General features: G+C 42.2%; 428 protein-coding genes, 18 tRNA genes, 1 other RNA gene, 34 pseudogenes and 2 riboswitches (2 of these 483 cut by a window edge). Of the genes and pseudogenes, 379 read left to right on the top strand and 102 right to left on the bottom strand.

The window, feature by feature from the left end:
• The 9 genes from B9L23_RS18890 to B9L23_RS18850 all read left to right on the top strand — a co-directional run.
• A protein-coding gene (locus B9L23_RS18890; protein ID WP_089098245.1) for a flagellar hook-basal body protein crosses the window boundary here: on the top strand, positions 1–345 show its 3' end. The gene continues 492 nt to the left of window position 1, outside the view; 345 of the gene's 837 nt are visible here — the last part of the coding sequence; the start codon falls outside the window, past its left edge; the stop codon is at positions 343–345.
• Between the two features lie 19 nt (positions 346–364).
• On the top strand, positions 365–1,216 hold the full coding sequence (locus B9L23_RS18885) for a flagellar hook-basal body protein (RefSeq protein WP_169712584.1): 852 nt from the start codon (positions 365–367) through the stop codon (positions 1,214–1,216).
• Between the two features lie 12 nt (positions 1,217–1,228).
• Positions 1,229–1,477: a DNA-directed RNA polymerase subunit beta gene (locus B9L23_RS18880; protein WP_089098244.1), complete on the top strand. Its 249-nt coding sequence runs from the start codon at positions 1,229–1,231 to the stop codon at positions 1,475–1,477.
• 28 nt (positions 1,478–1,505) lie between these two features.
• Positions 1,506–1,943, top strand: coding sequence for a 3-hydroxyacyl-ACP dehydratase FabZ (fabZ, locus tag B9L23_RS18875; protein ID WP_015865286.1), 438 nt, complete (start codon positions 1,506–1,508; stop codon positions 1,941–1,943).
• A gap of 102 nt (positions 1,944–2,045) precedes the next feature.
• The gene (locus tag B9L23_RS18870) at positions 2,046–2,783 is read left to right on the top strand and encodes a hypothetical protein (protein ID WP_089098243.1); all 738 of its coding nucleotides are present in this window, start codon (positions 2,046–2,048) and stop codon (positions 2,781–2,783) included.
• 88 nt (positions 2,784–2,871) lie between these two features.
• Positions 2,872–3,237, top strand: coding sequence for a hypothetical protein (locus B9L23_RS18865; protein ID WP_089098242.1), 366 nt, complete (start codon positions 2,872–2,874; stop codon positions 3,235–3,237).
• 221 nt (positions 3,238–3,458) lie between these two features.
• Positions 3,459–4,202 carry a YveK family protein gene (locus B9L23_RS18860; RefSeq protein ID WP_089098241.1) on the top strand — a complete coding sequence of 248 codons (744 nt, stop codon included), beginning with the start codon at positions 3,459–3,461 and terminating at the stop codon, positions 4,200–4,202.
• Positions 4,192–4,890 (top strand): CpsD/CapB family tyrosine-protein kinase, encoded by a 699-nt coding sequence (locus B9L23_RS18855; RefSeq protein ID WP_089098240.1) that lies wholly within the window; start codon positions 4,192–4,194, stop codon positions 4,888–4,890. The genes B9L23_RS18860 and B9L23_RS18855 overlap by 11 nt, the downstream gene beginning before the upstream one ends.
• Positions 4,891–4,952: 62 nt before the next feature.
• Positions 4,953–5,729 (top strand): SGNH/GDSL hydrolase family protein, encoded by a 777-nt coding sequence (locus B9L23_RS18850; RefSeq protein ID WP_245842471.1) that lies wholly within the window; start codon positions 4,953–4,955, stop codon positions 5,727–5,729.
• Between the two features lie 38 nt (positions 5,730–5,767).
• Here B9L23_RS18850 and tagU read toward each other — a convergent pair whose 3' ends face one another.
• Positions 5,768–6,700, bottom strand: a complete 933-nt coding sequence (gene tagU, locus B9L23_RS18845; protein WP_089098238.1) for a polyisoprenyl-teichoic acid--peptidoglycan teichoic acid transferase TagU — start codon at positions 6,698–6,700, stop codon at positions 5,768–5,770.
• 229 nt (positions 6,701–6,929) lie between these two features.
• Here tagU and B9L23_RS18840 point away from each other — a divergent pair, with 229 nt between their 5' ends.
• From B9L23_RS18840 to B9L23_RS18760, 19 genes and pseudogenes are all read left to right on the top strand, one after another.
• On the top strand, positions 6,930–7,694 hold the full coding sequence (locus B9L23_RS18840) for a tyrosine-protein phosphatase (protein ID WP_089098237.1): 765 nt from the start codon (positions 6,930–6,932) through the stop codon (positions 7,692–7,694).
• 418 nt (positions 7,695–8,112) lie between these two features.
• Entirely contained in the window at positions 8,113–8,709 is a 597-nt protein-coding gene (locus B9L23_RS18835; RefSeq protein WP_089098236.1) for a hypothetical protein, read from the top strand.
• Between the two features lie 113 nt (positions 8,710–8,822).
• Positions 8,823–9,707 (top strand): UTP--glucose-1-phosphate uridylyltransferase GalU, encoded by an 885-nt coding sequence (galU, locus tag B9L23_RS18830; RefSeq protein WP_089098235.1) that lies wholly within the window; start codon positions 8,823–8,825, stop codon positions 9,705–9,707.
• Positions 9,708–9,721: 14 nt separating this feature from the next.
• On the top strand, positions 9,722–10,396 hold the full coding sequence (locus B9L23_RS18825; RefSeq protein WP_089098234.1) for a sugar transferase: 675 nt from the start codon (positions 9,722–9,724) through the stop codon (positions 10,394–10,396).
• Between the two features lie 181 nt (positions 10,397–10,577).
• Complete coding sequence (locus B9L23_RS18820; RefSeq protein ID WP_089098233.1) at positions 10,578–11,906, top strand: nucleotide sugar dehydrogenase; 1,329 nt, start codon at positions 10,578–10,580, stop codon at positions 11,904–11,906.
• Between the two features lie 197 nt (positions 11,907–12,103).
• A pseudogene (locus B9L23_RS21585) lies at positions 12,104–12,994 on the top strand (transposase).
• Between the two features lie 370 nt (positions 12,995–13,364).
• Positions 13,365–14,852: a lipopolysaccharide biosynthesis protein gene (locus B9L23_RS18810; RefSeq protein WP_089098232.1), complete on the top strand. Its 1,488-nt coding sequence runs from the start codon at positions 13,365–13,367 to the stop codon at positions 14,850–14,852.
• 120 nt (positions 14,853–14,972) lie between these two features.
• A complete protein-coding gene (locus tag B9L23_RS20675) occupies positions 14,973–15,134 on the top strand; it encodes a hypothetical protein (protein ID WP_169712552.1) in 162 nt (53 codons plus the stop codon).
• Positions 15,135–15,188: 54 nt separating this feature from the next.
• Positions 15,189–16,720: pseudogene (gene istA, locus B9L23_RS18805) on the top strand (IS21 family transposase).
• Positions 16,692–17,424 (top strand): annotated as a pseudogene (gene istB, locus B9L23_RS18800) (IS21-like element helper ATPase IstB). Before istA (B9L23_RS18805) ends, istB (B9L23_RS18800) begins: the two co-directional pseudogenes overlap by 29 nt.
• Before the next feature lie 506 nt (positions 17,425–17,930).
• A complete protein-coding gene (locus tag B9L23_RS21485) occupies positions 17,931–18,056 on the top strand; it encodes a hypothetical protein (RefSeq protein WP_281255501.1) in 126 nt (41 codons plus the stop codon).
• Between the two features lie 103 nt (positions 18,057–18,159).
• Positions 18,160–18,657, top strand: a pseudogene (locus tag B9L23_RS18795) (sugar transferase); the annotation flags it as partial.
• 7 nt (positions 18,658–18,664) lie between these two features.
• Entirely contained in the window at positions 18,665–19,777 is a 1,113-nt protein-coding gene (locus B9L23_RS18790) for a glycosyltransferase (protein ID WP_089098231.1), read from the top strand.
• Between the two features lie 3 nt (positions 19,778–19,780).
• A complete protein-coding gene (locus B9L23_RS18785) occupies positions 19,781–20,980 on the top strand; it encodes a glycosyltransferase (RefSeq protein ID WP_089098230.1) in 1,200 nt (399 codons plus the stop codon).
• Positions 20,981–21,085: 105 nt separating this feature from the next.
• Positions 21,086–22,243 (top strand): beta 1-4 rhamnosyltransferase Cps2T, encoded by a 1,158-nt coding sequence (cps2T, locus tag B9L23_RS18780; protein ID WP_089098229.1) that lies wholly within the window; start codon positions 21,086–21,088, stop codon positions 22,241–22,243.
• Between the two features lie 17 nt (positions 22,244–22,260).
• Positions 22,261–22,872, top strand: a pseudogene (gene rmlA / locus B9L23_RS18775) (glucose-1-phosphate thymidyltransferase RmlA); the annotation flags it as partial.
• A gap of 259 nt (positions 22,873–23,131) precedes the next feature.
• Positions 23,132–23,878 (top strand): hypothetical protein, encoded by a 747-nt coding sequence (locus tag B9L23_RS18770; protein WP_089098228.1) that lies wholly within the window; start codon positions 23,132–23,134, stop codon positions 23,876–23,878.
• Positions 23,879–24,040: 162 nt separating this feature from the next.
• Positions 24,041–25,228, top strand: a complete 1,188-nt coding sequence (locus B9L23_RS18765) for an ADP-ribosylglycohydrolase family protein (protein ID WP_342745111.1) — start codon at positions 24,041–24,043, stop codon at positions 25,226–25,228.
• A 124-nt stretch (positions 25,229–25,352) separates the two neighbouring features.
• Positions 25,353–26,144 carry a uracil-DNA glycosylase family protein gene (locus B9L23_RS18760; protein WP_089098227.1) on the top strand — a complete coding sequence of 264 codons (792 nt, stop codon included), beginning with the start codon at positions 25,353–25,355 and terminating at the stop codon, positions 26,142–26,144.
• 259 nt (positions 26,145–26,403) lie between these two features.
• Here B9L23_RS18760 and B9L23_RS18750 read toward each other — a convergent pair whose 3' ends face one another.
• A complete protein-coding gene (locus B9L23_RS18750) occupies positions 26,404–26,688 on the bottom strand; it encodes a transposase (RefSeq protein ID WP_245842486.1) in 285 nt (94 codons plus the stop codon).
• A 30-nt stretch (positions 26,689–26,718) separates the two neighbouring features.
• Positions 26,719–26,853: a winged helix-turn-helix domain-containing protein gene (locus B9L23_RS18745; RefSeq protein ID WP_245842469.1), complete on the bottom strand. Its 135-nt coding sequence runs from the start codon at positions 26,851–26,853 to the stop codon at positions 26,719–26,721.
• A gap of 69 nt (positions 26,854–26,922) precedes the next feature.
• Between B9L23_RS18745 and B9L23_RS18740 the strand changes: the two genes are divergently transcribed.
• Both B9L23_RS18740 and B9L23_RS21280 read left to right on the top strand, forming a co-directional pair.
• A complete protein-coding gene (locus B9L23_RS18740) occupies positions 26,923–27,180 on the top strand; it encodes a DUF2283 domain-containing protein (RefSeq protein ID WP_089098225.1) in 258 nt (85 codons plus the stop codon).
• Between the two features lie 272 nt (positions 27,181–27,452).
• Positions 27,453–27,665, top strand: a pseudogene (locus B9L23_RS21280) (UDP-glucose 4-epimerase GalE); the annotation flags it as partial.
• A 39-nt stretch (positions 27,666–27,704) separates the two neighbouring features.
• On the opposite strand, the gene B9L23_RS18730 reads toward B9L23_RS21280, so the two are convergent.
• The 3 genes and pseudogenes from B9L23_RS18730 to B9L23_RS18720 form a co-directional block, all read right to left on the bottom strand.
• A complete protein-coding gene (locus B9L23_RS18730) occupies positions 27,705–28,274 on the bottom strand; it encodes an alkaline phosphatase family protein (protein WP_245842468.1) in 570 nt (189 codons plus the stop codon).
• A gap of 60 nt (positions 28,275–28,334) precedes the next feature.
• Positions 28,335–28,809 (bottom strand): annotated as a pseudogene (locus B9L23_RS18725) (ATP-binding protein); the annotation flags it as partial.
• A gap of 3 nt (positions 28,810–28,812) precedes the next feature.
• Positions 28,813–29,267, bottom strand: a pseudogene (locus tag B9L23_RS18720) (IS21-like element IS5376 family transposase); the annotation flags it as partial.
• An 831-nt stretch (positions 29,268–30,098) separates the two neighbouring features.
• Between B9L23_RS18720 and B9L23_RS18715 the strand changes: the two are divergent.
• From B9L23_RS18715 to B9L23_RS18690, 6 genes and pseudogenes are all read left to right on the top strand, one after another.
• The gene (locus B9L23_RS18715; protein WP_169712583.1) at positions 30,099–32,129 is read left to right on the top strand and encodes an McrB family protein; all 2,031 of its coding nucleotides are present in this window, start codon (positions 30,099–30,101) and stop codon (positions 32,127–32,129) included.
• Positions 32,130–32,528: 399 nt separating this feature from the next.
• Positions 32,529–34,076 (top strand): hypothetical protein, encoded by a 1,548-nt coding sequence (locus tag B9L23_RS18710; RefSeq protein ID WP_169712582.1) that lies wholly within the window; start codon positions 32,529–32,531, stop codon positions 34,074–34,076.
• Between the two features lie 308 nt (positions 34,077–34,384).
• Positions 34,385–34,552 (top strand): annotated as a pseudogene (locus B9L23_RS21275) (UDP-glucose 4-epimerase GalE); the annotation flags it as partial.
• A gap of 1,120 nt (positions 34,553–35,672) precedes the next feature.
• The gene (locus tag B9L23_RS18695; RefSeq protein WP_089098220.1) at positions 35,673–36,692 is read left to right on the top strand and encodes a hypothetical protein; all 1,020 of its coding nucleotides are present in this window, start codon (positions 35,673–35,675) and stop codon (positions 36,690–36,692) included.
• A 9-nt stretch (positions 36,693–36,701) separates the two neighbouring features.
• Positions 36,702–37,202, top strand: coding sequence for a hypothetical protein (locus B9L23_RS21270; RefSeq protein WP_245842467.1), 501 nt, complete (start codon positions 36,702–36,704; stop codon positions 37,200–37,202).
• Positions 37,112–38,068 (top strand): hypothetical protein, encoded by a 957-nt coding sequence (locus B9L23_RS18690; RefSeq protein WP_245842466.1) that lies wholly within the window; start codon positions 37,112–37,114, stop codon positions 38,066–38,068. Before B9L23_RS21270 ends, B9L23_RS18690 begins: the two co-directional genes overlap by 91 nt.
• A 535-nt stretch (positions 38,069–38,603) precedes the next feature.
• On the opposite strand, the gene B9L23_RS18680 is transcribed toward B9L23_RS18690, so the two are convergent.
• Positions 38,604–39,035, bottom strand: coding sequence for a hypothetical protein (locus B9L23_RS18680; RefSeq protein ID WP_075039170.1), 432 nt, complete (start codon positions 39,033–39,035; stop codon positions 38,604–38,606).
• Between the two features lie 2 nt (positions 39,036–39,037).
• Complete coding sequence (locus tag B9L23_RS18675) at positions 39,038–40,357, bottom strand: AAA family ATPase (protein ID WP_089098219.1); 1,320 nt, start codon at positions 40,355–40,357, stop codon at positions 39,038–39,040.
• A gap of 472 nt (positions 40,358–40,829) precedes the next feature.
• Here B9L23_RS18675 and B9L23_RS18670 point away from each other — a divergent pair.
• From B9L23_RS18670 to B9L23_RS18605, 14 genes and pseudogenes are all read left to right on the top strand, one after another.
• Positions 40,830–41,162, top strand: a pseudogene (locus tag B9L23_RS18670) (IS110 family transposase); the annotation flags it as partial.
• Positions 41,163–41,314: 152 nt separating this feature from the next.
• Entirely contained in the window at positions 41,315–41,683 is a 369-nt protein-coding gene (locus B9L23_RS18665) for a DUF4209 domain-containing protein (protein ID WP_089098218.1), read from the top strand.
• Positions 41,684–42,081: 398 nt separating this feature from the next.
• Positions 42,082–42,924: an Rpn family recombination-promoting nuclease/putative transposase gene (locus B9L23_RS18660; protein ID WP_089098217.1), complete on the top strand. Its 843-nt coding sequence runs from the start codon at positions 42,082–42,084 to the stop codon at positions 42,922–42,924.
• A gap of 179 nt (positions 42,925–43,103) precedes the next feature.
• Positions 43,104–44,207, top strand: a complete 1,104-nt coding sequence (locus B9L23_RS18655; protein ID WP_089098216.1) for a hypothetical protein — start codon at positions 43,104–43,106, stop codon at positions 44,205–44,207.
• A 165-nt stretch (positions 44,208–44,372) separates the two neighbouring features.
• Positions 44,373–44,822: pseudogene (locus B9L23_RS18650) on the top strand (phospho-sugar mutase); the annotation flags it as partial.
• 134 nt (positions 44,823–44,956) lie between these two features.
• Positions 44,957–46,135, top strand: a complete 1,179-nt coding sequence (locus tag B9L23_RS18645) for an RNA-guided endonuclease InsQ/TnpB family protein (RefSeq protein WP_089098215.1) — start codon at positions 44,957–44,959, stop codon at positions 46,133–46,135.
• 183 nt (positions 46,136–46,318) lie between these two features.
• Positions 46,319–47,599: pseudogene (locus tag B9L23_RS18640) on the top strand (phospho-sugar mutase); the annotation flags it as partial.
• Positions 47,600–47,613: 14 nt separating this feature from the next.
• Positions 47,614–48,585: pseudogene (galE, locus tag B9L23_RS18635) on the top strand (UDP-glucose 4-epimerase GalE).
• A 160-nt stretch (positions 48,586–48,745) separates the two neighbouring features.
• A complete protein-coding gene (locus B9L23_RS21850) occupies positions 48,746–48,820 on the top strand; it encodes a hypothetical protein (RefSeq protein ID WP_483874400.1) in 75 nt (24 codons plus the stop codon).
• Between the two features lie 15 nt (positions 48,821–48,835).
• A complete protein-coding gene (locus B9L23_RS18630) occupies positions 48,836–49,006 on the top strand; it encodes a LytR family transcriptional regulator (RefSeq protein ID WP_089098214.1) in 171 nt (56 codons plus the stop codon).
• Positions 48,981–49,439, top strand: coding sequence for a VanZ family protein (locus tag B9L23_RS18625; RefSeq protein WP_089098213.1), 459 nt, complete (start codon positions 48,981–48,983; stop codon positions 49,437–49,439). The genes B9L23_RS18630 and B9L23_RS18625 overlap by 26 nt, the downstream gene beginning before the upstream one ends.
• A gap of 368 nt (positions 49,440–49,807) precedes the next feature.
• Positions 49,808–51,190 carry a DUF7380 domain-containing protein gene (locus B9L23_RS18620; RefSeq protein ID WP_089098212.1) on the top strand — a complete coding sequence of 461 codons (1,383 nt, stop codon included), beginning with the start codon at positions 49,808–49,810 and terminating at the stop codon, positions 51,188–51,190.
• Positions 51,191–51,615: 425 nt separating this feature from the next.
• Complete coding sequence (locus tag B9L23_RS18610) at positions 51,616–53,142, top strand: YifB family Mg chelatase-like AAA ATPase (protein ID WP_089098211.1); 1,527 nt, start codon at positions 51,616–51,618, stop codon at positions 53,140–53,142.
• Positions 53,143–53,147: 5 nt separating this feature from the next.
• Complete coding sequence (locus tag B9L23_RS18605) at positions 53,148–53,690, top strand: transposase (RefSeq protein WP_089098210.1); 543 nt, start codon at positions 53,148–53,150, stop codon at positions 53,688–53,690.
• A gap of 740 nt (positions 53,691–54,430) precedes the next feature.
• On the opposite strand, the gene B9L23_RS18600 is transcribed toward B9L23_RS18605, so the two are convergent.
• The gene (locus tag B9L23_RS18600; protein ID WP_089098209.1) at positions 54,431–54,883 is read right to left on the bottom strand and encodes an N-acetyltransferase; all 453 of its coding nucleotides are present in this window, start codon (positions 54,881–54,883) and stop codon (positions 54,431–54,433) included.
• Between the two features lie 253 nt (positions 54,884–55,136).
• On the opposite strand from B9L23_RS18600, the gene B9L23_RS18595 reads away from it, so the two are divergent.
• The 3 genes from B9L23_RS18595 (at position 55,137) to B9L23_RS21260 (ending at position 57,588) form a co-directional block, all read left to right on the top strand.
• Entirely contained in the window at positions 55,137–56,903 is a 1,767-nt protein-coding gene (locus B9L23_RS18595; RefSeq protein ID WP_089098208.1) for a GmrSD restriction endonuclease domain-containing protein, read from the top strand.
• 72 nt (positions 56,904–56,975) lie between these two features.
• On the top strand, positions 56,976–57,257 hold the full coding sequence (locus B9L23_RS21265; protein ID WP_245842465.1) for a hypothetical protein: 282 nt from the start codon (positions 56,976–56,978) through the stop codon (positions 57,255–57,257).
• A complete protein-coding gene (locus B9L23_RS21260) occupies positions 57,208–57,588 on the top strand; it encodes a hypothetical protein (protein ID WP_225995682.1) in 381 nt (126 codons plus the stop codon). Before B9L23_RS21265 ends, B9L23_RS21260 begins: the two co-directional genes overlap by 50 nt.
• 143 nt (positions 57,589–57,731) lie before the next feature.
• On the opposite strand, the gene B9L23_RS18585 is transcribed toward B9L23_RS21260, so the two are convergent.
• On the bottom strand, positions 57,732–58,703 hold the full coding sequence (locus B9L23_RS18585) for an RpnC/YadD family protein (protein ID WP_089098207.1): 972 nt from the start codon (positions 58,701–58,703) through the stop codon (positions 57,732–57,734).
• A 170-nt stretch (positions 58,704–58,873) separates the two neighbouring features.
• A complete protein-coding gene (locus tag B9L23_RS18580; RefSeq protein WP_089098206.1) occupies positions 58,874–59,371 on the bottom strand; it encodes a L,D-transpeptidase family protein in 498 nt (165 codons plus the stop codon).
• Positions 59,372–59,604: 233 nt separating this feature from the next.
• Between B9L23_RS18580 and B9L23_RS18575 the strand changes: the two genes are divergently transcribed.
• Positions 59,605–59,805 (top strand): hypothetical protein, encoded by a 201-nt coding sequence (locus B9L23_RS18575; RefSeq protein WP_011232749.1) that lies wholly within the window; start codon positions 59,605–59,607, stop codon positions 59,803–59,805.
• A 43-nt stretch (positions 59,806–59,848) separates the two neighbouring features.
• On the opposite strand, the gene B9L23_RS18570 is transcribed toward B9L23_RS18575, so the two are convergent.
• Entirely contained in the window at positions 59,849–60,322 is a 474-nt protein-coding gene (locus B9L23_RS18570) for a hypothetical protein (RefSeq protein ID WP_089098205.1), read from the bottom strand.
• Positions 60,323–60,635: 313 nt separating this feature from the next.
• Between B9L23_RS18570 and B9L23_RS21255 the strand changes: the two are divergent.
• From B9L23_RS21255 to B9L23_RS21480, 4 genes and pseudogenes are all read left to right on the top strand, one after another.
• Positions 60,636–60,989: pseudogene (locus B9L23_RS21255) on the top strand (RNA-guided endonuclease TnpB family protein); the annotation flags it as partial.
• A 196-nt stretch (positions 60,990–61,185) separates the two neighbouring features.
• The gene (locus tag B9L23_RS18555; RefSeq protein WP_020755180.1) at positions 61,186–61,674 is read left to right on the top strand and encodes a macro domain-containing protein; all 489 of its coding nucleotides are present in this window, start codon (positions 61,186–61,188) and stop codon (positions 61,672–61,674) included.
• A gap of 275 nt (positions 61,675–61,949) precedes the next feature.
• Entirely contained in the window at positions 61,950–62,921 is a 972-nt protein-coding gene (locus B9L23_RS18550) for an MTP-1 family protein (protein ID WP_089098203.1), read from the top strand.
• A 126-nt stretch (positions 62,922–63,047) separates the two neighbouring features.
• The gene (locus tag B9L23_RS21480; protein ID WP_257722313.1) at positions 63,048–63,173 is read left to right on the top strand and encodes a hypothetical protein; all 126 of its coding nucleotides are present in this window, start codon (positions 63,048–63,050) and stop codon (positions 63,171–63,173) included.
• Between the two features lie 436 nt (positions 63,174–63,609).
• On the opposite strand, the gene B9L23_RS18540 is transcribed toward B9L23_RS21480, so the two are convergent.
• Both B9L23_RS18540 and B9L23_RS18535 read right to left on the bottom strand, forming a co-directional pair.
• Entirely contained in the window at positions 63,610–66,393 is a 2,784-nt protein-coding gene (locus B9L23_RS18540; RefSeq protein ID WP_089098202.1) for a DEAD/DEAH box helicase, read from the bottom strand.
• Positions 66,390–67,997 (bottom strand): SWIM zinc finger family protein, encoded by a 1,608-nt coding sequence (locus tag B9L23_RS18535; protein WP_015865242.1) that lies wholly within the window; start codon positions 67,995–67,997, stop codon positions 66,390–66,392. Before B9L23_RS18535 ends, B9L23_RS18540 begins: the two co-directional genes overlap by 4 nt.
• A 208-nt stretch (positions 67,998–68,205) precedes the next feature.
• Here B9L23_RS18535 and B9L23_RS18530 point away from each other — a divergent pair, with 208 nt between their 5' ends.
• From B9L23_RS18530 to B9L23_RS18515, 3 genes are all read left to right on the top strand, one after another.
• On the top strand, positions 68,206–69,492 hold the full coding sequence (locus tag B9L23_RS18530; protein ID WP_089098201.1) for an SEC-C domain-containing protein: 1,287 nt from the start codon (positions 68,206–68,208) through the stop codon (positions 69,490–69,492).
• Positions 69,493–69,789: 297 nt separating this feature from the next.
• Complete coding sequence (locus B9L23_RS18525; protein WP_089098200.1) at positions 69,790–71,985, top strand: YecA family protein; 2,196 nt, start codon at positions 69,790–69,792, stop codon at positions 71,983–71,985.
• Positions 71,986–72,519: 534 nt separating this feature from the next.
• Positions 72,520–73,854, top strand: a complete 1,335-nt coding sequence (locus B9L23_RS18515) for an SEC-C domain-containing protein (protein ID WP_015865238.1) — start codon at positions 72,520–72,522, stop codon at positions 73,852–73,854.
• Positions 73,855–73,940: 86 nt separating this feature from the next.
• On the opposite strand, the gene B9L23_RS18510 is transcribed toward B9L23_RS18515, so the two are convergent.
• A complete protein-coding gene (locus B9L23_RS18510; RefSeq protein WP_015865237.1) occupies positions 73,941–74,651 on the bottom strand; it encodes a plasmid pRiA4b ORF-3 family protein in 711 nt (236 codons plus the stop codon).
• Positions 74,652–74,771: 120 nt separating this feature from the next.
• Between B9L23_RS18510 and B9L23_RS18505 the strand changes: the two genes are divergently transcribed.
• Complete coding sequence (locus B9L23_RS18505; protein ID WP_089098199.1) at positions 74,772–74,981, top strand: SEC-C metal-binding domain-containing protein; 210 nt, start codon at positions 74,772–74,774, stop codon at positions 74,979–74,981.
• Here the strand turns inward: B9L23_RS18505 and B9L23_RS18500 are convergent.
• Positions 74,951–76,084, bottom strand: coding sequence for an IS4 family transposase (locus tag B9L23_RS18500; protein ID WP_089098360.1), 1,134 nt, complete (start codon positions 76,082–76,084; stop codon positions 74,951–74,953). The genes B9L23_RS18505 and B9L23_RS18500 overlap by 31 nt on opposite strands.
• 307 nt (positions 76,085–76,391) lie before the next feature.
• On the opposite strand from B9L23_RS18500, the gene B9L23_RS18495 reads away from it, so the two are divergent.
• From B9L23_RS18495 to B9L23_RS18470, 6 genes and pseudogenes are all read left to right on the top strand, one after another.
• Positions 76,392–76,973, top strand: a complete 582-nt coding sequence (locus tag B9L23_RS18495; RefSeq protein WP_089098198.1) for a nucleotidyltransferase family protein — start codon at positions 76,392–76,394, stop codon at positions 76,971–76,973.
• A gap of 325 nt (positions 76,974–77,298) precedes the next feature.
• Entirely contained in the window at positions 77,299–77,853 is a 555-nt protein-coding gene (locus B9L23_RS18490; protein ID WP_023633400.1) for a GNAT family N-acetyltransferase, read from the top strand.
• A gap of 168 nt (positions 77,854–78,021) precedes the next feature.
• Positions 78,022–78,561 carry a GNAT family N-acetyltransferase gene (locus tag B9L23_RS18485; protein ID WP_042382828.1) on the top strand — a complete coding sequence of 180 codons (540 nt, stop codon included), beginning with the start codon at positions 78,022–78,024 and terminating at the stop codon, positions 78,559–78,561.
• 142 nt (positions 78,562–78,703) lie between these two features.
• Positions 78,704–79,303, top strand: a complete 600-nt coding sequence (locus tag B9L23_RS18480; protein WP_089098197.1) for a GNAT family N-acetyltransferase — start codon at positions 78,704–78,706, stop codon at positions 79,301–79,303.
• Positions 79,304–79,474: 171 nt separating this feature from the next.
• Complete coding sequence (locus tag B9L23_RS18475; protein WP_023633403.1) at positions 79,475–79,906, top strand: GNAT family N-acetyltransferase; 432 nt, start codon at positions 79,475–79,477, stop codon at positions 79,904–79,906.
• Between the two features lie 378 nt (positions 79,907–80,284).
• Positions 80,285–80,650: pseudogene (locus B9L23_RS18470) on the top strand (IS701 family transposase); the annotation flags it as partial.
• 123 nt (positions 80,651–80,773) lie between these two features.
• Here the strand turns inward: B9L23_RS18470 and B9L23_RS18465 are convergent.
• Positions 80,774–81,314: pseudogene (locus B9L23_RS18465) on the bottom strand (transposase); the annotation flags it as partial.
• 76 nt (positions 81,315–81,390) lie between these two features.
• Positions 81,391–81,585 (bottom strand): annotated as a pseudogene (locus tag B9L23_RS21250) (RNA-guided endonuclease TnpB family protein); the annotation flags it as partial.
• Between the two features lie 572 nt (positions 81,586–82,157).
• Here B9L23_RS21250 and B9L23_RS18455 point away from each other — a divergent pair.
• The 3 genes and pseudogenes from B9L23_RS18455 to B9L23_RS18445 form a co-directional block, all read left to right on the top strand.
• Positions 82,158–82,415, top strand: a pseudogene (locus tag B9L23_RS18455) (GDP-mannose 4,6-dehydratase); the annotation flags it as partial.
• A gap of 339 nt (positions 82,416–82,754) precedes the next feature.
• Positions 82,755–82,910, top strand: a pseudogene (locus B9L23_RS21825) (DUF4351 domain-containing protein); the annotation flags it as partial.
• Between the two features lie 770 nt (positions 82,911–83,680).
• Positions 83,681–84,634: a DMT family transporter gene (locus B9L23_RS18445; RefSeq protein ID WP_089098196.1), complete on the top strand. Its 954-nt coding sequence runs from the start codon at positions 83,681–83,683 to the stop codon at positions 84,632–84,634.
• A gap of 119 nt (positions 84,635–84,753) precedes the next feature.
• Here the strand turns inward: B9L23_RS18445 and B9L23_RS18440 are convergent, their stop codons facing one another.
• Entirely contained in the window at positions 84,754–85,359 is a 606-nt protein-coding gene (locus tag B9L23_RS18440) for a DUF4411 family protein (protein WP_015865234.1), read from the bottom strand.
• Between the two features lie 11 nt (positions 85,360–85,370).
• The gene (locus B9L23_RS18435) at positions 85,371–85,844 is read right to left on the bottom strand and encodes a helix-turn-helix domain-containing protein (protein ID WP_015865233.1); all 474 of its coding nucleotides are present in this window, start codon (positions 85,842–85,844) and stop codon (positions 85,371–85,373) included.
• Between the two features lie 564 nt (positions 85,845–86,408).
• Here B9L23_RS18435 and B9L23_RS18430 point away from each other — a divergent pair.
• From B9L23_RS18430 to B9L23_RS18405, 5 genes and pseudogenes are all read left to right on the top strand, one after another.
• Positions 86,409–87,743, top strand: coding sequence for an MFS transporter (locus tag B9L23_RS18430; protein WP_089098195.1), 1,335 nt, complete (start codon positions 86,409–86,411; stop codon positions 87,741–87,743).
• A 160-nt stretch (positions 87,744–87,903) separates the two neighbouring features.
• Positions 87,904–88,332 (top strand): DUF488 domain-containing protein, encoded by a 429-nt coding sequence (locus B9L23_RS18425; protein ID WP_062677127.1) that lies wholly within the window; start codon positions 87,904–87,906, stop codon positions 88,330–88,332.
• A gap of 66 nt (positions 88,333–88,398) precedes the next feature.
• Positions 88,399–89,574: an RNA-guided endonuclease InsQ/TnpB family protein gene (locus B9L23_RS18420; RefSeq protein WP_062677106.1), complete on the top strand. Its 1,176-nt coding sequence runs from the start codon at positions 88,399–88,401 to the stop codon at positions 89,572–89,574.
• Positions 89,575–89,819: 245 nt separating this feature from the next.
• Positions 89,820–90,895, top strand: a pseudogene (locus tag B9L23_RS21820) (Rpn family recombination-promoting nuclease/putative transposase).
• Positions 90,896–91,116: 221 nt separating this feature from the next.
• Positions 91,117–91,614 carry a macro domain-containing protein gene (locus B9L23_RS18405; RefSeq protein ID WP_089098194.1) on the top strand — a complete coding sequence of 166 codons (498 nt, stop codon included), beginning with the start codon at positions 91,117–91,119 and terminating at the stop codon, positions 91,612–91,614.
• 66 nt (positions 91,615–91,680) lie between these two features.
• Here B9L23_RS18405 and B9L23_RS18400 read toward each other — a convergent pair whose 3' ends face one another.
• Positions 91,681–91,935, bottom strand: coding sequence for a hypothetical protein (locus tag B9L23_RS18400; protein WP_141103877.1), 255 nt, complete (start codon positions 91,933–91,935; stop codon positions 91,681–91,683).
• Positions 91,932–92,279 (bottom strand): ArsR/SmtB family transcription factor, encoded by a 348-nt coding sequence (locus B9L23_RS18395; RefSeq protein ID WP_015865225.1) that lies wholly within the window; start codon positions 92,277–92,279, stop codon positions 91,932–91,934. The genes B9L23_RS18400 and B9L23_RS18395 overlap by 4 nt, the downstream gene beginning before the upstream one ends.
• Before the next feature lie 292 nt (positions 92,280–92,571).
• Between B9L23_RS18395 and B9L23_RS20665 the strand changes: the two genes are divergently transcribed.
• The 4 genes from B9L23_RS20665 (at position 92,572) to B9L23_RS18375 (ending at position 97,397) form a co-directional block, all read left to right on the top strand.
• Positions 92,572–92,730 carry a hypothetical protein gene (locus B9L23_RS20665; protein ID WP_156482450.1) on the top strand — a complete coding sequence of 53 codons (159 nt, stop codon included), beginning with the start codon at positions 92,572–92,574 and terminating at the stop codon, positions 92,728–92,730.
• A gap of 202 nt (positions 92,731–92,932) precedes the next feature.
• A complete protein-coding gene (gene brnQ, locus B9L23_RS18390; protein ID WP_089098192.1) occupies positions 92,933–94,243 on the top strand; it encodes a branched-chain amino acid transport system II carrier protein in 1,311 nt (436 codons plus the stop codon).
• A 271-nt stretch (positions 94,244–94,514) separates the two neighbouring features.
• The gene (locus B9L23_RS18380; protein ID WP_425439796.1) at positions 94,515–95,939 is read left to right on the top strand and encodes an N-acetylmuramoyl-L-alanine amidase family protein; all 1,425 of its coding nucleotides are present in this window, start codon (positions 94,515–94,517) and stop codon (positions 95,937–95,939) included.
• A gap of 651 nt (positions 95,940–96,590) precedes the next feature.
• The gene (locus B9L23_RS18375) at positions 96,591–97,397 is read left to right on the top strand and encodes a DUF3800 domain-containing protein (RefSeq protein WP_089098190.1); all 807 of its coding nucleotides are present in this window, start codon (positions 96,591–96,593) and stop codon (positions 97,395–97,397) included.
• A 122-nt stretch (positions 97,398–97,519) separates the two neighbouring features.
• On the opposite strand, the gene B9L23_RS18370 is transcribed toward B9L23_RS18375, so the two are convergent.
• From B9L23_RS18370 to B9L23_RS18360, 3 genes are all read right to left on the bottom strand, one after another.
• Positions 97,520–97,834 carry a hypothetical protein gene (locus B9L23_RS18370; protein WP_089098189.1) on the bottom strand — a complete coding sequence of 105 codons (315 nt, stop codon included), beginning with the start codon at positions 97,832–97,834 and terminating at the stop codon, positions 97,520–97,522.
• A gap of 307 nt (positions 97,835–98,141) precedes the next feature.
• On the bottom strand, positions 98,142–98,732 hold the full coding sequence (locus B9L23_RS18365; protein WP_015865219.1) for a PIN domain-containing protein: 591 nt from the start codon (positions 98,730–98,732) through the stop codon (positions 98,142–98,144).
• A complete protein-coding gene (locus B9L23_RS18360; RefSeq protein ID WP_015865218.1) occupies positions 98,716–99,378 on the bottom strand; it encodes a helix-turn-helix domain-containing protein in 663 nt (220 codons plus the stop codon). The genes B9L23_RS18365 and B9L23_RS18360 overlap by 17 nt, the downstream gene beginning before the upstream one ends.
• A gap of 340 nt (positions 99,379–99,718) precedes the next feature.
• Between B9L23_RS18360 and B9L23_RS18355 the strand changes: the two genes are divergently transcribed.
• From B9L23_RS18355 to B9L23_RS21245, 10 genes are all read left to right on the top strand, one after another.
• Positions 99,719–101,068, top strand: a complete 1,350-nt coding sequence (locus B9L23_RS18355) for a UDP-glucose dehydrogenase family protein (protein WP_089098188.1) — start codon at positions 99,719–99,721, stop codon at positions 101,066–101,068.
• Positions 101,069–101,235: 167 nt separating this feature from the next.
• Positions 101,236–104,307 carry an efflux RND transporter permease subunit gene (locus tag B9L23_RS18350; protein ID WP_089098187.1) on the top strand — a complete coding sequence of 1,024 codons (3,072 nt, stop codon included), beginning with the start codon at positions 101,236–101,238 and terminating at the stop codon, positions 104,305–104,307.
• A gap of 344 nt (positions 104,308–104,651) precedes the next feature.
• Positions 104,652–105,593, top strand: coding sequence for an MTP-1 family protein (locus B9L23_RS18345; RefSeq protein WP_089098186.1), 942 nt, complete (start codon positions 104,652–104,654; stop codon positions 105,591–105,593).
• A gap of 163 nt (positions 105,594–105,756) precedes the next feature.
• On the top strand, positions 105,757–107,025 hold the full coding sequence (locus B9L23_RS18340) for a helix-turn-helix domain-containing protein (protein WP_081188962.1): 1,269 nt from the start codon (positions 105,757–105,759) through the stop codon (positions 107,023–107,025).
• Between the two features lie 264 nt (positions 107,026–107,289).
• Complete coding sequence (locus tag B9L23_RS18335) at positions 107,290–108,519, top strand: Zn-dependent hydrolase (RefSeq protein ID WP_089098185.1); 1,230 nt, start codon at positions 107,290–107,292, stop codon at positions 108,517–108,519.
• A gap of 19 nt (positions 108,520–108,538) precedes the next feature.
• Positions 108,539–109,720 (top strand): M20 family metallopeptidase, encoded by a 1,182-nt coding sequence (locus tag B9L23_RS18330; protein ID WP_089098184.1) that lies wholly within the window; start codon positions 108,539–108,541, stop codon positions 109,718–109,720.
• 109 nt (positions 109,721–109,829) lie between these two features.
• On the top strand, positions 109,830–110,813 hold the full coding sequence (locus B9L23_RS18325) for a LacI family DNA-binding transcriptional regulator (protein WP_089098183.1): 984 nt from the start codon (positions 109,830–109,832) through the stop codon (positions 110,811–110,813).
• Between the two features lie 2 nt (positions 110,814–110,815).
• On the top strand, positions 110,816–111,703 hold the full coding sequence (rbsK, locus tag B9L23_RS18320) for a ribokinase (protein WP_089098182.1): 888 nt from the start codon (positions 110,816–110,818) through the stop codon (positions 111,701–111,703).
• Positions 111,704–111,773: 70 nt separating this feature from the next.
• Positions 111,774–112,217 carry a VanZ family protein gene (locus tag B9L23_RS18315; protein WP_089098181.1) on the top strand — a complete coding sequence of 148 codons (444 nt, stop codon included), beginning with the start codon at positions 111,774–111,776 and terminating at the stop codon, positions 112,215–112,217.
• Positions 112,218–112,697: 480 nt separating this feature from the next.
• On the top strand, positions 112,698–112,814 hold the full coding sequence (locus B9L23_RS21245) for a DUF3789 domain-containing protein (RefSeq protein ID WP_015865203.1): 117 nt from the start codon (positions 112,698–112,700) through the stop codon (positions 112,812–112,814).
• A 33-nt stretch (positions 112,815–112,847) separates the two neighbouring features.
• Here B9L23_RS21245 and B9L23_RS18310 read toward each other — a convergent pair whose 3' ends face one another.
• Entirely contained in the window at positions 112,848–113,831 is a 984-nt protein-coding gene (locus B9L23_RS18310) for a Gfo/Idh/MocA family protein (RefSeq protein WP_089098180.1), read from the bottom strand.
• A 35-nt stretch (positions 113,832–113,866) separates the two neighbouring features.
• Entirely contained in the window at positions 113,867–114,253 is a 387-nt protein-coding gene (gene gloA2 / locus B9L23_RS18305; RefSeq protein ID WP_062677123.1) for an SMU1112c/YaeR family gloxylase I-like metalloprotein, read from the bottom strand.
• A gap of 343 nt (positions 114,254–114,596) precedes the next feature.
• Between gloA2 and B9L23_RS18300 the strand changes: the two genes are divergently transcribed.
• The 5 genes from B9L23_RS18300 to B9L23_RS18280 all read left to right on the top strand — a co-directional run bounded on the left by B9L23_RS18300 (position 114,597) and on the right by B9L23_RS18280 (position 120,901).
• The gene (locus B9L23_RS18300) at positions 114,597–115,793 is read left to right on the top strand and encodes a dihydrolipoamide acetyltransferase family protein (protein WP_089098179.1); all 1,197 of its coding nucleotides are present in this window, start codon (positions 114,597–114,599) and stop codon (positions 115,791–115,793) included.
• 18 nt (positions 115,794–115,811) lie between these two features.
• On the top strand, positions 115,812–116,894 hold the full coding sequence (gene pdhA, locus B9L23_RS18295) for a pyruvate dehydrogenase (acetyl-transferring) E1 component subunit alpha (RefSeq protein WP_081188954.1): 1,083 nt from the start codon (positions 115,812–115,814) through the stop codon (positions 116,892–116,894).
• Between the two features lies 1 nt (position 116,895).
• Positions 116,896–117,873 carry an alpha-ketoacid dehydrogenase subunit beta gene (locus B9L23_RS18290; RefSeq protein ID WP_089098178.1) on the top strand — a complete coding sequence of 326 codons (978 nt, stop codon included), beginning with the start codon at positions 116,896–116,898 and terminating at the stop codon, positions 117,871–117,873.
• A gap of 21 nt (positions 117,874–117,894) precedes the next feature.
• Entirely contained in the window at positions 117,895–119,259 is a 1,365-nt protein-coding gene (locus tag B9L23_RS18285; RefSeq protein ID WP_089098177.1) for an FAD-binding oxidoreductase, read from the top strand.
• Between the two features lie 205 nt (positions 119,260–119,464).
• Entirely contained in the window at positions 119,465–120,901 is a 1,437-nt protein-coding gene (locus B9L23_RS18280) for a glycoside hydrolase family 1 protein (protein WP_089098359.1), read from the top strand.
• 14 nt (positions 120,902–120,915) lie between these two features.
• Here B9L23_RS18280 and B9L23_RS18275 read toward each other — a convergent pair whose 3' ends face one another.
• Positions 120,916–121,641: a MurR/RpiR family transcriptional regulator gene (locus B9L23_RS18275; RefSeq protein ID WP_089098176.1), complete on the bottom strand. Its 726-nt coding sequence runs from the start codon at positions 121,639–121,641 to the stop codon at positions 120,916–120,918.
• Between the two features lie 251 nt (positions 121,642–121,892).
• Here B9L23_RS18275 and B9L23_RS18270 point away from each other — a divergent pair, with 251 nt between their 5' ends.
• The 7 genes from B9L23_RS18270 (at position 121,893) to B9L23_RS18240 (ending at position 130,318) form a co-directional block, all read left to right on the top strand.
• The gene (locus B9L23_RS18270; protein ID WP_089098175.1) at positions 121,893–122,906 is read left to right on the top strand and encodes a sugar-binding protein; all 1,014 of its coding nucleotides are present in this window, start codon (positions 121,893–121,895) and stop codon (positions 122,904–122,906) included.
• Positions 122,899–124,356 (top strand): sensor histidine kinase, encoded by a 1,458-nt coding sequence (locus B9L23_RS18265; RefSeq protein WP_089098174.1) that lies wholly within the window; start codon positions 122,899–122,901, stop codon positions 124,354–124,356. The genes B9L23_RS18270 and B9L23_RS18265 overlap by 8 nt, the downstream gene beginning before the upstream one ends.
• Positions 124,353–125,900, top strand: a complete 1,548-nt coding sequence (locus B9L23_RS18260) for a response regulator transcription factor (protein WP_089098173.1) — start codon at positions 124,353–124,355, stop codon at positions 125,898–125,900. The genes B9L23_RS18265 and B9L23_RS18260 overlap by 4 nt, the downstream gene beginning before the upstream one ends.
• 144 nt (positions 125,901–126,044) lie before the next feature.
• Entirely contained in the window at positions 126,045–127,349 is a 1,305-nt protein-coding gene (locus tag B9L23_RS18255) for an ABC transporter substrate-binding protein (RefSeq protein ID WP_015865194.1), read from the top strand.
• Positions 127,350–127,412: 63 nt separating this feature from the next.
• Positions 127,413–128,384: a carbohydrate ABC transporter permease gene (locus B9L23_RS18250; RefSeq protein WP_089098172.1), complete on the top strand. Its 972-nt coding sequence runs from the start codon at positions 127,413–127,415 to the stop codon at positions 128,382–128,384.
• Entirely contained in the window at positions 128,384–129,205 is an 822-nt protein-coding gene (locus B9L23_RS18245) for a carbohydrate ABC transporter permease (RefSeq protein WP_062755566.1), read from the top strand. The genes B9L23_RS18250 and B9L23_RS18245 overlap by 1 nt, the downstream gene beginning before the upstream one ends.
• Before the next feature lie 237 nt (positions 129,206–129,442).
• Positions 129,443–130,318 carry an ROK family protein gene (locus B9L23_RS18240; protein WP_089098358.1) on the top strand — a complete coding sequence of 292 codons (876 nt, stop codon included), beginning with the start codon at positions 129,443–129,445 and terminating at the stop codon, positions 130,316–130,318.
• A 75-nt stretch (positions 130,319–130,393) separates the two neighbouring features.
• Here B9L23_RS18240 and B9L23_RS18235 read toward each other — a convergent pair whose 3' ends face one another.
• Together B9L23_RS18235 and B9L23_RS18230 are read right to left on the bottom strand one after the other, a co-directional pair.
• Complete coding sequence (locus B9L23_RS18235; RefSeq protein WP_015865190.1) at positions 130,394–130,642, bottom strand: hypothetical protein; 249 nt, start codon at positions 130,640–130,642, stop codon at positions 130,394–130,396.
• On the bottom strand, positions 130,633–131,187 hold the full coding sequence (locus B9L23_RS18230; RefSeq protein WP_089098171.1) for a DUF3990 domain-containing protein: 555 nt from the start codon (positions 131,185–131,187) through the stop codon (positions 130,633–130,635). Before B9L23_RS18230 ends, B9L23_RS18235 begins: the two co-directional genes overlap by 10 nt.
• Positions 131,188–131,438: 251 nt before the next feature.
• Here B9L23_RS18230 and B9L23_RS20660 point away from each other — a divergent pair, with 251 nt between their 5' ends.
• From B9L23_RS20660 to B9L23_RS18220, 3 genes are read left to right on the top strand one after another with little or no spacing between them, the layout of a single operon-like run.
• On the top strand, positions 131,439–131,582 hold the full coding sequence (locus B9L23_RS20660) for a hypothetical protein (RefSeq protein WP_015865188.1): 144 nt from the start codon (positions 131,439–131,441) through the stop codon (positions 131,580–131,582).
• A gap of 12 nt (positions 131,583–131,594) precedes the next feature.
• Positions 131,595–132,536 (top strand): TetR/AcrR family transcriptional regulator, encoded by a 942-nt coding sequence (locus B9L23_RS18225; protein WP_062755562.1) that lies wholly within the window; start codon positions 131,595–131,597, stop codon positions 132,534–132,536.
• Positions 132,515–134,140, top strand: a complete 1,626-nt coding sequence (locus tag B9L23_RS18220) for an MDR family MFS transporter (RefSeq protein WP_089098170.1) — start codon at positions 132,515–132,517, stop codon at positions 134,138–134,140. Before B9L23_RS18225 ends, B9L23_RS18220 begins: the two co-directional genes overlap by 22 nt.
• 130 nt (positions 134,141–134,270) lie before the next feature.
• Here B9L23_RS18220 and B9L23_RS18215 read toward each other — a convergent pair whose 3' ends face one another.
• The 3 genes from B9L23_RS18215 to B9L23_RS18205 form a co-directional block, all read right to left on the bottom strand.
• The gene (locus tag B9L23_RS18215; RefSeq protein WP_033008378.1) at positions 134,271–134,609 is read right to left on the bottom strand and encodes a DUF779 domain-containing protein; all 339 of its coding nucleotides are present in this window, start codon (positions 134,607–134,609) and stop codon (positions 134,271–134,273) included.
• Positions 134,610–134,680: 71 nt separating this feature from the next.
• Complete coding sequence (gene adh / locus B9L23_RS18210; protein WP_062677833.1) at positions 134,681–136,201, bottom strand: aldehyde dehydrogenase; 1,521 nt, start codon at positions 136,199–136,201, stop codon at positions 134,681–134,683.
• 163 nt (positions 136,202–136,364) lie between these two features.
• On the bottom strand, positions 136,365–136,934 hold the full coding sequence (locus B9L23_RS18205; RefSeq protein WP_089098357.1) for a hypothetical protein: 570 nt from the start codon (positions 136,932–136,934) through the stop codon (positions 136,365–136,367).
• Positions 136,935–137,080: 146 nt separating this feature from the next.
• On the opposite strand from B9L23_RS18205, the gene B9L23_RS18200 reads away from it, so the two are divergent.
• The 4 genes from B9L23_RS18200 to B9L23_RS18185 all read left to right on the top strand — a co-directional run bounded on the left by B9L23_RS18200 (position 137,081) and on the right by B9L23_RS18185 (position 140,735).
• Positions 137,081–137,572 carry a DUF1284 domain-containing protein gene (locus B9L23_RS18200; RefSeq protein WP_089098169.1) on the top strand — a complete coding sequence of 164 codons (492 nt, stop codon included), beginning with the start codon at positions 137,081–137,083 and terminating at the stop codon, positions 137,570–137,572.
• Positions 137,573–137,652: 80 nt separating this feature from the next.
• Positions 137,653–139,029: an aspartate kinase gene (locus B9L23_RS18195; RefSeq protein ID WP_089098168.1), complete on the top strand. Its 1,377-nt coding sequence runs from the start codon at positions 137,653–137,655 to the stop codon at positions 139,027–139,029.
• Positions 139,030–139,161: 132 nt separating this feature from the next.
• Positions 139,162–140,127 (top strand): processed acidic surface protein, encoded by a 966-nt coding sequence (locus B9L23_RS18190; RefSeq protein ID WP_015865179.1) that lies wholly within the window; start codon positions 139,162–139,164, stop codon positions 140,125–140,127.
• A 5-nt stretch (positions 140,128–140,132) separates the two neighbouring features.
• A complete protein-coding gene (locus tag B9L23_RS18185; RefSeq protein WP_089098167.1) occupies positions 140,133–140,735 on the top strand; it encodes a class D sortase in 603 nt (200 codons plus the stop codon).
• A gap of 10 nt (positions 140,736–140,745) precedes the next feature.
• On the opposite strand, the gene B9L23_RS18180 is transcribed toward B9L23_RS18185, so the two are convergent.
• On the bottom strand, positions 140,746–141,192 hold the full coding sequence (locus tag B9L23_RS18180) for a YwpF-like family protein (protein WP_015865177.1): 447 nt from the start codon (positions 141,190–141,192) through the stop codon (positions 140,746–140,748).
• Between the two features lie 334 nt (positions 141,193–141,526).
• On the opposite strand from B9L23_RS18180, the gene ssb reads away from it, so the two are divergent.
• On the top strand, positions 141,527–141,871 hold the full coding sequence (ssb, locus tag B9L23_RS18175) for a single-stranded DNA-binding protein (protein ID WP_015865176.1): 345 nt from the start codon (positions 141,527–141,529) through the stop codon (positions 141,869–141,871).
• 173 nt (positions 141,872–142,044) lie between these two features.
• On the opposite strand, the gene B9L23_RS18165 is transcribed toward ssb, so the two are convergent.
• On the bottom strand, positions 142,045–142,458 hold the full coding sequence (locus tag B9L23_RS18165; RefSeq protein WP_015865174.1) for a helix-turn-helix domain-containing protein: 414 nt from the start codon (positions 142,456–142,458) through the stop codon (positions 142,045–142,047).
• 211 nt (positions 142,459–142,669) lie between these two features.
• On the opposite strand from B9L23_RS18165, the gene B9L23_RS18160 reads away from it, so the two are divergent.
• The 8 genes from B9L23_RS18160 to B9L23_RS18125 all read left to right on the top strand — a co-directional run bounded on the left by B9L23_RS18160 (position 142,670) and on the right by B9L23_RS18125 (position 152,296).
• Complete coding sequence (locus tag B9L23_RS18160) at positions 142,670–143,170, top strand: hypothetical protein (protein WP_089098165.1); 501 nt, start codon at positions 142,670–142,672, stop codon at positions 143,168–143,170.
• 522 nt (positions 143,171–143,692) lie between these two features.
• The gene (locus B9L23_RS18155; protein WP_211278823.1) at positions 143,693–145,060 is read left to right on the top strand and encodes a C40 family peptidase; all 1,368 of its coding nucleotides are present in this window, start codon (positions 143,693–143,695) and stop codon (positions 145,058–145,060) included.
• 426 nt (positions 145,061–145,486) lie between these two features.
• Complete coding sequence (gene wecB / locus B9L23_RS18150; protein ID WP_089098164.1) at positions 145,487–146,632, top strand: non-hydrolyzing UDP-N-acetylglucosamine 2-epimerase; 1,146 nt, start codon at positions 145,487–145,489, stop codon at positions 146,630–146,632.
• A gap of 170 nt (positions 146,633–146,802) precedes the next feature.
• Positions 146,803–147,207: a hypothetical protein gene (locus B9L23_RS18145; protein WP_089098163.1), complete on the top strand. Its 405-nt coding sequence runs from the start codon at positions 146,803–146,805 to the stop codon at positions 147,205–147,207.
• Positions 147,208–147,456: 249 nt separating this feature from the next.
• The gene (locus B9L23_RS18140) at positions 147,457–148,740 is read left to right on the top strand and encodes a nucleotide sugar dehydrogenase (RefSeq protein WP_089098162.1); all 1,284 of its coding nucleotides are present in this window, start codon (positions 147,457–147,459) and stop codon (positions 148,738–148,740) included.
• Positions 148,741–148,771: 31 nt separating this feature from the next.
• Positions 148,772–149,479, top strand: coding sequence for a WecB/TagA/CpsF family glycosyltransferase (locus B9L23_RS18135; RefSeq protein ID WP_089098161.1), 708 nt, complete (start codon positions 148,772–148,774; stop codon positions 149,477–149,479).
• Between the two features lie 10 nt (positions 149,480–149,489).
• Positions 149,490–151,007 carry a murein biosynthesis integral membrane protein MurJ gene (gene murJ / locus B9L23_RS18130; protein ID WP_089098160.1) on the top strand — a complete coding sequence of 506 codons (1,518 nt, stop codon included), beginning with the start codon at positions 149,490–149,492 and terminating at the stop codon, positions 151,005–151,007.
• Between the two features lie 17 nt (positions 151,008–151,024).
• A complete protein-coding gene (locus B9L23_RS18125) occupies positions 151,025–152,296 on the top strand; it encodes an oligosaccharide repeat unit polymerase (protein WP_089098159.1) in 1,272 nt (423 codons plus the stop codon).
• Positions 152,297–152,497: 201 nt separating this feature from the next.
• Here B9L23_RS18125 and B9L23_RS18120 read toward each other — a convergent pair whose 3' ends face one another.
• Together B9L23_RS18120 and secA2 are read right to left on the bottom strand one after the other, a co-directional pair.
• Positions 152,498–153,406 carry an accessory Sec system S-layer assembly protein gene (locus tag B9L23_RS18120; RefSeq protein WP_062677824.1) on the bottom strand — a complete coding sequence of 303 codons (909 nt, stop codon included), beginning with the start codon at positions 153,404–153,406 and terminating at the stop codon, positions 152,498–152,500.
• A 42-nt stretch (positions 153,407–153,448) separates the two neighbouring features.
• The gene (gene secA2 / locus B9L23_RS18115) at positions 153,449–155,803 is read right to left on the bottom strand and encodes an accessory Sec system translocase SecA2 (RefSeq protein ID WP_089098158.1); all 2,355 of its coding nucleotides are present in this window, start codon (positions 155,801–155,803) and stop codon (positions 153,449–153,451) included.
• Positions 155,804–155,910: 107 nt separating this feature from the next.
• Between secA2 and B9L23_RS18110 the strand changes: the two genes are divergently transcribed.
• The 3 genes from B9L23_RS18110 to B9L23_RS18100 all read left to right on the top strand — a co-directional run bounded on the left by B9L23_RS18110 (position 155,911) and on the right by B9L23_RS18100 (position 161,400).
• The gene (locus B9L23_RS18110) at positions 155,911–156,111 is read left to right on the top strand and encodes a hypothetical protein (RefSeq protein ID WP_089098157.1); all 201 of its coding nucleotides are present in this window, start codon (positions 155,911–155,913) and stop codon (positions 156,109–156,111) included.
• 79 nt (positions 156,112–156,190) lie between these two features.
• On the top strand, positions 156,191–159,670 hold the full coding sequence (locus B9L23_RS18105) for a S8 family serine peptidase (RefSeq protein WP_089098156.1): 3,480 nt from the start codon (positions 156,191–156,193) through the stop codon (positions 159,668–159,670).
• 122 nt (positions 159,671–159,792) lie between these two features.
• Complete coding sequence (locus B9L23_RS18100; protein WP_089098155.1) at positions 159,793–161,400, top strand: S-layer homology domain-containing protein; 1,608 nt, start codon at positions 159,793–159,795, stop codon at positions 161,398–161,400.
• Between the two features lie 32 nt (positions 161,401–161,432).
• Here B9L23_RS18100 and B9L23_RS18095 read toward each other — a convergent pair whose 3' ends face one another.
• Positions 161,433–162,419 (bottom strand): C40 family peptidase, encoded by a 987-nt coding sequence (locus B9L23_RS18095; protein ID WP_089098154.1) that lies wholly within the window; start codon positions 162,417–162,419, stop codon positions 161,433–161,435.
• A 439-nt stretch (positions 162,420–162,858) separates the two neighbouring features.
• Here B9L23_RS18095 and B9L23_RS21240 point away from each other — a divergent pair, with 439 nt between their 5' ends.
• Positions 162,859–166,431 (top strand): S-layer homology domain-containing protein, encoded by a 3,573-nt coding sequence (locus B9L23_RS21240; RefSeq protein ID WP_245842456.1) that lies wholly within the window; start codon positions 162,859–162,861, stop codon positions 166,429–166,431.
• Between the two features lie 243 nt (positions 166,432–166,674).
• Here the strand turns inward: B9L23_RS21240 and B9L23_RS18085 are convergent, their stop codons facing one another.
• Entirely contained in the window at positions 166,675–167,046 is a 372-nt protein-coding gene (locus B9L23_RS18085; RefSeq protein ID WP_089098153.1) for a hypothetical protein, read from the bottom strand.
• Between the two features lie 206 nt (positions 167,047–167,252).
• Between B9L23_RS18085 and istA (B9L23_RS18080) the strand changes: the two genes are divergently transcribed.
• From istA (B9L23_RS18080) to B9L23_RS18060, 5 genes are all read left to right on the top strand, one after another.
• Complete coding sequence (gene istA / locus B9L23_RS18080; RefSeq protein ID WP_089098152.1) at positions 167,253–168,770, top strand: IS21 family transposase; 1,518 nt, start codon at positions 167,253–167,255, stop codon at positions 168,768–168,770.
• Positions 168,758–169,477, top strand: coding sequence for an IS21-like element helper ATPase IstB (gene istB, locus B9L23_RS18075; protein WP_013399917.1), 720 nt, complete (start codon positions 168,758–168,760; stop codon positions 169,475–169,477). The genes istA (B9L23_RS18080) and istB (B9L23_RS18075) overlap by 13 nt, the downstream gene beginning before the upstream one ends.
• Positions 169,478–169,720: 243 nt before the next feature.
• Entirely contained in the window at positions 169,721–170,626 is a 906-nt protein-coding gene (locus B9L23_RS18070; protein ID WP_013876178.1) for a tyrosine-type recombinase/integrase, read from the top strand.
• A 168-nt stretch (positions 170,627–170,794) separates the two neighbouring features.
• On the top strand, positions 170,795–171,184 hold the full coding sequence (locus tag B9L23_RS18065; RefSeq protein ID WP_013399919.1) for a hypothetical protein: 390 nt from the start codon (positions 170,795–170,797) through the stop codon (positions 171,182–171,184).
• Position 171,185: 1 nt separating this feature from the next.
• Complete coding sequence (locus B9L23_RS18060) at positions 171,186–171,557, top strand: type II toxin-antitoxin system RelE family toxin (RefSeq protein WP_013399920.1); 372 nt, start codon at positions 171,186–171,188, stop codon at positions 171,555–171,557.
• A 251-nt stretch (positions 171,558–171,808) separates the two neighbouring features.
• Here B9L23_RS18060 and B9L23_RS18055 read toward each other — a convergent pair whose 3' ends face one another.
• A complete protein-coding gene (locus B9L23_RS18055; RefSeq protein WP_089098151.1) occupies positions 171,809–173,008 on the bottom strand; it encodes a DUF2726 domain-containing protein in 1,200 nt (399 codons plus the stop codon).
• 117 nt (positions 173,009–173,125) lie between these two features.
• On the opposite strand from B9L23_RS18055, the pseudogene B9L23_RS18050 reads away from it, so the two are divergent.
• Positions 173,126–173,968 (top strand): annotated as a pseudogene (locus B9L23_RS18050) (IS256 family transposase); the annotation flags it as partial.
• 287 nt (positions 173,969–174,255) lie between these two features.
• On the opposite strand, the gene B9L23_RS18045 reads toward B9L23_RS18050, so the two are convergent.
• On the bottom strand, positions 174,256–175,224 hold the full coding sequence (locus B9L23_RS18045) for a hypothetical protein (protein WP_015865136.1): 969 nt from the start codon (positions 175,222–175,224) through the stop codon (positions 174,256–174,258).
• 872 nt (positions 175,225–176,096) lie between these two features.
• Here B9L23_RS18045 and B9L23_RS18040 point away from each other — a divergent pair.
• From B9L23_RS18040 to B9L23_RS18025, 3 genes are all read left to right on the top strand, one after another.
• Positions 176,097–176,879: a hypothetical protein gene (locus B9L23_RS18040; RefSeq protein WP_089098150.1), complete on the top strand. Its 783-nt coding sequence runs from the start codon at positions 176,097–176,099 to the stop codon at positions 176,877–176,879.
• Positions 176,880–177,089: 210 nt separating this feature from the next.
• Complete coding sequence (locus tag B9L23_RS18030; protein WP_089098149.1) at positions 177,090–178,922, top strand: Ig-like domain-containing domain; 1,833 nt, start codon at positions 177,090–177,092, stop codon at positions 178,920–178,922.
• A 259-nt stretch (positions 178,923–179,181) separates the two neighbouring features.
• A complete protein-coding gene (locus B9L23_RS18025) occupies positions 179,182–179,565 on the top strand; it encodes a hypothetical protein (protein WP_089098148.1) in 384 nt (127 codons plus the stop codon).
• Between the two features lie 492 nt (positions 179,566–180,057).
• On the opposite strand, the gene B9L23_RS18020 is transcribed toward B9L23_RS18025, so the two are convergent.
• Entirely contained in the window at positions 180,058–181,494 is a 1,437-nt protein-coding gene (locus B9L23_RS18020) for a nuclease-related domain-containing protein (RefSeq protein WP_015865131.1), read from the bottom strand.
• Positions 181,495–182,204: 710 nt separating this feature from the next.
• On the opposite strand from B9L23_RS18020, the gene B9L23_RS18015 reads away from it, so the two are divergent.
• Together B9L23_RS18015 and B9L23_RS18010 are read left to right on the top strand one after the other, a co-directional pair.
• Positions 182,205–182,582 carry a hypothetical protein gene (locus tag B9L23_RS18015; protein WP_089098147.1) on the top strand — a complete coding sequence of 126 codons (378 nt, stop codon included), beginning with the start codon at positions 182,205–182,207 and terminating at the stop codon, positions 182,580–182,582.
• A gap of 679 nt (positions 182,583–183,261) precedes the next feature.
• Positions 183,262–184,353, top strand: coding sequence for a DUF4309 domain-containing protein (locus B9L23_RS18010; RefSeq protein WP_089098146.1), 1,092 nt, complete (start codon positions 183,262–183,264; stop codon positions 184,351–184,353).
• Positions 184,354–184,832: 479 nt separating this feature from the next.
• On the opposite strand, the gene B9L23_RS18005 is transcribed toward B9L23_RS18010, so the two are convergent.
• The 3 genes and pseudogenes from B9L23_RS18005 to B9L23_RS17995 all read right to left on the bottom strand — a co-directional run bounded on the left by B9L23_RS18005 (position 184,833) and on the right by B9L23_RS17995 (position 187,568).
• Positions 184,833–185,129, bottom strand: a complete 297-nt coding sequence (locus B9L23_RS18005; protein WP_081188921.1) for a hypothetical protein — start codon at positions 185,127–185,129, stop codon at positions 184,833–184,835.
• A 148-nt stretch (positions 185,130–185,277) separates the two neighbouring features.
• Complete coding sequence (locus B9L23_RS18000; RefSeq protein ID WP_081188920.1) at positions 185,278–186,000, bottom strand: PDDEXK family nuclease; 723 nt, start codon at positions 185,998–186,000, stop codon at positions 185,278–185,280.
• A gap of 377 nt (positions 186,001–186,377) precedes the next feature.
• A pseudogene (locus tag B9L23_RS17995) lies at positions 186,378–187,568 on the bottom strand (ISL3 family transposase).
• A 454-nt stretch (positions 187,569–188,022) separates the two neighbouring features.
• Between B9L23_RS17995 and B9L23_RS17990 the strand changes: the two are divergent.
• From B9L23_RS17990 to B9L23_RS17935, 12 genes are all read left to right on the top strand, one after another.
• A complete protein-coding gene (locus B9L23_RS17990; protein WP_062755473.1) occupies positions 188,023–188,436 on the top strand; it encodes a hypothetical protein in 414 nt (137 codons plus the stop codon).
• Complete coding sequence (locus B9L23_RS17985; RefSeq protein ID WP_050367864.1) at positions 188,420–189,214, top strand: ImmA/IrrE family metallo-endopeptidase; 795 nt, start codon at positions 188,420–188,422, stop codon at positions 189,212–189,214. The genes B9L23_RS17990 and B9L23_RS17985 overlap by 17 nt, the downstream gene beginning before the upstream one ends.
• Entirely contained in the window at positions 189,211–190,107 is an 897-nt protein-coding gene (locus B9L23_RS17980; protein ID WP_089098145.1) for a hypothetical protein, read from the top strand. The genes B9L23_RS17985 and B9L23_RS17980 overlap by 4 nt, the downstream gene beginning before the upstream one ends.
• Before the next feature lie 334 nt (positions 190,108–190,441).
• Entirely contained in the window at positions 190,442–190,726 is a 285-nt protein-coding gene (locus tag B9L23_RS17975) for a helix-turn-helix transcriptional regulator (protein ID WP_089098144.1), read from the top strand.
• A 330-nt stretch (positions 190,727–191,056) separates the two neighbouring features.
• On the top strand, positions 191,057–192,262 hold the full coding sequence (locus tag B9L23_RS17970; RefSeq protein ID WP_089098143.1) for an AAA family ATPase: 1,206 nt from the start codon (positions 191,057–191,059) through the stop codon (positions 192,260–192,262).
• Positions 192,263–192,283: 21 nt separating this feature from the next.
• On the top strand, positions 192,284–193,123 hold the full coding sequence (locus B9L23_RS17965) for a PD-(D/E)XK nuclease domain-containing protein (protein ID WP_089098142.1): 840 nt from the start codon (positions 192,284–192,286) through the stop codon (positions 193,121–193,123).
• A gap of 632 nt (positions 193,124–193,755) precedes the next feature.
• Positions 193,756–194,064: an AbrB/MazE/SpoVT family DNA-binding domain-containing protein gene (locus B9L23_RS17960; RefSeq protein WP_033020681.1), complete on the top strand. Its 309-nt coding sequence runs from the start codon at positions 193,756–193,758 to the stop codon at positions 194,062–194,064.
• Complete coding sequence (locus B9L23_RS17955) at positions 194,064–194,450, top strand: type II toxin-antitoxin system PemK/MazF family toxin (protein WP_089098141.1); 387 nt, start codon at positions 194,064–194,066, stop codon at positions 194,448–194,450. The genes B9L23_RS17960 and B9L23_RS17955 overlap by 1 nt, the downstream gene beginning before the upstream one ends.
• Positions 194,451–195,318: 868 nt before the next feature.
• Positions 195,319–196,518, top strand: a complete 1,200-nt coding sequence (locus B9L23_RS17950; RefSeq protein ID WP_141103876.1) for a polysaccharide deacetylase family protein — start codon at positions 195,319–195,321, stop codon at positions 196,516–196,518.
• An 838-nt stretch (positions 196,519–197,356) separates the two neighbouring features.
• On the top strand, positions 197,357–198,688 hold the full coding sequence (locus B9L23_RS17945; RefSeq protein WP_089098140.1) for a trypsin-like peptidase domain-containing protein: 1,332 nt from the start codon (positions 197,357–197,359) through the stop codon (positions 198,686–198,688).
• A gap of 588 nt (positions 198,689–199,276) precedes the next feature.
• The gene (locus tag B9L23_RS17940) at positions 199,277–200,347 is read left to right on the top strand and encodes an S-layer homology domain-containing protein (RefSeq protein ID WP_245842454.1); all 1,071 of its coding nucleotides are present in this window, start codon (positions 199,277–199,279) and stop codon (positions 200,345–200,347) included.
• A gap of 185 nt (positions 200,348–200,532) precedes the next feature.
• Entirely contained in the window at positions 200,533–206,679 is a 6,147-nt protein-coding gene (locus tag B9L23_RS17935) for an S-layer homology domain-containing protein (protein ID WP_089098138.1), read from the top strand.
• A gap of 139 nt (positions 206,680–206,818) precedes the next feature.
• On the opposite strand, the gene B9L23_RS17930 is transcribed toward B9L23_RS17935, so the two are convergent.
• Positions 206,819–208,549 (bottom strand): DUF6020 family protein, encoded by a 1,731-nt coding sequence (locus B9L23_RS17930; protein WP_089098137.1) that lies wholly within the window; start codon positions 208,547–208,549, stop codon positions 206,819–206,821.
• Between the two features lie 246 nt (positions 208,550–208,795).
• Positions 208,796–210,007, bottom strand: a complete 1,212-nt coding sequence (locus tag B9L23_RS17925; RefSeq protein WP_062679023.1) for a polysaccharide deacetylase family protein — start codon at positions 210,005–210,007, stop codon at positions 208,796–208,798.
• A gap of 319 nt (positions 210,008–210,326) precedes the next feature.
• Here B9L23_RS17925 and B9L23_RS17920 point away from each other — a divergent pair, with 319 nt between their 5' ends.
• Entirely contained in the window at positions 210,327–212,606 is a 2,280-nt protein-coding gene (locus B9L23_RS17920; RefSeq protein ID WP_089098136.1) for an S-layer homology domain-containing protein, read from the top strand.
• A gap of 271 nt (positions 212,607–212,877) precedes the next feature.
• Here B9L23_RS17920 and B9L23_RS17915 read toward each other — a convergent pair whose 3' ends face one another.
• The gene (locus tag B9L23_RS17915; protein ID WP_089098135.1) at positions 212,878–215,814 is read right to left on the bottom strand and encodes an SH3 domain-containing protein; all 2,937 of its coding nucleotides are present in this window, start codon (positions 215,812–215,814) and stop codon (positions 212,878–212,880) included.
• A 215-nt stretch (positions 215,815–216,029) separates the two neighbouring features.
• Here B9L23_RS17915 and galU (B9L23_RS17910) point away from each other — a divergent pair, with 215 nt between their 5' ends.
• Positions 216,030–216,905, top strand: a complete 876-nt coding sequence (gene galU, locus B9L23_RS17910) for a UTP--glucose-1-phosphate uridylyltransferase GalU (protein ID WP_089098134.1) — start codon at positions 216,030–216,032, stop codon at positions 216,903–216,905.
• A 100-nt stretch (positions 216,906–217,005) separates the two neighbouring features.
• Here the strand turns inward: galU (B9L23_RS17910) and B9L23_RS17905 are convergent, their stop codons facing one another.
• From B9L23_RS17905 to B9L23_RS17885, 5 genes are all read right to left on the bottom strand, one after another.
• Entirely contained in the window at positions 217,006–217,323 is a 318-nt protein-coding gene (locus B9L23_RS17905; protein WP_245842452.1) for an EamA family transporter, read from the bottom strand.
• 4 nt (positions 217,324–217,327) lie between these two features.
• On the bottom strand, positions 217,328–217,675 hold the full coding sequence (locus B9L23_RS17900) for an EamA family transporter (RefSeq protein WP_089098132.1): 348 nt from the start codon (positions 217,673–217,675) through the stop codon (positions 217,328–217,330).
• 150 nt (positions 217,676–217,825) lie between these two features.
• On the bottom strand, positions 217,826–218,776 hold the full coding sequence (locus B9L23_RS17895; protein WP_089098131.1) for a DPM/DPG synthase family glycosyltransferase: 951 nt from the start codon (positions 218,774–218,776) through the stop codon (positions 217,826–217,828).
• A 70-nt stretch (positions 218,777–218,846) separates the two neighbouring features.
• Positions 218,847–220,052, bottom strand: a complete 1,206-nt coding sequence (locus B9L23_RS17890; RefSeq protein WP_089098130.1) for an efflux RND transporter periplasmic adaptor subunit — start codon at positions 220,050–220,052, stop codon at positions 218,847–218,849.
• A 62-nt stretch (positions 220,053–220,114) separates the two neighbouring features.
• Positions 220,115–220,765, bottom strand: coding sequence for a YIP1 family protein (locus B9L23_RS17885; protein ID WP_089098129.1), 651 nt, complete (start codon positions 220,763–220,765; stop codon positions 220,115–220,117).
• A 261-nt stretch (positions 220,766–221,026) separates the two neighbouring features.
• On the opposite strand from B9L23_RS17885, the gene B9L23_RS17880 reads away from it, so the two are divergent.
• From B9L23_RS17880 to B9L23_RS17855, 6 genes are all read left to right on the top strand, one after another.
• Positions 221,027–223,321: a S8 family peptidase gene (locus B9L23_RS17880; RefSeq protein WP_089098128.1), complete on the top strand. Its 2,295-nt coding sequence runs from the start codon at positions 221,027–221,029 to the stop codon at positions 223,319–223,321.
• A gap of 157 nt (positions 223,322–223,478) precedes the next feature.
• Entirely contained in the window at positions 223,479–224,993 is a 1,515-nt protein-coding gene (locus B9L23_RS17875) for an N-acetylmuramoyl-L-alanine amidase (RefSeq protein ID WP_089098355.1), read from the top strand.
• 166 nt (positions 224,994–225,159) lie between these two features.
• Positions 225,160–226,314, top strand: a complete 1,155-nt coding sequence (locus tag B9L23_RS17870; protein WP_089098127.1) for a polysaccharide pyruvyl transferase family protein — start codon at positions 225,160–225,162, stop codon at positions 226,312–226,314.
• A complete protein-coding gene (locus tag B9L23_RS17865; RefSeq protein WP_245842451.1) occupies positions 226,304–227,401 on the top strand; it encodes a glycosyltransferase in 1,098 nt (365 codons plus the stop codon). Before B9L23_RS17870 ends, B9L23_RS17865 begins: the two co-directional genes overlap by 11 nt.
• Before the next feature lie 82 nt (positions 227,402–227,483).
• Positions 227,484–228,989 (top strand): murein biosynthesis integral membrane protein MurJ, encoded by a 1,506-nt coding sequence (gene murJ / locus B9L23_RS17860; RefSeq protein WP_089098126.1) that lies wholly within the window; start codon positions 227,484–227,486, stop codon positions 228,987–228,989.
• 271 nt (positions 228,990–229,260) lie between these two features.
• Positions 229,261–230,328, top strand: a complete 1,068-nt coding sequence (locus tag B9L23_RS17855; RefSeq protein WP_089098125.1) for a glycosyltransferase family 4 protein — start codon at positions 229,261–229,263, stop codon at positions 230,326–230,328.
• Positions 230,329–230,381: 53 nt separating this feature from the next.
• Here the strand turns inward: B9L23_RS17855 and B9L23_RS17850 are convergent, their stop codons facing one another.
• Positions 230,382–231,386 (bottom strand): LCP family protein, encoded by a 1,005-nt coding sequence (locus B9L23_RS17850; RefSeq protein ID WP_089098124.1) that lies wholly within the window; start codon positions 231,384–231,386, stop codon positions 230,382–230,384.
• Positions 231,387–231,426: 40 nt separating this feature from the next.
• A complete protein-coding gene (locus tag B9L23_RS17845; RefSeq protein ID WP_062679038.1) occupies positions 231,427–232,062 on the bottom strand; it encodes a YigZ family protein in 636 nt (211 codons plus the stop codon).
• Between the two features lie 222 nt (positions 232,063–232,284).
• Here B9L23_RS17845 and B9L23_RS17840 point away from each other — a divergent pair, with 222 nt between their 5' ends.
• From B9L23_RS17840 to B9L23_RS17730, 23 genes are all read left to right on the top strand, one after another.
• Positions 232,285–233,430, top strand: a complete 1,146-nt coding sequence (locus B9L23_RS17840) for a sensor histidine kinase (RefSeq protein WP_089098123.1) — start codon at positions 232,285–232,287, stop codon at positions 233,428–233,430.
• Between the two features lie 31 nt (positions 233,431–233,461).
• Positions 233,462–234,139, top strand: a complete 678-nt coding sequence (locus B9L23_RS17835) for a response regulator (protein WP_015865096.1) — start codon at positions 233,462–233,464, stop codon at positions 234,137–234,139.
• 108 nt (positions 234,140–234,247) lie between these two features.
• On the top strand, positions 234,248–235,093 hold the full coding sequence (locus B9L23_RS17830) for a DegV family protein (RefSeq protein ID WP_089098122.1): 846 nt from the start codon (positions 234,248–234,250) through the stop codon (positions 235,091–235,093).
• A gap of 69 nt (positions 235,094–235,162) precedes the next feature.
• A complete protein-coding gene (locus B9L23_RS17825; protein WP_089098121.1) occupies positions 235,163–236,662 on the top strand; it encodes an ATP-dependent helicase ComFA in 1,500 nt (499 codons plus the stop codon).
• Positions 236,659–237,366: a ComF family protein gene (locus tag B9L23_RS17820; protein ID WP_089098120.1), complete on the top strand. Its 708-nt coding sequence runs from the start codon at positions 236,659–236,661 to the stop codon at positions 237,364–237,366. Before B9L23_RS17825 ends, B9L23_RS17820 begins: the two co-directional genes overlap by 4 nt.
• A gap of 72 nt (positions 237,367–237,438) precedes the next feature.
• Positions 237,439–245,007: a hypothetical protein gene (locus B9L23_RS17815; protein ID WP_089098119.1), complete on the top strand. Its 7,569-nt coding sequence runs from the start codon at positions 237,439–237,441 to the stop codon at positions 245,005–245,007.
• Entirely contained in the window at positions 245,004–245,300 is a 297-nt protein-coding gene (locus tag B9L23_RS17810; protein ID WP_015865091.1) for an EscU/YscU/HrcU family type III secretion system export apparatus switch protein, read from the top strand. The genes B9L23_RS17815 and B9L23_RS17810 overlap by 4 nt, the downstream gene beginning before the upstream one ends.
• A 55-nt stretch (positions 245,301–245,355) precedes the next feature.
• A complete protein-coding gene (fliS, locus tag B9L23_RS17805) occupies positions 245,356–245,784 on the top strand; it encodes a flagellar export chaperone FliS (protein ID WP_062679044.1) in 429 nt (142 codons plus the stop codon).
• 19 nt (positions 245,785–245,803) lie between these two features.
• Complete coding sequence (locus B9L23_RS21235; protein ID WP_245842449.1) at positions 245,804–247,804, top strand: flagellin N-terminal helical domain-containing protein; 2,001 nt, start codon at positions 245,804–245,806, stop codon at positions 247,802–247,804.
• 88 nt (positions 247,805–247,892) lie between these two features.
• Positions 247,893–248,330: a YaaR family protein gene (locus tag B9L23_RS17795; RefSeq protein ID WP_062756132.1), complete on the top strand. Its 438-nt coding sequence runs from the start codon at positions 247,893–247,895 to the stop codon at positions 248,328–248,330.
• Between the two features lie 23 nt (positions 248,331–248,353).
• Positions 248,354–248,761, top strand: coding sequence for a TIGR03826 family flagellar region protein (locus B9L23_RS17790; protein ID WP_089098118.1), 408 nt, complete (start codon positions 248,354–248,356; stop codon positions 248,759–248,761).
• Between the two features lie 71 nt (positions 248,762–248,832).
• Entirely contained in the window at positions 248,833–249,096 is a 264-nt protein-coding gene (gene flgM / locus B9L23_RS17785) for a flagellar biosynthesis anti-sigma factor FlgM (RefSeq protein WP_062756135.1), read from the top strand.
• Positions 249,097–249,110: 14 nt separating this feature from the next.
• Positions 249,111–249,590 (top strand): flagellar protein FlgN, encoded by a 480-nt coding sequence (locus tag B9L23_RS17780; protein WP_245842447.1) that lies wholly within the window; start codon positions 249,111–249,113, stop codon positions 249,588–249,590.
• Positions 249,591–249,836: 246 nt separating this feature from the next.
• Entirely contained in the window at positions 249,837–251,459 is a 1,623-nt protein-coding gene (gene flgK, locus B9L23_RS17775) for a flagellar hook-associated protein FlgK (protein ID WP_089098116.1), read from the top strand.
• Between the two features lie 10 nt (positions 251,460–251,469).
• A complete protein-coding gene (flgL, locus tag B9L23_RS17770) occupies positions 251,470–252,375 on the top strand; it encodes a flagellar hook-associated protein FlgL (RefSeq protein ID WP_089098115.1) in 906 nt (301 codons plus the stop codon).
• 83 nt (positions 252,376–252,458) lie between these two features.
• Positions 252,459–253,013, top strand: coding sequence for a DUF6470 family protein (locus B9L23_RS17765; RefSeq protein WP_089098114.1), 555 nt, complete (start codon positions 252,459–252,461; stop codon positions 253,011–253,013).
• Positions 253,014–253,035: 22 nt separating this feature from the next.
• Positions 253,036–253,470 (top strand): flagellar assembly protein FliW, encoded by a 435-nt coding sequence (gene fliW, locus B9L23_RS17760; RefSeq protein WP_089098113.1) that lies wholly within the window; start codon positions 253,036–253,038, stop codon positions 253,468–253,470.
• Between the two features lie 14 nt (positions 253,471–253,484).
• Complete coding sequence (gene csrA / locus B9L23_RS17755; protein ID WP_089098112.1) at positions 253,485–253,733, top strand: carbon storage regulator CsrA; 249 nt, start codon at positions 253,485–253,487, stop codon at positions 253,731–253,733.
• Positions 253,730–253,915, top strand: coding sequence for a hypothetical protein (locus B9L23_RS17750; protein WP_015865079.1), 186 nt, complete (start codon positions 253,730–253,732; stop codon positions 253,913–253,915). Before csrA ends, B9L23_RS17750 begins: the two co-directional genes overlap by 4 nt.
• A gap of 154 nt (positions 253,916–254,069) precedes the next feature.
• The gene (locus tag B9L23_RS17745) at positions 254,070–255,458 is read left to right on the top strand and encodes a flagellin N-terminal helical domain-containing protein (protein ID WP_089098111.1); all 1,389 of its coding nucleotides are present in this window, start codon (positions 254,070–254,072) and stop codon (positions 255,456–255,458) included.
• Positions 255,459–255,807: 349 nt separating this feature from the next.
• Positions 255,808–255,921, top strand: a complete 114-nt coding sequence (locus B9L23_RS17740; RefSeq protein WP_080729561.1) for a flagellin — start codon at positions 255,808–255,810, stop codon at positions 255,919–255,921.
• 471 nt (positions 255,922–256,392) lie between these two features.
• The gene (locus B9L23_RS17735; RefSeq protein ID WP_089098110.1) at positions 256,393–257,043 is read left to right on the top strand and encodes a hypothetical protein; all 651 of its coding nucleotides are present in this window, start codon (positions 256,393–256,395) and stop codon (positions 257,041–257,043) included.
• A complete protein-coding gene (locus B9L23_RS17730; protein ID WP_089098109.1) occupies positions 257,036–257,377 on the top strand; it encodes a hypothetical protein in 342 nt (113 codons plus the stop codon). Before B9L23_RS17735 ends, B9L23_RS17730 begins: the two co-directional genes overlap by 8 nt.
• Positions 257,378–257,415: 38 nt before the next feature.
• Here the strand turns inward: B9L23_RS17730 and B9L23_RS17725 are convergent, their stop codons facing one another.
• The gene (locus B9L23_RS17725) at positions 257,416–258,372 is read right to left on the bottom strand and encodes an endonuclease (protein WP_233253073.1); all 957 of its coding nucleotides are present in this window, start codon (positions 258,370–258,372) and stop codon (positions 257,416–257,418) included.
• Positions 258,373–258,649: 277 nt separating this feature from the next.
• Here B9L23_RS17725 and B9L23_RS17720 point away from each other — a divergent pair, with 277 nt between their 5' ends.
• The 23 genes and pseudogenes from B9L23_RS17720 to B9L23_RS17610 all read left to right on the top strand — a co-directional run bounded on the left by B9L23_RS17720 (position 258,650) and on the right by B9L23_RS17610 (position 279,053).
• Complete coding sequence (locus B9L23_RS17720; protein ID WP_089098108.1) at positions 258,650–260,257, top strand: DUF4046 domain-containing protein; 1,608 nt, start codon at positions 258,650–258,652, stop codon at positions 260,255–260,257.
• Between the two features lie 122 nt (positions 260,258–260,379).
• Entirely contained in the window at positions 260,380–260,640 is a 261-nt protein-coding gene (locus tag B9L23_RS17715; RefSeq protein ID WP_033026284.1) for a hypothetical protein, read from the top strand.
• Positions 260,637–260,816, top strand: coding sequence for a hypothetical protein (locus tag B9L23_RS17710; protein ID WP_089098107.1), 180 nt, complete (start codon positions 260,637–260,639; stop codon positions 260,814–260,816). Before B9L23_RS17715 ends, B9L23_RS17710 begins: the two co-directional genes overlap by 4 nt.
• A 338-nt stretch (positions 260,817–261,154) precedes the next feature.
• Positions 261,155–261,787: a type II toxin-antitoxin system toxin DNA ADP-ribosyl transferase DarT gene (darT, locus tag B9L23_RS17705; RefSeq protein ID WP_089098106.1), complete on the top strand. Its 633-nt coding sequence runs from the start codon at positions 261,155–261,157 to the stop codon at positions 261,785–261,787.
• A gap of 13 nt (positions 261,788–261,800) precedes the next feature.
• The gene (darG, locus tag B9L23_RS17700; RefSeq protein ID WP_033026278.1) at positions 261,801–262,835 is read left to right on the top strand and encodes a type II toxin-antitoxin system antitoxin DNA ADP-ribosyl glycohydrolase DarG; all 1,035 of its coding nucleotides are present in this window, start codon (positions 261,801–261,803) and stop codon (positions 262,833–262,835) included.
• 273 nt (positions 262,836–263,108) lie between these two features.
• On the top strand, positions 263,109–263,468 hold the full coding sequence (gene flaG, locus B9L23_RS17695) for a flagellar protein FlaG (protein WP_089098105.1): 360 nt from the start codon (positions 263,109–263,111) through the stop codon (positions 263,466–263,468).
• 15 nt (positions 263,469–263,483) lie between these two features.
• Positions 263,484–265,013 (top strand): flagellar hook-associated protein 2, encoded by a 1,530-nt coding sequence (locus B9L23_RS17690; RefSeq protein WP_089098104.1) that lies wholly within the window; start codon positions 263,484–263,486, stop codon positions 265,011–265,013.
• Positions 265,014–265,033: 20 nt separating this feature from the next.
• Positions 265,034–265,435: a flagellar export chaperone FliS gene (gene fliS, locus B9L23_RS17685; RefSeq protein WP_015865070.1), complete on the top strand. Its 402-nt coding sequence runs from the start codon at positions 265,034–265,036 to the stop codon at positions 265,433–265,435.
• Positions 265,435–265,788, top strand: a complete 354-nt coding sequence (gene fliT, locus B9L23_RS17680; RefSeq protein WP_089098103.1) for a flagellar protein FliT — start codon at positions 265,435–265,437, stop codon at positions 265,786–265,788. Before fliS (B9L23_RS17685) ends, fliT begins: the two co-directional genes overlap by 1 nt.
• Positions 265,789–265,800: 12 nt before the next feature.
• Complete coding sequence (locus tag B9L23_RS17675) at positions 265,801–266,187, top strand: DUF8042 domain-containing protein (protein WP_089098102.1); 387 nt, start codon at positions 265,801–265,803, stop codon at positions 266,185–266,187.
• 15 nt (positions 266,188–266,202) lie between these two features.
• Complete coding sequence (locus B9L23_RS20780; protein ID WP_211278822.1) at positions 266,203–266,370, top strand: hypothetical protein; 168 nt, start codon at positions 266,203–266,205, stop codon at positions 266,368–266,370.
• Positions 266,371–266,606: 236 nt separating this feature from the next.
• Entirely contained in the window at positions 266,607–267,155 is a 549-nt protein-coding gene (gene hpf, locus B9L23_RS17665; protein ID WP_015865067.1) for a ribosome hibernation-promoting factor, HPF/YfiA family, read from the top strand.
• 63 nt (positions 267,156–267,218) lie between these two features.
• Positions 267,219–267,629, top strand: a complete 411-nt coding sequence (locus tag B9L23_RS17660) for a hypothetical protein (RefSeq protein ID WP_089098101.1) — start codon at positions 267,219–267,221, stop codon at positions 267,627–267,629.
• Between the two features lie 123 nt (positions 267,630–267,752).
• Positions 267,753–270,266 (top strand): preprotein translocase subunit SecA, encoded by a 2,514-nt coding sequence (gene secA, locus B9L23_RS17655; RefSeq protein WP_015865065.1) that lies wholly within the window; start codon positions 267,753–267,755, stop codon positions 270,264–270,266.
• Positions 270,267–270,367: 101 nt separating this feature from the next.
• Positions 270,368–271,472: pseudogene (gene prfB / locus B9L23_RS17650) on the top strand (peptide chain release factor 2).
• Positions 271,473–271,610: 138 nt separating this feature from the next.
• A complete protein-coding gene (locus B9L23_RS17645) occupies positions 271,611–272,471 on the top strand; it encodes a YitT family protein (RefSeq protein ID WP_062679069.1) in 861 nt (286 codons plus the stop codon).
• Positions 272,472–272,532: 61 nt separating this feature from the next.
• Entirely contained in the window at positions 272,533–272,865 is a 333-nt protein-coding gene (cccB, locus tag B9L23_RS17640) for a cytochrome c551 (protein WP_015865062.1), read from the top strand.
• A 187-nt stretch (positions 272,866–273,052) separates the two neighbouring features.
• On the top strand, positions 273,053–273,739 hold the full coding sequence (gene ftsE / locus B9L23_RS17635) for a cell division ATP-binding protein FtsE (RefSeq protein ID WP_015865061.1): 687 nt from the start codon (positions 273,053–273,055) through the stop codon (positions 273,737–273,739).
• Positions 273,729–274,622, top strand: coding sequence for a permease-like cell division protein FtsX (ftsX, locus tag B9L23_RS17630; protein WP_015865060.1), 894 nt, complete (start codon positions 273,729–273,731; stop codon positions 274,620–274,622). Before ftsE ends, ftsX begins: the two co-directional genes overlap by 11 nt.
• Before the next feature lie 41 nt (positions 274,623–274,663).
• The gene (locus B9L23_RS17625) at positions 274,664–276,010 is read left to right on the top strand and encodes a murein hydrolase activator EnvC family protein (RefSeq protein WP_089098100.1); all 1,347 of its coding nucleotides are present in this window, start codon (positions 274,664–274,666) and stop codon (positions 276,008–276,010) included.
• A gap of 256 nt (positions 276,011–276,266) precedes the next feature.
• The gene (locus B9L23_RS17620) at positions 276,267–276,668 is read left to right on the top strand and encodes a DoxX family protein (protein ID WP_062755755.1); all 402 of its coding nucleotides are present in this window, start codon (positions 276,267–276,269) and stop codon (positions 276,666–276,668) included.
• Between the two features lie 25 nt (positions 276,669–276,693).
• Positions 276,694–277,398 (top strand): pirin family protein, encoded by a 705-nt coding sequence (locus B9L23_RS17615; protein ID WP_062755661.1) that lies wholly within the window; start codon positions 276,694–276,696, stop codon positions 277,396–277,398.
• Positions 277,399–277,610: 212 nt separating this feature from the next.
• Complete coding sequence (locus tag B9L23_RS17610) at positions 277,611–279,053, top strand: S41 family peptidase (protein WP_089098099.1); 1,443 nt, start codon at positions 277,611–277,613, stop codon at positions 279,051–279,053.
• Positions 279,054–279,092: 39 nt separating this feature from the next.
• On the opposite strand, the pseudogene B9L23_RS17605 reads toward B9L23_RS17610, so the two are convergent.
• A pseudogene (locus tag B9L23_RS17605) lies at positions 279,093–279,665 on the bottom strand (glycosyltransferase); the annotation flags it as partial.
• Positions 279,666–279,851: 186 nt separating this feature from the next.
• Between B9L23_RS17605 and B9L23_RS20645 the strand changes: the two are divergent.
• Positions 279,852–279,992 carry a hypothetical protein gene (locus B9L23_RS20645; protein WP_169712581.1) on the top strand — a complete coding sequence of 47 codons (141 nt, stop codon included), beginning with the start codon at positions 279,852–279,854 and terminating at the stop codon, positions 279,990–279,992.
• Positions 279,993–280,334: 342 nt separating this feature from the next.
• Here B9L23_RS20645 and B9L23_RS17595 read toward each other — a convergent pair whose 3' ends face one another.
• On the bottom strand, positions 280,335–280,841 hold the full coding sequence (locus tag B9L23_RS17595; RefSeq protein ID WP_089098098.1) for a MerR family transcriptional regulator: 507 nt from the start codon (positions 280,839–280,841) through the stop codon (positions 280,335–280,337).
• 233 nt (positions 280,842–281,074) lie between these two features.
• Here B9L23_RS17595 and B9L23_RS17590 point away from each other — a divergent pair, with 233 nt between their 5' ends.
• From B9L23_RS17590 to B9L23_RS17455, 28 genes are all read left to right on the top strand, one after another.
• Positions 281,075–282,262, top strand: a complete 1,188-nt coding sequence (locus B9L23_RS17590; protein ID WP_062679076.1) for a PDZ domain-containing protein — start codon at positions 281,075–281,077, stop codon at positions 282,260–282,262.
• Positions 282,263–282,278: 16 nt separating this feature from the next.
• Positions 282,279–282,500 carry a CsbA family protein gene (locus B9L23_RS17585; protein ID WP_015865054.1) on the top strand — a complete coding sequence of 74 codons (222 nt, stop codon included), beginning with the start codon at positions 282,279–282,281 and terminating at the stop codon, positions 282,498–282,500.
• 153 nt (positions 282,501–282,653) lie between these two features.
• On the top strand, positions 282,654–284,633 hold the full coding sequence (gene uvrB / locus B9L23_RS17580) for an excinuclease ABC subunit UvrB (protein WP_015865053.1): 1,980 nt from the start codon (positions 282,654–282,656) through the stop codon (positions 284,631–284,633).
• A gap of 9 nt (positions 284,634–284,642) precedes the next feature.
• The gene (uvrA, locus tag B9L23_RS17575; RefSeq protein WP_081189290.1) at positions 284,643–287,507 is read left to right on the top strand and encodes an excinuclease ABC subunit UvrA; all 2,865 of its coding nucleotides are present in this window, start codon (positions 284,643–284,645) and stop codon (positions 287,505–287,507) included.
• Between the two features lie 89 nt (positions 287,508–287,596).
• On the top strand, positions 287,597–287,923 hold the full coding sequence (locus B9L23_RS17570) for a magnetosome magnetite crystal formation protein family (protein ID WP_062755670.1): 327 nt from the start codon (positions 287,597–287,599) through the stop codon (positions 287,921–287,923).
• Positions 287,924–287,945: 22 nt separating this feature from the next.
• Complete coding sequence (locus tag B9L23_RS17565; protein WP_089098097.1) at positions 287,946–289,025, top strand: DUF4097 family beta strand repeat-containing protein; 1,080 nt, start codon at positions 287,946–287,948, stop codon at positions 289,023–289,025.
• 33 nt (positions 289,026–289,058) lie between these two features.
• Complete coding sequence (locus B9L23_RS17560; RefSeq protein WP_015865049.1) at positions 289,059–289,418, top strand: phage holin family protein; 360 nt, start codon at positions 289,059–289,061, stop codon at positions 289,416–289,418.
• A gap of 100 nt (positions 289,419–289,518) precedes the next feature.
• Positions 289,519–290,454 (top strand): HPr(Ser) kinase/phosphatase, encoded by a 936-nt coding sequence (gene hprK / locus B9L23_RS17555; RefSeq protein ID WP_015865048.1) that lies wholly within the window; start codon positions 289,519–289,521, stop codon positions 290,452–290,454.
• Positions 290,455–290,472: 18 nt separating this feature from the next.
• Complete coding sequence (gene lgt / locus B9L23_RS17550; protein ID WP_081189292.1) at positions 290,473–291,282, top strand: prolipoprotein diacylglyceryl transferase; 810 nt, start codon at positions 290,473–290,475, stop codon at positions 291,280–291,282.
• Positions 291,283–291,298: 16 nt separating this feature from the next.
• The gene (locus B9L23_RS17545; RefSeq protein ID WP_062679082.1) at positions 291,299–292,237 is read left to right on the top strand and encodes a nucleoside recognition domain-containing protein; all 939 of its coding nucleotides are present in this window, start codon (positions 291,299–291,301) and stop codon (positions 292,235–292,237) included.
• Positions 292,234–292,881 (top strand): pyrophosphatase PpaX, encoded by a 648-nt coding sequence (ppaX, locus tag B9L23_RS17540; RefSeq protein WP_081189293.1) that lies wholly within the window; start codon positions 292,234–292,236, stop codon positions 292,879–292,881. The genes B9L23_RS17545 and ppaX overlap by 4 nt, the downstream gene beginning before the upstream one ends.
• The gene (locus B9L23_RS17535) at positions 292,878–293,390 is read left to right on the top strand and encodes an acyltransferase (RefSeq protein WP_081189294.1); all 513 of its coding nucleotides are present in this window, start codon (positions 292,878–292,880) and stop codon (positions 293,388–293,390) included. Before ppaX ends, B9L23_RS17535 begins: the two co-directional genes overlap by 4 nt.
• A 129-nt stretch (positions 293,391–293,519) precedes the next feature.
• Positions 293,520–293,780, top strand: coding sequence for a hypothetical protein (locus B9L23_RS17530; RefSeq protein ID WP_089098096.1), 261 nt, complete (start codon positions 293,520–293,522; stop codon positions 293,778–293,780).
• A gap of 153 nt (positions 293,781–293,933) precedes the next feature.
• Positions 293,934–295,112, top strand: coding sequence for an ATP phosphoribosyltransferase regulatory subunit (locus tag B9L23_RS17525; RefSeq protein ID WP_089098095.1), 1,179 nt, complete (start codon positions 293,934–293,936; stop codon positions 295,110–295,112).
• 276 nt (positions 295,113–295,388) lie between these two features.
• On the top strand, positions 295,389–296,009 hold the full coding sequence (gene hisG, locus B9L23_RS17520) for an ATP phosphoribosyltransferase (protein WP_089098094.1): 621 nt from the start codon (positions 295,389–295,391) through the stop codon (positions 296,007–296,009).
• Between the two features lie 14 nt (positions 296,010–296,023).
• The gene (hisD, locus tag B9L23_RS17515; RefSeq protein ID WP_081189297.1) at positions 296,024–297,292 is read left to right on the top strand and encodes a histidinol dehydrogenase; all 1,269 of its coding nucleotides are present in this window, start codon (positions 296,024–296,026) and stop codon (positions 297,290–297,292) included.
• A gap of 14 nt (positions 297,293–297,306) precedes the next feature.
• Positions 297,307–297,894 carry an imidazoleglycerol-phosphate dehydratase HisB gene (hisB, locus tag B9L23_RS17510; protein ID WP_089098093.1) on the top strand — a complete coding sequence of 196 codons (588 nt, stop codon included), beginning with the start codon at positions 297,307–297,309 and terminating at the stop codon, positions 297,892–297,894.
• 2 nt (positions 297,895–297,896) lie between these two features.
• On the top strand, positions 297,897–298,532 hold the full coding sequence (hisH, locus tag B9L23_RS17505) for an imidazole glycerol phosphate synthase subunit HisH (protein WP_089098092.1): 636 nt from the start codon (positions 297,897–297,899) through the stop codon (positions 298,530–298,532).
• Positions 298,532–299,269 (top strand): 1-(5-phosphoribosyl)-5-[(5-phosphoribosylamino)methylideneamino]imidazole-4-carboxamide isomerase, encoded by a 738-nt coding sequence (gene hisA, locus B9L23_RS17500; protein WP_062677263.1) that lies wholly within the window; start codon positions 298,532–298,534, stop codon positions 299,267–299,269. The genes hisH and hisA overlap by 1 nt, the downstream gene beginning before the upstream one ends.
• Positions 299,266–300,024 carry an imidazole glycerol phosphate synthase subunit HisF gene (hisF, locus tag B9L23_RS17495; RefSeq protein WP_062755693.1) on the top strand — a complete coding sequence of 253 codons (759 nt, stop codon included), beginning with the start codon at positions 299,266–299,268 and terminating at the stop codon, positions 300,022–300,024. The genes hisA and hisF overlap by 4 nt, the downstream gene beginning before the upstream one ends.
• Positions 300,021–300,653 carry a bifunctional phosphoribosyl-AMP cyclohydrolase/phosphoribosyl-ATP diphosphatase HisIE gene (gene hisIE / locus B9L23_RS17490; RefSeq protein ID WP_062755695.1) on the top strand — a complete coding sequence of 211 codons (633 nt, stop codon included), beginning with the start codon at positions 300,021–300,023 and terminating at the stop codon, positions 300,651–300,653. The genes hisF and hisIE overlap by 4 nt, the downstream gene beginning before the upstream one ends.
• A 105-nt stretch (positions 300,654–300,758) precedes the next feature.
• Positions 300,759–302,240 carry a tetratricopeptide repeat protein gene (locus B9L23_RS17485; protein WP_089098091.1) on the top strand — a complete coding sequence of 494 codons (1,482 nt, stop codon included), beginning with the start codon at positions 300,759–300,761 and terminating at the stop codon, positions 302,238–302,240.
• 76 nt (positions 302,241–302,316) lie between these two features.
• Positions 302,317–303,264 carry a thioredoxin-disulfide reductase gene (gene trxB / locus B9L23_RS17480; RefSeq protein WP_015865033.1) on the top strand — a complete coding sequence of 316 codons (948 nt, stop codon included), beginning with the start codon at positions 302,317–302,319 and terminating at the stop codon, positions 303,262–303,264.
• A 396-nt stretch (positions 303,265–303,660) separates the two neighbouring features.
• Positions 303,661–304,119, top strand: coding sequence for an 8-oxo-dGTP diphosphatase (locus B9L23_RS17475; protein WP_089098090.1), 459 nt, complete (start codon positions 303,661–303,663; stop codon positions 304,117–304,119).
• A gap of 18 nt (positions 304,120–304,137) precedes the next feature.
• Positions 304,138–305,031: an RNase adapter RapZ gene (gene rapZ, locus B9L23_RS17470; protein WP_089098089.1), complete on the top strand. Its 894-nt coding sequence runs from the start codon at positions 304,138–304,140 to the stop codon at positions 305,029–305,031.
• A complete protein-coding gene (locus B9L23_RS17465) occupies positions 305,028–305,999 on the top strand; it encodes a gluconeogenesis factor YvcK family protein (RefSeq protein WP_015865030.1) in 972 nt (323 codons plus the stop codon). Before rapZ ends, B9L23_RS17465 begins: the two co-directional genes overlap by 4 nt.
• Positions 306,000–306,032: 33 nt before the next feature.
• Positions 306,033–306,995 (top strand): DNA-binding protein WhiA, encoded by a 963-nt coding sequence (whiA, locus tag B9L23_RS17460; protein ID WP_015865029.1) that lies wholly within the window; start codon positions 306,033–306,035, stop codon positions 306,993–306,995.
• Positions 306,996–307,012: 17 nt separating this feature from the next.
• Positions 307,013–307,270, top strand: a complete 258-nt coding sequence (locus tag B9L23_RS17455; RefSeq protein WP_015865028.1) for an HPr family phosphocarrier protein — start codon at positions 307,013–307,015, stop codon at positions 307,268–307,270.
• 48 nt (positions 307,271–307,318) lie between these two features.
• Here B9L23_RS17455 and clpP read toward each other — a convergent pair whose 3' ends face one another.
• A complete protein-coding gene (clpP, locus tag B9L23_RS17450) occupies positions 307,319–307,909 on the bottom strand; it encodes an ATP-dependent Clp endopeptidase proteolytic subunit ClpP (protein ID WP_015865027.1) in 591 nt (196 codons plus the stop codon).
• Positions 307,910–308,145: 236 nt separating this feature from the next.
• Between clpP and B9L23_RS17445 the strand changes: the two genes are divergently transcribed.
• From B9L23_RS17445 to B9L23_RS17340, 23 genes are all read left to right on the top strand, one after another.
• Positions 308,146–308,217, top strand: a tRNA-Arg gene (locus B9L23_RS17445).
• 226 nt (positions 308,218–308,443) lie between these two features.
• On the top strand, positions 308,444–309,757 hold the full coding sequence (gene rpoN, locus B9L23_RS17440) for an RNA polymerase factor sigma-54 (protein ID WP_089098088.1): 1,314 nt from the start codon (positions 308,444–308,446) through the stop codon (positions 309,755–309,757).
• Between the two features lie 6 nt (positions 309,758–309,763).
• Positions 309,764–310,009 (top strand): glutaredoxin family protein, encoded by a 246-nt coding sequence (locus B9L23_RS17435; RefSeq protein WP_062755704.1) that lies wholly within the window; start codon positions 309,764–309,766, stop codon positions 310,007–310,009.
• Positions 310,010–310,131: 122 nt separating this feature from the next.
• The gene (locus B9L23_RS17430; RefSeq protein ID WP_089098087.1) at positions 310,132–311,151 is read left to right on the top strand and encodes a sugar-binding transcriptional regulator; all 1,020 of its coding nucleotides are present in this window, start codon (positions 310,132–310,134) and stop codon (positions 311,149–311,151) included.
• Between the two features lie 45 nt (positions 311,152–311,196).
• Positions 311,197–312,204: a type I glyceraldehyde-3-phosphate dehydrogenase gene (gene gap / locus B9L23_RS17425; RefSeq protein ID WP_062755707.1), complete on the top strand. Its 1,008-nt coding sequence runs from the start codon at positions 311,197–311,199 to the stop codon at positions 312,202–312,204.
• Positions 312,205–312,326: 122 nt separating this feature from the next.
• Complete coding sequence (locus tag B9L23_RS17420; RefSeq protein WP_062755709.1) at positions 312,327–313,511, top strand: phosphoglycerate kinase; 1,185 nt, start codon at positions 312,327–312,329, stop codon at positions 313,509–313,511.
• Between the two features lie 37 nt (positions 313,512–313,548).
• The gene (tpiA, locus tag B9L23_RS17415) at positions 313,549–314,310 is read left to right on the top strand and encodes a triose-phosphate isomerase (protein WP_089098086.1); all 762 of its coding nucleotides are present in this window, start codon (positions 313,549–313,551) and stop codon (positions 314,308–314,310) included.
• Complete coding sequence (gene gpmI, locus B9L23_RS17410; protein WP_081189306.1) at positions 314,303–315,841, top strand: 2,3-bisphosphoglycerate-independent phosphoglycerate mutase; 1,539 nt, start codon at positions 314,303–314,305, stop codon at positions 315,839–315,841. The genes tpiA and gpmI overlap by 8 nt, the downstream gene beginning before the upstream one ends.
• A 19-nt stretch (positions 315,842–315,860) precedes the next feature.
• Complete coding sequence (gene eno / locus B9L23_RS17405; RefSeq protein WP_089098085.1) at positions 315,861–317,153, top strand: phosphopyruvate hydratase; 1,293 nt, start codon at positions 315,861–315,863, stop codon at positions 317,151–317,153.
• A gap of 73 nt (positions 317,154–317,226) precedes the next feature.
• Entirely contained in the window at positions 317,227–317,460 is a 234-nt protein-coding gene (locus tag B9L23_RS17400) for a carboxylesterase family protein (protein ID WP_081189307.1), read from the top strand.
• Between the two features lie 291 nt (positions 317,461–317,751).
• The gene (locus B9L23_RS21230) at positions 317,752–318,318 is read left to right on the top strand and encodes a DUF4135 domain-containing protein (RefSeq protein ID WP_245842446.1); all 567 of its coding nucleotides are present in this window, start codon (positions 317,752–317,754) and stop codon (positions 318,316–318,318) included.
• Entirely contained in the window at positions 318,278–319,564 is a 1,287-nt protein-coding gene (locus tag B9L23_RS17395) for a type 2 lanthipeptide synthetase LanM family protein (RefSeq protein WP_245842445.1), read from the top strand. The genes B9L23_RS21230 and B9L23_RS17395 overlap by 41 nt, the downstream gene beginning before the upstream one ends.
• Positions 319,565–319,674: 110 nt before the next feature.
• Positions 319,675–319,875, top strand: a complete 201-nt coding sequence (locus B9L23_RS17390) for a helix-turn-helix transcriptional regulator (protein WP_062755718.1) — start codon at positions 319,675–319,677, stop codon at positions 319,873–319,875.
• 2 nt (positions 319,876–319,877) lie between these two features.
• Entirely contained in the window at positions 319,878–320,162 is a 285-nt protein-coding gene (locus B9L23_RS17385; protein ID WP_062755720.1) for a hypothetical protein, read from the top strand.
• A gap of 79 nt (positions 320,163–320,241) precedes the next feature.
• Positions 320,242–321,126, top strand: coding sequence for an ABC transporter ATP-binding protein (locus B9L23_RS17380; RefSeq protein WP_089098084.1), 885 nt, complete (start codon positions 320,242–320,244; stop codon positions 321,124–321,126).
• A gap of 3 nt (positions 321,127–321,129) precedes the next feature.
• Entirely contained in the window at positions 321,130–322,353 is a 1,224-nt protein-coding gene (locus tag B9L23_RS17375; protein ID WP_062755724.1) for an ABC transporter permease, read from the top strand.
• Between the two features lie 681 nt (positions 322,354–323,034).
• Positions 323,035–323,268: a preprotein translocase subunit SecG gene (gene secG / locus B9L23_RS17370; RefSeq protein WP_015865018.1), complete on the top strand. Its 234-nt coding sequence runs from the start codon at positions 323,035–323,037 to the stop codon at positions 323,266–323,268.
• Positions 323,269–323,350: 82 nt separating this feature from the next.
• Complete coding sequence (locus B9L23_RS17365; protein ID WP_141103875.1) at positions 323,351–324,091, top strand: alpha/beta hydrolase; 741 nt, start codon at positions 323,351–323,353, stop codon at positions 324,089–324,091.
• A 23-nt stretch (positions 324,092–324,114) separates the two neighbouring features.
• Positions 324,115–326,403, top strand: a complete 2,289-nt coding sequence (rnr, locus tag B9L23_RS17360; protein WP_089098083.1) for a ribonuclease R — start codon at positions 324,115–324,117, stop codon at positions 326,401–326,403.
• 87 nt (positions 326,404–326,490) lie between these two features.
• Positions 326,491–326,958: an SsrA-binding protein SmpB gene (gene smpB / locus B9L23_RS17355; protein WP_062678964.1), complete on the top strand. Its 468-nt coding sequence runs from the start codon at positions 326,491–326,493 to the stop codon at positions 326,956–326,958.
• A 174-nt stretch (positions 326,959–327,132) separates the two neighbouring features.
• Positions 327,133–327,487: a transfer-messenger RNA gene (ssrA, locus tag B9L23_RS17350) on the top strand.
• 544 nt (positions 327,488–328,031) lie between these two features.
• Positions 328,032–329,321 (top strand): EAL domain-containing protein, encoded by a 1,290-nt coding sequence (locus tag B9L23_RS17345; protein ID WP_089098082.1) that lies wholly within the window; start codon positions 328,032–328,034, stop codon positions 329,319–329,321.
• A 391-nt stretch (positions 329,322–329,712) separates the two neighbouring features.
• Positions 329,713–330,276, top strand: a complete 564-nt coding sequence (locus B9L23_RS17340; RefSeq protein WP_089098081.1) for a 3D domain-containing protein — start codon at positions 329,713–329,715, stop codon at positions 330,274–330,276.
• Between the two features lie 369 nt (positions 330,277–330,645).
• On the opposite strand, the pseudogene B9L23_RS17335 reads toward B9L23_RS17340, so the two are convergent.
• Positions 330,646–330,762: pseudogene (locus B9L23_RS17335) on the bottom strand (DUF6431 domain-containing protein); the annotation flags it as partial.
• Positions 330,763–330,980: 218 nt separating this feature from the next.
• On the opposite strand from B9L23_RS17335, the gene B9L23_RS17330 reads away from it, so the two are divergent.
• Both B9L23_RS17330 and B9L23_RS17325 read left to right on the top strand, forming a co-directional pair.
• Complete coding sequence (locus B9L23_RS17330; protein ID WP_081189945.1) at positions 330,981–331,223, top strand: YuzF family protein; 243 nt, start codon at positions 330,981–330,983, stop codon at positions 331,221–331,223.
• 61 nt (positions 331,224–331,284) lie between these two features.
• Positions 331,285–332,181 carry a manganese catalase family protein gene (locus tag B9L23_RS17325; protein WP_089098350.1) on the top strand — a complete coding sequence of 299 codons (897 nt, stop codon included), beginning with the start codon at positions 331,285–331,287 and terminating at the stop codon, positions 332,179–332,181.
• A gap of 206 nt (positions 332,182–332,387) precedes the next feature.
• Here B9L23_RS17325 and katA read toward each other — a convergent pair whose 3' ends face one another.
• On the bottom strand, positions 332,388–333,854 hold the full coding sequence (gene katA, locus B9L23_RS17320) for a catalase KatA (RefSeq protein WP_089098080.1): 1,467 nt from the start codon (positions 333,852–333,854) through the stop codon (positions 332,388–332,390).
• Positions 333,855–334,368: 514 nt separating this feature from the next.
• Between katA and B9L23_RS17315 the strand changes: the two are divergent.
• Positions 334,369–334,602, top strand: a pseudogene (locus B9L23_RS17315) (alcohol dehydrogenase); the annotation flags it as partial.
• Positions 334,603–334,964: 362 nt separating this feature from the next.
• On the opposite strand, the gene B9L23_RS17310 reads toward B9L23_RS17315, so the two are convergent.
• Entirely contained in the window at positions 334,965–335,531 is a 567-nt protein-coding gene (locus B9L23_RS17310) for an FAD-dependent oxidoreductase (RefSeq protein WP_081189150.1), read from the bottom strand.
• A 456-nt stretch (positions 335,532–335,987) separates the two neighbouring features.
• On the opposite strand from B9L23_RS17310, the gene B9L23_RS17305 reads away from it, so the two are divergent.
• The 10 genes from B9L23_RS17305 to B9L23_RS21475 all read left to right on the top strand — a co-directional run bounded on the left by B9L23_RS17305 (position 335,988) and on the right by B9L23_RS21475 (position 343,399).
• Complete coding sequence (locus B9L23_RS17305) at positions 335,988–336,935, top strand: ABC transporter permease (RefSeq protein WP_003248209.1); 948 nt, start codon at positions 335,988–335,990, stop codon at positions 336,933–336,935.
• A complete protein-coding gene (locus B9L23_RS17300; RefSeq protein ID WP_062678356.1) occupies positions 336,928–337,878 on the top strand; it encodes an iron chelate uptake ABC transporter family permease subunit in 951 nt (316 codons plus the stop codon). Before B9L23_RS17305 ends, B9L23_RS17300 begins: the two co-directional genes overlap by 8 nt.
• On the top strand, positions 337,872–338,630 hold the full coding sequence (locus tag B9L23_RS17295) for an iron ABC transporter ATP-binding protein (protein WP_089098079.1): 759 nt from the start codon (positions 337,872–337,874) through the stop codon (positions 338,628–338,630). The genes B9L23_RS17300 and B9L23_RS17295 overlap by 7 nt, the downstream gene beginning before the upstream one ends.
• A 122-nt stretch (positions 338,631–338,752) precedes the next feature.
• A complete protein-coding gene (locus tag B9L23_RS17290; protein WP_062755781.1) occupies positions 338,753–339,709 on the top strand; it encodes a siderophore ABC transporter substrate-binding protein in 957 nt (318 codons plus the stop codon).
• Between the two features lie 243 nt (positions 339,710–339,952).
• A complete protein-coding gene (locus B9L23_RS17280; RefSeq protein ID WP_089098077.1) occupies positions 339,953–340,516 on the top strand; it encodes a biotin transporter BioY in 564 nt (187 codons plus the stop codon).
• A complete protein-coding gene (bioD, locus tag B9L23_RS17275) occupies positions 340,516–341,235 on the top strand; it encodes a dethiobiotin synthase (RefSeq protein WP_089098076.1) in 720 nt (239 codons plus the stop codon). Before B9L23_RS17280 ends, bioD begins: the two co-directional genes overlap by 1 nt.
• Positions 341,225–342,592 carry an adenosylmethionine--8-amino-7-oxononanoate transaminase gene (bioA, locus tag B9L23_RS17270; RefSeq protein WP_089098075.1) on the top strand — a complete coding sequence of 456 codons (1,368 nt, stop codon included), beginning with the start codon at positions 341,225–341,227 and terminating at the stop codon, positions 342,590–342,592. Before bioD ends, bioA begins: the two co-directional genes overlap by 11 nt.
• A gap of 129 nt (positions 342,593–342,721) precedes the next feature.
• On the top strand, positions 342,722–342,946 hold the full coding sequence (locus B9L23_RS17265; RefSeq protein WP_089098074.1) for a hypothetical protein: 225 nt from the start codon (positions 342,722–342,724) through the stop codon (positions 342,944–342,946).
• Between the two features lie 165 nt (positions 342,947–343,111).
• Positions 343,112–343,264 (top strand): hypothetical protein, encoded by a 153-nt coding sequence (locus tag B9L23_RS20640; RefSeq protein WP_167317816.1) that lies wholly within the window; start codon positions 343,112–343,114, stop codon positions 343,262–343,264.
• Positions 343,265–343,309: 45 nt separating this feature from the next.
• Positions 343,310–343,399 carry a DUF2573 family protein gene (locus B9L23_RS21475; protein WP_121910069.1) on the top strand — a complete coding sequence of 30 codons (90 nt, stop codon included), beginning with the start codon at positions 343,310–343,312 and terminating at the stop codon, positions 343,397–343,399.
• Between the two features lie 78 nt (positions 343,400–343,477).
• Here B9L23_RS21475 and B9L23_RS17255 read toward each other — a convergent pair whose 3' ends face one another.
• A complete protein-coding gene (locus B9L23_RS17255; protein WP_015865008.1) occupies positions 343,478–343,810 on the bottom strand; it encodes a spore coat protein in 333 nt (110 codons plus the stop codon).
• 18 nt (positions 343,811–343,828) lie between these two features.
• Complete coding sequence (locus B9L23_RS17250) at positions 343,829–344,092, bottom strand: hypothetical protein (RefSeq protein WP_015865007.1); 264 nt, start codon at positions 344,090–344,092, stop codon at positions 343,829–343,831.
• A 161-nt stretch (positions 344,093–344,253) separates the two neighbouring features.
• Here B9L23_RS17250 and B9L23_RS17245 point away from each other — a divergent pair, with 161 nt between their 5' ends.
• Positions 344,254–345,171, top strand: coding sequence for a proline dehydrogenase family protein (locus B9L23_RS17245; RefSeq protein WP_089098073.1), 918 nt, complete (start codon positions 344,254–344,256; stop codon positions 345,169–345,171).
• Between the two features lie 349 nt (positions 345,172–345,520).
• On the opposite strand, the gene B9L23_RS17240 is transcribed toward B9L23_RS17245, so the two are convergent.
• The gene (locus tag B9L23_RS17240) at positions 345,521–345,670 is read right to left on the bottom strand and encodes a YuzL family protein (RefSeq protein WP_015865005.1); all 150 of its coding nucleotides are present in this window, start codon (positions 345,668–345,670) and stop codon (positions 345,521–345,523) included.
• Between the two features lie 185 nt (positions 345,671–345,855).
• On the opposite strand from B9L23_RS17240, the gene B9L23_RS17235 reads away from it, so the two are divergent.
• The 25 genes and pseudogenes from B9L23_RS17235 (at position 345,856) to B9L23_RS17120 (ending at position 370,169) form a co-directional block, all read left to right on the top strand.
• Positions 345,856–348,240, top strand: coding sequence for a 3-hydroxyacyl-CoA dehydrogenase/enoyl-CoA hydratase family protein (locus tag B9L23_RS17235; RefSeq protein WP_062755791.1), 2,385 nt, complete (start codon positions 345,856–345,858; stop codon positions 348,238–348,240).
• A gap of 28 nt (positions 348,241–348,268) precedes the next feature.
• A complete protein-coding gene (locus tag B9L23_RS17230) occupies positions 348,269–349,441 on the top strand; it encodes an acetyl-CoA C-acetyltransferase (protein WP_089098072.1) in 1,173 nt (390 codons plus the stop codon).
• Positions 349,442–349,495: 54 nt separating this feature from the next.
• Positions 349,496–351,280: an acyl-CoA dehydrogenase family protein gene (locus B9L23_RS17225; protein WP_089098071.1), complete on the top strand. Its 1,785-nt coding sequence runs from the start codon at positions 349,496–349,498 to the stop codon at positions 351,278–351,280.
• A 56-nt stretch (positions 351,281–351,336) separates the two neighbouring features.
• Positions 351,337–351,699, top strand: coding sequence for an arsenate reductase family protein (locus B9L23_RS17220; protein WP_062678345.1), 363 nt, complete (start codon positions 351,337–351,339; stop codon positions 351,697–351,699).
• 73 nt (positions 351,700–351,772) lie between these two features.
• The gene (gcvH, locus tag B9L23_RS17215) at positions 351,773–352,156 is read left to right on the top strand and encodes a glycine cleavage system protein GcvH (RefSeq protein WP_015865000.1); all 384 of its coding nucleotides are present in this window, start codon (positions 351,773–351,775) and stop codon (positions 352,154–352,156) included.
• Positions 352,157–352,314: 158 nt separating this feature from the next.
• Positions 352,315–352,515, top strand: a pseudogene (locus tag B9L23_RS20185) (hypothetical protein); the annotation flags it as partial.
• A gap of 26 nt (positions 352,516–352,541) precedes the next feature.
• On the top strand, positions 352,542–352,892 hold the full coding sequence (locus B9L23_RS17210) for a toprim domain-containing protein (protein WP_062678344.1): 351 nt from the start codon (positions 352,542–352,544) through the stop codon (positions 352,890–352,892).
• 8 nt (positions 352,893–352,900) lie between these two features.
• Entirely contained in the window at positions 352,901–353,218 is a 318-nt protein-coding gene (locus B9L23_RS17205; RefSeq protein ID WP_081189142.1) for a thioredoxin family protein, read from the top strand.
• 216 nt (positions 353,219–353,434) lie between these two features.
• On the top strand, positions 353,435–353,782 hold the full coding sequence (locus B9L23_RS17200; RefSeq protein WP_171698814.1) for an SCP2 sterol-binding domain-containing protein: 348 nt from the start codon (positions 353,435–353,437) through the stop codon (positions 353,780–353,782).
• A gap of 92 nt (positions 353,783–353,874) precedes the next feature.
• A riboswitch (SAM riboswitch) is annotated at positions 353,875–353,978 on the top strand.
• Positions 353,979–354,048: 70 nt separating this feature from the next.
• Complete coding sequence (locus B9L23_RS17195) at positions 354,049–355,359, top strand: O-acetylhomoserine aminocarboxypropyltransferase/cysteine synthase family protein (RefSeq protein ID WP_089098070.1); 1,311 nt, start codon at positions 354,049–354,051, stop codon at positions 355,357–355,359.
• A gap of 130 nt (positions 355,360–355,489) precedes the next feature.
• A riboswitch (SAM riboswitch) is annotated at positions 355,490–355,598 on the top strand.
• A gap of 95 nt (positions 355,599–355,693) precedes the next feature.
• Positions 355,694–356,722 (top strand): methionine ABC transporter ATP-binding protein, encoded by a 1,029-nt coding sequence (locus B9L23_RS17190; protein ID WP_015864996.1) that lies wholly within the window; start codon positions 355,694–355,696, stop codon positions 356,720–356,722.
• Positions 356,712–357,380, top strand: coding sequence for a methionine ABC transporter permease (locus tag B9L23_RS17185; protein WP_015864995.1), 669 nt, complete (start codon positions 356,712–356,714; stop codon positions 357,378–357,380). The genes B9L23_RS17190 and B9L23_RS17185 overlap by 11 nt, the downstream gene beginning before the upstream one ends.
• 16 nt (positions 357,381–357,396) lie before the next feature.
• Positions 357,397–358,236: a MetQ/NlpA family ABC transporter substrate-binding protein gene (locus B9L23_RS17180; RefSeq protein WP_089098069.1), complete on the top strand. Its 840-nt coding sequence runs from the start codon at positions 357,397–357,399 to the stop codon at positions 358,234–358,236.
• Positions 358,237–358,440: 204 nt separating this feature from the next.
• A complete protein-coding gene (gene sufC / locus B9L23_RS17175; protein ID WP_062755801.1) occupies positions 358,441–359,220 on the top strand; it encodes a Fe-S cluster assembly ATPase SufC in 780 nt (259 codons plus the stop codon).
• Positions 359,221–359,242: 22 nt separating this feature from the next.
• On the top strand, positions 359,243–360,556 hold the full coding sequence (gene sufD / locus B9L23_RS17170) for a Fe-S cluster assembly protein SufD (RefSeq protein ID WP_081189141.1): 1,314 nt from the start codon (positions 359,243–359,245) through the stop codon (positions 360,554–360,556).
• Positions 360,553–361,773 carry a cysteine desulfurase gene (locus B9L23_RS17165; protein ID WP_062755805.1) on the top strand — a complete coding sequence of 407 codons (1,221 nt, stop codon included), beginning with the start codon at positions 360,553–360,555 and terminating at the stop codon, positions 361,771–361,773. The genes sufD and B9L23_RS17165 overlap by 4 nt, the downstream gene beginning before the upstream one ends.
• Positions 361,763–362,200, top strand: coding sequence for a Fe-S cluster assembly sulfur transfer protein SufU (gene sufU / locus B9L23_RS17160; protein ID WP_015864990.1), 438 nt, complete (start codon positions 361,763–361,765; stop codon positions 362,198–362,200). Before B9L23_RS17165 ends, sufU begins: the two co-directional genes overlap by 11 nt.
• A gap of 31 nt (positions 362,201–362,231) precedes the next feature.
• Positions 362,232–363,629 carry a Fe-S cluster assembly protein SufB gene (gene sufB / locus B9L23_RS17155; protein WP_015864989.1) on the top strand — a complete coding sequence of 466 codons (1,398 nt, stop codon included), beginning with the start codon at positions 362,232–362,234 and terminating at the stop codon, positions 363,627–363,629.
• A gap of 342 nt (positions 363,630–363,971) precedes the next feature.
• Positions 363,972–364,820 carry a DUF72 domain-containing protein gene (locus B9L23_RS17150; protein ID WP_089098068.1) on the top strand — a complete coding sequence of 283 codons (849 nt, stop codon included), beginning with the start codon at positions 363,972–363,974 and terminating at the stop codon, positions 364,818–364,820.
• 17 nt (positions 364,821–364,837) lie between these two features.
• Entirely contained in the window at positions 364,838–365,656 is an 819-nt protein-coding gene (locus tag B9L23_RS17145) for a sulfite exporter TauE/SafE family protein (RefSeq protein WP_089098067.1), read from the top strand.
• A 13-nt stretch (positions 365,657–365,669) separates the two neighbouring features.
• Positions 365,670–367,061 carry a bifunctional metallophosphatase/5'-nucleotidase gene (locus B9L23_RS17140; RefSeq protein ID WP_089098348.1) on the top strand — a complete coding sequence of 464 codons (1,392 nt, stop codon included), beginning with the start codon at positions 365,670–365,672 and terminating at the stop codon, positions 367,059–367,061.
• 56 nt (positions 367,062–367,117) lie between these two features.
• Positions 367,118–367,420, top strand: coding sequence for a YunC family protein (locus tag B9L23_RS17135; protein WP_015864982.1), 303 nt, complete (start codon positions 367,118–367,120; stop codon positions 367,418–367,420).
• Between the two features lie 73 nt (positions 367,421–367,493).
• A complete protein-coding gene (yunB, locus tag B9L23_RS17130; protein ID WP_081189138.1) occupies positions 367,494–368,243 on the top strand; it encodes a sporulation protein YunB in 750 nt (249 codons plus the stop codon).
• Positions 368,244–368,541: 298 nt separating this feature from the next.
• Positions 368,542–370,056: a sodium-dependent transporter gene (locus B9L23_RS17125; protein WP_081189137.1), complete on the top strand. Its 1,515-nt coding sequence runs from the start codon at positions 368,542–368,544 to the stop codon at positions 370,054–370,056.
• A 5-nt stretch (positions 370,057–370,061) separates the two neighbouring features.
• Positions 370,062–370,169, top strand: a complete 108-nt coding sequence (locus tag B9L23_RS17120) for a methionine/alanine import family NSS transporter small subunit (protein WP_015864979.1) — start codon at positions 370,062–370,064, stop codon at positions 370,167–370,169.
• 44 nt (positions 370,170–370,213) lie between these two features.
• Here the strand turns inward: B9L23_RS17120 and B9L23_RS17115 are convergent, their stop codons facing one another.
• The gene (locus B9L23_RS17115) at positions 370,214–371,176 is read right to left on the bottom strand and encodes a M23 family metallopeptidase (protein WP_223812248.1); all 963 of its coding nucleotides are present in this window, start codon (positions 371,174–371,176) and stop codon (positions 370,214–370,216) included.
• 193 nt (positions 371,177–371,369) lie between these two features.
• Between B9L23_RS17115 and lipA the strand changes: the two genes are divergently transcribed.
• A complete protein-coding gene (lipA, locus tag B9L23_RS17110) occupies positions 371,370–372,266 on the top strand; it encodes a lipoyl synthase (protein ID WP_015864977.1) in 897 nt (298 codons plus the stop codon).
• A gap of 64 nt (positions 372,267–372,330) precedes the next feature.
• On the opposite strand, the gene B9L23_RS17105 is transcribed toward lipA, so the two are convergent.
• The gene (locus B9L23_RS17105) at positions 372,331–373,017 is read right to left on the bottom strand and encodes a YhcN/YlaJ family sporulation lipoprotein (protein ID WP_081189136.1); all 687 of its coding nucleotides are present in this window, start codon (positions 373,015–373,017) and stop codon (positions 372,331–372,333) included.
• A 112-nt stretch (positions 373,018–373,129) separates the two neighbouring features.
• On the opposite strand from B9L23_RS17105, the gene B9L23_RS17100 reads away from it, so the two are divergent.
• Complete coding sequence (locus B9L23_RS17100) at positions 373,130–373,405, top strand: YutD family protein (RefSeq protein WP_015864975.1); 276 nt, start codon at positions 373,130–373,132, stop codon at positions 373,403–373,405.
• Positions 373,406–373,447: 42 nt separating this feature from the next.
• Here the strand turns inward: B9L23_RS17100 and B9L23_RS17095 are convergent, their stop codons facing one another.
• Positions 373,448–373,729, bottom strand: coding sequence for a cytosolic protein (locus B9L23_RS17095; RefSeq protein ID WP_081189135.1), 282 nt, complete (start codon positions 373,727–373,729; stop codon positions 373,448–373,450).
• Positions 373,730–373,786: 57 nt separating this feature from the next.
• Positions 373,787–374,056 carry a DUF3055 domain-containing protein gene (locus B9L23_RS17090; RefSeq protein ID WP_015864974.1) on the bottom strand — a complete coding sequence of 90 codons (270 nt, stop codon included), beginning with the start codon at positions 374,054–374,056 and terminating at the stop codon, positions 373,787–373,789.
• A 118-nt stretch (positions 374,057–374,174) separates the two neighbouring features.
• On the opposite strand from B9L23_RS17090, the gene hepT reads away from it, so the two are divergent.
• A complete protein-coding gene (hepT, locus tag B9L23_RS17085) occupies positions 374,175–374,612 on the top strand; it encodes a type VII toxin-antitoxin system HepT family RNase toxin (RefSeq protein WP_015864973.1) in 438 nt (145 codons plus the stop codon).
• Between the two features lie 229 nt (positions 374,613–374,841).
• Positions 374,842–375,612 (top strand): TIGR01457 family HAD-type hydrolase, encoded by a 771-nt coding sequence (locus B9L23_RS17080; protein ID WP_041269973.1) that lies wholly within the window; start codon positions 374,842–374,844, stop codon positions 375,610–375,612.
• Positions 375,613–375,664: 52 nt separating this feature from the next.
• Here B9L23_RS17080 and B9L23_RS17075 read toward each other — a convergent pair whose 3' ends face one another.
• Positions 375,665–376,162, bottom strand: coding sequence for a phosphatidylglycerophosphatase A family protein (locus B9L23_RS17075; protein WP_015864971.1), 498 nt, complete (start codon positions 376,160–376,162; stop codon positions 375,665–375,667).
• A gap of 160 nt (positions 376,163–376,322) precedes the next feature.
• Here B9L23_RS17075 and yutH point away from each other — a divergent pair, with 160 nt between their 5' ends.
• The 5 genes from yutH to thrB all read left to right on the top strand — a co-directional run bounded on the left by yutH (position 376,323) and on the right by thrB (position 381,868).
• Positions 376,323–377,333 carry a spore coat putative kinase YutH gene (yutH, locus tag B9L23_RS17070; protein WP_089098066.1) on the top strand — a complete coding sequence of 337 codons (1,011 nt, stop codon included), beginning with the start codon at positions 376,323–376,325 and terminating at the stop codon, positions 377,331–377,333.
• A gap of 91 nt (positions 377,334–377,424) precedes the next feature.
• Positions 377,425–378,408, top strand: coding sequence for a 2-hydroxyacid dehydrogenase (locus tag B9L23_RS17065; protein ID WP_081189134.1), 984 nt, complete (start codon positions 377,425–377,427; stop codon positions 378,406–378,408).
• 189 nt (positions 378,409–378,597) lie between these two features.
• Positions 378,598–379,896 (top strand): homoserine dehydrogenase, encoded by a 1,299-nt coding sequence (locus tag B9L23_RS17060; RefSeq protein WP_062678091.1) that lies wholly within the window; start codon positions 378,598–378,600, stop codon positions 379,894–379,896.
• The gene (thrC, locus tag B9L23_RS17055) at positions 379,896–380,957 is read left to right on the top strand and encodes a threonine synthase (protein WP_062678092.1); all 1,062 of its coding nucleotides are present in this window, start codon (positions 379,896–379,898) and stop codon (positions 380,955–380,957) included. Before B9L23_RS17060 ends, thrC begins: the two co-directional genes overlap by 1 nt.
• Positions 380,954–381,868 (top strand): homoserine kinase, encoded by a 915-nt coding sequence (gene thrB, locus B9L23_RS17050; protein ID WP_089098065.1) that lies wholly within the window; start codon positions 380,954–380,956, stop codon positions 381,866–381,868. The genes thrC and thrB overlap by 4 nt, the downstream gene beginning before the upstream one ends.
• A 50-nt stretch (positions 381,869–381,918) precedes the next feature.
• On the opposite strand, the pseudogene B9L23_RS17045 reads toward thrB, so the two are convergent.
• Positions 381,919–382,220, bottom strand: a pseudogene (locus tag B9L23_RS17045) (NifU family protein); the annotation flags it as partial.
• A 30-nt stretch (positions 382,221–382,250) separates the two neighbouring features.
• On the opposite strand from B9L23_RS17045, the gene B9L23_RS17040 reads away from it, so the two are divergent.
• Positions 382,251–382,574, top strand: coding sequence for a YuzD family protein (locus tag B9L23_RS17040; protein ID WP_015864964.1), 324 nt, complete (start codon positions 382,251–382,253; stop codon positions 382,572–382,574).
• Between the two features lie 40 nt (positions 382,575–382,614).
• Here B9L23_RS17040 and B9L23_RS17035 read toward each other — a convergent pair whose 3' ends face one another.
• Positions 382,615–383,685: an NAD(P)/FAD-dependent oxidoreductase gene (locus B9L23_RS17035; RefSeq protein WP_015864963.1), complete on the bottom strand. Its 1,071-nt coding sequence runs from the start codon at positions 383,683–383,685 to the stop codon at positions 382,615–382,617.
• A gap of 193 nt (positions 383,686–383,878) precedes the next feature.
• Here B9L23_RS17035 and B9L23_RS17030 point away from each other — a divergent pair, with 193 nt between their 5' ends.
• The 3 genes from B9L23_RS17030 to B9L23_RS17020 all read left to right on the top strand — a co-directional run bounded on the left by B9L23_RS17030 (position 383,879) and on the right by B9L23_RS17020 (position 385,633).
• Positions 383,879–384,118, top strand: a complete 240-nt coding sequence (locus tag B9L23_RS17030; protein ID WP_015864962.1) for a YuzB family protein — start codon at positions 383,879–383,881, stop codon at positions 384,116–384,118.
• 243 nt (positions 384,119–384,361) lie between these two features.
• Positions 384,362–385,216: a diaminopimelate epimerase gene (dapF, locus tag B9L23_RS17025; RefSeq protein ID WP_015864961.1), complete on the top strand. Its 855-nt coding sequence runs from the start codon at positions 384,362–384,364 to the stop codon at positions 385,214–385,216.
• Positions 385,217–385,270: 54 nt separating this feature from the next.
• Complete coding sequence (locus B9L23_RS17020) at positions 385,271–385,633, top strand: HesB/IscA family protein (RefSeq protein ID WP_062755831.1); 363 nt, start codon at positions 385,271–385,273, stop codon at positions 385,631–385,633.
• Positions 385,634–386,017: 384 nt separating this feature from the next.
• Here the strand turns inward: B9L23_RS17020 and B9L23_RS17015 are convergent, their stop codons facing one another.
• Positions 386,018–386,773, bottom strand: coding sequence for a CAP domain-containing protein (locus tag B9L23_RS17015; protein ID WP_245842442.1), 756 nt, complete (start codon positions 386,771–386,773; stop codon positions 386,018–386,020).
• Positions 386,774–386,920: 147 nt separating this feature from the next.
• Positions 386,921–387,913, bottom strand: coding sequence for an NAD(P)/FAD-dependent oxidoreductase (locus B9L23_RS17010; protein WP_062755834.1), 993 nt, complete (start codon positions 387,911–387,913; stop codon positions 386,921–386,923).
• Positions 387,914–388,212: 299 nt separating this feature from the next.
• On the opposite strand from B9L23_RS17010, the gene B9L23_RS17005 reads away from it, so the two are divergent.
• The 6 genes and pseudogenes from B9L23_RS17005 to B9L23_RS16985 all read left to right on the top strand — a co-directional run bounded on the left by B9L23_RS17005 (position 388,213) and on the right by B9L23_RS16985 (position 391,674).
• Positions 388,213–389,427, top strand: coding sequence for an NAD(P)/FAD-dependent oxidoreductase (locus B9L23_RS17005; RefSeq protein WP_089098064.1), 1,215 nt, complete (start codon positions 388,213–388,215; stop codon positions 389,425–389,427).
• Between the two features lie 248 nt (positions 389,428–389,675).
• Positions 389,676–389,828 (top strand): annotated as a pseudogene (locus B9L23_RS20180) (RNA-guided endonuclease TnpB family protein); the annotation flags it as partial.
• Between the two features lie 169 nt (positions 389,829–389,997).
• Positions 389,998–390,201 (top strand): annotated as a pseudogene (locus B9L23_RS21220) (NUDIX hydrolase); the annotation flags it as partial.
• 137 nt (positions 390,202–390,338) lie between these two features.
• Positions 390,339–390,461 carry a YuiA family protein gene (locus B9L23_RS20635; protein WP_158082864.1) on the top strand — a complete coding sequence of 41 codons (123 nt, stop codon included), beginning with the start codon at positions 390,339–390,341 and terminating at the stop codon, positions 390,459–390,461.
• 72 nt (positions 390,462–390,533) lie between these two features.
• Positions 390,534–390,857, top strand: coding sequence for a YuiB family protein (locus B9L23_RS16990; RefSeq protein WP_081189128.1), 324 nt, complete (start codon positions 390,534–390,536; stop codon positions 390,855–390,857).
• Positions 390,858–390,963: 106 nt separating this feature from the next.
• Positions 390,964–391,674, top strand: coding sequence for a 3D domain-containing protein (locus tag B9L23_RS16985; RefSeq protein ID WP_089098062.1), 711 nt, complete (start codon positions 390,964–390,966; stop codon positions 391,672–391,674).
• Between the two features lie 20 nt (positions 391,675–391,694).
• Here B9L23_RS16985 and B9L23_RS16980 read toward each other — a convergent pair whose 3' ends face one another.
• Positions 391,695–392,507, bottom strand: a complete 813-nt coding sequence (locus B9L23_RS16980) for a cobalamin-binding protein (RefSeq protein WP_089098061.1) — start codon at positions 392,505–392,507, stop codon at positions 391,695–391,697.
• A 216-nt stretch (positions 392,508–392,723) separates the two neighbouring features.
• Between B9L23_RS16980 and B9L23_RS16975 the strand changes: the two genes are divergently transcribed.
• The 3 genes from B9L23_RS16975 (at position 392,724) to B9L23_RS16965 (ending at position 396,047) form a co-directional block, all read left to right on the top strand.
• Positions 392,724–394,217: a leucyl aminopeptidase gene (locus B9L23_RS16975; protein ID WP_089098060.1), complete on the top strand. Its 1,494-nt coding sequence runs from the start codon at positions 392,724–392,726 to the stop codon at positions 394,215–394,217.
• Positions 394,218–394,410: 193 nt separating this feature from the next.
• Positions 394,411–395,031, top strand: coding sequence for a DUF47 domain-containing protein (locus tag B9L23_RS16970; protein WP_062755846.1), 621 nt, complete (start codon positions 394,411–394,413; stop codon positions 395,029–395,031).
• A 17-nt stretch (positions 395,032–395,048) separates the two neighbouring features.
• Positions 395,049–396,047, top strand: coding sequence for an inorganic phosphate transporter (locus B9L23_RS16965; RefSeq protein ID WP_089098059.1), 999 nt, complete (start codon positions 395,049–395,051; stop codon positions 396,045–396,047).
• A gap of 60 nt (positions 396,048–396,107) precedes the next feature.
• Here B9L23_RS16965 and B9L23_RS16960 read toward each other — a convergent pair whose 3' ends face one another.
• Positions 396,108–396,716 carry a biotin transporter BioY gene (locus tag B9L23_RS16960; RefSeq protein ID WP_089098058.1) on the bottom strand — a complete coding sequence of 203 codons (609 nt, stop codon included), beginning with the start codon at positions 396,714–396,716 and terminating at the stop codon, positions 396,108–396,110.
• 727 nt (positions 396,717–397,443) lie between these two features.
• Here B9L23_RS16960 and B9L23_RS16955 point away from each other — a divergent pair.
• The 10 genes from B9L23_RS16955 to B9L23_RS16910 all read left to right on the top strand — a co-directional run bounded on the left by B9L23_RS16955 (position 397,444) and on the right by B9L23_RS16910 (position 405,110).
• Positions 397,444–399,843: a Na+/H+ antiporter subunit A gene (locus B9L23_RS16955; RefSeq protein WP_015864949.1), complete on the top strand. Its 2,400-nt coding sequence runs from the start codon at positions 397,444–397,446 to the stop codon at positions 399,841–399,843.
• Positions 399,843–400,265 (top strand): Na(+)/H(+) antiporter subunit B, encoded by a 423-nt coding sequence (locus B9L23_RS16950; RefSeq protein WP_062755851.1) that lies wholly within the window; start codon positions 399,843–399,845, stop codon positions 400,263–400,265. The genes B9L23_RS16955 and B9L23_RS16950 overlap by 1 nt, the downstream gene beginning before the upstream one ends.
• Positions 400,265–400,606 carry a Na(+)/H(+) antiporter subunit C gene (locus B9L23_RS16945; RefSeq protein ID WP_015864947.1) on the top strand — a complete coding sequence of 114 codons (342 nt, stop codon included), beginning with the start codon at positions 400,265–400,267 and terminating at the stop codon, positions 400,604–400,606. Before B9L23_RS16950 ends, B9L23_RS16945 begins: the two co-directional genes overlap by 1 nt.
• A complete protein-coding gene (locus tag B9L23_RS16940) occupies positions 400,599–402,071 on the top strand; it encodes a Na+/H+ antiporter subunit D (RefSeq protein ID WP_062755853.1) in 1,473 nt (490 codons plus the stop codon). The genes B9L23_RS16945 and B9L23_RS16940 overlap by 8 nt, the downstream gene beginning before the upstream one ends.
• 6 nt (positions 402,072–402,077) lie before the next feature.
• Positions 402,078–402,554 carry a Na+/H+ antiporter subunit E gene (locus B9L23_RS16935; RefSeq protein ID WP_081189121.1) on the top strand — a complete coding sequence of 159 codons (477 nt, stop codon included), beginning with the start codon at positions 402,078–402,080 and terminating at the stop codon, positions 402,552–402,554.
• Positions 402,551–402,832 (top strand): Na(+)/H(+) antiporter subunit F1, encoded by a 282-nt coding sequence (locus B9L23_RS16930; RefSeq protein WP_062755857.1) that lies wholly within the window; start codon positions 402,551–402,553, stop codon positions 402,830–402,832. The genes B9L23_RS16935 and B9L23_RS16930 overlap by 4 nt, the downstream gene beginning before the upstream one ends.
• Entirely contained in the window at positions 402,816–403,157 is a 342-nt protein-coding gene (gene mnhG / locus B9L23_RS16925) for a monovalent cation/H(+) antiporter subunit G (RefSeq protein ID WP_062678372.1), read from the top strand. Before B9L23_RS16930 ends, mnhG begins: the two co-directional genes overlap by 17 nt.
• A 449-nt stretch (positions 403,158–403,606) precedes the next feature.
• Entirely contained in the window at positions 403,607–404,230 is a 624-nt protein-coding gene (gene kapD, locus B9L23_RS16920; protein WP_062755860.1) for a 3'-5' exonuclease KapD, read from the top strand.
• Positions 404,231–404,316: 86 nt separating this feature from the next.
• Positions 404,317–404,529, top strand: coding sequence for a hypothetical protein (locus tag B9L23_RS16915; RefSeq protein ID WP_015864941.1), 213 nt, complete (start codon positions 404,317–404,319; stop codon positions 404,527–404,529).
• Positions 404,530–404,591: 62 nt separating this feature from the next.
• On the top strand, positions 404,592–405,110 hold the full coding sequence (locus B9L23_RS16910; protein ID WP_015864940.1) for a superoxide dismutase family protein: 519 nt from the start codon (positions 404,592–404,594) through the stop codon (positions 405,108–405,110).
• Between the two features lie 79 nt (positions 405,111–405,189).
• Here B9L23_RS16910 and B9L23_RS16905 read toward each other — a convergent pair whose 3' ends face one another.
• Together B9L23_RS16905 and B9L23_RS20630 are read right to left on the bottom strand one after the other, a co-directional pair.
• Positions 405,190–406,350, bottom strand: a complete 1,161-nt coding sequence (locus B9L23_RS16905; RefSeq protein WP_062755863.1) for a MalY/PatB family protein — start codon at positions 406,348–406,350, stop codon at positions 405,190–405,192.
• 39 nt (positions 406,351–406,389) lie between these two features.
• Positions 406,390–406,548 carry a hypothetical protein gene (locus tag B9L23_RS20630; RefSeq protein WP_015864938.1) on the bottom strand — a complete coding sequence of 53 codons (159 nt, stop codon included), beginning with the start codon at positions 406,546–406,548 and terminating at the stop codon, positions 406,390–406,392.
• Between the two features lie 105 nt (positions 406,549–406,653).
• Between B9L23_RS20630 and B9L23_RS16900 the strand changes: the two genes are divergently transcribed.
• The 3 genes from B9L23_RS16900 (at position 406,654) to yugI (ending at position 408,805) form a co-directional block, all read left to right on the top strand.
• Complete coding sequence (locus B9L23_RS16900) at positions 406,654–407,154, top strand: Lrp/AsnC family transcriptional regulator (RefSeq protein WP_015864937.1); 501 nt, start codon at positions 406,654–406,656, stop codon at positions 407,152–407,154.
• Positions 407,154–408,323 carry an aminotransferase gene (locus B9L23_RS16895; RefSeq protein WP_374720353.1) on the top strand — a complete coding sequence of 390 codons (1,170 nt, stop codon included), beginning with the start codon at positions 407,154–407,156 and terminating at the stop codon, positions 408,321–408,323. The genes B9L23_RS16900 and B9L23_RS16895 overlap by 1 nt, the downstream gene beginning before the upstream one ends.
• 116 nt (positions 408,324–408,439) lie before the next feature.
• Positions 408,440–408,805 carry a S1 domain-containing post-transcriptional regulator GSP13 gene (yugI, locus tag B9L23_RS16890; RefSeq protein WP_089098057.1) on the top strand — a complete coding sequence of 122 codons (366 nt, stop codon included), beginning with the start codon at positions 408,440–408,442 and terminating at the stop codon, positions 408,803–408,805.
• Between the two features lie 37 nt (positions 408,806–408,842).
• Here the strand turns inward: yugI and B9L23_RS16885 are convergent, their stop codons facing one another.
• Positions 408,843–409,076 carry a DUF378 domain-containing protein gene (locus B9L23_RS16885; RefSeq protein WP_015864934.1) on the bottom strand — a complete coding sequence of 78 codons (234 nt, stop codon included), beginning with the start codon at positions 409,074–409,076 and terminating at the stop codon, positions 408,843–408,845.
• A gap of 149 nt (positions 409,077–409,225) precedes the next feature.
• Here B9L23_RS16885 and B9L23_RS16880 point away from each other — a divergent pair, with 149 nt between their 5' ends.
• The 4 genes from B9L23_RS16880 (at position 409,226) to B9L23_RS16865 (ending at position 413,183) form a co-directional block, all read left to right on the top strand.
• On the top strand, positions 409,226–410,389 hold the full coding sequence (locus B9L23_RS16880) for an iron-containing alcohol dehydrogenase (protein WP_089098056.1): 1,164 nt from the start codon (positions 409,226–409,228) through the stop codon (positions 410,387–410,389).
• 159 nt (positions 410,390–410,548) lie between these two features.
• Positions 410,549–411,898 (top strand): glucose-6-phosphate isomerase, encoded by a 1,350-nt coding sequence (locus B9L23_RS16875; protein WP_081189117.1) that lies wholly within the window; start codon positions 410,549–410,551, stop codon positions 411,896–411,898.
• Between the two features lie 294 nt (positions 411,899–412,192).
• On the top strand, positions 412,193–412,471 hold the full coding sequence (locus B9L23_RS16870; RefSeq protein ID WP_223812214.1) for a hypothetical protein: 279 nt from the start codon (positions 412,193–412,195) through the stop codon (positions 412,469–412,471).
• Positions 412,472–412,778: 307 nt separating this feature from the next.
• Positions 412,779–413,183, top strand: a complete 405-nt coding sequence (locus tag B9L23_RS16865; protein ID WP_062677756.1) for a YugN-like family protein — start codon at positions 412,779–412,781, stop codon at positions 413,181–413,183.
• Here the strand turns inward: B9L23_RS16865 and B9L23_RS16860 are convergent.
• Entirely contained in the window at positions 413,180–414,175 is a 996-nt protein-coding gene (locus B9L23_RS16860; protein ID WP_089098055.1) for a potassium channel family protein, read from the bottom strand. The two genes, B9L23_RS16865 and B9L23_RS16860, sit on opposite strands and share 4 nt — an antisense overlap.
• A 186-nt stretch (positions 414,176–414,361) precedes the next feature.
• Between B9L23_RS16860 and B9L23_RS16855 the strand changes: the two genes are divergently transcribed.
• Complete coding sequence (locus B9L23_RS16855; protein WP_089098054.1) at positions 414,362–414,850, top strand: GNAT family N-acetyltransferase; 489 nt, start codon at positions 414,362–414,364, stop codon at positions 414,848–414,850.
• Positions 414,851–414,908: 58 nt separating this feature from the next.
• The gene (locus B9L23_RS16850) at positions 414,909–415,169 is read left to right on the top strand and encodes a hypothetical protein (protein ID WP_015864926.1); all 261 of its coding nucleotides are present in this window, start codon (positions 414,909–414,911) and stop codon (positions 415,167–415,169) included.
• Between the two features lie 94 nt (positions 415,170–415,263).
• Here the strand turns inward: B9L23_RS16850 and B9L23_RS16845 are convergent, their stop codons facing one another.
• From B9L23_RS16845 to B9L23_RS20625, 7 genes are all read right to left on the bottom strand, one after another.
• A complete protein-coding gene (locus tag B9L23_RS16845) occupies positions 415,264–416,199 on the bottom strand; it encodes a thermonuclease family protein (RefSeq protein WP_089098053.1) in 936 nt (311 codons plus the stop codon).
• A 423-nt stretch (positions 416,200–416,622) separates the two neighbouring features.
• On the bottom strand, positions 416,623–417,147 hold the full coding sequence (locus B9L23_RS21215; protein ID WP_245842480.1) for a site-specific integrase: 525 nt from the start codon (positions 417,145–417,147) through the stop codon (positions 416,623–416,625).
• Positions 417,148–417,176: 29 nt separating this feature from the next.
• A complete protein-coding gene (locus B9L23_RS21210; protein WP_245842440.1) occupies positions 417,177–417,821 on the bottom strand; it encodes a site-specific integrase in 645 nt (214 codons plus the stop codon).
• 30 nt (positions 417,822–417,851) lie between these two features.
• Positions 417,852–418,001, bottom strand: a complete 150-nt coding sequence (locus B9L23_RS16835) for an Arm DNA-binding domain-containing protein (RefSeq protein WP_013400102.1) — start codon at positions 417,999–418,001, stop codon at positions 417,852–417,854.
• 233 nt (positions 418,002–418,234) lie between these two features.
• Positions 418,235–418,327, bottom strand: a complete 93-nt coding sequence (locus B9L23_RS21580) for a hypothetical protein (protein ID WP_342745118.1) — start codon at positions 418,325–418,327, stop codon at positions 418,235–418,237.
• Between the two features lie 590 nt (positions 418,328–418,917).
• Entirely contained in the window at positions 418,918–420,366 is a 1,449-nt protein-coding gene (locus tag B9L23_RS16825) for an IS66-like element ISBst12 family transposase (RefSeq protein ID WP_055357786.1), read from the bottom strand.
• Between the two features lie 58 nt (positions 420,367–420,424).
• Positions 420,425–420,577 carry a hypothetical protein gene (locus B9L23_RS20625; RefSeq protein WP_169712550.1) on the bottom strand — a complete coding sequence of 51 codons (153 nt, stop codon included), beginning with the start codon at positions 420,575–420,577 and terminating at the stop codon, positions 420,425–420,427.
• A gap of 86 nt (positions 420,578–420,663) precedes the next feature.
• Here B9L23_RS20625 and B9L23_RS20175 point away from each other — a divergent pair.
• Positions 420,664–420,798 (top strand): annotated as a pseudogene (locus B9L23_RS20175) (IS481 family transposase); the annotation flags it as partial.
• Between the two features lie 505 nt (positions 420,799–421,303).
• Here the strand turns inward: B9L23_RS20175 and B9L23_RS16815 are convergent.
• On the bottom strand, positions 421,304–422,287 hold the full coding sequence (locus B9L23_RS16815) for a trypsin-like serine peptidase (protein ID WP_089098052.1): 984 nt from the start codon (positions 422,285–422,287) through the stop codon (positions 421,304–421,306).
• A gap of 90 nt (positions 422,288–422,377) precedes the next feature.
• Positions 422,378–422,734, bottom strand: a complete 357-nt coding sequence (locus B9L23_RS16810) for a DUF3221 domain-containing protein (RefSeq protein ID WP_089098051.1) — start codon at positions 422,732–422,734, stop codon at positions 422,378–422,380.
• 733 nt (positions 422,735–423,467) lie between these two features.
• On the opposite strand from B9L23_RS16810, the pseudogene B9L23_RS21570 reads away from it, so the two are divergent.
• Both B9L23_RS21570 and B9L23_RS16795 read left to right on the top strand, forming a co-directional pair.
• Positions 423,468–423,896, top strand: a pseudogene (locus B9L23_RS21570) (glycoside hydrolase family 73 protein); the annotation flags it as partial.
• 74 nt (positions 423,897–423,970) lie between these two features.
• Positions 423,971–424,111 (top strand): annotated as a pseudogene (locus tag B9L23_RS16795) (LysM peptidoglycan-binding domain-containing protein); the annotation flags it as partial.
• A gap of 129 nt (positions 424,112–424,240) precedes the next feature.
• Here the strand turns inward: B9L23_RS16795 and B9L23_RS16790 are convergent.
• Positions 424,241–424,313 (bottom strand) — tRNA-Ala (locus B9L23_RS16790).
• An 89-nt stretch (positions 424,314–424,402) separates the two neighbouring features.
• On the bottom strand, positions 424,403–425,080 hold the full coding sequence (locus B9L23_RS16785) for an MgtC/SapB family protein (RefSeq protein ID WP_015864924.1): 678 nt from the start codon (positions 425,078–425,080) through the stop codon (positions 424,403–424,405).
• A gap of 66 nt (positions 425,081–425,146) precedes the next feature.
• Here B9L23_RS16785 and B9L23_RS16780 point away from each other — a divergent pair, with 66 nt between their 5' ends.
• A complete protein-coding gene (locus B9L23_RS16780) occupies positions 425,147–426,049 on the top strand; it encodes a DMT family transporter (protein WP_015864923.1) in 903 nt (300 codons plus the stop codon).
• On the opposite strand, the gene B9L23_RS16775 is transcribed toward B9L23_RS16780, so the two are convergent.
• The gene (locus B9L23_RS16775) at positions 426,026–426,847 is read right to left on the bottom strand and encodes a protein-glutamine gamma-glutamyltransferase (RefSeq protein ID WP_081189112.1); all 822 of its coding nucleotides are present in this window, start codon (positions 426,845–426,847) and stop codon (positions 426,026–426,028) included. The two genes, B9L23_RS16780 and B9L23_RS16775, sit on opposite strands and share 24 nt — an antisense overlap.
• 977 nt (positions 426,848–427,824) lie before the next feature.
• On the opposite strand from B9L23_RS16775, the gene B9L23_RS20615 reads away from it, so the two are divergent.
• The 19 genes from B9L23_RS20615 (at position 427,825) to B9L23_RS16685 (ending at position 430,747) form a co-directional block, all read left to right on the top strand.
• Positions 427,825–427,971 carry a hypothetical protein gene (locus tag B9L23_RS20615; protein WP_169712580.1) on the top strand — a complete coding sequence of 49 codons (147 nt, stop codon included), beginning with the start codon at positions 427,825–427,827 and terminating at the stop codon, positions 427,969–427,971.
• Between the two features lie 101 nt (positions 427,972–428,072).
• A tRNA-Asn gene (locus B9L23_RS16770) sits at positions 428,073–428,147 on the top strand.
• Positions 428,148–428,151: 4 nt separating this feature from the next.
• Positions 428,152–428,242: transfer RNA gene (locus B9L23_RS16765), tRNA-Ser, on the top strand.
• A gap of 16 nt (positions 428,243–428,258) precedes the next feature.
• Positions 428,259–428,330, top strand: a tRNA-Glu gene (locus tag B9L23_RS16760).
• 12 nt (positions 428,331–428,342) lie between these two features.
• Positions 428,343–428,418, top strand: a tRNA-Val gene (locus B9L23_RS16755).
• A gap of 7 nt (positions 428,419–428,425) precedes the next feature.
• Positions 428,426–428,502, top strand: a tRNA-Met gene (locus B9L23_RS16750).
• Positions 428,503–428,507: 5 nt separating this feature from the next.
• Positions 428,508–428,583, top strand: a tRNA-Asp gene (locus tag B9L23_RS16745).
• 155 nt (positions 428,584–428,738) lie between these two features.
• Positions 428,739–428,814 (top strand) — tRNA-Phe (locus B9L23_RS16740).
• A 178-nt stretch (positions 428,815–428,992) separates the two neighbouring features.
• A tRNA-Thr gene (locus tag B9L23_RS16735) sits at positions 428,993–429,068 on the top strand.
• Between the two features lie 7 nt (positions 429,069–429,075).
• Positions 429,076–429,157 (top strand) — tRNA-Tyr (locus B9L23_RS16730).
• Positions 429,158–429,166: 9 nt separating this feature from the next.
• Positions 429,167–429,240, top strand: a tRNA-Trp gene (locus B9L23_RS16725).
• A 17-nt stretch (positions 429,241–429,257) separates the two neighbouring features.
• Positions 429,258–429,330, top strand: a tRNA-His gene (locus tag B9L23_RS16720).
• 16 nt (positions 429,331–429,346) lie between these two features.
• Positions 429,347–429,421 (top strand) — tRNA-Gln (locus tag B9L23_RS16715).
• Between the two features lie 10 nt (positions 429,422–429,431).
• Positions 429,432–429,503: transfer RNA gene (locus B9L23_RS16710), tRNA-Gly, on the top strand.
• A 7-nt stretch (positions 429,504–429,510) separates the two neighbouring features.
• Positions 429,511–429,584 (top strand) — tRNA-Cys (locus B9L23_RS16705).
• An 11-nt stretch (positions 429,585–429,595) separates the two neighbouring features.
• Positions 429,596–429,681, top strand: a tRNA-Leu gene (locus B9L23_RS16700).
• Positions 429,682–429,737: 56 nt separating this feature from the next.
• Positions 429,738–429,820 (top strand) — tRNA-Leu (locus B9L23_RS16695).
• A 133-nt stretch (positions 429,821–429,953) separates the two neighbouring features.
• A complete protein-coding gene (locus B9L23_RS16690) occupies positions 429,954–430,376 on the top strand; it encodes a site-specific integrase (protein ID WP_081189982.1) in 423 nt (140 codons plus the stop codon).
• Positions 430,370–430,747, top strand: coding sequence for a tyrosine-type recombinase/integrase (locus B9L23_RS16685; protein WP_089098048.1), 378 nt, complete (start codon positions 430,370–430,372; stop codon positions 430,745–430,747). Before B9L23_RS16690 ends, B9L23_RS16685 begins: the two co-directional genes overlap by 7 nt.
• 59 nt (positions 430,748–430,806) lie before the next feature.
• On the opposite strand, the gene B9L23_RS21470 is transcribed toward B9L23_RS16685, so the two are convergent.
• Positions 430,807–430,929 (bottom strand): hypothetical protein, encoded by a 123-nt coding sequence (locus tag B9L23_RS21470; RefSeq protein WP_255265204.1) that lies wholly within the window; start codon positions 430,927–430,929, stop codon positions 430,807–430,809.
• A 195-nt stretch (positions 430,930–431,124) separates the two neighbouring features.
• On the opposite strand from B9L23_RS21470, the pseudogene B9L23_RS20170 reads away from it, so the two are divergent.
• The 10 genes and pseudogenes from B9L23_RS20170 to B9L23_RS21205 all read left to right on the top strand — a co-directional run.
• Positions 431,125–431,247: pseudogene (locus B9L23_RS20170) on the top strand (IS256 family transposase); the annotation flags it as partial.
• Between the two features lie 393 nt (positions 431,248–431,640).
• Positions 431,641–432,051, top strand: coding sequence for an RrF2 family transcriptional regulator (locus B9L23_RS16680; protein ID WP_015374305.1), 411 nt, complete (start codon positions 431,641–431,643; stop codon positions 432,049–432,051).
• Positions 432,052–432,167: 116 nt separating this feature from the next.
• On the top strand, positions 432,168–433,280 hold the full coding sequence (gene mnmA / locus B9L23_RS16675) for a tRNA 2-thiouridine(34) synthase MnmA (protein WP_089098047.1): 1,113 nt from the start codon (positions 432,168–432,170) through the stop codon (positions 433,278–433,280).
• A gap of 224 nt (positions 433,281–433,504) precedes the next feature.
• Entirely contained in the window at positions 433,505–434,449 is a 945-nt protein-coding gene (locus B9L23_RS16670; RefSeq protein ID WP_020961348.1) for an LLM class oxidoreductase, read from the top strand.
• Between the two features lie 62 nt (positions 434,450–434,511).
• Positions 434,512–435,156, top strand: a complete 645-nt coding sequence (locus B9L23_RS16665; protein WP_015864901.1) for an SDR family oxidoreductase — start codon at positions 434,512–434,514, stop codon at positions 435,154–435,156.
• Between the two features lie 33 nt (positions 435,157–435,189).
• Positions 435,190–436,038, top strand: coding sequence for a sugar phosphate isomerase/epimerase family protein (locus B9L23_RS16660; RefSeq protein ID WP_062755099.1), 849 nt, complete (start codon positions 435,190–435,192; stop codon positions 436,036–436,038).
• Between the two features lie 497 nt (positions 436,039–436,535).
• The gene (locus B9L23_RS16655; RefSeq protein ID WP_047818056.1) at positions 436,536–436,994 is read left to right on the top strand and encodes a LytTR family DNA-binding domain-containing protein; all 459 of its coding nucleotides are present in this window, start codon (positions 436,536–436,538) and stop codon (positions 436,992–436,994) included.
• Positions 436,991–437,401 carry a DUF3021 domain-containing protein gene (locus B9L23_RS16650; protein ID WP_015864898.1) on the top strand — a complete coding sequence of 137 codons (411 nt, stop codon included), beginning with the start codon at positions 436,991–436,993 and terminating at the stop codon, positions 437,399–437,401. The genes B9L23_RS16655 and B9L23_RS16650 overlap by 4 nt, the downstream gene beginning before the upstream one ends.
• Before the next feature lie 114 nt (positions 437,402–437,515).
• Positions 437,516–437,680, top strand: a complete 165-nt coding sequence (locus B9L23_RS20610) for a hypothetical protein (protein ID WP_015864897.1) — start codon at positions 437,516–437,518, stop codon at positions 437,678–437,680.
• Positions 437,681–437,834: 154 nt separating this feature from the next.
• Positions 437,835–438,320 carry a processed acidic surface protein gene (locus B9L23_RS21205; protein WP_089098046.1) on the top strand — a complete coding sequence of 162 codons (486 nt, stop codon included), beginning with the start codon at positions 437,835–437,837 and terminating at the stop codon, positions 438,318–438,320.
• Positions 438,321–438,438: 118 nt separating this feature from the next.
• Here B9L23_RS21205 and B9L23_RS16640 read toward each other — a convergent pair whose 3' ends face one another.
• The gene (locus B9L23_RS16640) at positions 438,439–439,392 is read right to left on the bottom strand and encodes a cation diffusion facilitator family transporter (RefSeq protein WP_089098045.1); all 954 of its coding nucleotides are present in this window, start codon (positions 439,390–439,392) and stop codon (positions 438,439–438,441) included.
• 198 nt (positions 439,393–439,590) lie between these two features.
• On the opposite strand from B9L23_RS16640, the gene glgB reads away from it, so the two are divergent.
• From glgB to B9L23_RS16615, 5 genes are read left to right on the top strand one after another with little or no spacing between them, the layout of a single operon-like run.
• Positions 439,591–441,522, top strand: a complete 1,932-nt coding sequence (gene glgB / locus B9L23_RS16635) for a 1,4-alpha-glucan branching enzyme (protein WP_089098044.1) — start codon at positions 439,591–439,593, stop codon at positions 441,520–441,522.
• A complete protein-coding gene (locus B9L23_RS16630) occupies positions 441,473–442,624 on the top strand; it encodes a glucose-1-phosphate adenylyltransferase (RefSeq protein ID WP_089098043.1) in 1,152 nt (383 codons plus the stop codon). Before glgB ends, B9L23_RS16630 begins: the two co-directional genes overlap by 50 nt.
• 6 nt (positions 442,625–442,630) lie before the next feature.
• Positions 442,631–443,662 carry a glucose-1-phosphate adenylyltransferase subunit GlgD gene (gene glgD / locus B9L23_RS16625; protein WP_089098042.1) on the top strand — a complete coding sequence of 344 codons (1,032 nt, stop codon included), beginning with the start codon at positions 442,631–442,633 and terminating at the stop codon, positions 443,660–443,662.
• On the top strand, positions 443,659–445,113 hold the full coding sequence (gene glgA / locus B9L23_RS16620; protein ID WP_089098041.1) for a glycogen synthase GlgA: 1,455 nt from the start codon (positions 443,659–443,661) through the stop codon (positions 445,111–445,113). Before glgD ends, glgA begins: the two co-directional genes overlap by 4 nt.
• The gene (locus B9L23_RS16615; protein ID WP_081188765.1) at positions 445,100–447,502 is read left to right on the top strand and encodes a glycogen/starch/alpha-glucan phosphorylase; all 2,403 of its coding nucleotides are present in this window, start codon (positions 445,100–445,102) and stop codon (positions 447,500–447,502) included. Before glgA ends, B9L23_RS16615 begins: the two co-directional genes overlap by 14 nt.
• Before the next feature lie 26 nt (positions 447,503–447,528).
• Here B9L23_RS16615 and B9L23_RS16610 read toward each other — a convergent pair whose 3' ends face one another.
• The 3 genes from B9L23_RS16610 to B9L23_RS16600 all read right to left on the bottom strand — a co-directional run bounded on the left by B9L23_RS16610 (position 447,529) and on the right by B9L23_RS16600 (position 450,196).
• Positions 447,529–448,323 carry a TIGR00266 family protein gene (locus tag B9L23_RS16610; RefSeq protein WP_089098040.1) on the bottom strand — a complete coding sequence of 265 codons (795 nt, stop codon included), beginning with the start codon at positions 448,321–448,323 and terminating at the stop codon, positions 447,529–447,531.
• Between the two features lie 87 nt (positions 448,324–448,410).
• A complete protein-coding gene (locus tag B9L23_RS16605) occupies positions 448,411–449,172 on the bottom strand; it encodes a yteA family sporulation protein (protein ID WP_089098039.1) in 762 nt (253 codons plus the stop codon).
• Positions 449,173–449,257: 85 nt separating this feature from the next.
• Entirely contained in the window at positions 449,258–450,196 is a 939-nt protein-coding gene (locus B9L23_RS16600) for a 1,4-dihydroxy-2-naphthoate polyprenyltransferase (protein ID WP_081188762.1), read from the bottom strand.
• Positions 450,197–450,367: 171 nt separating this feature from the next.
• Here B9L23_RS16600 and B9L23_RS16595 point away from each other — a divergent pair, with 171 nt between their 5' ends.
• From B9L23_RS16595 to B9L23_RS16575, 5 genes are all read left to right on the top strand, one after another.
• Positions 450,368–451,750: an isochorismate synthase gene (locus B9L23_RS16595; protein WP_089098038.1), complete on the top strand. Its 1,383-nt coding sequence runs from the start codon at positions 450,368–450,370 to the stop codon at positions 451,748–451,750.
• A complete protein-coding gene (menD, locus tag B9L23_RS16590) occupies positions 451,743–453,497 on the top strand; it encodes a 2-succinyl-5-enolpyruvyl-6-hydroxy-3-cyclohexene-1-carboxylic-acid synthase (RefSeq protein ID WP_089098037.1) in 1,755 nt (584 codons plus the stop codon). Before B9L23_RS16595 ends, menD begins: the two co-directional genes overlap by 8 nt.
• A complete protein-coding gene (gene menH, locus B9L23_RS16585) occupies positions 453,494–454,306 on the top strand; it encodes a 2-succinyl-6-hydroxy-2,4-cyclohexadiene-1-carboxylate synthase (protein WP_089098036.1) in 813 nt (270 codons plus the stop codon). The genes menD and menH overlap by 4 nt, the downstream gene beginning before the upstream one ends.
• Entirely contained in the window at positions 454,306–455,124 is an 819-nt protein-coding gene (menB, locus tag B9L23_RS16580) for a 1,4-dihydroxy-2-naphthoyl-CoA synthase (RefSeq protein WP_015864889.1), read from the top strand. Before menH ends, menB begins: the two co-directional genes overlap by 1 nt.
• Before the next feature lie 84 nt (positions 455,125–455,208).
• Positions 455,209–456,687, top strand: a complete 1,479-nt coding sequence (locus B9L23_RS16575; protein ID WP_081188758.1) for an o-succinylbenzoate--CoA ligase — start codon at positions 455,209–455,211, stop codon at positions 456,685–456,687.
• Positions 456,688–456,701: 14 nt separating this feature from the next.
• On the opposite strand, the gene B9L23_RS16570 is transcribed toward B9L23_RS16575, so the two are convergent.
• Both B9L23_RS16570 and B9L23_RS16565 read right to left on the bottom strand, forming a co-directional pair.
• Positions 456,702–456,902, bottom strand: coding sequence for a hypothetical protein (locus B9L23_RS16570; RefSeq protein WP_062755073.1), 201 nt, complete (start codon positions 456,900–456,902; stop codon positions 456,702–456,704).
• Between the two features lie 86 nt (positions 456,903–456,988).
• Entirely contained in the window at positions 456,989–457,150 is a 162-nt protein-coding gene (locus tag B9L23_RS16565; RefSeq protein WP_015864886.1) for a DUF1540 domain-containing protein, read from the bottom strand.
• A gap of 170 nt (positions 457,151–457,320) precedes the next feature.
• Here B9L23_RS16565 and B9L23_RS16560 point away from each other — a divergent pair, with 170 nt between their 5' ends.
• The gene (locus B9L23_RS16560) at positions 457,321–457,611 is read left to right on the top strand and encodes a DUF2325 domain-containing protein (protein WP_062755071.1); all 291 of its coding nucleotides are present in this window, start codon (positions 457,321–457,323) and stop codon (positions 457,609–457,611) included.
• Between the two features lie 15 nt (positions 457,612–457,626).
• On the top strand, positions 457,627–458,175 hold the full coding sequence (locus B9L23_RS16555) for a hypothetical protein (RefSeq protein WP_015864884.1): 549 nt from the start codon (positions 457,627–457,629) through the stop codon (positions 458,173–458,175).
• A 131-nt stretch (positions 458,176–458,306) separates the two neighbouring features.
• Here the strand turns inward: B9L23_RS16555 and B9L23_RS16550 are convergent, their stop codons facing one another.
• A complete protein-coding gene (locus tag B9L23_RS16550) occupies positions 458,307–459,251 on the bottom strand; it encodes a metal ABC transporter substrate-binding protein (RefSeq protein ID WP_081188757.1) in 945 nt (314 codons plus the stop codon).
• A gap of 313 nt (positions 459,252–459,564) precedes the next feature.
• Positions 459,565–459,801, bottom strand: coding sequence for a membrane protein insertion efficiency factor YidD (yidD, locus tag B9L23_RS16540; protein WP_041269731.1), 237 nt, complete (start codon positions 459,799–459,801; stop codon positions 459,565–459,567).
• Positions 459,802–459,959: 158 nt separating this feature from the next.
• On the opposite strand from yidD, the gene B9L23_RS16535 reads away from it, so the two are divergent.
• Positions 459,960–460,433 carry an S-ribosylhomocysteine lyase gene (locus B9L23_RS16535; RefSeq protein ID WP_062755068.1) on the top strand — a complete coding sequence of 158 codons (474 nt, stop codon included), beginning with the start codon at positions 459,960–459,962 and terminating at the stop codon, positions 460,431–460,433.
• Positions 460,434–460,466: 33 nt separating this feature from the next.
• Here B9L23_RS16535 and ytzI read toward each other — a convergent pair whose 3' ends face one another.
• On the bottom strand, positions 460,467–460,604 hold the full coding sequence (gene ytzI / locus B9L23_RS16530) for a YtzI protein (protein ID WP_073967992.1): 138 nt from the start codon (positions 460,602–460,604) through the stop codon (positions 460,467–460,469).
• A gap of 209 nt (positions 460,605–460,813) precedes the next feature.
• Between ytzI and B9L23_RS16525 the strand changes: the two genes are divergently transcribed.
• Complete coding sequence (locus tag B9L23_RS16525; protein WP_062755066.1) at positions 460,814–461,254, top strand: Dps family protein; 441 nt, start codon at positions 460,814–460,816, stop codon at positions 461,252–461,254.
• 111 nt (positions 461,255–461,365) lie between these two features.
• On the top strand, positions 461,366–461,373 hold the start of the coding sequence (locus tag B9L23_RS16520) for a phage holin family protein (RefSeq protein WP_089098035.1). It continues 388 nt past the right edge of the window; only the first 8 of its 396 coding nucleotides appear in the window; it begins with the start codon at positions 461,366–461,368; the stop codon falls past the right edge of the window.

Below are 461,373 nucleotides of genomic sequence, written 5' to 3'. Positions count from 1 at the left end.
CTTCCAAGCACGAATTTTGCCGTGAACGCCGACGGAACGATTGTCGCAAACAATAACCGCATCGCAAGAATAAACATCGCTTTTGCGGCGAATCCAAATACGCTTGTCAAAGAAGGAAACGGCTTATTCCGCAGCGAAAACGGCGTCTTGCCGAGCGCACTTGGCAACCCGAACATTACATACACGCTGAAACAAGGCTTTTTAGAACGGGCAAACGTAGACCTCAACCGCGCGATGACGGAAATGCTTTCTGCATACCGCGCTTTTGAAGCAAACCAAAAAATCGTACAAGCTTATGATCGAAGCATGGATAAAGCCGTGAACGAAATCGGGCGGCTCAAATAACGAGTAGGGGGATCAATACGTGTTACGTTCGATGATTACCGCTGCCAATACGATGGCGCAGCTCGGGCAGCAGCTCGACGTCATTAGCAACAACATCGCCAACAGCAACACAACCGGATTTAAACGGCGCGAAACGAACTTCGGCGAACTGCTTGCCCAACAATTTACGAATTTACCAAATGACAAGGCCACTCGCCTTACCCCAAACGGCGTACGGTACGGCGTCGGCGCGCGCCTTGCCGAAACAAACCTCGTGCTTGCACAAGGGGCGCTGACGAAAACGGACCGCGCCTTAGACGTTGCCCTTGCAAAAGAAGGACAATTTTTCCGCGTCCTCGTCCAAGGAGAAAATGGCGCGCAAAAAATCGGCTATACAAGATCTGGCGCATTTTATTTAACTCCGTCCGCTGAAAATCCAAATGAGCTGATGCTGGTCACAAGCGATGGCCATCCAGTGCTTGACGAAAACAATGCGCCGATTTTGCTTCCGGAAGGCTTTAAAAACATTGCAATTTCCAATAATGGCACCATTACCGCTGTCGCTTCCGACGGCCGTGTGATGAGAAGAGCCAATATCGGCATTACAACGATATTGCGGCCGCAGCTGTTGCAATCGGTCGGCGATAATATATTTACCCTCCCGGATTTAAACGCGCTGAACGTCAATGAAACCGATGTCGCAGTGAACATGATCGGCAATTTGCGCAATCAAATCAGCATGACGCAGGGCGCTCTCGAACAATCGAACGTCGACCTTGGCACGGAATTAACCGATATGATGATCACGGAGCGCTCGTACCAATTGAATGCCCGCGCGATTTCCCTTTCCGACCAAATGCTTGGTTTAATTAACGGAATCCGTTCATCATAAGGGGACATTTATATGAATGAACAACACCAAGAAGGAAAACAAGAGCATAAAGAAGAAGCGAAGACAGAGCACCGCCGCAAATTTCAGCGCACCCGCCTCATTCCGATTTGGCTTCGCCTCGTGATCGTTTTTGTCCTGATGACGGTGAGTCTTGCCGCTGGCGCGATGATCGGCTATGGCGTGATCGGCGACGGCAGCCCGTTTGATGTCTTTAAACGCTCGACATGGCAGCACATCATCGATTTTGTCGAGAAGCAATAACAAGGCGAACATAGAAAGGAGACTATGTATGCTTGACATCCAACAAATTCAAGCGATCATTCCGCACCGCTATCCGTTTTTATTAGTGGACCGCATCTTGGAAATCGAAGAAGGAAAACGCGCCGTCGGCATCAAAAACGTCAGCGCCAACGAATCATTTTTCGTCGGCCATTTTCCGGAATATCCGGTCATGCCTGGCGTCTTAATCGTTGAGGCATTGGCGCAAGTCGGCGCGGTCGCGATGCTGAAAAAAGAAGAAAACCGCGGACGCCTCGCCTTTTTCACCGGCATCGACAACTGCCGCTTTAAAAAGCAAGTAAAACCAGGCGACCAGCTTCGCCTTGAAGTCGAAATCATCCGCGCCAAAGGCCCGATCGGAAAAGGAAAAGGTGTCGCAACAGTTGATGGTGAACTTGTTTGCGAAACGGAAATTATGTTCGCCCTTGGCGACAAGAAAAACGACTGATGCCTCGCTCTCCTTTCGGCAGCGAAAGGAGAGCCTATTTTGTTTGTCCGGGAAAGCTGATTTTTGTGGTAAAATGGACGTCAAGAAGGAGGTGAGGAGACGGTGGAGCGGCTGATGGAACAAATTCTTTTTGAGTTGAAAGAAATGCGTGTGGATCTAAACGAAGTGAAGCAAGGCCAAAAGCAATTAGAATCGGACATTCGCGAGCTGTGCGCAGGCCAAGAGCAATTAGAATCGGACATTCGCGAGCTGCGCGCAGGCCAAAAGCAATTAGAATCGGACATTCGCGAGCTGCGCGCAGGCCAAAAGCAATTAGAATCGGACATTCGCGAGCTACGCGCAGGCCAAGAGCAATTAGAATCGGACATTCGCGAGCTGCGCGCAGGCCAAGAGCAATTAGAATCGGACATTCGCGAGCTGCGCGCAGGCCAAGAGCAATTAGAATCGGACATTCGCGAGCTGCGCGCAGGCCAAAAGCAATTAGAATCGGACATTCACGAGCTTCGCGCAGGCCAAGAGCAGCTGGAATCGGATGTACGTGAACTTCACTTAGGCCAACAACAGCTAAAGTCCGATGTTCGCACGTTGCAGAAGGCGGTTGCTGAACTCCAGGAGGGGCAAGTGCGGGTCGAACAAACCATCGACAAACTTTCTCAAAGTATCATTGACAACTTAGCTCCTTATTTTGACACAATTACCCACCATATCGATGAACGATATGAAGAAATAAACGAGAAATTACAGCGCCACGACCGGATGATCGAAACCCTCTCCTATCGTTCCCTCGCGCAAGAAACCGAACTCAAAGACTTCAAACGAATGATACAAAATTCCTCATAAAATGCATGAATTTCTCCTTTCTGGGAAACATAAGCAAGGACCGGTCTTTACATAAGGTCAACAACATTCCCAGAAAGGAGAAGAACCGATGAAGAAAAAGTGGCTTTTATTCAAACTGTTCAGCGCTTTCGTCGCCCTATTCATTGCGGCTGGCTGCAATGGTGACAATGACAACGACAATCCGCCGCCGCCAAACAACAACGTGGATCAAAATGACAATAACAACATCAACGATCGGGACATGAACCCAGCGGACGACATCAATCAAGACGATGACGCGAACAACAATATGAACAATAACGGCGATCTCAATGACAATAAAAATGATCAATTGCCGCCAGGCGACGATACGAACAACACACCAGGCGATGATGAAAACGATAACGTTCCGGACCGTGAAGACCCAATCGAAGACCCGCAAGATACACACGATAAAGACAATAAAGACGAATAATGAAACAAGGTTGCCCTACAAGCAAGGGGCAACCTTATTTTATTTATGCGAAGTCGCGATTTTGTCAGCGGACGACCAAGCTATAACCATATTGTGAACGCTTTCTTAGTTACAGAGGAAAAATGTTGCCTAGATATATCTATCCTTATCGTTTATAATGGTTACGGTATGATATTTGTTAGACGACAAGGGATTTATTTCTAGGAGGTATAATCATCATTATGGAAGAAACCATCAGCCTGCGCGAACTGTTCGAAACATTGCGGAAACGTTTAATGCTTATCGTACTCATTACTGCCTTAGCGACAATTATAAGCGGCGTAGTCAGCTACTTTTTTTTAACGCCGATTTATCAAGCATCGACACAAATTTTAGTCAACCAGGCAAAATCGGAACAACAGTTATACAATTATAACGAAATTCAAACGAACTTGCAGTTGATTAATACGTATAGCGTCATTATAAAAAGCCCGACAATTCTCGAAAAAGTAAAAGAAGAATTAAACTTGGACCGCACGGTGGATGAGCTCAACGAACAAATCCAAGTTTCAAGTGAAAAAGATTCGCAAGTATTCTCGGTGACCGTTCAAGACCCGGATCCTGCCATGGCCGCCAAAATCGCCAACAAAACGGCAGACGTCTTTAAAAACGAAATCGTCAAAATTATGAATATCGACAACGTAAGCATACTCTCTAAAGCAGAGGTAAAAGAAAATCAAGAACCTGTTAAACCGAAACCATTATTAAATATGGCGATTGCCTTTGTTGTTGGATTGATGACAGGCGTTGGACTTGCCTTTCTACTAGAATACTTAGATAACACGATTAAAACCGAAACAGATGTCGAAAAACATCTTGGACTGCCAGTGCTCGGTGCAGTAAGCGTCATTTCGACGGAAGAATCGAGAAAAGCGAAAAAACAAGTAAGCATGGTGAAAACAAGAGGTGAAACCATTGGCTCGTAGAGATCGGAAAAAAATACAAAAAATAGAGCGAAGTTTAATTACGATGGAAGACCCGAAATCGCCAATTTCGGAACAATACCGGACGATTCGGACGAACGTGCAATTCTCGTTTGTCGACAAAACGATGCGTTCCCTAATGGTCACTTCGGCAGGTCCTGGGGAAGGAAAATCAACGACGACGGCAAACTTAGCGATCGTCTTCGCTCAACAAGGAAAAAAAGTGTTATTAATTGACGCCGATTTACGCAAGCCGACGGTGCATTACACGTTTCGCTTAAACAACTATACGGGGTTAACCAACGTACTAACCAACTCCGCGCCGTTATTGCCGTCATGTCAAGAAACGAGTGTAGAAAATTTATATGTTCTTACATCCGGTCCCATTCCGCCAAACCCAGCGGAGCTTCTGAGCTCCAAGACGATGGAACAATGCATACAACAACTGTATAACGAATTTGACTTGCTCATTTTTGATACGCCACCGGTGTTGGCGGTGACGGACTCGCAAATTTTAGCGAATCAATGCGATGGGACAATATTGGTCATCGAAAGCGGCGGAACGGAAATCGAGGCTGCCGTAAAAGCGAAGGAACTATTGGAAGCGGCCAACGCGAAACTGCTTGGCGTTGTGCTGAACAAACGGAAACACCGCGAAGGAGGCTACTACTATTACTATCGATATAAATAAGGAAGGGAGGCTTCCCGATGATGGGAAGCCTTCGATATGGTGCATAGAGGGTGAGAGTGATCGTGAAAAATTTTCTCTTAACGGTGTTGCTTTTGGTAAGCTGCGTGTCATTTATTATAGCGGGGCAGCTGTATTGGCAGAAAAAAATTGATGACACGGTGAAGCAGGCGATGGCCGAAGCACCCAAGCAAGAAGCAATCGAAAATGAAAGCAAGCTGATGAAATATGCAGCTCAGCTGCCTTCCGAAGTGCAAAACAAGATCAAAAATGCGATCCATACAAACCACCCGGTGCGGCTTGTCATTGTCGGTTCACAAGCAATTTCTTCTTCCGAGAAAAGCTGGCCGGCTTTGTTTAAAAACGAATTGGAATCTACATACGGTCAACAAGTATTCGAAGTGGTCGTCAAAGAATATGGAGATATGACAACGAAAGAAGCATTAGAGGCGAATGTAGACAAAGAAATCATCGATGCGAAGCCAGATATTTTGTTATGGGAGTCGTTTTTATTAAACAATAACGGTGTCATCGAAATCGAAGATACGCTGCAACAGATTGACACCATCATCCAAAACATCCAATCCGCATTGCCGGATGTGACGGTGATGCTGCAGCCGCCGCATCCGATTTATAACGCTACATATTACCCAATCCAAGTGGAAGAGCTTAAAACGTTCGCGAAAGAAAAAGGATACACTTACTTAGACCATTGGAAAGCGTGGCCGGATTACAAAAGCGAAGAGCTCAACGATGTTGTCAATGAAAACACAGACTTGCCAAATGAACGAGGCCACCAGCTATGGGCGGACTTTTTGATCGACTATTTTATCGCCAAATAAGAAAGCGCACCACACTTTCATGCGGTGCGCTTTCCTTATTACGATGCTGTTTTCAATTCCAAATGCTCTTTCAATTTGTTGGAAACCGCCAGTCTCTCTTCTTCCGGGACAATCAAGTAATAAGTACCGTTAATTGTCGTCCCTTTTCCAGTAATATGAAGCTGCTCAATATGGTGGCGGGCCTCTTTGTAGTTCGCTTGAATCTCCTGCATTTCATCAAACGTTAAGTTTGTTTTCATGTTTTTCCCGATTGCCGTTAACACCTCATCATAATTTGTAAGGGAAGAAAAGCTTGCCCCTTTTTGAATAATTGCTTCGATAATTTGCTTTTGCCGGTCTTGGCGGCCAAAATCGCCGCGCGGGTCGCTTTTGCGCATGCGCGAATATTTCAACGCTTTCTCCCCGTTTAACGTAATTTCTCCTTTCGGGAACGTCACCCCTTCATACGTAAACGCAAACGGGTTGTTTACCGTCACACCGCCGACCGCATCGACAATATCGCGAAAGCTTTCCATGTTGACTTTAATATAATAGTCAATCGGAATATCTAAGAAATGTTCGACGGTCGCCATTGTCATCTCTACGCCGCCAAACGCATACGAGTGATTGATTTTATCTTTTTTGCCTTTTCCGATGATTTCCGTGCGTGTATCGCGCGGAATACTGACCATTTTTATTGATTTTTTATTCGGATTGACCGTCATCACAATTAACGAATCAGCGCGGCCTCGATCTCCTTTTCGCTCATCGACGCCAATTAACAAAATGGAAATTGGTGTTTTCTCCTTAAATGATACTTCGTCATCCCGCTTATCGGATTTCCAGTCTACATTTTCATACATTTGATTTGCTGTTTGTTTCACATGGTGATAGATCGAATAAGCGTATGCTCCAATACCGATGAGAAGGACAGCGACAATCCCGCCAACCCAGCGCAGCCATTTTTTCTTTTTTCGACGTTTTGCTCTCATGTATAACCTTCCTTTAGTTATATAATTTTTTCATTTAACTAACTATTACGATTATAGAGCGTTTTTCCATGTAGTACAACAGAAAGAAGAAGGGTACTAGGAATTATTCACCACAATATCCATATATTTCGACAAAATCCCACAAAAAATACCGATTGATAGCCCTATTTTCCTATGTTACCATAATAAATAGTTGCTTAGTAACTCGAAAAATAAGGAGGGGTTAGCGATGATCGATATACATAGTCATATTTTGCCTGGCGTTGATGATGGAGCGCAAACGATCGATGACGCCATCGCAATGGCGCGCGCCGCAGTAAAAGAGGGAATTACGACCATCATCGCGACTCCTCATCATAAAAACGGAAAATATGACAATCCGAAACACTCCATCATCACATTAGCCGCACAATTGAACGATATCATGAAGCAGCACGATATTCCGCTTACAGTATTGCCAGGACAGGAAGTACGCATTCATGGAGATTTATTAAAAAACCTAGCAGAAAACGAAATCATGACCCTAGCAGATACCTTGTATTTATTCATTGAATTTCCTTTCGATCACGTACCTCGTTATGCTGAACAGCTGTTGTTTGATTTACAGCTAAAAGGCTTTATTCCAATTATCGTTCATCCAGAGCGGAATGCAGAAATCATGGAACGTCCAGAGCGTCTCTACCAATTGGTGAAACGAGGCTCGCTGGCACAGCTGACGGCCTCAAGTGTATCAGGACATTTCGGAAAAAAAATAAAAAAATTTTCCTTACAGCTGATTGAGGCGAACTTAGCGCATTTCATCGCTTCCGATGCGCACAACACAACAAACCGCCCATTCCGTATGCGGGAAGCATACGATGTCATCAACAAGGAATTTGGCATGAACGCCGTGTATTTCTTCCAAGAAAACGCCGAGCTTCTCATCCGCGGGCAAGCGGTATATCGCGAAGAGCCGGAACGAATAAAAAAGAAAAAATTTTTAGGCTTGTTCTAATATGTTTTATGGTAACATCGTTGTCATAAAACATATTTTTCTTTTCTCCTGTTTTTGTCGAATCGTCGTAGATTTCTAAGAACGATGGCAAAAATGGGGGCGAAAGATGGATGAAAAAATGACGAAATGATGGTAATGTATGTGAAATAGAAGAGAGATTACGGGACTAGGCAGTCGCCTGAGCTTTTCGCTTTCGGTGATGTCTAGCCTCGGCGCCTCGGCTTTTCGGTGATGTCTCCTTACCGTTATCAATGGAGGCACTCGGCCACGCCGTGGGTGGGGACGATGACGGTCCTGCCACCTTAGACGCTAGTCGTCGAGGGTGTGGTGTGAGGGCGGGTTAGATGCCCGGTTTTTATCTATACTTTTGTTTATGCCTCTGTTGGACATGTTATAATGGGGGAAAGGAGGGGTGAAGATGAGTCAAGAATTGAGAGATTTGTTGCGTTCGGTTTTGAAGGAAGAATTAGAACCGATTCGAGATAGGCTAGACCGTGTTGAGCAAACACAGCAAAAATTAAGCAGCGATGTCGAACAAATTCAGAAGGATGTGGCCGGGATGCAGCAAGGCCAGCAAGAACTGCGCAATGATGTAGCTCAACTGCAAAATAATGTATCTCAACTCCAAAATGATGTCTCCCAACTTCAAAACGATGTTGCCCAGCTTCAACAAGGTCAACGGGCACTCCAGCAAGACGTTGCGCAACTTCAAGAAGGACAGCGTGCGTTACAGCGTGATGTGGCACAACTGCAAACCGGCCAACAGAAATTAGAACACGAGATGGCCGCCATGAAGCAAACGCTCGGAAATGTGGAGCGGACGCAAGAAAAGATCCTTGAGGAGCTTCGCATTTCGAAAAACAATCAAGGGCATATTTTGAATGATCTTACAAGCATGAAACAGTCCGTCGATTTAACTGTTGCGTATTTACAAAGACGGACAGATGTCATGTTTGATAAAATGATCGAACACGAAAGAGAGATTCTAAACTTAAAATCCCATTTGCAAAACTAAGTCCCAACAAAGGGGCTATTTTTATTTGATGCGCATCGACGTATGTTCTATTCATCCAATAGCCCATACGTCGGCGCGTATCGCAAATACATAAAGAAAAGAGGGGTTTTTCATTGAAAAAAGTACGCAAAGCGATTATTCCCGCAGCGGGGCTCGGAACAAGATTTTTGCCAGCGACGAAAGCGATGCCGAAAGAAATGCTTCCGATCGTTGACAAGCCAACGATTCAATACATCGTCGAAGAAGCGATCGCATCCGGCATTGAAGATATCATCATTGTCACGGGGAAAGGGAAACGCGCGATCGAAGACCATTTCGACAACGCCTATGAACTGGAACATATACTAATGAAACAAGGGAAACTAGACTTGCTTGAAAAAGTAAAAGAACCATCGAAAGTCGATATTCACTACATACGCCAAAAAGAACCGAAAGGACTTGGCCACGCCGTTTGGTGTGCGCGCAACTTTATCGGTGACGAACCGTTCGCCGTCCTTTTGGGCGATGACATTGTTCAAGCGGAAACGCCGTGCTTAAAACAGCTCATCGACCAATACGAACAAACATTTAGCTCGGTCATCGGCGTCAAACGAGTTCCTGATGAGGAAACACACCGCTACGGCATTATCGACCCACTTGAACAACACGGACGCCGCTACCAAGTCCGCCAATTCGTCGAAAAACCAGCACCAGGCACCGCGCCATCGAACTTAGCCATTATGGGACGATACATACTCACGCCGGAAATTTTCTTATTCCTTGAAAAACAAGAAGTCGGCGCCGGCGGCGAAATCCAGCTCACCGACGCGATTCAAAAATTGAACGAAATCCAGCGTGTCTTCGCCTACGAATTCGAAGGAAAGCGCTACGACGTCGGTGAAAAGATCGGGTTTATTAAGACGACGATTGAGTTTGCGTTGCAACATGAGGAGTTAAGAGAAGATCTTATTCAATTTATGGAGAAAATACTAAACGATGTAAAAGTAGAAGAGAAATAAAGGAGGACGGGGAATTGGCGAAACCAGGCAGTACCGCGACTGTCGAAATCAAACGTCACCATCGAGTAGTCGTAAATGATAAAAAAGGATATTTAATCGCCAAGCGAATCATGGATATATGCGGAGCGCTAATAGGACTTATTTGTTTATCATGGCTATTTCTTATTGTCGCGCTCCTTATTAAACTAGAAGATCCAAAAGGACCCGTATTTTTTAAACAAGTCCGTGTTGGCAAAGACGGAAAAGAATTTTATATGTATAAATTCCGCTCGATGGTGGCCAACGCGGAAGAATTGCTAGAATCATTGCTTCATTTAAATGAAGTAAGCGGCGCGATGTTCAAAATGAAAGATGACCCTCGCGTTACGAAAATAGGGAAGTTTATTCGCAAAACGAGCATCGACGAACTTCCTCAATTATGGAATGTATTAAAAGGGGATATGAGCTTGGTCGGACCACGACCACCATTGCCAAGGGAAGTAGCGCAGTATACGGAATACGACAAACAGCGATTGCTTGTAACACCAGGGTGTACGGGGTTGTGGCAAATAAGTGGCCGCAGCAATGTCGGTTTTAAAGAAATGGTCGAATTAGATTTACAATATATTCGGAACCGATCGATTCTGTTAGATGTTAAAATTATTTTTAAAACGGTATTTGTTTTATTTGGTTCAAAAGATGCTTTTTAAAACAGAAAGTAAGTAAGAATGTCTATAATAAGCTATTAAATCGAAGTTTAGTATAAAATTTTTGGGATTAATGAATAAGTTTAGTATATAGTAATTTCTTCAAAGAAGCATGGAAATTCAATTTGATAGTCCTTTGCCGTTGACAGAAAGAAGATTTATTACATAAAAAAGGAGATTGATTATGTCTAAGAAAATCCATGAAAAAACTTCATTAATAGATAAACTTATAAATAAAACAGCTGTCATAGGTATTGTAGGGTTAGGGTATGTAGGTCTTCCTTTAGCAGTAGAAGCTGCTAAAAAGGGATATGAAGTTATTGGTTTAGATATTAACGAGAATAAAATAGAAAGTTTAAACCAAGGTATAAATTATGTAGAAGATGTTAGAAATTCAGAATTACAACAAATAGTTGAGCAAAAGAGATTCCATGCATCATCAAACTTTTCTAATATTGAGAAAACCGATGTTGTTATTATTTGTGTTCCAACTCCCTTAGATAAACATCAACAGCCGGATATTTCATACATTCAATCTGCCGCGAAAGAAATTGCGACATATATGCATCAAAATATGCTGGTAGTATTAGAAAGTACTACTTATCCCAAAACAACTGAGGAGATACTTTTACCTATTCTTTCTGAGAGTGGTTACAGAGTAGGGGAAGACTTTTTCTTAGCTTTTTCTCCAGAAAGAGTAGACCCGGGGAACAAGAGCTTTAAGACTAATAACATTCCAAAGGTAGTAGGTGGAGTAACTAAAAAATGTACCGAAATAGCTGCTACATTATACAGAAACATCCTTGAAGGTGATGTTCATGAGGTATCGAGTCCAGCTGTAGCAGAGATGGCTAAGATTTTGGAGAATACTTTTAGAAATATTAATATAGGTCTAGTAAATGAAATGGCCATTATATGTCATAAGATGGGAATTGATGTTTGGGAAGTAATAGATGCTGCTGCTACAAAACCTTTTGGTTTTATGCCTTTCTATCCAGGACCAGGTTTAGGAGGGCATTGTATACCAATTGATCCATTTTATTTATCTTGGAAAGCTAAAGAATATAAGTATCATGTTAGATTAATTGAAACTTCCAGCCAAATTAATAACTATATGCCTGAATTTGTTGTGAATAGAGTTATGGAAATTTTAAATGATGCTAAAAAAACATTAAATGGAAGTAGAGTTTTATTATTAGGTGTCTCCTATAAAAAGGATATAAGTGACATTAGGGAGTCACCTGCGCTCGAAGTAATAAAAAATTTAGAAAAATATGGTCCTGAAATTGAAGTTTGTGATCCATATGTAGCCTCTTTTAATTACAATGGAAAAACATATAAATCGAAACCATTAAATAAGACAACTTTAGAACAAGCTGATATATGTATAATAATTACAGATCATTCTATTTTTGATTATGAGTTAATTGCACAGTATTCAAATATTATTTTTGATACACGTAATGCATTGAAAAATGTTAAAGATATTAAAGCCAAATACTATAAGTTATAGTTGTAGTTTAGACACACGATAAGGTACACGATAAGGTTGTCTTTTATTATCGTAGTGACCAAATAAGGAGTTTTGGCTTTAGGAAAATGAACGCGTTGCAAAACGCATAATGGATGCATAAATGCATATAAAAAATCCACCACCTTGGAAATCATATACGGTGACCAAAAAACCAAAACCAAGGGGTGGACACTATCATGATTTCCAATTTAAACAACGACCATGCATGGCCTTATGAAATTGATCCACTTTTAGCATCCTTATTTCGATATATCGACTCGCTGTCGTTGCCAGAAACACTGTATGTAACAGGAAGGCCATCAGTATCGAAAAAATCGTTGTTGAAATGTTTCTTTTTGAAAACGTATTTTGCTATCGATTCCTTACGAAAATTAGTGCGCATTCTACAACGTTTTCGCTGTTTTCAACAAGCTTGCGGACTCCGGGAAGTCCCTCATCTTTCTACGTTTTCCCGCGCAGAGAAGTGGTTTAGGGAACAGGGATTTTCTGTTTTCCATGCACAGTTGCTCAAAGATCTAGAAGTACGATATTCCAAAATCGTGTTGATCGAAAGCACGGCACTTCGAAGCAGTCTTTACGATTCGCAAACAAAATGGGGAGTGTCCACCCGATACCACTTGGTTGAAAGGATATAAACTCCACTCTGCACCACTGCCGAGGAAATCATTTTATCTCATGTGTTGACCACAGCGAATCGGAATGATGCGGCAGTGGCGCCAGAGTTGCTTGTTTCTTTAAAGCGGTGGGATATCAAATTGGTATTTGGTGGATGCCGCGTATGACAGCGAAAAGGTTCGTCAAACAGCAGAATAGTTAGGAATAATATTGATTTCCCGCATCAACCGCCGCAATAGCGAGGAACGGAAAGATGTCTATGGCCGTGTTCTTCCTGTCTTTTTGAAAACGAGGTTTGGCCAATGGCTGTTTGGGCTTCGCAGCGAGATTGAATGGGTATTTAATGAGTTAAAAAGTGACGGGTGGAACAGCTGCGATGGTATGGATTTCATCGATATTTACTATATGTGTTATGCTGTATCCTTATGCATAACTTCGAGTTTTTACTCTAGTTTTGCAACACCATCTAAGTTATTTTATAAGCCAGTTTGATGTTGGCTTAAGGATATTTGGTGATACAGGTAAAGCTATGAGAGTTGCTCCTAATAAATTGTATCAATTGACAGCTTGTGCAAAACCGGTAATTAGCAGAGAAACGCTAGGAATAAAAGAGGTTTTTACTGATATGCACGATATAATATTTTAGTGTCTAATAAAGGAGATTTATCAAAAGAACTAGCTGACAAAATTAGATTTTTAAAAGAACATTCAAATTTGAGGAAGATAATTTGGTGATAATGCGTATAAATTAATGAAGGAAAATTATAGTATGAAATCGATATAATTTAATTGGTAACTTAAGGAATAAATAGGTGTTTTGCTATGTCTAGTGTGAAAAATTTCGGTAGAGACACTATTATATATGGAATAGCGGTTATTATTTCAGCTTTTTTAGGAGCTTTTTCAGTTTCTATATATACAAGAATATTTGCCGCAAAAGATTATGGTGAATACAATCTCGTGTTAAGTACTTCTTTATTTATAACTACTCTCTTTTCTCAATGGATTCAACAATCTATTCAACGATATCGTCCTGAATATAAAAAAAGTGGTAAAATAAATGAGTTTAATACAAATCTTTATATACTAACTATTGTAACTGTATTTATTATAATCGTGCTTAGTTTCCTAGCAAGCTTTTTTAAAGATAAATTGGGAGCTTACAATAATTATTACTGGTCTTCTGTTTGTTTAATATTAGCTCAATTTATTTTCCTAATTTTAGGATCTTTGCTACAATCTGATTTTAAGTCGAAAAGCTATAAAAACTTTATTTTAATAAATTCTATTTTTAAGTTTGTTTTATCAGTTTTATTAATATTTTTATTTTATAAACATCCAATTAGTGTTATTTATGGAACTGTATTAGCTCAATTAGTTTTAATTATTCCTATGATAAGAAGTACAGAGATATTAAGTAATGTAACAAGTAATTTTTGTTTTGACGATTTTTGGTTTTTTGTTAAGAAATTCATTTTATATGGTTTTCCAATGATAGGATGGTTCTTGGGGAACTCTATTTTAAATTTAACGGATCGTTATATGTTAGCAATACTTCGTTCGAGTAAAGAGGTAGGGATTTATTCAGCTAATTTTTCTATTGTTTCAGCTTCTTTAGGGTTATTAACGACTCCACTATTATCAGCTGCACATCCTATAATTATGAACGGAGCTTATGATAGAAACAATAAAATTGATGTTCCTAAAGTAAAACATTTAATTTCATCGTTTTCAAAAATTTATTTATTAATAACATTACCTTTATTTATTTTTGTTTTTCTATTTCATAAAGAAATAGCAACAATATTTTTAGGTGAGGAATATAGAAAGGGTTCTATAATTATTCCCATTCTATTTTTTGGCATACTGGTTTGGAATGTATCTATGTTTGGACATAAAGGGTTTGAAGTATATGAGAAAACTAAAGTTATGCTACTTTTTATATTATTTTCAGCTGTAATTAATATTGCGTTAAATTATTTACTAATACCTATTTATGGATATAATGGAGCTTCTATAGCTACGATGTTTAGTATGATTAGTTATTCACTGCTTGTTTATATTTTTTCTTATAAATTTATAAAATGGGAATTAGATTTCAAATCATTAATCAAAATAATTTTTTCAGGGCTGGTAGCAGGTTTTTTTGTCTATTTACTAAAAGATTTTGTTAAAGGTTATATTGTCCAGTTAATTTCAGGAGCAATTTTGGGGTTATTAATATATACCTTAATTCTTCTATTAATCAAAGAAATAGATTATAAAACAGTAAAAAAATGGATTATTAACAGGTTAAAAAACAATTACTAAGTGTAAAGGAGTAAATTCGATAACATAATTTACAATTCAAACCAAAAAGGAGACATGAACCTAATTCCTTGGTTAGAATAGATGTGCCAATAAACCATTCTACAAGGAGGTTCATGTCTCATGAATAGACTGCCACATCACCAAGGAATCGACAAGTTTTTATCGATGTTGGATCTGGCACTTTACTTCTCCAAATCTGTTTATTGCAGAATAAAAAATACAGAGTTCTCCAAGGAAAACATGCAGAGCTTGATGGGAAAAAAAGGGCTTGCTAGCTCCTAAAATTCCCTCTACTGTTAAGGTTGTGAAGAATAAAACAGTGGAGGTAAAGAAAGGATGCTAGCAATGCCTGAAGTTCATTATATCAAACATTTAAGGGAAAACAAAGATCTGTCGATCTCGGAGATTGGGAGAAAGACAGAGCTGAATTGGAGAACCGTCAAGAAATATGCCGATGGAAATATTGGTGGACAAAAAATCAAGAAAAAGAAACATGGGATGATGTACGAGCTAAGATATGGGGAGATCCTCGATGACTGGCTGGAGGAGGACGCGAAGCTGCCACGAAAGGAGCGAAGAACCAATCGAACCATGTTTGAACAAATGCAAAAAGAGCATGGTTTTCCCGGTTCTTACCGAACCGTATGTGCCTACATTCAGGAAAGGAAACCGTAGCTCAAGGCAGAAAAGGAAAAACGATACGAACGGCTGGAGCATCCTCCGGGGGAAGCCCAAGTCGATTTTAACACGATGCAAGTAGTGTTAAGGATGGGGCTCTTGAGGACAAAAAAGCTCTTGATTTTGAGCTTCCCCCATGGCAATGTCGGATTTGTTCACCCTCTCCTGTCAGAAAATAGGGAATTCTTCTTGGAAGGGTTGAAACAGTTATTTCATCAAGCAGGGGGAGTGTCAAGGCGTTTAAGGATGGACAATTTGTCCGCTGCCGTAGTGACCATCGGGAAAGGAGATAACCGTTAGTATACTGAAGCGTTTCTGCGTTTCCAAGCCCACTACGGGTTTGAAGTACAGCCGTGCAACCCCGCCAGCGGGCATGAAAAAGGGGATGTGGAGAGGAAAGTATACTACGTACGCCATCGTTGTTTTGTCCCGGCCCCTGTGGTGGAGAGAGACGAACAGCTGGCCGAATGGCTGCGGGTCAAAATGATCGAAGATTGGTCTCACCTTCACTATGAAAAAGGGGTGTCGATCGAAGAGTTGTGAAAAGAAGATCAAAAAGAGCTGAAAGCATTGCCTGTAGACGATATTCCGATCTTCTCTTTGGATACGGTGAAAGTAAACAAATACGGAGAGATTACGGTGGATGTGGAAAAGTGGGTGATCCATTAAGCCCGGGTGAACCAGTTTCTCGTGGTGTAAAAAGAGTGGGATCGCTTTATCTACCTATCCCATCAAGGAGAAGTCGTTTTTGAAGCTCCGCGGCCGTGTATGAACCAGAAACAGGAAATCCCCTGGGAAGAGATTTTCAACGATTGGGAGAAGAAGCCTCGATCCATGAGTTATTTGCGTTTTTTTAGTACTTGCTAGAGAAGGTGCAAACACACTTGACCTTCCGCAAGGGAGAGGTCAAACAGCACGTTCGAGGAGTTTGGGAACTCTTAAAAAGCCATACATTGAAAGCACTGGATGAATGGCTGAACAAAGAGCAACGGTTAGACTTGGCCCCTCATGAGTTAAAGGTGTTGTTGAGGGTGAAACAACAGTCTTATCCGGAAAAGTGAGAAGAAACTTACAGCCCTTCGGTGTTTGTCGATTATGAGACGGATTTACACCTTTATGACCAACGGCTATGCCCGTCGTGGGAAAGAGGGGCAAACCGGGATGACTGGGGACATCAAAGAGATTTGTAAAGCGTTGCATTTGGAGTATATTGCCGATCGTTTTGAGGAGGTGTCATACGAAACAAAAGAGCAATTTTTGCGGGATGTACTGGCTTTGGAAGTCTCATCGCGCCAAGAAGCAAAACGGTCGAAGCTGATCGAGAGGGCTAAATTTCGGGAGTTAAAGTGGCTGGAGGACTATGAGTGGGCCGATCACATTCATTGGCTCTCGAGAACGACCAAAGAGGAGCTTTGTGACCTTGTATTTTTGGAGCGAGAACGTATTGCTTCTGGGATTGCCTGGAACCAGGAGAACCTATTTAGCCAAGGCTTTAGGGTTGAAGGCATGCGAGAAAGGCCATGAGGTGTGATTTTTCCGAGTGGCTGATCTCGTCGCCCAACTGGAGGAGGCCTTAAAAGACGGGACGTTGCCCCGTCTGAAACGGCAAATCGAGGCGTGCGAACTATTGATTCTAGATGAACTGGGATATGTGCTGTTTCAAAAACAAGGGTCAGAACTGCTTTTTCACATCATTGCGGACTGTTACAAACGAAAAAGTGTCATTGTGACCTCTAATTTAGAGGTCGGGCAGTGGAACCGGGTATTTGGGGATAACCGTTTCACCGCTGCGTTAGTGGACCGTCTGGTCCATCACGCCCATATCATTGCCTTTACAGGAGAAAGTTATCGTCTAAGACACACGCTTTTTTCTGTAAAGAAGACATCCAATTAGCAGTTAATTGGAAAAATCGAGCTGCAAGCCTATGTATTTTTTACTGCAATTCTCTGCATTTTTTGGGTTCTTACGCATATTTGGTGAAACATTGAATTACAGTTAAAATTATTGAATTATCGTTCGTCTCTTCTTATTATCCGAAACTAAATCGTTGGAAACGCTATTAGTTATTTACTCTATTACGCACATTTTTTGAGCTATCACCAAAAGAACGTAAGAACCATTTTTTGCTTGCAAAAACAAGCGATGCCGTACAGGACGCTAGGGCGAGCGTTATTCAAGCGTCAGCTGTTTAATCATAAGGATAAACCTGTGATACGAGCTGATAATGGACCAAAATTCATCTCACATGCCTTTGAAGCTGCTTGTGAAAGATCGAGCATGAACTAATTCCACCGCGGACGCCCAATATGAATGCACATATTGAAGCGCTTCATCGTTTACTGGAGGAGGAATGTCTAAGGAGAATGGTGTTTGACAGTTATGAAGAGGCTTATTAAGCTGTGATGGAGTATATGTGGTTTTATAACGAACGAAGAATTCATTCCAGTATTCTTGATCTTTCGTCGTATGAATTTTTCAAAAGAGCGAAAACAGAAGTATTGATGATTAAAGAAGTTCGAGTATAAGGCAAGAGGGATTTGATCTTTTTTGCCAAGAAAAAACGAGAAATTTTAAGAATAACTTAAAAGTAAGATAGGATGTGTCCAAAATTAGAGGGTCAATCCGCTGGTCATTTTTAAACAAGTCCGCGTTGGCAAAGACGAAAAAGAATTTTATATGTACAAATTTCGCTCGATGGTAACAAATGCGGAAGAATTACTAGATTCATTGCTTCATTTAAATGAGACAACAGGTGCTTCGATGTTTAAGATGAAAAACGCTCCGTGTGTTACTAAAATAGGAAAATTTATTAGAAAAACAAGCATTGATAAGTTTTCACAACTTTGGAATGTATTAAAAGGGGGAAATGAGTTTGATAGGCCCGAAACCACTGCTATCAAAAGAGGTTGCGCAATATACAGAATATAATAACAGCTGTTGTTTGTTACGCTGAGGTGTACTGGTTTATAGCAAATAAGTGGTCGAAGCAATGTCGTCTTCGATAAAATGATTGAGTGAGATTTGCAATATATAAGAGACAGGAGAGTCATTAAAATTATTTTAAAAACTATCCTGGTGATTTTTGATTCAAAAAAACGCATTTTAAAATTAAAGATTAGGTGGTGATCGTTAGATGAAAGTTTTATTTTTTACGTATGCACCTAAGACAAACGCAAGCAGTAGGTACCGTGTATATAAGTATATACCATATTTTGATAGAGATGGTATTTATGTAAAGGTTTGTCCACCGGTCAATGAACAGATCTATAATCTCTTTTATAAATTTTTAATGCAAAAGAATGGTGTTTTCATTAAGCTTTTTTATTATTTTTTTCTTGTTCTTCCAAATAGAATATTTCAGCTTTTTCAGGTGAGGAAATTTGATGTAATAGTAATACAAAGAGAGTTATTCCCGTATGGAAATGCTTGGTTAGAAAGAATCATTGCACTATTTAATAAGAAAATTATTTACGATTTTGATGATGCTATATTTACTAAACCTACTCATTATCAAACAAATAAATCTATTAAAGACAAGATTAAAAATTTTTTAAATGGGGAGGATCCGGTCAAAACTAGAATACTTTTAAGTAAATTGGTGATTGTAGGTAACGAATATTTGTATAATTACGCAAAAAATTATCATCAAAATGTAGTCATTATACCTACATCGATAGATTTAAATGAATACAAGGTAGAATACAAAGAAACCGAAAAACAGGAGATTACTATTGGTTGGATAGGAAATCCAGGGAATTTATACTATTTGAATTTAGTTGATAGAGTATTGGCAGAGTTAAGAAAAAAGTATAATTTTAAGTTCAAAGTAGTTTCAAGTCAGGAATTTAACTCAAGCCATATAAAAGTTGAAAATAAAAAGTGGAGAGAAGAAGATGAATTGGCGGATATCAGTAGTTTTGATATAGGGATTATGCCGCTGGAAGACAATGAGTACACTAGGGGAAAAGGTGGCTTTAAACTAATTCAATATATGGGGTTAGGGATACCCTCTATTGCATCTCCTGTGGGAATAAATTCAGAAATAATACAAGATGGAGTTAATGGTTTTTTAGCAAAAGATCAAACAGAATGGTATGTAAAACTAGAAAAGCTAATTATAAACCCCGAATTAAGGAAATGTATAGGTTTGAAAGGAAGGAGGTCTATCGAGGATAGATTTTCTATTTCAAATAACTATGTTGTATTAAGAAACAATATTAAGAAAATTATGGATAGCGAGGTGTAATTTATGTCTATCGATTTAGTGATCTTTCCTTTTCATGACTATAAAAAATATGAAAAGGAAGGATTTAGAACGCGAGATGGCCATCTACTTCAATCTTTCCAAAGAATCAAAGAAGTTAATAAGATTTTAGTAATTAATAGACCTGTTTCGATATCTGAAATGATAATAAAGAAAAGGGATAAAGTAATAAAAAGTGGGAAGGTGATTTATCGGCAAGGAGATTTTACAATAAGTCAAGTTGATGAAAAGACATTTGTGTTGGATATATTTGTGAAAGAATTTTTTAAGCCTATTATTTTAAAAATGCGTTGGTGGAATTATATTTTTAAACAAGAGAAAATTAAGGAATCAATCAATCAAACTTTAAGATATCTAGGATTTCATAAACCTGTTTTATTCTTTCAAAATCCATTATCTGTAGAAATTTCGAAGTATATTCCATCAAAACTTATTGTTTTTGATGCCATTGACAATTGGACTATTCACCCTCAAATGAAGGAAGTACATGAGATAGCAAAAAAAGGTTACGAATATATTAAAACAAATTTTGACTTAATATTTACAAATTCGAAGAAACTAAAAAGTTTTCTCCAGAATGACAGGTCTGTTCCATACGTAATTCCTAATGGTGTAGATCCAGAAAAATTTAGAAGAAATTATGAAGTTCCTGAAGATTTAAAAAACATAAGAGGCCCTATCATCGGATATGCAGGTAAAATTCAACAAAGACTAGATGTAGAATTGTTACAAAAGTTGGCCATTAATTTCCCGGATTATAATATTGTGATAATAGGTCAACTTTTGGATAAAAAATGGTTTAAACCTTTAAAAAATATTAAAAATATGCACTATTTAGGTGACAAGCATTATAGACTTGTTCCGCAATATGTGACTAATTTTGATATTTGTATTATTCCTCATAATGTGGGAAAAGGTGAAGTTGATGGAGATGCAATAAAGTTGTATGAATATCTAGCGGCTAACAAGCCTATTGTAACTACTAATATTGGTGGGGTAGATGTTTTTAAAGATTATATAAAAATAGCTTACGATCATGATATGTTTTTAAAGCAAATAAAAGAAGTGTTAGATGAAGGTTTATTGCCCCCTAACTATGAATTACCACCAGAGCATACCTGGGATTATAAAGCTAAACTAATTATCAATAAAATATTGGAAAAATTAAAGAGTGTGGAATCCTGAATGTTTATATAGTTTAAAAGTGAAAAAGATAATGCTAGATACAAGAAAAAGTTCTGTGTATGAGTAGATTAGTTATCCGATTTGAAAACAAAGACGGTGAGGATATTGATTAATGTTTTTATCATTGGCTCAAAAGGTATTCCTGCCAAATACGGCGGTTTTGAAACGTTTGTAGAATATTTGACGAAAAGAAAGGTAAGTGAAAATATCACTTACCATGTTTCATGTTTAGGGAAAAATAACGATGAATTTTATTATAACAATGCTAGATGTTTTAATGTAAAGGTTCCTGATGTGGGAAGTGCGAAAGCGGTTCTTTATGATTTAATGAGTTTACAGGAATGTATTCGATATATTAAAGAAAACAATCTAACTAACAGCATTGTTTATATTTTAGCTTGTCGAATTGGTCCGTTTTTTGCTTTTTATAAGAAACAGCTAGAAAAAATGGGAGTAAAGGTGTTTGTAAATCCCGACGGCCATGAATGGAAGAGAAGTAAATGGAATTATTGGATTAAACGTTATTGGAAGTTTTCTGAGCGTTTAATGGTGAAACATGCGGATTTATTAGTATGCGATTCACGTGGAATTGAGTCATACATTCAAGATGAATATAGACACTATCGCCCTAAAACTACATTTATTGCTTATGGAGCGGATGTGAAGGAATCTTCACTTGCGGATGATGATCCGAAGCTAGTTGACTGGTATCGTCAACATCAAGTAAAACCGTTTGAATATTATCTAATTGTGGGACGTTTTGTTCCTGAAAACAATTATGAACTAATGATTCGCGAGTTTATGGCATCTAACACTAAAAAGGATTTAGTGATTATTTCCAATTTCGAACAAAATGCTTTTTATCAACAGTTGCTCGAGAAAACTAAATTTGATCGCGATCCTCGTATTAAGTTTGTTGGGACTGTGTACGATCAGGAACTTTTAAAGAAAATTCGTGAGCAAGCTTACGGATATTTACATGGTCATGAAGTCGGAGGGACAAACCCTTCTCTTCTCGAAGCATTGGCATCAACGAAAATTAATTTATTACTGGATGTAGTTTTTAATAAAGAAGTTGGTGCAGACGGGGCGTTATATTTTACAAAAGAACAAGAATCATTAAGTCAATTGATTAATATGGCGGATCAATATACTCAAGAGCAAATAGAATTACTAGGAGCGAAAGCAAAAAATCGTATTATTAGCGAGTATTCATGGGAGAAAATTGTTAGTGACTATGAACAATTATTTCTAAATAGCTAGTTAAGGAGTTGTTAATAGTGAAAGGTATTGTTTTAGCCGGTGGCAGTGGTACACGCCTTTATCCTTTAACAAAGGCAGTATCTAAGCAATTATTACCTATTTACGATAAACCGATGATTTATTATCCATTATCTGTTTTAATGTTAGCGGGTATCCGCGATATTTTGATTATTTCTACTCCTAGTGACACACCGCGTTTTAAAGAATTACTAGGAGATGGCTCAGATTTAGGAATCTCATTATCCTATGCCGTGCAACCCTCTCCAGATGGTCTTGCACAGGCATTTATTATTGGTAAAGAATTTATTGGTAATGATAATGTCGCACTTATCCTAGGAGACAATCTTTTTTACGGTCACGGTTTGACACAGTTGTTGCAGAGAGCGGTTGAGCGCAAAACTGGGGCAACGATTTTCGGCTATTATGTTAAGGATCCTGAACGTTTTGGTGTTGTGGAATTTGATGAACATGGTAAAGTTATTTCTATCGAAGAAAAGCCGGAGAATCCTAAGTCGAATTATGCGGTAACAGGGTTATATTTTTATGATAATCGTGTTGTTGAAATTGCCAAAAGCATTAAACCTTCTGCACGTGGAGAACTAGAAATTACGGATGTTAATAAAATATACTGTAGATGAGCAAATTCACTGACATAAATTGACAACTAAACAAAAAAGGAGACATGAACCCGATTCCTTGGTTAGAATAGATGTACCACCAACTATCCACAAGGAGGTTCATGTCTCATGAATAGCGCACCCATGGACTGTTAGATATCGACAAAAATTCAAAAGTATGTGATGAGTTTTGTCGAAAAATATTTTTTTGGCACCCCTAAGATGCCAAGAAACCTTGATATATCAACATTTATAGAGGGAGGAGATCAAATTGAGTTTTTTTCGGGAACTAGGCAGATTGGCAGGGAAAGCAACGGGAGCGGTGATAGGTGGCGCGGTGAATGTTGTCGGTGAAATAACAGGCAGCCAATGGATCAAAGAGGTAGGCGATGGCGTGAAAAAAGCGTCCGAGTTTGCCGGCGATACGTTTGGCCAAGCGGTAGACGGTGTATGGAATACGGCGTCTGGCATCATTCAAAAAGATGAAGCGAAGATCGAAAAGGGCCTTGGAAACATCGGTGAATCGATTTCGCGCACGGCCAAAGGAGTATACCAGACAGCCAAACATACATACCAAAACGGAAAAGGGGTCTATGAAGGGCTGCGCGATGACGATGGGAAAAAGATCAAAAATGGATTGACCAACATTGCCAAAACGGTAGCTGTAGGAACGTTGGCGGTCGGAATCGTGGATGTGATCGATGGCGCTGACCATAGCGATTGGGCAGAAAGCGATCAAGGTCTGGGCAACATAGGTAATGGGGCAGATGCCAATGGTCATTCTATGGGTTCCTATACCGGCTATTCCGAGGTGGCAGCTAGTATAGAATCGGAAGAAAATCCGGGGACACATCATGTCCGTCCTCACTGGGTGGAAGGACATTGGCGCGATGGGCAATGGATTGAAGGATACTGGCGTGATGGGGATGGAAATACCGATGTGAACTTGACAGAGCAACAAGGCGGCGGCTATGAGCGGACGAATCCGGACGGGAATCCGGGTAATAACCTGGCATAAATTAGATGACCTTCTTTTGTTTCAAGTGGGGAATAAACTTTTGATAATAGCCAAGACGACGAGGGAGGGAAACGGGTGAAAGAAGAAATATTGCTTGTAAAAATACATAATTCCTTAGCGGAAGGCAAAAGTGATTATGAAGCTACTCGGGGAAATTGGAGGATGAGTAAACATAGATTTCCGTATATTCAATATGTTGCAGGGGTACATCATGGAAAAGTCGTTTGTGTCTTTCAGCCTGAAGAGTGGGAGATTATCGAAGAAGGACCTGATAAGGGGAGAAAACGTTTTACGGGTACCAAAGCTTCTAGTGAAGTATTGAAAAAGCTGCAAATGGTAGAGGACAAAGTTATGAGGAAATTCGGAAGCGGGAATGCTATTGCTTATCTTTCATTGGATGAATTGGATCAGTTAGTGAGCAACTACCAAACTATAAAATATGCAAAGCATCATACGGCTAAATCAAACGATGTGGGGGAAAACGTGCTTGACCGAATCAAAGGAGGGCTGTTCGGCGTCGCGATCGGTGATGCGCTCGGGGCGACGATGGAGTTTATGAGTGCCGAGGAAATTCGCGGCACGTACGGAAAAGTGACGGACATCATCGGCGGCGGTTGGCTTGATTTACCGCCTGGCGAAGTGACGGACGATACGGCAATGACGATTGCGGTGGCGAAAGGAATCATTCGAAATAAGGAAAACCCGATTGCTGAAATCGGAGAGGAGTTTTTGAAGTGGTATAAGACCAATCCCCCGGATGTCGGCAACATCATCCGCACCGTGTTTTCATTGTATGCTGGCGATTGGTTTGATGCTGCTTATCGGGCTTGCCGGAAGCTCGGCGGCAAATGTGCGGGGAACGGGTCGTTAATGCGCTGTTTGCCGATTGCGCTGGCGTATGCGGATCAGGAAAAGATGGAGGAAGTCACGGTCCTTCATTCGAATATGACACATCATGATAGTCAAGCGGCGGAAGCGTGCCTTATTTATAACCGCATTGCTTCTCGGTTGTTGCATGGAGAAAAGCTGTCAGCAGCGATTAGGCAAGAAGTTGTTCATACGCGATACGAACCGCTTTTAACGGTTGAACCGGCCTGCCCGCCTGATGGCTATGTCGTGCATACGATGAGCTGGGTTCTTCATTGGCTGTTGCGCTGCGAGTCGTTTGAAGACGTCGTCATTTCAGCGGTGAATATGGGTGGCGATAGCGATACGATTGCGGCGATTGCCGGGGGATTGAAAGGATTAGAAGTCGGATATCACCAACTGCCAAGCCGTTTTACTGAAAAGATCGTCTGTGCCGATGAGTTGGAAGAGCTGGCGGTGCAATTGGTAAATATTCGGGGCTAGTCGGGTGGAGTTTGCCGCGGCCTTCCTATTGGTTGATCGGTTTGAGATAGGATTTATAGGTTTTCAATAATTTCCATCGATGTTTCTTTGTTCGAAATTTTTGTGAATGATGGGGGGATGTATGATGCTAGCTCATCGATTGGCTGAAATACATTCGAACTTTGGCATTTATAGTGAATCACAAATCAATGGGAACGTTGACTTTCATATCGTATCGGATTTGAAACAAGTTCCGGAGTTGAATTATTTAGTGGATTTTTATGAAGCGTATTTCCAGCATTATAAAAAAGCAATGGATCCATCTCGGAATTATTGGTCTTTTAAGAGGGACAATATTGCCCGAAGTGTGGATTTGCCGTTTATTGGGCGTAAGGTTGTTGAGCGAGGTAAGGCAGAGTATATCTTTGTGTTTAAGGGTTCCTTGCAGAAGGAAGAGAAGCTGAGTATGACCGTCCTTTCTTGTTTTTGGATTTTTGAAGACGTACAACCTTATCAGTCATTTTTTGATCGCTATTGGCCCAATACCAAAAATTATGATCCGCTTGTTCGAAATTTAGGGATCACCAGGGATATTGCAGAGAGATCATATGTGACGGATTTTGCTAGGGTAGCTAATCATAGAGGGATCCGGGATATGAAAAAGTGCAAGGAACTGTTAATGGACGAAATACATTTATTAAATCCCCAACTGGTCATATTGGTCGGTTCAGAGCCAAGAGATGCATTTAGCCACGAACTTCGGCTGCATCCGGAAAAGTACATGAGTGTTCCGTTTTCGTTAAAAGGGGTTCCGAAAAAGACACAAATAGAGGGTCCACTTCTTTATAAGCAACTGCGTGAACGCCTTTATTTGTTGAATAAGGAAAAGGCCCAGTTCCTGTCACACCACGCGGATGACCGAGATGATAGAAATTAAATAATGATAAGAAAAACGTACAATGAAAAAGAACGAGTGCGGTACACACTCGGTCAGCGCAACTATATAAATGCACCTTGAAAGGTTAACCTTTGCATCACGCAGCACACCCCAAGCGTCGAAGCACCTTTTCCGGTTGTTGATCAATATATTCCATAAACCGGGTAATGGCTCGATCAATATCTATTTGATCTTTATGAAACACATTCGCAATGACTGTCTCTTTGAACCATTTCCACAAGCGTTCGATCGGATTGAGTTACGGGGAATACGGGGGTAGAAAGATCAAGTGAAACGATTCCCCTTCTTGACGCAAGAACTCTTTGACCATTTTGGCATGGTGGATGCGGGCATTGTCGAGCACGAGCACAATCAATTTGTCAGGATAATGGCTTTTGAGGATTCTCAAGAAATCCAATTGAGCACATTCACGGCTCCAAAAAGCGAAATGTGGGCATGGTGGCCATAGGTGGCACTTACTTTTGTTGGCCCACTTCCGACCAAGTGGTTCGCAGGATTTGATACGACCGGATGCGCGTTTCATCGACATACAAAAGAATCATATCGGGAGTGATTAGTTTTTTATCAGTTCCATTTGTTTTTCAAACGCCTGCTGTTGTTCGGCGTCACCTTTGGCTAAGGTATAGGTGAGGCGGGTCCAAGACAGTCTCATTCGATGCAAGAGTTTCCGAATTCCTTCCCGGGACATGGCCACCCCGTAATGTTCACGGATATAGGACTGAAAGTAGGTTAAATCAGGAAACAGGAGGTGCGATTTATGTTCGTCCAAAATCTACAGGAAAACGTTAAATACTCCTATGACTATGATCACGATGTCCTTTATATTTATTTGGGCGAACCAAAAGTATCGTACGATGATGAAGTAGCTCCTGGCCTGTTTATTAGATTTTCGGAAGAGGACGATGTCATTACTGGCATCGTCATTATGGACTACAAGAAAAGGGATATTGATCTTATAAGGAAATATATACCGATAAATATCAACTTTCATATGATCAATCAACAAATTCACTAGTTTTAAATGAATTTTGCGCTGTTTAATGTGTGTTGGCCTGTAAAGCGAGCCTTTCTTTCAATTAGGAACGGCTCGTTTATTCTTTATTTAGGACAGGATGGCGGGTGTCATGGGATCAGTGCCTGTGCATGTGATCTGAAAAGTAGACAGTATAAATCTGTTAAGAGGGAGGAATCAGGACTAAACAGCTCTGATTCCTTTACTTTTCTCGTCTTTTTTCTAAGTTTCTTAGGATCGACCGCAAGAGCTATGAGTGCCTATCATTTGTCGAAGGCTATTCCGTCAACGAAGTCATTGAAACAGATGAAAGAGCAATCGGCCACAAATCCTTCATCGAATACACCGACCGCCGCTCGGACGCCCCAGCGCGCCTTGTTGCCTCCTTGGAGAAGATTTATAAGGAACTCGGCTGGAAAGCGGAATATTCGTTGGAACAAATCATCGAAAGCGCATGGAAATGGCATAAATACAGAGCCTCCTGCTGAAGGAGTGTTATCAGCGGGAGGCTGAATTGCCCATCTACGTCAATCAATCAGGGTTAAAATCCAATCTTTTAAGTCAATAATACGTAAATGTTTTGGGGACGAATCTGTACCAGTTACAATCATCGGCACTAGTGAATCTTGTTTATGAAGTCCCCCATGGCTTGCTCCTCCAACATGAGTTGGAGAGCCTTCACCGATAAATTCAAATCCTGGTTTAGCACTTACTACAAGATAATTTCCTCCATGAGAAGTTAGCGAGCTGTACAATCGGGCCAGCGCATCCGGATATTCATCATAAAAAATCTTATTGTTCTTTACCGTCAGATTCAAAACTCCTGCATCTCCTGCTATATCCCACGATTGTTCGTACTCATCGACCAATGTTCCATTCGGTTTAAAAATGAGTCTTCCCTGTCGAACTCCGGATATGACGTGCACGGATTCGTTTTCCATCCAAGCAATGACATCCACTCTGTCGTCCTTTTGCAGCGTTTTCGCGATATCCGGAAGCGGCGCGCGTTCAGGATTTAATGTATAAATAAAGGCCATTCGTTCATTAACCGCAAGCACCACCTCATCACTATCTTTAATCCCGCCTTTTAATGTCAAGGCCGATTATTTTTCCCCCAAATCGCCGGTTTAAAATTCCCCAGAAGGACCTCATTGACCTCATTGATCCTTCTGTTTTTCTTGTTGGAGCCTCTTTTCCCGTAATCGATAGCTTTCCCCCTTTAGGTTGAAAATGATGGAATGATGCAGTAATCGATCTAACATCGCCGTCGACAACACTGAGTCTCCCACGATTTCTCACCATTCCCAAAAGCTTTTGTTGGAAGTGAGAATAATTGGGGCATGCTCGTATCACCGGGCGATCACTTGAAATAAATAATGAGCACTGTTCGGGTCCAGTTTTAAGTATCCTATTTCATCAATAATCAGAATCGTTGGCTTCACAAGGACATGAAGCTTTTTCTCCAACTTTCCTTCCTGGTCGGCTCTTCTTAACTGATTGACCAAATCGTGTGCAGTAATATAAAATACGTTTTATATCCTCTTGCGATCGCCTCCATTCCATCGAAATAGCCAGGTGTGTCTTTCCAATCCCCGGCGGACCAAGAAAAAGAATATTCTCCTTTCGATCAATAATCATTCGCGAATAGCCTAATGTAGCCACAAATAGCGATAACTTGACTTTTCTCCCTTCGATCACGACCTCGCCAACTTCTTTCCAATCGACTTGCATTTGTTCGCCAGGAAGCGTTTCATAGCGAACAGTGTATTTCTTTTTCGCCGTCTCTCGGAAAGGTTTCATATAGTCTTTTAAAATCGTCTTTTCTCCCGTGTAGCCCTGTTGTCGAATTTCAAAAAACAACTTTTCGCTATTAAACACCCCATCCTCTAACATTCGTTTTTGAAGATACGACTTAAATGGATCTAACTTGCTTTTTCTTGGATTTCGCTTGGATTTAGAAGGGGGATTAGGGGATTAATATATTTTCGGACGGTTTTCCGATCGATCCCCAATTCCCTCGCAATATCGGAAATACTCATCGCCCTTTCATACATTTCTTTGATCATAAAAAATTCCCCTCTCGTAACCATGAACCATAGCTCCTCTCATTGACACTATGGTTCTATTGTAAGTGGGGAATTTTATTCCGGCTATATTGGGGATTTTATCATCGGCTTTAACACTTATTCATTGTTTTTGGAAAAGCTGATTACATACAACACCTTGTGAGGATAGTTGCAAGAAACATTTTTGATTTCATAGAGAAAAAAGAAGAGGGGAGAGATTCTTATGGCTAAAAAGTAGAAACACGAGAAGAATGAATTAATATTATTTAACGAGTTTGTTAATGAAATATGGAGAGAGGGAAGGGTATGAGGAGGAATATCCAGATGGCTCTACGGAATGTTTTATGTTATTACTTAATGAAAATAAGAAAATAATTGGTACATTCGAACTAAAAAAGTAGAAGCTTATTCCCCCATTAATGATTATTTTTCATTTTTCGGAAATGAAGATATTGCAAAACATAGGGGGCATGTCATGGAAATCGATAAGCTCACTATTGATCGGCATTATCGAGGAAGAAAACTATTGACAACAATCAATGAACTTTTTTGCCCATTATGCCTTTCAAAATGAAGTAAATATTATATTGCATTGATTTTACCAAAGCTATATTATGCTATTCATTTTTTTTATAAAATTGCCGATAAAAAAATGGGGAAATCTTTTATTTATAAGGGTGAAAAAGTACATCCGGTGTGTCTAGATATTGAAGAGGCAAAACAAAATAAAATATGGAAAAATACAGTTGGTTGAAGACTTTTTTCAATATTCCATTGTAATTGGGCTCAATGTCTGTCACCACCCGGAATTAAAGGGAAGGAGTTGCATCGGATATGGAAAGCAGCGGAAGAAAATTGCAAGAACATTTAAATTCCCTTTTGGACGAGTTAGGATCGCCGATAAACTGGACCCAAGAAGAAGCCCATCAATTTTATGTGAGGTTTTGTGCCCCGCAGCTTCTTGGCAGCCGTTTAATTTTAGAAGTAAGATATGTTAAGGAGCTGCAGAATGACAACTTATTATTAATAGCAGAAGTGTTAAATCCTGATACGTTTACGCCGTTTATTCTTCCTTTTAATGGGGATAAATGGACGGTGGCCTTTATTGTTTCAAAGGATGGACCTGAGTATAAGAAAGGGGATATTTTAACTGCTGTTGCCGAAGAATTAATTTTAGGTGAACTTTCGAATGAGAAGGATAAGCGGGAAAATAGAAAATTAGGAATGATATTTATTAACGCAAATTCTATCCGACGTGCTTCTTTTGAAACAAGTTTGCTGGCGCGCTTCGGCGAGGGGGTTGTGAAAAAGATTGCGGAGCTGCTTGGACCTTTGGAGAAGATTGCGCCGCTCATTGTTTCGCAACTTGAATTACAAATGGAGGACAAGATCCTTGAGTTAGAAGCGGAATTGAATAAAAAAGAAAATGAGTTATGGGCCAACTTTCGGGAGCAGGAGATAAAACTGCAAGAAGAATATCGTCAGAAGGAAGAGCAGTTCAATAAAGAAAAAAGTAAAATTGATCGGCAATTAAAAAAGCTCGAAGGACAGAAAAAATTAATCAGCGATGAAGAGTCTTTGCTAGATAAGAGAAAGAGAGAAATCGAAGAGCAAAAAGAAGTTTTGAACAAAGAAGCTCAAAGGTTAGAAGAATATAAAAAAAGCCTAAAATCTCAATTCGAACAGTTCCGCCTTGTACATCCATTGTTAGGGAATGAAGATGATGAAGATAATGCTACTTCAAATGACCAAATCATTCATTGGAGCGACCAAGAAGACATTATAGCAACCATTCAAGGTGCTTTGCACGAACAATGCGACCTTCAGTATGAACGTGATGTTATTGAATGTTTTGTAGGCGCTTTAAAGACGGATCAGCTTATTATTTTGCATGGTCCGAGCGGAACAGGCAAATCCAGCCTGGCAAGAAATTTTTCTAAAATCATTAAGGGGGCAAAGACATACACAATAAGGGTTCAGTCTAGCTGGACGGATAAGCAAGATATACTCGGTTTCTTTAATCCGATTGACTATCAATATGTCTCCACTGAATTTTTGGATGCGTTAGTAGAAGCAAAAAAAAATCCGCAATCTTTGTACTTGATTTGTTTAGACGAGATGAATCTGTCCCATGTAGAGTATTATTTTGCGGAATTTTTGAGTGCCAGGGAAGAAGAAAATCCTAAGATTACCCTTTACTCTAAACATTTTCAGGAGTTGGCTTATAAAATGATTAAACCTTATATCACTGTGGATGAAAACGGACTTGAGTTTCTTGATGAAGAGAAATGTAAACAAATACAGAGCGATTCCGAAAGATGGAAAGTGCAAAATTGTTTTGATTTGTACTATCGATATCCCGCAGAATTTGAAATTCCACGTAATGTAAGATTTATTGGTACGATGAACATGGATCATACCGTAAAAGGACTAAGTCCAAAAATCATTGATCGGAGTTTTGTGATTGACTTGCGTTATCCAGAGGATGAGGAAGGATTAATAGAAGAGCTGGGAAAAATGAAAGTATCTGAGCTGATTTCTGTTGATTTGGAGAAAGATCTAACGGTCACTGTGATGGATGAAGAATGTAGACAAAAGGCTAAAGAACTTAATTCGCTGTTGGATCAATTAGGAGCTAGATTGAACCGCAGAGCTTTAGACCAAATTGGCTATTACGGAAGCGCGGTAAACTCTCATTTGAAGTTTGATCAAATCATTCGCGGAAAAATATTGCCGAGAATCCAAGTTTCGCGAAGTGATGAAACGGTTAGAGCATTGGAGCAGCTATTACAAAAGCTCAAGGATCAATCGGATATTTCATTATTGACTCAACAGAAAATAAAAGAAATGTTAAGACAAGGGCGGACAATTACATATTGGAGATGATGCGGAGTGGAACTATGGATCGCTGAGATTAAGTCTACAAGTGAACGCCCTATACAAAAATTAATCAGTCCGCTGATTTTTAACGAAGAAAGCAATTGTTATATTGCTTCTGAATATGAAGGGACAATTGTTGTAAAAACATCGAATAGTAAAGTTCAAAAAGTATTCTTGTCCCATTACGGTGTAACGTCTAATGAGCAGAGAATCCCATTAATTTATGATGAACAATGGGATGTTTGGTATGATAAAGGTAATGAACTTGAGGAGCGAAGTCCAATCGGTATTAATCAATGCGGCACTTTTTTCTTTGAGGCGGAAGATGGAGAGGGGTATATAATAGACAGGTCCAGCGACGTTTATATCACAAGCAGTTTATTGACAGAGGAAGAGTTTCAGCGGATGAAAGACGAAATCGTCAATATGCTTGAAGATTTATTGACGGCTAACGAGGGGCCTGCTACGCCAATGAAATTGTGGAGAGGGAATGTTGAAGCGGCTCGACATGCATTAGATCAGATGAAAAAACTTCATGAGGTGTTATTGGAATTGGAAGACGAGCCTCATGAGCAATTAATACGTGAATATCAATTGGTCCCTTCTTCCAAAATAAAACAGTTTGATGTCAAATTTTTGATCAGCCATAGGATTTTTCCTTTTAAAGATAAGTTTTCGATTCCTGTAAACGTGCGTTCCATAGATATTCCAGAACATAGAATGATACGCTGGGGACTAGAGAGATTAATAGATTATGCAGACCGTTATTTAAGGCAGGCGCGAAACAGAAAAAGAGATTTGTGTCGAAGAGCAAGTTCCTTAATCAGTGCATTATCGAATCAACACGATAAGCATCTAAATCCTTTTGAAAAGGAAAGAATCGTGAATTCAATAAAGAAGGACTTACATTATGTAATCGAATCCTTTCAGTTAGTTAGTGAGAGTGAGCGTCATTGGACAAAGTTCATAGAGTTAACAGATACTTGTTTAAGTTTGCATTACTTGAGTGTGGATGAAGAGGAGCTGGAGCAGACGCACTTGTTTACATTTTCGCCTCTTTACAGTGAAGTGTATCAATATTTAGACGATTTGTTGAATTTAAAGCCGCTGAAGCAGTTGTCAAATACATATGTTCCTTTGCAAAAGTCTCCAAAATTATACGAAATATGGTGCTTACTTTCCATTATTCATTCATTAATTTATGAATGCGGTTTTATTCCGACTCAAAATCCGTATATTCAAATTCAGCGATATCTTCAAAGAAAAGGGGGATTGGAAGGAATATCTTTTACTTTTAACCGTCCCGTTTATCGTTATAAAGAATATCGGGAGCCACAAAAAACAAATTTAACACTTGAAGTTCATTATGAACGACCTTTTCTAGATACGGAAAAATCTTATAGGCCTGATTTTACCTTTACTTTCCGGGATGGTTTTCAGGCAGAAACGGCTTTTTTGGATGCTAAGTATAAGCCGTTGCCTAATTGGGAGCATTGGATTGAAATCATTCGCGATGTATCCTTTGAAAAATATTATGAACCGCTGCCGAAGAAGCCGATCGCGTCCTTTTTAATTCATCCAAATAAATTGAATGATGTTTCTGTCCATACATGGAATGCGACAATGAATCATAGGAAACAAGAAGAGCTTAGGCATCGTTTAGGTAGCTTTGAATATAAGCCTAGCAATAAAAAAGAGTTTGTAAAATGGATGAATATGCTATTGCATTATCATTTAGGGTACAATGGAGTTTGTATGCATTGCGGTACACACCTTCCTGCCAATTCTAATTCCGAAGGCGGATGGAAAAAGTATTTTACATGTAGCAATCGAGCCTGTGAAGCGTTTTGGGTAGAGTCTGTTTGTTTTAATAGAAAAAGAGCGCGTCGGGCACAAAAAGATGCTCATGATCCATCCACTGCCACGCTGTTTAAGTATACCAAAACATTCTGAAATGAATTATCATAAGGAAACCGCAGACGAATGGGATGTGTTTTGTCCAGTTTGTAACAAAAGGGCTCAGGATAGATTTAGAAACGATGCCTGATATATGGTGGCACTGTCACACCCAGAAGCTTATCGAGAGGATTAGTAGAATAATTGTCGTAAATTTAGCATGTTCTTGTATCTGCCATAAGCAAAGTAAAAACCGTCCACCTTGGCTTTATTTCTGTTTCCAAAAAGGTGTTGATACTCATGCGCGAAAAAACTTCCAATCAAAACAAACGTAGCTTATACATATTTAGTGAAGGGAAAGTGATGTTACCGACTGCAAAGCTCTCATTGAATACACCGACCGCCGCCGGGGCACCCCGGCGCGCCTTGTTGCATCTTCGCAAAAAATTTACGAAGAACTTAGCTGGAAAGCGGAATATTCATTGGAACAAATCATCGAAAGCGCGTGGAAATGGCATCAGCGGAAAGGTTAAGAAAGACAGGCCACCCTTGTTGCAAAGAATGGCTGATTTATTTACGGGTATAAATGACTGAATATTCCATGTATATTTGATTGACGATACTGTGCGTGGCGGCGACGGTTTGGCTCTTACTTGACGGTTGGTGGCAAGAAATTGAGGAAGTAGTACATACATCGTAGGTATATTTTCACAAAAATGTTATGGAAGGAAAAGGATTGGGGTGAATGGGTGTAGAAATAAAAGGATTGATGTCAATATGGCAAATATGGAGGATAGAAAAGTGAATCAGCAGCTATTTGCGGAACAAATGTGGAAAGCTCTGTTAGGGAAGCTCTATGAAGGGAAAATCGTATCTACATTTATTTAAGGAAGAGAAACTTTTCAAGTCTTGTCGTTTTCTGACGAAGGAATTCTTGTGAGTCCGACATCGTATGGAAGAGGACTTCTCGGATATCATGAAAGAAACGGGTCATATTATTGGTTTTGTCTATGCAGAGATAAGCAAGTGGTAGCATTATATACGGTGTAAGTAAAATATTTTTGCAGGAAGCCTTGTTGTATTTTGTTGTGGGAGTATAAAAAAGAGCGAAAAGCAAGTATGTGATGTAAAAGTTTTCTTCCTATGAATTACAAATGTCGTTAAAACACAAGGAGAATTAAAATGCAAAACAACGTTTGTAATATATAGGAGTGAGGATATTATGTGGGATAGAATCATAGGGAAAGCGGTTGGGACGGTAGCTAAAGGTTTAGTTATTCATTTTGTGAAAGAATACCATGAGAGAAAGAAGTAAAAGGAAATTGAACAAAAAACAAGCTTTGTCAACAGAGGATTATTAATGACTATATTAATTTATTTGCTAGGTTTTCTCTTTTCTTATTGGCTTTTATCTTTCGGAACATGGGGAATTATTTTAGTTATTCTTGGATTTTTCGGACACTTAAGCAATTTAAACGAGACAAAAAAATATGGTGCGAATATAACAAGAGAATTGATTTTGTCGATTATTTCAATGACGGGATTAACTATTTCATTTTTTATATAAACATTCACTTTTGACGACGAAAATGTAGATAACCGCCAATTAAAGATACGGTAAAACAAAAATATGAATGATGGGAGGCATTCATAATGGTATTACCACTTATTCCTCTTATTGTAGCAGCAGCAACCGCTGCATCAGCTACTGTAGCTGCCAAAAAGGGTTATGATTCTTATCAAAATGTGAAAGAGGCAAAAGAGATTGCAGAGGCAACAGAGCGAAAATATAAACGATCTTTTCATAAATTCGAGCAGGCTCGGCAACAGACTAATGCAGCGTTTGAATCGTATGGTGAAACAAAGCTAATGATCTTAAATGGGACCATGAAGAGTTTCGTAAAAAACTTTAGGAAGCTGAAAAACGTTCATTTTTCAAATAAAACGGTGATTGACAGCATTGACAGTGTATCCAATGTTGACCATTTTATGAGAGAAGTAGAGAAGCAGACCATTCATGCTTCACAAATTGTCGTTAGTGGGATTTCTGCTTTGGCTGGCGGTGGGTTAGCGGCAATGGGTGCGTTAGGAGCGACGACGACGTTTGCCGCGGCTTCGACTGGAACGGCTATAGCCAGTTTAAGCGGGGCAGCCGCTACGAATGCGACGTTGGCATTTTTAGGTGGAGGTTCGCTAGCCGCAGGGGGGTTAGGGATTGCTGGCGGAATGGCAGTATTAGGTGGAATTGCTTTAGCACCTGCTTTGGCAATTGGAAGTTTGATTTTTGCTTCTTCTACGGAAAAAAAGTTAGAGGAAATCAAAAAGCAACGTTCTGAAATTGAAGTTGAGATCAAAAAATTAGATGCGGCGAGAAATGTTTTAGATGAGATTCAAGGCTATACGTTAAAAATGAAACAATTGGCACAATGTTGTGACCAATTGTTTGCCAAGTACATTGATAAAATGAAAAAAATTATATCCTCTTCTGGGTCGGACTATATGAAGTTTCGATACGAAGAACAGCAGGTAATACAACGTGCGTATCAATTAGCTGTTATTATGAAGCATTTGCTAGATACGCCAATCATTAATGAAGATGGTGCGGTATCTCCATTATTAAAAGAAGTAATGGCGAAAACAGAGAAACACTTATCACAATCTGATTGGGAGTAGATAGGGAATATGAAGCAAAGTACCATTGATATTATTTCTAGTCAAATTGTCGCACAACAAGTGGAACGTTTAGGAAATGCAACGGCGGAATGTTTTGCTGGGATGGATTTATTAAAGAATGTAGCAAAGCAGTATATAAAGTGCGATCCTGAGATTACACAAGGAAGATTGTTTGAAATTATCGAAAGTACAAAGTTTAATATTAACGCTGCAAAGGCAGGGGAAATGTTTAGAGCTTTCACTACACATTCACTAGGTGATCCGCAAGCAGCAGCTGATATTGTGATTAAGGATTCCTTTCATATTTTGAAATTTATCCAAGCGAAATCTGGGAAAAGTGCAAGTAGTTTAGCACGTATGGTAGCTGATCCAAAATATAGAGATATGGACAGGCTCGTTAATTCGGAAAAGCAAGCCGTGTGGCTGAGTTGGTTAAAAATCGAGCACAATCTAGTAGTATTTATGCGCAAGATTATCAACAAGCCTATCCTCATATCACTGGCGAATTAAAATATGGAGGAGTTAGTAGCGGAGGAACTAGTTATGACGAAGCGTTAAGGGCAGCTATCCATTCTGATCGTTATGCGTTGGAGCAAAAAATACGTCATTTTTTGTCTAATACGTACTGCGCTATGGTAAATGGAGCTTTAGCAGGTGCTTTTGTGGGAATGGCTACAGGGGCGCTGCAAGGAGGCAGTCAATTTGTTCGTGGCGAAAAAGATATTCGTTCTGTAGCAAAAGACGTTGGAAAATCAACCGTTTACTCTGCTGCGCGAACAGCGGTGATTTCTGGTGTTGCGCATGGAATAAAATTTATTGGGAAAGGCTCTGTTTTGGTACGTGGGAACGTTGCTTCGGCTTTGGCTTCTTCTGCAGTAGCTTTAACAGAGCTTACTTATCAATTTGTAAAAGGAAAAATTACGGTGGAAGAATATATAGAGAATGTTGGAAGTAATGCTGTATCAACTTTCTCCAGTATTGTGTTAACTGCGGCAGGAGGAGCATTATTTGGACCGATAGGAGCTGGGATAGCGGCTACAGTTGGCATGATCGGGATGAAACAATTGTATCAAGCATTTTCATCTGCCCGTCAGGATCTCCGGCTAGCGATAGAAGAGCGAAAACGCGCTGAAGATATAAGCTGTTTGTTAGTTGGAAAGATAGCGGAGGAAGAGAGACAAATCATTGCGTTTTATCATGAAGCGGGGGAAGTCGTAGCGAATCTTTCGGGATTAGTAGAAATAGCTATAAATGATGACATACAAGTTGATCAAGCTATTTCGCAAATCGTTTCAAAATTAGGTGTTTTTATAAAGTACGGGACAAAGCAAGAATTTGATGAGTTTATGGCTACAGATGAAGATTTATGGTTATAGTGAATCGGGAGTTTTTTTCCATATAAGTGAACCCCGAGTTCGACACTTACTAGGTAAACAAATCGTTCATCAGCCCTTATGGATCAAGGGTTGATGAACGATCGTGCATACTTCATACGAGTATCTATGAGTTTGGCTGAATGTCTAGGATTCTTGGTGGAGGCCTCCATCCCTACAGCTACAAAGATTCAGCATGTTTTTGAATGCGCTCGTTGCATGACGTCAGTCTGTTTTTGTAAGTAAAAAATATGTATATGGGTGCCTGTCCCTTGCCGAAGGCTATTCCATCAACGGAGTCATTGAAACATATGAAAAAGTCACTGGCAGCAAAGCCATCATTGAATGCATTGACCGCCGCTCGGGTGATCCGATGCCCCTTGTCACCTCATCGCAAAAAATTTATGAAGAACTTGGCCGGAAAGCGGAATATTCGCTCGAACAAATCATCGAAAGCGCGTGGAAGTGGCATCGTTAAAAAGTAAGATAAACACAAAGGCCTCCTGCAGAATGAGTATCAGCGGGAGGCTGTTCATTTTTATATAGTTACCTCATCAGATTTCGCTTTGATATTTAATGTTCCGCCTGTTTTTCGCAATATTTTTTGTAATCTAATGATATACGTAGATTTTAGAGCAGGTGTTCTAACTCTTGTAGTAATGATTCTTCCTTCCAACACATATTCTCGAAGATATGGTTGTAATTGTTCAATTGTTTTTGAAATTTGCTGTACAGCTTTTTCTAAATCAGACCCTTTCAGTTCTATAAAGAATGCTCTTTTATCTTCATTAATTAAAAAAAGGAAGTCACATTTTATACCTTCTGTAAGAATACAGCCATCTACCCGATATAGTGCGACTTTTTTTCTTTTGTTGTTTATAAATTTTATCCCCCGACCGTTTTCTTCAACTGTTACCAAACTTCGGTTATCGTTGTATTCTAGGCATCTTTCCCATGCTTGAATCGGCATCTTTAATCCTCCAGTTCCTCCACTTCCATTAGTCGATCTAATAAATCATTGATTGCGTTTGATGCTTCGTCTATTTCCTCCGGTCTAATTAATCCTAGCTCTTCATCGACGATGCTTTTGTAACTGAATGTATCTTCCGTGCGTTCAACCATATAAGCTCTGAGCTTTGAAGGGGAAACTCGCAGTTTTTTATCGACGATAGGATGATTGCCTTTGTCTAGTTTTTCACTAATCTGAGCAGCGTACAAGTATATATTAAATGCTGATAAAATATAAGGACTATGAGTTGTAATAACTAGGGTATTGTTCGATGAATTCAATAAGAGAGAGAAAAGAGCCACCATTTCTTTTTGAGCGGTTGGATATAAATGTGCTTCAGGCTCCTCAATAACCATAAATACATTTAATCGTTCTAAAATAACTGTGAAAATTAATAGTAAGATCCATACTACTTCCTGTTGACCAGAGGAAGAAAATTTCAATTTTGTGTATTCTTTGTCGTTAAAAAAGATTTTTTCGCCGTTATCTGAAAATACATATTTACCTTTCATAATTTGTTGAATAATGTTGATTGCTAAATTGATGGACTCGAAATCGATTTTTTCAACAGAGAATTTTTTTCTATCTTGAATAATCTCCTCAAATGATTGAGAGAAGTTTTTCTTTAATAAATTAATACGATCGATAAATCCTTCTGTTAATAAATCAAGTTGTCTAGGATTAATATCCTGTAGCTGATCGGATAAGGTTGCAACTAAGCTTCGACCTGCGGGAATAAATATCGCTGTTTTAGAATCTTCAAAAGCGGAATAGATGGCACTTCTTGTTTTTTCTAACAAGCTTTTTTGATTGGCTTTCCAGTACGATACATCCCAAGAATCGATAAACGATTTTTCTTGATTTTGTATTTCTTTTTTTAGATTTATCACTTTTTGGAAAATATCAAAAATCTCCTTTTTTAAGTTTTCGCTAAAATTGATTTGTACGTATCCATTTTCTAGGTATAACCTAATCGATTTGTCAGTACTGTATTCATATTTAATATTAAACGGTTTCATATGTTTCGTGGTTCCAAAATAACCTACAAATTTGTATCTTAGCTCCTTATTAAATTCAAAAAAAGGGTTATTTTTGCTTTTATCCATTTTTTCATTCGAAAGTAAATATTTAATCAATTCATCAGGGATGGAACGAAAGAAAAAAATTAATTTGCTTATTGTACTTTTTCCGCTTGCTTGTGGTCCGATTAGAATGGTTAAATCAGCAATTTTCTCATCAAATGAGGTGATAGGACCGAAATTTTCAATCGTAATTCTATGCATTGTTTATTCAACTCCTAAAGTAATCTCACTTATATTTATAAATTATAGCCAATAAGTTAATTTTAGAAAACAATGAACCAAATGTGGTGTAAGCGTTCATAGGATGAGGACGAATAAGCATATTTTATCTTTTCAATGAATTAACCAAGTGCCTGTCTCTAGGCGTTTTGGGGCTTAATCAAAAATGTGAAGTTGACTCATTGAAAGTTACTGTTATCGGTCTGGTAAGTCAAGAAAGACGCTTCATGATATTAGGATATGTGCGTTGTTATTCATAGTCGGAGAAAAGTGTTATTTATACCCTTGGCAATAGTGCTATAGATGCATTTAAATAATTGCCTAAGTAAGTAAAAAGGAGCATTCCTGTTAGAAGTTTTTTCGGGGACTTGAATAAAAAAAGCCCTCTTGGTATGATTCGGGGGTGTCAATCGCACGAATTGACCCCTAATTTGGATACCAAGGAGGACTATACATGAATTCTATCTCAAACAAGAAGATTAATCAAGTCACCGATCAAACGCTGGTGGTTGGCATGGATATCGCGAAAAAGAAGCATTACGCCTGCTTTGTGGATGAGCGAGGGAGGGTGTTAAAAAAGCCGTTTCCCGTTCTGCAATCGAGAGAAGGATTGGAATGGTTGTACCAGTGCATCGTGGAAGCCATGAAGGAATTTGAAAAAACCGAGGTGATCGTTGGCATCGAGCCAACGGGACATTATTGGCTCAATCTCGCTTACTTTCTTGACGAGAAGGGCATTCCTCTCGTCATGACAAACCCGATGCACGTGAAGCGATCCAAAGAGCTATTCATGAGACATGAACCTCCTTGTGGATAGTTGGTGGTACATCTATTCTAACCAAGGAATCGGGTTCATGTCTCCTTTTTTGTTTAGTTGTCAATTTATGTCAGTGAATTTGCTCATCTACAGTAATAGATAAAATTTTTGCATGGTCATTAATGAGCGCGAAGAATAAACCATTTGTAGAACTGGGAATAAAAAAATTTTTTGATGGCGACTACGTTAGTTCCATTCACATATTAGTCCCTCAATTCGAATCCACCCTTAGACGAATGTTTGCAGCCGCAGGATATGCGACTACGTCGATCAAAAAGTCTACCGCACAACATGAGGAAACTTTTAATGAATTTTTGAACAGAGATGATATAAAAGAAGCTTTAGGGGAACGCATTCATAAATTGATACAAATGGTAATGGTAGATCAGATGGGAATAAATTTACGTAATAAGGTGGCTCATGGATTAATTGCGTTTGAACAGTGCACGAAGGGTCTTAACTTGTTAGTAATCTACTTATTTTTATCTTAATTAGGCGAGAAGACTCCCACTTCAACGAAGCGAAGCGGAGTAAGTGGGAGATGAATCGCCTTAATTATATTTTGCTGAAAATAGGATAGATTCAGTAAAATATAGTATCATATAGTTAGATGGGAGGTGAAAAAATGTATTTTTGTATCAAACAACAGCTAAATGGTTTGACCAAAGAAGAATACTTGACTCTTCGAGAACTGTGCCATATTGCCAAGAACATGTACAACGTCGGACATGTGCAGCGTGCCTGTCACGCCCCGATATATGTCGAGATTTGTAGAAACAGAGGGTCATAGATTGGCTCTCTGCTTTTGTTTAAAAAATTCATTCCCAAGCAGGAATTTGGTTCGTTTTGTCGAAAAAGTATGTAAAATTTTTGGAGGTGAGGTAAATGTATGGCCGTCGATCACGACCGCTTGTTTAAAGAGCTCATCACAACGTTTTTTGAAGAGTTTATTCTTCTCTTTTTCCCGCAAGTGCACGAGCATATTGATTTTCACCATTTATCATTTTTATCTGAAGAACTGTTCACGGACGTGACCGCTGGGGAAAAATATCGCGTTGATTTGTTAGTGGAAACGAAGCTAAAAGGGGAAGACGGTTTAATTATCGTCCATATCGAAAACCAAAGCTACGTTCAACCATCGTTTCCAGAGCGTATGTTTATTTACTTCAGCCGCTTGTTTGAAAAATACCGCACAAACATCGTTCCGATTGCCGTCTTCAGCTACGATACCATCCGCGACGAACCATCCTCATTTACGCTTCGACTTCCATTTGGGAACATACTCCACTTCCGTTTTTTCACCGTCGAGCTGCGCAAACAAAACTGGCGTCATTATATTCGCAACGACAACCCGATCGCCGCTGCGCTGTTAAGCAAAATGGGGTATACTGAAAGTGAACGAATTGAATTGAAAAAACAATTTTTACGCATGCTTGTGCGCATGGAATTAGACGAAGCAAAGCAACGATTGTTAATCGGCTTTTTCGAAACATATGTGCAACTGTCGGATGAAGAAGAACAACAATTACGAAACGAGGTGAACAAGATGGAAACGAAAGAAAAAGAACAAGTGCTCGAATTGTTAATTTCGTATGAGCAAAAAGGATTAAAAGAGGGTGTAAAAAAAGGATTACAACAAGAAAAGCGACAAATTGCGAAAAAGATGTTGGTAAAAGGGTACGACATCCAAACGATTCACGAATTAACCGAACTGCCTGGGTTATGGATATAAATGCCAAATAACCCTCTTCTTGAGGGGTATTTGGCATGCCCAGCATTTGGTTTTCTCTTCATCCTTTGATTGATTTTTCGAACATGCGTATCATCCTAAAAAATTTTATACAGCTAACTTGACGGGTATGGGATGGTTCCCCGCTTCTTTTTTTATTTCAATAGAAAGGCTTAGACAAAATGAAGACAATTGCGTATTACATTTCTGATTACGGTTTTGGGCATGCGACAAGAAGTGTTGCGCTTATTCGCCAGTTGTTGAAGATGGAGGAAGACGTAAGAGTGATTATTTGTCACTCTTTTGCCCTTCAGTTTTTGAGAGAGTCTTTGAAGGATGAGAATCGAGTAACATTCCGCAAGATGGAAACGGATATTGGTTATGTGTTGCAAAAAGACTCGATTGAGCCGGATATCGAAAAATTAAATGTTGAATATAAAAAGTATCTGAAAAAGTGGAATTTCCTCATTGAACAAGAACGAAATTTTTTACAGACAAATGGGGTAGATTTCGTCATTTCCGATATTTCCGCTTTTCCGTTTGAAGCGGCGTATATGCTAGGGATTCCTTCTATTGGAATATCGAATTTTACTTGGTATACGGCATATCAAAGATTGATTGCTGATCCGCTGCTTGAACCTTTAAAAAAATCTTATGAGAAAATGACTTATTTCTTTTCTTTAGCCGGAAGCCAAGAGCCGGATTGGGGGACGAAAGGAACAAAGCAGTTTGGCTTTTTCGCAAGAGAAGTAGATGGCAATGAAGTTAATAGGATCAGGAAACTTGTGAATCCAACTGGCGATCAGTTCGTTGCGTTCTTTGGACTCGGCATGAAAATCGATATCGATCAATTAGAACGCTTGCCGATTTGGGATAGTCCTAACTGTACGTTTATCGTTTCGTCCAACGTGCAAGTGAAAAAGCCAAACGTTTTTTCCATTCCAAAAGACTACATCGAATCGCAGCATTACATTGCCGCAGCGGATTTAGTCATTTCAAAGCCTGGTTGGGGAATCGTTAGTGAAGCAGTATGTGCTCGTAAGCCATTATTGATTTTAGATCGACAAACGATGAAAGAAGATCAAAATACGATTTCGTATTTAAAAGAAAATCATTTATGCAAGACGATTACATGGAAGGAATTACACAATTTTGTCATTGACGAAGCGTTTATGAAGAAAATGCGAAGCCAATATCCATTTCATAACACCTTTTTTTCTAATCAAGCGGATATGGTGTCAAAACAAATTTTGCAAGTTTTAAGAAATAAAAATGACAGGATTTAACCATAACGAAACAACCAATCTTCTTATGCTCTTTCTTCCAAGAACGCGTTTGGAGAGGAACGAAATCGCATGATTTATACGTGTAGGACATTCCTTACGAGCTAACGAGGGAGTGGTGGGCCATTTCAGCAAATCTCGTAAACAACAAAGGGAAGGGACAGAAAGATGACATATAAAGCAGCAGTGGAAAAATGGCTTTCATATCCAGAGTTGGATGCAGAATTAAAACAACAATTAATTTTGATGCAGCATAATGAACAAGCCCTTGAAGATAGTTTTTACAAAAACTTAGAATTCGGCACAGGCGGTATGCGAGGGGAAATTGGCCCTGGTACGAATCGGATGAATATCTATACCATTCGCAAAGCATCGGAAGGATTAGCGCGTTATATCGTGGAACAAGGCGAAGAAGCGAAAGAACGCGGTGTCGTGATTGCCTATGACTCCCGCCATAAGTCGTCGGAGTTTGCGCTGGAAGTCGCAAAGACGGTTGGGAAGCATGGGATTAAAGCGTACTTATTTAAAGAGCTTCGTCCAACGCCAGAGTTGTCGTTTGCGGTTCGTTATCTTGGGGCGTTTGCCGGTGTTGTCATTACAGCAAGTCATAATCCGCCGAACATATTTACCGAGAAGTCTCCCACCTCTAAACAAAGTGTAGGTGGGAGAGGAATCGGTTGTTTTTTCTCCTAAAAACAGAACATATGTGCTATACTATTCTTATCCATGATTTGGTGAAAGGAGGATCCACCATGCTTCGTGGGCAAAAAGTGGCCTTCCAGGCATCGAAGGCGGACCTCGAGCGGCTTCGTGCCTGTAACCGCGAGTCGGCTCGCGTCTGGAATGAATGCCTCCGATTGGCCAAAGAGCATTTCCTTCAACACGGCCGCTGGATCTCGAAAAGCGAGCTGCAAAAACAAACGAAAGGGCGATTCCATCTTCACAGCCAGTCCATTCAAGCCGTCTGCCACCAATACCTCTTCGCCCGGCAATCCGCTCGAGCCGCTATCCAGAAAGGACATCGCCACGTTCGTTATCCGTACAAGCAGAAGACATTTTTCAACACCAAATGGGCAAAAGACGGATTCACCATTCATGAAAATGGGAAAATCACGTTGTCCATGGGCATCCATGGTGGAAAACGCGAAAAACCGATTATCGTCTACGTCTCACAGCTGCCGCAGGGAACGATCAAAGAAATCGAATGTTGTTATGATCATGGCTGGTATCTTGCCATCACCTATGACGATGGCCAGGAAGCGAAAGCGTACCAGCCGGGGCATGCGGTTGGCGTCGATCTTGGCGAAATCCATACGATCGGGGCGTTTTGCGAAAACGGCCAAGCCCTCCTCATCACGGGGCGAAAGGTGCGCTCGCTTCACCGGCTGCGAAACAAAAAATTAGCCGAGATTCAACGCCGTCAATCGAGATGCCAAAAAGGGTCCCGGCAATGGAAAAAGTATGAACGGGCCAAGAAGTACATCTTATCGAAATCGGAACGCCAGCTGCGCGATGCCCTTCATAAAACAACGAAACAGTTTGTCGATTGGTGCCGTGCCCAATCGGTTTCCGATGTGTACATCGGAAATGTCGAGGGAGTCCAGCGGCACACGCGAAAGAAAAAACGGGCCAGCCGGAAACAAGCGCAAAAGCTCTCAAATTGGTCATTCGGGAAAACCAAGAACTATCTGGCCTACAAATTAGCCCAGCACGGCATTCGCCTGAAAGAGATGGACGAATCGTATACGAGCCAGACATGTCCTGTCTGCCGGAAACGAAAAAAAGTGTCGGGCCGAATTTTTGCCTGTTCTTGTGGATATAAAGAACATCGGGACGTTCATGGAGCCCGAAATATCTTGAGCAAGGCGGTGCATGGACATATTCTTCCTTGGTCGGTACCGACGAAGCTCACGTATCTACGGATTGCGTAAGCAAGAAGTAGTAGACGGGCCGGACCGCCCCATCGGTCAAAAGCCGATGTTGCTTACCGAATCGGCCGGGAAGACTTCCGATGCGTGCATCGAGCGGGAGAAGAGAGCCTTCTTCTGCGCCGAAGCTTCTTCGGGCGAGTGGTAAGAAACTCCTATCTCTAAACGGAGTGTAGGTGGGAGAGGTTCATAGTGTATGGACAAGACGGCGGGCAAATTCCGCCAGCTGTGGCGGATGTGATTATTCAATACGTCAATGCCGTGGAAAACGAATTGACGGTTGAAGTAGCAAGCGAGCAAGAACTTCTGGAAAACGGATTGCTTATATATATCGGCGAGGAAATCGATGAAGCTTACCTTCAGCAATTAAAAACGATTCAACTAAATCCAGAAATGGTTGCGGAAGTGGCGAAAGAGTTAAAAATCGTTTTTTCTCCTTTGCATGGCACAGCCAATAAGCTAGTCGGCGCTGGTTTAAAAGCATTTGGCTTTGAAAACGTGACGGTTGTAAAAGAACAAGAACTTCCAGATCCGAACTTTTCCACTGTTGCCTCACCAAATCCGGAAGAGCATGCCGCGTTTGAATTAGCCATTCAATACGGTAAAAAAATCGATGCCGACATTTTAATGGCAACCGACCCGGATGCGGACCGTCTTGGTGTCGCGGTGAAAAATTTAGATGGCGAATATGTTGTGTTAACAGGCAACCAAATGGGCGCGTTGATGCTGGAATATTTATTATCGCAAAAGCAGGCAAAAGGAATTTTGCCGAAAAACGGCGTCGTTGTGAAAACGATCGTGACGTCCGAAATCGGCCGCGCGATTGCCGAGCATTATGGCTTGCCAACGATCGATACATTGACTGGGTTTAAATTTATCGGCGAGAAGATTAACGAGTTTGAACGGACGAAAGAATACACGTTCCAGTTCGGTTATGAAGAAAGCTATGGCTATTTAATCGGCGACTTTGTCCGCGACAAAGATGCGGTGCAATCGGCGATTTTTGCCGCGGAAGTAGCGGCTTATTATAAAACGCAGGGAAAAACATTGTATGAAGGGTTATTAGAGATTTTTGAAAAATACGGTTACTATCGTGAATCATTGCGCTCGCTAACGTTAAAAGGAAAAGATGGCGCCGAGCAAATTGCGAACATTCTAGCGGCATTCCGCAAAGAGCCGCCGAAAGAAATCGCTGGCGTTAGCGTTGTCGCGATCGAAGACTATTTGATAAGCAAGCGTACCATCGTGGCGACTGGGGAAGAACAGACGATTGACTTGCCTCGTTCGAACGTGTTGAAATATCATCTTGCGAATGGCGCATGGTTCTGTTTGCGTCCATCAGGCACGGAGCCGAAAGCGAAGTTTTACTTTGGCGTGAGAGGAACATCGTTACAAGAGAGCGAAGAACTTATTGCCGAATTAGAAAACGCAGTAATGACGATAGTCCATCAAATAATTAACGTATAATTGGAGGATTGTATATGATTCTCGTTGTCGGCGGAGCCGGTTATATCGGCAGCCATTTAGTGAAAGAGTTAGTGGAAAAAGAGCAAGTAATCGTGCTTGATAACTTATCGACTGGTCATCGATATTTAGTTGATGATCGCGCGGTGTTTGTTCAAGGAGATTTAGGGAACAAAGCGGACCTTGAACCGATTTTTGAAAAATATCCGATTCAAGCTGTCATGCATTTTGCGGCGAACAGCTTAGTGGGCGAATAAGTGGTGAATCCGCTGAAGTATTATCAAAACAACGTTGCCGCTACATTAACGTTATTAGAGATGATGCTGAAATATAATGTGAAAAACTTTATTTTTTCGTCTACTGCGGCGACGTATGGGATTCCGAATGTCGAATTGATTACGGAAGATTGCCCGACAAATCCAATTAATCCATACGGCCGTTCGAAGTTAATGATCGAGCAAATTTTAGCGGACTTTGCTTCTGCGTATGGACTCAACTATATCGTTCTTCGCTACTTTAATGCGGCTGGGGCGCACGAGTCAAGAGAAATTGGCGAAGACCATAACCCGGAAACGCATTTAATTCCGATTGTCTTGCAGCATTTGTTAGGCCAGCGCGACAAAATTTCCATCTTCGGTACGGACTATGATACACCAGATGGGACATGCATTCGTGACTATATCCATGTTACCGACTTAGCGAAGGCGCATATTTTAGCGCTGGAAGCTCTATTGTCGGGTAAAAAGAAAACCGCTATTTACAATCTCGGCAACAGCTTAGGTTATTCCGTCAAAGAAGTCATTGAAACATGTGAAAAAGTGACCGGCCGCAAAGCGGTAATCGAATACACAGACCGCCGCCCGGGCGACCCGGTGCGCCTTGTCGCTTCCTCGCAAAAAATTTATGAAGAGTTGGGCTGGAAAGCGGAATATTCGCTTGAGGAGATTATTGCAAGCGCATGGAAGTGGCATAGCCGAAATGCAGAATAATAGAAAGCTTCCCTCTGAAGGATTTCAGCAGGAGGCTGCATTTATTTTTTCGATTTGGAGGTGACTTTTGTTATGGAGAAAAAGCCTTTGCAGCCAGAAACCGAACGTTTCAAACAAATCTTAATCGAAGAGTATCAACGAGGGGGAATTGTCCGCCAATATGACCACAAAAGACATGATTCGAGAGCTTGCTCATCAGTTAAAACCAATTTTTAAAAGGAATAATCATAAGTAGTATTGAGAGGTATGTATGCCATCATTTCAACAGCTGCCAAAGTCCGTGAAAAAGACCATTCGCTACATTCTGCAAGATGTTCATTCACTAGAGAAGCTGGAGTGGATGGAAAAAACGATTCACTATTATATTCAAAAACGAAAGAAGGAATTAAAAAAGAATGATTCGTTTAAACAGATTAGGTGATGAAATGAAAAATAAGATTATTCCTTGGATTCTTGTATTCGCATGGTGCGGGATGATTTATTATTTTACGGAATCTCCCATGTTTACTGGTGCGAATACAGCCAGTTGGATTAATGAAATCATACAAAAGCTGCAATTAGGGCATATCGATCATATCAATGATGGTTTTTTGTCATGGAATTACATCGTACGTAAATTGGCTCATCTTTCGGTATTTGGTCTGCTTGCGGTGCTTGTATGGAGAGCGTTATATCCATGGCGGTTTGCGATGGTTAGCGCATGGGTGTTTGCTGTTATTTGCGCAGGTTTGGATGAATGGCATCAGTCGTTTCAGCCGGGACGGACTCCGCTTTTGTCGGATGTAGTGATTGACGCGTGTGGGGCGGGGATTGCGTTATTCGTTGTGTGGATGTATTTACGAAGGATATCTTAGGTGTGATAAAGATTGCGAATTCCTTCTATGTTTTGCATGATGGTTATAGAGATCCTCTGCTTCCTCTTCTAGCTATACCCGCTGTATCCATTCCATTGGTAAACTTCTCAATAACTACACCCTAGATGCTCAAAGATTTCTTTTTTGGATGTTCGCTTATTCATGGTTCCATTTTTCCATTGATGTGGTTCATTGTTTTGGAAAAGTGGATGATGGCTTCGTACAGAATATTGCGCGGCTAGTCGCAAGAAACAGGCGTATAAAAATTTTTTATGATAAAATTTTAGATAATTCAGATAAAAATATATGGTAACCTGCCGACTTGTGAATGTAATAATAACTGCTGTAGATGAAAAGGGGGAGTATTTATGGAAGAGTATAAGGATAAAGTAAAACAACTAGAAAGGATTTCTTACAGTGAATACTTAAGTGAGTTTGTTGGGGAATTTAAAAAGATAAGAGATTGGGCTAAGGAGAAAGGCCTAGTTAGATTTGAAAAGATGGCTCAGTATGAAATTGAGGTTCTTTCTCTCCATGATCAAACACCGATTGTTAAAATCAATGATAGAGGAAGATTTATTCCTATGATCGAATATAAAGATGGAACAAAATGGCCTGATATAGAGAATTTTACTGGTGAACAAATAGCATATTATGAACAGCGTCTAGAAGAAACGGAAAACGTATTTTTAAGGGCTAGATACGCTGACTTTCTGTTTGAACATGGTGATAAACACGGAACTAAAAATAAGTATGAAATTTCTAAAATACTCTTGCCATCATTGCTTGAAACAGCCGAAAAGCATTTAGAAAAAGGGAATTGTTATTTGTTTGTTTCTGAACTGGCAAGAGCGGTTGAAATTTCTTTGAAAATGGGAAATAAAGAATGGATTGAGATCATACTCAAAAAAATAGAAAGCACTTTACACATGTTTGATAAGAACAAAGACTACAGGTGGACACTAGGACTGTCTAAGCTGTTAAGAAATATATTGAGCAGCAAGTTATCAAATTTAGTTGATGAAAAGATCGTGTTGTTGTGTATCCAATTACTAAACAAAGGGAGAAAAAGTTATTGGGATAATAAGGAATATGCCGATCATCGCATGTTTTGTAAAGAAATCATCCATTGGAAAAAGTTGAAGAGAATTAGCAATGAAGAGGAACAACAATTGCAGATGGAAATCGGGCGGTCTTTTGAGGAAGAAGCGGTGCATCAACAAGGCAGAGAACAAAAGAGTAGCATGGTAAAGGCCCATTTTTATGAACTAGCGATGAGGCATTATGCGAATATTGGAAAGACAGATAAGGTTGAAGAAATGAAAATACTTATAAGAAAAGCGTATAAAGAATGGGAAGAGAGTGACGAATTATCTGTTGTTTCTGCGGAGGTTCCAATCCCTACTCACGAAATAGAAAATATGATGCAACCTTATCTTGAAGTAGATGTAGCAGAATCGATAGACATGATAGCGAAGCCAATTGATTTTATCCCTGATATTAATAATGTCGAAAAACTAACGAAGGAACTGATGACTGCTTACCCCCTGTATCATTTAGTAACTAAAGGATTAATAGATGATGAAAAGAAAGTCGCTGAAGCTAAAAATGATGAGGAGTCTTACCAATGGGCTTTCTCACAAAATTATATGTTGCATCTACAAACAGTTTTAAATATGGCTCTTGTCCCTTTATTTGATAAATTGATTAAGGAAAGAGGGCTCACGTCAGAATTAATAATAGATCTGTAGATGAGCATTTTTCATTACAATAATTTCCATGGTTAGAGAGACAAACAGGGTACCCCTTACGCGATACGGAGCTGTTTTTTGATCACATCAATGGGAATATCTTGCTTTGCAGCGTCATAAACGTATGAGCAAAAAGGATTAAAAGAGGGTGTAAAAAAAGGATTACAACAAGAAAAGCGACAAATTGCGAAAAAGATGTTGGTAAAAGGGTACGACATCCAAACGATTCACGAATTAACCGAACTGCCAATTGAAGAGATTGAAAAATTGAAATAAGGGTGTGATTGTGATGTTTAACAGAGAGCCATTGTTTGGTGCCTGTCACCACCCGAAATTTGTCGAAATATTGGTAATTGAAAGATAAAGGAGAGGGTATTACAATGATGGGTGAGAACTAATGTTCTGTGATTGGGAGGGATGGATGAGTGACGGTGAAGATTTTAAGCATTGGGTTGAGGGGGTTAGAAGGGTATCGGGTGCAGGTGGAGGTGCAGGAGGTGCCTGGGATTGCGGCGATGGTGATTGTTGGGTTGCCGGATGCGTCGGTGAAAGAGGCAAAGGAACGTGTTCTTGCTTCGCTTTATGCTTTCGGATGCGACTTTTTTGATAAAAGGCTTGTTGTTCATTTGTCTCCGCCGGAGCGGAAAAAGCATAGCCCGATGTTTGATTTGGCGATGGCGATTGGGATTTTGAAGGCAATGGGCAAGCTGACAGCGCCGGTTTCCCCCGATGCAGCGTTTTTAGGTTCGTTATCGTTGGATGGAGCGATTCAGCCGGTGGATGGCATGCTTCCAGCGATATTGGCGGCAAAGAAGCTCGGTTTTCAAAAAGTATACCTTCCGTATGATCCCACACTTCCGCTTCATCATTTGAAAGATCTCGATTGTATCTTTGTTCAGACATTGGAAGAAACGGTGCAATATCTGCAAGGACAACGCGTTCTTTCGTTATCCCCAGCTTTTCGCACTCCTGAAATCATGGACTCCCCGCGAAAGCATCATCGGGATTTTCAATCGATTATTGGCCATCATCAAGCAAAGCGAGCATTGGAGATCGCAGCGGCAGGCGGACATAACGTGTTAATGGTTGGACCGCCTGGGTGCGGGAAAAGTTTGTTGGCGGAAACGTTTCCGACGATTTTGCCGAGCCTTTCTCATGATGCGCAGTTAGAGGTGATCAGTTTGTACCAGCTGGCAGGGGAAAAAATCGAGAGCGGCCATCCGCCTTTTCGTCATCCGCATCATTCCGCTTCATCGGTTTCTTTAATTGGCGGGGGAACGCACCCAAAGCCTGGCGAAGTGTCGCTGGCACATCGTGGTGTTTTGTTTCTCGATGAAATGGCGGAATTTGCGAAAAAGACGCTGGATATGCTTCGCCAGCCGTTAGAGACGGGGAAAGTGACGATTAGCCGTATTTCGTCGACGGTGACATATCCCGCGGACTTTATTTTGCTTGGGGCGATGAATCCGTGTCCGTGTGGATATTTAGGCTCAAGAACGCGCTATTGCACATGTAGTCCGAAACAAATTCAAGCGTATCGAAATCGTGTTTCCGGGCCGATTTATGACCGGATGGATGTTTTATTATCATTGGAAGTCATTGATTTCACCAAAGAAACGAGGGTTTCGGAATCTTCGGAAACCATAAGGAAAAGAGTAGAAGAAGCAAGAAGAAAGCAATATGAACGTTACGGAAAAGAAATAACGAATGGGCGTGTTCCTTTTGAGTTATTAATGGAAAAAAGCCCGCTTGCCAAAAGGCAGCAACTTCTGTTGCAGCAATGGGCATCCCAGCATCAATGGAGCAATCGTGTACAAACGAAAATCATTCGGTTGGCAAGGACCATTTCCGATTTAAAGGGAACCGAAGAGATAGCGGATGAATCGCTTTGGGAAGCGATGACGCTAAGATGGCTGAAAACATATACGAAGCAACAGGCAACAGCGAGGTAAAAAGAATGGGACGGCAAAAGCGGATCTGGGTGCCCCATCGGTTTTATCATATCGTTTGCCGCGGCAATCGGCGTGATCCCCTATTCAAGGAAACAAATGATTTTCTCGCTTTTCTTCATATCCTCCACCAGCTTCACGAAAAAATCCCATTTGAAATAGCCGCATATTGCCTTATGACGAATCACTTTCACCTGCAGCTGCGCTCACAACAGGAGCCGATTTCGAAAGTCATGGCGCTCATGAACAAACGGTATGCGAATTATTATAATACTCGCTATCGTTTGACGGGACATGTATTTGAAAAACGTTATTATGGTAAATTGATTGACAATGACAGCGGAATGTTGGAAGTGAGTCGATATATTCATCTCAATCCTGTAGAAGCTCATATGGTGCATGCGCCGGAACTTTACCGATGGAGAGTTTATTTGTATATGCATCCCAAATCGCTGCCTCCGAAATTTATGAATATGGATGCATTATTAGATTACTTTTCAGGCACAAAAACAGAGCGGAAGAAAAAATATGCTGAATTTGTGAGGGGGTGAGGGCATCTGTCACTTGTCAGCCATCGAAAGCGCGTGGAAATGGCATCAGCGGAAAGGACGATGATTAGGCACCCCTTGGTGGGGCGGTTTATTTATAGGCATTTTCTATATACAGCGGTTTCCCTAATGAAATGAGTGCAAGAAAATTCTTTAAGGTGTAAAATATAATTACAATACCGTTTTAATATATGGAAGGGAATATGGAAAAGAGGCCCTTCAATGTTTATTGTAATTCCATTAGTTTAAGTATGAGTCTTCATGATATTATCCTTAATCTTCAACAGCAATCGCCCGATGAGAATATATACCTCGGAAAGGTTACTATGAGCCCACAACACGCCAAACAATTTGCTTATTTGTTATTGAATTGATTAACGAACAAATCCATTAGTTTTGGCCGATTTTGCCTCTGGCATGGACTCAACTATATCATCCTTCGCTACTTTAATGCGGATGGGGCGCACGAGCCGGGGGCAAAGCGGTTTTATTTTCTAGAGGGCTGGTGAAAAACGACCGATTTCGCCGAACCCGTTGCTTTCGGCTGAAAGAGAAGCGTTGATTTTACAGGACTTCTCAATTTGAGAAGAGATTCCGTTTTCCGCGATTTTTCACGAAATCACCAGCCTTCCAGTTTCGAACATACTCGTTTTTAGTTAAGGGTATAGAGAGCGAAACAGCGGAGGAAAAAAGGTTTTTCCAAGGGCTCTCCCTCCTTTCCCGCCATGCGGGTGGGAGGAGGATCAAATGTATTTCATCATGGCCGTTTCATCGCAACAGTCCAGTTTCGGGCAGTTGACGCAATCAATCCACACTTTTTCCGGCAGTGTTGATTTGTCCACGATCTCAAACCCGCATTTTCGAAAAAACTCGACTTGGTAAGTAAAGGATATTAACCGCTTCACCCCGAGTCTGGCCGCCTCGTCGGCAATATGGTGGACGAGCAGGCGGCCGATTCCTTTCCCCATATGGTCAGGAGATACGACGAGCGAACGCACTTCCCCGAGATCGTGCTCCAGGATATGCAGCCCGGCGGTGCCGACGATTTGGCTGTTCTCCCTGGCGACATACATGCATTGCAAGTGCTGGTAGATGGACAGCAGCGAGCGGGGCAGCACGAGTCCTTTTTTTGCATAGTGTTGGATGAGCGCGTGCATGTCTTTGACATCGCTCGTGACGGCATGGTCGATTTGCATTGGGATCCCTCGCGATCAATCGTCATTGTATATTTATAAATATACAATATTTTGTTTTTATATTCAACTACGGATTTTCGTTGGCTGGGGGATGTTTCTGCCAAACGCTGCGCGGCAGGAGGAACAAGAATGCCATTGTCGAAAGAATAAAGTGTTTTTTGGAAAGCAACAGGAATATGCATTGGATGATGGCATATTGGTCGATTGAATCGTATGGAAGTGTAGGGTTTTTCATGAAACGAGGGGGAAGGATATGAGCACGATTACCACGTTTGACAGTACGGTCGAAAGTTTGCTTGATTTGCTTGAAAGCATTCAGGAATGTCGAACACAGCTTCCTGATTTTCAGAGAGGCTGGGTTTGGGATGACGAGCGGATTCGGAATTTGTTGATCAGTGTTTCTCTCTCTTATCCGATCGGTGCGGTGATGATGCTCCAGACGGGAAATCCGAATGTCCGTTTTGCCTCAAGGCCGATCGAAGGCGTCGATAACGTGAACCAAGTGGAACCGGAACGGCTGATTCTTGACGGTCAACAGCGGCTGACGGCGTTGTTTCAATCATTGAAATTGAAAGCGCCTGTAGCGACAAGAGACAAGAGAGACAAGGCAATCAAACGGTTCTACTATATTGACATTGACAAAATGTTAGATCCGAACGTCGACCGAGAAGAGACGATCGTCAGTGTTCCGGAAGACCGGATCATTCGCGGACCGGGAGGGAGGGTTGTTCTTGATTGTTCTGACTTGGAGAAAGAATGCGAAGCGGGAATGCTTCCGGTGAATTTGCTTTTCGATCCTGCGGGGTTGTTGGCGTGGCAGACGCGCTATTTTTCGGATTCAACGAAAATTGCGGAACGGTCATTGAAGTGGCAAAAGTTGATGACGGACGTATTTCCCCGTTTTCAGCAATATCAAGTGCCTGTTATTATGCTTCGGAAGCCGACTCCGAAAGAGGCGGTTTGCCAAGTTTTTGAGAATGTAAACACGGGGGGCGTCTCTCTGACCGTCTTCGAGCTTCTTACCGCCACATTTGCGGCGGAAGATTTCAAGCTGAGGGATGATTGGGAAGAGAAGGAAGCAACATTAAAGAGGTCTGGAGAAATTTACAACAAAGTGTTGGCCGATATCAGCAGTACCGACTTCCTGCAGGCAGTTGCGTTGTTGGCCACATACAATCGACGAAAAGCGGGGGAGGGTGTGGCGGTCAGCTGCAAGCGGCGGGATATTTTGCAGTTGAAGTTGGCGGATTACCGAACATGGGCGGATCGGGTGACGGAAGGGTTTATTCAGGCGGCTCAATTTTTGCATGAGCAACACGTGTTTTCCGCGCGCGACTTGCCGTACGGCACCCAGTTGATCCCGCTGGCAGCCATTTTTGTCGAGCTGGGAAAAGAGGCGCACAATGTTCGTGTCCGTGACCGAATCGCCCGTTGGTATTGGTGCGGTGTATTGGGTGAATTGTATGGAGGAGCGACGGAGACGCGGATTGCCCGTGACGTGGTGGAAGTCGTCGAATGGGTTCACGGCGGTGCGGAGCCGACGACGGTGCGGGATGCCCATTTCGCCGCTGACCGTCTCTTGACATTGCGTACTCGAAATAGTGCGGCTTACAAAGGGTTGCATGCGTTGTTCATGAGGGAAGGGGCGCGGGATTTCTTATCTGGGGTGCCGATCGATATTCAGACGTATTACGGCGAGTCGATTGATATTCACCATATTTTCCCTCGTGACTATTGCGAAAAACGGGGGATTGAGAAAACGAAGTACGACTGTATTATTAATAAAACTCCATTGTCCTATAAAACGAATCGGATGATTGGTCGTGATGCTCCAAGTGTATATTTGAAGAAACTAGAGGAGAGGAAAGGCGTTTCGGCAGCGGTGTTGGATGACATCCTGCAAACGCATGTCATTGATGTGGCATTGATAAGAGCGGATGATTTTGAGCAGTTTTTTGAAAAAAGAAGGCTGGCTCTGCTTGCGATGATCGAGCGGGTGATGGGTAAGAAAGTGGAGTGAGCGGGACGGGAGGATGTTGTAGGGGAGAGGTTTTGGTTTATATTTCAAGGAAAAGGACCTTTAGGACCTTTTTTGGCAAATGCCTTGGAACGACGTATTCGCAGGGAGATCAAAGGGGGAAAACTTGGTGGAAAAACAGGAACAGATACATTGGCTGCTGGACAGCAGACAAATGGAAATAGAATATTTATGAATTGGAAAAACTGGCGGTGCAACTGGCCGATATGCGAAGTTCGTTTGGATCGGAAGCTGTGCAGGGGTAGGGGGACGGAAAAAGACACTTTTTATCATTGGGGGAGAGGGCATGAACCAACGGCTGTTTGCGGAGGAAATGTGGAAGTCGTTGCTGGATAAGCTGTACGAAGGAAAAATGGTATCGACGTTCAAAGGGAAGGAAGCGTTTCGCGTTGTTTCGTTTTCCGATGAGGGGGTTATTGTGCGATTGAGTTCGAAGGAGAAGGATGTGTTTCTAAGCAAGAAGGCGATGGTCAATGTGATTGAGAAGCTCATCGCCCATGAAGATGGCGTGCGGAAAAAAATGGTGGACCCGGAATTCCGTCTAAAGTTAGGGCTGTTTTTGCTTCACCCGTGGACGGAGAAAGTGGTGCGCCAGGAGGAGGGGAAACGCCGTCCGTATTTGTTGTTAACGGATGAAGCCCGTCAGCGATTGGCAAGCGGCGAGTAGAGGGATTGACACACTGGGAAGTGCGCTCGCTTTGGCGGCCAAAGGCCAAGGGAAAAGTCCGACTGTTGCTTGTTCCACACGCCAAGAGCCATAGGGAAAAGACCAGTGATAAGAGCCGCGCGGTTGCGGCTCTTTTGTGCTGCCTATTTGTCCATTTCCTTTGCAAGGTCGGCGACTTCGGCGACGGTCAGTCCGGTTCGTTTGGCGATCTCGTGAATGGGAAGAACATCAAGCAAATTTTTGGCGATTTCGATGGCCTTCCGTTTTTCCGTTTGCTTGATCGCCTGCTCCTTTTCTTGCATGACTCTTTGCACTGCTTGTTCTTTTTCTTGTATCGCTCTTTGCACTGCTTGTTCTTTTTCCTGCATCACTTTCTTCAACATTTCTTCTTTTTCTTGTTCAAGTTCTTCGACTAACAGGCGAAACACTTTGTTCATTTTGATCCACTCCTTTACTTTTTCGGCGTATGACCGGTCGATGAATTTGTCTGTAGCGGTCAGAACGCCAGCGATGATGTGCAGCTGTTTCGGTTCGTCGCCGATCGCTTTCGCCAGCTCGATCGTTTTTTCGATCATCGTTTGCCGGTCGAAGCGGGTGTGCATGAGCGGCACGAGGATGAGTTTCATCGTTTCTTCCGGAGTGAGCGGTTCGCCGTTGTGGACTTTTTCTTCAATGGCATGGAAAATCGCATCGCCGTTGAATTCGCCAAGCAACACCGCTTTGGATGAAAGAAACACATCGCCGGCGTCAAGCCGTTCGCGGGCGGTCGTGACATCGCTTGTGTAGATCACAACGATGCGAATCGGGCGGATTCGTTTTTCCTGTTGATAGTATGTGTGAAGGATGCGGCAGGCATAATCAAGATACTTTAAATGGTTGTCGAGAAATCGTTCATTGCTTTCGTACTCCAGAAGCAAAATGGAATCGTCTTCGAGAAGAAACACGGTGTCGGCGCGCCGTTCATCCGCCCGTACAGACGGAAATTCGTTTGGAAGCAGTGCTTTGATCCGTGGGAGTCCGTGAAGTCCGTATACATCGAGGGCTTGGTTTTGGTACAATGCGCTCAGCGACTTGAACAAAATGTCTTTGGCGTGATGCGAGATCCCGCCTGGCATCGTCTTCACTCCATTCGCTTTTGACCTAATTATACTACTTGCCCGATCGATTGTCAGCTGCCATCGTGAGCGGAAACACGGTGTTCGTTCGGTGGGAGTGAATGACATCTTCTTGAAAAATAAAACGGGTTGTGACTCAGAACAGACGGATGAATGACGCTGTTTTGCCTTCACGGCCGGATAAACACTTCCGTTCCGTTCGGAACGATGGAGGCGAATTCGAGCACGTCTTTGTTGTGCATGCGGATGCAGCCTTTGGATACGTATTTGCCGATCGAGGACGGGTCGTTCGTGCCGTGGATGCCGTAATGGACTTTGGATAAGCTGAGCCACATGGCGCCGAACGGACCGCCCGGGTTCGGCTGGCGGTTGACGATGACAAAATCGCCGACAGGCGTGGCGGTGACCATTTTGCCGACGCCGATCGGATACGTGCGGATCGCTCGTCCCCGGTGTTTTAACGTCAGCTGGCGGCGGCTGATCGAGATGTGGATCGTGTAGGGAATCGATCCTTTCGGCGGAAGGTGGGGGATGACGATCTCCTGCCCGGGAAAGATGACGGACGCGGCGGTCAAACCATTGGCGCGAAGGAGCGCCTCAACAGATGTGCGGTAGTCGCGGGCGATGGAGGCGATCGTTTCCCCGTGTTTGACGATATGTTTGTACATGGCATTTCGCTCCTTTTTTTCGCTGGATGGAGAAAATAGCTCCGATTGATGATACTTTAGTGTATGAGAAGATTCGAATAAGGTTGCTCAAATGGGAAGAGAGTCTCATGCGCATGGCATGCGGCCGCCAATGCCGTATGAACGCGCTGTGCGTTAGTCTATACTTGACAGGGAGCGTTGCCTAACGGGTGTTTCTTGTCAAAACGTGTAGGTGAAAAAGGAGGATGGCGCGAATGAGAACGTTTGTCCTAAAACCGGAAGGACAGAAGGTTGATTATGAGCTGTATGCCGAGCTCTCCCCTGTCCCGCTTGAGATCATTGACGGCGATCTCTTTTTTACGAAAGAGGAGCGGGAAAACTTGCTTAAGCTGTTGATATACAATGTCGGCATTAATCGGACGCTTGAGATCATCGAGGAATGGAAGGAGCGGTGAAAGCGGCGCCCGGTCGATATCGGGGCCGCATCGATGTTGGGGGTTACGGGCGGTAAGGGAACAAAATGTTCTTTTCCCCTTTTTCTTTGGCGACGAAGACGTCTTGATGGATTTCGAACACGCCAAAAGCGCTATGGAACGTCTGAATGACGCGGACGCGATACACGTCGTGAAGCGGTTTGTCCTTATCAGACATCGACCATGACGACAGTTTTTCCACCTCATCGATGCGGTAGTCGAACGTCTCGACGCCGAAGTCTTGCATAAAGACGTGGGCGCGGCGCTGGATGTAGACGTCTTTTGGGAATTTCTTTTTCATAAGCGGGTGAAACAGCTCCCAAGAGCTGCCAAAATCCCCTGCCTGCTCGTAGCGGTAAAACGTGTCAACGATTTCCTTTGCCTCGTTCCGTTCGTTCGAAAGAAACAGAGACAAGATCGCCACCAACACGGCGACGGCAGTGAGAACCGCCACCCCAGTCCTGGCTCGGATCGTCTTTTGGCGGTAGCGTGGGAACATGGGTCTCCTCTCCTCTCTGTTATACCATATGCACGATGGGCGGCGGATATGGGCAGGGAAAGGGCGGAAGCGCCGTGGCATGTGTCACAGGATAGACATACGGCCGCATTTTTTAGTCAAAAAATTCATCAGAGTGTAGTAAAATGGATGGCAGAAGTTGTTGGAAATGATGCACTAGCGTGAGAAACGGTGGTTTGTCCTATTTGGAGGCGGGTGAAAAGGCGGAGCGTTTAGGGCTCCGTTTTTCCTTTGCCGTTCCGCTGAAAACAGAGATGCAGGAGAGGTAGAGAGCGATGCGGAAATCATTTATTTATTTGGTTTGATCAGTCTTGCCGAACAAGGAAAATATGACCACAAGGCTATCAGTATTCCAAAATATCTTAAAAAAGATGGCTTTCATTCACTGATCATTGGCCAGATTCGTATAGACGGCAACAAATTCACGATACCGTATTCTCGCCTATTTAAAAAGACTCACAAGCCTATCACGATAACGATTCCGCCTGTGTTACTGGGCAAAAAGATTAAGCAGATTGAAATCATTCCTAAGCATCATGCCAGGTTCTTTGAGATTCAGTACAAATATGAAATGCCTGAACTAATTAATGCTGATGTCAATGGCGCATTAAACATCTTAAAGAAAAGTAAAGCTGTAGACCTGAGTGTCTTATGCTCTAGCGGCGAAGTGGACACGCCTCAAAGAATAAGGATTGCTTGAAGCAGTCAAACTTCTTTGGAAGCCCCCACTTCAAATTTTCGCTAGAAAATTAAGTGGGGGTAGTTCACGCCGCCAAAGACGAGCAGCATAACCATGCCGTTGTTCTTAGGGAGTTTTTGCGCAACATCGCTAAGGAGGGGTTCGGATGATTCGCGCCATGGTCGGCGATCTGACCAAAGTGGAAGGAGTCGAGTACATTTGCAATGCCGCCAACGGCATCGGGCCGATGGGCGGCGGCGTGGCAGCGGCGATCCGTCGGGCGGGGGGACGTGTGATCGAGGAGGAAGCGATCCGCGTCTGTCAAGCGCAAGACCCTAAGCCCGGCGATTTGTACGTGACAGGAGCAGGCTCGCTGCCGTTTCGCGGGGTCCTTCACTTAGTGACGATGAAGCAGCCTGCAGGGGCGACGTCGTATGACATCGTTCGGGCGTGTCTCGAGCGGCTCGTCGCGCACTGTCGGGAGAACGGAATCAAGAAGGTGGCGTTGCCAGCGCTAGGGACAGGCGTCGGAAGGCTTGACAAAGAAAACGTGGCGCAGTTGTTTGTCGAGGTGTTGGGTCCGGTCGAGGATGTGGAGTTTGTGGTGGTGGATATTGATCAAGCATTCATCCGTTTTGTCCAACAGCGCCAATAAAGGGAGAAAAAGGGCCTTGACTTCGTCTTGGCCCTGCTTTTTTGGCAATGAATAACGTGTTTCCTTCTTTCTCATATCATATTATAATAAGAACACACGAATGAATGAGTTTCATTGACTTTCTCATCCGGCCGACAGGAGGTGGCATCATCGTTGATGTCCGAATGACGAAGCCGGTGTGAAAGGGAGTGGGGTTTCCTGTTCGAACCGCGATCAGGAAAAACAGCCAAAAATGCCAATGCGGGCGTTTTTGGCGCCATCCGGAGGGATGAATCATGTTATTCTCATTGCCAACATTAAAGACATGTCAAGTGTTAGTGGATGAATTTCGTTCGGCCCCACAGCCGTTTGAGCCGGAAAAGCTTCGCTTTGCGGGTGTCGGGGAACGGGACGTTTATAATATTTCCGCACCGTTTGTGGATGAAGGAGAATGGGTGATCGCTGGGCGCGTCGAGGCGCGCGACAGCGAGCAATCGGAAGTGTACTTTTTCGTCGAGCGCGACGGCGTCTGGGTTCCTCGTGACGGGGCGCCGGTGTTCGCCTTGCAGGATCCGTTTGTGGCGCGCATTCACGGTCAGTTGGTGTTCGGCGGCGTGGAGACGTTTCCGCATCCGGTGTTTGACGGCGAGCTGAGCTGGCGGACGGTCTTTTACCGCGGCCGCAATATCTGCAGTTTGAAAAAGTTCGCCGAAGGGCCGGACGGAATGAAAGACATTCGCCTTGTCGAGCTGAAAGATGGCTCGATCGGCGTGTTCACCCGGCCGCAAGGGGAAAAAGGCGGACGCGGGAAAATCGGGTTCACCCGCATTTTCTCGCTCGATGAGTTGACGCCGGACGTGATTGAGGCCGCGCCGATTTTGGACGCCCAATTTACGGATGAAGAATGGGGCGGCGTGAACGAGGCGCATTTGCTGGCGAACGGGCTTGTGGGGGCGCTTGGCCATATCGCTTGCTTTGACGAGCACGGCAACCGCCATTACTACCCGATGGTGTTCGTGTTGAACCCGGAGACGATGGAGCGTTCAGAGCTGGAATTGATTGCGCTTCGCTCCCACTTTTTGGATGGTCCGGCGAAACGGCCGGATTTGGCGAACGTTGTCTTTAGCGGCGGACTCATCCGCAAAGGCGACGGCACGGCTGAGCTGTACGCCGGCGTGAGCGACGCCGAGGCGCAAAAAATTTCGCTCATCGACCCGTTTGTGAAATACGAAGCGCAAGAGCTTGATCGGATGTATGCTTCCGTTTAGCGAAAGGATCGGTGCGACAGACCTTCTCTATGAATGGGGAAGGTTGGCGGCCGGTCCTTTTTCACATTTGGCCGGTTTCTTGCCTTGTGCGAAGGGCTTCGGTTTGACATAAACGTGACTTGTTCGGTGACGGTGTATGTGCTCAATGAGGAACGGCTGTATGAGCAGGCGGATGTTCAAGTGAAAACGGGAACGGTTCGCTCCGTGTATTTTCCGGGGCTTGCAATCGACATGCCCGAATTGTTTCGTTGACAAGGTGCTGAGAGGATGGCTTGAAAGCGAACAGCGTGGGATCAATCCCACGCTGTTTTCGTGAAAATGCAGGACTGGCGCGTGATTTTCATCCCCGGGTGGAGGGCAAAGCGTGCTGCCCATGGACCTTTCCGTGAAAATGCGCGTGCCTTGATGATTCATGTTCATGCCCGGGTGAAGGGCAAAACGTTGCCCATGAGATGTTTCGATGAACACACGTGCCTGGATGATCCTTTTCATGGCTGGACAAAGAACAACACTTGTTGATGAAGTTTTTTCTGTGTCCAACAGGATGTTTATCGCCTGCGTGATGTCCTTTACGGTTGTTTTTGCCGCTTTTCCCGCTCCTTCATTTTCTCTTCCATCCGCTTCAGCAGCTTTTCCCACGGGTTTTCCGCCGTTTTTTTCTTGCGCTTTCGTTTTTCTTCCGCCATGCTCAAGCGCCTCCTTTCGCTGCGGCCGATAAGGCGAGCAAGTCGCGCAGTTCGTCATCGGACAGTTCGGTGATCCATGCCTCGCCTTCGGTGATGATGTCGGCGAGCGCTTGTTTTTGTTCGAGCATCTCGTCGATTTTTTCTTCGATTGTCCCGACGGTGATCAATTTATGGACGTGGACGAATTTCGTTTGCCCGATGCGGTAGGCGCGGTCGGTCGCTTGGTTTTCCACCGCCGGGTTCCACCAGCGGTCGAAATGGATGACGTGGTTGGCCGCTGTTAAGTTGAGCCCGGTGCCGCCTGCTTTGAGCGATAAAAGGAAAATCGGCGCTTTTTTCGCTTGGAACTCATCCACCATCCGGTCGCGCGTTTGTTTTGGGACGCCTCCGTGCAAAAACAACACCCGCTCATCAAACAAGTCGGAAAGCAGTTCTTGGATCATCTCGCCCATTCGCACATATTGCGTGAAGATGAGGCACGATTCGTCGTTGGCGCGAATTTGCTCGATCAGTTCGATGAGCTTTTGGAGTTTGTGTGACCGTTCGACGAGCTGGCGGGGTCGGCGTTCTTTCAAATACAGCGCCGGATGGTCGCAAATTTGCTTCACACCGTTTAGCATTTGCAAAATCAAGCCGCGCCGCGCAAACGGACTGGCTTCCTTTGCCCGTTCGAGTGTGTCGTTGACGAGCTGCTCGTACAAGGCAGCCTGTTCGGCCGTGAGCGGGCAATATTCTTTTTGTTCAAGCTTATCCGGCAAGTTGAGCGCAACCGCTTCATCCGTTTTCGTCCGCCGCAAGAGAAATGGGCGGATGAGCGTCTGCAGCGCCGCTTTTTTGCGGGCATCTCCTTCTTTTTCAATCGGCCCGGCAAAGCGCCGCTCAAACTCCGCACGGCTGCCGAGATAGCCGGGGTTGAGGAAGTGGAAGATGCTCCAAAGTTCGCCGAGACGGTTTTCAACCGGCGTGCCGGATAAGGCGATTTTATGTTTTCCGCTCAAGCGGCGGATGGCGCGCGCTTGTTTCGTTTGCGCGTTTTTAATGTTTTGCGCTTCATCAAGGCAAATCGCATGCCAATGAATCTGTTTTAAATCGTCTTGGTCCAAATGAGCAAGGTTGTAAGACGTAATGACGAGATCGGCCTCGCCTGCCGTTTGCACGAACGCATCGTTTTTCGCCCGGTTCGGTCCATGGTGCACGTAGACGCGCAAGTCTGGGGTGAAGCGGGCGCATTCTTTTTGCCAGTTGCCGATCACGCTGGTCGGGCAGATGAGCAAGGCCGGCGTGTCCGGCCGCTCCATTTCTTTTACATAGGTCAAATAGGCGAGCAGTTGCACCGTTTTGCCAAGCCCCATGTCATCGGCCAAGCAGGCGCCAAAGCCGAATCGGCGCAAAAAGACGAGCCAGTCGACGCCGCGCTGCTGATACGGGCGGAGCGTGCCGTGAAAAGACGGCGGCACATTCGCTTTCGGCAATCCATCAAGCTGCTGGAGCTGGCGGATAAACGCCCGGAATTGGTCGTGGACGTCAATGTGGATCGGGATCGATTCGTCCGCTGCCTCTTCGCGCTCCTCTGCTTCCGAAAGCAGCGTTTGCGCCACGATGTCGTGGATCGGCACGCCTTCTTTTTTCGCCTTTTCCATGAGCGCCTGTGCGCGGCGGACAAGGGCGGGATCGAGAATGAGCCATTGGCCGCGCAGGCGGATGAGGCGCCGCTTTTGTTCCGCCAAAGCGGCAAACTCCTCTTCTGTCAGCTCAATCCCGTTGGTCGCCACCCTCCAGTCAAAGTCCGCGAGGCGCTCAAGGCCGAATAATGATTCCGCGTTGACGGAAGGCGACAGCTTCGCTTTGATCGACAGCTGCGCCTGGCGAATGTCGTGCCACCAGTCGGGAAGCAGCAGGCGCACGCCCGCTTCCGTCAGCTTTAAGCTGTCTTCGGACAAAAAGCGCCACGCTTGTTCGTCGGACAGTTCATGAAGCAAAGACTCATTTTCATCGCCAAGCCACGGCACGATCGCGCAAATGCGGCGAATGGCCCGGGAGACCGATGATTCATATGGGCGCCAAGCGCGCGGAATGTCGCTTGCGGGTGCGATGACGCTGTCGTCGACGGCGATTAGCACCGCTTCAAGCGTCCATACGTCGCCTTCCTCGGACGGCTCGACAAGGCGCAGTCCGACGACAAACGGCGGCCGGTCGCCGAGCCATCCGATTTGTTCGAGCCAGTCGTCTTCCGTTCCGGTCCATTGGCCGCTGGGGGAGGCGATCAATGGATAAGTGCGAACGATTTCGCCCCAAATGCCGCGAAGTTCCGGGTCGCGTGAGAGCCAGTCGGCGACCGCAAGCGACCGCCATGCCGCAACAAGCGGGTGCGGATCGTCTTTGAGCCCGCGCCAACGCGTCCGCTCAGCTTCGGCCCATTCAGACGGCTGCCCTTGTTTCCACGCCGAGAAATCGGGACGGAAGCAGCGTGTGCGCACATCGTCGATGATTTGCTTCGCCCATGTTTCAAGCTGGGCGGTGAACTCATCTCCCCATTTGATGGAAAGAAAACGGTTGGACGGGCGCCAGGCGAAAAACGTGAGCGCCTGCCACGGGGACAGCCGCACCGCGTCGCGTCCGTGGACGGTCGCGACATCAAGCAAGGTGCCGTAAAAGGTTTCTTCATGCCAGGCGAACACAAGCGGCGCCCAGCTCGAAACACGGTCCGGGCCGCTGAGCCAGAAGCATCGTCCTTCTTCGCTCCATTCACATGAAAGGGTGATCGTCTGCAACGCTTGTTCCATCATAGAAGCAATTTTCCTTTCTCCACTTCTTCATGAAACGCGCGCATGCGCGCCGTTTTGGCTAACAGCTGTTCAAGATACATCTGCCAGTCGTTCATTCGTTTCAACGATCGGTAGCACGCACGCAATTTTTTTAAATATTGCACGGCGACGCGATAGCTTGCGCGGTTTTTCGCCTCGACAAAACGCATGACCGCTCGGTGATACAATGGCAAGACGAGCGCCGGGTTTTGTTTTTGCAGCATGGCGAGAAATGTTGGATCAATGTCATGGGCGGTGGCGTCCACCCATAAGTATAAGTCGACTACATCATGGTAGCGCCTTTGATCGAGCAGCCAATGAACGTAGCGGTTCGCGCTGTATGGGAAGCATGCGGCCAACAGCTTCTCATAGTCGTCCCATTTGTTGTGTTGGCGAGCGTATGATTCGTACAGCCGACCGATTTCGTTGACAAACGGCGACCGCTCCATCTCTGGAAGAGCGGATATGTAGAAGGCAAGCTCTTGCTTTCCTTTCGCCCAAAATGATGCGAAACGTTCCGGCGAATGCGAGGATGCGAACCGCTCCATCCAATCGATAAAAAACGGAGCCGCTTCCTTGGGATGTTGGCGGTAGATGGCGAGCGCTTCGTCATCTTCGCCGAGTAAAAAGGCGAGATGGGCGGCAGCTAGCAACAGAGTGGTTGACTGTTTTTCCGTTGCCAGGCGGATCAGCGTTTCTTTCTCTTGCCGGCGCTGCGCTTCTTTCGTGAACAGCAGCTCCCAAGCGGTTGTGTATAGGCTGTAGACGAGTGAAGGGGACGCCTTTCCCCACCGCAGCAACAACTCCCGTACATACGGGATCGTCTGTTCGATGTGCGTTTCAACAGACGGGGGCAGCAGTTCGGACGGAAACCGTTCCAACGTTTCGAACCATTCGTCGGCGATATAATCGACGTCTTGTTGCCACGAAAACTGCTCGTATGATCCGAACAACAGCCCACGGTCCCAACCGCGTTCGCGTCCGTATTCGAACAAATGGTCAAGCAAAAACAAGGCCGCATGAAAGCGATGCAACAAACGGACAGCGCTGTGTTTCGGGCTGTTTTTGACGAGTCGCGGAAACAGTTGATGGGACAAGCGGTACGGCCAATCATTGCGGCGGCGGTGGCGGGCGCTCCACTCGTCCAATAGGTCGGCGAACTGCTTCCGCCATTGGGCGACCGATTCCGCTGTGTTTGGTTCAGACGGTGTTTGGACCGATGCCGCTTTCCGGTTCGGTTTTTTCTTTCCTTGTTTCCATTGCCGCAACAACTCGCCGTTGTCAAATACATTTCCGTACACGTAAAAGAACAGCGCCAGTACGTGCGGACAAAGATCTTCCGCCCCGCATGTGCAGCTGTGGAGGGAGATGTCCGACAAATCAAGCGTCACGTCATGAATGGCGGTGTCGATGACTTTTCCTTCGATAAAATCGCTGTCTATGACCGTGACGTTATACACCAACCCTTGCCGTGACAATTCCCGCCCTTTTTGGATGACATGTTGGAAGAGAGAAAACGGCCATTCCCGCTGCAAGTCGGCAGCGGCTTTTTGCAACAGAGGTTTGGAGATTGCGGTCTGCAACATATCAGTCCGTCCTTTCCGTCCATTGTGCATCATGGGTTCCCGAAGAAAGCCCCCGTTTTCCGTTCATTCTTTATATCTACATTATTATAGCATGGCGGATTGTACTGTTGCTATGTTTGTTTGGCGTGGGATTTATTCCTAATTTTCTCTCTGTTATGATACAATGAACATAACGGCAAGGCCGAATCGAAGGAAAGTGGGTGACGATATGACGGTGTCGCGGAATGCCCTTTGTCCGTGCGGCAGCGGCAAAAAGTACAAGCATTGTTGCGGAAAAAAAGAGGCGGTTTCGATTTCGTCATTGATTGACCGCGAGTTGATCGAATGCATGAATGATATGCGCCAGTTTGTTTTACAGCGGTATGAGAGGGAGGCGGAAGAGCTTTTAGACCAGTTCCCGCTTGATGAGATGCCGGAGGAACTCGAGCTTGGCGTGCAGATCATGGCGGTGAACTGGATGTTGTTTTGTTGGCCGCTTGATGAAACAGGACAAACGATCTTTTCTGCTTACCGGAAAAGCCGTCATTGGGAGCGGTGGCGCCCGTCCGTTCAGGCTCACATCGAGAGGTGGGAAGGAGCCGTTCCGTCGCTTGGCGAGTTCATCGGCTATGAGGACGACAATCGCCCCGTTGTCCGGGATTTGTTGACGGGAGAGGAAAAGATCGTTCATTTATTGACTTCCGATCAATGGCCGAGCGTGATCGAAACAGGAGATGTGGTGTTCGGCTTCCTTGTGCCGTACCAAGACGTGTTCACGTGTTTCACAGCGGTGTTTCCGCTCCCGGCGTCAGGGAAAGATCGATTGCTTCGGGCGATTCAACAAGAAGGGGAGTGGAGCGGTCAGCCATCGGCTTTATGGATGCGCGATCGGTTCGTCGCTGTGCTTTCCGATGTGTTCTTGGAGTGGCTTTGGCAGTTCGCCAAACAGTTCAAATGGGATGATCCGAAACAAGCGGCCGTCATTCGCGAGCTCGATGAAAACGAGCCGGAGGCGCCAGCGGCGCTGCTCAATCAAGCGTTCGCCATATGGGCGATCTATTGCGGAAAAACATCCCGCCTCCCTTATTCGGTCCCCGTCTACGCGGCGGCGCTCCGCTATGTGGCTGGGCATTTGATGAAGGCGGAAGGATCGGAGGTGGAAGACATCGCCGATCGGTATGACGTGATGCCAGAAGATGTGCGATCGGCGGCGTTGGATTTTTTCCTGATGGCTGTTGATGATGAAGACGACGAGGAATGGCTCGATGACTGGGAGGAAGACTGGTTCGAAGAGGAAGGGGATGAGCTTGATGCGCGCATCAATGAATGGATCGATGACATCGATCTGATGTTGATGCGTGAAGGATGGGACGAGAAGCGAGTCAACCGTCATATTGACCGCGCCATCCGTTCGTGGCGGAATGAAGGCCTGCTTGAGGAAGTGAATGAAAAAGAATTGCGTAAAGAACTCCGCGATGTAGCGTGGGAGATCTTCACCGATCGGGGATTCATCTAGAAGCTGGCAGAAAAACGGGCGCTGCGCGCAAGTCAGTGGCATTTCGTCAGAAAGGAAAGCCGGTTCCACAAGGGCTCTCTCATTCAAACATCATTGGGCTCAACCCAAGCCCTCTATAAGTAGAAACAGGGAATGGAATGCGTTCCATTCGTGAAACTCCAAAAAAAGCGGCGGGGAACGATCGGTTTTGACCGAATCCATAATGGATTGGGAAAAATGGCTTTGTGCGCGATTCCGACAGTTTTTAATATCTTGGTCGCCGTTTTGGAAAGGAATGATTAGAAGGGAGGATTTTGCATGGCAATCGGCCGAAATGACCCGTGCCCGTGCGGAAGCGGGAAAAAGTATAAGAAGTGCTGCATGAACAAACAGCAGGAGCGTGAAATCAAGCGGGTGCGGCAGCGCCGCTTTTTTGACCAAAAATATGAGCTGTCGCAAATGGTGCAGCGGTTTTTGGATGAATCGCTGTCTTATGATGAACGCGAAGCGGTCAACCGTACATTTCGCCGAATGATCGAACAAAAGGATCATCGTGAAGAGTTGAAGGTGTTTGAGACGCTTTGGTGTTTTTTCCTCCATCGTTATCCGAATGGATTGCGCGGCGTTGAATGGTTTCAACAGGAAAAAGGGCGTCGTCTGTCTCCGGAGCTCAAGGAAATGTTGGACCGCTGGGTTCGACTTGTGCCGCGCCTTGTGCAATTTGTCGATTTGCATGATGAAGGAGGAGTGGCGGTCGACCGGTTGACGGGCGAGAAACTTCTCATGCCGTATTGCGAGACATTGGAGGTTGTGCGCCCTTGGGGCGGCATGTTTGCCTTTTTGGAGCCCTTTGACGGCGGCTATTACGTTTGCGGTGTATCATCGATTGTGGATCCGAAGGGCGTGGAACGGGCGGAAGAGAACATTCGCGTCTTGTTGACGCAAACCGATTGGCCGTATGAAAAGGTAGCCGTTGAACATTTTCTCGATATCGTTGATGCAGGCTATCCTCCGAGGGCGGACGATGTGCAAGAGGAGCGCACGCGATGGACGTATGAATACGAATGCCAGGAAGCCGCTGAGGCGATGAGGAAGCTTGCTTCGATCGGACGCGCTCACATTGATCATGACGATGGGGAGAAAGTGGAAGGTTCATGGTGCACCAATGTGTACCATTATGTCGGAGTGATTTCCCCCAAGCCGATTCATGTGTTTGAATTAGGCGGGTCATTATCCGCTCATCGGTCGCGTCTCGTGTTGTCTACCGAGGAGGAAGGGACGGCCGAACAGCTCGTGTCGCTGCTGCAGGCGTTTGGGTATTCCCCAAAAGAACGAAAACGGGGGACAGAAGCCGTTTTGCGCCGAAAAGGGATCGAAAACGTTTCGCTTCATATTGATTCAGACCCAGACTCTCCCCCTTGGGTGGCAACGATGGCCGGATTGGATGTTCAAATGGAAAAAGCCCTTCACATCCCGCTTGAGAAATGGAATGGAAAAACCCCTCACGAAATGGCGCGCGAGGGGCGTGTGCAGGAAGTGGATGAGTGGCTGAAAGAGTATGAATTCCATTTGTTTAACATGCAAGAACGAGCCAATTTGCCGGTGCTCATCGAAGTGAATTTCATTCGCTCCCGTTATGGATTGCCCCCATCTCCGTTTAGCTCATCACATCGTCTTTCGGACTTATGGAAAATGAAATGGATGGGGCCGGAAAGAACCGAGACATTGTTGATCCGCGCGGAATGGGAAGGGATGTATTTTACCGATGACGCATTGGCGTTTTATAACGAAGTCATCGTGAGCGGAGAAAAAGAAGCCAAAGAGGCGTGTTGGGCCGTGGTTTTGCTCGTGTGTGAATATATGACCGGGCGGACGTTTTCATCGTGGGAGGACGTAGGAGAAGAAGACTGGAAACAATGCATCGTCGATCAAATCCCGTCAAGATGGAGTTCGTTTTCATGGGAAGTGGTGAGCCGAGCGCTCGATATGTTGCTTGAGTGGGCCGATTGGCTGGACCGCCGTTATGGAACGAATCATCGAACTGTTATTGGTGCCGTGCTGGAAGAGGTCAGAAGCGAATTGGAACATTGCTTTGCTTTGCTGGATGAATGGAGGGGCGAGAACGGAAAGGGGGATGAGGAACTGATGGCTTGGCAGCTTGCTCGTTTGTTTGGTTTGCCTATTTCCCTTTCCGTCGGTTTCTCGTTTTTCCGCGTCAAGCGTGTGGAACAGGGGAAGGCGGTGCTGGATTGGCTTGCCCATAACCGAACGGTGACATGGGACATTCCGAAGCGGGCAGAGCCGCATCTGTTGCCGGGCATGTATATCGTCGCCGTGACCGATCGCAACGGCAAGCTGGACGATCTTGCCCGCGTATATCCGCCGTCTTTCTCTCCGTACGTAGAGCCGTGGCTTCAGGCGCTGCAAGAGTGGCCAGACAAGGTGGAGAAAGAACGGGCTGCGTTTCAAGAGCGCCTGCTTGCCTCGTTGTCCCGTTTGCTTCGCCGGCCGTAGGCGTCCCGATGAATGACGGGGCGCTTGTTTCTCTCGGCTCGGCCTCTATGATTCTCCATTATGCAGGCAAGCCCAATGGTAAGAGTCATTCATATTCTATTCTTAGGATTTTGGGCCATCACTATAACGTGTGCTTGATTGAGAAGCAGGGTTTTTCTCGTTTTACCGAGAAACGGATGAGGACGCGAATGATCCAAGAATCCTACACCTTTAGGAGTGCGGAGTGTCAACCGGCATGAAAATCATGGATTGGCTGATTTCTCCTTGGAGAAGGAAATATGGCATGTTTTGAAAAAGCCAAGGGCACCTTTTGGTGAAGAACCAGGATTTTGGTTAGGCATAAAAAATGGAATGCGAATCGATGTTCTCGACATGAGCGGCGGAAGTCCCAAAGTGCTTGCGATATGTGTTGCTGAAAGCAGTTCCATCACACGTTGATCGTGAATGTCTCCCCAAAGTGTTTAGCTGGCCCGAGCGTTAGCGTAGAGGGGGAGAATGTTCAATGACTATGATACAAAGAAAGTAGGTAGCTATATGGTGAAGGCATCGCGAAACAATCTTTGTCCATGCGGCAGTGGGAAAACGTATAAGCATTGTTGTGGGAAGAAAGAAGCAGTATCGATAGAATCTCTAATTGACCGTGAAGTGGCCAAATGTATGCAAGATGTGTTTTCGTTTGCGTTAGAGCGATATGAGGAAGAGCTTGCTTTCATGATGTCTGGTTCTCCATTTCAAGGGCTTCCTAACGAGCTGGAGACCAGCGCCAATTTATTGCTGACGAACTGGGCGATTTTTCACAGACACGTTGATGACAAAGGGATGACAATTTTTTCAGCCTATATGAGAAGCCGGCGCCGCACGCGGTGGCGTCCAGCAGTGCAAACTCATTTGAAGCGATGGGACGAGGCGGTTCCGTCGTTTGACGAGATCATTCATATCGAGGATGAGCGGCGTTTCCTTGTACGCGATCTGTTGACCAGAAAAGAAAAGTACGTCCGTTTTTTGACGCCGGAGGAGCTTCCGTCTGCTAGGGAGGGGGACGTGTTAGTAGGATGCCTCGTTCCGCATGGGGACGAGTGGGCGTACTTCATGAAGGTGCTGCCGATTCCAAAGAGCGGGAAGGATCGGCTTGCGCGGGCGCTTCAAGCGGAATGGAATCCGGATATGAAAACGTGTGAAGTGTTTTTGCGCGAGTCGTTTCCGGAATTGCTTGAAATAGCGGTCCATGAGCTGTTGTGGCAGCTGCTGAGCGAAAAGGACTGGGGGGATCGAGATCAAGATGATGTTTTTCGCGAATTAAAGAAAAAGGAAGAAACAACCTCCTCCCTAGTGCTCAGCGAGGCTGCGTTCCTTTGGCGCGCATATTGCGAAATGGATGAACCGGTCATCAAGAATCCTGCTGTGTATGCGGCTGCACTCCGTTATTTGGCGAGTGAAATGGCTGGAAGAGAATTTGTCAATATGGAAAAGGTTGCGGAACACTACGGCGTTCCTGTAGAGGAAGTGGAAGCCGCTGTGATGGAATTGTTTTTATTTCGCACAGAGTTGCTCGATGATGGAGATGATGAGGGCGAGAATGATGATGAGTGGCTCTTTGACGATGGGGATGACGGTGATGAGATCTGGTTCGACGACGGTGGGATGGAGGATGGCGATGAGCTGGACCGTGCGATTGAGGAATGGCTTGACCAAGTTGAGGAGTTGTTTGATTGCGAGGGCTGGGACGTTGATCAAGTCCATCGCTTGATCGACAAAGCGATCCGAACATGGAAAAAGGACGGGTTGCTTGAAGGAGTCGATGCAGCTGAGTTGCGCAAGGAGCTCGAGGAGCTCGTCTGGGAGACGTTTGCCGAACGGGGATTTTTGTAAGGCGATGGACAAAGCAGGCAACAAAGGACAGATGGGTGCGAAAGAAGGTGCCCTTGAGAGATGACGGATACCTTCTTTCGCATGCGTTACAATCGGATATAGGCCAGCCGCTCGTTCGCTTCCTCGACGTCAAAGGCATCAGGGTCAAAATCTTCGCCTTTCATGTCGTACATCCAGTCTACCAGCTCGCGCAATTCGGGATCGGCAAGAGAGTCTTTTTGCGCCGCCGCTTCCAGCAGCTCCAGGTAGCCATAGACGCCGCCGCAATCCTCGGGAGGGCACGCCCGTTTTCCTTTCAGGCAAGCGGCGCGTTCCAACGGTTTTGGGAGTGTTTCAATCTTTTCAACAGTGACGGTATGGCGCCAGTAGTCGCCAAAATCGTAAATATATAGAAACTTTTGTTTTTCTTCCGTCAGCCATTGCTGTAATGGGATGCGGCGGGCGTCCATCAGTTCTTTTTCCAGCTGAAACGAATCCCAGCCGTCAGGGATGCCGATGAGAACGCTTCCGAAATCGAATTCGTATAAATGGGCTTGTTCCCATCCCATCGCTTCTTGGATGATGAGATGAAGCTCGTGAAATGTCGCATGTCCGGGAACAAGGACGCGCCGCCAAATCGGCGGGCGGATGCCGTTTAATGTGATTTTCAGCTGGTAGGCTGTTTTGGACCGCCGCCGTTTGGAGGGGGGTGCGCTCTTTGGCGCCTTAACCCATCTGCCGTGTGGACGGTCCCGCTCTGTCGGATGGAACATGGCAGACAATTCGTCGATCAGTTTAGCAAGATTGTCGGGGTTCATAGCCCTCGTCTCCTTTCGGATAAACGTTTTGTATAATAGTAGTTTATCCTGTCCATAGTAGAATTTAAACATTATTGATGGAAATATTGAAAAAAGAAAGATGGGAGAGGAGGATGACGCATGTCGATCGGCTGGAATGACCCATGCCCGTGTGGAAGTAGGAAAAAGTATAAGAAGTGCTGCATGAACAAACAGCAGAATCATGAAATCAAACGGGTGCGCCAGCGCCGCTTTTTTGGCCAAAAATATGAGCTGTCGCAAATGGTGCAGCGATTTTTGGATGAATCCACGAGTGTTGATTATCCAAAATTAGACATACGTCTTCCATAAATTTGGGCATACTCAAACAAAGCAGCGGCCATCCCGGATTTCCAATCGAGAGGAAGCTGCCCAGAGAAAAAACGGCGAACAAACGAAATGAAGGAAAGAGAGACGTTCGTCCGTTTTTTGGTTTGATCATACAGCCATCGCAGCAACACATACGCAATGAACGCCCCAAACAGCTGATTGTATACCGCATTTTCCGTCGTGCCAAACAAGGTTGGGACATTCAGATATTGCTTTACCCAGCGGAAAAAGACTTCAACGGTCCAACGTTGTTGGTACATGTCGGCAATGGTTTCCGCAGACGCATGGAAGAGATTCGTCACGACCCGAATGTCGCGGCCATTTGCATCTCGAAAGATCACTACCCGGTGACGCTTGGTCGATCGGCATTGTTTCGTCCCCAACTGGCACGTGAAGTCGGCTTGAACCGATGAAGATGTGCTGGAAAGGTGTTTCAAGCTTTTTTTCTGATGAAGTTCGATGTTGTCCTTCATTCGAATGACAAAGAGCTGATGCTGCTCCACAAATCGATCGAGGCGTTCGATTTTGAAATACGCCCGGTCTTCCACGAGCACTTGTTGAGCGTTCGTCAACTGTTCTCCCACTGGGCCATCGTGACGCAGTCCGGTCGTTTCCACCACGTCTGCCGGCAGCGAGGATTTCGGCGAATACGCGACGTGCAGCTTCACTCCGGCGCGTTCGCCGTGATACGGCGCCCATGGGAGGCGGTTTTTCCCGACCGTGACGGTCGTCGAATCCACCACCCGAAGCGGTTTGGGAAACCGAAGCGAACGGCGGGTTTGGCGGTTGCACTTGGAAATGATCAACGCCAACAAGCGTTTCATGATGTCATAGGGAACTTCTTTCGCTTTCTTGGATACTGTGGAATAATGGAATCGCGGCAATCCATACAGAGGCCCCACATCGGCTCCGTGGCGAAAGCTTTTCCATTGATGCATGGCGGCCAGCAGGAAGAAGTGAATCAACTCGCGCAACGTAAAGGTTCGAGACGAATCACGATACCCAACCGCTTCGGCAATCAGTTGAATCTCTTCATCCGAAACAAGTTTTTGCATCAAATTCGGGAGTGTGGTATGCTTGTTTATAGAGAGCACCTCCTGGGTTTGTTTGTGTCGTTACTCACATTCTACAGGAAAGGTGCTCTTTTTTCTATACACTTTGGATTTTATTGGATAATCAACACGCCTGTTCAACTTATATAGATGACGTAAAAAATTTATAAAACACTGTCCTGAGGTTATTTAAATAATTAAACTAACGGAAGCATTACTTCAAGAAGCAGGAAGTAATGCTTTTTTGTTGAAGTAAAAGGTAGTTTAGTGGAAAAACTTTTCTATATTTTGGGTTTTATGTAATAGTAGGGATATACGTTCGATTGGAGGAAATTAACTGATGATTATCAAAAATGACAAAGATATCATTCAACTGATTAAAGAAGACGAGTGGATGATGGATATATTAAAAGCCGTAAAGTCGTTGAATTTACCTGATTGGTGGGTCTGTGCTGGATTTGTTCGTTCGAAAATATGGGATACGTTACATGGTTTTAAAGAAAGAACACCTATTCCAGATATTGACGTTATCTATTTTGATGATACCAATATGGACGAATTAGAAGAAAAGAAGTTCGAAATGAGGTTGAGAAATATCCTTCCTAACATTCCTTGGTCAGTGAAAAATGAGGCAAGAATGCACATTGTTAATAATATTTCTCCTTATTCATCTTCCGTAGATGCTATATCAAAGTTTCCAGAAACAGCAACATCTTTAGGTGTAAAATTAGATGAAAAAGATGACATCATCTTGGTTGCTCCTTGGGGAGTAGATGATGTGATTAACATGGAAGTAAAACCGACACCCTATTTTAAAGAATCAAAAGAACTATCACAGATTTACGAAGAACGGATAACGAAAAAGAATTGGAAAGATATTTGGTATAAGGTTAAAGTTTTTCATATTGAAAATTTTTATTAAAACCCGTGGTGCTATATAAGTTGCAATTTTGTTTTACATGGCATTGTTCGCTCTTCTTGTCACCGTGCCAGCTTGTTAGGTGATAAAGTAAAGACGGGACATGGAGGTCGGAAATTCTTTATTACAACCTATATATCTTCAAAGAAAACAAAATATTTGGTGAACAGTACGACGAAAATGTTCAATAACGTTATTTCAAAATATAAAACTCAATAGATGTTCCACCATATAATCCGAATATCTTATTTTTTTATATAATTCCGAAATTAACGTTTCCACCACTTAATCCGAGGAACCGAATTAAATAAATAATAGGGTGGTATCTATGGGAGAGATACAAACAAAGCAATTTATGACTAAGAGCGGTAAAAAATTTGTAGTAAGAACTGCTTTGCCCAGAGATGCAGATAAAGTGGTAACATTTATCAAAACCGTTATCTGTGAAGCACCTTATTTACTTACTACCGAAGCAGAATTTAAGGTAACAAGTGAACAGCAAAAACAATTGTTGCAGCAAATGCTTGATGACAATGGAAAATTGGCTATTTTAGCTGAGTATGATGGAGAAATTATTGGATTTTTAGATTTTCATAATGGACATAGGCAGCGAATAAAACATCAAGGCTCTTTTGGTATGAGCGTTAAAAAAGATTTCAGAAACCAAGGAGTAGGCAAAGCATTGCTAACTGTGTTATTAGATTGGGCAAAGGAAAACCCTTTAATTGAAAAGGTTTGTCTTGAAGTATTTGCTAACAATACGAGTGCCCTTCGTTTATACAGAAATTTTGGGTTTGTGGAAGAAGGTCTTAAAACAAAAGCGATTAAGATAGATGAACAGACTTATTATGACTTGATCTTAATGGCTTATTTTGTGAATTAGTTTCAAGTGTTCTTCAACTCTTATGGAAGAGCGAATTAACTTCGTCATCTGTGGCGAAGCTCGCTTCATGGGTGGCTAAGGGGTAGGATGGTTGAAGGAGCAAGGAATTTAATCTTAAGTCAAATAATATTAGTCAAAACGTGAGATTAAACAAAAGGGGATGGGGAAATGATTGTTCTTGAGACACAAAGGTTGATATTAAGACAATATGAAGATGAAGATATAACTCCTCTACATAGTATTTTTTCTGACCCAGAAACCATGAAGTTTTATCCAGCTCCCTTTAGTATTGAGCAAACTCAAGACTGGATTAAACGAAATCAAGATAGATATCGGAATGATGGTTATGGATTATGGGCGGTTTGTTTGAAGGAAACGAATGAATTGATCGGGGATTGTGGTCTTGTTAAACAAAAAATAAATGAGGGTATAGAAGTGGAGATTGGATATCACATTAATAAAAAGTATTGGTCAAAGGGGTTCGCAACAGAAGCAGCTAAAGCGTGCAAGGAATATGCGTTTGATAAATTGGGTTTAAATAAGCTGATCAGTATTATTGATCCAAGAAATGTTCCATCCATTCGTGTGGCAGAGAAAATTGGTTTCATTAAGGAAAAAGAAGTATTTATTTTCGGTAAGAACCATTATATATACTCGGGATTTAAAGAAAGTAACGAAGGGTTATTGAACGAATGGTGCGATAGTTAAATAAAATATGTACAAAAAGCTGCCTTATCATCACAAGGTGGCTTTTTCATCGGTCGAAAATCAACCATTAACGATAATAAAGCCTTTTAGAAAAGGGATAATAACATGGATTGTTGAATTCTGTAAGATAGGGGGTGGATCTATGTTGCAAAAGTTGTCGCTGACAGGAAAAAGAATATCTCTGCGCACACCAACACGGGATGATCTGCCAATTCTATATAACCTGATATACGGTGTGGAGAATCCAGAATGGAAAAAGTACGACGCTCCTTATTATCCGCTTGAATTTTGTACCTTTGAAAAGTTTTCTAAGAGAATGGAAGAAAGAATGAATGTTACGGATGTACCAAGTCAAATGATTATTGAACATCAAGGTCAAATTATAGGTATGGTTAGCTATTATTGGGAGGATAAGCGTACACGATGGCTTGAAATGGGAATCGTCATATATTCTCCTGAACATTGGAATGGTGGATTTGGAACGGAAGCATTATCTTTATGGATTGACTATCTCTTTGAAAATCTAACCATCGAGAGAGTAGGGCTTACAACTTGGTCTGGAAATCCACGAATGATCAGATGTGCGGAAAAATTAGGAATGCGATTAGAAGGGAGAATGAGAAAATGCCGCTACTATAATGGCGAATACTATGATTCCATTCGGATGGGTATTCTTCGAGAGGAATGGGATGAGTTTAAAAAGAATAATCCCTTATTCAATTCCCATGGAAGAACAAATTAATTTCCATCATCTGTGGTGAAGCTTGCTTTATGGTTGGCTAACGGGTGCGATACTTCAACAAGAGGGTATCGCTTTTTTTATTGAACTAACAGGGTAGTTTATTTTAAGAAGGAAAACTATTTAGAAATGAGGAAATAATTCAATAATAACATTAAATGAAGGAGGAATCGTATGGAAATTAGAAAAGCTACTTCTAATGATATTCCTGAATTAGCATCTTTAATGGAGCAACTTGGTTATCCAACCTCTGTTGAACAGATGAGAATTAGATTTAGTAATATTGAATCAAACCCAAGCTATCATACTTTAGTTGCTGAATATGATGGAAAAGTTGTTGGAATGATTGGATTATGTACTGGGGTTTTTTATGAATTGGATGGTTCTTATGTTAGAATCGTAGCTTTAGTTGTAGATTCTAACTATCGTAGCAAAGGTATAGGAAGAAAGTTAATAGAAGAAGCAGAAAGTTGGGCAAAAAGACAAGGAGCTATCAGTATTGGAGTAAATAGTGGAAATCGTACAGAACGTTTAACTGCTCATCAATTTTATATTAATATGGGTTATGAACAAAAAAGCATTGGATTTGCAAAGAAGCTTATTTAACTATCCTGAAAATTAATATTTTCATTCTTTTGATGGTGCCGTATAGATACGGCATGGTTATCTCCCATGGAAGAACGAATTAACTTCCATAAATGTGGTGAAGATCGCTTCATGGGTGGTTAACGAGTGCTTTACTAAAAGTGCGTAAAAGAGAGAGAACTATAGAAGCGATTGTTGAAGAACAAAAAAACACTTGAGTCTAAAAATTTTCCGAGAGTTTTTGCTTGCTTACCACATGCTCAATTTTATTTAGTACACTGTAGATGAGCAAATTCACTTACATAAATTGACAACTAAACAAAAAAGGAGACATGAACCGGACTCCTTGGGTAAAATAGATGTGCTCAAAACCCATTCACACAAGGAGGTTCATGTCTCATGAATAAATTAGCACATCACCAAGGAATCCACAAGTTTTTCTTCACGCTGGGGTTGACGCTGCAGCTTTCCAAACCGGTCATCAAGCATCTCATTCATATTGTCGATGCCTTGACCACCAAGGGATTCTCGGGAACATTGACTGATATTCATTACTGGAGCTTTCATCCGAATCATCGAACGACGCTCAGTCACTTTTTCACGAAAAGCCCTTGGAACGAGGAAAGGCTGCTTGGGAAGCTTCAAGAGTGGATCCTTTCCCAGGTCGAACGACTGGCCAAACGGAAGAATCAACCCCTTTTTGTTTCGATTGATGATACGATTTGCCAAAAAACGAAGCCTTCGTCACGGGCTGCGCACGCCATTCATGTGCAGCGTGCCTGTCACGCCCCGATATATGTCGAGATTTGTAGAAACAGAGGGTCATAGATTGGCTCTCTGCTTTTGTTTAAAAAATTCATTCCCAAGCAGGAATTTGGTTCGTTTTGTCGAAACTTTATTATTGCGATTCATAGCAAGCAAAGCTTGTTTACGGGTTGTACCTTTGATTTTTTGCTTATCTTTAATGCTTTGAAGTCTGGCATTTTCTTTGTTAAACCATTGATTAATACTTTTTAATCTCCGCCCATCAATGATGAACGATCTGCCGTCTGATGTGACACAAGTGGCAAGATTATTCACTCCTAAATCAATCGCCAGTGCTTTTTGGTCATTTAATTCTCTTTGATCTTCAGGCATTTCATATTTGTACTGAATCTCAAAGAACCTGGCATGATGTTTAGGAATGATTTCAATCTGCTTAATCTTTTTGTCAAGTAACACAGGCGGAATCGTTATCGTGATAGGCTTCAAAGAACCTGGCATGATGTTTAGGAATGATTTCAATCTGCTTAATCTTTTTGTCCAGTAACACAGGCGGAATCGTTATCGTGATAGGCTTGTGAGTCTTTTTAAATAGGCGAGAATACGGTATCGTGAATTTGTTGCCGTCTATACGAATCTGGCCAATGATCAGTGAATGAAAGCCATCCAAAGAACCTGGCATGATGTTTAGGAATGATTTCAATCTGCTTAATCTTTTTGTCCAGTAACACAGGCGGAATCGTTATCGTGATAGGCTTGTGAGTCTTTTTAAATAGGCGAGAATACGGTATCGTAAATTTGTTGCCGTCTATACGAATTTGACCAATGATTAGTGAATGAAAGCCATCTTTTTTAAGATATTTTGGGATACTGATAGCCTTGTAGTCATATTTGCCTTGTTTGGCTAGTTTTACTAAGCCAAATGCCAATCGAAAAGAGTTGCGGGAATCGATTGTTTCGTTCTTGGAGCATCTCACTCAATTTCCAGAAAAAGTGCTCCAACGCATTGGACAGATAGTTATGTCGGAAAATTAATCTGAATCTATATAGTAAATCGTTCTTCCAATCCAATAGCAATTTATCCGGGATTAAGATTTGTCCAATTGTTATTGTTTGAGGTAAAAGGGGATACAAAAATACTTGATTACGCATTGCAATCTCTGTCTAAATACGTGGCTAATACGGAACCTTTCATATCAAATATTTTTAGAGATAAAGATCTAGAGACTCTCATGAAGTTTATATGACAATTAGTAATGGGTATGTAATCAATATCCAAAAATAAAATATATTGGTTACGTCCCTGTGCATTGCGATCCGAAAAGTAGACAGTATAAAATCGGTTAAGCAGGGGAATCAAGTGCCTAAATGGCTCTGATTCCTTTCCTTTTCTTTTCTCGTCTTTTCCAAGCGTCTCAGCCCCCTAAGGCCTGTCAAGGAGAGCATTTGACAGCCCCTCAGATTCTGGGAATGGATGGTTAAGACAAGGAAGGAGAAAATATAGCCCTCTAATGGATTATCGAAAAAAGCCATTTATAACCTCGGCAACGACTTAGGATATTCCGTCAACGAAGTCATTGAAACATGTGAAAAAATAACCGGCCACAAATCCTTCATTGAATACACCGAACGCCGCCCGGGCGACCCGGCGCGCCTTGTCGCTTCCTCGCAAAAAATTTACGAAGAACTTGGCTGGAAAGCGGAATATTCGTTGGAGCAAATCATCGAAAGCGCGTGGAAATGGCATCAGCGGAAAGGATCCAAATGATCAAGCCGCCCTTGTTAAGGGCGGTTTGTTTATTTATGGCCATATATGACTGAATATTCTGTATATAACAGATTAGCCAAACTATGCATGACGGTCAAGGGATATGGAGTAGTACATAAATCGTGGGTATATTTTCATAGAAATTTGCTGGAAGGAAAAGGATTAAGAGGAAAAGTGTCGAAATAAAAAGATAGGTGTCAATATCAAGAATATGGAGCATTCCTGTTAGAAAGGTTTTCGGGGACTTGAAAGAAAAAAGCCCTCTTGGTATGATGCAGGGGTGTCAACAAACACCTAACATCAGACCAAGGAGGACTATACAATGAATTATACACAAAATCGTATGAGCAAAAAGGATTAAAAGAGGGTGTAAAAAAAGGATTACAACAAGAAAAGCGACAAATTGCGAAAAAGATGTTGGTAAAAGGGTACGACATCCAAACGATTCACGAATTAACCGAACTGCCGATTGAAGAGATTGAAAAATTGAAATAAGGGTGTGATTGTGATGTTTAACAGAGAGCCATCGATTGCCCCTCTGTCATTTTTTTAAAGTGGTATGTAGCAGTAAGGCGGTATTTAGCAAATATGAGGATTTAGCGAAGGGAAGGAAACGATGTGCGCAATGCGGGTCTCGGTGCCGCATAGCCCCGCTACCAGAGGGTTTGGTGCCTGTCACCACCCGAAGATCATTAGGACACATAACAAAATTCGATATTTAACAAAGTTTTAGCCATAAGCTACTAAAAGAAATCGTCGGCGTTGCCGCTGTAGCATTGGCATTTCTACTGGGAGTTTAATTATAAGAAATTGTTTCTAAAGCTAGGGATTGATCAAACCGCTTCTTTATCGAGAACAAGAAGTAGCATTCTCTCCGAGAAGTTTCCCTCTTCTAAACGGCGTGTAGGAGGAGATGGATCGGAAGGTTTTTTTATTCACATAAACGAACGTATGTACTGTGTTTGATTCGTAAAAAAGGTAATGCAAAAAGTGTTCCCCCAATCATCGTGACGTTGATGGAGCGGGAAAATCTCTTTCTTCGGTACATCAGACGTTATTCGCAACTAATATTACAAACATGATGTCGTGAAGAAACACATACATATTATAGGAATGGATCACGAACAATTTATCATCCGTTGAATATCACTTTGATTGTCATTCGGTTGGATGGTTGCTAGAATAATGCATGCCGCATCTTTGGGCAGTACTTTTCCAAAATAATTTTTTATGACTTTATGTTGATGCGTGAGAGGAGTTCGGACATGTCGAAATCGTTCGTTTATATCTCCCTCGTCTTGATTATGATGATCTGGGGATTGAACGTGATTGCCATCAAGATTTTAGTCGAACATTTTTCGCCGGTGATGTTAACATCGTTTCGGATTTTTACTGCAGGGATCGTTGTGATTCTGATTTTGCTATTCATGGGGCAGTTGCGGAAATTAACTTGGAAGGAAGTGATGTATATTGGCATAGCCGCTTTGTTTAGTGTCGTTGTCCATCACCTTTTTCTTGCGCTCGGATTAACAAAAACGACAGCGTCCAATGCTGGGTTGATTTTAGGGCTTATTCCGCTGGTGACATCGGTGTTGGCGGCCATCTTTTTAGGCAATCGGCTTACAGTGTTTCGGTTTGTCGGGATTTTCTTCGGGTTTGCCGGCGTGGCGTTTGTCGTGTTAAACGGCAAAAGCGGCATTCACCATGTGTCCATTGGCGATTTTTATGTATTTCTGGCCGTATTATCGCAAGCAATTAGTTTTATCATGATTAAAAAAGCAACGGTCGATGCCCGTGTGATGACAGGATGGATGTTGTTGTTTGGGTCTTTGCTTTTATTTTTCATTAGTTTGTGGATGGAACCGAACGGCTTATCCAGCTTGGCAGGCGGTACGCCATCCCTATGGATGATCTTCCTTGCTTCCGCTGTATTTGCCACTGCGCTCGGCCATATGTTTTACAACCAAGCGATTCAACATATTGGTGCGGTGGAATCGGCGATTTTCATTAATTTGAATCCTTTGTTTTCTTTGCTGGGAGCTTATTTATTCCTCGGAGAATCTATTTCCCATACACAAATGATCGGATTTATTTTAATTGTACTCGGTGTCGTCTTAGGCAGCGGTGTATTGGATGAAATCGAGGTGTTTACTCATCGCTCGAAAATGATGGGAAAAAGTGTTGAAAAACGGAGCTTGTGGGTCTCCGTTTTTTGGTGAGGGCCTGTCGCTTGGCGATGAAATAAGGGGATTTCCTCTATCCACACAATATTTTTTCTGTTCTTGTTTTTATGTTGAGGGCATGTATTTGCCACGAATCGAAAGTAGGTAGGGGAGATTCATCGTTCTAACATGTTATGTAAATCTTGCAACATACCAGCAAAAACTGGATCACGATGTATGTTTTCATATACAGTTGGGTCAATTATTACATAATTTTCTGACAAAAGATCAAAGAGCCTACTTTCGTTCTGAGGAAATAAAAGGGGATACAGCATGAAATCTTTGATATTTGCCGTAACGAAAATGCAATCGTATTGCCAGGCGGCCAATAATATTCGAGCGTCAGATACGCTCCCATATTCCATATCTCTTGCTGCATTGATATCACTTTTGTACTCAGAACGAACGTAGGCGGTTATTTTTCTTATTTGATGTTCTATCTCTGGTGTTGCGAGATCAGGGACTGTTTCTTCTATCAATTCTAGTAGTTGTGCTATGCGTTGATTTTCTTTTTCGCTGAGCGTATAGGATTGCACCTCTAACTCCCGGATTACTTCTTTAGGAATATAAAGGACTGATTCTCCGTTTCGAAATTCCTGTAAAACGTTCCTCCAAAAACGCTTTGTTGCTTTTTTGTAGCTTTTATGGGCACGTGGGTTAGACTTATACCGGAATACGTTCGTGTCTAACATATATACTTTTGTTTCTGTTATGTTCCCCATATTTTCCTTCTTTACTCCTCTTCCCCTAAATATTCCAACATCTTTTCCGCTATGTTGATGGATTGATTTTTTATCTTTTGTCTTTTTCGGAGAAATGCTGGCCAGTTTGGATGATGGAGAAACTGTGCGGTTGGAATGATCCATTTTCCACTGCCTTCAAGGCGCTGGTACGCATCAATTTTTCCTTCTGCGCAATATCGGCGAACCATTTGTGGTGTGACGTCGAGAAGAAGTGCGACATCGCGAACGGTTAGATATTCTGGAATGGTTGGTTCCGTTATTTGGCTAAGAACGTTCTGGACTTCTTCTTTCTCTTGTTCGTTTAGTGCTAGATACATCTTCTCTTTTTGTTTTTCCAGTTCAAGTGAAAGTCTTACTAGCTCCAAGTAACGTCTGGCGTTTTCACTTAGTGTTGACGTTTTTTCATATTCATCAACATTTGAATTTCCTGCTGTTCGAAAAAGAGTAGTCATTTTTTTATTCACCCCTTCCTCACCTCCATTATATCAGAATGATTAAAGAAACTAAAGAAAAAAAAGAAATAAAAGAAACTTTTATTAATATTTGTTTCCTTATTAAGGGAAAATATTCTCTGGAATGATTGCTTGCGTGTCTGTGCATTGCAATCCGAAGTTATTGAACAAACACATCATCTTAGTGACCGGAGAAGAACAGACGATTGATTTGCCACGCTCGGATGTCTTGAAATACTATTTTGCCAACGCTTGGTTTTAATCACGTTCATTAGGTATTAGGGTCCGTGTCTTATTTAGTGTTCTTTATATCATCATGATTACAATGATTTTTCCCCCATTCATTAGCGGGAAACGATGATAATACACAAATGTATCATCATTTGTTAAAATTTTATGTATATTATAAAAATTCAAAACATATTTTTTTGGAAGCCAAAGAGTCGTTCTTTCGTAAAAAAGATAAAGATTTATTTACGTAAACTAAACAAAATCATCAAATATGTAAAGTAACCTATATAGTAGAGTAAGTGATTTGCCGACCGTTTTATAACCGAAAGAATGGGGGAGAGCGCAGTGAAGAAGATAGAAGATGCCTTGCCTTTGCATGAAACAAAAAGGCGTCCGGGATGGAAACTGTATGTTTCTTTGCCGGTTTTATCGTGGGCGTTGTATGATTTTGCGAATACGATTTTTTCTTCGAATGTGAATACGATTTTTTTCCCGCTTTATGTTTCGGAAACGGTGGGAAAAAGCGAGAGCTTGAACCAGATCGCCAGTACATTTATTTCGTATGCGAATGCGTTAGCCTCTTTCTTTTTAGTTTTATTTTCTCCTTTATACGGCACATGGATTGACCGGACTGGGAGAAAAAAGAAATGGCTTGGGATATTTACAGTTCTTGCGGTTGTAGCGACTTTGCTTATGGGCGTTGCCGGATATTCGAATCATGGGAATTTCATTTTTGGATTGCCGGTGTCTTTTGTCATCACCGTGCTTTTATTTGTCGCAGCAAAATTTTTTTACCATTCGAGCCTCGTTTTTTACGATTCCATGATTTCGAGTTTGGGGAATAAACAGGAAATTCCGCTCATCTCCGGTTTTGGCGTTGCCGTCGGATATGTCGGAACGCTTGTCGGGCTTGCTGTGTATCCGTTTGTTGGCGAAAAGGATTACTACCGGGCTTTTATTCCAAGTGCTCTTTTGTTTCTCATCTTTTCTTTACCGCTTTTTTTCTTTGTCAAAGAAGAAGCCGCTGCGCTAAAACGAAAGACCGGATTTTTTGCGGGCTATCGGGATATTTATGCGACGTTGAAAGAAATGAAAAAGTATCAAAGCATTTTTACATTCATGATTGCTTATTTCTTTTTAAATGATGCTGTGGCGACGACGATCGCCATCATGTCCGTTTATGCCAAGGCCATTGCCGGGTTTACGGCGGGGGAATTTATCCTTTTATATTTAGTTTCCACCGTTTCTAGCATTATAGGTTCGTTTCTTTTTGGCTATATTACGAGAAACAAAGGGGCAAAAAAAGCGGTTTTGTATGTTGGCATCATGATGTGCATTGCGCTGGCAGTAGGGGCGCTTGCTTATTCCAAGCTTTCTTTGTGGATCGCCGGAAGTTTGTTCGGCGTCAGTTTAGGAGCGATGTGGGTCACTTCGAGAACGTATATTGTCGAACTTTCGCCGAAAGACAAGCAAGGGCAATTTTTCGGACTGTTCGCTTTTTCCGGAAAAGTGTCGGCCATCATTGGTCCGACGATTTATGGAAGCATTACTCTCCTTCTTCATTCGTATGGAAACATTGCCAATCGGTTGGCGATGGGGACACTTTTGGTGATGGTGCTCCTTGGCATTTTCTTTTTGCGGAAAGTAAAGCCGCAGGCGCCTGCCGAACCGGAAAGCTGACGGGAGATTTTGTGGGTGCCTGTCGCTTGTCAGACAGTTGGCGGCAAAATGGATACTTTATAGAATGCGATCCGGTAAAACAAAAAGATTGCTTTCCTTTTTGTTTTAGGAAAGATGAGCTATGATAATTTTAAGAGGGTTTTTAGAAAGAGTGGGTGAAATGGCCGGAGATTATTTTTTGAAAAGAATTTATGAACCATATGATCCAGCAGATGGAAAACGAATTTTAATTGATCGGATTTGGCCGAGAGGCATCTCTAAAACGGAAGCAAAGATCGATTTGTGGATGAAAGAGATTGCGCCAAGCCCCGAACTTAGAAAATGGTTTGGCCATAAAAGGGAGCGGTTTCGGGAATTTTCAAAGCGCTATGTGACGGAGCTGGAAACTGAGGAACAAAAACAAATGCTTGTCAGGGAACTGATTGCGATGGCAAAAAAAGAAAAAGTAACCCTTCTTTACGGGGCTAAGGATAAAGAATGCAATCATGCCGTTGTGTTACGAAACTTTTTAACATATTTTTCCCGAGAAGTCTCCCTTCCTCTAAACGTAAACGGAGTGAAGGAGGGAGATGAATTGGGAGGTTTTTGATTTCTAAAAACGAACATATGTGCTATAATAGAACTATCCATCAAACAAAGAAAGAAGGGAATGCACATGCTTCGTGGCCAAAAAGTGTTCTTCCGGGCATCGAAAGCGGATTTGGACCGATTGTATGCCTGCAATCGCGAATCCGCCCGTGTTTGGAATGAATGCCTCCGCTTAGCCAAAGAACACTTCCTCCAGCATGGGTGCTGGATCACCAAAAGCGAGCTGCAAAAACAAACGAAAAGAAAGTTCCATCTTCACAGCCAATCGATTCAAGCCGTCTGCCACAAATATCTCTTCGCAAGACAAGCTGCACACCAAGCCATCCAACAAGGACATCCTGCTCGTTATCCCTACAAGAAAAAGAAATATTTCCCAACTAAATGGGTGAAAGACGGTTTCAAAGTGTATGAAAATGGAAAAATCGAACTCTCCATGGGCATTCATCACGGAAAACGGGAAAAGCCAATCGTCGTGTATGCGTCGCATCTGCCAAAAGGAACGATCAAAGAAATCGAATGCTGCTTGGATCAAGGTCTTTATTTGGCTGTGACGTATGAAGATGGACAAAAGGCCAAAGCGTACAAACCGAACTTCTCCGTCGGAGTCGATCTTGGGGAAGTGCATACGATCGGAGCGTTTTGCGAAAACGGGCAAGCCCTCCTCATCACGGGAAGAAAAATACGCTCCCTGCACCGGCTGCGGAATAAAAAACTGGCGGAGATCCAGCGGCGACAATCGAAATGTCAAAAAGGATCCCGCCGATGGAAAAAGTATGAGCGGGCGAAACAATACATGTTATCCAAATCCGAAAGACAGCTGCGGGATGCGTTGCATAAAACAACGAAACAGTTTGTCGACTGGTGCTTAAAGCAGTCCGCCTCCGATGTGTATATCGGAAATGTCGAAGGGGTGCAGCGAAACACAAGAAAGAAAAAGCGGGCAAGCCGCAAACAAGCACAAAAGCTCTCGAATTGGTCATTCGGGAAAGTGAAGAAGTATCTCACTTATAAGCTGGAACAACATGGCATTCGCTTGCATGGAATCGAGGAGTCGTATACGAGTCAGACCTGTCCTATCTGCCAAAAGAGAAAAAAAGTGTCTTCCCGCCTGTTTGTGTGCCGGTGTGGGTATGAGGAACATCGTGACGTTCATGGAGCGCGAAATATCTTAAGCAGGGCGCTGCACGGTACCTTCAAACACTGGAACGTACAAACGAAGCTGACGTATCTACGGATTGCGTAAGCAAGAAGTAGTAGAAGGGTTGGACCGCCCCATCGGTTTAGTGCCGATGTTGCTTACTGGACCCATCAAGAAGACTTCCGATGCATTCATCGAGTAGAAGGAGACCGCCTTCTTCTGCGCAGAAGCTTCTTTGGTGGAGGTAGTAAGAAACTCCCACCTCTTCATAGAATAAAGGTGGGAGAGGTTCATTGAGGATGTAACCCCTATTCTCCTCAATTACTCTCCCCGAAAGGATGATCCTCGTCATGAAAGAATATCTCGATTTGAAAATGGATTTCATGTTTAAACAGTTGTTTGGCCATCCGAGCCGAAAGCGGATTACGATTGCTTTTTTGAACGCTATTTTGCATCGGAGCGGACGTGACCGCATTGTCGATGTGCAGTATGAAAATACGGAGCTTGCGAAAGAAACGGAAGATGGAAAAACGAGCCGCTTAGATGTGCTCGTGTTTACCGACCGGGGCGAGCGGATTAACGTGGAAATTCAGGTTGTTCACCAGCATGATTTGCCGGAGCGGGTGTTATATTATTGGGCGAGGCTGTTTTCTGCATCGCTCTCCTCAGGACAAGCGTATTCCGAACTTCCTCCAACCATTATGGTTACGATCCTCAACTACCCTTTATTTCCTCATGAAACAGACCGCTTTCATACCGTGTTTCATTTGCGTGAAGATGAGGAACATTTCCTTTGGAGCGCTCATATTGAATTCCATGCGATTGATTTGTCACAGTTTATGGTACAATGGAAGAAATATAGACGGGAGATGAAAAAGTCGGCAGAAGTGCCGTGGCTGATGATGTTATCGGTGGTAGACATTTGAAAAAAATGTGGGATGAAGAATTTGTTTATGAATGTCTAGCTTCGGCGGCTATCCCCTCGCGACGCTTCGGCCCCGCTGTGGCGGCGACAGCCTCCTCGCGGGTCCTCCAGCGCGTTTCGGGGATAAGCGAGCCGCCTACGCTTTTCGATGAATTGGAGGAGTGGGCGATGAATGAACAAGAAATTCGCGAAGCGTTAGAAGAATGGGAGAAGTTAAGCGTCAGTCCGGAAAACCGATATGCGTATGAGATGCGGCTGAAATGGCTGCGCGACCAGCTTTCCAATCTTCTTGGGGAGCGGCGCGCAGGACTAGAGGAAGGATTAAAGAAAGGGAGAGCAGAAGGATTGAAGAAAGGTCGGGAAGAAGGGCGGAAAGAAGGAGTTCGACAGGTTGCATTGGAAATGCTTCGTGCTGGGTTAGACCTCGAAATGATTATGTCCGTGACGAAACTTAGTAGAGAAGAGTTGAATGAACTAGCTAAGAAAACATTGGACGATTAAATGGTTTATTGCCAAAAATTTATGTAGCGATATGCAAGAGGTCTTATATAGAACATATATGATCGCCTCTTCATGTTTTTGCACAAACAATGGCAGCTCGTTCCTGACAAAAGAATCACGTTTACAGGAGTTCTCTGCCAAGTCTTCAATAGCTAATGGATCAATTGCTTTGATTGTGTTCGAAGAAAGAAAATATTGGAGTGAATTGGAGGGGAATAGTCATGATCAAAGCAGTGCATGGAGACATTACGAAACTTCAAGATGTTTCCTACATTTGCAATGCGGCAAACGGAATCGGTCCGATGGGAGGAGGAGTGGCAGGCGCGATTCGCAGAGCTGGCGGCAAAGAGATTGAAATAGAAGCGATCAAAGTTTGTCAGGAGCAAAATCCGATGCCAGGTGACCTGTATGTCACACATGCGGGAACACTTCCGTTTCAAAACATTATTCATCTAGTGACGATGAAAGAACCGGCAGGAGCGACCTCTTATGACATTGTCAGAACATGCTTAAACAATTTAGTCGCTTATTGTCAAAAACATGGAATTGACAAAGTAGCCCTGCCGGCGTTGGGAACAGGGGTAGGAAATTTGGATAAAGCAAAAGTCGCCGCCATCTTCAAAGAAGTGTTGGAACCGGTGAAAGACATCGAATTTATCGTTGTCGATATTGATGAAGAATTTATCGCATTATTTGATGGAAGCGGCAATGTTGACTAAAAGGAACGGAGCATCTTCTTTGGTACTCCGCTCCTTTTGGTATTTTTCAAACACTTTGATTTACCTTTATTCTACTTCTCGAAGGATTTTTTCAACATTTTTCATTCGGTTATTCAAATCTTGGAGTTCTTGAAGAATTTTCTTTTGATGTTCGCTTGTGTCTCGTTGTAAAGCGAGCAATTCTTCGGACATTTTTTGATAAGCTTGTTCTTTCCCTGCTTGTATTTTGACGTGCCATGTTTTGATCAAATAGACGATAATGATTGTTGTCAATACCAATACAGTTAAACTATAAAATACACCCGTATGCATGATGTTCATTCTCCTTTCTTCTTGATGGTCAGTGTGTTTATCGATTTTGCAATCAATTCTTTCGTTAAACGAATATCAAAAGGCTTCAATTCATAATATTTCATGGATTTGCCGTCCTCTGACAGCTCCAACTCACTCGTTACCAGCCCCGCTGCCTCTAATTTCTGCAAATGCATATAAAGCAAGGGCCGGCTCATCTGAACGGCTCTTGCCAACTGGCTCACATACTGCCTCTCTTTTGCTAATATAGAAATAATTTTTAAGCGATGAGGGTTCGACAGAGCTTCCAATACAGCAAGCAATTCATCACCAGACAAGTCATCTCCAGACAAGCTCGGATTTTTATTTACCATCACTATGTCTCTCCCTTTTTATTCCGCGTCTTATCCAATCTTCTCGACTGCTATAACCCCGTTTAAAGTTTTACGGTACTCAGCATCCCCCTTTCATTGGGATATTTAATAGTTAAAAATTTAATAACATATGTAATAAATATTTTACATGTAAGAATAATATTACATATGTCCATTTTTGTCAACACCATAAAAAACGACTTGTACTTTGGTAAGAACACACTGATCTGATTAAAAAAACAGCACAAAAAAATCGCCATTTACCGTCTTGGCAACGGTTTAGGATTAAGTGATGGAAACATGTGAAAAAGCCACCGGCCGCAAAGCCAGCATTGAATCCATCGACCGATGCCCGTTGTTGCTTCATCGCAAAAAATGGATGACGAGTTGGCTGAAAAGCGGAATATTCGTTGGAAGGGATGATTGCAAGCGCATGGAAAAAGCAAGGTAAGCCGAAAAGCCTCCCGCTGAATGGTGTTTAGCAGGAGGCTAATTAATAATCAGCTCCATTGCTTTGGTTGACGAAATAGCGAAAAAAATGTAATATTAAAAAAGTTTCAATTATACAAAAATAATAAATTTTGATGCAAACCGAGATAAAATGATTGTATTTTTAAAAAATTACAAAGACCATATATGGGAGGGCATCTTAGATGAAGAAAAAAGACATTTTCTTTACGGGGTTAATGCTTTTTGCCTTATTTTTCGGGGCAGGGAACTTAATTTTTCCGCCGTATCTTGGCATGGAAGCAGGGAAAGCGGTTTGGCCGGCGATTATCGGGTTTGTCGTTACAGGGGTAAGTTTGCCTATTTTGTCTGTTGCCGCTATTGCGCTAGCCAAAGATGGGATTCAATCGATTGGAAATTATGTTCATCCTCTGTTTAGTTTATGCTTTTCGCTTATCATTTATTTAGCGATCGGTCCGTTTTTCGGCATTCCGCGGGGAGCAAGCGTCGCTTATGAAATGGGAGTAAAACCGTTTCTCAGCGGGAATAGCGGCGCGTTCTCGCTGCTTTTATTTACCATTATCTTTTTTGTGATCGTTTATTGGTTAAGCTTAAATCCATCGAAGCTGGTTGATCGCATCGGGGAAATATTGACGCCGATTTTGCTTCTTTCGATTGCCGTTCTTTGCATCGCAGGGATCATTCAGCTGCAAAACCCGCTGCAAGAACCGGCGGAAAAATATGCTTCCGCTCCGTTTTTTAAAGGATTTATGGAAGGATATTTAACGATGGATGCGATCGCGGCGCTTGCGTTTGGGATTGTCGTGGTGAACGCTTTAAAAGATAGAGGCGTGCATCAGCAATCGGCAATGATAAAAGCCACTATTCAAGCAGGGTTGATCGCTGGAGTGGGTTTGGCGTTAGTTTATATAGCGACTGCGTTGGTCGGCGCGAAGATGTCTGTAAACGGTCCATTTGCCAATGGCGGGGATTTATTGTCCAGTGCGGCCGCGCTTTTATTTGGAAGCGGCGGAAAGCTATTGCTTGGCGTCATTGTCGCTTTAGCGTGTTTAACGACCTGCATTGGGCTAACTACGGCATGCGCGCAATATTTTCATAAAATAACTCCAAACATATCGTATAAAACTTATGTGACGATCATTACGATGTTTAGTTTAGTCGTTTCTAATTTAGGATTAAATCAACTGATTTCGATTTCCGCTCCGGCGTTAACGATGATTTATCCATTAGCCATTGTGCTTGTGGTCATGTCGTTTTTCCATCGCTTGTATAAAGGTTCTACGAAAACGTATGGAATGGCTTTGTTGTTTACCTCGGTGTTCAGCGTATATGATGGCTTGAAGGCGTTTGGCGTGGGTACGCAATGGTTAGAGCCGTTATTATCTTGGTCCCCATTTTTCTCGATGGGATTAGGTTGGGTGGTTCCTGCCATCATCGGGGCAATCATCGGCTTTGTGATGGACAACATCGTCTTGAAGCAGCATCGCACAGCGTAAAAGCTGGAGAATTGGGAACGGCCGCTTTGCTTCGGCATGGCGCTTGCCGTTCCCGTGTTGTTATAAGGAAAAGAAAGCCGATCACGGCAGACATGATGGCCTGTTTTATTAAAAGCGAAGAAGCGGAATGCGGTAATATCGTGGGAAAAGACAGTTCGATTTTAATTTTTTCTTTATTAACGGAAAGGAAAATCAATCCTCCCTTCGAAATATATAGTAAGCGAAGTGGTATTTGGTAAGAAGGGAGAATAATAGATTGAATGGGCTGCGGATGAGATCGTTAGTGTTTCTTATATGCATGACAGTGTTTCTCGCCGCGCTGCCGACGTCTCAGGCGATGGCGGCAAAACAAACGGCAGTGGTGACGGCGAAGCAGGTAAATGTGCGGCAAGGGCCGGGAACGCTTTATCACGTTGTGATGAAGGTCGATCAAGGGGAAACGTATCGAGTCGTTCGTGAAAAGGCAGGCTGGGTGCAGTTAGAAATAAAGCAAAATCAGACCGGATGGGTCGCCCAACAATACATCGCCTATGTCCGCAAACAGGCGATGGCAACAGAGGATAGACTGCGAATACGGACCGTCCCGAGCTTGAACGGCAAGGTCGTTGGCTATCTTTCTCAAGGACAAGCCGTTGAGGTGATAAAGAAGGAAAACGATTGGGAGAAAGTGGTGACTCCTTCGTTTATTGGCTGGGTTTCTTCCGCTTATCTTGCTTCGAATGATGATAAGAAAACATCGATGAGACAAACAGGATGGGTAACGGCGGATTCATTGAACGTAAGGGCGAGACCGTCGCTGCAGGCAGAACGTGTGGAAAAAGTTACATACGGCCAACAAGTGCAAATTATGTTCAAACAAGGACAATGGTATCAAATTGCCACAGAGAATGGAAAGATTGGCTGGGTGTCCAGTGAGTATATTGCCGCTGTTTCTCCAACGGCTTCGCAATGGGTGAAGGTATTGTATAATGATGTGAATATTCGTTCGGCTCCTTCGCTGGATGGAAACATAAAAACAACAGCGCAGTATGGAGAACGTTATCGGGTGCTAGGGAAGATTGGCAATTGGTATGAAATTGAGATTCCAGGACGGGGCATTGGTTATATTGCCGGCTGGCTCGTTTCCGCTGGTGCGGATGGCAAATCGGAGTCCAAAACCTTAAAAGGAAAAACGATTGTGATCGATGCTGGACATGGCGGAAAAGACAGCGGGGCCATTAGCCATACCGGGATGATGGAAAAAACGCTGACATTGCGGACAGCGCAGCTTCTCAAAGGAAAGCTGGAAGCACAAGGGGCAAACGTGGTGATGACGCGTTCGAGCGACCGGTATGTTTCGTTGTCGGAGCGCGTGCAAACGGCGTATCGCTATCACGCGGATGCATTTATTAGTATTCATTATGATAGTGCGAAGGATCAAAATGCCAAAGGAGCAACGGTATATTACTATGATATGTTTTCCGACTATTTGCTTGCATTGTCGCTGGAACATCCGTTTTCCCGCATGATGTCGATTCCGTTTCGCGGGGCGAGTTTCGGAGATTATTACGTGATTCGCGAAAACGAGCTCCCGTCCGTGCTAGTAGAATTAGGATATTTGAGCAATCCGACGGAAGCGAGCATCATTGCGACAGATCGTTACCAGCAGGAAGTGACAAGCGCGATTTCCACTGGGCTTCGCAATTATTTTGAATAATGAACGAAAAGGCAGGGTGTGGGAGTATCCTGTCTTTTTCTATCTTTAGAAGCAAAGAGACAACATTTCTCACTGGTCTTACGGAAGAGGAAGTGCGAAAGTGGATGAAATAGTACCGGTGTAGCGCATTGTTTCTTTTCGAGTTTTGCCAAAGAGAAGGAGAGCTTGCCACAGTCAGAAGTGGACGGCTCTCCTTTTTCATAGAGCAATCTGTACGAAGCAATTCGATTATAGCGCATATGTTCGTTATTTTTTATCACAAGGCGATTCATCTCCCGCTTTCATTGGACTACACCCTGCCCGTTTAGAAGCGAGAGTCTTCTCGCCTATTTAAGATAAAAAATGAAATTAAAACAAATTTCGAAAAAATTAGACATATTTTGTTGCAATATGGTAAAGTAAAATAGGCTGGAGACTGTTTCATCTCATTGATGCGTTTTACAAACAAAAGGGAGAGCGTCATTACTCTCCCTTACCACCTTTTCTCGGTATGGCACCACGCACCGCTAGGTCTAGGGCGCAGTGAGTGGAAACCACGAAATAATAAATAACGTGTCGCTAGGTCTAGGGCGCGACAAGTTATTTATTAATATATCCTTCTTATAAATACATTATGTATGAACGATTACGTTTTGTAAAGAGGGAATGGATATGGAACAACCATTTAGCGTTCTGGATATGATGGTATTCTTTGACGAAAGCGGAAACAATCAGGTTAAGCCGCATCTAATGGCTGGTTTAGCAATTCCGACTAAATACTATAACAACGAAAATATTCAACAACTGAATGAAAAAATCAAGGCCACAAAAATCCATTGGACAGAATATAGTGGTGACAGTAAAGAAAGAAATACCATTTGGAGAATAATTAATACCGTTATGGAACACCATTACTTGCTGAAAATGAATGTAATTTCTTATAATCAATCAAAAATTGAGGAATCTTCCAGAAAAATAAAACATGTAATAGACGATATAGCGGATCAAACGATTTTTATGAAGTTTCCAGAACGAATTGTTTACGGTTTATTAAGAAGATATGGTGCTTATGTACACATAAATACGAAAATATATATTGAGGATAACACTAAGTATCATAACAAAAAATATGACCTCAGAACTCAGCTGTTTCAACAACTTAACATTCAATCCATCTATCGCGGCGAACGTTTCACCGTTACCGAAGCGGCATATATCCCAAAACAAACAGAACTGGGGATTGAACTTGTTGATTTATTGTTAGGAATGGTTAGAAGTATTATTCGTAATGATTCCCCTGATAAAAGGAGAAGTAGAGAAAAAAACAAACTAATTATGAACTTGCTGCTTTCTAACGCTAATTTTTACTCCTTTATGAAAACGATTCGTTATTATGAGTGGGATAGCTCTCCGTCGTTGGTGGAAGTGGATTTCGAAAACTATTTAAATATCTTTATGAATTCCAATCTTGACTATTAGAATCTTATGCATCACTTCGCGTTTTTACTCTAATTTTGCAACACCATCGAATTGGATAGCTTTCTTCGTTCATAAGATATTGCTAGAGGAAGAGTGGGATCTCTTCCTCTAGCTTTGACTCATTAATAAAATGTTTCATTCAATTCCCAAGATTCAACGATAGCATAAGCCGTTTGTGGATCTAATCCTTTACCGATTAAATAAGTCATTGCCGCAACTTCTTGTAATGCGTGTGCAAACGAGGTATGCTTTGCTTCCTTTAAGCCGTATTGAACAAAAGGAGCAATCACGTTGAGTGTTTGGTCTTTTAGTTGAGGATATAGAGGTTGTTTTATTTGCTGATGTGCTATTATCTCAGATTGCGGATATTGTGGATAGGCCCCTGTTTGTTGCGGTGGATAATAGGGCATTTGATACGGAGCAGGGTAAAAATGCATGTGTAAACTTCCCTTCTTAATTATTGGAGTTTTTTCGTTCTGTTGTATGATATGCTCCGCGTTTGTCTACCGTACCGGATATATCCCTGTTTTTTAGGTCAATGTCTGAAATCGTTACTGCAGAATGTAAATACTCCAAACTATTCAACTAGATAATTTGTTAGAAGGCAATACAATTTCATCATATAGACAAGACCGTTCTTCGCTGACACATCCTCCCGTCTGTGCGACTCTTGTTTCGTCTCGAGGATCGATCAAGTCTTTGCTCCATCCCTGTTCGTAAATCTCCTATAAAGCCCAATACGTGTTATGGATTAGACAAATGATTGTAAAAATCACTTGGATGAATGCGCTTGATTGGTCCGATTTGAGCCGGAAATCGTCGATGGTTGGTCGTGAGTATGTAGTTACACTCTTCTTGAATTGCCGTTATCCAGACGTGAAAATCCTCCTGGTCAAAACGATAAAGTGGTTCAGACATTTCTTGCGAAGAAACAATTTGTTTTGCTGTTTCGTGATCGCAGCCACTTAACTCGACCAATACTTCTCCAATGGGTCGATTCTCTCTTATGACGGTTTCGACACTATATCGGCCAACCAAACTATTAACGGGCAGATTCGTATAGTATTGAAAAATCGGATCCAAAAATTCGTTTAAAAACGCTTCGATTTCTTGTTGGTTATACACAACCCTCTTGTCCCCTTTTCCAAGTCCTTGAGAAGCATTTCGAATAAATTCAAATAAACATACCCTTGATACGATTGGTTGAAATAAATGAGGGAAGCGAGCCGCTTTAAGAATTTTTCGGTTCACCCCGTCGACTCGCAAGGCACCACATAGAATCGTTGTATCGATAAATACTTTAGGAGGACGCGGGGCATCATAGATCAAATTCATCTACATCCCCCGCTTTCTGATTCTTTATATCAATTCGTTTAAGTACTTCTTCCGTTCGTTCATCTTGTTCTGATGTCGTAATGAAGATCTCTTGTGGAATTCTCCAATGACCTCCATCGGTTTTATAGGCTCCTGGAAATTTTCCTTTTTCACACATTCGTCGAATGGTTTGATCGCTTAGCCCTAATTTTTTGGCTACTTCAGTTGTGGTGTAATAAGCCGTGGCGACTTGCTTGGATAGGAGAGGTGCTGAAGAGGAAGATAGTCGGTACTTTTTAGGTTTTCGTTTGTGATGTTCGGCTAATAAGGAAGCCAACAGTTTTTTTCGAACCGCAAGCGGATTATCTTCCGCCATTTGACTCAATTGTTCGATATAGTCCACCAAATACTCGTAAGCTTTCTCTTTCTCTTGATGTGCGTAGGCCTCCCTCATTTTCTTTTCGATTCGGCGGAGTTGGGAAAGACGATCTGTGTTTGGTACAGACAAAGGAATCGTTGAAAAAATAGGGGAGGTTATACCGAGTTGCTGCAAGGATTTTTCAATCGTGACCTTGAATACAGATTTGGCTTTTTCGACATTGATTTGCGAAAGAATTTGCACGCTATCCCACAGGTTTTCTTGTTCTTGATCAATCAATCGTGTCACTTTCAACCACCTCTTCTTGAAATTATTTTATCATTCGAACCAAACAAAATCAACAAATCAAACAAAATCAACAAAAACCAATGAATTTCGTCATAAATAGGTAAATCGAATAAACCTTTAGAACACTCACATGGAATTCCATATGATGGATCTGCGCCCGCATACACAATCATGGAAAATGCAAAAAAGGTTCATTATCAGTTATAATAACTTCATATATGAATGAGAATATCATGGACGAATGCGAGTGTTTGGCAGAAATGATGTTTGATTATCTATGATTTCTCCTATCATGAAGCTTGTTTAGGAGCAGAGTAAACAATCAAAGGTGTGATGAAATATGGATATTGCCGTAGCGGGTGTAGGATATGTCGGACTAGTCACGGCCGCGTGTTTGGCGGAAAAGGGACATAAGGTGGCGTGCGTGGATGTCGATGTGGAAAAAGTGGTATTGCTTCAGCGAGGGAAATCTCCGATCTATGAACCTGGGTTGGAGGAGTTAATAAGAAAAAATCGCGAGCGGTTGTTGTTTACGACTGACTATGCGGCGGCGTGCCGGCGGGCAGATGTGATCATCATCGCTGTTGGCACCCCGGAAGAGCCGGATGGATCCGTGAATTTGCGATATGTATGGGAAGCGGCAAAGCAAATTGCGCAGACGGTGGAAAAAGACTGTGTGGTGGCGGTGAAATCTACCGTTCCCGTTGGGACAAGCGATCAAGTGGAACGTTGGATATATGAACACCGGAAGCACCCCGTTCATATTGAGGTTGTGGCGAATCCCGAGTTTTTATCACAAGGGACAGCAATCAAGGATACGCTGCATGCGTCAAGAATTGTGCTAGGGGTAGAATCGCCGCATGCGGAGAAGGTCATGAAAGAAGTGTATGACCCGTTTTATCTTCCTTATGTCGTGACAGATCGAAAAAGTGCGGAAATGGTGAAATACGCATCCAATGTTTTTCTCGCCTTGAAAATATCCTATATTAATGAAATCGCGAATTTATGCGAAATGGTTGGCGCCAATATCGAAGACGTGGCGGAAGGAATGGGAATGGATCCGCGGATCGGGAGCCGTTTTTTGCGCGCCGGCATCGGTTATGGCGGGTCGTGTTTTCCGAAAGACACGAAAGCGCTGCGTTGGCTTGCCGATGGTTGCGATTATGAACTGAAAACGGTGCAAGCCGCAATGGAAGTGAATGAAAGTCAAAAAGTGAAATTGATCGAAAAGGCAAGAACGTACGTGAGCCATTTTCGCGGGCTGGAGGTGGCGGTGTTAGGTCTTACGTTTAAGCCGGGAACGGACGATATAAGGGAGGCCCCTTCCCTTGCTAATATCGCGGTATTATTGGAAGAAGGCGCAAATGTAAGGGTGTGGGACCCTGTTGGGATGGAAAACGCAAAGCGCGTATTTCCAAAGGAAATCACCTATTGTTCGACGATCGAAGAGGCGGTTGCGAACGCCGATATTTGTTTTATTTTTACGGAGTGGCCGGAAATCCGGCAATTTGACGTCCGTCAATATGCGAATTTAATGAAAACGCCGCTTGTGTTGGATGGGCGGAATTGTTACAGTCTAGCCAGTGCGCGCGAGGCAGGAATCATTTACGAATCGATCGGCCGAAAACGGGTGTGTCCAGCGGAAGACCACTACCGTCTGCGTGAACACGAGGATGTGTTAAATCGCTAGGCAAACAGGTTGTACCGTTATTGATCGCTTGTCATCGATGGACAAGCGTCTAGCGGGGCATAGTGCATATTCCCCATTCGCCGCCATGGATGAGGACGGCGCGAATGGGAGTGGTGGATGCGGCTTATAGAAGAAAACTTTTTTGTTTACATAAGAGGGGGAAGACGATGAAAATCAGCGACTTTTCGATACGAAGACCGGTTTTTACGTTCGTTTCGATGATTTTAGTGTTGATTTTAGGAGCGGTATCACTGTTCAATATCCCGATGAAGCTGATCCCGGATATTAATCCGCCAGTCGGGGTGGTCGTGACGAGCTATCCGGGGGCGGGACCGAAAGAAGTGCTTGAGAAAGTCACGAAGCCGCTGGAGGCGAATTTGTCGACATTGCCTGGGCTAAAGTCGATCACATCGACATCGCAGGAAGGTTCTAATTTGATTTTGCTGGAGTTTTCGTGGTCGACATCGATTGATGATGTGCAAAACGATGTATTGCAGCGGATCGATCAGACGGCGCTTCCGGATGATGTCAACAAGCCGCGGTTTTTGAAGTTTGACCCGTCACAGTTCCCGATTATTCAGCTAACATTAACATCGAAGAAAGGGAACGAGGAACTTTTAAAACAATTAGCGGATCAGCTGCGAGCAGAGCTGACGAAGGTAGAAGGGGTCGCCAGTGTGAATGTTTCCGGCACGTTGACGAAAAACGTGCGGGTGCTGTTGGACCAGGAGAAATTAAAAACGTATAAGCTGAGCCAGCAAGATATTGCCAACTTTATCTCCGCCAACGATATTTCGCTTCCAGGCGAGACGGTCGTGATCGATGATAAGCAGTTAACGACCCGGATTATCAGCACGATCGACTCCGTTGATACGTTAAAACAGCTCGTTGTCACGGTGAATCCGCTCAACGGCGAAAAAGTTCGTTTGCAAGATATCGCCGATATTGCGATTGTGCCGGAAAAAGAAGATACGATTACGCGCACGAACGAGAAGCCTTCTGTATTATTAAGCGTGCTGCAAAAAGCGGATGCCAATACAGCAGAAGTGTCGAAAGCGTTCCAAAAACGCTTGAACGAATTGTTGGATACGAAAAAATTTTCGGCGGTTCATGCGGATGTTTTGTTTGACCAAGGCGATTTTATTCAGCGGACGATTCAGAACATTTTTCAATCGCTCGTTCTTGGCGGAGTATTCGCGATGCTGGTGCTGTTTTTATTCTTGCGCAGTGCAAAAAGCCCGCTTATTATCGGCATCGCGATTCCGTATTCGGTCATCGTGACGTTTGTGTTAATGTATTTTGCTGATTTTACGTTAAACATGATGACGCTTGGCGGTCTTGCGCTCGGTATCGGAATGCTCGTCGATAACTCGATTGTCGTGATCGAAAATATTTACCGCCATTTATCAATGGGGAAAGATCCGAAACAAGCGGCAAGAGACGGGGTAAAAGAAGTCGGCGCTGCGATCACTGCGTCCACGTTGACAACGGTGGCCGTGTTTGTACCAGTCGTTTTCATTACGGGATTAATCGGCGATTTGTTTACCGAATTTGCGTTAACGATTTCGTTTAGCTTGCTTGCGTCGTTGTTCGTGGCATTGACGGTCGTGCCGATGCTGGCGAGCCGCTGGTTAAAACCGCCTCGCGAAAACATCGAGGAAAAACGCCAGTCTTCGCGCATGCTTGTCGGTCTGGACAAGATGGTGAGATGGTCGCTGCGCCATCGGATCATTGTGTTGGTGATTGCGATCGGTACGTTAGCTTTCGGGTTATTTGGCGTGACGAAAGTCGGCATGCAGTTTTTGCCGAATACGGATGAAGGCTTTTTCTCCATCCGCGTGAACCTTGCCAACGGCAGCGCCCTCCGCGAAACGGAAAAGGTTGTTTCTGCCATTGAAGACGAGTTGAAAAAAGTAAAAGAAATTGATGCGTATGTCAGCTTAATCGGCTCGACGCAGGAGCAGGCGTTCCGCGGTACATCGCAAAGCAATGTTGCTGAGATATATGTGAAAATGAAAGACTTGGACGAGCGAGACCGTTCCGTATTTGACGTTGTCGATGACATAAAGAACGATATGGAACAGGCAGCGAAAAAAGCGAATCAAACGGCGGAAGTATCGATCAACTTGCAATCGACTGCAGGAAGTACGCCGAATACGCTTGTGTTCAGCGTGAAAGATACGAATGAAGCGCGGCTGGAAAAAGCGGTGGAAAAAATATACGACCGCTTAAGCAAACTCGATGAAGTGAACGAACTGACGACCGATATTTCGGAAACGGTCGACGAAATTCAAATCAAAGTCGATCGCGAAAAAGCGCTCGCGCAAGGGTTTACTCCAGCGCAAGTGGCGACGATGGTCAACGATATGACACGCGGTGTGACGGCGACACGCATGCTTGATAAAGAGTCGAATTTGTACAATGTTAACGTCGAATACGACGAATCGGTGAAAAACTCGGTCGACAATTTGAAAAAACTGCTGATCAAAAAGCAAGACGGCACATTTATTCCGCTTGGCGACATCGCGGATATTACGATCGGGAAAAGCCCGGTTCAAATTCATCGCATCGACGAGCAATACGCCGTTCAGTTTACATTAAAATACAAAAACACGACGAATTTAGGGGAGATGTCCGCGATTGTCGATAAAGAAATCGCGAAATTGCATCTTCCGGAAGAGACGGAAATCGTCTTTGGCGGCGACCGCGAATTGTTAGAATCGGCGTTGGGTGATTTGCTGCTTGCCTTTGCCTTAGCGATTACGTTCGTGTACCTTGTCATGGCGGCGCAATTTGAATCGTTGAAATATCCGTTTGTCATTATGTTCACCGTGCCGCTGATGGCCATCGGTGTCGCGCTTGGCTTAATGGCAACGAAAACGCCAGTTAGCGTTATGGCGATTATCGGCGTCATCGTGCTTGCGGGTATCGTCGTCAACAACGCGATCGTGATTGTTGATTACATTAATCAAATGAAAGAAAAAGGTTTGGCGAGCTACGATGCGATTGTCACATCGGTGAAATTGCGCGTCCGTCCGATTTTGATGACGGCCTTGACAACGATTTTAGGGTTGCTGCCGCTGGCGTTTGGCATTGGCGAAGGAGCGGAAATGAACCAGCCATTGGCCATCACCGTCATCGGCGGCTTAATTAGCAGCACCTTTTTGACATTGTTCGTCATCCCTGTCGTATACAGTTTGTTTGATAAGGAAACGAGAAAAATGAAGCATAGCGGTTAAAGAAAACGATCTCCCAGCCTCGATTGGGAGGTCGTTTTTTATGGAAACGTACAAAGGAATTTCATATTATATGAAGAAAGAATTGTAATACATTTCCGTTTTGCACTCCGCAAAGTGCTACTTGCTTAGAAAAAGCGGAGATATTACTATATATTTTTGGATCGTTTGTTCAAAAGAAAATATGGCATGATGCGGTTTTTTCGCTAGCACCTTACTTGATTCTTGATGCCAACTTGTTAATATATCTAATAAACATAAACATCTTCATGCACCAGACTTTGCAACTGACTTAGCATCCAGATGAAGCATTATATAGATTTGGGAGGAGTTTTAGGAGGAGTTTTATGTTATCGAAGAAGGCCAATGTCAAAACTTGCGAGATGCTATTAAAAGAGTTTGAGCAAGGGCCGAAGCCGTTTAGTCCGGAGAAGTTAGTTTTTACAGGAGTGGGAGAACGGGATGTATATAATATCTCGGCACCGTTTGAAGACGAAGGAGAATTTGTTATCGCTGGTCGAGTAGAGCCAAGAGATAGCGAGCATTCGGAAGTGTATTTCTTTGTGAACCGTGGAGAAGAATGGGTGCCAAAGGAAGGAGCGCCAGTATTCACGCTCCAAGACCCGTTTGTTTCGAGAATTCGCGGGGAATTGATCTTCGGTGGAGTACAAACTTTTCCACATCCATCCATAGAAGGCACCTTAGGTTGGAGAACGATTTTTTACAAAGGGAAGAATATCTCTAGTTTAAAAGAATTTGCAAAAGGCCCAGATGGGATGAAAGATATTCGATTGATTGAGTTAAAAGATGGATCAGTTGGTGTGTTTACACGTCCGCAAGGGGAAAAAGGCGGACGAGGGAAAATAGGTTTTACACGAATCGATTCATTAGATGAGTTGACAGTGGAGATCATGGAAGAGGCTCCTCTTTTGGATAATCAGTTCGTAGATGACGAATGGGGAGGAGTCAATGAACTTCACTTGCTTTCGAATGGACTTGTTGGTGTTCTTGGGCATATTGCTCGTTTCGGTGAAGATGGCAAACGCCACTATTATCCGATGGTATTTGTGTTGAATCCGGATACAATGGAGCTTTCCGATATCGAATTAATTGCGACAAGATCACATTTTTTGGAAGGTCCTGCGAAACGCCCAGACCTCGTTGATGTGGTATTTAGCGGCGGGTTAATTCGGAAGGAGGATGGCACTGCGGATTTTTACGCGGGAGTTAGCGACGCGGAAGCACAAAAAATTACCGTTGTCGATCCATTTGTGAAATACGAAAGATAGGAGATGGCTGTGAACATTTTGCCAAAACTAGGTTCGCCTAGTTTTGGCATTTTTTTATACCAAATTCGTATCAGTAAATTTAGAAATTTTATATGTTTTCGTGATAGAAAGCGAGCGCTTTTTGGTAGAATGATAATATAGAACAAAGAAGTGGAGTGATAAAATGAAATCGGATAAAAACGCCCCATATTCTCGCAGAAGTGGGAAGGGGAACATTGTTTCCATACAAACCGCAGTGGATCAACAATTAACGGAATGCATGCATGATTTATTATGGTATGCGACCGAAGAATATGCGGATGAGTTGTTAAAAACCATCGGCGATCCAAGAGAATGGGAACAACATGGGGAAATCGGAGAGGCGATTAGTTTTTTTATAGCAAATTGGACTATTTTTTGCGTTCCAGTGACGCCGCGGGGCGAAACGATCATTGAGCGATATGTAAAGTGGAGAGGTTCGTTATGGCGGCCTTCCACTCGCTCCATTCTTGCGTCATGGATTGGAGCGGCGCCGTCTTTTGATATAGTGGTAGAGCTTCAAGGAGAACGGCGTTTCGTCGTTCAAGATGTGTTGACATTGGAAAAACGAGTCGTGCGCATTTTTGACAGTGAGCCATTGCCGCAAGTGCAAATAGGAGATTTGTTAATGGGGATTATAGTGCCTGCCGGAGAGGAATACACGTATTTTACTGCATTTTTTTCATTTCCAAATATGATCGCCCATGAAATTGCATGTTCGCTAAAAGAGGATTGGGAAGCATACGGACCGGAAGATGCGCGTGCATTTTTGCGGACATCCTTTCCAAGCGCGTGGATGACGGCCGTTCGTATGCTCGTGTCATTCATAGCCGATCCGTTCGAATGGGAACATCCGAATTACGCAGCGGTGGTTTATGAATTAGAAAAGAAAATGCCGCAAAGTATGAATTTGAATATGGCAAAAGCGATTTGGCATGAATATTGTGATACCTGCCAACCTGTTATTCGCAGCGTTCCTTTGCATGCGGCTGCTTTGCATTATTTTGTTTGTCGGATTTTGCGCGGCGAGGCAGTAACACAGACGGATTTGGCGCATCTTTATGGCGTTTCCGCAAGCAGTATTTCCAAGAAAGTGAATGAGATGATGGATTATATGACAGATCATCTCCTATCGGAAGATTTCGAAGAGGACGATGATTTCATCGAGGAATGGGATGATGACGAGTATTGGGATGAGGAAGAGCCATACCCTGTTAGCGAACTTGTGGAGTCGATGCTCGATAAACTTGTAAAAACAGGATATATATTTGGAAAAGAACAGAATCGGCAGGAGTTAAATCAGCTTGTTAATGAAGCGGTACGTGAGTTTTTCGAAGTGGAGGAAAATAAAATATACGATCGCAAAGAAATTCGCGCCATCGCCGAAAAGGTCATCGCTGATTTACTGGACTGAAGAATGGGTTGCATGCGCAAACGTTATTTGACAACAAAGGGGATTTTGCGGCTCTGAAAAGAGAAGGGAATTAAGGACGATTATTCAAAACATTGCAAGCAACATTCGTTGGCGAAACGAATCCATATCCGCAGGGATGCCCAAGAAACATTTACTTTGATAGCGGACATGCCATTGGTTCGCTATTTTTTTATAAAAGGAATTATTCATGGTCATAACCGACATTCATCCGTGAATAGTAATCGTAGTGAAGGGGGAAGCGAAGTGATTAATGCAGATCGGCTTTGGAATCGGCTGATGGAATTAGGCGAGATTGGAAAACAGCCATCAGGCGGGGTTACTCGTTTATCGTTTACAAAAGAGGAACGTGCCGCAAAGGAGAAGGTCGCTTCGTATATGAAGGAAGCGGGGCTTACTGTGTATGAGGATGCGGTCGGAAATTTGATTGGACGTAAAGAAGGAAAGGAAAAAGATGCGCCTGTCGTACTGGTCGGTTCGCACATTGACTCCGTCTATAACGGAGGAATGTTTGACGGTCCGCTCGGAGTGCTTTCCGCGGTGGAAGTGTTACAAACGATGAACGAACGAGGGGTGGAAACGAAGCATCCGATTGAAGTCGTTGCCTTTACCGATGAAGAAGGAGCACGCTTTAGTTTCGGAATGATCGGAAGCCGCGGAATGGCGGGAACGTTGTCGGAGGAAGAGTTAGTTCATCAAGACAAAAATGGGGTTTCGATTGCCGAAGCGATGAAAGAAGCAGGGCTTAACCCTAGTGAAATCGGCAAGGCAGCGCGACGAAAAGGATCGGTAAAAGCATATGTCGAGCTGCATATCGAACAAGGCCGTGTGTTGGAAGAAGCGAATCTTCCCGTCGGAATTGTCACAGGGATCGCCGGGCTTGTATGGGTCAAATTTACGGTAGAAGGAAAAGCGGAACACGCCGGGGCAACGCCAATGCCAATTCGCCGCGATCCGCTTGTTGCGGCGGCACAGATCATCCAAATGATCGAGCAAGAGGCGAAAAAGACAGGAACTACCGTGGGGACCGTTGGGCAAATGAAAGTATTCCCCGGAGGAATTAACATCATTCCAGCAAAAGTCGAATTTTCCTTGGATTTGCGGGATATTGATGCGACAGTGCGCGATCACGTATTACAATCGATTATCGAACAAGCGCAAAAGATTGGCAAAGAGCGAAACGTACTAGTTAACGTTGAGCTATTGCAGGAGATGCCTCCGGTATTATGTTCCGAACTTGTGCAAAACGCAGCGAAAGAGGCATGCGGGCAGCTTGGTTTGGATATTTTCTCCCTTCCGAGCGGTGCTTCCCATGACGGAGTACAGCTAGCTAGGCTTTGCCCGATTGGGATGATTTTTGTTCGCTCGAAAGATGGGGTTAGCCATAATCCAGAGGAATGGAGTTCGAAAGAGGATTGTGCGGCTGGGGCGAACGTATTGTACCATACCGTATTGCGTTTAGCGATGGGAGAATGAGGAGAAGGGGGAAGAAATAATGACAAACACGGAAATTAAACAGCTTGTCGATGAAATCAAAGAAGAAGTCATCGCATGGAGGCGGCATTTGCATGCAAATCCGGAGCTGTCGTTTCACGAAGAAAAAACGGCGCAATTTGTTTATGAAACATTGCAATCGTTTGGGAATTTAAAGCTTTCGCGCCCGACAAAAACGAGTGTTATGGCGCGGTTAATCGGGGACGAGCCGGGAAAAGTGGTGGGCATTCGCGCGGATATGGACGCATTGCCGATTCAAGAGGAAAATACGTTTGAGTTTGTTTCGAAAAATCCAGGCGTGATGCATGCATGCGGGCATGATGGACATACGGCGATGCTTTTGGGAGCGGCGAAAATTCTTTCGCGGCTTCGTCATCAAATCAAAGGAGAAGTCCGCTTTCTTTTCCAACATGCCGAAGAGATATATCCAGGCGGTGCAGAGGAAATGGTGCAGGCGGGCGTGATGGATGGGGTGGATGTCGTCATTGGCACCCATCTTTGGTCCCCATTAGAAATTGGCAAGATTGGCATTGTGTATGGTCCGATGATGGCTTCCCCAGATCGCTTTTTCATTCGGATTCATGGGAAAGGCGGGCATGCTGCTTTGCCACACCAAACGATTGATTCGATTGCCATCGGCGCGCAAGTGGTGACGAACTTGCAGCATATCGTATCGCGCAACACCGATCCGCTTGAGCCTCTCGTCGTATCGGTGACGCAATTTATTGGCGGAACGACGCACAACGTGATTCCAGGAAGCGTCGAAATTCAAGGAACGGTGCGCAGTTTTGATAAAACGCTTCGTCAAAATGTGCCAAAATTAATGGAACGGATCATAAAAGGCATTACCGAAGCACACGGCGCAACATACGAATTTAAATATGAATTCGGCTATCGTCCGGTTATTAATGACGAAAAAGTGACCCGTGTCATTGAGGAAACGGTGCGGGAAGTATTTGGCGAAGAAGCGATTGATCATATAAAGCCAAATATGGGCGGAGAAGACTTTTCGGCATTCCAGCAAAAAGCACCAGGAAGCTTCTTCTATGTCGGCGCTGGAAATAAAGAAAAAGGTATTGTATATCCGCATCACCATCCGCGTTTTACGATCGATGAAGATGCGTTAGAAATTGGCGTGCGCTTGTTTGTCCATGCGGCGTTTAAATTATTGGCGGAAGCGTGATGGCGCTTCCGGTTCATTTTTTTATTTAAGATTTAAATGACTCTTGTTATATTTCTATTTTTGTTTTATACTATATGTAACCGGTTACATATATAAGGTGGAAAAAAATATGGCAACAATTAGAGATGTGGCAAAGTTAGCAGGTGTATCTGTGGCGACTGTTTCGCGCGTGTTAAATCAAAATGGTTATGTGAATGAAGAAACCGAAAAGCGCGTGAGACAGGCGATGAAAGAATTAAATTATAAACCGAGTGAAGTGGCGCGGGCGCTGTTTAAAAAGACATCGAAAACAATCGGGTTAATCGTGCCAGATATAACAAACCCGTTTTTTCCAGAACTTGTCCGCGCTGTGGAAGATGTGATGAATATTTATGATTACACCGTGATTTTGTGTAATTCGGATGAAAAAACAGATAAAGAAAAAGAATATATAGAAGTGCTAAAGCAAAAATATGTTGACGGTATTATTTTGACGACTAATCAGCTGCAACTAGATGAAGTATCGGAATGGGATATCCCCGTGGTGGTGCTAGACCGTCCCCTAAGTCGCAGCTATCCGTCAGTGATTGCTGATAATTATGGAGGAGCGCGGCTAGCGACAAAACATTTATACGATACTGGGTGCCGCAAAATTGCTCATATCCAAGGACCACCTCATGTTGTGAACGCGATAGAGCGCTTTCGCGGCTATCGAGATGAAATGATGGAGAGGGGACTTTGGGACGAGAGGCTGATTATTTCTGGAAACTATCAGCTAAAGCAGGCGAAAGAAGCGGTGATCGAAGCATTAAATAAATACGATATCGACGGCATTTTTGCCGGAAATGACGCGATGGCGGTGGGAGCGCTGAAAGCGGTTCAACAGCTAGGGCTGCGAGTTCCAGATGACATTGCGATTATTGGATATGACGGCATTCCGCTGACGGAAATGACGACACCGGAACTATCGACCATTTCCCAACCGATTTATGAGATGGGCGCAATAGCCGCAAGAATTTTAATCAAAAAGATAGAAGGAAAACCGCTTGAGAAGCTTCATTATGTGCTTCCGGTTGAACTAGTGGTACGACAATCGACGCGTAAGGGGGAATGAAAGTGGCAAAACCAGTGATTACCGTAGTCGGCAGTATCAACATGGACCTTGTGACGATCGCTTCCCGCTTTCCATCACAAGGAGAGACGATTTTAGGGGAGGAGTTTCATCTCATTCCTGGCGGGAAAGGAGCAAACCAAGCGGTGGCGGCCGCGCGGCTTGGCGCGGATGTGCATATGATTGGCGCAGTCGGGAAGGATGCGTTTGGAACGGAGCTGCTTCGCTCATTGGAGCGGGAAGGTGTTCATATCGATAATGTGAAACCGGTTACAGATAAAGGGACCGGCATTGCTTCGATTACGATTTCGGAACAAGATAACCGAATTATCGTTGTTCCGGGGGCAAACCATGCGCTTCGTCCAGAAGACATTGATCGATGCGAAGAAATGATTGCCAAAAGTGACGTATGTGTACTCCAGCTGGAAATTCCGCTTTCCGTTGTAGAAAGAGCCGCTTTTTTAGCGAAAAAGCATGGAGTGCGCGTCATTTTAAATCCTGCGCCAGCGCAGCCGCTGCCTCAGAAGCTTATAGAGCAAGTCGATTTTCTTACGCCAAACGAACATGAACGGGATATTATTTTCGAACAAGTCGATGCGGACGCGTTTGCCGATAAAGTGATTGTCACGGAAGGAGCGCGCGGCGTGACGATTCGGAAAGATGGAAAACAGATGCTCATACCAGGCTTTCGCGTTCCGGTCGTGGATACGACAGGAGCGGGAGATACATTCAACGGCGCGCTGGCGGTCGCGTTAAGCAAAGGAATGAGTTTAGAAGAAGCTTGTCTGTTCGCCAACGCAGCGGCGGCGCTATCAGTGACAAAGCTAGGCGCGCAAGGCGGAATGCCAATGAAAGAAGAGGTTGAACGATTTTTAAAAGAAAATGCCGAATAATTCATGTACAATATAAAGATGTGATCGTTCAATAGAAAAACAGCATGCAAAAAGAAATTAGGTGACAACAATGCAGCAGAAAATCCAACGCTGGAGCCTTGTCGTGATCTGGTGTATCGTCATTTATTCCTTTAGTGAATCTTCGCTGTTTACCGGTGAAAATACGAAGCGCATATTAGAAGCGGTGTTGTCGTATTTGCCATTTGGCCATGACGGGGGTGATGCGTCGTCTCCGTTAAATTTTATTGTTCGGAAGCTGGCGCATTTAACCGAGTTTGGCATACTGGCGGTGCTTGTTTGGCGGGCGCTTGAACGAGGGCGTATGGCGTATGTTGGCGCATGGGTCTTTGCGACGGTGTACGCGATGACGGATGAGTGGCATCAATCGTTTGAGCCGGGGCGCACCGCTGCGCCGACAGATGTGGCGATCGACTCGTGCGGAGCGTTCCTTGCCTTGCTTTTTGTCCGTTTGTATATGTATTGGAAAAGGAAAAAGAAGGATGTTTCCGTATAGATTGTTGCTGAAAAATGTGGATGATGGATTACAAGAAGTCGCCATTTAGACGATTTGACTTGAAATGGGCAAAAAAACAGCATTTGATGAACGAGTCAAACAAATGCTTATTTCTGCTTGTCGAATATAACAACTTGAGAAGTGTTTAGGGGATGAGCAATCGAACTGATGGCTAACTCCGTGCCCAGATATCTTTATTTTTTCTTGTGTTTTTTGCCTAATAGAGCCGTTGCGATGGCACTAAAGAAGTTGCCTAAAGCTTCGATCATTTTAGCAAAAAACACCTCCTACCTTAATATCCCTTTATTTACCACATATAACAATACTATAGAAAAACTATGAAAAACGACAATCTTTGTGAAAAGATCGAAAAAGAATATACCGTCGTCATATCGCGGCCTCTCCCAAGTATCGTTTTTGGCAAATATGGAAACAATGATAAAAGCAAGTTTGCTAGAATCAAAGAGGGGAGAGGTCTTTATGTTTGCTTTTATCGCCGGAGTATTCGTGGGGTCATTGGTGATGCTTGTTGTCATGAGCATGATGTTTGTCGCCAAACAGGCAGATGAGCATAGCGCCAATTGGCAGAAGAAATAAGAAAGCTTCCTGCAGACATGCAGGAAGCTGTTTTTACTCATCAGCAGGAAACACGATTCCCGTTTGTTTGCGGGCCTCTTCCATCAAGGCAATCGTCAGCAACGAATGCTCATGTGAATTGATTTCGGATTCGCGTTTTCCGTTTTTGATCAGCTCGATAAATTCCTTCGCTTCATAATACATCGGAGGCTGTTCTTGCGGGACGGTAATATCTTCTATGCGCCCGTCGCGGTAGCGAATTTCCACTTTTGTCGGCGTATGGATCGCATCGATCAGAATGCTTCCTTCTTCCCCTTGAATTTCCGATGGAAGATAAGAGTTGGTGATTTTTGAGTACATCACCATCGCATCCATGTCGCCGTAATCAAAAATAATGCTTCCTTCTCCGTCAACGCCGGATTCGAGTTTCAAGCTATTTGCTTGGAGGCGATGCGGTTTTCCGAATAAGACGACCATCGGGTAAATGCAATAGACGCCGATATCCATTAGTGAGCCGTTGGAAAAGGCGGGATTGAACGCGTTCAAAATCGTTCCTTGTTTATACGCATCATAGCGGGATGAATATTGGCAGTAGCTGGCGAAATAGCGGCGTATTTTCCCGATTTTATGTAAATGTTCGCGAATCGTTAGAAAGTTCGGAAGCAGCGTCGTTTTCATCGCTTCCATCAAGACGACATCATTTCGGCGCGCCGCATCAATCATCGCTTTGACTTCTTTTGTATTCGATGCCATCGGCTTTTCGCATAGCACATGTTTGCCGTGATTCATAAGCAAAATCGCCTGTTCGGCGTGCAAAGAATTTGGGCTTGCGATATAGACGGCATCGATGTCTTTGCTTTTCGCCAGTTCCTCAAGGTTTGTAAACGTCTGTTTGGCACCTGTTTTCGCCGCAAATTCCTTCGCTTTTTCTTCCGTCCGCGAATATACCGCGGTTAATGTGAAGTCTTCTACTTTTCTTGCCGCTTCAATAAATGCTTCCGTAATCCAGTTCGTTCCGATCGTGGCAAATCGAATCATGGCGGTCCCTCCTTATTTGTCGTAACTATACCATTTTATCGTTCATACAATTCAATCGGCAACTCATCGGGATCGCGGAAAAACGTGAACCGTTTCCCTGTAACTGGGTCGATCCGGATCGGTTCGGTAGCGACGCCTTGCGTTTGTAAGTATGCGACAGCTTCATCGATATCGTCAACTTCCAAGGCAAGATGGCGCAGCCCGCACGCTTCCGGATAGCTTGGCCGCTTTGGCGGATTTTCAAAGGAAAACAGCTCAATTTGTGTATGTTCGCCGACTTGCAAATCTAATTTATACGAATTTCGTTCTTTTCGATATTGCTCGTGAATAATGTTGAAACCGAGGATATTCGTATAAAAATGTTTCGACCGTTCGTAGTCGGAACAAATAATCGCGATATGGTGAATGCGGGTGAATTGCATAAGCTCCTCCTTTAGCAAGGCAAATGAATTTCTACTAGAAGTGACATTATTTTTTAAAAATAAAAAAATCCAATTCTGCATGAATATTGACGTGGAATAATATGTATATTATCATAAAAATCAATAGATAATAATATTCAAAATATTCATATATTTATATTTTACTCATAAAACATCACCTCTAAAAATTCAACATTTTTGAAAACGCTTACCAACCTGGTTTTTTCGTTCACCAATTATTGATTCCTCACGAATAGCAGCTCAAGAATGTCTACATCCTGTTTTGCCCACATATTATGATACTACACTATTTTTCTATGAAACAGAAAAGGAGAAGGTACATATGCGCTACGAATTCAAATTGCCAGACATCGGAGAAGGGCTGCATGAAGCGGAGATTGTGCGTTGGTTTATTCAAGAAGGAGACGAAGTTTCTGTCGATCAGCCGATTGCGGAAATTCAAACAGATAAGGCGATAGTGGAAATGACGACACCAGTGGCGGGAAAAGTAGTAGCGCTTGCCGGGCCGGAGGGAGCGACGGTAAAAGTCGGCGAACCGCTTATCATCGTTGACCAGCAAAAAGCCGCTGATCATGAAGAAGCAGCCGCAGAATCTAAGCCGGCGAAACGGAAAAAACGGGTGATTGCCGCCCCGTCGGTAAGAAAAAGGGCAAGGGAAATGGGCGTTCCGATTGAAGAAGTAGAAGGAACCGGAGAAGGCGGAAGAGTGACGCTTGCCGATTTAGAGAGATATGTAAAAGGGCGTGAGTCCGCATCGGCGGCAGTGGCACCAGCGCTGGAAGCTGCCGAGATGCCGACGGTTCATAAGCAAACGGTAAACGAAGAACGCATCCCGATTCGCGGGCTGCGGAAAAAAATCGCCGAAAAAATGGTGAAATCAGCATACACCGCTCCACATGTGACGGGGATGGATGAAATCGATGTGACGAAACTGGTGGAGATCCGTACAGGTCTTGTGAAACAGTTGGAGACGGAGTCGGTCAAACTGACATATTTGCCGTTTGTCATTAAAGCAGTGACGCGTGCGCTAAAAGAACATCCAATATTTAATGCAACAATAGATGAAGAAACAAACGAAATCGTGCTAAAGAAAGAATACCATATCGGCATTGCCACGGCGACGAAAGAAGGGCTTGTCGTCCCAGTGATTAAGCATGCCGACCAAAAATCGATTCGCGAGCTGGCGATCGAGCTTGCCGAGCTTTCGGAAAAAGCGCATCGCCATACGCTGCGTGTCGATGAGCTGCAAGGAAGCACGTTTACGATCACAAGCACCGGGGCAAACGGCGGCTGGTTTGCGACACCGATTATTAACTATCCGGAAGTGGCGATTTTAGGCGTTCACTCGATTAAGCGAAAACCGGCCGTAATTGGCGATGAGATTGTCATTCGCGATATGATGGGGATGTCGCTCACGTTTGATCATCGCGTCATTGACGGGGAACCGGCAGGCCGGTTTATGAGAACGGTAGCGCAAATTTTAGAACATCCAGAGCAGCTCCTGTTAGATGTTCGGTAAGCGAAGGGGGAGGAAACGATGTTTGACCAAAACCAATTGCCGTTTGATATGGTACAGCTGTTGGATGAAAACGGGAACGGGGATGAGGAAGCATTACAACAATTTTCCGATGAATTTCTCGTCACACTATATAAATGGATGCGAAAAGCAAGAGTCGTTGATGAACGTTTGTTAAAAATGCAGCGGCAAGGGCGGATCGGTACATACGCGCCATTCAGCGGGCAGGAAGCGGCGCAAATCGGCAGCGTGCTCGCGCTTGAGAAAGAGGACTGGATTTTTCCAAGCTACCGGGAAATCGCTGCTTGTTTGGCGCATGGGCTGCCTCTTACGCAAATTTTTCATTACGTGAGAGGCCATGTGCTTGGCGGCAGAACGCCGGAGCATTTAAACATTTTCCCGATTCAAATCATTATTGGCGCGCAGACGCTTCATGCGACAGGGTGCGCATGGGCAGCAAAACTGAAAGGAGAAAAGCAAGTATCCGTCTGTTATTTCGGCGATGGCGCGACATCAGAAGGCGATTTCCATGAAGCGATGAACTTTGCGTCTGTTTATCAAGTTCCGGTCATTTTTTTCTGCCAAAACAACCAATACGCCATCAGCGTTCCGGTGCATAAGCAAACGGCAAGCCGGACGATCGCGCAAAAAGCGATTGCATACGGAATGAAAGGTGTGCTTGTCGACGGCAACGATGCGCTTGCCGTGTACAAAACGATGAAAGAGGCGGTCGATGCGGCGCGAAACGGCGAAGGACCGATGCTTATTGAGGCGCTGACGTATCGACTGGGGCCGCATACGACATCCGATGACCCGACAAAATATCGAAGCGCGGAAGAAGCGGAGCAGTGGAGAAGGAAAAAAGATCCTCTTCATCGCTTGCGGGTGCTGTTAGAAAAACGCGGGCTTTGGACAGAAGAAAAAGAAGAAGCATGGGTAGCGCAAGCAAACGACGAAGTCACGGCGGCGTATGAAGAAGCGGTGGCGGCGGAGACAGGGTCGATCGTCGATGTATTTGACTACGTGTACGGTAAGCCAAGCAAGCTTTTACAGGAGCAGCAACAAGAAGCAGCAAGGAGAAAGCAAGGGAAAGAGGTGAAATAACATGGCGGAAAAGACGATGATTCAGGCGATTAATGAAGCGATATGGCAAGAAATGGAACGCGATGAGCGCGTGATCGTACTAGGAGAAGATGTCGGGAAAAATGGCGGCGTGTTTCGCGCGACAGATGGATTGTTAGAACAATTTGGGGACCGCCGTGTATTTGATACGCCGCTTGCCGAATCAGGCATTATCGGCACATCGATCGGACTGGCGGTGAACGGATTCCGCCCGATTGCGGAAATTCAGTTTCTCGGCTTTGTCTATCAGGCGATGGATCAGCTTGCGGCGCAGGCAGCGCGCCTTCGTTTTCGCTCGGCAGGACGGTTTACATGCCCGCTTGTCGTACGAAGTCCATACGGCGGAGGAGTGCGCACGCCGGAGCTTCATTCCGATGCGCTGGAGGCGCTGTTTACGCATTCACCTGGTTTGAAGATTGTCATGCCATCGAACGCCTATGACGCAAAAGGGCTGCTTATTTCAGCGATTCGCGATGAAGACCCCGTTTTATTTTTAGAGCCGATGAAATTATACCGCGCCTTGCGCATGGAAGTGCCGGATGAGCCGTACGAAATTCCGCTTGGAAAAGCGCGTGTCGTCAAAGAAGGGGAAGATGTGACGATCATTTCGTGGGGTGCGACCGTTCCGCTTGTTGCGAAACTGGCGGTAGAGATGAAGTCGCAAGGAATTGACGCGGAAGTAATTGACCTTCGCTGCCTGCAGCCATTAGATATCGATACCATCGTGGGGTCGGTAGAAAAGACAGGACGGGTGATGGTTGTTCATGAAGCGGTCAAAACGAACGGGTTCGGCGCGGAAATTGCCGCATTGATTAGCGAACGGGCCTTGTTTACGCTATCGGCGCCAATCGTGCGTGTGACCGGCTATGATACACCGTATCCGGTGCCGTCGGTCGAAGATGATTGGCTGCCGAACGCCACTCGCATTTTCGAAGGGGTACAAATGTTAATGCGATATTAATAAGCACGAAAGGGGATCGCGATGGGACTTTATGAAGATTTATTAGAACGGATTGGTGACCGTGAACGGGTGACGATAAACGAAACGGTTCTTGAGCAGCATAGCAAAGGGATGGCCTATCACGAACCGAGAAAGCCGGATGTCGTCGTCTTTCCAAGAACGGCGGCGGAAGTGAGCGCGGTGTTGTCTTATGCGAATGAGCGGCGCATACCGGTTACTCCATTTGGAGCAGGAACCAGTCTAGAAGGACATATTATTCCTGTTCAAGGCGGCATCACACTCAACCTTACGATGATGAATAATATTATTGACATTCGTCCCGACGATTTTTTGGCCATCGTCGAGCCAGGGGTAACGCGGATGCAGCTGAATCAGGCATTGAAAAAACATGGACTGTTTTTCCCGGTTGATCCGGGAGCGGACGCAACGATCGGCGGGATGGCGTCAACGAACGCCAGTGGTACAAACAGCGTCAAATACGGCGTCATGCGCGATCAAGTGCTAGGCTTGGAAGTCGTGCTCGCCGATGGGAAAATCGTTCATACCGGCGGAATGGCGGTGAAATCGTCGGCAGGTTATGACTTAACGGGGCTGTTTGTCGGTTCGGAAGGAACGCTGGGTGTATTTACGAAGATTATTGTCCGTCTTCAGGGCATTCCGGAAGCGACGAATGCGATTAAAGTAAGCTTTCCTACGTTGGCGGAGGCAGCGCAGGCCGCAGCGTCAATTTTAAAAGCGGGCGTGTCTCCGGGGAAAATAGAGCTTGTGGATGAGCAAACGATTCAAGCGGTCAATCAATACAAACAGACAGACTATCCAGCGGCGCCGACGCTATTTATTGAACTAAGCGGCAGCGCGTCGAGCGTAAAAGACGGAACAGAGCTTGTCAAAGAGTTGTGTGTTGCGGAAAACGCGGTTTCGTTTGAAATGGAAGAGGATTCTGTCGCGCGCGCCAAATTGTGGGAAGCACGGCATCACGCGGCATTTGCCATTCAAGCGGCATATCCAGGAAAAGTGATGTTATCGACCGATGTGTGTGTGCCGATTTCCAAAATGCCGGCAGCGATTGCCGAAACGCGGAAGCTTGTCGATGAATATGGCATGACGGCCGCGATTCTCGGCCATGTCGGCGACGGCAACTACCATACCATTCTTGCTTTTGATCCGGCGGATAAGGAAGAAGTAAAGCGCGTCGAAGAAGTGAACGCCCGCATCGTCCGCTACGCCTTATCGCATGGCGGCACGTGCACGGGCGAGCACGGCATCGGCATCGGAAAGCGGCAGTTTTTATACGAAGAACATCGTGATTCCGTTCCGTTTATGAAAGGGATTAAGCAGCTGTTTGATCCGAACGGCATTATGAATCCGGGGAAAATTTTCTTATAATGATCATGCTTTTGCCCCGCTCATTGGCTTATAGCGGGGAATTTTTTTGTCTGTTGGCAGGGAAAATAAAGTAACGGCCTGTTACCTATATGAAACAAATTATTTTCGTGTTGTGTGCATTACTGAATTTCGTCGATCTATTTACTTTTTAATGGGAAACGCGTTTATTTTAGTAGGGAAGGATGAAGAAAAGGAGGAGCAAGAGATGGAACATCGACAATTACGCCCATTCCCCGACGGCTTTTTATGGGGATCTGCTTCGGCAGCGTATCAAGTCGAAGGGGCATGGAATGAAGACGGAAAAGGGCTATCGGTTTGGGATGTGTTTGCCAAACAGCCAGGCAGAACGTTTAAAGGAACGAACGGTGATGTCGCTGTTGATCATTACCACCGCTATAAAGAAGATGTGGCGTTAATGGCAGAAATGGGGCTAAAGGCATATCGCTTTTCTGTCGCATGGAGCCGCATTTTCCCAAATGGGAAAGGGAAAATCAATGAAAAAGGATTGCAGTTTTACGACAATCTGATCAATGAACTGTTAGCACACAACATTGAACCGATTATCACGTTGTATCATTGGGATGTCCCGCAAGCGTTAATGGATGAGTATGGAGCGTGGGAGTCGCGGCAAATTATCGATGATTTTCACAACTATGCGGTAACGTTATTTCAACGTTTTGGCGACCGCGTGAAATATTGGGTGACGCTCAATGAACAAAATCTTTTCATCACATTCGGCTATCGGTTAGGGTTGCATCCGCCGGGAGTCAAAGATATGAAACGGATGTATGAGGCGAACCATATTGCCAACCTAGCAAACGCCAAAGTAATTCAAGCGTTTCGCCATTATGTGCCAGACGGCAAAATTGGTCCAAGCTTCGCCTACTCGCCGATGTATCCATACGATTGCCGTCCGGAAAATGTGCTGGCATGGGAAAATGCAGAAGAATTCCAAAACCATTGGTGGATGGACGTGTACGCTTGGGGCACGTATCCGCAAACCGCTTGGAACTATCTTGAACAACATGGGTTGGCGCCAACGATACAAGCCGGCGATATGGAATTATTGAAAGCAGGGAGACCGGATTTTATGGGCGTCAACTATTATCGATCACAAACGGTCCAATACAATCCGCTTGACGGCGTTGGCGAAGGAGTGATGAACACGACCGGAAAGAAAGGGACGTCGACGGAAAGCGGAATTCCTGGGCTATTTAAAATCGTTCGCAACCCGTATTTAGAGGCGACGAATTGGGATTGGGAAATTGACCCGATCGGGCTTCACATCGGATTGCGCCGCATCGCCAACCGCTACGGGCTGCCTGTTTTCATTACCGAAAACGGCCTCGGTGAGTTTGACAAGCTCGAAGAAGGCGATATCGTCAACGATGATTACCGCATTGACTATCTACGCCGCCATATTCAAGAAATCCAGCGGGCGATTACCGACGGTGTGAAAGTGATTGGCTATTGTACATGGTCGTTTACTGACCTTCTCAGCTGGTTGAATGGTTATCAAAAGCGGTACGGTTTTGTGTATGTGAACCGTGACGACGAGTCGGAAAAAGATTTACGCCGCATTAAAAAGAAAAGCTTTTATTGGTATAAACAAGTGATCGCTTCTAATGGGGAACAGCTGTAATAGTTTCAAACAAACTAGTTCATTAGACGATACATTTCTTTGGCCAAGCTTTCCAACAAATAAATGACGGGGATTTGTGTGGTTACGTTTGTTTGTTCGATAAACTCTGTATTGACGTAATACGTTAAGTTGTAATCCGATATTTTTGCTAGTGAGCAATGTTTGCGGTTGGTGATGCTGATAATGGTGCTGCCTTTTTCCTTTAGCCGATGCACTTGGGATAATGTATAGGACGTTTCGCCTGATACGGATAATGCAATCGATACACAATTGTTGAAATAGTGGCCGTAAATTGGAAAAAACGGGTCTTTAATATAAACGGAAAACTTTTTAAAAGCCGAAAAATAGCGGGAGCCGTATTCCGCTAAAATGCCGGAGCTGCCGGAACCGACGAAGATGACATGATCGGCGCCAGCGATAGCGGCTGCCGCTTCGCGAATCGTTTGTTGGTAATCGGTTTTTAATGTCCGTTCAAAAAATTCGGCTAACGTTTCCTGTGCGTTGGTGACAAATGAACGTTGGTTTTGTTGCAAGTACAGTTTTAGTTTCGTTTTGAACTCGGAAAAGCCGTCACAGCCGACCTTTTTACAAAAGCGCAAAATCGTCGGCGGCGAAACGTGCACCGCTTCAGCGAGTTCACGGATGCGCATATATACCACTTCATTGGCGTGTTTGGTGACATAGTTATAAATCATATAGTCTAGTTCGGAAAAATTGGCGATTTGTTCAGGCGTAAACATATCAACACCCCAGCTGTATTATTGAGCGAATCGGTGAGAAGAATGTTATTCATCATTATACCATGCGAAGGCAATTTTTCCGAAAGCAAGCAACAACGATAAATAACTAGTCTTTACTAGAGGTTGGCTCAAAAGGGCGTTAAAAGCGATCTTTTCGAGCCATCCTTTCTTTTTTCGTTAGACGGAGTGCGGGAAAAATATGTACAATAAAGTCGTATCATACATGTTTTTGTCAAAATAGGGGGTCGCCCATGCGGAAACGATGGAAGTGGATCATTTATGCCAGCAGCATTGTGGCGCTTGTTGCAAGCGCTTCCTTTACAATCTATTGTGCGTGGAAAGTATATGCCTATCATCAGCCAGGCGAAAGAGAAATTAATGAACACGAAAATAATGCGTATCATTTTGTCCTCGTTCCGGAGGAGCTCGATAATGATTATTGGCGCTTAGTGGAAAAAGGAGCGAAAGCGGCGGCAAAAGAGACAGGGGTCCATCTCGAATATGTTGGACCGCGGCAGGCCAACATTGATGAACATATTCGTATTCTTGAAAAAGCGGCCGCCTCCAAAGTAGATGGAATTATGACACAAGGATTGACGGAAAAAGAGTTTACGCCAATGATTAACCGCATTATTGAAAAAAATATTCCGGTTGTGACGGTCGATACCGATGCGCCAACAAGCAAGCGAACGGCTTATATCGGCACGGACAACTATTACGCCGGTTTTATTGCCGGTAGAGCACTAGCGGAAGATATGCGCGGAAAGGCCAATGTCGCGATTATTACAGGAAGTCTCACCGCCTCTCATCAGAAACTGCGGGTTCAAGGTTTTAAAGATGCGGTGAAGAAAGAAAAAGGGATTCGCATCATTGCTGTAGAAGAGTCGAATATTACGCGCATACAAGCAGCCGAAAAAGCGTACAGCATTTTAAAAAAGCATCCTGAGGTGAACGCGTTTTATGGCACAAGCGCGCTCGATGCCATCGGAATAGCAAAGGTCATTGAACAATTTCACCGAGAAAAGGAAACCTATATTATCGGATTTGATACGCTGCCAGAGACGATTCATTATTTGCAAAAAGGAACAATTCATGCAACAGTGGTGCAAGAACCTTATGAGATGGGATACCGAGCGGTGAAAGCGATGGTGGATATTATCAAAGGAAATGATGTTCCGTCTGTTACGAATACGGAAACAAAGGTTATCCGCAAGCAAGATTTGCCGCTGCGTCCGGCTCGCAACTACGAGGTGAAACATGATTAAAATTCGGACAAAACTATTGTTGTATTTTAGTATTTTTATCCTGTTGCTCAATGGCATTGTCTTCTTTTTATACAACAGCAGCGAAGATATTGTGAATGAGTACGACTACAGCATGCGCCGGCTTTTGCTGTTGAATGAAATTTCTCAACGTACGAATCAATTAGTAGAACAGTTGAATGCTTATCTTACAGAAAAAGATGAACGATATTTGCGAGAATATAACCGCCAATACCGCTGGCTGCAAGAAAACCGCAAACAAGTTGGAGAAATGTTTTCCAACCGAAAAAATGCGCTTTTAGTGGAAAATTATGAACATATGATTGAAAGTTTACTAGAGGAAGGGGCATTGACCGTCTATCATTTTCAAGCAGGCAATATTAGCTTATACTCTTCCCACCTTCACGAAGCGATGAAGATTTCTTCGTTTATTCAAGAGACGACCCTTTCCTTGATTAACAATGAATTAACGACTTATCAACGCTTTTATAATGAAGTGGAAGAGCGGAATCGCTATTTCCGCTACATGGGGATCGGATTGTTCATGACGACGCTTTTGCTTGGCGTTCTTTTAGCAGTATGGTTTTCCGGAGGCATCACCAAGCCGATCGCGCGTCTTTCGCGTGCCGCTCGGGAAATTGCAAGCGGGAAGTTGGATGGTCCCGATGTCATTAGCACAACCAATGATGAATTAAAGTTATTAACCCATACATTTAACGATATGCGCCGCAATCTAAAGCGGCTGATCGAGGAAATGAAGAAAAAGTCCGAACTCGATCAGCTTGTAAAAGAATTAGAGTTAAAAAGTTTGCAAAGCCAAATCAATCCTCACTTTTTATTTAACACGTTAAACGTTGTTGCAAAAATGGCGTATCTAGAAGAGGCAAACCAAACATCGCGGCTGATTGAAGCGATTGCCGCTATTTTACGATATAATTTAGGAGATTTGCAGCGTACGGTAACATTAGCAGATGAAGTCCATATCGCAAGGGAATACTTTTTTATCCAACAGACACGCTTTTTTGACCGAATTAAATTTTCGATGGATGTCGATAAACAATGTTTGCCATTGCCCATTCCGCCTCTAACCTTGCAGCCGCTTATTGAAAATGCCTTTATCCACGGAATCGAATCTTATGAAAAAGGAGCGGAGATTTCGTTAAAAGTAGAAAAAAGGAACAAACGCGTCATCATCGAAGTAAGGGACAACGGCGTCGGGATGAGCGAAGAAACGAAAGAAAAATTAATGGCTTTTATAAAGGGACAAGAAGACGGCTCTGCTTCGAATGGAAAAAAACGCGGACACTCCACCAGCATCGGTATACGCAACGTCATTCGCCGGCTTCAGCTTTTTTATGGGATACAAGATGTGATGGAGATTGAGTCAACGGTTGGGGAAGGAACAACGGTTCGTCTGCTTTTGCCAATGACAAAAGGGGGTGGAAGCGAATGAAAATTGCCGTTGTGGATGATGAAGCGTTGGAGAGAAAAGCATTGCAAAAAATGATTCGCGACCATCTTCCGAATATGGAAGTAGTCGCGGAAGCTGCCAATGGACGCGAGGCGGTGGAGGTCGCCGACGAATATAATCCAGACGTTATGTTGATTGATATTAAAATGCCTGGAATCGACGGGCTGGAAGCGATTGAGCTTATTCGCCGAAATCACCCTGACATGAAGTTTATTATCGTATCCGCGTTTGATACGTTTGACTACGCAAAACAAGCAATGAGGCAAGGGGTAAAGGAGTATTTATTAAAACCGAGCCGAAAGGAAGAAGTGATTAGCGCGCTAAGGCGAGTGTATGACGAATTAATGGAAGAGCGGAAGAAAGAAGAAGAAAACAAGGAATTGCAACAACGAGTGCACCAATTGCAAAAGCTTGTAGAAAAAGAATGGTTATCAGTGCTGATGCTCGAAGAAGTTTCTTCAGAGGAATGGAAACAATGGGAGACGCTGTTTCCATTCTCCATTGACTCGGGAATGTTTATGGTGATTCAATTTCCTAGCGGCGGAAAAAAAGAGGTATGGAAACAGTGGGTAGAACAGGTGCTTTTAGAAAAGGCGGCGACATATTACGTCATTGGAAGAATCATCGATGGACAAATGCCGATTTTGTTTTTTACGGATATTCCCGAGAAAACATGGAAGCCAATGATACAATCCCTTGCCCATGACCTTGTTCAACAGTTTGAAAAACAATATGAAGAAACACTTTATATCGGTCTTGGTTCTCCGGCATCCCAGCTAGAGGGATTGCGCCGTTCCTATTATGAAGCGCTCGCTGCTGTACAATATTATGCATCGCAAAAAAAGGCAAAGAGCGGTTTTCTGCCGAAGAAAGCGGTGCTCGCATCGGCGGCCATCGATCAAACGGAAAGAGAAAAACGACTGTTTGATGTGGTGCGTGAAGGTGATTTCCAACAAGCATTAACACAATGTTTATCTTATATCGAAGAGATGGCTGTTCATCATCCGTTTCATGTAGTGAAACAGAAAATGGAGGAAACGTTTATTTTGCTTGGGCGCATGTTAACCGATTTCGGTATTTCGTATGAGCGGACCACCACTTTTCATTCGTGCAGTTCCTTGGAGAAATTGAAAAGAACAGCAACAGAGCAGCTTCAGCACATGGTACATTATATACAAGCATGGCGGCATCAGCAGGCAAATGGAAAGATTGGCAAGGCGAAAGATTATATTGACGAGCATTACCATCATCCGCTGACACTCGAAGAAGTGGCGGAATATGTCGGCATCAGCCCATACTATTTTAGCAAACTATTTAAAGACCGCTTCGGAATGACGTTTATTGACTACGTAACCGAAGTGCGCATCGCGCGCGCGAAAAAGGAAATGGCAGATCCAAATAAAAGTCTAAAAGAAATTTGTTTTCTTGTCGGCTACAATGATCCGAACTATTTTAGCCGCGTTTTTAAAAAACATACCGGAATGTCTCCTACCGAATATCGGAAAAAGCTCCACTTCGCCACTTGATGGTGATGAGGAGCTTTTTATCTATGGACAAAAAAGTGAAGAAGATCGCAAAAAAGTGCAGAGATTTGTTGGCTGAAATGATGAAAAAACATGTTACATTCATTATTGAAAGGGTTTTCATGATAAAGAAAAGGGGGAGGAAACGTGAAGAAAAAAGGATTATGGTTGTCCTTAGCATTAACGTTCAGCTTGGCGTTAGCTGGCTGTAATTCCGATTCCAATTCCGCATCCAACAATAACAATAAAGAGGATCAAGGCGGAAGCAAAGGACACGAAAAGCTTGAAATATTCAGCTGGTGGACTGGCGCCGGAGAAGAAGATGGATTAAAAGCGTTAATTAAATTGTTTCAAGAAAAATATCCAGATATACCAGTAGAAAATGCCGCAGTAGCAGGCGGTGCCGGAACGAATGCGAAAGCGGTGTTGGCAAGCCGCATGCAAGGAAACGATCCTCCTGCGACATTCCAAGTGCACGGCGGCGCTGAGTTGAATGAAGGATGGGTAGCTGCCGGTAAAATGGAACCGCTCAACGATTTGTATGAAAAAGAAGGTTGGATGGATAAGTTTCCAAAATCATTGATCGACATGGTCAGCAAAGACGGGAAAATTTATTCCGTTCCTGTGAATATTCACCGCGGCAATGTGCTTTGGTATAACAAAAAAATCTTTGCCGAAAATGGCCTCCAGCCGCCAAAAACGTTTGATGAATTTTTCCAAGTTGCCGAAAAGCTGAAAGCGAAAGGCATTACTCCGCTTGCGTTGGGGGACAAAGAACCTTGGACGGCAACGCATATTTTTGAAACGGTTTTACTAGGCACGTTAGGGACAGAAGATTACAAAAAGCTTTGGACAGGAGAATTATCGTTTGACGATCCAAAAGTAAAAGAAGCGGTCAACACGTTTAAGAAAATGTTGAATTACGTCAACGAAGACCACAGTTCCCGCAACTGGCAAGATGCCGCTCAGTTGGTCGGAAAAGGCGAAGCGGCCATGAACATTATGGGAGATTGGGTCAAAGGTTATTTTGTGAACGATTTGAAATTAAAAGTCAATGAAGACTTCGGTTATGTGCCAACTCCGAATACAGAAGGCAAATTTATGGTGATCACCGATACGTTTGGCTTGCCAAAAGGCGTGAAAAATCCAGAAGATGTGAAGAAATTTTTATCGGTGCTTGGTTCCGTGGAGGGACAAGATACGTTTAACCCTCTGAAAGGCTCGATCCCAGCTCGTATTGATGCGGATCTGTCCAAATATGACGAATATGGAAAACAAACAATTCAAGATTTTAAAACAGCAGAACTTGCGCCAAGCTTAGCGCATGGATCCGCAGCGCCGGAAGGATTTGTGACAAAAGTCAACCAAGCAGTCAATATTTTCGTGACGCAAAAAGATGCGAAAACGTTTATTGATACACTTGTATCGGCTTCGTCAGAATTGAAGAAATAGAGAAGAAAAGGGGACGGGAACCATTCTCTTCCCCTTTTCTTGTTACGACAGGAGGGATGGAATATGGAAACAGCAAAGGCAGTATCGGAACGAAGCGTGACAGTCGTTCCAAAGTCGCAAAAAAAGCGGAAATGGACGGTAGACCATTGGCTTGCACTTGCATTTCTATCGCCATCGGTTGTGCTTATTTTGATTTTCGTGTATGGATTTATCGGCTGGACGGGATATGTTTCTCTCAGCAATTGGAATTCCCTTGTACCTGACTTGTCGTTTGCAGGACTGAAAAACTATATCTATTTATTTCATGATTTCCGTTTTCAAGCCGATTTGCGGAATACACTTGTCTTTACGGTCTTGTTCATCGGTATCGTGATTGTGCTTGGACAATTGTTGGCGATTTTGTTGGATCAAAAATTGCGCGGCGAATCGATTTTCCGTAACATTTTCTTTTTCCCAATGGCGTTATCGTTTGTCGTAACAGGGGTTGTTTGGCAATGGCTATTAAACCCGTCAACAGGGGTCAACTTGTTTTTAAAAAAATTTGGATTGGACTCGAAGTGGTATACAGATACAACGATTTTAGGAAGTTTCCACTTAGGGAAAATTGAGTTTGGCGTGCCGGTGGCGATCGTGGCGGTGGTGATTGCCGCTGTATGGCAAATGACGGGATTTGCGGTCGCGATGTATTTGGCAGGATTAAGAGCGGTTCCGGAAGAAGTGCGGGAAGCGGCGCGCATGGATGGCGCCACGGAGTTCCAAATTTATCGTAAAATTATTATCCCGATGTTACGGCCGATTACGGTCAGTGTCATCATCATTATGGCCCACATTTCGCTGAAAATCTTTGACCTGATTTACGCGATGACTGGCCCTGGAGCAAACTTTGTCACAGACGTGCCGGGAGTATATATGTTTGAAACGACGTTCCGCGGCAACTACTACGCAAACGGAGCGGCGATCGCGATCATTATGCTGCTTTCTGTGGCTATTTTTATCGTTCCATATTTGATTTCAAGCCGAAAGGGTGAATCATGATGAAACAACGGACATGGTCACGGGCAGTTTTGTATATCATTTGCATCCTGATGAGCTTATTTTTCTTAATGCCGGTCTATGTGATGCTCGTGACAAGCGTCAAGCCGCTCGATGAAGTGACGCTTTCTGATATGTGGAAGCTTCCGACTGCCTTTGATTGGAGCAGTTATCAGACCGCGTTTGAGAAATTGGCGCCAAATTTTTTGAACTCTATTTATCTCGTTGTTCCTGCAACATTGCTCTCGGCGCTGTTAGGAGCATTGAATGGCTACGTATTATCGAAGTGGAAATTCAAAGGGGCGGATACGATTTTTACGTTGATTTTGTTTGGCATGTTTATTCCTTATCAAAGCATTTTAATTCCGCTCATCCAGTTTTTGCGGGAAATTGGTTTGTATAATACGATTCCAGGGCTTGTATTTGTCCATGTCGTGTACGGCATTCCGATCACGACGTTGATGTTCCGCAATTTTTACGCGGCAATCCCGGATGAAATGATTGAATCGGCGAAAATCGATGGAGCCGGGTTTTTACGGATTTTCCGCTATATCATGCTTCCGCTGTCGATTACCGGGTTTGTCGTTGTAGCGATTTGGCAGTTCACAAACATATGGAACGAATTTTTGTTTGCGGTAACGATCACAACGTCTTCCCAGCAGCCAATTATGGTCGCTTTGCAAAACTTATCCGGAAGCCAAATCGTGCAATGGAACGTGCAAATGGCAGGGGCGCTGCTAGCCGCTTTGCCGACATTGCTGGTATATATGTTTCTCGGCAAATACTTCGTCCGGGGGTTGTTAGCTGGTTCGGTGAAAGGATAATCATGCATGCGGGAAAAATGTTTGTGGAAGATCTTTTAGGAGCTCGCAGGGAGAAGAACTATTTCGATCATGCAAAAACATCCACCAGCAAGAACTTCCTATGTAGCGATCGGTTTGTCGTCGACCTCCAATCGTGCAAAAACTCACCCGCTAATTTTCAGCGGGTTTTATCACTGTCTTAACGCCTTATGGTACAATAAAATCGGAAATCATAGAGATGAAAGCGGGGAGAAGTGCGTGTATCTTGGGGCGATTGAAGCAGGTGGAACGAAATTTGTATGCGCTGTCGGGGATCGTGACGGAAATATAAAAGAAAGAGTGACATTTCCAACGACGACGCCGGAAGAAACGATGCGCCATGTCGTCGATTTTTTTAGCCGATATGAATTAGAGGCGATCGGCATCGGTTCCTTTGGTCCGATTGATTTGCATCCCGATAGTGCGACATATGGCTATATTACAAGCACGCCGAAACAAAAATGGGTGAATTTTAATTTTGTCGGTGAAATGAAGCGGCATTTTCAAGTGCCGATCGGATTTGACACGGATGTGAATGCGGCAGCGCTCGGTGAACGGCGCTGGGGTGCCGCAAAAGGGGTGCGAAGCTGCATTTATATTACGGTTGGAACCGGAATCGGCGTCGGGGCGATTGTCGAAGGGAACCTGCTCCATGGTCTTATGCATCCGGAAATGGGGCATATTCTCATCCGCCGTCATCCGGAAGACACATTTGCCGGTGTTTGTCCATATCATGGAGATTGTTTAGAAGGAATGGCGTCCGGACCGGCGATTGAAAAGCGCTGGGGGAAAAAAGGCGCGGAGCTGGCTGATCGCTCGGAAGTATGGGAGTTAGAAGCATTTTATTTAGCGCAGGCGATTGCCAACTACATCTTAATTTTATCGCCGGAGAAAGTCATTATCGGCGGCGGTGTCATGAAGCAAAAACAGCTGTTGCCAAAAATCCGCCGCAACGTTCAGGAGCTGTTGAACGGGTACATTCAGCAAGAAGCGATTTTGCGCGATATTGATCAATATATTGTGCTTCCGGGACTCGGCGATAATGCTGGCATCTGCGGGGCGCTTGCCCTCGCCGAACAGGCGCTTGCACAATGATCCACTGACCGCTTGTTCAAACAGGCGGTCTTTTTATATTTTTAGCCAAAATAAAAAAGAAGTAGGGACCTACTTCTAATGGTATAAATGTTTTTCCAAAGCTTCTACATCATCTTGGTCGGTCAGTATGCTTAAGGCCCAATGATAAGGGGAGTCATGAAATCCTGCTGGGTCTTGCATTAACAATTTTTTTACATTGGATTGTTCGACTAAATGAATGGCTTCTGTTTTACTCTTTCCGAATTCGGTCATTAGTTCACGAATGATGTGCTGAACCATTACATCAATCTCTTTTTGAAGTTTTGCGTTATCGGCTACAGGCATGTAATCACCTCCGAAATCGTTAGATATTGCACTGCCTTATACGTCAAAACCGCTAACTGGTTTTTATTTTGATACGCACGTATATCATGATAATCTGTGGATTGCAAACCGCCATCTGCTACTGGTCCGTAAATCCAATCATATTGCGGCAAAGGGAGATTTCCTTGTCTCATCATCCATACAAACTGTTTCCAATCATCATGATCATGATTAAAAATTTTATGTTCTAATTTTATCCAATTCTCTGTATTTGTAATCTCAAACTTGAGTACAGTCGGTTCAAAGGTCTTTTTCATTCCAAGAAAATCACGAATCGTAATTCCAGATAACTCGAGCATTGGCTGAACAGGAATAGGTCTTTCCGTTCTACGTTTTGCCCATTCTTTAGCTTGAGCAAAATTCGCAGTCAAATAAAAACCCGATCCAAAATCTGTACTGCCTTTGCGTCTAGGAAATATTCTTATACCATGTTTCATAATGATATCAGCATATAAATGGATCGTGCCATGGTATAAGGGCAAACTATAATCGTAAATGATATGCACAATACAATGACCCCTTTTATAAATTATAACACGGAATTATAAGGCACAAGAAATGTTTTTTGCCATCGCCAAGCAGGCGTTGGCCGATGATCTACTTAACGTTTGTGTACAACAGGAGCTCTTTTTAATTTCTGTGACTGATGGGTCATAATTTATATAGAATCATGTTATAAAATAAGTTGATAAATATATACCGCTGTTTTATAATATTTTTGACTGTCTAGTCATATTATCGTTAGGAGCGAAGTCCAATGAAAAAGGAAACGAATTATCAACGAATTGTTCAATGGCTTCGGCAGCGCGGCGTGCGTGCGGAAATTGCGAAACCTCGCATCTCATTGCCATCGTATCGGCAATGCATCGAGCCAGGTATTTCGAAAAGTTCCTCTTTATAGGAGATGACGGGCATGACAGCAGGCCGGAGAGTGCAATTTATCGAAACAGCGATGAAATTGTTTGCTGAAAAAGGATACCATTCGACATCGATTCAAGATATCGTTGATGCGTGGGGGATTTCGAAAGGAGCGTTTTATCATCACTTTTCGTCAAAAGAAGACTTAATGCTCGCTATCATACGGCACTATTTTGAAAAAATGATGGCAAACATCACCGCCATTTCACAGGATAGCAGTTCAGAAAAAGAGCGGTTTATTCAGCAAATCGCCGCACATTTTGCGAATATGCATGAGCATAAAGACTTTTTGCAAATGATGATGAACGAACAGCTTCCAAAAATTAGCCACGATATTCACCATTATTTATTGAAGCAGTATGCTAACATCTTTTCTTGGTATTGCGACCGTCTCATCGAAGTATACGGAACAGAGGTAGAGCGGTACGTGCTTGATGTGGCGACGATGTTAAACGGCATGATTCGGCAATATATATTTTGTTTCATTTTGCAGGCAAATAAGTTTCATGCCGAAGAATTAGCGCGTTTTCTCGTACGGCGTTTGGATGCGATCATTGCGAGTTTTTCGCATGAAGAATCGCCGATTTTAAACAAAGAAATGTTAAAGCCGTTGATGGAAATAGAAGAAAAAGAACGCCGTGTATTGCGAGAAAAGATCAGCGCCCACATTGCCCATATGCAAAAAAAGATTTTATCGTTTTCACTCGATAAAAAAATACAGCACGAACTTCATGACGCGCTTGATGCGTTAGAAGCAGAGTTAATGAATGAAGAGTCGGCACCAAGGAAATATGTGGTGAAAGGAATTTTATTATATATCGAAAATCAACATATTCCGCTATTAGCTGATGATTTAGCATCGTTGACAGAAGTTATCCAACAATATATGACAGCGAATAGATGGGAGAGACGAAAATGGAAAAAGGAAATGAATTAGAAATGCAGTCAAGCACCATTCGACATCGAACGATATTAATTACTGGCCTTATGATTGCCATGTTTTTTGGAGCATTGGAAGGAACGGTTGTCGGAACGGCGATGCCGCGCATCGTTGGAGAGCTTGGCGGATTAAGTTTAATGATATGGCTGACGACCGCTTATATGTTGACATCGACCACGATCGTGCCGATTGCCGGAAAACTTGCGGATTTATTAGGCAGACGAGTCATTTATGTGACAGGACTCGTCATTTTTATGGTTGGCTCCGCCCTTTGCGGCATGGCGGATAATATGACAGAGCTCATTATTTACCGCGGACTGCAAGGAATCGGCGGGGGAATTATGATGCCGATGGCAATGATCGTCATCGGGGATGTGTTTACGGGAAAAGAACGTGCGAAATGGCAAGGGGTTTTCGGTGGATTATACGGCCTTGCCTCCGTCATCGGCCCGCAAGTTGGCGGTTTTATCGTCGACCATTTAAATTGGCGCTGGGTATTTTACATTAATCTTCCTGTCGGGATTTTAGCAACCATTTTTATTGCGATGGGATTGAGCAAATATAAAACCGAGGGGCCAGTGAAATTTGATCTTGCCGGGATGTTTACGATGGTTGTCGGCGTGGTTAGCCTGCTTTTAGCGTTAACGTTTGGCGGGGATAAGTATGAATGGACATCATGGCAGATCATTGCCTTGTTTGCGGCGGCGCTTGTCTTTTTAACGCTGTTTGTATTTGTAGAGAGGAAAGCGGAAGAACCGATTTTGCCGATGCATTTATTTAAACACCGCACGTTTACCGTATTAAATGGAATTGGCTTTTTAATGAGTGTCGGCATGTTTGGCGCGGTTATGTTCGTTCCGTTTTTTATGCAAGGAGTGGTCGGAGTAAGCGCCACCCAGTCTGGCACGATTATGACGCCGATGATGATTACGATGATTATCGGAAGCGTCATTGGCGGCCGAATCGTTTATAAAATCGGCGTAAAACCGCAGCTGATGATCGGTATGGCCATTATGGCGGCAGGGTTCGGTTTATTAAGCACGATGGATGTGGATACGTCCAAATGGACGGCCACGTTGTATATGATCATTTTAGGACTGGGAATGGGGTTAGTGATGCCGATTTTAACGCTCGCTTTGCAAGAGAGTTTTCCAAAGTCTGAGCTTGGCGTCGTCACTTCCTCAAGCCAATTTTTCCGTTCGATCGGCGGGACGTTCGGAATGACGATTTTAGGGGCGATTATGAACCATCGATCGAGCCAGCTGCTTGACGACCGCCTCATGCCAATGCTTCAGTCGCTTCCGGTGCAAGCAAAAGGAATGGTGGACCGGTTTGCCCATATGATTCATGATGATCCGCAAGGGCTTTATTCGATTTTGCTTAGCCCGGAGGCCTTAGAGAAAATACCGCCGCAAATGAGAGAAACATTTGTGCCGATTTTAAAACAGTCGCTCGTGGATTCGCTTCATTCGGTTTTCCTATTCGGGCTTGTTTTTGTCATTGGTGGAACAGTGCTCGTATTTGGGTTGAAGAATATCAAGCTATCTGATAGACAACAGTTGCAAGAAATGGCCGAAAAGGAAAAACTGCCGCAGAGCTAAACCTCCGCGGCAGTTTCTTTTTGTGGAAGCGATGGGTAACGGTTAGTGGGAGGTTTTTTGCTAAGAAGGAAAATGTGGTGTTGTTGACGGTGTGCTGGTGCGTTTTGTCGCTTTATTTACGAAGCGGTGATCAACTGTCAAACACTTTTGAGCGTGTGTGAAAACGGACGCCTTCTGGACCTTCTAACGAAAACATGCCGCCGCGCCCCGGAACGACGTCGATAATGAGCTGCGTATGTTTCCAATATTCGTATTGCGCTTTCGAAATGTAAAACGGACAGCCGCCGATTTCGCCAAGCAATACATCGGAATCGCCGACGATCAGCTCGCCTTGCGGGTAGCACATCGGTGAACTTCCATCGCAACACCCGCCGGATTGATGAAACATTAACGGTCCGTGTTTTGCTTTTAACTTTTCAATCAGCTCCAAAGCGGCCTCTGTCGCGATTACTTTTGGCTGATTACTCATCGCAATCTCCCTCCTAAAATAAAAAAGATGGATGGCAGGAAAGGCAGCGTGAATGACACGCTGCCTAAAAATTAGAAGAGTCCTAGTTTTTTCGGTGAATAGCTGACAAGCAAGTTTTTCGTTTGTTGATAATGTTCAAGCATCATTTTATGTGTTTCGCGGCCGAATCCGGATTGCTTATAGCCTCCGAATGCTGCGTGTGCAGGATACATGTGGTAGCAGTTTGTCCAGACGCGTCCTGCTTGAATGCCGCGGCCAACGCGATAAGCGGTATTAATGTCGCGCGTCCATACGCCTGCACCTAAGCCATACAATGTGTCATTGGCGATCTCTAATGCTTCGTCCATGTCTTTAAATGTAGTGACTGCAACGACTGGTCCGAAAATTTCTTCTTGGAAAATGCGCATTTTATTGTGGCCTTTAAAGACGGTCGGTTTTACGTAATATCCGTCTTTTAAGTCGCCTTCTAGGATATTACGTTCCCCGCCGGCAAGCAATTCGGCGCCTTCTTGTTTGCCGATATCAATGTACGATAATATTTTTTCTAATTGTTCCGAAGATGCTTGTGCGCCGATCATCGTTTCCGTATCGAGCGGATTGCCTTGTTTAATTTGTTTTACACGTTCTAATGCGCGCTCCATAAATTTGTCGTAAATGGATTCATGAATGAGAGCGCGGGAAGGGCATGTACATATTTCGCCTTGGTTTAAAGCAAACAACGTAAAGCCTTCGATCGCTTTATCGAAAAATTCATCATCTTTTGCCGCCACGTCTTCGAAGAAGATGTTTGGCGATTTTCCTCCAAGCTCCAATGTGACTGGAATAATGTTTTGCGATGCGTATTGCATGATTAGACGTCCTGTTGTCGTTTCGCCAGTGAAAGCAATTTTAGCGATGCGGCTGCTTGAAGCAAGCGGTTTTCCAGCTTCCACTCCGAATCCGTTCACAACGTTGACAACACCTGGAGGAAGGATGTCTTGAATTAACTCCATTAAAACAAGGATCGATGTCGGTGTTTGCTCTGCAGGTTTTAAGACAACGCAGTTTCCAGCTGCTAACGCTGGAGCGAGTTTCCATGCTGCCATTAAAAGCGGGAAGTTCCAAGGGATGATTTGTCCGACAACCCCAAGAGGCTCTTTAAAGTGATAGGCGACCGTATCGTGATCGATTTCGGATAAAGTGCCTTCTTCCGCACGGATGCAACCGGCGAAATAGCGGAAATGGTCGATCGCAAGCGGAATGTCGGCATTCAACGTTTCGCGAATCGGCTTGCCGTTTTCCCATGTTTCTGCAACAGCGAGCATTTCCAAGTTTTCTTCCATACGGTCAGCAATTTTGTTGAGGATTCGCGCGCGTTCGGCAGGGGAAGTACGGCCCCATGCATCTTTTGCAGCATGAGCAGCATCCAACGCAAGTTCGATATCAGCTGCTCGGGAGCGCGGCACTTCGCAGTAAGCTTGCCCTGTCACAGGGGAAATATTTTCAAAATACTCTCCATCGACCGGTGGAACCCATTTGCCACCAATGAAATTTTCATAGCGTTTTTTGAACGTGATCAGTGAACCAGGCTGCCCAGGTTGAGCGTAAATCATCCAAGTTTCCCCCTTATATATTTTTTATATGCGCTTACAAGAAAGCGCATTCAATATAATGAAGTGAAAAATTTCTCCCAGTAATTAAGTTATCATTTTGTCACAATTTTGTCAAAACAAATTTTGATTTATTTAAAATTTTATAAAAATAAAAATGATGAATCTAGTAGTGCAGCTCGAGTCCTTCTATCCATTGGCTAGCATATACGCTGCTTAAATGATGGAACGCTTCGAGCACATCGCTTGGATTTGCCGCAAAAAGTTGTTTTGCGACGTTTTGATTTTGTTCGTGAATAAATTGAAACAGAAAGTCTGTTTTGACACGATTGACGATTAAAAGCGCACAATAAGAGCGTTCTAGCTGCTTTTTGCGCTCGATTGTATCATCAATTTGTTCGAAATGCGCTTTATAGCGGGAAATAAGTTCGGATATATGCTCGCGAATTCGCGCTTGCGCTTCGTTCATCATTTCCTCCATTTCTCTGGCAGAAAGAAATGATTGCTCCTCAAGCATGGTTCCAAGCACTTGTTGTAAAGCATGCGACGATTCTGTTGCGAATGCTACATTGGCGAGCAATCCATGCATATATTCATTCTCATCCGCTGCTTGAATTCGTAATTTCATAATGATTTCAAGCACATCGGAATGAACTTTTTCTTTCGTCCAATGGGCGGTCAATTCATGAAGGAGAATGGACAATATATGGGCAACTTCCTCTTTTGTCATTTTCATCGTTGGCAGTTCCTTTCTGATTCGTGTTGTATATTTTAAGAATGCCATGGTGATGTATCCACCGTCAACGTTGCTTCCTTTTTTAGTTGTAGAATCGAGCTTCTTTGAGTAAGATGGAACTAATAGAAAAGGGGAGGAGAAAAGCAATGAAGCCGCTAAGGCTGCGAGGTCATCATTTATTATGTGTTCATGGATTTCGCGGAATGGGATATAGCCCGTCGTTTGTCAAAAAAATGTGGGAAGTAGTGACAAAAATTCGCGATGAAGAACAAGATTTTCCGATTCAAGTCGTTGCTGCGCTCGATGATACGTGCATGACATGTCCGCATCACGGGGAAACGGCATGCCAAGCAGATCCAAATTCGAATGAACATGTGATCTCCATGGACCAAAAAGTGATTCGCCATTTAGGAATTGAAGAAAACGAAATTTATTTAAAATCGGAATTAGTGCGGCTTACAGCGCAAAAAGTGCGGCCGGATGATTTAGATTACTTATGCGCCAACTGTTCGTGGCTTCCGTATGGCGTGTGTAAAGAAGGAATTGCCAATGTGCAAAATGGCAATGTGGCGCAAAAGGCAAAAGTAAGTACCGGCAGAAAATCATTTTCGCAGCAATACCATTTTCAGAATTCATAAAAAATAATGACACCATTGATAAAAAAGTGTGATATGATAAACAAATATAAGAGATTTTCAGACAGAAAGGGTTATGGAACATGAAAGTGGCAAAATTTGGAGGAAGTTCGGTCGCAAGCGCCACACAGTTTCGAAAAGTCGCCGATATCGTCAGCTCTGATGTGGAGCGCCGCATTATTGTTGTATCGGCGCCGGGGAAACGATTTAAAGAGGATATAAAAATAACCGATATCCTTATTCAATTGGCGCAAGCGGTTATGGAAGGAACAGCATGCGATGAGATCGTTCAGGCGGTAGTAAAACGATATGCGGAAATCGCCAAGGAGCTGGAATTGCCGGCAGATGAATTTACAGCGGAGCTAGAAAAGGATTTGCGTTGGAAAATGAACGAATATCGTCATGATCCGTGCCGCTTGATGGACGCGATAAAAGCAAGCGGGGAAGATCATAACGCTAGATTGATGGCGCTTTATTTACAGGAGATAGGGTTAGAAGCAAGCTACGTCAATCCGCGGGAAGCAGGAATTATTGTAACGGATGAACCGGGTAATGCGCAAATTTTGCCGGAATCGTATGAAAAGCTATATCATTTACGAAAACGACGCGGCGTATTAGTGATTCCGGGATTTTTTGGCTACTCATTGGAAGGGAATATCGTCACATTCCCACGCGGAGGTTCAGATATTACCGGATCGATTGTAGCAGCCGGGGTGAAAGCGGATGTGTATGAAAACTTTACGGATGTCGATTCGATTTATTGCGTCAATCCTTCCATTGTCGAAAACCCGCGCCAGTTAAAAGAAATTACATACCGAGAAATGCGCGAACTTTCTTATTCCGGATTTTCCGTGTTTCATGACGAAGCGCTGGAACCAGTTTATAAAGCAGGCATTCCTGTTTGTGTGAAAAATACGAATAACCCTGCTGCTCCAGGCACTTGGATTGTCGCCAAACGCAACCATCATGACGAACCGATTGCCGGCATCGCTAGTGATACGGGATTTTGCAGCATTAACATCAGCAAATATTTAATGAACCGGGAAATCGGATTTGGCCGCAGACTGCTGCAAATTCTAGAGGATGAAGGAATTTCGTATGAGCATACTCCTTCTGGCATTGACAACATGTCCGTTATTTTACGGGAAAATCAATTAGAAGGAGGAAAAGAGCAGCGCATTTTAGACCGCATTCAAACGGAGCTGGAAGTCGATGAAGTTCATATTGAACATGGACTTGCGCTGATTATGGTGGTTGGCGAAGGCATGGAACGCACCGTCGGGATGGCGGCAAAAGCAACTGCGGCGCTTGCGAAGGCAAACATTAACCTTGAAATGATCAACCAAGGTTCATCGGAAGTAAGCATGATGTTCGGCGTAAAAGAAGAAGTCGTGGCCGATGCGGTTCGCGCGCTTTATGAAGCGTATTTTCAAGAGGCTTCCGTAGGAAACGAAGTATAAAATACATAAGAGGCGGAACGAAAAGTAATCCATTACTTTCGTATCCGCCTCTTTTTATATGTTTTTATACATAAGACATAGAAGTTCGGAAAATACTACCAATGTATATATTTTATGAGGGAGGAAACGGCATTGAAACGATTTTTCTTCGCCATCATCGCATGTTTCGTTTTCACCATCGCCCATGACGGACCGCATGCATTTGCGCAAATCCAAAAGCAAGAACTAGAGCAGTACATAAGCAGCATCGGCTGGACGATGGAAGATTTACTAAATTATTTAGATGATTACCAGATGACGGTCGCAGATTTTCAGACGATGGATGAGCTAAAGCAGTGGCTCGGTACACCGATTACAGAAGAAAATTTCCATCAGCTGCTTACACGCTATCAATTGACACAAGAAGAATTAGAAGCATTGCTTGGCCAGTTTGGGGAAACGGTTCAAGATTATACGTTTATTGATGACTTGGATGCGGCTGTTGGCTTTTATTTGCGACATAACGAACAAATGCAGCAAATTAATGATATGCTTGGGGCAATTGGGTTTACAGAAAAGGAAGCGAATCGTTTATTTGCGCATATTGCATCGCTTCATCACCAAAATTTGAAGCAACAGTTAGAAGCATTGAGCGCGCGCATACAACCGTTTCTTCAAGTGGAAGATGCAACACAGCTAACGAAGCAGCAACAGAAACAATTGTTTTCCATTTGGGAAGATGTGCTGGCTGCGCTGGAAATACAACCGAAATTTTACTTGGAGAAAAACGGGGACAAGCAGGAAGTATCTTATCGCCGGCTTTTGTCAATGGATACGCTCGGTGGTCGGGATTTACGGGTCGAGCTATACAATCAAAAAGGAGAATTGCTTTCCGATGTCCAGTTGTCGGAAGAAATGTTTACTTCGGGATATGTGTTCCGAGCAGGTGAAAAATTGATCGACGCCAGCGCATTAGCAAGTGAAATGAAAGAAAAAATGTATGGCGAAAAAATGCCAGATACTGCTTCTCCGTATCTTGCCAATATGCTGCTTGGTCTTCTGTTTGTTTTGCTTGGCGCTTATGTTTATTGGCGCGCAAGAAGCAAATTAGCGGAGTGAGACATATGAGCGGGCGGTGGAAAACATATCAAACGTACGGTGCGTTGGTTTGTATAATGATAGGATTGGTGATGGCACTTTGGAATGGATATTCCTATTGGCTCGGGTACGATGCTGTAAAACCGTTGAAAGAGAAAGGAAAAACGCCTATTGCTCGGCAAATGACTATAAATACGGCCGCCAAACCGGAGATTGGCGAGCAAATCGGGATGTTATCGATTCCAAAGCTTGGCGTTTCTATACCAATTTATCATGGAACAGAAGAGCGGCAATTGCGAAAAGGAATTGGGCATTATCCAAAAAGCGCTTTGCCGGGAGAACGAGATAAGAATAATATGGTGCTATCCGGTCATCGTGATACTGTATTTCGGCAATTGGGCCAAATCGGTGTTGGCGACAAATTAATTGTGGAAACAACAATGAAGCAGTTTATTTATCGAGTAAAAAAAGTCCGCATCGTGGATGAAAACAACCGTACGGTTCTCGTCGAAAAGCCTCGTCCAACATTAACGGTGACGACATGCTATCCGTTCCATTTTATTGGCAAAGCGAAGCAGCGCTATGTTCTCATTGCGCAGCTTGTTTCCACCATAAAGAAAAAGGGCTAGATGCGTGATTCTAGCCCTTTATGGTTGATTCATTGTTTTTAAAGCCGCGGCGCTCGTTCAATTGCTGTTTAAATTCCTTCAACAATGCTTCTCCTTGCAGCCCTTTTTTTACAAGACCCGCAAGTACCACTTCCGCTAAATCTGTTTTGCTTCGGATTAACAATCCATCCATAAGCACGCTGATATGGTCGTTCATTCTTGTGATGGAACGAACAGTTGCGAGCATATTGGCGGGATCGTTGCTTCGGTTTGTAATCGTTACTTGAAGACGGAATTCGTCATTTCTTTTTTGCAGTTCTGAAAATATCGATTCGTATTCTTTATCTAAATATGTTTCGATTAGCCAGCGATTTTGTCCGTCTTCTTTATTAATAATCAGTCCATCAATAAACGGGATTTCTTGTTGGTGCAAATCATCGTAAACAACGGAGAGCCCCACAAGCTTGAAGGTCTTCATTCCATCACCTCGTCAACATTGTCCTTGTAGAAATTATAGCATATTCCAACGACCGAGGGAAAATGTATCACGTGCCCGTTATCTATTTAATATTTTATCCAATTGCAACCGTATCGATGTGGTGAGCTGTCATTTTATGGTTCGATAAGTCTATTTTTGATGAGAATATAGAAAAATTGAATTTTGCTGTCGATTTTACGTCGTTCAGACCGTATGACCATCATAATTGCGGAAACAAACGGTATGTAAAATTAAAAAATGATGATTTTACGAAGAAATAGAAGTCCATTATGATGAATATGCATCGAAATGGAAGGGAGGGATGTGTCGAAACATGATTAATCAAGTCGTGCTCGTCGGCCGGTTGACAAAAGATCCGGAACTTCGATATACCGCCGATGGAGCAGCAGTCGCTAACATTACGTTAGCGGTAACAAGAAATTTTCGCAATGCGGAAGGGGGAATTGATACCGATTTCGTTCAATGTACACTTTGGCGGAAAGTGGCGGAGAATACAGCCAATTACTGCCGGAAAGGTTCGATTATTGGCGTCATGGGGCGGATTCAGACAAGAAACTATGAAAAGAAAGATGGGCAACGAGTATACGTGACAGAAGTAGTGGCTGAATCCGTGCGGTTTATGGGCGGCAAAACGAATGAATGGATCGAACATGCGTAAATTTCCTCTATGATTCCTCATTCTTTTCCTTCCAACCTTTTCCCCAAAAGAAAGAGAGCGTGTTTCCTCGTAACATCCCCAACTTTGCGCTAGCAGGAAACGTTAGCGCTTTTTTTTGTAGATATCGAGGCGTTTTCGTTGCTGCACCGTGCAAAGCGAATAGCTGGATGTGATTATTTGATGGCATCGGAAAATTCTTTTACTAGCTTAATGATGATCGATTCTAAATGTCTTCGCTTTTTGACCGGCAATTGGGTCAGAGAGTAAATCGTTTTTTCCATATTTGGGTTTTGTCTCAAATAGTCAATAATATCCAACATTTTTTCATCAATACGATCCGTTTGATATAGAAGGTTTACCTCTCGCAGCAACTCTTTTTTTGTCGTATGCTTCCCAATTAAAAAATCGACGCTCACTTTGTATAAATTGCTTAGTTTTTGCAACGATTGCACGTCCGGAAGCAAATCCCCGTTTTCCCATTTGCTGATTTGTGAGCGCGATATATTGAGATGTTGCGCCAGCTGTTCTTGTGTCCAGTTATGCTGTTTGCGCAAATATTTTAGTTTTTCTCCTAAATTCATGATCATTATCACCACGCTCGAATAAAATCCATCAATAACTTAAAGATAGGAGAGCGTGGAAGAGGTTTGTGTTCTGTTTAGGAACGTTTGTTTATTTGTTCCCAAAAAGATCAAACTTTTCCACTTGTCAATGTTCGACATCTTTGTCCGTTGACTGTCATCATGGTACAATAAGCGAAAAATGGATAAATATTTACTATAACCAGGAAAAAGAGGGATGATGGTGAATATTTATCTCGCGGATTTAATGGTAAGTGAGCGGAAAGGTTTCAAACGAAAGAAAGGAACGTATCGGGTATTTATCAAAGAAATGCGAAGCCCATTTTCGATCAAATTGAAAACGATTGCGCCAACTAATTTTACGGATTCATTGCGGTTTTTAAAAAGCGAGGAAAAACATGACCGTTTCTTGGGGGAAGAAGCGCGGTTTCGCACCATTGCGTGTTCTCGTGATGCTCAATTGTATTTCGTATTTAAATCGGTCAATCAACTATATATGTTTATCGTAAAGCTTGATTTACAAAAACAAAAGTTCGAAATTGCCCTCTATGAGTGGAATCAGCTCCAACAAAAATATCTCCGCCTTCACACCAATGAGCTATTAACCATTGAGAGGCAGCTTATTTATTATATTTTGCAGTCGCTTTATATTTTGGACAACAATCGTATTTCTTATTTATTTATGTGCCCGGCAAGAAAAAACAATAAACGGTTGTAGCTGTTTTATGATCGCCTCAAGAACTTCCCTCGTTTGTTCTGCTTTTCCTATGGTATTTTGGATGAGGATTGTACGTTAAGCCGCAGATATTCAATACGATTTGATCCTTGCTTAAATAGGGTATTCCCTATTATTTTTTTAAAGTTTTCCAGTTCCCCGCCGCGATTATTCTGGTTTGGATGGCAGCGAACATGGCTGTTTTTTCGTAAAGATTATCTAAATTTTGTATAAAAAAACAAAAATGCTCTTTCTATGGGAAGGGAAGTTTCGCTATACTAATAATATACGTGACTAATTTTCACACCTTTCCGCATGTCGAAAAATGGAATCTGCCTAAAAAGATGTCGTATCTCTCAGACTATTAGAATGGGCAATTTCAATAGATTCCTTTTTTCGACATTGTTGCGATGTAGATTCAGCCACGGGGGAGAGCGAAAAGGTGTTGAATTGAGCTGAATTAGCATTGATTCAAGGTGACAAACGTTGTACAATGCGGGAAGCAGAACAATAAGGGAGAGGTAGATGATTGTGAATTGGAAACCAAGGCAGATCGTGCTAACGTCCGCTTTCGTCTCTGCGCTGTTTCTGATGCCGGATGATGGAAAAGCAGCGGAATGGAAAGTGGGGATGAGCTCGCCGCAAATAAAGGAGCTTCAGCAACTGCTAAAGGAGAAAGGATTTTTTACATATCCGACTGCTACCGGTTATTTCGGAACGATTACCGAGCAGGCAGTAAAAGCGTTTCAAGCATCCGTTCGTTTGCCGGTCACGGGCATCGTCGATGACGCTACATACGCCAAGTTAAAAGGAACAGTTGTCTATAGTACTTCGGAAATGAAAATCGGCTCGCGCGGAAACAATGTAAAGGTGCTGCAGCAAAATTTAAAGTTGCTTGGCTATTTCCGATATCCGGAGATCACTGGTTATTATGGAGTGATTACGCAAGAGGCGGTCAAGAAGTTTCAACGAAATAACGGCCTTTCCGCAACAGGAGTCGCAGATGCGCGCACTGTACAGTTGATTCAAAACGCGGTGAATAAGCAATCTAACAAAACTTTGCAAGCAAATGCATTAAAAATAGGTTCAAGAGGGATGGAAGTAAGCAAATTGCAACAAAAATTAAAGCAGCTCGGTTATTTTACATATCCGGAAATTACGGATTACTATGGAACGTTTACGGCGGAGGCGGTCCGCAAATTTCAGGAGAAAAACAAACTTCCAGTTACCGGAGTGGCTGACAGTGCGACGCTAGCGAAAATAAACGAAGCGATAGCCAGCTCCGAACCGCAGCCGTCCGCACCGAAAGCGGGCATCTATTTAACAATTGGATCGACTGGTTCTAAAGTGAAAGAAGTGCAAACAAAGTTAAAACAGCTTGGCTATTTTACATATTCGCAAATCACTGGCTATTATGGAACTATTACAGCAAATGCAGTAAAGAGTTTTCAACGGGATGTTAATCTGAAGGCAACAGGTGTTGTCGATGCAGAAACATATGAGCGTTTGATGGGAAAAGCACCGCAGCGAAAGCTTGATGTTACTGAACTTGTTGCCGATGCGGCGGAACTTCTTGGCAAACCATATGTTTGGGGCGGGGAGACGCCGCAAGTAGGTTTTGACTGCAGCGGATTTATTGTTTATTTGTTTAAAAAACAAGGAATCTCTTTGCCTCGCACAGTAGCAGCGATTTGGAACGTCGGCACGCCGGTTTCCTCCCCTTCGGTCGGCGACATTGTCTTTTTTGAAACGAGCCGTTCTGGCCCATCCCACGCAGGCATTTATATCGGCAAGAGGCAATTTGTTCATAGCGGCTCTTCCACTGGCGTCACCATTAGCAGCTTGGATAATTCTTATTGGAAAGCGCGTTACTTGGGCGCAAAACGATACTAAATTAGGGAAACTCTAACAGAGGGAATTTATAAAATAAAGGGATGGCTTGGGAGTTTCCAGAGCTATCCCTTTTGTTTTGGGAAGTGATGTTCATTTCTAGATATACGCGACGCATGTTGTGTAGAAAGCGATGCATGTTCGTCATTAAGAGTTAACGTTATGGATGTTACTCATTTTTGTTTCGGGCTTTTTGGATGTCAATGAACATTACCTTGATTGCACCAAGCTCTTTTTCTCAGTTTAGAAATTCACCAGTACACTTCTTCTTATCTAACTCGGGTTCCCCCATCCATAAACAAAGTTTATGGAGGTTTTTGGGTTTGTAGAGAATGCCATGTGTTGACGGTTGAGGAAATGGGAAGGTTATGATAATGTAAGGAATGAAGTTTGCATCGGACTTAACATTTTGGCATTGTAGGTGAAAGTATGGCTGATAAAATTAAAGTAATGACTATTTTCGGCACAAGACCGGAAGCGATTAAAATGGCGCCACTTGTATTGGAGCTGAAAAAACATTCTGAGTTCATTGAACCGATTGTCACCGTAACAGCGCAGCATCGGCAAATGCTGGACCAAGTTCTAGAAATTTTCGATATAAAGCCCGATTATGACTTAAATATTATGAAAGATCGTCAAACATTGACGGAAATTACCGTCCGCGCCTTAGAAGGACTCGATGACGTGATGAAAAAGGTGAAGCCGGATTTAGTGCTGGTACACGGAGATACGACAACCACGTTTGTCGCAAGCCTTGCGGCGTTTTACAATCAAATCGCTGTCGGACACGTCGAAGCCGGGTTGCGCACGTGGAATAAATATTCACCATTTCCGGAAGAAATGAACCGTCAGCTTACCGGTGTGATCGCCGACCTTCATTTCGCGCCAACGAAAAAAGCGTACGAAAACTTAATCGGTGAGAATAAAAAACCTGATTCTATTTTTATTACGGGAAATACGGCCATCGATGCGTTAAAAACGACAGTGACAGAAAATTACAAGCATGATATTTTAGAGAAAATCGGCAATGACCGCATGATTTTATTAACTGCCCATCGCAGAGAAAATCTTGGCGAATCCATGCGCAACATGTTCCGTGCGATTAAACGCATTGTTCAAGAGCATGAAGATGTGCAAGTAGTCTATCCTGTCCATTTAAATCCAGCGGTGCGTGAAGTAGCCGATGAAATTCTTGGCAATGATCCGCGCATCCATTTAATCGAGCCTTTAGGGGTGTTTGACTTTCATAATCTTGCTGCGAGAGCGTTTCTTATTTTGACCGATTCCGGCGGTGTGCAGGAAGAAGCGCCTTCGTTAGGCGTTCCGGTATTAGTGCTTCGCGATACGACAGAACGGCCGGAAGGCATCGAAGCGGGAACGTTGAAATTAGCGGGGACCAATGAGGAAACGATATACAACATGACCCGCGAGCTGTTGAATAATCGAAACGAATATGAAAAAATGGCGAAAGCTTCGAATCCATACGGAGATGGGCAAGCTTCTAAGCGCATTGTGGAAGCAATTCTTTATTATTTTGGCAAGGTGACACAGCCGCCTGCACCATTTTCCATTTAGATTCTAGGAATCCTCCATCCTTTTTAATAAGGAAAATATGGGACTTTTCGGAATTAGTCCGATACAGTATAGAAAATAACTTCTTTTCGTTTCTGTCTTGCTTATGATAAAATTAAATATTAGGGGTCTATTGGCCCCAAAAAGAAAACATACGGAGGTTTTCTGAGTTAATGTTGAAAAATCTTCCCCGTTCTGTAAAAATTGGAATAACACGTTCTATTACCCGCACATTTGAAGCGTATATGCGGGACATTGAATGGAATGAACAACGATTTGATCCGCGTGTATTTATGCAACGGTGGCGCGATTATATTGAGCATTACTCCAGTTGGTTTCATTCCCTCGATGATCGCCTGAAAGCAAATCCAGCGTTTCATGAGGAATTAGCCGATAAAATTAATTCCGTTATCGACAAAGTGCTGTCAGAAGCACCGACGGAGGAGCAGCTTGCCAAAATCGAGAACTTGGCAAAACAACATGGTGTAGAAGACATTCCCGTTTCTTGCAAAGCGGAAGCGGATTATCAGATTGAACGCCTCAAGCGCCTTGGGAATATGAACAAAATAGAAGAATAATGACATGCCATATCAAGATATTTTGGCATGTTTTTTATTTAGTTTGCGGAAGAACGGCATTATTCAAAACGGTAACACGGATGCATGTATGGCGGATTTGGTTTTATATATGGAAAAGTATACATTTAAAATTTGTTTCAGTATATTGAATTTCCGTTACAATAAAGACAAATGATATGATTTTTTGCTATAATAAAGTTTGGTTGTAAAAAAGGCATCTTGCATAAAAAAGGAGAGAAAAACTTTCTTATGAGTAAAAAAATTTGCGTCATTGGATTAGGGTATATTGGATTGCCGACAGCAGTGATGTTTGCCAATCACGGCATCCAAGTGCATGGTGTCGACATTAACGAAAACGCAGTAAAGATGATTCAAAACAAACAGCTGCACATTGAAGAACCGGGATTACAGGAACGCCTTAATAGTGCGATTGATAGCGGGAAATTTACCGTTTCCACCACACCGGAGGAAGCGGATGTATTTATTATTGCTGTTCCATCTCCTATTAATGAAGATAAAACAGCAAACTTAGATTATGTGCGCGATGCGACAAAATCGATTGTCCCTTATGTTCGCAAAGGGAATTTGGTCGTACTCGAATCAACGGTGCCGCCGCGCACGGTAGAAGATGTCATGCTTCCTATTTTAAAGGAAACAAATTTAGAGATTGGGACGGAATTGTTTGTTTCGCATTCTCCAGAGCGTGTGATTCCAGGAAGAATTTTTGAAGAATTAACCAACAACGACCGCATTGTCGGCGGTATTAATGAGGAATCTTCACGTTTAACAGCGGAATTATATAAAACGTTTGTCAAAGGAACGATTCACATTACTGACGCGACAACCGCTGAATTGGTGAAAGTAATAGAAAACACGTATCGGGATGTCAACATCGCGTTTGCAAACGAATTGGCAAAAATAAGCGAGAAAATTGGCGTCAATGTGTGGGAAGCAATTCGTCTTGCTAACTTCCATCCGCGTGTAAACATTCATTTGCCTGGTCCAGGGGTTGGAGGCCATTGCATTGCGGTAGACCCTTGGTTTTTAGTGGAATTGCAGCCAGAATTAGCGAAGATCGTTAATCTCGCTCGTCATACAAACGACAGCATGCCGGAATATACAGCGTTAAAAATTAAACAAATTCTTGAAAATGAAAATATCCATCATGGCCGTGTTGCCGTATTTGGTCTAGCATTCAAAGGAAACGTTGACGATATGCGGGAAAGCCCATCGCTTGAGGTTATTCATCATTTAGAAAAGCTTGGTTTTGATTATACTGCTTACGATCCACATATCAAGGAAAATAAAGTGGAGCGCCAGACGCAGCAAATCGAAGAAGCGGTGGCCCATGCGGATATCATTGCCATTTTAACCGATCATAACGAATTTAAAACGTTGAATCCGGAAAAGATCGCTTCTCTTGTACGTACTAAAATTATTTTGGATACAAAAAATTGCATTGACCGGAACGAATGGGAGAAGCACGGATTTCAAGTATTCTTGCTCGGGGATGGCAAAAATACTCTAAAATAAAGCAAGATGACGTTTCGAATTAGGTGATAGGATGAAAGAAACATTTTTAGGTGTCCATGTTTGTGGATACACGTATGAACAGCTTGTGGCAAAATTAATGGAAGACATTGATCGTAACCGTAAATCGTTTATCGTTGCGATTAACCCTGAGAAAATTATGAAAGCCCAGCGAGATGACCGATTGCGGGAATTGCTGAATCAAGCGACATACCCTATCCCGGACGGGATAGGGGTGGTTTTCGCTTCCATCTTGAAAGGTGGAAGCATTCGGTCGCGAGTAACGGGAATTGATATGATGCTCCGCTTATGCCAAGAAGCGGCTGCCCGAGGAAAAAAAATTTTCCTTTACGGGGCAAAGCCGGGAGTAGCCGATGAGGCAAAGCGGAGATTGGAAGAAATGTTTCCGGGAATTCAAATTGTCGGAACCATGCATGGGTATGAGAAAGATGAACAGGTAATCAAAGACGCAATCAATCAATCGGGAGCAGACATTTTGTTTGTCGCGTTAGGAAGCCCTGCCCAAGAATATTGGATCGTCAATCATATGCATTCGCTGGCCCCAAAAGTATATCAAGGAGTTGGTGGGTCTTTTGACGTCATTTCTGGAAGGTTAAAAAGAGCTCCTCACCTCGTTCAAAAGCTAGGATTAGAATGGCTGTACCGCTTGCTGAAAGAACCGTGGCGTTGGAAGCGGCAGCTTGCGCTTCCGAAATTTCTTATTAAAGTGATTAGGGAATAGAAGGGATAGTATGTCAAAATTACGCATTGCGAGCATCCTGTTTTTGCTATCCACCTTTTTCTTGAAATTTTCGAGCATGTTTCGTGATATGATCATCGCCAAATTATTCGGCAACTCTTATGTCACCGATGCTTATATCGCGGCGATGACCATCCCCAATGCGCTTATTTTGTTTATGTTGACAGGGATGAAAGATGCCTTTTTGCCTAGCTATTATAAGTACTCTCAGCTAGGGAAAGGTTTTTCTCATTTAACGAATATCGTAAAGGGAACATTTTGGATTTCGTTTGTCATCTCTGTCGCCGGAGCGCTTCTTTCGCCATTTGTCATTCCAAAGCTATATCCAGATTTTAATAGCCATGGAACACAAATTGCTATATGGACGGCAGTTATTTATTTTCTGTCAGTGGCCCTTGTCGGTGTCAATGCGGTTTTTGAAGGATATTTTGATGCCCAAAAAATGTTTTCATTTTCAACATTTTCCCAAACGATTGTAGTGCTATGTACGATTGGCGGCGCGCTGTTTCTTCATCACCAAATGGGGATTTATTCCGTGCCGTTTGGCTATTTTGTCGGAACGGTTTTCTCTTTCTTAATCAAGCTGTTTTATTTAGGACCGCGCCGGTTTATCGACTGGAAGCAGCCGATGGATCGAGAAGAAATTATCTCGTTTTACCGTATATTTTTGCCAATCGGGCTAACGATCGCGGTCGGCCAAGTAAACTTGTTTGTGAATACATTGTTTGCAGCTCGTCTTGGCGAAGGGGCTGTATCTACTCTAAACTATGCGTTTCGTCTCGTAAGTATTCCGCAGGCGATTTTTGGAGTGACCATCGCTACGATTGTGTTTCCGTTGTTAGCGGAGGCAAGAACGAAAAACGACATGGCTCTGTTTAGAGTCGGTATCGAAAAAGGACTTACGTACATGTTTCTATTTTTGGCGCCGACGGTAGCCGGGATGCTCGTGCTGATGAAAGAGTGCGTCCAGATTGTATATGAACGGGGCGCGTTTACGGCGAGTGCGACCGCCCAAACAAGTGAATATGCGTTTTTATATATCGGTTCTGTTCTTTTTTACAGCATTCAAGCTGTCATAGCGAAGGGTTTTTATACGTTGGAAAAAGGACATTACATGTTGAGAGCAGGAATTGTTTCGATTATTGCCAACATTATTTTTAATGCGATTTTTTCCAGCATAATAGGAGCGGCAGGTTTGGCTTTATCTGCGTCCTTTGTCGGTTTAGTATATTCGCTGATTACGTTTACGACGCTTTATAAGATTTCAGGTGGATTTCGTCTTTCGGTGATTGGGAAGGAATATGGGAAAATTACACTTAGTACGCTCGCAATGGTAGCTGCACTGCTTTTTATGAAATACGAATTGCATATCGATCGGCTTGCTATCATACCGTACTTAGCGGTCATGATTGTGTCGGGGGCAGCGATATACTTTGTGGCATTATGGGTGTTTAAGGTACAGTCCGTTAAAGAAATTTTGGCGAAAAGGAGGAGTAAAGAAGTTTCTTAGAAGGAAACTGAAGAGCTATGAAACGACTAGGGATGCTGCGAAAGTGGAATAACGAGATTGATTCATTTTCACCATATTTTTTCTTTCCTTTTATTTTGATTCTTTATTTTTTTGTTAGTTTATTTGACTTTGGAAAAATAGAATATTTCGAAGCAAACCGGAATATTTTATGGGCCATTTTAGTCGGGATGCTTTCTTATTTAGCAGCTGTTCATATTGTACAAAAGAAAAATTGGATGTTTCCTTCCTTGGGGCTGGCCTTTTTAAAGGGAAAAACGAAGTATTTTCTGTATTTCCTTGGCTTCATCGGCTTAGTTAGTTACATTATTATGCTTGCAACAGGACAAATTGGGATTACGGATGAATCGGTGCGCAGGCATTTAGATCCGAAGTTAAATTTTTTAAGTTCGTTTTTATGGTTTTCTGTTCTGTTTCTTATTTGTGACCGCGCCGTTCGCGAGTATCCGTTTACAAAGAAGCAGATGCGCACGTATTTTTTTGTGTTGGCCGTCGTTTTACTGCTTTTAGTGTTAATGGGATATCGGACACCGATTGCCATTATGTGCTTCACATGTTTGATTGTTGTCCACTATACGATTCGGCGCGTTAAGCTGTCATGGCTGTTGGCATTTTTATTTATTGTTGGTTTGTCTCTTTCATTATTCGGATTTTTCCGTGTCATTACGGAGGACCAGTCGAAAAAATTTAACAGCCATGAAGGGCCAAATGTGGAGTTAAACGAAGAGCAAATGAGCAGAGATGAGGCTCTTCGTCGCAAAATTGATGAAACGCCGAAATGGGTTCGCGGTTTAACGGAAGTGAGCGTAACTGGCCGAATTGTGTTAAGCAAATTAATGGAATATGCCGATGAGCATGGATATATGTATGGAAAGCTTCATGAAGGAATATTTTCCACGGTTTTGCCGGGTAAGCAGCTATCGCCTCGCATGCAGATCACAGAAATGGTAAACTCGCTTACGGTAGATAAAGGAAAATATGTGACGCGCCCGGGAAGAACCACCACGCCGACTTTGCTTGGACAATTTTATGTCGAGGCAGGCTATTTGGCGATTATCATTGGATTTGCCCTGTATGGCTTGATTTTGTCGATGTTGTATAACCAGATGAAGCAGTCGGGATTTGCCTCGTTTCAAACGATTGCGTATGCGTTTATCACTACGATTTTTATGATTTCCATCCATACAGGTTTGCTAGATTTATTGTTTTTGTTGATGATTGGCTATGCTATTGTTTCCAGCGCAATTGAAAGAACGAGGACAAACATCTAAAAAAGTCATTGTTATATAAAGACGTCAATGGTAAAATATACTTATAAGAAAGAAAATATTATTTCCTTCTGTAGCAATATACAACAGAGACCTCGGTTGGTAGCCTCTGGAAAACCGTCTATCTTTAGATAGACGGTTTTTTCTATGAATATATTTGTTTTCATCAAAAAAGGGCTCTCTATACGAGAACCCCTTTTTTCTTTACGATTGTGAAGAAGAAGACGGCAATGATACTTTCCATGAACGAAAATCCGGATTTTCCTTCGTGACTAGCGATTTTGGGAAAATAAACGTCCACGGCTTGCTTGTATTTGCTTTCACTTCAAAGTTATCAAGGGAAAACGCGCCGCTGGCGACGATATCCCCGCTTGCATCATGCACTTGCAGTGGTAACTGCTGAATATGAATGTTTTTGTCGCTTCCATTGCGAATTAGCAATGTGACATGAAGATCTCCTTGTTCCGTCTGCCGAATTTGCAGCCCCATAAAATTGACTTCTCCTGGTTTAGGAGGCTGTATGGATTGAACGAGTGATTGCAATTTTTCTTTGTCTTCCGCCGCTAAACTTTTCTCCCAGCTTTCTTCTAAATCGAGGGAGTGGCGTTTTTGTTTTGGCAATTCGAAGGCGAGCTTCCAATCGACAAGCGGTATTTCGGAAGCTTGGATCGTTTCTTGCTCAAATAAAAACTTCCATGGGCGGCTGCTGCGCGGCGGAATTTCCCCAAGTTCCGACAAGTCGAACACCTTACGGGCAAGCACTTCGTTGTTTGGGCCAAGCAATACAAGCGGAGTTGGTTCGAATTTAATCGGACGGGACAAGCTGTTCCGGACAAAGGCGGTAACGACATATCCTTGCGGCACCTGTTTTATATCAATGCCGGATAAAGAAATTTGGTTTTCTTTCAGCGGCCGTTGTTCATTATTCAAAAATTGATAATAGTAGCGTTCTTCTACGCTTACGTTCCACGATGGATGGAATGACAGCTCGGTTTTGACTTCTTCAGCGCCAGAGCCTGAGTCTGTATCGCTGCTTCCTAATAGCTCGCTTGCTTCCACGATGCTGTCACGTTCGTCTTTTTGCTGTTTTTGTCTTTTAAAAAATGATAGCATAATAAATTCCCTCCATAATAGTTTAGGGTGTTTTCCGGCACTTTAGCTGGAGGCGGTTTTTGGCGCGACCTCCTGCGCGAGACGGCGGCAAACATCCGCTTCAATTTGACGATACGTATATACGAAAAGCTCGAATCCTTCGCGCTGATATTGACGAATTGGATCTTCCTGGCTGTAATGGCGCAGGCCGATTCCTTCTTTTAAACGCTCCATCGCATCCAGATGATTCAGCCAGTGGTAATCGACAATCGAAAGCAAGGAAGGTCTGATTTCCGACAATACTCGTTCGGCGTCATCCATTGTCTCCAAATAATGAATATATTGTTCTAATGAGTGCTGGACGCTGTTTTTTACGTCTTCTATATCATTAATGTTTTCCGAAAGACAAACGGCAGGAAAAGGAATGATTTCATGAAGCCGTTCGGAAAGCTCTCCCAAATTCCATTCTTCTGGAAGCATCTCGATTGGGCAATGCTGCTCGATTTCATATGGAACGTATTCACGAAGCATATCAATCATCAACGGAATCAGACGGTCGTTTTCGAGAATGCGGTTGCGCAATCGGTAAATCGCTGTTCGCTGGTCGTTCAACACATCGTCGAGCTTTAAGTTATATTCGCGAATCGAGAAGTTGGTTCCTTCGCAAATGCGCTGAACGCGGTCGACAAACTCATGAATGTCTTTATTTAAAATTTCGCCATTTTCATCTGTTTTTGCTTTTTTGATCCATTTTTCCGTTTCTTCTTTGGCAAAACGGCGGAACATGTCGTCCTCTAAAGAGATGAAAAACTGAGAACGTCCTGGATCTCCTTGTCGGCCGGCCCGGCCTTTTAACTGATTGTCAATGCGCCGCGACTCATGGCGTTCCGTACCGAGTACAAACAGCCCGCCAAGTTCGGCCACTCCTTCGCCAAGCATGATGTCTGTCCCGCGGCCCGCCATGTTTGTCGCGATGGTGATTTGCCCTTTTTGTCCGGCCAACGCGATAAGCTGGGCTTCTTGTTCGATTGTTTTCGCGTTTAATAGGCGAAACGGCAGATTTTCCGCTTCTAAATATTTGGCGACTTTTTCCGACTGCAAAATGGACGTTGTTCCAATTAAAATCGGCTGGCCTGTCGCATGAACTCGTTTTGCTTCTTTCGCGACCGCTTTATACTTTTGATCGATCGTCAAAAAGACGCGGTCCGGCTCATCGACGCGGATGACCGGTTTGTTCGTCGGAATTTGCACGACATCCATGCCATAGAGTGTTTGAAATTCCTTTTCTTCCGTTTTGGCTGTTCCCGTCATGCCCGATAAAATCGGATAAAGACGGAAGTAGTTTTGAATCGTAATCGATGCCTGTGTTTTATTTTCTTCGGTTAGTTCGAGCCCTTCTTTTGCTTCGATGGCTTGATGAAGACCGTTGCTTAAGCTTCGTCCTTCCATCGGCCTTCCGGTGAACATGTCGATTAATATAACTTTTCCGTCTTTGACGATATAGTCGACATCGCGCTGAAATAAAACGTGGGCGCGCAATGCTTGAATAACATAATGATATAAAGTTTGATGCTCTAAATCATACAAGTTGTCGATGCCAAAGCCGCGTTCGATTTTGGCGATTCCTTCTTCCGTCAAGTTCGTTGCTTTTGTTTCTTCATCATAATAATAGTCGACGTCACGTTGAAATGTTTTGACAATGCGGGCGCATAAATAGCTTAGCTCGGAGCTGACTCCCGTTTTGCCGGCGATAATGAGAGGAGTTTTTGCTTCGTCAATAAGAACGCTGTCGATTTCGTCAATAATCGCGTAGTGAAACGGCCGCTGTACACGCTGGGATACATCGTAAACCATGTTGTCCCGCAAATAATCAAAGCCGAACTCGCTGCCGATTCCATATGTAATATCCGCCTGATATGCCGCCTTTTTCTCCTCCGTATCCATCATCGGGAGGTTCAGCCCGACCGTCAGTCCTAAAAATTCATGAATTTGTCCAATCAATTCGCGGTCCCGTCTGGCTAAATATTCGTTTACAGTAATGACATGCACTCCTTTTCCTTCCAAAGCGCGCAAATAGCTCGGCAATGATGCGACGAGCGTTTTTCCTTCACCTGTCGGCATTTCGGCAATGTTTCCTTCCGCCAGCACAAGTCCGCCGATCAGCTGTACATCGAAATGGCGCATGCCGAGCACCCGTTTCGATGCTTCACGCACCACCGCGAACGCTTCTGCCTGAATATCGAATACTGTTTTTCCGTTGGCGAGTTCATTTTTAAAATAAGCTGTTTTTTCTCGCAGCTCTTGATCAGATAGTTTTGCAATCTTTGGTTCTAGTGCGTTAATATGATCAACAATTTTATAGTAATGCTTCAACCGTCTCTCATCACTGTTGAATATCTTTTTTACATAAGACAACATTCTACAAGTCTCCTCCACACATGTCGAATCATCACTTAATCTAGTATATCATTGTTTGTTTTGCGTTTCACCTTAAATCTTCATCTGCAACATTGCAGGGTTGTAACATGTTTCCTGTTTTCGGAAAAACAAGATTTGGAGAATGGCTGCTGATCTCCGCGGCGCCAATTCAACGGCTTGAAGATCAACGGGATAAAAACAGCCATAATGGTGCGAGTTCCTCATTGTTTGCAGCAGATTATGCGTATTTATTCGCAATTTTGCCACTTTCCAGCACTATTATTCATTTTTCGAGGAAAAATTTATAAAACTATGAAACTTTTTCTTATGATTTACGTTATAATAATAATGAATAGTGTAAAAAATTAATAGAAATGGGGGACTTTAATGAAAAAATGGAAAAAAACAGCCGTTTCGCTTGGGCTTGCGTCCGCGCTTGTCTTGCCTAGCTTTGCCCAGGCGTCCACAATGCCGCCGTTGGAGCAATGGAAGAAGCAACATGCCCAGCAACATGCCGCAAAGGCCCGGCTCGCTTATCAGCAGCTGAAAGAGGCGAAAGACCAAATCAGCGAAGATACGCTGATCGTCAAGTACAAAGAGAAAATTCCTGCCAGCGTCCATCGCAGCCTTGGCGCAACGTTGAAAAAATCGTTTCCGCAGTTAGGTTATGATGTCGTCACAGTGCAAAAAGGAAAAACGGCGAAAGAAGTGATACGCTCCTATGCTAAGCTGAAAGCTGTGAAGAGTGTCACGCCTAGTTTTACATATAAAAAGGTTAGCACGAACGATCCGAAAAACGATAAAATGTACCCGCTTTCGTTATTGCAGATCGATAAAGCACTGCAGCTTGCCGGCAAACATAGCGTAACGGTGGCGGTCATTGACAGCGGTGTGGATACGAAGCATCCCGATTTAAAGGCCCAGCTGCTTCCAGCATATAATGCAGTCAATCCGGCAGGCCCGGTAGTGAAAGATATTCACGGAACACATGTTGCCGGGATTATCGGGGCGACCGCCAACAACGGTGTTGGCGCACATGGCATTAATCCTAATGTAAAAATTTTGCCGATCGACGTGTTTAACGGTGAATGGGGCGCGAGCGACTATGTGATTGCCCAAGGTATTTTATACGCGATTGAAAAAGGAGCCAAAGTCATCAACATGAGCCTTGTCGGCTACTTTAACTCCCCGATTTTGGAAGATGCGGTAAAAAAAGCGATTGACGCCGGCGTTACCGTCGTTGCGTCAGCGGGCAACGAAGCAACCGATGAGTATGCCGTCCCGGCATCGTATGAAGGCGTCATTAGCGTCGGAGCGACCGACAGCAAAAACCATTTAGCAAACTTTTCTAACTACGGCCCATCCGTGGATATTGTCGCGCCGGGCGTCGATGTTTACAGCACCGTTTATGATCCGACAAAAGGCGCATCCTTTGCGGAATTAAGCGGAACATCGATGGCTTCTCCGGTTGTGGCGGGCGTGGCGTCGCTCATTTTATCCAAATATCCGGACTTAAAGCCGTATGAAGTGGAGGCAATTTTAGAAAAAACGGCGACCGATCTTGGAGAAAAAGGTTATGATCTTAAATATGCGAACGGCCTTGTCAATCCGGTTGCCGCGCTGAACTTTGACATAAAGAAATTGCCGAAAAAAGAAACGTGGAGCGATGAAGCAATTCTCGCCAAAGCTGCTCCGCTGCAGCTGACGGAAGAAACAACAACAAAAACGGGAAGCTTAACAGCACCGGAACAAATCGACTGGCTGAAGGTGGATGTTAACGCCGGGGAAAGCATCCAAGCCGTGCTGGAAGGTGCAGAAGATTACGATTACAAGCTGATCTTGCGCTTCTACCCTGAAGGCAAAAAACAATCCGAAAAGCCAATCAATGTCAATGACACGCGCGCTGGAGAAATAGAAGGAAAATTGTTTACAGCAAAAGAAAACGGCACGCTTGTCATCGGCGTCACGGATGCGAATGGCAACTATAGCACGCAAGGAAAATCGGAGTACACGCTAACACTGCAAAAATTAACAACGCTGGCGGAGGACAATTCCACGAAAGACAATCCTGTTGCCATTGAACAGCTTCCTTTTGACAGCGACAAGTCAGAATTCGCGCCATTTACTTTCATCCCGGAAAAAGAAGGGGAAGTGGATCACGATTACTTCACATTTAAAGTGGAAGAACCGACAACAGTGAAGCTGAATCTTTCGCCAGTTCCGGGCATTAATTCGACAATCAGCGTTTACTTAGCGGAAGACTTCTATCATCCGGCTGATGCCGAGAATGGCCCATATCCGATTGTTCCACCAGTAAATAATAACGGCAGCGGAAAAGGCGAGACAGTCACGTTTGAAGCAGATCCGGAAATGGAATATGTCATTGAAGTGGCAAGCGAACCGCCGCTCGATTTTTGGTACTATGGCTTGTCTCCGCAATCCTCCGGCGCAAATGGTGATACGCCAGCGTCCGCCATTCCGTACCGTTTAACGGTGGAGCCGGTAACCATGCCGCCGGATGAAGATGGATATCCGCTGACAGATGATGAGGAAGAACCGGCGCCATCGGAAGAGACGACTCCGGCTGAAGAAGCGCAGCTAAACAAAAAAGCGAAAGAAAAGAAAGATATTATTATAATAATAGAAGATAACGGCCCGTTGTCTTTCGAAAAAGAAGACATACAGCATATAAAAGAAAATGCGCTTCCTTACAGCCTTGGCGATAAGCAGTCGGCGCATATCCAATTTGGCGAAGACCGCGATTTTTACAAGCTGTCTTCTGTCGATGACACAGCGGTTTACCGCTTTACATTTGATGTGCCGGATGACATGCAGCCAGAGGCGGTAGTGTATGAATATGACCCGAAACAAGACGACTTATATCCTATCAGCGAATTTAACGGCTATGACTACTTTACGGGCCAAGAGACAAACACGTTCACGCTATTTTTAGAAAAAGGAAAACAATATTATTTATCGGTTGCCAATGGCCGTTACCAACCGTCTGCTGATCCATATACATTTACATCGGAAAAATTAATGGATGCGCCGAAAGACGTGAATGAAAACAATAATGAGCCAATCCGCGCGACGGTCGTTCAGCCGAACAAGGCTGTGACAGGCAATTTCGCGTTGAACAATGATGAGGATATATACTATTACAAACACCGTGCCAATGACGACATATTCACATTCTTTGCGCGCCCGGATAAATTGGCAAACAAAGCAAGCTTGCCGGCTGAATTGCAAGGCACGCTAATTCCGATTGCGACAGTGGTGGAAGATACGAATGGAAACATGTCCATTGATGACGAAGAAGCGGGGAAAATGGTTGAATTTTGGCCGACCGGACTCAATCCGCTGTACGATGTGAACGGTTCGTTTAAAGCGAAGAAAAACACAGGCTATTTCTTTATCATAAACAGCTATCTGTACGATGGACTAACGCTTCAATCATACCGATTCGGCATTGAAACGCTGCCGAAAAAAGATGAAGATGCGGGATCTGTGGTGAAAAACAACGTGCCATCCAAACCGCTCAGTTTGAAACAGTCGGGAAATACGTTCAAAGCGACAGGCTATTTGAACGCGTCCGTCGATTACGGCGATAAAGACTATTATGTGTTTACCGCGGCGAAAGACGGCAAATTTACCGTCCAGCTTGCTGGCGGCGTTACGATGGATGGCGTCATCTCCATTTATAATGAAAAAGGCGGGCTTGTGCAAACATTCGACTATTATGGCGAAGGCGACAGCGAAATTGCTGCTGTTACTTTGAAAAAAGGAAAATACTACATCGTTGTGGAAGATAGTTTTGCCCGCCCAAGCGCGCAGCCATATACGCTTTCGGTTTCACCAGTAAAATAAAATAATAATGAAGAAAAAAGATGCTTCCAAGCAAGACGCATTGGAGCATCTTTTTTCTTCCATCTTAATTTTTTGAATCTATGTTACTATGAAAATAGCAAACCGCAAAGGAGACGAGGCATATGCGCAAATATTCTTTCCTTCTTTTCTTTGCCATAGCGTTCATCTTTGGCGGAAAAACCGTTGATGCCCATGTCGTTGACCTCACCAATAAAGCCCAAGTGCAAAGCAACTATGAAGATTTTTACCCACTGATTGCCCGCTATAAAGGCACAAGCGGAGTGACCATTGAAAGTTACAGCTCGAAATGGCGCACGACAGCGCAATTAAAAGCGCTTGAGGCAGAACTTTTGGCGAACAAGCACGGCCCTGAGCTTTCCCTTCTTGGGAAAATCATGATTTTTCCTGATTATCCGGCAGGAGAAAACGTGCTCGGGCAATACTTCGCCGAATACCAAATCGGAAAGACGCTGTCGCTATTGCCCAACCGGGTCATCCATTTATATGGCGGAAATGAATTAACGACCGTTGCGCAAATGGCGACAACGCTTGCTCATGAATACGGACATCATTTTACCTATTATTATTTAATCAACAAAGAGCAGCTGAAGCCGGCTGATTGGCTTCGCTCCAAATACGCCGCGGCGCGCGAATTGTTCCGTTACCCGTCCGTGCATGCGGACGGAAGCGGCGCTTACGAATGGTCGCTGCCGGAAATATTAGCGGAAGACTATGTGCAACTGTTCGGTTCGCCGCTTGCAGTTAAAGGGCATATGCAAATGAATGTCCACATTCCGACGCCGTTTGAGCTTTCCAGCCTGCAAGCATATTGGAAGCAGTGGCTTGGAAACAACTATGCCGTCCTGTCCCCGCTGCCGCTCCGCTTAACAGGCTATATGCCGGATCCGTCCGATGCATCATACTATCATTTGCGGCTTTATTTATACAGCCCGAAAGCGCCGGCATATATTAATGCGCAAGACGGCAATGGACGGTACGCTTCTGTTAACGTTGGCACGCGATCCGCGGGCGTATCGGAAAGCTGGTACCGCCCATCGGCGCTTTCTGATGACGTTTCATGGCTTTTTCAAAAAGATTGGAACGACCGCGTATTATTCCGCGCCGTTCTGCCTATGGCAAAAGGATTTAACCACGGCTCGGAAACGCTGGTTGTCAATTACCGCAACATTGCCGCAAGCGTCAGCTCCCGTCCGCTCTTTCCGGACGTTGAAGACGAAGAGACGAAGCAAGCCGTGAAACTATTGTATGACCGCGGAATCATCACAGGCTATGCGGACGGCACATTCCGGCCAAGCGAAAAGCTGCTGCGCCGCCACGCTGCAAGCATGCTTGTCCGCGCATTCAGCCTGGCATTGCCGGAAGGATATAAAGTGAAGGCAACGGATATGAAAGAAGGAGACATTGGATACAAAGAAATGGCCATTGCAGAGGCACACGGGCTGCTTGGACAAGGGGGAAAGCTCCGGCCGAATGAGTATATGACAAGAGCACAGATGGCGGTTGTGCTTGCCCGCGCTTGCTCCGATATATACAAACAGCCAGAGGTGCTGCGCCCGTTCCGGGACGTTCCGCCATCGTTTTGGGCATACAACGAAATCCAGACGCTCGCCTTTAATGGCATTACCGTCGCCGATCCGTTCCGCCCGAACGAGATGATAACAAGAGGGCAGTTTGCTTTATTTTTAAAACGAACGCTGGAAAAGAAATAGCCGCAAGGAGGCATCCCTTGCGGCTTTTTGTGCTACTGATGCATAGCGCGGTACAAAAAGGCGGCGAATTGCACGCGCGTGACGGGATCGTTTGGGCCAAACGAGCCATCCTCGCGCCCCGTCGCAATTCCTGCTGCCGCCAGTGCTTGAATGTCGCGAAACGCCCAAAAGCTTGGCGGCACATCGGTAAATGATTTTGCCGCAGCTGGCGGCTGTAAGCGAAATGCTCTCGTCAGTACCGCGGCCAGCTGCGCGCGCGTCAACGTGTCTTCCGGATGAAATTTTCCGTTGCTTCCGTTCATAATCCCTTGTTTTTGCACCGCCCGAATCGCTCCAAGCGCCCAGTAGCCGTCCGGCACATCATTAAACGGGACCGAGCGGTCAGACAAATTCAAATCCAGATACTCTGCCAAATACGCGGCGACTTCCGCGCGGGTAATCGGCTCGTCCGGCTTAAAGTAGCTGTCTTCATATCCGATGACAAGCTCTTGTTCCGACAGGGTGCGCACCTCATCGAACGCCCAATGGGACGGGGAAACATCTTGAAACTGCCCTGGCGCCAAGCGGTACGCTAGCACCCGCTTTGCCCCGATATATGTTTTTTTCCAATATGAATCATTCAGTGATGAAATCGTCACACCTTTGGAAGAAGAAGAATGAATAAACCGGTTGTTTCCTATGTATATTCCCGCATGGGAAACTCCTTTTCCGCTCGTATTGAAAAAGACGAGATCACCGACGCGCAAAGCGCTTTTGTCGACACGTTTGCCCATCCGGTACATATCGGCCGCCGTCCTTGGCGTATCAATGCCGATCGACTGGTAGACATGCCGGATGAATCCCGAGCAGTCGAATCCCTTAACCGTCGTGCCGCCCCACCGGTATGGGACGCCGATGTACTGCTTTGCCGCCGGAACGATGTGGTCGTAGTTCACGCTCGCTTCTGCTTGCTCGGCGCGAGCGCCTGCCGCGAAAACGCTCCCGCCGAGCAACAGAGCCAGGACCAATTGCCTGCGCATTTTCTCATCTCCTTTACTCGGGCGAAATTGTACGAATTTTGTCACTATCGCTAGTGTATCATAATCATTTTTTCTGAAACGTTACAGTTTCTTCTCGGAAACATTACAATTTTGTAACAAATTTTCAGTCATACCGTCTGCCAGCATCGCATATAGTAATCTTGTTGAAACGAAGGCGCATGATTTGAAAAAAACTCTTGCACGATATGTTATTTTTAGTAGAATATTAGCTAGGAAGAGAATTTTGTTTCTGTTTCATAGAAATAAATCGGCAGGAATACATTGACAAGATGCCTATAAAAAACTATACTAGTAATTGTTTAGTAGCTAAATTTAAGAGGGTTATGGGAAAAGTGTACATACAGCATGTCTCTTAAATTTAGTTTCTTATATGATAAATTCATCAGTTACACCATAAAAAGGGGAGGAAATAATACAGATGGCTTACCAACCAAAGTCTTACCGCAAATTTTTGGCTGGTTCTGTATCTGCTGCATTAGTTGCAACAGCGGTAGGTCCAGTTGTAGCCAACGCTGCATCGTTCAGTGACGTAAATCCGAACGATTCTCACGCAGCGAACATCAACGCTTTAGTGGAATTAGGTTACATTAAAGGGTTTACAGATGGCACGTTCAAACCATACCAAAGCATCACCCGCGGCCAAGTAGCAAAAATTTTCGCGCGTATCTTGACAGACCAAGGCTTTAAAGCGCCTGACAAAATCGAACAAGTATTCGACGATGTGCCGCTTGACGCAAAAGACCAAGAATTAGTTAAAGCAGCGGCAATCGTGAAAGCTGCTGGCGTTATGACAGGCAGCCAAGGTAAATTAAACCCTGCTCAAAACATCACTCGTGAGCAAATGGCGAAAGTGCTTGTTGAAGCATTTGATTTAACACGCCCAGCAGATTTCAAATCCAAAATCACTGACTTAGACAAAGCTGATCCGTCATTCCGTGACTACATCCAAACATTAGAAGCAAACGGAGTAACGGTTGTTACTGAATACAGACCAAAAGACAGCGTTACTCGTGCAGCATTTGCTTCGTTTGTAAAACGCGCGTTGGATGTTTCTGTAGTTACAGCAGATGACATCACTGCAGTAAAATTCGTTGATGAAAACACGTTAGAAGTAACATTCAACGGCGAATTAAAAGAAGTGAAAAAAGAAGACTTCGCAATCGAAGGTGTTGAAATCGACTCTGTTTCTATCAAAGCGGCAGCATCTGCTGAAGGCAAAACAACGGTTGTTGTCATCAAAACAAAAACGAAATTAGAAGAAGGCAAAACTTACACTGTTTCGTACAAAGGCAAAACTACTGACAAAGCAAAAGTAGAAGTGCCTGTTGTAACTCCTAAAGTTGAAAGTGTAAGTGCGATTGGTGCTAAAAAGTTAGAAGTTAAATTCAACAAAGCTGTTGACACAACAAAAGCTACATTTGAAGTGAAAAAAGGTTCTGTAAAAGTTAATACTGAAACCATCACATTTAATAATGAAAAAACTGCAGCCGTTATTGAACTAACAGGAAAATTAACAGCTGGCGAGTACACTGTGAACGTTACTGGCTTAACTGATCAAGCTTTAACAGCTACTACAACTGTTGAAAATGAAAGAGTTGAAACTGTAAAAATTTTAAGTGAAAATGCAGTTTTAGATAAAGATGGTAAAAAGGTCACTGTTGGTTATAAAGTAGAGAACCAATACGGTGAAGATATCACAGCTACAACTGCGTTAACAGCAACTGCAGCTGGTACAGTAGTTAACGGCAATGCAAATCCTTCAAAAGGTGTAGTTACTATACCTGTTAAAGAAGAGAGTGTTAAAGAAGGAGATTCAATTGTTTTAACACTTGTGCATGCCGCTACTGGAAAATCAGCTTCAGCAACGGTAAAAGTATCACCAAAAGCACAAGTTTCTGAAATTGCTATTACTGGTCTTTACAACAAAGATGGTAAGGCTCTAACTGAAACAACTGATCTTTCTAAAGATGCATTCTACTTATTGGTAGAAGGTAAAGATCAATATGGTAATGTAGTAGATGAAGCTGCTCTTGATGCTTCCAATGCTGTACTGATTAATAACACGAATCCTTTAATTGCTAAGGTAGCAACTGATTTTGAAACAATTAAAGTAAATGGAAAAGATGTAACAGCATTGAGACTAAATGGTCCAGTTACAGCCGGCGAAACGACTGTTATGCTGATCTCTACTGCGAGCGGTAAAAATGCTACATTTAAAGTGAAAGTAGCAGAAAGTCAACGTACTGATACAGTAACTTTTGAAGTTCCAGATTTAGTTGTAGCTAATGAAAAACTATTTGTGCCAATCCAAGTTCTTGATAAAGAAGGTAATCTTGTTACAGATGAAAAAGTTCTAAACGATGCAACAAGAGGTATTAAAGTATCTGGTGTTACAGATGCGAAAGTTAAAAAAGTAGATGGAAAAATTGGCGTAGAAGTTCCTGCTGAAAATGTTAAAGAAGGATACATTTCTTTAGTAGCAGTATCTTCTACTGGAAAATCTACTATTGCAAACATTCAAGTTAAAGCAGAAGCAAAACCTGTGCGGGTTGAAGGTGTAACATCTGACATTAAGACAACAGTTCTTACAGGTTCACCTGCTCAAACACTTTCTGTAGATAATGTGAAGATTATTGACCAATATGAGCGCGAAATGTCAGCCGACCAAAAAGCAAAATACTTTACTGGTGAAACACCTAAATACTCTTTAGTAATCACAGATGAAAAACCGAAAGACGGTGAAGGTGCAGTTAACATTATAAATGGGAACAAAATTGTTCCAATTGCTAAAGGTACAGAAAAAGTTACAATTTCAATCAAAGATGAAGTTAAAAATGAGGTACTTACAGGCAGCGAAAAATCAGTTACCTTCCGTGTAACAGATGGCACAGAGTATAAATCATACGAAGTGAAACCTGTCGGCACTGTGTATGATGAAGTAGCTGCTGGTAAAACTGATAATGATGCATATGATAAAGTAGTTGAAGTATATGGTGTGCTTGATGATGGAAGCAAAGTAAAGCTAGAACATGGAGTTGACTACACTGTTTCGTCTACAAATGCTAAATTAAATGCTGATGTTGCTGATGGAAAAATCGATGTTGATAAAGCATTCACATACGGAAAAGATGAAACAGAAATTAAACTTCCATTAACAGTTACAATCAATGCTACTGGTGAAAAACTTACACAAGAAGTGACAATTTCTAAAGAAACTCCAAAAGTAACAAAACTAGAAGTTGTGGCTAATGGTAAGGCTACTGATTTAGCTGCTGGTAAAACAGTTGCTGCACTCGAAAATGTTTCTTATGATGCGGCTAAGGTAAATGCTCCATTTGACTTCTCTGTTTTAGCTGGAGATGTTGCTGATATTGTCGTAACGGACCAATATGGCGTACGAGTTGTATTGACTGGATCTAACAATGAATTTCCTGATGGAACTAAATTTGTAAGCACGTTGACATTCAATAAAGTAGATGGCGAATTGGTATTTGTAAACAATGGTACTGCGTCTGCTAAAGTAACTGAAATTCCAAAAGACTCTGTGTTTAACGTAGTAGTATCTGCAGGTACTTTAACTGCAGCACCGGTTAAAGTAACAGCTACATCAGATTATTCTTATTCATCAGCTCAAGCTGCTGCACAAAAAGTAGTTGATGATGAAGCTGCTAAATATGAATCTGAAGTGACAATTCCTAAAACTACCAAAGCTGATGAAAATATTACTGCAGTTGTACAAAAATTGAAAAAAGATCAAATAAAAAACGATGGTGTAACTGTTGCTGTTAAATCAATTAAAGAAGATAAAGGTAAGTATTTAACTCTTACTGATGGAGTTCTAAAATTAGCTAAACAAGCTGCTAATGGTGCTACTGATAATACAGCTGTAATCGTATTAAGCTTTACTAAAGATGGTAAAGAAGCTACTAAAGAGGTTACTGTTAAAATCGAACCTCAAGATCAAAACGACGAAACTCAAGGTCAAAACTAATAATTTTGTAGGTTGGGTATCCATCACTGTCTGAGACGGTCCGAATAATGATGAAAGGTCTCGCGGAGAGAAATCTCTGCGGGGCTTTTCTTTTGTCTTCCTTTTTTATAAAATAAAGAAAAAAGAGCAAGAATCCTTGTTCTTGCCCTTATCTTGAATAAACAGCTAATAAATCAGAAAGTAAAGCAACAACACAAAACTAAAGGTTTATGCTAAAGTGTTAAAAGTAGACGTTCATAACCTTTAGATTAAAAGTAGACGTTCGTAATCCTTTAGAAACTGATAAAACTCTTGGTTATCCATTTCTCTTATTTCCTGAATGCTATAACCTAACCAGTTTTCATCTTCTTTATCAATTGGATCATTGCTATATACGACTTCTACTAATGATACGTTATTAAAACCGTAAACTACATAAACCGCATAAACAAAATTATGTCTATTTAATAATTCCTGTTTCGTTTGTTCAATCACTTTCTCATCGCCAAGAAAAATACGATAATCTACCCCTGTTTCATTTTCAAAAATCTCGGTAATATACTCTACGCAATATTCTGTGATAAAGCCCAGCCCCCGAAAGCAATAAAGTCCTTCGCCTTTCCAATGAATTTTCAAGCTCGATGTCCTCTAAATCTTCCTCGTCATAGTCATATTTATTTTTCAGGAACTCAATGGCTTGATTGTTTATGGCAAACTAAAAATGTAACGTTTGGCAATTAATTTATGCAGGTCCTATAAAACAAAAAACCACTTGCCAACATTCCCCAAATACACTACCCTCCTAGTTGGACAAAACAGTTCAACGGGAGGTATTCAAGGAGATGTTAGCAGTGGCTGAAATTCATTATATCAGATATGAAGCAAACCAAAAAGGATGTTCCTATTCCGATATTGCCAAAAGAATGAATCGTGATCCAAGAACAGTGAAGAAGTATGCGGAAATGGAAGACTTCAATCCCTCAAAAGTTAAACAAACGAGAAAAGCGAAAGTGATGGATCCAGTGAAACCGATATTGGATCAATGGATTAAAGAGGACTTGACAAAGAAGAAAAAATATCGAAGAACTGCGAAACGAATGTATGAAATCTTAAAAGAAGAATATGGATTTACAGGTTCAGATCGTTCTGTTCGGCTCTATGTATCAAAAAGAAAACAAGAACTGCTCGAACAAAGTGAACCAGCTGCGTTACCTTTAGAATCGAAACCTGCAACGGCTCAAGTTGATTTTGGAGAAGCTCCTTTTCTCTATCAGGGGAAATACGTCGATTTTCCTTACCTGGTCGTTTCATTCCCTTACAGTAATGCGGCCTATGTGCAAGTCATGCCAGCTCAAAATCAAGAATGTTTCTTGGAAGGATTAAAACGAATCTTTCACTATATGGGAAGGGTTCCAAGGGTCATTCGTTTTGATAATCTCTCCCCTGCAGTAAAAACGATCTTGCCAAACGGAGAAAGAGAATTGACAGAGACATTTCAACGATTCGTTTTACATTATGGCTTTGAATGCGAGTTCTGCAACCCAGCCAGCGGAAATGAAAAAGGGAATGTCGAATCAAAGGTGAAATATATTCGAAACAATTTCTTTTTACCTGAACAAACAATCTATCAACTAGAAAGTTTTAATGAATCTTTATGGGAGAAATGTGAGAAGGACTGGAATCGTCCGCATTATGAGAAGGAGCGACTCATCGCTGAATTATTTGAAGAAGAACAAGCGTTATTTCTTCAATTGCCAGCCAAAGAATTTGAATGTGTCCGATATGAGCAGGTCACGGCTGATAAGTACGGTTTCATCCATTTAGAAAACAATTTATATTCCACGTCTCCCCGTTTTGCCAAACAAAAGGTTTTGGCAAAGATCTCTTATCATGAGATTGCCATTTTAACAGAAGAGCATGAGCTGATTATCAAGCACGAGCGTTTATATGGCACAAAACAAAAATCAATGAAATGGCAACCATATCTTACGTTAATGGCCAAAAGGCCAAATGCATTAAAATATACGGATTTCTATGAAAAGATGCCGGAAGAATGGAAAAATTATTTTTCCAATTGTACCGTTCAAGAAAAGAAGGAAGCATTACAACTACTAGCTGTTTTACTAAAAGAACATGATTTCGAAGTTTCGACACAGGCTTTGAGGATTGCCTCCCAGTATGGTCATCCGAAAGTAGAATCGATTAAACAGGTATTTTATCAATTAATCAATGGAAGAGGTATACGAGAGCCAATTCAACCGAAAAAACACGTTCCAGATATGCCGGAAGCCATCCGAGGAGCAAGGCATTATGACCGCCTATTCGAATCCCAAGGAGATGTGGCATCATGGAACAAATGATTAAGGAATATGCCAAAAGACTAAAATTAAGCTGGATTCCAGCCAATTACCATACCATCCATGCGGAAACAAATGAGGAATTTTTACTGAAGCTGTTTGAACGAGAAGTGCAGCATCGAGATGAGAGAAGGATAAATTTACTACTAAAACAGGCGACATTGCCGAAAATTCCAAATAAACCTTATGATTGGCGGGAGATTCAACTAGCCCCAGGCATCACAAAAGATTATATTTTAGAAGGTGAGTTTACGAAAAATCAGGAAAACCTTATCTTCTATGGCGGAGTGGGAACCGGTAAAACATTCCTTTCCACTCTCATCGCCCTCAATTTGATGAAAAAACAAGGAAAAAGAGTGAAGTTCTATACGGCCGCCTCCATTGTCAATGCTTTATTGGAGGCCAATGAAAAAGGTGACCTTGGTAAATTTCTCAATCAAATCGAAAAGTTGGATCTCTTGATTCTTGATGAATTGGGCTATATTCCATTGCATAAACAGGGGGCAGAGTTATTATTTCAAGTTATTTCCATGTGTTATGAAACCAAAAGCATCATTGTGACAACCAATTTACCTTTTAGCCAATGGAATAATGTCTTTGGCGATCCCATTTTAACAGAGGCCGTCATTGATCGGCTGATTCATCATTCTCATTTAATCATCTTCAATGGTGAAAGTCACCGATACAAAGACTCAATCTCTCAACGTTAACCATGGAATTTGGCAAGTGTATGTATGCATTTTTAATTGCCATTTCATACATTTTCTACTTGCCAAAAACATACTAAGTCAATGATATCAGGGGGATGATTCCTCCTGATTTATACATAATAATTGGTCGTAGAAATACGATTCTAGGAACAACAAGTTTAAAATGGTTTTATTTTTGTTCGCATAATTATCAAGAACGACGGATTAGATTGTTCGCATAATTTTTTTGAAGGAGAGCTTGTTATGCAGAACTATGTCACTCCGTTTATTGGCTATTTATATGAAGAAGCGAAAGATGAAAAAACCATTGCGTCGTACCGGACAACGGTCGTTCATTTTTTAACATGGAAAGAGCAGCGGGATGGAGAATATATAATAGAAGAAACTCGTCCAATCGATATTAAGGAATATATAAGCTACTTAAAACATCAGTGCAAACGGAAACCGGCGACCATTAATAAATACATCGCTGCATTGAAAGTCTTCTTTGCCTTTTTGCTTTCCAGCGGGATCATTAAGGACAACCCGATGACACGCATCAAAGTCGAAAAACTGGATTATGCTAATGGGGCAAATCAAACAAAATGGCTGACAAAAGAAGAACAAGACCGCTTCATTAGTTATGTACAATTGGAGCCAAATGAATTCAAACGGCTGCGAAATTTAGCCATTATCGATTTAATGCTTTATTCAGGACTGCGGGTAAATGAGGTTTCTTCATTAGAAATAAACGACATTATAACAAAAGATAAAGATGTTCAAGTGATCATTCGGGAAGGCAAGGGGAATAAGTTTGCCACTGTAATACTGGTTCAAAAACACGCCAAAAATTTACGTAAATGGCTAAAGTACCGGAAAGGCTTAGATAAGGACATACATAAATCCTCGCCGCGGTTGTTTGTTTCCGAACGTTCCCCATTTTTTACTGAGCGGGGAATACAAAAGATGTTGAACAAATATGCAGAGCTGGCCAATATGGACCACATCACTCCCCATCGTTTCCGTCACAGCTTTTGCAAGAACTTAGCTAATGCTGGAACTCCGATTGAACTTATAAGAAGGTTGGCCCGGCATGAAAGTATTCAGACAACAGCTATATATTTGGAATCATCACAAGAAGAGCAGATTGAGGCATTAAGGAAGGTGTAATGTTTTTGAAATCTGTACTTTAGGTAATAACAAAAATATGTTAGGAATGCGAAGAATTAATGTATTAACAAATGGAATATAGGTCATAAATAAATGTGTTGTTTTTTGTGTAAAATTATGTGTATAATATAGATAATAATGCATATACTAAAGAAAGGAGGATGGAAAGTGGGTGTTCATACATTGACAAAAGAACAATATCCTATTGCCAATACAAACACATTGAATTTTTTGAAAACTAATGTTTTAAGTGTTACGGATATTTCTAGAACAAAAAAATTATCAGAAATACTTGATCGTTTTTCAAATGGAGTCTCAGATGAAGTATTTGTTATTCAAAATGCAAAAAAGAAAGATGCACTGGCTGTAGTCATCGATATAGATTATTTTGAGCAACTGCTTCAAATAAAAGAAGTTGTAGAAGAAGCACTTGATCAAATTGTTATGGAAGAGGCATATGCACGTAAGAATAAACCTGTAAATCAAACTTTATCAGATATTTTTGATGAAGCAGATATTAATGTAAACGAATTAATGAAATTATTAGAGGAAGATTGATGTGAAAACACTTGAAGATTTGCAGGAGCTTATTTTAGAAAAATATAATGTTGAACTGAGGTTTGTTGAGGATGTAAAGCAAGATATTAAAGCGATTAATAAAGGACATAGACAAACCGTTTTATTAGAAATTTTAAGAAGGGCAAAGCAAGGTCCCCTATTTAAGCCGGATGGAGTTGCTGAATCGTTACATGGGGACTTGCATGGTTTTGCAAAGATTAAGTCAAAGTCACTAAATATTAGAATTATTTATCGCCCGGTTGAAGGACAGCCGATAAGAATGGAAATAATTGCAATAGGCCCTCGTGATAAGAAAAAGGCATATCGAATGGCTGCTGAACGTTTACAAAAATTCTTCATGGAAATGGATTAGATACAGACTTTAAGATTCAAGTTTTCTATGAAATGTTAATCAAAATATTTTGGGGAAATGTATCTTATACATGGTTAAATGTTAAAAGCCGGTCAATTAAGACTGGCTTTTAATCATTAATCATTCTATTCCTATGTGAGTCATAAATGAATTCTTTACTTTCTTTCCATGAACCCAAAATATTTGTAAATGCATCGAAAGTGGGAATTACAGGTAGTACCACGAATAATTAAAGGAACAGTTATTTTCTTTTAGATAACGTTTGTTTTATTGATATCGATGTATATATTAATTTTTTTCAATTCTTCTTGTAAGACCGATTCAATATTATTTAAGTCCTTATACTTTATCCGAATGAGGGGGATTCCTTTCTCTTTTGCGAAGTCATTTTTAATTTGGTCATTTTTTTGTCTTTCCTTAAACCCTTCTTCTCCCCCAAACAAATTAGATGGTTTGTCATGCTGTTCTCCATCAAACTCAATGAAGGCGATGATTTTATCCAGCCTCCAATTGTTATACAGTACAAAATCAAAAGGGAGTGGCTTAATATTTCTGCAATTTTCATCCCTATATTGTGTATCGAATGGAAGTTGATTTGCAAATAATAAGTTATAGATGGCTTTATATCCTTTTGAGTTATGGATATCAGTACATAGGCCGCAGCGTTTTCCGCGTAAGAAATTATCCGGAGTTACACGGTACACTGTTTTACATTTTTTGTGGTATAACGGAATGGGTGTTTTGGCATCGACATATTCACCAAGTACGATATATTCATCTCCAACTAATTCATATACTTGTTCTTTAAAACGTTGCGTATCTTTTTTTTTCTTTTTACTGCAATATTGGCAATATGAGTTTCCATCTAAAAAGTGGCGAGGTCGTGGATATAAATAATTGTTGCAGACTTTATGTAAAATCTTAATATTTTCATGGCGGCCCTTATATTCCCCGATTACTTCAAATTCATCTCCATACATTTTATAAACTTCCTGCTTAAAGGCTTCTGTATCACGTTTCCATTTTCCTGAACATTTTGGACATCTGTTTCCCTTTTTTCCATCACCATTTCTCGAACCAAGAAATGCATCAGGAGTAGTAGTAAATTCTTCGTTACAAACTGTATGATACATTTTTATAGGGTCTTTACTTCTTGTATATTCGCTCCTTACTTGATATTCATTACCAACAAGTTTCTTTACCTCATTAACAAACCAATCGTGGTTCTTTCTTCTCTTTTTCCCATTCTCTTTATTTTTACATATTCTACATCCAAGTTTTAAAGTGATCAAGTTTTTTGGGGTTTTATCAAGAATTCTTCCGCATTGTTTATGCCGAACCTTTATTGGCTGATCATACCCCTTATATTCCTCAAGTGGTTCAAACTCATTCCCCCAAACCTGAAAAAGTTCTTCAAGAAATTGATGATTAGTTTTTTTACCTTTTTTCATCTACTTCACCTACTTCCACGGTAAGTTTGTCATCTTTATCAGATGATTTACTTTTATTATTGACTCGTAGAGTGAAGTTATACGTATAGGCATTAAAATTTTTATAAAATTGCTCTAATTGGCAAGTTTATTGAACGAATTTTAGGCAATGCCTATTCTCCTACAACGATCAGCCGTATGACCGATGTTGTGAAGGAAGACATCGAGAAATGGCATAATCGCCCTCTGCTCAAGCGTTATTCGGTCTTATATTTGGACGGCTTGTATGTGAAACTTCGCCGCGATACCGTGGAGAAAGAAGTCATTTATGTGGTGTTAGGAGTGAATGAAGAAGGATATCGCGAAATTCTTGATTTCTTTGTGGGAGGACAGGAAAGCGCCTATGGATGGCAGGAATTTCTGCAACACCTTTACCAAAGAGGCGTCAAGGAAATGCTTCTGGGCGTATTTGATGGACTACCGGGGCTGGAGGAAGCCTTTCGGGCGTTTTATCCGAAAGCTGATGTGCAACGCTGTATAGTTCACAAAGTACGTAATACCTTACATCGTGTTCGAAAAAAAGATCAATTCGAAGCAGCAGAAGATTTCAAGCTGATTTATCGCGCACCAAATAAGGAATGGGCGTTACAAATGTTTCAACAGTTTCAGTCGAAATGGTCCGGCAAATATCCAAAAGAAGTTCAGTCTTGGGCCAATGAGTTGGATGTCCTCCTCACCTTTATGAAATATCCAAGCAGTATTCGAAGTGTGATTTACACGATGAATGCGATCGAACGAACCATCAAGGAGATTTGGAAACGTCTAAAGCCGATGAACAGTTTGAGGAGTTTAGAGGCTGCGAAAAAAGTCGTGTATTTGACCATCCAGAACTTTAATGAGAAATGGGCAGGGTGAAAGTTGCGAGGATTTACCGAAGCGCAGGAAGCCCTCCAACGAATGTTTGAAGAACGTTACAATTAACCAAATAATGTAAATATATATGATAAAGGGATTCTCCCTTTCTACAAAGGGTACTTAATATTCAGTCTTATGTGTGGAGGAAACGAGTCCCCTATCTATTCCAAATCCATTTCAGAGATACCCTATCTTGCATTACACAAAATTCTTGACAGTACCGATAATCCCATATACTCTCACTCCTGTTGTCGTTTTAAAGATTGCATGTTTGGTTAAAGTCTTAAATATGGTACTTTGAAAATCTTAATATGATAAGAGGTTTTTATAAAAAAAGAGATAGCCGGCATTGGTTATCTCTGAACATCATTATTTAACAATTGTTTTCCTTGCCATATCATTTTCCAATAATTCTCGATTCGTTTAATTGTGTCATCGGCACGCTCTGCAACAAAATCTCTTGCCAATTGGTAATCTATATCCTTTGGTGAGATCCCTTTCGTGACAAACGAAAGCAGTTGTTCTTTCGCTTTAACTAGCACCGCGGACAAATCTTCTTCATTTTGAATGCTCTTAAACATTTCTTGATAATTTTGGATGATCGATTCGATTTCTTCATCTGTATAAACAGTTTTTCCAAGTTTATTCGTCATGGACAGCTCGCGGCTTTGTTGGTATGTCAGCGGAGCATTCAATGGTCTGATTTTGGCTCGTGCTGCTATAAATATTTCCTCTACAGATTTATAATTCATTGCTTTTTTCGTATTGTGACGAACATAATCTTGGATCAGTTGATCGAATCCGGTTTTTACATCACCGCTTAAAAACGTATCGCTGAAGTGTTGAAGTGCAGCTGTTGAAGAAGCCAATTCAAGATGGGCTTCATAAGAGTTCGGCTGTTGTTTCTTAATTCCAAAAAGGTTAATCCCTGTATATTTCGCTAAACTATCCATTCCATCCGTTATGTGTTGTAAGATGGATTCTATTTTCTTCAATTCTTCGTCGTTTAGAGAATCAAAGTATTTGGATTCATGTAAATATTGACTAAACACTAGCCATTGATCCTGTGGCCGATACGAAAAAATATCGGAAGGGTCTGCGTTTTGTACATTAATATCTTTTTGAAAAAACTCTTCTACCGTCATGGCCATCATGTCTTGAACCTGTTTGATTTCATCCGAAATGGTGAGTTTATAGGCTTGTCCATTTCTGATGACTTCCACTTGCTTTCCGGCTAATGGATTTTTGATTTCATGTATGGATGGCATTTTGGCACTATTTCGAGCAGCTATTGCTCCTATATACCCGAGATCAATTTTCATGGTTATTCCCTCCTAATGTCCTTTATGTTCGACGCGGTTGCTTGAGTGGACGTACTGGGCAAAAAAGTGTTGCGAACGGTAAATCGAATTGCTTTCGACGACGAATGTCAGGTCATCCGGGATGGGCAGTAGCTTTTGCGGGACATTAACGATGGCCCGGATCGTCGACAGGGTATTCCGTTTGGACGAGACGCGGTAGGACAATACGACTTTTTTCACCATATTAAATATCGGATATCAAAACGAATTGTTAAGTGAAATAAAGAATAATTCGAAAATTACGCTTTACTAAGGAAGAAACTGGTTTGCAAACGATGTTGCTTTTTCCTATTAAAATATTAAGACTCCGATGTTAAATTATTTGAAATACCAATTAAGTCAATAAGATTTTGTACAGAACTCCAATGTATTGTAAGGATATTTTATATCTAATTTTAAAATGAGGAAAATATTGATAATAAGACAGAAGACTTGACCAGAAAAAGGATTGAGCAAATATTATATTCGAAAGTTTGAGCAAAATAGAGAAATAATTAGGACAAATCGAGTGGTAGTTTATTTTACGGAGTCTGATAAAAAGTCCGGTTCTTTTTTTAGAAATTTGTACAAGGATTACAAAGCTTACTTTTATCAATATATTTACGGACCAAATGATTATATGCAATTATTCAACTTAGCAAAAAACTGTATGTATCAAAGTATTAATTTAATTATAACTATTCATATTGGAAAAATATTAATTTTGATAAAGTGTAAGTGCGATTAACCTTAAACAATTTGTTGTAAAATTCAACAAGCCTGTTGATAAGAAAACTGCTGAAGATAAAGCGAACTACACATTCGGTGGAAGTCCTTTAACTGATAGTGACCAAGTGAAATTAAGTGAAGATGGAAAAACAGTAACAGTTACACTTGGTACTGCAATTACACAGCAACAAACTAAAAAAGAAGTTGTTGTGCAAAACATTAAAGATGTTGATGGTCGTAAAATTGAACAATATAAAACAGACATTACATTCCTTGACCTTACAATTCCAACGGTAGAAAGCGTCAAACAAATTGGTCCAAAAGAAGTTCAAGTATTCTTCAGTGAGCCAGTAGATGTAACAGTTGGAACAAGTGGTGGTTTCTTAATTGATGGTGGTAAATATTCAGCAACAGTTAAATCTGTAGATGCTGCATCTAATTCAGTGGTGTTAAGCACTGGTACTTTAGCAGTTGGTGAACATACTTTAACAGTGAATCCAGAAGGATCTGAGGTTGTAAAAGACTTCGCTGGACTAAAAGTGGCTAAAACAGACCTTAAGTTCAACACAGTTGAAGATAAAGAAGCTCCTACATTAGTAAAAGCAGAGGCTAAATCTCAAACTGAAGTAATTCTTACTTTCAATGAGCCAGTTTCTCCTAGCGATCTAGGCAATAAAGTCTATCACACTGCTGAAACTGCAGATTATCAAGCAGTAAGTGTTGTACCTGTAGCTGGTTCTAACAATACTCAATTTAAAGTTACATTCAAAAATCCATTACCAGTTGGAGCTACTAAAATCTTAGTATCAAAAGAGGCTGCAGTTGATAACTATGGTAATAAAAACAGTGTAGTCCTTTCTACAACTGCAAATGTATATAAATCCAGTTTGAAATTCCGACATGTTTAATCAACCTGCATCCTTGTCTATACTGCTCCTAAATGAGTAAATCAAAGGAGCGGAAGAAGAATGAGGAAAAAAGGATTACAAATTACAAACGAATGCCAATCGAAAAGAGTTGCGGGAATCGATTGTTTCGTTCTTGGAGCATCTCACTCAATTTCCAGAAAAAGTGCTCCAACGCATTGGACAGATAGTTATGTCGGAAAATTAATCTGAATCTATATAGTTGCTGACGTTACTAAACCAACTGTAACTGAGTTTAAGTTTGTTGACAGCAAAAACATTCAAATTACTTTTAGTGAAGATGTAACAGGTGCTGACAATCGTTCTAACTACAAAATTACAGACAAAGATGGTAAAGCTGTAACTGATTATACGCTTTCTTATAATGCAGAAGAGAACAAAGTGACCATTACATTTGGTTCAGCACTGAAAGAAGGTCAACAATATAATATCGAAGTTTCTGGCGTAAAAGATAAAGCTGTTGTTCCTAATGAAATGGACAAATATACAAATACGTTTGTAGTGCCTGATACAACTGCTCCAACTGTTTCTGGCACAGGTGTATATGACAGAACAGAGCGTACAATCACTGTTTTCTTTAGTGAGCCAGTGGACGGAACTTCTGTACTTGATAAATCTAAATACACATTAACTTACGGCGGTAACGAACTTCCGTTACCATCTGATGCGACTATTTCTTTAGGTGGTAATAACGCAAGTGTAACAATCAAGTTGCCAAACATCATCAAAGATAAGAATGGAAATGACATCAGCTCATTAATCGATGGTTTAATCGTCGGTCAAGTACAAGACTTAGCTGGTAATAAATCTAAAGTATATAACAATGTTACATTGTCCGGTTCAGCTAGTGTTATCGATGCTACGACTGTAGTAGCTGACTCTGCTAAAACTTTAGACAAACGTACAATTCAGTTTGAGCTGGGAACGCCACTTAAATCGATTTCAGCTGATGACTTTACAGTTAATAATAAACCTGTAGAGTATGCAAACTTTGAAAACAAAGTGGTTTCTGATGGTACTTACGGTTCTGTAGTAACACTTCAAGTTGGTAAAGATGATGCTTGGAATACTGACACAAAACCAGCAGTAGCAGTGAAAAACGTTACAACTAAAACTACTTCACTTTATGGTGGTACTTTAAGAGCAAATATTACTTTGATTAATGGAAATAGTGTTAAAGATGGTGTAGCTCCTGAAGTGAAATTCAATGGAGACAATCCGGTTATTGATGTATTAGATGCAACAGGAAATGGTAAAGCTGATACAATCAAAATTACCTTTACTGAGAACTTGAAAGCTGGATCTGTGTCTATTGAGGACTTTGAAGTACCGGGGTATACAATCTCAGACGTTCAAACAGATAATAATGTTGTAACGTTAAAATTAGTAGAAGGTGGAGCAGCTGATATTCTTGAAACATTCAACGTAAAAGTCGTTGGAGATGTAGCTGATGTAGCTGGTAATGTATTAAAAGGTAATGCGAATATTATATACACACCTGTAAAAGCTGCTTCAATGGACTTAACATCATCTGACTTATTAACAACTGGTTTACCAGCTGGGTCGACCCTTATTGATGGAAATCATGAAATTGGTGTGACTCCACTCAATATGTTAGCTGGTGCTGTCACTACAAATAAATTAACTGTGACAGGAACAATGTATCAGGATGACTTTACAGCAGATTTAGCTAATGAACCGGGTGGTAACAAGGCTGCTTTCGTTAACTATATTAAAACACCAACAGGTACAGCTACAGTAGATTTATATAAAGATGGTTCTTACGCATGGACAGCAACTAACCAAGACAATCAATGGTTGGATGTTACCAATGGCTATGTCAAAGTAGCTACTTACTTTGCTGAAAAGAATGCAAGTGGAACTTGGGTGTTAAGACCTAATAGTGTCACTACTTATAAATTAGTATTTAAAGACAATACTGGAAAAGTAATTAACACAGCTGAGTACGTACTAGACTTCAGTGGTGTCAAGATTGAAACAACAAACCGACCACAACAACCATAATTTTAGGCAGGAAATAGGGTCATACCTTTTCCGATTTAAGGGATAAGGTAATTTTGAAGAAGATGCCCTGTAGAGAGAAATCTCTGCAGGGCTCTTCTCTTTTGGATCACGTACCTGTCACGTTTCTAAATTTGTCAAACGAGTATTGAAAAGAGTATAGTAGAGAACAATCTCTACTAGTCCCTTTTTGTTTAGGTATAATTTTATGTTTATGAATTTCATAATAATGGAGTAAGATGATGATGGGAGTGTATAAATAATGAAGTTAAAGATATGGACCAGCCTATTCCTAGTGTTGTTGCTGGCAGTTGGTTGCTCAGCAAACGAAGAAAAGAAAGCGAATGAACCAAAGAAGGAAGAAACAACGGCAAAAGAAGAACAAACACAAACAAGTGAGCCAGTACAAAACAAAGAACTGACGAAGAAAGCGAAAGAAGAAAAAGGCGTTCTTAACGGTCAAGTATACACACAAAACGGCATGGCAGTAGGAACGCTAGTGTTAGATAAGAAAGTTAGTGATGCGGATGCAAAGAAATTAGCTGAAAAATACGCAAAAGAGCTAAAAGAAGAGTATAAGAATATGAAAGTAAACGTACAGGCTGTTCGCGGTGGAAAGAACGTTGCTAATATAACGTTAGATTAAGGTTAATCAATGAGGGGTCTCGCGGAGAGAAATCTCTGCGGGACTTTTCTTTTTTATTTATGTAATGAAAAAAAGAGAAAGATAAAAAACAATGGTGATAATCAATAGTCATACAAGTATATGGCTATAGATGGAGAAATTGTCCGCATGGCGGCCGAGAAACATCTTTACTAAGGAGGGGGGCTAACAGAAGTTCTCCTTCGCTTGTTATGTATGTGAATGAAAGGAATCTGCAAACTATCTGAGATACTGTGCAAAATCTGAAATAATTCGCAAAGATTTGTGCGCTATTTCAGATTTTGGACGGAAATAATTTGAAAAAGTAGATCTGAAATAATGTGCTAATTTACATTTATCTCTTCTAGATAATGAAATCTTGTTCCCATATGAAAAACACCTCCACAAATCGAATTGAGTGATACATTCGATTCAGGAGGTGTTTTGCACTATCTTATTGGGTTACTTCAAACAAGACATAAGCCTTTTTCTTTATTACATAGTCAACGTATTTTCGAATTTTCTTGCTATTTCTAAATCTGCAGTAACAGGATAAGATAAGTCATCGTATCCATAATACAAGAGTTGCGTAGGTAAATTGTTATTATAAGTCATAACTTGATCGATAAATGCTTTATGAGCTAATCCCGCTCTGGAACAATATTCAGCAGCTGGAATCACAAAATTCAACCATTCTTCTAATTCTTGTTCGTACGCTCGGTGTGGAAATGACTTTGCTTCTAATGTGTGCTCTTTAAAAATTTCTATAATTTCTGATACTAATTCTTTTGACAACACATCAGGTTGTTTTTGAATATAATTGTAAACCTGTGAAGCACGTATTACTGGGATATCGCTTTCGTTGTCTATTATGACATTATCATTTGCAATTACAATGATAAATTTTATATATACGTAATCTGTAAACACACCTTTTTCACGAAGAACATTATTAATAAAACGTTGCTTTAACGCAACATGACGATTTGTTTGACTAACTACATCTTTCATAGGTTCCATATTACCATTAGGCCATACTTTTAACCATTGACCATCCTTGGTGATACGGATACTATAACTACCAGAACTGGAAAAGTTTTTTGCTTCAATAATATATATACCCTTATTTGAAGCAACAATAGCATCTGATTCAACAGAAGAACCTTCTGTTTCGATACGCACATTGTATAAGGTAGTCAACACATCTCTATACAAATCTAATTCTTCTTTCAATCTTTTTTCGCCAGCTAACCCCGAATTAATGATTTTCTGTTCTATTTTGATTACATTTTTTGAATCGTCTAATTCTGTAATACTATTTATAAATTGAGAAAATCTAGGTTGAACATAATTCGCAACCTCTACAGCAAACAAAGGATGAACACCGTATTTTTCAAAAAGTTCTATCTCTGCCTTTTTGCCAATATCTTCGTTTGAAGCTCGTTTAAAACCATTCCATAGATTGAAAAATAAATCATTGAAGTGTGAGCTATTATATTGGATATCCCATAGGTTTTTTGCGGGAGCTAGGTAAGGAAACTTAGGTAAAACTAGACGGTTAAAGGTTTCCACAAGCTTTTCTTCCACCGTCTCTAAGTATACTTTTCTTTCTTCTAATGTATGATATACTCTAGGTTCTGCTGAAGGAGTACCAGAGCGATAGTGCTCATTTTCTATGAGAGCTTTCTCATAAGAAGCAGCTATTTTTAATTTCTCTTTTATCTTTGGTTCGATTTTATGAATGTTATTAGGGATCCAATTTTCTTTTGCTTGTTGCCTTTTCTTTTTGTAAATTTTAAATGCAATGAAACCTATAATTACAAAAGAAAGAATAAAAAGGAACCCTTTCCAAAACTCAAGAACGAAGTACAAAGCGATTAAGAAAACGATACAACCACCCACTCCACTACCTTCACTACCTTGGTGAGACATTACTCCTCCCTCTCTTCCTATTTCTTGATGTTTTATTGAAAATGAGTTTTATGAATAGGAAATACCTGTTTTAATTATATCAGCATAATTTTACTTCTTAATAGTCAAAATTACAATATTGGTATTATTTAGATAGATTTGTTTTTGCAACAAACATTAAACTTTTATTTAGAGTATATTGAATGATAATTTTACTCCTACTTGTGATTTTTTGGTTCATTTTTTCTACTTAATGGTTTCAAGGTGCTTTTGATGATGCAATATTGACTTCTTGGTCCGCTATTTGATTATAAATGTACCAAAAAAAATTGAATATGTTGTTCATGACGTCTTAGGCCATACAAATTAGGCGTCTTCAATTCCATATAGTTCTTTGAGAGTAACAAAGTAACTTCCAATAGTCGAATGATTATATCACTGGATCTAAATGGAGCATTTTTCATCATATCTTTCTTTTTATGGGTATGAATTGCAGAAGGAAGAACGATGCTTTATTTGCATTGGTAGCAAACAATACTTTGTATACTTTACATAGGAGGAAGAAGAAAGATTACAGGGAGATTTGTATACAATGGATAGTTTGTAGAGAGAGTTTATTATATTTATTATAATTTACTCATACTCTTTTTTTCTATTTTGACAAAATATACATATTATGTAAAATAAAAAAACGTAAGATATTCTTCTATAAAACAAAGGGGAGGAAGGCAATGAACAGTTCTTACAAAAAAGAATTGACTAAAATCATTATTCTTTTAGTATTAGGGTTTGTATTGGCGGTCTTTATAACTGTTAAAGCATTCCTTACATACGGTGGAACACGTTTTGAGGCAACAGATATTCTTATCCTTATTTGTGTTGTTTTGTATCCTACTGGAGTTTTTTACGGGTGGAGAGACATGTTAAGAGTGTTTACAAACATCCTAAGCACAGACCGCGTTGAACATCAAACTGGCGGTCCTATTTCAGCAGGAATCACAATTGCAACTTTCGCTTTCGCTGGTACCGCTGCTGTTGTTTTTGGGTGGCTTTTTGGCATTGTTAATGCATATCGCAAACTCCAACGTGCAAAACATACCTCTATCTAAAAAGAAAAGAAAAACTTACAAACTTCAAAAAATAGATTATTGATGGTAAACGTTAAATGATTTGGGATGCATGGTGATGCGAAAAGCAGACAGTATAAGATCCGGTTAAGCAGGAGGAATCAAAGATGAACGGCTCTGGTTCCTTTTCTTTTCTGGGTTGCGTGCCTGTCACGCCTCAATATTTGTTGGAGGATTGAGAATTGAAAGCGTAAGGGTATTATAATGATGGATAAGAGCTAATGTTCTGTTATTGAGGTGAATGGATGAGCGGAGATTAAGATTTTAAGTATTGGGTTAAGGGGGCTAGAGGGGTATCAGGTGCAGGTGGAGGTTCAGGAAGTGCCGGGGGATGCAGCGATGGTGGTTGTTGGTTTGCCGGAGGAGCACCGTCCGAATAATTGTTGAAAGATTGACAGGATAAAAAGAAGGAGAGCGTCACTACAAAGGTGAACAGCTCTCCTTTTTGTTTTTATAGAATCTGGTAAAGTTACTTAATTTATTATAAAATTAGTAAAAGAGGAAAAATATATTGAAATATCAATTTAACGATTCACAGATAGACTATGATTTTGTCAAATCTAGTCATTAATTAGCTAAATGAACAAAAGGGGATTTGGAAAGAGGAACGGTTGAGAATGTTCTTTTGTAAAAAAATTATATTTGGATTAAGGGGATCGAAATGAAGCAAGTTGTACGATGTGTCATGATTATTAGTTTGTTATTGACAGGATGTAGTGAAGAAAAAAGTAAAGAAACTCAAAAAAACGAGAGTATTGAGACAGTAAAAAAAGATTCGGAAGAGTGGTTGCTGACTTCAAAAAAGGATTGGCTTGCCTTTTCGAAAAAAAGCGGATGGTTAAATCAATACAATCAAGAAGGCAAGAAGTTTGATGAGCCCATAGCGGTAGACTTTGAAGGCGATCAAGTACCAGAAATTGTTGTTCCATATTCACCCGTAAGTGAAGGTACGAATATGTTTGCGGGCTTTGTTGTTGGAAAATTTGATAAAAGAACAAAAAAATGGACTATTTGGAAAGACTATCAATCAGATATTGCCACTAAAACCTATGGGCTTGGTACTTTAACTTTTGAGAACAATCGGGAAGCTCTTGTGCTAGAAGAACTTAGTTATAGCGCAACGATGATCACAGGAAAAGCTTCTGTCTATTTGTTGTCACCTGAAAAAGAACAAATTGTTTGTGGTGTTTCTTTTCCAGCCGATGTTGGAGAAGAAGAGCGAGCTCAAATAAAAGTTGGAGCCAATCGTCTTATGGTAAAATATAACAATAGAGAGGTAGAGTATAAACCGGAAGGAAACAACCTTCTTATTAGCGAATCAAAGAAAATTGTTTTGCGTGACTGGGCTGAATACATCGATGAAGAATTCAAGCAATTACTTAATAAAGGAAAACTGAAGGGAATCCCTGTTTCACTGGGGATGTCATACGATGAGGCAAAAGCTTATGCTGGAAAGCCTGTGGAAGAAGGATATGATGAGGGTGGCATATGTGCTTTTTATGAAAACTATCAGTTTTGCAATGATTCTGAATCAGAGACTGTTACTTTACTAAAATATCATTTTTTAGAAGAAGCGATTCAATTTAAACATATAGAAAAAGTTCTTGGAACACCAAAAGAGAGTTTTTTGGATGAGATGACAGAAACTTATACTTGGATTTATTCTCTATCGAATGGAATGACACTTATCTTTTATTCTTCCTCAAGTTCACCTGATGGATTAATCGAGGCAGTAGAACTGCGTTTGAAATAGGAGCCAGTGCATTGTGATCCGAAAAAGTAGACAATATAAAATCGGTTAAGCAGGAGGAATCTGGGCTAAACGGCCCCGATTCCTTTTCTTTTCTCGCTCGTCTTTTCCAAGAGTCTCAGAACTACGAGAGCCTATCAAGGTGAGCACTTGACAGTTCCTCGGAATTCTGAGAATGGATGGTTAAGATTTGCCCAGTCTACATTCGGTATACTTTTAGACATAGGTAGGGTTCTCCTTTCTCTAAGATTTTTGGTCCAATCAGAGAATACCCTACCTTTTTTCTTTTGTTCTAGCAAAATGCTTTACACAAAATTTTATACATCATCATTAACTGTTTGGTCTGGCAATATGTTTGGCATTACGTCTCAATTATTTAATTCTATACTCCCGTCTATGCTTCTAAAGATGTTTGAGTTGTTTAATTTTTTTGCTTATTTTACTGGGTGTCCCTCGCAAACATATATCTTTTTCAATAAAGCTTATCTTTTAACTTCGTATTTTTTCTCAACAATATATTTCATTTTCAAATACGTTAATGCCTCATAAACCTTTTCGAAGTCCGTTACATTGCCACCATCTAATGTTAAATGTGCAGGTGTCGTATAACTAATTCTGCCATCATAGCTCATCAAAATAAATATAGCAGGACGAGTGTTCCCATCCCTTTGCCAGTCTACCTCACCATAACATACATGATACTTCACAGAACCATTTGGATTATGATTGGACGGAATAATGACTTGTTCAATAATATTATGTACTCTAAAATCGGACATGGTTTCCCTTCCCATGATAAATATTTATCTGAGTGAATGATTTAACACATTTTAACCCTTTTTTGTAACAGATCTAATCAAATGTAAAATTTTTATTTTTACCCTTTTCTCAAAGTTACACAGAACTTGGCTAATTCTTTAAATAATCCTACGACCATAAACGCATAAATTGATAATTTAACCTTATCATTAGAATTTCAGAATCTTGTTCATATTTTTGGATATTCTTTGGTGTTAAGCTCCAAGAAATGCTCTTTCTTTTAGGAGGGAACATTTTCAATATTTTATCTAACGATACTATAAAAATATTTATTTCTTTTCCTGCATCGACAACAAAAGCAAAGTACGGCAAACAATTGAAATGTTCACAAGCCTGCTTTACTTTCGTCACATGACTTTCATCTATCGTAATAGTTGAGGTTTCTCTGCCAGGTCTCCTACTTTTCCCCTTTACTGAAATTCCTAACATTTGTTCGTTTGAATTTTTCTTCTTTGCAATTAAGTCGATTCCAGTATGATCTACTCTTGCACATTCATATCCGTATTTTGAAAGAAAGTAAAGGACTGTGTGTTCTGCAAAATCACCAGTGATTTTAGAGTGATTTGAACTCTTTTCAATTGCTAAGACTCTATTCTCATGTAGACTCATGAATTCATGTTCTGGATTGTAAACAATATGGGGATTCCCAATATCCTCTCTGTTATCCTCCCAAATACACTCCACTCCTCTTCCTTGAGCAGAGCCCGCGAACATGTCACAAGAATTACAAAAATTACTTGTATGCTCTTCATCAAAACACACTACACGATCTAATAATTTACAATAAACTTTAAGGTCTTTAGTGAAATAGTTTATATGATTCACTTTCATTAATTTTACACCTCACACCCTCTCATTAATCCATTTTTATGGATATGTAAAATATTCTTTTTATTTAACAGAAAATCCTTGCGAAACCAATAAATTGTCAAGGCCGATTATTTTTTGGTTCTTACGCATCTTTGATAAAACATCGAATTACATTTAAAATTATTGAATTATTGTTCGTCTCTTATTATGGGTCTTCACCATTTTCTGTGATTTCTACTCAATCCTAGAGACATGTTAGCTGGATGAAATAGGTTCATCAGTCAGGATCCTTCTTCCGCATACAGACCACGAAGTTGGTAGAATGGAAACAGTCAAGTGCTTTCCTTGACGGGTTCCATTCTACCAACTATCATACCGATAGCGGAAGAATGGAGCGCTTAAGCAGCCTGACTACCTGTAGTGTTCCCTGTACACTCCAGAAATACACGCAAACGAAACCGTTCTAGATTTCGATAGCCATATGCCCGGCGTTTGATGTTTTTGATCTTGTGATTCGTCCCCTCAATTCGGGCATTCGTATATGGGCACAAAAAGTAGGAAAGAATAGGCTCCTTCCACCTTTCAAGCGTGTTGGCTGCTTCCTGAAACGAAGCAAAAGGGCTCTGTTTGGCTAACTTAATCCATTCTTCCAAGCGTTCCTTTGCTTCGTTATATCCATCGGTTCGGTAAAAATCCCGAAACAACTCTTTCAGATAATAAGCAATGGAAAGTACCGGATACTCCTCCAAGATATCGTCTAATCGAAGCCGTTGGTCCTTACGAAGCTTTTCACAGCCTTTTAAGAGAAGATATCGAGCCTTTTTCAATGGAGAAAATTCCTTTCTTGCTTGACCCAAGGCTTGTGTCACTTTTTGAACCACATGGTACTTATCGATGACAATCGAAGCAGATGGAAACAGGGCGCGAACCGCCTTATGATAAGGTTCTCACATGTCAAGAATCACCATTTGGACCATTTCTTTCGACAGGACATTTTGGCTCAACAAGTTGACGGCAGAGTCACATTGGCGATCGGCATGCATTCCCATGACCGATCCGGCTTTGGCATCCATCAATACGGTTTCATACTGATGTCCCTTTTTTACCGCGATTTCATCTAAGCTAAGCACCATCCCTTCCTGAAAAGATGCCTCCGTTGCTGTTTGGCGCTCTTTTGCTTTTTTCGATGCGATGGAGTAATAGATGCGTTCCAATGTCGTATATGGGATGCGGTGCTTTCGGCTAACCTCTTGAATGGTGGAGCCTTCACAAAGTTCATACAAGTACTCACAAAATCGATTGGTGTAGTGTTGATTTGGTTGAATCGATTCCAAAGAGGCGGAAAACACTTGGGAACAATTCCAGCACCGATAGCGCTTTACCTTTACGAACAAGTACACCGGTTGATGGAAAATCGCCAAATCCCGTACTTTTCTTGTCCGTCTGTCGTGGACAGAGGAAGTGGCAAACCCACAATGAGGGCAACGTTCCTGTGTCTCTGTTTTCTCTACATGAATCGCATAACCATAGGAAAGAAGTTCGTGTTTAATAACTTTAAATTCTGGCAATCCTAGTGGTATGGAAAGCACTTACGAGACCTCCTTAATGTTTATTTCACCGCTAACATTATTGCCAGGATCTCGTCAGTGCTTTCTCTTTTTTGTCACTAAATCACAAAATTTGGTGATGAACCATTATTTTTATGAAAAGGTTGCTGATGAAGCTTGTGATACAAAAATTTGAAAAAAGGAATATAAAGAAGAAGTTATTTTAGTTTTAGAATACTCGAAAAGCTAATGAAGATAACGATTTTTTATTTTTGTGCAATTAGGAAGAACCCCCTGACCTCTTAGCTAAAAAGTTATAAGGGAAGGAGGCAACATATAGCAATACATTCCTCTTTTTAAGGAAAAAATAAGTTTGATCAAGAACTTTTTAATAATTTTTTGCATAAAATAATCATATATTCCGTTTTTTGAGGAAAATATATAGAAAATCAATACATTCTTATTTATAATTTATGTAGATACGGAGGTGAAGCGTATGGTAAATACAAACAAAATTGTAGGTCAGAATGTCAAAAAATATATAGAAAGTAAAGGTATTAAACATTCATGGGTGATGGAACGCACTGGTATTAAGAAGACAGCTTATTATAATTTCTTAAAAGGCGAAGGAAATGTGGAGGAGTATGTTGCAAAGATCAATAAGCTATTCCGCATTAAAGATCCGTTCTTTTTTTACAAGGCAGATATGGAATTCAAAGAAAAAACGTTTGGCCGTAGCCGATCTGATTCATTTATGAATTATGTGGCACTTTCGTTTCACGGTACAGTGGACGAAGAATTAAAAAAGGGTATGCACCTTTTTAGCGAATTTGTTGAACTGATCGATGTTTTAAAATCAGTCACAAATTCGGAAAATCCAAGGGGGCAGTCCATTGATTACAAAAGATAATCTTGAAATGATTCTAGAGCATAACAAAACACATTTGCCGAAAATTAAAAAGGCAATGGACCGTATTTACTCCCTCGGAGATCCTCTTGCTCATGTAAAGCCGCTTGATTTTATAAAAACCTATCTTTACGAGCATGCAAATGTATTGCAGTTTCCGATTCAAAATGCTGACTATGGTGGGCTTGTGTATTACTATAACGGTGATTATTATGTCCATATTAATACCGCACAGCCGAGAATATATGAAAATTTCATGTGGGCGCACGAGTTTTATCATTTCTTTTTTGACAGAGATAAAATTAAGAACCCTGACCAAAATTTTATCATGATTGATCATATTTATGATGAAAAAGAGCGGCTTCCTAATCTCTTCGCTTCCGAATTTTTAATTAATGACTTTGTGTTAGAAAGAAGCTTTCAATTTTTAGAAACTGCTCATACGAAACAATCTCTTCCGGAAAAAATTATGCGATTAATCAGTATCTTCCAGATCCCGTATAAAGCGTTAGTTGTTAAACTTGCTCAAAACGAATTGATCACGATTAACGAAGCGAAAAATGCATTGGACTATGATTATAGAAATCGTATTCCTCATGATATAGACAAATCATTTTTCGAGCCTAGTTATACAATAAACATCAGCGGGTTTGATGAATTGTATGAAAAAGCAAAAGGGTTGATGTATGAGGAGGATCTTCAATCGATTAAAAAATCTTATGATAAGCTATATGAACAAGTGTTGGCGTCAGTGCATGATCAAAGGGGGACTAAAGGATGAAGGTCCTCGATTCTCCTGTTTTAGAATCTGTTCGTCCGTTTATTTCAGATAATACGGAGCAATTGTACCAGTCACTAAACGAACACCAAACATTTTATATGTTAGATAATATGATTTTAACGAAATTAAGAAAACAAATATCAAATTTGCCGCTTTTGCTGCAGGCGTTTCATCAGTCTCCGATTTTTCTTATTCCTGATGTAGTGTTAGAAGAGTCTTTTAGGAATATACCCACAAAGGAACGGTATAATGATTATTACTTTGAGCTTTTCAAACAATTATCGGCGAAGAAACAGCTATACATTATATCGATGGAAACCATTTATCAATTATTAGAAAAAGGAATGACGAAAAAGCAATACATATTTGATGCGATGAAACAACTAGCTTTGGAAGCTTTCAGAGTAAATAGAGATATTATTAATAATCTGGAACGATGTGAATTATCCTCTTTTTCGGATCTTCCGAAATTGAGACAAATCATTTTACATAACGGAAATAATGCAGGAGAGCGCTTTATTTGTTTTTTCTCATTATTGCTTGTTCATCAGTACTACGGTCCTGCCTATATATGTAGTGATGACGGCAAAGGTGTATATACGATGTATAATACTTTTGTAAATAACGAAAGTTTATTTCGAATATTAGGTGTCGATGATTTTTTGATGTTTAAAGAGCAATACATCCTGCTGTCTTATGACTGTATTCTACAATTATCCATTAAGAATACGGAATTAAGCTCAGAAGAAATCTATGCTTTTGTGCAGAGTAGCGGTCGAAACGAGTCAAGGAAGGTCATTTATTCGTTAGATGGACAGTCATTCCATACAGAAATTAAAAATGCAAATTTAGCAAAATGGATAGAAGAAGGGAAAATAGAGATTTCCTTTTAATTCTATTGTCAATCATGAAATCTTTAAAATGAATTTTAGAGTGGGATTCATTTTATCATCGGCTTTAACACGGGTAAATGAGGTTTCTTCATTAAGAAATAAACGACATCATAACTAAAGATAAAGATGTTCAAGTGACCATTCGGGAGGACAAGCCGATAAGTTTGCAACTGTAATACTGGTTCAAAATTCAAAAGTCATACTGCTTCATTATTTCGACAAGCAGTAATAACGGAGTGATAAGACGAGAGGATATTGAGCCTGCCGAATCAGCATATGAAAGTTATTGCGCTTTTGATCCTTGCCTTTATTAATCAACTGGGAGGAAAAAAGAATGAGTGATTTTTTTAAGAAATATGCAGCAATTCGAGGCGAGCTGCATGTTCAAAAACTTCAATTAGGAGGAACGATAGCTGTACAGATCAAAACAAGACGGAAGCAGCTGAATATGTCTCAACAGGAACTTGCAGACCGTATTGGAGTTCCAAAATCCACAATTGGAAGGATTGAAGCAGGGCTTACGAGTCCTAGAGTAGGGACACTTTTTAAAATTTCGCAGGCACTGAATACCCCTTTTATCATTGACGGTACGAGTAGACAGGGTCAGACAGGATCATAACCATAACTGCATGTTCAAGTTTAGCATATCATTCATACGCTTATATTATCGAAGTCGTTCCTTGGAGAGAACATTCTCCAAGGAATTTGTTTTTGGAGGAAGGGATCAATGTATGTAAAATTTCGTATCTGTCAATCGTTGATCTCTCCTTATGTGCTTTGACGTTTAGATAAATATGAAAAGTATAAGATAAAAAGGCTGTGAAAAGTACAAAAAGGTCTATAAAGGCCCTTTTTTATATTATTAGGTTTAAAATTAGTGATGATTAGGTTAAAATATTAGTATTAATATATATAAGATATATAAAGGTGTGAAAAGGAGGGATATGGTTTGAGAAAGCTTCGTTCTAATGAAGTGTTCAAACCGGGATCATTTCCGAAATACACATACGTTTCTAGAAAGTCTTCGGGTTTCGGTTTTACGTATGAAACACGTTTGAAGCAAGCTCTTAATACACCGGGATATTTAACGTCCATTATTGGTCCATCTAAAACAGGGAAGACTGTCTTATGTGAGAAAGTGATCGAACCGCAAAATATGGTTTCTTTAACAGGTAGTGATTTTAAAAATGCAAAAGACTTTTGGGAAGTTGTTGCAAATAAAGTCGGTTTGCCTCTTGAAGGAGAATACTCAGAAACGACTGTGCTAAAAGGCACTGATAATAGTCCAGAAGATAAATCATTTTCTACTCGAGAAAAGTATGGATCAAACAAGGATAAGGTGATTGAATTTTTTAAAAAAAATAACCTTGTGTTAGTTCTAGATGATTTCCATTATGCTCCTGAAGAGGTGCAGTTAGATATCGCTTATCAATTAAAAGATGCCATTAGAAGAGAATTTAAAGCTGTGGTTATATCACTACCTCATAGAGCGGATGACGCCATTAGGAAAAATCCAGATTTGAGCGGCAGATTAAATTTAATTAATATCGAACCATGGCAAGAAGATGAGTTAAAGGAAATTGCGATTACTGGTTTTGAGCAGCTTGGCATCAAAATAAGTGATGAATTGGCTTCAAAAATGGCTTTAGAAAGCCTTACATCTCCACAGTTAATGCAGTCAATTTGTTTGAATCTGTCGCTTATTTTAAATATTGATGAAGATGAAAGTATAAAGGAAATAAATGACGAAAAAAAATTGGAAGAAAGTTATCGGTTCACTACTATTAACTTACCGTATCAAGAAGTGGTGAAAAAGTTAATGGCCGGTCCATCCACAAGGGGGCAAGAAAGAAAAAAATATCAATTAAAAAATGGAGAAAAAGCGGATATTTATCATATTTTATTAAAAGCAATTGCTCAAAATCCACCTGTTGTTAGCCTGTCAGTGGACGAAATGAAAGAGAGAATCGATCAGCTGCTAGTAATTAATTCAAAGGAAAAAATCGAGAAGAACAAGATTAGAGATTCTCTTCAAAAATTGCATGATATCATGTTTTCTAGTGAGCCTATTTATCAAGTCTTTGAATGGAAAGATAATCAAATATTCATTCTAGATCCCCTGTTCCTGTTCTTTTTAAGATGGGGTATTTATTGATCGTGAAGGGGGATTTTGTATATGTCGATGATTCAAAAAGAGCCGGATATAGTTATAAAAGAAATAAATGAAAGAATAGATGATCTCGAAAAACTTATAAGCCTCTATGAGCAAAAGCAAGATGTTTATAACTCCTTTAATTCTTGGAGGAGCAATGTAAAAAGAACGTTGAGTGAAAATTTTTCTGAACCATCGATAAGTAGAGATTTTCTGATTGAAACGAAAGTAGTTCCAAATAAATTCTCGAGAGCGGACACTATTAGTAAAGTCGGAGAAGCTCTTCAAAAAAGTAAAGATATTTTGAGCAAATTAAAATCTGACGTTGAGTCCGGTAAATACTTACCAGAGAAAAGTGCTGAGGATCATATAGACAAAACAATGGCTGTAACAATTATCCGAAAGATTTTAAAGAATTTTCATAAACACATTGAGGCGATGTATCAAGATGAAGTTCATGGTAATGGTACGATCAAAAAGGAAGATTTAGATAAGATTAAAATCGGAAATGAGTACGATGTTCAGCGGATACTATATTCGCTAATCAGACCAATATTTCCAGATGCTAGATTTGAGGTTGTGAATGATGCTGGTTACGCTTCCGTCAGATATGATATCGTACTCGATGAATATGGAATTGTAATTGAGATTAAATGTACAAGGGAAAACATGACTGAACGTAAATTGACGGAAGAGTTAGGCGCAGATTCATTTCATTATGAAGCCGATCATCTTTTCCTGTTTATATTTGATAAAGTGAAATTAATAAAAAACCCTGATGCTTTTGAGAAGGCTTTTCGAAGAGAAAAACAAGGTTTTGATAAAGAACTTGAAACAATTATTATTCGAGAAATCACTTTCTGATTTCTAAAATGCAAAGAGTTTTGCTAAGGTGAATGGCATGAATACTCACAGATGTTTATTGCAAAATAAAAGTGGCTCTGACGCAATCTTGGTGATCGGAAGAGGTTCATTGAGAAAATGAGTGTGCAAATAAGTCTTTTTATTTGCATTCTCAATTACCTCAATTTTTCACCAAAAGAACGTAAGAGCCATTTTCTTTTTTTCAGAAAGGAATAAGTATATGGTGTAGTTTGTGAAATCAAATACCCGGCCGGTGGAATCATGCTGATTATGTCCAGTAGAGGGCGAAAATATAGCTAAAAATAGTGGTTTTAAGAATAAAAATGGAAGATTCTAAACTTACTTGACGGTTACACTACTCAAACTATTCCTCAGCTATAGATGCTTTAGATTCTCCTTGAAGGTCCTACTTTTTTTTGTTATGGCAAAGCTTTATACATCATTTCGCAATTCAATGTTTGTAACTATACTTGTTGATATATGCTTTTTGAGTCTGAAAAAAGCATTTTTAATTAATCGATTCAAATGATTGCCTTTGCGACGAGAATATTTGTTTGTCGAAAAATCAGGGGTATCATTTTTTGGAAGAATGTATATACTATGTATATACATTTTGGGTTGGGGGTGATATAATGAACTCAAAGGAACATTTAGAAAGCAAAATAAACCAAAGTAAAGGAGGGGACTACATGTCTACAGTTGTTGCTCAAAAATGGGGAAACAGTTTGGGCATTCGTATCCCAAAAGATGTTGCTGATAAAATAGGGATTAAACAAGGTTCCGAAATAGAATTAAATGTGATTGGAAATGAAGGTATCATCACATTAAAGCCAAAAAGAACACGGAAGAAATACACACTGGAAGAACTAATATCACAGATTACACCTGAAAATCGACACGAGGAAATTGATTTCGGGATAGAAGGGCGTGAATTGATTTAATGCCAGCAGACGTACCAGAGAGAGGCGATTTCGTTGTTTTAAACTTCAATCCACAAGCTGGTCATGAGCAGGCTGGGAGAAGGAATGCTATTGTTTTATCGCCTAAAGAATTCAATCAAGCAACAGGATTTATAGCTGTTTGTCCGATTACCAATCAAAAGAAGGGTTATCCTTTCGAAGTGGATTTACCAAAAGAAGGAATATCCCTTGACGGCGATGGCTATCCAATAACAGGGGTAGTTTTAACTGATCAAATTAAATCATTGGATTGGAAAGCTCGTAATCTAAAAAATTTAAAGAAGTATAATCCAGAAGATGCACAAATTGAAGAAATAGATAAAATAATTGATGAGTGCCTAGCGAAAATAGAAACATATCTGACTTGACATGATCCTTTCTCTTTCAGAAAGGGATTATCGAAACTGTTCCTTGGAGAGAAAATTCTCCAAGGAACAGCTTTTTTAAGGAGCATTCCTGTTAGAAGTTTTTTCGGGGACTTGAATAAAAAAGCCCTCTTAGTATGATTCGGGGGTGTCAATCAGATGAATTGGCCCCTAATTTGAATACCAAGGAGGACTATGCATGAATTCTATCTCAAACAAGAAGATTAATCAAGTCACTGAACGATGTTAGTGATCTCTCTAAAATTACTAAAATATGTAAAAGGAAGATGAGTAAAGAAAATCTCTACCGGGCTTTTCTTTTCTTAAACTTTAGTATTAGAATCCGTTATTTTTTGAAAGAGTAAAATGGAGACAAAAAATTTAAAAAATCGCTCGGGTCGCATTGGAATCTGTTTGTATATTTAAATCAAATACGGGTCATTTTTACATTAGACCGTTTCGATGATATTTTGGTTGTATGTCTGAAGCAAGTGGGACGAATTTGGCATGAGAAGGGAGAAACAGTGCAAAAATCAAACGTTCTCCCTGGATAAGGAAGTATGGAAGCGATCAAATCTTTAATAAACTGAGATTGCATGCGAACTTTCCCCATGGTTGATGGTTTGGTCACCTTTACCATACAGGAAATTTCGTATTTAAGGTAACAAGAGGAGATTTTGCGCTTTATCTTTACCGCTGCCTCTAATAATAAGCAGCAAGTCCGAAGTCTGCAGCACTGAGATTTTTGCGGTTATCGGAATTTGTTGAAAACTCATCGTAACTCTTAATTTAATATATAGCCCTCAAAATCTTTTATAAGTTGTAATATTATAATAAATACAAAATATAGAAGAAGAGGGAATGGTAATATATGAGATCAGTTCTGTTTGCTTTTTTACTGTTCATTTCTTTTTTAAGTGTTTCCAATCATCTCGTTAAAGCTGACAAGCTTAATACATATATTAAAGCCACTAAAAATCACGTTCCACTATTTGATAACAGCACCGGTTCATTGGTAGAAGTCGGTTATATGGAAAAAGGAGATATGTTAAAAGTTTATAAAGATCAAGGAAAAAACTGGTGGCAAATTAAATTCGGTAATAGTTATGCCTATGTTTATAAAGGTAATGTCGAATCGTTTAAGGCGAAAGCGATTAGGGGAGAGAATACAAGCAATTTAAAGAATTCAAACAACACGATTTTATTAATGGAGAATCAGCGAATCTATGATAATAGTACAGGAAAGTTGATTCCGTTTGTTACGATTAAAGGGAATATGCGTTATCCAATCATTCGTAAACTTAGAAATTGGTATCAAATTGATGTTGGTGGTCGGATTGGATACGTCCATCATTCAAAGGCTAGTTGGGACCATGGAGTTCCTGTATTAATGTACCATCATATTTTGAAAAAATCCGAAAACAAAAACTATCGTAATGTATCAACGACAATTTCAGATAGTCAATTTAATGAGCAAATGGATTGGTTAAAAGAAAACGGATATGAAACGATTACATTGCAACGTTTAGAACAGTATGTGCGGGGAAAGGCAAATATTCCTGCCAAAGCGGTCGTCATTACCTTTGATGATGGGTTGAAAACAAGTTTCATATATGCTTATCCAAAATTAAAAAAGTATGGATTCAAAGCGGTCAATTTTATCATAACGAGTAGAATACCGAAAGAACCACAAAAGTTCAATCCAGATAGCTTGCAGTTTTTGAGCCGATCTGAAATGACCGCAATGAGCGATGTATTTACTTTTGGATCCCATACACATCGTTTGCATAATTTAACTGGAAGGAAGAGCGATGTTCTTATTAAGCCTTACAATGTGGTAAAAGAAGACATTAAACGGAGTAAAGACATATTAGGCGCCCGGTATTTTGCCTATCCATTCGGTCAATATAACTCTAGTATTATTCGAATATTAAACGAACTGGATTTTAAACTGGCGGTGACGACAAAAGAGGGGAAAGTGCACATAGGAGATCCTTTGCTGGAGATAAAACGGTTAGGTGTATACCCGGAATATACGCTGAAGGACTTTGCGAAAATGGTTCAAAACTAACAGGGGTGCTCACTTCATTGGCACATCCAGAATGAGAATTTCCCGTTTCCATGGAGAGCATTCCTCTGCACCGTTTCCGCCGTAGGTTTTTGTGAAAATTGGCTAACGCTCGAACATTCATTGGCATTGTTAGACGTCTTGTTCGTCAAGAAAGCATTCAAACAACCGCTATTTTCATAACGGCGAGACCTAGCTGTTCTTCTACTTGCATCTCGAGGATTGGATTTTAAGACTTGTTCCAGCAGCTTAGGTAATCCCCATCTTTAGTCAATACCCCGTACAAAAGTTTATCATTTAGGGTAATATGGTATGGAGCCATTGTTTTGTCCATTGTTCGTTCTACCAAAGGGGAAGTAACATGGCTCTTTTTCTATTTCCTTTTTACACAATTATATGGACTTAACTTTATTGAGTGAAAGAGGACATTTATACAATTTAGTAAGCTGTGTATGTAGAATGGAAAGCATCATTTGCGGGCGGCCAAAAGGAATCAGGCGATTTAATCCCTGGTTCCTTTTTCGTCTTTTCGTACATTCAACTTTTAAGAAGTCGATGTGTGTGTCATGTCGTCAATAACAGATGCATGAAGCATTGTTCTAATTGTCGTATCAAGATCAATTTTATGGTGGTTTCAGATGGTTGGTTATTACTAAAAGAAGAAGTTCTCATATTTTAGGATGGCTGCCATCCTAGATATGAGTAATAGGGATTTTAGCCTAGATAAAATAGCATTGGACATATTTGTTTATGGCAGAAAATCAAATATTTTGTTGAAATAGGTATATTTTACTAGTATGATAGAAAAGGAATAAAAGATAAAAAATGGGGGTTTTTTCACGTGTATTGCGTTAAGTGTGGAAGCAAAACGGAGCCTGGAGCAAAATTTTGCGGCAATTGCGGCGCTTCTGTGCGGCCTCGGTCTAATAAACTATTAGTGATGACGGCTATATTGATGTTTGTCGTTTGTGTTAGTATTTGGACAGCATTTGTCAATCAATGGCGGCATTATGAGAAAAAAACGGAGGAAGTCGCCAGCAAACCAATCGAGCAAACAAAACAGGAAGGGAAAGCGCACTTGGAAAAAGTGAAAAGCCAGACCGTGCCTGCCGCGAAAGCAACAGCGGCGAATACGAATAAAGACGTAACGGAAATCATCGCAGAAGCGCAAGAAAAAGTATTTACCATTTATACTGACTATTCACAAGGATCAGGCTTCTTAATCAACAAGCAAGGAGATGTACTAACGAACGCGCATGTGGTCGAAGGGTCGATTGACGTCATTGTTCGTGATAAAAATGGAGAAGAATATCAAGGAAAAGTGATTGGTTACAGCAATGAAATCGATGTTGCCGTTATCCGCGTTCCCGCGCTAAAAAATAAAAATCCGCTTCTGTTGGAAACAAAAAGAAAAGCGTGGGTGGGCGAAGAAGTAATTACGCTCGGAAGTCCAATGGGATTGGAAAATACGGCGACGTTTGGGTTTATTAGTGGCGTAGACCGCAATTTCGTTATCGAGCCGCATATATATGAAGGCATTTACCAAATCTCTGCCCCGATTGCGCCGGGAAGCAGCGGCGGGCCGTTGATTGAACGAAAAACAGGAAAAGTGTTGGCGATTAATTCGGCGCGCCACGCAACAGAGGCAAATATCGGTTTTAGTATCCCAATTTTTAAAATATATGACCTTATACAGAAGTGGATTTCCTCCCCTCTTGCCGAAGATGAGATTTATGCAATGTTTTTTAACAGCGAAGGAGCGTATTTTTACCGGAACCTCGAGGGCGAAGGATATTTCGAGGGCGGCGATTACAGCGAAGAATATGATTCGTATGATGTTTGGAATTATGATGAACAACAGTCCGAAACGGAAAGCGAATATGAAAACTATGATGAAAGCAGCGTAACGGAAGAAAACGGGGAGGTTGGCGATTCCGTCGATGAGAGCGATGTTTCCGAAGATGAAAGCTTGAATGAGGAAGAAATTAACGATGTGCCGGCAGAGGAAGGGGCGAATCTGGAAGAAGAATCGCCTGATGGAGAACAACCGGCAGAGGGCTATGAAATAAATGGGGGCGACAGTTACGAAGGTGAGTCTGGTGAAGAAACGATAGATCCGTCAGCGGAAGATCAATTAACGGAGAATCCGCCAACGGACCAATCGACGAATTAACTGCGCTTTTCTGAGACGAGAGACTATTATGCTATGTTGCTTTTATATAGAGTATCATGTGGTTTACCATTTTTCAAAAGTTGTGTTCAGCGTCGTATCGAAGCTGTTCCTTGGAGAGGAAATTCTCCAAGGAACTTGTAATATATTGGAGTAGTTTGCAAACAAAAACTTAGCTACTGGAGCATCGGTTCGAATCATCTATATGCTCATTTTTTTCATGAACTTTTCGGAGGTTTATTAGCATTGCCCGATTTTTGTCGAAAGATTAGTCATTGAAATACAAAAAATGCAAGTATTACAATGACATTAGGAAATAAATGACATCAGAGGAGGTGTATAAATTCAACTTGATTTCTCAACATAGTAGATGTTTGTCACTTCTTTGTTTGAAAGCGCATCCTAAAAAATGATTTGGTCGAATTTTTTACCTGGATCTCTGTATAGTTGCCAAAATCTTGGTTATAGATTGAACTATGCGTCGAAGAAACTAGTTTGAAAGAAATAAAGTTTTAGTATGGGGGATTTACTACTGTTAATAAATTCAATGATTGAATAAATTTGTTGGCAAAAATGGGGGGAAGAGGATCGATGATGAAAAAATTGTATAGTTGCTTGTCGGTCTTTTTATTGTTCAGTTTTCTGTTGCTTCCTGCAGCAATGACAGAAGCAAAATCAAAATTTAAAGATGTCCCGAATGATTTTTGGGCAAAATCGGAAATTGAGTTTTTGAGCAGCAAGGGGATTATTAAAGGGTTTCCCAATGGGACATTCCAACCTAATCAGCCGGTGAAGCGCGTCCAAGCTGCAATTATGATTACGAGGGCATTAGGTTTAGATACTTCCAATCGTCCTAATCCTGGATTTAAAGATATAAAAAATTTAGATAAAGAAGCATATAATGCGATCGCTGCGGTTGTGGATGAAGGGATTTTTCCGAAAGGACAAACGTTTCGGCCACATGAAGCGCTTTCTAGAGCCGATATGGCGATGGCGTTAGTGAAAGCATACGGCTTGAAAGGAACATATCATAAGCCAATTATCGATGTTTCAAAAGATCTTTATCCTTATGTTAGTGCGCTGGCGGCAAATGGCATTACGAAAATTTATCAGGATGGAACATTTAAGCCAAACAATACGGTTACAAGAGCGCATTTTAGCGTGTTTTTTGCCCGTGTTTTAGAGCCTTCGTTTAGAGTGCCTGTCAATTCGAAAGAAAATCCGGCAAAACTCGGTGAGCCTTTGGTTGTGGAAACCGATAATTTTCTATATGGCCGCCATAAATACGAGATAGAGTTAACCGATGTCATTACTGATGGTGAACAAGCATGGCAGATGATTCAAGATGCGAATATGTTTAATGAAGAGCCGCCAGTAGGGAAAAAATATATCCTTGCGAAGTTCCGGTTCCATTTGCTTGAGTTTACTGGAAAAACATTTTCTTCTTACGATTTAAATTCAGCAGCATTTGAAGCAGTGAGCAAGAACGGAGTAGTTTATGATATTCCTTTTGTCGTTGAGCCAGAGCCAAGACTGTCCGCAAATTTGTATAAAGGCGGGGAAGTGGAAGGATGGGTGGCTTTCTTAGTGAATACGAATGATACCCCTCTCATTGTGTGGCAGCGGGAATGGGATGATGAGCTTTGGTTTAGCCTAAACTGATGTGAGGAGGAACCAAGCCTTAAAGGCTTTGGTTCTTTTTTTGTGCGGTTCGAATCGATTATATTCGACTATTTACCTAAATTTAACATACTATCAATACCTTTTTAAATTTATAACTATATAATCAATTGTCGAAAAAGAAAAATAATTGTAAAAATATCATGTTTAGATGGAGGTAAGTAGAAATGCGTCTTTTTCGATTCACGTTGATTAGGATGATGCTCATTTGTTTTACTTTTTTTAGCGTTTTCGCCCCTTCTTCTCTATCTGTTATGGCAGTACAGTCCACAGAAACCGCAGAATCTCCGCCAAAGGATCCCGAAGAAACACCATCCCAGCAAACGCAACCTACTACACCGAATACAACAAGCAATACGACGAACTTACAGCTTATACATACTCCTGTTACGACCATCAGCAATCAACAAGATTTAGCGATCCGTGTGAAAGTGGAAAATGGCAGCGAAAATACGACTGTTACGCTTTTTTATCAAACTTCCCCTGATTTGGAGTGGAAGGCAAAGACTTTAACAAAAGAAAATAATAATGAATATTCAGGCGCCATTTCCGCCGCTGAGTATGTGGGAACGAAGCTGTCTTATTACATAGAAGCAAAAGACGGAGAACAAACAACCTACTACCCAGATAACAAGGAAGAACCTGTGCAAGTAACAGTACAAGAGGAAGGAAACGATGACCCGCAGAAAAACCCAAAATTGATTATTACGGAGATCGTTCCTGATTCAACGAACGTAGGAGGCAGCGATGGATACGAGTTTATCGAGATTTACAATAACAGCAATCAGCCTATCTCCCTGCAAGACTATCAAATTATTTACCGCTATCCCGCGTCTGAGAATAAACAAGATGTCATTTGGAAATTTGACGACAATAAAACGATTCCAGCTCAGTCTTCATTTGTTGCATGGATTAAAAACGGTTCCAATGAAGATAAAACCATTGCCGATTTCAACAATATTTATAAATCCGAAGTCAGCGAAGACAGAATGACTACGATTCACTCAGCTGGCATGGCAAACACAGCAGAAAGAACGATTATTATTGCGGATAAATTCAATAACGAAATTTCCTTCGCACGTTATGGAAAAGAAGATGTGGTAGAAAACAAGGGTATTCAGTATAAGGTAGCAAATGGTCAAAAGCAACTCGTAAATATCGGCTTAAGCAACCCCGCAAATCCAGGGAAAATTATTAAGGGACAAGTGCCTGCTGAGTCGGTTCAAGTAAGTCATGATACGCATCCGCCTGTTATTATGCATACGCCGGTAACGAAAGGAAAATGGCAAGAAGATATTAAGATTGAAGCGAAGGTGACGGATAACGAAGAAGTAGTTAGTGTCGTCTTATCCTACCGTTTTCAAGAAAATGGCGAATATAAGTCCATTCCGATGGAGCTAAGCAATGCAGAAACAAATACGTATTCCGCGATTATCCCAAAAGAAAGTATTTTCACCAATGAAGTGTTTTATAAAATTGAAGCATTTGACGGAACACAAAAAGTGGAAACGGAAGAACAAAAAATTACCATTGACAGCGGATCGTTTGATGCGCAAAAATTGCCGCCATTATTAATTACAGAGCTTGTTCCAGACTCAACGAATGTCAATGGAGTGGACGGCTACGAATTTATCGAGATTTACAATAATTCTTCCAAAGATATTAACTTAAAAGATTATAAGATTCACTATAGATATCCAATGGATGGTCCTGAGGCGGATTTAATATGGAAACCGGAAAAAGAAGATATCATCTTGCCAGCAGGACAAACAATGGTATTTTGGATTATCAATAAGGGAAATAAGGATAAAACGGTCGATGATTTTAATGCACATTATGGAACTAAATTAGTGGAAAATAAAAGCATTGTAAAGATTTATTCAAATGGCATGTCCAATACGAACCATAACGGCATTACGATCGCGACAAATACTGGTCATGATGTTGTCGCTGCATATTATAATGACGAACTAAATGTAAAGGATACAGCACCGGATAAAGGAATTTTCTACACGTTTCCAAGAGACGGCTCTCGCAATATGAAAAAATATAGCAGCGCTAAAGAACGTGCAACACCGGGGCAAGTAGCACCGATACAAGTGCCTAATCAACCTGTTGTCATTCCAGAAGACAATGAAAAGCCGACATTCGAAGATTTAACAACGCAAAAGCAAGTATCCGAATATGAAAATATCCAGCTATTGTTTGACGCACAAGATAATCAACAAGTCAAAACGGTCCGTCTTTTTTATAAAGACAATCAAGCGAAAAAATATAAATCGGTAGATTTGCTTCAAGACTTTAACGACAATTTATATCATTATACGATTTACTCTCCGGAGCTAATCGGAAAGGCGTTTATCGAATATTATTTAGTCATTTCCGATGGAACGAATGACATTGCAACGGAAAAACAACAAATATCTATTATTCAGGAAGAAAAGCCACAAGGAATCAGGCTAAACGTAACAGATGAAACGATTTTGAATCAAACCGCCATCATTAAAGCTAGTTCCAATGACATATCGAAGACAACGATCCGAATTGATTCAAAAGATGTCACCGCCGAAACAAAGCCAGCGCTGGAAGACCAAGCCTATTTCGCGGTAGAGGTGAAGAAAACAAATCTTTATTTTAAAAATGGAATCACGATCAGAGATGATGTATTACTCATCTTTGATGATACGATTAATCAATATGTGACGTTAACGGTCCCAATTGATCCAAAGTACTTTGAGAAAGGGAAAGGAACGACGATTTCTGTTCGTTCAGGCACGAAAGTATCTCCATTTGATCAAGAATCAGAAGAAAACCGTGATGATTTTTACATTAAAAATGCCAGATTAGTATTGAAAGACGGCACGGTTCTTTACGATCCCAACTATGCAGATCCTCAAAAGGAAATTTCGGTAGGGGATGGAGCGTCATCACAGAAAACGGTTGATTTTACGTTTACGATTCCTGAGGAAAAGTACAATGCCAAAGCGTATGTGTGGGATACAACGAAAGAAACGGAAGGAACGCACGTCATCCAAGCCACTGATGGACAAAACACGGCAACGGCGAATGTGAAAGTCGACAATAGCGCACCAATGATTACTCCTTCGGTGGAAGAGGGAAAAGAATATAAAGGAGAATTTACGATTGATGCAGAGACGAAGGATGAAATCGCGGGAGTAAGCAAAGTGGAAGCGACTTTAGACGGAAAACCGATTGATTTGCCGTTTGCGACGTCATCCGCGGAACTATCGAAAGGGGAACATATGTTAATTGTAAAAGCGGTTGACCATGTCGGAAACGCTGCGTCCAAAACGGTGACATTTTCGACTGTGGAGGAGCATCCTTTCAGTCCTGAAGTCATTTCGCCGAAACATCAAGAAGAAAATGTATCGACATCGCCAAAATTAAAGGTAAAAGTTTCGGATCCTACAAAAGATGATTTGCACGTTGCTTTCTTCAAAGGATATCAATACCAACCGGGGGAAAAAGAGTTATCGATTTACCAAAATTATGTTGATCGCGAACCGCCGAAAGAGATGGTTCCGCAAGGGGAAACGATCATCACAGGTGAGGATCTAAAAAAATTAGAAAAAGCAGATTCCCAATATGTCATCACGAAATCAACCACACAGTTTCCGTATCAACGTTTCCAAGTGAAATTAGATAAAGAAATCGATGCAGATGATGAAATTCAATTCACTTGGGAAGGAAAGTCTCTCTTAGGCCGAAAAGTAACGATGTATGCTTGGAACTACGCTGCAAACAAATGGGAGGCATTACATTGGAAAGTAGCCGAAAACGATAAAAATTTTACACTGCAGGGAACTGTGAAAGGTCCTGATTATGTGAAAGACCAAACGGTTCAAGTGATGGTGCAGGATGAAATTGCATCGACCACCCAATTTGATTACACGTTTGTTTGGATGTCTGATACGCAATATTATTCGGAGAGCTATCCGCATATCTTTAAGCGAATGACAGAATGGATCGCGGAAAAACAACAAGAATTAAATATTCAATATGTCTTTCATACGGGTGACATAGTCGATGAAGCGGAAGACGAGATGCAATGGAAGAACGCGAATGAAGCGATGAGCGTACTTGACCAGCGCAACATTCCATACGGCGTGTTGGCTGGCAACCATGATGTCGGCCATAAAACAGGTGATTATAACCAATACAGCAAATATTTTGGGGAAGAGCGTTTTAAAGGAAAAGATTATTATGGAGAATCATATAAAAATAACCGCGGACATTACGACCTGATCAGTGTAAATGGAAATGACTTCATCATGATTTACATGGGTTGGGGAGTGAATGATGAAGATATTGCTTGGATCAATGAAGTGCTTGCGAAGTATCCTGACCGAATGGCGATTTTAAACTTCCATGAATATTTGCTTGTGTCAGGGAACCGAAGCCCGATCGGCGATAAAATTTATGAAAAAGTGGTTGTTCCAAACAAAAACGTCATTGCGGTGCTTTGTGGACATTATCATGACAGCGAGACATTAATCAGCGAAATTGACAATGACAAAGATGGTAAACCAGACCGCAAAGTATATCAAATACTCGCCGATTATCAAGGCGGGCCAGAAGGCGGGCAAGGATTCATGCGGCTGCTTCACGTAAATCCGATCGAAAACAAAATTTATGTAAAAACATATTCTCCGTATTTAAATAAATACAATTATTATGACAGTGCAACATACCCTGGAAAAGACGAATTTGTCATGGATATGAACTTGAAACCTCAAGAAAAAGTGGTCGCAACTGACAAATTCGAAGTCAATGTGTTTACAAATCAAAAAATTGGTGAAGCGGCGAAAGTAAAAGACAATGAAACGGCTGAGGTGGAGTGGAAAAATTTATCGGCAGAAAAAGAATACGGATGGTATGTAACGGTTACGGATGATTTTAAAGGAAAGACTCGTTCTCCTATTTGGACTTTTACAACAGCGAAGCAGATGCCTCGTCCAGGAAGCGGAAATAATAATAATGGAAGTAATCCGCCTCCATCCGATGATAGAAATCATAATGGAAATAATCCGCCTCCTTCCGATGATAAGAATTCGAACGGACAAAGACCGCCTATGGATGGAGAGGTAATTTTGCCAGAGAATTCAATGTCCATAACAGAAGAAACAATGCAAGATGGAAGGAAAAAAATCACTTCAACAATTGCAAAGTCAGCAATAGAAGATTTAATTTCTAAGAAAGCAACATTTAATATATTAACCATTATGTTACATTCAGAAAAAAGCAAAGAATTTACAGAAGTGAAATTGTCATCCGATATTATTGAACTTCTAAATAAGAAAAATCAACAATCCGTCATTCAGGTCGAGACAGGAAATGGCACATACAGCTTGCCTATAAAAGAGCTTAATCTTTCCAATTTGGCTAAACAGCTGAACACATCTGTAGATCAGATGCAAATTGCGATTCGGATCAATAAAATTTCTGATAAAGAAGGTGTGTTACAAAAGCACCGATTAACGGCAGTATCCAATGTTATTGATTTTACTGTGCTTGTTTCAGCTGGCCGGAAAGAAATTGAGCTCAATCGATTTACGCAACCAATTAAACGTTCCATTAAGTTCGAAAACAAAGTAAATGTGAATCGGGCGACCGTCATAAGATTGAATGAAGATGGAAGCTTTGCTGCTTTACCTACTTACTTTAATGGAAATGAAGCTGTTTTTAGAAGCATGACAAACAGTAAATATACGATCGTAGAGCATTACCAAACATTCTCCGATATTAAAGGTCTTTGGAACCGAGAGGATGTGGAAAAGCTGGCGTCTAAATTTATTATTCAAGGCCGCAAAGACGGTACGTATGGACCTTTAGAGGATACGAAGCGAATTCATTTAGCTGTTTTGTTGACTCGCAGTCTTGGCCTAGCAGCATCGAAAAAATATGATGGACGATTCAACGATGTGAAGGGAGACGAATGGTTTGCGGAAGAACTAATGGCTGCAGTCGAAGCAGGAATCATTAAAGGAAAAGGAGATGGACGTTTTGCGCCTTATGAATCGGTTACCCGTGAACAGGCTGCCGCAATGATATCCCGTGCAATGCAATATATTGGATATAACAAACAAAAACTAGATACAGGAAAATCCATCAAAAACTATAAAGACTTTCATGCAATAGGGACTTGGGCTCGGGATGATGTGGAACTATTGTTGCAGGCTGGCATTATGCAAGGGCGCAAGACAGGTGAATTTGCTCCACGGGAACCTGCGAACCGTTCTCATATCGCGGCTATTTTAAACCGCTTCTTAGTATTTGTTGACTATATGAACTAATGGCGTACTGCTGTTAGCCGAAATGTGTTGTAGATCATTTTAAAAAGGAGAGTATCGTTCCGTGCCGATACTCTCCTTTTGGTTTCATCAAGTTCTCTTTGTTCTTCGAATTTCTTACGCATGCGAGTATTGTGCTAGTTTACTCTGTTTGGTTCGGCGTTTTACGATATGAAATAAACGCGAATAAAAACGCGATAAAGAAGACGAGTGAATTGGAATATAAGTAGCGAAAATCTTGCGCCGGCAGGGCGATAAATACCGTTCCCGCGTTGAGCAGCACGGCGATTGGCAAAAGCCAAGCTTTTCGATCGTTCCGCAAAAAGGCGATAAACGTAAACAACAGAATAGAGAACATATATACTGCCGGACGCCAAAGAAACGGTTTGCCCGTTGTTTCGGACCATTTTAAGTATGTACCTACCATATTGGTTATTGGCTGAGAAATCACTTCATTTTTTAAACCAAATTTGTTCCCGTAAAAAACGTTGGTAACGAACATGGACGTGTATCCGTCGTTCGGCTCGTTCATTTGCCAGACGAGGGAAGTTTGCTTCATCATCGCCTCGATAACGAGTCGAGGATTTTGCAGGCAAATTTCCCACCATGTCCGTAAATAGGTGGAAAGATGATTTGGAAAAATCGCTCGCTTATTATAGTAGCCGGAAAATTTAATTGGATCGGTCACGTAAGGATTGTAGAATTTTTTCCATAAGTCTAATGACATGATTTTATTGATATATTCGGCTTGTTGTTCGGTCATTTCCCCATTATACGCGATAACGCGAGCGATTTGTTGGGTTGGAATGCTTAGCGCTTCGTTTGGATCGGATGGCGTAACGTTCAAATAAGTAAATAAAGGTCCCGTTACGGCGTAATGAATGACGACCACAAGTGAAATGACAAGGAGCCACCGTTTCCATAGATGACGAAACACCGCGAACAATATGATCAACGACGCCAAACAGACAACAAATCCGTTATGCCGAAAAAAGACAACTCCCAATGCCGCCATTGTAAAAAAGAGAAAAGATGGAAAGCTATTCAACCAGTTTCCATTTGTCATGATCAGTTTGCATATCAGTGTAGTAAACAGCAAAATAAACGTGCTGTATAAAATGTCTTTCCAGACCGTGATGGAATAAATGCCGTTGACCGGATTGACGGCAAATAAAATGGAAACGGTCCAAACCGCCCATTTCGGCGCCCCTGCTTTTTCCAATTCAAATAGACAATAGCCAATAACAACCGAAATAATGATGATTTGCGCGATACCAATCGCGGCCGGAGAGTCCCATAATGCCGTTACCATCATAATAAAAAAGGTGTACATGACCGGATGCCAGTCATTGAATTTTCCAGTATGGGCTTGTTCCCACTGAAATATAGAATCTGCTGTCATTGCTCCAGGGAAAAAGGCAATGAGATAAAACGGCCAAACGATAAGCGAAGGCAAAGCGTAAACAAAGATGAGCACCCGCTTTTTGTCCGGATTAGGACGGTTAGGTTTGATGGATAGAATCAATGAAGCAATAAATAGCACAATGATCGATGTACTAACATAAGTTCCGATATAAATAAGTGACTTTATAAACAGCGACGAGTGCTGCAGATGCGTTTGTTCACCTTTCATGCTGATAACGGCCAACAGCGGAAATAATAGCATAAACAGATACGATATCCATTGTTTTGATCGAGAAAGGGATAAAAGGCGCGCTTTGTTTTGAAGCACTATATAATAAGCGGCAAATAGAAGGAAAAATAAGAAAACCCCTTCCGCAAAAATGTCCCGATGAATGGGAGAAAAAAACAAAATAGTACACATCGTGCTGATCAGCGCCGCGATGACGCTGAAAATCCCATTTTTTAACATGGCATTCGCACTCTCCTTTTTCATAAAGCATTAGCATTATTATGTAAGCTATCTGCTGATGGCAATTGAAGAAAGGCGCGACATCTGTTCATTTTTCAGACAGATGAGTGGATAAGAATCCAATATAATAAATACGCGTGGCGTGAAAAAATTCTATAGACAAGCATAACATAATAATAAGGAAGTGGAAAGAAAGAGGCAGAAAAGGAGGGCGTCGCCGAATTGGTCCTCTCTCTTTCTCTATTTTTATTCGACGAGGCGGATGATATGTTTAAACTCCTCTAATGTCGTATCGGGACCGATACCGTGGCGGTTTAACTGATACGGATCGTCGCCTGGTTTTACCGTTCCAACTTTTGTCGTAAATGCCATGGTGAAGCCTGTTTCTTTCAAAATATTAATCGTTTCTTGTTTGTATTGGCCGAATGGATAAGCGAAGTACGTCGTTCCGTTGAGAAGCTTTCGGCTTTGCAGAAGGTCGGCCTTTACGGTTGCACGCGGTTCTTTCATCAAATTCCCGATTCCATCCGTTCCTCGGTTATGAAGTGCGTGAGTGTGGCTCGCGAATTCAAATACGTCACGCATCTGATCGATTTCCGGCCAGCTGAGGAATTGAAGGATATCCGGGCGGAACGGCTGAACAGCCGAGGTATTTCGGCTAGTGATGAGAAACGCAACGGCATGAAAATGATATTGTTTTAGCACCGGATAGGCATAAATATAGTTCGTTTTTAATCCGTCATCGAAATGGATCATAATGCTTTTTGCGGGCAAGCTTCGTTTTCCGCGCAAGAATTGCTCGAGTTCTGGCAAGGTAATCGTATGATAGCCATGATCGCTCAGAAGTTTCATTTGTGCCGAGAATTGTTCATAGCTGACAACTGTTTTTTCGTTTTTGAACTTCACGTTTTCTTTTTCTTTTAGCAGATGGTGGTACACAATAACCGGCACTTCCGTTGCGAGGCCGGCTACGTTATTTTGATGGACATAGGCTAAGCGTCCGGCGAACATTATTTGATACCAAGGGCCTTCTATCTGCTGGACAGGCAAAGGCATGTTTTTATATACAGTGCCGATTGGCTCATCCAATGTTTTAGTTTTATAAACTGGTACGTCTGTTTTTGGGTAAACGATCTTTTTTGGCTTTGTCGAGCCATTCAAAGCCGGCAAGGAAGCTCGGACTTCTTTGACGTGCTGTTTGTATAAGTAGTATGAATTGTTTCCGAGCTGAATGGTATACCAATTATTATTTATTTTCGTAGCGCGGAATAATTGATCTTTATAAAGCCGGCCGACTCGTTCGAATTTTCCGTTCACCTTTCGATGGAAGACTGCTTTGTCGTTTGTGGCGCTGATCACTTTGACAGAAGCGGCAAACACAGGCTTGTAGGTTAATAGAACTAAAAAAATAGAAAACATGAAGCTCATCGCTAATATACAATAATGTTTTTTACGCATTATTGCCCCCCCTTTTTTGGTCTTTAGTCGCGTAACTATTCACCCCAGTGCTAGTGTATAAAAAAGCCCAGCACAAATAGGGCATTTCGGTCATAGAAAATGCCCTAGGTAGCGGAAAGAACTCGATCGATCGTTTCGCCTGCCAACAGAAGACATAATTAGTCGCATTACAAAATTCATAATAAAGCATAAATTTGGAAATGGAAGATTGTCAAGAAATGTATTTAATTTCCATCAAAATTAATAGATACTTTTTTCTTCTGCTCTATTAAAATATGGTTATAATAACAATTTTATTATTAAGAAAGGAGAATAGTTTTTGAGAACTCGACGCTTTATATCCCTTGTGCTGGCTGCCGTCCTGCTGTTTCCATTTTTCGTGTTTCCAGTTGCGGAAACAGCCGCGGCGGAAAGCGTTTCGTTCCGTGATGTGAAACAATATGAAAAAGAGATTACTTATTTATCAAGATTAGGTGTGATTCGAGGGTATCCGGATGGAACTTTCCGTCCGAATGATTCTGTAAAGCGGATACAAGCGGTGCAGCTCATTTTGCGCGCGCTAGGCATCGATCTTGTTGAAGATTCTTCTGTCCAGTTTACGGATGTGAAGAAAGGGGATTATGGGTATCGGGAAGTCGCTACCGCCGTGGAACTCGGCATTGTCAGCGGAAAAGAAAATGGTTCGTTTGATCCGTATGGACGGCTGACACGGGGACAAATGGCAAAGATTTTTGCGAATGCGTTTCGTCTTGTAGGAAAATGGAACAAAGACTTTACCGATGTAAAACCAGGAAATTGGGCATATGAATATGTGCAAGCATTAGCAGCGAACGGAATTACAACCGGTTACCCTGATGGCAGTTTTCGTCCAAATGATTCGATTCAGCGCATGCATTTTGCGGCGTTTTTGGCAAGGTATATCAATGATGAGTTTAAGCCACCTGTTTTGACGCCGTTTAGCCGAAAGGAAATTATCGCGAAAAAGGAAAGCGTTGTAATGATTGATGTGTATGATGAAAATGAAGAGCTTATTTCTCAAGGAAGCGGGTTTGTCACAACAAACGGATTGATTGTTACTAACTATCATGTTATTAATGGCGGATCATATTTTGAGGTGGAAACGCATACGGGAGATATTTATGAACTAGAAGGAGTTGTGGATTACGATTTAGATAATGATATCGCGATTTTAAAGCCATACGATTTATTGCCGATTAAGCAATTACGCCTCGGTTCTAAATCAATGGTGGAAGAGGGGGATGATATCGTTGCCATCGGAAGCCCACTAGGATTTTATAACTCCGTTTCTATCGGTATTGTCAGCGGGATTCGTCATTTTGAAGAAGAAGGATGGGAAGCGGATTATATTCAATTTACAGCGCCAGTCACCTTTGGCAACTCAGGCGGACCACTATTAAATATGTATGGTTACGTTGTCGGATTGGTTTCTTTTGGCTTTGAAATAGGAAATCTCAACTTTGCATTGGCGGTGGACCATATTAAAGATGTTCTTCAACCATATATTGGTGTTCCATTTTATCAGCTTCCGGTTCTTTCTATTGAAGAGCTACCGGTTATTGATGATGGAGAAGAGGAAATACCGGAAGAGGGGGAAATACCGAATGAAGAGAAGGATCCTGGCGAACAGCCGCCGGCTCCTACTGTGGAAACGACGAAATTTGTGTTAGAGCAAAATTTAGTGACATCGGTTTTTCATCCATCGTTGCCGATTTTGTATGGGCTTGATGTATTTGGAAATGTTGTTGAAGTCAATTATGAAACAAGACAAGTAAAAACATTGCCGTTGCCGCTGCCTGCTGAACGGTTATACTTTGCTAATAATGAACTATATATTACGTTGTTAAAAGGAAAGCATAGTTCTTATTGGTCGGAGGAAGACCAGCAAGGGGCGATAGCCATCATTGATGCAAACACGTTTACATTAAAGAAAGTATTTGACGTTGCCATCGATCCGTATGATATAGTGGCGGATGACCGCTATATTTATATTTCATCAGGCTCTGGGCAATGGACGTTGTTAAAAAGCTATGACCGCACCACTTATCAAGAAGTGGACTCTACATCGATTCGGCAGGCAAGCTTTTTGGAAATGAGTCCGGACAAAACGAGAATTTATGCAATCGGTACAGATCTTTCTCCTAGAGATATGGAAGTATTTTTTGTTTCGGATGGCAAGTTTACGGTCTATTATGATTCGCCGTATCATGGGGACTATGAACTTGCTAAGGATATGACCATCTCTAGCGATGGAAAATATTTATTTAACCATGCAGGAACGGTATTTTATGCTACTCCTTTGCAAAGCACGAATATGACTTATGCGGCAACGATTCAACCGTTTACAGCCATCGCTTTTGATCGGACAGCAAACGTATTTTATACAGCAAAAGATCATACAGTGAGAATGTACAACCAAACATTTGAAGAAGTAAAGGAATGGATTGTTTCAGGTACTGTTCAGAATATCTTTGTCTCAAACGGGAAAGTAGTTTTGTTAACGACTGAAACGCCGTATTCCAATGGATTAAACGTTCAATCTATCCAGATTTTTAATCAGGCTGTCGGTAGTGGTCTGTGAAGAAAAACCTCTCAGGAGCCCTGAGAGGTTTTTTAAGGAAAAATAAAAAAGGGGCCAGTGCTTATGCAAAGCAACTGGCTTACCAAACAAAATCTTACCGCGACTTTATTCTACAAAATTCGACAAAATATGTCTATAAGTAATTGTTTCTTGTCGAAAAATATATTTCCATATAATCAAGGTATTTCCTAGTTTGTTTTGTGGGTGATATATCATGATATTAATAAAAAATGAAACGCTCCAAAGAATTGCATTTGGAGCGTTTCACTGTTTATTTGTAAATCGGCACGTCAAAAATGAGCGTATATCGGTCAAGCAAGTCGTACAGCGCACTAATGTTGCGTACTTGTTTGACCGCCCAGCCAATGTCGGTTGCGTATTGATGTACTCCTGGGTTGGCTGGATTCCATCTCATTTTGTATAGCGTATCCTGCTTATAGGTTGGATTGTTAATATATCGATTGGCGATTTCCTCGGCTCCGCCGATAATCGCTGCTTCTGGAGTGAACCAGCCTTTCTTATAAGCGTATTCAGCTCCGCAACGGACTGGACAGCTATCATAAGCGTTCAGTCCGTACATGTTATAAACTACTTTCGGTTCAACCGGTTTGCCGTCCACTTCACTGACCAGCACGCCGTTTGCTAATTGGGAAGTGCCGTTTCCTGTTTCAAGAAGGGCATGTGAAATAAGATAAATTTCGTTAATACGATATTTTTGTCCGGCTTCAATAAATGCCTGTCCTTTTCCGGCAAGGATGCCTTTGCCGGCTAAAATTTTGTCATTTAACTCGTTTAATGGGACGCCTGCACTTTCTGATAGAACAAGAAACTGAAAGTATTCTTTGCTGTCGCGGCTGAATCGGCTAGGATCGAGATAGGCTTTGACATCTTCCGGCTTTGCGTTTTTCCAAGGGCCAAACTTAATTTCATACCAATCTCCCACCTTGTTGACCACTTGCACGATGTCGCCGGCTTTTAACGTCCCTACGATCCAATGGGATGTACTTGTTCCTTCCCGGACGTTTAACGCAGTGGCTGTAACCGTTCCGACCGTTGGAAACGTACCCGGTTTATCGACTTTTACATAAGCGGAATGTACGTAGGACGGACTGTTTCGGTATAAGTCGGTTTGCGGTTTTTTTTGCATTTGAATTTCTAACATGTCATCTAGTGTTAAATTATAGGATGTGTAACGAATAATCGGACCAATATGAATCGCGTCTTTCCATACGTAACCGATTCGTCCGCCGATGTCGATCACGACCGAACTGTTTTCTTCGCGAATGATTGGATAGCTTTCCCCTTGTTTGATGATCGCGAACCTTGTTTTTGTGTTATTCGGATCTTCGTAAACAGGTATGTCGGATACTGCTAGAAAGTATTGGTCTGTTGGCTGGAGGCCTTTATTTTCATTTTTTAGTTGAATCGAAAATGGCGGCCTTGTCGATGCTTTCCAAACATATGCGACCCCTTTTCCATATTTGATTTCGTGCCAGTTGCCGAAATCGCGCAGGCGCGGAAATACTTGACCTTTGTCCAAGTAAGCTACGACGATTAGTTTTCCTGTGCTGTTATCATAGACAGGAAGGCGGTCTTGCAGCACTTCGAAATATCGGTCTGTACTTTTGAATGGAAGTTTTACCGCGCTTTTATGGACGTAGCCAATCCGTCCCGATACGTCGATGCCATACCAATTTCCTAATTCTTTAACGACCGGATAGCTGACGCCTTTTTTAATGGCAGCGAATTTCACTAGTGTTCCCGATGAATTATCATATACAGACGCATCAGCAATGGTTGTAAAAGTCACACCATTCGGAGAGGCAGAATTGGCGTTTCGGATCGAAGAACCGCTGGAAGGCTCCGTTGCTCCTTTCCAAACGTACGCAACTCCTTTTCCAAATTTAATTTCATGCCAATTTCCGTAGTCTCGTATTCTCGGGAACTCTTGACCTTTTTCGAGCGTGCCGACTTGAACGAGCTTTCCGGTGCTATTATCATAGACCGCTGCTTGATCGACGGTGACACGGAAGTAACGGTCAGTAGGTTTGAAGGTGATTTGTACACCGTTTTTATGGACGTAACCGATTCTTCCAGCTATTAAAATTTCGTACCAATTTTCTCCGAATTTGCGGATAACAGGATAGGTTTGGCCCTTTTTAATTGTAGCGATATGAATAAGCGCACCGGTTGAATTGTCATATACAGGCAAATCAATCGTAGCAGTAAATACTGTGCTTCCTCCCGCGTTGCTGCCTGTTTTCATCGGGCTGTTTCCGTTCGATGGTTCCGTTGCCCCTTTCCAAACATACGCAACCCCTGTTCCAAACTGAATTTCGTGCCAATTTCCGTAATCTCGTATTCTAGGAAACTCTTGACCTTTTTCGAGCGTGCCGACTTGAACAAGTTTTCCGGTGCTATTATCATAGACCGCTACTTGATCGTCGACAACTTGAAAATATTTCGTGCTCGCTGTAAATTGAGCAGTTGTTGTTTGGTTTGTTGATGCGATGGAGGCGCTAGTTGCCGTTTGATTTGCGTCTGTACTATTGACCTTTGTTGTATTTGTTGTCGTTTCTAGCTGTTTTGTTTCCGTTATTGGCTGGCTTGTTTCTGTGCTGTTTGCCGGCGCGGCACTTGTATTTTTTGTTTCCTCGGAATCGGAAGCCGTGTTATCGTTTGGCTCTATTACAGAAACAAACGGAGATTTGTTTATGTATGCGAGCTGGTTTCCGATAATCATTTCAAACGCGTCATCAAGCTCCTGAGAAATCGGATATTGTTGTTCTGGCATTAAATATCCGATTAATTCACCGTTTTGTGTGTAAATGGCTGCTTTTTCTTTGACTAGCACATATGTGGATTGCGCTTTTTCTTCGTATGTATAGCTTGTTAGTGGTTCGGAAAGAACGGCATTTTGCACATCAGCACCATCAAGATAGGCAAGCTCGGTTCCCCACTGAATGTAAACACGGTTGTTTTCGAGTTTTACAGCTTGCAAGATGGTTCCCTTCGCTAATTCCCCAACCGGCTGATTCGTTTCCGGTTGTTTGACTGGCGCTGATTCGCTTGTTACTTGAACGTACGTATTCGCTTCCTCACCGGTGTTTGCTGACGTGCTGACGGCATATACCGGAGAAATGGCATAGGAAACTAGCAAAAACAGGATCGACAACAAAGCTGCGAATCTTCTTGTCTGTGCTCTCATTTACGTTCTAAACACCTCTTTCAAAAATTATAGTATGGTAGACATAACAAATTATATCATTTTTCCCAATAAGCTTACATAGTTCGATAACACTAAAAAATAGATAGCGAGATGTTTGGCGTCTTATGTCGAAAAAAGAGAACCGGTTGTTCCCTAAATTTTGTTAAGCTATAATGAATGAAATAGCAAATTGGATGTAATAAGGGGAGTTTATGATGAAAAAGGTACGAAAAGCAATTATTCCTGCCGCTGGGCTTGGAACAAGATTTCTCCCAGCGACAAAAGCGATGCCGAAGGAAATGCTGCCGATTGTCGATAAACCAACAATTCAATATATTGTAGAAGAAGCGATCGCCTCAGGAATCGAAGATATCATTATTGTAACGGGAAAAGGGAAAAGAGCGATCGAAGACCACTTTGATAATGCCCCAGAGCTGGAACAAATGTTACTTAAAAAAAAGAAATATGATTTGTTAGAACAAGTTCGGCATTCCGCGAACTTAGTGGATATTTATTACATTCGACAAAAATCGCCAAAAGGGTTAGGACATGCGGTATGGTGTGCGCGGAAATTTGTTGGGGACGAACCATTTGCCGTGCTTTTAGGCGATGATATTGTTCAGGCGGAAAAGCCATGTTTAAGCCAGCTGATTGAACAATATGAACATATGGGCTGTTCAGTTATTGGTGTGCAGCCTGTTCCAGACGAGGAAACACATCGTTACGGCATTATTGAACCGTGGGAACGAATAGGAAATTTGTATCAAGTGAAGCGGTTTGTCGAGAAGCCGCCTCGTGGAACGGCTCCGTCGAATTTGGCGATTATGGGACGATATGTGTTGACACCGGAAATTTTTGACTTCCTAGAGAAGCAAGAGGCGGGAGCAGGGGGAGAAATTCAGCTTACCGATGCGATTCAAAAATTAAATGAAAAGCAGCCGGTATATGCTTACAGCTTTAGTGGAAAAAGATACGATGTTGGCGAGAAGTTAGGATTTGTGAAAACAACCATTGAGTTTGCCTTGCAAAATGAAGAATTGCGGGAGGATCTTATCGCGTTTTTAAGGGATATCGTGAAAAAACTGCCCTAACTGACGAGGAAGGGGAGCTATATATATTGTTAGGCTGATGCATTAAAAAAATATGGGACTGGCCCCAAAAGATATTTAGGTTTTGGGTTCAGTCCCAGAGTTATAATACAAGAAAAATAGAGCCGATGATAATGAACAGCACTCCAGCGATTTTTTTTCGCGTTATTGTTTCTTTCAGCAGAATGGATGACAATAGGAACGTCCAAATGTAGGTGATCGATGTCAGCGGAAATACAACTGTATATGGAAGTTGCTGCAATACGATAATATTTAATACCGCACTGACGCCATAAAGCAGTCCGCCAGCGGCAAAAAACGCAAGGAATGGAACGTGTAATCCGATGCGCTGGCTTGCTGCTTTTTTTAAATAATATCCTCCTAATGCCCCGAGAAACGTCATGAAGATAAGCAGTAACAATGATTTAATCGTCCCCACCCCCGATTAAGACTGCGCCGACGATAATCAATACGACCGCAATCGCCTGCATCGCCGTAATTTGCTCATTGAGAAACATAGTTCCAAGCAGCAGCGCGAACACATACCCCATACTTAAAAGAGGGTGCAGCACGGACAAACTCCCGAAGCGGAAAGCTACGGTCATGAGAACAGCGCCGACGCCGTAAAATAGAAACCCTAGGATTAAATGGCGGTTCCATTGTCCTCCCGATAACTTCCAAAACATTTGGCCGCTTGCTGTGCTCATGGATGCCAATAAAATGAGGACAATACCGATTTTGTTTTTCTTCAGCGATTGAATAAACGCGTTCATGGCGGCATCCCTTTCTTTCGATCAGAATGAATGCAAATCAAAAATGGATAAAAACGATCATGTCATATGGTTAAGAATGCCCCTGCTAAAGAATAAAATGTCATCAAAACACCGCTAAGCAGCCCAGCTATAAAGCTGGCTGCGTAACAATTAAGAGACGTCATTTCGTTCTTTTTCTCTCAAGTGTTCATATATTCTGTTGAGTTCAAGTTCATACTGCTTCCGATGTGCGGCGGCAACTGTGTCTAAAATGAGTCCGCAGGCAAATGACAGCAACGCAAAAATCATTAATCCTACTGCTAAAATGGCGGAAGGGACGCGGGTAATAAATTTCGTTTGAATAAATTCAACCACGACAGGAATGCCGACAGCGAGTCCAAGGATGAAAAATAGCAACGCCCATAAAGAAAAGAACAAGAACGGCTTATAATCTTTAAATAAGGTAAAAATCATTTTTAATACTTTCCATCCGTCGGAAAACGTGTTAAGTTTCGATTCACTTCCTTCCGGACGGTCCCGGTAATCAATCGGCACTTCTTTTATAAGAAATTTTTTATCGAGCGCGTGGATGCTCATTTCGGTTTCGATTTCAAACCCCGGACTCATAACGGGCATTGATTTTACAAACAATTTGTCGAAGGCGCGGTAGCCTGTCATAATATCTTTAATGTCGCTTTTGTATAAAAAGTTGATTAAGTTTTTAACGAGGTTGTTCCCAAAGTTATGAAACGGGCGTTTGTTTTCTTGAAAATACGTTCCGTTGGATAATCGGTCGCCAATTACCATATTGGCTTCTCCTCTTTTAATTGGTTCAATCAGCTGATGAACAAATTCAGCAGGATATGTATCGTCCCCATCGACCATGACGTAAATGTCGGCATCGATTTCGCGAAACATGGACCGAACGACGTTTCCTTTGCCCTGGCGCAATTCTTTGCGAACGATCGCGCCATGCTCGGCAGCGATTAAAGATGTTTTATCTTTTGAATTATTGTCATATACGTAAATGTCTGCCTCTGGCAATTCGCGCTTAAAATCGCTAACGACTTTGCCAATCGTTTTTTCTTCATTGTAACAAGGGATAAGCACAGCAACTTTCATGGTGTTCACTCCTTTATCGTAAAATATTGAGCCGCTTTTCACATTGCAAAGAAACACAGGGACAAGCATATCATTTTTTCATCATTTTTTCTATCACGTCATCGGTCTTCGTACGGAAAAATCCCGATGTGATCAGTGACGCCATATCCGTTTTTGAGAAATAACGAAAATACTCTTTCTTTATTTTTCCAAGTTCCATTGGAGTCGAAATGGTCATCCCTTCATAAAGGGAAGAAGGAGGGTTATCGATGATCCAATCGCCTGCGTGAATTCCGCTCGCTATTTCACGTTCTAGCCCATCCGCTAAACCAAGCTGAACGCTGCGCGCGTCCACTTTGTCTTTAGAAAGCTTATATACAATGTGCTTTTTCCGTTTTTGTACAATAGATGTTTTTGGAATGGACGGAACATCTTTGCTTTCCTGCAAAATAATCGAGAGCGACACATGTGACCCGTATGGCAAGGATGCTTCGTTATTTTCAAGATGAACATAAAAAGGATAAAAGCTTTCCTTTTTTTGCTGCGTCGGGATTTTGTCAATTTCCGTTATTGTTCCCGAATAGATGTTTTTCCTTTGCCCAAGCGGTATGATCTTTACACGTTGGCCTTCTTTTATTTTTGGCAGCTCCATTTCGGATAATGTCCCTTTGATTAAGTAAGGGCGTCTAACAATCGAAATAAACGGGTGCGGTTTATTCAGCTCCACGTTGTCAATGATGCCGGCAGCCGGACTTTTTACTATTTGTTTTTCCTTTTTTTTCTCTAAATAGGCTTTTTGATTGGTGAGGTGATGTATTTTCGATTCAATCTCTCTTCTTTCTGACTGTAGCTGCTGCATGAGAAGTGCCTGAGAGTTTTCTTGGCCCTCTTGGGTTTCCATATCCATTTTTAATGAATCGATCGATTGTTCCACTTCATTTTGTTGCTGCTGCCAAAATGCAAGTTCATTTGCAAGTTCTTCGATCTGTTCGTCGAGTTGATTGCTTTTCAATGAAAACAGTGGAGTTCCCATCTGCACTTCTTGTCCGCGTCGAACAAAAATTTTTTCTACCTCATTCATATCTGTCGGCAGAAAGATTTTTTCGATGTGCGGAGATGAAACAACCCCTTTAGCAGGGAAAAATAATGTAAAATCCCTTTGTTTTACTTGAATGATGGAATCGCTGATGACGGTGCGCGACAAAGATTTGTCATATTTATCAAAGAGATATAAATTAATGGAGAAAAAAAGAGAGAAAACGATTAATGTTCCATATATCATCCATTTCTTTCGCATATGAACCCCCTCGGTTTATATGAAATTGTGCCGTCACAGCATTTTGACACTATCTTTGCTTGCTAGACCATGACAAAAATCAACGAAGCGGCAAGACGGATGAATAAATAAACAATGGCAACGATCGTCAACACACTCCATTTTGACATCGAAGAACAAATGGTTAGACCGATTGTCTGCACCGTCAAGCTCCAAATAGAAAAGATGGTGATTGATTGGAAAAAATGGATGAGAAAGAGATGGTCGAAAGCAAGCTGGGCGATAATGCCGAGCCCAAATGGCGATGAAAAGATATTCGCGCCTGTAATTAGACGGAATAAAAGGAATAGCGCATGCTCGATCACATAAATAAACATAGCGTACAGTTCGATCGTCATAATTTTCTCAAACGATACTTTTCCTCTTAATATGAGCCAAATCAACAATGACGTGATGTACATGACGATCATTGGAGCGATGAGGCCATGTCCAATTGCACCAGCAGCAAATAGCAGTTTTGCTGTTTCAATAAAGCCGTCGGGCATTTTTCCAATCAATGCTGTAAATCTTTCCGTATCCAATCCCATATAGACTCCTAATCCGGAAAGAAGCGCATTGCATAATGCTAGAATAACAAGTCTTCGAAAAAAGCCTCGCACCGTTTCCGCCTGTTGCAGCTCCATAAAAGCGGCGGAAGGGCGGAGTATGCCATGCCAAAGCCGTACTTGAAACATGATTCAGTCCCCCATTAATGACTTTTTATATATGTACACTTCTATCATTTTAGCGCAATCATTGATCAATTTAAACAAAAAGAATTTCTAAAATTTACTTGTATCTAGGTGGGCAAGATGTTTGTTAAAATGAAACAGCACCAACCGAGTCTTTCATATAGAATCGTAATATTTTAGCCAGAGCTGCCTTACGAAAAAGGCGGCTCTTTTTTTTTCGTTGTTTGCTATACTAAATTAGAAAAAAGAGAAAGAGGTGAAAACATGCGGAATCATTTGTGGTTTATGGTTTGTTTATGGGTCGGCTGTGTATTCTTGTTTGCAAAAGACGCGCACGGTCAATCCTTATCTGAATGGCTCATTTATTTTCAAAATGAAAAAGATTATTCGCTATTTATGGAAAAATATAAAGATAGAGTAAAAGACGAAGAGGAACAATGGGTAGTAAAAGCCATGTTTACTAGGGAGGAAATCGACGAAATTCAAAAGCTTCCCATTGTAGCAAAGGTAGAGCCGAATTATCAGAAATCGCTCGCTTCTTCTATTTTTAATGATCCTCTTTTCTCTCAACAATGGGGGATGAATAAAATTGATATATTGTCCGTGGCGCCTAAGTTTCATCAACGTAATATTTTGATAGGAAAACAAATTGTCACTGCCCAAGGTGCGATGACATATGAAGGGCAGCCATTACATACTCTGAGCTTTTCAATTTTGTCAGAGGAAGGAATGAAACTATCCCGCTTATCGGTCACGGTTGATCATGTTGAAAATTTATGGACACTCCAAGTGATGGATCAGAACGGACAGGTGATCTCTCAAAATAACGGCAATTTACCCACATTAGATGTGCTTTTGCCGAAAAATCAAACATATAAGGCGTTGCAAATTCATATTCAAGCAAACGGATGGAAAGAACCTCCTGTTATAACCAACGTAACAGCAGTCGATCATGTGCTTGTCGCTGTCATCGATACAGGAGCGGCGATACATAAAGACTTTTGCGGAAACGTTCTTCATAGTTTAGGGAGAGATTACGTTCATCCGGGAAGGCTGGCGCTGGATGACCATGGACATGGTACGCACGTGACAGGAATCATCGCTGCTTGTGCGAATAATCATGAGGGAATTGTTGGAACAGCAGGATTTGCTCCTGTGGACGTTGTTCCTTTGAAGGTGCTTGACCGTGAAGGGACGGGCGGCGATTTTGAGATCGCCAAGGCGGTCAATGACGCGGTATCGATCGGGGTGGATGTCATTAATTTAAGCTTGGCTGGAAAAGGAAAGACGCTTGTTTTGGAACAAGCGGTTCAAAATGCTCTTCAACATCACGTGGTTATCGTAGCGGCTGCAGGCAATTGGGGAATTCCGATACAGGATGTTTATCCTGCCTCTTACCCTGGAGTGATTGCGGTTGCGGCGGTGGACGAAAACAATCAAATTATCCCTTATTCCAATTATGGATGGGAACTGGATATTAGTGCGCCTGGTGAAAATATTCTCAGTACATATATGAATAATGAATATCGGGTCTTAAACGGAACGTCGATGGCCGCTCCTTTTGTGTCGAGTGTAGCGGCATTGTTAAAGGCAATGGACCCCCGCTTGGATGACATGCAAATTCGCAAGCGGTTATTTGAGTCAGCGAAGGATATACGAGAAAAAGGATATGATATTCATTCCGGATATGGCGTAGTGCAGGCGGCGAAAGCGATCCATCTTCCGTACAGTGAAGCGGTTGATTGGCTGACCATCCAAAACGGCCAGCCGGTTTCATTTTCGAAACAGCAGCTTCTCGGCATATCGAAAGGATTGATTGGCAAAGATGTGTATGTTTTTATCGATGATCAGTTAGTAGAAAAAAGAAACGTTGATGATCATTGGATTTCATTTGTATTACCCGATATTCCATCAGCTAGGAATGAGCAAAAGCTGACGGTGATCAGCGCCGATCATAATGGAGAGGTAGTTGCTTTTGATGAACGTTGGATGAATTCGACATCATCGGCATCTGCTTCTTTCACTGATGTTCCATCGTCATTTTGGGCATACGAAGAAATTCAAACGGCGTACCGTGAAAGATGGATTAACGGTTTTACCGATCATACATTTCGTCCTAACGCCTTGTTAACGCGGCGGCATGCTGTTATGATGATGAATCGGTTGTTTCAATGGAGGCCGCAGCAAATCCAATCTCCTTTCCTCGATACGCCGCTGACGTTGGCGGGAGCGGTGCCGATTTACACTGCATATGGTCAGCGCATTGTGAAAGGATATGATGATGGACATTTTTATCCAGAACGGTTTGTAACGAGAGCACAAATGGCGGTGATGCTGGCAAGAGCATTAAAATTAAGTGAAACCTCGTTTTCCGGCACTCCTTATCCGTTTAAAGATATAGATGGATCAGGGCATTTTGCTTATTATGCGGTCCAACAGCTCGCAGATAAAGGCATTATTACGAAACAGCCATATTTTCGTCCGAATGAATTTCTTACCCGCGCTCAGTTTGCGGCAATGCTTGCAAGAACATATCGATATATGTCAAACAAGAAATGAAGCTCATCATGCTTGTCATGATGGGCTTTATGTCGTTTATTTGGAAAAGTTTGTCGAATTAGGGTTGCGATTTTATACATAGTTTCATAGAATTAAGTTGATAGAGGGAGAATGTACATATTTGTCCGAATTTTGGATAATGAAAGGAGAGATGTTGTTGCAGCCGTTGCGATTATTGTTGTTCTGTTTGTTGGTGTTGTTTTGTTACTCTTCGGCAGCCTATGCAGAAACGGATTCGTCTGTCACTTCTTCACCCGATGTTTTACAGGAAATTCGTGATTTTCATCAGCCATCGCCATTTGATGCCGAATCATCTCGTTCCTCTTTTTCGGCTGCTTCCACCGGAAAAGCGACATTTGCCGATGTACCAGCTGATCATTGGGCAAAAAGAGAGATTGAATTTTTATACGAACGTGCGATTATTCAAGGGTATAATGAAAATGGCGTAATGAAATTTCATCCGAACGAGAATGTAACGAGAGCACAGGCAGCAAAAATGATTATGAAAGCGTTAGGAGAAAGCGAAAAGAAGGTAACCCGTGCGCGTTTTACAGATGTCCCTCCTTCCCATTGGGCGGCAGGATGGATTGAGAGGGCGGTGGAAAAAGGAATTTTCAAGGGATATGAGGATGGAACGTTTCAACCAAACGCTCCACTGAAACGGTCGCAAATGAGCAAAATTATTGCTATTGCTTTTAAGTTACCGGAGCCTGCAGTTGCGAAAAACCAGCAGATTTTCCGTGATATTAAGCCAGATTACTGGGCTTATCCTTACATCGCGAAACTGTATTACCATGGGATTTCTAACGGAAGCGACAATCAGTTTATGCCAGAGTCATATATATCAAGAGCTCAATTTTCCGCATTTGTCGCTCGCGCGTTGAACAAAGATTTCCGCCTTTCGGTCAATAGCCCTGCTATTGCTACAGGGAAAGTGACTGCGGACACATTAAATGTCCGTTCGGCTGGAAACGCCAACGCTTCGGTGATTGGCCAGCTTGTTCGTGGGACAGTGGTTAATGTTTTAGAGATAAACGGATATTGGGCGAAAATTTCGTACAATGGCAAAACGGGATATGTACATAAGTCGTATTTAAAATTAAAAAATATAAGCGGCAATCCGGTGCAAGGGCGTATTATTGTGGTTGATGCCGGCCATGGCGGAACAGATCCAGGGACGATGAAAGAAAAAACGTACGAAAAGAACATCGTCTTATCTGTTGCGAAAAAAGTGAAACAGAAGCTGGAAAGCGCCGGGGCTAAAGTCATTATGACGAGGGAAACCGACGTGTTTAAAAAGCTCGAGGAGCGAGTGCAGATTGCCAAAAATAATTACGCGGAGCTGTTTGTCAGCATCCATGTCAACTCGGCAAGCCCATCCGCGAGCGGCACAGAAACTTATTATGATACATCGAAAAATCCAAATGGCTATGAAAGCTATTTATTAGCGAAAGCCATTCAGCAGCAAATCGTAAGTAACGCCAGCATGAAAGATCGCGGCGTAAAAGACTATAATTTTTACGTCGTCCGCAATAACAATGTTCCAAGTGTTCTGATCGAACTCGGTTTTATCACGAACAACAGTGACTACCAAAAATTGACTTCCGATTACTATCAAGATATTTTTGCGCAATCGATTTATAATGGCATTGTCCAATATTACAGCCAATGATAAGATGAAGGGTGCCCAAAGGGCCTCCCTTCATTTTTCATTGTATTCAAAAATTGCTATAATGTAATGGTCAAAAGTGCTTTTATGGATAAGGAAACAATAGTATAATGAATAAAGTTGAGACGAACAACATTTTTCGACAATCATTTTTAAAAAGGTGTTTTTTATGAAGATAGGTATTATAGGAAACTATGGTCACAATAATAATGGAGATGAGGCAATTTTAACAGGAATCTTAAAACAGTTGATAGAGGAGCTGTCTATCCCCAACGAAGATATCATTGTTTTTAGCAACAATCCCAAGGATACAGAGCAACGATACGGGGTCAAAGCAGTTCCTATCTTTCACCGCAAAGGCCCTCTCCTGTTCTCTATTATGAAAACATTAAAAGAAAATTATTTTATCATGAGAAAGCTCGATGCAATCATTGTGGGCGGCGGCGGAATTCTTATGGATTTGTATAAATGGGATGGTCCATTATACGCTACTCTTGGGTTATTAGGGCATTACGCAGGATGTAAAGTGATTGTTTACGGAGTCGGGGTAGGTCCGATTGAAACGAAACTGGGGGCCTTTTTCATTAAGCAATTATCCCAAAAAGCCTTCTGCATTTCCGTTCGGGATGAGCAATCGAAACGGCTGCTGCAGGCGCTAGGGGTGAAAAGGGACATATATGTAATCGGAGATCCGGCACTGTATTTAGCTGCTCCAAACGAAAAGAAAGAATCACGCTTTGTTCAAAAAGTAGCCGTTACCGCTGTGCCATATTACAATGGGAAGTATTGGCCTACTTCTAATGAACAAAAGTACGCCAATTACGTTACCGGAATGGCGAAAAATTTAGATCAGCTTATTGAGAAAAAGAACGTGACGGTTACGTTTTTTTCAACGAAATATCCCCAGGATGTGCAAGTTACAAAGGATATTGCCTCACGAATGAAACATAGTGATCGTGTCACCATTATTGATGAAAATTTGCATCCAAATGATATTGTCTCTATTTGTGCTTCCCATGATCTTGTGATTGGAACAAGACTGCATTCGCTTATTTTGGCGGTTGTCGCAAAAACTCCAATCATTGGCGTTGGCTATCATCCAAAAGTTCATCATTTTTTAACGTTTATCCGCCAGACAGATCGCTATGTTTCTGTTGAAGAACTAGGAATGGAACCGACTTCGTTTGTTCAGATTGTAGAGAAGATGGAGAAAAATTGGTTGGACATTCAACGGGAAACGATACAAATAGCTGAACAGATGAGAGAGAAAGCAGGGGAAGGGATTGAATTGCTGCGTTTGATGGGTGAGAAACATGTCCGCTAAAAAAATATTAGTGTTAAGCAACATGTATCCGACGGAAACGGCAAAATCATTTGGCATATTTGTGAAAAATCAAGTGGAAGCTCTCCGCGGCCGAGGGCTGGATGTGGATGTCATTGCTGTAACAAACCCTCGTACTGACAAGGCAAATGTCCTGATGAAATATATTTTTTGGTTTCTTCGGACGCTGATTCATTGTATGATAAAAGGCCGAAGTTATGATGTCGTTCACGCTCATTATGTCTTTCCTACAGGAATGTTGGGATTATTGTATAAAAAATGGTGGAAGACGAAGCTGATTGTGACCGCGCATGGCGGGGATATTGACCGGATGGCCAACAAAAGCGGACGGATTCGGCAGTGGACTACAACCATTTTACAAGAGGCGGACCATGTCATTGCGGTAGGGCACAAACTTGCCGAACAAATTCGCGATGAATTCGGCGTTCCTAGAGAAAACGTCTCTGTGATTAACATGGGAGTAAATCGCCGAATATTCCAACCGCTCGATAAAGATAAGGCAAGAAAGCGCTGCGGGATCACTGTACATGAGGTTCCGATTTTATTTGTTGGAAATATTATTCGTCAAAAAGGACTAATCGAATTGGTGGAAGCATTTTCTAAATTGAAAAAAGAATATCCTTCTGTTTCTCTTTATATGATTGGGGCCAAGAAGGATAATGCCTTTTATAATGAACTCATTCATCGCATTAAGGAAGCGGGAATCAACGATGTATCTATATATGATGCGATGAAACAGCAGGAGGTAGCGGTGTGGATGGCCGCCGCGGAGATGTTTGTTTTGCCATCTCATTTAGAAGGATTTGGATTGGTGGCATTAGAGGCAATGTCTTGTCATACTCCCGTTGTCGGAAGCCGTGTTGGTGGATTGGCTTATTTGCTGGATGATGGGGCAGGTGTGCTTGTAGAGCCTCGCAATCCAGACTCCTTATTCGAGGGAATGAAAAAAGTTCTTGATGATCCTGCCCTTCGGAAACAGCTAATTCAAAAAGGTGAGGCGCGCGCCCAAGAAAATGATCAAGAGCGAATTATTGATCAAATTCTTAAGCTTTACGGCCATGTTGAGTAATATTATTATTTCAAAATACTAATTCCAAACGAAATCAATGGGTATGATGAACGCAAAAAATAGTGGTATAGCAGGTGAGGATGTGAACAGAAAACGTCTGTTTCAAGTCATTGGTGTCGTAACCGTTATTAACATATTGGCCCGATTTTTCGGTTTTATACGTGAAGTGATCATCGGATATCATTTTGGCACGTCCTCATTAGCAGATAGTGTGGTTTTGGCTTATACCATTCCTAACTTTCTGTATTTAGTACTTGGCGGGGCGATTACGACCGCCTACATCAGCATCTATAGTAAAATGGTGAACGATATAGAGAAGCAGCGCTTTCACAATACTGTATTTACATATATGTTGGTTTTCTTATTATTGCTCACAGCAGGATTAATGCTGTTTTCAAAAGCCATTGTCGCATTCTTTTTTTCAGGTCTCACCGGCTCACAGTTGCTGATGACGTCACAGCTTTTTGCCATTACGGCTCCGTCTGCGTTATTTCTTGTTTTTTCAATGTGGTTTTCTGGCATTTTAAACGCGCAAAATCAATTTTATAGCGCTGCTGTTGCGACATTGGTGAATAACGGGATGTTTGTGCTGCTGGTCGTATTGCTTTATCCTTTTTGCGGTATTTATGCATATGGATGGGGAGCGGTGGCAAGTGCTGTGATGATGATTGCTATTTTGTTTGTTCATTTGCGGAAAAATAACTTGCACCGCTTTCGTTTTCAATGGGTGACGACGGAATCGGAATACATCGTTAGAATGTTGAAAATCGCTATACCTGTCCTATTTGGCGGTGCGACGCTGCAATTGTATATTTTTATTCAGCGCATGTTCGCATCACAGCTTGAGGCCGGCTATGTAGCGGCTTTAAACTATGCTTCGAAGTTTGTCCAACTACCGCAAACTATTTTAATGACTAGCGTAACGACAGTCATCTATCCAATGCTTGCCAAAAAAACAGCAGAGCAAGATTATGCGGGCATTTCATCCGTATTTTTCCGTGGGCTGAAATCGTTATTCATGATGATTATTCCTGTTTCGATTTTTGTTTATTTTTATGCCGAAGAAATAGTGAAGCTCATTTTCGAATACGGTTCGTTTACGGCACAATCAACAAAAATGACGGCGATGATGCTGAAAATTTTTGTCATCGGGATGTTTGCGCAAGCCGCCAATCTTTTTGTTACACGATTTTTTTACGCAATGGAAAAATCGTTCGTTCCAGTAGCTACCGGCATGATTTCCGTATTTGGCGTCAATATTTTGATTATTAAGCTGTTCATTGGAAAATATGGAGCGGACGCTGTAGCATGGGGAACGACGATTAGCGCTATGGTTCAATTTCTAACGCTGATTGCGGCAAGCGTGGTACAGCTTCGTCTCCAACCTGAAAAAGAAACGCAGTGGCTTCGGCTTTTCCTGTATGCCATCTGTGTAACGGTCGCCGCATCGATCATTCACAAATATGTAGATTTTAGCAATCATATTGTGAATATTGCAGTAGGCGGAGTCATATTCGTTCTTTTCTCTTTTCTTTTGTTAAAATCGTTTCGTTTAATTTCTCTTCAACGGCTGCCGATGATGAAATAGGCAGCTGTTTTTTTATGACTGTTTGTTTATCTAAAGGCAGATGTGCGTACAGAGAAAATACATATATGTTCGAAATATATGAATAAAGAAAAAGATTAATAGATTTTCAGTGATTTTGCTATTTATGTAATAGAGTTAATATGTTATAATCAACGCTGTGGGATTTGAGCGCTGAAAGTGTTTGGAAATCAAATTTAAAAAAAATGGCAACAGCCGTTTCGAGTGAGAAGTTAGATGAGTGGTTATCCTAGAACTTAAGGGAGGGGTTCCCATGCTATCTTTATGGATGACTTTGCTTATATGTTTTGCCTGCTCCGTTATTTTAACCCCAATTGTAAAAAAATTAGCGTTTGCCATTGGAGCGACTGATAAGCCAAATCATCGAAAAGTCCATCAGAAAGTAATGCCGCGTTTAGGCGGTTTAGCGATATATATCAGCTTCTTGATTGGTTATTTTATTTTGCGCCCATGGAACGAGGATTGGATGTATATTTTGCTCGGAAGCTCGATTATCGTTGTTATCGGCATACTGGACGACATTTACGAACTTTCGGCAAAAATAAAGTTTTTGGGCCAGCTTATCGCCGCTTTTATTGTGGTGGTAATCGGAGGAATCCAAGTCACCTTCATTAACCTTCCGTTTGGCGGGGAACTGCACTTTGGGGTATTGAGCATCCCTATCTCTATTGTTTGGATTGTGGGAATTACTAATGCCATTAACTTAATCGATGGACTTGACGGACTGGCTGCGGGAGTGTCCGCGATCGCCTTAATTACTATTTCTGGAATGGCCATCATTATGGGCGACTGGTTCGTTTCCTCGATAGGATTCATTATGCTTGGAAGCACATTAGGGTTTTTATTATATAATTTCCACCCGGCGAAAATTTTTATGGGCGATACAGGTGCTTTATTTTTAGGATATATGATCTCCGTGTTGGCGCTGTTAGGGTTTAAAAACGTTACATTCATCTCGTTTGTTGTGCCTGTGCTCATTTTAGGAGTGCCAATTTCTGATACATTTTTTGCAATTATTCGCCGAATTGTTAAAAAACAGCCTTTATCTGCGCCTGATAAATCGCACTTGCACCACTGTTTGCTTCGGCTTGGATACAGCCATCGCCAAACGGTTCTCATTATTTATGGCATGAGCGCCTTGTTTGGACTTATCGCCGTTATTTTGTCACAGGCTGCTGTATGGGTATCGATGATTATATTAGTTATTGTCCTGCTTGCCCTTGAATTAGTGGCAGAAAAAATCGGCCTGGTCGACAGCAATTATCGCCCGATTTTAAAAATTGTTCGGGTCATCCGTTATGCCAATGGAAAACAAAATTAATAAAAAAGGTCATCTTGGGCTTCTGCCCAAGATGACCTTTTGCTTTTTATGGCTTACTGTTCTTCGTCGCTATTTTCATCGGTGCTGGTGCTGTCAGATGATTGCAAATGATTTTGGAGCGTTTCCCCTATTTCTTGTACGGAATCTTCATCTAACATGTAGTAATAAATCCCGTCGTTATGGTCTGTTCCTTTGAGATAGAGTGATTCAACCGTCAGCTTTTTGTCACCTATAACATAATGGACGAGAGATTTCATCTGATCAAACGTGAAGTTCGTTTTCATATTGCCCCCTACAGCTTCGATGACATCGTCATACTTTGTAATGGAGCTGGCCTCACTTGCTTTCTTCAAAATAGCTTTTAAAATTTGTTGCTGTCGTTTTCCGCGCTCGATATCGTTATCTTTCTTCCTGGTTCTCGCAAGGGCGAGCGCTTCTTCTCCGTTTAACGTATGGACTCCTTTTTTCAATACAATCGCATTATGGTGGTCTTCCGAGTCTTTTTCCTTAATGTCATAAGGAACCTCGACCTTAATTCCCCCTAGTGCATCCACCACATCGATGAAGGCGTAGAAATTCATTTTGACGTAATAATCGATATGAATGTCAAATAAATTTTCGATGGATTCGACCGTACATTTTGTGCCTCCATAAGCGTGCGCGTGTGTAATTTTATCGTATTTGTCTTCACAAGGGATATATACGTATGAGTCGCGCGGAATGCTCACCATTTTCACGGATTTGTCTTTTGCGTTAAACGTAGCAAGAATAAGCGCGTCCGATCGGGTATCGCTTTTAAATTTGCGCGACTTGCTATCGTCGATGCCGATAAACAGCACAGAGAAATTATCCTTTTTCGGATCAAGAGACTTTACATTGCCGTTTCCGATCTCTTCATACGACTTGTTAATCATCGATTCAGCTTTATGCATTAAAAATAAAGCATATCCTGCGGAACTGATTAGAAATAATAAACAGGGAACAAATAGCCAAAATAAAATGCGTCTTCTCCGTTTTTTCTTTTTCATCTTTTTAAGCCGTTTTCTTTCATTTACCATAATAGGAACTCCTTTTCACCGTTTTGACTTTATGTCCGCTTTAAGAGACGTCCGTTTCGAGATACTCCGTCTCCCCTTCTTTTATTTCCGCTCTTCCATTGGTAAGTTCCATCATCCATTCGATGAACGTTTGTTTTTTTTCTTCATCAACGAAAATTTCTAGCTCGACATTTTCTAAATAATGGATATCCTTTATAGTATATACAGAAGAGCGCAATTCATTTTCCACTTTTCCGAGCCATGTGTAGTCAATGACAACATGCATGACGCGCACAAGGCGGCGTTCGACAATGCCAGCTGCCTTAAGCCCTTCTGATACGGATTTTCCGTAAGCACGAACAAGACCGCCCGCCCCGAGTTTAATGCCGCCAAAATAGCGGGTGACGACGGCAACGGTATCTTTTAATCCTTTTTTCTTTAACACTTCCAGCATCGGAACGCCAGCGGTGCCGCTTGGCTCGCCGTCATCGTTCGCTTTTTGAATTTGGTCGTGTTCGCCGATGATATAGGCAGAACAGTTATGTGTTGCGTCCCAATGCTTTTTTTTAATTTGCTGGATAAACTCAATTGCTTCCTCTTCTGTTGTTGCTCTATTGATATAGCAAATGAAACGGGATTTTTCAATAATGATTTCGTTTTCTCCGTACCCTTTTACTGTGTAATATTTTTGTAACAAAACAAAAATCACCCCACTGTTACACAAAGGAGTTTCAAAAATTCGATAAGTTTTGGACAAAAACATGTTATACTAATTTAGTAGAAAAAGAAATAGATTGTTATTGTTATTGGATGCTTTTTTTATTATAAATCGACAACATTTTTCCTTCAAATAAATTTTTTTGGTGCAGATACACAAAATTAGAAAGCAGCGCAGCAAAGCGTTTACGGGGGATCTTGTATGTCTTCAAATAAAACGTTGGATGCAAAAGAATTAGATAAAATTGTCGAAAAAATGATCGACACCGTTCAACATAGCAAGGACGAAATTTTTCGGATCGGTGAACAGTCACGCCAAGAACATGAACAGCTGCTTCAAGAATTGTTGGAAGTGAAGATGCTAACCAAACAGACGATTGAAGAGGCGGATAAACTGGAAATACAAACCCGGCTGTCTCGGCAGCGCCTTGCGGAAGTAAGCAAGGATTTTTCGCTATATTCGGAAGAGGAAATTCGTGAAGCATACGAAAAGGCCCATGAATTGCACATGGAGCTGGCGATGATCCGCGAGCGGGAAAAACAGCTGCGGCTGCGGCGCGATGAGCTCGAGCGGCGCTTAGTTGGGCTGAAGGAAACGATCGAACGGGCAGAGCATTTAGTTGGACAAATTACGGTTGTTCTTGATTATTTAAACAGCGACTTCCGTCAAGTGGGGGAATTTATTGAAGGGGCTAAACAAAAACAAGAGTTTGGGTTAAAAATTATCGAGGCGCAAGAAGAGGAAAGAAAACGGCTATCGCGGGAAATTCATGATGGTCCAGCGCAAACGCTCGCCCATGCCATTCTTCGTTCCGACTTCATTGAAAAAGTGTTAAAAGATCGCGGTATTGAAGCGGCGATTGCCGAAATTCGCGATTTTAAAAAAATGGTTCGTTCTGCTCTTTATGAGGTACGAAGAATTATTTATGATTTGCGACCAATGGCGCTTGACGATTTAGGTTTAATTCCTACACTAAGAAAATACCTACAAACGATCGAAGATTATAATAGGGAGATTACCGTCTCCTTTGTACACATTGGTGAAGAAGTAAGACTACCGGCCCGAATGGAAGTTGCGGTGTTCCGTCTCGTTCAAGAATCAGTACAAAATGCCCTGAAGCATGCGGAAGCGACCGAAATTCAAGTGAGAACGGAAATGAATAACAACCAGCTGTTTGTGATGGTAAAAGATAATGGGAAAGGATTTGACACAACGGTAAAAAAAGAGAATGCTTTTGGACTTATTGGCATGAAAGAACGGGTCGAATTGTTGGAAGGGACATTAACGATTCGGTCAAAGATTGGATTCGGTACAACGATTTTCATTCGTATTCCGTTAAATGTATAACGTAACATAATCAAAAAAGGGAGGAGAGGTTATGAAAACACGCATCGCCATTATTGATGATCATCAACTATTTCGGGAAGGGATTAAGCGAATTTTAGAGTTTGAAGAGGAGTTTGAAGTCGTCGCAGAAGGCGCGGACGGAAGCGAAGCCCTTTCGATTGTAGAAGAGCATCGCCCTGACATTGTCATTATGGACATTAACATGCCGAACATCAACGGAGTAGAGGCAACGAAACAGCTGATTGAAACGTACCCTGATACAAAAGTTGTCGTTCTTTCGATTCATGATGATGAAAACTATGTGATGCGCGCATTGCAAACAGGGGCTACCGGCTATTTATTAAAAGAAATGGATGCAGATACATTGATTGAAGCGGTGAAAATCGTCGCAGAAGGCGGCTCGTACTTGCATCCGAAAGTGACGCACAATTTGATTCGCGAATACCGCCGGCTTGCATCGGAAAAAGGTGAAAACAAAGAAAGAAAACGCGAAGTTCGCTGGCCGCTTCATCTATTAACGCGCCGTGAATGTGAAGTATTGCAGCTATTAGCAGACGGAAAAAGCAACCGCGGTATCGGTGAGGCGCTATATATCAGCGAAAAAACGGTGAAAAATCATGTAAGCAACATTTTACAAAAATTAAATGTCAATGACCGTACACAAGCGGTCGTTGTCGCCATCAAAAACGGCTGGGTCGAAGTGCGCTAATGTTTGCGGAAAATGGCTGGACAATTTATTGCTATTGGATAATGAATTTCGTCCCTTTTTTTTGTTACAATAGGTAATAAAGACTAATGAACGAGGAAGGTATGAACGATGAAAACAGCCATTGTAACGGATAGCACCGCTTATATTCCGAAAGAAGTGCGCGATAAGCTAAGGATTCATATGATTCCGTTGAGCGTCTCGTTTGGCGCGGAAACGTATCGTGAGGAAATAGATATTAGCACGGAACAATTTTACGACAAAGTAAAGCAGCATAAAGAGCTGCCGACCACCTCCCAGCCAGCGGTTGGCGAATTTGTCAAACTATTTACATCGCTCCGTGACGAAGGATACGATGCGGTCATCAGCATACACCTATCAAGCGGCATTAGCGGAACATACCAAGGTGCACTGACGGCAGGGAATATGGTCGATGGTCTGCAAGTGTACGCGTATGATTCGGAAATCAGCTGCATGGCCCAAGGTTTTTACACGATCGAAGCGGCGAAGATGGCGCTTGATGGGAAAACGCCAGAGGAAATCATCGCACGGCTCGATGAAGTGAAAAAAACGTTGCGCGCTTACTTTATGGTAGACGATTTATCGCATTTGCAGCGCGGCGGAAGATTGACAGGCGCGCAGGCGTTCATCGGCGGACTACTGCAAATTAAGCCGCTGCTTCACTTTGAAAATAAAGTGATCGTTCCGTTTGAAAAAATTCGCACGCGCAAAAAAGCAGTGAAACGGATTGAAGAATTATTTGCCGAAGACGCCGCCAAAGGAGTGCCGCTCAAGGCGGCGATCATTCACGCGAATCGTCCAGACGAGGCGGAACAATGGAAGCAGGAACTGGCAAGCAAGTATCCGCATGTCGAATTCATGGTGAGCTACTTCGGCCCAGTCATCGGAACCCATCTTGGTGAAGGTGCGTTAGGACTAACATGGTATCAGCCGTAATCTTGCTGATCCCTATGCCGCAAAGCTTTATGCGGCATAGGGGTGAACAATATGAAATGGAGGGATCATATGCGTTTTATCGTGGATGAAGGAAGGTTGATCCCCGAAGCATTAGCCAAAACCAATGACCAAACTGCTAAACCGATCAGCCACATTGATGTCGCGTCTTCTATCCCAATGCACCCCGAGTTTCCTTACTCCCCAGAACTCCTTTCTTTTTTGGAAGGAAAACAGCTTCTCCTTGAAGAACTTCCGTTCCCCCTTGATCTCATTCAAGCACATTATGAACATGGCTATCTTGCTTACGAAAAAGGAATGATGAAAACAAAACATGGATGGCGCTGCATGAGGTGCGGAAACGAGGAGAATCATTTTTTCGCCTCATTTCCTTGTGCACGCTGTCAAGCGGTTTGTACATATTGCCGCAAATGCATTATGATGGGACGTGTCAGCACATGTACCCCGCTGGTTGTATCCCGCTTTTCTTTCCCTCAAGCTTGCTATTTTTCCCCGCTTTCCTGGAACGGAATATTATCCCAAGGCCAGCAGCGTGCTGCCGATGCGGTGGAGGACGCAATCGTGCGGAATGACGAATTGCTCGTATGGGCGGTTTGTGGCGCTGGAAAAACGGAGGTATTGTTTCCAGGCATCGCGCGGGCGCTTGAGATGGGAAAACGCGTATGTATTGCCACCCCAAGAACCGACGTCGTGCGCGAGCTTGCCCCCCGTTTGAAACAAGCATTTCCAAGCGTCCCATTGATCGCCTTGTACGGCGGCAGCGACGACCGCGGCAAATTCGCCCCTTTTGTTATTTCCACCACCCATCAGCTATTACGGTTTTACCGCGCTTTTGATGTGATGGTGATTGATGAAGTCGACGCCTTCCCGTATTCGATGGAACCGATGCTTGAATATGCTGTCGCAAAAGCGCGCAAAGAGACCTCCAGCCTTATTTATTTAACCGCAACCCCTCACCCGAAGTGGCAGAAGGAAATCAAGCGCGGCAAACGAAAAGCGGTCACCATTCCCGCCCGCTACCACGGTTTTCCCCTTCCTGTCCCGTCCTTCGAATGGTGTGGCAACTGGCGCAAGCAGTTAAAGCGCAGTCGTCTTCCCCGCAACGTCATCACCTGGGTGAAATTGCGCATTGAAACAGCAAAACAAGCGTTTTTATTCGTCCCCCATATTGATGAGCTCGAGCAAGTTGTACGTATATTGAAACAATTAGACGAGCGGATCGAAGGCGTTCACGCGGAAGATCCGAAGCGCGCGGAAAAAGTGCAAGCGTTTCGTGACGGTCGCATTCCGCTTCTTGTCACTACGACGATTTTGGAACGCGGCGTGACCGTTCCGAACATCGATGTTGCCGTGCTTGGCGCGGAAGACCGCATTTTTACGGAAAGCGCGCTCGTGCAAATTGCCGGCCGCGTCGGGCGAAGCGCTCAATTTCCAAGCGGTGACATCCGTTTTTTCCATTACGGAAAAACGCGGGAAATGGTCGCGGCGAAACGACAGATTGAGCGAATGAATAAGGAGGCTTCAGAAAGGGGGATGTTAAAAACGCAATGAAGTGCTTGATTTGCCATACGCCGTACAATCCGATGGTGAGTTGGCGGCATTTTTTGACATTAGAAAAAGCGGATTGTCTTTGTTCGAAATGCCGCAATGCGTTGATGAGGATTAACGGAGAAATTTGCGATATGTGCGGTCGCCCGTTTGCTGGTCTTGAACCATCCCATCGTAAAGAGCGATTATGCACGGATTGTGTTCGCTGGCAAGAGGACGACGAGTGGAAAGATGTGTTGACGAAAAATCGGTCGGTGTATATGTACAATGAATTTATGAAAGAAGTGGTTGCGATTTGGAAATTTCGCGGCGACTACGCGATGGTCGAAGCGTTTCAAGAAGAGTTTCGCCGTGAATTTTATCGTCATTTTGACCATACCTTTTTGATCGTTCCGATTCCCCTCAGCGCCGAGCGGCTGTACGAGCGAGGCTTTAACCAAGCAAAGGCGCTGGCCGAGCTACTCGCTCTCCCCATCCACGATATCCTCACACGCCATCACCTCGAAAAACAATCCAAAAAATCGCGCCATGAGCGATTGCGGACGGAAAACGTCTTTCAGTTTTCGGGAAAAATGCCTTTACAGGACAAGCATATTGTGTTAATCGACGATATTTACACGACAGGGACAACGTTAAGGCATGCGGCGAAGGTGTTGCGTCAGGCTGGAGCGATAGACGTCTCCTCCTTCACCCTCATTCGGTCATAACGAGTCAGTAAACATCCGCTTGAGATGTGCCGATATTAAAAGTAAGGACATGTCGAGCGGAGAGTGATAGTGATGGAAATTCGAAATTCCCTAGCAAGACAAGCAGCTTTCGTGCATGAACAACCGATCATATTAAAAAATGGTGAAACATATGAGGCAACGATAAAAGAAAAAATAAATACCAATGAAGCGATAATGAATATAAAAGGAACTGATATTCGTGTTCAAGTAGAAGGGGAATTGCCTCAAGAAGGACGTGTGATGATAGAGGTAACAGCTCAACAAGGCGATATTCCAGTAGTGAAAGTGATCCCACGACCTCAACCTGTAGCAAAGCCGCAAATGAATGATATCACAACACTTTTAACCAAACTCGGTGCAGGGGAAAATGTGCCTACTGAGTTAAAACAAGCGGCACAATTGTTACTATCTAAAGAAATGCCGCTAACGAAAGAAACGGTTGCCGTATTAAAAACGTTTTTCGCTGAAGCTCCGGGTACGGTTGAACAAAAACTGGATACGATTCGTGCTTTAGCAAATAAAAGATTAGAAGTAACGAACGCACAAATAACAGCGGTTCATGAGGCGCTGCACGGAAAGCCGCTGGGTGAAGTGTTAACATCCATCGCCAAACAACTGGATGCAAGTTTTACATTTACAAAACAAGAAATTGAAAACAATGGTCGTATTACAAAAGAAGCAATTGCGAATGTTCGTAAAGAAATTCAACGTGAGCCGAATTTTGCCAAAGTAATCGAACGCGTTGCCGAGTTAGCTAAAGCGGCAGAAACAGATGTATCGGAAGCCTTAAATAGAGCGGTGCGTGAAGCGGTTGTTTTCCATGAAAAAGGTCAAGAATCATTTGCCCGCGGTAAAATCGTGCAAACATTAGTGCTATTAGAGCAATCTGTCTCCCAGGAAACGCGCGTTCAACGTGGAATGAGCGAGCATGACCTAGTGGAACAAGTGAAAAAACTACGTGAGCATGTACAACGCGAGCCGTTAGTAGGAAAAGCGATTGTGATTGTAAAAGAAAAGATAGTAGATAACAAAAACATTTCTCATGATATTCAAGAAAAAATAGCCGCAACTCTCCAGGAAGTAGAGAGATTACGACAAATAGGACAGCCTCTTTCTGCCAAAGCAAAGTTAATGCAGGCATTGACACAAATGGAGGATGAAATAGCATCCAGCTCCAAAACGACAGAAGCGAAAGTTCATGATGGGGTCGAACAGACGGTACAGGCGTTGCGAAAAGCGAAAGACATCATTCGGAATACAAACAATTTACCGGAAGCGATTCAACGATTAAAAAATGAAGTTATTAGTCATGTAGATAAGAAAACGGCAGCAGAAATCGAAACACTCGTTGAGCGCTTGTCTATTGCTCAAAAAGCTGGCAAAGACCGCCTTATTCAAGCATTCGAACAAATTGAAAAAGAGCTTGCGCGCAAACAAGCCGGCCAAACAGAAAGACCGTTAGAAATGGCAAAGCAGCGAATAAATCAAGTTGGACAAACATTTCACACGAACGAAGCGAAGGCCCAACCGTCTCAAAATCTTACAGAACTAGTAAAAGACGTGCGCAATCAGGTCATGAAGGAAGCCGACTTAACGAAAGCGCTGGCGCATGTCCGTACGCAACTCATTCATAACAACTATGTGCCGGAGGAAGTACAACAAAAAGTCGATCAAGTTATCAAAAAAGCACAGGTGCTGAAAGCGAACGGGCAAGAACAAATAGCTCGCCATCAAGTCATTCAAGCATTAACGGAGCTGGAACAATCCGCTGAGCAAGCGAAACCGAACGTGCGCGATGTGGCGAACCAAGTCAAGCAAGTACGTGAGCAAGCGGCACGTGAATCGAACTTGTCCAAAGCAGTGGAACAAGTTCGTCAACACATCGTGGATGCGCCGGAAATGGATCGAGAAGTAGCGGAGAAAGTAAATCGAGCGTTGCGTAAAGTGGTGCAGCTTCAGCAAATAGGTCGCGAAGGCGAAGCCCGTACTCGCTTAGTCCAAGCATTAACACAAGCCGAACAAGAACTGCACATGCAAGAAACGGCAAATCAAGTGAAACAAGTACGCGAACAAGCAATACGTGAACCGAATCTCACCAAAGCGGTGGAGCACGTTCGCCAACATATCGTGGATGCGCCAGAAATGGATCGGGAAGTAGCGGAGAAAGTGAATCGAGCATTGCGAGAAGTGATGCAACTTCAACAGCAAGGCCGCGAAGTCGAGGCTCATGCTCGTTTAGTACAGGCGTTAACGCAGGCAGAGGAGACATTACGTGCCAATGAAACGGAACTTCAACCGTCTCAAAATCTTGCAGAACTAGTAAAAGACGTGCGTAGTCAGGTAATGAGGGAAGCCGACTTAACGAAAGCATTGGCACAGATTCGCACACAACTCGTTGATAACGACCGTGTGCCAGAGGAAGTGCGACAAAAAGTTGACCAAGTTATCAAAGAAGCGCAGGTGCTTAAAGAGAACGGACAAGAAGTAATGGCGCGCCGCCAAGTCGCTCAAGCGTTAACGGAACTAGAACAATCCATTGAACAAGAGAAACCAAATGTACGTGATGTTGCTGACCAAGTGAAGCAAGTTCGAGAACAAGCAGCACGCGAACCGAACCTGTCCAAAGCGGTGGAACAAGTTCGTCAACACATCGTGGATGTACCGAAAATGGATCGGGAAGTAGCAGAGAAAGTGAATCGAGCGTTACGTGAAGTGGTGCAACTCCAGCAAATGGGGCGAGAAGGCGAAGCCCGTGCTCGTTTAATGCAGGCGTTAGCACAAGTAGAGGAAACATTGCGTGCCAATGAATCAAAACCTCAATCGTCTGCGAATCTGATAGAACTAGTGAAAGACGTACGTAGTCAGGTCATGAAGGAAACCGACTTGACGAAGGCGCTGGCGCATGTTCGCACGCAGCTCGTTCATAACGACAGTGTGCCAGAGGAAGTGGGACAAAAAGTCGATCAAGTTATCAAAGAAGCGCAGATGCTGAAAGCGAATGGCCAAAAAACAATGGCGCGCCGTCAAGTTATTCAAGCATTAACGGAGTTGGAACAATCCGTTGAGCAAGCGAAACCGAACGTACGTGATATGGCGAACCAAGTGAAGCAAGTACGTGAGCAAGCATTGCACGAACCGAACCTGACCAAAGCAATGGAACAAGTTCGCCAACACATCGTGGATGTGCCGGAAATGGATCGGGAAGTAGCGGAGAAAGTAAATCGAGCATTGCGTGAAGTGATGCAGCTTCAGCAGCAAGGCCGCGAAGTCGAGGCTCGTGTTCGTTTAATGCAGGCGTTAGCACAGGCGGAAGAAGCATTGCGTGCCAATGAAGTAAAAACGCAACCGTCTCAAAATCTTGTAGAACTGGTGAAAGACGTGAGCAGCCAGGTCATGAAGGAAGCCGATTTAACGAAAGCGCTGGCGCATGTCCGTACGCAGCTTGTTCATAACGACAGCGTGCCAGAGGAAGTACAACAAAAAGTTGACCAAGTCCTTAAAGAAGCACAGGTTCTGAAAACGAACGGGCAAGAAGCGCTGGCGCGTCGTCAAGTTATCCAAGCGTTAGCGGAGGTAGAACAGTCTGTTGCACAAGAAAGACCAAACGTGCGCGATGTGGCGAATCAAGTGAAGCAAGTGCGTGAACAAGTAACACACGAACCGAATCTCACCAAGGCGGTGGAGCACGTTCGCCAACATATCGTGGATGCGCCGAAAATGGATCAAGAAATCGTGAAGAAAGTCGACCGAGTGTTACGCGAAGTCGCTCAACTTCAGCAAATGGGTCGAGAAAGCGAAGCTCGTGTTCGTTTAGACCAAGCATTAACACAAGCCGAACAAGAACTGCGCACACAAGAACCGGCAAATCAAGTGAAACAAGTACGCGAACAAGCAATACGTGAACCGAACTTGTCCAAAGCAGTGGAACAAGTTCGTCAACACATCGTGGATGCACCGGAAATGGATCGAGAAGTAGCGGAGAAAGTGAATCGAGCATTGCGAGAAGTGGTGCAACTTCAGCAAATGGGTCGCGAAATCGAGGCCCGTGTTCGTTTAATGCAGGCGTTAACGCAGGCAGAGGAAACATTACGTGCCAATGAAACGAAACCTCAGTCATCTCAAAAACTTGCGGAACTAGTGAAAGATGTACACAGTCAGGTCATGAAGGAAGCCGATTTAACAAAAGCATTGACACAGATTCGTACGCAACTTGTTCATAACAACGATGTGCCAGAGGAAGTGCGACAAAAAGTTGACCAAGTTATCAAAGAAGCGCAGGTGCTCAAAGAGGCCGGTCAAGAAGCACTGGCGCGTCGTCAAGTTATCCAAGCGTTAGCGGAGGTAGAACAGTCTGTTGCACAAGAAAGACCAAACGTGCGCGATGTGGCGAATCAAGTGAAGCAAGTACGCGAACAAGTAACACGTGAACCGAATCTCACCAAGACGGTGGAGCACGTTCGCCAACATATCGTGGATGCACCGGAAATGGATCGAGAAGTAGCGGAGAAAGTGAATCGAGCACTGCGTGAAGTCGTGCAACTTCAGCAAATAGGTCGCGAAATCGAAGCACGTACTCGCTTAGTCCAAGCATTAACACAGGCCGAACAAGAACTGCGCATACAAGAACCGGCAAATCAAGTGAAACAAGTACGCGAACAAGTCACACGCGAACCGAATCTCACCAAGGCGGTGGAGCACGTTCGCCAACACATTGTGGATGCGCCAGAAATGGGTCGGGAAGTAGCGGAGAAAGTGAATCGAGCACTACGTGAAGTGGTGCAACTTCAGCAACAAGGCCGAGAAGTTGAGGCCCGCGTTCGTTTAATGCAGGCGCTAACGCAGGCAGAGGAGGCATTGCGTGAAAACGCAGTGAAATCTCAACCGTCTCAAAATCTTGCAGAACTAGTAAAAGATGTGCGTAGTCAGGTAATGAGGGAAGTGGATTTAACGAAAGCATTGGTGCATGTTCGTACGCAACTTGTTGATAACGACGATGTGCCAGAGGAAGTGCGACAAAAAGTTGACCAAGTTATCAAAGAAGCGCAGACGCTGAAAGCGAACGGGCAAGAACAAATAGCGCGCCGTCAAGTTATTCAATCGCTAGCGGAGTTAGAACAATCCGTTGAGCAAGCGAAACCAGCAAAACAGATGATTGTCCGCGATGTGGCGAACGAAGTCAAGCAAGTGCGTGAACAAGTAACACACGAACCGAATCTCACCAAGGCGGTGGAACACGTTCGCCAACATATCGTGGATGCGCCGAAAATGGATCAAGAAATCGTGAAGAAAGTCGACCGAGTGTTACGCGAAGTCGCTCAACTTCAGCAAATGGGTCGCGAAAGTGAAGCGCGTGTTCGTTTAGTCCAAGCATTGGAGCAAGTGGAACAAGAACTGCGCACACAAGAACCGGCAAATCAAGTGAAACAAGTACGTGAACAAGCAGCACGCGAACCGAACTTGTCCAAAGCAGTAGAACAAGTTCGTCAACACATTGTGGATGCGCCAGAGATGGATCGGGAAGTAGCGGAGAAAGTGAATCGAGCATTGCGTGAAGTAGTCCAACTCCAGCAAATGGGTCGCGAAATCGAGGCCCGTGTTCGTTTAATGCAGGCGTTAACGCAGGCAGAGGAAGCATTGCGTGCCAATGAATCGAAGCCTCAATCGTCTGTGAATCTTATAGAACTGGTGAAAGATGTACGCAGCCAAGTAATAAAGGAAGCCGATTTAACAAAAGCATTGGCGCATGTTCGTACGCAGCTTGTTCATAACGCCCATGTGCCTGTGGAAATACAACAAAAAATAGAAAAAGCAGTCAAAGATGTTTTGATGTTACAACAAACCGGCCGGGAAACATTCGCGAAAAACCATCTCATTCGCACGCTTGAACAAGTAGAAAAAGCTGTAGCAGCAAAAGAACAAAAGCCGCAAGTTGATCTGCTTGAAACGATTCAACAAGTAAAACAAACAATCGACAAAGCGGAGACCATCGAAGAAGCGATCCGAGAAATACGCCAGCAGCTTCATCGTTTTTCCGATAAGAACATCGCAACGCAGTTGACAAAAGCAATGTTCGAAGCGGCAAAACTTGATAAAAGCGGTCGCGAGCAGCTTCTTGCGAGTCTTACAAATTTAGAAAACGAACACATGAAGGATATAACGAATGAAAAAGAAATATTCAACCAACATGTATATGATGCTGTTCGCAAAGCCATCAAAACAATCCATCGTGAAGCAAACTTAGAAAAAGCGATCGACTTTATTAAAACGGAAACGATGCCGCGATTAACCGAAGAACCAGAGCTCGGGAAAAAACTAGCGGACTCTTTCACGAAGGCATTGCAGCTGAAAGAAAACGGAAGAGAACTTGCTGCAAGACAAACGATGCTAGAAACATTGACGGAAATCGAAACATCATTGCCTTCAGCGGTCAACGAAAAAACCGATCCATCAACTAGCTTAGACAACCTTTTCGATTCCGAATGGCAAACAAGCATACAATTGCAAACAAAAGATATCATTGTACAAACCGTTACGAAAAAAATGTCGCAAGCGGCGATTGACTTTAAAAATATAAAACGCGACATTATGCGTAATTTAGAGACGATTTCGCAATTAATTGAGAAATATAAACAAAGCGCCCAACCTCAGGCGAAACAGCTTTTAGAAACGACAATCAAGCAATTAGACAACGCCATTTTAAAAAGCGATATGATGTTATTTACCGATATGATGACAGAAAAACAATTAATGAAAGCAAGTTCACAGCTCGCCGAGGCGAGAAAACGATTAAATAAAGGCGACTATAGCGGCGCACAAAAAATCGTGAAAGAAGTAAAAGATGTACTCGCAAAAATGCAATTTAAACCATCTGATGTGAAAGTGAAACATTTTGTGGCAAACGAAAGTTTAAAGTTTGCCGGTTCGCCAAAAGAATTTTTAACGCAGATGAATAAAACGGTTCAACCTTTTGCGCTTGAACCATCAGCACGGCAAATGTTTGAAACGATTCGCCGGCTCGGTTTAACTCATGATTACGAAGTCGCTGAATCGCTCGTTTTTAAAGGAAACAATGAAGAAGTGCCACAACAAAATATGAAGGCAATGTTCTTGAAACTTGCCCAAAGCGGAAACGAGCAAGTAGCACAACAAGCGGAACAAGCGTTAAATAATCTTACGGGGCAACAACTGTTAAATAAATTTGATGCAGGCGCGAATGTGCAAAGCTTTTTCTTCACGTTACCGCTGTTATTACAAAATGAAGTACGAAGCATAAAAGTGTATGTGAATTCTCGCAAAGACGGCGAACGAATTGACTGGGAAAATTGCAGTTTATATTTCTTGCTTGAGACGAAAAAATTGGGCGATATTGGGATTTTACTGAATGCAAATGAAAGAAATCTTTCGATTACGTTTCGTAACGACAAAGAGGATTTTACGGAGAAGATCCAACCACTTATCGATGTCGCCAAAGAAAGATTAGAAGAAATTGGTTATCGTGTGACCGGAGTGAACGTGACAAAATTATCGAAAGAAAATATGCCAATGAAAGAGTCGAAACCGATATCACAGACACCATCTTATGCAACATTTACGGAGAAAGGATACGATTTTACAATATGATCCAAAAATATTTTAACCAAAAAAAACGAAGTCAAATAAACGGTCCCACAGCAGCGGTTATTCGTTACGATGAAGAAACCGGAAAATCACCGACTGTCGTCGCTCAAGGAACAGGATATGTGGCGCAAAAGATTATTGAATTAGCGAAACAACATAACGTTCATATCCAAGAAGATCCACTCCTTGTGCAAAACTTGTTAAACCTTGATTTAGGTGACAGCATTCCCCCGCAACTATACGCTGTCATTGCAGAAATTTTGTTATTAATAGAAGAAATAGAAAAAAACTATTAAACTACGTGCATAAATGGCCGATATAAAAAATAGAGAGCAAACGGGGGTGTACAATTTGGAGGTCCTCACTGAAGAAATTGTTTATAAAAAAAATTCCCAACAACTAACGGCCCTGCTTTATGAAGGACTCATTGAAAGTTTAGAAGCAGCGATTACATTGATTGAACAAAAAAATTATATAGACGCCAATAAACGGCTGCAAAAAGCCAATGATATTCTCCGCCGGCTCGGTGTCGGGTTAAAATATGATGCCGGCATTATCGCTCATCAATTAGATGCGCTTTACAACTATATGGCAGAACGTCTCATTGAGGCCAATATGAAGAAAGACGTTTCCATCATTAAAGAAGTGCTTCAATTAATAATGACGATTTCATCTGCTTGGAACGAAGCGTTAAAAAAAGAACCGCAGCCAGTGCCAAAATCGTTTATGCAAAAAGCAGCAGCTTACGAAAAATTTGTGACCACATACGAAGAAAAATAGGATAAAGGAGCGAATAAACATGAGAATTAATCATAACATTCAAGCATTAAACGCCTATCGCAACTTAGCGGCAAACCAATTAAGCGTCTCTAAAAACTTAGAAAGATTATCATCTGGTTTGCGAATTAACCGCGCGGCAGACGATGCGGCTGGTCTTGCCATCTCTGAAAAAATGCGCTCGCAAATCCGCGGACTTCAAATGGCAGAACGCAATGCGTTAGACGCAATCTCGCTCATTCAAACGGCGGAAGGGGCTTTAAACGAAGTACACAGCATCTTGCAGCGTATGAGAGAATTGGCAGTGCAGGCTGCGAATGATACGAATACAAATGAAGATCGCATGCATATTCAAAGCGAAATCAATCAACTCGCGGACGAGTTAAACCGTATTGGGAATAGTACAGAATTTAACAAAATAAAATTGCTTGACGGTAGTATCCAAAAGACTGAGGCGCTACCAGCAACGTATATTAGCGACCCAATTAGTGGAAATATTGAGATTCGTAGCACTGAAACCAATGCGAAAGTCACAGGTGGATCAATTTCAACAGCTGTGGAAATTCATGGAGATAAAGCAGGCTACGTTACAGGCAGTGTTAATTTATCTGATAGTGCTTTATCGGCTTCATCTATTACTATTGATAGCTCGAATAACGAATTGACTTTAGAAGTAGGGGATGGAACAATTGCTACAATTGTTCTTGATATAGCTGCTCAAGGTGGAACAAGTTTAACATTTGACGGTACATCAGGAAAAACAAGTGCAGACTTGTTAGCGGTTATCAATAACGCTATTACATCATCACCTGACTTAAATGGAAAAGTAACGGCTAGTATTGATGCAAATGGTTATCTAATTTTTACGGATTTATCTAGAACTGGTAATGGTAGCTATGTGAAAGTCAATGGTGGAAATGCATTAGGGACATTAATCGGCACAGCAACGAGAGTAGACGGAATTCCAGCCAATAACACTCTTACATTTGATTTTACTGACGGTGCGGGCGGTCCTGACGGTACAGTTACAATTACTCTTACGAATAAGGTATATAATACAGTAGACGAAATTGTAACAGAAATAAACAATAAACTAGGATCTTACAACGTTACTGCTCTGAACGATGGTGGAAAAATCGTGCTTCAAGCAAATGATAGCGGATCTGATAGTTCTATTAAAAATGTAGGCGGCTCCGCTGCTGCGTCATTATGGTTAGTCAATGCGGAAGAAACACCAGGGCTTGATATTAACAATCAAATTTCCTTTAAACTAAACGGCAATGCATACACAGCAATTATTCCTGATGGTAACTATACTGATCGCAGTGTACTAGCGCTAACGATTCAAAATGCAATTAATCAAGCCACTAACAATGGTGAAGCGGATATTACAGTAAAAGCTGTTGGAGATCACTTCGTATTTGAAACTGGTTCTGTTGGTCAATCAGCTACATTTGAAATTACTTCTCCAAATAATGATCTTGGATTAACTGCTCGTGAAGAAAAAGGGCAAGACGCAATTAATGTAGATGTTAATCTACAAATTGGTGCAAACGAGGGACAGCAATTTGCATTCAGTATTGCTGATATGAGAGCCAAAGCACTTGGTATTACGGGATCAAGTTCTGGTAATCAGACATATACAGGTGCTGATGGTAGCGTGATTTCTGTTAATTACTCTGCAAATACAGTTAAAAATGGACAAAACATTGAATATGTTATTAATATTTCAGATGCTCAATCAGCAAGTAAAGCTATCACCGTAATTGATAATGCAATTACTCTAGTATCAACCGAGCGTGCGAAATTAGGAGCGATTCAAAATCGTCTAGAACACACCATTAACAACTTAAAAACGGCAAACGAGAACTTAACATCTGCAGAGTCGCGCATTCGCGATACCGACATGGCGCAGGAGATGGCAGAGTTTACGAAAAACAATATCTTAACCCAAGCAGCACAAGCGATGCTCGCGCAATCAAACCAGCTGCCGCAAGGAATTTTGCAGCTGTTGAAAAGCTAATACGCTTCGTTGATGAAGGGGTGGGTCAACAAGACCTCGCCCTTTTTTTGTAGTTGTGCAATAATGATGGTAACAAGAGGTGATGACAATGGAAGTGCAGAAAGTAACAAGGGCAAATGTATCGAACGTTAGCCGTAAAGAAGAAACAGCGATGGAATCGGTGTCGTTTACCGAAGTGATGGCGAAAAAACGAAATGACATTGTCTGGGAACGCGTGCAGCAACAAGTCCAACAAATCGAAGAACAAGGGAAAAAGCTCGCCGAATCGCGAACGATCGAGGACTTGAAAAAATATAAACAGCTTGTCAAGCAATTTTTGGACGACGCCGTCAAAAACGGCCTACAGTTGGAAGAACAGCGCGGATTCAGCCGCGGCGGACGGGCGCGCATTTATAAAATCGTCAAAGAAGTGGACCGCAAATTAATCGAATTAACAAATAACGTATTGCAAAAGGAACAAAAAGGACTGGATATATTGCGCATCGTGGGGGAAATTCAAGGACTCATTATTAACATTTACACGTAAATGAAAGCGGGGAGGGGAAAACGATGGGAGAGCTTACAAACTGTCCGAGATGCGGGCGGCTTTTTGTCAAACATTCCATTCGTGATGTTTGCGAACAGTGCTATAAAGAAGAAGAGGTATTGTTTGAAAAAGTGTATCAATTTCTCCGTAAACGCGAAAACCGCACTGCCACGATGGCGCAAGTCGTCGAGGCGACGGGAGTAAGCGAATCGCTCATTACGAAATGGATTAAAATAGGGCGGCTCCAGCTTGTTCATTTTCCAAATCTCGGCTATCCTTGCGAATCGTGCGGCACGATGATCCGCGAAGGGCAACTTTGTCCGAAATGTAGAACAAGGATTCAAACACAATTAAAGCAGCTTGAGGAAGAAAAACAGCGACAACGACAAAGAATGGTAACTTATTATGTCCAAAAAAATGAGGAGCATTAAACATTCACTTCTTTGTTCCGATATAAATAGTAGGCAGATGAACGTTGATGGAGAAAAGCGAGGTGAACAGCGTGAAAATTCATCATGTCGGCTCGATGAACGTTAATCCGTATGAGCGGCAGTTTAATAAAGTGGAGCGGCAAGTTCCGTCTACAAGAAAAAAAGATCAAGTCGAAATTTCTGAAGCGGCGAAAGAATTGCAGGAAGCGTCGAAATGGGAAAGCGCTCGCCAAGAAAAAGTCGAACAGTTAAAACAACAAGTGCAAAACGGGACGTACACGATTGACCCGAAAGCAATCGCGAAAAGCATCATTGAATATTATCGAAAACAATAAAAACGGAGCGAACGATGATGACGTTTTCTGGGCTTATTTCGATATTAGAGGCACAAGCGAAACTGCATGAAAGTTTATACAAGCTCGCCCAGCGCAAAACGGAAGCGTTGAAAAAAAATGACATGGATGCATTGTCGATGTTAATGAACGAAGAACAAAAACATATTTTCGCCATTCGACAGTTCGAGGAACGGCGAGTGCGCTGGATGGAAAAAACATTTCCAAACGCGCAAAACATGACGATCACCCGTTGCATTGAGCTTGCCGATAAAACGGAACGAGAGAAACTTACCAAGCTATATGAACGGTTGACGGAAACGATCACACAACTCAAACAGGCAAATGAATTAAATAAACAGCTCTTGGAACAGTCGTTGCAGTTCGTTTCAGCTATGTTGGATGTGGCCATGCCATCCGCCCAGCCGATTACGTATAACGAAACGAACCAATACGAAGAGTCGTTAAACCGCTCCATATTCGAGTCAAAGGCTTAAGGAGAATAAGCATTAAGGAGGTGTAGACCTGGTTGCTAAAATCGTTGTCGTGTACTGACCGATGGAAGGAATGGTGCACGACAGATGCCGTCGCTAACCGCGATCCACGGGGTGTCTTTCACAGCAGGTGAATGACAAGGGAAATTCCCTTCCTGATGGAACTCAGGTGTTTCCTGAGCGGCAAGCTGTTTGGCTGGTTCCATCGCGATGAGTCGATTTTTATAGATTTTAGTAACCAGGAGAACGATGCTTTCGACATTTCACGGATTAGAAGCCGCCAAACGCGGCATGATGACCCAGCAAGCCGCACTTTACGTAACAGGGCATAACGTCGCGAACGCGAATACACCTGGATATACAAGACAGCGCGTCAATTTTGTACAGACGGAGCCATTTCCCTCCCCTGGTCTGAATCGTCCGCAAATCCCAGGGCAGATGGGGACAGGTGTAAAAGCAGGTTCGATTGAGCGTGTGCGCGAATACTTTTTGGACATTCAATATCGCGGGGAAAACAACAAGCTTGGTTATTGGGAAGCGCGCGCGGATGCCATCGCCAAGATGGAAGACATCATGAACGAACCGTCGGATAACGGATTGGCAAAAACGATGGATCAGTTTTGGCAAGCGCTGCAAGACTTAAGTGTCAATCCTGAAAACGAAGGGGCGCGGTCTGTCGTGCGCCAGCGCGGACTTGCCGTAGTCGAAACGTTCCATTATTTATCCAACTCGTTATCGCAAATTCAAACCGATATCGGCACGCAGATTGGTGTAACGGTCACGCAAATCAACTCGCTTGCCAAACAAATTAGCGAACTGAACAAACAAATTGCGAGCGTCGAACCGAATGGCTATTTGCCGAACGATCTGTATGACGAACGCGACCGTCTTATTGACGAGCTTTCCAAACTGATTAATGTACAAGTCGAAAAACACCCAACCGGCGGCAACGCGCCAGCAACGGCGGAAGGGACATATGATATTTATTTCCTCAACGGAAACGAAAAAGTATATCTCGTCCAAGGCGGGGATTTTCAATCCATTTCATTTCCAGATGGTCAAGATGTGGACGGGGACAAAGAGTACATCAAGGAAATGCCGCCAGTTACGGGAGTCACAGAGTTGCAAGTGGGTGGCACGTCCGTTTCCTTCACCAGCAACAATCAAGTCACATTTCCAATGGGCAAACTGCGCGGACTCATCGAAGCGTACGGCTACGTAAACGGGCAGGATAGCAACGGTCAGCCAATCGTCACGGGCATTTATCCGGATATGTTAAATAACTTAGATAAGCTTGCTTATACATTCGGTAAATTGTTTAATGCAGTTCACGAAAAAGGATATGGGCTCAACGGCGAAACGGGTGTTTCCTTTTTCGATGGGCTTGGTCAAGAAGAAAAAGGAGCGGCAAAAACGATTCGTCTTTCTGCCGATATTGACGACCTTGCGAACATTGCTGCTTCCACGGAATATGGAAAGCCAGGAAACGGAAACAATGCGATTAATCTCGCCAACGTCGGGAGTATGTTGCTATCCTCGAATACAATTAGTTTAATTGGTACATCTGCAACCATTCAGATGAGTGACTTACAATTGCCGTTGACTTCTGGCACGATCCAAACGAACTACCAAGGCTGGATCGGCAAACTCGGTGTCGACGGCCAGCAAGCCAACCGGATGAAAAACAATAGCGACGTCCTCCGCCAATCAGTGGAAGAGCGCCGTCAATCAGTTAGCTCCGTATCTCTTGATGAGGAAATGATGAACATGATTAAATTCCAACACGCTTATAACGCGGCAGCGCGGCAAATTACCGTTGTCGATGAAATGCTCGATAAAATCATCAACGGAATGGGAATCGTCGGAAGGTAGGTGACTAAACGTGCGCGTGACACAAAACATGCTGGCAAATAATATGCTAAAACATTTGAGCGCTAGCTATGCGAACTTAGGAAAATATCAAGAACAGCTTTCCACGGGAAAGAAAATTAACCGCCCATCGGATGACCCTGTCGTGGCGATGAAAGGGATGGCGTATCGCACCAACTTAACGGAAGTCGAACAGTTGAAACGCAATTTTTCCGAAGCGTACAACTGGATTGAAAACTCAGACGCGGCGCTCGATAAAGCGACACAAGCGTTGCAGCGCATTCGTGAGCTTGTCGTGCAGGCAAGTAACGACACGTATGAAGAAACGCAGCGCCAAGCGATCTCGCAAGAAATTAAACAGCTGACCGAACAGTTGGTGACGATCGCTAATACGAAAGTCGGCGACAAATATATTTTTAATGGTACAAACACGTTACAGGCTCCTGTGCAAATGGTGAACGGTTCCATTACAACATCGAACAATGCAGAAGAAGTAAAAATCGAATTAGCGAAAGGTATTTATATTGGTGTCAACGTGGATCCAACGAAAGTGTTCCATTATGACGCTTCACAAAAAGGAAAAGGATTGTTCAGCGATTTGCAGTCGCTTGCTAACGATTTGGACGATCCGACCAAGACAGGAAAAGATATTAACGAATACCTCGGCTATATTGATCAGCATATTACAAATCTACTAGGTGTCCGCGCCGAGTTAGGGGCGCGCATGAACCGCGTCGAATTAATGGAAGACCGCATTAACCAGCAAGAAGTGATTGCGAAAAAAGTGTTGTCGGATAACGAAGACGTCGATATGGAACGTGTCATTACTGATTTAAAAGTGCAAGAAAGTGTCCATCGGGCTGCATTAGCGGTCGGTGCGCGCATTATCCAGCCGACGTTGGTCGACTTTTTACGATAAGCTAGCTTTTTAGCTGGCTTTTTTCTTATCATGTTTCGATTCCGCTCACCTAGTGCGGCGGTGTCGGCAAGGAGGAACTGTTGATGCGTATTCCGCAGCTTCGTATGGAAGCGACATTCGCAAAACTTTCGATTTCCACCGAACCTGCACAACTGGAAATCACACAACCGCCAGCTGAAATGACGATCGAACAGCCAAAGCCAGAACTGGAGATCAACGTCATCCGTCCGCGCCTGACAATCGACCAGTCGCAGGCATGGGCAGAGATGAATTTAAAACATGTGTTTCGGCTTATCGAGGACGCGGCAAAAGACGGTTACGAAACATGGCTGTCGTACGTAGCGATAGTTTCTGCGCAAGGCGACGAATTGATGAAAATCGAAAATGGAGGCGATGTTATCGCCGAGCAGGCGCAAGCAAACAGCGAAGGCCCGCCGCTCGAATTCAACATCGGTTTTGTGCCGTCACCGTTTAGCGTCAAAATCGACTACGAACCGGGCAAACTGATCATGGATTGGAAAATTCATAAGCCGCTCATTGACGTAAAACCGCACCAGCCAATTATCCATTACAAACAAGGAGCGGTGCATATTGATTTAGCACAGCGCAACTCGCTGCGCATCGACATTGTCACGTAAATACGAATCGAGGGATGAATAAATGAAAATCGCGACAAAATATCACGGAGACATTGAAATTCATGAGAAGGACATCGTTCGTTTTGAACAAGGAATTCCAGGGTTTTTAGAGGAAAAACAATTTGTCTTATTACCACTCGAAGACACACCGTTTATCATTTTACAATCGGTGAACACACCCGCACTCGGTTTTGTCTTAATCGAGCCGTTTTCGTACTTTCCAACGTACGAAATCGAACTCGATGACAACACGCTCGAGCAGCTACAAATCACTGGCGAGCAAGACGTCGCCTTATACGTTATTTTAACCGTCGCCGACCCGTTCGACGACACAACGGCGAATTTGCAGGCTCCGATTGTCATTAACGTCCATAAACGCCTTGGAAAGCAAGTTATTTTAACAAACACGAACTACAAAACGAAACATCGCCTCTTTCCTGAAAAAGTGGCGAAATAAAGGAGGCGGCAAATATGCTTGTACTAACGCGCAAATTGAAAGAAGCGATTCAAATCGGCGATGACATCGAAATCACCGTCCTCGCCATCCAAGGCGATCAAGTGAAACTTGGCATCAACGCACCGAAACACGTCGAAATCCATCGCAAAGAAATTTACCTCGCCATCCAAGCCGAAAACAGCGCCGCCTCCCACGCCTCCAAATCATCGCTCGAGCGATTGAACGAGCAATTGAAACACTTGAAAGGGGGGAAACAAGCATGAGCGTCAGCATTATGGGCATCCATGTCCCAGGAATCATTGCGAGCATTGTCCAAGATAACAAACAAGCCGCTGAACAAGCGTTAAATGAAATCATTAATAAACATAAGGATGACCCAGCACACATCATTAAAGAAATTCAACAACCTTCGCCATTTTCGCAATTTCTCGACATCAAAATCTAAAAAATTTTTTCTCCAACCTATTAAACTTTTAAAAAACAAACCGATATAAAAAGTGAACGCGGCATAGCGAAGAAAGGCGGCCGACTTTCTTCCTATCCGCGGATCTCCATTCCACAAGGACGTGGAATAAAAAAATTTCAAGGAGGAAGGGAATATGAGAATCAATCACAACATTGCGGCGTTGAATACGTATCGTCAATTAACGATCGGTCAAGGCGCAGCAGCGAAAAACATGGAAAAACTTTCTTCCGGTCTTCGCATTAACCGCGCTGGTGACGATGCGGCAGGGCTTGCGATCTCTGAAAAAATGCGCGGGCAAATTCGTGGTTTAGAGCAAGCTTCCCGCAATGCGCAAGACGCAATCTCGCTTATCCAGACGGCAGAAGGGGCTTTAAATGAAACGCACTCTATTCTTCAGCGTATGCGTGAACTCGCGGTACAAGCTGCAAACGATACAAATACTGCTGATGATCGTGCGAAAATTCAAGCAGAGGTTGACCAATTAGCGAAAGAAATTACTCGTATTGCTAATGACACTGAATTTAATACTCAAAATTTATTAGCTGGTGGTTTAGACAATACTTTCCATATTGGAGCAAATAGTGGTCAAAATATTACTTTAAAAGTTAATGCAATGGACGCAAAAAGCCTGGGTGTATCTAGAGATATCAACTATATCTCTAGCTTTACAGCTGGAACAACAACTTTAACCTCCTCAGCTGTAACAGAGCCGGGTTCAGGTTTAACAGCTGGAACATATAAAATTGCAGTAACACATAATAATGCTAATGCTTCAGCAACAGGAAACACAACAGCAGGTGCTGTTTCGCTAGCTAATCAAACGTCTTTCTCAGGAGCCAGAGATGAAACTGGTGTAATTTTTAAAGTAACAAGTGTTGATGGTAGTGGTAAAGTAATTACTGCAGAGTATTCAACTGATGGTGGAGTTACTTGGAATGCAGCAACTGTGGATACTACTGGTAGTGATGGTGTTATTAAATATAAAGGTGTAGATATTACAATTGCTACTAACGCACTTAATGCTGTTGATCAAACTGTGACAGTTAACTTTACTGCAAGAAATGACTCAATTCAATTAACTGATGCTTCAGGAAACAATATTGGTTCTGCCGTAACTGTATATTCAGATCAAGATTCGGTAACAATCGGTGATGCAAGTACAGGCAGAACTTTAAAAATTAATTCAACTAGCTTAGGAGATTTAACGACTGGTACAGGTGGAAACGCAGCATCTGTCAATGTTGGGACACAAGCATCAACAGCTGCAGTAATTGGTACAGATGGCACAGTTATTACTAAAGCAGTTGCTCAGGCTGGCATAAATGTAAGTACTCAAGAGGCTGCTAATAGTGCAATTACAATTATCAACAATGCAATTACAAAAGTGTCAGAAGAACGTTCAAAATTAGGTGCTGTGCAAAATCGCTTAGAACACACAATTAATAACCTACAAACATCTTCTGAAAATTTAACAGCAGCTGAGTCTCGTATCCGTGACGTAGATTATGCCTTAGCTGCCTAAGCAGCAACAGGCAGAGTCGTCCTAGCTGGAAACGGCTAGGAGTATCACCGGGTGAATTGCTGGAAACCCCTTAGAGCCTTTGACGCCACAACGTAGCTGGAAACGGCAGGCGTGATGGCTGGAAAAGTCAAAGGATTGGGCAACCAGCAGCCAAGCTCCTGTTCCGAAAGGATGGAGAAGGTTCAACGACTAGGACATACCACCTAAGGCGAAACGCTATGGTGATGAAGTCCGTAGGGTGAACAGGATTCCTCCATCGTCCTGTATCGTCCGAAGCGCCCGGCCCCTAACAGGTCATGCTGAGGGTGAAGATGTAGTCTGGTCCCGTCACGAAAGTGAGGGTGGCACGATGGCCAAAGAAATGATGGAGTTCACAAAGAACAACATCCTAACACAAGCAGCGCAAGCAATGTTGGCTCAATCTAGTCAAATTCCGCAAGCGGTATTGCAACTGCTTCGGTAATTTGATTAGAAGGGCGTCTTAGCTGGAAACGGCTAAGAGGATCACTGGGTGAATTGCTGGGAACCCCTAAAGCTTTCCTTGCCACAACGTAGCTGGAAACGGCAGGCGTGACGGCTGGAAAAAAGGAAAGATGCAACAATGGGCAACCAGCAGCCAAGCTCCTGTCCCGAAAGGGTGGAGAAGGTTCAACGACTAGGACATACCACCTAAGGCGAAACGCTATGGTGATGAAGTCCGTAGGGGAGGCAAGATAGCCGAACCGAAGCGCCCAGCCCTTCGCCAGCGGCAAGCTGGAAAGGTGAAGATGTAGTCTACACAACGTTCGAAAGACGTTGAGGCATGGCAAGCCAACCAACAACCACAAGCAGTATTGCAATTGCTCCGTTAATTTCGAATATTTACCAAAGAGATACCGGCATTTGCTGGTATCTCTTTTTCAATGTTGCTTGACGATGAAGGAAGGGAATGAGAATGACTATACTGCCGTACATATTACAAGATTTTAATGAAAATGGAGTGTACAATAATTGCCAAGATGAATTAAAAATAGAATTTACAGATATTATTCACGCTGCTATTACGGTCGGTCGAAGAAACTGGGATGATGTGTTGTATCATGGAATTTATTCGGACTATGAAGTGAATTTCAGGACTAGTCTTGTTCAAACGTTTTTAACGGATAATGGAAACTCTCGCTATCTTACGGTTAGCGGACCTTATCATACATTAGATCCCAGAGAAAAGGGAGCTATAAATTATTTTTTAGGTTGTACTTTTGCGCATTTGCTAACGATGAAGTTGTTTAACATTAATTGGATTATGCATTTAGATGTTTATCAGGCAGGTCTATACGGTCCAAATCCTGTTAATATTACAATGAATGGAGAATCGAATAGAAGACCCGACTTTATCGGATATGATTCATCTAATCGATGGGCAGTGATCGAAGCAAAAGGCAGGACACAGTTTAAACGTGGAGATTTGGCAAGGGCGAAAGAACAAACGGAAAATTTGAAAACAATAAATGATGAAGAGCCAATATTCAGACTAGCTATAATGAGTTACCTCAACAATAACATGATAAATATTCGTATAAGTGACCCTCCCAAGCCGAATGATTAATGCCCTTCATTTAAAAGTGAATATGAGTCAATTTTTAAGAGATTATTATGCCCTTCCGTTTTACATTGTAAGCAAAGGAAAGAACAGTGTAGTAAATATTAACGGTTTAGATTTTATTGTATTAAACGATCCTTACAAAATCTTTAAAGTGGGAATCGAAAAAAATCTTTTTATGGTCTTATCAAAATCAATTGAAGATAAAGAAATTAATTTTCACAAAGAACTAGAGTCAATAGGTTATTTTAGCGAAAGCTTTCAGAATCATCTTAAAGAAATTGACGAAAATAATAAGAATTGTACTATTGGAAAAGATGGTATTTTAATTGCTAAATAAGTGTCTGCCTCACTTTCATGCATAGTGACTGTTTTGCTTTAAACACTAAAATCATCACTTATGAAAGCGCAGAGATGAACAATTTGGCTCATGTTTAATCCTGTTATCTCTTTAAACTTATATAGCCATTGTCTTTGTTCGACGTTTAGCTGAATTTGATAGGGCTTTAATGATTTTTTATCTATTTTTAATTTTGGAAATAGTTCTTTAAATAACATATCGTATATAGTTTTATCATGCAATTGTGTGTACAGGAAAGGAAGACGTTCTAATATTTTATGAATGTCTCTAGTCGGTTTCTTAATAGGAATGGACGTCGGTAAGTAGATTGTTGTACGTTTTGCGGTAATTTTTTTGTTCATAGAAGAGACTTGAATTTTTCGATGCATGCTTTCATGGACGTATGGCTTTATGAGATGAACGAAATAAAAAATTTGCGGTTGATCGTAGAGGATTAAACGATTTTGCTTGTCAAGCGAGAATTCTAATTTGTACAGCTGATAAATTGACTCGATAAGTTTTTCATTTTCAGCGGCGGAAAAGCCGTCAGTAGATAGAATGATTTTTTTGACTTGATTCTTTTCGATTTTTAAATGTCCATCATCTTGATACCACCATGCGAGACAAATGGGAGTTAACACAAAAGGTAAGAGGGAGAAGGGAACAGTTTTTTTACCATTTGGATACCAAATATCCTTTAATAAATCAATCACTTCCGAAGTGAATGATTGTACATAATAGTGTTCTGTAAATCCCATCTTTGTTCTTGGATCGATAATTTTTCTATATTTTGGCCGCGCTAATTTAATATATTTGCTAAGCTCTTGATAACAATAAAAACACCATGTTTTATCGTGAATGGCATGTGAAAATCGCAGACGAGGTCTTCGTGTTTTTTCGATTGTAAGATTGGCATCCCCTAGTAACTTCCCCGTAAGCATACTTAACGCATCTAACGGGAGAAGTTGCAGTAATGTTTCAATTTTTTTCATCATCTTTATGAGGCCTCCTAAAATAATTTTTCGAACATATATTCTATTATAAAAGACGCAAAGATATTTTCCAAACTCTTTTGGAACCGTCAAGTAACATGGAATGAACACTTTTTGCTCATTTATTTGAACAATTTATAGTTATATTTGATTGAAGGGGGATCTAATCTAGAAAAATAACGAATATAAATCAAGGAGTCTGCTATTAATAAGCTCTAATTTTTAGGATTTAACAGAACATACATTCGTATTTGTGTTATAATGAATTAGAGGTGATCATATGGATAATCTAAATTACTATCGAAGCATTTGTCCTTCTGAGCTAGCTCAATTGCCTGTTGTGAACCTCTATAAGGAGCTCATCAGCGGAAAAAGAAAGGTCCTTCCTTCAGGTACATGGGAAAAAGACGAAAATGTGATCATTATTGTTCGTTATGCATTAGAAGTGCATTTTGGCTTGAAAAAGGAGCAAATCCCCAAGATTAACAGAGGCGTCATAAAGGAACAGAAGCTTTGGGGAGCCTTGAATCGTTTTAAATCTGTTCGTAAATTGATTCAATTTGTATATCCTGACCGATACAATGAATTTAATTTCAATCGAGTGCCGATTAATTACTGGAACAATATTCAAAATATACGCAACCGATTGGAATGGCATTTGCGCAGGGAAGGAATAAGGATTGTGGAAATACCGAGAAAGGTGAATTACGATTTGCTCGTTGAGTGGGGATTTTCCAACCCTTTGAAGCGATATGGCCATTCCCCATACCGCTTCATGAACGCCCTATACCCCGGCCGTTTTAAAGAAACGGATTTTAAAAAAATTCCTCAAGGCTATGCAATGAACCGCGAATTTTTGAGAGAGCAGTTTATGGACATGCTTCGTATGGAAAAGATCCGGTTCGAAGACGTGCCGAAGAAAGTGACGCAGCAAATGCTCATCAAGCATCGTTTTAGCGCAGCTTTAAAACATCACCGCGGATCTCCTTCATCGTTCATCCAATATCTTTTCCCCAACCAATTTTCACTCGATGATTTTCACACAAAACCAAACGGCTATTGGAAAGATATCAAGAATGTCAGACAGGCCATTATTGATTTGATTGAAAGGGAGAAAGTAGCCGAGCAGGATGTCCCGCGCTTTATGACGAAACAGCGGCTGATGGCGGAGGGGCTGACTGGTCTGTTGCATGAATATCACGGTTCGCCGATTGAGATTATAGAGGCGGTGTTTCCGGGGAAGTATGATGTGACAGAGTTTCAGCGTGTGCCGAACCAACATTGGCATTCGCCGCAAAACCGGGTGCAGGCGCTGCGGACGTTTTGTGCCAAGCGGGGGATCGGCCGCGAGGAGTTGCCGCGGTTAAACCGGGCGTATTTTCGCAAGCATTTTCCACGGTTTATCAGCATGGTCGATCGTCATTACGACAGCAAATTTTACCGTTGGATTATGGAATCATTCCCCGAATATACATTTCAGCCTGAGGAATTTAATTTGCTAGTTGGGATTGACGGGCAATTGTGTGATTCAAAAGAAGAACTAGAAATCCATAACTTTTTGATTCGCGCGGTCGTTGATGGGAAAGTGGAAAGAGAAGGATGTCGTTTTGTGAACCAAGAATATGACGAAGTATACATCCCTGACTGGGTGATCGAACAAAACGGCAGAAAGTGGATTGTCGAATATTTCGGACTATATGGTTCGACTCGTTATAAGTGGTATGCGGAGAAGGCGGGCCGAAAAATGCAGTTTTACCATTCGCTCGCCGATTATACGTTGATTGTGATTATGCCTGATGATTTTCGGGAAAAAGGGTTTCAAAGAATCGTGTCCCTTTTGCTTAGTAATGGGATGCAGCTTCATGTTCATTGCTCTCATTGTTACTAAAGGAGAGAAACTTTTAGGATTAAAACTGTCATCGTTTAAATTAAAGATGTTGCTTTCTACGATTTTTTATATGTGTGTAAGGTGATTATTGATAAAATGATAATAAAAAGGGAGGAAAACAAATGAAATGGTCAGAGTTACGTAAGCAATATCCGAATCAATTTGTTTTGGTGGAGGCCATTTCGGCTTGTTCGCAAAATGGCAAACGCATCATTAAAGAAATGGCAGTGATCGATCGGTATCATAGTGTGTCTGATGCATGGAATGGTTATAAACAGCAGCACAAAACTTTTCCGGAGAAAGAATTATATATTTTTCACACAAGTAAGGAGCAAATAGAGGTAGAAGAACAATATTTTATAGGGATTCGGGGGAGAGTATGAATATAAGAATAGAAAATGGATTACCTATTGTTTCTGTCGAAATAAAGTGTGGTGAAAAAGCCGTTCTTTTAACGGACGTGTTATTGGATACAGGTTGTGCTACGACCATTTTTGATACGGATGCACTCGCACAAATTGGTATCGAATTAGATGGTACCGTCAAGAATTTTGTGTAATGTAAGATAGATAGGGGATCTCTGAATAGATAGGGTACTCCTTTCTCTGGAATGTGTTATGGCTAAATCAGAGAATACCCTACCTTTTTTCTTTTGGTCTAGCAAAATGCTTTACACAAACTTTTATACATCATCGGGCTTTGTATACCAAAAAGAAATAGGAGCTGTAATTCAGGTTGAATATTATGAAATGTCTTAAAAATTATGAATTGTATTTTATTGTCAGAAAAAATGTAAACCCATAAAGACAGTTTTGCTTACTAGTTTTATAATTTGTCTGTCGGGCAATGCACGCCATCGGTCATTTATGAAAACTAAACAGTAGGGTGTTTGACGTGATGATTTATAAAAAATGGCTCTACCATATCACCCACTATAGCAACCTTCCATCGATCCTTTGTCACGGTGGATTAGTGGCAAATAACGTGGCGAAGGTGAAAAGTGTATCGTATGTCAATATTGCGCATACACGTATACAAGCTAGGAGGTCAATCACATCAGTTCCGCTTCCTCCTTATGGCACTTTACATGATTATGTTCCTTTTTACTTTGCACCTAGGTCACCGATGTTATATGCTATTAACAAAGGCCGTGTAGACGGGTACACAAAAGGACAAGATGAGATTATTTATCTCGTGTCTAGGACAGATGTGATCCATCATAGAGGATTAGGTTATGTGTTTACGGATGGGCATGCCATTATGAAATTTACTGATTTTTATAATAATTTAAAAGACTTAGATAAAATTGACTGGAACGTTATGCACTCTCAATTTTGGTTTGAAACGGAAGAGGACCCCGATCGGGAAAGAAGAAGGCAAGCGGAGTTTTTAGTGTATCAATTTGTTCCTATTGATATGATTTTAGGTATCGGGGTTAAAAATGATAAAATGAAGCAAAAAGTTGAAGAGATTATGTACCAATGTCATTGCCATAAACCGATAGCTGTCCGGCCGCATTGGTACTACTGAAGGAGGTGACGCAATGATCATCCTAAAACAAGGCAATCTCTTGGAAGATGAAGCAGAAGCTTTGGTGAACACGGTCAATTGTGTCGGAGTGATGGGGAAAGGAATTGCACTGCAATTTAAGCAAGCTTATCCAGAAATGTTTTCGGAGTATGAAAAGGCTTGCCGTCGCAAGGAAGTGCAGCCAGGCAAAATGCATGTCGTTTCCACTAAATCGTTGTTGAACCCAAAATATATTATTAATTTTCCTACAAAACGCCATTGGAAAAATAAATCCCGGATGGAAGATATTGAACTAGGGTTGGCGGATTTGATAAAGGTGGTTAAGGAGCTTAATATAAAATCGATTGCGCTTCCGCCGCTTGGCTGTGGAAATGGTGGGCTTAGATGGGATGAAGTACGTCCTAAAATTGAAGCGGCTTTTGAGCATTTAAAAGAGGTGGAAGTGCATTTGTATGAGCCTGCAGGGAGCCCTAACCCTGATCAAATTAAAATACGTACAAAACCTCCAAAGATGACAAGATCTCGAGCGTTATTGCTAATGTTAATGAATGATTATTCCATTCCGGGGTATAAGTTGTCATTGCTGGAAGTTCAGAAGTTGGCTTATTTTCTTCAGGTTGTCGGCGAGCCGATGAGATTGCGATTTGAGAAAGGGAAATACGGTCCGTATGCGGACAACTTAAATCATGTGTTACTGCGTTTGGACGGTCATTTTATTCGAGGTTTTGGAGACCGCAATCGGGATGCGGAAATTTATTTGCTACCGAATGCGGTACAAGAAGCTGAACAGTATTTGCAGGGTGATTCCGAAGCTGATGAACATTTAGAAAAAGTGCGGAATGTCATTCAAGGGTTTGAAACTCCATATGGGATGGAATTGCTTTCCACCGTACATTGGGTTGTAAAAGAAAATCCGGATATAAAAGACGATGTTCATTCCATTATTGGAGAGATTCACAACTGGAACGAACGAAAGCGGAAGATATTTAAAGAAAAGCATATTACAAAAGCTTGGCAACATTTGAAGGGAATAGGGATGCTTAATTAATAAAAAAATGCTTGTAGATAAGCCTTGCTCATTTAGGGAGTGAGGCTTTTATTATTAATATAAACCTTATTTTTTGGGGTTTTTTCTATTTTTTATTATTAATTTCGCTACAAAACTGAATTCCAAACCTTTTGACAGTCTATTGTTGAAATAGAATTATCATAATCCCTGATTTTGATATAGGGTGCTTTTATTTTTCTATCCCCCTTCACAACTCCTCATCTCCATCCGATATAAAACATAGATAGTGTTCATGCAAAGGAGCGGACGATGATGGCGATGGAACGAGTATCTTCGCATTCTCTTTCCTATTTGTATGAAAATATTCGCAATGAAAAAGCCGGCAGCATGATCGAACCCCAGCAGCAACATCATACGAACAATTCAGAAACAACAGTGCAAAACATTCCAAAAGAAAAACTAGAAGAAGTAGTAAAAGGCTTAAACGAATTCCTTCAGCCAAGCCATACGTCGTTAAAGTTTGAGCTGCATGACGAGTTGCAGGAATATTACGTACAAATCATTGATGAGCGAACGGATGAGGTTATTCGCGAAATTCCGCCGAAAAAGCTGTTGGATATGTACGCGGCGATGATGGAATTTGTCGGGTTGATTGTCGATAAAAAAATTTAATGGTGGTGAGTGAATTTGGCAAGCAACATGCGCATTGGCGGTTTGGCGAGCGGCATGGATATCGACCAGATCGTTAAGGACTTAATGAAAGTGGAACGGATGCCGCTTGATAAGTTGAAACAGAAAAAGCAAATTTTAGAGTGGCAGCGCGATGATTATCGTTCGATGAACGCGTTGTTGCAAGATCTTGATAACTATATTTTTAATAATTTAACATTGCAAAGCAGCATGTTGAAAAAGAAAGTAGCCAGCTCTGATGAAAGTGTCGTCACTGCAACGGCGAACTCTTCTGCTGCAAATATAAGCACAACCATAAATGTAACAAAAATTGCAAAAGCCGCTACATGGATTTCAAATGGAACAGAGAATTTTCAAAGCGGTACAACAAGAACGATTAGTCTCAATGTAACGAATGGAGATGGCAGTACGAAAAATGGTGTAACTATCACTATTGATGCATCTGATACATTAAATTCTGTTATTTCTAAATTAAATAGCAACAATGATTTAGGGATTACAGTTTTCCATGATCCGCAGACGGATAAAGTAGTTATAACGAAAAAAGATACAGGAGCAGCTGCAAAACTGGTTATAAATGATGACGTTACTGCTAATTTTTTTCAAGAACTTGGATTTACCGCTTTTGCTGGCAGAGAACTTGGTGATACGAACAATGATGGCATTGTTGATGCTGGTGATGCAAACGTCAAAACAGCTGGTGAAGATGCCCAATTTACCATTAACGGTCTAGCGACGACCCGTTCGACTAATACATTTACTATTAATGGCGTGACGTATACATTGAAAAAAGAAGGAGCATCCGCTACGATTACAACGACAAACGATACCGACGCAATGTTTAACGTGATTAAAGGGTTCGTCGACAAATACAACGAAGTCATCAGCAAAATTAACGCCGAGCTGAAAGAAGAACGCTATCGCGATTACCCGCCGCTTACCGACGAGCAAAAAGAAGCGATGACGGAAAAACAAATCGAGCTTTGGGAAGAAAAAGCCCGGAGCGGGATGTTGCGAGGCGATTCGATTTTATCGAGCGGTCTAAGCAAGATGCGAATGGACCTTTATACAAAAGTAGAGGGTTCTAATATTACAATCGGGTTTTCCCAGCTTGCGGAAATTGGCATTACTACCTCATCTAACTACTTGGATGGGGGTAAACTCATTATTGATGAAACGAAACTTCGCCAAAAAATTCAAGAAAATCCGAATGCGATTTACCGCTTGTTTAATAATGACAGCACCAACTATTCAGAAAAAGGCATTGTCCGCCGTCTCCGTGATACGATCAAAGATACCATCGGCAAAATCGAACAAAAAGCCGGGAAGACGATTTGGACGAACCAGCAGTTTGCGATTGGTCGCGATTTAATCCAAATTGACAGCCAAATCGATCGTTTTGAAGACCGCCTCAAAGAAATCGAGGACCGCTATTGGCGGCAGTTTACGGCGATGGAAAAGGCGATTCAGCGGGCGAACGAGCAAAGCATGTATTTGATGAACGCCTTTTTCGGCGGTTCTCAATAGAACGTAAAGGAGTGGGATGAATGGCAACGAACAATCCATATCAAAACTACCAAACGAACGCCGTGCAGACGGCATCGCCAGGCGAGTTGACATTGATGTTATACAACGGCTGCTTGAAATTTATTAAGCTGGCGCGCAAGGCGATCGAAGAAAACAATATCGCAGCGCGAAACGAAAACTTGATCAAGGCGCAAAACATTATTCGTGAGCTGATGGTGACGCTCAATATGGAGTATGAAGTCGCGAAGTCGATGATGACGATGTACGACTACATTTACCGCCGGCTTGTCGAGGCGAACGTGAAAAACGATGCGGCGATTTTAGATGAAGTCGAAGGATATGTGACCGAGTTTCGTGACACGTGGAAGCAAGTGATTCAAATCAACCGGCAGCGTCAATACGCGCAAGGCGGGCAGGCATAATGAGCGTTGTCATCGCGTTATTTCACGTGACGAAAGAGCTGCGTGACCTCGTCGCTATGCCGATAACAGCGGAAGCGCGCGACGAGAAGATAGCCGCTATCGAGCGGTTGCTTGCACAAAGGGACGAGCTGTTACGGGAGCTTCGTCCGCCGTATAGCGGGGAAGAACAGCGGCTTGGCAGGCAAATCGTGCAGTGGAATCAAGAGATTGAAGAACATTTGCGGGAGCTGAAGCGGCGAATTCAGCGCGATTTGGCGATGGTCCGCGAGAAAAGGCGGGCCAATGCCCATTATACGAACCCGTACGAGCAGTCTTTAGTAATGGACGGAATGTTTTACGATAAAAAGAGATAGGTTGTGATAGATATGACGGTGTTAACACCGATGCAAATCGAAATGGTGCAAAAATACGTGGCGCTTCTCGATACGATCGAGGAAGGGTTTGCGTATGTGGAAGAAAGTTTCGTAAATTATGAGCGGACGCAAGGAGACGAGGTGCTTGCCAATATTTTTATGGCATTGGCGAAGATTAGCGAGACAAATGTACATTTATGTCGGCTGTTTGCCGAGGAGACGGACATCGTTCATCACTTGCGGCTATTTTCCGATGTGTTGGAAGAAGCGTATAAATTAGATGGAAATTTTGGCGATCCGAACATGAAGCAGTGCATCGTTGAGCAGCATCTTTCCCCCGCGTTTCAAGCGTGGAAGATGATCATCACCCAGCTGTTAAAGCGATATGTCGAACAATGAAAACACCGAGTCCGCGTGGGGCTCGGTGTTTTTTATACGGCTTTGACGATTGTCACATTAATTTCCTTGCGCAAATCGATTTCGTACGGATTTTTAATGATGCGCACGATCGGTCTGAGCGGAAAGTCGGGAAACACTTTCGATACGACGCCGACATATCCGGTGTTTCATCCGATTGTGTAGAGGCGATGAAATAAGCAAATTTTTGCATGTTGCCGCATTTTGAATGGTACAATGGAATTGGTAATAAAATAAAAAATGGGGTTAGGAAAAACGATGTTATTCTCTGAGTAATATTGCCACATTTCCTTCTCACTTTCACAAAATTTTCAAAAACATTTTGCTGATTCAAGCAGGACCTTTGTTGGGGTTTGTAGAATATTAAACACATAGCCTTAAATAAAAAGGAGTGATCAGCGATGATCTATAACATTCGCGGGGAAAACATTGAAGTAACTCCAGCATTGCGTGAGTATGTCGAGAAAAAAATTGGAAAATTGGAAAGATACTTTGAAAACACAGAAGATATTCATGTTCACGTTAATTTAAAAGTATATAACGATAAACAAGGAAAAATCGAAGTGACGATCCCAATGCCGCAACTGTTGCTTCGCGCGGAAGAACGCCATGACGACATGTATGCGGCCATTGATTTAGTAGCGGATAAATTAGAAAGACAAATTCGTAAACATAAAACGAAAGTAAATCGTAAATTACGCAATAAAGAAACAAAACAAGTGCTTGTCACGCAAAACAACAATCCTCCGGTAGAGGAGAATGAGGAAGAAGAATTTGAGATTGTCCGCACGAAACATTTCAGCTTAAAACCGATGGACAGCGAAGAAGCGATTTTGCAAATGAATTTGCTTGGCCATAACTTCTTCATCTTTACAAACGCGGAAACAAACCGCACAAACATCGTGTATCGCCGTAAAGATGGAAAATACGGCTTAATTGAAGCAAACTGACCCTCATCCCCTGCCAACGTCCGGCAGGGGATGTTATAATATGGAGGAAGGAGGGGAAAAACGATGGAGGCGCTTTTGCGGCAGATTTTAGTAAAATTGGACAAGATGGAAATGAATGCTGAACAATTTCAAGTAGAAGTTCGCGATCGTTTTGATCAAATTGACAAATGTTTCGCAACGATAGAAGCTCGGTTGGGACGTCTGGAGCAAGGGATGGAAGAGGTTGACGGACACCTTGATCGTATTGAAAATGATATGGTTGATGTGAAAGGGCGGCTCGAACGGGTAGAACGGGAACTATGTGAGGCGAAAGAAGCATTATTTCGTCTAGAAAATCAAGTTGCTGACGATGTGCATGCTCTGTTGAAAAATATAGATAAGAAAGTGGAAGAAAAAGGGTTTGAAATATATGCGATCAACAAACGTCTTTTGCATGTAGAAGGAGCTATTGAACAAATTCAATCCCAAGAATGAAGCTACTCCAGTTCTTCTTTTCCGCATTTTCCTCCCCGGTTCATCTCCGCGTCTTAGTTGTCACCCATTCGTGTACATGATATCATGTAGATTAGTGATTCCATTGAATAAGGAGCGTTTTCTATGCTTGGAGTATTAAAAAAGGTGTTTGACCCAAACAAACGCCAACTAAGCCGTTTAGAAAAGATTGCTGACCAAGTCGATGCGCTTGGCCCAGAGATGGCAAAGCTTTCGGATGAACAGTTGCGTCAAAAGACCGAGGAATTCAAGGCGCGCTATCAACAAGGCGAGTCGCTGGATGACTTGTTAGTGGAGGCTTTTGCCGTCGTGCGCGAAGGTGCAAAGCGCGTCCTTGGATTATATCCATATAAAGTGCAAATTATGGGCGGTATTGTCCTCCATGAGGGAAATATCGCCGAAATGAAAACAGGGGAAGGGAAAACGTTAACGGCGACGATGCCCGTTTATTTAAACGCTTTAACCGGAAAAGGCGTGCATGTCGTGACGGTCAACGAATATTTGGCGACCCGCGATGCGACGGAAATGGGCAAATTGTATGAGTTTTTAGGATTAACCATCGGTTTGAATTTAAGCGGTATGTCGCGGGAGGAAAAACAAGCGGCGTATAATGCCGATATTACGTACGGAACAAACAACGAGTTTGGCTTTGACTATTTGCGCGATAACATGGTGCTTTATAAAGAACATATCGTACAGCGTCCGCTTCATTATGCGATTATTGACGAAGTGGACTCGATTTTAATTGATGAGGCGCGGACGCCGCTCATTATTTCGGGCACCGCGCAAAAATCGACAGCGCTGTATATTCAGGCAAATGCGTTTGTGCGTACATTGAAAAAAGATGTCGATTATACGTATGATGAGAAAACGAAAAGCGTACAGCTCACCGAAGAAGGGATCACGAAAGCGGAAAAAGCGTTTGGAATCGACAACCTATTCGACTTAAAGCATGTAACGCTAAACCATCATATTAACTTGGCGCTAAGAGCGCATGTGACGATGCATCGGGATGTCGATTATGTGGTGGAAGACGGAAAAGTCGTCATCGTCGACCAGTTTACAGGCCGACTAATGCGCGGACGCCGTTATAGTGACGGATTGCATCAAGCGATCGAAGCAAAAGAAGGATTGGAAATTCAAAATGAATCGATGACGCTTGCGACGATTACGTTCCAAAACTACTTCCGCATGTATGAAAAGCTTGCGGGAATGACGGGAACGGCGAAAACGGAAGAAGAAGAATTCCGCAACATTTATAACATGCAAGTCGTTGTCATCCCGACAAACAAGCCGGTCATCCGTGAAGACCGTCCAGATTTAATTTTCCGGACGATGGAAGGTAAATTCCGCGCCGTAGTAGAAGATATCGCACAGCGTCATGCGAAAGGGCAGCCGGTGCTTGTCGGGACGGTGTCGATTGAAACATCGGAACTTCTTTCGAACATGTTGAAAAAACGCGGGATTCCGCATAATGTATTAAATGCGAAAAACCATGCGAAAGAGGCAGAAATTATCGCCCAAGCCGGTCAAAAAGGCGCTGTAACGATCGCGACAAACATGGCCGGACGCGGTACGGATATTAAGCTTGGCGAAGGTGTCAAAGAGCTTGGCGGATTAGCGGTCATTGGCACGGAACGCCATGAAAGCCGCCGTATTGATAACCAGTTGCGCGGTCGTGCGGGACGTCAAGGCGACCCAGGTGTATCGCAATTTTATCTATCGCTTGAAGATGAGTTGATGCGCCGCTTCGGTTCGGAAAGTTTAATGTCGATGATGGACCGTTTAGGCATGGATGATTCGCAGCCAATTCAAAGCAAAATGGTCACTAAAGCGGTCGAATCGGCGCAAAAACGGGTAGAAGGCAACAACTTTGATGCGCGTAAACAGCTGCTTCAATACGATGATGTGTTGCGTGAGCAGCGTGAAATTATTTATCGCCAGCGCTATGAAGTGCTTGACTCCGACAACTTGCGCGGCATTATCGAAAAAATGATTCAATCGGTCATTGAGCGGGTCGTCAACGCTCATACGCCGAAAGAAGAGCTTCCGGAAGAATGGAATTTAAAAGGAATCATCGATTACGTCAATGCCAACCTGTTGCCGGAAGGCGATGTGACCGTTAACGATTTGCGCGGCAAAGAGCCGGAAGAAATGATTGAGCTCATTTGGGAAAAAGTGAAAGCGCGCTATGATGAAAAAGAACAGCAAATTCCGCCGGAACAAATGCGCGAATTTGAACGCGTCATCGTCCTTCGCGCCGTCGATATGAAGTGGATGGACCATATCGACGCGATGGAGCAGCTGCGTCAAGGAATTCATTTGCGCGCGTACGGACAAATTGATCCGCTTCGCGAATATCAAATGGAAGGATATGCGATGTTTGAAAACATGATCGCTTCCATTGAAGAAGAAGTAGCAAAATATATTATGAAAGCGGAAATCCACAGCAATCTCGAACGCCAGGAAGTGGCAAAAGGCGAAGCGGTTCATCCGAAAGAAGGAGAAGGCGAAGTAAAACGGAAGCCGTATCGCAAGGCCGTTCGCATTGGTCGCAACGACCCTTGCATTTGCGGAAGCGGCAAAAAGTATAAACATTGCTGCGGAAAAAATGCATAACGTTTGCGGCAAAGTGGGGGGATTGCCTCTCACTTTGTTTGCGAACTCCCATTGATTCTTGTTTCGAAAATCCAGTACAATGAGTAACGAGGTGAAGCATCATGATTGATCTGATCGAAATTAAGCAAGAACTTGAAAAAATGGCTAAGCGATTAGCGGAAATAAGGGGGTCTCTTTGACCTCGAAACGAAACAGGCGCGCATTCGTGAATTAGAGGAACAAATGGCCGCGCCAAACTTTTGGGATGATCAAAAAGCAGCGCAAGCGGTAATTAATGAAGCAAATGCGCTGAAAGATTTAGTGGGTGAGTTCCAATCACTTGAGGAGCGTTTTGAAAACTTAGAAGTGACGTATGAGTTGATCAAAGAAGAGCCGGATGAAGATTTGCAACAGGAGCTGGTCGCAGAAGCGAAAAAATTAACGAAAGATTTTAGTGAATTTGAACTCCAGCTCTTGTTAAATGAGCCATACGATAAAAACAATGCGATTTTAGAGCTTCATCCTGGCGCGGGCGGCACGGAATCCCAAGACTGGGCTTCGATGCTTTTACGAATGTATACGCGCTGGGCCGAGAAAAAAGGGTTTAAAGTCGAAACACTTGACTACTTGCCTGGCGAAGAAGCGGGAGTTAAAAGCGTCACGCTTCTCATTAAAGGGCATAACGCGTACGGCTATTTGAAAGCAGAAAAAGGCGTGCACCGGCTCGTTCGGATTTCTCCGTTTGATGCGTCTGGCCGCCGCCATACATCATTTGTTTCTTGCGAAGTTATGCCGGAGATGGATGACGATATTGAAATTGAAATTCGTCCGGAAGAGATTAAAGTCGATACGTACCGCTCTAGCGGTGCCGGAGGCCAGCACGTCAACACGACCGATTCTGCTGTGCGCATTACCCATATTCCGACTGGCATTGTCGTCACGTGCCAATCGGAGCGCTCGCAAATTAAAAACCGCGAAAAAGCGATGAACATGTTAAAGGCGAAGCTGTATCAAAAGAAACTTGAAGAGCAGCAGGCCGAGCTTGCCGAAATTCGCGGCGAACAAAAAGAAATCGGCTGAGGGAACCAAATTCGTTCCTATGTCTTCCATCCTTACTCGCTTGTCAAAGACCACCGTACGAACGTCGAAGTTGGAAACGTGCAGGCGGTAATGGATGGCGAAATCGATATCTTTATTGACGCCTACTTGCGTTCCAAACTCAAATAAGACGAAAGGCATCTGCTATCGCTCGTTCGATAGCAGATGCCTTTTTTGTGTAGACTAACTTTAATGCGTTACTGCTTTATTCCGCTGTCATTTACTTGTAGAAATGGGCGTGCTATACTCTCATGGGAGGTCTGATGAATGAGAAGAAGAAGTCAACCATTGCATCCAAAAGTGGGGCTAATGATGGAATATGTATACATATTGATTGGTTCGGCGATTGTTGCCGTGGCGTTTAATGTCTTTTTGTTGCCAAACCGCGTTGCTTCTGGAGGCGTAAGCGGAATCAGTACGATCGCTTATGCGGTGTTCGGTTGGCAGCCTGCTTATGTGCAATGGGCGCTGAATATTCCTTTATTTATTTCGGGAGTTGTTTTGCTCGGTCGGCAGTTTGGCGTAAAGACACTTGTCGGCACATTGTTTTTGCCGTTTGTTGTCTATTTAACGAAAGATGTCGAGCCAGCCACCCATGATCCGTTGCTTGGTTCGTTATTTGGCGGCATTGGGGTTGGGCTTGGCCTTGGCATTGTGTTTCGCGGCAAAGCATCGACAGGCGGGACCGATTTGGCGGCGCAAATTATTCACAAATATACCGGATTGTCCCTTGGCATGTGTGTGATTCTCATTGACGGGCTAATCGTATTAACCGCTGCGTTCGTCTTTGATATTGAACAAGCGTTGTATGCACTCATTGCTCTTTATGTGACAAGCAAAACGATTGATTTAGTACAAATCGGGCTCGGCTACTCGAAAATGGCGATGATTATTACCAATGAAGAAGAAAAAGTACGTCATGCGATTTTGCATGAAATTGACCGCGGTGTGACAAAGTTGTCAGGGTACGGCGGCTATACGGATCACGAGCGCCCAGTGCTGATGTGTGTGGTGCAGCAAGCGGAGTTCACAAAATTGAAACAATTGGTCAAAAGCATTGATCCATCAGCATTTGTCATTGTTATGAACGCTGCCGAAGTGCTTGGAGAAGGTTTTAAGCGCACATAATTTTTTCAAAATGGGTTATAATAACTCTGAATGTAATTATTAGATTAGGGGGAGTTCATTTATGAAATGGAAACTTGCTGCTGTATTTCTTGGTGCTTCTCTAGCGCTTGCGGCCTGTGGTGGCGGCAACAATGCAACGGATAATAACAATGGCAATAATGGAGGAGGGGATACCGCCGCAGCTGCCGAAGACATTTACAAACAAAGTTGCGCTTCTTGTCATGGGCAAGATTTATCAGGTGGTGCAGGGCCAAACTTACAAAAAGTTGGAAGCAAATATTCGAAAGATGAAATTAAAAACATTATTGAAAAAGGACGCGGCGGCATGCCAGCTGGCATTATAAAAGGAGAAGACGCTGATAAAGTTGCGGAATGGCTTGCGTCCAAAAAATAAACCTTTTCAATCCGGTACCTACAAGGGCCGGATTTTTCTTATGTAATGTATTTGAAATATAAATGTAAAACTCAAGTGTAACAAATAATGTTATAATAAGCTTTGCAGAATTTTGTACGATCGATTCGAAATATAGCGAAACAGCTCGAGTGATGACAACAATGAAAATGAGATTAGGTGATTAAGCATGATTGAAATGCAAGATGTATATAAGACATATCCGAATGGCGTAGTAGCGCTAAACGGGGTGAATGTTCGCATCAAACAAGGAGAATTTGTCTATATCGTTGGACCTAGTGGTGCGGGAAAATCAACGCTTGTGAAAATGATGTACCGTGAAGAGAAACCAACAAGCGGCTCCATTATGGTCAATGGTGTAAATCTCGCTAAATTAAAAGACAGCAAAGTTCCATTATTGCGGCGACATATCGGAGTAGTGTTTCAAGACTTCAAATTGCTTCCTAAGCTAACGGTATATGAAAATGTAGCGTTTGCTTTGGAAGTAATTGAAGAATCGCCGAAAGTGATTCGCAAGAAAGTGATGGAAGTACTCGAATTAGTCGGATTAAAACATAAGGTGCGATCCTATCCAGATGAACTTTCCGGAGGAGAGCAGCAACGAGTTTCTATTGCACGCTCGATTGTGAACTCTCCTAAAATTGTGATTGCAGATGAGCCGACAGGGAATTTAGACCCAGAAACATCATGGGGGATTATGGAGTTGTTTGAAAAAATTAATAATCGCGGCACAACGATCGTCATGGCAACACATAACCGTGAAATTGTAAATACGATTAGACGCCGTGTCATCGCAATGGAAAATGGGAAAATCGTCCGTGATGAGGCGAAGGGAGAATACGGTTATGAGGATTAGTACCCTAAAGCGTCACGTGCGGGAAAGCATGAAAAGTCTTGGCAGAAACGGCTGGATGACGTTCGCTTCCATCAGTGCGGTGACTGTTACGTTGCTATTAGTCGGCGTGTTTTTAGTTGTCATGTTTAATATGAACCATTTTGCGAAAAAAATCGAAAATGATGTCGAAATTCGCGTCCATATTGATGTAACGGCGAACAATCAAGATAAACAAACGCTTCGTGCGCAGATTGAAGCGATCCCTCAAGTGAAGGAAATACGTTATTCTTCGAAAGAACAAGAATTGAAAAATTTAATTAAAAGTTTTGGCGAAGAAGGCTCTTCGTTCCGTTTGTTTGAACAAGACAACCCGCTAAGCGATGTGTATGTGGTGAAAACAGAAAAACCGACAGACACGATCAAAGTGGCCAAACAAATTGAAAAGTTCCAGTTTGTCCACAAAGTGAACTACGGCCAAGGCCAAGTAGAAAAATTATTCAGCACGTTGAAAGCGGCGCGAAACATCGGGCTTGTGTTAATCATCGGTCTGTTGTTTACCGCGATGTTTTTAATCTCCAATACCATTAAAATTACGATTTTTGCGCGGCGGCGCGAAATTGAGATTATGAGATTAGTAGGAGCGACAAACGGATTTATTCGTTGGCCGTTTTTCTTGGAAGGATTGTGGCTTGGCGTCATCGGTGCGGTTTTTCCAATCGTGTCGATCATGGCCGTTTATTATAACATTTACAAATTTTTAGAGCCGAAAATTACGATTCCATTTGTAGAGCTTCTTCCATTTTATCCGTTTATGTGGCAAATCAGCTTGCTTTTATTGCTTATCGGTGCATGCATCGGCGTTTGGGGAAGCATGATGTCTGTCCGTAAGTTTTTGAAAGTCTGATAGAAAAAGATCATCACCATAAGGGAGAGGGGAATCAATTGATGAAAAGCAGGAAAGTACTGGCGCTTGCCGCAGCTGCGGCGTTAAGTTTTGGTGTTTTCCCGCACTTTGCCAATGCGGTAAGCGACCGGGATATTCAAGAAAAACGGGATGCGATTAACAACATTCGTTCAAAGCAGTCCGCGGTACAAGAGAAAATAAATGATGCTAATCAAGAAATTCAAAAACTGCAATCCAAACAAAAAGAGCTCTCCGAAGAAATTAAAAAACTCGATTTAGCAGTGGAAGAAACGAGTGGGAAAATTCGCAACTTATCCGCTGATATTCAACAAACAGAACAAGATATTGAAACATTGAAGCGTGAAATTGCCGAAGTGCAAGCGCGCATTGAAAAACGAAATGAGATTTTGAAAGAGCGTGTTCGTTCTTTGCAAGAGAGCGGCGGAGTCATCAGTTATCTTGAAGTATTGCTCGGAGCGCAAAGCTTTAGCGATTTTATTGACCGCATGAGCGCTGTCACCACCATTTTTGAGGCGGACAAACAAATTATCCGCGAACAACAAGCGGATAAAGCATTAAAAGAGAAAAAAGAAAAGGAACTTACGGATAAACTAGCTAGTCTTCAATCAAACTTAAAAGAACTAGAGCAGCTGAAACAAAAATTAAGCGAGCAAATGAAGCAAAAGAATCAATTAATGGCACATTTGAAACAAGAAGAACAAGAACACCATGATAAAAAAATGGCGCTTGCGGAAGAACAAGAATTGTTGAGAAAACAAGAAGCAGCGATGAAATATCAGCTTCAGCAGCTAATGGAGAAAAAGCGTGCTGAAGAAGAAGCGAAACGCAGAGCGGCTGCTAGACATACATATTCATCAGGAAATGAAAGTGCGCCTTCCGAAAATGAAAATACGCCGTCCGGAAGTGAAAATAGCAGCGGCGCATCTAGTTCCCGAGATACATCAAACGTTCCACCCGTTACAAGCGGAGCGTTTATGAGACCAGCAAATGGTCCGATTACATCAGGATTCGGTTACCGTTTTGGTGGAAGTGATTTTCACCCAGGAATCGATATTGGTAAAACTGCTGCTGTTGTTCCTGTTGTGGCAGCGGCTGACGGATACGTGTTCCGTTCGTATTATTCGAGCAGTTACGGAAACGTCATTTTCATCACTCATGTGATTAATGGACAAGTATACACAACGGTATATGGCCACCTTGAAGCGCGTCTTGTCGGTGAAGGGCAAACGGTCCGCAAAGGGCAAGTCATCGGCTATATGGGGAACACAGGCCGCTCGACAGGGCCTCACCTTCACTTCGAACTTCATCGCGGAGCGTGGAATCCGTCAAAATCGAATGCGGTAAATCCGCTTAATTATATTAATTAATTTTTAACCGTTACGCCGAGCAGTGAAACATTGCTCGGCTTTTTTGCCTATTCTATTAGAACTATTTTTATAAGTGAGTTATTAATATTTTTGAACGTGCTGCAAGGATCCATAAATGCAAATAAAAACCATCATCTTACAAAGGGGAGGCTATATCTAATATTTTCATATTGACAATATCAAAATAATTATTTTATAATTATCTCGAATTCGAGATTTATGAAACAAAGGTAATATTAGAAGGAGTGTGTTGATGATGGCAGGTATCGGATTATTATTAATCCGTTTAGTTTTTGGATTGACATTTGCAGGACATGGCGCCCAAAAATTGTTTGGCTGGTTTGGAGGACATGGACTTGCGGGAACGGCAGGCTGGATGGAATCCATTGGATTAAAACCAGGAAAAATGATGGCTTTTGCTGCTGGGATGAGTGAATTGATTGGCGGGCTTTTATTTGCACTAGGACTTTTGACTCCGCTTGCCGCTTTATTAATGATTGTGCCAATGATCGTGGCCATTGTGAAAGTGCATGGCCCAAACGGATATTGGGTGACGCAAAATGGGTATGAGTACAATCTTGCGATTATTGCGGTTGCTGTTGGAGTAGCATTAATCGGACCGGGGCAATATGCGCTTGATACGATTATTTTTGGATAAGCTATTGTAAGGAGAGAGTGTGTATATGATTCAAGTATATCCTGCGCAATCCCGCTATTATGCGGATTATGGATGGTTAAAGACGTATCATAGCTTTTCTTTTGGCGACTACTATGATCCTAATAACATTCATTTCGGCCCGCTGCGCGTATTAAACGACGATTTTGTCGCTCCGCTTAGAGGATTTGGCGCCCATCCTCATCAAGAAATGGAAATCGTTTCGATTGTATTAAAAGGCTATTTAAAGCATGAGGACAGCACAGGTCATACCGCAACGACAACGTTTGGCGGCGTGCAGCGGATGTCGGCAGGGACAGGAATTGTTCACTCTGAAATGAATCCATCCCCAACGGAAGAAGTGAATTTTTTGCAGCTATGGTTTTTGCCTGAAGTCCGAGGGTTGACGCCATCGTACGAGCGGACGACGTTTGATGTGGCGAAAATGAAAAACGCGTTGCTTCCGGTGGTGACGAAAAATCCTTCGTCTCCAGGAATTGCCCATATTCATCAAGATGCAACGATTTACCTTTCCGATTTAGAAGCAGGGCGAGAGCTTATATTTACGCAACAAGAGGGAAGAAGAATCTTTTTCTTTGTTATTGAAGGAGATGTTGCATTAAACGGAGAAACAACGTTGCATAAGCGTGATTCCGCGCGAATTACGGAAACGCCGATACTCCGTATTGCATCAGAAAATGGCGCGCGTTTTATGTTAATCGATTTACCGTAACGAACATGGCACAACTTGCGAAACGCAAGTTGTGCATTTTTTTCAAACTTATTTGGTTGAGAAAACAATGGGAAATGTGTAAACTAGTAATGCAAAGAAACAGAATGTAATCATACTATGTACAAGCTAGTCATATGATAAAAATAAAAGGCATCGCACGGCCTACTGTGTGGTGCCTTTCCTGTATGGCATAGGGTGAGGAGGAGACAGTTGTGAATAAAAAAACAACCGCAATACTTATGGCTTTATCGATGCTAGTTGGTGCCGGGGGAACATATGCCGGCATGCAGCTTGCAGCGCCTGACAGCGATCGTGAAATAACACTGGCCGAGCCAGATAAAGCGGCAACGAACGATGACGAGAAAGAACTGAAGAAAGTCGAACAAGCTTATGAGCTGATTAAAAAACGCTATGTTGAAAAAGTTGATGATGATAAACTCATCCAAGGCGCAATTCAAGGAATGATTAGCACGCTGAACGACCCGTATTCTGTCTATATGGATGAAGAAACAAGCGAACAATTTACGGAGTCGCTTGACTCTTCGTTTGAAGGAATCGGTGCCGAGGTAAGCATGATTAACGGAAAAGTCACGATTGTCGCACCGATTAAAAACTCGCCGGCAGAAAAAGCGGGATTAAAACCAAATGATCAAATTTTGCGGGTGAATGGCGAGAGTCTAGAAGGGCTTGATTTATATGAAGCCGTGTTGAAAATTCGCGGGGAAAAAGGGACAACGGTACAATTGGATATTCTTCGCCCCGGCGTAAAAGAAGTGATTAAAGTAAAAGTAGTCCGCGACGAAATTCCGATTGAAACGGTTTATGATTCGGTAAAAACGTATAACGGGAAAAAAGTCGGCTATTTAGAAGTAACGTCGTTTTCCGAAAATACAGCAAAAGATTTTAAAAAGAAATTAGCAGAATTAGAAAGCAAGCATATCGACGGGTTAATCATTGATGTGCGCGGCAACCCAGGCGGCTATTTGCAAAGTGTGGAAGAAATTTTAAAACAATTCATTCCGAAAGATAAACCATATGTACAAGTCGAAGAACGCAATGGCGATAAACAACGTTTTTATTCCGATTTAACGAAGAAAAAACCGTATCCGATCGCCGTGTTAATTGACAAAGGCAGCGCATCCGCTTCAGAAATTTTAGCCAGCGCTATGAAAGAAGCGGGAGGATATAAGCTCGTTGGTGAAACATCGTTCGGAAAAGGAACGGTGCAGCAAGCGATTCCGATGGGGGATGGCAGCAACATTAAATTAACGCTCTATAAATGGCTGACGCCGGATGGCCATTGGATTCATAAAAAAGGTGTTAAGCCGGACGTTGAAGTAAAGCAGCCGGATTACTTCCACGTTAGTCCGCTTCATATCGAAAAAGAGCTTTCCTTTGATATGAACAATGAGCAAGTAAAAAGTGCGCAACAAATGTTAAAGGGACTTGGATTTGACCCTGGCCGCACCGACGGCTACTTCAGCAAAGAAACTGAGTCGGCGGTAAAAGCATTTCAAAAGGCAAATAAACTCCCGCAAACCGGAAAAATCGATAAAAACACAGCCGAAGTATTACAAGCAAAAGTGATGGACGCCATTCGCGACGACAACAATGATGTACAACTAAAAACAGCGATGAAAGTGCTGTTTCAGTAAAATGAAACGGGCAACTGCCTTTAAGGGTTGCCCGTTTTTTCAATGATGCACCTTTTCTTTTTTGGAAGATGGCGAGAACGATGGGGAATGCAATGTTTTTTCAATCGTAAACCGCGGCCGTCTTTTGACTTCTTGATAAATTTTTCCGATATATTCTCCAATGAGTCCCATTCCCATTAGCAACAAACCGCCGATGAGACAAACGGAAATCATGATGGATGTCCAACCTGATTCGGCATGACCAAGCAATTTGACAGTCAACGAGTATATGCCGGCAACGCTGCTGAGAAGAAAAGCAAGGAATCCAATGAACGTAATCAATCGAATCGGTACGATACTAAAAGAGGTAATGCCATCAAACGCAAACGCCAGCATTTTTTTGAGCGGGTATTTCGATTGTCCCGCAAAACGTTTTTTACGGTCATAAAATACTTTCGTCGAACGAAAGCCAAGCAGCGGCACTATTCCGCGCAGGAAGATGTTGATTTCTGTGTAGCGGCTTAATTCCTCAAGCGCCCGCTTGCCCATTAATCGGAAATCGGCGTGATTGTACACTAATTGGACGCCTAATTTTTGCATGAATCGATAAAACCATTGTGCGGTTGCTTTTTTTCTCTTTTGGCAGATGCGACACATACACGACGATTGGCTTTTCCCGTTTTCCGTGATGAATGCCCATGGAGAGTTCGATTTTTCCATTTTCATACACTTTGAAACCGTCTTTCACCCATTTCGTTGGGAAGTATTTCTTTTTCTTGTAGGGATAACGGGCAGGATGTCCTTGCTAGATGGCTTGGTGTGCGAGGTTCTGGCGAAGAGGTATTTGTGGCAGACGGATTGAATCGATTGGCTGTGAAGATGGAACTTCCTTTTCGTTTGTTTTTGCAGCTCGCTTTTGGTGATCCAGCATCCATGTTGGAGAAAGTGTTCTTTTGCTAAGCGGAGACATTCATTCCAAACACGGGCGGATTCCCGATTGCAGGCATACAATCGGTCCAAATCCGCTTTCGATGCCCGGAAGAACACTTTTTGGCCACGAAGCATGAGCATTTCCTTCTTTCTTTGTTTGATGGATGGTTCAATTATAGCGCATATGTTCGTCTTTGAGAATCAAAAACCTCCTGATTTATCTTCCTCCTTCACTCCGTTTAGAGGAAGGGAGACTTCTCGGGAAAAATGTTAAAAAACAATAAAGAATAAATGAAGATGTAAAGGAAGTTTTTTAAAAGAAAAACTCCTTCTCTCTTTTTTTAGAAAAGAAAAAAGAGAGAAGGAGGGAGATTATACAAATAGACTCATAATGCGGCTGATGCCACGGCGTTTCGGTTTTTGCTTTGCATTTTCCGTTATAATCGCTTGTTCTCTATTAACGTCTTCTTCTAAGCGGGCAATACGTTGTTCGAGTGAATGAAGCTGGGAGGCTAGTTCTTCAATTTCTCGGCGATGATGCAAAAGCTGAACGGAAACGATATCGTCCGCTTTTTCGTTGAGCTTTTGTTCGATATTTTGGAGGCGGGAGGTAAACTCATTGAGCTGTGGTTCGATATAAACGTTGAACAACTCGTCAGCGGAGAATGGATGTTGCGGATTTTCTTGATTGATGCATGGTTCTAGGGCAGCGCCTTGTTCAAATTTAATTTGTTCTAGCAAGGCAACCGCTTCGGCATCGAATACGTAGTGTCCCGCTTCGTTTTTTTGGCACGGGACATTATATTTCTTTACCCAGCGCTGAATCGTTTTCGGTGATACACCAAGACGCTTCGCGACACTGCTTGTTTTTAACTCCATCTAAATGATTCCTCCTTTTTCATCCTCTTTTATATCATTTTCCATCAAGACGGAAATCCCTTCCTGCTTGACAAAACTAGTGTGGATTCGGCAAAGAAAGTCGTTATGCGAAAGGATTCGCCAATAATAAACAAATAATGTTGAAAAAAATGTGTATGCGATCATAGGATTTATGAAAGTGATTTGGTAGAATAGTAGATAAAGAATCGCGAACATAGCGAGGTGGCGGCGATATGTCGATATGGGTGTTGGAGGCGCTCAAAGGCGTTGGGCGGCTGCTTGTGCAACCGTTGTTTTATTATGGGATCGCACTGGCGCTTGTTATCGGATGGCGGCGGGTGAAGCGGGAAAGAAGCTATTTTTCTATTCGCGTATACAACATGTTTCATGAAAGCAAGCTTTTTTGGCGAAGCGGCCTTGTTGCCGGCGGTATTTTGTCGTTAGCAGCGGTTGCTATCGGCATCGTGCTTCCGCGCGATGCTATTTCAATGATTGCGCTTGTGACGATCGCAATCGGATTAACGATGCAAATGCGGCTGCTTTCCCCGGCGTATACGATGGGGCTTGTGTTTTTTATCGTTAGTATTCTTGCCAATGATAAAGAAACGGCACCAGCTTTAAAGCGTTTTTTCCCGGAACTTAGCGAGACGAATATGGCTGCACTTGCTATTTTGCTTGCTTTATTGCTTTTTGTGGAAGCATGGCTTATTTTACAAAACGGCGCTATCGAAACATCTCCACAGTTAGCGAAAAGCAAGCGTGGTTTTGTTGTCGGAGAACATTGGTCGCAGCGGCTTTGGTTCGTTCCTGTGCTGCTTCCGGTAACAGGAGAACTTCCGTCTCCATTTTCATGGTGGCCATTATTTCCTGTTGCCGGCGATTCTTATTCATTGATGCTTGTGCCGTTTTTGATCGGATTTTCTGAGCATGTACAAGGGATGCATCCAAAAGCCTCGATTCGTTTAACTGGAAAAAGAGTGATGTTGCTCGCATGGATTGTCAGCTTGTTTGCTATAGGAGGCTATTGGTATGCGCCGCTTTCGATGATTGCGGCAGCCCTTGCCTTGATTGGAAGGGAGTGGCTTGCTTTCTTCCAGCATCGTCAAGATCGCTTGAAACCTCCGTATTTTTCGAAGCGTGAACAAGGGCTTGTCATTTTAGGGATTCTTCCGAATTCCAAGGCGGAAAAAATGGAGCTAGAAATTGGTGAAGTCATCACAAAAGTGAACGGAATGACAGTAAAAACGGAAACAGAGTTTTATGAAGCGTTGCAACGAAACCGCGCATTTTGTAAATTAGAGGTAGTCAATGAACATGGAGAAGTTCGTTTCGTTCAAGGGGCGTTATATGAAGATGAACATCATGAGCTTGGGCTGCTGTTTGTAAAAGAACGGGAAAAATGGGCGCTAGAAGCCGTCTAAATAAGGAGTTTTTCATATGTGGTTTATAGTTTCGTTAATTGTGCCATGTTTGCTTGTACTGTTATTTACCCGTGTTACGTACAATCATTATATCGGAACATTATTGACCATCGCGCTATTGGTTGCTTCCTATTTCAAAGGATATACAGACGAACTGCATGAAATTCTAGCAGATATCGTATCAACGACAGTTGGGTTTTTGTATGCGAAAAAAATGGTAAAACAGTTGAAAAAATAGTTAAATAGCGGCGGACGGCGAATGCTGTCCGCCATTTTTCATTGGAAGGTACTTTCTATTTTGGAACGAATATAAGTTCGTATTTTTTATGCATCTTTTTTAACAATGTGCTACAATGAAAAATAAGATGAAACGAAACAGGAGGTCGAATCCGTGGGGGACCGTTTTGAGTTAGTGTCGGCGTATAAGCCGCAAGGAGATCAACCAAAAGCGATTGCCAAATTGGTCGAAGGAATTCGAAAAGGAGTAAAGCATCAAACGCTGTTAGGTGCAACAGGAACGGGAAAGACGTTTACGATTTCCAACGTCATTAAAGAGGTGAACAAACCGACGCTTGTGATTGCCCATAATAAAACGTTAGCGGGGCAGTTGTACAGCGAGTTAAAAGAGTTTTTTCCAAACAACGCGGTTGAATATTTTGTCAGCTATTACGATTATTATCAGCCGGAGGCGTATGTGCCGCAGACCGATACGTATATTGAAAAAGATGCAAGCATTAACGATGAAATTGATAAGTTACGGCACTCGGCAACATCAGCGCTATTTGAGCGGCGCGATGTGATTATTGTCGCCAGTGTATCGTGCATTTACGGATTAGGATCACCGGAAGAATATCGCGAACTGGTTGTGTCGTTGCGCGTCGGGATGGAAATCGAGCGCAACGCTTTATTGCGCCGCCTTGTCGATATCCAATATGAACGGAACGACATTGATTTTCAGCGCGGAACGTTCCGTGTTCGCGGGGATGTTGTCGAGATTTTTCCTGCTTCTCGGGACGAGCATTGTATTCGCGTTGAATTTTTTGGCGATGAAATTGACCGCATTCGCGAAGTCGACGCATTGACGGGGGAAATTATTGCAGAACGCGAGCATGTCGCGATTTTCCCGGCATCCCACTTCGTTACGCGTGAAGAAAAAATGCGTTTAGCGATCGAAAATATTGAAAAAGAATTAGAAGAGCGGCTGCGCGAATTGCGGGAACAAGGAAAACTGTTAGAAGCGCAGCGGCTTGAGCAACGGACTCGTTACGATTTAGAGATGATGAGAGAAATGGGCTTTTGCTCAGGGATTGAAAACTACTCCCGGCATTTAGCGTTGCGTCCGCCAGGCTCGACGCCGTACACGCTGCTTGATTATTTTCCAGATGATTTTTTGATTATCATCGATGAGTCACACGTGACATTGCCGCAAATTCGCGGTATGTATAACGGAGACCGGGCGCGCAAGCAAGTGCTTGTCGATCATGGCTTTCGTCTGCCATCTGCCCTCGATAACCGACCGTTAACGTTTGAGGAGTTTGAACAAAAAATTAACCAAATTATTTATGTTTCCGCGACACCTGGTCCGTACGAGCTGGAACATAGCCCGGAAGTTGTGGAACAAATTATTCGTCCGACAGGGCTGTTGGATCCAACGATTGACGTTCGTCCGATTGAAGGGCAAATCGATGATTTAATCGGAGAAATTCATGAGCGGATCAAGCGGAATGAACGCACTCTCGTTACGACGTTAACGAAGAAAATGGCGGAAGATTTAACGGATTACTTAAAAGAAGTCGGCATTAAAGTTGCGTATTTACATTCCGAAATTAAAACGCTCGAGCGCATTGAAATTATTCGCGATTTGCGCATGGGCAAATACGATGTGCTCGTCGGGATTAACTTGTTGCGGGAAGGATTGGATATTCCGGAAGTATCGCTTGTCGCCATTCTCGATGCGGATAAAGAAGGCTTTTTGCGCTCGGAACGTTCGCTTATTCAAACGATTGGGCGTGCGGCGCGAAACGCCAACGGCCATGTCATTATGTACGCCGATACGATTACAAAATCGATGGAAATTGCCATCAACGAAACGAAACGGCGCCGTGCGATTCAAGAAGCGTATAACAAAAAGCACGGCATCGTTCCGCAGACGGTGAAGAAAGAAATTCGCGATGTCATTCGCGCGACTTATGCGGCGGAAGAGAAAGAAACGTACGATACGAAACCATCTTACGGCAAGATGGCAAAGAAAGAACGAGAAAAGCTTATTGCCGATTTAGAAAAAGAAATGAAAGAAGCAGCAAAAGCGCTTGATTTCGAGCGTGCTGCCCAATTGCGTGATATTATTTTTGAGTTAAAAGCGGAAGGATGATTGGAGTCTATGGCAACCGATAAAATCATCGTAAAAGGCGCAAGAGCTCATAATTTAAAAAATATCGATGTGGAAATTCCCCGTGATAAACTCGTCGTATTGACAGGATTGTCCGGTTCGGGGAAATCGTCGCTTGCGTTCGATACGATTTATGCGGAAGGACAGCGGCGGTACGTCGAATCATTGTCGGCGTACGCCCGCCAGTTTTTAGGGCAAATGGATAAGCCGGATGTCGATGCGATTGAAGGGCTGTCGCCGGCCATTTCGATTGACCAAAAAACAACGAGCCGCAATCCGCGTTCCACTGTCGGAACCGTCACGGAAATTTACGATTATTTGCGGCTTTTGTTTGCCCGCATCGGCCGGCCGGTTTGCCCAGAACATGGCATTGAAATTAAGTCACAAACGATCGAACAAATGGTCGATCGGCTTCTTGCTTATCCGGAACGGACAAAAATGCAAATTCTCGCTCCCGTCGTTTCTGGGCGGAAAGGAACGCACGCAAAAACGCTGGAAGATATTCGAAAACAAGGATATGTGCGCGTGCGCGTGGACGGAGAAATGCGGGAACTCACGGAAGATATTGAACTTGAGAAAAATAAAAAACATTCGATTGAGGTCGTCGTGGACCGCATTATTATTAAGGAAGGAATTGCTGCACGTTTGGCGGATTCATTAGAGACGGCCTTGAAGCTTGCGGACGGAAAAGTGCTTATTGATGTCATTGGCGAGGAAGAGCTGTTGTTTAGTGAAAAGCATGCATGTCCGTATTGCGGCTTCTCGATTGGAGAGCTAGAGCCGCGCATGTTTTCATTTAACAGTCCGTACGGCGCCTGCCCAGACTGCGATGGGCTTGGCGCGAAGCTCGAGGTGGATCCGGATTTAGTCATCCCCAATGATGAACTGACGCTGCGCGAGCATGCGATTGCTCCATGGGAGCCGCAAAGCTCACAATATTATCCGCAGCTGTTAGAAGCGGTGTGCAACCATTACGGCATTGACATGGATGTGCCGGTAAAAGATTTGCCGAAGGAGCAGCTTGATAAAATTTTATACGGAAGCGGCGGCGAGAAAATTTACTTTCGCTACCAGAACGATTTCGGACAAGTTCGCGAGCAGTATATCGTTTTTGAAGGCGTTATTCCGAACGTCGAGCGCCGCTACCGTGAAACAAGCTCTGATTATGTTCGCGAACAAATGGAGAAATATATGGCGCATCAGCCATGCCCGACTTGTAAAGGAAACCGCCTGAAAAAAGAAAGCCTCGCCGTGCTTGTCGGCGGCAAACATATCGGCGAAGTGACGGCATTATCGGTTACGGAGGCGCTTGAGTTTTTCCAAAACTTGCAGTTAAGCGAAAAAGAAAAGAAAATCGCCCATCTCATTTTGCGTGAAATACGTGAGCGGCTCGGCTTTTTAAAGAACGTCGGCCTCGACTATTTAACATTAAACCGTTCTGCTGGGACGCTTTCCGGCGGAGAAGCGCAGCGCATTCGTCTGGCGACGCAAATCGGCTCGCGCTTAACAGGCGTGCTGTATGTTTTGGACGAGCCGTCGATCGGACTTCATCAGCGCGATAATGACCGCTTGATTGCAACGTTAAAAAGCATGCGCGATATCGGCAATACGCTTATTGTTGTTGAACATGATGAAGATACGATGCTTGCCGCGGATTATTTAATTGATATTGGGCCGGGTGCGGGCATTCATGGCGGCGAGGTTGTCGCTGCTGGAACGCCGCAAGAAGTGATGGACAATCCAAACTCACTGACTGGACAATATTTATCAGGGAAAAAATTCATCCCGATCCCAGCCGAGCGCCGCAAGCCGGACGGACGCTGGGTCGAAATTGTTGGTGCGAAGGAAAATAACTTAAAAAACGTGTCTGTCAAAATTCCGCTCGGTACATTTGTCGCAGTCACGGGCGTATCTGGTTCTGGAAAAAGCACGCTCGTCAATGAAATTTTGTATAAGGCGCTTGCGCAAAAACTGCATGGCGCGAAGGCAAAGCCAGGCGAGCATAAAACGATTAAAGGGCTTGAGCATTTAGATAAAGTTATTGACATTGACCAATCGCCGATCGGTCGTACGCCGCGTTCCAATCCAGCGACATATACCGGCGTATTTGACGACATTCGCGAAGTGTTCGCGGCGACGAATGAAGCGAAAGTGCGCGGATATAAAAAAGGCCGATTCAGCTTCAACGTGAAAGGCGGACGGTGTGAAGCGTGCCGCGGGGACGGCATTATTAAAATTGAGATGCACTTTTTGCCGGACGTGTACGTTCCATGCGAAGTATGTCATGGTAAACGGTATAACCGTGAGACGCTGGAAGTAACGTACAAAGGAAAAAACATTGCGGAAGTGCTTGATATGACTGTGGAAGACGCACTTGAGTTTTTTGAAAATATCCCGAAAATTAAACGGAAATTACAGACGCTATATGATGTCGGCTTAGGGTATATGAAGCTTGGACAGCCGGCAACGACATTGTCGGGAGGAGAAGCGCAGCGTGTCAAGTTAGCATCTGAATTGCATCGCCGCTCAAATGGCCGGACGCTCTATATTTTAGATGAGCCAACGACCGGGCTTCACGTTGATGATATTTCCCGTTTATTGAAAGTGTTGCAGCGCTTAGTTGATAATGGGGATACCGTTCTTGTGATTGAGCATAATCTCGATGTCATTAAAACGGCGGACTACATTATCGATCTCGGGCCAGAAGGCGGCGATCATGGCGGGCAAATTGTTGCGAAAGGAACGCCGGAAGAAGTGGCCGAAGTAGAAAGTTCGTACACCGGACGCTATTTAAAACCGATATTGGAGCGCGACCGCGAACGAATGCGCGCGTTATATGAAACGGCAAGGGCATAAGCCTTTGCCTTTTTGTTTTTCTTTAAATCGCATCTCCTGAGAAACTTTTCTTGATCGCGGTCGTATATAAAAACAAAGGGGGAGTTTTCGTGAATTCCAATAAAGTACTTGCATCATTATGTTATTTCAGTATTTTCTTTGCTGGATTCATCTTTCCGATTGTCGTTTACTTTGTCGCCGATGATCAAGCAGTGAAACAACACGCGAAAAAAGCGTTTCTTTCCCATTTGATTCCAGCCGCGACCATTTTGTTGTTTATCATCAGTGCTATTTTTGCAGGATTGACAGGGGGAGGCAGCGATGTGTCATTTTGGGTCAGCAGCGGCCTAGTATGGCTCGGTTTTGCTATAGCGGGGGTCGTCAACTTGGTCGTTGTAGTTTGGAATATTATCAAAGGGATTCAAGTGTTGAAATAAGATAATGGGAGGGGGATCGCCCATGGAAAAGAAAAAACGCATATTAAAAATGGTGAAGGAAGGGAAAATTACAATAGAAGAGGCGCTTACGCTGCTTGAACAGCTGGATGAACAAAAAAGCAATGCTGGCCCGCTTGAACTTCTTCATGTATCTGGATCGCATTCGCACTCAAAGCAACATTCCGTAAAAATGGCTTCGTTGAAAGAAAAACTATTTGATTTTTTAGACACGACCGCAAAAAAAGTGAAAGAGTTTGACCTTCCATTTGCCAATGCGTTTGAAGTAAGACATATTTTTCAACAAAGTAATGTGGCTTTGCAAAACATCGATGTGCATATCGCCAATGGAAATATCAAGGTAGTGCCATGGGATCAAGCGGACGTTCGAGTCGAATGTGAAACAAAAGTATATCGTTCTGAATCGCTCGATGCGGCGCGGCGGTCATTTATAGAAGAGTCGTTGTTTCTTGTGCAAAATGAGCACTTCCGATTTTCCGTTTCGAAACCGTTTATGAAAACAAATGCGACCGTTTATGTTCCGCAAACACGTTATCAAGGCGCAAAATTTCGTCTTTTTAACGGGGATATCGGCATCGAGCGTCTGCATGCAAACGAGTTGCATATCAAAAACGTAAACGGTTCGATCACACTTCAGCGTTTGCTCGCAGAAGAAGCGGAATTAGAGACGGCAAATGGAGCAATTGTATTGGAACATAGCGCGATCGAGGAAGTCGAAGCAGAAACGATTCATGGAGAAATTAAACTGAACGGGAATTACCGCTACGTGCGTTTACGGACATTCAGCGGCGGAATTACGTATGCAACGGGAAGAAAAGATGGGGTTATTACCGGAAAAACGGTAACGGGAAACATTGCATTGTTTCTTCCTCGCGATATATGTTTAGAAGGAGAAATGAGAACGAACCTTGGTGGATTGATCTGCGAGCATCCGAACGTATCACCTGTGGAGGAAAAACAAGAAACTGCGCAAAAAACGATTCGTTTTGCAAGTGAAAATTCCTCCAAACCGCCGCTTCATATTTGCGCGGATTCGAAAGCAGGATCGATTTCGCTGCAAATGATGGAGGGCGGTAGTGAGTAACAGAAGACAATCATGAAAAGACGGTGATGGTAGATGATCAATTGGTTAATCGGTGTATTTGTGAATACGGTTTTATTGGCGGCGATTGATGGATATTTTGATTCCATTCGATTTAGCGGCATCGGCGCCGCTTTTATCGCCAGCATGATTTTATCCATTTTAAACGTTGTCGTGCGTCCCATTTTAATTTTATTAACATTGCCTGTAACGATTTTAACACTTGGATTGTTTCTATTTGTCATTAATGCCATTACCTTGATGATGACAGCAGCATTAATGGGGAATGCGTTTGAAATAAACGGGTTTGGCACCGCACTGCTTGCTTCGATTGTTCTTTCCTTTTTCCATTTACTTATTCAAAAAGCGATTATTGAGCCGTTGCGGCAAAAATAAGTATGAGAGGCGGAACGAAGGGATCCGCCTCTTTTTGATTCAACGCGAGAAAGAAAAGTGCTAAAATGGAAAAAGACAAAGAAAGGGGAGAAATGCCGACATGCCGAAAGTGCGTACAAAAGACATTATCGAAAAGTTTCAGTTGGAATTAGTAAGCGGAGCGGAAGGAATTCATCGTCCGATTACGACAAGCGATTTGTCTCGCCCTGGTATTGAAATGGCAGGTTATTTCACGTATTATCCAGCAGAGCGAATTCAATTATTAGGAAAAACAGAGCTTTCATTTTATGAAACGTTAAGCCTAGAAGAGAAAAAGATGAGAATGGAGCGGCTTTGTACCGATATTACTCCAGGGATTATCATATCGCGCGGATTGGAAGTGCCGCCGGAACTGATCGAAGCTTCCGAACGGCAATCGGTGCCGGTGATGCGTTCGACGATGAAAACGACCCGGCTTTCGAGCCGTTTGACGAACTATTTAGAAAGTAAATTGGCTCCGACAACGGCTGTCCACGGCGTGTTGGTCGACGTTTACGGCGTTGGAGTATTAATTACGGGAAAAAGCGGGGTCGGCAAAAGCGAAACAGCTTTGGAATTAGTCAAGCGCGGCCATCGGCTTGTCGCGGATGACTGTGTGGAAATTCGCCAAGAAGATGAAGGGGTGCTCGTTGGCAGCGCGCCGGAGTTGATTGAGCATTTGCTGGAAATTCGCGGGTTAGGCATTATTAATATGATGACATTATTTGGCGCTGGAGCGGTGCGGACGCATAAACGCATTTCGTTAGTGATCGATTTGGAACTTTGGGATCCGAATAAACAATATGATCGTCTCGGGTTGGAAGAAGAAAAAGTAAAAATTTTGGATACAGAATTAACGAAATTAACGATACCGGTTCGGCCGGGACGAAATTTAGCTGTGATTGTCGAAGTGGCCGCGATGAATTTCCGTTTAAAACGGATGGGGGTCAACGCAGCGGAAGAGTTTTCCGCGCGTCTAACCGATGCGATTGAAGATGGCGAGCATGATTACGAATAACAGTTAGGAGGAGAATTGATGGATTCGACGATTCAACCGCTAGACCGTGTCTTTTTGCATCTCGGTCCGATTACCATTTATTGGTATGGTGTCATTATCGGAACGGGTGTATTGATCGGATTATGGCTGGCGACAAGAGAAGGGGCGCGGCGCGGACTCCCGAAAGAAACATTTGTCGACCTCGTCTTGTTCGCAGTGCCGATCGCGATTTTGTGCGCGCGCGTCTATTACGTGATTTTTGAATGGGATTATTATTCAAAACATTTATCGGAAATCCCGCAAATTTGGGAAGGCGGTCTTGCAATTCACGGCGGATTGATCGGCGCGGTCGCAACAGGGATCGTTTTTGCGAAAGTGAGAGGGCTTTCATTTTGGAAGCTGGCGGACATTGCGGCGCCAAGCATTATCTTAGGGCAGGCGATCGGGCGCTGGGGCAATTTTATGAACCAAGAGGCGCATGGCGGTCCGGTAACGCGGGAGTTTCTCGAAAGCTTGCATTTACCGGATTTTATTATTAATCAAATGTATATTAACGGACAATATTACCATCCGACCTTTTTGTACGAATCGCTTTGGAATTTAGCGGGCTTTTTGCTGCTGTTGTGGCTGCGGCGCGTTAATTTGCGGCGCGGCGAGTTATTCCTCAGCTATCTTATTTGGTATTCCATCGGACGTTTCTTCATTGAAGGAATGCGCACCGATAGTTTAATGCTAGCGGGCCATCTTCGCATCGCGCAAGTCGTTTCCGTTGCGCTCATTATACTTTCAGTCTGTTTATGGGTATTTCGCAGAGTAAAAGGATTAGCAAAAGAGCGGTATAACGATTAGAAAAGGGGAGAAGAGAATGGTCGGAATATTACAAAGGGGATTCGCGGTTGGCCTGCAAACGACGTGGACGCTCGGAAAAGTGATTTTTCCCATTACGCTCATCATGTCCATTTTACAGCATACCCCCGTGCTGCAATGGATCATTCAGCTGGTAACTCCATTTATGAAATGGATCGGGCTTCCGGGAGATGCGGCCATCCCGCTTGTGCTCGGCAACTTATTAAACTTGTACGCCGCAATTGGCGCCATACTGACACTGCACTTAACAGTAAAAGAAGTATTGATTTTGGCGGTTATGCTTTCGTTTTCCCATAACTTGCTCATCGAGTCGACCGTCGCGTCGCGCACCGGTATGAGCGTTGCGCTAATGGTTATTGTTCGCGTCGGGCTCGCGCTTGTTTCCGCTCTATTGATTCATTATCTTTGGCAAGGAGGAAGTGAAACGGCGCAATACGGCTTTGTTTCCAATTCTCCAGAGCAGCTGACAAGCTGGGGAGCTATTTTGCTTGCCGGGTTGAAAAAAGCGTGCCTTGGGATTGTGCAGTTAGCGGTGATTGTTATTCCGCTTATGATTGGAATTCAAATATTAAAAGAGTTAAAATGGATTCATATTTTTTCGCGTTGGATGGCGCCGGTGACGAAATTGCTCGGCATGAAAGAAAATACCTCTTTGACATTGGCGGCCGGACTCGTGTTCGGTTTAGCGTATGGTGCGGGAGTGATGATTCAGGCGGTAAAAGAAGACGGCGTATCAAAACGCGATTTAACATTGGCCTTTATTTTTCTTGTGTCCTGCCATGCCGTTATAGAAGATACGCTCGTATTTGTTCCGCTTGGAATTCCGGTATGGCCGCTGCTTGTCATTCGGCTGGTCACCGCTATTTTATTAACCATGCTTATTAGCTTTATTTGGAATCGTGTCGAAGATACAAAAAGGAAGGAAGCTGCAGTATGACCATTCGTACAATATTATTTGATCTCGATGGAACATTGATCGATACCAATGAATTAATTATTCAATCGTTTTTACATACGTTAGAAAAATATTATCCAGGCAAATATAAACGCGAGGATGTCTTGCCGTTTATTGGCCCTCCGCTTTATGAAACGTTCAACGCATTGGATCCGTCGCGCGTACAAGAAATGATTGATACGTATCGCGCATTCAATCATGCGCAGCATGACGCGCTCATCCGTGAATTTGAAACGGTGTATGAAACGATTGAAACGCTGCATCAAAACGGGTTTCGTCTCGGCGTGGTAACGACAAAAATTCATCAAACGGCAGTGATGGGATTAAAGAAAACGAGACTAGAACCATTTTTCGACTGTGTCATTGGGCTCGATGACGTCAAACATGCAAAGCCGGACCCAGAGCCAATTTATAAAGCGCTGGACTTGCTGCAATCCACGCCGGATGAAGCGTTAATGGTCGGCGACAATTATCACGATATTTTAGCGGGAAAACGCGCTGGCACGAAAACGGCGGGAGTGGCATGGGCGATTAAAGGACGGGAGTATTTGGAACAATATGAACCGGATTTTATGCTGGAAAAAATGAGCGATTTGCTGGCGATTGTAGGAGTGAAAAACGAGTGAGGCGGACGACGAAATATCCGGTATCAGGGGCCAACTCCTTGTGGCAAGTTTATAAAACGGTGTCGTTTTGGAAAGTGCTTAAAAACGTGATCATTATCCAAATTGGGCGCTACACGCCGTTTTTAGCGGTGAAAAATTGGCTGTACCGCACGTTTTTGCGCATGAAAATCGGAGAAAAAACGGCGCTTGCCTTTATGGTCATGCCGGATATTATGTTTCCGGAAAAAATTCAAATCGGCCGCAATTGCATCATTGGCTACAATACGACGATTTTGGCGCATGAATATTTAATTGATGAATATCGTCTTGGCGATGTGATTATTGGGGACGAAGTGATGATCGGCGCCAATTCGACGGTGCTTCCCGGGGTGGTGATTGGCGATCGCGCCGTCGTCGCCGCCGGCACGGTCGTCCATAAAGATGTGCCTGCCGGTGCGTTTGTCGCTGGCAATCCGATGCGCATCGTTTATACGAAAGAAGAAATGGAAAGGCGCAAGAGCGAACAATAAAACGAGAGCACCCTTATCCTTTCAGCATAAAAAAGAAAAGCGGTGCTCTTTTCTCATAAGCGGAAATATCGGAAAATTATTTATTTTAAAAACAAAAGGTGGAAGAGAAACAATGAGAAAAAGATCAACATGTTTGTTCGTGTTTTTACATCGACAACAGTGATTGTATTTAGTATTATCATGATTTTTATCAACCAGTTTGATTTAGAAATCAATCAAAAAATCGGGAAAGGAATTTTCTATTTGAAGGGGTATTATGAACAAGGAAATGAAATTGTCATGGAACAAGGAATCGGAGTTATTACGATTCCGCTCATCATCGGTTTTATCGTATCCGTAGTGGTTACGACTATTTCAACCATCCGCAAGAAACAAAAATATGGCGCTTAAGGTTCTTGCGTTACAAGACAGTTTTTCATCTTGCTCGCTGCAATTGGAAATTTTCATAGTTGACGAGCGGATAAATGAGGAGTAAACTACTAATAACTTCACTTCTCTACCATATTAGCAAACTAAAGTATTTATTATAAAGGACGTGTGAACATGACCAAAAAGTTGTTTATGTTCGAAAAACCGTTAGGTATGCGTGATACATTGCCGTTTTTATATGAAATAAAAAAACGTGTTCGCCAGGCGATGATTCGTGAAATTGAAACATGGGGATATGAATTGATCGAAACGCCTACATTGGAATATTACGAGACAGTCGGGACCGTATCGGCGATTGACGACCATCAGTTGTTTAAACTGCTCGATCAACAAGGTCATACCCTTGTCCTTCGTCCCGATATGACCGCTCCGATCGCAAGGCTGGCTGCTTCCCGTCTTTACAAGGAAGGCAATCCGCTCCGCCTTGCGTATAACGCAAACGTGTTCCGCGCCCAGCAGCGCGAGGGAGGACGCCCGGCGGAATTTGAACAAATCGGTGTCGAATGCATTGGGGACGGCACGGTCGCAGCGGATGCGGAAGTGATTAGTGTCATGATTGCGGCGCTCAAGCAGGCTGGGTTGCAGCATTTCACGGTGACGATCGGTCATATCGGCTACGTCAACGCTTTGTTTTTAGAAATTGTAGGGAATGAAGAACGTGCCAGCGTATTGCGCCGCTTTTTATACGAGAAAAATTACGTTGGCTATCGGGAGCATGTGAAGTCTCTGCCCCTTTCTTCCATTGACCAAAAGCGCCTGCTTCAATTATTGCACTTACACGGCAACGACATGACGATGGAAGAAGCCAAGGAGCTTGTTCATAGCGAGGAAGGAAAGCGAGCGGTCGACGATCTTTGCGAACTTTCGAACGCGCTTCAACTATATGGCGTTGATGATGTAGTGAAAATCGATATGACGCTTGTTAGCCATATGAGTTATTATACGGGCATTTTATTTGAAGTATATGCTGAACACGTTGGCTTCCCAATTGGAAATGGAGGCCGTTATGACGAGCTGTTGGAGAAATTTTCGCGGAAAGCCCCGGCGACCGGATTTGGCATTCGCGTCGACCGATTAATCGAGGCGCTCGGGGAATCAGAGGAGGAGGCAGCGATCGAGTGCATCGTATTTAGCCAAGAGCGGTTCGCTGAAGCGATTGAGCTTGCGAGAACAAAGCGGCGGGAAGGAAAGCGCGTGGTGCTTCAGCATATTTCTGGGATCCGTGATATTGATGCCTACAGCAAACGGTATAAGCCGATTACTTATTTGCTCGGCAGCACGGAAAAAGAGTGATCAGGCGCGTTGATTCACAAAAAATTACCGTTTGTTTATACATGGCTTTTCTGCTGTAATCCCCGAACGGGAACGCTAGCGGACAAATCAAGTTTGTCCGCAAGGCGTTCGCCGTTGGAGATGGGCATGCGACGCATTCCCAGTCGGCAAGCATTGGTTTGCCGACTCCGGCAGAAAGACCGAGTTCATTCTTTGTCTTCACTGGCTATATAGGCTTATTGCTACACTATTATGCCTTCATAATAGATAATCAACACTCATGAGGAGTGATAAACAATGCTGACGATTGCGATGCCGAAAGGGAGGATTTTCAACGAAGCGCTCGAACTGCTTCGGAAAGCAGGCTATACGCTCCCTCCGGAATTTGCCGAGTCAAGAAAACTAATGATTGAAGTTCCGGAAGAAAACATGCGCTTTATTCTCGCCAAACCGATGGACGTCGTCACCTATGTGGAACATGGGGTGGCCGATTTAGGCATTGCCGGTAAAGACGTGATGATGGAAGAAGAGCGCGATGTGTACGAGCTGTTAGATTTAAAGATTAGCAAATGTCATTTAGCGGTGGCAGGATTGCCGGGTGTGCGCATGAATCAAATCGCGCCGCGCGTAGCGACGAAATACCCAAATATCGCCTCTAGCTATTTTCGCGAACAAGGCGAGCAAGTCGAAATTATTCGGTTGAATGGCTCCATCGAGCTTGCTCCGCTCATTGGGCTTGCCGACCGCATCGTCGATATAGTCTCAACCGGACGGACGCTGAAAGAAAACGGGCTGGTAGAATTGGAGAAAATCGCTGATGTCACATCGCGATTAATCGTCAATCCGGTCAGCTACCGCATGAAAGACGAAGCGGTCGATGAACTAGTTCATCGTTTATCCGAGGTCATTCCGCAATGAAGGAGAGAGCAAACGTGAAAATCGAACGAGTGACAAACCGTGTATCATTGCGCCGTACGATTGAATCAGGGACGGAAGAACAGCGCAGTAAGGTTCTGGAGATTATTGCCGATGTGCGCGCTCGCGGTGATGAGGCGCTAAAAAGTTATACAGAAAAATTCGATGGCGTCCGCCTTGATTCGCTGTGCGTGACAGACGAAGAAATAGAAAGGGCGTATCAGAACGTAAGCGCAGAAGTGCTTCGGATCATCCAAGAGGCGGCGGAAAACATTCGCGATTATCATGAGCGTCAAAAGAGAGAGTCATGGATCATGACAAAAGAAGACGGCACGATGCTTGGTCAGAAAATAACGCCGCTTGATGCGGTTGGACTGTATGTTCCAGGAGGAACAGCCGCCTACCCGTCATCGGTGCTTATGAATGTCATTCCTGCTCAAGTGGCAGGGGTCAAACGAATTGTGATCACCTCTCCGCCAAATAAAGACGGAACGCTTCCGGCCGGCGTGTTAGTGGCGGCGAACGAATTAGGAGTGAAAGAAATCTATAAAGTCGGCGGTGCGCAGGCGATTGCCGCGCTTGCGTACGGAACGGAGACGATTCGTCCGGTCGATAAAATTTTCGGGCCAGGCAACATTTACGTGGCGCTCGCGAAACGCGAAGTGTTCGGGCAAGTCGCGATTGATATGATTGCCGGACCGAGCGAAATCGTCGTGTTGGCGGATGAAACGGCAAAGGCGAACGAAATTGCCGCTGATTTGTTGTCGCAAGCCGAGCACGATGAACGCGCTTCCGCGATTCTCGTTACTCCATCGATGAAATTGGCGCTTGCAGTCGCACGCGAGGTCGAAAAACAGCTGGAGACGCTGCCGCGCAAAGCGATTGCCGCTGCGTCGCTCGAGAACTACGGAGCCATTTACGTCACAGAAACGCTTGCGGAAGCGGTGGAAGTCGTCAATGAATTGGCACCGGAGCATTTGGAAGTAATGACAGCTGAACCGATGCAACTCCTTGGTCAAATCCGCCATGCGGGAGCGATTTTTTTAGGGCGCTTCAGCTCGGAGCCGGTTGGCGATTACTTCGCCGGTCCAAACCATGTGCTGCCGACGAATGGTACAGCCCGGTTTTCGAGCGGATTAAGCGTGGATGAATTTGTGAGAAAATCGAGCATCATTTTTTACAGCGAGCCGGCGTTAAAGCAAAACGCGGAAAAAATCGCGGCGTTTGCCAGACTTGAAGGGCTTGAAGCACATGCGCGCGCCGTTGAAGAACGTTTTAAAAAATAAGGGGGACATAGGTTATGGTAAGGCATGCATCGATTTCGAGAACGACAAAGGAAACGGATATTCAGCTGCAGTTTGTCATTGACGGGGAAGGAAAAGCGGAGCTGGATACCGGCGTGCCGTTTTTAACGCATATGCTCGATTTGTTTACAAAGCACGGCCACTTTAATTTAACGGTCACCGCCAAAGGTGATACGGAGGTGGATGATCACCATACGACCGAAGATATCGGGATTTGTCTCGGTCAGGCGCTGCGGGAGGCTCTCGGTGATAAAAAAGGAATAAAACGTTACGGAAACGCGTTTGTGCCGATGGATGAAGCGCTCGCCCAAGTCGTCGTCGATTTAAGCAACCGTTCGCATTTCGAGTTTCGCGGAGAGTTTCCAAGCGAAAAAGTCGGAACGTTTGATGTCGAGCTTGTGCATGAATTTTTATGGAAATTGGCACTTGAAGCGCGCATGAATTTGCACGTCATCATCCATTACGGGCGCAACACGCATCATATGATTGAAGCGGTGTTTAAAGCGTTAGGGCGCGCGCTCGATGAAGCAACGATGATCGACCCGCGCGTCAAAGGCGTTCCATCAACGAAAGGGATGTTGTAACGATGATTGGCATTATTGATTATGGAATGGGCAACTTATACAGCGTCAGCAAAGCGTTAGAGCGATTGAGCTATGAGTACATTATTTCCGATGATCCAAAGGAATTGAAAAACGCGAAGGGGCTCATTTTGCCGGGGGTCGGTTCGTTTAAAGACGCGATGCATATTTTGCGGGAAACAGGGCTTGCCAAGTTTGTTTGCGAGGCGGTAAATGAAGGCACTCCACTTCTTGGCATTTGTCTTGGCATGCAGCTATTGTTTGAAGAAAGCGAGGAAAACGGGTTAACAGAAGGATTAGGGCTGCTTAGCGGCCGCGTCGTTCGCATTCCCGGCGTGACGGCAGACGGAAAGCGGCATAAAGTGCCGCATATGGGCTGGAACCGTCTCGTTTTCCGTCATCCCTCTCCGCTTTTGCAAAACGTGGAAGAAGGACACGTTTATTTCGTCCATTCGTACTATGTGGTGACCGATGATGACGATGTTGTGCTTGCAAGCAGTTTTTACAATGTGGAGGTGCCCGCTGTCGTTGGGAAAGGAAACGTGTATGGAACGCAGTTTCATCCGGAAAAAAGCGGCGAGATCGGTATGAAAATTTTGCAAAACTATGCGGCGATCGCCGAAGGAAAGGGGAGTATGTGATGGCGGCATTTACGATTTATCCGGCGATTGATATGCGCGGCGGCAAATGCGTCCGCCTTTTGCAAGGGGATTATCATAAAGAAACGGTATATGGCGATTCACCGGTTGAAATGGCCGCTTTCTTCGCTGAACAAGGAGCCGAATGGATTCATATGGTCGACCTTGACGGCGCGAAAGAAGGAAAACGCATAAACGACCAGTTCGTCGTCGAAGTGGCGAAACAGCTGCCGGTGAAAGTGCAAATTGGCGGCGGCATTCGCACGGAAGACGATATTGTGTATTATTTAGAAAACGGTGTGGCACGCGTCATTTTAGGAAGCGCTGCTATCGCCGATCCGCCGTTTGTAAAAGAAATGCTGAAAAAATACGGAGAGCGCATCGCCATTGGTATTGATGCGAAAAATGGATTTGTCGCAACGGAAGGATGGTTGAACACATCGAATGTCAAAGCAACCGACCTTGGTAAAGAGCTAGCAGAAGCTGGGGCGCAAACGTTTATTTTTACGGATATCGCAACGGACGGAATGTTGTCAGGTCCAAATATTCAAGCGGTCGTGGAAATGGCGCGCGCAACTGAAAAACATGTCATCGCATCAGGTGGCGTCAGCTCTCTGGAGGATTTGGTGTCGCTCCAAACATATGCCGATGCCGGCGTGATTGGCGCGATTGTCGGCAAAGCGCTCTATACGAAGAAATTCACGGTCGCGGAAGCGCTGAAGGTGGTGCAAGGGAAATGATTACGAAGCGCATTATTCCTTGTTTGGATGTGAAAGATGGACGCGTCGTGAAAGGAGTGCAGTTTGTTCAACTTCGTGACGCCGGCGATCCGGTCGAACTGGCGAAGTTTTACGATGAACAAGGGGCGGACGAGCTTGTCTTTTTAGATATTTCCGCCTCTCACGAAGGGCGGAAAACGATGGTGGAAGTCGTCGAGAAAGTCGCCGCACAGCTGGCGATTCCGTTTACGGTCGGCGGCGGGATTAATTCGTTGGATGATATGAAAACGATCTTGCGCGCCGGTGCGGATAAAGTGTCGCTCAATACAGCCGCTGTTCGCAACCCGAACCTCATTACGGAAGGAGCGGACTTTTTTGGATCGCAATGCATCGTCGTTGCGATTGACGCGAAATATGACGAAACGATTGGCTCGTGGCGTGTGTATACGCACGGCGGGAGAAACGCGACGGACTTGGAAGTGGTCGAATGGGCAAAAGAGGCGGTCCGCCGCGGCGCGGGGGAAATTTTATTGACAAGCATGGATTGCGATGGTGAAAAAAATGGTTTTGATATTGCGTTAACGAGAACGGTAAGCGAAGCGGTTTCCGTTCCGGTCATTGCTTCGGGCGGAGCCGGCAACGCGAAACATTTCCTTGAAGTGTTTGAAAAAGGGAAAGCAGATGCGGCGCTTGCGGCTTCGATTTTTCATTATAAAGAAACATCGGTGAAAGAAGTAAAAGCGTATTTAAAAGAAAGAGGGGTAAACATCCGATGAACCTCGCAAACATCCGATTTGACGAAAAAGGTCTCGTTCCGGCAATTGTCCAAGACGCGCAAAGCAAAGAAGTGTTGATGCTTGCCTATATGAATGAAGAATCGCTAAAAAAATCGCTCGAAACAGGCGAAACATGGTTTTACAGCCGCTCGCGCGGGGAACTTTGGCATAAAGGCGCAACTTCCGGCAATACGCAGCGCATTGTCGAGATGCGTTATGATTGTGACAGTGACGCGCTTTTGGTGCTTGTCGAGCCAGCTGGGCCAGCTTGCCATACGGGAAGCTATTCGTGTTTTTCAAACCGTATTAATGGAGAAAAATACGAAGCTTCGCCAAACCGATTTGCGATTATTAACACGTTAGAGGAGATCATCGCGAAACGGGATGCGGAACGACCTGAAGGAGCGTATACGACGTATTTATTGGAAAAAGGCGTGGATAAAATTTTAAAGAAAGTCGGCGAGGAAGCGGCTGAAGTTATTATTGCCGCGAAAAATCGCAGCCATGACGAATTGAAATGGGAAGTCGCCGATTTATTGTATCATTTACTTGTGCTGCTAAGGGAACAAAAACTTCCGCTTGATGCGGTGTTGGAAGTGCTAACTAAGCGGCATAGCGCTAAGCAGTGACGTTGAGCTGGCTTCTTGCTGGGCCAGCTTTTATTTTTTATGTTTGCTTTTCCGAAGAATGTGGTATACTTTTTTCAGTGAATTCAACAATAGATGGAGGATTCCATGGAAAAGCAACTAAAGTCAAAGCAGCAAAAAGCGAAAATTATTCCATTTATCCAAAACGGTGAATACTATTTCAAAAAAGGAATGCAAGCGTATCAACAACGCGATTTATATAAAGCAAAAAAATATTTTGAACGAGCCGTTCAATATGATAAAAACGATGCTACATTTGTATTGCAGCTTGCCTCCGTGCTTGCGGAGTTAGGAGAATATCAGGCTTCGAATCAATGGTTATTCAAGATTGTCCATGAATTAGATGAAACGATGTATGAATGTTTTTATTTTTTAGCAAACAACTTTGCTCATCTCGGATTATTCCGCGAGGCGATGAAGTATGCGGAAATGTATTTAGCTTGTGATCCAAATGGCTATTTTGTCGAAGATACAGAGGACTTAATAGAATTGTTAAAAATCGATCAAGAAGATGAAAACAGCGATGTGCAGGATGATTTAATTGTATTGCAGGAACGGGCGCGGTTTTTATTGGAAAAAGAGGAGTTTCCAGAAGCAATTCGCCTGCTGGAAACGATAATTGCGAACTATCCTGAATTTTGGTCAGCGTACAATAATTTGGCGCTCGCCTACTTTTACAACGGAAATGTGCAAAAGGCGCAAGAAATTGTCGAACAAGTGCTAGAGCGAAACCCGGGTAATTTACATGCGCTTTGCAATCTCCTTGTCTTTTATTATTATTTGCGCAATGAACAGCAAGTAAAACGTCTTTCTGACAAATTGGCATGCGTGTATCCGTTTTTTATCGAGCATCGCTATAAGCTTGGAGCGACATTCGCGCTTGTCGGCCGTTTCGACCTCGCTTTTAAATGGCTATATCATTTATATAAAATGGGCTATGATGGAGATGATGCCTTTTATTATTGGCTTACCTATGTAGCCTATTATACCGGCCGCGAAGAATTAGCGAAAAATGTTTGGGAGAAGGTAATAAAAGTAAATCCTGACAAACGCGGAGAGGAGCCGTGGACATTTTCCTCTCTATCTGTCGACCATGAACTTCGGAGCATTATTCGTTGGTTTAACCAAACGAATATAGCAGAAATGTTATATGGACTTTATTTGCTTAGTCAATCGCCGTACAAAAATGATCCCGCGCTTTCCATTGCGATTCGTCGTTATTTGACTGATCATCCGCTCCTTAGTCAATTTGCCGATTATTTTCTATTTCATATGACAGAAACGTCTCCTTCATATGTCATCAATAGCCATATCATTATCAATGAGTTATCGATGAAAAATGATCAGATCGATGAAAACATGTATATTTCATGGTTTTCCGTCGTCGTAAACGCATTGCCGACAAAAGAGCGATTTTCTAACCATTCTGCTTGGGCGGCGGCGATGGAGTATGTATGGCGGCAGCAGCAAGGGCAACGTGTAACACAAAAATGGATTGCGGATAAGTATCATATTTCATTATCAACGGTGAAAAAATATGTAAAGAAAGTGAAAGAGCTGTTATCGTGAGCAAATTAATAGACGCTCATTCGAAACTTCTATACGATAATGGTAAAAGACTAATCAATGAAGGAGTGGAAGCAGCGTGTCAGAGGAAAAAATTTACGACGTCATTATCGCGGGAGCCGGACCAGCAGGGATGACTGCCGCTGTCTATACATCTCGCGCCAATTTATCTACATTAATGATTGAGCGTGGTGTACCAGGAGGACAAATGGTAAATACAGAAGACGTGGAAAATTATCCTGGATATGAGAATATTTTAGGTCCAGAATTGGCGACAAAAATGTTTGAACATGCAAAGAAATTTGGTGCGGAATATGCATACGGCGAAGTAAAAGAAATTATTGACGGCGAAGCATATAAAACAGTGGTTGTCGGCGATAAACAATATAAAGCACGCGCTGTCATTATTGCAACTGGTGCGGAGTATAAAAAACTCGGTGTACCTGGTGAAGCGGAATTTAGCGGCCGTGGTGTTTCTTATTGCGCTGTCTGTGACGGGGCGTTCTTTAAAGGAAAAAATCTCGTTGTCGTTGGTGGCGGGGACTCCGCGGTAGAAGAAGGGATCTATTTAACTCGCTTTGCTAATAAGGTAACGATCGTTCATCGCCGTGACCAATTACGTGCGCAAAAAATTTTACAAGACCGCGCATTTGCCAATGAAAAAATTGATTTTATTTGGAACCATACCGTAAAACAAATTAATGGAAAAGATGGGAAAGTAAACAGCGTGACACTTGTTCATACGCAAACGGGAGAGGAACGGGAATTTCCGTGCGATGGCGTGTTTATTTATATCGGCATGCTTCCGCTTTCGAAGCCATTTGAGAGCCTTGGCATTACGAACGAAAACGGATATATCGAAACCAATGAGCTTATGGAAACAAAAGTGCCGGGTATTTTTGCGGCAGGAGATGTCCGCGAAAAATCATTACGGCAAATCGTTACAGCAACGGGGGACGGAAGCATTGCAGCGCAAAGCGCACAACATTATGTGGAAGAGTTAAAGGAAAAATTAAACATAAAGTAACGAAATCGTAATAGACGTTTAATTCTGCTGTAACACGCATGAAACATTTTTTTTGTATGCTAAAAGTAAGTAATTGACCCCCTTTTATATAGATCTTTTTGTTCAGCACGGGTACCCTTTCCCGTGCTTCTTTTTTTATGTGTGAACAAGTATGTGTGTGTTGCGGAGGCGCCTTCCGCTTTTCTTCGTTGGCTAGCTCGGCGGCTAGCTCTCTTGTGCGAAATAACCTTCTCCCTTGAAGTGCAAGCACTTCAGCGGTCGAAGAACATTTCGCTTCGAGAGCTGTTCGCGCCGCCTCCGCTTTTCTTCGTTGTAGCGAACTGTAAGAAATAGTATAATAAAGTAAATGGGATTCTAAGACTTTGGATGTTATGTAGTGATGTTGAGGTGAGCGTGTTGCAACGCGTGACGAATTGCGTTTTACTAAAAGATGGAAAAGTCTTATTACTGCAAAAACCGAAACGGGGTTGGTGGGTTGCCCCGGGAGGAAAGATGGAACAAGGGGAATCCATCCGCGAAGCGTGTATTCGCGAATATCGCGAGGAGACAGGAATTTACTTAAAAAACCCAAAGCTCAAAGGAATTTTTACGATGGTCATCAAAGACCAAGAGCAAATCGTTTCTGAATGGATGATGTTTACTTTTTTTGCTGAACAATTTGACGGAGAAAACGTTCCATATTGTGAAGAAGGAAAGTTGGAATGGCATCCGGTGGAAACAATCCATCAGCTTCCGATGGCACCAGGTGATTATCATATTTTAGATTACGCGCTAAAAGGATCGGACATTATGTACGGGACGTTTATATATACGAAAGATTTTGAGCTGCTTTCCTATCGGTTAGATCCCAGTTAATAGAGTGGAGGGAGAGGCATGAGCACAGGTTCGGCCAACCATATTCAAATGGTGATTATTACAGGAATGTCTGGCGCTGGAAAAACGGTCGCTATGCATAGTTTTGAAGACTTAGGTTTTTTTTGTGTCGATAATTTGCCGCCGACGTTGCTCCCAAAATTTTTGGAGTTGATGAAAGAATCGGGGAATAAAATGAATAAAGTGGCGTTAGTAATGGATTTGCGGAGCCGTGACTTTTTCGATAGTTTGTTTACCGCGCTAGACGAGCTGACGGAGCAATCATGGGTGACGCCGCAGATTTTATTTTTAGATGCGAAAGATTCGACGCTTGTGGCGCGATATAAAGAAACGAGACGCACACACCCGCTTGCCTCAAATGGATTGCCGCTTGAAGGCATCCGTTTAGAGCGCAAATTGCTCGAAGAGTTAAAAGGGCGGGCGCAAATTATTTATGATACGTCTGATTTAAAGCCACGGGAGTTAAGGGAAAAAATTTTACAGCAATTTTCTTCTCACACGCAACAGACGTTTACCGTCAACGTGATGTCGTTTGGCTTTAAATACGGCATTCCGATTGACGCTGATTTAGTTTTTGATGTCCGCTTTTTGCCAAATCCTCATTATATTGACCATATGCGGCCGAAAACAGGGTTGGATGAAGAAGTTTCCTCCTACGTGTTAAAGTGGAGCGAAACGCAGAAATTTCTTGAGAAACTAATTGATTTATTAGCCTTTATGCTCCCTCATTATAAGAGAGAAGGAAAAAGCCAGCTTGTGATCGCCATCGGCTGTACAGGGGGTCAGCACCGGTCGGTTGCCATTGCCGAATATATTGCCCGTTATTTTTCGAAAGATTATAAAACCCATGTGTCCCACCGTGACATGGAGAGGAGAAAGGAAAAGCATAAATGAGTGTGAAGCATCAGCCTAAAATTGTCATTATCGGCGGCGGAACAGGGCTCCCTGTATTGTTGCGCGGCTTGAAGCAGTATGCCATTGATATTACGGCAATCGTTACTGTCGCTGATGATGGCGGCAGCTCAGGAAGATTGCGCGATGAATTAGATATTCCGCCACCGGGAGATGTGCGTAATGTATTGGCAGCGCTGTCAGATGTCGAGCCGCTTATTGTTGAATTGTTCCAACATCGATTTAAAAACGGCAACGGTCTATCAGGACATTCGTTAGGTAATTTAATTTTGGCAGCGTTGACGTCCATTACCGGCGATTTTGTCAAAGCCATCCGCGAGATGAGCAAAGTGTTGAAAGTGCACGGACAAGTATTGCCAGCGGCGAATAAAAGCGTCGTTCTTCATGCGGAAATGGAAGATGGCGTCATTGTTTCTGGAGAATCGAAAATTCCTTATTCCGGCAAAAGGATTAAAAAAGTATTTTTGACACCGGAAAATATTGAACCGCTTCCAGAAACGATTGAAGCGATTCGTTCTGCGGATTTGATCGTCATCGGTCCGGGAAGTTTATATACGAGTATTTTGCCAAATTTACTTGTGCCGAAAATCGGGCAAGAAGTTTGTCAAGCAAAAGCAAAAAAAGTGTATATATGTAATGTGATGACCCAAGCGGGTGAGACGCTGCACTACACGGTAAGCGACCATGTCAAAGCGCTCCATGACCATATGGGATGTTTATTTTTGGATGTTGTTGTTGTGAATAATGGTCATATTCCGGAAGAAATTCAAAAACGTTATGCAGAAGAGCTGGCGGAACCGGTGAAGGATGATAGCGATCGGCTCATCGATTTAGGAATTCAAGTGATTCGCGATAATATCGTCAGCTATGAAGATCACGTCATTCGTCACGATACGAAAAAAGTGGCATCGTTACTTATTTCGCTGATTACAGCACCTCCTTCCTCCTGATTACGATGAATGAATCGTTGGAGGTGACTAACCATGTCGTTTGCGTCAGAAACGAAAAAAGAACTAACGAATTTGGAAGTGAAACCGTGCTGTTTAAAAGCAGAATTGTCAGCGCTTCTGCGCATGAATGGTTTGCTGTCTTTTTCCAATCAGCAAATACTTGTGGATGTGCAAACGGAAAATGCCGCGATCGCGCGAAGAATTTATACTCTTTTAAAAAAAGGGTATACGGTGACAGTAGAACTATTGGTTCGAAAAAAAATGCGCCTGAAAAAAAATAATGTATACATCGTTCGAATTATTGACGGCGCTCATGAACTATTAAAGGATTTAAAAATATTGAAGGAGGATTTTTCACTAATTCGCGTGATTTCACCAGAATTAGTGAAAAAAAAGTGCTGTAAGCGTTCTTATTTGCGCGGTGCGTTTCTTGCCGGAGGATCTGTAAACAATCCGGAAACGTCATCGTACCATTTAGAAATTTTTTCTCTTTATGAAGAACATAACAATTCATTATGTGAATTAATGAACAGCCACTTTTTTCTTAATGCCAAAACATTGGAACGAAAAAAAGGGTTTATTACGTATTTAAAAGAAGCGGAAAAAATCTCTGAGTTTTTAAATATTATCGGCGCACATCAAGCGTTATTGCGCTTTGAAGATATTCGCATTGTACGCGATATGAGAAATTCGGTAAACCGTCTTGTCAATTGCGAAACAGCAAACTTAAATAAAACGATTGGCGCTGCGCTTCGCCAAGTAGAAAACATTCGCTATATTGATGAAACCATCGGATTGAGCGCCCTTCCTGATAAATTGCGGGAAATTGCGGAATTGCGGATGATGTATCAAGACGTAACGTTAAAAGAATTAGGCGAGTTAGTATCCGGTGGAAAGATTAGTAAATCAGGAATTAATCACCGTCTGCGAAAAATTGATGAGATTGCGGAACGATTGCGGGCAGGTAAGCCTGTTGATTTTCATAAGTCATTATAAAAAAGGGGAGATGGAGAATGGTAGAGAAACAAGTAGAAGTACGATTAAAAACGGGATTACAAGCACGCCCGGCAGCGTTGTTTGTTCAGGAAGCGAATCGCTTTTCTTCCGATATTTATCTAGAAAAAGACGGAAAGAAAGTGAACGCAAAAAGCATTATGGGGCTAATGAGCCTTGCGATCAGCACCGGTTCTGTCATTAAGTTGATTGCGGATGGTCCGGATGAAAACGAAGCAATTGAAAAATTGGCAAACTATGTACAAAAAGAAAAATAAAGAATAGGCTGCTTCTATGTCAAGCGAAGCAGCCTGTTTTTTCATGTTTTATTTTTCATCTATGCGTGTTAATACACGGTCGATAATGCCGTATTCTTGTGCTTTTTGCGCCGTCATGAAGTTATCGCGGTCTGTATCGCGTTCAATCACTTCGACTGGTTGGCCAGTATTTTCAGCAAGAATGCGATTTAACTTATCGCGCAAGAAGAGAATCCGTTTTGCGGCGATTTCAATTTCTGTGGCTTGACCTTGCGCGCCGCCAAGCGGTTGGTGAATCATAATTTCACTGTTTGGCAAGGCAAACCGTTTTCCTTTTGCTCCTGCGGCAAGCAAGAACGCACCCATCGAAGCAGCCATACCGATACAAATTGTAGAAACGTCTGGCTTAATAAATTGCATCGTATCATAAATTGCCAAGCCAGCAGTAATCGAACCACCTGGGCTATTGATGTAAAGCGAAATATCTTTTTCAGGATCCTCGGCCGCTAAAAATAATAATTGGGAAACGATCGAGTTTGCCACTTGGTCATCAATTGGGCTGCCAAGAATAATAATGCGGTCTTTTAATAAACGAGAATAAATGTCATAAGCACGTTCTCCGCGGCTTGTTTGCTCAATAACTGTAGGAATTAAATTCATGAAGCTTCCTCCTTTACCAATCGCTTAATCGTATGTACCTCTATCATACCTAAATGGTCAATGAAGGTCAAACAAAAAATATTGACCTTACTTTATTATTATTCGCTATAAACGTAGGACATCCCTTTTTTCATCATAACCTCTTTTTCATTTTTTAAACACATTTTCCCTCTTGCAATATAAAGGTGTTTTCAATATAATTGAATATGCAACTGATAATAGCAACTAAATATAATGCCCTCGTAGTGTAGTGGATAGCACGAGAGATTCCGGTTCTCTTAGCGTGGGTTCGAATCCTGCCGAGGGCGTATCAAGTGAAAACCTGCTGCGAAACGTAGCAGGTTTTTTTGTGCCTTGAATATAAAATCAACAGTCTGGCTCGATGATCGACTGTTGGCGTACCAATCTGCCTTTTTGAATGACGGATAAAGTTCAGTCACCGCCAATGGTTTTATAAACAATAGGTTTAACAATTATTTTTTTATATACCGCCGGGGCGACAGTATTGTACAATAAAAAAAAGGGGGCTTGACAATGAGGGCCGAATTATTGCAGGAGCAGCGACTTAAGCTATCGCTTACAAAGGAATTGACTCAAGCAATTGAACTATTGCAATATTCTGCTGTGGAATTACAGTCCTTTTTGTATGAGCAGTCGTTGGAAAATCCTTTTCTCGAAATTCGCGACTACCGGTTAAAGCGAAACTTCCGCAACTTATCGGATAAGGAAAAACAGCAGTGGATTGAAAATATGAGCACTTATTCGGAAACGCTTTCATCATATTTAACTGCACAGCTCCCAGCTCTTTCGCTTTCGGAACACGAAGAACGCATCGTGCATTATATGATTGCTTGCCTTGATGAAGATGGGTATTTGCGGGTAAATATCGAAGAAATTGCAGAACGATTTGCTATTTCCAAACAGGAAGCAGAAAAGGCGCTTCAGATCATTCAGTCATTAGAGCCGGCTGGCGTTGGCGCCCGCAACTTGCAAGAATGTTTATATTTACAGTTAAAGCGCTTACCATATCGCGATGAATTCGCGGAACAGATTATACAGCACCATTTTTCGTTATTTGTCGAAAAAGCTTGGAAAACATTGGCGAAACAACTTGGCGTGGATATCGCTTTATTGCAGCGTGTATGGGATTTAATTCGCACGCTTGAACCGCGTCCTGGCATCCATTATACAAAAGAGAGACCGCATTTTATTGTTCCCGATATAATTGTCCAACGCAGCGAAGAAGGTGATTGGCGCATTTTTTACAATGAAGATGTGCATCCGGAACTCATCTGGAATCGGGGATACGAGCAAAAGATTTCCAGCTGTCAAGACGGGCAGGTTCACGCGTTTGTAAAAGATAAATATCGCCAGTTTTTATGGTTAGCAAAAAGTCTGGAACAGCGCAAACAAACATTGCTGAACATTATGCATGTCATTGTCGATAAACAAAAACAATGTTTTGAAACTGGTTTTGCAGCCTTAAAGCCCCTTACAATGCGCGAAGTTGCGGAAGAGCTTGGCATTCACGAATCTACTGTCAGCCGCGCGGTAAAAAACAAATATGTTCAAGCGCCGTTTGGCACAGTGGAACTTCGCCGCTTTTTTTCAAGCGCTGTTTCTTCTGTTTACATGGATGAAGATGCTGCCTCTTCTGTAAAAGTAAAAATGTTTATCAAGCAGTTAATTGAACAGGAAAATAAGCAGCAGCCGCTTTCTGACCAAAAGCTCGCCGATTTATTACATGAGCAATACGGTGTGGTGATCTCGCGCAGAACGGTCGCAAAATATCGCGAACAACTGCATATTCCATCATCTGCAAAACGAAAACAGTATGTAGGGAAGTGACAGCAAGTGGTGATCAACTTATACTCGAAAACAAACTGTCCGTTATGTGATAAAGCAAAACAAGTGTTGCAAGAACTGCAACGGGAATTCTCCTTTCACATCAATGAAATTGATATTTATCAAGATGATGCATTGCTGGAAAAATATCAATTGATGATTCCGGTTGTCGAAATCGATGGGGAAGAAGTAGATTTTGGGATGGTTCAAAAAGATGTCATAAGAAAACGTTTACTCGAGGCGCAAAGTGGTTGAACATTATGATTCCCCCTGTTACAATGAAATTGTGCAGGGGGAATTTTTTTCACACAAGCGGGACACAATAAGTCATAGCGGGACAATTAATGTCCATATATTTTGCAAGGAGAAGGGGACCAATGCAATCATTAATTGAAGCGCAAAAAAAATTATTGCCCGACCTTCTTGAAGTTATGCAAAAAAGATATCGTATTTTGCACTACATTTCGCTGATGCAGCCAATCGGGAGGAGAGTACTGTCGGGCAGTTTAGGAATAACTGAGCGTGTGCTTCGTTCGGAAGTGCAGTTTTTGAAAGAGCAAAATTTGCTAACCATCAGTTCCGCCGGCATGAGTTTGACCCAAGAAGGCAAGGAATTGTTGCATGCGCTCGAGGATGTTATGAGAGAATTATTAGGCCTAAAAGATTTAGAAACAAAATTAATGGAGAAACTTCATATTGAAGGGGTTATCGTTGTTGCTGGAGATAGTGACCTTTCTCCTTGGGTAAAAAAAGAAATGGGAAGAGCTTGTGTGACCTGCATGAAAGAAAGATTGACAAACGGCGATATCGTGGCAGTGACAGGAGGCACAACACTTGCCGCTGTTGCCGAGATGATGACTCCCGATCCAAAACAAAACCGTATTTTATTTGTTCCGGCACGGGGCGGCTTAGGTGAAGATGTGAAAAACCAAGCGAACACCATTTGTGCAAAGATGGCGGAAAAAGCGTTAGGAAACTATCGGCTTCTTCATGTTCCTGACCACCTAAGTCGTGAGGCGTATGAATCTTTAATTGAAGAACCGACTGTGAAAGAAGTGCTGGAACTTATTAAATCATGCCGCATGGTCGTGCATGGAATCGGAGATGCTATCACAATGGCGGAACGCCGGAAAACCTCAAAAGAGGATATGGAGAAAATTAAAGAACGACATGCGGTTGCCGAAGCGTTTGGCTATTACTTTAATGAAGCAGGAGAAGTTGTGCATAAAGTGAAAACGGTTGGCATTCAGTTGGAAGACCTTCCGAATGTCGAACATGTCATTGCGGTGGCTGGAGGGTCTTCGAAAGCAAAAGCTATTCAGGCGTATATGAAACGAGCGCCTCATTCCATTCTTATTACCGATGAAGGTGCAGCAAGAGCGTTACTAGGGGAGTAACATCCCTTAAATATATACAACCATTTTTTAAAGGAGGAACTATCCATGGCAGTAAAAATTGGTATTAACGGTTTTGGACGTATTGGTCGCAATGTTTTTCGTGCGGCATTAAAAAATCCGAATATTGAAGTAGTGGCGGTAAATGACTTAACGGATGCAAACACATTAGCTCATCTTTTGAAATATGATTCTGTTCACGGAAAATTAGACGCGGAAGTATCAGTGAATGGCAATAATATCGTTGTAAACGGAAAAGAAATCGTTGTAAAAGCGGAGCGCGACCCAGCTAAACTAGCATGGAACGAATTAGGTGTGGACATTGTCGTTGAATCGACAGGTCGCTTCACGAAACGTGAAGACGCGGCAAAACATTTAGAGGCTGGCGCGAAAAAAGTAATCATTTCCGCACCGGCGAAAGACGAAGATATTACGATCGTGATGGGTGTAAACCAAGACAAATACGATCCTGCGAACCATCACATTATTTCCAACGCTTCTTGTACAACGAACTGCTTAGCGCCATTTGCAAAAGTGCTTCATGAAAAATTCGGTATTGTTCGCGGAATGATGACAACAGTTCACGCTTATACGAACGACCAACAAATTTTAGACTTGCCTCATAAAGATTTGCGCCGTGCGCGTGCTGCAGCGGAATCGATTATTCCGACAACAACAGGTGCGGCAAAAGCAGTTGCCCTTGTACTTCCTGAACTAAAAGGCAAACTAAACGGTATGGCAATGCGTGTACCAACACCAAACGTGTCTGTTGTCGACCTTGTTGCGGAGCTTGAAAAAGAAGTAACAGTAGAAGAAGTCAACGCAGCATTGAAAGAAGCGGCGGAAGGCGAATTAAAAGGCATTTTAGCTTACAGTGAAGAGCCGCTTGTATCTCGCGACTATAATGGCAGCACGGCATCTTCGACCATCGATGCGCTTTCCACAATGGTCCTGGAAGGAAAAATGGTAAAAGTCGTTTCTTGGTACGATAACGAAACAGGCTACTCTCATCGTGTTGTCGACCTTGCAGCATATATTGCATCCAAAGGACTATAAGGATAGGCGTTGTTTTTAGCACCCAGTCAAGTCTATAATAGGATGGTGGAGGGGAGCGGGGAAATGATCCCCACTCCTCTTCGTTTGTGGGAACGATATCATCAAAAAGGGGGCATAGCGCCATGAACAAAAAAACGGTTCGGGACGTAGATGTGAAAGGAAAACGAGTGTTTTGCCGTGTCGACTTTAATGTGCCGATGGAAAATGGTGCGATTACAGACGACACACGCATTCGCGCAGCACTTCCGACGATTCGTTATTTAATGGAACAAGGTGCAAAAGTGATCCTAGCGAGCCATCTTGGCCGGCCAAAAGGAAAAGTCGTCGAAGAATTACGCTTAAATGCGGTTGCACGGCGTTTAAGTGAACTGCTTGGAAAACATGTGACAAAAACTGATGAGGCATACGGCGATGCAGTAAAAGAAGCAATTTCGAAAATGAATGAAGGCGATGTATTGCTTCTAGAAAACGTTCGTTTTTACCCAGGTGAAGAGAAAAACGATCCAGAGCTTGCGAAAGCATTTGCTGAATTGGCCGATATTTATGTGAACGATGCGTTTGGTGCTGCCCATCGGGCTCATGCTTCTACAGAAGGAATTGCACACTATTTGCCAGCCGTTGCTGGATTTTTAATGGAAAAAGAAATTGAAGTGCTTGGAAAAGCTCTTTCTAACCCAGACCGTCCATTTACGGCGATCATTGGCGGCGCAAAAGTAAAAGACAAAATCGGCGTCATTGAAAACTTACTAAATAAAGTGGACAACCTTATTATCGGTGGAGGGCTTGCGTATACGTTTGTTAAAGCGCTTGGCCATGAAATTGGCAAATCATTGCTAGAAGAAGATAAGATTGAACTGGCAAAATCATTTATGGAAAAAGCGAAAGAAAAAGGAGTTAATTTCTATATGCCGGTTGACGTCGTCGTAGCCGATCGGTTCGCGAACGACGCCAATACGAAAGTCGTTGCAATTGATGAGATTCCAAGCGATTGGGAAGCGCTCGATATTGGGCCGAAAACGCGTGAGCTTTATCGCGATGTCATTATGAAATCCAAGCTTGTTGTTTGGAATGGTCCAATGGGAGTATTTGAAATGGATGCTTTTGCCGAAGGAACAAAAGCGGTTGCCCAAGCGTTAGCGGATGCTGTCGATACATATTCGGTCATCGGCGGCGGCGATTCGGCAGCGGCAGTAGAAAAATTCGGCTTAGCGGAAAAAATGGATCATATCTCCACCGGTGGCGGTGCATCGCTTGAATTTATGGAAGGAAAACAACTTCCTGGAGTGGTGGCGTTAAACGATAAATAACGCGCCAACTCCGTTCGTAGAAAGGAAGGGATCAATCATGAGAAAACGAATTATCGCAGGAAACTGGAAAATGCATAAAACATTGACGGAAGCGGTAAACTTCGTTGAAGAAGTAAAACGGCTTGTCCCGCCTGCCGAACAAGTCGATTCCGTCATTTGCGCACCTTTCCTATTTTTAGAGCGGCTTGTGCAAAGTGCGCAAGGATCTGATTTAAAAATTGGCGCGCAAAATATGCATTTTGAAGACAAAGGAGCGTTTACTGGCGAAATTAGCCCAGTTGCGCTGAAAGATATTGGTGTTACTTACGTGATTATCGGTCATTCCGAGCGCCGCGAAATGTTTGCGGAAACGGATGAAACGGTGAATAAAAAAGTGCTTGCTGCTTTTAAACACGGGCTTATTCCAATTGTTTGCTGCGGTGAAACGTTAGAACAGCGGGAAAGCGGCAAAACGAATGACATTGTTGGCGCGCAAGTAGAAAAAGCGCTTGCCGGTTTAACCGCGGAACAAGCAAAACAAGTGGTCATCGCCTATGAACCAGTTTGGGCGATTGGCACTGGCAAATCATCGACCGCTGAAGATGCCAATGAAGTGTGCGGCCATATCCGTTCAATCATTGCAAAAATCTTTTCGCCGGAAGCGGCCGAAGCTGTACGCATTCAGTATGGCGGCAGCGTAAAACCGGAAAACATTCGCGAATTTTTAGCGCAAGAACATATTGATGGCGCCCTTGTCGGCGGTGCAAGCCTCGATCCGAAATCATTTTTACAACTAGTGGAGGCTGGACAACATGAGTAAAAAACCAGTGGCGTTAATTATTTTAGACGGATTTGCGCTTCGCGAAGAAACATATGGAAATGCGATCGCGCAAGCAAAAAAGCCGAACTTTGACCGTTATTGGAATGAATATCCGCACGCTACATTAACTGCATGCGGCGAGGCGGTCGGGCTTCCAGAAGGACAAATGGGAAACTCGGAAGTCGGCCACTTAAATATCGGCGCCGGCCGCATTGTATACCAAAGCTTAACGCGCGTAAACATTGCGATTCGCGAGGGAGAGTTTGACCGCAACGAAACGTTTTTAGCGGCGATGAATCATGTCAAAGAAAAAGGAACGAATTTGCACATTTTCGGTCTTCTCTCTGACGGCGGCGTTCATAGCCATATTAACCATCTATATGCGCTATTAAGATTAGCCGCTAATGAAGGCGTAAAAAACGTCTACATCCACGGCTTTTTAGATGGCCGCGATGTCGGACCGCAAACGGCGCCGAAATATATTAAAGAATTACAAGAAAAAATAAAAGAGTATGGCGTCGGGGAAATCGCGACATTATCCGGCCGTTATTACTCGATGGACCGCGACAAACGGTGGGAGCGCGTCGAAAAAGCATATCGCGCGATGGTGTATGGAGAAGGACCAACCTATCGCGATCCGCTTGAGTGCATTGAAGATTCTTATAAACATGGCATTTACGACGAGTTTGTGCTTCCATCGGTCATCGTGCGTGAAGACGGCTCGCCTGTGGCGACGATTAAAGATGAAGACGCGATCATTTTCTACAACTTCCGGCCAGATCGGGCGATTCAAATTTCGAACACGTTTACGAACGAAGACTTCCGCGAGTTCGACCGTGGTCCGAAACATCCGAAAAACTTGTTCTTTGTATGCCTAACACACTTTAGTGAAACCGTAAAAGGTTATGTCGCGTTTAAACCGACAAATCTAGATAATACGCTCGGTGAAGTCCTATCACAACATGGATTGCGCCAGCTTCGCATCGCGGAAACGGAAAAATATCCGCACGTTACGTTCTTTATGAACGGCGGACGGGAAGAGAAGTTTCCAGGCGAAGACCGCATTTTAATCAACTCGCCAAAAGTCGCCACATATGACTTAAAACCAGAAATGAGCGCTTACGAAGTGACTGATGCGCTCCTAAAAGAAATTGAAGCAGATAAATACGACGCGATCATTTTAAACTATGCGAACCCGGACATGGTCGGCCACTCAGGAAAATTAGAACCGACGATTAAAGCGATTGAAGCGGTGGATGAGTGCCTTGGCAAAGTTGTGGATGCGATTCTTGCAAAAGGTGGCATCGCCATTATTACGGCAGACCACGGAAATGCGGATGAAGTATTGACGCCGGATGGCAAACCGCAAACCGCACATACGACAAACCCGGTTCCTGTGATCGTAACGAAAAAAGGCATCGAGCTTCGCAAAGACGGAATTTTAGGCGATTTAGCGCCAACGATGCTTGATTTGCTTGGCTTGCCACAGCCGAAAGAAATGACGGGAAAAACATTAATTATAAAAAAATAATTAAAAGGAGAGTGTGAACATGTCTGCAATTGTAGATGTATACGCACGTGAAGTATTAGACTCTCGCGGCAATCCGACAGTAGAAGTCGAAGTATATACAGAAGATGGCGGTTTTGGCCGCGCATTAGTACCAAGCGGTGCATCAACGGGAGAATACGAAGCAGTGGAATTGCGCGACGGCGATAAAAGCCGTTATCTTGGAAAAGGCGTATTAAAAGCGGTGGAAAACGTCAATGAAATTATCGCACCAGCGATTATCGGTTTTGAAGTGACAGACCAAGTTGGCATTGACAAAACGTTAATTGAACTAGACGGCACAGAAAATAAAGGTAAATTAGGGGCAAACGCGATTTTAGGCGTATCTTTAGCAGTAGCGCGCGCAGCAGCAGATGAATTAGACATGCCATTATACCAATATCTTGGCGGATTTAACGCAAAAACATTGCCAGTACCGATGATGAATATCTTAAACGGCGGCGCGCATGCGGATAACAACGTAGACATCCAAGAATTTATGATTATGCCTGTTGGCGCGAAAAGCTTCCGTGAAGCGCTTCGCATGGGCGCAGAAATTTTCCATAGCTTAAAAGCGGTATTAAAAGCAAAAGGATACAATACGTCTGTTGGTGACGAAGGCGGATTCGCGCCAAACTTAAAATCGAACGAAGAAGCGCTGCAAACGATCATTGAAGCGATTGAAAAAGCCGGCTACAAACCAGGCGAAGAAGTTATGCTTGCGATGGACGTTGCTTCTTCCGAGCTTTACAACAAAGAAGACGACAAATACCATCTTGAAGGCGAAGGCGTTGTAAAAACGTCAGAAGAAATGGTCGCATGGTATGAAGAACTTGTTTCGAAATACCCAATCATTTCGATCGAAGACGGTTTAGATGAAAACGACTGGGAAGGCCACAAACTATTAACAGAGCGCCTTGGCAAAAAAGTACAGCTTGTCGGTGACGATTTATTCGTAACAAATACGAAAAAACTAGCGGAAGGAATTGAAAAAGGCGTCGGCAACTCGATTCTGATTAAAGTAAACCAAATCGGTACATTAACCGAAACGTTCGATGCGATTGAAATGGCAAAACGCGCTGGATATACTGCCGTTGTTTCCCACCGTTCTGGTGAAACGGAAGACAGCACGATCGCTGACATCGCCGTAGCGACAAACGCCGGTCAAATTAAAACAGGGGCACCTTCCCGCACCGACCGCGTCGCAAAATACAATCAATTGCTTCGCATCGAAGATCAGCTTGGCGATACAGCGATTTACAACGGCATTAAATCGTTCTATAACTTGAAAAAATAATGATTAAGCAAGGGAACCTAACCGAATCGTTCGGTTAGGTTCTTTTTATTTCCTATTCTATAAAAATAAAAGAATGTATCGTTTTAACGATAAAAAGCCAATCATGGGCGGCAGATTGAAAGTGTGCCATGCGCTTAAGCTACCGTTTGTATTCGGTAATCTTCATCAGCCAGGGGTGACGAGTTTTACCGGAAATTTGCCGGAGCGAAAACAAATTAGCAAACAAATGCATGATGCATGGATTTCGTTTGCGTGCAATGGAAATCCTAATCATGATCAGCTGCTGGAAGAATGGACGGTTTTATGACTTTGACAAGGGAGAGGCAATGATTTTTGGCGCGTCAAGCCGCGTGGAAATCGACCCTATCGGTAATGAAAGAGCCGTATGGGAGAGAGCGAATTAAACCATTCTTTTCCTTTCGTTTATCAGTCTATCTGAAAAGCGTATGGTATTATGTCAAGAAAATAGAGATTTTTTCTACCGCGCTTCGCTTGCTGAACTTGTTCGAGAAGGAAGGTGTCAACAATTTTCCTTCTCAGACAAGGAAACGAGTCTGTACGTTTTTTCATACATCATCGGAGATGGGTCATTGTTGGAATGGAATCGTTTGTAGATGTACCAACACTCGATGTATCCAATACAATAAATGGAGAATTACCAAAATTAATAGACTTGGAAACTATATTTCATCATGTTCCTGAGATGAAAATTGAGGAAACTGCTGAGGTAAAAGCAAAATTAATGGTAGTAAATTCAGTTTTGGGCACGGGATTACTACCGCATTTGTTTTACAGAAGTGCAGACGGTCGTGGAGTAGATATAAGTGGTATTAGCACAAAGGCACAAGAGCTCCCTATACCTATATTGCAGGTAGAAAATGAAGGGACTGACGAAATGCGTTTTGTTCGTAAAAAAGCAACCTTGAAAGCAAATTATTATAATGCTCCGAAATTAAATGGAAAAATAGTAGAAGCGGCAGACTATATTGACTTTATTATTGAAGGATTTAAAAATGCTGGGCGGATTATTTTAAATAATAAAGAAGAGCTAATTAGCGAAACAGGACCACTTTCAAAGTTTAAAGATGTGGAAATTCGCATTATAATACGTCCTACACAGTATTATGGAAACTTCATTTTGGAATCTCAACATCCAGATTATTAGCATTAAACAATATCATTTTTCTCCAGAAGACTTAAACAATATCGATACTAATTTATTTGTGGAAGGGGCAAAAAAAATCGGTTACCGACTTGCAGAACAAGCTATCATTGGCAACAGAAACGATGCTGCTTGGATCGGACTTGTTACAAATTACTATGGTCAATGGCAGGTTTCTTCTTTAGATCAAAGTCTGTACAATGGCTTAAGTGGAATTGCATTATTCTTGGCTTATTTAGGTAAGGTTACAAATGAAAAAGATTTTACTAAATTAGCACTACAGGCTGTTGAAACGATTATACACAGTCCTATTCATTCAAAAAGTTTCTGTAGCGCATTTTATGGACAAGCATCAACATTATATACACTAGCTCATTTTATTGCATTGTATGGAAAACAGAAAACATGGGATTCATATTTAAATAGAGTTTTAACTAATATTGAAAGGAATGTAAGTAGTGATAATTTTTATGATCTCCTTGGAGGCAGCGCTGGTATCATCCATGTTCTTTTAAATATTTCTGAACAATTTGAAAATGAATATGCTCTTCATATTGCTCAAATGTACGGTGATCATTTACTTAAAAACAAAGTGACGACAGATAAAGGGGTGGGATGGCGAGATCAGGTCAGTCAAAATTTGATGGGAGGTTTTTCACACGGAACTAGTGGTATTGCTTGGGCATTATTGCGTTTACACAAGTTAACATCCAAACAAGATTATTATGAGACAGCATTAGAAGCTATTCGATATGATCGTTCGCTGTATGATCCAAATGAAAATAATTGGTTGGATTTAAGATGTTCAGAGCATAAAGGCAGTGATTTTGTTGCTGCATGGTGTCACGGTGCAGCTGGAATTGGGTTAAGTCGCGTTTTATATTTAGCATATCTAAATGATCAGTTACTATTGCAAGAAATCGAAACTGCTGTATCTACTACTCTCAGGTCTGGAATGGGGAGAAGCCATTGCCTTTGTCACGGTGATTTAGGAAATGCGGAACTGTTTTATATGGCAGGATCGATACTTGGGAGAACAGAATGGGTTCGTATGGCTGAAGCAATTGGAATGAATGTAATCCAAGAGAGAAAGCAAAATGGAAAATATAATACAGGTGTTCCTCGCCAAATAGAAATACCTGGTTTGTTTTTGGGGATTTCTGGCATAGGATATCAGCTGCTACGATTGTCCCATCCTCAGCAAGTTCCATCTGTATTAACTTTAGAAAAACCAATTGAAAGCAAATAAAACAGCACAGAATTCCTGTGCTGTTTTATTTGTAATATTTTTTGTACATTTTGTAAAAAATATTTTACATTTTGGAATTAAAATACTATAATGTATTTGGAGGTGATATTTTGTTAAGCAATCGAATTGTGGTTTTTCGAGCTGAAAAGGGATGGACTCAGCAGGATTTAGCGGAGAGAGTGGGTGTTAGTCGTCAAACGATTGCTGCCTTAGAAAAGAATAAGTACAATCCATCGCTAATCCTTGCTTTTCGAATTGCTCGTGCCTTTGGTAAACCGTTAACTGAAATTTTTGAGTTTAAGGAGGAATAATTATGCTGTTCTTGAAGTGCTTGCTGTTGCTTTTAGGAATGGTAGGGCAGATGTATGTATTGAAATTTCAGAGCAGTTTAGAGGGAAAGGACGAAAGAGGAGTGGTGATTCAATATCAGACAACTCGTTTTTTATTTCATCTATTTTATTTAGGTGTTGTTATCTTGCTGATTTTAAATTTGATTGGATACATCACTCCAGAACAATTGGTTGATATCTTGCTGTATTTCTTTGTCTCTTTAGGAATATTTGGTGCGGTGTATTCCTATTTAAAGAGACGTATATAAGATCATGGGGGAACCATTTTTCGAATATAAGAACATCTAATCACGGGTTGATAAAAATACATTAAGGGAGCGGGGAAAATTGACTTTAGAGGTTTATGGTTTGCATAAGTTTTTTGGGAATGTAATAGCGGTGAATAATCTCAGTTTCGTTTTAAAAAGAGGAGAGGTCCTTGGATTATTAGGTCAAAATGGGGCAGGCAAGACAACCACTATCAAAATGCTTTTAGGATTATTAAAGCCGGATAAAGGAGTTATTATGTGGGATGGGAAAAAACTGGATAGATCAAGCGTTTCTATTGGATATTTGCCGGAGGAAAGAGGGTTATATCCTAAAAGTAAAATTATAGATCAGCTTCGATTTTTTGGCCGATTAGAAGGAATGAGCAAAAAATCGGTTGATCAATCCATTAATTATTGGATGGAAAAACTCGGGATATCTAATTATAAATCTATGCGTGCTAATGAATTATCAAAAGGAAATCAACAAAAAATACAGCTAATTGGTACTTTATTGCATAATCCTGAGATTGTCATTTTAGATGAGCCATTTAGTGGATTGGATCCAATTAATGCAAGTTTGCTTTCTTCCATTATCGAAGAACAGATTAAATTAGGAAAAACGGTAATATTATCAAGCCACCGAATGGAGCAAATTGAAAAATTCTGTAAAAAAATTTGTATATTGAAAAAAGGTCGAGTTGTCCTTTCAGGGAAATTAGATGAAATTAAACAAAATTATAGCTATCGAAATTTTACTTTAACAGCTTCGCCGGAAACAGAACAATTTATTAAAAAGCTAGGATTGCCTTATAAAAAAGATGCTGCAGAAATTATCATAAAGGTTAAAAATTATGATGAATCAATTCAACTGATTAATCTATTTAAGCAAAATAGCATACCTATTCGAAATTTTCAAGTAGCGGAGCCATCTTTAAACGAAATATTTATTGAGAAGGTGAAATAAAAAATGAATAAGTTTTTAGCGGTATTTAAATTTTATTTGACTCAAACGTTATTTGCTAAATCCACTGTTATTTCTTCAATTGTGATTTACTTTATTATTATGGGGATATTTGGTATTGACCGATTTGCAAAAGACAAGGAAGATGATAAAAATATTGCTTTTATTTCTTCACAAGTACCGTATTCAGTGGACCTTGAATCTCTAAATGAGGGCTTAAAGTCAGTCAACCTGCATTTTGAAAGAGAAGACTCTTTATCGAAATTAAAAAAAGATGTGAAAAGCGGTAAATTAGATGGAATTATCCTCTTAGAGAAGCAAACTCCTCCTTCTATTACCTATATTTATAAATCATATGAAGATTCTGAATTTATAGCTGCAGTTTCTCAAAGAATTCAACAAGCATATATAATGAAAGTGATTGATGAAAGCAAGGCTGATCCAGAAATAGTAAACAAGTTGTTAACACACGTCAAAATAAAGAAAGAGGCTATAAAAGATACGAGAGAAACATTTGGTATTGTGTATAGTTTTGTTTTTTTAATGTATATTTTTATAGCAACCTTTGGGCAAATGATAGCAAGCTCCATTGCTTCGGAAAAATCATCCCGTGTAATAGAGGTAATTATTTCAAAAGTAAAACCAATTTATATGATGTACGCAAAGATTCTTGCGATTTTATTCGCAGGGTTGACTCAGTTTTTTATTATTATGCTGGCATTCGGTACAAGTTATTTGTTAGGATGGTTCGACTCGGACGGCCTTTCTATATTTGGTCTAAATATTAATTTGCAAAATCTTTCACTATTTGTTATTGTATCATTTTTGATTTATTTCATTTTAGGTTTTTTGCTTTATGCGCTGCTATATGCGGCAGTAGGTGCTACCGTGAGTCGTACAGAAGATTTAAGTTCAGGTTTATTACCAATTATTATTCTTGTGATGTGCGCTTTATTTATTGGAATGAAATCTTTATTTAATCCATCAAGCGATATCGTAGTGATTAGCTCCTATATACCCGTTTTTTCACCGATTGTAACATTTTCAAGAATTATGGTTGGAGAGGCTGGTTATGGGGAAATCGGTCTAACATTACTATTGCTTGTATGTAGCATTTTTTTCATGAATCGTCTGGTCAGCATCATTTACGTTAATAGCGTTACGAACTATAGGGGTAAATTAAAAATGAAAGAATTAGTTCAGGTAGTAAGGAAAGGGATAGAGATGTAATTTTAAGTTGGTTTTCTAACGGCTTTTAGATAAATTACGGGTTGTATCTCCTGCATAGAAGGAGAGGGCATACAACCAAAATGGTTTTTATGACTTTTTGGTCATCAGTTGAATAAATTGCGTAATAAATCACTAGCGCTGCATAATAAATAATGATGCAACGCTAGTATTTTTGTTCAAATAGTAAAGAGCAATGATATAAGAAAATCAACCATAGTTCGATGTTTTGACAAATAGACGTAAGAATCGATTTTATGCTTATAATACATGTCTTTTCTCTTCTTTTGGTCTATGCCAATATTTTATTTGTGAGCAATAATGAAACTAATAACACAGCATGTACGTTATTTTATCCAAACGAAACATTTTCTCTACTCCACTTAAAAGTAACATTCCTACAACCAGGAAGATAACTGCAGATGAGAAATTAACTCGTTAAAGCGACTTCTTGATTTATTGTTATGTCTTCTGTTGGCAGGCGAAACGATCGATCGAGTTCTTTCCGCTACCTAGGGCATTTTCTATGACCGAAATGCCCTATTTGTGCTGGGCTTTTTTATACACTAGCACTGGGGTGAATAGTTACATTTATTGTATATTTCCATACTCACTATTGTAGTAATAAAAAATTTATGATATATTTTAAATATTGCAATGTGCGTTTTTTAAGGAGGAGTGGACATGCATACGCTGCTTGTCACATTGTTAGTCATTGTTTCGATTGGACTTATCGTGATCGTTTTGTTGCAATCGGGAAGAAGCGCGGGCCTTTCCGGCGCCATTACAGGCGGTGCGGAGCAGCTGTTTGGAAAGCAAAAAGCGCGCGGATTGGACGCGGTATTGCAGCGCATTACGGTTGTGCTGGCAGTGTTGTTTTTTGTATTATCGATTGCGGTGACGTATATGCAACTTTAATGATGAAAACAATGGGGGCGGTCCAACCATTTACTCGGGCTGCCTTTTCTGTTTTTTCATAAAAAGAAAGGAGTTGTGCATCATGAAGATCGTCCCACCAAAGCCATTTTTCTTTGAAGCAGGAGAACGTGCGGTTTTATTGCTCCATGGTTTTACTGGAAACTCGTCGGATGTAAGAATGTTGGGACGTTTTCTTGAATCAAAAGGATATACATGCCATGCGCCAATTTATAAAGGCCATGGGGTGCCGCCAGAAGAGCTTGTACATACCGGACCGGATGACTGGTGGCAAGATGTAATGAACGCTTATGAATTTTTAAAAAATAAAGGATACGAAAAAATTGCAGTGGCAGGATTATCGCTTGGAGGCGTATTTTCCCTCAAATTAAGTTACACTGTACCTGTAGTGGGAATTATTCCAATGTGTGCGCCGATGTATATTAAAAGCGAAGAAACCATGTATCAAGGTGTGCTAAAGTATGCACGCGAATATAAAAAACGGGAAGGAAAAACACCAGAACAAATTGAAAAAGAAATGGAAGAGTTTAAAAAGACGCCGATGAAAACGTTAAAGGCGCTGCAAGAGCTGATTGCGGATGTACGCAACCATATCGACTTGATTTATGCGCCGACATTTGTCGTGCAAGCGCGCCACGATGAAATGATTAACCCTGATAGTGCCAATATTATTTATAACGGTATTGAATCACCAGTGAAAAAAATCAAATGGTATGAAGAATCGGGCCATGTCATTACGCTAGATAAAGAAAAAGAACAGCTGCATGAAGATATTTTTGAGTTTTTAGAGTCGTTAGATTGGTAATCATATTGAAAGGAGGGAAAATGATGGATCAATCATTAGTCGATCGAATTTTAACGTTTATGCGGGACGAGGCGTACAAGCCTCTTACTGTTCAAGAGTTGGAAGAAGCGTTCGGTATTACCGATGCGGCCGAGTTTAAGGAATTTGTAAAGGCGCTTGTCGCTATGGAAGAACAAGGGCTTGTTGTGCGTACGAGAAGCAATCGCTACGGTGTGCCGGAAAAAATGAACTTAGTGCGCGGAAAAGTGTCCGGACACGCAAAAGGGTTTGCTTTCGTTGTGCCGGAAGATCCGTCGCTCGACGATATTTTCATCCCGCCTTCCGAGATGAAAAACGCGATGCATGGCGATACCGTATTAGTGCGTGTGCATTCCGAATCGTCAGGCGCCCGCAGGGAAGGAACGGTTGTACGGATTTTAGAACGCGGTGTCACCGAAGTTGTCGGAACTTATACGGAAAGCAAGTATTTCGGATTTGTCATTCCGGATGATAAAAAAATTGTCAATGACATTTTTATTCCGAAACATGCCGCTAACGGTGCTGTGGAAGGACATAAAGTGGTTGTGCGGTTGACATCGTACCCGCAAGGACGAATGAGCGCCGAAGGAGAAGTTATTAAAATTCTCGGACATAAAAACGACCCAGGTGTTGATATTTTAGCGATTATTCATAAACACGGCCTTCCTTTGCAATTTCCAGATGAAGTCATCGAACACGCCAATAGCATTTCCGATACGATTACGGAAAAAGATTTGCAAGGCCGCCGCGATTTGCGCGATCAAATGATTGTCACGATTGACGGCGAAGACGCAAAAGACTTAGACGACGCTGTCACGGTCACGAAGCTTGAGAACGGGAATTACAAGCTTGGCGTTCATATTGCTGACGTCAGCTACTATGTGGAAGAAGGATCTCCGATTGACCGGGAGGCGTACGAACGAGGGACAAGCGTTTATTTGGTGGATCGCGTCATTCCGATGATTCCGCATCGTTTATCGAACGGCATTTGCTCCTTAAATCCGAAAGTCGATCGCTTAACACTTTCATGTGAAATGGAAATTAACGAACGCGGCGAAGTCGTCAGCCATGAAATTTTTCAAAGCGTCATTCGTACGACAGAGCGGATGACGTATTCGGATGTGAACAAAATTCTCGTTGATAAAGACGAGGAACTAAGAAAAAAATACGAACCGCTTGTGCCGATGTTTGAATTGATGGCAGAGCTTGCGGAAATTTTGCGCAATAAACGGATGAAGCGCGGTGCGATTGATTTCGATTTTAAAGAAGCAAAAGTGCTTGTGGATGAGAATGGAAAACCTTATGATGTCGTGCTTCGTGAACGATCGGTGGCGGAGCGGCTTATTGAAGAATTTATGCTGGTGGCGAACGAAACGGTCGCTGAACATTTTCATTGGTTAAACGTTCCGTTTATTTATCGTGTTCACGAAGATCCAAAACCAGAAAAGCTGCAGCGTTTTCTCGAATTTATTACAAACTTTGGCTACGTCGTCAAAGGGACAGGAAACCAAATTCATCCGCGCGCGCTCCAAGAAATTTTAGAAGCGGTTCGCGGCGAGCCGGAAGAAATGGTCATATCGACGGTGATGCTTCGCTCGATGAAGCAGGCGCGCTATGACGCGGAAAGTCTCGGTCACTACGGATTATCGACCGATTTTTATACGCATTTTACATCTCCGATCCGCCGTTATCCAGACTTAATTGTGCACCGTCTCATTCGCACGTACTTAATTAATGGGCAAATGGATGAACAAACCCAACGAAAATGGGCCGAAAAGCTTCCAGACATCGCTGAACACGCATCCGATATGGAGCGCCGCGCTGTGGAAGCCGAGCGGGAAACGGATGATTTGAAGAAAACAGAGTTTATGGAAGATAAAATCGGCATGGAGTTTGACGGAATTATTAGCTCCGTTACGAACTTTGGCCTCTTTGTCGAACTGCCGAACACGATCGAAGGGCTTGTTCATGTCAGCTACTTAACGGACGACTATTATCGCTATGATGAACGGCATTACGCCATGATCGGTGAGCGAACCGGAAAAGTGTACCGCATCGGCGATGAGATTACCGTGCGTGTCATTAACGTGAACAAAGATGAGCGGATCGTCGACTTTGAAATTGTCGGCATGAAAGGCCGCCGTCCTAAAGAGGCAAAAAGTGCACCTGTCGTTATTGAAGGGAAAAAGCGGAAAAAAACAAATAAACAAAATGGAAAAGCGAAAAAATCAAAGAAATTTTACGAAGACGTTCCACAGCTAAAAGCAAAAAAGAAGAAAAAGAAAAAACGATAAGGAAAAGTCTCGATAGCATGAGACTTTTCCTTCTTCACGTTTTTTGTTAAAATCATAGTTGCACGATATGAGGAGGAAGGACGTCGTATGCCAAAAGGTGAAGGGAAACTGATTGCCCAAAACAAAAAAGCGCATCACGATTATTTTATCGAAGAAACGTATGAAGCGGGGATTGTCCTGCAAGGAACAGAAATTAAATCGATTCGCGCTGGAAAAGTTAATTTAAAGGATTCATTTGCAAAGGTCGAAAAAGGGGAAGTATTTCTTCATAATATGCATATTAGTCCGTATGAACAAGGGAACCGTTATAACCATGACCCATTGCGGACAAGAAAGCTTCTTCTTCATCGCCGTGAAATTAATAAGCTGATTGGTTACACAAAAGAACAAGGCTATACGCTCGTTCCGTTAAAGCTATATATTAAAAACGGTTTTGCCAAAGTGTTGTTAGGCGTTGGCAAAGGAAAGAAAAAATATGACAAACGCGAAGATATGAAGCGAAGAGAAGCGCAACGGGAAATCGAACGTGCTTTTCGCGAACGACAAAAAATATAATTCCAAAAATTTACAATTGAAAATTAAGTGCATTATGTTATAATAAATAACACAAACGGCAAAAAATATGATTCCAAAACTTCATCATTGAAAACTAAATGCATTATGTTATAATCAATAATGCAAAGGCCAGTTATCCAAAGCTTAAGCTTATCGTTATCGCTTCTCCATCACGGGGACGATACGGATTCGACAGGGATAGGTCGCGCTTAAGCTGCGAGCCGAGGGGATCGTCCTCGTAAAAAACGTCACTTAAAGATAACTGGCAAAGAAAACTACGCTTTAGCTGCCTAATTAAACGCAGCTAGCTCCTCCCGCCATCGCCCACGTGGTGGTGCAGGGGCTCATAACGAGTGGGCTACGCCCGAGTCCGCCGCCTGAGGACGAGGGAAGAGAACAATCAGGCTAGCTGCTCGGAGGCCTGTCGGTAGGCGGAAGATGCAGCGAAACCGAAATATACCGACTACGCTCGTAGATGCTTAAGTGGCGATATCTCTGGACGTGGGTTCGACTCCCACCGTCTCCATTCTGATATCCGATCGTTTCAGGTTGAAAATCACGAAACCCTCGGTATGACTGCGTTTGCGGTCTTTTTTATTTTTTGGAATCCGAAAGAATCCCAAGTTTTTGGGAAAATTTTGCACAGCTTTGATGATGCATTGAAGAGTTTTTTCACAGTGAGATCGGTTTATCTGCACCTTCCGTATTTCTGTGCAATCATGTGTCTTGGCATATTTAACATCAACCGACGGACTTGCCGGATGGCGAGTCCGTTTTTTTATGGTTTATGGAACGGGGCAATTTTTTTTAAAAAAGCGTACGAAGCTAGCCCGTCTATCTCTGTGAAAAAGGGGATACGTAGCGATTCAGTTAGAGGATGTTGTTAGCAAAAGATGTGATGCAAAGTATTAAGTCCGTTGGGCTGAGGAGTTGCATTTAGGGATTGGTCTAATAGATGCACACAAACTTAACAAACATTTACAAAACCTTTAAGATTCCGCAATACCGGTTATGTTATGATAATGTTAAACACATCAGCAATGTGCTGTTTTGGTTCGAAAGGGGCCTTAAGGATGGCGGATCAGCTCGCTTCCATTATGTTGCTCGCCGACAGCCTGAATAGCGAAAATCTTACGGCGAAAATAGATAAATATTTAAACAAACATCCTGTAGGGCTTATTTATTTAGATATAAAACGTTTTAGGGAAATAGAAAAAAGACATGGACCAATAGCGTGCCAAAAGCTGCTTGAAGTATGGAAACAATTGATTTTCGAAGCGGAAATGTCCGACTCATTCGGTTTGTTGACCCACCGAATGTTTGGCGATGATGTTTTGTTGTTTGTCCGTGCGGAGCAGGGAGATGCAAATTGGGCGAAAATGGGTTTGCTTCGCTTGGCACATGAGATTAGCACCATGTTTGGAAAGAAATTAAATGAATCAATCGCATTGTCTGGCGATTCGATTGAACTTTATGCTGGGACGGCGGTGTTGGATCCTAGCACAGGAAGAACAGCCGAAAGCTTGCTGTATGATGCGATCAAAGAAGCAATTCACGAAGCGAGAAACAAAACGGACGCGGAATTCAGACGCTTGCAGATGGAATTTCGTGATATACTTGCTGGGCGTAAGATAGCGGCTCATTATCAACCGATTATCTCTCTTTCAACTGGGAGCATCTATGGATATGAAGCGCTAGCGCGCGGTCCGCAGGCGAGTTATTTTGCGACCCCGAATCGCCTGTGGGAATTTGCGGAAAAAGAAAATCAGCTGTATGCATTGGAAACAGCCGCCCGTCAGCGGGCAATTGAGGGATTTTTGCCACACGATTCGAACTGGAAATTATTCATCAATCTTAATGCCAATGTGATTCACGATCCACAGTTTACCCCTGGACAGACATTGGCCTTCCTCGAAAAGATGAATTTGACACCACAAAACGTTGTGTTTGAAATTACAGAGCGCCAGTCCATCGATGATTACGCGTCTTTCACGAAAGCGTTAGATCATTATCGGAACCAGGGATACCAAATTGCAATTGACGATGCCGGAGCGGGCTATTCTTCTTTGCAAGCAATTGCTGAATTGCGCCCCGATTACATTAAAATTGACCGTTCGATTATTCATCATATCGGCTGCGACAAGATTAAAGAAATTTTGTTGGAGACGTTGGCAGGATTTGCGCAGAAAATCAATTGCCAAATTATTGCAGAAGGAATCGAGACTTTCGAGGAATTGGAAATAGTAAGACGGCTTGGCGTTCATTTCGGCCAAGGATATTTGTTAGGCAGACCATGTCCGCAGCTACAGCCGGTTCCGGATGCGGTGCTGAAATGGATTCAAAGATATTCTTCAACAGTTTGAAAACATGGGTTTTGCCCCATGTTTTCAGTTTGTAGACAAAGCTGACAAGCTGAGGCAGATCAATTATAGATCTGTCTTTTTTGTTGCTCTCTAGAGAGAGTATTTTCTTAGATGATTGGGCTGGATAGTTTAAAAGTGTGCTTGGTTGTTATTCTGAAATAAGTTTTCTGGGCTATTCATATTAAGAAATTTTCAGCAATTTTAATACGGTCTATCGGATGCTTGCGGAACTAAAAGCCAAGAAACAATTATGTCTTCGTTTTGTAACATAATTACTAACTCTATGAAACATAATTGTTATATTTTATTGATATTATACTGTTACGAATCCTAGTACGAATCCAAGCAAGTATTCTATTGTTACGAATTTAAGCAAGGAGGGAGTAGTATCTTGAAAAAGCTACTATTATATATTACTTCATCAATCTTTCTAGCGTTCGGATTTTCAGGAGCTGCATCGGCAGCGGGCACATATCAGGTAAAAAGTGGTGATACTCTTTGGGGCATAGCTAAAAAGTATAAAGTGACTGTCAGCCAGCTAAAGAGCTGGAATAACCTTAAAAGCGATTTGATCAGACCAAAACAGGTTTTAAAGATTTCAGGAACGGCAACCAAAGCGCCTGCTAAAACTACGGTAAAAAAGGCAGCAGCCAAAACAGTAGCGTACAAAACACTCACCGTTAAAGCATATGCTTATACAGTAAACTGCAAAGGCTGCAGCGGAATAACAGCTACAGGCTTAAATTTAAAGAAAAACCCTTCGATTAAAGCAATTGCCGTTGATCCGAAGGTAATTCCACTAGGTTCAAAGGTTTATGTGGAAGGTTACGGCTATGCGGTTGCAGCGGATAAAGGAGTCGGAATCAAAGGAAACAAAATTGATGTATTCATGCCTACAAAAGCAAAAGCTATCCAATGGGGCGTCAGAACTGTAAAAGTTAGAGTATATAGATAATCAAGGAGCCGGCAGATGCCGGCTTTTTTCATAATTTTTTGTGTGTGCATTTATGCATTCGTTATACGTTTTGCAATACGTTGTGTGAGTAAAATGTTTGTGGGAGAAATTCTTAGAATTCCCCGATGAGGGGTTGGGAACGTAGGTTCGCAATCCCCCTCATCGGGGCCACCAAGCAAAGCGCGGTAGGATCCCAAGCAGGAAACATGAAAAAGGACCCTCTCCCTGGTAAGATGATCATTGACCACACCATCAAACAGGAGGAGAGAGTCCTATGAATATTCAACAACATCTTACCACAAATTCGTTGACATGGAAAGAGATCGAACTTGATTTGTTTCGAGCCTTGCAAAACACCTTCGCTGAGCTGTGTAACGGGCGCTTGGCCCGGCAATGCGGACACTGTGTCAGAAGAGGGAAGTCGTTTTCTTTTCCACGCTCTGCATACGTTTGGACGTCAATGCCAAAGTCATGAAATTGAATCACGTCCTCCTCCCCCTCCTCTGAATCGATGGATTTTCTCTTCCGAAATAATTCACAAAAAATTTAGCACATTCTTTCAGAAAAGGGGAGAGGGCTTTCTGAAGGAATGTGCAAAAAAATGGCTCTTTTGTTCCGAAATAAAGTGATAATTTACAGTAACCAACCGCCCAACAGGTTCATACAATTGTTACCGAAGCATAACAACTGGGAAAGGAGAGGAAATGACAATGAATCAGCCTCATTATTCATATCCTTCGTCACCTCAATTGGTGGCATTGGTCGATCCATACGTGTACCAGACGTTGCAGTCCATCGTCGGAAGGGAAGTGGTCGTGGAGACTGCCCGCGGCAGTGTGCAAGGGGTGTTAAGGGAGGTAAGACCGGACCATATCATCCTGTCTTCCAACCGGACCACGTTATTCATCCGCATCCAGCAGATCGTTTGGATTCGCCTAACCAATTGATAAAATGGCGAAACAACAGACTATTTTGGAGATTAATTGGACGGAAATGGAGGAAGATCATTTGTTTACAAGAATTGATAAACTAGCCATTGAGCTGCCGGAGCCGAAATACGCTGATGCAAACGCAGCAGCGGCAGTACAGGAATTGCTCGGCGGGCGTTTTGGAGAAATGTCAACATTAAATAATTATTTGTTTCAATCGTTTAATTTCCGGCAAAAGAAAAAACTTAAGCCGTTTTATGATTTGATTGCCAGCATCGCCGCTGAAGAGTTCGGGCATGTGGAGCTTGTGTCGACGGCTATTAATTTATGTCTCACTGGTTCCACTCACCCGGGAGATCCCGATATTGCTCCAATGAGAAACGCGGTGGATAAACGGAATACGTATCATTTTATCGCGACAGCGCAAACAGCGTTTCCTGGAGACTCGATGGGAAAAGCGTGGACAGGGGATTATGTGTTTAGCAGCGGGAATTTGATTCTCGATTTGCTGCATAACTTTTTCCTTGAGTGCGGAGCGCGAGCGAATAAAATGCGTGTTTATGAAATGACAGACCATCCGGTGGCGCGCGAAATGGTAGGATATTTGCTCGTCCGTGGCGGTGTTCATATCGTTGCTTACGCGAAGGCGCTCGAAGTAGCCACAGGGGTCGATGTCACGAAGATGCTTCCGATTCCAAATTTAGATAATAAGAAATTTGACATCGCGCGGAAGTTTGAAGAACAAGGGGTCCATCGCCGGCTTTATACGTTTAGTGACAAATATTATAAGGATATTGCCCAAATTTGGAAAGGAACACATCCGCTTGATGGACAGCCGCTAGAAGTGATTGAAGGGATTCCGCAGGGAGGGCCGGTTCCAGAGTTGGAGGAAATTCCAGAAGCATTTGCTCCAGGAGTATCAGCAGAAGACTTTTTCGAAATTGCCAAACGCCTGCAACGATCTGCAGGATTATAAGAAACATGTAGTAAGGGAGCATTTCACTATTTCGTAGCGATTGATCCGTCGCTGTCCTGGCAAGTCCGCTAAGCTGTGGCTTGCCGATTGGCATGCGATACGCATGCCGAACAAAAATGGCCTATTTTATGTTTAATGTAAACATTATGTTGTGAAGAAAAAGAAAAGGATAGACGCTGGCAACGTCTATCCTTTTTCCGAGATGATTATGCGTTTGTTGTCACGTCATCCGGGATTTGCAAGCCAAGTCCTTCCGCAACGCGGCGTCCATAATCAGGGTCTGCTTTGTAGAAGTGGCGGATTTGCCGCAATTTAATATCTTCTTTTGTCACTTGTTTCAATGATTCGACAATGTTTTTCACGAGACGCGCTTTTTCTTCTTCGCTCATGAGACGGTATAAGTCTCCTGCTTGCGTATAATGATCATCATCGTCATATGGCACGCTTTCTGCCACGCCGGATACCGGGAATGGGGTCGTCTTATGTTCTGGCACTTCTGTCGGTCCGCCGAAGCTGTTTGGTTCGTAGTTGACCGAACCGCCTCCGTTATTATCAAAACGCATGAAGCCGTCACGTTGATAATTGTTTACTTCCACGCGCGGGCGGTTGATCGGAAGCAAGTTATGGTTCACGCCGACGCGGTAACGGTGCGCATCCGCATAAGCGAACAAACGGGCTTGCAACATTTTGTCCGGTGACGGCTCAACGCCAGGAACTAAGTTTCCAGGTGAGAATGTTGCTTGTTCGACTTCGGCAAAGTAGTTTTCCGGATTGCGGTTTAATACCATACGGCCGACTTCAATTAACGGATAATCTTTATGTGACCAAACTTTTGTGACGTCAAATGGATTGAAACGGTATGTTTTTGCGTCTTCTAGCGGCATAATTTGCACATATAATGTCCAAGATGGATAGTCGCCTTTTTCGATGGCGTTATATAAATCTTCCGTATGGTAATCCGGATTTTCTCCGGCGATTTTAACCGCTAGTTCCGGATCCATGTTTTTGACGCCTTGGTTTGTTTTAAAGTGGTATTTTACCCATACCGCTTCGCCGTCTTCATTCACCCATTTGAATGTATGGCTTCCGTATCCGTTCATATGACGGTAAGTGAGCGGAATGCCGCGATCCCCAAACAAATAAGTGACTTGGTGCAAAGATTCCGGAGATAAAGACCAGAAATCCCAGATTGCTGTTGGATTTTTCAAATGTGTACGCGGATCGCGTTTTTGTGTATGGATAAAATCCGGGAATTTAATCGCATCACGAATAAAGAAAATTGGTGTGTTGTTGCCTACAATATCGTAGTTCCCCTCTTCTGTGTAAAACTTCACCGCAAAACCGCGCGGGTCGCGGACGGTATCCGCAGATCCCAATTCACCGGCGACAGTAGAGAAGCGGACGAACACAGGTGTGCGTTTGCCAACACCGTTAAACACTTTCGCTTTTGTGTACTTCGACATATCGTTCGTTACTTCGAAATAACCATGCGCACCTGCGCCTTTCGCATGGACGACACGTTCTGGAACGCGTTCTCTATTGAAATTTGCCAGTTTTTCAAGAAGATGTACGTCTTGGATTAATGTCGGTCCGGGATTACCGGCCGTTATCGAGTTTTGGTTATCGCCAACAGGTGCTCCCCAACTAGTTGTGAGCTTTTTTTTATCTGACATCATTTATTTCCCCCTATTTTCATTTTCGTCTTCATAACAAATGATAACATTTTTCAAATTAAAGTCAATACTTATTTATAATAATTATAAAAATATATTTATAATAAAATCATATTTAAAATAATATAACAACTATTCAGATAATTAAGTTGCCATATGTACGAAAATGCATAAGCTGTTATCAATATTATCGCTCCAACTGAAAATCATGATAGTGTCCATCCCTTGGTAGTTGGTTTGGCTGCTGAATGATTTTCAAGGTGGCGGATTTTTATGTGCATTTATGCATCCGTTATGAGTTTTGCATCTTCATTTAATTAAAAAAAACGTCTGATTTATGCATATGACTCCTGATAAAAGAGAATTAGTATGATTTACAGTTGTTTTTCTATTAAGTAATGCAAAGCATCCTAATTTTAATTGATCAGCCCGAGACAATTTGATGTATTTAAGATTTTGGCTTTGATGAGAATTTATTAGGTTCATCATCAAAGGAGATCAAAGCCTAGACAGAAAAAATGTGGAGTTTCATATTGAAAAATTATGGATCCGTAACATTACGCTAACAACCGGCCTTGTCAATACGACTTCTACACCGATGTTATTAAAAACGGTGGAGTCGAAAAAATTGAAACCGGAACAATTAATTACACATCGCTTTGCTTTTTCTGACATTATGAAAGCTTATGAGGTATTTGGCAACGCAGCAAAAGAAAAAGCATTAAAAGTCATTATTTCCAACGACTAAAAAAATCAATTCTTGATCATTAGAGCTTGTATCATTCCCTATACAATGATACGGGTTCTTTTTTACACAATTGCTCGATTTAGTGTTTGTTACCGACCAAGTTAATTTGCCTTCAACATTTTGACAAGAGAGCAAGAAGATCTTTTCCGTCCGTTTGCCGGACAACTATGTAAATTTCCAATGGGTAAATGGACATTCTAATGTACATAGCTCCTATATTGGAGAATTTACGATGTATTGAGCGAAGTGACGGACGATTTGAGGAAAGACGAAGAGAGAGACCCGTTATTGTTATTAGGGAAAGTATCGAAGCATCGAGAAGGGATAATAAACGAAGAACTGCCCACATTTGTGGGCAGCTTTTATTTTGTTTTTAATACATCATGATCCACATACCGTTCACCGTTTAATTCGCTAATGACGTTAATGGCCACTTTCGCTCCATCGCCAGCGGTGATAATGGTATGTACGCTGACGCCAGCCACTGTTCCGGCCGCCCAAATTCCATCGATATTTGTGCGTCCGTTCTCATCTACATCAATAATTGTTTTAATGCGCGGCTCGGTTCCTGGCTTTGTTTTCACGCCGATTTTTTCGGCAAGATCGACTGCTATTCCTGTTGCCAAAATAACGTGTTTTGCCTCAAACGTACCGTTGTCTGTTTGAATGCGGAAGCCGTTTTCTGTTTTTTCGATGTTGGTGGCTTGGCCAACGACAAGTTCTGCTCCGAATTTTGCTGCTTGTTTTTTCCCGGTTTCGACTAAATCCGGCCCTGTAGTTTCCATAACGCCATAATGGTTTTCGATCCAGGCACGCTTTGTCATGCTTTTGTCATTGTCAATTAATACTGTTTTCTTTCCTGCTTTTGCGGTAAAAATGGCAGCGCTTGCCCCCGCAGGACCAGCTCCGATAATGGCGATATCGTACATCGGTTCATCCCCTTTTCGTTAGAATATTCCAATATTTATTATAACATGTTCATTGTTTCCATCCAAATTAATATGAATCGCATCTCTTTTATTTAAAATAATTATAATTTGATATTGATTATTTAAAAATAATATGTATAATAAATGATAACAATAATCATTCGTAAACAGTTAAAGGAGAGCGAAAACATGCGAAAACAAGTGATTTGCGAACAATGCCATCAACCGATTCGCCGGTTGAAACATTCTATCCTTTGCCGCTGCGGAACGAAAATTATTCAACATAAATAAGTATATAGGTATTTGGAGGGACTGTGCTTCTTAGTTGGCCAGTCCCTTTTTTTATGATAATGAGAATCTTTTTCATAAAAATGTTGACAATAGGAGATTGTCTTAATACAATTTTAATTGATAATAATTATTAAAATCATTTAGGGTGCATTAGAGGAAAAAACGATGAAAAAGCTGTTTATATTATTCGTCATATTAGCAGTTGCATCTTTATTTATCGGTGTCCAGCATATTTCGCTTGCCGATTTGCTGATGTTGAAAGCGGATGACGTAGAAGTATTAATAATCAGCCGGATTCCGCGGTTGATCAGCATTATTATTGCGGGTGCCAGCATGAGTATTTGCGGGCTAATTATGCAGCAGTTAAGCCAAAATAAGTTTGTCTCGCCAACGACGGCGGGGACGATGGATTGTGCAAGGTTAGGAATTTTAGTGTCATTGATTTTGTTCGCTTCCGCAGGTCCGCTGCTGAAAGTTACGGTCGCATTTTTATTCGCTTTTGCCGGTACGATGATTTTTATGAGAATACTTGAAAAAGTGAAATATAAAGACGCCATTTTTATTCCGCTTGTCGGTTTAATGTTTGGCAATATCATCAGTTCTATGACAACATTTTTCGCGTATAAGTACAATTTAATCCAATCCATTTCGTCATGGCTGCATGGCGATTTTTCCATGATTATAAAAGGGCGGTATGAACTGCTTTACTTAAGTGTTCCGCTTATGATTGTCGCTTATATGTATGCGAACCGTTTTACGATAGCAGGAATGGGAGAAGAAATCGCGACAAATTTAGGCCTTCATTATCGGTCCATCGTCAATGTCGGATTAATCATCGTGGCTGCTACTTCTTCTGTTGTGGTGCTGACGGTCGGGACACTGCCGTTTTTAGGATTGATTATTCCAAACCTTGTCACATTATATTATGGAGATCATTTAGAGAAAGTCCTGCCTCTGACGGCATTGTCAGGAGCAATTTTCGTGTTGGCTTGCGATATTTTCGGGCGCGTCGTTATTTATCCGTATGAAATCCCAATCGGTTTGACGGTAGGAGTCATTGGCAGCGGCGTATTTTTGTATTTGTTAGTAAGGAGAAGAAAGCAATATGTCTAACAAAAGGAAGCTGATCGTGTTAAGCATTGCCGCTTTGTCGCTGATTATGGTGTTTTTGTTTACGGATGTCAAAGGCAACTGGGACTATGTTTTTCGGTCAAGAAGTGAAAAAATTGCCGCTATGGTGTTGACAGGATGTGCGATTGCCGCTTCTACCGTCATTTTTCAAACGATCACGAACAACCGGATATTAACGCCGAGCATTATCGGGTTTGATTCGGTTTATATGTTGATTCAGACGTTTGTTGTATTTATTTTTGGGTCGACGACGCTGACAATGATGAACGCGAACGTGCAGTTTCTCGTTTCCGTCGGGTTCATGGTGGGATTTGCGGTATTGCTTTATTCCATTTTATTTAAACAAGAAGAGCAGACGATTTATTTTCTCCTCCTTGTTGGAATGATTATGGGGACATTTTTTCAAAGCGTGACATCCTTTATGCAATTTTTAATCGATCCGAACGAATTTTTTGTGATTCAAGATCGCATGTTTGCGAGCTTTAACAATATGAAAACAGAGCTTTTATTGGTGGCAGGCATTGTCATTGCGCTGATGATTGGCTATATCGTTTCTTACATACGTTATTTAGATGTGCTTTCGCTAGGAAAAGAGCATGCGGTTAATTTAGGCGTTCCATATGAAAAAACCGTCAAGCGGTTGCTCATTGTCGTTGCCGTGCTTGTTTCCGTCTCTACTGCGTTAGTCGGTCCGATTACGTTTTTAGGATTCATTGTGGCGAACGTAGCGTATACGTTTTTGCAAACATACCGGCATAGTTACTTGCTTGTTGGCGCGATGCTGTTTGCCGTTGTTGCGTTAGTTGGCGGGCAGCTGTTAGTGGAAAGAGTGTTCACATTTTCCACGCCGATAACGGTGATAGTGAATTTAATTGGCGGAATTTACTTTTTATATCTTTTATTGAGGGAGAGGAAAGCATGGTAGAAGTAAGAGGGGTTTATAAGCAATACGGTGGAAAAAACGTCGTTGACAACGTGTCGATTACGATCCCGACTGGGAAATTAACATCGCTCATTGGGCCGAACGGTGCGGGAAAAAGCACGCTGTTATCGATTATGAGCCGTCTTATCGATAAAGACCGCGGCGAAGTCAGAATTGAAGGAAAAGAAATTAGCCAATATAAAAGCGATGAATTGGCGAAAAAGATCTCCATTTTAAAACAATCAAACCATATTGCAATCCGGCTGACGGTGAAAGAACTCGTTTCTTTTGGACGGTTCCCGTATTCACGCGGCAGACTGACGCGCGAAGACTGGGAGTATGTCAAAGAAGCGATTCGGTATATGGAGCTGGAGGACTTGCAAGATTGTTATTTGAACGAATTGAGCGGCGGACAAAGACAGCGCGCGTATATTGCCATGGTGCTCGCGCAAGATACAGACTACATTTTTCTCGATGAGCCGTTAAACAATTTAGATATGAAACATTGTGTGCAAATGATGAAAGTATTGCGAAAATTGGTGGATGAACTTGGAAAAACGATCGTCGTTGTCATGCACGACATTAATTTTGCGTCCTGTTATTCTGATTATATTGTTGCCCTTAAAAACGGGAAAGTGGTTCGCAAGGGAACAGCATCAGAAATTATGAGCAATGGCGTATTGCAAGGCATTTATGATATGGACGTTCATATTGAAACGATCCATGATAAGAAAATATGTGTTTATTTTGCATAACTCTGTTTTTCATATAGCTTTTTTCGCATATATTTCGCGAGACTGGGCGCCCCTCGCGGAAAGGTGCGGGAAAGCTGTTGAAAATAAATATTATTATGATATAAAAACAAGGGGGATCTGTGATGCTAAAAAAACGTTGGTTGCCGATTTTCGTGGCGCTTTTCACTGCCATATTGCTGGCAGCGTGCGGGAACGAAGACAATGCAAAAAACGCAAGCAGCTCGAACCCGAAAAACGATAGTGAAAAAATAACGATCAAGCATGAATTAGGGGAAACAAAAGTAAAGAAAAAACCAGAGAAAGTCGTTGTCTTTGACTTCGGCGTTCTTGATTCATTGGATAAGCTTGGTGTTGAAGTGACCGGCGTTCCGAAAGCCAACCTTCCATCTTATCTTGAAAAATATAAAGATAGTAAGTATGAAAACGTTGGAGGGTTGATGGAACCAGATTTTGAAAAAATAAATGAAATCGCTCCAGATTTAATCGTTATTTCTGGACGCCAAGCCAATTCCTATGAAAAATTCGCCGAAATTGCCCCAACGGTTTATATGGGAATTGATACGAAAAACTATATAGACTCTTTCGCGAATAATATGAAAACGTTAGGTAAAATCTTTGGAAAAGAAAAAGAAGTCGAAAAGGAATTAGAAAGCATTAATAAACAAATCGAAGCGGTCAAATCGAAGGCAGAAAAAACGAGCGGCAAAGCGCTTATTGTGCTCACGACTGGCGGAAAAGTAAGCGCATACGGCCCAGGGTCCCGCTTTGGGATTATTCATGACGTGCTTGGCATTAAACCGGTCGATGCGAATATTGAAGTATCGACACATGGCCAAAGCATTTCATTTGAATATATTGCTGAGAAAAACCCGGATTATTTATTTGTGGTGGATCGCGATGCAGTAGTGGCAGGAAAACCGTCGGCAAAACAAACGATTGAAAACGAGCTGGTGAAAAAGACAAACGCTTATAAAAACAATCGCATCATTTATTTAAATCCGAACTATTGGTATCTTGCCGGCGGCGGCCTCATTTCTGTTGCGGAAATGATCAATGAAGTGGAAAAAGGCATCGAATAATGGCATTCAGCGGCTAACCTTAGAAAGAATGGTTAGCCGTTTTATTTTTGTTTGCCCTATCCTTGTGCGCATCGGAAATATCATTTGGCTGGTGGAAAATTATGTTCTTCGTCCAGTGAGCTTGGATCGCCGGAGTACAGTTTTTCTTTTTATCTATATGTTAACCTATAAATAAAATTAAGTTGACATTTAATAGATTGTCAGGCAAAATAAGAGAAAAAATATGGGATTGGAGGGAGAGAAATGAAAACAAAATCATTGTTGCTGACGGCGCTGTTTGCCGCGCTTACGGCCATTGGCGGGTTTATCAAAATTCCGATTCCCTATGTGCCGTTTACGTTGCAAATCGCTTCCGTTTATTTAGCGGGATGTTTATTAGGGCCGAAGCTTGGGATGTTGAGCCAGCTTGTTTATGTGCTGATCGGTCTTGCGGGAGCGCCAGTTTTCGCGGAAGGCGGAGGACCTAGCTATGTGTTGAAGCCGACGTTTGGTTATTTGATCGGCTTTGTTGTGGGGGCCTATGTCAATGGATGGATGATGAAAACCTTTCAATTTCGTAAAGCGGCTGCTATTTTTCTAGCGAATTTGTCTACTCTTCTTGTTGTTTATTGCTTCGGATGTGCCTGGTTGTACATGGCGATGAAATGGATCGTGGAAAAGCCGCTTACTATTGGGCAAACGTTATGGTTTGGCTTTGTGCTTCCTGTGCCGGGAGATCTGCTGTTATGTGCGGTTTGTTCCGTGCTTGTTGCACGTATACTGCCGCGTATTCACATCGTCATTCGTAAGCAGGAGGTGGCATCCTGATGGGAAAAGCAATATTTATCACCGGAACAGGAACAGAGATTGGCAAGACAGTGGCAACCTCTTTTCTTGCTTTTGTTTTCCAAAAGTTAGGGTTGAATACAAAAATATTTAAGCCTATTCAAACCGGCTTGGCGGAAGATGGGGTTTCGTTTGCAGATCAATATTGGTACGAGAAAGTTGTTGGATTGCCGCAATCAGAAGGGCTATATTATATGGAACCCGCCGTTTCGCCGCATTTAGCAGCAACATTAACGAATACCACTATTGACCCGGCATTGATAGCGGAAAAAATCGAACAATGGAAACGCCAATACGATATCGTTCTTGTTGAGGGGGCGGGAGGTTTAGCTGTTCCGTTAATAGAGAAGGAACAAGGGTTTTATATGACCAACGATTTGATTCGGGAATGCAACATTCCAATTATCATCGTTTCCTTAGCAGGGCTTGGCGCGATTCATCATACGGTGACAACCGTATCTTACGCACAGCAGCAAGGTATTCGTGTTCTTGGGTTGATTTTTAATCAATTTAATGCCGAAAGCATCATTCATGTTAATAATATTGAAACAATAAAGAAAATGTTAGATTTGCCGGTCATCGCCACACTGCCATCTCTTGCGAAGGTGACGAAGCATACGATGATGGCGTTGGCGGAGCGTTGGCTAAAGAATAATAAGCAAAAGCAGTTGTTACAGGAGGTGCTTTCTGTTGCGGTATAGTTATGAACAATTAGAACAATGGGATAAAGAGTATGTGTGGCACCCGTTTACCCAAATGAAAACATATGTGCAAGAACATCCGCTGATTATTGAGCGTGGGCAAGGAAGTTACTTATTTGATGTCAATGGGAAGAAATATTTGGATGGGTATGCATCATTATGGGTAAACGTCCACGGCCATAATGATCCAGAATTAAATGAAGCTTTGCACATGCAGATAGAAACGATCGCGCATTCGACATTGCTTGGGTCGGCAAATGTGCCTTCGATTTTATTAGCGAAAAAGTTGATTGAGCTTTGGCCGGGGCTTTCGAAAGTGTTTTATTCCGACACGGGAGCTGCCGCTGTGGAAATTGCGTTAAAAATGGCGTATCAATATTGGAAAAACATCGATCCAGTTAAATATGCGGCAAAAAATAAATTTGTTTCTTTAAAGGAAGCGTATCATGGTGATACGGTTGGCGCTGTGAGTGTCGGCGGGATGGACTTATTCCATCGCATTTTTAAGCCGCTGTTGTTTGAACGAATCGAAGTTCCTTCTCCGTATGTGTATCGTATGGACGAATATGGCGATGAAGAGGAGATTGTCAGATATTGTTTACAACAACTTGAAGATGTGTTAGAGCGTGAACATGAACAAATCGCCGGCGTGATCGTGGAGCCGCTCATTCAAGGGGCTGCGGGCATCATTACACATCCAAAAGGATTTTTAAAAGGCATTGAAACACTTTGTCGAAAATATGGGGTGCTGCTTATTTGCGATGAGGTCGCCGTCGGGTTTGGAAGAACGGGCACGCTGTTTGCTTGTGAACAGGAACAAGTAACGCCAGATATCGTTTGTTTAGGGAAAGGGATTACAGGTGGTTATTTACCGCTAGCTGCCACATTAACAACGGATCGAGTGTATGAAGCGTTTTTAGGAGAAGTCGATGAAGACAAGACATTTTATCACGGTCATACATATACAGGCAATCAGTTGTCTTGTGCTGTCGCTTTAAAAAATATTGAACTCATCGAAAAACGAAATCTTGTAGAAAACGTAAGAAAAAAAGCAGAAAGGCTGACAAAAAAGCTAGAGAAGCTTTATGAAATTCCAATTGTTGGGGATATTCGTCAAAAAGGATTAATGGTAGGAATTGAAATTGTTCAAGATCGAAACACGAAACAAATTTTCCCGCGCTCCGAAATGGTCGAACATCGTATTATTCTAGAAGCTCGAAAACGCGGATTGATCATTCGTCCGCTCGGTCCGGTGATCACGTTTATTCCAGTGTTAGCAATGACAGAGGACCAGATGGAAACAGCAGTCGATATCCTCTTCGATTCAATTGCGGAAATGTCTAAAGTCGTTCGATAATGGTTTTCATTGCTGCCTAGAGCGTCTAGGCAGCCTATTTTTTGTCCAAACGGTCAATCGCCCATGCCCTCGGCGTTTGTCCTACATATATTGAAAGGGAAGAAAACAATCAGCAAAGGAGAGACAAACATGAATGATATAAACTTACAAGATACGAGAATATGGGGCTTTGGTTGGCGTCCATGGGGCTTTGGATTCGGCCACCCATGGGGCTTTGGTTTTGGCCGTCCGTGGGGCTTTGGTTTTGGTGCTCCGTTCTTTGGCGGTTTTTTAGGGGGCCTGCTGGGCAGCGCGCTAACAGGCCCGTTCTATGGCGGTTATGGCGGTTACGGATACGGATTCCCTTATTGGTAATAAACATTGTTTGAGCCTGCCGGTTACATGGCAGGCTTTGAACTTTTTCAAATCCATATTTTAAGAAAAGCTTGTGAAAGAGTGGGCAGCTTCCCAGCTCCTTTTGCCTTTCATTGACATAACATGTTGGTGTCCAGTTTTATTTTTTGGGAAGGAGGAATAGCGATGGTATATCCACGAGTATTTTTCGGAGGTCCGTTTTTAGGCGGCTTTCTAGGCGGATTGCTCGGCAGTACCCTAGCATTGCCGCTTTTCTATCGTCCAAGACCGTATTATCCATACCCTCCTTATTATCCGTATAGTGGATTCTGGTATTGAGAAAGAGCGTCCTCGCAATACGCGGGGCGCTTTGTAACGGGAAACATATCAGCACCTAGTCTCGCCAAACATTGGAGTGAGCTTTATCTGGAGGCGAAGGAGCAAATGAAGCAGTTGGTTGAGGAAATCAAATAATGGAATGAAGAAGCGAGCGAATGCGAAAAAGCCATGATGTGTGCAATCATGGCTTTTTCGCTGCCTGAAGGTTTAGTATTACTGAACTGTATTTTGATATGGGAATTGATTTGTGTATCCTTGGAATTGCTGATACGATTGTTGCAATTTTTGCTGGTCAGCTGCTTCAAGCTTGTACCAGCCTTTTTTGAACATTAAGTTATATAACTCACGTTGGCAGTTTTGTGTCTCCGTAAAAATATTCATCATATCTTGATATAATTGTTGATGGCTTGCTTCATGCAAAAAGACGTTATATGAGGAAGTCATATATTTTTCTGTTGTTAACATATCGTTAAGAAAGTCGCGATCATTCATTTGCGGTGTTTTTGGTATTTGCGTTTCTGGATTTTGAATTTGGTTTTGGTTCATGATCATTCCTCCCGATTGTTATTGCATTGTCATTTTAGGCTGGCTTGGATTTTGTAGGTGGCTTAAAATTTTTTGATAGTGGCGTTGATGCATTTGACCAGCTTTTTCAAGCGCTTGTGCCACTTCTTTATCTTGGCATTGCGATGCAAAAAAGTGCGCTTTTTTCATGGCAAGCAAATTCCAAGACAGCATGTCTGTAAAATAAAGCGCATCTTTCGTTGAAACCATTTGCGGCGGCTGCGGCATGACCGTTTGTTGTTGCATGTTCATTTGTTGTTGCATACATCGTGCTCCTTTCCAAAGTTGAATGTTTCAGTTGTAGATTGTTCATTTTGTCGGAAACTATACACAGGGAAGAATTTTGTCGAAAAAAGATATTCAATAATAATAAAACATGCTACAATAAAAATACGAATGCGTTTGCGGAATAAGGAGGTACAACGATGGAGCAATTGATGCGCGACTTTTTTTTGTTTTTATCGAAAAATAAGACATTAACTAAATTGGCGAAAAAATATGGATTGCGCTTTGGGGCCTCCCGATTTGTTGCAGGGGAAACGATCGCACAGGCTGTCGAAGTGATTAAACAATTAAATAAAAAAGGGTTGGCTGTTACGGTCGATTATTTAGGAGAATTCGTGGACAATGAAAAAGAAGCGAACGAGATGGCGAACCATTGCATCGAGGCGATTGAAGCGATTGGAAGAGAAAAGCTTAATTCACAATTGTCGTTAAAAATGACATCGATGGGGCTTGATATTTCAGACGAGCTTGTGATGCGCAATATGCGGCGTATTTTAGATACAGCGAAACAGCACGGCGTTTTTGTCACGATTGATATGGAAGATTATTCTCGCTGTCAAAAAACGCTCGATATTTTTAAACAGTTGAAAAAAGAATATGATAATGTCGGAACGGTATTGCAAGCGTATTTGTACCGTACGGTATCCGATATCGAAGATTTAAAAGATTACCACCCAAATTTGCGCCTTGTCAAAGGGGCATATAAGGAATCACCGGAAGTGGCGTTTCCAGATAAAAAAGATGTCGATGAAAACTTTAAAAAAATCATTAAGATGCATTTATTAAATGGAAACTATACAGCGGTAGCGACCCATGACGACGCCATCATTGAATATACGAAGCAGCTTGTCAAAGAATATAACATTCCTAATAGCCAGTTCGAATTCCAAATGTTATACGGAATTCGTCCAGAGCGGCAAGAACAGCTTGCGCGTGAAGGATATACGATGCGCGTTTATGTTCCATACGGAACGGACTGGTACGGTTACTTTATGCGCCGCCTTGCGGAACGGCCAGCAAACGTTGCATTCGTTTTAAAAGGCGTGTTGCGTAAATAAAAACAAAAAGAGGCTGGTTCAAAAATTGCTGAATCGACCTTTTGAATCCAGTCTTTTTCTTTCTGGTTGTTGGCCATACTTATTATACCAAAAGGAGAATCATTTTCTTGTTTTTTACAAAAAAAAGAGGGTGTCCGAAAAGCAAAAAGCTACTGAACACTTTTGGACATCCTCTTTTTTCATATCGGGATGTATATCTTGCACACTTTTTGAAGAGAACGGTCTTGCAGCAGTGAGCTCTCTTGTGCTAAAAGGCTTTGCAAGCACGTTTGTGAAGAATATTGGCTTTGAGATAGTTTTGCTGCCTCTGCTTTGCTTATATTACCTTGTTTATGCAAAAGTTATTTACTCATTCACCCTGCATATTATGCCGCTTATATTGCTGGTTTTGGCTCGTCTTTTTTCCTCCGCCGTCCGTTTCCACAGTTGGACCAGCGTTACCCTTTACGCTTGCTGCGCTGACTGCTCTTTCCGAAGGGTTCTTTTTCAGTTTTGCCATCAGTCTCACCCCCTTTTATTATCGTCACCAAAAAATAATTTCTTATGAATACAAAATTTGTTAAGTTTATATATTGCGAAAATTATTAACATATTTTATATTTAATATAGCAACAATTTTAATGGCATATTTTTTTTCAGCATAAAATGAATGACTATTCATTCAATGTGTGAGGGGGAAAAGGAATGGTGAAACGCATTCAAAGGGCTGCTGTGCTCGGATCTGGTGTGATGGGTTCGGGAATTGCGGCGCATTTAGCGAACGTGGGGATACCGACGTTGCTTCTTGATATCGTCCCGCGTGAGCTGACGAAGGAAGAGGAAGCAAAAGGGCTAACACTTGAACATAAAGAAGTGCGCAACCGCCTTGTCAATCAAGCGTTGCAAAAGTTATTGAAACAAAAGCCAGCGCCGCTTATGTCAAAGTCCAATCTTGCCCTTATTGAAGTAGGAAACTTTGAAGATGATTTTCATCGTCTTGCTGAAGTGGACTGGATTATTGAAGTGGTCGTGGAAAATTTAGAAATTAAGAAAAGTGTATTTGCAAGGGTAGATGAGGTAAGAAAACCGGGAACGATCGTCAGCTCAAACACTTCGGGCATTTCCATCGAAGCAATGGCAGAAGGCCGTTCTGAGGACTTTAAAAGACATTTTTTAGGAACGCATTTCTTCAATCCACCGCGCTACTTAAAGCTGCTTGAAATCATCCCGACAAAAGATACAGCCCAAGAAGTGGTTTCATATATGAAAACATTTGGAGAAGAGGTTCTTGGCAAAGGCGTTGTGATGGCAAAAGATACGCCAAACTTCATTGCGAACCGAATCGGCACGTACGGACTTTTAGTCACTGTAAGAGAAATGATGAAAGGCGGATACAGCGTCGGAGAAGTAGATTCGATTACCGGGCCGCTGATTGGCCGTCCGAAAAGCGCGACATTCCGTACGCTTGATGTAGTTGGATTAGACACATTTATTCACGTTGCCAACAATGTATTTGAAAAAGTAGAAGGAGAAGAAAAAGAGGCATTCCGCGTTCCGGACTTTATGAAAGCAATGCTCGAAAAAGGCTGGCTCGGCAGCAAATCGGGGCAAGGCTTCTTTTTGAAGCAAGGAAAAGATATTTTAGAGCTTAATTATGAAACGTTGGAATATGAGCCGCGTAAAAAGTTAACAACCCCGGCAGTAGAAATGAGCAAACAAGCAAAAGGGCTTGCCAATAAGTTGAAAGCGCTTGTATATGCGGATGACCGTGCAGGAACATTCCTTTGGAACATTACTGCCCCAGTTCTTCTCTATTCTGCGAAATTGCTCGGTGAAATTGCTGATGACATTGTCGCTATCGACCGTGCGATGAAATGGGGATTTGGCTGGGAGCTCGGTCCGTTTGAAATGTGGGACGCAATCGGTGTTGAGCAATCTGTTCGTAAAATGCAAGCAGAAGGATTTGAAATTCCTTCGTGGGTAACGGATATGCTTGCGGATGGATTCACCTCTTTCTATAAATCGGAAAAAGGGCAAGCATTCTATTACGACCACGGAGAATACAAACCGATTAAAGAAAACCCGAAAGTCATTCATATTAAGCGCTTGAAAGAGCAAAAAGACGTTATTAAGAAAAATAGCGGCGCAAGTTTAATTGACCTTGGCGATGATGTAGCGTTGTTAGAGTTTCACTCGCCAAATAACGCGATCGGCACGGATATTGTTCAAATGATTAACTATGCCCTTGAAGAAGTAGAACGAAACTATAAGGGGCTTGTCATCGGAAACCAAGGGAAAAACTTCTGTGTCGGCGCAAATCTTGCGATGATTTTAATGGAAGCACAAGATGACAACTATTTTGAAATTGAGATTGCTGTTCGCCAATTCCAGCAAGCGATGATGAATATTAAGTATAGCCCGAAACCAGTGGTCGTTGCACCGTTTGCGATGACACTCGGTGGCGGAACGGAAATTTGTTTGCCATCATCACGCATTCAAGCCGCGGCGGAAACGTATATGGGGCTTGTGGAAGTTGGTGTCGGCCTCATTCCTGGCGGCGGCGGAAATAAAGAACTTTATATTAAATATTTAAACAGTCTGCCAAACGGAGTTAATGTCGATTTGCAACAAGTGGCGAATAAAGTGTTTGAAACGATCGCAATGGCAAAAGTATCAAGTTCAGCAGCGGAAGCGTGCGAATGGAACTTCTTAAGTAAACAAGATGGCATTACGATGAATAGTGATCATTTGCTTCATGACGCGAAACAAGCGGTGATTTCTCTTTACGATCAAGGTTATCGCCCGCCGGTTCGCAAAAAAGTACCTGTGGTTGGTGAAACAGGTTATGCGGCAATGTTGCTTGGAGCGCAGTCGATGTATCATTCTGGATACATTAGTGAACATGATTTAAAAATCGCGAAAAAACTTGCGTATGTCATCGCCGGCGGAAAAGTTCCATACGGTACGGAAGTGGATGAACAGTATTTGCTTGATTTAGAACGCGAAGCATTTTTAAGCCTAGTTGGCGAACCGAAATCGCAAGCAAGAATGCAACATATGCTTGTTAAAGGAAAGCCGTTGCGCAACTAGCATATATGAAAAAACAGGGGGGAAGATTGTGAGAGAAGCGGTGATTGTAGCTGGGGCGCGCACGCCGGTCGGAAAGGCGAAAAAAGGGACGCTCGCCCATGTGCGTCCAGATGATTTAGGCGCGCTCGTTGTAAAGGAAACGTTGAAACGCGCGGGGAATTATGAAGGAAATATCGATGACCTTATTATTGGGTGTGCGATGCCGGAAGCGGAGCAAGGATTAAACATTGCGAGAAACATCGGGGCGCTTGCAGGGCTTCCATACACGGTTCCTGCCATTACGATTAATCGTTATTGCTCGTCCGGTTTGCAAGCGATTGCTTACGCTGCAGAGCGGATCATGCTTGGCCATTCGGATACGGTTATTGCTGGCGGTGTGGAATCGATGAGCCTTATTCCAATGATGGGGCATGTGATACGTCCAAATGCGAAACTGGCAGAAGAAGCTCCAGAGTATTATATGTCAATGGGACATACAGCCGAACAAGTGGCGATGAAGTATGGGGTAAGCCGTGAAGACCAAGACGCGTTTGCTGTACGAAGCCATCAGCGTGCCGCAAAAGCGATTCGGGAAGGCAAATTTAAGGATGAAATTGTCCCGGTAGAAGTAACCGTTCGAAAAGTAGAAAATAATAAACTAGTCGAGAAAACAATACTTTTCGAAGAGGACGAAGGGGTACGCCCAGATACGAATATGGAAACTTTAGCAAAACTCCGTCCGGCATTTTCGGTCAACGGAACGGTAACAGCCGGGAACGCTTCACAAATGAGCGATGGGGCCGCTGCGGTAATGGTGATGGACCGTGAAAAAGCAGAATCGCTAGGGTTAAAACCGCTTGGAAAATTCCGTTCGTTCGCTGTTGCCGGTGTACCGCCGGAAGTAATGGGAATCGGTCCGGTTGCTGCGGTTCCAAAAGCGTTAAAACTTGCGGGGTTAGAGCTTTCCGATATCGGATTAATCGAACTAAATGAAGCGTTTGCGTCTCAATCGATCCAAGTGATTCGCGAGCTTGGGCTAGATGAGGAAAAAGTGAATGTAAACGGAGGAGCGATTGCGCTTGGCCATCCGCTTGGTTGTACAGGCGCAAAACTGACGTTATCGTTGCTTTATGAAATGCGCCGCCGCAATGTACAGTTCGGAATTGTCACGATGTGTATTGGAGGCGGTATGGGCGCAGCAGGAGTATTTGAATTAATTTAATGGGCGGTATCATTTCCGCCCGATTATATACAAAATCAAGGGGAGGAGTTACGAATGGCGAAAGCATTAGAAAATGCGATTAAAGGCGGAAGCTTTCTTATTGAAGACATTCCTTGTGAACGTGTGTTTACACCGGAGGATTTTACAGACGAACATAAAATGATTGCAAAAACAACGGAAGATTTCGTTGTAAACGAAGTGCTTCCACAATTAGAATATTTAGAAAATCACGAATTTGACCGTTCTGTGCAATTGCTAAAAAAAGCAGGGGAACTCGGGCTGCTTAGCGCGGATATTCCGGAAGAATACGGCGGCTTAGGGCTTGATAAAATCAGTTCTGCACTGATCGGAGAGAAAATGGCGCTTGCCGGCGGTTTCTCGATTTCTCATGGTGCGCACGTCGGAATTGGATCACTTCCAATTGCCTTGTTCGGAACAGAAGAACAAAAAAGAAAATACTTGCCGGCATTAGCGACTGGTAAAAAAATTGCTGCATATGCGTTAACAGAGCCTGGTTCTGGTTCAGACGCATTAGGTGCAAAAACAACAGCAAGATTAAATGCGGAAGGTACACATTATATTTTAAACGGTGAAAAACAATGGATTACGAACGCTGGATTTGCGGATGTATTTGTCGTATACGCAAAAGTAGACGGCGAACATTTCTCCGCATTCATTGTCGAGCGTGACTTCCCTGGTGTTTCTACTGGACCGGAAGAAAAGAAAATGGGAATTAAAAGTTCTTCGACACGTACATTAATTTTACAAGACGTGCCTGTTCCGAAAGAAAACTTGCTTGGGGAAGTTGGAAAAGGCCATGTTATAGCGTTCAACATCTTAAACATCGGCCGTTATAAGCTAGGAGTCGGTGCGGTTGGCGGTGCAAAACGGGCGCTGGAAATTACGCTTCAATATGCGAACCAACGTCAACAATTTAAACAACCGATTTCTAAGTTTACATTAACACAAGAAAAATTTGCGACAATGGCATCCCGGTTGTACGCAACAGAAAGTTCCGTCTATCGTACGGTCGGTTTATTTGACGAACGGATGAGCCTTCTTGATGAGGAAAAAGCAAAAGACGGAAAAGAAATTGCGAAATCGATTGCTGAATATGCCATCGAATGTTCGCTAAACAAATTCTTCGCAACAGAAACATTAGATTATATTGTTGACGAAGGTGTACAAATTCACGGCGGTTATGGATTTATGCAAGAATACGAAATTGAGCGGGCTTACCGTGACTCTCGGATTAACCGTATTTTTGAAGGAACGAATGAAATTAACCGTCTATTAGTTCCTGGAATGTATTTGAAAAAAGCAATGAAAGGCGAACTGCCACTTCTTCAAAAAGCGCAACAGCTTCAAGAAGAATTAATGATGCTTATGCCGGAAGAAGTTGGTGACGGCGTACTTGAACAAGAAAAATATTTAGTACGCAACGCGAAAAAAATCGCATTAATGACGGCGGGATTAGCAGCACAAAAATTCGGCCCGAAATTGGAAAATGAACAGGAAATTTTAGTAAACATTGCCGACATTGTTGCGAATATTTACGCGATGGAATCTGCTCTGCTTCGTACAGAAAAAGCAATTAAAAACACCGGAGTAGAGAAAAACAAACAAAAACTTCTTTATACGCAAATTTTCTGCCAAGAAGCGTTCAACGAAATCGAGGCGCACGCGAAAGAAACCATTATCGCAGTAGAGCAAGGCGATATGTTGCGCATGATGTTGGCCGCTTTGCGCAAATTGACGCGCTATACTCCAATCAATATCATCGCGAAAAAACGTGAAGCGGCAGCGGCGCTCATTGAAGCAGAACGTTATATTGTGTAATAATGGAAAGTACCAGGTTTTATCCTGGTACTTTTATTTGCAAAGGATGGTGCAATATGTCGTTAACCTTTTATTGGTATCCAAAGTGCGGTACATGCCGAAAAGCGAAAAAATGGCTCGATGAGCATGGTATCACGGTACAGGAAGTACATATTGTCGAAAACCCGCCGAAAAAAGAGGAATTGACAGAACTTTATCGCAAGAGCGGGCTTCCACTGAAAAAGTTTTTTAACACAAGTGGTATGAAATATCGCGAGTTAGGGCTAAAAGATAAAGTGAATACTGCTTCGGAAGAGGAGCTTCTTGAGCTTCTTGCTTCCGATGGCATGTTGATCAAGCGCCCGATTTTAACAGATGGAAATCATGTCATCGTTGGATTTAACGAAGAGCAATACGAAAAATTCTTTAAACAAATGTAACGAGTTCAGTGAGTTTTTTGGCAAAATCGGTTATTATTAAAAAGAATATAATCTATTATGAAGGGGTGCGATTATGAATACACCAAAGGAATTACGCTATTCTGAAGAACATGAGTGGGTGCGTGTTGAGGGAGATAAAGTACGCATCGGTATTACTGATTTTGCACAATCGGAGCTCGGTGACATCGTTTTCGTTGAACTGCCAGAAGTAGGTGCGGAAATTACAGCAAACGAGCCATTCGGCAGCGTCGAATCAGTGAAAACTGTTTCCGAACTTTATGCGCCAATTAGCGGTAAAGTAGTAGAAGTGAATGAAGAATTAAATGATAATCCAGAATATGTGAATGAATCACCGTATGAAAAAGCATGGATGATTGTTGTCGAGCCTTATGATATGAGCGAGATCGACAATTTATTAACAGCAGAGCAATATGAAGAAATGGTAAAAGAAGGATAATAATACACCCAATCACCACGGTTGATCACGCGAACGATGGGCACCCTATACATAAAGAGGTTTACAAAGGGTGCCCGTATGGCAGCGGAAACAAAGGATATAGAACATGATTTATATGAAGGTCATGTTTCTCTGTCGCAAGTTAGCAACAAAATAGGCGAATTGATAAGCAAATAACCGTCACCGTTGGACCAGATCAACAGTATGTCGATTGCGACGGTGAGGCTGGTTGGGGTCGAAAGCAACGGTGCTATGCCGTTGCTTTTCTTCTTTATTTTGCAAAAACGACTATAGTCTCGTTTCCTTTCCTTATCCATGTGGAAACCATCGTATTGTTTTTCCATATAATAAATGAATGACATTTTCAACTAATCAGGTGATAATAATGATAGAAATCGAAAAAGTGATTATTGTGGAAGGGCGTTCCGACAAACAAAAAATTGAAAACATTATTAATGAACCAGTTGAAATTATTTGTACAAACGGGACGATTAGTGATGCCAGACTGGAAGAGCTGATTGAGGAGCTCTATTATAAAGAAGTGTATATATTAGTGGATGCCGATGAAGCGGGGGAAAAATTACGAAAACAGTTTCGCCGTGAATTTCCTGAAGCGGAACATATATATATTGACCGAATGTACCGTGAAGTGGCTGCAGCGCCGAATTGGCATATTGCCCAAGTATTATTACGCGCGAACTTTGATGTCCATTACGATTATTTATTAAAAAGGTGAAAGCAGCAATGAAAAAAGTAGAGTTACCAGAAATAGATGACATTATTAATAAAAAAGATATGGCTTGTCTTTATGTATATACACCGATGTGCGGCACTTGCCAGCTTGCGGAGCGGATGCTCCAGGTTGTCGAGGAACTATTTCCGCATATTCCATTTTACAAGACCGATATTAATTATATGCCAGATCGTGCGGTTGCATGGAAAATTGAAAGCGTTCCATGCCTTCTTTTATTTGATCGCGGCAATATTGTAAAAAAATTATACGCGTTTCATTCTGTACCGTATTTATACGAAACAATAAAGGAAATGTTGCCTCAGAATTAGAAAAATGAACAGATGTGGTTCATTCTCTCCTCCCCTTAAAGGTGACAGCGCAAGAACTAAAATAAACGGTGATTTGACTTCGTTTGACATATTTCTTGGGAAATGATGAGAATATTGCCTATTTTCCAGACGATTTGTCGAGATTTTTATAAAGGATTCTCCTTTTTTTTATGGAAATGAATGAAGTGACAGGATAATGGGGGAGGCGGGTATAAAATGGATATGTGTGAATTAGTAGGACAGCTTACAGAACGAATTCAAAAATTAAATCATTTATCACCGATTTTACCAGAAGAAGAGTTATACGTTCAGTTTGAATGTGAAACAGAAACAGCGGTTGTTGCGATTTCTAAATATAAAATCGGTCAAAAGGAAAAGATAGATGAACGTCGGCTAGTGACCATTCGAGGATCGAAAGAGGCGCTGGAATCATTGATAAATGGAAGGTTAAAATTACAACAACAAATTCGGCTTCGAGAAGTGCACATTTCTGGAAGTTTCCGTCATATGTTGCTTCTGGAGTCTCTGTTACATTTGTCAAAACCGTATCGCTATGTTTGCTAAATACCATATTTCTTTATTTTTAATTTTTATAAAAAAATGAATTGACAATTAGGAGGAATAATAGTATTATTCAGAAAAAATGGTATATATCATTCTTATCAAGAGAGGTGGAGGGACTGGCCCAATGAAGCCCGGCAACCGGTTGTTTCAACACGGTGCTAATTCCAGCAGAGCGAATTGCTCTGAGGGATAAGAAGAGTGCATCCCCCTCTCTTCTTAGAAGAAGAGGGGTTTTATTATAAAAGGTAAAGGGGGAGAGAGTTTCAATGAGTGAAAAACAATACCGTTTCGAAACAGTAGCCATTCATGGCGGATTAAAGCCTGATCCTGCCACTGGAGCGCGTGCGGTTCCTATTTATCAATCGAACGCCTATTTATTTGCCAATACGGATCATGCCGCGAACCTTTTTGGTCTAAAAGAAGAAGGATATATTTATACACGCATCCACAATCCGACGGTTACCGTATTGGAAGAAAGGGTGGCACAGCTGGAAGGTGGAGTGGGCAGTCTTGCTCTCGCTAGCGGAATGGCCGCCATTACACTGGCCATTTTGAATATCGCCGGAGCTGGGGATGAAATTGTATCGGCATCTACGTTATATGGCGGTACATATAATTTGTTCGTCAATACATTGCCGAAATACGGAATTAAAACCCACTTTGTCGATCCGTCTAATCCGGAAAATTTCCGAGCAGCGATTACACCAAAAACGAAAGCAATTTTCGCCGAAACGATTGGCAACCCTAGTTTGCACATATTAGATATTGAGGCGGTGGCGCAAATCGCTCGTGAAGCGGGAATTCCGCTCATTATCGACAACACATTCGCCACTCCTTATTTGTGCAGACCAATTGAACATGGGGCGAATATCGTGATCCATTCCGCCACAAAATGGCTTGTTGGGAATGGGACGACCTTAGGCGGCATCATTGTTGATGGTGGTAATTTTGACTGGAATTCGCCAAAGTTTCCAGGATTTATTACTCCTGATCCAAGCTATCACAACCTTGTGTATGCTGAGGCGTTTGGACCTGCTGCATACATTGTCAAAGCTCGCGTGCAGCTGCTTCGCGATTTAGGTCCAGCGATTAGCCCATTTAATGCCTTTCAAATTCAGCTTGGTCTTGAAACATTGCATGTACGTATGAAAGAACATATTGCGAATACAAGAAAAATCGTCGAGTATTTAGATCGTCATCCAGCAATAGAGTGGGTGCTTTATCCAGAACACGACAGTCATCCAGCAAAAGAACTAGCGAAAAAATATTTGCCAAAAGGAGCGGGTTCCATCGTTGTATTTGGCGTAAAAGGCGGCAGAGAGGCAGGAGCGAAATTGATCAACAGTGTAAAATTATGGTCGCATGTTGCCAACGTTGGCGATGCGAAAAGTTTAATTATCCATCCTGCAAGCACCACACATCAACAGCTAAACGAAGAAGAACTAAAATCATCTGGAGTGACAGAAGATTTAGTTCGTCTATCTGTCGGCATCGAAAATATCGATGACTTAATCGAAGATTTAGAACAGGCAATTGCGGCTGCTACCGGAATTACATCTGATGTTTCCGTCTCATAATCACAAGAAATGATAATCATGCCATTTTCCATAATGACTATAACATTTCCATTGACACTATTCGACATATAGTGATAAAATCACATTCGTAATTATTGAGAGATTTTAATTGAATAAAGTGTTTTTTGTGCTCTTATCAAGAGAGGTGGAGGGATGTGCCCAATGAAGCCCGGCAACCGTCAGCGTACTCGCTGAAATGGTGCCAATTCACACAAAGCGTCTGCTTTGAGAGATAAGAGACAGAACGGTAATCATTGCCTTTCTGTTCTCTTGAGCAGAAAGGCTTTCTTTTTGCGGCGAGTTGTCTTTTACATGAGGGAAGGTGGAAATGTGCATGATTACATTAGAAAACGTGACAAAAATATATGAAGCGGCCAATGGATCTGTAACAGCAGTGGATAATGTCTCTTTGCAAATTAAAGAAGGCGAAATTTTCGGAATCATCGGATATAGCGGGGCGGGAAAAAGTTCGTTAATCCGTCTCCTTAACGGATTGGAAAAACCGACCAAAGGGAAAGTCATTGTCGCTGGACGGGATATTGCTAATATTAAAGGAAAGGAATTGCGAAAGGCCCGTCAGGAAATCGGAATGATTTTTCAGCATTTTAATTTATTATGGTCAAGAACGGTTCGCGAAAACATTGCGTTTCCATTAGAAATTGCCGGTGTACCGAAAGAACAGCGGAAAAAACGAGTAGACGAGTTGATTCAGCTTGTAGGTTTGCAAGGAAGAGAAAACGCCTATCCGTCACAGCTTAGCGGCGGGCAAAAGCAGCGCGTCGGCATCGCGCGCGCTTTGGCGAACAATCCAAAAGTGTTATTGTGCGATGAGGCGACATCCGCGCTAGACCCGCAGACAACCGATTCCATTTTGGAACTTTTGGTGGATATTAATAAGCGTTTAGGATTGACAATTGTATTAATTACCCATGAAATGCACGTGATTCGTAAAATTTGCAACCGCGTTGCAGTGATGGAAAACGGAAAAATTGTTGAACAAGGAGAAGTGCTGCAAGTGTTCCGGCAGCCAAAGCAGGAGATTACGAAACGGTTTGTACAGCAGGTCATCGAACCGGAGGAAACGAAAGAAACGATTGCGCATTTACTCGATAAATATCCAAAAGGAACGGTTTTTCAATTGACGTTTGTTGGAGAGGTTACGGAACAGCCGCTGATTGCTAACGTTGTTCGCCAATTTCAAGTTGATGCGAATATTCTTCAAGGAAAAATTTCGCAAACCCACCAAGGCGCTTACGGTGTGCTGTTTGTTCATATGGATGGAGAGAAAGAGGAAGTTGCCCGTGCGATCGATTATATTCGAAAGCAGCAAGTGGCGGTGGAGGTGATTACGGATGCTCGCTAACCTCTTACCAAATGTAGAGTGGGATATGATTTGGGCAGCGACCGTTGAAACGCTTTATATGACAGGAATTTCTGTCGTTGCAACATTTATATTAGGAACGATTCTTGGACTGCTTTTATTTTTAACGTCAAAGGGAAACTTATGGGAAAACCGCCTGGCGAATATGATCATCGCCGCTATCGTTAACATTTTTCGTTCCATCCCATTTATCATATTAATTATTTTGTTAATCCCGTTTACGAAATTCGTTGTCGGAACGATTCTTGGCGCAAATGCGGCATTGCCAGCACTCATTATTGGAGCGGCGCCATTTTACGCGAGAATGGTGGAAATTGCGCTTCGCGAAATTGATAAAGGTGTCATCGAAGCGGCCAAAGCGATGGGAGCGACAACGGCCACGATTATTTGGAAAGTGCTTCTTCCAGAGTCATTGCCTGCTCTTGTATCTGGAATTACCGTCACTGCAATTGCTTTAGTTGGATATACAGCGATGGCAGGGGTCGTTGGCGCCGGCGGCCTTGGCAACTTAGCGTATCTTGAAGGATTTCAGCGCAGCCATAATGATGTGACGTTTGTCGCCACCGTTCTAGTTTTGGTGATTGTCTTTGTCATTCAGTTTATCGGTGACTTTGTCACTTCCAAAATAGATAAACGATAAAAGGGGGAAGATCAATATGAAAAAATGGATTAGTGCATTATTTGCCATCGTTCTTGTGTTGGCTTTGGCAGCATGCGGAGGCAATAACAACGCTGATGGTGGCAAAAAAGAAGGGAAATTAACAAAATTAGTGGTTGGAGCTTCCAATGTCCCGCATGCAGAAATTTTAGAAAAAGCACAACCGATTTTAAAAGAAAAAGGCATTGACTTAAAAATTGTTAAATTCCAAGATTATGTTTTACCAAACAAAGTGTTAGCAGATAAAGAAATTGATGCCAACTATTTCCAACACATTCCATATTTAGAAGCACAGAAAAAAGAACATGGATATGACTTTGTCAACGCTGGCGGCATTCATATTGAGCCAATCGGTCTTTACTCGAAAAAATATAAAAGCCTCGAAGAATTGCCAGACGGTGCGACGATCATCATGAGCAACTCTGTTGCAGACCATGGTCGCATTTTATCGATGCTGCAAGAAAAAGGGTTAATTAAATTAAAAGAAGGTATCGATAAAACAAAAGCTACGGTCAAAGACATTGTGGAAAATCCAAAACATTTAAAATTTGAAGCGGATGTGGAAGCAGGATTGCTGCCGCAAATTTATAAAAACGGCGAAGGCGATGCTGTGCTCATCAACGCCAACTATGCGCTTGACGCGGGATTAGATCCTGCGAAAGATCCAATTGCTGTTGAGTCGCCGAAAGATAACCCATATGTCAATATTATCGCTGTACGCAAAGGCGATGAAAACCGCAAAGAAATTAAAACGCTTGTCGAAGTGTTACAGTCGAAAGAAATTCAAGACTTTATTAAAGAAAAATATAAAGGTGCTGTCATTCCAGCAGCGCAATAAAATAACGGAAGCGGTCCGCTTCCGTTATTTTTATAAAACAATCTTGATCAAAATATTTTTCACTATGAACATAGTGATATTCTCTTCAAAAGGTTGCTAATACTTTTCATTTGTTATAAGATTGTAATGAGAATAAAATGAGAATGGAAAGACAAGTAAGTCAATGATATACACAATTTTTAGTGAAAATTGGAGGTATTCTTCATGGCAGTGTTAACAATTAAAGATCTTCACGTATCCGTTGAAGGAAAAGAAATTTTAAAAGGTGTGAATTTAGAAGTAAAAGGCGGAGAAATTCACGCGATTATGGGTCCGAACGGAACGGGAAAATCAACGTTATCGTCGGCGATTATGGGACATCCAAAATATGAAGTAACAAAAGGAAGCATTACATTAGACGGGCAAAACGTGTTGGAGATGGAAGTGGATGAACGTGCACGCGCCGGTTTATTTTTGGCGATGCAATATCCAAGCGAAATTAGCGGCATAACGAATGCGGATTTTCTTCGTGCCGCCATTAACGCTCGTCTTGGCGAAGGAAATGAAATTTCTTTAATGAAATTTATCCGCAAACTTGACGAAAAAATGGAATTTCTCGAAATGAATCCAGATATGGCGCATCGCTATCTAAATGAAGGATTCTCCGGCGGAGAGAAAAAACGCAACGAAATTCTTCAATTAATGATGCTTGAACCGAAAATCGCGATTTTGGACGAGATCGACTCCGGTCTTGATATTGATGCATTAAAAATTGTTTCAAAAGGAATTAATGAAATGCGCAGCAGCGAATTCGGCTGTTTGATCATTACGCACTATCAGCGTTTACTAAACTACATCACACCGGATTATGTGCATGTCATGATGCAAGGGCGTATCGTAAAATCCGGTGGTCCGGAGTTGGCACAACGTCTTGAAGCGGAAGGATACGATTGGATTAAAAAAGAACTTGGCATTGAAGATGAAACGGTTGAGCAAGAAGCGTAAGCGTTAGGAGGAGTATTATATTATGACGACAGGAACAAAAATACCATTCGACCAACAATATGTGCGCTCATTTTCCAGCGGACGCGGCGAACCGGACTGGCTTTTACAGCTTCGCTTACAAGCTCTTGCTAAAGCAGAAGAGTTGCCGCTGCCAAAGCCGGATAAAACAAAAATTGACAAATGGAATTTCACACAATTTGCTAATCATGTAGTGGAAAGCGCGCCGTTTGCTTCATTAGATGAATTGCCTGAAGCAGTAAAGGCGCTTATTGAAGCAGGAGAGGGAACGAAAAACTTATATGTCCAACGCGACCATACACCAGCATATTTATCTCTATCGGATGAGTTGAAAGCAAAAGGCGTCATTTTCACTGATATTTTCACAGCAGCACGTGAGCATGGGGATTTGTTGCAAAAATATTTGATGAAAGATGGCGTGAAAATTGACGAGCATCGTTTAACGGCGTTGCATGCTGCGCTACTTAACGGCGGTGTGTTCGTATATGTGCCGAAAAATGTTGTAGTGGATGTTCCGCTTCAAGCTGTTTATATTCAAGAAAATGATGATATCGCATTATTTAATCATGTCATCGTTGTAGCGGAAGATAATAGCCGGGTTGTTTATGTGGAAAACTATATTTCCGTAAAAGAAACTAGCAAAGCAGTTGTCAATATTGTCGCCGAAGTGTTTGCCAACACGAATGCTCGTGTGTTTTTTGCTGCGGTGGATAACTTGGCAAAAGGTATTACAACCTATGTAAACCGCCGCGGTATCGCTGCCCGTGATGGCCGCATTGAGTGGGCGCTCGGTTTAATGAACAATGGAGATACAGTTTCTGAAAACATTACCCGCTTAATAGGTGACGGTTCTTTCGGCGATACGAAAACGGTCGTTGTCGGTCGAGGAGAGCAAGTACAAAACTTTACGACAAGCGTTGTTCATTATGGTAAACATACGGAAGGCTACATTTTAAAACACGGTGTTGTGAGAGACAGCGCGACTTCGATTTTTAACGGAATTGGAAAAATTGAACATGGCGCTTCTAAATCGAACGCGCAGCAAGAATCGCGTGTTCTAATGCTAAGCGAAAAAGCGCGTGGAGATGCGAACCCTATTTTATTAATTGACGAAGACGATGTAATGGCAGGACATGCTGCATCGGTCGGCCGCGTTGATCCTACGCAGCTATATTATTTAATGAGCCGCGGTATTCCGAAACATGAGGCAGAACGTCTTATCATTCATGGATTTTTAGCTCCTGTTGTAGAGGCTATTCCGATTGAAAGTGTGAAAAAACAACTTATTGAAGTAATCGAAAGGAAAGTGCAGTCATGAATACGAAAGAGGTTCGGCAGCTGTTTCCGATTTTGGACCAAGAAGTAAACGGGAAGCCGCTTATATATCTTGACAACGCTGCGACATCACAGAAACCTCTTCCCGTCATTGAAGCGATTGATCACTATTATCGCCAGTACAATTCAAATGTCCATCGCGGCGTGCATACGCTTGGTACGAAAGCGACGGACGCATATGAAGGAGCACGTGAAAAGGTACGACGGTTTATTAATGCGAAGTCCACACAAGAAATCATTTTTACAAGAGGAACGACAACGGCGTTAAATATGGTTGCAGCGAGCTATGGCCGCGCTAATTTACAAGAAGGCGATGAAATTGTCATCACGTACATGGAGCACCATAGCAATATTATTCCATGGCAGCAAGTCGCTAAACATACGGGAGCCACATTAAAGTATATTCCGCTTCAGCCAGATGGAACGATCGACCTAAAAGATGTAGAAGCGACGGTCACATCCAATACAAAAATTGTCGCTATTGTACATGTTTCCAACGTTTTAGGAACGATTAACCCAGTAAAAGAAATTGCAAAAATCGCCCACAAACATGGCGCTGTCATCGTAGTGGACGCCGCGCAGAGCGCTCCTCATATGAAAATCGATGTTCAAGATCTAGATTGTGATTTTTTGGCGTTTTCTGGGCATAAAATGTGCGGTCCGACAGGAATTGGCGTATTATATGGTAAAAGGGAATTATTAGAGAAGATGGAACCGGTAGAGTTTGGCGGCGAAATGATTGATTTCGTCGGCCTGTACGAATCGACATGGAAAGAGCTTCCGTGGAAATTCGAAGGCGGTACTCCAATTATTGCGGGAGCCATCGGTTTAGGAGCGGCAATCGACTTCCTTGAAGAAATCGGATTAGATAATATCGCTGCACATGAGCAGGAACTTGCCCAGTACGCTTTAGAACAGTTGTCCGCGATAGAAGGGATCACGATTTATGGTCCAAAACATCGCGGAGGATTAGTGACGTTTAACATAGAAGGAGTTCATCCGCATGATGTGGCAACCGTCCTTGACGCGGAAGGGATCGCCGTCCGCGCCGGTCACCATTGCGCCCAACCGTTAATGAAATGGTTAAACGTAACAGCTACAGCGCGTGCAAGTTTTTACCTCTATAATACAAAGGAAGAAATCGATCAACTCGTAGTCGCATTACAGAAAACAAAGGAGTATTTTGGTCATGTCTTCTAATAATCCTTTAGATCAGCTTTATCGACAAGTGATTATGGATCATTATAAAAATCCAAGAAATCGTGGTGTTTTAGAGGGAAACAGTGTAGATATTGATATGAATAATCCGACTTGTGGTGACCGTATTCATCTAACGATGAAAGTCGAAGACGGGAAAATTGTGGATGTGAAGTTTGAGGGAGAAGGCTGCTCCATTTCGATGTCATCAGCCTCGATGATGACGCAGGCGATCAAAGGAAAAACGGTGGAAGAAGCGTTGAAGCTAGCCAATATATTTTCCGATATGATGCAGGGGAAAGAACATGATGACTCTGTTGATTTAGGTGATATTGTGGCACTTCAAGGCGTTTCGAAGTTTCCGGCCCGTATTAAATGTGCGACATTGGCATGGAAAGCAATGGAAAAAGGGTTGCACCAGCGTCATTAATGGCAAGAAGAAAAAAGGAGGGTGAAACCGCATGGCGAAAAAAGCGCCAGAAATCGGCGAATATAAGTATGGTTTCGTCGATAAAGACGTATCGGTATTCCGCGCAAAACGCGGGTTGACACGGGAAGTGGTCGAAGAAATTTCCCGCATGAAAAATGAGCCGCAATGGATGCTTGAATTCCGTTTAAAAGCGTTAGATATTTTCTACAGCAAACCAATGCCACAATGGGGTGGCGATTTATCGAGTTTAGATTTTGATGAAATTACGTACTACGTAAAACCGACGGAAAAATCGGGCCGTTCTTGGGATGAAGTACCGGCAGAAATTAAAGCGACATTTGATAAGCTCGGAATTCCTGAGGCGGAACAAAAATATTTAGCAGGAGTATCGGCACAGTACGAATCAGAAGTTGTTTACCATAATATGAAAGAAGATTTGGAGAAACTTGGTGTTATCTTTAAAGATACGGATTCTGCGTTGAAAGAAAACGAAGACCTTTTCCGTGAGTATTTTGCAAAAGTTGTGCCGCCTACGGACAATAAATTTGCTGCGTTAAACTCGGCGGTGTGGTCGGGCGGTTCGTTCATCTATGTGCCAAAAGGCGTGAAAGTAGAAACGCCGTTGCAGGCATATTTCCGCATTAACTCGGAAAACATGGGACAATTTGAACGTACGTTAATTATTGTTGATGAAGGGGCGCACGTTCATTACGTAGAAGGATGTACCGCGCCAATTTATACAACTGCTTCGCTTCATAGTGCCGTTGTTGAAATTATCGTCAAAAAAGATGCGTACTGCCGTTATACGACCATTCAAAACTGGTCGAACAACGTGTTTAACCTTGTAACGAAACGCGCGGTTTGTGAAGAAAACGCAACGATGGAATGGATCGACGGAAACATTGGTTCCAAATTAACGATGAAATATCCAGCAGTTGTTTTAAAAGGAGAAGGTGCACGCGGCTTGACATTATCGATTGCGCTTGCCGGAAAAGGACAGCATCAAGACGCTGGTGCAAAAATGATTCATCTTGCGCCAAACACATCATCGACCATCGTATCGAAGTCGATTTCTAAACAAGGCGGAAAAGTGACTTATCGCGGTATCGTTCACTTTGGCCGCAAAGCGTCAGGATCGCGTTCGAATATTGAATGCGATACGCTCATTATGGATAACCAATCTTCATCCGACACGATCCCGTATAATGAAATTTTAAATGACAACATTTCGCTCGAGCATGAAGCGAAAGTGTCAAAAGTATCCGAGGAGCAATTGTTCTATCTGATGAGCCGCGGTATCTCTGAACAAGAAGCGACAGAAATGATTGTCATGGGCTTTATCGAGCCATTTACAAGAGAGCTTCCAATGGAATATGCGGTGGAAATGAACCGGCTTATCAAATTCGAGATGGAAGGCTCGATCGGTTGATCGTTTTTTAAAAACCATCCATTTGCCTATGGTGAATGGATGGTTTTCACATTTTTGGTTGTACATACCTCTATTGTTCTCAAATTTTTTGCCATTGTGATATAGTTAAAATAAATGTAAGTGTTAAAGCAAAAAATAATCGGTCTTGACAATAAGCTTATGATGAAAATATGTTATATTATCCTGTTATTTCATTCTTATGAAAGGAGGGGAAATCATTGCTTGTGACCAGAGTGGAACAGCATTACATCAAACGAATGCATCCATTGTGGCAAATGTGCGATGAGTTATGTTTGAATAAATTAAACATTATTCATAGCCTGATGAAGCTAGGTGATACGTATGATTTATATCGGATTAACAGGTTGGGGAGATCACGATAGCTTATATCCTCCTGGTCTTGCAGCGAAAGATAAGCTGCAAGAATACGCCGCACATTTTCCCACTGTAGAAGTGGATTCGTATTTTTATGCGATTCAGCCGCGCCAAAATGTCGAGAAATGGATTCATGAAACACCGAATTCGTTCCGCTTTGTCGTGAAAGCATACCAAGGAATGACGGGACATGAGCGAGGCCCGATTCCGTATTCGAGCAAGGAAGAGATGTTTGCTGCTTTTTTAGACTCGATTGAGCCGTTTATCCAGTCAGGAAAGCTAGCGATGGTGTTGTTTCAATTTCCGCCATGGTTTGATTGCCGCCGTGAGCATGTAATGTATTTGCGTTGGTGCAAGGCGCAAATGAAAGAAGTTCCGGCAGCGCTTGAGTTTCGCCATCGTTCATGGTTTTCCCCCCGCTTTTATGCGAAAACATTACAGTTTATGACAGACGAAGGATGGATTCATAGCATTTGCGATGAGCCGCAAGCTGGGGAAGGTTCCATTCCGACCGTGTTATATCCTACAAATGCAGAAAAAACGCTCATTCGTTTGCATGGGCGTAATGTATATGGGTGGAATAAAGCGACAAGCGGAGAAAATTGGCGGGCTGTAAGATATTTATATCGGTATCGGGAAGAAGAATTGCGCGAATGGGTGGCGCATATTGAAACATTAAAAACGAAGACAAAGGATATTTACGTATTGTTTAACAACAATTCCGGCGGAGATGCTGCGGATAATGCGAAGCAATTGATCCGTTTGCTTGGCATTGAATATACGGATTTAGCGCCGCGCCAGCTTGATTTATTTTAGTTATTGGAGATGAGAATATGGAGTATGTGCTGCTAGTCATTGTCGGCTTTTTAGCGGGAACGATCGGAAGTTTAGTCGGTTTAGGCGGCGGAGTGATCATCGTGCCATCTTTGCTGTTTTTAGGCGCTACACATTGGTTGCCGCATGTCACCCCGCAAGCGGCTGTCGGCACTTCGCTCGTCGTCATTATTTTTAACGGACTATCATCAACATTATCCTATATGAAAGAAAAAATGGTTGATTATCAAAGCGGCCTTTTATTTTTTATCGGAAGCGGCCCTGGAGCGATCATTGGCGCGTGGATGAATAATAAGTTGAGCCTTGAGCATTTTTCTTTCTATTTTGGGCTTTTTTTAATCGCTGTATCGTTTTTTTTATCTTTCAGCAAAAATGCTTCAGTACGTTCACAACGAAAAACATTTAAAATTACCCGCACTTACACAACGAATGAAGGGGAAACGGTGACGTATGGATATAATCCGATCGTAGCTATTGTCATCTCTTTCATCGTTGGTTTTTTTGGGGGGATTTTTGGCATCGGCGGCGGTTCATTAATGGTGCCGGCGATGATGATTTTATTTTTCTTTCCGCCTCATGTTGCGGTAGCGACTTCGATGTTTATGATCTTTTTGTCGTCACTTGTCAGCTCGCTTACACATATTTTTATGGGGAATGTACAATGGCTATTTGCGCTTGCTCTAATTCCGGGTGTTTGGTTTGGAGCGAAAACAGGTGCTTTCATTAATAAACGGCTTCGCAGTAAAACAGTGGTCATCGTCTTGCGCCTAGTGCTTGTTCTTTTAGGAATCCGTCTTATTTATGAAAGCTTTTCATAAAGGGGGAGGCTCGTTGAAACGGACAGTATATGTATACCATACGAACGATGTGCATAGCCATTTTGAATATTGGCCGAAAATTTCCTATTTTTTATGTGAACAAAGACAAAAGCATGAAAAAAACAACGAAACGATGTTGTTGTTTGATATTGGGGATTTTATTGATCGCTTTCATCCGATTACGGAAGCAACAAGGGGAAAAGCAAATGTTGATTTATTAAATGAACTTCATTATGATGCGGTAACGATTGGGAACAATGAAGGAATTACCCTTGACTATGAGGAACTAAATGCATTATACAAAAACGCCCGCTTTCCAGTCATTGTCGCCAATTTATTTAAGAAAGACGGGACACGTCCTTCTTGGGCGCATCCGTACTATATTATTCCTATTTCTGATACGTTTCGTGTTGGCGTGATTGGACTAACGGCTTATTTCGCTAAATCTTACGAGTTATTAGGATGGAAAGTGACGCCGCCTCTTGAGATGTTGGAAAACATTGCGGCAGAAGTGAAAAAACAAGCGGATCTTGTCATTTTATTATCGCATTTGGGAATCAACGAGGACGAAAAAATTGCTCAGACGATACCAGAAATTGATATTATCCTCGGAGGGCATACCCATCATTTATTTCCAGAGGGAAAAAGGATTAATCAAACATTATTGTGTGGAGCCGGGAAATATGGAAAGTTTATTGGAGTAGTGAAGTTAGAAATCGGGGAAAGTGATCATACATATAAAGCATTAGCTACCGTTGTGGATGTAAAAAGTCTGCCGGATTTGGAGAAAACGAAGCGCACCTTATCGTTATTAGAACAGCAAAGTTTAGCAACATTGGAAGCGGAACAAGTCGCAGAATTGAAAGAAGACTTGCCGTTACAATGGTTTTCGCCGTCTCCGTTTGCCGAATTGCTCGCTTCAGCACTTAAAGAATGGTGTAAAGCGGAAATCGGCATGGTAAATGCAGGTGTCCTGTTAGAGCCGCTTTACAAAGGAGCAGTAACAAAAAAAGATTTACACCGTATTTGTCCGCATCCGATCAACCCGTGTAAAGTGCAGCTTCGGGGCGCAGAATTAAAGGAAATTATTTTACAAGCAAATACAGAAAGAATGAAATACTTAGAATTTAAAGGATTTGGTTTTCGTGGCAAGGTGATGGGGCAAATGGTATATGATGGAGTCGAACTGGAAACAGAAACGAGTAAAGATGGATCCGAACATATTCGCCACATTATGATTAACGGCAAGCCATTAAATCCAGATCAACTATATGATGTGGCGACGATTGATATGTTTGCGATCGGAAATTTTTATCCCCAAATCCAACGCGCTTCGAAAAAAGAATATTATATGCCGGAATTTTTACGGGATGTTTTGGCATGGAAATTAGCAAACCAAAAATAAGCACATTTCCTTCCCTATTTCATACATTAAAGTAGGGAAAGGAGTGTGGCTTTATCATGATCAACGTAACTCCTATTACGATCGATCATTATCCATTTATTGCTATTTCCGTTCAATTACCAAAGACGAATTTGCTTGCCGTAGCAAGTGAAAAAGGGTACATTATGTGCGGCGCGCTCGATGTGGCGCTATTGAATGAGAAGCTGCGCGACCGTGGAATTGTCGCTGGAAGGGCGGTCGGGGTCCGCACGATTGAACAACTGCTTGAAGCGCCTTTAGAATCGGTGACAGTAGCTGCTGAAGAGTTGGGAATTACGGTCGGTATGAAAGGAAAAGATGCTTTGTTGAAGATGCGGTAAAAAATTATATAACAATTTGCGTTATCTCCCTCCTTTCAAGCATACATATAGCTTGTAAAGGAGGGATTTTATTTTGCCTAGATTTCCCGCACGCTTTCCGAGAAGAGGCCCGCTTCCCTTTCGATATGTATTTTTATTGACATTTGTTTTCTTTATGTTTTCCACAGCTCTCAGTCTTTGGATTGTGAATAAAAGGATCGAACCAGTTTTAATGGAAATTGCTGAAAAGGAAACGAAACGAATTGCCAATTTAGTCATTAATAATGCAATTGAACAACAGTTTTTAAAAGACAATCCGGAAATGAGTGATTTAATTACAGTACAGAAAGATGAAAATGGTAAAATTGCTTCGGTGGATTTTAATGCAGTCATTGTAAATCGAATTTTAGCAAATACGGACGACTATGTAATGCAAAGTTTAAAAGCGGCAACGGAAGGAAAGATTGAAGAACTCGAACTTCCTGACGCCGAACCGGAAAAAAGGAAAAATAGCGGAATTATTTATTATATTCCAATTGGCCAAGTCACCAATAATTCACTCCTTGGCAATCTCGGGCCGCATGTTCCTGTCCAATTTCAAATTATTGGTAATGTATTATCGGATGTAACAAAAGAAATTAAGCCGTTTGGGATTAATAACGTGTTAATTGAAGTGGATATTCACGTTTCCGTAGATATTCAAGTAGTAATCCCGTTTTCAGCAAAAGCTGCAACCGTCTCAACAAAAATTCCGATTGCGATGCATGTGATTCAAGGAGAGGTTCCGGAATTTTATAATAATGGCGGCAATGTCAACCCATCTTTTAAAGTGCCTTCTCATTAGCTTAACGTTTTTCGGTCGCCTGCCGGGTCGGTGAAGATTTTTTATATGTTCGCCGGCTCGGGTTACGGCGTAATAAGCATGTCATATCATGGGCGTCACTTATTTTATGTAAAGAAGAAAAAAAGTTTTGTAATATAGGACAAGTTGCCATTGTTTTTTCCTACATGGAAATAACAAACATAGAAGTCTAATATTGCTTTGACTTCTCGACTAATAGAAAGTATACTATACTTATAAAAGACAGATAAATCAGAAAATAAAAAATTATATTATTCTACAAAAAATGGGGGGACTGTAAATGGAGAATCGACAGCAATGGGGAACGCGCGCAGGGTTTATTTTAGCAGCAGCTGGCTCTGCGATCGGGCTCGGAAACATTTGGCGTTTCCCTGGGGTCGCTTATGAAAATGGCGGCGGAGCATTCTTTTTCCCGTATTTATTCGCTTTGCTTACTGCAGGGATTCCGTTGTTAGTGATGGAATTTGCCATCGGTCATAAATACCGAGGTTCTGCGCCCCTATCGCTTTCCCGCATTCATAAAAACGCGGAGTGGATTGGCTGGTGGCAAGTGCTTATTTCGTTTGTTATTTCTACGTATTATTCCGTTGTTATTGCATGGGCATTATCTTATACGGTATTTTCCTTTAATTTAAAGTGGGGAGAAGATACAGAAAGTTTTCTTTTTAAAAATTATTTGCATTTAGCGGATAAACCGGGTCAATTAGGAGGAATTTCGCTTAATGTACTTATTCCGCTGGTGATTGTCTGGATTGTTACGTTAGGTGTGCTCTATAAAGGCGTTAAAAAAGGAATTGAATTGGCAAACAAAATTTTCTTGCCAACGCTTGTTGTTCTTTTCCTTATCATTGTTATTCGCGCGGTTACGCTTGATGGGGCATTAGAAGGATTAAACGTGTTCTTTAAACCGGATTGGGACCAAATTATGAGCGGAAAAGTTTGGATTGCCGCGTATGGACAAATTTTCTTTAGCTTATCCATTGCTTTTGCTATTATGGTCACGTATGCCAGTTATCTTCCACAAAAATCAGATTTAACAAATAACGCGTTTATTACGGGATTTGCAAACTCTGGATTTGAATTGTTGGCTGGAATTGGAGTATTTAGTGCTCTTGGCTTTTTAGCGCAACAACAAGGGGTAACGGTGGATAAAGTGGTAAGCAGCGGTGTCGGATTAGCATTTGTAGTGTTTCCGAAAATTATTAACGAGTTTCCGACGCTTAATGCCTTTTTCGGTGTTCTCTTTTTCTTATCGTTAACGCTTGCGGGACTAACATCTCTCATTTCGATTTGCGAAACGTATATTGCCGGGATTCAGGAAAAGTTTGGTGTTTCCCGTACGAAATCGGTATTGTTTGGAGGAGGCGTTGCGGCGTTATTATCTCTTTTCTTTGCGTCGCATGGCGGTTTATATTTGTTAGATGTCGTTGATTACTTTATTAACAACTTTGGCATTGCGTTGGCGGGACTTGTTGAGGTTGTTGTAATTGCTTGGGTTGTGCGCGAGCTTAATAACTTGCAAGAGCATGCGAACAGCGTTTCCGATATTATGCTCGGTGCCTGGTGGAAAGTTTGCTTAAGCGTCATCACGCCGCTTGTGTTAGGATATATGATGGTGGATAACATTCGGACAAATATTAAAGAAAATTACTCAGGATACGAAACTTGGTTTGTTACGTCGTTCGGCTGGGTTGTCGCGCTTGCTGTCATTGCAATCGGAATCTTGCTTTCATTCAAGCAATGGCACGGTTCTACTGTCAGAGAAACGCACCAGACGGAAAGCAAGGGGGTTTAAGATAGATGGAAACAAGTGCGGTTGTCATGATGGTTGTTGGTATCGTCGTCATTTGGGGAGGTTTAGCGGCAAGCATTATTCATGCGGTAAGAAAAGCAAGACAAAACGGATAGTGGTATGTAGAGGAAAAGGAGGTCGGTGTTTCATTCCGACCTCCTTATTTTTTCTTTTGTTTTTCCGCACGTTCCCACGCCTTCAGGTGAGGATACGGATCGAAAGACCATTCCGTATATCCGTTATCTTTGTACATTCCATAATGAAGATGCGGTGGAAATTTTCCAGCCGTCCCTGGCGGGCCGTAGCCCGAACTGCCGACCGAGCCGATAATGGTTCCTGGTTCCACGATTTGTCCTTCACGTAAGTTAGGGGAAAATCCATTTAAATGAGCAAAATAGTGATAAGTGTTATTAATATCACGAATACCTACACGCCATCCTCCATAGTTATTCCATCCTTTTAATTCCACGATTCCATAGCAAGTCGATCGTACAGGGACACCGTAGCTGGCAAAAATATCCGTCCCTTCATGAATGCGGCGTCCTCCCCAACCTCTTTTGTCACCCCATGTATCCCGATAGCTGTAATTCGCATGAAGCGGAAGCGGGAATACATGATCATCTAACTTTAACGTCTGATACTTTTTGTAAATTTTTACTTTGCCTAAAATTAAATCAACCGTTTTGCTTCGCTGATAATAGTCCCAAAGGGCCATTTTTATATGTTTATGATCGATTCCATACGATTGAAGAAAGCGTGCCATAGCAAAAATAACATCTTCATCATCTGTCGGATCGGCGACACCGTCTCCGTTTCCATCCATACCAAAACCGCCAAATTGCGAAATCGTAAACGGATTGGTATCATGAGGGTTTTTATTTAAAGGCCCCGCCCAAATTTCCGGTTTGATATAGATGCCAAGTACGCCGGTAGGTTTAGGCAAATCACGGCGCACTTGACGGACGTTCCGTTCATATTGATCAATCGCCGCAAAATAATACCAAGGGATCAGCGAGGCTGCTTCTGCTTTTTTGTATAACTCCATTCGTTTCTGATAAATCTCTTCTTCATCGAATTTTTCTTGGCCAAATATGATTTTTGGTGTCGTGAATATAATTATCATCATTACAATGCCAAATATAAATCGGTACACATACTTCTACCCCTTTCCATTCATCTCCTTTATTTAGTTTGAGGAGATTCGCTTATTTCATAAATGTTAAAATGCGGAAAGTGAGGTGTGACTAATTTCTTTGTGTTTATTTGCTGTTTTTTTTATAATGAAAAATATAAATAAAACTATTGGAGTGAGAACAATGGCAACAAATGAAGAGCACCTTCGCAAACCGGAATGGTTAAAAATAAAGCTGAATACAAATGAAAATTATACTGGCTTAAAGAAATTGATGCGTGAAAACCGGTTACATACCGTATGCGAAGAAGCAAAATGCCCAAACATTCATGAATGTTGGGCGGTACGAAGAACGGCAACATTTATGATCTTAGGGAACGTATGTACTCGTGCGTGCCGCTTTTGCGCGGTAAAAACAGGATTACCAACGGAACTAGATTGGCAAGAGCCGGAACGTGTTGCCGAATCGGTTCGCCTTATGAACTTAAAACACGTTGTTGTCACTGCTGTCGCTCGCGATGACTTGAAAGATGGAGGAGCGGCTGTATTTGCGGAAACGGTCCGTGCCATCCGCCGCAAAAATCCATTTACGACGATTGAAGTGCTTCCTTCCGATATGGGTGGAGTATATGAGAACTTAAAAACATTAATGGATGCACGTCCAGATATTTTAAACCATAATATTGAAACGGTTCGCCGATTAACGCCAAGAGTGCGCGCACGCGCGACATATGAGCGCTCGCTTGAATTTTTGCGCCGCGCGAAAGAATTGCAGCCGGACATTCCAACCAAGTCGAGTATTATGGTCGGCCTTGGGGAAACAAAAGAAGAAATTATTGAGGCAATGGATGATTTGCGCGCCAATCATGTGGATATTTTAACGATCGGCCAATATTTACAGCCAACGAAAAAGCATTTGAAAGTAGTGAAATATTACCATCCAGACGAATTTAGAGAATTAAAAGAAATCGCATTAAGCAAAGGATTTACTCATTGCGAAGCTGGTCCGCTCGTTCGCTCTTCTTATCATGCAGACGAACAAGTAAATGCGGCTTCGGCAGCACGGCAGATGAAAGCGTAAAACGTGTGTAAAAAACGGTCTTGCCTTCATCGAGATGAAGACAGACCGTTTTTCTGTTCTCAGGTTATCGGTTCATTTTTGCAGGCTTTGGCGTACCATCATGGAAGTCACGATCAAGACGGTCGTTTGTTTCGTTAATCATTTCCCCATTTTCGTTTTCCCCGTCACTTAGTTTGCGGCCTTGCGGATATTTCAGCATTCTTTGAATCGTTGCATCGATAATTTGATCGATATTTCGGCTGTTGGAATCTAAACGTCCAAAGCGCTCGATATCTTTCATGAGGCTTGGATCATCAGCCACATAGACATGATAATAGCGCGGAACGACAGAAAGAGCTGTCTTTTTTACTTGGTCTGCTGTTTCCTGACGATTTTTTGTATCTGTATCATAAACGATCAATACTTCTTCGTCTGTTACTAATGTGGCGACATCCTTAACGTTCGGCAGTTGTGTACAAAGCTTGCTGATTAAATCAGCCGCGCGCTCGCGATTGAACGTTGGCATATTGTTATATAAGTTTGCATCACCGCGAACAGGGCTTTGTTGATGGCGGACATAGCCAAAATTGTTCATTCGTGCATCGTCGCCGTTTGGCACTCCTCTTTCATTATATAAATCGTTGCGATCGGTGACGTTCATCGTATTACCGCTTCGTTTATATACATCGGTATTGTTATCTTGTCCCATTTGCGCACAGCCTGCTAATGTTACAGCTGTACCTAATGTGACCGTAAGCAATGTTTTTCTCATTGCAAACACCCCCTTCACCTTCAGGATGTTCCTCTTTATGAACTTTGATAACAGTAATTGATTGGGAACGTTTCATCGTTTATGATGAAAGTGGAAAGGCAAGGTGAAAAGGATGATATGCATTAACAATATATGTTATGAATTAGTGGAAAACGTGAAAAATGCGTTTAATGAAGAGGCGTTTCGTGCGCGATATGCAGATATTTTAAGTAAGTATGACTATATTGTGGGAGACTGGGGATACAACCAACTTCGTTTGCGCGGATTTTTTGATGATCATAACCAAAAAGCAACATATGATACGAAAATTAGCACATTATCAGAATATTTGTATGAATATTGCAATTTTGGTTGTGCGTATTTTGTGCTTCGTAAGGTAAAACGATAAAACAAAACGCGGCTATCCTTTTTATGAGGATAGCCGCAACTATTATGCTTGACCGTATGGGAATTGTTCATTTTCCCGCGGGTCATCGTGCGGCGGATGCGCGCCAGGGTCTTGTCTTGGAATGTCTTGGTGGAATGATTTGTATTCGTAGTTAAAAGCACTATAGTAACGCTGTCCCTTTTTCCACGGGGTGCTTTTGTTTTGCACTGGTTCGTTTGCGCGGCGCGGAGAACCGTACGGTCCTTCTGGAAATTCTTCGGCCGTTAAAAAATTTTTCTGTTTTTCCACGGTGGAAAAATCGCTATACTTTTCCTTTTCCTGCATTTGTTTCACCTTCCTCAGGATGGGGATTATTTATAATGTCCCCTAATGAGAAAGCAGCTATGAAATGCATTCGTATAAAAATGATCGTAAATCGTTGGCATCTTCTTCACTCAAGCGGTAAGCATGTTCCAAATATCCCGGTTCTTCTAAATCGTCTTGTCCAATAATTGCAAAACGGTTGCTTTGCAAATCAAGGACTAAATATTTTCCGTAAAAACGATCTGTTTGGATAATGGCTAAATCAAATCGTTGCCGTTCTCCTAAAAAACTGACAAAACGCGTTTTCGTATTGACCGTATCGTCATATAAGTAAAAACGCTCGTTCATAAACTCCGCCCTCCAGTAAGAAATGTGCGTACTTCCATCATAACAAACGATATGAGAAATGTCTCGTATTCGTATAATTATGGTACAATAAAAAAAACAAATACTAGGAGGAATAATGATGTACTTTGTAGATCGCAATAAAATCGAAGAAACATTACGTTATATGGAAAAGCTGTTACATATTTATAAACAAAAGCCATCGTGGGATGATGAATTGTCTCAACTTGTTCTTGAGCGTATTGTTCATTTAGTGATTGAAGCAATTTTAGATGTCGGAAATGCGATGATCGATGGTTTTATTATGAGAGACCCAGGCAGTTACGAAGATATTATCGATATTTTAACGGATGAACGGGTTATAACGGCGGATGATGCAAAAGGATTAAAAGCGATCATTGGCTATCGGAAAATGCTTGTTCATCATTATACGAATGTCGACCACGCAAAATTGCTTGAGGAAGTGCAAAAACATTTTCCAGCTCTGCAAGCATATCCATCCGCTATTCGCACGTATTTAGAAAACGAGCTTGGTCCCGTGTCCGCGTTCCGCAATTGATGGATCGTTTAGCAAACACGTCTCCAATGTTAACTTGTACCAAGGAGACTTCCACTCCATTTATCGGATAGAAATAGATATTCTCCTTCTGCGTGGAGACTTCTTTGTAAAGCCCCCCCGCTTCTAAATGGAATACAGTCGGGAGGGTATTGGGGCGTGCTTGCTTTTTGACATTTTTCATTTCTTTTTATAAGTTTGTTACGTGATGATCAATAAAGAGGTGAAGATGTTGAAAAAGTATAAAGGATATTTGATCGATTTAGACGGAACAATGTATCGAGGAACAGAATGTATCGCGGAAGCTCGTGATTTTGTAAAAGAGCTGTATCGAAAAGGCATTCCGTATTTATTTGTCACGAATAACTCCTCGCGCACACCGGCACAAGTGGCGGAGAAATTGCAGTCATTCGGCGTTCCAGCAACAGAAGAACATGTGTTTACAACAAGCCAAGCGACAGCAAACTATATTTTTGAAAAAAAACCGGATGCTTCTGTTTACGTGATTGGTGAAGAAGGAATTCGCACAGCTCTTGAAGAAAAAGGATTTACTTTTGCGAAAGAAGACGCTGAATTTGTCGTGATGGGAATTGACAGAAGCATTACATATGAAAAACTTGCCATCGCTTGTTTAGCCGTTCGCAATGGCGCAACGTTTATTTCGACAAATGCCGATATTGCGATTCCGACAGAACGAGGATTGTTGCCGGGAAACGGTTCTCTCACGGCTGTTGTTGCTGTGTCGACCCAAGTGCAGCCTATTTTTATTGGAAAACCGGAAAAAATTATTATGGAACAAGCGCTAAAAGTGTTGGGAGTGCCGAGAGAGGAAACATTAATGATCGGCGATTACTACGATACCGATATTATGGCGGGAATGAATGCGGGAATGGACACGCTTCTTGTCCATACGGGAGTAACGACAAAAGAACTGTTGCAACGATATGAAAAACAGCCAACATATACGGCCGATTCACTAAAAGAATGGATGGATCGCATTTAAAAAACGCCGCTCTAACGAAGAGCGGCGTTTTTTCTTTTCGCTAAAGCGCCGCTTACTCCACATTCGCCGCTCGATGGGCTAAGCGGCTTGAGGCAGCGGCAGCAATAGCGCCGACAATATCGTCTAAAAACGTATTGCACTTTCCTGTTGATTTATCATTTAAGTATTTCAAAATGCCTGGCTTTTGTTTATCAATATATCCATAATTGGTGAAACCGATGGAGCCGTATACGTTTACGATCGAAAGCGCTAAAATCTCGTCCACTCCATATAAACCTTCGTCACGCTGAATAATAGACTGCAACGGCTCATCTAATTTGCCTTCTTCTGCTAATTTATCAAGCTGGATGCCAGTGAGTATCGCGTTTTGTACTTCACGCTTGGCAATCACGCGGTTCACATTTTCAATACATTCTTCTAGTTTCAAATTTGGATGGTATTTCGATTGTAAATAATATACAAGTTCAGCGATGTCTTTGATTGTAACCCCGCGTTCTTCCAGCCATTGGCGGGCGGTTTGTTCAAGATTGTTCATAATTGGTTCTTTCATGGGCGTCACCTGTTTCTTTAAGGAGTTATTTTTTATTATATATGTTTATCATGGCATAAATGTGCCGTTTCTGTAAACTTTGATGCTTGCAAATATGGGAAAAAACAGATTTTTTTGCAAATGAATTCATATATTGCTTTTATAAGGAGGGAGAGAAGTGATGCAAGAATTTATTCGTCATGAATACGAAATTTCGGCAGAAAGAATGGGGAAAATTGGACGATATTATACATTTCTATACAAAAATCAATATTATACCGTTATTCCTGTACATGGGCGTACGGAAGCGGAAATAGAGGAATTGCAGAAAATGAGCCATTATTTGATATCGAAAGGAGATGTCACTGTCGCATCGTTTGTTCCAACCAAGTCAGGAGAGCTGGTTGCTTACAACGCCAGACAGCCCATTGTTATGGTTCGTACGTCCATTCCGCCATATGCAAGAAATATCTCGATTGGTCGGGAATTAGCGAAATTTCATCAGCGTGGCCGCACTTGTCCTATTTCGATTATTCATTGTCGGCGGATAGGCCAATGGAAAGAATTTTGGGGAACACGCCTTGATCAGATGGAGCAATTTTGGAGAAGAAAAATAGAGATGGGAATTACTACTATGTTTGATCGTCTTTTTATTGAATCATTTCCATATTATCTTGGCTTGGCGGAAAATGCGATTCAATATGTAGCGGATACGGAGTTAGATGAGGAGCCTGTCGGTATTGACTATGCAACTTTTTGCCATGAACGGTTGCCGGATGCAAAGTGGATAGAGGGAAAGGAGCATAAGTTAGCGACGGATTGGGTATATGATCATTGTGCAAGAGATTTGGCGGAGTGGGTTCGGCAAATATACACAAAAAGACAAAATGCTTCTGTGGAAAGAATCCGGCAATTTTTTCGAGACTATGAACAGGTCACCCCGTTATCGGCATTTGCCTGGCGCTTAATTTATGCACGGCTTCTTTTCCCGCTTCATTATTTTGAATGTGTGGAAGGGTATTATATATCAGAAGGAGAGAGAGAAAAACAAGCATATGAACAAACGTTACGTCATATTGTCAACCATTCCCGAGAGCATGAACAATTTCTCGCGTCATTTGTGGATATTGTCGGACTGTCGAACCGCCGGCTTCATCTTCCGAAAATTGATTGGTTTTCTCACGTATCATAATAGCGATGATCACGGAATCATCGTTTTTTTTTTATGATAATGGCGCAATTATGATAAGATAGAAAAAAATACATAAAAGAAGGTGAGCGTTATGGGTCGACCATATGTGTTTATTACAAGAAAGCTTCCCGATGATATTATCGCTCCGATCAAAGATATCGCCGAAGTAGCGATGTGGCCGCATGACGATATACCAGTTTCTCGCGATGTGTTAATCAATGAGGCGAAAAAAGCAGATGCGTTATTAACAATGGTATCGGATGTCATTGATCAAGAGGTATTAAAAGCGGGAAAATCGTTAAAAGTCGTTGCAAACATGGGGGTCGGATTTGATAATATCGATGTCCCGGCCGCGACAAAATATGGAATTGCTGTTTGCAATACTCCCGATGTACTAACAGATACAACCGCTGACTTAACGTTTGCCTTGTTGTTGGCAGCCGCCCGCCGTATAGTGGAGGCAGCGCAATTTATCAAAGAAGGAAAATGGAAAAGCTGGAGTCCATTTTTATTAGCTGGTGTGGATGTCCATCACAAAACGATCGGTATTGTCGGCATGGGGAAAATCGGGCAGGCTGTTGCAAAACGGGCAGCCGGTTTTGATATGAATATTTTGTACCACAATCGTTCCCGCAACATAGAAGCAGAAAAGCAGCTTGGCGCGACATATTGCTCGTTTCAAGAGTTATTGGCAACCGCTGATTTTGTTGTTTGCTTAACGCCGTTAACCAATGAGACACGTCATATGTTTAACAGGGAAGCATTTCGCAAAATGAAACAATCCGCGATATTTATCAATGCGTCAAGAGGGGCGGTCGTTGATGAACAAGCTTTATATGATGCGCTTGTAAGCGGAGAAATTGCCGGAGCAGGATTAGATGTATTTGAACATGAACCGATTGACGCTTCCCATCCGTTATTGACATTAAAAAACGTTGTTGCATTGCCGCACATTGGAAGTGCAACGGGAGAAACACGTACAAAGATGATGGAATTAGCTAGCCGAAATATTATTGCCGTGTTGCAAGGAAAACAGCCTGAAACGCTTGTAAACAAAGAGTGGAATTCACGATAAAGCGGTCCTATGAAGCAGGGCTGCCTATTTTTTGTAAAAAATTATCCGAATTTACTTGATATTAAACGTTTTCAATATTTATTATAAAAATTAGTCATTTTAGTCATTGTAAAACAAAGCAATATCTTTTATAATGTCTACTATAGAAAAACAAATGTTTATTCAGGAGATACAGAAAGGCGGGGGAATATGGAAAAGCCAATCTTAGTTGGTTTATTAGGATTAGGTACTGTTGGGAGCGGTGTTGTAAAAATTATTGAAAATCATCAAGAACGGCTGATGCATCAAGTAGGTTGTCCGGTGCAAATCAAAAAAATTCTTGTAAGAGATATATATAAAAAACGGGACGTGCGCGTGGAACCATCGTTGTTGACAACAAATGTTACAGACGTCATTGATGATCCAGAAATCGATGTCATTATCGAAGTAATGGGAGGAATCGAGGAAACTCGTCAATATTTGCTTCGCGCATTGCGGCAAGGCAAGCATGTGGTGACGGCAAATAAAGATTTAATGGCATTGTATGGGTCAGAGTTGTTGGCAGTGGCAGTGGAAAATCACTGTGATTTATTTTATGAAGCAAGTGTTGCTGGAGGAATTCCGATTTTGCGCAGCCTTGTTGATGGCCTTGCTTCGGACCGCATTACGAAAATGATGGGGATTGTAAATGGAACAACAAACTATATTTTAACAAAAATGTGTAAATACGGTGCATCCTATGAAGAAGTATTGGCAGAAGCACAAGCGCTTGGATATGCGGAAGCAGATCCAACCGCGGATGTAGAAGGATTAGACGCAGCAAGAAAAATGGCTATTTTAGCCCGTCTCGGATTTTCCATGAACATTGATTTAGATGATGTTCAAGTAAAAGGAATAACATCGATTACGGAAGAAGACCTTAACTACAGCAAACGTCTCGGTTACACGATGAAATTAATCGGCATTGCTAAGCGTGATGGAAATAAAGTAGAAGTAAGCGTCCAGCCGACATTGCTTCCTGATTCCCATCCGCTTGCGTCCGTTAATGATGAATACAACGCGGTATATGTGTATGGCGAAGCGGTCGGCGAGACGATGTTTTATGGGCCTGGAGCGGGAAGTTTGCCAACAGCGACTGCTGTTGTTTCTGATTTAGTGGCCGTCATGAAAAATATGAGATTGGGAGTAAACGGATGCAATGCCGTTGCACCGCAGTACGAAAAGCAGCTAAAATCCGCATCAGAAATTTTTTCGAAATACTTTTTGCGTATTCATGTGAAAGATCAAGTTGGTGCGTTTGCGAAAATTACGGCACTATTTTCTGAACGCGGTGTTAGCTTCGAAAAAATTTTACAATTGCCTTTAAAAGAAGATGGGCTTGCGGAAATCGTAATCGTTACTCATCGTGCGTCACAAAAAGATTACGAGGACATTTTACAGCAATTGCGTGATTTAGAAATTGTTCATGAAGTAAAGAGCTCGTATCGCGTTGAAGGAGAGGGAAAATAATGACATGGAAAGGGCTGTTGCAGGCGTACGGTGAATTTTTGCCAATCAATGAAAATACCCCGATGCTTTCTTTAAACGAAGGAAATACACCGCTTATTCCGCTGCCACGGCTATCGGAAAAGCTTGATGTGGAATTGTACGTAAAAGTGGAAGGCGCAAATCCGACGGGATCGTTTAAAGACCGCGGCATGGTGATGGCGGTCGCAAAGGCGAAAGAAGCGGGCAGCCATACGATTATTTGCGCTTCGACAGGCAATACGTCCGCTTCTGCTGCGGCTTACGCGGCAAGAGCAGGGTTGCGCTGTATTGTCGTGATTCCGAATGGCAAAATTGCAATGGGAAAACTAGCCCAGGCAGTTATGTACGGAGCAGAAATTTTTGCGATTGAGGGAAACTTTGATGAAGCGTTAAAAATGGTGCGCCGCCTTAGCGATATCGCCCCGATTACCCTTGTCAACTCGGTAAATCCATATCGTATCGAGGGGCAGAAAACAGCGGCATTCGAGGTTTGCGACCAGCTTGGCAAAGCGCCGGATGTGCTTGCGATTCCGGTCGGCAATGCCGGGAATATTACCGCTTATTGGAAGGGATTTAAAGAGTATCATGCGGCGAAACAAACTGGTCTTCCGCAAATGCGCGGATTCGAGGCGGAGGGAGCGGCGGCGATTGTCCGCAATCAAGTGATTGAGCATCCGGAAACGATCGCAACGGCGATTCGTATTGGCAATCCGGCAAGCTGGGAAAAAGCGGTGCAAGCGGCAACGGAATCAAATGGAAAAATCGATGAAGTATCGGATGCGGAAATTTTAGAAGCGTATAAACTGCTTGCGCGGGAGGAAGGAATTTTTGCTGAACCTGCTTCTTGCGCATCCATTGCGGGAGTGATCAAGCAACGGAAGCGGAATGAAATTAGAAAGGGAAGCACCGTTGTGGCGGTGTTGACAGGAAATGGGCTGAAAGATCCGGCAATTGCGATGGAAACAGCGGAAATTGAACCAACCGTACTTCCGAATGATGAGGCGATTGTGTTTGAGCATATTCAAGGAGTTGTCCATCAATGAAAGAAGATGGGATGTTAAAAATCGTCGTCCCAGCAAGCACGGCGAATTTAGGTCCTGGTTTTGATTCGATTGGTCTCGCAGTATCCCGTTATTTGACGTTAGAAGTCAGGTTGGCAGATGAATGGAAGTTTATTCCCCGATCTCCTGAAGTGGAAGCAATTCCGCCGGGAACAGACAATTTAATTTATCAAGTGGCGGCGCAAGTCGCTCAAACATACGGGCGTACGTTGCCGAGCTGTGCGGTCGATGTATATAGTGATATTCCATTTACGCGCGGCTTAGGAAGCAGTGCAGCAGCAGTGGTAGCGGGAATTGAGCTGGCCAATGAGCTTGCAGGTCTGTCGCTGACTTTAGAGCAAAAAATGAGGTTGGCCAGCTGTTATGAAGGGCATCCGGATAATGTCGGCGCTTCTTTATATGGAGGGCTTGTCATTGGCAGTCATCGCCAAGAAGAGACAAATATCGTTCATGTCCCAAACGTGCAATTCGATTTAGTCGCTGTCATCCCTTCGTATGAGCTAGAAACAAAAAAAGCCCGCAGCGTTTTGCCACAGCTGCTGGCGCGCCAAGAGGCCGTCGAGGCAAGTGCGGTCAGCAACGTATTAGTCGCGGCGTTATTAACGAAAAATTGGGAACTTGCCGGAAAAATGATGGCAGCTGATTTATTTCATCAGCCTTATCGTAAAGAACTTGTCCCGCAGCTATCGCTTGTAGAGACGTTGGCTGCGCGATACGGAGCGTTTGGGGCGGCATTAAGCGGGGCGGGTCCTACCGTTCTTGCTTTTGCCGAACCTGGAAAAGGAGAAAGCTTAAAAGAAAAATTGCTTCCGCACTTTCCAGATTGTGCGGTAGAATCCCTGAAGGTGGCACAAAAAGGCAGTCAAGTATATAAGCTGGCGCTTGAAAAATAACAGCGGTTTCCATTGGGAAACCGCTGTTATTTTTGGCATGAACCTCGTGATTAGAATACTTGTTCTACTTCGACAACGCCTGGTACTTCCTCTAAGAGTGCGCGTTCAATTCCGGCTTTTAATGTAATCGTTGAGCTTGGGCAGCTTCCGCATGCACCGAGCAAGCGTAATTTGACAACACCGTCTTCAACGTCGATTAATTCGCAGTCCCCGCCGTCACGAAGCAAAAACGGGCGCAGTTTATCCAAAACTTCTTGCACTTGTTCTTTGATTTCTTGATCCGTCATTTTTATCGACTCCTTTCTTTAAGTTTATTATAATCATGATAAAGAAAAAAATCTAATAATAAATTTTGTTTTTATGATATGAAAGGTGGAAATATATGACGCTGAAGCAAGTAGAAATATGCGTATATGGTGCCGATGTGATTTGTCCATCTTGTGTGCAATTGCCATCTTCTAAAGAAACATATGAATGGCTAGAAGCAGCTATTAAACGGAAATATCCAGACCAGCCGTTTTCCATTACGTATATTGATATTTTTAACCCACCAGAAGATGATGAGGAGAAAAAGGCGTTTGCCAAAAAAGTGATCGAAGAAGATTTATTTTACCCTGTTATTGTGATTGAGGGTGCCATTGTCGGAGAAGGAAACCCAAAGCTAAAGGCGATTTATGCAGAAATGGAGAAGTATGGTTATCGATGATAAAAAGGGGGATCTTGGAACGAAGATCTCCCTTTTTTCATTAATAACCGTTGTGATATTTATACATCCATAATACTCCTGATTTTAACAATCTAGGGACTCTCCCGGTGATTGGACGATCAGCGAGAAGGCCGAATCCATGTTTTCTGCCGAGCGACCCGAGAATACCTTTTAATTTAATTGGCGGGAATTCGCTCGGTGGCTCTTCTCCTTTCCAACGTTTTTGTAATACTTGAACGATTTGCTCCGCTTGCCCTTCTGCAAGCTGCGCGCTTGGAGAGTGCGGCAAACTTGCGCAATCACCAACTACGTATACATTTTCATATCCAGGAATGTGATGTTGTTTCGTTAAAATAACACGGCCTTGTTTGTCTTTCTCTACTGGCAAGTTTCTGACGACACGGTTTGGCTGTATTCCCGCTGTCCATACAATGACATCGCAATGAACCGGATGATCGTGATTATAAAGAGTATGTTCTTCTACTTTTGTAATGTTAGAACCGCGAACGATTTCAATATCGTGTTGTTTAAACCAACTTTCCACATAGTTGCTGAGCCGTTTTGGAAACATTGGCAAAATTCGTTCTCCGCGGTCAAACAGTTTGACGTGCAAATCAGGGCGGCTTTCGGCTAATTCACTTGCTAATTCAACGCCGCTTAGTCCCGCACCGACAATTCCGACAATAGCGCCAGGCGGTAAATTATTTAATGCTTCGTATGCCGCTCGCGCTTTCTCAATCGATTGAATGCTATGTGTAAATGTTTCAGCGCCTGGGACGCCGTGGTATTTATCTTCACATCCTAATCCAATCACTAAATCATCATACTGGATACTGCTTCCATCTTGCAATTGTACGTTTTGATGGTTGAGATCAATGTTTACGACCTCACCGAAACGGTAGGTAAGACGCGGATGTTCTGGAAATGGAACGCGAATATGATGATCGCTAATCGTTCCTGCTGCGAGTGCATAATACTCTGTTTTTAAACAATGATATGGAATACGGTCGACGAGTGTAATGTGAACATCTTCTGGTAAATGGTTTGGGAGGAGGCGAAGCAAAATTCGCATATTTCCGTATCCTCCACCGAGCAGCACAAGGTGTCTCATCGTAAAATACCCCTTTTATCGTTTTATAAAACGCAAAATGCCATAAAAAAGTATAACGAAATTGTGGCAAAATAACAACAATTTTTCGGAAAGCATTGACAAAGGAAGAAGATATAATGGCAAACGAAGTGTCTGAATTGACGTTTCTAAAAAAAACCGTTACGATGAAAAACAGTAGGAAGGTGAGAAAACGATGATTCAGCCAATGATTGAGTTTTGCATCAGCAATTTAGCGAGCGGATCGCAAAAAGCGTTAGAAATACTAGAAAAGGATCCTAATTTGGATATTATAGAATACAGCTGTTTAAGCTACTGCACTCGATGTGCGGAAACTCTTTTCGCTTTAGTCAATGGCGAAATCGTAACCGGAGATACTCCTGAACAGCTAGTAGAAAATATTTATCGTTATTTAGAGGAAAATCCGATGTTTTGAACGAAAGGAAGCGGCTATATCGATTAGCCGCTGTTTTTATTAACTATTTTTACCGTACATCGATCATTCTTTGAATATTATATGTATAGTATGTACTCGCTGTGACATAAAAAACGAGGATGTCCCATCAGACATCCTCTTTAAGGTGTATATTATGAAAAAACGGGGGATATTCTCATTGTGTCCCGTTTATTTTCGATTTATACTTATGTATAAAAAATTTTTTATTTCAAGGAGGAAATAATGAATAAATTTTCGTTTACAAAAATGCATGGGCTCGGCAATAGTTATATATATGTAAATATGTTTGAAGAAACAATTCCAGAATCATTATTATCGTCCTTAGCGGTGAAAGTATCCAACGTAAATACCGGAATCGGAGCGGATGGCATGATTCTCATTTGCCCGTCAGAAGTAGCTCCGGTAAAAATGCGGATTTTTAATAGCGATGGTTCTGAAGGGAAAAATTGCGGCAATGGCTTGCGTTGTGTCGCAAAATATGCATATGAGCATGGAATGGTAAAAGACCGATCCTTTTTTATTGAAACATTGTCCGGACTCGTGAAGGCAGAGGTTACCGTAGAAAATGGAGCCGTTACAAACGTTACCATTGATATGGGAAAGCCGCGTTTAAAGCGGAGCGAGATCCCGATGATTGGTCTGGATGCGGAACGAGTCGTTGCAGAACCGTTTGAAGTCGATGGAAAACAGTATGAAATTACAGCCGTTTCGATGGGAAACCCTCATGTCATTTTTTACGTGGATGATATCACAACAGCGCCGGTAACGACACTTGGTCCGATTGTGGAAAAGGACGAGCGGTTTCCTGAAGGGGTAAATGTCGAATTCGTCGAGGTGGTAAACGACCATGAACTCCATTTTCGCGTATGGGAGCGCGGCTCTGGAGTGACGCAAGCTTGCGGTACAGGGGCGTGTGCAGCTGTTGTTGCTTCCGTATTAAATGGAAAAACAGCGCGAAATAAAGAAACGGTCGTCCATTTGGCAGGCGGGGATTTAATCATTACATGGACGGATGAGGGAAATGTGCGGATGACAGGACCGGCGGAAACGATTTGTACAGGTGTGTATTACTATTAAATATTTGAGAAACATGTATGGAAAGCGATATACTATCCATAAGGAGGGATCGCAATGGCTGATATTATTACACTTACAGAAGCAGCTGCGTTTCAAATTAAAGACATGATGAAAGAACATGAGGAAGAAGGAGCATACCTTCGCATTGGAGTGAAAGGCGGCGGCTGCAGCGGTTTATCGTATGGAATGGGATTTGAACATGAACGTCATGAAGACGATCACGAATTTGAACAGCACGGAATTAAAATTCTAGTCGATAAAGAAAGCGCGCCTATTTTACAAGGAACGGTGATTGACTATAAACAATCGTTAATGGGAGGCGGCTTTACGATTAACAATCCGAATGCGATCGCCACATGCGGTTGCGGTTCATCGTTTAGAACAGCAACGAATGCAGGCACGCCGGAACAGTGCTAAACGGATAAACGGTGTATATCAATGTTTAGAAACGGGATATTATTCCGTTCAATCAAAGGCAAACATAAACGCATAGCCTCGCCGGGGGTTGATAATCATGCTAGAGAATCGGCGTGTCCGCAAGCGTGTACAAACTAATGACCCTAAAATTTGCGGAATAGGATTGTGAATAACGGCCTTCTTACCGATGAATATCGAATTTCGCCGGTAAGAAGGTTTTTTATTTGGCTTTAAGGCGAAAGAAGAAACGGGCGAATAGATGTGTAAACGATAAGCAATGCCAGAAGCTAGAACAATCTGGTAATCACTAGGAAACGAGTAGAGGGATTGCGAGTGAATATAAAGAAAGAGAACGACTAATCCTATTTGGACTCCTTTTTTTATCTATTTACCGATGAACATTTGTGTCCAAATATTTTCAGTTTGCTCAAAACCTACTCCAATGTGAGTAAACTGTCTATTCAAAATGTTTGCTCTGTGGCCAGGGCTATTCATCCAAGCAGCAACAACCTCTTGTGGAGTACGTTGGCCTTTAGCAATGTTTTCCCCTGCTGCTTTGTAAGTAACGCCAGAATCCCTCATCATATCAAAAGGAGAACCATAAGTTGGACTTGTATGTGAGAAATAATGGTTTTGTTGCATATCTTGTGATTTCTTCTGAGCCACAGCACTTAGCTGAGCATCCACTTTTAAAGCAGGAAGACCTGCTCGAGCTCTTTCTCTGTTCGTTAATTCAATTACTTGTTGAGCATATTGACTGATTCCTGCAGAAGTTTGCGCTTGTTGCTGCTGAGTTGGCGTCTGTTGTTTAGGTTGAGTTTGTTGCCATTGTGTCGGCGTTTGCAGTTGATTCGGTGGTAGTGTGTATTGTCTTCTTTGTTGATTCAATTGTTGCTGAAGCCTTGCTTGCCACTCAGCTGCTTGTTTAGGGTCCACTTCAACGAATTTGTATTTTGCTTCTTGGATCAATACCGCTCTTGTATGAGGATATTTGTTGCTTGGTATTGATGTATACGAAGCGGAAATATTCATGTTTTTATTATCATTATTGTCATTACGGTCTTTATCCATTATGTTACACGCTGTAAGTCCCATTACTAGGGCAGAAACTGCGAAAAATCCAGTCACTTTCTTTATCAATCGTAACGCCTCCTAAAGGTATGATTTTTTACACCTTTAGTTTTTATATCTTTGACAGAAAGTAAAGATGGGAATAACTGTGACAAATGGAAAAGGGATGCTTTTGTCAATAAAGCATCCCTTTCGTTTGGCGGACATATCGGAAAATTAGAACAACGAAGTGGAATGAGCCGGCTGCATTCTCGCTGTTGGGTCGATATACGTTTTTGCGCTGCTGATTGCGATCGGCGCTTCGCCGAATCCGCAAGCAATGAGTTTTATTTTTCCTTCATATGTGCATATATCGCCAGCAGCGTAAACGCCAGGAATATTTGTTTCCATTTTGGAGTTAACCTTTATGGAGTTTTTCTCAATTTCAAGTCCCCAGTTTTTAATTGGCCCAAGCGAGGAAATAAAGCCATAGTTCACAATCAGTGCATCGATTTCAATCGTTTCGCGCAGACCGTCTTTCACATGTTCGATGACAACTTGGCGAATGCCCTTTTCGTCACCGATTAACTCCACAGGGACAAATGGAGTTTTCACATTGACTGTGGAATTCATCAATGTTTCCACACTATGTTCATGAGCGCGGAATTTATCGCGTCGATGTACAATCGTCACTTTTTCAGCGATTGGTTCTAGCATAAGCGACCAGTCCACAGCGGAATCTCCGCCGCCGCAAACGAGTACTTTTTGCCCTTTAAATTGATTTAAATCATTAATGAAGTAGTATAAATTTTTTCCTTCATATTGCGTTGCATTCTCTAATTCAAGGCGTCGAGGCTGGAAGGCGCCGTTTCCTGCGGTAATAACAACAGTTTTGGAATAATGTATTTCTTTGTTTGTCGTTAATTTAAATGTTCCATCTTCCAATTTTTCTAACATTTCCACTGATTGATCAAGACAAACAGTTGGTGAAAATTTCTCCATTTGTTCTTTTAAATGATCAATCAATTCTTGAGCGCGTACTTTAGGAAATCCAGCAACATCATATATGTATTTTTCAGGATAAAGAGCAGACAGTTGTCCTCCTAATTGCGGCAAGCTTTCGATAATTTTTACGCTCATCTGCCTTAATCCCCCGTAAAAAGCGGCAAACAGCCCGACCGGTCCGCCTCCTATAATGGTAACATCATATATTTTTTGGTCTTCTTTCATTATCAAAGATTCCTCCCCCACAAATAAAATTACCCTCACCATCTTATCATACCATAAAAGCCATTTGTTATTTATGGGGATTTTTGTAGCTAATAAAAATATAAAAAACGCTTGAAAAGATTGAAAAAAAGGGCTAATATGTTTTGTGGATGCATTGTTAATTTTTTGTGACAATTGTTTAACATTTTTTTGACGATTAACGTGAATAATTTCACAAACTTTGCCCGATAAAAATGTGCATGGCGGCAAAATCTATAAACAAAATTACAAAAAAATTAAAAAGGATGGAAGTGATTTAATTGAAAAAACCAAATGTCGTCATTTTAGGTGCTGGTTATGGCGGTTTAATGACAACAGTACGTTTGCAAGAGCTTGTTGGGATCAATGAGGCGAGCATTACACTCGTGAACAAAAACGACTACCATTATGAAACAACATGGCTTCACGAAGCATCAGCCGGTACATTGCATCATGACCGAGTTCGTTATCCAATTAGCGATGTGATTGATCGCAATAAAGTGAAATTTGTGAAAGACACGGTTGTCAAAATAGTTCCTGATGAAAAGAAAGTGTTAATGAAAAATGGCGAACTCACCTATGATTATTTAGTTATTGCTCTTGGATTTGAATCAGAGACGTTTGGAATTAAAGGATTAAAAGAATACGCTTTTTCTATTTCAAACGTGAATGCTGCACGGCAAATTCGCGAACATATTGAGTATCAATTTGCTACGTATAATACAGAAGAAGAAAAGCGGGATGAGCGTTTAACGATTGTTGTTGGCGGTGCTGGATTTACAGGTATTGAGTTTTTAGGGGAATTAGTAAACCGTGTTCCTGAATTATGCCGCGAGTATGATATCGACCCGCATAAAGTTCGGATTATTTGTGTAGAGGCAGCGCCGACAGCGCTTCCAGGTTTTGATCCGGAACTGGTTGAATATGCGGTTAACCAATTAGAGCGTAAAGGCGTTGAATTTAAAATCGGCACTGCCATTAAAGAATGTACACCAGAAGGAATTATCGTAGCGAAAGGAGACGACATCGAAGAGATTAAAGCAGGCACAGTCGTATGGGCCGCTGGTGTACGCGGAAGCCATGTAATCGATGAGTCTGGCTTTGAAGCGATGCGCGGTCGTATTAAAGTGGACCCATTCTTGCGCGTTCCAGGACACGAAGATATTTTTGTCGTTGGTGACTGTTCGTTAGTGATTAATGAAGAAACTAATCGTCCATATCCACCAACAGCACAAATCGCGATGCAAGAAGGAGAATTATGTGCGAAAAACCTTGCTGTGCTAATTCGTCAGCAAGGAGAATTGCAGCCATTCCGTCCAGATATTAAAGGAACGGTTTGTTCGCTTGGCGAGGATGATGCGATTGGAGTTGTATTCGGCAAAAAAATTTGGGGAACAAAAGCAAGCTTTATGAAAAAAATGATCGACAATCGTGCTCTTTATTTAATTGGCGGTCCTTCGCTTGTAATGAAAAAAGGAAAATTTAAGTTCTTCTAATAGACGGGCAAACATTAGTGTTTGCCCTTTTTCAACATTTATATCATATTTATATACTGAAGCAACCTTTTCTTTTTTTAGCGAAAAATGGACGGTATTCGTACAAATGTAAATGTTTTTCACGAGAACATCCGCCGGAAGCCCACTGCTTTAGCTGTGGGAGGAAGGCGGGGTTTATATTTTCAGTATATATTGAATTTTTCGTTCAATATAAGTACACTGGATTTAGAAAGGTAGGTGAATCAAGAATGCTCTGCACTCTCAAGATTAAATTAATGCCAACTCTTGAACAGTTTCATGCGCTGCTGGAAACAATGAAACGGTTTAACCAAGCATGCAACTATATTAGCGAGATTGCTTTTCGCTCTAGAACCTTTTCCAAAACGAAAATCCAGCGGCTTTGACAGACCGTCAAGGGATCAGTTTTGTTGTCGAGCTTGTGGGTACGCTGCCCCTGCCGACAACGTGGCTGCGGAAAACATCCGCAGGGCTGCTGTCAACCAGCCGAACGCGGCAGCCAATTAGGCTAGTTGCAAGCCCACGGCTTAGCCGGTGGGTAGTTGACATACGATTACTGTGCAAACCGATGAATTGTTTGCGGCTGAATTTTTAAGCAAACAAAGATTGAGAGAAGATCGACATACATCTCGGTTATTGCGATATTTATTGCAATTAGAACCATTTCACTATTTTCCGGCTCATGACGGACTCAATCCCGGGGAACCGTTTGGATATACAAAATATAGTTTATATTTCAAAAATTCGAAAGATTAAGGAATATGAAGAAAACAGAAGCATGCCACTGATGTATCCGTTTACATCACGATAAATGAGGAAAATCCCTCTTTTTCTTTTGAAAAAAATTTTGGTATATTATCAGAAAATTAGGGAAAATGGAGGGATAAATAATAATGAAACATACAGAACAAACGATATGTCCATATTGCGAAGGGAACGGATACGTACAACTTTTGCTAGGTGGCTCGGAAACTTGTTATGGATGTTCAGGAAAAGGAACCGAACAAAAGAAGTAAGCCGTTTCTGAAAATTGACTCCCTTTATCCAATTCAGTACACTTAAAAAGGGTGTACTGGAGGTGATTAGGGATGCAAATGAGCTTGCCTGTTGTACTAATTTCCATGCTTTTATTTTTTGTTTTATTTTTCGGCATTGGCTTTTTATTAAATATGTTGTTGCGTATGACTTGGATTATGACCATTTTATGCCCGTTTGTATTTATGTTTATTATCGATGATATTCCGTGGACGCAATATTTTACAGATCCACAAGCTTCTTTTATAGCGTTAAAGCGTAAAGTATTGTCGCTGGCTCCAGCCGATATTTTAATTTTAGCTAGCGGATTTGCCGGCGCGCTTTGCGCTGGATTTGTCATTCGCACGTTGCGTGCGAAGGGATATCAAATGTTTTAAGGCTTTCATAATGATATGAAAGTCTTTTTTTTTTGCCTCACTTTTCTCACAATGAATATTTCTATTTTTTTGTGGAGATAAATAGAAATGTGAGAGGAGTGAGGAAATGGTTCTTCTAAAAAATATAATAAGAAGAATAACCATGTCATTATTGTTTGTAATGGCGCTACTAGCGACATTACAATCGATTTCAGGTGTCGAAGCGAAAACGATTTCTAACAGTTTGTATGATGCATCATCATTTTTCTACACAGATGATCATTTTTTTGATATATGGAATGAAGGGCGATATGTTGCGATAGATAAACAGTGGAAGCATTACGAGAAACGGAATGAACCGAAAATTTCCTCGAAAAAGGCCATTAATCAGCCGCTTCGTCTTGAAGAAGCGATTGATTGGTCAAAATATCCATCTACGGTTGTTGTTGCGACAGGATATACGGCAGGAGTAGAGTCAACAGGAAAAACACCCGACCATCCGGAATATGGAATTACCTATTCTGGGGTGCGTGTGAAACGCGATTTATATTCAACCATTGCTGCGGATTTAGATATATTTCCGATCGGCACGATTCTTTTTATCCCTGGATATGGATATGGGGTCGTAGCCGATAAAGGAGGAGCGATTAAAGGAAATCGCCTTGATTTATATTATGATACGGTCGAGGATGTATATAAATATTGGGGTAAAAAGAAGGTACAAGTGTATATCGTGAAAAAGGGTGATGGGACGCTTTCAGAAGAAGAGTTAATACGACTAAATGAGGACGAAACAATGCAAGTGTTCAGGCAACAGTATTTACAATCGAAAAGTTAAGGGCGGACAAGCACCGCCCTTTATTTTGTTAACAATGGGTCAATCCCGTCATCAGGTGGAAAAACAGACGGATGCAACAAGGCGGCAAGTTTTTTTAGACCAAGCAAAAGCCGCGGAGAAGGACGGCAATATAACGATTCTTCGAGCAAGTAAATTCTCTCTGTAAGGATAGCGTCCACTTTCTCTGCATCAAGTCTATTTTTGACAGCATCTTTATTCATTTTTTTTGTCTGCACGCCAACCCAGACGAGGCAAATATGAGAAGGATTTCGCTTTATCACTTCATCCCAGTTGGTTTGCACGTTTGCTTGCTCGATATCGGCAAAAATATTCGTTGCTCCGGCTAGTTGGCTAATTTCTGTTAGCCAATTTGTTTTACCAGGTGTAAAAATCGGCCTTGGCCACCACTCCCAATACAGCCGCGCAGGATGCTTAATATTCGCGGACAGCTGGCGATATTTCTCTATAAACGTGTGATAGCGGCGAACAACGGCTTGTGCCGTTTCTTTTTGGCCAAGTGTTTCACCGAGACGAAGCAAGTCATCCGCAATATCGTGCAATGAATTTGGCGCAAAAACGATGTGGGGAATGTTCCGTTTCTGCAGTTCTTGTACGTTTCGTTCCATGCCTGGAACGCTTAAAGAAGCAAGCACTAAATCCGGTTTCATTGCTTCTACCTTTTCCATATCGATATTTAAGTCGGGACCGACTCTCGGGAGATGGCATACGGAAGATGGCCAATCGGAATGATTGTCTACGGCAATAAGGTGGTCGTGCATATCTAAATAAGCGAGCAATTCCGTGTTGCTTGGACAAAGCGAAATAAGTCTCATCGCACTTCTCCTTCCATTTGTCATTGGGGAACAATATGCTCCCTTCTTTTTTCATTCCACATGCGTATGCTGTTTCCTTGTGATATTTTGAAAAAAGGGAGAAGATAAGATTGTCAACATTATCCACTGGAATTATGATGAGTTTGGAATATCGAAATAGTCATTGTATTTCGATATAATGGAAAAAGAAACCGTATCGTAAGGAGAGATGATGAGATGTTTACCATTAAACAGCAGCTGTCCCTTGATACAACGCATGAAGTGCTAGTGGTTGGGATGTTTGAAAAAAATCAGCCGTTAGACGGAATTATTGCCGAATGTGATCGCCGCCTTGGCGGACAAGTATCGGTTTTGTTGAAAGAAGGGGATATTTCCGCCAAGAAAAAGCAAATTTCCAAAGTACATACTCTCAATCAAGCGGGAGTAAAACGACTTTATTTTGTCGGATTAGGAAAAGAAGAAGCGTTGACATTTGATTTATTGCGAGAAGCGTTTGGCAAGCTGTTTAAAACATTAAAACAAGCAAAACGAACGGAAGCGGCAATCGCTTTAGATACGTTTGTAACAAAAGATATTGACGCAAGTGATGCGGCACATGCGCTTTCGGAAGCTTATTACCTTGCGACATACGAATTTCCTGGATATAAACAAAAAAAGAACGAACCAGAAAAGCGGATCGAATCAATTACGATTTACACAGAAGCCGATCAAGCAGAAATCGAAGCAAGCGTGTTTGTCGGCTCCGTATACGGAAAAGCGACAAACTCGGCGCGCACGTTGGTCAATACGCCTAGCAACTTATTAACCGCGGCAGATTTAGCGAATTACGCAGTGGAATTAGCAAACAAATATGAGTTTGAATATGAAATTCTGGAAAAAGACGATATGGAAAAGCTCGGAATGGGAGCGTTTCTCGCTGTGAACCAAGGCTCCAAAAATCCGCCAAAAATGATCGTCCTCAAATACCAAGGGAAAGAAACGTGGGAAAACGTCATCGGGCTTGTCGGAAAAGGAGTGACGTTTGATACTGGCGGCTACTCCCTTAAACCACGTGAAAGCATGGTCGATATGAAAACAGATATGGCTGGTGCGGCGGCAGTGCTTGGCACGATGGAAATTATCGGGGAGCTTCGCCCAGAACAAAATGTTGTTGCTGTCATTCCGGCTACTGACAATATGATTAGCGGTGAAGCGTTTAAACCGGACGATGTGATTACATCGATGAGCGGAAAAACGATTGAAGTAAAAAATACCGATGCAGAAGGCCGTCTTATTTTAGCAGATGCCATTACATATGCGAAACATCATGGCGCCAGCTATTTAATTGATGTCGCGACGCTAACGGGCGGTGTCATTGTAGCGCTTGGCGTTCATACAACGGGTGCGATGACCAATAACGAAGCGTTATTTGAGCAAGTGTTAGAAGCGTCTGCGGAAACAGGGGAGTTTATTTGGCGCTTGCCAATTACGGAAAAGGATAAGGAACGTGTACGCAGCAGTAAAATTGCAGACCTTAATAATTCACCAGGACGAGAAGGACATGCGATTATGGGCGGTGCGTTTCTCGGTGAATTTGCGGAAGATACACCGTGGGTTCATCTTGATATTGCGGGAACATCCGTTACTTCGAAAGAGCATGATCTCGGACCGTCTGGAGCTACTGGGGTAATGGTTCGCACGCTTGCGACGTTGGTGGAGCGATTCGAATAATATGAAAAACGAAGCCGACTTGTATGGCTTCGTTTTCTTTTTGGAATGATATACTTAAAAAATATTTATAAAATGTTAAGGTAATGTAAATTTAGTGTAAATTTTTTATATGTTCATTGTAAATTCGACATTTATTGCTAAAATAGAACACAGTGGCCAAATTTCCATACGTTAAATAAATGGGGGTTTTCATATGATTTTTTCACCAAAAAAAGATGTCTTTTTTGATTTATTATTTACGATTTCCGAAAATGTGAAAGAAGCGGCGCAATATTTTGTCGAGTATAAAATCCGTAATGTCAGCGATTTGAAAGAATTTGCGCGTGTGATGAAAGAATATGAGCGCAAGGGCGACTCCTATATTCATGAGCTTGTTGTCGAATTAAATAAAACGTTTATTACGCCAATTGAGCGCGAAGACATTCACCAATTAGCAATGAAGATGGACGATGTGTTAGATGGGCTAGAACAATGTTCCGCCCGCTTCGAAATGTTTTCATTTACGGAAATTGATGATCATATGGTGCAATTTTTTAATAATATTTATCAAAGCACGATTGAAATTGTTAATGCACTTAAATTGTTGTCTCAGAAAAAGCTTCTCGATATGCGGACACATGCCATTAAAATTAAGGATTATGAGACAAAATGCGATGAAATTTTACGTGCTTCGATCAAAAATTTATTTGTAGAACAAAAGGATCCGATTAAGATCATTCAATATAAAGAACTATATGAAATGTTAGAGGAAATTGCGGATAGCTGCGAGGATGTGGCGAATACGATTGAAACAATCATCATGCGTAACGCATAAAAGGGGACGTTGTTTTTATGGATATGATATTTTTACTTACGGCTCTTATTGTCATTTTTGCGTTGGCATTTGATTTTATTAACGGGTTTCATGATACTGCCAATGCCATTGCAACATCGGTATCAACAAGAGCATTAGCGCCACGACAAGCGATTATTTTAGCGGCGACAATGAACTTTATTGGCGCATTGACATTTACTGGTGTTGCAAAAACGATTACGAAAGATATTGTTGATCCATTCGCACTCGAGAACGGTTCCGTCGTCATTTTAGCGGCATTGACAGCAGCCATTGCGTGGAATTTAATTACGTGGTATTACGGAATTCCAAGCAGTTCTTCGCATGCGTTAATCGGTTCTATTGCGGGTGCCGCTGTTTCTGCAGCAGGGTTTGATGTTTTGCATTATGAAGGATTTTTGAAAATTATGGAGTCTCTTGTGATTTCTCCTTTCCTTGCTTTGGGAGTCGGCTTTGTGATGATGACTCTATTCCGTTTCATATTTAAAAATGCCAATTTGTCACGCACGACAAAAGGGTTCCGTATGTTTCAGGTCGTGACAGCCTCGTTACAAGCATATACACACGGAACAAACGATGCCCAAAAAGCAATGGGGATTATCACAATGGCACTGATTGCCGCTGGCTATCATACGTCGACAGATATTCCGGAATGGGTTAGAATCTCTGCAGCGACGGCCATGGGGCTTGGAACCGCAGTAGGTGGATGGAAAATTATTAAAACGGTTGGGGGAAAAATTATGAAAATCCGCCCAATCAACGGGGCGGCGGCAGATTTATCGTCCGCTCTGATCATTTTTGGCGCCACCACGATTCACTTGCCTGTTAGTACGACCCATGTTATTTCTTCCGCAATCATGGGGGTTGGTGCGGCACAACGAGTTAAAGGCGTTAAATGGGGTGTGGCGCAGCGCATTGTATTAACATGGATTATTACGTTGCCTGTTTCTGCACTTATTGCTGGATTTGTCTATCAAATCTTTAGATTGTTTTTTTAAAAAACGTGCATGGATTCACATGCACGTTTTTTTATGAAAAGTTTTTATGGGAGCGCTACTCTATGCCACGCGTTGATGGTATGAGGCGGATTTACGGACAGACATATAAATTCGCGGTGAAAGGATGCCAGCGATCACGGATAAAATAATGTCTTTTGGAAGCGGGACGATCATCCAACTCCATGCCAAAGCATAGGAAAATCCTTTAGGCGCTTCCGCCCAAAATTTATAAGCGATATACATCCAGTTGGTGCCGATCAGATAGTTAATGGCCATACCAGCGAGCGTAGCAGCGATAAATCGAACAACGGACGGATTTCCGTTTCCCCGTTCAATCATCCATCCTGTTACATAAGCAGCAAAAATGAACGATATAATAAATCCAAACGTTGGTCTGGCAACGCTGCCAAATCCTCCGCCAAACTGTGCAAACACAGGAGCGCCGAATAGCCCAATGAGCATATAAACAATCATTGCTACTGCTCCCAATCTTCGCCCTAAAATTGCGCCAGCAAGCACGCAAAAAAACGTTTGTAATGTAATCGGAACACCGCCGATAACTAGAAATGGCGCCCACGACGTAATATTTGCTCCAATTGCCATTAATGCTGCAAACATGCCGACTAATGTTAAGTCAATAGCCCGCCATTTTGGGCGTGTTTCTTTCATATGTAAACCCCCTTTTATTTATCGGTTAACAAAATAGTACCGAACAATGTTTTTTATGTCAACTATAATATTTTTTCAGTATGCACATAACAAATCATCTCAATGGAGACTTTATACAAAAGTTGGATTAACAGGCGGATACTGCCTTATCGGATAGGATAAGGGAAATGAGGCATAAAACATGGTGGTGTTCCCCCTTATTAGTGAATAATCTATATTACTATATGTGCATTGCGGGAGAACGGAATGAAAAATGGAAGAGTTTTTAATTTTTTGCCAACCTTAGAGCAATGAAATGGGAGTTGTTTCGTCAATTATAACATGGTTAAGAGAAAATCGCGTTGCTTCATGAAGGGGCAAAAAGGGGAAACGTGTATCGCTGTTGGACAACCCCCATTGGTTTAGTCAATGTGAGCAAGCTGAATTGAACAAAAAAACATTCAAATGTTATCATAAAATAAAACGCAATTCATTCATAAGGAAAAACGTAAATAATAGATATTCATGATAACGAACGACCATTTATGGAATGGGGAAAGATGAATGGTAGTGTATATCGACAACATGCAAGGTAGAATAGTAGTCAGAAGCACATTTCACTATTTCTTATAATTAAAATAGGCATGTTTGCTGCATTGGCCTCACTTCAAATAGTTAGCAAAAGGTTATTGTATATAAAATATGGCGATGAGGCAGCTAAAGTAATATAAGTTAGGAGGATTAAGCGGTGTCGATGTTGCATTGGGCAATTATATCTCCATTTTTATTAGCTATTTTTGTTCCGTTTCTGTATAAGTATGTTCGCCCTATTCATACCGGTTTGTTTATTTTGCCTTTGCCTATCATCTTATTTATCTACTTTATTCAGTATATTTCGATTACAGAGAAATATGGCACACAAATAGAAACCGTACCTTGGATTCCCTCTCTAGGATTGGATTTTACTGCTTATGTAGACGGGTTAGGTTTATTATTCGCGCTCTTAATTACAGGAATTGGTTCCCTTGTTATTTTATATTCGGTTTATTATTTATCAAAAGAAAAAGAAAAGCTTCATCATTTTTATGTATATTTGCTTTTATTTATGGGAGCGATGCTCGGCGTCGTTCTTTCCGATAATTTAATGGTGCTGTATTTGTTTTGGGAATTAACTTCGCTTTCTTCTTTCTTATTAATTGGCTATTGGAATGAGCGTGAACGCTCCCGTTACGGGGCGCAGAAATCGATGTTGATTACGATTTTTGGCGGACTTGCCTTGCTTGGGGGCTTTTTGCTGCTGTCTGTCATGGGAGGAACGTATAGCATACGCGAATTAGCTGCCCAATCTTCCGAGCTGGCAGGCCATTCGCTGTTTGTGCCGGCGTTATTGCTAATTTTGTTAGGGGCTTTTACAAAATCTGCGCAGTTTCCGTTTTATATTTGGCTTCCTGATGCCATGGAAGCGCCAACGCCAGTAAGTGCATACTTGCATTCCGCAACGATGGTGAAAGCAGGGATTTACTTAGTTGCGCGCTTAACGCCAATATTCGCCGTATCGCCGTTATGGATTTGGCTAGTTGGCGGAATAGGAATTTTGACACTGTTTTGGGCGTCGTTTCACGCTCCACGGCAGACGGATCTCAAAGGTATATTAGCGTATTCTACCGTTAGCCAGCTCGGCTTAATCATGTCGCTGCTTGGTGTTGGAGCGCTCTCGTTTCATTACGATACTATTGATGACAATATATATATAATCGCGACGGTGGCGGCAGTGTTCCATTTGATTAACCATGCGACGTTTAAAGGAAGCTTGTTTATGGTCGTAGGCATTGTTGACCATGAAACAGGGACGAGAGATGTTCGTCGTCTCGGCGGTTTAATGACGGTGATGCCAATCACATTTACAGTTGCGTTGATTGGTGCGCTATCGATGGCGGGAATGCCACCGTTTAATGGATTTTTAAGCAAAGAAATGTTTTTTACGGCAATGGTTCGGGTGCTGCAGGCGGACATTTTTTCGCTTGATACATGGGGAATTTTATTCCCGGTTATTGCATGGATTGCTAGCGTTTTTACGTTCTTGTACAGCTTTTTGTTACTCGGCAGAACGTTTTTCGGCTCCTATCAGCCTGAACAATTGCCGAAAAAACCGCACGAAGCGCCGTTAGGAATGCTTATTGCTCCGGTTGTTCTCGCGCTTCTCGTCATCGTATTTGGACTTTTCCCAAACATGTTGTCACATACGCTCATCGCTCCAGCTGCTGATGCGATTTTAACCGGTCCATTTCGCACGGAAGGATCGGCGCTGCACATTAGCCACTGGCACGGATGGACCATTGAGCTATGGATGACGATTGGCGTTATTGTACTTGGGACAATGTTGTACAAGACGTTTCCAAGATGGAAAAGTCTATATCAAAAATTTCCGAAGCGTCTTTCTCTTAATCATCTGTATGACCGTATGGTAGATGGAATGGAGAGAGGATCGTACACGTTAACCGAAAGCTATATGACAGGCTATATCCGTACTTACTTTGTGTATATTCTCTCCGCTTTCATTGCGTTGCTCGCTTTCTCCATCTTGGTGAAAGGAAAATGGCATATTTCAACTGATCATCTGGCACCAGTAGGGGCTCATGAACTTGTATTATCACTAATTATCATCGCTGGAACCATCACTACTATCATGGCTAAATCACGTCTAACCGCCATTATTGCACTTGGTTCCGTCGGCTATACGGTCACTCTTTTCTTCGTATTGTTCCGTGCACCGGATTTAGCGTTGACGCAGTTAGTCATTGAAACGATTTCCGTCTCGCTATTTTTGCTTTGCTTTTATCACCTGCCACAGCTCAGCCGTCATGAAAAAGGGATTCGTTTTAGATTGGGAAATGCCCTCATTTCCATAGGGGTCGGAGTGATAGTTAGCTTGATCGCTTTACTTTCCTATAGCCAAAAAAATTTCGACACCATTGCCCAATATTATGTGGAAAATACGTATGAAAAAGCCGCGGGAAAAAATATGGTCAATGTCATTTTAGTTGATTTCCGGGGTTTTGATACGATGTTTGAAATATGTGTGCTCGGTATTGCAGCTTTGGGCATTTACGTGATGGTCAAACTACGAATGTCGAAAGGAGAGAAATAGTGAAAACGAACGACGTTATTTTGCGGACGTTGACCTGTGTCGTGACGTTTATTATCATCTTATTTTCCATTCATCTCTTTTTTGCGGGGCATTATCATCCAGGCGGAGGATTTATTGCCGGGCTAATGACTTCCGGCGCCATCGTGTTGTTGCTTTTGACGTTTGATATAAAGACAGTTCGATCAATGATTCCAGTTGATTATAAAATTTTAATCGGTGTTGGGCTTTTATTTGCTGTCGGTACGGGAATAGGGGGACTTGTTTTTAATGTCCCCTTTTTAACCCATGCTTACCATCACTTTCATCTCCCGCTGTTAGGCCAAACATCGCTGCATACCGCTGTTCTTTTCGACTTAGGCGTATATCTTGTCGTTATCGGAACTACGATGACCATTATTGAAACGATAGGAGAGAGCGATTAATGGAAATTGTCATGATTATTGTCATTGGCTGTTTGTTTGCCGGGGCTACTTATCTCATATTGAGTAAAAGTTTGCTCCGAATTATTATCGGAACCGGTTTACTAAGTCATGGAGCACATTTACTGTTGTTAACAATGGGGGGATTAAAGGCTGGGGCCCCGCCTCTATTAGAAGAACAGGCGAAACAATATGTGGATCCAATACCACAAGCGCTCATTTTGACAGCGATTGTGATCAGCTTTGGTGTAACTGCCTTTTTTCTAGTTCTCGCTTATCGTTCATATCAAGAGATTGGAACGGATAATATTGAAAAAATGAGGGGAAAGGAAGAAGATGATTAATTTACTGATATTGCCAATAATCATTCCATTAGTTACTGCTATTGTCCTAATTTTTTTCGCGAAGAATATTTCTGCTCAAAAAGCGATATCCGTTTTTGGAGCATTAGGAATGATATTCGCTAGCATCATGCTAGTACGCCGTGTTCATACGGAAGGAATACAAACGTTGGATATCGGAAACTGGCCTGCTCCATTCGGTATTACGCTTGTATCGGATATGCTGTCTGCCATGCTTGTATTGACGACAAGCATCATTGCGTTTGCCTGCTTGCTTTATTCTTTTGCCACCATTGGCCGCAGCCGCGAATCATTTTATTACTATTCGTTCTTCTATTTTTTGCTTGTTGGTATTAATGGTGCGTTTACAACCGGAGATATTTTTAACTTGTTTGTCTTTTACGAAGTGATGCTTATATCTTCGTATGTTCTTCTTGTATTGGGAGGAACGAAAATACAGTTGCGGGAAACGATTAAGTATATGCTCGTCAATGTTTTTTCATCCGCTCTATTCGTTATTGCTGTGGGATATTTATACGCTGTAACTGGAACGTTAAACATGGCCCACCTTTCTGTTCGTGTAGCCGAGGTGGAAAATCAGTCTATTTTAACGGTGATTGCTATTTTGTTCCTTATCGTTTTCGGGTTAAAAGGAGCGATTTTCCCGTTTTATTTCTGGCTTCCAGGGTCGTATTCCGCTCCGCCATCCGCTGTTTTGGCTCTTTTCGGCGGCCTTCTTACGAAAGTAGGAGTATATTCAATTTTACGTACATTTACTCTTATTTTTCATCATGATGTAGGTTATACGCACACTATTTTAGCATGGTTGTCCATTGGAACAATTGTTGTCGGAGTCATCGGGGCAATTGCTTATCGTGATTTGCGGCAAATCGTTATTTATAACATTATTGCGGCGGTCGGTGTCATGACGTTTGGGATTTCACTGATGACGAACGAAAGCTTGGAAGGTACTGTCTTTTATTTACTGCAAGATATGGTGATGAAAACAACGATGTTTTTGATTATTGGAGCGATTGCGTATGTTACGGGAACGAATCAGTTGAATCAATTTAGTGGATTAATGAAAACCTATCCGCTGTTAGGATGGATGGTGTTTCTTTCTGCTCTCGCGCTTGCAGGCATCCCGCCGTTCAGCGGCTTTATAGGAAAAACGCTTATTGTTCGCTCCAGTTTTGCTGACGGCCAGCTTCTTTCTGCTCTCGTTATTTTGCTGTCGAGTTTGTTCGTGCTCTATTCTATTATGAAAATTTTTGTTTATGGATGTTGGGGCGAACAAAAAGGATATGAAGCAAAAGAAATTCGCACACTTTATATTCCTATCGCTATGTTGCTAGGATTGACGGTTTTATATGGAGTCGGAATTGAATTTGTTCGTCCGTTCGTGTCACAAGCCATATCGGTGCTAGCGGATCCAGCGATTTATATCGAGTCGGTGTTAAAGGAGTAGAGACGAATGGCATTACAAATATTGCTGAATGTTTTATTAGCATTTGTCTGGATGTTTCTTTCCGCTTCGTTTAATGCTTCCACCTTCATTGTCGGGTACATTCTTGGTTTACTGATTATTTTCATGTTAAGAAGATATTTTCACTCTCGTTTCTATGTCATCCCTTTTCTTGTGATATGCAAGCTTATTCTTATCTTTTTGAAAGAACTGTTGTTGTCGAATATTGCTGTCCTAAAAGTGATATTAGCTCCGTCAATGAATATTCAACCGTGTATTTTCGCGCTGCCGCTTGAGGTAAAAAAAGACTGGGAAATCACGGTGCTATCTAACCTAATTACATTAACTCCCGGAACGCTCGTTGTAGATGTGTCAGAAGACCGTAATACGCTTTATGTCCACGCACTTGATGCTCCTAATGTCGAGGAGACGATTAAACAAATAAAAGAATCGTTTGAAAAGACGATTCTGGAGGTGAGCAAATGACGGTTATTTTTAATATTGCGCTCGTTATTTTGTCCATTGCCATGTTTTGTTTTCTTTATCGGGTTGTGAAAGGGCCGAGCGTTGCTGACCGAGTGATTGCACTTGATGCAATGGGAATTTGTTTGGCAGGAATTGTAGCGATTTTCTCCATCATATTAGAAACGAGTGCGTTTCTTGAAGTGATTTTGTTAATTGGTATTTTAGCTTTCCTTGGAACGGTGGCGTTCGCAAAATTTTTACAGAAAGGTGTGATCATCGAACGTGAAAGGGATCGCTGATGCAGTTGTTATTTTCTTCGTGGTTGTTGGTGCTATTTTAGTGTTAATTTCAGCTATCGGAGCGATTCGGCTGCCAGATGTGTATACAAGAAGCCATGCTATCAGTAAAAGCACCACACTTGGGATTATGTTTATTTTACTTGGCACGTGTTTTCATTTTTTCATCCAGGAAGGTCATTTTAATTCCCGTCTTTTATTAGGAATTGTCTTCATTTTTATGACCTCTCCAGTTGCAGCGCATTTTATCAGCCGTGCCGCTTATTATTCCGGGGTTGAACTATGGGAAAGAACCGTTCGGGACGATCTCCGCAATCAAAAGGAATAAAGGCGGCTCTCTCAATGGCAAGCGAATAGGCTTAATAAAGGCGCACTTGCACTGTTTCATCACAGGGGGCTGTAAAAAAGTCCCTTTTTTTCTTTTTGAAGAAATATCCGTTTCTTTGAAACGAATCAAGAAGAAGCCCTTTAATAAAAATCACTGAAGATAATAAACCTGTTCCGTTTAAGTACGAATAGGCTTGCTTGGAGTACAAATGCTTCATAAATTGCTAGAAGTAAGATTTGAATAGTAAATCGCTAGTTTATTCATCATAATTTTCCTACTTCCCCATTAATTATATAACTTATGCCCCACTTTTATATATCTCGTATATATCAGGCTTACGCCCTTTTTTTATATTTTCTGAAAAAGGGAAATAAAATATCGTTTCCCCGTGATATAATAGTAGTAACGATCGTTCGTTACTCTATGAAGCAAGAAAGGAGGGAAAAGGTATGTCCGCAGCACAACAATATTTATTCCTTGATTTTGAATTTACGATGCCAGAGACGAAGACGGAACCAAGACGATTTTTTCCGGAAATTATTGAAGTCGGGCTTGTCGTAGTTGTTGATGACCGAGTATGTGACCAATTTTCATCTTACGTGAAACCAATGCGATTTCCCGTGCTTACAGATCGGTGCAAATCATTTTTAAATATTACGCAAGAGCAAGTAGATCAAGGAATGAGTTTTCATGAACTAGTTGCGCTGTTGCATCAATACGATCGTTCGAGGCCAAGCACGGTGGTTACGTGGGGAAGCATGGATATGAAAGTGTTACGGGAAAACTGTATGAATGCTAATTTGCCATTTCCATTTACAGGAGAGCACCGCGATTTAGCGATGGAATATAAATTGTTTTTTGGCGACAAAAATCAGACGGGACTGCGAAAAGCGATCCAAGAATATGGAAATGAAGGAGTCGGGAAAGCGCATTGTGCTTTAGACGATGCTTTTACCACTTATAACATTTTCCGATTGGTGGAAAATGACAAAAAATATTTAGCAAAGACAAAGCCGCCAACGATTGGGGAACGGATTGATTTCACTCAGCTAAGAAAAAAGTTTGCTCTTTAAAGGTCGCTTTTTTGGCGGATTTTTCGCTTTGTTTATGATAATATAATAATTGATGTATCATTTTATGCGTGAGAGGTTGTCGAACGATGATCATTCCATATATATTAAACTGGACTTTTTTATATTTTCCTGAAGATAAACGAGAGTACATTCCAGCTGCCATCACATGTACGATTTTTCTTATTGCCGCAATTTTAACGATGCGGCTGATCATAAAAATTTCGAAACGTCAGGAAGAAAAGGCAAAGGAATTAGAAGAACAATTAAAGAAAGACAATATTGTTCATAATGAAAAATGATGGTTTAATTGTTTTCCCCTTTGGCAATACTATATGTAAAAAGGTGTTGCTGGAGGGGTTTTGTGTTTCAAAAGTTAGGTTTGTTACTGGCGGTGTTTTTATTTGCCGCCGGTTGTAAAAAGGAAAACGTGACGAATTTAGAAGTTAATATGATTAATAGTGCCGGTGATTCGATCGGTACGATAAAACTATCAGAACAAGCGAAAGGCGTTAAATTGAAACTGGATTTGGAGGGACTTCCGCCTGGTGAGCACGCGATTCACATTCATGAAAAAGGAGTTTGCAAAAAGCCGGACTTTCAATCGGCTGGAAGCCACTACAATCCAGATGGAAAGAAACATGGATTGCTTCATCCAGAAGGGGCTCATGCCGGGGACTTGCCTAATATTATCGTAAAAGAGGACGGAACGGTAAACGTGGAATTGACAGCGCCAAATGTGACGCTGAAAGAAGGACAGAAAGGTTCGCTGTTGACAAAAGACGGGACGGCGATTGTCATCCATGAAAGAAAAGATGATGGGATGACACAGCCGGCTGGAGATGCTGGTGGACGAATTGCATGTGGTGAAATTAAAAAATAGATAAAAAGGCTCTACCTTGTGTAAAGGAAAGAGCCTTTTCTTATTTTTTAAAATTTCGTTCGTTGTTCGAAGATGAAAGCTATTGCAACGCAACTGATAGGCGGAAAAGAGCATCTTCTAACGTTTTTCGCGGGCAAGCAACATTCATGCGAATAAATCCTCTCCCTTCTTCTCCGAATTTGCTTCCAAATTCTACAGCAATCTTCCCTTTCTCTAAAAGAAGCTGCCTTAGTTGTTGTTCTGTCACATCTAGTTGCCGGCAATCGATCCACACGAGATATGTCGCTTCAGGGCGAATGACACGAAGTTTTGGCAAGTTTGCTTCTATGTAAGAACATAAGTAATCAATATTTTCTTGTAAATATCGCAATAATGCATCGAGCCATTCCTGACCGTGCCGGTAAGCTGCTTCGGTGCCGGCAACCGCGAAGGTGTTGAGTGTAAAAAAGCCTTGCCGTTGTTGTACTTTGTTAAATTGCCGTTTTAATGTTTCGTTTGGAATAATCGCAGCGGCCGCTTGCAGTCCGGCAAGGTTAAATGTTTTCGTCGGAGCGATGCATGTGACGCTGTTTTCCGCAAATGCCGGATCAATCGAAGCGAACGGAACATGTCGGTGCGGCAGAAATGTCAAATCGGCGTGAATTTCGTCGGAAACGACGATGACGTTATGTTTGATGCATAATTCCCCTATTTTCGTTAATTCCTCATATGTCCAAACACGACCTCCAGGGTTATGAGGGCTGCATAACAGCAATAATTTGGCACCTTGAATTTTTTTCTCGAAATCTTCCCAATCGATTTCATAGCGGTTTTCTGCAAGTCGCAAAGGGCTTGTTACAAGCGTGCGCTGATGTTTTTTAACAAGCTGAAACAGCGGAGGATATACAGGCGTAAAGACGACGATGCGGTCATTTTGTTCCGTAAACGCTTCGATGGCATTGGCAATCTCCGGCACTACACCAGTAGAAAACGAAAGCCAGGATGGTTCAATCTCCCATTGATGCCGCAACTTGAGCCAATTCTTTATGGCGTCTTTTAGCGAATTGGGAATGACTGTATATCCGAAAATACCGTGTGCAATTCGTTCATGCAGCGCTTTTATGACGGCTTGAGGAGCTGGAAAATCCATATCCGCTACCCACAATGGCAGCACGTCTTTCGCTCCAAAAACGCGCTCTGTATCATCCCATTTCAAGGAGTGGGTATTGCGGCGGTCGATGACATCGTCAAACGAATACATAAAATGCGTCCTCTCCCTTCTTTTTTTAAGGATTATCGCTTATAATTTTTGTATGCTCAACATTTTTGCTTGGAAGGTGTGGACAGACGATGGATGCGCAACAAATACAGAGCGTTTTTGTTCCATATTGTATGCTTCGTAATAAAGCTGAATATTATTTAACTGGATTGTTTGCGCACTTGGTTGCGATGTTGCCATCGTTCGCCACCTCTCATAATTTATTGTAGCATAGTTGTAGTATTTGCCATTTTTTCGTGCAAATTGATAGAATTTATGTGAAAATGTTTATCGGGGGGATGGAGAGTGAAACTGACCGAAAAAGAAATAGAAATTATCGAAATATTAGAAAAAGACGCGCGTATTCCGATCGAAACGCTGGCAAAAATGGTATCGTTATCCGTGGAAGAAACAGAAGCGATCATGAAAAAACTTGAGGAAATGAAAGTGATTGTGCAGTACGCGGCGCTTGTCGACTGGCGAAAAGTAGACGGACATGAAGGAGTTACGGCGATGATTGATGTCAAAGTAACGCCAAAACGAGGAGTAGGGTTTGATGAAGTGGCGGAGCGCATTTATCGTTTTCCAGAAGTAAAATCCGTTTATTTAATGTCAGGAGCGTATGATTTATCCGTTGTCATTGAAGGGCGTTCTATGTCGGAAGTGGCGCAATTCGTTTCTGAAAAATTATCAACGTTAGATTCCGTCATTTCGACGACGACTCATTTTATATTGAAAAAATATAAACATGACGGTACGGTGTTTGACCAAGGAGATCAAGATCGTCGCATCGTGATGGCGCCATGATGCAACGAACGAAGAAATCCTATTTGTCGGAAACAGTCGCTCGTCTGAAGCCGTCAGGAATTCGCCGTTTTTTTGATCTTGCTTCCAGCATGGAAGGAGTTATTTCTCTAGGGGTGGGCGAGCCTGACTTTGTCACATCATGGAACATACGTGAAGCATGTATTTTGTCGCTTGAGCAAGGATATACATCATATACGGCAAACGCTGGACTTTTAGAGCTTCGTCAAGAAATTGCCGCTTATTTAGCCCGAAAATTCCATATTGAATACGATCCCGAAACAGAAATTCTTGTCACGGTCGGCGCAAGCCAAGCAATTGATTTAGCACTGCGGGCGACGGTGAATCCTGGGGATGAAGTGATCGTTGTTGAGCCTAGCTTTGTTGCTTATGAATCGCTTGTTACGTTGGCAGGAGGAGTGCCTGTTCCGGTAGAAACAAATGGGGATGACCATTTCAAGCTTCGTGCAGATCAAATCGAGCGGGTTATTACCGATCGAACAAAAGCGCTCATCATCTGTTCACCAAACAATCCGACAGGGACGGTGCTCCATAAAGAAGAGCTAGAAGCAATTGCGCAAATCGCAAAAAAACATGATTTGCTTATTATTTCGGACGAAATTTATGCAGAGCTGACGTATGACGATTCATACATAAGCTTTGCGGCGGTAGATGGAATGCGGGAGCGGACCATTTTGATTTCTGGTTTTTCGAAAGGATTTGCCATGACGGGCTGGAGGCTTGGATTTACCGCGGCGCCTGCGGAAATTTTACAAGCGATGTTAAAAATTCATCAATATGCGATGATGTGTGCGCCGACGATGGTGCAATACGGTGCGATTGAAGCGTTAAGAAACGGAGAGCAAGATGTCGAATATATGAGAAAAAGCTATCGTCGCCGCCGCAACTATTTTGTGCAATCGTTAAATGAAATTGGGCTTAGCTGTCATATGCCTGGCGGAGCGTTTTATGCATTTCCGTCTATTCAATCGACTGGGCTGACATCCGAACAATTTGCAGAGAAATTGTTGTTGGAGGAAAAAGTTGCGGTCGTACCTGGAAACGTATTTGGCGCAAGCGGGGAAGGATATATTCGCTGTTCTTACGCTTCCTCAATGGAACAGCTGCAAGAAGCGATCAAACGAATGAAACGCTTTTTAGATCGATTGTAGCCATGGATGTTCTGCCATTCCATCATTGGGATGGCAGAACATATTTTTTCTATTGGACAAAAATTATGTTATAATATAAAAACACATATTCAATTAGGAAAATAGGAGTGTTTTGTTTGTCTCATATTGAAGTAGGGAGTATCGTGAAAGGAAAGGTTACTGGCATTCAACCGTACGGCGTCTTTGTGGAACTAGACGAAGAGACGCAAGGACTTGTTCACATTTCGGAAATTTCTCATGAGTTTGTCAAAAACATTAAAGATTACGTCAATGTTGGTGATGAAATAATCGTAAAAGTATTGTCCATCGATCCACAAACAAAGCGGGTCAGCCTGTCCATGAGAGCGGTGGAAGAAAGACAAGGAAAAAAGAGAAAACGGCACGTGAAAGTGAAAATGTCGTTAAACCCAGGGTTTAACACATTAAAGGAAAAGCTGCAAGAATGGATCGAACAATCGAAAAAAGAAGACCTATCCAAGTAAAACACCCACCCTTTTACAAGGTGAGTGTTTTACTTTTTTATGTCCGGGAAGTTTTTGGTTCTGTGCGCCCTAGCTCTTCTGCAGGCTTAAAAAGAAGCGCAAGGTTAATGAGTCCGGCAATACCAATGAGTCCATAAATGACGCGTGATAATGCGGAATCTTGCCCGCCGAATATAGCTGCTACTAAATCAAATTGAAAAAAACCGATTAATCCCCAGTTAATAGCGCCGATAATCGTAAGGAATAGTGCAATACGCTGGAGTGCGCTCATCGGTAAATTCCTCCTTAAAATTTTTCAATCGTTCGCTTATAGAATGCATAATACTCACGGAAAATATGCATAGTTTGTGAAAAAAATTAATTACTTTACATCCAAAGGAAGCAGCCTCCATAATAGAAGCAAAGGAGGGATGGATACATATGCAAAATTTTACTTTTCGAAACCCGACGAAGTTGATTTTTGGAAAGGGGCAAATTGAGCAGCTGAAAGAGGAAATACCTCGTTATGGAAAAAAGATACTGCTTGTCTATGGCGGCGGCAGCATTAAACGGAACGGATTGTATGATGAAGTCATTCGTCTATTGAATGAGTTGAACGTGGAAGTAACAGAACTTCCAGGTGTGGAGCCGAATCCGCGCTTGTCAACGGTACGAAAAGGTGTGGAAATTTGTAAAAAAGAAGGAATCGAGTTTTTGCTTGCCGTTGGCGGGGGAAGTGTGATTGACTGTACGAAAGCGATTGCTGCGGGTGCGAAATATGATGGCGATCCGTGGGATTTCATCACAAAGAAAGTAAAGGTTTCAGAAGCGCTTCCGTTTGGAACTGTATTGACGCTTGCGGCAACCGGTTCGGAAATGAATTCTGGTTCGGTGATTACGAACTGGGAGACGAAAGAAAAATATGGTTGGAGCAGCCCGGCAACGTTCCCGCAATTTTCGATTCTTGATCCGACATATACGCTAACCGTTCCAAAGGATCATACGGTTTACGGAATCGTCGATATGATGTCCCATGTGCTGGAACAATATTTCCATCATACAACGAATACTCCGCTTCAAGACCGGATGTGTGAAGCGGTATTGCGCACAGTAATGGAAGCGGCGCCGAAACTAGTCAACGACTTACAAAATTATGAGCTGCGGGAAACGATTTTATACTGCGGCACCATTGCCCTCAATGGCTTTTTACAAATGGGAGTGCGCGGCGACTGGGCGACACATAACATTGAACATGCGGTTTCGGCTGTTTATGATATTCCGCACGCTGGGGGGCTTGCGATTTTATTCCCGAACTGGATGAAACATGTGCTTGATGAAAATGTTAGCCGGTTTGCACAATTAGCCGTTCGCGTTTTTGGTGTAAATCCAGAAGGAAAATCGGAGCGGGACACAGCGTTAGAAGGAATTGAAAAACTGCGCGAATTTTGGTCGAGCATCGGAGCGCCATCACGGCTTGCGGATTACGGAATTGGTAAAGAAAGTTTGGAATTAATTGCCGATAAGGCGATGGCGAATGGTGAGTTTGGAAAGTTCAAAGAATTAAATCGAGACGATGTGCTTGCGATTTTACGTGCATCATTGTAATTGGGAAAAGAGGCAGCAACGGCTGCCTCTTTTATTTTGTTTATGGCCATGAAATGTTCAAAATGAATTCGTTTACACTATAGGGTGTGACTTGATTCCTTCTGATTGTTTCGTTAAAGTGTAAAAAGGGAAAACATTTTTGTTTGGAGGATCGAGCGTATGACACATATTCGTTTCGACTATTCAAAAGCATTATCGTTCTTTGGTGAACATGAGCTTACATATTTGCGCGATGCGGTGAAAGTTGCTCACCATTCCCTTCACGAAAAAACCGGAGTGGGCAATGATTTTTTGGGCTGGCTTGATTTGCCGGTGAATTATGACAAAGAAGAATTTTCCCGCATTCAAAAAGCGGCCGCAAAAATTCAAGCGGATTCTGACGTATTATTAGTCATCGGAATCGGTGGTTCATATTTAGGAGCGCGTGCAGCGATCGAAATGCTTCATCATTCGTTTTATAATGCGCTTCCGAAAGAAAAACGAAATACGCCGCAAATCATTTTCGTCGGCAACAACATTAGTTCGACATACATGAAAGAAGTAATGGACTTACTTGAAGGAAAAGATTTCTCGATTAACGTTATTTCTAAATCGGGAACGACGACAGAACCAGCTATTGCGTTCCGTATTTTCCGTAAGCTTTTGGAAGAAAAATACGGGAAAGAAGAAGCGCGCAAACGGATTTACGCAACAACAGACCGGGCGCGCGGCGCATTAAAAACGCTTGCGACGGCGGAAGGATATGAAACGTTTATCATTCCGGACGATGTCGGCGGCCGTTATTCTGTATTAACTGCGGTAGGGCTTCTTCCGATCGCGGTAAGCGGCGCAAACATCGAAGAAATGATGAAAGGGGCGGCGCAAGCGCGCGAAGACTTTAGCAGCTCAGAACTCGAAGAAAACGCTGCTTATCAATATGCGGCGATTCGGAACATTTTATATAACAAAGGAAAAACGATTGAACTGCTCATTAACTATGAACCTGCGCTGCAATATTTTGCGGAATGGTGGAAACAGCTGTTTGGCGAAAGTGAAGGGAAAGATCAAAAAGGGATTTTCCCTGCATCGGCCAACTTCTCGACTGACCTTCATTCATTAGGGCAATATATCCAAGAAGGACGCCGCGATTTGTTTGAAACGGTATTGAAAGTCGAAAAACCGCGCCATGATTTAGTTATTGAAGCAGAAGAAAACGATTTAGATGGACTGAACTATTTGGCAGGAAAAACGGTTGATTTTGTCAATACGAAGGCGTTTGAAGGAACGCTTCTTGCCCATACGGATGGCGGAGTGCCGAATTTAGTGATTACCCTTCCGGAACTAAATGAATATACGTTTGGCTATCTCGTCTATTTCTTTGAAAAAGCGTGTGCGATGAGCGGTTACTTGTTAGGGGTAAATCCATTTGACCAGCCAGGGGTAGAAGCGTATAAAGTCAACATGTTTGCGCTTTTAGGCAAACCTGGATATGAAGAGAAAAAAGCAGAACTTGAAAAGCGATTAAAATAATAAGAAGGGCTTTCCTTATGGAGAGCCCTTTTTTCATGGCATAAATAATCGTTTTGGAAATATGAAGTTGTAATTCCTCTTTATTCTAGTTTTTTGCGCTTTATTTTGGCAATCGGGAGCAATAATACAAGAAATACACGGTGTCATTAAGTAGTGTTTTCCATACATGAACTTGCTTCTCTAACGCACATTAATAAATGCTCGAAAAGAAAATTTTTTCGAGCGCAAGGGAAATCCGAAAAGAGGAGTGTACAGATCATGAACCGTCTATTTAATTTTGGGAGTAATAGAGGAATGTGGAATCAGTTATTGCGCTTAACAGGACGCCGAAGCAATAACAACGCCATATGGACTATATTGGGGCTGGGAATTGCCGCAGCTGCTTTCAGCATGAGAAGGAGACGCAACGCTTATTATATGACGCCAAATCCGATTCAGCGGGCGATGCGTGGCATAAACAGCTTTATGAATCAAAGAAGAATGCCAAATTTAGCGACTATGGAATTTTCTAAAGAAATAGCGGAAAAGCCAAAAAGCCTTCCAATGAATAGCCACTCCCAACAACAAAAATAACTTGGCGCGGTTCGTCATCCTCCTGATGTTTTATAATACCTCTGATGTGATCTCTTCTGTGCAGACAGCGGCAAAAACAACTGCGCTGTCGAACAGTTTACAGAAATACCATGATATAGCCGCTGATCAACAACAGCCCTTCCCGCAAACGGAAGGGCTGTTGATTTTTTGTTTTTAGCATTTTGCAGATTAGCGGTCGATGACATTGGCAATCGGGAAACATTATTTTCGAAGGGATGAGTAGAATGAAATTTTTTTAAATTATCGCTAAATAGGGAAAAATAGATGAAAAAGGAGGGTGTTTGCGATGATTGAAATTCCTTCACGATTAGAAGGAAAGACGTTTCCGTTATATAAGCTGGAGCAGTTGTTAAAACCGCTTGGTTATACGATTGGTGGAAATTGGGATTATGATCATGGTTCGTTCGATTATAAAATTGACGATGAAGCAGGATATCAATTTTTGCGCGTTCCGTTTGAAGCAATTGACGGGCAGCTCGATTCCCATGGAACAACCGTCAAGCTCGGCAGGCCATTTTTATTGTCCCATAAGTATCAAATAGGGATTGATGACCACGCCGATGGCGGCAATCTTGGCGCAGCTTTTAACCAATTTGCGGAGCCGCAAGATCCTGATGCGACGTTTCCGGAAAAATATATTGACATTGGAAAAGCGCTTGTCAAAGATTTAGAAAGCCAACTGCTTGATTAAGTCATGATCACGAACAAACGGTCTCCCTTTTCGATCAAAAAATGTGGAGAAGGATTTATATATCCTTCTTCTCCCCTCATTATACCGATTAAAATTATTTGTTTGTCTAATAATATTTGGCTGATTTCAAAAAATGTTTTTCCGATGAATAATCCTTCCGCATCGATAAGCTGTAGTTTTCTATTATGAAGTTGATGAAGCAACTCTTCCGTCGCTTTCGATACCCCTGGCGACTGAAGGCTGTTTGCCATCGCAAAGCTTGATAGCAAATTGGTCTGAATGACTTCATCGGCGCCAGCCCGCTTTGCGTTATTCACTTGCTGTTCTGTTAAAATTTCAACGATTGCATATATACAAGGATTAAGTCCTTTGGCCGCCAACAATGTTAAAATCGAATCTTTATCTGCTTCTGCTTCATTTTTATGCTGATCGGCTGTAATTAAAATCATTTGCGCTTCGGCAATGTTCGCTTTATGAAGCACATCATCGTAACTGGCATTTCCTTTAATAAAATGAACATTTTTATAGGAAACCGGAAGTTCCTGTAAAGTCGCATCGATAATCACGCATCGAAGCGATGAGTGATATTTCGTTAATTTTGCTATTACCTCGCGCGCCCGTTCATTCCAACCGACAATGATGATATGCCCTTTCTGCATGTAACGTAGCTGCCCGTTCGATAACATAGACTCTTTTGCCGCAGCGGCTGCGGATAATGTAGCGAAATAAGTGGTGATGACTCCCGTTCCTAACAAAATGAGGGAAATGGCGACGATTTTCCCGGCAAACGTCTTCGGCACCATATCGCCATAACCGATCGTCGCGGTTGTCACAATGGCCCACCATATTCCATCGAATACATTGCGAAATGTAGATGGTTCAACGAAATGAATCAATGTTCCGAAAAAGACGATCATTATACTTCCAACTAACAACAATCGTACCAAAACAGGAAGGCGTAAATACGATATTAGTACATCCCAGTTTTTCATTGTTTTCCTCCAAATATAGATCGTTTTACATAGCTAGTCTTTACCGTTTTGCACATTTTTTTGCATAAAAATTCCTCCCTGTTTCATACTACATCATGATAATTACAACAAGGAGTATGTCATTTTGAACGATAATTATGGTATTCTTTTCTGTAGAGGCATATTATTCCATAAGGTGGAGATACGATGATTCGAAATGCAAACAGAGAAGATTTACCAGCAATCGTTCAGATATACAATGAAACGATTCCGACAAGAATGGTAACAGCAGATCTCGAACCAGTGACTGTTGAGAGCAGGGAAGCATGGTTTTTCGCGCACGATCCGCATACGCGCCCGATCTGGGTTGTGGAGCTGGACGGTCATGTGTGCGCATGGCTTAGTTTTCAGTCATTTTATGGGCGGCCGGCATATCGTCATACAGCGGAAATTAGCATTTATATTTCCGAGGCATATCGGGGAAGAGGAATTGGCACACAGCTTCTTCAAAAAGCGATTGAGGAAGCGCCTAGTTTGGAGATAAAAACCCTTTTAGGGTTTATTTTTGCGCATAATGAGCCAAGCTTGCGGCTTTTTGCCCGCTTTGGCTTTGAAACATGGGGGCATCTCCCGAAGGTTGCGGAGCTAGAAGGGATCGAACGGGATTTGATCATTGTTGGCAAAAGAATTGTATAGAATACGGTGGGATTGGACAATTGTAATAAAGAAATACACCGTAGAAAGAGGGAAATGTATGGATGTGATGCCGGTTCGCTTATTTACGATTCAAGACGGGGAAGGATTTGTCGCTGATGCGTTTCAATGTCCGGTAACAGGCAATTTAATTTATAAGTCATCAGGAACCCCTTCGGTGATTGCTTATAACGACTTGACGGAAGAGCAAATAGAGAGGTTAGAGAAATATGGCTTTAAGCGGCTAAATGGCGCTTCTTTCTCCACAGCGGCTCATTTGTCCGAGCAGTCGGTGATTGAAGAGTTGCTGCCGGAGCAGTAACAGGTCCCGGTAGTCATTATAAAACAAAAGGAGCTAGTTGTTAGCTCCTTTTGTTTTGTTCGTTCGGGCGGGACGCTGCATATAGCCGTATCTATTATTTGCGGGCGAAAGCGTAAATAATGATAATCGCAACTGCGCCAATGATCAAGTAAAGGAATGAATTTGTTTTGTCGGACTCTGCATCGTGCTGTTTTTGCTGATCATCGTGCTGCTCTTCATTTTCTTGTGCCGGTGAGTTTGGTGCGGGTGTTGTTTTTTTGCTTTCCGTTTTTTCTTCCGCTGTTTGCTGCTGACGGGAGGAATCAGGTTTTTGCGCGGATGAACGGCCATACATTCCCGCGCCGTTTCGTTTCGCCTCCGCCATGGCATCGCGGATTCGGCCTTCGTATTTATAATCCCCGTAATCGTAAAAATCTTCGACCAGTCCTGCTTTGGTCACTTCTTCCTGAAGCAATTTGTCTCCTACCCACACCCAAGCGAGCAAGCGATGATACTTATCAAACAGCGTGCTGCCGTCAGTTTCCAATGTGATGTTTCCTTGTTTTAAGAGGGAACAAGTAAATCGGCTTGCTTCCTTTCCATACGGCTCGACTTCGATTGTACTTTCCGGCGTATCGATGAATAGAAAGCGGGTTGTATATTCGCGGCCATTGACGATAAACTTTGCTGTATCTCCATCAATGCACTCTACTAATGTTGCAGGATATTTTTTTCCTAATCGCAATGTGGCCGACGAACTTGATTTCGTTGCAGGGACTCCGCCCAGCGTATGCCCTTCTAGGTCAATTTTATCCACCGTCAGCTGTCGGGTGCACTTGGCATTGCTATTGTATTTTTTGACTAATTGGACAAGCTCTGCTTTATTTTTGGCCTGCATGGCAAGCGCTGTCGGTTCATGCAGCAAGTATACGCAGTCTGAATTGCGGAAATGTCCGCCTAGTTCGTCAAGAGTTCCTGGATGGGCGAAACTGCTGGTTGGAAAAAAGAGAATGAATAAAGCTGCTGCCAGCAAATTTGCTAATTTTCTCATCTGCTTATACCTCCTTCAATATGAGTCAACGCGCAATTTTTATATATGATCGTCCTTTTGTAATGTAAAAAAGAAAGCCCTTGCCATGCAAGGGATCGGCTTGTCGATTTTGTCGACAAGTTGATTCATGATGTTTGCCGGGTGCTTTTTTATTGGCTGTTTTCTAAAAGATTATTGCTAAATAAAAATGACCCCCTATCTAGATAAAAAGGAAAAACCCTTGCCGCGCAAGGGTTTCTCGAATGGAGCATACCGGGTTCGAACCGGTGACCTTCGCGCTGCCAGTCCAACGTGCGCGGTAGGATGCAAAATAGCCGAGTAGGAAAAAACCCGTTGCTACAAGGATTTTACCATATTGATTTCGGATAAAATAGGACGATTTAGGGCAGTTGTTGACGGATTTCGTCAACAATTCGTCAACAATTATTTTATCTGTGATGATGTGTTTGTAAATAAATGATCAAGTTTATTCGCTGCTTCATGGTCTGCTTTTTGGAGTGCATGCCCGTATATGTCCATGGTCACTCGAATATCCGAATGGCCGAGCCGTTCGACAATAATTTTTGAGTGCACTCCTTGATTAATTAATAAAGTGGCCGAAGTATGACGAAGATCGTGAAGACGAATATAGCGGATGCCGGCACGCTTTGTAAAACGCTGCCAACAGGTGGTAGGAGTGGTCGGATAAAAGTGACGACCATCGATATTGCAAAATAAGTACTCTTTTTCTTCCTTCCATAAGTCTCCTGCCTGCAGTTTTTGTTTTAGCCAGTGCCGGCGGTATAATTTTAATTCAGCGATGACGGAGTTTGGTAGGGAAACGAGCCGATTAGACTTTTTCGTTTTAGGACTCTTTTCCACAGAACCTTTTCGTCCTTTAACAATTGCTTTGTTAATGCGAATCACGCCATTTTCCAAGTCAACATTCGACCATTCCAGGCCTAACAGTTCCCCTCTCCGTAATCCTGCAGCGATGGCTAAGGTCGTAAAAACCCTCCAATGAAAAGTTCGTTTTGCACCGCCCGAAACAGAGCTTCAACTTCTTTTTCGTCGTATACTTGAACTTCTTTAACAGCTTCTTTCTTGCTTTTCGGCTTTTTGACTGCGCTGGCCGGATTGAATTTAATGATTCGCCATTCGACAGCTCGTTGAAGAATATTTCTAATGGTTAGATAGGCATTTTCGATTGTTCTTGTTGCAAGTGGCTTCTTTTTGCCGTCTGCTCTTTTGATCTGGCCTAAAAAGTTTACAATATGAACTGGCTTAATCTGATCGATTCGCATATGTCCGAGAGCGGGGAGGATGTGGTTTTTGATATGAGATAAATAATTATTCAAGGTTGTTTCCGATAGTTCTTTTACTGCATATTTGGTTTCCCACTCTTTAATAAAATCGGCCAATTTCATTTTTTCGGGTGCGATGTATTCGCCAGCTTCGACCTCCATTTTGAATTTAAGCAACTGCTCATTCAAATAATCGCGGAGTTTTTTAGTTGTCTTAAGCAAAGCCTCATCCTCGATGCGAATCGTTTTGGTACGTCGAAGCCGTTTTCCCTTAGCATCATAGCCAGCTTCCACTACCAACAAGAATGAACTCTTCCCACGCCGTTGAATGCTCGCCACATTCATCACCTTTTTCTAAAGGGTTAGTTGTTAGTTTTCAGCGATCAGATTTTCGTAAAAATAAAAACTTTCAAAGCCGCGTCGTGTGATTTGTTTTCGTTTCCCTGTTCCGATATCTATCGTAAAAGACCATGTATATCCTTTTTTGTTTTTCGCTTTTACTTTTCGGAAATAGGCCATCGCCATCCTCTTTTTTACACACAGTCATTCAATACTATTATCTTAAGGGGATTTTCTGAGAATGTTTGGTACAATTTTTGACATTCTACCTTTGGAATGTGCTAATTTTAGTTTCATTACTCGATTGTTTGACTAATATACGGTGTCTAATCTGTGTTAAGCGTTCTTCACATAACTCTGGTGTCACTTTAAACATATTGGACATATGCTCGACTATGTATGGTTCGTGCCAGTTAAATAAATCTTAACATATGAAAAGGGATAGCGGCGTATTTAGTAAAATGATTTGCATCCCGTTCTTGCAGCTCTCGAAAAGCCTCAGGCATCATACTCTGTATACCAACGTGCCTCAATATGTGACACAACTCATGAAAGAAGGCTTCTTGTTTTTCTTATTTAGATAGCCGAGAGTCGACAACAATGCAACGAAAGCGACCCACAACTTGATGTGTTGATGGAAAAGGCTTTTCACGCAGAAAAATGTTCATCTTCCGAGCGATAAATGATGGATCGATTTGATAAGGATAAAAGATGTTTAGTCGTGTATAAAAATTGGTCACCTAGTCCTCAAGTGAGGTGGTGTAGTAGTACTGCAAGTCCATATAATCCCCTCCCTAGACAGCATTATACAAACATATGTTCTATTTTACAAGAAAAAGAAAAATTCTCTAGATTTAGGGTGGATTACTATGACTTGAAGTAATGTTATGTTTTTACTGTAGATGAGCATTTTTCATTACAATAATTTCCATGGTTAGAGAGACAAACAGGGTACCCCTTACGCGATACGGAGCTGTTTTTTGATCACATCAATGGGAATATCTTGCTTTGCAGCGTCATAAAGTAACTATTCACCCCAGTGCTAGTGTATAAAAAAGCCCAGCACAAATAGGGCATTTCGGTCATAGAAAATGCCCTAGGTAGCGGAAAGAACTCGATCGATCGTTTCGCCTGCCAACAGAAGACATAACGAATCCCACACGTTTTTTTCGTGTTTCGTCAGTGTGGAAACGATGCTTCTTGCGATGCAAAACGACTGCGCGAATGTTTCTTCGCGAAACGTACCCGAAATGTTCTCTTTGACTTTGACCATGCGAAGATCGCGTTCGGCTTGGTTGTTATCAAAGGGAACATGTACTTCACGTAAGAAACGCAGCGCTTCTTCCTTTCGTTTTTGAAGGCGTCGAACAAAAGCGAGTGCTTTTTTCGGAAGAGGCGTCATCGTTTCTAATCGGTGTTGTGCTCTTTCTAGGATGCGATCATACACTCGTTCCCACCGTCTCGCTTCTTCTTCGGAAAGTGCACCGTGATGGGCTTCGACGGCTTGCTTGGCGGCTAACAGAAACGTGGTCATGCGCATCGCCCACGTATGCCCTTGTTCGATGAATCCTTTTAACTCACGCAAATGATGGGCGTGACAAAGGGCATGGGTGGCATGTGTGTATTTCGGATATGTACCGAACGCATCGTGCATCATCGTCCCTTCATATCGGGGAAGAATCCCGATATCATCGGTCGCTTTTTTTCCACGAGAAGCGTGAGGAGCCAAGTATGTATATCTCGATGTACACGCGACATGCACCCATGCGAGTTTCCCATTGATGCGCAAACTCGTTTCATCGACATGCAGGATGTTGGATTCAAGTAAGGCGTCTTCGATGATGTCCATATTTGATTCCAGCGCTTCGCGTCCTCGTTTCACCATATTGGCAAGGGTTCCTGTACTAATCGAGTGTTGATATAACGCTTCGATTGTATCACTTAAACGCTTGTACGGGATCAATTGGATATGATGTAAATAAACAACGAGCGCCGTGAGCCGTGGACCGTATTGCACATGATTCGTGACATGGGATGGGAATTCGGCTTGTTGCACGCATCGACAATGTGGACACGATTTCACTTCACGTTCATGTTGTGTCACCTCGATCGCCACAGGAGGGACATCAAACACTTGACGGATATCGACTTTGAACGGTTTGACTTCACGCAAAGAAGCTCCACATCCTTGACACGTATGCACACGGTGGACGACACGATGATGTGGATGTTCCACTTGACGGAGCGTCTTCCCCTCATGTCCCTCTTGCCCACCAGGCTTTTTGCCAGACGGCTCGCGGGAGGAACGCTTTTTCTCAAAACGGTCAGAAGATGGGGGCAAATGGCTATTGGAGCTGTTTTTTTTCGTGCGTGCTTCCAGCTCTTGAACACGGTACTTCAGTTGTTCATTTTCTTTGCGTAGTTGTTTGTTTTCGTGACGCAAATGTTCATTTTCTTGAATGAGTTGATGAATGAGCTGTTTTTGTTGTTGAACTTTGCCGATTAAGCCCTCAACTGTAAATACAGCTTGTTGTACCGTCAACATGCGATTCACCTCCTTGTCTATCAATATTCACATCATAGACAAGGAAAGAAGAAAATATTCAGCTCACTTTATGATGTGGCTGAATAGTTACTTCCGCTGTTAATGAACGCTGCCGCTGAATGAATCCGACTTTCCGTGCCAGACGGGTCAGTTCTTCAGAGGAGAAGAGTTGACGAATCGTTTTTATCCATGCCTTCATCTTTTTTGCCATCAAAAAACAATCCTTTCCAACGATGATTTTCGTTAGAAAGGATACCATGTTTTTGGCGCTGAAAAAAGATCAAATTCTTAACTTGATGGCTATGGGACTTATCCCATGGACCAACGATTCGAGTCAATGGGAAAGCCCAGAAAACGTTTTTGATCGCCTATATCGATGACTGCTCGCGGTTTGTGCCGTACGCGCAGTTTTTCCCTTCGGAGAAGTTTGAGCCATCACCCGTTGGCGAAGAAGGGTGTTTTTGATTTTCCGTTCCTGTTTGCGAAGTGTCCGAGGTGTCCATCCGTGATCGTTGGTGATTTTGAGACGTTTCATGCAGAATTCCGCTCCTTTTCCATACTTTTCCTTAGGAGCAGTATAACCGGAGTGGGAACCACTTATACGAAGGTTAACTTTTCAATGAGCATATATATAGAGAGTTTGCTTTTTTCTTATAAATCTGATCCCATTCTTCTGGCGTTGGATACCTAGCGTAATCATATATATTCATCGAAAATATCCCCCTTTATATTTTTAAACTAAAAGATTCGACAAAAGGAGGAATTTTCCTACATAATTCGTTCGCCAAATCTCGACACTATTTCCTCCTAATTGCTCCCCTATATTTAAACGAACATTTTTCAAACACTTATCCACAAATCGAGAATTTTTAATTTCCTAAACAAAAAAACTCCCCGATAGGGAGTATGTAATTGGGAGTGTATAAATAAAGCTGTTTTATTGAGCTGCTTTGATGAAATCGTAAACCGGTTTAATCATTTTCGGTCCACCATTAAATGTTTGTCCATCACTAAAGACATATCCACCTCTGTGAACACCCACAATTTCATTTGAACTATTTAACATAGCAGCTCCAGACTGGCCATTATAAGTATCTAACTTATAAAAGGCTAAATTAGTATCTTCTCTTTCTACAGATCCAGACATCCCCCATTGAGAGAATGTTCCTGTAGCATTAATCTTGTCTGCAGGATAACCATATATTTTAATAGTTTGGTTTACGATATTGGTCACTTGTCTTATTGGAAGATATCCTGCAACATCACCAGCATTTTTTCCTAGATATGGAGCTAATTTAAGTACAGCGAAATCTTGCGATGAATCACCCGTATTAATCCAGTGGCTTGTTACGAAGTAATCGACAACTTCATAGGCACCGTAACTATAATGATTGTTATTTAATCCTGGAATTACATATGCACTTCTAATTCCTTGCTTCGTATAAGGATCAATCACACAATGAGCATTTGTCAAAACAGTATCTTTTCCAATCAATGTTCCTGTACACCAACCCCAGAAATTGTCCCACTCTAATTCAATGTAAGAAATTTGTTTAAAAGGACTAGCAGAAGTATCTTCTACAACTCTACGACCATCGTCACCAATTACAACGTAAGGAAAAATTAATTTTTCTATTGCTTCACTAGTAGTAGAAGGATTTAAACTCTTATATGGTTTGTATTTCTTATAATCTGGTAGTTGTCTCATTGGAAGAATTTCACCGGTTCCATTATAGTTTTCCTTCTTTTCTCTAGTAGAAGAAGTATTTAATTTTTTAATATAATCTGCATACTTGATGACTTCACCTTTTGAATTTACCATATCATACGGATGGTAATCTTCGATTTCATTAGCAAAAGAAGTCAAAGGAATCAATAATAAACACAACAAAAATAGAATACTAGCGAAAAAATTTTTCATAATTTCCCTCCTTTTGTATTCTTATACAATTTAATTTTAACAATTTACCTAAATATGTGAATACATTTTTGGGGAAAATGAGTAATTTTTTCATATTTTTTCAATTTTCAACACCTTTATTTTGGCTGGTACTGATTCCAGAATTTCCAAATACCAAATTTTCACTTTATCTCCATTATGAATGTCTTTAAGGCTAGAACTATTACTTATATTTAATTTTGCGACGAATTTATATTTGCTTATAATTTCTTGAATTGAAAGATTTTCAGCATCATCTTTATTGAAATCTGTATCTTCGACAAGGTATACAGCATCATTCTGGAAAACTATAAAACCTTCCATGGTAGTAGCTCCTTCATTAACTTGAGTTTGTTGACTCCAATCCCCTAAAAACCATAACCCAGCCAAAACTAGTATTAAGACGGAAATGTTTATTGTCCTTTTCATTATTTCTCCCTTCAATTTTGTTTATTGTTTATCTGATTTTATTTTTTAATTTAATTGATTTACTTTTCAATCAAATTTATAATTGCTCCTTTTAAAAAAGTCGAGACTAGTAATGAAAAAAATTATAAAAATAATAAACTCCATAAATTTTTAGGCTCTTCACCACAAAATGTACTTGACAATCAGGTTATTTTCTGATCAAGGGTACAAAAAATGCGAAATTTCCTGTATGGTAAAGGTGACCAAACCATCAACCATGGAGGAAATTTCGCATGCAATCTCAGTTTATCAAAGATTTGATCACTTTACCAGGCTTTAGGACATCTTTGGCCTCGAAACGGCTGCTTGATGCCTATAGTCTCGATTCTCTAGACAACAAGGATGACACGGAGAAGCTGGCGCGATATCATCCATTCGACCTTGAGTCCCTAAAGGAGCTTAGCCGGCCTCTGCCTGATGACTAGACCGAACGAAGGAATGTAGGCGCAAGGATGCCAAGAGACATGGGAGGGTTCGTCATCATCAGCGATGCAGAGATCCACGGTGCATCCCATACGCTTCCCCCACTACAACCAAATTTAACCAGTAGTGGCCGCGAAGCGTACCCCGTCAATGTAAGATATACACATATTTAAGAAATAATGTTAGAAACTTTGTCGAAAAATATTTTTTTGACACCCCTGAGACGGCTACAACCGTTGATATATCAACATTTATAGAGGGAGGAAACACGATGAGCAATTTCATTCAAGAAATCGCACCTTTTGCACAGCGGATTCAAGAAAAGTACAATATTTTAGCTTCTCTTGTGATTGCTCAAGCTTGCCTTGAATCGAATTTTGGAAAGAGTGGATTATCCCAAAAAAGGAAAAAATCTTTTTGGGATTAAGGAAGCTGCAACGGCCAATCGGTGACGATGAAAACCACAGAATATAGAGGGGGCAAAGCATATCAAACAGACGCAGCATTCCGGAAGTATCCTTCGTGGTTCGAGAGCCTTGATGATTTAGCAAAGTTGTACGTGAATGGCGTCAGCTGGGATCGCAATAAATATAAACCGATCATCGGCGAAACTAACTATGTGATAGCTTGCAAAAAGGTCCAGGAGTGCGGTTATGCAACCGACCTAAACTATGCGTCAAAGTTGATTAGTATTATCGAAAAGTACGATCTTACGAAGTACGATAAAGTCGGAAATAAGAAACCGGTGAAATCTACAGTTGCAGTCAAAAAAGAAAACCTCAAATTTATATCGTGCAGAAAGGCGATACGCTCACTGCGATTGCGAAACGATACAATACATCAGTGCAAAACTTAGTGAAGCTGAATAACATTAAAAATCCCGACTTGATTCTTGTCGGACAAAAATTGCGTGTAAAATAGAATCCCAGCCTTCTGGCAGGGCTTAAATGAATTCGTCAACAATTCGTCAACAACCGCCTCAAAACGAACGATGCCTATCCAGATAAAAAAGAAAAAACCCTTGCCGCGCAAGGGTTTCTCGAATGGAGCATACCGGGTTCGAACCGGTGACCTTCGCGCTGCCAGCACGACGCTCTCCCAACTGAGCTAATGCCCCATTTTCACGGAATATTATTGTCCGTTTTTATTATATATACGCCTTTTTTGAAATGCAATACAATTTTATCTAATTTTTGTTTAGAAGGATTAGGCGCTTTCTATATCGATATGGACGATCGAATCAATGGTGCGAATGGCATAGTAGACGTCGGCAGCGGCGCGTTTTTGGTCAACAGATGCTTTTAGTTTAATTAAATGATGGTTGTCGTCTAAGTCTTTAATACGCATTGTCTTAATATCGATATTTTGCAATTTGAGTTTGTGAATTACGTCGGCAATATTTTTTGCATCCGCAACGGTGATTTGTAGAAGAATTTCTTTTTCTCGCAATTGTTTTGGTCCAAAAAAACTGATTATAACAGGAATTAGCTCAACACTCACAATTAATAGCGCAACGCCAAATGCAGATTCTAAATAGAATCCGGCACCGACTGCGATTCCGATGCCAGCCGCTCCCCAAATGATCGCAGCGGTTGTCAGCCCAGAAATACTATCGTTGCCGCGCCGTAAAATGACTCCTGCCCCGAGAAATCCGACTCCTGAGACAATTTGAGCGGCAAGGCGGAGTGGATCCATCGTAATATGATTTTTTAGAGGAAATACATAAGCAGATTCAATCGATACAATGGTTAATAAGCAGCTGGAAATAGAAATTACTAAACATGTCTTTAGACCAACGGGTTTGCGTTTTAATTCTCTCTCTAATCCGATAATCATTCCTAATATAGCTGATATTCCTAGTTTGATAAAAGGATCGAAGTTCATATATGATCACCTCTTCTGTTTGTATGATGGTATAATCATGATAAAACGTTTTAAGGGGGATGGACAATGAAATCATCAAGTTTATGGAAACCATACTTTGCATTGTTTGTCGGAGTAATCTCCGTATCTACTTCCGCCATTCTTGTGAAATGGGCGCATGCTCCTGCCTCCGTCATTGCATTTTATCGTTTGTTTTTTACTGTGCTATTCATGACACCACTTTTTGTGAAATATGTTTCCGAATTAAAAATGATCTCGAAACGAGAATGGATATTTTCCATCATCTCTGGTGTGCTCTTAGCGTTTCATTTTATTCTTTGGTTTGAGTCATTAAACTATACTTCTGTAACGAGTTCGGTTGTACTTGTAACGTTACAACCGTTGTTTGCATTTATTGGCGGATATGTCTTTTTTAAAGAACGATTGACAGCGGGATCGTTTCTTAGCGCATTATTAGCTATTGTTGGAAGCATTATCATTAGTTGGGGTGACTTCCGAATTAGCGGTAAAGCATTATTTGGTGATATACTAGCGCTTTTGGCATGTGCAATGGTAACAGGGTATTGGCTGTTTGGTCAAGAGTTACGAAAACGCCTGTCATTAATGACATATACATATATTGTATACGGAATTAGTTCTTTGACGCTCTTTCTTTATGTGCTTGCTTTTCAATTTCCGTTGTTTTCATATAGAAAAATAGATTGGATTTGCTTTATTTTGCTGGCGATTGTGCCAACGTTGCTCGGACATTCACTGATGAACTGGTCGGTAAAATGGGTAAGTGCTGCAACCATTTCGATGAGCATTTTATTTGAGCCAGTCGGTGCAACAATATTAGCTTACTTTTTGCTTGGAGAGATCATTCAACCGTCCCAATTGATGGGGGGGATTTTCATTTTAACAGGAATCGGAACATATTTGTGGGGAGAAAATCGAAAAGGGTCGCTACCAATACAAGAAAGTAGCTGACCCAAGCGTCCCGGTAATGAAATATTTCTTGTTAATGGGAAGACGATAGCCTCCGGGGGTGCTAGAAAACTGAGATAAATAAATAAAATCGACTCTTGTCGTTTGCGGAAGCAAGTAGGCTGATTTTGTAGCATCTTTTTTCCTTTTTTTATTTAAAGCGGCGATGATTTCTTCTGACGTTTTAATCCCGATTCCATGCCCGTAATGCAGGTCGTTTCCTAAATAGATCGTATTTTCTCCCTGCCACTGCGGCGTTTGCGGATCGAATTCAGGGTTTTTAAAATAAAGACAGTCGCCTGGGAGATAGTCTTCTCCCTTTTTTGTTTTTACTCCTAAGTCTTGATCGACATGCCAATCGTATAATAAGAGATTGGAAAACAGCCTATTAAATGTCTGTTTATCCATAACATCCAATACTGCCTTGTAAAACACGATAACGATGGCGGTAGCGCACTCAAAGGCGTATAAATGGCTGTTTATGAAAATATCGTTTATCGCATCTGAGGGAAGCACGCCTTCTTTTAATTGGAAACCTCCCAACTCATTTTTTATCCAAAATTGCTCATTGCATTTTGAAAGACGAAAAATAGCAAACCTTACTTTGCTTTTTGCGAGCGAGATGGCCGTATCGATAATGCGATCGCGCAAAATAATTTCAAACAAAAGTTGATGTTCGTTTTTATATACGTAGGTTTCTGGTGATTTTAATAATGCTTCAAATATTTTTTCTTGCTTTTTTGAAAGAGAAGAATGCGCGAGAAAGTCGTTATACACAATCGTATCTTGAATTTTAATCATATTTTCCTCCTTAACAACAAGTTATTCACATGTTATTCACAAATTATCCACATTATTAACATGAGAGGAGATCGGCTCATTTAGTAAATTCAAAGTAAGATGTTTTGTTTTTTATCGAACGAATCGATGAAAAACGGCAATATTATTTAATTTATATGTATGAGATATGTGTAATTATTATGTTTATAAAGCGGTGTATAGTTGATTTGTAATAAATAATTCGGTTAAAGTTGTAATCGTAAACAGTTGAAATGAGAATGTCCAATTCCGATTGTTGTGAAAAAGTTAATTGCGCCATTTAAATAAATTTGAAGGAACAAAAAAATATAAAAAAGGGGTTGCATTTTTTAGATTAAGGTGTTATATTAAATAGCGTCGCTAATGAATTAATTGAACAATCTTGATAACGAAAAAAATTAGTTGACAATAAAAAAACGCTGTGATATTATTAAGAAGCTGTTTTGAGTAGCAAATGTTCTTTGAAAACTGAACAAAACGAAGCGTCCACAACGAAAAGCTGAAGTGCTGCGATCAGCTCTCGAAGCCAAATGTTCTTCACCCGCTGAAGTGCTTGCACTTCGAGGGGGAAGGTTATTTGGCACAAGAGAGCTAGGCGCTGAAGCTGGACAATAAGAAAAGCTGAAGTGCTTGACACCTTCGGTGTCGGTGCCGAATTAAATAAGCCAATCAACTTTCTTTTTGGAGAGTTTGATCCTGGCTCAGGACGAACGCTGGCGGCGTGCCTAATACATGCAAGTCGAGCGGACCGAACGGAAGCTTGCTTCTGTTCGGGATGAGATTTCCCATCGCGTCAAGCGAGTAAGATCCCTCGAAGATGACGAGGTCGATAGGTCCGAGGTGGAAGCGTGGCGACACGTGGAGCTGACGGATACTAATCGATCGAGGACTTAACCAAGCGGAAAAGCGGAGGCGAGCGCTTAGCGCCAAAAGGAAAATGTTCTTCCGACGAGACATGCTTGCATGTCGACGGAGGAAGGTTATTTTCCGGAAGGCGCTGCGAGCCGGAGCTGGACAAAGCGAAAAGCGGAGGCGACTGTTTAGCCGCCTATGCAAAACGGCTTCTTCCAAACAGACGGTTATCTAGTTTTGAGGGAATGAAATAAATAAAAAAACTCTTGACATGGTAATATTGGTCATTATAATAATATTTGTCCAATCAATGAAAAAGTTTATAACAATTTATTATATAACTCCTTCATATTATTCCGCAGTAGCTCAGTGGTAGAGCAATCGGCTGTTAACCGATTGGTCGCAGGTTCGAATCCTGCCTGCGGAGCCATCTTGGAGAGCTGTCCGAGTGGTCGAAGGAGCACGATTGGAAATCGTGTAGGCGCGAATAGCGCCTCAAGGGTTCGAATCCCTTGCTCTCCGCCACTAATTTTGTTACTATGGCCCGTTGGTCAAGTGGTTAAGACACCGCCCTTTCACGGCGGTAACACGGGTTCGAATCCCGTACGGGTCACTTTCTTTTTGTGGAGGATTAGCTCAGCTGGGAGAGCACTTGCCTTACAAGCAAGGGGTCGGCGGTTCGATCCCGTCATCCTCCACCATCATCGTCGCGGGGTGGAGCAGTCCGGTAGCTCGTCGGGCTCATAACCCGAAGGTCGCAGGTTCAAATCCTGCCCCCGCAACCAATATTGGTCCCGTAGTGTAGTGGTTAACATGCCTGCCTGTCACGCAGGAGATCGCGGGTTCGAGTCCCGTCGGGACCGCCACAATGGAATTAATGCTAATTAAAAAAATGGCTCGGTAGCGACGAGCGATACTTCCATGAATATGCTGCGAGTTGTCCCGACGCATCTAACATCGCTGAATGAGCTAGAAGAGGAAGGGACACGACAACACAGAATTTAAATTAAGATAATAAAATGGCTCGGTAGCTCAGTCGGTAGAGCAAAGGACTGAAAATCCTTGTGTCGGCGGTTCGATTCCGTCCCGAGCCACCATTTACTCTTTAAATAAGTTTGAAGTTTTTCTGGCTGATGTGCCGACTTAGCTCAACTGGTAGAGACGAGCTTAAGCTTTTATGAATTTGCTCCGAGTTGTCCCGATGCATCTAACATCATTGAATAAGCTAGCAGAGGAAGGGACACAAAAAACTAAGGGTATATCAATGTTTCTTATGCCGACTTAGCTCAATTGGTAGAGCAACTGAATCGTAATCAGTAGGTTGCGGGTTCAAGTCCTGCAGTCGGCACCATGGTTACGGAGGGGTAGCGAAGTGGCCAAACGCGGCGGACTGTAAATCCGCTCCCTTTGGGTTCGGCGGTTCGAATCCGTCCCCCTCCATTTTATACTAGGGGCATAGTTTAATGGTAGAACAGAGGTCTCCAAAACCTCCGGTGTGGGTTCGATTCCTACTGCCCCTGCCATAAAATAAATATGTATGGCGACTATGGCGAAGTGGTTAACGCACCAGATTGTGGCTCTGGCATGCGTGGGTTCGATTCCCACTAGTCGCCCTTCCTTCTATTTTTTTGGGGTATAGCCAAGCGGTAAGGCAACGGACTTTGACTCCGTGATGCGTTGGTTCGAATCCAGCTACCCCAGCCATGATCACGATGCGGAAGTAGTTCAGTGGTAGAACACCACCTTGCCAAGGTGGGGGTCGCGGGTTCGAGTCCCGTCTTCCGCTTCCCTGCGGCGGCATAGCCAAGTGGTAAGGCAGAGGTCTGCAAAACCTTTATCCCCGGTTCGAATCCGGGTGCCGCCTCCATATATGGCAGAGCCGGGGTGGCGGAATTGGCAGACGCACAGGACTTAAAATCCTGGGGTAGGTAACTACCGTGCCGGTTCGAGTCCGGCCCTCGGCATGAAATAAACAGTTGACTTTATATTATTTGTAATGTAAAATTATATACGTCTTTACGCCGATGTGGCGGAATTGGCAGACGCGCACGACTCAAAATCGTGTGGGCTTTGCCCGTGTGGGTTCGACTCCCACCATCGGCATCGAAAATAGGGAGAAGGCTTTAGGATCAAGGGTTCTCACGAATGTGGGAACCCTTTCTTTATTTTTACCGAATACGATTCGAGTAAGAAAAATCGTGTGCGACTAATCGTGTTCGGTGAGGTGAAATGGAAAATGAAAAAAATAGAAAATGAGAGAAAATTGCAGAGAAAGAGCAGGAGAGGAAGAAGAGGAGAGTTGAGTCGTGAGGAGTTGTTGCTAATATCTGACGACAACACAGAAATTGAATACACATTTGAGGAATTGTTAGAGATATTTATTGAGGATTGCGAACTAAGAAATTTGCGGGAACATACGATTTATTACCGCAGTGAGTTAAATGCGTTTATAAAACTGCTGAAAGAGCAAGAAATCGAATTACGTGTAAACGAATGGACAGGAGAAACCATTAAGCGAAATGTCATTATGTACATGAAAGAAAAAGGTCTTAAGACAGTCAGTATCAATTCCCGTTTGAGGGCTTTAAGGGCGTTTTTTAACTTTTTGGAAGGACGAAATCTCATAAAAAGCAATCCGATGAAAGACATCAATTGCTGAGGGATAGAAAAAGGATTGTAGAAACATTTGATAACCAGCAGATAAAGGCGTTATTTAAAGCATGCAACCTTCGCACGTTTGTAGGTTTAAGGGATTATACGATTATGATGTTGCTGTTGGAAACAGGGGTTCGAGTAAATGAATTAGTAAGTATAAAAACAACGGATATTATTTGGGAGCAAAAAGTCATCCGCATTCGAAACACAAAAGGTCGCTTCGAACGTTTTGTTCCTATTCAAGATACACTGTTGTATTGTCACTACGATAGTGAACCATATTTAGGTAAATCCAGCTATAAAAATGACGTACAAACTGACATCAGTTTCAGTTTTGGTACGTCATTTATTACTTTTATAACAATATTTATCTGAATTTTTATTAAAATTTTGCTGCTTTTTAGAAGAATGATGTCTATCTAATGTAAATACATTTAATAATTTTCCTCTTTTTTTGATTTTCTAAATAAAAATCTAAATACTAGAAAAACTAAAGCGACAGAAACAAAAATAATAAGAACTGAAGAAGCCTGAAAAAAGAAATCACCAATTCCCATTTTCTATTCCCCCCATTTCTTGATTTAATTTACAATACATAAAGATTATAACATATTGAATTTAATTAATCGTTAATTTTTCTGATAAATCGATGATGTATAAAAGTTTGTGTAAAGCATTTTGCTAGAACAAAAGAAAAAAGGTATTCTCTGATTTGGACCACAACACATTCCAGAGAAAGGAGAACCCTACCTATATCTAAAAGTATACCGAATGTCGACTGGGCAAATCAACTGGAAAGTGTCATTCGTCAGTTTGTAAAGGAAAAATTAGAACTGATCATGCGGGAAGAAATCAAGAATTTCCTCGAAATAGAACACGATGTAATAAATTTAAAATATATTTCGAGTTGTTAACTCTGTAAAAAAGAATAAGGACACAAGAATTATAGCCCCTATCTTCATATTTACGATTAAGTATCAAAATTGGTGCAATAAATATATGCTATCTCCCATGGGAGAACGGAAATTCTTCTTTAATCTGTGGTGCCGCGAAGCGATGGGCTAATGGGACAGTTTAGTTGAAGAAGGGGAATTGTACAAAGAGACAGAATATTACAAGTAAAAAGCTCTTGGGGGAAGTGTGAAGATGAAAATTGAAGATATATATAATGATTTACCAACACTCGAAACTGAAGGACTTTAGAAATTATTTGCAATTGACAATATCAACTGTAATCATTATTATTACAGTTAGGAGGAAGGTTCATTATGAATAGCGATTTTTCGATTGCCGTTCACTGCGTCGCTTACCTGGCCCAAAAGCAAAGCCAACGAGTGACCAGTGAAGACATTGCCCAAAGTGTTTCTGTCCACCCAGCAAGATTAAGGAAAATTTTGAGCATATTAAGGAAAGAAAATATTATTACTTCTAAAGAAGGGGCAAAAGGCGGATTCTCTTTAAACGATTCACCGGAACATATTACGTTAGACAAAATATTTAAAATCACTAGTGAGGAAACGCTTGTACCGAAATGCCCTGATTCCAATGAGAATTGTCCAATAGGCAGAAACCTATCAAATATACTCATTCGCGTTTTTCACAATGCGGAAGAACACTTTTTAAATTATTTAAAAGGTGTAACGATCAAAGATATCATTGATGAAATCAATAGTAGTTAGGTTTTCATGCCTGAAACAAAAGTACGACTAATGCTTTTATGTTAGTTGTGCTCCATAAATTTTTTTTTAAACATAACTGTAACAAAAAATATTTCAGTTTAAGAAGGTGAATAAGGTTGAAGAAAAAACGGGTTGTCGTTGGAATGTCGGGTGGGGTTGATTCCTCTGTGGCAGCCTACCTTTTAAAACAAGAGGGGTATGACGTAATCGGTGTATTTATGAAAAATTGGGATGACACTAATGACGATGGTGTATGTACAGCAACGGAAGATTACGAAGATGTTAAGAGAGTTGCCAATCAACTCGGGATTCCTTATTACAGTGTGAACTTCGAAAAAGAATATTGGGATCGTGTGTTTACGTACTTTATAGATGAGTTGAAACGGGGGCGAACACCAAATCCAGATGTTTTATGCAATACAGAAATTAAGTTTAAAGCGTTTGTTGACTACGCTCTTTCACTAGATGCTGATTATATCGCGACAGGCCATTACGCAAGAATCAGCAGAGAAAATGGCCAAATCGCCTTATTGCGTGGAAAAGATCCCAATAAAGATCAAACGTATTTTCTTAGCCAATTAACAGCAGAGCATTTGTCAAAAGTCCTGTTTCCTATTGGAGAATTAACGAAAGATGAAGTACGAAAAATCGCTCAAGAATTGAACCTTGTTAACGCCAATAAAAAAGATAGTACAGGAATCTGTTTTATTGGAGAAAGAAATTTCAAAAGCTTTTTAAAGAATTATTTACCGGCACAGCCCGGAGAAATTCGTTCTCTAGATGGAGAAGTGCTAGGTACTCATGATGGGTTGATGTACTATACGATTGGCCAACGAAAAGGACTTGGAATCGGTGGAAAAGGAACAGGGGAACCTTGGTATGTCGTCGATAAAGATTTAGAAAACAACGTTTTACTCGTCGCTCAAGGTAAAAATCATCCTGCTCTGTTTTCTACCGGTCTTATTGCATCGAACATTAGCTTTATTAACGGGGATGTTCGTCCACGTACATTTGCATGTACAGCTAAATTCAGATACCGTCAAGAAGATCAGAAAGTAACCGTTCATATTCGTCCGAATGGAACGGCTTTTGTGGAATTCGAAAAACCAGTTAAAGCTGTTACTCCAGGACAAGTAGCGGTATTTTATGACAATGATGTTTGTCTTGGCAGTGCGATTATTGACGAAGTGATAAAAATGGATGCTTCAACTGCCACTGCGGCATCTTAAAACAATACACTATTTGACTATAGAATGACACCCTGTATGCACGCTATCTTGTCAGGAATAATAAGTGCTGTGATAAGGAATAAATCTCGGGGAATTTTATCGGCTATCATACAAAGAGTAACTACAAAACATCATACTGAATCATCTTTAAGATATTTTATGTTTTGATGGAACGTTTTTCTAGATACAACGAAATTAAAAAATAATTGGAAGGTAGATGTGAAATGGAAAAATTTAAAAATCACAAAGGGTATTCACGCATGTATCAAGAAAACAAACTAACTTTAGGATTGTTCTTTCCGATTGAATCGTATATGGGCGATGTCCCTGAGATGAATATAGAAAAACAAATGAAGTTAGCCAAACGAGCAGAAGAACTCAATTTCGCTTCATTATTTGTGAGAGATGTACCGTTGCGCGATCCTAATTTCGGGGATGTCGGGCAAATATATGACCCGTTTACGTATTTAGGGTATGTTGCTGCCAACACAGAAAAGATTGCCTTGGGAACGGGAAGTATTATTTTAACATTGCGCCATCCTCTTCATGTCGCAAAAGCGGCGGCTTCTGTAGACAGATTATCTGGTGAAAGACTTATTCTCGGTGTCGCAACAGGTGACCGTCCAATCGAGTTTCCAGCATTCTCTGTGAATCCAGAAGATCGGAGCGAATTATTCCGAGAAGCAATTGGTGTCATGAAAAAAGCATGGAAAGAGCATTTTCCTGTCATTGACTCTTTACGAGTGCATATGACAAATGGAGATCTTTTGCCAAAACCGAAATTGTCAGACATACCAGTAATGGTGACAGGTCACAGTGGACAGTCTCCTGAATGGATTGCTGAACATAGTGATGGTTGGATTTACTATCCACGTGCACTCAAATTTCAAAGAGCATTAATCGAGAATTGGCGTTCGTTAACAGAGGAATTTAAGCCATTTACCCAATCGCTTTATGTTGATTTGGCGGAAGACCCATATCATGTACCAATACCGATTCATCTTGGATTCCGTACAGGCCGCGTTTTCCTTATCGAATTTCTTGAAGCTTTACGAGATGCAGGTGTGAACCATGTCATCATCAACTTAAAATATGGCCAACGCCCAGTAGAAGAAGTGATCGAAGAATTAGGTGAATTTGTGCTTCCACACTTTCCGGCTTTATCATGATGAGGACAATCCATTTGGTTGATAACCTTTAAAGACGTAAATATAAGAAAGGGAGGATGCGTATGAAAGTTTTGGTCATTGGTGCCAACGGAAAAGTAGGCCAACAAGTGGTGAGCATGCTTCATGCGCATGAGCGGCACACCGTTCGTGCAATGGTTCGAAAACAAGAGCAATTGGAGGCTTTTCAGAAAAAAGGAATTGAAGCGGTACTCGCTGATCTTGAAGGTACTGTCGATGAAATTGCCGAAGCAGCCAAAGGCTGTGACGCGATTGTATTTTCCGCCGGTTCAGGTGGACACACAGGAGCGGATAAGACATTGCTTGTCGATTTAGACGGTGCCGTAAAAGCGATGGAAGCTGCAGAAAAAGTCGGAATTAAACGATTTGTCATGGTGAGCTCATTCCAGGCCCACAACCGTGAGAACTGGCCAGAAAACCTCAAACCTTATTATGTCGCTAAACATTATGCTGACCGTATGTTAATGAATAGTGGTTTAAATTATACAATTATTCGTCCTGGATATCTTCTTAATGAAAAAGGCACAGGGTTGGTTGCTGTAGCAGAAAACTTAAATGTCGGGAGCATTCCACGCGAAGATGTAGCAAGAACAATCGTTCAATCTCTTGATGAACCAAATACGTATAAAAAAGCATTCGATTTAATGTCAGGGGATACAGAGATTGCGGAAGCATTGAAATCACTGTAATGAAGCATTCATCCGAAGGGAGAATTTAGAAACATGGCTTACAAATTTTATGCAATGGATTTTGCTTTTTATAACTCCATGGGCATTTATAGCTTTGAAGCTCGGTGTGAAATGCTAAAAGAGATCGGGTATGATGCGACCCATTTATCCGTCTGGCACGGAGAACGGTGGAGAGATGTAGAGAAGCTGAAAAACGTTAAGGAGAAATATGGACTGGATGTCGCTGGCGTGTACGTTGTGTTAGACCTTTCATTAGGTGAGGACCATCCAAGAAATACGGGTATTTTAAAAATGCTGGAGATCATGGAAGGATGCTCCACGGTCGAGCTGGCGATTCAATCTGTCGGACATCATATACGCCCTTCAGACCCTAAAGGGGACGACATCGCTGTGAAGTGGCTGGAAAAAGCACTGAAGATTGCGGAACGAAGAAACATTAATATCTTACTTTACACACACTTATCATTCTGGGTTGAACGCCATGAAGATGCAGTAAGACTTTGCAAGCGTCTCAATCATCCTAATCTCGGCATTGTATTTTGCGGCTACCATTGGTACGCAGTCGATGGAACAAACCTATTAGGTACGCTTAGAGCGGTATCCCCTTACTTAAAACAAGTAAACATTTCTGGCAGCCGCCGAGATCCTCACGGTTTTGGGGGAGTGGCGACAATCGAGCCTTTGGATGTCGGGGAGTTAGATAATTTTGCGTTGCTTGGACAGCTTAAAAAGATGGGCTATAATGGGATGATTGGCTACCAAGGTTGGGGTGAAGGAGGCGACGCTTACAGCAAGCTAAGCCGTTCACTCAAAGCGTTCCGCGATATGGAGCGTAGACTTGAGGCACACCCACATTGGGCGGATTTAAGATTAACTCCATAATCATTCCTTCATCCGCTCCTTTGATTGACTCGTTTAAAGGATACAGGTTGGCTAAATAATAATACCTGTCAAATAGATACGTATAAAAGAGTGAACCTTATGCGGCAAGAGTTCGGCATTCCACCGGACTCTTGCCGTATTTTGTTTATATTCGTTTTTCGTTATAGTTGGATAGAGACAAGGGATTCCACTTATGTGGAATTCCTTGTTTTTTTATTTGCCGAATACGATTTCAGAGTAGAGATCTTTCACTATGTCGTAAATAAAGGAAAAAATCAATCGCCGTGCTAGGTGGTCTTTTTGGGCCAGATCGTCCAGTTTCATCGAAGTTTCGGTATAGCGCCGAGGTGGGAGAGGTTCATGTATCGTATGCATTTCAAGGGACGATTTTTGCCGGATGGGATGGAAAAACAACCTTTTACCTTTATCATGAAGACAACAGCTAGCATAACGAATACAATTTAATAAAAAAGATGAATGTAAAGGAGGCGGGCAGAATGAAAGTGTCTTTGGATATTGACAGCGATTACGCTGAGACAATCGTGACCATTCACTGTAAGGAAGTAGATGACACGATTAAAGAAATTCTTGATTTTTTAAAAGGGATGGAGACGGAATTTATTGTCGGAAAAAATGGTGATATGCATTATATATTAAAGCCAAATGAGATCCATTTTTTTCGTGCTCATGGGGATAGCATCGAGGCGGTGACAGCCGAGGGAACATTTAAATTGAAGGAAAAGCTGTATGAGCTCGAAAAATTGCTTCCCTCTAACAAGTTTGTTCGCATTTCTAAGTCGGTCATTGTAAATCTCTATGAGTTGAGCCGGTTTGAAGCATCGTTCAATGGCACTCTATGCGTTTATTTTAAATCAGGAGTGAAAGAGTACGTTTCTCGACGTTATGTTCATGCCATCAAAAAAGCATTAAAAATGAATAGGGGGAAAAAAGAATGAAAAAATTCTTATACAGAAGCATCATCGGGATATTGATCGGTTCCTTTATCGCAGTAGTGGTAACTAGCTCTATCATCTATTTCGGTCATTTCCCTGTCATTAATGGTGAAGAATTTATAAAAAACTCATTTGGGAGCATATTTTGTGGATGGTTTTTTGCCGTATCTTCGCTTTATTTTGAATTAGAATCGCTCCGTCTGTCGCAACAAACGGCATTGCACTTTGTTACAGTAATTGTTTTATATTTTATCCTGTCCTTGGGAATTGGGTGGATCCCGTTTGATTTGAAAAACATCCTTATTTCAGCAGCTATATTTATTGTAGTCTATTTAGTTATATGGGGTTGCTACTATTTATATTTCAAAAACTTAGCAAATCAAATGAATGAAGATTTAGAGAAAATATAAATAAATATCCCCTTCAGTCAGGATCGGATTTTCACAGTTTGGTCCTTTGTTTGCTGATGCGGATAAAAAAACATTAATAATAAAAGTGAAATAGGAGAGGAGTTGAAATGAACAATGGCAAACAAGCAAATGACTGCAGATGAAATTTTGGAAGCGATCCAAAAAATGAGCAATGAAGAACGTTGGAAATTGCTTGATAAGATGTACGACCTGTATTATTCCAAAGAGCATTTGATAATAAAAGCAAAACGTAAATATTTAGAAGAGGACGACTATTGACGAGCAAGCCTAAGCTAATTGCCTAGGCTTTTCTTTTTTTTGTTCATTATGAAATTTATTACATTAATGTTATATATTTTACAATATTAAATCATTTTGCTTTCATTTATACTAAACTCGTATATTTATATTATTTTACTATGGGGGTTATTTTATGAAAAAATTGATTCCTTTTGCTGTTGCGGCATCCCTTGCCATCGCAACATTGCCTGCTTCTGCTTTTGCGATTGAATCCAATGATCCTGAGCTCCAAAGCTATCTAAACGAGATCGGTATGACCCAGGAAGAGCTGAAAGAATATTTAGACTACGATGGCTACACATTAGAAGATTTTCAAGATGTCGATGAGCTTCGCAGCGAGCTTGGCGATGTATTGACAGAAGAAAATTTACAACAATTGCTTGAAGATTATGGCTTAACGAAAGAGGAATTAAAACAACTTCTTATCGATAAAACGGTCGCTGGAGAGTTTACCTACAAAGTCCGTAAAGTGCGAATTGTAGACGCTGATGACAGAACCGTGATTGTGCCAAAACCAAAAGCCACATTAACCGTATCCACGTGCTATCCATTCGGCTACATCGGCGCAGCACCGAAGCGGTATATCCTTGTCGCTAACTTAGTGGAGGCAAGGAATTGATGTCTTATCCCTTTATCTCTATCAAATGTGAGTCAAAAATCCTTTTACATGAAAAAACCCCACAGAGTTTCTGTGGGGTTTTTTAGTTGGTATCATTTGCCTCGAAGGTTTATTTGACTTACATTTTTGTTTTCGTTTTCTGAAGCAAAAACTCTTTTCCATAGCTGCCGTGATCGTGAATCATCGCATGCTCAACCTGGATGGTCGTATGTTTGATTCCGTATTTTTTGTTTAGCATCTCGTTAATGGCCAAGATGACACAAAACGGCTGGATATGCTCGCTGATAAATACGTGTGCGGTTAATGAATAGTGGTCGGTGGAAACGGCCCATAAGTGCATGTCGTGTACATCTTCGACTCCTTCGACTTGGCGGATGTCCTCTCTAATCTGGTCGAGATGAAACTGATCAGGCACCGCTTCCATTAAGATGAGATACGATTCGCGAATAATTTTTGCCCCGCCTGTGAAGATGATGGCAGCAATAATAATGCTGATAAGCGGGTCAAAAAAATAAAAACCAGTAAAATAAATGAGTATTGCTGAAATAATGACACCGATGGAGCTAAGAAGATCTCCGATAAAATGCCATAAGGCGCTTTTAATATTTAAGTTTTCCTCTTCTTTTGTACTTCGGCTAAGGACAATGGTCAATATGAGATTCACAATGAAACCAATCGAGGAAATAGTCAGCATTAAGCGAAAATCGATTGGTTCGGGAGAAATGAATCGTTTAATCCCTTCCCAAAAAATCCCAACGGAAATAATAGCCAACGTAAGACCGTTTAAAAAGGACGTAATAATTTCAAATCGCAAATAGCCGAACGTAAATCGATGATTTGGCGGACGCGTGGCAAGGTAAAGAGCGATCATGCTAAGCCCAAGCGCCAATACGTCAGATGCCATATGGGCAGAGTCGGAAAGCAAAGCCAAGGAATTAGATAATAGTCCTCCAATAATTTCCACAATCGTAAAAAACAATGTTAAACCAAGGGTGATCCAAAGCGTTTTTTTGGATTGATTTTGCGTTTTTACATGAGGAAGATGGTGATAATCGTATTGGATTGGTGACATGGCACACCTCTACTTTATAATAATTATTAGTTTATATATATTATAATATAATCATCTAAAATTGTGCAAAAAAAAATTTTTCGGCTCGTTTTGTTGGAAAATATCAAAAAATAGAAAATTTTTTCTCAAGGAATTTATACACCGTTGTGGAATATAAGTATCAACAGCAAGAAAATTTAGGAAAGGACGCGATGCAGATTGATCTCCGTCAGTCCCACTGATTTAGAAATTTATTTATTTCATGAAGGCAGCTTATATAAAAGTTATGAATTGTTTGGTGCACATGTGATAAAGAAAAACGGCATGGTTGGAACTCGATTTTGTGTGTGGGCTCCGCATGCGCGGGAAGTGCGGTTAGTCGGCAGTTTTAATGAATGGAACGGAACTAATTTTAACCTGATGAAAGCAAATGATCAAGGCGTATGGATGATTTTTATTCCCGAAAACTTAGAAGGGCATTTATATAAATATGAGATTAAAACTAGCGATGGGAATGTCCTGCTCAAATCGGATCCATATGCGTTTTACTCCGAATTGCGTCCCCATACTGCCTCCATTGTCTACAACATAAAAGGATATCAATGGAATGACCAAGCATGGCGACGAAAGAAGCGGCAAAAACGAATTTATGATCAGCCTTTATTTATTTATGAGCTCCACTTTGGTTCATGGAAAAAGAAGGAGGATGGCAGTTTTTATACATATCAAGAGATGGCGGATGAGCTAATCCCTTATGTTCTTGAACATGGCTTTACTCATATTGAATTGCTTCCGCTTGTCGAGCATCCGCTCGACCGCTCTTGGGGATACCAAGGAACAGGTTATTATTCAGCAACAAGCCGTTACGGGACACCGCATGATTTGATGCATTTTATTGACCGCTGCCACCAAGCGGGAATCGGTGTGATTATCGATTGGGTCCCTGGCCATTTTTGCAAAGATGCCCATGGGCTATATATGTTTGACGGCGCTCCTACCTATGAATATGCCAACATGCAAGACCGAGAAAATTACGTGTGGGGAACGGCGAATTTTGATCTTGGCAGGCCGGAAGTTCGCAGTTTTTTAATTTCCAATGCGTTATTTTGGATGGAATATTTCCATGTGGATGGATTTCGAGTGGACGCAGTAGCAAATATGCTATATTGGCCAAATAGTGATGTACTGCATAAGAATCCGTATGCTGTGCAGTTTCTGCAAAAATTAAATGAAACCGTATTTGCGTATGACCCAAGCATTTTAATGATTGCCGAAGATTCGACAGACTGGCCGCACGTCACTGCCCCAACGTACAACGGAGGGTTGGGATTTAACTATAAATGGAACATGGGATGGATGAACGATATTTTAACTTATATGGAAACGCCGCCTGAACAGCGAAAATACGTGCACAATAAAGTAACCTTTTCCCTTTTGTACGCGTATTCAGAAAATTTCATTTTACCTTTTTCCCATGACGAAGTCGTGCATGGAAAGAAATCATTATTAAATAAAATGCCGGGGACATATGAGGAAAAGTTTGCGCAATTAAGGTTGCTGTATGGATATTTGTTGACACATCCCGGTAAGAAGTTATTGTTTATGGGCGGCGAATTTGGCCAGTTTGATGAATGGAAAGATTTAGAGCAGCTTGATTGGGTGCTTTTTAATTTTGATCTGCATCGGAATATGAATATTTATGTGAAACAATTATTGAAATGTTATAAGCGCCATAAACCTCTTTATGAGCTAGATCATTCTCCAGATGGGTTTGAGTGGATTGATGTTCATAATGCTGAACAACGCATTTTCTCATTTGTTCGCAGGGGAAAAAAAGAGAACGATTTACTTGTTATTGTTTGCAACTTCACCAATAAAGTGTACCACGATTATAAAGTTGGCGTACCGCTGTTTGCTGCATATCGAGAAATAATCAATAGCGATGCAGTCGAGTTCGGGGGATGGGGGAATATCAACGCGAAGCCGATTGCAGCGGTCAAAGAGCCGTTTCATGGAAAACCGTATCACATTCGGATGACGATTCCGCCGTTTGGCATTTCTATTTTAAGACCAGTAAAAAAACGAGGGGAGAGAAACATTGATGGTAAAGAAAAAGTGCATCGCCATGTTATTGGCAGGAGGGCAAGGTAGCCGTCTATGCTCATTGACGGAAAACATTGCAAAGCCAGCGGTTCCATTTGGCGGAAAATATCGAATTATTGATTTTACATTGAGCAACTGCACAAATTCCGGCATCGATGCGGTCGGCGTATTAACGCAATATCAGCCGCTTTTATTACACTCTTATATCGGTATTGGCAGCGCTTGGGATTTAGACAGGAAAAATGGCGGTGTCACTGTTCTCCCTCCATATTCGGTGTCGTCTGGTGTGAAATGGTACGAAGGAACGGCAAACGCCGTTTATCAAAATATCAATTACATTGAACAATATGATCCGGATTACGTGCTTGTGTTATCGGGCGACCATATTTATAAAATGGATTATCGAAAAATGTTGGATTATCATATTGCGAAACAAGCGGATGTAACCATTTCTGTTATTGAAGTGCCTTGGGCAGAGGCAAGCCGGTTCGGCATTATGAATACCAATGAACAAATGGAAATTATTGAATTTGAAGAAAAACCGGCGAATCCGAAAAACAACCTTGCTTCGATGGGCATTTATATGTTTAACTGGCCGCTTTTAAAAGAATATTTGCAAATAGACAACGAAAATCCACATTCCAGCCACGACTTTGGAAAAGATGTGATTCCGTTATTGCTTCGGGAGAAGAAGCGGCTTGTTGCCTATCCATTTAAAGGCTATTGGAAAGATGTTGGAACGGTACAAAGTTTATGGGAGGCCAATATGGATTTATTGGACGAAGAAAATGAATTAAATTTATTTGACCATTCATGGCGGATTTATTCTGTCAATCCGAATCAGCCGCCACAATACATTTCCGATGAGGCCGTCATCATTAATTCGCTTGTGAACGAGGGATGCATGGTGGAAGGGAATGTCGAGCATTCTGTATTATTTCAAGGGGTTCATGTCGGGAAAGGAGCAATCGTGAAAGATTGCGTCATTATGCCGGATGCGGTGATTGGCGAGGGGGTATATATCGAAAGAGCGATCGTGCCGCCGGACGTAGAAATTCCGCCACATTCAGTTATTTGCTCCGATGATATTCTTCTTGTTACAAAGGAATGGTTAACAGAACGGAAAATGGAAGATATTCGGAAAGGATGAGCAACAGTGAATAATAAATGGATGCTGGGAGTTATTGACGCAACAACGTATATCGAGCCGCTTCAACCGTTAACATTGCACCGCTCTGTTGCAGCTGTGCCGTTTGCGGGGAGATATCGATTAATCGATTTTGTATTGTCGAGTATGGTTCATTCGGGAATTGAGAGTGTGGCGATTTTTCCAAAATATCAATACCGCTCATTAATGGATCATTTAGGATCAGGTAAAAATTGGGATTTAAACCGAAAACGGGACGGATTGTTTTTCTTCCCATCTTCGGATTTATCGATTTCAATGCATCATGTTGGAGCATTCGCCCATTTTGAACAACATATTGACTATTTTTTGCGCAGCAGACAAAAATATGCCGTTATTTGCAATAGTTATACGATTTGCAATATCGATTATGAAGCGGTGTTAGAGCGTCATATTGCAAACGAATGTGATATTACCGAAGTTCGTTATCAAGGGCGTTCGCTTGAAATGTTTGTGTTAGAAACATCATTGTTGCTCGATTTAATCACTAATCACCGGAATACCGGCTATTACAGTATTGTAGATGTTGTTCGCGACCATCGCCATTCCTTAAAAATTTGTGACTATGAACATGACGGATACGCAGCTGTTATTGATTCGATTGAAAATTATTTTCGGCATAGTATGGAGTTGCTAAATAGAGATGTTTGGCAGCAGTTGTTTATCCAGTCACGTCCGATTTATACGAAAGTGAAAGATGAACCGCCAACGAAATATACAGAAAAAGCAGTCGTGAAAAATTCGATGATTGCCAATGGCTGCATTATCGAAGGCCATGTGGAAAACAGCATCATTTTTCGTTCCGTGAAAATTGGAAAAGGAACGGTCATAAAAAATAGCATTATTATGCAAAAAAGCCAAATTGGCGAACATTGTGAACTAGATTGTGTCATTGTTGACAAAGATGCGAAAGTAGAAAATAACGTTTCTTTACGTGGAACGGAACGGGTTCCATTTGTGATTCGTAAAGGAACAGTACAAGGAGAGTTGATCAGCTCGTGAATGTATTATTTGTCGTGTCGGAATGCGTACCGTTTGTTAAGTCGGGAGGATTAGCGGACGTTGCCGGAGCGTTGCCGAAACAATTGCGAAAATTAGGGACAGACGTTCGGGTAATCATGCCAAAATATGAAACAATCCCGGAAAACTATAAAAAAGAAATGAAAAAAATTGCCGAGCTTGTGGTAAGAGTTGGATGGAGACGGCAATATTGCGGAATTGAAATGATGGAGTACGAAGGAGTTATTTATTATTTTGTGGACAATGAATACTACTTTAAACGCCATCAGTTATACGGACATTATGATGATGGAGAACGGTTTTCGTATTTTTGCCGCGCTGTTTTAGACGCGCTTCCTGCGATTCCGTTTCGTCCAGATATTATTCATTGCCACGATTGGCATACCGGCATGATCCCATTTTTATTGCGCGAAGAATATCGAAAAAATTCATTTTATGAACGAATCCGCACCGTGTTTACGATTCATAATTTACAGTTTCAAGGAATTTTTCCACGCGAAATTTTAGGAGATTTATTGAATTTAAGTGACCGTTATTTTACGATTGAGTATTTAGAGTTTTATGGGAATGTGAGCTTTATGAAGGGAGCGCTTGTTTCTGCCGATATTATTACAACGGTCAGTCCGACATACAAAGAAGAAATTCAGACGGAATATTACGGAGAGCGGCTCGATGGTCTATTACGGGCGCGCCAGCGTGATTTAATCGGAATTTTAAACGGTATCGACGATGAAATGTATAATCCGAAAAAGGACCCATTTATTGCGGTGCCATACGATATACAGACTATTGCCAGAAAACAAATAAATAAACGCGCGCTTCAACAATATTTTGGTTTATCGATAAGGGAAGACGTCCCGGTCATTGCGATGGTAACCCGTTTGACAGAGCAAAAAGGGATGGATTTAGTCAAGTGCGTTTTCCATGAAATTATTGCCGAAGATGTTCAATTCATTTTGCTAGGGACGGGTGACAAAAAGTTTGAGCAATTTTTCTATGATATGGCGGTAACGTATCCAGATAAAGCAAAAGTGTGTATCGGCTTTAACGAAGAGTTAGCACATAAAATTTACGCGGGAGCTGATCTATTTTTAATGCCATCTAAATTTGAACCGTGCGGTCTCAGCCAAATGATTGCTCTTCGATACGGAACGATTCCGATTGTGCGGGAAACGGGAGGATTAAACGATACGGTACAATCGTATAATGAGTTTACGGGAGAAGGAAACGGGTTTAGTTTTACGAACTTCAATGCTCACGATATGTTATATACCATTCGCCGCGCGCTTATGTTTTATAAGGAAAAACAAATATGGGAAAAGCTAATGAAAGAAGCAATGAGCCGTGATTATAGCTGGGGGCAATCAGCGTTTAAGTATAACCAAGTATATGCAGATTTAATGGCCGGGAGTGAACATCATGTTCTCGAATAAAGAAGAATTTAAAAAAACGTTTTTAAAACGGCTTGAGATGCTGTGCGGCAAACGGTTTGAAGAATCAACGCTGCGTGATCAATATAATACATTAGGAAACATGGTTCGTGAATATATTAGCCAAAACTGGATTCAGACGAATGAGCGAAATCGTGCGCGAAAGCAGAAGCAAGTATATTATTTGTCGATTGAATTTTTGTTAGGACGTCTCCTTGGCAGCAATTTGCTTAACCTTGGCATTCGCAATGTTGTGGAAGAAGGGCTGAACGATTTAGGAATTCGCTTGGATGACATGGAAGAAGTCGAGGCGGATGCGGGGCTAGGCAATGGCGGTCTTGGCCGCCTTGCTGCTTGTTTTTTAGATTCGCTTGCTTCTCTTGATTTGCCTGGTCACGGTTGTGGAATTCGCTATAAACATGGGCTTTTTGACCAAAAAATTGTTGATGGATATCAGGTGGAGCTGCCAGAACAATGGCTGCGCCACGGAAATGTATGGGAAATTAGAAAAGAGGAATTAGCGGTTGAAGTGAATTTTTGGGGAAAAGTAGAAATATCCAACCAAAACGGCCGTCTGACATTCCGCCATATTGACAGTGAGAAAGTAATGGCGGTTCCATATGATATGCCAGTCATCGGTTATGATACGAAAACAGTGAATACGCTGCGGCTTTGGAGCGCAGAACCAGCAAAAACCTTTCCGCCTCATAAAAGCGTGATGCAATACAAACGGGAAACAGAGGCGATTTCGGAGTTTTTATATCCTGATGATACCCATGACGAAGGGAAAATTTTGCGATTAAAACAACAATATTTTCTTGTTGCTGCAAGCGTTGGCAGCATTGTTCGCGCTCATCGCCGCCAGCATGGGCACTTGTACGAGCTGCATAAGTATGTGGCGATTCATGTGAATGATACTCATCCGGTTTTGGCGATTCCGGAACTGATGAGGATTTTACTAGATGAAGAGGGAATGAGCTGGGAAGATGCCTGGCATATTACGACAAATACGATTTCTTATACGAACCATACGACATTATCAGAGGCGTTGGAGAAATGGCCAATTCATATTTTCCAGCCGCTGCTGCCGCGCATTTACATGATTGTGGAGGAGATTAATGAGCGATTTTGCCGCGAACTTTGGAATCATTATCCCGGCGATTGGAAGCGAATTGAAGAGATGGCGATTATCGCGCACGGTCTTGTGAAAATGGCGCATTTAGCGATTGTTGGCAGCCATAGTGTGAACGGAGTGGCAAAATTGCATTCGGAAATTTTAAAGAAGCGGGAAATGAAGCGGTTTTACGAGTTCCAGCCGCAAAAATTTAATAACAAGACGAATGGAGTGACGCACCGGCGTTGGCTGTTAAAGGCGAATCCAGAGCTTTCTTCGTTAATTACAAAGGCGATCGGCACCAGTTGGATAAAAGAACCGCAAGCGTTAATTCATTTAAAGCCATATGCTTTTGATTCGTCGTTTCTGCAGGAACTCGCAAACGTCAAGCAACAGCGCAAAGCGAAATTAGCGAAGCGCATTTATGAAAAGACGGGGATCGTCGTGAATGAATCATCGATTTTTGATGTACAAGTAAAACGGCTCCATGCTTATAAGCGGCAATTGTTAAATGTTCTCCACATTATGTATCTGTATAACCGCCTGAAAGAAGATTCGAGCTTTTCGATTTATCCGCGCACATTTATTTTTGGCGCCAAAGCTTCCCCTGGATACTATTATGCAAAACGGATTATTAAGCTCATTCATTCTGTCGCTGAAAAAGTGAACAATGATAAAAAGACAAACGAACAATTAAAAGTGATTTTTTTAGAAAACTATCGCGTTTCACTAGCGGAAGAAATTTTTCCAGCGGCGGATGTAAGCGAGCAAATTTCAACGGCAAGTAAAGAAGCATCTGGAACCGGCAATATGAAATTTATGATGAATGGAGCGATTACGCTTGGAACGCTAGATGGAGCGAATATTGAAATATTGGAGGCGGTCGGGGAAGAAAATATATTCATCTTTGGGCTTACTGCGGAAGAAGTGTTAAACTACTATCAAAATGGCGGATACCGCGCGCACGAATATTATCATCACGATAAACGGATTAAGCAGGTCGTCGATCAGTTAGTCAACGGATTTTTTCCAGATGTCCATGACCATTTTGAGCCGATTTATGATTCGCTTTTAACACAAAACGATGAATATTTTGTGCTGCGTGATTTTGCATCATATGTGGAAACACAAGAAAAAGTAGAAGAGGCGTATAGGCAGCGTGAACGATGGCTGAAAATGAGCGCGATTAACATTGCTCATTCTGGTTGTTTTTCCAGTGACCGGACGGTTCAGGAGTATGCAAATGAAATATGGAATATTCATCCGTTGAATAAATAAAAAAAGAGAGGTTTTTCGCCTCTCTCTTAATCATCTCCATCGAACCAATCGCCAATGCTGCCGAGAATGCTTCCTTCTCCGACAGATCGGCCTCCCGAGCTTGGAGCAGAGGCAATAATTCGATCAGCAAGCCGGCTGAATGGAAGCGACTGCACCCAAACGGTTCCCGGGCCTGTTAATGTTGCAAAAAACAATCCTTCGCCGCTAAAAAAGGCGGTTTTAATTTTGCCTACATATTCGATGTCATAATCGACCTCTTTTGTCATTGCAACTAAACAGCCGGTATCGATGCGCAATTTCTCACCAGGCTCTAGCTGGCGCTTGTAAATGGTTCCGCCTGCATGTAAAAAGGCAAGGCCGTCTCCTTCGAGTTTTTGCATAATAAATCCTTCTCCACCGAAAAAGCCAGTGCCAAGTTTACGTTGAAAATCGATGCCGACGGAAACGCCTTTCGCCGCACAAAGGAAGGAATCTTTTTGGCAAATCACTTTGCCGCCAAGTTCGCTCAAATCCACTGGAATAATTTTCCCTGGATATGGAGCGGCAAACGAGACGCGGCGTTTTTCTGCGCTGTTGTTTGTAAACACGGTCATAAATAAGCTTTCGCCTGTCAACAGTCGTTTTCCCGCTCCAACTAATTTGTTGAACAACCCTTTTCCAGAATCAGTGCCATCTCCAAAGATCGTCTCCATCGTAATGCCATCTTCCATCATCATCATGCCTCCAGCTTCCGCGATGACGCTCTCTTGGGGATCTAATTCAATTTCAACAAATTGCATATCGTCTCCATATAGCTTGTAGTCGATTTCATGGGCATTCATTGTCTTCACCTCAATATCATTGTTTCTTTGGTACATATTCTCTATACGAGTTTAGATTCCTTTTTGTTTCAAAAAAGAAGACCATCATTATCGATGGTCTTCTTTTTCAGTATAAGGGTCTTTTTCATATGCTGGCAAATCGCCAATATTGGACATGATTCCTTCATCATCCAAAATATTTTCCAACTGTTCGTGTTCTCTTGTTGGATATACTTTCACATTTTTTCCGTATAAATCTACCGCTGCAAAATTTTCTAAATCCTCAACATAACCGACATTTTCTTCTGATTCCGCATATACTTCCCCATAATAGTCGACATTTTTCCCTAAATCGGAAGGAGTATCGGATGTGCCATAACGGGCTACTTCTTGCCACGCATCTTCCGCGTCATATGCTACTGATTCGTCGCGGTCATCGAAATCAAATTTTCCAAATGGAGGAATCAACACTCCTTCTTCGAGCGGCCGCTTTTGAGAAACCGTTTGATCAGAGCTATGTTCCTTACAAAACGTTGTTGTCGGCAATGCTTCGAGCCGTTCGTACGGAATTGGCTTTCCGCAAACTTCGCATGTGCCGTACGTGCCGTTTTGAATGGCCTCCAGTGCATGTTCAATTTCCTTTAATTCTCGTTCTGTATGTTCGTTTAGTGCCAAATCTTTTTCGCGTTCGTATAGCTCCGTTGCTTCATCCGCCGGATGGTTGTCAAAACTAGAGAGCTCGCCGACCGAGTCATGGGCATGGCTTCGTTCTTTGCCAAAATGGTCATTATGACGTAAACGTTCTTCAATATCATGTTTTGCCTTAAGAAGCTGCATCTGGAAGGCAGATAACTGTTTGTGTGTTAACATATTTCATAACTCCTTCCTAAAAATAAACCGTTTATCTTGTAGTATGAACGAAAAATAAAAAAAAACACGGTTCATTCAGACCGTGTTACAACCAATAGCTAATAAGCAAACCAATTGCCAATAGAAAGCCAAACTGTGTATTCGTTTGTGCTGTTGCTTTCATCGCCGGCATCATTTCAATCGGCTTTGTTTTGCCGATAAATCCTTTCGTCGCTGTAATCGCTTTTGGCACGCTGAAAAAGACGAGCAACGTCCAGACGGAAACAAGGTGGAAAAGGACTAAGCCAATCATCCAAATAAACGATATGGCAAACATGCCGGCAAGAATGCGAATCGCATTGTTTCGTCCGACTAAAATTGCTAATGTTTTTCGCCCGTTCTCTTTGTCTCCATCGAGGTCGCGAATGTTGTTTGCCAGCAAAATCGCTCCGACTAAAATGGCAATCGGAACAGAAATCAAAATCGCTGTCTTTGTCACTTCTCCAGTTTGAATGAAAAAGGAAATTAAAATGATAACTAGTCCCATAAAAAATCCGGCAGCAAGCTCCCCAAACGGGGTATACGCAATTGGTACAGGACCGCCTGTATAGAAATATCCAGCCGCCATACAAATGGAACCAATCAGTGCAAGCCACCAGCTGCTATTCACGCAAATATAGACACCGATTAGCATTGCGATGGCGAAAAGGAAAATAGCTAAATATAAAACTGCTTTTGGATGGATTCCTTCGCGGACAATTGCCCCGCCAATCCCTACGGATTCCGGTGAGTCAAGCCCGCGTTTAAAGTCATAATATTCGTTAAACATATTTGTTGCGGCTTGAATGAACAAAGAAGCTGCAAGCATTGCGATAAATAGCGAAATGCGAATATTTGTTTCGTGAAATGCTAGTGCTGTGCCAATAGAAACAGGAACAAATGCGGCAGTCAATGTATGCGGACGCGTTAACCTCCACCAAACACGCCAATCGCGGCGGCGATTGACCGGCGGAAAACGACGATCTGTTTGCAATGAAGATTGCATAATCATACCCCTCATATTCGGATAAAATATAAAGTAATGCTTTACAAACGTTCACAATAAGTGTAGGAAAACGGTTATAAGGTGTCAACCCCTTTAGAATAGATAAATTATTTCCTATTATATATAATGGAAAATAGAAAATAAGTAATAAAACAAGAAAGCGGGATTACAGTGGCGATTTTATACCAGCATAAAATTCAAGAACAATTGCGTTTCATCGGAAAAAAAGCGAATCGTCCGTTTATTAGCTGGAGCGAGGAAATTGATCATGTAGATCCGGTTTATTTTTTTTCATTAGGACAAGCCTGTTCCTTTCGTCAGCGGTTTTATTGGTCTGATCGCACGAACGAAACTGTCTATGTAGGACTGGGCTGCACATATATCATTGAAACAGAAGAAAAAGAACAACGGTTTCGCACAGTAGAGACAGAGTGGAAGCGATGGATGGAACAAACAGCTTCTTATTCGAACGGAACAGATGCAGTTCCTATTATATTTGGAGGTTTTTCGTTTGATCCATTCAAGCCTAGAACAGAGAAATGGCGCGCTTTTCCTCATGCAAAAATGATAGTGCCGACGGTTCTTTTATCGCTCAAAAATGGAAAAGCAACATTAACGGTGACGATGCGTTCCGAACAGAATGAAGAAATAATAAAAAAAATAGGAATGTTGATTCGGTTATTATATCAGGAACAAAAACAGCAAACATCTTCATTGCCGCCATTAATAACATATAAGGAAGTGCAAAAAGAAGAGTGGTTTGATGCGGTCAAAAAAACAATCGAGAATATTCGCAAAGGAAAATTCGATAAAGTAGTGCTGGCGAGAGAAGCGCGTTTATCGTTTGCTGATGCGATCGATCCAAGCGTCGTTTTGCAGCAATTGCGTGAACAACAGCCATTTAGCTATATTTTTGCATTTGAACAAGAAGGGCAATGTTTTATTGGCGCTTCTCCGGAACAGCTTGTGAAGAAGGAAAAAGATACATGTTATTCTATTTGTTTAGCTGGGTCAATACGCCGTGGAAAAACACTTCAAGAAGATGAACAGCTCGGGAAATGGCTAATGAATGATGAGAAAAACCTTCGTGAACATCAATTTGTTGTTCAGATGATTAAAGAAGCGATAGAAGCGGTTTGCAAGCGTGTACAAATCCCATCTTCACCGCAACTGTTAAAATTACAGCATATTCAACATTTATATACGCCTGTGATCGGGGAAAAGTGCCGCGCCGCTTCTGTTTTATCGATCGTAGAACAAATGCATCCGACGCCGGCGCTTGGCGGAACACCGCGAGAAAAGGCGATCAAAGAAATTCGGGAAGCCGAACCATTAGACAGGGGATGGTATGCGGCACCAATCGGATGGATGGATGCAGAAGGAAACGGAGAATTTGCCGTAGCCATTCGTTCGGGGCTTTTACAGGGAAAAGAAGCGTCCATTTTTGCAGGTTGCGGTGTAGTCGGCGATTCTGACCCGATGAGTGAATATGAAGAAACGAAAGTGAAATTTACCCCGATGTTATCGGCGCTGGGAGTGGAGCGAGATGAATGAAGCACTAACATTATATATAGCAGCTTTTGTGGATGAGTTAGCGAAAATCGGCGTGCAAGATGTGGTGGTTAGCCCAGGATCGCGTTCGACACCGCTTGCCATTATGATGGCAGAACATCCGGCGATGCGCGTACATATAAACATTGATGAGCGCTCCGCCGCATTTTTTGCTCTCGGCATGGCGAAAGCAAAACGGCATCCTATCGCTCTTCTTTGTACGTCAGGAACGGCGGTTGCGAACTATTTTCCAGCGGTGGTGGAAGCTTATTATTCGCGTGTGCCTCTTATCGTCATTACGGCAGATCGCCCGCATGAATTACGGGATGTCGGGGCGCCGCAAGCAATTGACCAGCTGAACATATATGGAAGATATGCCAAATGGTTTGTAGAAATGGCGCTGCCAGAAAAGTCGACAGACATGCTCCGCTATGCGCGGACGATGGCAGCAAGAGCGGCAGGGGTAGCAATCAGCGCTCCGGCAGGCCCTGTTCATCTAAATTTTCCGTTGCGTGAGCCGCTTGTGCCGATCGTTCATGAAGAAACGTGGGAACAAATCGAAGCGAAAGAGCCGTCTTATACGACGGTCATTCCGGGGAAAATGACGATCGGCATGGAACAAATTCAGGAGTTATACAATGAACTTTCTTCGGCTGAAAAAGGGCTGATCGTTTGCGGACAAATCGATCAGCCAGCGTTTGCTGAGGCGGTCACGAAGCTAGCGGAAATGCTCGATTATCCTATTTTAGCGGATCCGCTTTCTCAACTGCGCAGCGGAACACATGCAAAAGAGTATATTATTGACAGTTATGACGCGATATTAAAAGATGAAACGATTGCAGCTTCATTAGTTCCGGATGTCGTTATTCGTTTCGGCGCCATGCCGGTTTCTAAGCCACTATTTCTTTTGCTGAAACGATATCCATCCATTAAACAAATCGTTGTGGATGGAGAAGGCGGATGGCGGGAACCGACATTAATGGCATCGTACATGGTGTATTGCGATGAGGTTGAATTTTGCCGCCGACTTATCGATATTGGGGCGTCGAAGCAGAGCAAAAGTCAATGGTCAACGACGTGGAAAATGATCAACGATATCGCAAAATCTGTACTTCTTGAAGCAACGATGGAAGAGGAATTATTCGAAGGAAAAGTGTTTGCGGAACTTTCGCAATTGCTTCCGGACGGTGCTACCTTATTTGTTGGCAATAGTATGCCGATTCGCGATACGGATACATTTTTCTTTACAAACGACAAGCAAATACGCATTTTGGCGAACCGTGGCGCAAATGGGATTGACGGCGTTGTGTCAAGCGCGCTAGGAGCCAGTGCTGTTACCGAACCGCTTGTGCTTGTCATTGGCGATCTTTCCTTTTATCATGATTTGAATGGGCTATTAGCCGCAAAAATGCATGGACTACACGCGACGATCATCGTTCTTAATAATAACGGCGGCGGAATTTTCTCGTTTTTGCCGCAAGCGAAACACAAAAAACATTTTGAAATGTTGTTTGGCACGCCAACAGATTTGCAATTTGAGCATGCTGTCCGCATGTATGAAGGAAATTACCAAAAAATCAAGACATGGGATGAATTTCGCCATTATGTTACACAATCGTTGACAACAGATGGCCTTCACGTGATGGAAGTATGCACGTCAAGAGAAAATAATGTAAGAAAACATCGTCTTTTGTGGGAAAAGGTTTCCCAGGAAATAGCGGAATTTCTCGAAAAAGGGAGAACGGTATGAATATTTTCGTCAACGGGGTTTCCTATCATGTTGAACGATACGGAGATGGAGAACCGCTTTTACTGTTGCACGGATTTACTGGCAGCGTTGAAACGTGGAAACCTTTTCTCCCATATTGGCGTGATTATCAGCTCGTTCTTGTTGATATTATCGGGCACGGCCTTACCGATTCGCCAAATGATCCAGCTCGATATGAGATGGAAAAAGCAGCTGATGATCTGGACGAAATATTGCGGTATTTTCATTTGCAAGATGCACATGTGTTAGGATATTCCATGGGCGGGCGTCTTGCGCTGACGTTTGCAATTCTTTATCCTCATCGTGTTCGGACATTGATATTAGAAAGCAGTTCTCCGGGATTAAAAACGATGCAGGAAAGACGGGAACGAATGAAAAGAGATGAAGCGTTAGCGGAAGAAATAGAGCAATATGGCGTTACAGCATTTGTCGAAAAGTGGGAAAACATGCCGCTTTTCGCATCCCAAAAGCGCTTGCCTCTTAGCGTGCAGCAGCAAATCCGTAATGAACGGCTAAACAATAATGCGCTTGGATTAGCAAATAGTTTGCGCGGGATGGGGACTGGAAGACAGCCTTCCTTTTGGAATCGTTTATTCAAAGTAAACGTACCGACTTTGCTTTTGTGTGGAGAATGGGATCAAAAATTTTGCCGTATCGCTGAAGAGATGAAAGAATATCTTCCTAATTGCGAAATGATAAAAGTTCCCGAAGCAGGTCATGCAATTCATGTGGAACAACGAGAAATTTTTGCTAAAATAGTAAGTAGGTTTATAACAAGGAGGAGAGTATAATGGCTATCGAATGGGTAAAGGAACGCGAGTATGAGGATATTATATACGAAACGTACAATGGGATTGCGAAAATTACGATTAACCGTCCAGAAGTACATAACGCGTTCCGTCCAAAAACTGTCGAGGAATTAATCGATGCATTTTCTTATGCGCGCGATGACGCAAATATCGGTGTTATTATTTTAACAGGTGCAGGCGGAAAAGCGTTTTGTTCCGGTGGGGATCAAAAAGTGCGCGGCCACGGAGGATACGTCGGTGAAGATCAAATCCCGCGGCTAAATGTGTTAGATTTGCAACGATTAATTCGTATCATTCCAAAACCTGTTATTGCCATGGTGGCCGGTTATGCCATTGGCGGCGGTCATGTATTGCATGTTGTTTGTGATTTAACGATTGCCGCAGATAACGCGATTTTTGGACAAACTGGTCCAAAAGTAGGAAGTTTCGATGGTGGATATGGTGCAGGCTATTTAGCGCGTATTGTTGGTCACAAAAAAGCGCGTGAAATTTGGTATTTATGCCGTCAATATACCGCGCAAGAAGCATTAGAAATGGGACTTGTCAATAAAGTGGTGCCATTAGAGCAATTGGAAGAAGAAACAGTAAAATGGGCGCAGGAAATTTTAGAGAAAAGCCCAACGGCGATTCGCTTCTTAAAAGCGGCATTTAACGCTGATTCTGACGGTTTAGCTGGTATTCAACAGCTTGCCGGTGATGCAACGTTGCTATTCTATACAACCGATGAGGCAAAAGAAGGACGAGACGCATTTAAAGAAAAACGCAAACCAAACTTTAAACAATTCCCACGTTTTCCATAAGAAAAGCGGAAGGCGGGTTTTTCCAAAGCAGCTTGGTGAGTTCCATCAAGCTGTTTCTTTTATTGGGAAAAGGAGAGTGTCATCATGCAAACATCGATTCCAAATTGGCTTATGCAGCGGGCGTTTTTAACTCCTGAACGTATTGCGGTTTACGACGGGCAAGAAAAAAAAACGTTTATGGAGCTCCATGAGTCTGTGATGAAGCGGGCACGTCAACTTGCAAACACCGGGGTGCGTAAAGGAGATATTGTCGCTGTTTTCATGAAAAACAGTGTGGCGATGATCGAATGCATTCATGCCCTTCATTATATTGGCGCAATTGTTTTGCTGCAAAATATACGTTTAACTTCGCATGAGCTTGCATGGCAATTAAAAGACAGCGGAGCGGTATACGTAATTGCCGATGATGAGTTGGCGGACCGTATAGAAGGAAACATTCGTGTTATTACCATGAGTGAATTGTCCGCATTGCCTGAGGAAAATGTTGAGTTTCAGCAATATTATCATTTCGATGACATCGCTACGATTATGTATACATCAGGGACAACAGGAAAGCCAAAAGGAGTGCTGCAAACATACGAAAATCATTGGTGGAGCGCTATTGGTTCGGCGTTAAATTTAGGATTGAATGAAAATGACTGCTGGCTTGCGGCTGTGCCGTTTTTTCACATCAGCGGTTTGTCGATTATGATGAGAAGCGTTATATATGGCATGAGCATGTATGTGATGCGCGCTTTCGATGCGAAAAAAGCAAATGAGCTCATTATCGGCGGAAAAGTTACGATTATGTCTGTTGTCAGTGCGATGTTGCAAAAAATGATCGCTGACCTTGGCGAAAGACGATATCCTGAGACATTTCGCTGCATGCTGCTTGGCGGCGGGCCTGCTCCGAAACCGCTGTTAGAAGTGTGTAAAGCAAAAGGAATTCCTGTCTATCAAACGTATGGCATGACGGAAACCGCATCGCAAATTGCCACCCTTGCGCCGGAATATAGTTTAACCAAACTCGGTTCTGCAGGAAAACCATTGTTTCCATCACAGCTTCGCATTGAAAAGGACGGTCAAGTTGCTCGTCCGTATGAACCAGGAGAAATTGTTGTAAAAGGGCCAAATGTCACGAAGGGATATTTGCATCGTCCGGATGCAACGGCGAAAGCGATTCGCGGCGGCTGGTTTTATACGGGAGATATCGGATATATAGATGAAGATGGATTTCTTTATGTATTAGACCGTCGTTCTGACCTTATCATTTCTGGTGGAGAAAACGTTTATCCGGCTGAAATTGAAGCGGTGCTTCTTTCACATGAAGCGGTAGAGGAAGCAGGGGTAACAGGGATCGATGATGAAACATGGGGACAAGTGCCGTGTGCGTTTGTGAAACGAAAACGCGGTTATTCTGTCACCGTCGAACAGTTAAAACAGTTTTGCCAAGCCCATTTAGCGAAATATAAAATTCCAAAACAAATCTATTTTGTCGATGAACTGCCGCGCAACGCTTCACAGAAATTATTGCGCCATCAGTTAAAGCAGCTCATTCCAAACAATGAAAACGGGGCTTTATAATTAAGCCCCGTTTTTTAAATCTCATCGTCATCCATTAAACCTAATTCCATAATGCGATAGGAAATTAGTCTCTCCACTTCTGGCGGCAGGTCATCCAATGATCCAAATTCATATTGCCATAAATTTGTAAATGAGTCGACGTAGATCGGAAATGTTATTGGATTTGATCGTTTTACTTCTTCTTTCAATGCTTTAATTAAACTGTCCTTTTTCATCTCAGCACGTCGCCTCTCTTTGCTAAACTATGTAGGCGCTGCGCCTCTGGCGCTAAAACGCGCCAAAGGCTTCGGGTTTTTCTTCTTTACATTTCACTTGAAGGGACGAATGTTTTGCAATCGGTTTCAGTGGAATCAGACGCCATTTTCCCCGTATGGCTTACAACGTAAATCGATTCCGCGTTGCAGCGGTTTCCTTCTGCCCAATAATAGCAGTTTTTCACTTCACAAAGTACATCTTTTGCCATAATAAACTCCCCCCATTGTAAAAAATGAGTTACACGTTTAGTTTGGCTTTTTGAAAAAAAGTTATGAAGGAAACAATAAGTAATTTTTATTGAAAATATTTATCATTGACATAGAAAATCATTCTCAATTAGAATAAAAATAAGAAGAGACAAATGGAGGGGGAATGGCGATGACATCTTTATTAGTGGTAGGCGCAGATCATTTAGGAAATATTACAGATAAACTAATCGATTCAGGATTTCGAGAAATTATCCATCTTGATGGTCGAAAAGTGAATATGGTGAAACGCGACATTCCGGAACATGTGGATATTGTTTTCGTCATGACCGATTACGTTAATCATAATTTAGCAAAAACAATTAAGCAAAAAGCGAAAAGTAAAGAAAAGCCAATTTATTTTGTTAAGCGTTCCTGGAGCTCGATTCATTCTGTTATTCAAAAAATAGAAAAAACGAAATAACGGAGGTACATAGCGATGAAAGCGATCATTCGCCATGAAGGAGACCGAACATGGCAGCAAGACGTGAAAAATGTGATACGCAGCGTGATGATTGAATATTATCATGCCGCTCCATCATTACGATCTCCCTTTTACATGTTAAAACTTATGGAAACATATCGACAGCTGCTTCATCCCCATTTATTTGAGTCACCAATTCATTATTACACCGTTTTAGCAAAAATCACCGATCATTTACTTCAATTTTTTACCTCTTCCGAAGAAGTGCAACGGTCTCCATTTCTTTTGTTTGAACAAGCAGTCTATCGGCATTGGAAAAGATATCAAAAAACGCATGTGGATATTGATTTTGCTTATAAAGATGCCGGAACGTACACGGTCCGAAAGCTGTTGTTGGAAGACAATCAACGTCTTGTTCAGCATTATACACAAATGGCTCCGGTTGCTTGTCGACAAACGTTTGGTTTTTTCCCAAAAAGGATCGAGTTTTGGTCTGTTCTTACGGGGAAACGGACGGTTGAAATGATCGATATTCAACCACCTTATATTGGTTACAAAAAATAGTTTACGTTTAAAGCACACGAAGCCTGGAAATAAAATGAGAAGCCCTAACACACAATGAATGGATAAATCATCCATCAAAAAACGCCCCCAAAAAAACCGTCTGTCTCAGAGAATGGGACAGACGGTAACTTTCATTGAAGCGCTTTTTGAAGCACTCGAATATTTTCTTCCATAATGGAAAAATAATCTTTATTTGCTTTTATATCTTCGGAAGTTAGTGATTCTAAGTTGTGCAGCCGGAGTGAGTCAGCTCCAATCTCGTTTTTTACAATTTCAGTAATTTTGGACGTTGTATTTTGCTCAAAAATGACATATTTAATGTGATGTTGTTTGGCTGTTTTAACGATTTTAGCTAATTCTTTCTGAGAAGGCTCATTCGTTGGCGAAAGCCCGGAAACGCTCAGCTGTTTAATGCCATAGCGTTCTTCCCAGTATCCGTATGCAGCATGTGCAACGAGAATTTCTTTTTTCGGAGCTTTCTTTACGACTGTTTGAAATTGTTGGTCAAGATGTTCTAATTTTGCTTTCAATGATTCAAAGTTTTTTGTAAATATTTCTTTCTTCTCTGGCTTTAGTTCGATGAGCAAATCGCGAATATGTTCAGCCATTGTAATAGAGCGTACTGGATCAAGCCATACGTGCGGGTCTTTATCGCCGTGATGCTCGTGTTCATGCTCGTGCGCATGCTCTTCATGTGCGGAGTCTAACAGTTTGATCCCTTCAGCAGCAGCGAGAAAATGAACCTGTTCATTCTCTAATGTTTCTTTTATTTTATCAGCAAAGCTTTCCATCCCTTGTCCAATATAAATAAACGCATCCGCATCCGCCAACTGTTTCATCGTTTTTGTCGTTGGCTCAAAGGTATGTGCCTCGACGCCCGGAGGATAAATGCTTTTCACGTTAACATAGTCGCCCCCGATTTTTTTCGTAAAATCTTCAAGTGGATAAACGGTCGTATAAATCGTTAAAACGTCTTTTGTTTTTTCAGTCTGTTCGTGATTTTTTTCAGCATTGCAACCGTACAAAAAAGCAGAGACGACAAGTAAAAGGGATAAAATCAATGATTTTGTTTTCATGTTAAGCCCCTTCCTAGTAAATGTGTTTAACAAGCAAACTTCTTTGTTATTACATCGTAATAATTACGATTTAACAAAGCTAATCATACAAAAAAATATCCAAAACGGCAACGGTTATTTTGGCGTCATTAAAAATTTTTTAGAGGACGAATGTCTTGCGATGAAACGAGGAGGAAGCAGACAGGAGATATCACTAACATCGATGATAAGTGGTTAAAATAGTTTTCATTAGAACCGAACGAGAAAGTTCAGGCATACTAATGCTGCCCGATAGCTTTCTCGTTCGAGTATATTGCTGACAAAAAATCGCTGCTTACGATTTGCCGTTTTCCTGCTTCTCGGGAACGGGGTCGAATCCACCGGGATGAAACGGGTGGCACTTTAAAATTCGCTTTATTGTCAGCCATCCGCCTTTAATGGCGCCAAACCGTTTCACCGCTTCTAGACCATAGTGCGAGCAGGTTGGATAAAACCGGCATGTCGGCGGCTTTAACGGAGAAATGAAAATTTGGTAAAAACGGATGAAGGAAATCAATAATTTTTTCACCACTTCCCATACACCCAATCAATAAATGATTTCGTTAATAATGTATCATAAATGTGAAACAAATACGTATATTGTGTCTCGCAACTAATGATGTAAAAAAGATGAAAAAAATCGAATTTCAGTGTATGATGAAAAGAGAAAATGAAGTAGGAGTGATTTGTATGCCTTCAGTAGAAAGCTTTGAATTGGACCACTGCGCTGTGAAAGCGCCGTATGTGAGACATTGTGGTGTTCATAAAGTCGGAAGCGATGGAGTTGTGAATAAATTCGATATTCGTTTTTGCCAGCCGAACAAACAGGCGATGAAGCCAGATGCGATTCATACGCTGGAACATTTATTAGCTTACACCATTCGTAAACATGCGGAAAAGTATGATCACTTTGATATTATTGATATTTCGCCGATGGGCTGCCAAACAGGATTTTATCTTGTTGTGAGCGGATCGCCGACAGTGGATGAAATCATTGATTTGCTTGAGGAAACGATGAAAGATGCGCTAAACGCGACTGAAGTCCCAGCAGCGACAGAGCGGCAATGCGGGCAAGCGAAGCTGCACGACCTCGAAGGGGCAAAGCGGCTCATGCGTTTCTGGCTAGAGCATGATAAAGAGGAGTTAAAGAAAGTATTTGGATAAAGTGGAAAGGCTATCATTATATTGATGATAACCTTATTCATTTTGCGAATGATCCTTTTCAGAAGGCGGGTCGATTGTGTGTTTGTACTTATATGCTTTTGATGTAGCAATCAAGGTTAAAGCAAGAATGAGCGCAGCAATGATCAGTGATGCCACTAAAGTCAAATACATCGCTAATTCACCTTTTTTCTTTCCATTGTAACACATTATCATCGTATTGGTGAGATGACACTTTGCACGAATGGATAAATAACAGGCACAATTTTGGTGATTATTGGTAATGAATATGTGTTAGGTAATAGCAAATAATATAGTTTGATTATGAATATATCTCAAGGTTATCCAATTGTACACATTCATATTAGAGGAGGAATGAGGATATGTCCAAACAATTAACAGACATTGTAAACAAGCAAATTGCCAACTGGAGTGTTCTTTACATTAAGCTCCATAATTATCATTGGTATGTCAAAGGTCCGCAATTTTTTACGCTTCATGAGAAATTTGAACAATTGTACAATGAGGCAGCGTTACATATTGACGAGTTGGCGGAACGTCTTCTCGCGCTTGGCGGAGCGCCGGTCGCTACGATGAAAGAATGTCTTGAACAATCATCCGTAAAAGAAGCGACTGGGCAAGAAACAGCGGAACAAATGGTCGCAACCATTGTGAGCGATTTTGAAACAATGATCGGAGAATTAAAAGAAGGAATGCAAGTTGCCGAGGAAGTCGGAGATGAAACAACAGGCGATATGTTGCTTGGGATTCATCAAAGCTTAGAAAAACATGTATGGATGTTAAAATCGTTTCTTGACCGATAAAATGAATCACTCCTTCGATGACGAAGGAGTGATTTTTTTGTAGGAGGTTGTCTATGCCTCTTTCCTCCTTTGCGCATATCATAATAATGCTTATTCACAGGAGGAGAGAGGATGCAAAA

Source organism: Parageobacillus galactosidasius, assembly GCF_002217735.1.
Classification (GTDB): domain Bacteria; phylum Bacillota; class Bacilli; order Bacillales; family Anoxybacillaceae; genus Parageobacillus_B; species Parageobacillus_B toebii.
The sequence above is the reverse complement of the archived record's forward strand: the minus strand, read 5'-3'. Positions and strand labels throughout refer to the sequence as shown.

Excerpts from the sequence above, each read along its gene's own strand:
- B9L23_RS17880 (WP_089098128.1), top strand. The coding sequence starts at position 221,027 with ATGCGGAATCATTTGTGGTTTATGGTTTGTTTATGGGTCGGCTGTGTA.
- uvrA (WP_081189290.1), top strand. The coding sequence starts at position 284,643 with ATGGCAACCGATAAAATCATCGTAAAAGGCGCAAGAGCTCATAATTTA.
- B9L23_RS20675 (WP_169712552.1), top strand. The coding sequence starts at position 14,973 with ATGAATAGACTGCCACATCACCAAGGAATCGACAAGTTTTTATCGATG.
- B9L23_RS17620 (WP_062755755.1), top strand. The coding sequence starts at position 276,267 with ATGGCAGGTATCGGATTATTATTAATCCGTTTAGTTTTTGGATTGACA.
- B9L23_RS17100 (WP_015864975.1), top strand. The coding sequence starts at position 373,130 with ATGATATGCATTAACAATATATGTTATGAATTAGTGGAAAACGTGAAA.
- B9L23_RS18110 (WP_089098157.1), top strand. The coding sequence starts at position 155,911 with ATGTTTCCTGTTTTCGGAAAAACAAGATTTGGAGAATGGCTGCTGATC.
- secA2 (WP_089098158.1), bottom strand. The coding sequence starts at position 155,803 with ATGTTGTCTTATGTAAAAAAGATATTCAACAGTGATGAGAGACGGTTG.
- bioD (WP_089098076.1), top strand. The coding sequence starts at position 340,516 with ATGGGAAAAGCAATATTTATCACCGGAACAGGAACAGAGATTGGCAAG.
- B9L23_RS17675 (WP_089098102.1), top strand. The coding sequence starts at position 265,801 with ATGACGGTGTTAACACCGATGCAAATCGAAATGGTGCAAAAATACGTG.
- B9L23_RS17975 (WP_089098144.1), top strand. The coding sequence starts at position 190,442 with ATGAGTGATTTTTTTAAGAAATATGCAGCAATTCGAGGCGAGCTGCAT.
- B9L23_RS17200 (WP_171698814.1), top strand. The coding sequence starts at position 353,435 with ATGGATATGTGTGAATTAGTAGGACAGCTTACAGAACGAATTCAAAAA.
- B9L23_RS18820 (WP_089098233.1), top strand. The coding sequence starts at position 10,578 with ATGTCTAAGAAAATCCATGAAAAAACTTCATTAATAGATAAACTTATA.
- rpoN (WP_089098088.1), top strand. The coding sequence starts at position 308,444 with ATGAGGGCCGAATTATTGCAGGAGCAGCGACTTAAGCTATCGCTTACA.
- B9L23_RS16550 (WP_081188757.1), bottom strand. The coding sequence starts at position 459,251 with ATGAAAACAAAATCATTGATTTTATCCCTTTTACTTGTCGTCTCTGCT.
- ssb (WP_015865176.1), top strand. The coding sequence starts at position 141,527 with ATGATTAATCAAGTCGTGCTCGTCGGCCGGTTGACAAAAGATCCGGAA.
- csrA (WP_089098112.1), top strand. The coding sequence starts at position 253,485 with ATGCTTGTACTAACGCGCAAATTGAAAGAAGCGATTCAAATCGGCGAT.
- istA (WP_089098152.1), top strand. The coding sequence starts at position 167,253 with ATGTTAGCAGTGGCTGAAATTCATTATATCAGATATGAAGCAAACCAA.
- clpP (WP_015865027.1), bottom strand. The coding sequence starts at position 307,909 with ATGAATTTAATTCCTACAGTTATTGAGCAAACAAGCCGCGGAGAACGT.
- B9L23_RS17870 (WP_089098127.1), top strand. The coding sequence starts at position 225,160 with ATGAAGATAGGTATTATAGGAAACTATGGTCACAATAATAATGGAGAT.
- B9L23_RS20660 (WP_015865188.1), top strand. The coding sequence starts at position 131,439 with ATGAAAAAGGAAACGAATTATCAACGAATTGTTCAATGGCTTCGGCAG.
- B9L23_RS18270 (WP_089098175.1), top strand. The coding sequence starts at position 121,893 with ATGCGGAAACGATGGAAGTGGATCATTTATGCCAGCAGCATTGTGGCG.
- B9L23_RS17790 (WP_089098118.1), top strand. The coding sequence starts at position 248,354 with ATGGGAGAGCTTACAAACTGTCCGAGATGCGGGCGGCTTTTTGTCAAA.
- B9L23_RS18750 (WP_245842486.1), bottom strand. The coding sequence starts at position 26,688 with ATGAAACGCGCATCCGGTCGTATCAAATCCTGCGAACCACTTGGTCGG.
- B9L23_RS18185 (WP_089098167.1), top strand. The coding sequence starts at position 140,133 with ATGAGCGGGCGGTGGAAAACATATCAAACGTACGGTGCGTTGGTTTGT.
- B9L23_RS20635 (WP_158082864.1), top strand. The coding sequence starts at position 390,339 with ATGAAACATACAGAACAAACGATATGTCCATATTGCGAAGGGAACGGA.
- B9L23_RS18155 (WP_211278823.1), top strand. The coding sequence starts at position 143,693 with ATGATTGTGAATTGGAAACCAAGGCAGATCGTGCTAACGTCCGCTTTC.
- B9L23_RS17150 (WP_089098068.1), top strand. The coding sequence starts at position 363,972 with ATGATTTATATCGGATTAACAGGTTGGGGAGATCACGATAGCTTATAT.
- B9L23_RS17565 (WP_089098097.1), top strand. The coding sequence starts at position 287,946 with ATGGAAAAGAAAAAACGCATATTAAAAATGGTGAAGGAAGGGAAAATT.
- B9L23_RS18530 (WP_089098201.1), top strand. The coding sequence starts at position 68,206 with ATGACGGTGTCGCGGAATGCCCTTTGTCCGTGCGGCAGCGGCAAAAAG.
- B9L23_RS17040 (WP_015864964.1), top strand. The coding sequence starts at position 382,251 with ATGACGCTGAAGCAAGTAGAAATATGCGTATATGGTGCCGATGTGATT.
- B9L23_RS18375 (WP_089098190.1), top strand. The coding sequence starts at position 96,591 with ATGGAACAACCATTTAGCGTTCTGGATATGATGGTATTCTTTGACGAA.
- B9L23_RS21205 (WP_089098046.1), top strand. The coding sequence starts at position 437,835 with ATGAAAAAATTGATTCCTTTTGCTGTTGCGGCATCCCTTGCCATCGCA.
- fliT (WP_089098103.1), top strand. The coding sequence starts at position 265,435 with ATGAGCGTTGTCATCGCGTTATTTCACGTGACGAAAGAGCTGCGTGAC.
- B9L23_RS18285 (WP_089098177.1), top strand. The coding sequence starts at position 117,895 with ATGGGACTTTATGAAGATTTATTAGAACGGATTGGTGACCGTGAACGG.
- B9L23_RS16680 (WP_015374305.1), top strand. The coding sequence starts at position 431,641 with ATGAATAGCGATTTTTCGATTGCCGTTCACTGCGTCGCTTACCTGGCC.
- B9L23_RS16970 (WP_062755846.1), top strand. The coding sequence starts at position 394,411 with ATGATTTTTTCACCAAAAAAAGATGTCTTTTTTGATTTATTATTTACG.
- B9L23_RS16965 (WP_089098059.1), top strand. The coding sequence starts at position 395,049 with ATGGATATGATATTTTTACTTACGGCTCTTATTGTCATTTTTGCGTTG.
- B9L23_RS18550 (WP_089098203.1), top strand. The coding sequence starts at position 61,950 with ATGTTATTCTCATTGCCAACATTAAAGACATGTCAAGTGTTAGTGGAT.
- B9L23_RS17300 (WP_062678356.1), top strand. The coding sequence starts at position 336,928 with ATGTCTAACAAAAGGAAGCTGATCGTGTTAAGCATTGCCGCTTTGTCG.
- B9L23_RS17020 (WP_062755831.1), top strand. The coding sequence starts at position 385,271 with ATGGCTGATATTATTACACTTACAGAAGCAGCTGCGTTTCAAATTAAA.
- B9L23_RS16935 (WP_081189121.1), top strand. The coding sequence starts at position 402,078 with ATGGCATTACAAATATTGCTGAATGTTTTATTAGCATTTGTCTGGATG.
- B9L23_RS17835 (WP_015865096.1), top strand. The coding sequence starts at position 233,462 with ATGAAAACACGCATCGCCATTATTGATGATCATCAACTATTTCGGGAA.
- B9L23_RS18625 (WP_089098213.1), top strand. The coding sequence starts at position 48,981 with ATGATTCGTTTAAACAGATTAGGTGATGAAATGAAAAATAAGATTATT.
- B9L23_RS17820 (WP_089098120.1), top strand. The coding sequence starts at position 236,659 with ATGAAGTGCTTGATTTGCCATACGCCGTACAATCCGATGGTGAGTTGG.
- B9L23_RS18745 (WP_245842469.1), bottom strand. The coding sequence starts at position 26,853 with ATGTCCCGGGAAGGAATTCGGAAACTCTTGCATCGAATGAGACTGTCT.
- B9L23_RS17385 (WP_062755720.1), top strand. The coding sequence starts at position 319,878 with ATGCTGTTCTTGAAGTGCTTGCTGTTGCTTTTAGGAATGGTAGGGCAG.
- B9L23_RS17135 (WP_015864982.1), top strand. The coding sequence starts at position 367,118 with ATGATCAACGTAACTCCTATTACGATCGATCATTATCCATTTATTGCT.
- B9L23_RS16650 (WP_015864898.1), top strand. The coding sequence starts at position 436,991 with ATGAAAAAATTCTTATACAGAAGCATCATCGGGATATTGATCGGTTCC.
- B9L23_RS17030 (WP_015864962.1), top strand. The coding sequence starts at position 383,879 with ATGATTCAGCCAATGATTGAGTTTTGCATCAGCAATTTAGCGAGCGGA.
- rnr (WP_089098083.1), top strand. The coding sequence starts at position 324,115 with ATGGATCAATCATTAGTCGATCGAATTTTAACGTTTATGCGGGACGAG.
- sufB (WP_015864989.1), top strand. The coding sequence starts at position 362,232 with ATGGCGAAAAAAGCGCCAGAAATCGGCGAATATAAGTATGGTTTCGTC.
- B9L23_RS17935 (WP_089098138.1), top strand. The coding sequence starts at position 200,533 with ATGCGTCTTTTTCGATTCACGTTGATTAGGATGATGCTCATTTGTTTT.
- B9L23_RS18630 (WP_089098214.1), top strand. The coding sequence starts at position 48,836 with ATGCCATCATTTCAACAGCTGCCAAAGTCCGTGAAAAAGACCATTCGC.
- B9L23_RS17850 (WP_089098124.1), bottom strand. The coding sequence starts at position 231,386 with ATGGTAAATGAAAGAAAACGGCTTAAAAAGATGAAAAAGAAAAAACGG.
- B9L23_RS21260 (WP_225995682.1), top strand. The coding sequence starts at position 57,208 with ATGAACCAACGGCTGTTTGCGGAGGAAATGTGGAAGTCGTTGCTGGAT.
- B9L23_RS18340 (WP_081188962.1), top strand. The coding sequence starts at position 105,757 with ATGAAATCGGATAAAAACGCCCCATATTCTCGCAGAAGTGGGAAGGGG.
- B9L23_RS18645 (WP_089098215.1), top strand. The coding sequence starts at position 44,957 with ATGCTTCGTGGGCAAAAAGTGGCCTTCCAGGCATCGAAGGCGGACCTC.
- B9L23_RS18310 (WP_089098180.1), bottom strand. The coding sequence starts at position 113,831 with ATGATTCGATTTGCCACGATCGGAACGAACTGGATTACGGAAGCATTT.
- B9L23_RS17240 (WP_015865005.1), bottom strand. The coding sequence starts at position 345,670 with ATGGCAAAACTGAAAAAGAACCCTTCGGAAAGAGCAGTCAGCGCAGCA.
- cccB (WP_015865062.1), top strand. The coding sequence starts at position 272,533 with ATGAAATGGAAACTTGCTGCTGTATTTCTTGGTGCTTCTCTAGCGCTT.
- eno (WP_089098085.1), top strand. The coding sequence starts at position 315,861 with ATGTCTGCAATTGTAGATGTATACGCACGTGAAGTATTAGACTCTCGC.
- B9L23_RS18475 (WP_023633403.1), top strand. The coding sequence starts at position 79,475 with ATGGAAATTAGAAAAGCTACTTCTAATGATATTCCTGAATTAGCATCT.
- B9L23_RS18365 (WP_015865219.1), bottom strand. The coding sequence starts at position 98,732 with ATGAATTTGATCTATGATGCCCCGCGTCCTCCTAAAGTATTTATCGAT.
- B9L23_RS16835 (WP_013400102.1), bottom strand. The coding sequence starts at position 418,001 with ATGGCCTATTTCCGAAAAGTAAAAGCGAAAAACAAAAAAGGATATACA.
- dapF (WP_015864961.1), top strand. The coding sequence starts at position 384,362 with ATGAATAAATTTTCGTTTACAAAAATGCATGGGCTCGGCAATAGTTAT.
- B9L23_RS16575 (WP_081188758.1), top strand. The coding sequence starts at position 455,209 with ATGCAAACATCGATTCCAAATTGGCTTATGCAGCGGGCGTTTTTAACT.
- B9L23_RS16775 (WP_081189112.1), bottom strand. The coding sequence starts at position 426,847 with ATGATTAAAATTCAAGATACGATTGTGTATAACGACTTTCTCGCGCAT.
- B9L23_RS16655 (WP_047818056.1), top strand. The coding sequence starts at position 436,536 with ATGAAAGTGTCTTTGGATATTGACAGCGATTACGCTGAGACAATCGTG.
- B9L23_RS18810 (WP_089098232.1), top strand. The coding sequence starts at position 13,365 with ATGTCTAGTGTGAAAAATTTCGGTAGAGACACTATTATATATGGAATA.
- B9L23_RS17625 (WP_089098100.1), top strand. The coding sequence starts at position 274,664 with ATGAAAAGCAGGAAAGTACTGGCGCTTGCCGCAGCTGCGGCGTTAAGT.
- B9L23_RS16555 (WP_015864884.1), top strand. The coding sequence starts at position 457,627 with ATGAAAGCGATCATTCGCCATGAAGGAGACCGAACATGGCAGCAAGAC.
- B9L23_RS17035 (WP_015864963.1), bottom strand. The coding sequence starts at position 383,685 with ATGAGACACCTTGTGCTGCTCGGTGGAGGATACGGAAATATGCGAATT.
- B9L23_RS21580 (WP_342745118.1), bottom strand. The coding sequence starts at position 418,327 with ATGCCTGAGGCTTTTCGAGAGCTGCAAGAACGGGATGCAAATCATTTT.
- hprK (WP_015865048.1), top strand. The coding sequence starts at position 289,519 with ATGCCGAAAGTGCGTACAAAAGACATTATCGAAAAGTTTCAGTTGGAA.
- B9L23_RS17365 (WP_141103875.1), top strand. The coding sequence starts at position 323,351 with ATGAAGATCGTCCCACCAAAGCCATTTTTCTTTGAAGCAGGAGAACGT.
- B9L23_RS18695 (WP_089098220.1), top strand. The coding sequence starts at position 35,673 with ATGGTATTACCACTTATTCCTCTTATTGTAGCAGCAGCAACCGCTGCA.
- B9L23_RS18880 (WP_089098244.1), top strand. The coding sequence starts at position 1,229 with ATGAATGAACAACACCAAGAAGGAAAACAAGAGCATAAAGAAGAAGCG.
- B9L23_RS17090 (WP_015864974.1), bottom strand. The coding sequence starts at position 374,056 with ATGAACGAGCGTTTTTACTTATATGACGATACGGTCAATACGAAAACG.
- B9L23_RS16560 (WP_062755071.1), top strand. The coding sequence starts at position 457,321 with ATGACATCTTTATTAGTGGTAGGCGCAGATCATTTAGGAAATATTACA.
- B9L23_RS17980 (WP_089098145.1), top strand. The coding sequence starts at position 189,211 with ATGAAGGTCCTCGATTCTCCTGTTTTAGAATCTGTTCGTCCGTTTATT.
- B9L23_RS17595 (WP_089098098.1), bottom strand. The coding sequence starts at position 280,841 with ATGGAGTTAAAAACAAGCAGTGTCGCGAAGCGTCTTGGTGTATCACCG.
- B9L23_RS17210 (WP_062678344.1), top strand. The coding sequence starts at position 352,542 with ATGATAGAAATCGAAAAAGTGATTATTGTGGAAGGGCGTTCCGACAAA.
- B9L23_RS18395 (WP_015865225.1), bottom strand. The coding sequence starts at position 92,279 with ATGGTAAATAAAAATCCGAGCTTGTCTGGAGATGACTTGTCTGGTGAT.
- B9L23_RS17885 (WP_089098129.1), bottom strand. The coding sequence starts at position 220,765 with ATGTTTCAAGTACGGCTTTGGCATGGCATACTCCGCCCTTCCGCCGCT.
- B9L23_RS17990 (WP_062755473.1), top strand. The coding sequence starts at position 188,023 with ATGGTAAATACAAACAAAATTGTAGGTCAGAATGTCAAAAAATATATA.
- B9L23_RS17165 (WP_062755805.1), top strand. The coding sequence starts at position 360,553 with ATGAATACGAAAGAGGTTCGGCAGCTGTTTCCGATTTTGGACCAAGAA.
- sufU (WP_015864990.1), top strand. The coding sequence starts at position 361,763 with ATGTCTTCTAATAATCCTTTAGATCAGCTTTATCGACAAGTGATTATG.
- B9L23_RS18665 (WP_089098218.1), top strand. The coding sequence starts at position 41,315 with ATGAGCGCGAAGAATAAACCATTTGTAGAACTGGGAATAAAAAAATTT.
- B9L23_RS17615 (WP_062755661.1), top strand. The coding sequence starts at position 276,694 with ATGATTCAAGTATATCCTGCGCAATCCCGCTATTATGCGGATTATGGA.
- ftsX (WP_015865060.1), top strand. The coding sequence starts at position 273,729 with ATGAGGATTAGTACCCTAAAGCGTCACGTGCGGGAAAGCATGAAAAGT.
- B9L23_RS16960 (WP_089098058.1), bottom strand. The coding sequence starts at position 396,716 with ATGAAAGAAACACGCCCAAAATGGCGGGCTATTGACTTAACATTAGTC.
- B9L23_RS18680 (WP_075039170.1), bottom strand. The coding sequence starts at position 39,035 with ATGCCGATTCAAGCATGGGAAAGATGCCTAGAATACAACGATAACCGA.
- B9L23_RS18095 (WP_089098154.1), bottom strand. The coding sequence starts at position 162,419 with ATGCGCAGGCAATTGGTCCTGGCTCTGTTGCTCGGCGGGAGCGTTTTC.
- B9L23_RS17345 (WP_089098082.1), top strand. The coding sequence starts at position 328,032 with ATGGCGGATCAGCTCGCTTCCATTATGTTGCTCGCCGACAGCCTGAAT.
- B9L23_RS17925 (WP_062679023.1), bottom strand. The coding sequence starts at position 210,007 with ATGCGTAAAAAACATTATTGTATATTAGCGATGAGCTTCATGTTTTCT.
- B9L23_RS17095 (WP_081189135.1), bottom strand. The coding sequence starts at position 373,729 with ATGCAGGAAAAGGAAAAGTATAGCGATTTTTCCACCGTGGAAAAACAG.
- secA (WP_015865065.1), top strand. The coding sequence starts at position 267,753 with ATGCTTGGAGTATTAAAAAAGGTGTTTGACCCAAACAAACGCCAACTA.
- B9L23_RS18100 (WP_089098155.1), top strand. The coding sequence starts at position 159,793 with ATGCGCAAATATTCTTTCCTTCTTTTCTTTGCCATAGCGTTCATCTTT.
- B9L23_RS18355 (WP_089098188.1), top strand. The coding sequence starts at position 99,719 with ATGGATATTGCCGTAGCGGGTGTAGGATATGTCGGACTAGTCACGGCC.
- B9L23_RS16880 (WP_089098056.1), top strand. The coding sequence starts at position 409,226 with ATGCAAAATTTTACTTTTCGAAACCCGACGAAGTTGATTTTTGGAAAG.
- B9L23_RS18195 (WP_089098168.1), top strand. The coding sequence starts at position 137,653 with ATGAAAGTGGCAAAATTTGGAGGAAGTTCGGTCGCAAGCGCCACACAG.
- secG (WP_015865018.1), top strand. The coding sequence starts at position 323,035 with ATGCATACGCTGCTTGTCACATTGTTAGTCATTGTTTCGATTGGACTT.
- B9L23_RS17255 (WP_015865008.1), bottom strand. The coding sequence starts at position 343,810 with ATGAACCAAAACCAAATTCAAAATCCAGAAACGCAAATACCAAAAACA.
- B9L23_RS18595 (WP_089098208.1), top strand. The coding sequence starts at position 55,137 with ATGAGCACGATTACCACGTTTGACAGTACGGTCGAAAGTTTGCTTGAT.
- B9L23_RS18165 (WP_015865174.1), bottom strand. The coding sequence starts at position 142,458 with ATGATCATGAATTTAGGAGAAAAACTAAAATATTTGCGCAAACAGCAT.
- B9L23_RS17830 (WP_089098122.1), top strand. The coding sequence starts at position 234,248 with ATGAAAACAGCCATTGTAACGGATAGCACCGCTTATATTCCGAAAGAA.
- B9L23_RS18405 (WP_089098194.1), top strand. The coding sequence starts at position 91,117 with ATGATCAAAGCAGTGCATGGAGACATTACGAAACTTCAAGATGTTTCC.
- B9L23_RS18660 (WP_089098217.1), top strand. The coding sequence starts at position 42,082 with ATGGCCGTCGATCACGACCGCTTGTTTAAAGAGCTCATCACAACGTTT.
- yutH (WP_089098066.1), top strand. The coding sequence starts at position 376,323 with ATGCAAGAATTTATTCGTCATGAATACGAAATTTCGGCAGAAAGAATG.
- B9L23_RS17545 (WP_062679082.1), top strand. The coding sequence starts at position 291,299 with ATGGTCGGAATATTACAAAGGGGATTCGCGGTTGGCCTGCAAACGACG.
- B9L23_RS17060 (WP_062678091.1), top strand. The coding sequence starts at position 378,598 with ATGGAAAAGCCAATCTTAGTTGGTTTATTAGGATTAGGTACTGTTGGG.
- hisA (WP_062677263.1), top strand. The coding sequence starts at position 298,532 with ATGGCGGCATTTACGATTTATCCGGCGATTGATATGCGCGGCGGCAAA.
- B9L23_RS18840 (WP_089098237.1), top strand. The coding sequence starts at position 6,930 with ATGATCGATATACATAGTCATATTTTGCCTGGCGTTGATGATGGAGCG.
- B9L23_RS18005 (WP_081188921.1), bottom strand. The coding sequence starts at position 185,129 with ATGTCCGATTTTAGAGTACATAATATTATTGAACAAGTCATTATTCCG.
- B9L23_RS18495 (WP_089098198.1), top strand. The coding sequence starts at position 76,392 with ATGATTATCAAAAATGACAAAGATATCATTCAACTGATTAAAGAAGAC.
- B9L23_RS18070 (WP_013876178.1), top strand. The coding sequence starts at position 169,721 with ATGCAGAACTATGTCACTCCGTTTATTGGCTATTTATATGAAGAAGCG.
- B9L23_RS16895 (WP_374720353.1), top strand. The coding sequence starts at position 407,154 with ATGCAACGAACGAAGAAATCCTATTTGTCGGAAACAGTCGCTCGTCTG.
- kapD (WP_062755860.1), top strand. The coding sequence starts at position 403,607 with ATGTCCGCAGCACAACAATATTTATTCCTTGATTTTGAATTTACGATG.
- B9L23_RS16990 (WP_081189128.1), top strand. The coding sequence starts at position 390,534 with ATGCAAATGAGCTTGCCTGTTGTACTAATTTCCATGCTTTTATTTTTT.
- B9L23_RS16610 (WP_089098040.1), bottom strand. The coding sequence starts at position 448,323 with ATGAATGCCCATGAAATCGACTACAAGCTATATGGAGACGATATGCAA.
- hpf (WP_015865067.1), top strand. The coding sequence starts at position 266,607 with ATGATCTATAACATTCGCGGGGAAAACATTGAAGTAACTCCAGCATTG.
- B9L23_RS17205 (WP_081189142.1), top strand. The coding sequence starts at position 352,901 with ATGAAAAAAGTAGAGTTACCAGAAATAGATGACATTATTAATAAAAAA.
- B9L23_RS17190 (WP_015864996.1), top strand. The coding sequence starts at position 355,694 with ATGATTACATTAGAAAACGTGACAAAAATATATGAAGCGGCCAATGGA.
- B9L23_RS17560 (WP_015865049.1), top strand. The coding sequence starts at position 289,059 with ATGATCAATTGGTTAATCGGTGTATTTGTGAATACGGTTTTATTGGCG.
- B9L23_RS18445 (WP_089098196.1), top strand. The coding sequence starts at position 83,681 with ATGTCGAAATCGTTCGTTTATATCTCCCTCGTCTTGATTATGATGATC.
- B9L23_RS16630 (WP_089098043.1), top strand. The coding sequence starts at position 441,473 with ATGGTAAAGAAAAAGTGCATCGCCATGTTATTGGCAGGAGGGCAAGGT.
- B9L23_RS16985 (WP_089098062.1), top strand. The coding sequence starts at position 390,964 with ATGGTTCTTCTAAAAAATATAATAAGAAGAATAACCATGTCATTATTG.
- darG (WP_033026278.1), top strand. The coding sequence starts at position 261,801 with ATGATCATCCTAAAACAAGGCAATCTCTTGGAAGATGAAGCAGAAGCT.
- B9L23_RS18345 (WP_089098186.1), top strand. The coding sequence starts at position 104,652 with ATGTTATCGAAGAAGGCCAATGTCAAAACTTGCGAGATGCTATTAAAA.
- istB (WP_013399917.1), top strand. The coding sequence starts at position 168,758 with ATGGAACAAATGATTAAGGAATATGCCAAAAGACTAAAATTAAGCTGG.
- B9L23_RS17305 (WP_003248209.1), top strand. The coding sequence starts at position 335,988 with ATGAAAAAGCTGTTTATATTATTCGTCATATTAGCAGTTGCATCTTTA.
- B9L23_RS18535 (WP_015865242.1), bottom strand. The coding sequence starts at position 67,997 with ATGTTGCAGACCGCAATCTCCAAACCTCTGTTGCAAAAAGCCGCTGCC.
- B9L23_RS16870 (WP_223812214.1), top strand. The coding sequence starts at position 412,193 with ATGTGGAATCAGTTATTGCGCTTAACAGGACGCCGAAGCAATAACAAC.
- B9L23_RS18220 (WP_089098170.1), top strand. The coding sequence starts at position 132,515 with ATGGAAAAAGGAAATGAATTAGAAATGCAGTCAAGCACCATTCGACAT.
- flaG (WP_089098105.1), top strand. The coding sequence starts at position 263,109 with ATGGCGATGGAACGAGTATCTTCGCATTCTCTTTCCTATTTGTATGAA.
- B9L23_RS16940 (WP_062755853.1), top strand. The coding sequence starts at position 400,599 with ATGATTAATTTACTGATATTGCCAATAATCATTCCATTAGTTACTGCT.
- flgK (WP_089098116.1), top strand. The coding sequence starts at position 249,837 with ATGCTTTCGACATTTCACGGATTAGAAGCCGCCAAACGCGGCATGATG.
- B9L23_RS17715 (WP_033026284.1), top strand. The coding sequence starts at position 260,380 with ATGAAATGGTCAGAGTTACGTAAGCAATATCCGAATCAATTTGTTTTG.
- B9L23_RS21230 (WP_245842446.1), top strand. The coding sequence starts at position 317,752 with ATGGAATCGTTTGTAGATGTACCAACACTCGATGTATCCAATACAATA.
- B9L23_RS18600 (WP_089098209.1), bottom strand. The coding sequence starts at position 54,883 with ATGCAAATCGACCATGCCGTCACGAGCGATGTCAAAGACATGCACGCG.
- B9L23_RS16980 (WP_089098061.1), bottom strand. The coding sequence starts at position 392,507 with ATGAGACTTATTTCGCTTTGTCCAAGCAACACGGAATTGCTCGCTTAT.
- B9L23_RS17185 (WP_015864995.1), top strand. The coding sequence starts at position 356,712 with ATGCTCGCTAACCTCTTACCAAATGTAGAGTGGGATATGATTTGGGCA.
- B9L23_RS17840 (WP_089098123.1), top strand. The coding sequence starts at position 232,285 with ATGTCTTCAAATAAAACGTTGGATGCAAAAGAATTAGATAAAATTGTC.
- B9L23_RS16640 (WP_089098045.1), bottom strand. The coding sequence starts at position 439,392 with ATGTCACCAATCCAATACGATTATCACCATCTTCCTCATGTAAAAACG.
- B9L23_RS20640 (WP_167317816.1), top strand. The coding sequence starts at position 343,112 with ATGGTATATCCACGAGTATTTTTCGGAGGTCCGTTTTTAGGCGGCTTT.
- B9L23_RS16565 (WP_015864886.1), bottom strand. The coding sequence starts at position 457,150 with ATGGCAAAAGATGTACTTTGTGAAGTGAAAAACTGCTATTATTGGGCA.
- menB (WP_015864889.1), top strand. The coding sequence starts at position 454,306 with ATGGCTATCGAATGGGTAAAGGAACGCGAGTATGAGGATATTATATAC.
- B9L23_RS18580 (WP_089098206.1), bottom strand. The coding sequence starts at position 59,371 with ATGTACAAACATATCGTCAAACACGGGGAAACGATCGCCTCCATCGCC.
- ytzI (WP_073967992.1), bottom strand. The coding sequence starts at position 460,604 with ATGTATTTGACTTTAGTGGCATCACTGATCATTGCTGCGCTCATTCTT.
- B9L23_RS21245 (WP_015865203.1), top strand. The coding sequence starts at position 112,698 with ATGTTTGCTTTTATCGCCGGAGTATTCGTGGGGTCATTGGTGATGCTT.
- B9L23_RS18425 (WP_062677127.1), top strand. The coding sequence starts at position 87,904 with ATGGCCGGAGATTATTTTTTGAAAAGAATTTATGAACCATATGATCCA.
- B9L23_RS18055 (WP_089098151.1), bottom strand. The coding sequence starts at position 173,008 with ATGAAAAAAGGTAAAAAAACTAATCATCAATTTCTTGAAGAACTTTTT.
- B9L23_RS16855 (WP_089098054.1), top strand. The coding sequence starts at position 414,362 with ATGATTCGAAATGCAAACAGAGAAGATTTACCAGCAATCGTTCAGATA.
- B9L23_RS17455 (WP_015865028.1), top strand. The coding sequence starts at position 307,013 with ATGGTAGAGAAACAAGTAGAAGTACGATTAAAAACGGGATTACAAGCA.
- gcvH (WP_015865000.1), top strand. The coding sequence starts at position 351,773 with ATGAATACACCAAAGGAATTACGCTATTCTGAAGAACATGAGTGGGTG.
- lgt (WP_081189292.1), top strand. The coding sequence starts at position 290,473 with ATGGATTCGACGATTCAACCGCTAGACCGTGTCTTTTTGCATCTCGGT.
- B9L23_RS18245 (WP_062755566.1), top strand. The coding sequence starts at position 128,384 with ATGAAACAACGGACATGGTCACGGGCAGTTTTGTATATCATTTGCATC.
- B9L23_RS18835 (WP_089098236.1), top strand. The coding sequence starts at position 8,113 with ATGAGTCAAGAATTGAGAGATTTGTTGCGTTCGGTTTTGAAGGAAGAA.
- thrC (WP_062678092.1), top strand. The coding sequence starts at position 379,896 with ATGACATGGAAAGGGCTGTTGCAGGCGTACGGTGAATTTTTGCCAATC.
- B9L23_RS17310 (WP_081189150.1), bottom strand. The coding sequence starts at position 335,531 with ATGTACGATATCGCCATTATCGGAGCTGGTCCTGCGGGGGCAAGCGCT.
- B9L23_RS17420 (WP_062755709.1), top strand. The coding sequence starts at position 312,327 with ATGAACAAAAAAACGGTTCGGGACGTAGATGTGAAAGGAAAACGAGTG.
- B9L23_RS16825 (WP_055357786.1), bottom strand. The coding sequence starts at position 420,366 with ATGTTGACGGTACAACAAGCTGTATTTACAGTTGAGGGCTTAATCGGC.
- B9L23_RS18585 (WP_089098207.1), bottom strand. The coding sequence starts at position 58,703 with ATGCCAGGCGGGATCTCGCATCACGCCAAAGACATTTTGTTCAAGTCG.
- B9L23_RS18315 (WP_089098181.1), top strand. The coding sequence starts at position 111,774 with ATGCAGCAGAAAATCCAACGCTGGAGCCTTGTCGTGATCTGGTGTATC.
- B9L23_RS17115 (WP_223812248.1), bottom strand. The coding sequence starts at position 371,176 with ATGATAATTATATTCACGACACCAAAAATCATATTTGGCCAAGAAAAA.
- darT (WP_089098106.1), top strand. The coding sequence starts at position 261,155 with ATGATTTATAAAAAATGGCTCTACCATATCACCCACTATAGCAACCTT.
- B9L23_RS17195 (WP_089098070.1), top strand. The coding sequence starts at position 354,049 with ATGAGTGAAAAACAATACCGTTTCGAAACAGTAGCCATTCATGGCGGA.
- B9L23_RS18325 (WP_089098183.1), top strand. The coding sequence starts at position 109,830 with ATGGCAACAATTAGAGATGTGGCAAAGTTAGCAGGTGTATCTGTGGCG.
- sufD (WP_081189141.1), top strand. The coding sequence starts at position 359,243 with ATGACGACAGGAACAAAAATACCATTCGACCAACAATATGTGCGCTCA.
- B9L23_RS18515 (WP_015865238.1), top strand. The coding sequence starts at position 72,520 with ATGGTGAAGGCATCGCGAAACAATCTTTGTCCATGCGGCAGTGGGAAA.
- B9L23_RS18180 (WP_015865177.1), bottom strand. The coding sequence starts at position 141,192 with ATGAAGACCTTCAAGCTTGTGGGGCTCTCCGTTGTTTACGATGATTTG.
- B9L23_RS17250 (WP_015865007.1), bottom strand. The coding sequence starts at position 344,092 with ATGCAACAACAAATGAACATGCAACAACAAACGGTCATGCCGCAGCCG.
- B9L23_RS18505 (WP_089098199.1), top strand. The coding sequence starts at position 74,772 with ATGTCGATCGGCTGGAATGACCCATGCCCGTGTGGAAGTAGGAAAAAG.
- B9L23_RS18145 (WP_089098163.1), top strand. The coding sequence starts at position 146,803 with ATGTTGAAAAATCTTCCCCGTTCTGTAAAAATTGGAATAACACGTTCT.
- B9L23_RS18045 (WP_015865136.1), bottom strand. The coding sequence starts at position 175,224 with ATGAAAATTGATCTCGGGTATATAGGAGCAATAGCTGCTCGAAATAGT.
- B9L23_RS17075 (WP_015864971.1), bottom strand. The coding sequence starts at position 376,162 with ATGAAAGAACCAATTATGAACAATCTTGAACAAACCGCCCGCCAATGG.
- B9L23_RS18300 (WP_089098179.1), top strand. The coding sequence starts at position 114,597 with ATGCGCTACGAATTCAAATTGCCAGACATCGGAGAAGGGCTGCATGAA.
- brnQ (WP_089098192.1), top strand. The coding sequence starts at position 92,933 with ATGAAGAAAAAAGACATTTTCTTTACGGGGTTAATGCTTTTTGCCTTA.
- B9L23_RS18200 (WP_089098169.1), top strand. The coding sequence starts at position 137,081 with ATGAAGCCGCTAAGGCTGCGAGGTCATCATTTATTATGTGTTCATGGA.
- B9L23_RS16865 (WP_062677756.1), top strand. The coding sequence starts at position 412,779 with ATGATTGAAATTCCTTCACGATTAGAAGGAAAGACGTTTCCGTTATAT.
- B9L23_RS18350 (WP_089098187.1), top strand. The coding sequence starts at position 101,236 with ATGAAAATCAGCGACTTTTCGATACGAAGACCGGTTTTTACGTTCGTT.
- B9L23_RS16875 (WP_081189117.1), top strand. The coding sequence starts at position 410,549 with ATGACACATATTCGTTTCGACTATTCAAAAGCATTATCGTTCTTTGGT.
- hisIE (WP_062755695.1), top strand. The coding sequence starts at position 300,021 with ATGAACCTCGCAAACATCCGATTTGACGAAAAAGGTCTCGTTCCGGCA.
- B9L23_RS18570 (WP_089098205.1), bottom strand. The coding sequence starts at position 60,322 with ATGTTCCCACGCTACCGCCAAAAGACGATCCGAGCCAGGACTGGGGTG.
- B9L23_RS18575 (WP_011232749.1), top strand. The coding sequence starts at position 59,605 with ATGAGAACGTTTGTCCTAAAACCGGAAGGACAGAAGGTTGATTATGAG.
- B9L23_RS18370 (WP_089098189.1), bottom strand. The coding sequence starts at position 97,834 with ATGCATTTTTACCCTGCTCCGTATCAAATGCCCTATTATCCACCGCAA.
- adh (WP_062677833.1), bottom strand. The coding sequence starts at position 136,201 with ATGATTTACGCTCAACCTGGGCAGCCTGGTTCACTGATCACGTTCAAA.
- B9L23_RS17890 (WP_089098130.1), bottom strand. The coding sequence starts at position 220,052 with ATGCGAAAGAAATGGATGATATATGGAACATTAATCGTTTTCTCTCTT.
- B9L23_RS16905 (WP_062755863.1), bottom strand. The coding sequence starts at position 406,350 with ATGTATTCGTTTGACGATGTCATCGACCGCCGCAATACCCACTCCTTG.
- B9L23_RS17010 (WP_062755834.1), bottom strand. The coding sequence starts at position 387,913 with ATGAAAGAAGACCAAAAAATATATGATGTTACCATTATAGGAGGCGGA.
- B9L23_RS18290 (WP_089098178.1), top strand. The coding sequence starts at position 116,896 with ATGGCGGAAAAGACGATGATTCAGGCGATTAATGAAGCGATATGGCAA.
- B9L23_RS17660 (WP_089098101.1), top strand. The coding sequence starts at position 267,219 with ATGGAGGCGCTTTTGCGGCAGATTTTAGTAAAATTGGACAAGATGGAA.
- hisF (WP_062755693.1), top strand. The coding sequence starts at position 299,266 with ATGATTACGAAGCGCATTATTCCTTGTTTGGATGTGAAAGATGGACGC.
- B9L23_RS18135 (WP_089098161.1), top strand. The coding sequence starts at position 148,772 with ATGAAAGAAACATTTTTAGGTGTCCATGTTTGTGGATACACGTATGAA.
- B9L23_RS17815 (WP_089098119.1), top strand. The coding sequence starts at position 237,439 with ATGGAAATTCGAAATTCCCTAGCAAGACAAGCAGCTTTCGTGCATGAA.
- B9L23_RS16690 (WP_081189982.1), top strand. The coding sequence starts at position 429,954 with ATGAAAAAAATAGAAAATGAGAGAAAATTGCAGAGAAAGAGCAGGAGA.
- B9L23_RS18105 (WP_089098156.1), top strand. The coding sequence starts at position 156,191 with ATGAAAAAATGGAAAAAAACAGCCGTTTCGCTTGGGCTTGCGTCCGCG.
- B9L23_RS18740 (WP_089098225.1), top strand. The coding sequence starts at position 26,923 with ATGTTCGTCCAAAATCTACAGGAAAACGTTAAATACTCCTATGACTAT.
- B9L23_RS17855 (WP_089098125.1), top strand. The coding sequence starts at position 229,261 with ATGCTATCTTTATGGATGACTTTGCTTATATGTTTTGCCTGCTCCGTT.
- B9L23_RS17960 (WP_033020681.1), top strand. The coding sequence starts at position 193,756 with ATGAACTCAAAGGAACATTTAGAAAGCAAAATAAACCAAAGTAAAGGA.
- B9L23_RS17590 (WP_062679076.1), top strand. The coding sequence starts at position 281,075 with ATGTCGATATGGGTGTTGGAGGCGCTCAAAGGCGTTGGGCGGCTGCTT.
- gloA2 (WP_062677123.1), bottom strand. The coding sequence starts at position 114,253 with ATGCAATTCACCCGCATTCACCATATCGCGATTATTTGTTCCGACTAC.
- B9L23_RS17395 (WP_245842445.1), top strand. The coding sequence starts at position 318,278 with ATGGAAACTTCATTTTGGAATCTCAACATCCAGATTATTAGCATTAAA.
- B9L23_RS18785 (WP_089098230.1), top strand. The coding sequence starts at position 19,781 with ATGTCTATCGATTTAGTGATCTTTCCTTTTCATGACTATAAAAAATAT.
- rapZ (WP_089098089.1), top strand. The coding sequence starts at position 304,138 with ATGAGCACAGGTTCGGCCAACCATATTCAAATGGTGATTATTACAGGA.
- B9L23_RS17780 (WP_245842447.1), top strand. The coding sequence starts at position 249,111 with ATGATGACGTTTTCTGGGCTTATTTCGATATTAGAGGCACAAGCGAAA.
- B9L23_RS16660 (WP_062755099.1), top strand. The coding sequence starts at position 435,190 with ATGGCTTACAAATTTTATGCAATGGATTTTGCTTTTTATAACTCCATG.
- B9L23_RS17950 (WP_141103876.1), top strand. The coding sequence starts at position 195,319 with ATGAGATCAGTTCTGTTTGCTTTTTTACTGTTCATTTCTTTTTTAAGT.
- pdhA (WP_081188954.1), top strand. The coding sequence starts at position 115,812 with ATGTTTGACCAAAACCAATTGCCGTTTGATATGGTACAGCTGTTGGAT.
- B9L23_RS16860 (WP_089098055.1), bottom strand. The coding sequence starts at position 414,175 with ATGAAAAACTGGGATGTACTAATATCGTATTTACGCCTTCCTGTTTTG.
- B9L23_RS16570 (WP_062755073.1), bottom strand. The coding sequence starts at position 456,902 with ATGAAAAAGGACAGTTTAATTAAAGCATTGAAAGAAGAAGTAAAACGA.
- B9L23_RS20610 (WP_015864897.1), top strand. The coding sequence starts at position 437,516 with ATGGCAAACAAGCAAATGACTGCAGATGAAATTTTGGAAGCGATCCAA.
- B9L23_RS17295 (WP_089098079.1), top strand. The coding sequence starts at position 337,872 with ATGGTAGAAGTAAGAGGGGTTTATAAGCAATACGGTGGAAAAAACGTC.
- fliW (WP_089098113.1), top strand. The coding sequence starts at position 253,036 with ATGAAAATCGCGACAAAATATCACGGAGACATTGAAATTCATGAGAAG.
- B9L23_RS18225 (WP_062755562.1), top strand. The coding sequence starts at position 131,595 with ATGACAGCAGGCCGGAGAGTGCAATTTATCGAAACAGCGATGAAATTG.
- B9L23_RS17750 (WP_015865079.1), top strand. The coding sequence starts at position 253,730 with ATGAGCGTCAGCATTATGGGCATCCATGTCCCAGGAATCATTGCGAGC.
- ftsE (WP_015865061.1), top strand. The coding sequence starts at position 273,053 with ATGATTGAAATGCAAGATGTATATAAGACATATCCGAATGGCGTAGTA.
- tpiA (WP_089098086.1), top strand. The coding sequence starts at position 313,549 with ATGAGAAAACGAATTATCGCAGGAAACTGGAAAATGCATAAAACATTG.
- B9L23_RS18540 (WP_089098202.1), bottom strand. The coding sequence starts at position 66,393 with ATGATGGAACAAGCGTTGCAGACGATCACCCTTTCATGTGAATGGAGC.
- B9L23_RS18140 (WP_089098162.1), top strand. The coding sequence starts at position 147,457 with ATGAGTAAAAAAATTTGCGTCATTGGATTAGGGTATATTGGATTGCCG.
- B9L23_RS17745 (WP_089098111.1), top strand. The coding sequence starts at position 254,070 with ATGAGAATCAATCACAACATTGCGGCGTTGAATACGTATCGTCAATTA.
- B9L23_RS17865 (WP_245842451.1), top strand. The coding sequence starts at position 226,304 with ATGTCCGCTAAAAAAATATTAGTGTTAAGCAACATGTATCCGACGGAA.
- B9L23_RS17265 (WP_089098074.1), top strand. The coding sequence starts at position 342,722 with ATGAATGATATAAACTTACAAGATACGAGAATATGGGGCTTTGGTTGG.
- B9L23_RS17720 (WP_089098108.1), top strand. The coding sequence starts at position 258,650 with ATGGATAATCTAAATTACTATCGAAGCATTTGTCCTTCTGAGCTAGCT.
- B9L23_RS17280 (WP_089098077.1), top strand. The coding sequence starts at position 339,953 with ATGAAAACAAAATCATTGTTGCTGACGGCGCTGTTTGCCGCGCTTACG.
- B9L23_RS18490 (WP_023633400.1), top strand. The coding sequence starts at position 77,299 with ATGGGAGAGATACAAACAAAGCAATTTATGACTAAGAGCGGTAAAAAA.
- B9L23_RS18710 (WP_169712582.1), top strand. The coding sequence starts at position 32,529 with ATGAAAGACGAAATCGTCAATATGCTTGAAGATTTATTGACGGCTAAC.
- B9L23_RS18020 (WP_015865131.1), bottom strand. The coding sequence starts at position 181,494 with ATGTCTCACCAAGGTAGTGAAGGTAGTGGAGTGGGTGGTTGTATCGTT.
- B9L23_RS17810 (WP_015865091.1), top strand. The coding sequence starts at position 245,004 with ATGATCCAAAAATATTTTAACCAAAAAAAACGAAGTCAAATAAACGGT.
- fliS (WP_015865070.1), top strand. The coding sequence starts at position 265,034 with ATGGCAACGAACAATCCATATCAAAACTACCAAACGAACGCCGTGCAG.
- hisH (WP_089098092.1), top strand. The coding sequence starts at position 297,897 with ATGATTGGCATTATTGATTATGGAATGGGCAACTTATACAGCGTCAGC.
- B9L23_RS18440 (WP_015865234.1), bottom strand. The coding sequence starts at position 85,359 with ATGGGGAACATAACAGAAACAAAAGTATATATGTTAGACACGAACGTA.
- galU (WP_089098134.1), top strand. The coding sequence starts at position 216,030 with ATGAAAAAGGTACGAAAAGCAATTATTCCTGCCGCTGGGCTTGGAACA.
- B9L23_RS17525 (WP_089098095.1), top strand. The coding sequence starts at position 293,934 with ATGACCAAAAAGTTGTTTATGTTCGAAAAACCGTTAGGTATGCGTGAT.
- fabZ (WP_015865286.1), top strand. The coding sequence starts at position 1,506 with ATGCTTGACATCCAACAAATTCAAGCGATCATTCCGCACCGCTATCCG.
- gap (WP_062755707.1), top strand. The coding sequence starts at position 311,197 with ATGGCAGTAAAAATTGGTATTAACGGTTTTGGACGTATTGGTCGCAAT.
- B9L23_RS17710 (WP_089098107.1), top strand. The coding sequence starts at position 260,637 with ATGAATATAAGAATAGAAAATGGATTACCTATTGTTTCTGTCGAAATA.
- menH (WP_089098036.1), top strand. The coding sequence starts at position 453,494 with ATGAATATTTTCGTCAACGGGGTTTCCTATCATGTTGAACGATACGGA.
- B9L23_RS17585 (WP_015865054.1), top strand. The coding sequence starts at position 282,279 with ATGTGGTTTATAGTTTCGTTAATTGTGCCATGTTTGCTTGTACTGTTA.
- B9L23_RS17895 (WP_089098131.1), bottom strand. The coding sequence starts at position 218,776 with ATGAAAGTTGCTGTGCTTATCCCTTGTTACAATGAAGAAAAAACGATT.
- B9L23_RS16785 (WP_015864924.1), bottom strand. The coding sequence starts at position 425,080 with ATGAACTTCGATCCTTTTATCAAACTAGGAATATCAGCTATATTAGGA.
- sufC (WP_062755801.1), top strand. The coding sequence starts at position 358,441 with ATGGCAGTGTTAACAATTAAAGATCTTCACGTATCCGTTGAAGGAAAA.
- hisG (WP_089098094.1), top strand. The coding sequence starts at position 295,389 with ATGCTGACGATTGCGATGCCGAAAGGGAGGATTTTCAACGAAGCGCTC.
- B9L23_RS17645 (WP_062679069.1), top strand. The coding sequence starts at position 271,611 with ATGAGAAGAAGAAGTCAACCATTGCATCCAAAAGTGGGGCTAATGATG.
- B9L23_RS18025 (WP_089098148.1), top strand. The coding sequence starts at position 179,182 with ATGAAGTTAAAGATATGGACCAGCCTATTCCTAGTGTTGTTGCTGGCA.
- B9L23_RS17915 (WP_089098135.1), bottom strand. The coding sequence starts at position 215,814 with ATGAGAGCACAGACAAGAAGATTCGCAGCTTTGTTGTCGATCCTGTTT.
- B9L23_RS17765 (WP_089098114.1), top strand. The coding sequence starts at position 252,459 with ATGCGTATTCCGCAGCTTCGTATGGAAGCGACATTCGCAAAACTTTCG.
- whiA (WP_015865029.1), top strand. The coding sequence starts at position 306,033 with ATGTCGTTTGCGTCAGAAACGAAAAAAGAACTAACGAATTTGGAAGTG.
- B9L23_RS17145 (WP_089098067.1), top strand. The coding sequence starts at position 364,838 with ATGGAGTATGTGCTGCTAGTCATTGTCGGCTTTTTAGCGGGAACGATC.
- B9L23_RS17065 (WP_081189134.1), top strand. The coding sequence starts at position 377,425 with ATGGGTCGACCATATGTGTTTATTACAAGAAAGCTTCCCGATGATATT.
- B9L23_RS17530 (WP_089098096.1), top strand. The coding sequence starts at position 293,520 with ATGTTTGTTCGTGTTTTTACATCGACAACAGTGATTGTATTTAGTATT.
- B9L23_RS17735 (WP_089098110.1), top strand. The coding sequence starts at position 256,393 with ATGACTATACTGCCGTACATATTACAAGATTTTAATGAAAATGGAGTG.
- B9L23_RS18015 (WP_089098147.1), top strand. The coding sequence starts at position 182,205 with ATGAACAGTTCTTACAAAAAAGAATTGACTAAAATCATTATTCTTTTA.
- B9L23_RS17105 (WP_081189136.1), bottom strand. The coding sequence starts at position 373,017 with ATGAGAAAAACATTGCTTACGGTCACATTAGGTACAGCTGTAACATTA.
- B9L23_RS18260 (WP_089098173.1), top strand. The coding sequence starts at position 124,353 with ATGAAAATTGCCGTTGTGGATGATGAAGCGTTGGAGAGAAAAGCATTG.
- B9L23_RS16605 (WP_089098039.1), bottom strand. The coding sequence starts at position 449,172 with ATGTTAACACACAAACAGTTATCTGCCTTCCAGATGCAGCTTCTTAAG.
- B9L23_RS18480 (WP_089098197.1), top strand. The coding sequence starts at position 78,704 with ATGTTGCAAAAGTTGTCGCTGACAGGAAAAAGAATATCTCTGCGCACA.
- B9L23_RS21270 (WP_245842467.1), top strand. The coding sequence starts at position 36,702 with ATGAAGCAAAGTACCATTGATATTATTTCTAGTCAAATTGTCGCACAA.
- B9L23_RS18790 (WP_089098231.1), top strand. The coding sequence starts at position 18,665 with ATGAAAGTTTTATTTTTTACGTATGCACCTAAGACAAACGCAAGCAGT.
- thrB (WP_089098065.1), top strand. The coding sequence starts at position 380,954 with ATGAAAGAAGATGGGATGTTAAAAATCGTCGTCCCAGCAAGCACGGCG.
- B9L23_RS16615 (WP_081188765.1), top strand. The coding sequence starts at position 445,100 with ATGTTCTCGAATAAAGAAGAATTTAAAAAAACGTTTTTAAAACGGCTT.
- B9L23_RS18380 (WP_425439796.1), top strand. The coding sequence starts at position 94,515 with ATGAGATCGTTAGTGTTTCTTATATGCATGACAGTGTTTCTCGCCGCG.
- B9L23_RS17825 (WP_089098121.1), top strand. The coding sequence starts at position 235,163 with ATGCGTTTTATCGTGGATGAAGGAAGGTTGATCCCCGAAGCATTAGCC.
- B9L23_RS18620 (WP_089098212.1), top strand. The coding sequence starts at position 49,808 with ATGGAAGAGTATAAGGATAAAGTAAAACAACTAGAAAGGATTTCTTAC.
- B9L23_RS17940 (WP_245842454.1), top strand. The coding sequence starts at position 199,277 with ATGATGAAAAAATTGTATAGTTGCTTGTCGGTCTTTTTATTGTTCAGT.
- B9L23_RS16945 (WP_015864947.1), top strand. The coding sequence starts at position 400,265 with ATGGAAATTGTCATGATTATTGTCATTGGCTGTTTGTTTGCCGGGGCT.
- B9L23_RS18510 (WP_015865237.1), bottom strand. The coding sequence starts at position 74,651 with ATGAACCCCGACAATCTTGCTAAACTGATCGACGAATTGTCTGCCATG.
- B9L23_RS16665 (WP_015864901.1), top strand. The coding sequence starts at position 434,512 with ATGAAAGTTTTGGTCATTGGTGCCAACGGAAAAGTAGGCCAACAAGTG.
- B9L23_RS17225 (WP_089098071.1), top strand. The coding sequence starts at position 349,496 with ATGGCGAAAGCATTAGAAAATGCGATTAAAGGCGGAAGCTTTCTTATT.
- B9L23_RS16815 (WP_089098052.1), bottom strand. The coding sequence starts at position 422,287 with ATGAAAAATTTTTTCGCTAGTATTCTATTTTTGTTGTGTTTATTATTG.
- B9L23_RS17485 (WP_089098091.1), top strand. The coding sequence starts at position 300,759 with ATGGAAAAGCAACTAAAGTCAAAGCAGCAAAAAGCGAAAATTATTCCA.
- B9L23_RS18605 (WP_089098210.1), top strand. The coding sequence starts at position 53,148 with ATGGGACGGCAAAAGCGGATCTGGGTGCCCCATCGGTTTTATCATATC.
- B9L23_RS16810 (WP_089098051.1), bottom strand. The coding sequence starts at position 422,734 with ATGAAAAGGACAATAAACATTTCCGTCTTAATACTAGTTTTGGCTGGG.
- B9L23_RS16975 (WP_089098060.1), top strand. The coding sequence starts at position 392,724 with ATGTTTACCATTAAACAGCAGCTGTCCCTTGATACAACGCATGAAGTG.
- B9L23_RS18205 (WP_089098357.1), bottom strand. The coding sequence starts at position 136,934 with ATGAAAATGACAAAAGAGGAAGTTGCCCATATATTGTCCATTCTCCTT.
- B9L23_RS17430 (WP_089098087.1), top strand. The coding sequence starts at position 310,132 with ATGCAATCATTAATTGAAGCGCAAAAAAAATTATTGCCCGACCTTCTT.
- B9L23_RS18675 (WP_089098219.1), bottom strand. The coding sequence starts at position 40,357 with ATGCATAGAATTACGATTGAAAATTTCGGTCCTATCACCTCATTTGAT.
- B9L23_RS18280 (WP_089098359.1), top strand. The coding sequence starts at position 119,465 with ATGGAACATCGACAATTACGCCCATTCCCCGACGGCTTTTTATGGGGA.
- B9L23_RS16780 (WP_015864923.1), top strand. The coding sequence starts at position 425,147 with ATGAAATCATCAAGTTTATGGAAACCATACTTTGCATTGTTTGTCGGA.
- B9L23_RS18760 (WP_089098227.1), top strand. The coding sequence starts at position 25,353 with ATGCTAGCTCATCGATTGGCTGAAATACATTCGAACTTTGGCATTTAT.
- katA (WP_089098080.1), bottom strand. The coding sequence starts at position 333,854 with ATGTCAGATAAAAAAAAGCTCACAACTAGTTGGGGAGCACCTGTTGGC.
- hisB (WP_089098093.1), top strand. The coding sequence starts at position 297,307 with ATGGTAAGGCATGCATCGATTTCGAGAACGACAAAGGAAACGGATATT.
- B9L23_RS17730 (WP_089098109.1), top strand. The coding sequence starts at position 257,036 with ATGATTAATGCCCTTCATTTAAAAGTGAATATGAGTCAATTTTTAAGA.
- B9L23_RS17740 (WP_080729561.1), top strand. The coding sequence starts at position 255,808 with ATGGCCAAAGAAATGATGGAGTTCACAAAGAACAACATCCTAACACAA.
- B9L23_RS18265 (WP_089098174.1), top strand. The coding sequence starts at position 122,899 with ATGATTAAAATTCGGACAAAACTATTGTTGTATTTTAGTATTTTTATC.
- B9L23_RS16930 (WP_062755857.1), top strand. The coding sequence starts at position 402,551 with ATGACGGTTATTTTTAATATTGCGCTCGTTATTTTGTCCATTGCCATG.
- smpB (WP_062678964.1), top strand. The coding sequence starts at position 326,491 with ATGCCAAAAGGTGAAGGGAAACTGATTGCCCAAAACAAAAAAGCGCAT.
- tagU (WP_089098238.1), bottom strand. The coding sequence starts at position 6,700 with ATGAGAGCAAAACGTCGAAAAAAGAAAAAATGGCTGCGCTGGGTTGGC.
- B9L23_RS16535 (WP_062755068.1), top strand. The coding sequence starts at position 459,960 with ATGCCTTCAGTAGAAAGCTTTGAATTGGACCACTGCGCTGTGAAAGCG.
- B9L23_RS17125 (WP_081189137.1), top strand. The coding sequence starts at position 368,542 with ATGGAGAATCGACAGCAATGGGGAACGCGCGCAGGGTTTATTTTAGCA.
- B9L23_RS17965 (WP_089098142.1), top strand. The coding sequence starts at position 192,284 with ATGTCGATGATTCAAAAAGAGCCGGATATAGTTATAAAAGAAATAAAT.
- wecB (WP_089098164.1), top strand. The coding sequence starts at position 145,487 with ATGGCTGATAAAATTAAAGTAATGACTATTTTCGGCACAAGACCGGAA.
- B9L23_RS21240 (WP_245842456.1), top strand. The coding sequence starts at position 162,859 with ATGGCTTACCAACCAAAGTCTTACCGCAAATTTTTGGCTGGTTCTGTA.
- B9L23_RS18275 (WP_089098176.1), bottom strand. The coding sequence starts at position 121,641 with ATGTTTACGCCTGAACAAATCGCCAATTTTTCCGAACTAGACTATATG.
- B9L23_RS18865 (WP_089098242.1), top strand. The coding sequence starts at position 2,872 with ATGAAGAAAAAGTGGCTTTTATTCAAACTGTTCAGCGCTTTCGTCGCC.
- B9L23_RS17375 (WP_062755724.1), top strand. The coding sequence starts at position 321,130 with ATGAATAAGTTTTTAGCGGTATTTAAATTTTATTTGACTCAAACGTTA.
- B9L23_RS16525 (WP_062755066.1), top strand. The coding sequence starts at position 460,814 with ATGTCCAAACAATTAACAGACATTGTAAACAAGCAAATTGCCAACTGG.
- B9L23_RS17795 (WP_062756132.1), top strand. The coding sequence starts at position 247,893 with ATGGAAGTGCAGAAAGTAACAAGGGCAAATGTATCGAACGTTAGCCGT.
- B9L23_RS18400 (WP_141103877.1), bottom strand. The coding sequence starts at position 91,935 with ATGAACATCATGCATACGGGTGTATTTTATAGTTTAACTGTATTGGTA.
- B9L23_RS21470 (WP_255265204.1), bottom strand. The coding sequence starts at position 430,929 with ATGGGAATTGGTGATTTCTTTTTTCAGGCTTCTTCAGTTCTTATTATT.
- B9L23_RS17220 (WP_062678345.1), top strand. The coding sequence starts at position 351,337 with ATGTCGTTAACCTTTTATTGGTATCCAAAGTGCGGTACATGCCGAAAA.
- B9L23_RS17955 (WP_089098141.1), top strand. The coding sequence starts at position 194,064 with ATGCCAGCAGACGTACCAGAGAGAGGCGATTTCGTTGTTTTAAACTTC.
- B9L23_RS20625 (WP_169712550.1), bottom strand. The coding sequence starts at position 420,577 with ATGGCAAAAAAGATGAAGGCATGGATAAAAACGATTCGTCAACTCTTC.
- B9L23_RS16915 (WP_015864941.1), top strand. The coding sequence starts at position 404,317 with ATGATCATTCCATATATATTAAACTGGACTTTTTTATATTTTCCTGAA.
- B9L23_RS20630 (WP_015864938.1), bottom strand. The coding sequence starts at position 406,548 with ATGGCAACATCGCAACCAAGTGCGCAAACAATCCAGTTAAATAATATT.
- B9L23_RS17290 (WP_062755781.1), top strand. The coding sequence starts at position 338,753 with ATGCTAAAAAAACGTTGGTTGCCGATTTTCGTGGCGCTTTTCACTGCC.
- B9L23_RS18000 (WP_081188920.1), bottom strand. The coding sequence starts at position 186,000 with ATGAAAGTGAATCATATAAACTATTTCACTAAAGACCTTAAAGTTTAT.
- B9L23_RS16670 (WP_020961348.1), top strand. The coding sequence starts at position 433,505 with ATGGAAAAATTTAAAAATCACAAAGGGTATTCACGCATGTATCAAGAA.
- B9L23_RS17400 (WP_081189307.1), top strand. The coding sequence starts at position 317,227 with ATGTATCGTTTTAACGATAAAAAGCCAATCATGGGCGGCAGATTGAAA.
- B9L23_RS18655 (WP_089098216.1), top strand. The coding sequence starts at position 43,104 with ATGAAGACAATTGCGTATTACATTTCTGATTACGGTTTTGGGCATGCG.
- B9L23_RS17330 (WP_081189945.1), top strand. The coding sequence starts at position 330,981 with ATGACAATGAATCAGCCTCATTATTCATATCCTTCGTCACCTCAATTG.
- menD (WP_089098037.1), top strand. The coding sequence starts at position 451,743 with ATGAATGAAGCACTAACATTATATATAGCAGCTTTTGTGGATGAGTTA.
- lipA (WP_015864977.1), top strand. The coding sequence starts at position 371,370 with ATGGCAACAAATGAAGAGCACCTTCGCAAACCGGAATGGTTAAAAATA.
- B9L23_RS16885 (WP_015864934.1), bottom strand. The coding sequence starts at position 409,076 with ATGAGCGCACTCCAGCGTATTGCACTATTCCTTACGATTATCGGCGCT.
- B9L23_RS17180 (WP_089098069.1), top strand. The coding sequence starts at position 357,397 with ATGAAAAAATGGATTAGTGCATTATTTGCCATCGTTCTTGTGTTGGCT.
- B9L23_RS18765 (WP_342745111.1), top strand. The coding sequence starts at position 24,041 with ATGAGTAAACATAGATTTCCGTATATTCAATATGTTGCAGGGGTACAT.
- B9L23_RS18250 (WP_089098172.1), top strand. The coding sequence starts at position 127,413 with ATGGAAACAGCAAAGGCAGTATCGGAACGAAGCGTGACAGTCGTTCCA.
- B9L23_RS18555 (WP_020755180.1), top strand. The coding sequence starts at position 61,186 with ATGATTCGCGCCATGGTCGGCGATCTGACCAAAGTGGAAGGAGTCGAG.
- B9L23_RS18125 (WP_089098159.1), top strand. The coding sequence starts at position 151,025 with ATGAAACGACTAGGGATGCTGCGAAAGTGGAATAACGAGATTGATTCA.
- B9L23_RS20665 (WP_156482450.1), top strand. The coding sequence starts at position 92,572 with ATGGAAACATGTGAAAAAGCCACCGGCCGCAAAGCCAGCATTGAATCC.
- B9L23_RS18215 (WP_033008378.1), bottom strand. The coding sequence starts at position 134,609 with ATGAGTAATCAGCCAAAAGTAATCGCGACAGAGGCCGCTTTGGAGCTG.
- B9L23_RS18010 (WP_089098146.1), top strand. The coding sequence starts at position 183,262 with ATGAAGCAAGTTGTACGATGTGTCATGATTATTAGTTTGTTATTGACA.
- B9L23_RS17245 (WP_089098073.1), top strand. The coding sequence starts at position 344,254 with ATGGAGCAATTGATGCGCGACTTTTTTTTGTTTTTATCGAAAAATAAG.
- B9L23_RS17465 (WP_015865030.1), top strand. The coding sequence starts at position 305,028 with ATGAGTGTGAAGCATCAGCCTAAAATTGTCATTATCGGCGGCGGAACA.
- murJ (WP_089098160.1), top strand. The coding sequence starts at position 149,490 with ATGTCAAAATTACGCATTGCGAGCATCCTGTTTTTGCTATCCACCTTT.
- B9L23_RS17900 (WP_089098132.1), bottom strand. The coding sequence starts at position 217,675 with ATGAACGCGTTTATTCAATCGCTGAAGAAAAACAAAATCGGTATTGTC.
- B9L23_RS18485 (WP_042382828.1), top strand. The coding sequence starts at position 78,022 with ATGATTGTTCTTGAGACACAAAGGTTGATATTAAGACAATATGAAGAT.
- B9L23_RS17120 (WP_015864979.1), top strand. The coding sequence starts at position 370,062 with ATGGAAACAAGTGCGGTTGTCATGATGGTTGTTGGTATCGTCGTCATT.
- B9L23_RS18330 (WP_089098184.1), top strand. The coding sequence starts at position 108,539 with ATGACAAACACGGAAATTAAACAGCTTGTCGATGAAATCAAAGAAGAA.
- B9L23_RS18860 (WP_089098241.1), top strand. The coding sequence starts at position 3,459 with ATGGAAGAAACCATCAGCCTGCGCGAACTGTTCGAAACATTGCGGAAA.
- B9L23_RS16845 (WP_089098053.1), bottom strand. The coding sequence starts at position 416,199 with ATGAGAAAATTAGCAAATTTGCTGGCAGCAGCTTTATTCATTCTCTTT.
- B9L23_RS18420 (WP_062677106.1), top strand. The coding sequence starts at position 88,399 with ATGCTTCGTGGCCAAAAAGTGTTCTTCCGGGCATCGAAAGCGGATTTG.
- B9L23_RS18120 (WP_062677824.1), bottom strand. The coding sequence starts at position 153,406 with ATGCTATCATTTTTTAAAAGACAAAAACAGCAAAAAGACGAACGTGAC.
- B9L23_RS18525 (WP_089098200.1), top strand. The coding sequence starts at position 69,790 with ATGGCAATCGGCCGAAATGACCCGTGCCCGTGCGGAAGCGGGAAAAAG.
- B9L23_RS17930 (WP_089098137.1), bottom strand. The coding sequence starts at position 208,549 with ATGTTAAAAAATGGGATTTTCAGCGTCATCGCGGCGCTGATCAGCACG.
- ppaX (WP_081189293.1), top strand. The coding sequence starts at position 292,234 with ATGACCATTCGTACAATATTATTTGATCTCGATGGAACATTGATCGAT.
- B9L23_RS17235 (WP_062755791.1), top strand. The coding sequence starts at position 345,856 with ATGGTGAAACGCATTCAAAGGGCTGCTGTGCTCGGATCTGGTGTGATG.
- B9L23_RS16850 (WP_015864926.1), top strand. The coding sequence starts at position 414,909 with ATGGATGTGATGCCGGTTCGCTTATTTACGATTCAAGACGGGGAAGGA.
- gpmI (WP_081189306.1), top strand. The coding sequence starts at position 314,303 with ATGAGTAAAAAACCAGTGGCGTTAATTATTTTAGACGGATTTGCGCTT.
- B9L23_RS16600 (WP_081188762.1), bottom strand. The coding sequence starts at position 450,196 with ATGCAATCTTCATTGCAAACAGATCGTCGTTTTCCGCCGGTCAATCGC.
- hepT (WP_015864973.1), top strand. The coding sequence starts at position 374,175 with ATGTACTTTGTAGATCGCAATAAAATCGAAGAAACATTACGTTATATG.
- B9L23_RS21235 (WP_245842449.1), top strand. The coding sequence starts at position 245,804 with ATGAGAATTAATCATAACATTCAAGCATTAAACGCCTATCGCAACTTA.
- B9L23_RS18160 (WP_089098165.1), top strand. The coding sequence starts at position 142,670 with ATGATGGTGAATATTTATCTCGCGGATTTAATGGTAAGTGAGCGGAAA.
- B9L23_RS17725 (WP_233253073.1), bottom strand. The coding sequence starts at position 258,372 with ATGATGAAAAAAATTGAAACATTACTGCAACTTCTCCCGTTAGATGCG.
- B9L23_RS18235 (WP_015865190.1), bottom strand. The coding sequence starts at position 130,642 with ATGCCTGTAGCCGATAACGCAAAACTTCAAAAAGAGATTGATGTAATG.